At 38.3% G+C, this 363,040-nt stretch carries 321 protein-coding genes, 12 tRNA genes, 1 other RNA gene and 1 riboswitch (1 of these 335 only partly in view); of the genes, 142 read left to right on the plus strand and 192 right to left on the minus strand.

Features of this window, described 5'->3' with window-relative positions; genetic code table 11:
- Together AC27E9_RS06895 and AC27E9_RS06900 are read right to left on the minus strand one after the other, a co-directional pair.
- Positions 1–948, minus strand: partial view of a flagellar assembly protein T N-terminal domain-containing protein gene (locus tag AC27E9_RS06895; protein WP_487128587.1) — the 5' portion only. 243 nt of this gene lie to the left of the window's left edge; the window shows 948 of its 1,191 coding nt (coding positions 1–948); it begins with the start codon at positions 946–948; its stop codon lies off the left edge, out of view.
- A 9-nt stretch (positions 949–957) separates the two neighbouring features.
- Complete coding sequence (locus AC27E9_RS06900) at positions 958–1,704, minus strand: flagellar basal body L-ring protein FlgH (RefSeq protein WP_487128588.1); 747 nt, start codon at positions 1,702–1,704, stop codon at positions 958–960.
- Positions 1,705–1,881: 177 nt separating this feature from the next.
- Here AC27E9_RS06900 and AC27E9_RS06905 point away from each other — a divergent pair, with 177 nt between their 5' ends.
- Positions 1,882–2,784, plus strand: coding sequence for a hypothetical protein (locus AC27E9_RS06905; RefSeq protein WP_487128590.1), 903 nt, complete (start codon positions 1,882–1,884; stop codon positions 2,782–2,784).
- Positions 2,785–3,127: 343 nt separating this feature from the next.
- Here AC27E9_RS06905 and AC27E9_RS06910 read toward each other — a convergent pair whose 3' ends face one another.
- From AC27E9_RS06910 to AC27E9_RS06925, 4 genes are all read right to left on the minus strand, one after another.
- The gene (locus tag AC27E9_RS06910) at positions 3,128–3,850 is read right to left on the minus strand and encodes a winged helix-turn-helix domain-containing protein (protein WP_487128592.1); all 723 of its coding nucleotides are present in this window, start codon (positions 3,848–3,850) and stop codon (positions 3,128–3,130) included.
- A 188-nt stretch (positions 3,851–4,038) separates the two neighbouring features.
- The gene (locus AC27E9_RS06915; RefSeq protein ID WP_487128594.1) at positions 4,039–4,473 is read right to left on the minus strand and encodes a hypothetical protein; all 435 of its coding nucleotides are present in this window, start codon (positions 4,471–4,473) and stop codon (positions 4,039–4,041) included.
- Between the two features lie 338 nt (positions 4,474–4,811).
- Complete coding sequence (locus tag AC27E9_RS06920) at positions 4,812–5,666, minus strand: ion transporter (RefSeq protein ID WP_487128596.1); 855 nt, start codon at positions 5,664–5,666, stop codon at positions 4,812–4,814.
- Between the two features lie 44 nt (positions 5,667–5,710).
- Positions 5,711–6,355: an MBL fold metallo-hydrolase gene (locus tag AC27E9_RS06925; RefSeq protein WP_487129178.1), complete on the minus strand. Its 645-nt coding sequence runs from the start codon at positions 6,353–6,355 to the stop codon at positions 5,711–5,713.
- A 271-nt stretch (positions 6,356–6,626) separates the two neighbouring features.
- Between AC27E9_RS06925 and AC27E9_RS06930 the strand changes: the two genes are divergently transcribed.
- On the plus strand, positions 6,627–7,964 hold the full coding sequence (locus tag AC27E9_RS06930) for a sodium-dependent transporter (RefSeq protein WP_487128597.1): 1,338 nt from the start codon (positions 6,627–6,629) through the stop codon (positions 7,962–7,964).
- A gap of 125 nt (positions 7,965–8,089) precedes the next feature.
- Here the strand turns inward: AC27E9_RS06930 and AC27E9_RS06935 are convergent, their stop codons facing one another.
- The 5 genes from AC27E9_RS06935 to AC27E9_RS06955 all read right to left on the minus strand — a co-directional run bounded on the left by AC27E9_RS06935 (position 8,090) and on the right by AC27E9_RS06955 (position 14,964).
- Positions 8,090–9,052: a GGDEF domain-containing protein gene (locus tag AC27E9_RS06935; RefSeq protein WP_487128599.1), complete on the minus strand. Its 963-nt coding sequence runs from the start codon at positions 9,050–9,052 to the stop codon at positions 8,090–8,092.
- Positions 9,053–9,483: 431 nt separating this feature from the next.
- Positions 9,484–10,926, minus strand: a complete 1,443-nt coding sequence (locus AC27E9_RS06940; protein WP_487128601.1) for a DNA recombination protein RmuC — start codon at positions 10,924–10,926, stop codon at positions 9,484–9,486.
- Positions 10,927–10,994: 68 nt separating this feature from the next.
- On the minus strand, positions 10,995–11,204 hold the full coding sequence (locus AC27E9_RS06945; protein ID WP_487128603.1) for a TIGR02922 family protein: 210 nt from the start codon (positions 11,202–11,204) through the stop codon (positions 10,995–10,997).
- Between the two features lie 126 nt (positions 11,205–11,330).
- Positions 11,331–13,367, minus strand: a complete 2,037-nt coding sequence (locus tag AC27E9_RS06950) for a S9 family peptidase (RefSeq protein WP_487128605.1) — start codon at positions 13,365–13,367, stop codon at positions 11,331–11,333.
- Positions 13,368–13,437: 70 nt separating this feature from the next.
- Positions 13,438–14,964, minus strand: coding sequence for a fumarate hydratase (locus tag AC27E9_RS06955; protein ID WP_487128607.1), 1,527 nt, complete (start codon positions 14,962–14,964; stop codon positions 13,438–13,440).
- 208 nt (positions 14,965–15,172) lie between these two features.
- Here AC27E9_RS06955 and pabB point away from each other — a divergent pair, with 208 nt between their 5' ends.
- From pabB to AC27E9_RS06970, 3 genes are all read left to right on the plus strand, one after another.
- Positions 15,173–16,579, plus strand: a complete 1,407-nt coding sequence (gene pabB, locus AC27E9_RS06960) for an aminodeoxychorismate synthase component I (RefSeq protein WP_487128609.1) — start codon at positions 15,173–15,175, stop codon at positions 16,577–16,579.
- Between the two features lie 58 nt (positions 16,580–16,637).
- A complete protein-coding gene (locus tag AC27E9_RS06965; protein ID WP_487128611.1) occupies positions 16,638–17,207 on the plus strand; it encodes a CoA pyrophosphatase in 570 nt (189 codons plus the stop codon).
- Between the two features lie 140 nt (positions 17,208–17,347).
- A complete protein-coding gene (locus AC27E9_RS06970; RefSeq protein WP_487128613.1) occupies positions 17,348–18,724 on the plus strand; it encodes an L-serine ammonia-lyase in 1,377 nt (458 codons plus the stop codon).
- 86 nt (positions 18,725–18,810) lie between these two features.
- On the opposite strand, the gene cysB is transcribed toward AC27E9_RS06970, so the two are convergent.
- Positions 18,811–19,785 carry an HTH-type transcriptional regulator CysB gene (gene cysB, locus AC27E9_RS06975; RefSeq protein ID WP_487128615.1) on the minus strand — a complete coding sequence of 325 codons (975 nt, stop codon included), beginning with the start codon at positions 19,783–19,785 and terminating at the stop codon, positions 18,811–18,813.
- 264 nt (positions 19,786–20,049) lie between these two features.
- Here cysB and AC27E9_RS06980 point away from each other — a divergent pair, with 264 nt between their 5' ends.
- Entirely contained in the window at positions 20,050–20,814 is a 765-nt protein-coding gene (locus AC27E9_RS06980) for a hypothetical protein (RefSeq protein ID WP_487128617.1), read from the plus strand.
- Positions 20,815–20,876: 62 nt separating this feature from the next.
- Positions 20,877–21,257 carry a ribosome recycling factor family protein gene (locus AC27E9_RS06985; RefSeq protein WP_487128619.1) on the plus strand — a complete coding sequence of 127 codons (381 nt, stop codon included), beginning with the start codon at positions 20,877–20,879 and terminating at the stop codon, positions 21,255–21,257.
- Positions 21,258–21,446: 189 nt separating this feature from the next.
- Here the strand turns inward: AC27E9_RS06985 and topA are convergent, their stop codons facing one another.
- Positions 21,447–24,134 carry a type I DNA topoisomerase gene (topA, locus tag AC27E9_RS06990; protein WP_487128621.1) on the minus strand — a complete coding sequence of 896 codons (2,688 nt, stop codon included), beginning with the start codon at positions 24,132–24,134 and terminating at the stop codon, positions 21,447–21,449.
- A gap of 398 nt (positions 24,135–24,532) precedes the next feature.
- Between topA and AC27E9_RS06995 the strand changes: the two genes are divergently transcribed.
- The gene (locus AC27E9_RS06995; protein ID WP_487128623.1) at positions 24,533–25,639 is read left to right on the plus strand and encodes an arginase family protein; all 1,107 of its coding nucleotides are present in this window, start codon (positions 24,533–24,535) and stop codon (positions 25,637–25,639) included.
- 123 nt (positions 25,640–25,762) lie between these two features.
- Here the strand turns inward: AC27E9_RS06995 and AC27E9_RS07000 are convergent, their stop codons facing one another.
- A complete protein-coding gene (locus AC27E9_RS07000; protein ID WP_487128625.1) occupies positions 25,763–28,282 on the minus strand; it encodes a beta strand repeat-containing protein in 2,520 nt (839 codons plus the stop codon).
- A 182-nt stretch (positions 28,283–28,464) separates the two neighbouring features.
- Between AC27E9_RS07000 and AC27E9_RS07005 the strand changes: the two genes are divergently transcribed.
- Positions 28,465–29,805: a dicarboxylate/amino acid:cation symporter gene (locus AC27E9_RS07005; RefSeq protein WP_487128627.1), complete on the plus strand. Its 1,341-nt coding sequence runs from the start codon at positions 28,465–28,467 to the stop codon at positions 29,803–29,805.
- A 282-nt stretch (positions 29,806–30,087) separates the two neighbouring features.
- On the opposite strand, the gene kdsA is transcribed toward AC27E9_RS07005, so the two are convergent.
- From kdsA to hemA, 7 genes are all read right to left on the minus strand, one after another.
- Positions 30,088–30,930, minus strand: a complete 843-nt coding sequence (gene kdsA, locus AC27E9_RS07010; RefSeq protein WP_487128629.1) for a 3-deoxy-8-phosphooctulonate synthase — start codon at positions 30,928–30,930, stop codon at positions 30,088–30,090.
- 57 nt (positions 30,931–30,987) lie between these two features.
- Positions 30,988–32,250 carry a DUF819 family protein gene (locus AC27E9_RS07015; RefSeq protein ID WP_487128631.1) on the minus strand — a complete coding sequence of 421 codons (1,263 nt, stop codon included), beginning with the start codon at positions 32,248–32,250 and terminating at the stop codon, positions 30,988–30,990.
- A gap of 75 nt (positions 32,251–32,325) precedes the next feature.
- On the minus strand, positions 32,326–33,126 hold the full coding sequence (locus AC27E9_RS07020; RefSeq protein ID WP_487128633.1) for a tetratricopeptide repeat protein: 801 nt from the start codon (positions 33,124–33,126) through the stop codon (positions 32,326–32,328).
- A gap of 39 nt (positions 33,127–33,165) precedes the next feature.
- The gene (locus AC27E9_RS07025; protein ID WP_487128635.1) at positions 33,166–33,540 is read right to left on the minus strand and encodes a SirB2 family protein; all 375 of its coding nucleotides are present in this window, start codon (positions 33,538–33,540) and stop codon (positions 33,166–33,168) included.
- 38 nt (positions 33,541–33,578) lie between these two features.
- Positions 33,579–34,433, minus strand: a complete 855-nt coding sequence (gene prmC / locus AC27E9_RS07030) for a peptide chain release factor N(5)-glutamine methyltransferase (protein WP_487129180.1) — start codon at positions 34,431–34,433, stop codon at positions 33,579–33,581.
- A gap of 41 nt (positions 34,434–34,474) precedes the next feature.
- Complete coding sequence (gene prfA, locus AC27E9_RS07035) at positions 34,475–35,563, minus strand: peptide chain release factor 1 (RefSeq protein WP_487128636.1); 1,089 nt, start codon at positions 35,561–35,563, stop codon at positions 34,475–34,477.
- A gap of 236 nt (positions 35,564–35,799) precedes the next feature.
- Positions 35,800–37,068, minus strand: a complete 1,269-nt coding sequence (gene hemA, locus AC27E9_RS07040; protein ID WP_487129182.1) for a glutamyl-tRNA reductase — start codon at positions 37,066–37,068, stop codon at positions 35,800–35,802.
- Positions 37,069–37,411: 343 nt separating this feature from the next.
- Between hemA and lolB the strand changes: the two genes are divergently transcribed.
- The 12 genes from lolB (at position 37,412) to AC27E9_RS07100 (ending at position 44,265) form a co-directional block, all read left to right on the plus strand.
- Positions 37,412–38,026: a lipoprotein insertase outer membrane protein LolB gene (lolB, locus tag AC27E9_RS07045; RefSeq protein WP_487128637.1), complete on the plus strand. Its 615-nt coding sequence runs from the start codon at positions 37,412–37,414 to the stop codon at positions 38,024–38,026.
- 10 nt (positions 38,027–38,036) lie between these two features.
- A complete protein-coding gene (gene ispE, locus AC27E9_RS07050) occupies positions 38,037–38,897 on the plus strand; it encodes a 4-(cytidine 5'-diphospho)-2-C-methyl-D-erythritol kinase (RefSeq protein ID WP_487128638.1) in 861 nt (286 codons plus the stop codon).
- A gap of 124 nt (positions 38,898–39,021) precedes the next feature.
- Entirely contained in the window at positions 39,022–39,969 is a 948-nt protein-coding gene (locus AC27E9_RS07055; protein WP_487079910.1) for a ribose-phosphate pyrophosphokinase, read from the plus strand.
- 417 nt (positions 39,970–40,386) lie between these two features.
- The gene (locus tag AC27E9_RS07060; protein ID WP_487128639.1) at positions 40,387–41,010 is read left to right on the plus strand and encodes a 50S ribosomal protein L25/general stress protein Ctc; all 624 of its coding nucleotides are present in this window, start codon (positions 40,387–40,389) and stop codon (positions 41,008–41,010) included.
- A gap of 128 nt (positions 41,011–41,138) precedes the next feature.
- Entirely contained in the window at positions 41,139–41,723 is a 585-nt protein-coding gene (gene pth, locus AC27E9_RS07065) for an aminoacyl-tRNA hydrolase (RefSeq protein ID WP_487128641.1), read from the plus strand.
- Between the two features lie 32 nt (positions 41,724–41,755).
- Positions 41,756–42,847, plus strand: a complete 1,092-nt coding sequence (gene ychF / locus AC27E9_RS07070) for a redox-regulated ATPase YchF (RefSeq protein WP_487128643.1) — start codon at positions 41,756–41,758, stop codon at positions 42,845–42,847.
- A gap of 268 nt (positions 42,848–43,115) precedes the next feature.
- Positions 43,116–43,469: a DUF3718 domain-containing protein gene (locus AC27E9_RS07075; protein WP_487128644.1), complete on the plus strand. Its 354-nt coding sequence runs from the start codon at positions 43,116–43,118 to the stop codon at positions 43,467–43,469.
- Positions 43,470–43,678: 209 nt separating this feature from the next.
- A tRNA-Met gene (locus AC27E9_RS07080) sits at positions 43,679–43,755 on the plus strand.
- 25 nt (positions 43,756–43,780) lie between these two features.
- Positions 43,781–43,865 (plus strand) — tRNA-Leu (locus tag AC27E9_RS07085).
- 46 nt (positions 43,866–43,911) lie between these two features.
- A tRNA-Gln gene (locus AC27E9_RS07090) sits at positions 43,912–43,986 on the plus strand.
- A 67-nt stretch (positions 43,987–44,053) separates the two neighbouring features.
- A tRNA-Gln gene (locus AC27E9_RS07095) sits at positions 44,054–44,128 on the plus strand.
- Between the two features lie 52 nt (positions 44,129–44,180).
- Positions 44,181–44,265: transfer RNA gene (locus AC27E9_RS07100), tRNA-Leu, on the plus strand.
- A gap of 263 nt (positions 44,266–44,528) precedes the next feature.
- On the opposite strand, the gene AC27E9_RS07105 is transcribed toward AC27E9_RS07100, so the two are convergent.
- Together AC27E9_RS07105 and AC27E9_RS07110 are read right to left on the minus strand one after the other, a co-directional pair.
- Positions 44,529–45,695 (minus strand): FAD-dependent oxidoreductase, encoded by a 1,167-nt coding sequence (locus AC27E9_RS07105; RefSeq protein WP_487128646.1) that lies wholly within the window; start codon positions 45,693–45,695, stop codon positions 44,529–44,531.
- 30 nt (positions 45,696–45,725) lie between these two features.
- Positions 45,726–46,379 (minus strand): 2OG-Fe(II) oxygenase family protein, encoded by a 654-nt coding sequence (locus AC27E9_RS07110; protein ID WP_487128648.1) that lies wholly within the window; start codon positions 46,377–46,379, stop codon positions 45,726–45,728.
- Between the two features lie 120 nt (positions 46,380–46,499).
- Here AC27E9_RS07110 and AC27E9_RS07115 point away from each other — a divergent pair, with 120 nt between their 5' ends.
- The 13 genes from AC27E9_RS07115 (at position 46,500) to AC27E9_RS07175 (ending at position 63,128) form a co-directional block, all read left to right on the plus strand.
- A complete protein-coding gene (locus AC27E9_RS07115; protein ID WP_487128650.1) occupies positions 46,500–46,949 on the plus strand; it encodes a hypothetical protein in 450 nt (149 codons plus the stop codon).
- Positions 46,885–49,776 carry a ligand-binding sensor domain-containing protein gene (locus tag AC27E9_RS07120; protein WP_487128652.1) on the plus strand — a complete coding sequence of 964 codons (2,892 nt, stop codon included), beginning with the start codon at positions 46,885–46,887 and terminating at the stop codon, positions 49,774–49,776. The genes AC27E9_RS07115 and AC27E9_RS07120 overlap by 65 nt, the downstream gene beginning before the upstream one ends.
- A 327-nt stretch (positions 49,777–50,103) precedes the next feature.
- Positions 50,104–51,561 (plus strand): tRNA (N6-isopentenyl adenosine(37)-C2)-methylthiotransferase MiaB, encoded by a 1,458-nt coding sequence (miaB, locus tag AC27E9_RS07125; protein WP_487128654.1) that lies wholly within the window; start codon positions 50,104–50,106, stop codon positions 51,559–51,561.
- Positions 51,562–51,631: 70 nt separating this feature from the next.
- Positions 51,632–52,708, plus strand: a complete 1,077-nt coding sequence (locus AC27E9_RS07130; RefSeq protein ID WP_487128655.1) for a PhoH family protein — start codon at positions 51,632–51,634, stop codon at positions 52,706–52,708.
- On the plus strand, positions 52,698–53,174 hold the full coding sequence (gene ybeY, locus AC27E9_RS07135) for an rRNA maturation RNase YbeY (protein WP_487128657.1): 477 nt from the start codon (positions 52,698–52,700) through the stop codon (positions 53,172–53,174). The genes AC27E9_RS07130 and ybeY overlap by 11 nt, the downstream gene beginning before the upstream one ends.
- 157 nt (positions 53,175–53,331) lie before the next feature.
- Positions 53,332–54,210 (plus strand): CorC family transporter, encoded by an 879-nt coding sequence (locus tag AC27E9_RS07140; protein ID WP_487128659.1) that lies wholly within the window; start codon positions 53,332–53,334, stop codon positions 54,208–54,210.
- A 6-nt stretch (positions 54,211–54,216) separates the two neighbouring features.
- The gene (gene lnt, locus AC27E9_RS07145; protein WP_487128661.1) at positions 54,217–55,797 is read left to right on the plus strand and encodes an apolipoprotein N-acyltransferase; all 1,581 of its coding nucleotides are present in this window, start codon (positions 54,217–54,219) and stop codon (positions 55,795–55,797) included.
- A 223-nt stretch (positions 55,798–56,020) separates the two neighbouring features.
- Positions 56,021–57,298, plus strand: coding sequence for an efflux RND transporter periplasmic adaptor subunit (locus tag AC27E9_RS07150; RefSeq protein ID WP_487128663.1), 1,278 nt, complete (start codon positions 56,021–56,023; stop codon positions 57,296–57,298).
- A 336-nt stretch (positions 57,299–57,634) separates the two neighbouring features.
- Positions 57,635–58,336: an ABC transporter ATP-binding protein gene (locus AC27E9_RS07155; protein WP_487128665.1), complete on the plus strand. Its 702-nt coding sequence runs from the start codon at positions 57,635–57,637 to the stop codon at positions 58,334–58,336.
- Positions 58,337–58,366: 30 nt separating this feature from the next.
- Positions 58,367–59,677 (plus strand): ABC transporter permease, encoded by a 1,311-nt coding sequence (locus AC27E9_RS07160; protein WP_487128667.1) that lies wholly within the window; start codon positions 58,367–58,369, stop codon positions 59,675–59,677.
- A 26-nt stretch (positions 59,678–59,703) separates the two neighbouring features.
- Positions 59,704–60,918 (plus strand): ABC transporter permease, encoded by a 1,215-nt coding sequence (locus AC27E9_RS07165; protein ID WP_487128669.1) that lies wholly within the window; start codon positions 59,704–59,706, stop codon positions 60,916–60,918.
- Between the two features lie 167 nt (positions 60,919–61,085).
- A complete protein-coding gene (locus tag AC27E9_RS07170) occupies positions 61,086–62,765 on the plus strand; it encodes an amidohydrolase (protein ID WP_487128671.1) in 1,680 nt (559 codons plus the stop codon).
- Positions 62,766–62,768: 3 nt separating this feature from the next.
- On the plus strand, positions 62,769–63,128 hold the full coding sequence (locus tag AC27E9_RS07175; RefSeq protein ID WP_487128673.1) for a VanZ family protein: 360 nt from the start codon (positions 62,769–62,771) through the stop codon (positions 63,126–63,128).
- A gap of 104 nt (positions 63,129–63,232) precedes the next feature.
- On the opposite strand, the gene AC27E9_RS07180 is transcribed toward AC27E9_RS07175, so the two are convergent.
- Together AC27E9_RS07180 and AC27E9_RS07185 are read right to left on the minus strand one after the other, a co-directional pair.
- Entirely contained in the window at positions 63,233–64,192 is a 960-nt protein-coding gene (locus tag AC27E9_RS07180; protein ID WP_487128675.1) for a GGDEF domain-containing protein, read from the minus strand.
- A gap of 2 nt (positions 64,193–64,194) precedes the next feature.
- Positions 64,195–65,301, minus strand: a complete 1,107-nt coding sequence (locus tag AC27E9_RS07185; RefSeq protein ID WP_487128677.1) for a response regulator — start codon at positions 65,299–65,301, stop codon at positions 64,195–64,197.
- A gap of 255 nt (positions 65,302–65,556) precedes the next feature.
- Here AC27E9_RS07185 and tpx point away from each other — a divergent pair, with 255 nt between their 5' ends.
- Entirely contained in the window at positions 65,557–66,159 is a 603-nt protein-coding gene (gene tpx, locus AC27E9_RS07190; RefSeq protein WP_487128678.1) for a thiol peroxidase, read from the plus strand.
- A gap of 121 nt (positions 66,160–66,280) precedes the next feature.
- On the opposite strand, the gene AC27E9_RS07195 is transcribed toward tpx, so the two are convergent.
- Positions 66,281–66,448 (minus strand): hypothetical protein, encoded by a 168-nt coding sequence (locus tag AC27E9_RS07195; protein ID WP_487128680.1) that lies wholly within the window; start codon positions 66,446–66,448, stop codon positions 66,281–66,283.
- Positions 66,449–66,501: 53 nt separating this feature from the next.
- Here AC27E9_RS07195 and AC27E9_RS07200 point away from each other — a divergent pair, with 53 nt between their 5' ends.
- On the plus strand, positions 66,502–66,969 hold the full coding sequence (locus tag AC27E9_RS07200) for an Hsp20 family protein (protein WP_487128682.1): 468 nt from the start codon (positions 66,502–66,504) through the stop codon (positions 66,967–66,969).
- A gap of 216 nt (positions 66,970–67,185) precedes the next feature.
- The gene (locus tag AC27E9_RS07205; protein ID WP_487129184.1) at positions 67,186–67,932 is read left to right on the plus strand and encodes a substrate-binding periplasmic protein; all 747 of its coding nucleotides are present in this window, start codon (positions 67,186–67,188) and stop codon (positions 67,930–67,932) included.
- 80 nt (positions 67,933–68,012) lie between these two features.
- Here the strand turns inward: AC27E9_RS07205 and AC27E9_RS07210 are convergent, their stop codons facing one another.
- The gene (locus tag AC27E9_RS07210) at positions 68,013–69,350 is read right to left on the minus strand and encodes an amidohydrolase (protein ID WP_487128684.1); all 1,338 of its coding nucleotides are present in this window, start codon (positions 69,348–69,350) and stop codon (positions 68,013–68,015) included.
- 555 nt (positions 69,351–69,905) lie between these two features.
- Here AC27E9_RS07210 and AC27E9_RS07215 point away from each other — a divergent pair.
- The 9 genes from AC27E9_RS07215 to AC27E9_RS07255 all read left to right on the plus strand — a co-directional run bounded on the left by AC27E9_RS07215 (position 69,906) and on the right by AC27E9_RS07255 (position 79,083).
- Positions 69,906–70,694 (plus strand): SDR family oxidoreductase, encoded by a 789-nt coding sequence (locus AC27E9_RS07215; RefSeq protein ID WP_487128686.1) that lies wholly within the window; start codon positions 69,906–69,908, stop codon positions 70,692–70,694.
- 10 nt (positions 70,695–70,704) lie between these two features.
- Positions 70,705–72,147 carry an aldehyde dehydrogenase gene (locus AC27E9_RS07220; protein ID WP_487128688.1) on the plus strand — a complete coding sequence of 481 codons (1,443 nt, stop codon included), beginning with the start codon at positions 70,705–70,707 and terminating at the stop codon, positions 72,145–72,147.
- Between the two features lie 366 nt (positions 72,148–72,513).
- Complete coding sequence (locus AC27E9_RS07225) at positions 72,514–72,945, plus strand: RidA family protein (protein WP_487128690.1); 432 nt, start codon at positions 72,514–72,516, stop codon at positions 72,943–72,945.
- Between the two features lie 3 nt (positions 72,946–72,948).
- The gene (locus AC27E9_RS07230; RefSeq protein WP_487128692.1) at positions 72,949–73,524 is read left to right on the plus strand and encodes a cupin domain-containing protein; all 576 of its coding nucleotides are present in this window, start codon (positions 72,949–72,951) and stop codon (positions 73,522–73,524) included.
- A gap of 21 nt (positions 73,525–73,545) precedes the next feature.
- A complete protein-coding gene (locus AC27E9_RS07235; protein WP_487128693.1) occupies positions 73,546–74,556 on the plus strand; it encodes an amidohydrolase family protein in 1,011 nt (336 codons plus the stop codon).
- Positions 74,557–74,610: 54 nt separating this feature from the next.
- Positions 74,611–75,462, plus strand: coding sequence for a cyclase family protein (locus AC27E9_RS07240; protein ID WP_487128695.1), 852 nt, complete (start codon positions 74,611–74,613; stop codon positions 75,460–75,462).
- A gap of 21 nt (positions 75,463–75,483) precedes the next feature.
- Positions 75,484–76,779 carry a kynureninase gene (kynU, locus tag AC27E9_RS07245; protein ID WP_487128697.1) on the plus strand — a complete coding sequence of 432 codons (1,296 nt, stop codon included), beginning with the start codon at positions 75,484–75,486 and terminating at the stop codon, positions 76,777–76,779.
- A complete protein-coding gene (locus tag AC27E9_RS07250) occupies positions 76,779–78,179 on the plus strand; it encodes an FAD-dependent oxidoreductase (protein WP_487128699.1) in 1,401 nt (466 codons plus the stop codon). Before kynU ends, AC27E9_RS07250 begins: the two co-directional genes overlap by 1 nt.
- Positions 78,172–79,083: a tryptophan 2,3-dioxygenase gene (locus AC27E9_RS07255; protein WP_487128701.1), complete on the plus strand. Its 912-nt coding sequence runs from the start codon at positions 78,172–78,174 to the stop codon at positions 79,081–79,083. The genes AC27E9_RS07250 and AC27E9_RS07255 overlap by 8 nt, the downstream gene beginning before the upstream one ends.
- A 47-nt stretch (positions 79,084–79,130) precedes the next feature.
- Here the strand turns inward: AC27E9_RS07255 and AC27E9_RS07260 are convergent, their stop codons facing one another.
- The 3 genes from AC27E9_RS07260 to AC27E9_RS07270 all read right to left on the minus strand — a co-directional run bounded on the left by AC27E9_RS07260 (position 79,131) and on the right by AC27E9_RS07270 (position 80,724).
- The gene (locus AC27E9_RS07260) at positions 79,131–79,526 is read right to left on the minus strand and encodes an MGMT family protein (protein WP_487128703.1); all 396 of its coding nucleotides are present in this window, start codon (positions 79,524–79,526) and stop codon (positions 79,131–79,133) included.
- Positions 79,520–80,185 carry an SDR family oxidoreductase gene (locus AC27E9_RS07265; protein ID WP_487128705.1) on the minus strand — a complete coding sequence of 222 codons (666 nt, stop codon included), beginning with the start codon at positions 80,183–80,185 and terminating at the stop codon, positions 79,520–79,522. Before AC27E9_RS07265 ends, AC27E9_RS07260 begins: the two co-directional genes overlap by 7 nt.
- Before the next feature lie 116 nt (positions 80,186–80,301).
- Complete coding sequence (locus AC27E9_RS07270) at positions 80,302–80,724, minus strand: HvfA family oxazolone/thioamide-modified RiPP metallophore (RefSeq protein WP_487128707.1); 423 nt, start codon at positions 80,722–80,724, stop codon at positions 80,302–80,304.
- Positions 80,725–80,895: 171 nt separating this feature from the next.
- Between AC27E9_RS07270 and AC27E9_RS07275 the strand changes: the two genes are divergently transcribed.
- The 6 genes from AC27E9_RS07275 to AC27E9_RS07300 all read left to right on the plus strand — a co-directional run bounded on the left by AC27E9_RS07275 (position 80,896) and on the right by AC27E9_RS07300 (position 84,395).
- Positions 80,896–81,849 carry a tRNA-dihydrouridine synthase gene (locus tag AC27E9_RS07275; RefSeq protein ID WP_487128708.1) on the plus strand — a complete coding sequence of 318 codons (954 nt, stop codon included), beginning with the start codon at positions 80,896–80,898 and terminating at the stop codon, positions 81,847–81,849.
- A 159-nt stretch (positions 81,850–82,008) separates the two neighbouring features.
- Positions 82,009–82,989 carry a methylenetetrahydrofolate reductase gene (locus AC27E9_RS07280; protein WP_487128710.1) on the plus strand — a complete coding sequence of 327 codons (981 nt, stop codon included), beginning with the start codon at positions 82,009–82,011 and terminating at the stop codon, positions 82,987–82,989.
- A gap of 96 nt (positions 82,990–83,085) precedes the next feature.
- Entirely contained in the window at positions 83,086–83,328 is a 243-nt protein-coding gene (locus tag AC27E9_RS07285; RefSeq protein ID WP_487128712.1) for a hypothetical protein, read from the plus strand.
- A gap of 36 nt (positions 83,329–83,364) precedes the next feature.
- Positions 83,365–83,571, plus strand: a complete 207-nt coding sequence (locus tag AC27E9_RS07290; RefSeq protein WP_487128714.1) for a hypothetical protein — start codon at positions 83,365–83,367, stop codon at positions 83,569–83,571.
- Positions 83,572–83,721: 150 nt separating this feature from the next.
- The gene (locus tag AC27E9_RS07295; protein ID WP_487128716.1) at positions 83,722–84,009 is read left to right on the plus strand and encodes a hypothetical protein; all 288 of its coding nucleotides are present in this window, start codon (positions 83,722–83,724) and stop codon (positions 84,007–84,009) included.
- A 146-nt stretch (positions 84,010–84,155) separates the two neighbouring features.
- A complete protein-coding gene (locus tag AC27E9_RS07300) occupies positions 84,156–84,395 on the plus strand; it encodes a hypothetical protein (RefSeq protein ID WP_487128718.1) in 240 nt (79 codons plus the stop codon).
- 96 nt (positions 84,396–84,491) lie between these two features.
- Here the strand turns inward: AC27E9_RS07300 and AC27E9_RS07305 are convergent, their stop codons facing one another.
- From AC27E9_RS07305 to AC27E9_RS07375, 15 genes are all read right to left on the minus strand, one after another.
- On the minus strand, positions 84,492–84,881 hold the full coding sequence (locus AC27E9_RS07305) for an acyl-CoA thioesterase (protein WP_487128720.1): 390 nt from the start codon (positions 84,879–84,881) through the stop codon (positions 84,492–84,494).
- Positions 84,882–84,968: 87 nt separating this feature from the next.
- Positions 84,969–86,033 carry a beta-ketoacyl-ACP synthase 3 gene (locus tag AC27E9_RS07310; RefSeq protein ID WP_487128722.1) on the minus strand — a complete coding sequence of 355 codons (1,065 nt, stop codon included), beginning with the start codon at positions 86,031–86,033 and terminating at the stop codon, positions 84,969–84,971.
- Positions 86,034–86,199: 166 nt separating this feature from the next.
- Positions 86,200–86,808 (minus strand): DsbA family protein, encoded by a 609-nt coding sequence (locus AC27E9_RS07315; protein WP_487128724.1) that lies wholly within the window; start codon positions 86,806–86,808, stop codon positions 86,200–86,202.
- Between the two features lie 89 nt (positions 86,809–86,897).
- Positions 86,898–87,227, minus strand: a complete 330-nt coding sequence (locus AC27E9_RS07320) for a YbaB/EbfC family nucleoid-associated protein (RefSeq protein ID WP_487113408.1) — start codon at positions 87,225–87,227, stop codon at positions 86,898–86,900.
- A 63-nt stretch (positions 87,228–87,290) separates the two neighbouring features.
- Positions 87,291–89,612: a DNA polymerase III subunit gamma/tau gene (dnaX, locus tag AC27E9_RS07325; protein ID WP_487128726.1), complete on the minus strand. Its 2,322-nt coding sequence runs from the start codon at positions 89,610–89,612 to the stop codon at positions 87,291–87,293.
- Between the two features lie 9 nt (positions 89,613–89,621).
- Complete coding sequence (apt, locus tag AC27E9_RS07330; protein WP_487128728.1) at positions 89,622–90,167, minus strand: adenine phosphoribosyltransferase; 546 nt, start codon at positions 90,165–90,167, stop codon at positions 89,622–89,624.
- Positions 90,168–90,221: 54 nt separating this feature from the next.
- Positions 90,222–90,605, minus strand: a complete 384-nt coding sequence (locus AC27E9_RS07335; RefSeq protein ID WP_487128729.1) for a response regulator — start codon at positions 90,603–90,605, stop codon at positions 90,222–90,224.
- Positions 90,606–90,628: 23 nt separating this feature from the next.
- The gene (locus AC27E9_RS07340) at positions 90,629–90,751 is read right to left on the minus strand and encodes a hypothetical protein (RefSeq protein ID WP_487128731.1); all 123 of its coding nucleotides are present in this window, start codon (positions 90,749–90,751) and stop codon (positions 90,629–90,631) included.
- A 208-nt stretch (positions 90,752–90,959) separates the two neighbouring features.
- Positions 90,960–92,219 (minus strand): tetratricopeptide repeat protein, encoded by a 1,260-nt coding sequence (locus AC27E9_RS07345; protein WP_487128733.1) that lies wholly within the window; start codon positions 92,217–92,219, stop codon positions 90,960–90,962.
- A 2-nt stretch (positions 92,220–92,221) separates the two neighbouring features.
- The gene (locus AC27E9_RS07350; RefSeq protein ID WP_487128735.1) at positions 92,222–92,839 is read right to left on the minus strand and encodes an energy transducer TonB; all 618 of its coding nucleotides are present in this window, start codon (positions 92,837–92,839) and stop codon (positions 92,222–92,224) included.
- Positions 92,840–92,842: 3 nt separating this feature from the next.
- Positions 92,843–93,244: an ExbD/TolR family protein gene (locus AC27E9_RS07355; RefSeq protein WP_487128736.1), complete on the minus strand. Its 402-nt coding sequence runs from the start codon at positions 93,242–93,244 to the stop codon at positions 92,843–92,845.
- Positions 93,245–93,256: 12 nt separating this feature from the next.
- Complete coding sequence (locus AC27E9_RS07360) at positions 93,257–93,781, minus strand: MotA/TolQ/ExbB proton channel family protein (RefSeq protein WP_487128738.1); 525 nt, start codon at positions 93,779–93,781, stop codon at positions 93,257–93,259.
- A complete protein-coding gene (locus AC27E9_RS07365; RefSeq protein ID WP_487128740.1) occupies positions 93,781–95,124 on the minus strand; it encodes a MotA/TolQ/ExbB proton channel family protein in 1,344 nt (447 codons plus the stop codon). Before AC27E9_RS07365 ends, AC27E9_RS07360 begins: the two co-directional genes overlap by 1 nt.
- The gene (locus AC27E9_RS07370; RefSeq protein WP_487128742.1) at positions 95,124–95,903 is read right to left on the minus strand and encodes a DUF3450 domain-containing protein; all 780 of its coding nucleotides are present in this window, start codon (positions 95,901–95,903) and stop codon (positions 95,124–95,126) included. Before AC27E9_RS07370 ends, AC27E9_RS07365 begins: the two co-directional genes overlap by 1 nt.
- A 544-nt stretch (positions 95,904–96,447) precedes the next feature.
- Positions 96,448–99,063, minus strand: a complete 2,616-nt coding sequence (locus AC27E9_RS07375) for a TonB-dependent receptor (RefSeq protein ID WP_487128744.1) — start codon at positions 99,061–99,063, stop codon at positions 96,448–96,450.
- 770 nt (positions 99,064–99,833) lie between these two features.
- Here AC27E9_RS07375 and AC27E9_RS07380 point away from each other — a divergent pair.
- A complete protein-coding gene (locus AC27E9_RS07380) occupies positions 99,834–100,346 on the plus strand; it encodes a hypothetical protein (RefSeq protein WP_487128746.1) in 513 nt (170 codons plus the stop codon).
- 111 nt (positions 100,347–100,457) lie between these two features.
- Here the strand turns inward: AC27E9_RS07380 and AC27E9_RS07385 are convergent, their stop codons facing one another.
- The 4 genes from AC27E9_RS07385 to AC27E9_RS07400 all read right to left on the minus strand — a co-directional run bounded on the left by AC27E9_RS07385 (position 100,458) and on the right by AC27E9_RS07400 (position 108,912).
- Positions 100,458–101,726, minus strand: coding sequence for an aspartyl/asparaginyl beta-hydroxylase domain-containing protein (locus AC27E9_RS07385; protein WP_487128748.1), 1,269 nt, complete (start codon positions 101,724–101,726; stop codon positions 100,458–100,460).
- 110 nt (positions 101,727–101,836) lie between these two features.
- Complete coding sequence (locus AC27E9_RS07390) at positions 101,837–102,115, minus strand: hypothetical protein (protein ID WP_487128750.1); 279 nt, start codon at positions 102,113–102,115, stop codon at positions 101,837–101,839.
- A gap of 196 nt (positions 102,116–102,311) precedes the next feature.
- Positions 102,312–105,131 carry a TonB-dependent receptor gene (locus AC27E9_RS07395; protein WP_487128752.1) on the minus strand — a complete coding sequence of 940 codons (2,820 nt, stop codon included), beginning with the start codon at positions 105,129–105,131 and terminating at the stop codon, positions 102,312–102,314.
- A 937-nt stretch (positions 105,132–106,068) separates the two neighbouring features.
- Positions 106,069–108,912: a TonB-dependent receptor domain-containing protein gene (locus tag AC27E9_RS07400; RefSeq protein ID WP_487128754.1), complete on the minus strand. Its 2,844-nt coding sequence runs from the start codon at positions 108,910–108,912 to the stop codon at positions 106,069–106,071.
- A 601-nt stretch (positions 108,913–109,513) separates the two neighbouring features.
- Here AC27E9_RS07400 and AC27E9_RS07405 point away from each other — a divergent pair.
- The 3 genes from AC27E9_RS07405 (at position 109,514) to AC27E9_RS07415 (ending at position 111,283) form a co-directional block, all read left to right on the plus strand.
- Positions 109,514–110,296, plus strand: coding sequence for a sulfite exporter TauE/SafE family protein (locus AC27E9_RS07405; RefSeq protein ID WP_487128756.1), 783 nt, complete (start codon positions 109,514–109,516; stop codon positions 110,294–110,296).
- Between the two features lie 10 nt (positions 110,297–110,306).
- Entirely contained in the window at positions 110,307–110,909 is a 603-nt protein-coding gene (gene priC / locus AC27E9_RS07410; protein ID WP_487128758.1) for a primosomal replication protein PriC, read from the plus strand.
- A 113-nt stretch (positions 110,910–111,022) separates the two neighbouring features.
- Positions 111,023–111,283: a late competence development ComFB family protein gene (locus AC27E9_RS07415; RefSeq protein WP_487128760.1), complete on the plus strand. Its 261-nt coding sequence runs from the start codon at positions 111,023–111,025 to the stop codon at positions 111,281–111,283.
- A gap of 370 nt (positions 111,284–111,653) precedes the next feature.
- Here the strand turns inward: AC27E9_RS07415 and ffs are convergent.
- The 12 genes from ffs to pspA form a co-directional block, all read right to left on the minus strand.
- An RNA gene (ffs, locus tag AC27E9_RS07420) (signal recognition particle sRNA small type) lies at positions 111,654–111,750 on the minus strand.
- 89 nt (positions 111,751–111,839) lie between these two features.
- Positions 111,840–112,424 carry a 1-acyl-sn-glycerol-3-phosphate acyltransferase gene (locus AC27E9_RS07425; RefSeq protein ID WP_487128762.1) on the minus strand — a complete coding sequence of 195 codons (585 nt, stop codon included), beginning with the start codon at positions 112,422–112,424 and terminating at the stop codon, positions 111,840–111,842.
- Between the two features lie 14 nt (positions 112,425–112,438).
- Positions 112,439–113,302, minus strand: a complete 864-nt coding sequence (locus AC27E9_RS07430) for a DUF3014 domain-containing protein (protein ID WP_487128763.1) — start codon at positions 113,300–113,302, stop codon at positions 112,439–112,441.
- A 65-nt stretch (positions 113,303–113,367) separates the two neighbouring features.
- Positions 113,368–114,009 carry a maleylacetoacetate isomerase gene (maiA, locus tag AC27E9_RS07435; protein WP_487128765.1) on the minus strand — a complete coding sequence of 214 codons (642 nt, stop codon included), beginning with the start codon at positions 114,007–114,009 and terminating at the stop codon, positions 113,368–113,370.
- 49 nt (positions 114,010–114,058) lie between these two features.
- A complete protein-coding gene (tyrR, locus tag AC27E9_RS07440) occupies positions 114,059–115,609 on the minus strand; it encodes a transcriptional regulator TyrR (protein WP_487128767.1) in 1,551 nt (516 codons plus the stop codon).
- Between the two features lie 112 nt (positions 115,610–115,721).
- Positions 115,722–116,060, minus strand: a complete 339-nt coding sequence (locus AC27E9_RS07445; protein WP_487128769.1) for a 4a-hydroxytetrahydrobiopterin dehydratase — start codon at positions 116,058–116,060, stop codon at positions 115,722–115,724.
- A gap of 10 nt (positions 116,061–116,070) precedes the next feature.
- Complete coding sequence (phhA, locus tag AC27E9_RS07450) at positions 116,071–116,883, minus strand: phenylalanine 4-monooxygenase (protein ID WP_487128771.1); 813 nt, start codon at positions 116,881–116,883, stop codon at positions 116,071–116,073.
- 207 nt (positions 116,884–117,090) lie between these two features.
- Complete coding sequence (locus AC27E9_RS07455) at positions 117,091–118,107, minus strand: YcjF family protein (RefSeq protein ID WP_487128773.1); 1,017 nt, start codon at positions 118,105–118,107, stop codon at positions 117,091–117,093.
- The gene (locus tag AC27E9_RS07460; protein ID WP_487128775.1) at positions 118,104–119,534 is read right to left on the minus strand and encodes a YcjX family GTP-binding protein; all 1,431 of its coding nucleotides are present in this window, start codon (positions 119,532–119,534) and stop codon (positions 118,104–118,106) included. Before AC27E9_RS07460 ends, AC27E9_RS07455 begins: the two co-directional genes overlap by 4 nt.
- Before the next feature lie 340 nt (positions 119,535–119,874).
- Positions 119,875–120,351 (minus strand): envelope stress response membrane protein PspC, encoded by a 477-nt coding sequence (gene pspC, locus AC27E9_RS07465; protein WP_487128777.1) that lies wholly within the window; start codon positions 120,349–120,351, stop codon positions 119,875–119,877.
- Positions 120,348–120,575: an envelope stress response membrane protein PspB gene (gene pspB, locus AC27E9_RS07470; protein ID WP_487079532.1), complete on the minus strand. Its 228-nt coding sequence runs from the start codon at positions 120,573–120,575 to the stop codon at positions 120,348–120,350. Before pspB ends, pspC begins: the two co-directional genes overlap by 4 nt.
- A gap of 53 nt (positions 120,576–120,628) precedes the next feature.
- A complete protein-coding gene (pspA, locus tag AC27E9_RS07475) occupies positions 120,629–121,300 on the minus strand; it encodes a phage shock protein PspA (RefSeq protein ID WP_487128779.1) in 672 nt (223 codons plus the stop codon).
- Between the two features lie 191 nt (positions 121,301–121,491).
- Between pspA and pspF the strand changes: the two genes are divergently transcribed.
- Genes pspF through AC27E9_RS07505 form a run of 6 tightly spaced genes read left to right on the plus strand, consistent with a single transcriptional unit; the run spans position 121,492 to position 127,904 of the window.
- Positions 121,492–122,595, plus strand: coding sequence for a phage shock protein operon transcriptional activator (pspF, locus tag AC27E9_RS07480; protein WP_487128781.1), 1,104 nt, complete (start codon positions 121,492–121,494; stop codon positions 122,593–122,595).
- Positions 122,596–122,603: 8 nt separating this feature from the next.
- Positions 122,604–124,217: an ABC transporter substrate-binding protein gene (locus AC27E9_RS07485; protein WP_487128783.1), complete on the plus strand. Its 1,614-nt coding sequence runs from the start codon at positions 122,604–122,606 to the stop codon at positions 124,215–124,217.
- Between the two features lies 1 nt (position 124,218).
- The gene (locus AC27E9_RS07490; protein ID WP_487128785.1) at positions 124,219–125,247 is read left to right on the plus strand and encodes an ABC transporter permease; all 1,029 of its coding nucleotides are present in this window, start codon (positions 124,219–124,221) and stop codon (positions 125,245–125,247) included.
- Entirely contained in the window at positions 125,237–126,130 is an 894-nt protein-coding gene (locus tag AC27E9_RS07495) for an ABC transporter permease subunit (RefSeq protein WP_487128787.1), read from the plus strand. Before AC27E9_RS07490 ends, AC27E9_RS07495 begins: the two co-directional genes overlap by 11 nt.
- Positions 126,130–127,122 (plus strand): peptide ABC transporter ATP-binding protein, encoded by a 993-nt coding sequence (locus AC27E9_RS07500; RefSeq protein WP_487128789.1) that lies wholly within the window; start codon positions 126,130–126,132, stop codon positions 127,120–127,122. Before AC27E9_RS07495 ends, AC27E9_RS07500 begins: the two co-directional genes overlap by 1 nt.
- On the plus strand, positions 127,119–127,904 hold the full coding sequence (locus AC27E9_RS07505; protein ID WP_487128791.1) for an ATP-binding cassette domain-containing protein: 786 nt from the start codon (positions 127,119–127,121) through the stop codon (positions 127,902–127,904). Before AC27E9_RS07500 ends, AC27E9_RS07505 begins: the two co-directional genes overlap by 4 nt.
- Before the next feature lie 166 nt (positions 127,905–128,070).
- Here the strand turns inward: AC27E9_RS07505 and AC27E9_RS07510 are convergent, their stop codons facing one another.
- The 14 genes from AC27E9_RS07510 to AC27E9_RS07575 form a co-directional block, all read right to left on the minus strand.
- Positions 128,071–129,978 carry a SurA N-terminal domain-containing protein gene (locus AC27E9_RS07510; protein ID WP_487128793.1) on the minus strand — a complete coding sequence of 636 codons (1,908 nt, stop codon included), beginning with the start codon at positions 129,976–129,978 and terminating at the stop codon, positions 128,071–128,073.
- Positions 129,979–130,407: 429 nt separating this feature from the next.
- The gene (locus AC27E9_RS07515; protein WP_487128795.1) at positions 130,408–130,917 is read right to left on the minus strand and encodes a cytochrome c-type biogenesis protein; all 510 of its coding nucleotides are present in this window, start codon (positions 130,915–130,917) and stop codon (positions 130,408–130,410) included.
- Position 130,918: 1 nt separating this feature from the next.
- The gene (locus AC27E9_RS07520; protein WP_487128797.1) at positions 130,919–131,470 is read right to left on the minus strand and encodes a DsbE family thiol:disulfide interchange protein; all 552 of its coding nucleotides are present in this window, start codon (positions 131,468–131,470) and stop codon (positions 130,919–130,921) included.
- Between the two features lie 4 nt (positions 131,471–131,474).
- A complete protein-coding gene (locus AC27E9_RS07525; RefSeq protein ID WP_487128799.1) occupies positions 131,475–133,460 on the minus strand; it encodes a heme lyase CcmF/NrfE family subunit in 1,986 nt (661 codons plus the stop codon).
- A gap of 149 nt (positions 133,461–133,609) precedes the next feature.
- Positions 133,610–134,872, minus strand: coding sequence for a c-type cytochrome biogenesis protein CcmI (gene ccmI, locus AC27E9_RS07530; RefSeq protein WP_487128801.1), 1,263 nt, complete (start codon positions 134,870–134,872; stop codon positions 133,610–133,612).
- Between the two features lie 483 nt (positions 134,873–135,355).
- On the minus strand, positions 135,356–135,628 hold the full coding sequence (gene hupB, locus AC27E9_RS07535; protein WP_085299093.1) for a nucleoid-associated protein HU-beta: 273 nt from the start codon (positions 135,626–135,628) through the stop codon (positions 135,356–135,358).
- A gap of 290 nt (positions 135,629–135,918) precedes the next feature.
- Entirely contained in the window at positions 135,919–138,267 is a 2,349-nt protein-coding gene (lon, locus tag AC27E9_RS07540) for an endopeptidase La (protein ID WP_487128803.1), read from the minus strand.
- A 165-nt stretch (positions 138,268–138,432) separates the two neighbouring features.
- Complete coding sequence (gene clpX / locus AC27E9_RS07545; RefSeq protein WP_487128805.1) at positions 138,433–139,710, minus strand: ATP-dependent protease ATP-binding subunit ClpX; 1,278 nt, start codon at positions 139,708–139,710, stop codon at positions 138,433–138,435.
- Between the two features lie 93 nt (positions 139,711–139,803).
- Entirely contained in the window at positions 139,804–140,442 is a 639-nt protein-coding gene (gene clpP / locus AC27E9_RS07550; RefSeq protein WP_487079505.1) for an ATP-dependent Clp endopeptidase proteolytic subunit ClpP, read from the minus strand.
- Between the two features lie 88 nt (positions 140,443–140,530).
- A complete protein-coding gene (gene tig / locus AC27E9_RS07555) occupies positions 140,531–141,838 on the minus strand; it encodes a trigger factor (RefSeq protein WP_487128807.1) in 1,308 nt (435 codons plus the stop codon).
- A gap of 276 nt (positions 141,839–142,114) precedes the next feature.
- Positions 142,115–142,191: transfer RNA gene (locus AC27E9_RS07560), tRNA-Pro, on the minus strand.
- 28 nt (positions 142,192–142,219) lie between these two features.
- A tRNA-His gene (locus AC27E9_RS07565) sits at positions 142,220–142,295 on the minus strand.
- 7 nt (positions 142,296–142,302) lie between these two features.
- Positions 142,303–142,379 (minus strand) — tRNA-Arg (locus tag AC27E9_RS07570).
- A 76-nt stretch (positions 142,380–142,455) separates the two neighbouring features.
- A tRNA-Pro gene (locus tag AC27E9_RS07575) sits at positions 142,456–142,532 on the minus strand.
- A gap of 277 nt (positions 142,533–142,809) precedes the next feature.
- On the opposite strand from AC27E9_RS07575, the gene folD reads away from it, so the two are divergent.
- Positions 142,810–143,667, plus strand: coding sequence for a bifunctional methylenetetrahydrofolate dehydrogenase/methenyltetrahydrofolate cyclohydrolase FolD (folD, locus tag AC27E9_RS07580; RefSeq protein ID WP_487128809.1), 858 nt, complete (start codon positions 142,810–142,812; stop codon positions 143,665–143,667).
- 72 nt (positions 143,668–143,739) lie between these two features.
- Here the strand turns inward: folD and cysS are convergent, their stop codons facing one another.
- Complete coding sequence (cysS, locus tag AC27E9_RS07585; RefSeq protein WP_487128811.1) at positions 143,740–145,122, minus strand: cysteine--tRNA ligase; 1,383 nt, start codon at positions 145,120–145,122, stop codon at positions 143,740–143,742.
- Positions 145,123–145,335: 213 nt separating this feature from the next.
- Between cysS and AC27E9_RS07590 the strand changes: the two genes are divergently transcribed.
- The gene (locus AC27E9_RS07590; protein ID WP_487128813.1) at positions 145,336–145,827 is read left to right on the plus strand and encodes a peptidylprolyl isomerase; all 492 of its coding nucleotides are present in this window, start codon (positions 145,336–145,338) and stop codon (positions 145,825–145,827) included.
- 23 nt (positions 145,828–145,850) lie between these two features.
- Positions 145,851–146,609, plus strand: a complete 759-nt coding sequence (locus tag AC27E9_RS07595) for a UDP-2,3-diacylglucosamine diphosphatase (protein ID WP_487128815.1) — start codon at positions 145,851–145,853, stop codon at positions 146,607–146,609.
- A 156-nt stretch (positions 146,610–146,765) separates the two neighbouring features.
- Here AC27E9_RS07595 and AC27E9_RS07600 read toward each other — a convergent pair whose 3' ends face one another.
- Both AC27E9_RS07600 and miaE read right to left on the minus strand, forming a co-directional pair.
- Positions 146,766–148,646, minus strand: coding sequence for a DUF885 domain-containing protein (locus tag AC27E9_RS07600; protein WP_487128817.1), 1,881 nt, complete (start codon positions 148,644–148,646; stop codon positions 146,766–146,768).
- 151 nt (positions 148,647–148,797) lie between these two features.
- The gene (gene miaE / locus AC27E9_RS07605; protein WP_487128819.1) at positions 148,798–149,571 is read right to left on the minus strand and encodes a tRNA isopentenyl-2-thiomethyl-A-37 hydroxylase MiaE; all 774 of its coding nucleotides are present in this window, start codon (positions 149,569–149,571) and stop codon (positions 148,798–148,800) included.
- 395 nt (positions 149,572–149,966) lie between these two features.
- On the opposite strand from miaE, the gene AC27E9_RS07610 reads away from it, so the two are divergent.
- The 3 genes from AC27E9_RS07610 (at position 149,967) to AC27E9_RS07620 (ending at position 152,236) form a co-directional block, all read left to right on the plus strand.
- Positions 149,967–150,764, plus strand: a complete 798-nt coding sequence (locus tag AC27E9_RS07610; protein ID WP_487128821.1) for a hypothetical protein — start codon at positions 149,967–149,969, stop codon at positions 150,762–150,764.
- 379 nt (positions 150,765–151,143) lie between these two features.
- Positions 151,144–151,422: a hypothetical protein gene (locus AC27E9_RS07615; protein WP_487128823.1), complete on the plus strand. Its 279-nt coding sequence runs from the start codon at positions 151,144–151,146 to the stop codon at positions 151,420–151,422.
- Between the two features lie 214 nt (positions 151,423–151,636).
- Positions 151,637–152,236: a Yip1 family protein gene (locus tag AC27E9_RS07620; protein WP_487128825.1), complete on the plus strand. Its 600-nt coding sequence runs from the start codon at positions 151,637–151,639 to the stop codon at positions 152,234–152,236.
- A gap of 151 nt (positions 152,237–152,387) precedes the next feature.
- Here the strand turns inward: AC27E9_RS07620 and purF are convergent, their stop codons facing one another.
- The 11 genes from purF to AC27E9_RS07675 form a co-directional block, all read right to left on the minus strand.
- Complete coding sequence (purF, locus tag AC27E9_RS07625) at positions 152,388–153,905, minus strand: amidophosphoribosyltransferase (RefSeq protein ID WP_487128827.1); 1,518 nt, start codon at positions 153,903–153,905, stop codon at positions 152,388–152,390.
- Positions 153,906–153,930: 25 nt separating this feature from the next.
- Entirely contained in the window at positions 153,931–154,413 is a 483-nt protein-coding gene (locus AC27E9_RS07630; RefSeq protein WP_487128829.1) for a CvpA family protein, read from the minus strand.
- A 71-nt stretch (positions 154,414–154,484) separates the two neighbouring features.
- Complete coding sequence (locus AC27E9_RS07635; protein ID WP_487128830.1) at positions 154,485–155,117, minus strand: SPOR domain-containing protein; 633 nt, start codon at positions 155,115–155,117, stop codon at positions 154,485–154,487.
- A gap of 18 nt (positions 155,118–155,135) precedes the next feature.
- Entirely contained in the window at positions 155,136–156,410 is a 1,275-nt protein-coding gene (folC, locus tag AC27E9_RS07640) for a bifunctional tetrahydrofolate synthase/dihydrofolate synthase (RefSeq protein WP_487128832.1), read from the minus strand.
- A 10-nt stretch (positions 156,411–156,420) separates the two neighbouring features.
- Positions 156,421–157,278 (minus strand): acetyl-CoA carboxylase, carboxyltransferase subunit beta, encoded by an 858-nt coding sequence (accD, locus tag AC27E9_RS07645; protein WP_487128834.1) that lies wholly within the window; start codon positions 157,276–157,278, stop codon positions 156,421–156,423.
- 159 nt (positions 157,279–157,437) lie between these two features.
- Positions 157,438–158,220: a tRNA pseudouridine(38-40) synthase TruA gene (gene truA / locus AC27E9_RS07650; protein ID WP_487128836.1), complete on the minus strand. Its 783-nt coding sequence runs from the start codon at positions 158,218–158,220 to the stop codon at positions 157,438–157,440.
- Positions 158,221–158,673: 453 nt separating this feature from the next.
- Positions 158,674–162,486 (minus strand): FimV/HubP family polar landmark protein, encoded by a 3,813-nt coding sequence (locus AC27E9_RS07655; RefSeq protein WP_487128837.1) that lies wholly within the window; start codon positions 162,484–162,486, stop codon positions 158,674–158,676.
- A 283-nt stretch (positions 162,487–162,769) separates the two neighbouring features.
- Entirely contained in the window at positions 162,770–163,795 is a 1,026-nt protein-coding gene (locus AC27E9_RS07660) for an aspartate-semialdehyde dehydrogenase (RefSeq protein ID WP_487128839.1), read from the minus strand.
- Between the two features lie 13 nt (positions 163,796–163,808).
- The gene (locus AC27E9_RS07665) at positions 163,809–164,936 is read right to left on the minus strand and encodes a 4-phosphoerythronate dehydrogenase (RefSeq protein ID WP_487128841.1); all 1,128 of its coding nucleotides are present in this window, start codon (positions 164,934–164,936) and stop codon (positions 163,809–163,811) included.
- Between the two features lie 44 nt (positions 164,937–164,980).
- A complete protein-coding gene (locus tag AC27E9_RS07670) occupies positions 164,981–165,331 on the minus strand; it encodes a 5-carboxymethyl-2-hydroxymuconate Delta-isomerase (protein ID WP_487128843.1) in 351 nt (116 codons plus the stop codon).
- Between the two features lie 136 nt (positions 165,332–165,467).
- The gene (locus AC27E9_RS07675) at positions 165,468–166,349 is read right to left on the minus strand and encodes a LysR family transcriptional regulator (RefSeq protein WP_487128844.1); all 882 of its coding nucleotides are present in this window, start codon (positions 166,347–166,349) and stop codon (positions 165,468–165,470) included.
- Between the two features lie 113 nt (positions 166,350–166,462).
- Here AC27E9_RS07675 and AC27E9_RS07680 point away from each other — a divergent pair, with 113 nt between their 5' ends.
- Positions 166,463–167,521: an FAD-dependent oxidoreductase gene (locus AC27E9_RS07680; RefSeq protein WP_487128846.1), complete on the plus strand. Its 1,059-nt coding sequence runs from the start codon at positions 166,463–166,465 to the stop codon at positions 167,519–167,521.
- A 352-nt stretch (positions 167,522–167,873) separates the two neighbouring features.
- Here the strand turns inward: AC27E9_RS07680 and fabB are convergent, their stop codons facing one another.
- The gene (fabB, locus tag AC27E9_RS07685) at positions 167,874–169,085 is read right to left on the minus strand and encodes a beta-ketoacyl-ACP synthase I (RefSeq protein ID WP_487128848.1); all 1,212 of its coding nucleotides are present in this window, start codon (positions 169,083–169,085) and stop codon (positions 167,874–167,876) included.
- Positions 169,086–169,264: 179 nt separating this feature from the next.
- Between fabB and mnmC the strand changes: the two genes are divergently transcribed.
- Entirely contained in the window at positions 169,265–171,268 is a 2,004-nt protein-coding gene (gene mnmC / locus AC27E9_RS07690; RefSeq protein ID WP_487128850.1) for a bifunctional tRNA (5-methylaminomethyl-2-thiouridine)(34)-methyltransferase MnmC2/FAD-dependent 5-carboxymethylaminomethyl-2-thiouridine(34) oxidoreductase MnmC1, read from the plus strand.
- A 7-nt stretch (positions 171,269–171,275) separates the two neighbouring features.
- Here the strand turns inward: mnmC and AC27E9_RS07695 are convergent, their stop codons facing one another.
- From AC27E9_RS07695 to nhaA, 5 genes are all read right to left on the minus strand, one after another.
- Complete coding sequence (locus AC27E9_RS07695; protein ID WP_487128852.1) at positions 171,276–171,548, minus strand: YfcL family protein; 273 nt, start codon at positions 171,546–171,548, stop codon at positions 171,276–171,278.
- A gap of 82 nt (positions 171,549–171,630) precedes the next feature.
- Complete coding sequence (locus AC27E9_RS07700; protein ID WP_487128854.1) at positions 171,631–172,764, minus strand: ATP-NAD kinase family protein; 1,134 nt, start codon at positions 172,762–172,764, stop codon at positions 171,631–171,633.
- A gap of 23 nt (positions 172,765–172,787) precedes the next feature.
- Positions 172,788–173,339 carry an elongation factor P hydroxylase gene (locus AC27E9_RS07705; RefSeq protein WP_487129186.1) on the minus strand — a complete coding sequence of 184 codons (552 nt, stop codon included), beginning with the start codon at positions 173,337–173,339 and terminating at the stop codon, positions 172,788–172,790.
- Positions 173,340–173,628: 289 nt separating this feature from the next.
- A complete protein-coding gene (locus AC27E9_RS07710; protein WP_487128856.1) occupies positions 173,629–174,498 on the minus strand; it encodes a prohibitin family protein in 870 nt (289 codons plus the stop codon).
- Positions 174,499–174,538: 40 nt separating this feature from the next.
- Positions 174,539–175,729 carry a Na+/H+ antiporter NhaA gene (gene nhaA / locus AC27E9_RS07715; RefSeq protein WP_487128858.1) on the minus strand — a complete coding sequence of 397 codons (1,191 nt, stop codon included), beginning with the start codon at positions 175,727–175,729 and terminating at the stop codon, positions 174,539–174,541.
- Positions 175,730–175,967: 238 nt separating this feature from the next.
- On the opposite strand from nhaA, the gene AC27E9_RS07720 reads away from it, so the two are divergent.
- A complete protein-coding gene (locus AC27E9_RS07720) occupies positions 175,968–176,438 on the plus strand; it encodes an Lrp/AsnC family transcriptional regulator (RefSeq protein ID WP_487128859.1) in 471 nt (156 codons plus the stop codon).
- Positions 176,439–176,630: 192 nt separating this feature from the next.
- On the opposite strand, the gene AC27E9_RS07725 is transcribed toward AC27E9_RS07720, so the two are convergent.
- On the minus strand, positions 176,631–179,195 hold the full coding sequence (locus tag AC27E9_RS07725) for a TonB-dependent receptor plug domain-containing protein (protein WP_487128861.1): 2,565 nt from the start codon (positions 179,193–179,195) through the stop codon (positions 176,631–176,633).
- 564 nt (positions 179,196–179,759) lie between these two features.
- Positions 179,760–181,082 (minus strand): fumarylacetoacetase, encoded by a 1,323-nt coding sequence (gene fahA / locus AC27E9_RS07730; RefSeq protein WP_487128862.1) that lies wholly within the window; start codon positions 181,080–181,082, stop codon positions 179,760–179,762.
- A 339-nt stretch (positions 181,083–181,421) separates the two neighbouring features.
- Here fahA and trhO point away from each other — a divergent pair, with 339 nt between their 5' ends.
- On the plus strand, positions 181,422–182,396 hold the full coding sequence (gene trhO, locus AC27E9_RS07735; RefSeq protein ID WP_487128864.1) for an oxygen-dependent tRNA uridine(34) hydroxylase TrhO: 975 nt from the start codon (positions 181,422–181,424) through the stop codon (positions 182,394–182,396).
- A gap of 158 nt (positions 182,397–182,554) precedes the next feature.
- Here the strand turns inward: trhO and AC27E9_RS07740 are convergent.
- From AC27E9_RS07740 to AC27E9_RS07770, 7 genes are all read right to left on the minus strand, one after another.
- Positions 182,555–182,630: transfer RNA gene (locus tag AC27E9_RS07740), tRNA-Phe, on the minus strand.
- 177 nt (positions 182,631–182,807) lie between these two features.
- Positions 182,808–184,103 carry an inorganic phosphate transporter gene (locus AC27E9_RS07745; protein WP_487128866.1) on the minus strand — a complete coding sequence of 432 codons (1,296 nt, stop codon included), beginning with the start codon at positions 184,101–184,103 and terminating at the stop codon, positions 182,808–182,810.
- 9 nt (positions 184,104–184,112) lie between these two features.
- Positions 184,113–184,793: a TIGR00153 family protein gene (locus AC27E9_RS07750; RefSeq protein WP_487128867.1), complete on the minus strand. Its 681-nt coding sequence runs from the start codon at positions 184,791–184,793 to the stop codon at positions 184,113–184,115.
- Positions 184,794–184,996: 203 nt separating this feature from the next.
- On the minus strand, positions 184,997–185,701 hold the full coding sequence (gene phoU, locus AC27E9_RS07755) for a phosphate signaling complex protein PhoU (RefSeq protein ID WP_487128869.1): 705 nt from the start codon (positions 185,699–185,701) through the stop codon (positions 184,997–184,999).
- 38 nt (positions 185,702–185,739) lie between these two features.
- Complete coding sequence (gene pstB, locus AC27E9_RS07760) at positions 185,740–186,564, minus strand: phosphate ABC transporter ATP-binding protein PstB (protein WP_487128871.1); 825 nt, start codon at positions 186,562–186,564, stop codon at positions 185,740–185,742.
- Positions 186,565–186,689: 125 nt separating this feature from the next.
- Positions 186,690–188,327 (minus strand): phosphate ABC transporter permease PstA, encoded by a 1,638-nt coding sequence (gene pstA, locus AC27E9_RS07765; protein ID WP_487128873.1) that lies wholly within the window; start codon positions 188,325–188,327, stop codon positions 186,690–186,692.
- Between the two features lie 15 nt (positions 188,328–188,342).
- Positions 188,343–190,469 carry a phosphate ABC transporter permease gene (locus AC27E9_RS07770; RefSeq protein ID WP_487129187.1) on the minus strand — a complete coding sequence of 709 codons (2,127 nt, stop codon included), beginning with the start codon at positions 190,467–190,469 and terminating at the stop codon, positions 188,343–188,345.
- A gap of 285 nt (positions 190,470–190,754) precedes the next feature.
- Between AC27E9_RS07770 and AC27E9_RS07775 the strand changes: the two genes are divergently transcribed.
- The gene (locus AC27E9_RS07775) at positions 190,755–191,201 is read left to right on the plus strand and encodes a CBS domain-containing protein (protein ID WP_487128875.1); all 447 of its coding nucleotides are present in this window, start codon (positions 190,755–190,757) and stop codon (positions 191,199–191,201) included.
- 59 nt (positions 191,202–191,260) lie between these two features.
- On the opposite strand, the gene AC27E9_RS07780 is transcribed toward AC27E9_RS07775, so the two are convergent.
- Positions 191,261–192,841: a protein adenylyltransferase SelO gene (locus tag AC27E9_RS07780; protein ID WP_487128877.1), complete on the minus strand. Its 1,581-nt coding sequence runs from the start codon at positions 192,839–192,841 to the stop codon at positions 191,261–191,263.
- Positions 192,842–193,039: 198 nt separating this feature from the next.
- On the opposite strand from AC27E9_RS07780, the gene AC27E9_RS07785 reads away from it, so the two are divergent.
- Both AC27E9_RS07785 and AC27E9_RS07790 read left to right on the plus strand, forming a co-directional pair.
- On the plus strand, positions 193,040–193,249 hold the full coding sequence (locus AC27E9_RS07785) for a hypothetical protein (protein ID WP_487128879.1): 210 nt from the start codon (positions 193,040–193,042) through the stop codon (positions 193,247–193,249).
- 330 nt (positions 193,250–193,579) lie between these two features.
- On the plus strand, positions 193,580–194,875 hold the full coding sequence (locus AC27E9_RS07790; RefSeq protein ID WP_487128881.1) for a sensor domain-containing diguanylate cyclase: 1,296 nt from the start codon (positions 193,580–193,582) through the stop codon (positions 194,873–194,875).
- 22 nt (positions 194,876–194,897) lie between these two features.
- On the opposite strand, the gene AC27E9_RS07795 is transcribed toward AC27E9_RS07790, so the two are convergent.
- Positions 194,898–195,689, minus strand: a complete 792-nt coding sequence (locus tag AC27E9_RS07795) for a substrate-binding periplasmic protein (RefSeq protein ID WP_487128883.1) — start codon at positions 195,687–195,689, stop codon at positions 194,898–194,900.
- 116 nt (positions 195,690–195,805) lie between these two features.
- On the opposite strand from AC27E9_RS07795, the gene AC27E9_RS07800 reads away from it, so the two are divergent.
- From AC27E9_RS07800 to AC27E9_RS07825, 6 genes are all read left to right on the plus strand, one after another.
- On the plus strand, positions 195,806–196,663 hold the full coding sequence (locus tag AC27E9_RS07800; RefSeq protein WP_487128885.1) for a substrate-binding periplasmic protein: 858 nt from the start codon (positions 195,806–195,808) through the stop codon (positions 196,661–196,663).
- Between the two features lie 132 nt (positions 196,664–196,795).
- Positions 196,796–198,469 carry an energy-dependent translational throttle protein EttA gene (gene ettA / locus AC27E9_RS07805; RefSeq protein WP_487128887.1) on the plus strand — a complete coding sequence of 558 codons (1,674 nt, stop codon included), beginning with the start codon at positions 196,796–196,798 and terminating at the stop codon, positions 198,467–198,469.
- Positions 198,470–198,854: 385 nt separating this feature from the next.
- Positions 198,855–199,220 carry a PilZ domain-containing protein gene (locus AC27E9_RS07810; protein ID WP_487128889.1) on the plus strand — a complete coding sequence of 122 codons (366 nt, stop codon included), beginning with the start codon at positions 198,855–198,857 and terminating at the stop codon, positions 199,218–199,220.
- 38 nt (positions 199,221–199,258) lie between these two features.
- Complete coding sequence (locus AC27E9_RS07815; RefSeq protein ID WP_487128891.1) at positions 199,259–199,756, plus strand: glycine cleavage system transcriptional repressor; 498 nt, start codon at positions 199,259–199,261, stop codon at positions 199,754–199,756.
- A gap of 96 nt (positions 199,757–199,852) precedes the next feature.
- Entirely contained in the window at positions 199,853–201,937 is a 2,085-nt protein-coding gene (gene ppk1, locus AC27E9_RS07820) for a polyphosphate kinase 1 (protein WP_487128893.1), read from the plus strand.
- 19 nt (positions 201,938–201,956) lie between these two features.
- Entirely contained in the window at positions 201,957–203,477 is a 1,521-nt protein-coding gene (locus AC27E9_RS07825; RefSeq protein ID WP_487128895.1) for a Ppx/GppA phosphatase family protein, read from the plus strand.
- A 479-nt stretch (positions 203,478–203,956) separates the two neighbouring features.
- Here AC27E9_RS07825 and AC27E9_RS07830 read toward each other — a convergent pair whose 3' ends face one another.
- From AC27E9_RS07830 to AC27E9_RS07845, 4 genes are all read right to left on the minus strand, one after another.
- Complete coding sequence (locus tag AC27E9_RS07830) at positions 203,957–204,922, minus strand: PstS family phosphate ABC transporter substrate-binding protein (RefSeq protein WP_487128897.1); 966 nt, start codon at positions 204,920–204,922, stop codon at positions 203,957–203,959.
- 197 nt (positions 204,923–205,119) lie between these two features.
- Entirely contained in the window at positions 205,120–206,412 is a 1,293-nt protein-coding gene (phoR, locus tag AC27E9_RS07835; protein ID WP_487128899.1) for a phosphate regulon sensor histidine kinase PhoR, read from the minus strand.
- A 10-nt stretch (positions 206,413–206,422) separates the two neighbouring features.
- A complete protein-coding gene (phoB, locus tag AC27E9_RS07840) occupies positions 206,423–207,124 on the minus strand; it encodes a phosphate regulon transcriptional regulator PhoB (RefSeq protein WP_487128901.1) in 702 nt (233 codons plus the stop codon).
- Between the two features lie 184 nt (positions 207,125–207,308).
- The gene (locus tag AC27E9_RS07845; protein ID WP_487128903.1) at positions 207,309–208,238 is read right to left on the minus strand and encodes a porin; all 930 of its coding nucleotides are present in this window, start codon (positions 208,236–208,238) and stop codon (positions 207,309–207,311) included.
- Between the two features lie 325 nt (positions 208,239–208,563).
- Between AC27E9_RS07845 and AC27E9_RS07850 the strand changes: the two genes are divergently transcribed.
- Both AC27E9_RS07850 and rdgC read left to right on the plus strand, forming a co-directional pair.
- Positions 208,564–210,315, plus strand: coding sequence for a sensor histidine kinase (locus AC27E9_RS07850; RefSeq protein ID WP_487128905.1), 1,752 nt, complete (start codon positions 208,564–208,566; stop codon positions 210,313–210,315).
- A 124-nt stretch (positions 210,316–210,439) separates the two neighbouring features.
- Positions 210,440–211,360 carry a recombination-associated protein RdgC gene (gene rdgC / locus AC27E9_RS07855; protein WP_487128907.1) on the plus strand — a complete coding sequence of 307 codons (921 nt, stop codon included), beginning with the start codon at positions 210,440–210,442 and terminating at the stop codon, positions 211,358–211,360.
- Between the two features lie 71 nt (positions 211,361–211,431).
- On the opposite strand, the gene AC27E9_RS07860 is transcribed toward rdgC, so the two are convergent.
- The gene (locus AC27E9_RS07860; RefSeq protein ID WP_487128909.1) at positions 211,432–212,274 is read right to left on the minus strand and encodes an HDOD domain-containing protein; all 843 of its coding nucleotides are present in this window, start codon (positions 212,272–212,274) and stop codon (positions 211,432–211,434) included.
- Positions 212,275–212,527: 253 nt separating this feature from the next.
- Here AC27E9_RS07860 and trhP point away from each other — a divergent pair, with 253 nt between their 5' ends.
- Together trhP and AC27E9_RS07870 are read left to right on the plus strand one after the other, a co-directional pair.
- Positions 212,528–213,889 (plus strand): prephenate-dependent tRNA uridine(34) hydroxylase TrhP, encoded by a 1,362-nt coding sequence (gene trhP, locus AC27E9_RS07865; protein ID WP_487129189.1) that lies wholly within the window; start codon positions 212,528–212,530, stop codon positions 213,887–213,889.
- Between the two features lie 3 nt (positions 213,890–213,892).
- Positions 213,893–214,138 carry a YfhL family 4Fe-4S dicluster ferredoxin gene (locus AC27E9_RS07870; protein WP_487128911.1) on the plus strand — a complete coding sequence of 82 codons (246 nt, stop codon included), beginning with the start codon at positions 213,893–213,895 and terminating at the stop codon, positions 214,136–214,138.
- Positions 214,139–214,207: 69 nt separating this feature from the next.
- Here the strand turns inward: AC27E9_RS07870 and AC27E9_RS07875 are convergent, their stop codons facing one another.
- The 4 genes from AC27E9_RS07875 to rppH all read right to left on the minus strand — a co-directional run bounded on the left by AC27E9_RS07875 (position 214,208) and on the right by rppH (position 219,069).
- On the minus strand, positions 214,208–215,041 hold the full coding sequence (locus AC27E9_RS07875) for a thymidylate synthase (RefSeq protein WP_487128913.1): 834 nt from the start codon (positions 215,039–215,041) through the stop codon (positions 214,208–214,210).
- Between the two features lie 182 nt (positions 215,042–215,223).
- Positions 215,224–216,021 carry a sulfite exporter TauE/SafE family protein gene (locus AC27E9_RS07880; protein ID WP_487128915.1) on the minus strand — a complete coding sequence of 266 codons (798 nt, stop codon included), beginning with the start codon at positions 216,019–216,021 and terminating at the stop codon, positions 215,224–215,226.
- A 55-nt stretch (positions 216,022–216,076) separates the two neighbouring features.
- Positions 216,077–218,350: a phosphoenolpyruvate--protein phosphotransferase gene (ptsP, locus tag AC27E9_RS07885; protein ID WP_487128917.1), complete on the minus strand. Its 2,274-nt coding sequence runs from the start codon at positions 218,348–218,350 to the stop codon at positions 216,077–216,079.
- A gap of 212 nt (positions 218,351–218,562) precedes the next feature.
- A complete protein-coding gene (gene rppH, locus AC27E9_RS07890) occupies positions 218,563–219,069 on the minus strand; it encodes an RNA pyrophosphohydrolase (protein WP_487129191.1) in 507 nt (168 codons plus the stop codon).
- 216 nt (positions 219,070–219,285) lie between these two features.
- Between rppH and mutH the strand changes: the two genes are divergently transcribed.
- Both mutH and AC27E9_RS07900 read left to right on the plus strand, forming a co-directional pair.
- Positions 219,286–219,963, plus strand: coding sequence for a DNA mismatch repair endonuclease MutH (mutH, locus tag AC27E9_RS07895; RefSeq protein WP_487128919.1), 678 nt, complete (start codon positions 219,286–219,288; stop codon positions 219,961–219,963).
- Positions 219,964–220,082: 119 nt separating this feature from the next.
- On the plus strand, positions 220,083–221,519 hold the full coding sequence (locus AC27E9_RS07900) for a sensor domain-containing diguanylate cyclase (RefSeq protein WP_487128921.1): 1,437 nt from the start codon (positions 220,083–220,085) through the stop codon (positions 221,517–221,519).
- Between the two features lie 32 nt (positions 221,520–221,551).
- Here the strand turns inward: AC27E9_RS07900 and AC27E9_RS07905 are convergent, their stop codons facing one another.
- The 9 genes from AC27E9_RS07905 to AC27E9_RS07945 form a co-directional block, all read right to left on the minus strand.
- Positions 221,552–222,448 carry a D-hexose-6-phosphate mutarotase gene (locus AC27E9_RS07905; protein ID WP_487128927.1) on the minus strand — a complete coding sequence of 299 codons (897 nt, stop codon included), beginning with the start codon at positions 222,446–222,448 and terminating at the stop codon, positions 221,552–221,554.
- Between the two features lie 379 nt (positions 222,449–222,827).
- Positions 222,828–224,087 (minus strand): amidohydrolase family protein, encoded by a 1,260-nt coding sequence (locus AC27E9_RS07910; RefSeq protein ID WP_487128937.1) that lies wholly within the window; start codon positions 224,085–224,087, stop codon positions 222,828–222,830.
- A 10-nt stretch (positions 224,088–224,097) separates the two neighbouring features.
- Entirely contained in the window at positions 224,098–225,480 is a 1,383-nt protein-coding gene (locus AC27E9_RS07915) for an amidohydrolase (RefSeq protein ID WP_487128939.1), read from the minus strand.
- 246 nt (positions 225,481–225,726) lie between these two features.
- Positions 225,727–226,038, minus strand: a complete 312-nt coding sequence (locus tag AC27E9_RS07920) for a DUF1289 domain-containing protein (protein ID WP_487128941.1) — start codon at positions 226,036–226,038, stop codon at positions 225,727–225,729.
- A gap of 72 nt (positions 226,039–226,110) precedes the next feature.
- Positions 226,111–227,667: a SulP family inorganic anion transporter gene (locus AC27E9_RS07925; protein ID WP_487128943.1), complete on the minus strand. Its 1,557-nt coding sequence runs from the start codon at positions 227,665–227,667 to the stop codon at positions 226,111–226,113.
- 258 nt (positions 227,668–227,925) lie between these two features.
- Positions 227,926–228,597 carry a GntR family transcriptional regulator gene (locus AC27E9_RS07930; protein WP_487128945.1) on the minus strand — a complete coding sequence of 224 codons (672 nt, stop codon included), beginning with the start codon at positions 228,595–228,597 and terminating at the stop codon, positions 227,926–227,928.
- A 123-nt stretch (positions 228,598–228,720) separates the two neighbouring features.
- A complete protein-coding gene (locus AC27E9_RS07935) occupies positions 228,721–230,244 on the minus strand; it encodes an aldehyde dehydrogenase (NADP(+)) (protein ID WP_487128947.1) in 1,524 nt (507 codons plus the stop codon).
- Between the two features lie 61 nt (positions 230,245–230,305).
- The gene (locus AC27E9_RS07940; protein WP_487128949.1) at positions 230,306–231,319 is read right to left on the minus strand and encodes a 4-hydroxyproline epimerase; all 1,014 of its coding nucleotides are present in this window, start codon (positions 231,317–231,319) and stop codon (positions 230,306–230,308) included.
- 124 nt (positions 231,320–231,443) lie between these two features.
- Positions 231,444–232,361 carry a dihydrodipicolinate synthase family protein gene (locus AC27E9_RS07945; protein ID WP_487128951.1) on the minus strand — a complete coding sequence of 306 codons (918 nt, stop codon included), beginning with the start codon at positions 232,359–232,361 and terminating at the stop codon, positions 231,444–231,446.
- A gap of 129 nt (positions 232,362–232,490) precedes the next feature.
- Here AC27E9_RS07945 and AC27E9_RS07950 point away from each other — a divergent pair, with 129 nt between their 5' ends.
- The 8 genes from AC27E9_RS07950 to AC27E9_RS07985 all read left to right on the plus strand — a co-directional run bounded on the left by AC27E9_RS07950 (position 232,491) and on the right by AC27E9_RS07985 (position 239,414).
- Positions 232,491–233,522 carry a proline racemase family protein gene (locus AC27E9_RS07950; RefSeq protein WP_487128953.1) on the plus strand — a complete coding sequence of 344 codons (1,032 nt, stop codon included), beginning with the start codon at positions 232,491–232,493 and terminating at the stop codon, positions 233,520–233,522.
- A 57-nt stretch (positions 233,523–233,579) separates the two neighbouring features.
- The gene (locus tag AC27E9_RS07955) at positions 233,580–234,023 is read left to right on the plus strand and encodes an FAD-dependent oxidoreductase (protein WP_487128955.1); all 444 of its coding nucleotides are present in this window, start codon (positions 233,580–233,582) and stop codon (positions 234,021–234,023) included.
- Positions 233,990–234,910 (plus strand): NAD(P)/FAD-dependent oxidoreductase, encoded by a 921-nt coding sequence (locus AC27E9_RS07960; protein ID WP_487128957.1) that lies wholly within the window; start codon positions 233,990–233,992, stop codon positions 234,908–234,910. The genes AC27E9_RS07955 and AC27E9_RS07960 overlap by 34 nt, the downstream gene beginning before the upstream one ends.
- 244 nt (positions 234,911–235,154) lie before the next feature.
- Positions 235,155–236,879 carry a Na+/H+ antiporter NhaC family protein gene (locus tag AC27E9_RS07965; protein WP_487128958.1) on the plus strand — a complete coding sequence of 575 codons (1,725 nt, stop codon included), beginning with the start codon at positions 235,155–235,157 and terminating at the stop codon, positions 236,877–236,879.
- Positions 236,880–237,103: 224 nt separating this feature from the next.
- On the plus strand, positions 237,104–237,841 hold the full coding sequence (locus AC27E9_RS07970; RefSeq protein WP_487128960.1) for a DUF1538 family protein: 738 nt from the start codon (positions 237,104–237,106) through the stop codon (positions 237,839–237,841).
- A gap of 42 nt (positions 237,842–237,883) precedes the next feature.
- A complete protein-coding gene (locus AC27E9_RS07975) occupies positions 237,884–238,645 on the plus strand; it encodes a DUF1538 domain-containing protein (RefSeq protein ID WP_487128962.1) in 762 nt (253 codons plus the stop codon).
- A 20-nt stretch (positions 238,646–238,665) separates the two neighbouring features.
- Positions 238,666–239,016 (plus strand): P-II family nitrogen regulator, encoded by a 351-nt coding sequence (locus AC27E9_RS07980; protein WP_487080449.1) that lies wholly within the window; start codon positions 238,666–238,668, stop codon positions 239,014–239,016.
- A complete protein-coding gene (locus AC27E9_RS07985) occupies positions 239,013–239,414 on the plus strand; it encodes a CBS domain-containing protein (RefSeq protein WP_487128964.1) in 402 nt (133 codons plus the stop codon). The genes AC27E9_RS07980 and AC27E9_RS07985 overlap by 4 nt, the downstream gene beginning before the upstream one ends.
- Before the next feature lie 34 nt (positions 239,415–239,448).
- On the opposite strand, the gene AC27E9_RS07990 is transcribed toward AC27E9_RS07985, so the two are convergent.
- The 3 genes from AC27E9_RS07990 to lhpI all read right to left on the minus strand — a co-directional run bounded on the left by AC27E9_RS07990 (position 239,449) and on the right by lhpI (position 243,493).
- Positions 239,449–241,056, minus strand: coding sequence for a sensor histidine kinase (locus AC27E9_RS07990; protein ID WP_487128966.1), 1,608 nt, complete (start codon positions 241,054–241,056; stop codon positions 239,449–239,451).
- Between the two features lie 160 nt (positions 241,057–241,216).
- A complete protein-coding gene (locus tag AC27E9_RS07995) occupies positions 241,217–242,521 on the minus strand; it encodes an aminopeptidase P N-terminal domain-containing protein (protein ID WP_487128968.1) in 1,305 nt (434 codons plus the stop codon).
- A gap of 24 nt (positions 242,522–242,545) precedes the next feature.
- Positions 242,546–243,493 carry a bifunctional Delta(1)-pyrroline-2-carboxylate/Delta(1)-piperideine-2-carboxylate reductase gene (lhpI, locus tag AC27E9_RS08000; RefSeq protein WP_487128970.1) on the minus strand — a complete coding sequence of 316 codons (948 nt, stop codon included), beginning with the start codon at positions 243,491–243,493 and terminating at the stop codon, positions 242,546–242,548.
- Positions 243,494–243,779: 286 nt separating this feature from the next.
- Here lhpI and AC27E9_RS08005 point away from each other — a divergent pair, with 286 nt between their 5' ends.
- The 4 genes from AC27E9_RS08005 to AC27E9_RS08020 all read left to right on the plus strand — a co-directional run bounded on the left by AC27E9_RS08005 (position 243,780) and on the right by AC27E9_RS08020 (position 251,014).
- The gene (locus AC27E9_RS08005; RefSeq protein ID WP_487128971.1) at positions 243,780–245,375 is read left to right on the plus strand and encodes a bacteriohemerythrin; all 1,596 of its coding nucleotides are present in this window, start codon (positions 243,780–243,782) and stop codon (positions 245,373–245,375) included.
- A 208-nt stretch (positions 245,376–245,583) separates the two neighbouring features.
- Positions 245,584–247,047 (plus strand): DNA-3-methyladenine glycosylase 2 family protein, encoded by a 1,464-nt coding sequence (locus AC27E9_RS08010; protein ID WP_487128973.1) that lies wholly within the window; start codon positions 245,584–245,586, stop codon positions 247,045–247,047.
- Between the two features lie 5 nt (positions 247,048–247,052).
- Positions 247,053–247,529 (plus strand): methylated-DNA--[protein]-cysteine S-methyltransferase, encoded by a 477-nt coding sequence (locus tag AC27E9_RS08015; protein WP_487128975.1) that lies wholly within the window; start codon positions 247,053–247,055, stop codon positions 247,527–247,529.
- 212 nt (positions 247,530–247,741) lie between these two features.
- On the plus strand, positions 247,742–251,014 hold the full coding sequence (locus AC27E9_RS08020) for a WD40/YVTN/BNR-like repeat-containing protein (protein WP_487128977.1): 3,273 nt from the start codon (positions 247,742–247,744) through the stop codon (positions 251,012–251,014).
- 139 nt (positions 251,015–251,153) lie between these two features.
- Here the strand turns inward: AC27E9_RS08020 and AC27E9_RS08025 are convergent, their stop codons facing one another.
- Positions 251,154–252,197 (minus strand): S1C family serine protease, encoded by a 1,044-nt coding sequence (locus AC27E9_RS08025; RefSeq protein ID WP_487128979.1) that lies wholly within the window; start codon positions 252,195–252,197, stop codon positions 251,154–251,156.
- Positions 252,198–252,362: 165 nt separating this feature from the next.
- Between AC27E9_RS08025 and AC27E9_RS08030 the strand changes: the two genes are divergently transcribed.
- A complete protein-coding gene (locus tag AC27E9_RS08030) occupies positions 252,363–252,707 on the plus strand; it encodes a hypothetical protein (RefSeq protein WP_487128981.1) in 345 nt (114 codons plus the stop codon).
- A gap of 107 nt (positions 252,708–252,814) precedes the next feature.
- Here AC27E9_RS08030 and trmB read toward each other — a convergent pair whose 3' ends face one another.
- A complete protein-coding gene (trmB, locus tag AC27E9_RS08035; RefSeq protein WP_487128982.1) occupies positions 252,815–253,540 on the minus strand; it encodes a tRNA (guanosine(46)-N7)-methyltransferase TrmB in 726 nt (241 codons plus the stop codon).
- A 131-nt stretch (positions 253,541–253,671) separates the two neighbouring features.
- Positions 253,672–254,010, minus strand: coding sequence for a YggL family protein (locus AC27E9_RS08040; protein ID WP_487128984.1), 339 nt, complete (start codon positions 254,008–254,010; stop codon positions 253,672–253,674).
- 130 nt (positions 254,011–254,140) lie between these two features.
- Between AC27E9_RS08040 and mutY the strand changes: the two genes are divergently transcribed.
- The 10 genes from mutY (at position 254,141) to glsB (ending at position 261,439) form a co-directional block, all read left to right on the plus strand.
- The gene (gene mutY / locus AC27E9_RS08045; RefSeq protein WP_487128986.1) at positions 254,141–255,223 is read left to right on the plus strand and encodes an A/G-specific adenine glycosylase; all 1,083 of its coding nucleotides are present in this window, start codon (positions 254,141–254,143) and stop codon (positions 255,221–255,223) included.
- A gap of 44 nt (positions 255,224–255,267) precedes the next feature.
- A complete protein-coding gene (locus AC27E9_RS08050; protein WP_487128988.1) occupies positions 255,268–255,540 on the plus strand; it encodes an oxidative damage protection protein in 273 nt (90 codons plus the stop codon).
- Positions 255,541–255,825, plus strand: a complete 285-nt coding sequence (locus AC27E9_RS08055; protein WP_487128990.1) for a TMEM165/GDT1 family protein — start codon at positions 255,541–255,543, stop codon at positions 255,823–255,825.
- 199 nt (positions 255,826–256,024) lie between these two features.
- Positions 256,025–256,100 (plus strand) — tRNA-Phe (locus AC27E9_RS08060).
- Between the two features lie 84 nt (positions 256,101–256,184).
- A tRNA-Thr gene (locus AC27E9_RS08065) sits at positions 256,185–256,260 on the plus strand.
- A 281-nt stretch (positions 256,261–256,541) separates the two neighbouring features.
- Positions 256,542–257,885, plus strand: a complete 1,344-nt coding sequence (locus AC27E9_RS08070) for a M24 family metallopeptidase (protein ID WP_487128992.1) — start codon at positions 256,542–256,544, stop codon at positions 257,883–257,885.
- Between the two features lie 537 nt (positions 257,886–258,422).
- Complete coding sequence (locus AC27E9_RS08075) at positions 258,423–259,295, plus strand: LysR substrate-binding domain-containing protein (RefSeq protein WP_487129193.1); 873 nt, start codon at positions 258,423–258,425, stop codon at positions 259,293–259,295.
- Positions 259,296–259,428: 133 nt separating this feature from the next.
- Positions 259,429–259,938: a hypothetical protein gene (locus AC27E9_RS08080; protein WP_487128994.1), complete on the plus strand. Its 510-nt coding sequence runs from the start codon at positions 259,429–259,431 to the stop codon at positions 259,936–259,938.
- A gap of 30 nt (positions 259,939–259,968) precedes the next feature.
- Entirely contained in the window at positions 259,969–260,109 is a 141-nt protein-coding gene (locus tag AC27E9_RS08085; protein ID WP_487128996.1) for a hypothetical protein, read from the plus strand.
- A gap of 397 nt (positions 260,110–260,506) precedes the next feature.
- Positions 260,507–261,439: a glutaminase B gene (glsB, locus tag AC27E9_RS08090; protein WP_487128998.1), complete on the plus strand. Its 933-nt coding sequence runs from the start codon at positions 260,507–260,509 to the stop codon at positions 261,437–261,439.
- Between the two features lie 49 nt (positions 261,440–261,488).
- On the opposite strand, the gene AC27E9_RS08095 is transcribed toward glsB, so the two are convergent.
- Positions 261,489–263,771 (minus strand): bifunctional diguanylate cyclase/phosphodiesterase, encoded by a 2,283-nt coding sequence (locus AC27E9_RS08095; RefSeq protein ID WP_487129000.1) that lies wholly within the window; start codon positions 263,769–263,771, stop codon positions 261,489–261,491.
- Between the two features lie 434 nt (positions 263,772–264,205).
- On the opposite strand from AC27E9_RS08095, the gene AC27E9_RS08100 reads away from it, so the two are divergent.
- The 4 genes from AC27E9_RS08100 to AC27E9_RS08115 all read left to right on the plus strand — a co-directional run bounded on the left by AC27E9_RS08100 (position 264,206) and on the right by AC27E9_RS08115 (position 270,247).
- Positions 264,206–266,728, plus strand: coding sequence for an EAL domain-containing protein (locus AC27E9_RS08100; protein ID WP_487129002.1), 2,523 nt, complete (start codon positions 264,206–264,208; stop codon positions 266,726–266,728).
- Positions 266,729–266,807: 79 nt separating this feature from the next.
- On the plus strand, positions 266,808–268,604 hold the full coding sequence (locus AC27E9_RS08105) for a thiamine pyrophosphate-binding protein (RefSeq protein WP_487129004.1): 1,797 nt from the start codon (positions 266,808–266,810) through the stop codon (positions 268,602–268,604).
- A gap of 3 nt (positions 268,605–268,607) precedes the next feature.
- Entirely contained in the window at positions 268,608–269,456 is an 849-nt protein-coding gene (locus AC27E9_RS08110; RefSeq protein WP_487129006.1) for a citrate synthase family protein, read from the plus strand.
- Entirely contained in the window at positions 269,453–270,247 is a 795-nt protein-coding gene (locus AC27E9_RS08115) for a citrate/2-methylcitrate synthase (protein WP_487129007.1), read from the plus strand. Before AC27E9_RS08110 ends, AC27E9_RS08115 begins: the two co-directional genes overlap by 4 nt.
- Positions 270,248–270,377: 130 nt before the next feature.
- Here AC27E9_RS08115 and AC27E9_RS08120 read toward each other — a convergent pair whose 3' ends face one another.
- From AC27E9_RS08120 to AC27E9_RS08135, 4 genes are all read right to left on the minus strand, one after another.
- Positions 270,378–272,492 carry a TonB-dependent receptor plug domain-containing protein gene (locus tag AC27E9_RS08120; RefSeq protein WP_487129009.1) on the minus strand — a complete coding sequence of 705 codons (2,115 nt, stop codon included), beginning with the start codon at positions 272,490–272,492 and terminating at the stop codon, positions 270,378–270,380.
- 116 nt (positions 272,493–272,608) lie between these two features.
- The gene (locus AC27E9_RS08125) at positions 272,609–274,159 is read right to left on the minus strand and encodes an ATP-binding protein (RefSeq protein WP_487129011.1); all 1,551 of its coding nucleotides are present in this window, start codon (positions 274,157–274,159) and stop codon (positions 272,609–272,611) included.
- Between the two features lie 6 nt (positions 274,160–274,165).
- Positions 274,166–275,098 carry an ABC transporter substrate binding protein gene (locus AC27E9_RS08130; protein WP_487129013.1) on the minus strand — a complete coding sequence of 311 codons (933 nt, stop codon included), beginning with the start codon at positions 275,096–275,098 and terminating at the stop codon, positions 274,166–274,168.
- A gap of 308 nt (positions 275,099–275,406) precedes the next feature.
- Positions 275,407–276,009 carry a hypothetical protein gene (locus AC27E9_RS08135; RefSeq protein ID WP_487129015.1) on the minus strand — a complete coding sequence of 201 codons (603 nt, stop codon included), beginning with the start codon at positions 276,007–276,009 and terminating at the stop codon, positions 275,407–275,409.
- 149 nt (positions 276,010–276,158) lie between these two features.
- Here AC27E9_RS08135 and AC27E9_RS08140 point away from each other — a divergent pair, with 149 nt between their 5' ends.
- Positions 276,159–276,884 carry a YebC/PmpR family DNA-binding transcriptional regulator gene (locus tag AC27E9_RS08140; RefSeq protein WP_487129017.1) on the plus strand — a complete coding sequence of 242 codons (726 nt, stop codon included), beginning with the start codon at positions 276,159–276,161 and terminating at the stop codon, positions 276,882–276,884.
- A gap of 83 nt (positions 276,885–276,967) precedes the next feature.
- Positions 276,968–277,981, plus strand: coding sequence for a low-specificity L-threonine aldolase (ltaE, locus tag AC27E9_RS08145; RefSeq protein ID WP_487129019.1), 1,014 nt, complete (start codon positions 276,968–276,970; stop codon positions 277,979–277,981).
- A gap of 139 nt (positions 277,982–278,120) precedes the next feature.
- Here the strand turns inward: ltaE and AC27E9_RS08150 are convergent, their stop codons facing one another.
- The 4 genes from AC27E9_RS08150 to rlmD all read right to left on the minus strand — a co-directional run bounded on the left by AC27E9_RS08150 (position 278,121) and on the right by rlmD (position 283,499).
- Positions 278,121–278,921 (minus strand): enoyl-CoA hydratase-related protein, encoded by an 801-nt coding sequence (locus AC27E9_RS08150; RefSeq protein WP_487129021.1) that lies wholly within the window; start codon positions 278,919–278,921, stop codon positions 278,121–278,123.
- Between the two features lie 153 nt (positions 278,922–279,074).
- Positions 279,075–279,881, minus strand: a complete 807-nt coding sequence (gene mazG, locus AC27E9_RS08155) for a nucleoside triphosphate pyrophosphohydrolase (RefSeq protein WP_487129023.1) — start codon at positions 279,879–279,881, stop codon at positions 279,075–279,077.
- Positions 279,882–279,904: 23 nt separating this feature from the next.
- Positions 279,905–282,106, minus strand: a complete 2,202-nt coding sequence (gene relA / locus AC27E9_RS08160) for a GTP diphosphokinase (RefSeq protein ID WP_487129025.1) — start codon at positions 282,104–282,106, stop codon at positions 279,905–279,907.
- A gap of 58 nt (positions 282,107–282,164) precedes the next feature.
- Complete coding sequence (rlmD, locus tag AC27E9_RS08165; RefSeq protein ID WP_487129026.1) at positions 282,165–283,499, minus strand: 23S rRNA (uracil(1939)-C(5))-methyltransferase RlmD; 1,335 nt, start codon at positions 283,497–283,499, stop codon at positions 282,165–282,167.
- 141 nt (positions 283,500–283,640) lie between these two features.
- Here rlmD and barA point away from each other — a divergent pair, with 141 nt between their 5' ends.
- A complete protein-coding gene (gene barA / locus AC27E9_RS08170) occupies positions 283,641–286,424 on the plus strand; it encodes a two-component sensor histidine kinase BarA (protein ID WP_487129028.1) in 2,784 nt (927 codons plus the stop codon).
- A gap of 37 nt (positions 286,425–286,461) precedes the next feature.
- Here the strand turns inward: barA and AC27E9_RS08175 are convergent, their stop codons facing one another.
- The 12 genes from AC27E9_RS08175 to rpoE all read right to left on the minus strand — a co-directional run bounded on the left by AC27E9_RS08175 (position 286,462) and on the right by rpoE (position 295,973).
- The gene (locus tag AC27E9_RS08175) at positions 286,462–286,707 is read right to left on the minus strand and encodes a hypothetical protein (protein ID WP_487129030.1); all 246 of its coding nucleotides are present in this window, start codon (positions 286,705–286,707) and stop codon (positions 286,462–286,464) included.
- 136 nt (positions 286,708–286,843) lie between these two features.
- Positions 286,844–287,224, minus strand: coding sequence for a holo-ACP synthase (acpS, locus tag AC27E9_RS08180; RefSeq protein WP_487129032.1), 381 nt, complete (start codon positions 287,222–287,224; stop codon positions 286,844–286,846).
- Between the two features lie 45 nt (positions 287,225–287,269).
- Positions 287,270–288,007 carry a pyridoxine 5'-phosphate synthase gene (gene pdxJ, locus AC27E9_RS08185; protein WP_487129034.1) on the minus strand — a complete coding sequence of 246 codons (738 nt, stop codon included), beginning with the start codon at positions 288,005–288,007 and terminating at the stop codon, positions 287,270–287,272.
- Positions 288,008–288,067: 60 nt separating this feature from the next.
- Entirely contained in the window at positions 288,068–288,760 is a 693-nt protein-coding gene (recO, locus tag AC27E9_RS08190) for a DNA repair protein RecO (RefSeq protein WP_487129036.1), read from the minus strand.
- 21 nt (positions 288,761–288,781) lie between these two features.
- Positions 288,782–289,693 carry a GTPase Era gene (gene era / locus AC27E9_RS08195; RefSeq protein WP_487129037.1) on the minus strand — a complete coding sequence of 304 codons (912 nt, stop codon included), beginning with the start codon at positions 289,691–289,693 and terminating at the stop codon, positions 288,782–288,784.
- Positions 289,694–289,725: 32 nt separating this feature from the next.
- Positions 289,726–290,415 carry a ribonuclease III gene (rnc, locus tag AC27E9_RS08200; protein ID WP_487129039.1) on the minus strand — a complete coding sequence of 230 codons (690 nt, stop codon included), beginning with the start codon at positions 290,413–290,415 and terminating at the stop codon, positions 289,726–289,728.
- Between the two features lie 2 nt (positions 290,416–290,417).
- A complete protein-coding gene (gene lepB, locus AC27E9_RS08205) occupies positions 290,418–291,368 on the minus strand; it encodes a signal peptidase I (RefSeq protein ID WP_487129040.1) in 951 nt (316 codons plus the stop codon).
- Positions 291,369–291,402: 34 nt separating this feature from the next.
- Positions 291,403–293,193, minus strand: a complete 1,791-nt coding sequence (gene lepA / locus AC27E9_RS08210; RefSeq protein ID WP_487129041.1) for a translation elongation factor 4 — start codon at positions 293,191–293,193, stop codon at positions 291,403–291,405.
- Between the two features lie 88 nt (positions 293,194–293,281).
- A complete protein-coding gene (locus AC27E9_RS08215; protein ID WP_487129043.1) occupies positions 293,282–293,758 on the minus strand; it encodes a SoxR reducing system RseC family protein in 477 nt (158 codons plus the stop codon).
- Positions 293,755–294,717, minus strand: coding sequence for a MucB/RseB C-terminal domain-containing protein (locus AC27E9_RS08220; protein ID WP_487129045.1), 963 nt, complete (start codon positions 294,715–294,717; stop codon positions 293,755–293,757). Before AC27E9_RS08220 ends, AC27E9_RS08215 begins: the two co-directional genes overlap by 4 nt.
- The gene (locus AC27E9_RS08225; protein ID WP_487129047.1) at positions 294,714–295,307 is read right to left on the minus strand and encodes a sigma-E factor negative regulatory protein; all 594 of its coding nucleotides are present in this window, start codon (positions 295,305–295,307) and stop codon (positions 294,714–294,716) included. Before AC27E9_RS08225 ends, AC27E9_RS08220 begins: the two co-directional genes overlap by 4 nt.
- Before the next feature lie 87 nt (positions 295,308–295,394).
- Positions 295,395–295,973, minus strand: coding sequence for an RNA polymerase sigma factor RpoE (gene rpoE / locus AC27E9_RS08230; RefSeq protein WP_487080378.1), 579 nt, complete (start codon positions 295,971–295,973; stop codon positions 295,395–295,397).
- Positions 295,974–296,179: 206 nt separating this feature from the next.
- Between rpoE and nadB the strand changes: the two genes are divergently transcribed.
- On the plus strand, positions 296,180–297,775 hold the full coding sequence (gene nadB / locus AC27E9_RS08235; RefSeq protein ID WP_487129049.1) for an L-aspartate oxidase: 1,596 nt from the start codon (positions 296,180–296,182) through the stop codon (positions 297,773–297,775).
- A gap of 46 nt (positions 297,776–297,821) precedes the next feature.
- On the opposite strand, the gene AC27E9_RS08240 is transcribed toward nadB, so the two are convergent.
- Both AC27E9_RS08240 and AC27E9_RS08245 read right to left on the minus strand, forming a co-directional pair.
- A complete protein-coding gene (locus tag AC27E9_RS08240) occupies positions 297,822–298,160 on the minus strand; it encodes a hypothetical protein (protein ID WP_487129051.1) in 339 nt (112 codons plus the stop codon).
- A gap of 109 nt (positions 298,161–298,269) precedes the next feature.
- Positions 298,270–298,521: an FAD assembly factor SdhE gene (locus AC27E9_RS08245; protein ID WP_487129053.1), complete on the minus strand. Its 252-nt coding sequence runs from the start codon at positions 298,519–298,521 to the stop codon at positions 298,270–298,272.
- 198 nt (positions 298,522–298,719) lie between these two features.
- On the opposite strand from AC27E9_RS08245, the gene ygfZ reads away from it, so the two are divergent.
- Positions 298,720–299,685 carry a tRNA-modifying protein YgfZ gene (gene ygfZ / locus AC27E9_RS08250; RefSeq protein ID WP_487129055.1) on the plus strand — a complete coding sequence of 322 codons (966 nt, stop codon included), beginning with the start codon at positions 298,720–298,722 and terminating at the stop codon, positions 299,683–299,685.
- An 8-nt stretch (positions 299,686–299,693) separates the two neighbouring features.
- Positions 299,694–300,182 (plus strand): FKBP-type peptidyl-prolyl cis-trans isomerase, encoded by a 489-nt coding sequence (locus AC27E9_RS08255; RefSeq protein ID WP_487129057.1) that lies wholly within the window; start codon positions 299,694–299,696, stop codon positions 300,180–300,182.
- Between the two features lie 98 nt (positions 300,183–300,280).
- Here AC27E9_RS08255 and AC27E9_RS08260 read toward each other — a convergent pair whose 3' ends face one another.
- The 4 genes from AC27E9_RS08260 to guaB all read right to left on the minus strand — a co-directional run bounded on the left by AC27E9_RS08260 (position 300,281) and on the right by guaB (position 306,164).
- Positions 300,281–302,236 (minus strand): RecQ family ATP-dependent DNA helicase, encoded by a 1,956-nt coding sequence (locus tag AC27E9_RS08260; protein WP_487129059.1) that lies wholly within the window; start codon positions 302,234–302,236, stop codon positions 300,281–300,283.
- Positions 302,237–302,273: 37 nt separating this feature from the next.
- A complete protein-coding gene (locus AC27E9_RS08265) occupies positions 302,274–302,627 on the minus strand; it encodes a RidA family protein (RefSeq protein WP_487129061.1) in 354 nt (117 codons plus the stop codon).
- A gap of 302 nt (positions 302,628–302,929) precedes the next feature.
- Complete coding sequence (guaA, locus tag AC27E9_RS08270) at positions 302,930–304,507, minus strand: glutamine-hydrolyzing GMP synthase (protein ID WP_487129063.1); 1,578 nt, start codon at positions 304,505–304,507, stop codon at positions 302,930–302,932.
- 184 nt (positions 304,508–304,691) lie between these two features.
- On the minus strand, positions 304,692–306,164 hold the full coding sequence (gene guaB / locus AC27E9_RS08275) for an IMP dehydrogenase (RefSeq protein WP_487129065.1): 1,473 nt from the start codon (positions 306,162–306,164) through the stop codon (positions 304,692–304,694).
- A 190-nt stretch (positions 306,165–306,354) separates the two neighbouring features.
- On the opposite strand from guaB, the gene xseA reads away from it, so the two are divergent.
- A complete protein-coding gene (gene xseA / locus AC27E9_RS08280) occupies positions 306,355–307,692 on the plus strand; it encodes an exodeoxyribonuclease VII large subunit (protein WP_487129067.1) in 1,338 nt (445 codons plus the stop codon).
- Here xseA and AC27E9_RS08285 read toward each other — a convergent pair.
- The 13 genes from AC27E9_RS08285 to AC27E9_RS08345 form a co-directional block, all read right to left on the minus strand.
- Complete coding sequence (locus tag AC27E9_RS08285) at positions 307,689–308,372, minus strand: PilZ domain-containing protein (RefSeq protein ID WP_487129069.1); 684 nt, start codon at positions 308,370–308,372, stop codon at positions 307,689–307,691. The genes xseA and AC27E9_RS08285 overlap by 4 nt on opposite strands.
- Before the next feature lie 176 nt (positions 308,373–308,548).
- Positions 308,549–310,018 carry a ribosome biogenesis GTPase Der gene (gene der, locus AC27E9_RS08290; protein ID WP_487129071.1) on the minus strand — a complete coding sequence of 490 codons (1,470 nt, stop codon included), beginning with the start codon at positions 310,016–310,018 and terminating at the stop codon, positions 308,549–308,551.
- Positions 310,019–310,162: 144 nt separating this feature from the next.
- A complete protein-coding gene (gene bamB, locus AC27E9_RS08295) occupies positions 310,163–311,371 on the minus strand; it encodes an outer membrane protein assembly factor BamB (RefSeq protein WP_487129073.1) in 1,209 nt (402 codons plus the stop codon).
- An 11-nt stretch (positions 311,372–311,382) separates the two neighbouring features.
- On the minus strand, positions 311,383–312,021 hold the full coding sequence (locus AC27E9_RS08300) for a YfgM family protein (RefSeq protein ID WP_487129074.1): 639 nt from the start codon (positions 312,019–312,021) through the stop codon (positions 311,383–311,385).
- Between the two features lie 9 nt (positions 312,022–312,030).
- On the minus strand, positions 312,031–313,305 hold the full coding sequence (hisS, locus tag AC27E9_RS08305) for a histidine--tRNA ligase (RefSeq protein WP_487129075.1): 1,275 nt from the start codon (positions 313,303–313,305) through the stop codon (positions 312,031–312,033).
- Positions 313,306–313,456: 151 nt separating this feature from the next.
- On the minus strand, positions 313,457–314,575 hold the full coding sequence (gene ispG, locus AC27E9_RS08310; protein ID WP_487129076.1) for a flavodoxin-dependent (E)-4-hydroxy-3-methylbut-2-enyl-diphosphate synthase: 1,119 nt from the start codon (positions 314,573–314,575) through the stop codon (positions 313,457–313,459).
- 45 nt (positions 314,576–314,620) lie between these two features.
- Complete coding sequence (locus AC27E9_RS08315; RefSeq protein ID WP_487129078.1) at positions 314,621–315,670, minus strand: RodZ domain-containing protein; 1,050 nt, start codon at positions 315,668–315,670, stop codon at positions 314,621–314,623.
- A 34-nt stretch (positions 315,671–315,704) separates the two neighbouring features.
- Complete coding sequence (gene pilW, locus AC27E9_RS08320) at positions 315,705–317,051, minus strand: type IV pilus biogenesis/stability protein PilW (RefSeq protein WP_487129080.1); 1,347 nt, start codon at positions 317,049–317,051, stop codon at positions 315,705–315,707.
- Between the two features lie 44 nt (positions 317,052–317,095).
- Positions 317,096–318,241, minus strand: a complete 1,146-nt coding sequence (gene rlmN, locus AC27E9_RS08325) for a dual-specificity RNA methyltransferase RlmN (protein ID WP_487129082.1) — start codon at positions 318,239–318,241, stop codon at positions 317,096–317,098.
- Positions 318,242–318,498: 257 nt separating this feature from the next.
- Positions 318,499–318,930: a nucleoside-diphosphate kinase gene (gene ndk / locus AC27E9_RS08330; RefSeq protein ID WP_487129084.1), complete on the minus strand. Its 432-nt coding sequence runs from the start codon at positions 318,928–318,930 to the stop codon at positions 318,499–318,501.
- A gap of 257 nt (positions 318,931–319,187) precedes the next feature.
- Positions 319,188–320,882: an NAD-dependent malic enzyme gene (locus AC27E9_RS08335; protein ID WP_487129086.1), complete on the minus strand. Its 1,695-nt coding sequence runs from the start codon at positions 320,880–320,882 to the stop codon at positions 319,188–319,190.
- Positions 320,883–321,040: 158 nt separating this feature from the next.
- Positions 321,041–321,241: a Fe-S cluster assembly protein IscX gene (iscX, locus tag AC27E9_RS08340; protein ID WP_487129088.1), complete on the minus strand. Its 201-nt coding sequence runs from the start codon at positions 321,239–321,241 to the stop codon at positions 321,041–321,043.
- A 26-nt stretch (positions 321,242–321,267) separates the two neighbouring features.
- Entirely contained in the window at positions 321,268–321,414 is a 147-nt protein-coding gene (locus AC27E9_RS08345) for a hypothetical protein (RefSeq protein WP_487129090.1), read from the minus strand.
- Positions 321,415–321,486: 72 nt separating this feature from the next.
- Here AC27E9_RS08345 and AC27E9_RS08350 point away from each other — a divergent pair, with 72 nt between their 5' ends.
- The 3 genes from AC27E9_RS08350 to AC27E9_RS08360 all read left to right on the plus strand — a co-directional run bounded on the left by AC27E9_RS08350 (position 321,487) and on the right by AC27E9_RS08360 (position 324,181).
- Positions 321,487–321,732: a DUF2164 domain-containing protein gene (locus tag AC27E9_RS08350; protein ID WP_487129092.1), complete on the plus strand. Its 246-nt coding sequence runs from the start codon at positions 321,487–321,489 to the stop codon at positions 321,730–321,732.
- Positions 321,733–321,827: 95 nt separating this feature from the next.
- A complete protein-coding gene (locus AC27E9_RS08355; RefSeq protein WP_487129094.1) occupies positions 321,828–323,033 on the plus strand; it encodes an NnrS family protein in 1,206 nt (401 codons plus the stop codon).
- Between the two features lie 194 nt (positions 323,034–323,227).
- Positions 323,228–324,181, plus strand: a complete 954-nt coding sequence (locus AC27E9_RS08360; RefSeq protein ID WP_487129096.1) for an NAD(P)-dependent oxidoreductase — start codon at positions 323,228–323,230, stop codon at positions 324,179–324,181.
- 20 nt (positions 324,182–324,201) lie between these two features.
- Here AC27E9_RS08360 and AC27E9_RS08365 read toward each other — a convergent pair whose 3' ends face one another.
- Positions 324,202–325,539 (minus strand): NAD(P)/FAD-dependent oxidoreductase, encoded by a 1,338-nt coding sequence (locus AC27E9_RS08365; RefSeq protein WP_487129098.1) that lies wholly within the window; start codon positions 325,537–325,539, stop codon positions 324,202–324,204.
- A 337-nt stretch (positions 325,540–325,876) separates the two neighbouring features.
- Between AC27E9_RS08365 and AC27E9_RS08370 the strand changes: the two genes are divergently transcribed.
- Positions 325,877–326,485, plus strand: a complete 609-nt coding sequence (locus AC27E9_RS08370) for a GNAT family N-acetyltransferase (protein WP_487129100.1) — start codon at positions 325,877–325,879, stop codon at positions 326,483–326,485.
- Between the two features lie 98 nt (positions 326,486–326,583).
- On the opposite strand, the gene AC27E9_RS08375 is transcribed toward AC27E9_RS08370, so the two are convergent.
- From AC27E9_RS08375 to AC27E9_RS08420, 10 genes are all read right to left on the minus strand, one after another.
- Positions 326,584–328,176 carry an aminotransferase class V-fold PLP-dependent enzyme gene (locus tag AC27E9_RS08375; protein WP_487129102.1) on the minus strand — a complete coding sequence of 531 codons (1,593 nt, stop codon included), beginning with the start codon at positions 328,174–328,176 and terminating at the stop codon, positions 326,584–326,586.
- A gap of 155 nt (positions 328,177–328,331) precedes the next feature.
- Entirely contained in the window at positions 328,332–329,024 is a 693-nt protein-coding gene (ung, locus tag AC27E9_RS08380; protein WP_487129104.1) for a uracil-DNA glycosylase, read from the minus strand.
- A gap of 246 nt (positions 329,025–329,270) precedes the next feature.
- Positions 329,271–330,557 (minus strand): threonine synthase, encoded by a 1,287-nt coding sequence (thrC, locus tag AC27E9_RS08385; protein ID WP_487129106.1) that lies wholly within the window; start codon positions 330,555–330,557, stop codon positions 329,271–329,273.
- 57 nt (positions 330,558–330,614) lie between these two features.
- Complete coding sequence (gene thrB, locus AC27E9_RS08390; protein WP_487129108.1) at positions 330,615–331,589, minus strand: homoserine kinase; 975 nt, start codon at positions 331,587–331,589, stop codon at positions 330,615–330,617.
- Positions 331,586–334,045 (minus strand): bifunctional aspartate kinase/homoserine dehydrogenase I, encoded by a 2,460-nt coding sequence (gene thrA, locus AC27E9_RS08395; RefSeq protein WP_487129110.1) that lies wholly within the window; start codon positions 334,043–334,045, stop codon positions 331,586–331,588. The genes thrB and thrA overlap by 4 nt, the downstream gene beginning before the upstream one ends.
- A gap of 253 nt (positions 334,046–334,298) precedes the next feature.
- Entirely contained in the window at positions 334,299–335,243 is a 945-nt protein-coding gene (locus AC27E9_RS08400; RefSeq protein WP_487129195.1) for a GGDEF domain-containing protein, read from the minus strand.
- 2 nt (positions 335,244–335,245) lie between these two features.
- Positions 335,246–335,854, minus strand: a complete 609-nt coding sequence (locus AC27E9_RS08405) for a chemotaxis protein (RefSeq protein WP_487129112.1) — start codon at positions 335,852–335,854, stop codon at positions 335,246–335,248.
- A complete protein-coding gene (locus AC27E9_RS08410) occupies positions 335,851–336,216 on the minus strand; it encodes a response regulator (RefSeq protein ID WP_487129114.1) in 366 nt (121 codons plus the stop codon). The genes AC27E9_RS08405 and AC27E9_RS08410 overlap by 4 nt, the downstream gene beginning before the upstream one ends.
- Before the next feature lie 562 nt (positions 336,217–336,778).
- The gene (locus AC27E9_RS08415; RefSeq protein ID WP_487129116.1) at positions 336,779–337,483 is read right to left on the minus strand and encodes a M48 family metallopeptidase; all 705 of its coding nucleotides are present in this window, start codon (positions 337,481–337,483) and stop codon (positions 336,779–336,781) included.
- A gap of 61 nt (positions 337,484–337,544) precedes the next feature.
- On the minus strand, positions 337,545–337,943 hold the full coding sequence (locus tag AC27E9_RS08420; protein WP_487129118.1) for a YebG family protein: 399 nt from the start codon (positions 337,941–337,943) through the stop codon (positions 337,545–337,547).
- Between the two features lie 457 nt (positions 337,944–338,400).
- Here AC27E9_RS08420 and AC27E9_RS08425 point away from each other — a divergent pair, with 457 nt between their 5' ends.
- Entirely contained in the window at positions 338,401–338,751 is a 351-nt protein-coding gene (locus AC27E9_RS08425; RefSeq protein ID WP_487129120.1) for a DUF3718 domain-containing protein, read from the plus strand.
- Positions 338,752–338,869: 118 nt separating this feature from the next.
- Here AC27E9_RS08425 and dbpA read toward each other — a convergent pair whose 3' ends face one another.
- From dbpA to moeA, 3 genes are all read right to left on the minus strand, one after another.
- Entirely contained in the window at positions 338,870–340,255 is a 1,386-nt protein-coding gene (gene dbpA, locus AC27E9_RS08430) for an ATP-dependent RNA helicase DbpA (protein WP_487129122.1), read from the minus strand.
- 268 nt (positions 340,256–340,523) lie between these two features.
- Positions 340,524–341,246 (minus strand): alpha/beta fold hydrolase, encoded by a 723-nt coding sequence (locus AC27E9_RS08435; protein WP_487129124.1) that lies wholly within the window; start codon positions 341,244–341,246, stop codon positions 340,524–340,526.
- 34 nt (positions 341,247–341,280) lie between these two features.
- Positions 341,281–342,516: a molybdopterin molybdotransferase MoeA gene (moeA, locus tag AC27E9_RS08440; protein ID WP_487129126.1), complete on the minus strand. Its 1,236-nt coding sequence runs from the start codon at positions 342,514–342,516 to the stop codon at positions 341,281–341,283.
- Positions 342,517–342,680: 164 nt separating this feature from the next.
- Positions 342,681–342,836: riboswitch (molybdenum cofactor riboswitch) on the plus strand.
- On the opposite strand from moeA, the gene moaA reads away from it, so the two are divergent.
- From moaA to AC27E9_RS08475, 7 genes are all read left to right on the plus strand, one after another.
- Positions 342,823–343,794 (plus strand): GTP 3',8-cyclase MoaA, encoded by a 972-nt coding sequence (gene moaA, locus AC27E9_RS08445; RefSeq protein ID WP_487129128.1) that lies wholly within the window; start codon positions 342,823–342,825, stop codon positions 343,792–343,794. (Overlaps the previous riboswitch by 14 nt.)
- On the plus strand, positions 343,794–344,444 hold the full coding sequence (gene mobA, locus AC27E9_RS08450) for a molybdenum cofactor guanylyltransferase (protein ID WP_487129130.1): 651 nt from the start codon (positions 343,794–343,796) through the stop codon (positions 344,442–344,444). Before moaA ends, mobA begins: the two co-directional genes overlap by 1 nt.
- Positions 344,437–344,958 (plus strand): molybdenum cofactor biosynthesis protein B, encoded by a 522-nt coding sequence (moaB, locus tag AC27E9_RS08455; protein WP_487129131.1) that lies wholly within the window; start codon positions 344,437–344,439, stop codon positions 344,956–344,958. Before mobA ends, moaB begins: the two co-directional genes overlap by 8 nt.
- Before the next feature lie 24 nt (positions 344,959–344,982).
- Positions 344,983–345,804, plus strand: a complete 822-nt coding sequence (gene modA, locus AC27E9_RS08460; protein ID WP_487129132.1) for a molybdate ABC transporter substrate-binding protein — start codon at positions 344,983–344,985, stop codon at positions 345,802–345,804.
- 1 nt (position 345,805) lies between these two features.
- A complete protein-coding gene (gene modB, locus AC27E9_RS08465; protein WP_487129134.1) occupies positions 345,806–346,540 on the plus strand; it encodes a molybdate ABC transporter permease subunit in 735 nt (244 codons plus the stop codon).
- The gene (gene modC, locus AC27E9_RS08470) at positions 346,537–347,691 is read left to right on the plus strand and encodes a molybdenum ABC transporter ATP-binding protein (RefSeq protein ID WP_487129136.1); all 1,155 of its coding nucleotides are present in this window, start codon (positions 346,537–346,539) and stop codon (positions 347,689–347,691) included. The genes modB and modC overlap by 4 nt, the downstream gene beginning before the upstream one ends.
- Positions 347,684–348,433 (plus strand): HesA/MoeB/ThiF family protein, encoded by a 750-nt coding sequence (locus AC27E9_RS08475; RefSeq protein ID WP_487129138.1) that lies wholly within the window; start codon positions 347,684–347,686, stop codon positions 348,431–348,433. Before modC ends, AC27E9_RS08475 begins: the two co-directional genes overlap by 8 nt.
- Positions 348,434–348,517: 84 nt before the next feature.
- Here AC27E9_RS08475 and rmf read toward each other — a convergent pair whose 3' ends face one another.
- Together rmf and AC27E9_RS08485 are read right to left on the minus strand one after the other, a co-directional pair.
- Entirely contained in the window at positions 348,518–348,691 is a 174-nt protein-coding gene (gene rmf / locus AC27E9_RS08480) for a ribosome modulation factor (protein WP_487129140.1), read from the minus strand.
- A gap of 282 nt (positions 348,692–348,973) precedes the next feature.
- On the minus strand, positions 348,974–349,195 hold the full coding sequence (locus AC27E9_RS08485; protein ID WP_487129142.1) for a DUF3820 family protein: 222 nt from the start codon (positions 349,193–349,195) through the stop codon (positions 348,974–348,976).
- 175 nt (positions 349,196–349,370) lie between these two features.
- Here AC27E9_RS08485 and AC27E9_RS08490 point away from each other — a divergent pair, with 175 nt between their 5' ends.
- Positions 349,371–350,486 (plus strand): DUF3083 family protein, encoded by a 1,116-nt coding sequence (locus AC27E9_RS08490; protein WP_487129144.1) that lies wholly within the window; start codon positions 349,371–349,373, stop codon positions 350,484–350,486.
- A gap of 328 nt (positions 350,487–350,814) precedes the next feature.
- On the plus strand, positions 350,815–351,357 hold the full coding sequence (msrA, locus tag AC27E9_RS08495) for a peptide-methionine (S)-S-oxide reductase MsrA (protein ID WP_487129146.1): 543 nt from the start codon (positions 350,815–350,817) through the stop codon (positions 351,355–351,357).
- Between the two features lie 135 nt (positions 351,358–351,492).
- On the opposite strand, the gene AC27E9_RS08500 is transcribed toward msrA, so the two are convergent.
- A complete protein-coding gene (locus AC27E9_RS08500; RefSeq protein WP_487129147.1) occupies positions 351,493–352,338 on the minus strand; it encodes a tetratricopeptide repeat protein in 846 nt (281 codons plus the stop codon).
- 180 nt (positions 352,339–352,518) lie between these two features.
- Between AC27E9_RS08500 and AC27E9_RS08505 the strand changes: the two genes are divergently transcribed.
- Positions 352,519–353,127 (plus strand): DUF1801 domain-containing protein, encoded by a 609-nt coding sequence (locus AC27E9_RS08505; RefSeq protein WP_487129149.1) that lies wholly within the window; start codon positions 352,519–352,521, stop codon positions 353,125–353,127.
- Between the two features lie 248 nt (positions 353,128–353,375).
- Positions 353,376–354,359: an ABC transporter substrate-binding protein gene (locus tag AC27E9_RS08510; RefSeq protein WP_487129151.1), complete on the plus strand. Its 984-nt coding sequence runs from the start codon at positions 353,376–353,378 to the stop codon at positions 354,357–354,359.
- Positions 354,360–354,408: 49 nt separating this feature from the next.
- On the opposite strand, the gene AC27E9_RS08515 is transcribed toward AC27E9_RS08510, so the two are convergent.
- The 4 genes from AC27E9_RS08515 to folB all read right to left on the minus strand — a co-directional run bounded on the left by AC27E9_RS08515 (position 354,409) and on the right by folB (position 357,466).
- On the minus strand, positions 354,409–355,563 hold the full coding sequence (locus tag AC27E9_RS08515) for an acyl-CoA dehydrogenase family protein (RefSeq protein WP_487129153.1): 1,155 nt from the start codon (positions 355,561–355,563) through the stop codon (positions 354,409–354,411).
- Positions 355,564–355,772: 209 nt separating this feature from the next.
- Positions 355,773–356,585 (minus strand): undecaprenyl-diphosphate phosphatase, encoded by an 813-nt coding sequence (locus tag AC27E9_RS08520; RefSeq protein WP_487129155.1) that lies wholly within the window; start codon positions 356,583–356,585, stop codon positions 355,773–355,775.
- 6 nt (positions 356,586–356,591) lie between these two features.
- Entirely contained in the window at positions 356,592–357,095 is a 504-nt protein-coding gene (folK, locus tag AC27E9_RS08525) for a 2-amino-4-hydroxy-6-hydroxymethyldihydropteridine diphosphokinase (RefSeq protein WP_487129157.1), read from the minus strand.
- Positions 357,095–357,466, minus strand: coding sequence for a dihydroneopterin aldolase (folB, locus tag AC27E9_RS08530; RefSeq protein ID WP_487129159.1), 372 nt, complete (start codon positions 357,464–357,466; stop codon positions 357,095–357,097). The genes folK and folB overlap by 1 nt, the downstream gene beginning before the upstream one ends.
- Positions 357,467–357,731: 265 nt before the next feature.
- On the opposite strand from folB, the gene plsY reads away from it, so the two are divergent.
- Positions 357,732–358,316 (plus strand): glycerol-3-phosphate 1-O-acyltransferase PlsY, encoded by a 585-nt coding sequence (plsY, locus tag AC27E9_RS08535; RefSeq protein ID WP_487129197.1) that lies wholly within the window; start codon positions 357,732–357,734, stop codon positions 358,314–358,316.
- A gap of 31 nt (positions 358,317–358,347) precedes the next feature.
- Here plsY and tsaD read toward each other — a convergent pair whose 3' ends face one another.
- Positions 358,348–359,397: a tRNA (adenosine(37)-N6)-threonylcarbamoyltransferase complex transferase subunit TsaD gene (tsaD, locus tag AC27E9_RS08540; RefSeq protein ID WP_487129161.1), complete on the minus strand. Its 1,050-nt coding sequence runs from the start codon at positions 359,395–359,397 to the stop codon at positions 358,348–358,350.
- A gap of 367 nt (positions 359,398–359,764) precedes the next feature.
- Between tsaD and rpsU the strand changes: the two genes are divergently transcribed.
- From rpsU to AC27E9_RS08560, 4 genes are all read left to right on the plus strand, one after another.
- Positions 359,765–359,980 (plus strand): 30S ribosomal protein S21, encoded by a 216-nt coding sequence (rpsU, locus tag AC27E9_RS08545; protein ID WP_011045067.1) that lies wholly within the window; start codon positions 359,765–359,767, stop codon positions 359,978–359,980.
- A 53-nt stretch (positions 359,981–360,033) separates the two neighbouring features.
- On the plus strand, positions 360,034–360,480 hold the full coding sequence (locus AC27E9_RS08550; RefSeq protein ID WP_487129163.1) for a GatB/YqeY domain-containing protein: 447 nt from the start codon (positions 360,034–360,036) through the stop codon (positions 360,478–360,480).
- A 149-nt stretch (positions 360,481–360,629) separates the two neighbouring features.
- A complete protein-coding gene (gene dnaG, locus AC27E9_RS08555; protein ID WP_487129165.1) occupies positions 360,630–362,387 on the plus strand; it encodes a DNA primase in 1,758 nt (585 codons plus the stop codon).
- 131 nt (positions 362,388–362,518) lie between these two features.
- The coding region (locus AC27E9_RS08560; protein ID WP_487129167.1) for an RNA polymerase sigma factor region1.1 domain-containing protein at positions 362,519–363,040 on the plus strand (522 nt) is incomplete at its 3' end.

Here is a 363,040-nt window from a genome sequence, read left to right on the forward strand (position 1 = left end):
AACGATTTCACTCTGATCTTTGGCAACAATTTGCGCGATACTAGGCTGACACTCAAGGCTGTCATTAATATCAATAACGGCGCTATTAACGGTATTTAACATCATTCGGCCAAAATTACTGCGCCAAAACAAACTGCCGCTAGTGTCAAAAACGTAGCCATCATCAAACGGCCACTCTGCTTCTTGATGGTAACTTTTATCGAGCAATACTCGGCTCCTTAAGGCGTCATATAAATAAACATTTATAGTGAAATTTCGACGCACATTGACATCATTAAGCAAAATATTGTCTTTAACTTGTTCAAATAAACTAATGTCTCGGATATAGCCAAAAAGAATAAATTGGCTAGTATGTAAATTAGCCAAATATCGCGCAGTTTCGGCAAGATATTTTGATTCGAAATCTAAAGAGCTCTCGGGAGCAAAAGACTGATTTAGCAACTCGATTTTTGCAATACTTGGCTCTGACAATAATTGTTGTTTGAAGCGCTTAGAGATTTGCTCGCCAAGATCAAATAATCCACCTGCTGCTGCCTGTGTTCGCTTAAGAATCGGCAATTGCGCAACAATAACTGACTTTTTTAACTCTCGTTCAAAGTCGCAATCATTAAAAGCATCAATATCAACTTTAACAATCACGGTCAAAATATCTTGGTTCAGTGACTCTTCAACAATCTCTACTCGGCGAATGCGATTCTCACTTTTAAGCACTGTTTTACTGCTAATTAACAGACCATCTAGCGAGATATTTTCCGCACTAACAAAGCTACTTGTTAATAGTGAAGCATTGGCAATGGCACGCTTTATCGCGAGTGCGCGCTTTTCATCAACATCAAAGCTACCAACTCTTACTTGGGCAGTTCCTTGATACCATTGCGCGCGAATATCAGAGCAATAAGTCATAGCAATTAGCAAAAACAAAACCAGCAACTGTTTTTTCAAATTCATAGCCACCTCTTAGTCAATAATGCCGAAAAGCTTGCTTAATAAAGAAGGCGACTGATTCTCTTGCATTTCACCTTTGCCGCTGAACTCGATTCTTGCGTTGCCAACTTTTACTGAGCTTATGGTGTTGTCCAGGGCAATATCTTGCACCCTTACCTCACCAGAAAAGCGAATATATTCTTCACCTTTATTGAGTGTTATCCACTTTTCACCGGCAACAATAAGGTTACCATTAGCCATAACTTCCCAAACATAAACGGTAATATCTCCTTTTAGAAAGTTGTTCTGCTTAGTTTCAGCTGAACTATCGAACTCCTTACCTTGCTCGTAGTCGGCATTTAAATCGTTATTACCAATATTAACTGGACCTAAATTCAGTGCAACGGGCTCAAGGGTAAAGCTACCTGACTTATCAGTTTGATAGTTTAAGGATTTAGTCGCTGAGGTTTTTTCCTCTAAACGCACCAAGATCATGTCACCAACTAAATAATGACTGCTGGGTTGATATAAGCCGATAGCTTTGCTCGGGGAAAATAGTGATCCCGACGGTGCTTTAACGCTTTTTACGGTACTACTACGAATCGGGCGAAAAGCTGATTCTCCACGCATAACTTCACTTGATGCTTCAGATAATGGGCGTTGACTTACTTTCGGGTTACTTGGTAATTCGGCAACGACTTGTTCATCAAGTGGCTCTGTATTACTGCACGCTTGCAGCAACAATATTAAGGTAAAAGCTTGAATAAATTTACTATACATATCATGGCGATGAAAAATAAAACGTGCGTCATTATCGGCTGATAAGCCATGAATTTATCTACATTTTTGTTAAATAAAACTTAAGAAATATTAACTATGTAATGATTTGTAAAGCATCTTGCGAAGTACAACGTTGCCAACAAAAATACTAATTAATATTAAATGCTGGTAATAGATATGAACGCTATAAACTCGCCAATAAACCATCAACAGAATACCTTGCTCGTTAATAACTCGAAAGCGAGGCTTGCTGATACTGATACTGATACTGATACTGATAAAATTGCCAAGACTGCTCCCAACTGGCTACAAAGCTCTATGCTTGATGCTGGAGCAAAGTTTTTACCTAATACAAAGCTCAGCACTGAGCAAAATACGACTCAACACAACCAGCAGCACAAAAAACAAAATGAAGATTCACTTACAAGCCTACAAAGTAGCCTACTCTCTACTCTTGGTTTGTCTGCACTCAACGGGTTAGATGACAATGCGATATTATCTCAAATCATCTCACCGATTGGTTCAGCTTCTGATACAGCACTGACAAATTTGCAATCTTCATTATTAAGCAGTTTGCAAAGCGGTTTATTTACCAATTCAACTGCATCAGGTGATTTTAAAATATCACCTGATAGACAAACTAACTTACTAACAAACTATACAAGTGAAACAGGTGTGGCAAGCAGCTTAATAAAAGCCGCCAGTGCAGTATCACCTGAGAGCTCTATCGTGGCAAAAGTAAGCGAATTTTCTTTTGGCAGTAACGGCTTGGATTTAACCGATGGTTTTGATGCGGTAAATATTCTTCAGCACATTCCCGTGTTATCAAATATTTATCAAGAAACCACAGGGGATACCTTAGATGCAGCAGCAAAACTCAGTGGTGGTTTCATTTATGGCGGAACTTTAGGTCTTGCATTATCAGTAGCAGATTTGGCAATTGAGTATGCAACAGGTTCTTCGGTAAGTGATGCAATAACAAACTTCAATTACAGTGAGTTATTTCTTAGTAGCAGTAATGAAGCTGCTAGCACTAGCAATGGCAAGTTGGTTACCAACAAAGTTCCTAGCTTTCGTTAACTTAACACATCATCTAGATTACTTATTTTAGCCCCTCGTAACATTCACTTCTATGTAAATAGTTAAAAATACCGAGTATAAAGTATTTCAGTCTGCGTAAATTAATTAGTCGCTTGGTTAGCTTTTAGTGCAAAGTTTGCGCTTAAAAAGCACAATCTGACACGACAATACTTAAAAAGGCATCAGTCATTGCCGCTTGACAAATATGATATTTTAACGGAAAAATTTTTAGAAAAAACTCAGATATATGGCTAAATGCTATAACTGGCGCTCAGATGTTGTTGGTGCATTCTGATCATGCGCCCAATCGTTTGCTTGAAAAGGCGCAGAACTTCAAAAAGAATTAGTTAGCTGGCATTTGTAGGCGAGACTCTTGCAAAAAAACATAACCACCGCCGCGAATAGTTTTAATAACACTGTTTTGGTTTTGTAAATGTAAACAACGCGAGAGCTTGCGTCGAATATTACTAATATGAACATAAATACTGCGGTCGTAATAAGATATTTTTCGGCCCAATGCTTGGACACTAATATCTTCTTTAGCCATTATTTTTCCCGCATTCGCCATTAAACAATGCAGAACTTCAAATTCTAAGCCAGTTAAATCAAGTAGCATATCACCACAATATGCTTCACGAGTTGATAAACACAAGGAGATATTATTAACATCTATGGTATGGCGCACGGGCGTAACAACAGCATGAGCGCTGCGGCGCACAATGGCATTAATTCTTGCTCGACGTTCACGTGCATCAAGTGTGCTAGCAATGTACTCATCAGCACCTATTTCAAACGCGTAAAGACGATCATAAAAATCCTCACGGTTTGATAACATCACTACAGGTGTTACATTTTTTTCTTTAAAGCGCTTTAACAACTCAAAACCAAAGTGCTTCGGGATTGAAATATCAAGTAAAATTAAGTGATAACTTGCAGTAGTTGCACGCAAAAACACCGACATACCGTCAAAGCATTTTGTCACCTCATAGCCATCGTCGGTAAACTCGGTTTTAACATTTTCCGCCAGCTTATTATCAATTGTTACTAACAAGATTGATTTTCTCATTTAGTACTAACCCTATTTTAATTATCATTTCCAGTTATCTTCCCTGAGCAAATATTTGCAAACTTTCTAGTTAATGCAACTTCCCTTTCAAAGTAGCGTTGCCTTCTTCCAGTATTGCGGCAACTTCTTGCATATATGCGGCAATTAATTGCCGCTTAGGTTTTAGTTTTCACATTAACGATTGCCAACTAACCTTGATACGAGACATCCTGATAAGTTTTTACAGCGCTTGCATTCGCTTGGCCGATATTACTTGCTTGCACTTCTGGTTGTGCCTCCGCAGGAATATGATCTAGTAATTCTTCTGTTGAGACATTTAGCATGGCTGACAGTTCATTAATACTACTGGGAGCTTGTTCAGCCATGACCTTGGCATCAAAGCTTCCATTAGACTTCTGTTGGTGTATTTGAGTTACAAACGCTTCAACATCAGCTTGCTGCTTTGGACTCAAGTTTGCTAAAAAATTTCCCACCTTAGCTTCGTTACTGATATGAGCTTGTGTGGCTAAACTTTCTTGACTTTTAAGAGCCTGCGTTGGCAGCTCTGCCACTGTGGAAGGTTTATCAATCGGTTTAGTATTGACGTTAGAGATAGCTTGATTGTGCATTGTTGTAACATTCATTTTAGTTTCCTTGAATTAGCAATTACTCATTCAATTCAATGCAATAAGCAGACTATTTTAATTCTTTTAATGTCAGCAAACGTAAAGAACTGTAAAGATGCTACAGTTATGTTCCATTCTGCCGATAATGCTGCAAAAATTTTGTTCAATATTAGCTAAATAGCTTTTAAATTAAGGTATTAGATGGGAAGTTCATGCCGTTGCAAAGCACTCACTTAATTTTAAAGTACAAAAAAAGAGCTAATCATAGATTAGCTCTTTAGCATAATGGACAAATTGTGCTCTATTTCAGAAACAAGGGCATCATTTTGCCGCCTAGTCTTGTTAAGAGGTAAGGATTAAGTGACTTTACTGTTATGATTATCACTAGCTGAATTTGCAATAAGCAAGGCTTTAATTTCACTGAGTTCCTTCTCAAGCTTTTCAATTTGCGCGCGACTGGCAGGCTCACCACCTTCAGCACTTTCACCATGTGCTTCAGCGCGGAAGTTTTCATGCTCTTGTCCCATCACTTCTAAAATGGTACCTACCATCATATTTAAAAAGATAAAGGCAGTAAGAAAAATAAAGGTTAAATAATAAATCCAACTGATTGGGTGCACCGCCATGGTTTCATACATCACGTCAGTCCAATCTTCAAATGTTGCGACACGAAACAGGGTTAACATTGAGATTGAAACATCGCCCCATAGCACCTCATTGATTTGATGAAATAAGATACTGCCGATCGCTGCGTAGATATAAAAAATAACAAACATTAATAGCGCAATATATCCCATACGTGGGATAGCTTTAATTAGCGCATTAATTAGTAGCCGTAATTCCGGCACCATAGACACTAAACGCAATACTCGAAAAACACGTAATAAACGAGCTAACAACACTCCTGAGCCACCTGCTGGGATCAAACTGCCGATAACAATTATAGTGTCGAAAATATTCCAGCCACTTTTAAAGAAAGACTTTTTATCTTTAAAAGCAATAAAACGTATGGTGATTTCAACAACAAAAAACACCGTAATCGCACTATCTAAAATACCTAATAACGTTACCACTTGTTCGGGTAAGTCATGCGTTTTAGCACCGATAAGCAACGCTGAAATAACAATAACAGTAATTACCGACCATTGAAAAATAGGGCTTGAGTCTATTTTTTTTAACCGACGTTGCGCTTGATAAACAAATGAAGACATATTCATTATCTCTTTTTAAAGTTATATTTTTAATCTTACTTACGTTAGCCGACTGCGGCATCACTGACATGAGGATTGCTAATGCGCTCGGCGCCAAAGGTACTCATTGGGCCATGACCCGGAATAAACTGCACCTCATCCCCTAATGGAAATAAGTTTTCCCGTATAGATTTAATTAAAGTCGCATGATCACCACGAGGAAAGTCTGTTCGGCCAATTGAACCACGAAAAAGTACATCACCTACTTGAGCAAGTTTTGACTCGGCATGATAAAACACCACATGACCAGGCGTATGACCTGGACAAAAATAAACATCAAGTTCAACTTGACCAAATGTAACTTTATCCCCTTGGTTTAACCAACGATCAGTATTAAAGGTTTGTGCGTCAGGAAAACCAAATTGAGCCTTTTGCTCAGGAATTAAATCTATCCAAAATTGATCTGCACGGTGCGGCCCTTCAACTGGCACATTATAATAATCGACAATGGCTTGAGTTGCCCCTGCATGATCAATATGAGCATGAGTGAGTAACACTTTCACAACCGTAACACCTTGCTGCTTAATAGCCGCTTGTATCAACTCTACATTACCACCGGGATCAATCACAACGGCTTCTTTACTCTGCTGGCACCAAAACAAAGTACAGTTTTGCTGAAATGGTGTAACGGGTATTATTTGATATTGCAACATGTGAACGTAAATCTCGTTAGCGAATGTGAAGCAGCTATTTATAGGTAAATAAATCACCGCAGGTAAACTAATTTTTCTTTATGGCAGGTAATATAAGGCTAAAATGCCATTTTACAAGCGCTATTCTAGCAAGTTCATAATGGTAATCACCAAGAAACTTTACAAACACTCGAACTTAAAAGTAACAAATCAACGAAATTACTTTGCTAATGAAGTTTATCTAGGTAAGCTCAGAGCAAAGTATTTACAACAATAATAATTATCATTTATGAGCACTGTAAGAGATTCATTTCATTCGAGAATTGGTTTTGTTCTCGCTGCCGCTGGTTCGGCAATTGGTTTAGGTAATATTTGGGGCTTCCCTACTCAGGCAGCAAATAATGGCGGTGGCGCATTCTTATTTGTTTACTTAATTGTTACCGTACTTTTAGCTTTACCCGCTTTATATGCAGAAGTTTATATAGGTAACCAAGCGCAAAAAAACCCCGTTTCAGCACTTAAAGAAGCCTGTAAAGATACTGCACCTAATCTAGGTAAATATGGTGGTTTGATTGGTCTAAGTGGCGCAATTATGATGCTAAGCTTTTACACCATAGTCGCTGGCTGGATGCTATCTCACGCATTATCACCTTTATTTGAACTACTTGGCCAGCACGAATTATCACAATGGCTTGCTACTTCAAGCACTCAAAGAAATTTGATGTTTACGCCATTATTTATTTTATTAGGCGCAGGTATTATTCATCAAGGAGTTAATGCCGGTATTGAAAAGTGGTCAGCGCGTTTAATGCCAATATTACTAATTATGTTAATTTGCCTAATAGTTTATATTCTTCAACAACCTGGTGCAGAAAAAGGTTTAGCTACTTATCTAATACCTGACTTTACACAGGTTACCAACCCTAAATTAATTATTTCAGCAATGGGGCAAGCCTTTTTCTCGTTATCCATTGGTGTCGGCGGTATGATGGTTTACGGCTCGTACATGAAAAAAGACCGAGATATCGGTAAGTTGGCAGTTTCAATTACTGCTCTCGACACTTTTATTGCCTTTATGGCTGGCTTATTAATTATACCAGCACTTTACGTAGCACAAGAAGCTGGGCAGCAAGTTTTTCAAGGTGAAAAACTCATTGGTGAAGGCCAATTAATTTTTAACATATTACCTGAATTGTTTAATTCTATGGGCACTATAGGCATGGTAGTTGCCATTAGCTTTTTCTCGCTATTGTCCATTGCAGCATTAACTTCAACTATTTCATCAACAGAAGTACCTGTAGCCTATTTAGTCGAAGACAAAAACTTCACCCGCTCAAAAGCAACCTGGTTAGTATCAGGAATCGTGTTGACCGCCAGCATGATACTAATTGCCTTTTTTGATAGCTTGTTTGGTGTGGTTATTCGCGTATTAACGACAATATTACAGCCATTAAGTTGTTTATTTTACTTTATTGTTGTTGGCTGGTTATGGAAACGTGGTAATAAATTACGTGACGTGTCATTACAACAAGGTAGAAAATGGTTACCTATATGGGGCAACTACTTACGCTTTGTTTGTCCGCTGTTATTGACCGTTGTTTTTGTCAATGTCGCTATTTTAAATTAATAAAAGCTCGCTCGTATAACTAAAAAGCCAATGATTATAGTCATTGGCTTTTTAGTATCTTATCTATGGTTATTCAGCAAAGTTACGAAAACAGCTAAAAATCACATCATTACTGACTAACTTTGCTACTGACTAACATTATTTCGGCCAGCTTTCTTCGCTCGATATAAGGCTTGGTCAGCCAACTTCAATGTTTGTTCAAAGCTCAATTTACTTGCTCTTGCAGCTAAGCCAATAGAAATAGTAACGCTTACGGTTTTTGCATTGCTGTTCTTTTTATTTGCGCGGGCTTTCTTGGTTTTTCGCTCTGGTTGGCGAATAACAATTTTATAGTCTTGCACCGCTTGCCTAACAGCTTCTAGTAAAGGGATAGCTTGCTCGGGCGTTTTACCTGAAAATATAATGGTAAATTCCTCTCCACCATAACGAAACACCTTACCGCCACCTTTTACTTGCGCTAACTTAGTAGCAACCAATTTTAAGACCTGATCACCAATATCATGACCATAGGTATCATTAAACTTTTTAAAGTGATCAATATCTAGCATTGCTAAGGTGTATTTTCGACCTAAGGATATAGCCAATTGGTTCAATGCACGTCGTGATGGAATTGAAGTTAATTCATCGCGATAAGCAAATAAATAGGAATCAACCAATACCACACATATGTAGTGCAGTAATACCAAAGTAAGCAATACGCTCCATGGCAAAGTGACAATTTGATAATAGTGACCAAGCCAGATAACAAAACTGCTCAATAATGCCGAAGTTACTAAACTTTTTTCTCGTATAAACTGAAACACAAGTGCCAAACCAGAGATGACGAGTACTAATTCAACGGCGAGATATTTTAACCACGTGTTTAGCCAAGTATATTTTGCCAATATTACTTGCATTTCCGGTTCTATCTTCAACCAATACGCACAAGTAAACGCAATAACGGCAATAAGCATTAATCGATAGATACCGTGTACCGACAATAAACCTCGGTCTTTAACAACGCTTAAAGCGGCCAATATGCTAGCTATTGTTATAGTTAACCAGCGGCCATCAGAAAACAGGACTTGGCTCCAAGGAAGGATATTCATGAAGTTTAGGTAAAAAAGGAAAAACAGCCCGCTACTTAGTGCTAAACGACTGCGGTTAAAATAACTAGACAGCAGTATAGTAACCACAAACAAAACGTACAACACTTGCTCTATTAAGCTTATTTTTACCAGCCAGTGTTGCTGAAATTCAATGACTAACGCAAATAAAATGGAAAAAGCGATTAAACTAAAAAGACTATTTTTTATGCCGCTAAAAAACTGGTTCAAGTGCAACCTCACAACAAAAGCAATACAAAAGTAAAGCAAAATAAAATGCCGAAATATATGACGTAGTTTTTAATATCGATAAGGGATATATAATTCTTCAACCTCTACCTTATCTTTTTTGCCACTATACTATTAAAAATGGCAACATAAAACGTAACAGTTTGTCATTACTGAAAAATACTATATACCCAGTAAATATTCACTTAATCTGTTAGCAAGGCGACACTTTCTTTGTCAGTCGCTAAGTCAACCTGCTCTATTTTCTCAAAACGGTTGCTAATTTTATCTGCTGAGGTATGAATTTGTTTTACATCAGTTGCCGCTTGGTCAATATGTTTGGCAAGGTTGGCAAAGCGGCCTTTAAAACGCGAGAAGTCAGCGGCAAGTTGCGATAAATGCGCTTGAATCACATGAATTTGTTTGCGAGTTGCTTCGTCTTTTAATACGGAACGCGCGGTGGTTAATATCGCCATTAAGGTGGTAGGTGATGCCAACCAAACCCGCTTTTTATTCGCGTAATCAACCAAGTCACTTTGATGGGCATGTATTTCTGCAAATATAGCTTCCGCTGGGATAAACATAACAGCACCGTCTGCAGTTTCTTTTTCAATTAAATATTTATCACTGATGTCATTAATATGTTTTTTAATATCAAGCTTAAATTGTCGCTCGGCAGCTTTTCGCTCCAACTCACTTAAGCTGTTATCGGTCATTTTTTTATAACTTTCTAATGGAAATTTAGAATCAACCACGACATTGCCCGTTGGCTCAGGTAAAAATAAAATACAGTCAGCTATTTTACCATTAGACAACGTATGCTGAATGGCAAAGTGTTGCTCAGGTAGTACATTGCGAATAAGGGCATTTAATTGCACTTCGCCAAATGCACCACGCGAACGTTTATCTGATAACACTTCTTGCAAACTAACGACATTACTCGATAGTTCGGTAATTTTCTTTTGTGCATCATCAATCAACGCCAAACGCTGCAAAATATCATTAAAGGTTTTAGTCGTTTTTTCAAAACCATCCGCTAGGCGTTTTTCAACCTGGCCACTAATATCTTTTAAGCGTTTGTCGGTTGATGTTGTGAGTTCATCAATGCGTTTAGTCATTTGTTCACTTGCTAAATGCAACGATTTTGCCATCTCCTCTCGCCCTTGTTTGGTCATGTTCGAGAGTTGATTGATTAATTGTTCGAGTGACTTAACTTGATTATCATTAAAACTTGTATGATGTTGATGCAAAGTGCTTTTTAACTGCTCACTATGGCTATTGAGTAGCTGCGCTTGCTTCTCTCCCTGCTCAGCATGTTGTCGCAATAGTTTTAATTTAAAGTCGGCAATTTTTTGCTCAAAATGCGCTTTTAAGTCGCTTTGCTGATGCGCTAAATGTTGATGATTGCTGTTGAGCTGCTGCTGCAGTTGTTGTTGGTTATTACTACTAACTTCATAACTAAGGTTTATTTTCTCAGTAAGTTGTTGCAACACGCTTTGTTGAGCAAGTACATTATTTTGGCAGATGGAAAGCTTACGAAATAACAAAGCGACGAGAATAACGAGACCACTAAGTAAAACTAAAATACTGGCAACTAGCACAGGTAATTGCTCTGGTGAGAGCCAAGTTAAAAAAAACGATGAATTCATAGAAGCGCCAAACACTGTAAATATTACCAGTTATTAGAGCATAATTTACTGATGAGGTTAATAACTTTTTAAGTTCTATCACCTACTTTGTTTAAAATTGATACTTCACCATCGCATACTGCAATAATAGATTTATCAACTTTAAAGCTTTCAGGGATCACTACTCGGCCGGTTTTACTTTGAGGGAAAGTTTGTACTTCATGCATTAATTCAAGTGATAAATCACTGTAGTAAATAATAGTGACGAGGCGCTGTTCAACTTCTTGATTTTCATCCATGAAATGTTTACCTATAAAATCGGCTTATTGTTTATAATAAGTGTAGCCCTAAATTTGGCAATGCCAAAAATAAAAGGTAATTCAATTGCTTGAATTACCTTTTTAATATCTTCGCACAAAATAAAACTACTTAAGGTATTTATTCATCCAGTTAAATACCTCCTGATACCACACCTTTAAGTTATCCGGATTACGAATATGATGATCTTCATCTGGGAACATCACTAAACGACTTGGAATATTTTGGCGCTGCAAGGCTGTAAAAGCCCCTAAACTTTGCGCATACGGAACACGATAATCTAACTCACCTTGAATAACCAACATAGGTGTACGCCATTCTTTAACTAGCGCAGCAGGGTTATATTTATTGTAGTCTTCACTACCTTCCCATACTGGCCCCCCCATATCATGCTCTGGGAACCAAAGTTCTTCAGTTGAACCATAAAAACTTGGCATATCATACAAGCCTGCGTGATTTACAATACAATTAAAACCATCAGCCCAGTTCCCTTGTATCCAGTTCATCATGTAACCGCCATATGATGCACCAAGTGCGCAGGCATTTTCTGCATCCATCCATGGTTCTTTCTTGGTAATTTCAGCAAAGCCTTTTTGTAAATCTTCTAATGGCTTTCCGCCCCAGTCACGAGCGATTGAGTCAGTAAATTCCTGACCGTAGCCAATTGAACCGTGAAAATCGATCATCACCACTGCGTAACCTTGTGCTGCCCACAATTGTGCATTCCAACGATAATGGAACATGTTGCCAAAGCTACCTTGCGGACCACCATGTACTAAAAACGCAATAGGGTATTTATTACCGGCTTGATAATTAGCAGGCTTTAACCAGTAACCGTAAACGTCTTCATCATTCCAACCTTTAAAGCTGAACTGCTCAAAGTCAGCTAACGTTATATTAGCTAACTTTTCTTTATTAACTTGCGTTAATTGCTTTAATTGGTAGCCATCTCGGTCAATAGCAAAAATATCAGTCGGCGCATTTATCGCGTGGCGAGTAAAGAATACTTTATCAGCAGTAACGGCTATTTTTCCTGCCGTACCATCACTATAAATACTGCGAACGTCACCAAACTCGGGATTTACTTCAAAAATACTTTTTTGACCAATATCATTTGCTGTTACATACAGAGTGCGATTATCCTCAGCAAAAACTAATTCACTGACTGATCGGTCCCATTGTTTAGCAACCGCGCGGGTTTTACCTGTTTGGCTATCACGTATCATAACGGTAAATTTATCAGACTCATAACCTGGTACAGACATAGCTTTATATGCTAAGTAGCGACCATTAGGCGAATACACTGGCTTAGCATCCCAAGCAGTATTTTCAGTGGTTAAGTTATGAAGCTTTTTCTCCGCGAAATTTACTTCAAAAATATCAAAATTAGTATTCCACGCCTGCTCTTTACTTGGTAATTTGGCAGAGAAACTTAAATGTGTACCACTAGGGTGAAAACTCACCTCACCTATACCGGCAATGTCACCTTGCCAAGTTGGCATTAAATCAGTTGCGTTAGTAAAGGCACCTTTTTCAGCACGCTCAGCAATAAATAAGTGTGATTTATATTCAGTGTTCCAGGTATCCCAATGGCGAACCATTAATTGGTCATAGGCGCGAACATTGTATTTTTTCTTAGCATCAGCAGCTTTTGCATCAAGCGTGCACTGCATAGTTTCACAACCCGGCATTACTGTTAATGAAAGGGCAAAACGTTGGCCGTCATTAGATATTTTAAAACCGTTAATATCAAGTGGTAATGCAGATATTTGCTGAGCTTCACCACCAGTTAACGGTAATTGCCAAATTTGCGAGCTACCACTTCGTGATGAAAGAAAGTAAATACTCTTACCATCTTTTGCATAAATCACATTACTTTCACCTGCTTTATTGCTGGTTAATTGCTGGCTTTTGTTGGAGTTTACTTGCTGTAAATACAAGTGGTTGTCGCTTGAACGAATGCCTTTCTTTAAACGATAAATAAAACTATCGCCTTGTGGTGAAACGACAAAGTCATGAATTTGATTAAATTCAGTTAGGGCACTTACGTCTAAAGTGCTTTGTTCCTCTGCCACTGTGACATTTGCCGCACCAGCCAGTGCCAATGCCGCTAATGAACTAAAGTTGGTTATTTTTTTACTCATAAAATCCTACTTTTTTTACTCTTTTTTATGCTAAAAAAAACGCCCTTAACGGGCGCTTTTAGATCAATAACTATTCGCCTTTTAGCTTGCTATCTATTTCTTCAATTTTAGCCTGCCAAATTGCTGGGCCGGTTACATGCGCTGACTCGCCTAAGCTATCAACGGCAACCGTTACTGGCATGTCTTCTACTTCAAATTCGTAAATAGCTTCCATACCCATATCTTCAAAGGCAACTACTTTAGCTTTTTTGATCGCTTTAGACACTAAATAAGCAGCGCCACCAACAGCCATCAAGTAAACTGACTTATGATTTTTAATTGATTCTACAGTCGCTGGACCGCGTTCGGCTTTACCGATAGTGCCCAATAAACCAGTATCAGCTAGCATCATTTCGGTAAACTTATCCATACGTGTAGCCGTAGTTGGACCTGCTGGGCCTACCGCTTCATCACCAATTGCGTCTACTGGGCCAACGTAATATATAAACTTATCTTTAAAGTCGACTGGCAACTCTTCTCCTGCCGCTAACATATCTTGAATACGTTTATGAGCAGCATCTCGACCAGTTAAAATAGTACCGCTTAGTAGTACAGTTTCACCAGTTTTCCACTCGCTAATATCGGTTTTTGATAATTCATCAACATTAACACGGCGAACATTCTCACCTACTTCCCAAGTAATTTCAGGCCAATCTTCTAGTTTAGGAGGAGTTAAATCTGCTGGACCTGAGCCATCAAGGTGAAAATGAACATGACGGGTAGCCGCACAGTTAGGGATCATAACAACAGGTTTAGAGGCGGCATGAGTTGGTACTGAGTTAATTTTAATATCAACAACGGTAGTTAACCCGCCAAGCCCTTGTGCGCCAATGCCAAGTTTGTTAACGCGATCGTAGATTTCTAAGCGCAGCTCTTCTTCGGCATTTTCTGGGCCACGGTCAAGTAGCTCTTGAATATTAACAGGATCCATTAAACTTTCTTTGGCTAGTACACCCGCTTTTTCAGCTGTACCACCAATACCTATACCCAACATACCTGGAGGACACCAGCCTGCTCCCATTGTTGGCAAGGTTTTTACAACCCAATCAGCAATTGAATCACTCGGATTTAACATAACCATTTTAGATTTATTTTCACTGCCGCCGCCTTTAGCGGCAATCATCACCTCAATATGGTCGCCCGGTACCATATCAATATGAACAACAGACGGTGTGTTGTCTTTGGTATTAATTCGTTTGCCTGCAGGGTCAGCAACGATTGAAGCACGTAATGGGTTATCAGGATTTAAGTATGCACGACGAGTACCTTCATCAACCATTTGTTGTACGGTTAAATCAGTATTGTCCCACTGCACAGCCATACCCACTTTAACAAAACAGGTAACAATACCAGTATCTTGACAAATTGGGCGCTTACCATGAGCTGACATACGTGAGTTAATAAGAATTTGTGCAATAGCGTCTTTCGCCGCCTGACTTTCTTCTTTATGATAAGCCTGCTCAAGTGCTTGAATAAAGTCTAACGGGTGATAATAAGAAATATATTGCAGCGCATCTGCAACACTTTCGATTAAATCTTGTTGTTTTATAATTGCCATAACGGTCTCTTTTATATGAAGATCAGCGAGAGATATTCAATCTATAGTTGAAAGTTATAAATTTGCCGATATCATACCTTGCTTATTACATAGCTACCAGTATCAAATGGTCTAATATAATGACCTTAGATAACTAATTAATGCTTAATACTATGGTCTTTCAATTAGTTATAATTGGATTACCAACGCAAAATTGTGTGAGAATACCTTGCCGTTAAATTCAGTTAAACAACTTTCAGCTAAGCCTTTAAAATTGGCGCTTACTTGCAGCAGTGAAACACTCTTTGCCACTATTGAACAACAACCTTGGGCAATGTGGTTAGACTCTTGTGAGAGCTCTCATGTTGATAGCCGTTATGACATTTTAGTTTGGCAACCCAGTATAACCTTAACCACATATGGTGATACTACAATAGTAGAAAATACAGTTACTAGTAGCCGCTATCAAAGTCAGGCAGACCCATTACTGTTAATCAAGCAAGAGCAAAAAGCATTATTCTCAACAATAAGTATTATTCCAAGTGATTTGCCATTTAGTGGTGGCACGTTAGGGTATTTTTCCTACGACTTAGGCAAGCGCTTTGAAGTGATTCAACAGCAAACACAAAAAGATATTAGTGTCCCAGAAATGGCTGTCGGCATTTATCAACAAGCAATAATTTTTGACAAACAAACACAGCTATTTTGGCTATTGTGTGACGGTGACCAACGTGAAAGTATCAGCCAAACTTTTACCCAAGCATTGCAAAAAATGCTGCCACCACAAGAAAAATTTCAACTGAAGTCATCTTGGCAATCTAATATGCAAACTGAGCAATACCGCGAGAAATTTAATAAAGTACAAGACTATCTTCTATCAGGTGATTGTTATCAAATTAACTTGGCGCAGCGTTTTAGTGCGCAATATAACGGTAGCGAATACCAAGCCTATTGCGCGTTACGTCATGAAAACAAAGCACCTTTTTCTGCATTCTTACGGTTTGAAAACAGCGCTATTTTAAGTATTTCGCCAGAACGCTTCCTGCAATTATCTGGCGACAAGGTGCAGAGTAAACCTATTAAAGGCACACGTCCAAGAAGTAGTAACGCAGTTGTTGATGAAAAAAATGCCCGCGAATTACAGCATTCAAGTAAGGACAAAGCTGAAAATTTAATGATCGTTGACCTACTACGTAACGATATTAGTCGTGTTTGCCAACCGGGTAGCGTTAAAGTACCAGAAATTTTTGCTATTGAAAGTTTCCCCGCAGTGCATCATTTAGTTAGTACTGTTGTCGGTACAATAAACTCAGCGTTTGACGGTAGCGACTTATTACGTGCCGCTTTTCCTGGTGGCTCAATTACCGGAGCGCCAAAAATTCGCGCTATGGATATCATCGAAGAATTAGAACCAAATCAACGTAGCGTATATTGTGGTTCTATAGGTTACTTGTCTGCTTGTGGTCGTATGGATACTAGCATCACTATTCGTACATTAATTTGCCATAATCAGAATATTTATTGCTGGGCAGGCGGCGGTTTAGTCGCAGATTCAAACGTTGACAGTGAATACCAAGAAACATACGATAAAGTGAATAAAATTCTCCCTGTACTTAGCAAGCTAAATAGCAATTAGTTTATAAAGGTTTCAGGGCAATGTAATTATTTTCCAGTTAGCTCTATAAGGGTAAAGTATGACCAAAGATGAATTTGCCCAACGCTTTCAAATGCAGGCTTTACCCAAATCAGAGCACAATTTCCATTACCCTCATAAACTTAAAAGCGCAGCCGTGCTTATTCCCATTGTGAGCAACCAAGGTCAACTTGAAGTTTTATTAACTAAACGCGCAAGTCACCTTACCCATCACCCAGGACAAATTAGCTTTCCTGGCGGTAAAGTTGAGCCGAATGACCGAAGCATGATTGCCACAGCGCTGCGGGAAACAGAAGAAGAAATAGGGCTAAAATCAAAAGATATTCAGGTGCTTGGGCAACTAACCTCTTACCAAACTATTTCAGGATATGAAATAACACCAATTGTTGCTTTTGCCAGAAAAAACGACAACTACCAATTTGACGATAATGAAGTAGCAGAAGTGTTTCATGTGCCTTTGTCGCACTTTTTATTACGTGAACATCATATAAAAGTACCGTTTTACCACAAAGGTAAAAGTCACAACGTACACTTTATGCCATATCAAGAATACAATATTTGGGGTGCAACGGCTGCCATACTCCACGATCTTAGCTTAATACTAAATTAAGCAGTGGCACTTATCGTTAACCACTATAATTATACTATTTGCGACAATATTTTGTTTTGCATGCTGAAAGCTTTCAGCTACAATCACCGAACAAAATTTTATTTTAAGCTACATTTAACAGTATTTATTCAGGTTTATTTATGATTAGTGTATTTGATATGTTTTCAATAGGAATTGGTCCTTCCAGTTCTCATACCGTCGGGCCAATGAAAGCGGCAAAACTATTTGTTGAGAATCTTATTGCAGAAAATAAGTTGACCAAAACAGACCGAGTAAAATGTGAATTATTTGGTTCGCTAGGCCAAACCGGTATTGGCCATGGTACGGGTAAAGCCGTTATCTTAGGTTTAACAGGTCAAAGCCCTGAAACAATCCCTGTTGACTCTATTGAATCAACATTAGCAGATGTTGTTGCCAGTGAAAAAATTAGCCTGAACATGCAACACCTTATTGATTTCCCAAAATCAAACGCCATTATTTATCATCGTCGCAAAACCCTACCGGCTCATGCCAATGCAATGACTATTTTTGCCTATAGTGGTGATGAAGTCATTTTTGAAGAAACTTACTATTCAATTGGTGGTGGTTTTATTGTCAAAGATTGCGACTTTGAAAAAGAAAAAGATAAAGCCTTATCAACACATTCTAATATTAATCGTCCGCATCGTTTTTCTACTGCTGATGAACTACTACAACTTGCCAACGAAAAAGGCTTAAGTATTAGTACCATTATGATGGATAACGAAAAGTGCCTTCAAGATGAAGTAAACATTCGTAAAGGTTTACTCGATATTTGGCATGCAATGAAAGCCAGTGTTGATCGCGGTATGGTTACCGAAGGCATTTTACCTGGTGGCTTAAAAGTTGTTCGACGTGCTCCTGCTTTACACCGTGCACTAAACGTTGAAAAGAATGTTGACCCGCTTTCAGCGATGGATTGGGTTAATTTATTCGCTTTAGCAGTAAATGAAGAAAACGCTGCTGGTAGCCGCGTAGTTACTGCACCAACCAATGGCGCAGCAGGCATTATCCCTGCGGTATTATGCTATTACGATAAATTTATTAAATCAGTAAGTGACGATGACTGTATTCGCTACTTATTAACAGCCGCTGCTATCGGAATTTTATACAAAACCAACGCCACTATCTCAGGTGCTGAAGGTGGCTGCCAAGCAGAAGTAGGTGTTGCCTGTTCAATGGCTGCAGGCGCACTGACTGAAATTATGGGTGGCTCACCTGTTCAGGTTGAAAATGCCGCTGAAATTGGTATGGAGCATAACCTAGGACTAACTTGTGATCCTGTTGGTGGTTTAGTGCAGGTGCCTTGTATTGAGCGTAATGCAATGGGATCAGTTAAAGCAATAAATGCTTCTCGCTTAGCTCTACGCGGTACAGGCAAGCAAAAAGTTTCTTTAGATAAAGTAATTAAAACCATGTGGGATACTGGTAACGATATGAAAACAAAGTATAAAGAAACCTCACGCGGCGGTTTAGCAGTAAATATTATCGAATGTTAGTATTGCGATAACTCAATTTCAACTGCAGAAACGAAAAAGCCGTATTGAATCAATACGGCTTTTTAAATGACTAAATACAGGAAAACTTAACGCATTGGCAATTTAATGTTGGCAAACATTTCATCAATTTCAGCGTTATTTTTTAACAAAATCGCGCGAGTCACTAAATCACGATTCAAATGTGGTGCAAAGCGCTCAATAAAATCAAACATATAACCGCGTAAAAATGTTCCACGTCTGAAGCCTATTTTAGTTGTACTTGGTGTAAATAGATGGCTAGCATCAATTGTTACCAAATCATCATCGATATCGGGATCCATTGCCATGCTTGCGATCACACCAACACCAACACCAAGCCTGACATAAGTTTTGATCACGTCAGCATCCGTCGCAGTAAAAGCAATTTTAGGTTCAACACCTATTTGACTAAAGGCAGCATCAAGCTCTGAACGGCCAGTAAAGCCAAATACATAAGTGACTAACGAATACTTAGCAATATCTTCAATAGTAATGTTCGTCTTATTAGCCAATGGATGATCCGGCTTGACAATAATACTGCGATTCCAGTGATAACATGGCAGCATGACTAAATCGTTATATAAATGTAATGACTCTGTGGCAATAGCAAAGTCAGCTTCACCTTTACTCGAGGCATCGCTAATTTGTGCAGGTGTGCCTTGGTACATATGCAACGAAACTTTTGAATATTTTTTCATAAAGCCTTGAATGACATCAGGCAAAGCATAACGTGCTTGCGTGTGTGTCGTGGCGATACGTAACTTACCTTCATCAGGTTGTGTATGTTCGCGAGCAACCGCCTTAATGGCTTCAACTTTTGACAGTATTTCAGTGGCAATATTAATCACTTCATTACCCGCAGAAGTAACATGAGTAAGATGCTTACCACTACGACCAAAAATTTGAATGCCTAATTCATCTTCAAGCATTCTAACTTGCTTACTGATACCAGGCTGAGAGGTAAATAAACTTTCTGCGGTAGCGGAAACATTTAAATTATTGTTCAATACTTCGACGATATAACGGAGTTGCTGCAGCTTCATAATTGTAATTCGGAATTTTCTTATTCGAAAAATATATACTTAAATGAAAATTTATTCCATATTATTTTTTACATTTTGTTCAATTAATCTGCAAATCGTCTCTTTGCACTATAATTCATAGTGAATATGGTACTAAACTAACCTTTTTAAGGTTATTTTGTTGTTAAGGTCTGAAAAGAAAATGCTTTCTTCTTTGCTTCAGTTAACAATTTTTGTAGACTGCTACACTAGCAATTTATATTTTCCAAAAATAGAGAATTAAACATGGGCATTATCATCGCTTTAATTATCGCTTTAATTATCATTGTCGTGGTAGTCAACGCAATACAGCAACATAAAGAAAAATTAGAACAAGAAAAACGCGCTAAAGTTGCCAAACAAAAAGCAATAATTGATGAAACAGAAGAATTAATTTTAAGCTTAGCTAATTTACCAAGCAATCCTATCTTAGTTGAAATATTAAATAATCGCAGTTTAAGCGCCGCTAAAAACATGGCGCAAATTATGCCAGAAAACAAAGCATTTGCTAAACGCGTACAAGAAATGGAAGCAAGAGCGAACGCCAGCAAAGGAAACAGTAGCGCACCTGTCAGCGAGCAAAATTTCACATTACCTGACAATGAACAACACTTGGTTGGTATTTTACAGTGTATTAAAAAACTAAGAGTTACATTAAAATCAGAGCAAACCAAAGGTAATTTAGACGCGCAAACTTATACTCAAGAAGATCATAAATTGTCGGCAATGCAGCTTAAAATAGGTGTTGAAAGCTTGCAAAAACGCGGCAATATGGCACATCAAAAAGAAATGCTTGGCAGCGCACGTCAATACTTTGAGAAAGCATTACAAACCATATCAGAAAGTGCAGTACAAACAGACTACTGTAAAGCCAAACGCGAAGAAATTGAATCTACTCTAGAAGAAATTACTTCGTCACTAAAAAATACTAATGCAAAAGACGCTGCGAAAAAGGCGAAAGCAGAAGAAGATGATTTAGACTTACTATTTCAACCGAAGAAAAAATGGTAAGCTAATTTGCAAGACTGAGAAGCCAGCGTTTACGCTGGCTTTTATCTTTAATATCCAAAAATATGAAAACACCCAAAAACCATATTCCATACATAACGTTACCTTCATTCTTACGAAGAGTTTTAAAAGCATATGCACTTAAGGCGCTTATTCGCGAGCAAGGCTGTGAGATTAACCGTATAGGTCGTTCAAGGAATTGGCAGCTTAAGGCAACGTTTGAACAGTTAGAAGCGACAATTCACGTTATAGAGGCTAGTGATGAGCCTAGTTGGCAATGGCTAGCCACGCATTTATCGAAGCAACGAAAAAACTTAGGTTTTGATATGCTTGTGACCATAGCACAAAAGAAACCTGGCATCACAGTCACTGAATTAATGCAGCGCACTGATTGCACAATTGCAGAAGCGCGACGTGTGATTGATGTAATCGAGTTTGGTGAGTAGTAAGTCCAAAGCTAAAAGCAGCGCCACATGAAACCTTGTTATGCTTTTATTCTAACTAGAGCGATTTATTCACAAACGTTCTTATACTCCTTTGTATAAATGAACTTTCTTTTTCAATATTAAATTAATTATTTCAGCCATAAAAAAAGCGCTAATAATTTAGCGCTTTTTTCTTTAACTCTACAAAAGTTAAGCTGTTTTCTTAGCTTTGGGCTTTGCTTTCGCCTTAGGTTTTGCTTTGGCCTTTTTCTTCGGTAACTCTTCGACCCATTTACCGTCAATATACTTTGCTGTCCAGCCCGTAGCTTTCGCTTTAGTATCACCAGACTCAATCTCGGTCATAACGTATTGTTCTTTCGTTTTACGGCTATAACGAACAACCGCTAAATTACCATCGGGATCTTGTGCCGGCGCATCAGCAAGGTAATAGAATTTTTCTGAAATCCGATCACGAAAACGCGCGAGCTCAGCTACTTTAGGAGCCCGTGTTTCGCGTGAACGAGGGAACGTATTGGCCGCTAAAAATATACCGGCAGCACCATCACGTAAAACAAAGTGTGCTTCAGATTTTTCACAAGCTAATTCCGGTAATTGTACAGGATCTTCTTTTGGCGGCGCAGCTTCGCCATTTGCCAATAGCTTACGGGTATTTTTACACTCACTATTAGTGCAGTCGAAATACTTACCAAAACGGCCTGACTTTAATTCCATCTCAGATTCACAACGATCACACTCAAGGATCGGACCGTCATAACCTTTTAGTTTAAATTCACCCTTCTCTAGTTCAAGACCATCACAAACAGGGTTGTTACCACAAACATGAAGTTTTCGTGTTTCATCAATCAAGTAGCTGTCCATTGCAGTGCTACATTTATTACAACGATGCATAGCACGAAGCGCTTCGGTTTCTTGATCTTCAGCTAAAACGCTGACAGCCTCTTCACCTGGAGTTAAATTCATGGTGGTAGTGCAACGCTCTTTAGGTGGTAAAGCGTAGCCTGTACAACCTAAGAACACACCAGTTGATCCTGTTCTTATACCCATTTTACGACCACAAGTTGGACAATCAATATCCGTAACAATAGGTTCATTATTACGCATACCACCTTCTTCTGATGGTTTATCAGCGAGGGTTAATTGCTCAGTAAAGTTATGGTAAAAACCATTGAGTACTTCTTTCCAGTTAGCTTTTCCGTCAGCAACTTCATCAAGCTCTTGTTCCATATTGGCTGTAAAGTCGTAATTCATTAGGTTTTTAAAGCTTTCTGATAAGCTATCAGTAACAATTTCACCCATTTTTTCAGCATAAAAACGTTTTTTATCTAAACGTACATAACCACGATCTTGAATCGTCGAAATAATTGATGCATAAGTTGATGGGCGACCAATTGAACGCTTTTCTAACTCTTTTACTAATGACGCTTCACCAAAACGTGCTGGTGGCTTAGTAAAGTGCTGCGATGGATTAAGTTTTTCTAAATGGAGTACTTCGCCAACAGATAAATCTGGTAAGTGCTTGTCATCACCTTTAGATAGTTGAGGGTGGACTCGTGTCCAACCATCAAACTGCATCACGCGACCTTTTGCTTTTAAATCGAACTCAGATGCAGCAACGGTAATAGTGCTGACGGTATAGCGCGCTGCTGTCATTTGACATGCAACAAATTGACGCCAAATTAACTCATAAAGCTTTTTAGCGTCTGCATCAACATCGTTTAGCAATGCCGCTTCAAGCTTCACATTCGACGGACGAATAGCTTCATGCGCCTCTTGCGCATTACCTTTACTACTATAAATTTTAGCTTTTTCTGGTAAATAATTGTCACCAAAATTATCGCTAATATAACCTCGACAAGAATCAACGGCATCTTTACTTAAATTGGTTGAATCGGTACGCATATAAGTAATATGCCCCGCTTCATACAGGCGTTGAGCTAAGCCCATAGTGCGTTTAACACCAAAACCTAATTTTGTGCTTGCAGCTTGTTGTAATGTAGAAGTAATAAACGGCGCTGAAGGTGTACTTTTCGACGGTTTATCTTCACGTTTACTAACCGTAAAGTCGGAAGACTTTAATACTGCTAATGCTTTATTTGTATCGGCTTCATTAGTCGGTTTAAATGCTTTACCATTTTCATGGGAAACGTCTAAAACAAAATCAGCACCCGTTGCAGTTTTAGTTTCCGCATTCACTTCCCAAAACTCTTTAGGATCAAAAGCTTTAATTTCACGCTCTTTTTCTACAACAAGTTTAACCGCAACAGATTGCACTCGACCTGCAGACAAACCACGAGCAACTTTTTTCCACAATAGCGGGCTAACCATAAAGCCAACGACACGGTCTAAAAAGCGTCGTGCTTGTTGAGCGTTAACCCCAGGCATGCTTAACTCACCTGGAGTAGAAAATGCTTGTTGAATGGCATTTTCAGTAATTTCGTTAAAAACAACGCGTTTAAATTTATCGTCATCACCACCAATTATTTCTTTTAAGTGCCAAGCAATAGCCTCTCCTTCTCTATCCAAATCGGTTGCGAGATAGATAGTGTCAGCATTGCTGGCAAGTTTAGTTAATTCACTAACAACTTTTTCTTTACCTGGGAGTGTTTGGTAGTTGGCTTTCCAATCGTTATCGGGGTCAATCCCCATACGATTAACAAGCGCAAGTTTATCGCGCTTTTGCTTATATTTAGCTTTTGCTGCCGGGGTCATTTTTCTTACTTCGGCAGGAGATTTCGCGGCAACTTTTTTACCAGTGCTACCGTGCGGTAAGTCACGCACATGACCTACGCTTGACTTAACAATAAAGTCTTTACCAAGGTACTTGTTAATTGTTTTCGCTTTGGCTGGCGATTCCACAATTACCAGAGATTTTGCCATATTATTCTATATTCCTACTAAGCTGGCTATCGCCAGTTTCGTCACAGGGTTCGCACTTAAATGTTAGATATTGCGCGAGCAACACACCTAACAAAACTTACACTAATCAACCACACTGAGACGTAAAATTAAGTTTGAGACTAAAATTACTATTAGATATATCTGTAATTTAGCAAGCTGACAAGCAATAATTTTTTATATATGTGCCTTTTTACTACTTTTAGCTATAATGATACGAATTTTTCGGCGCCATCATAATCGACTTTTTATAAAAACTTAAGAGCTAAGGCTTAAAAAACTTTAGTTTCTCGCCACTAACAATATTTTTTACAATCACTCCAGGTAGTTTGCGTTCATTTAAGTGAATTTCAATACCTTTTACTAGGAAGAGAATAAACATGACAACTTCATGGTCAGCATTTAAGAATAAAATAACTCAATGCTTATGCCCGCCGGGAAACGGTGTTTTTACTGTAAATACAGCAAAAGAGCGCAAAGAGCAGCTCCATCAAGCATTATTCGGTCAAGCAGATAATATCGATGCTTTATGGAAAAATAGCCTAGATAGTTTGCCAGAATCAGGAAATGCAGTAGTGCTTGGCGTTGCCTCTGACTGTGGTGGCGGTATATTACGTGGTGCAAACTGGGGACCATTATTTGTTCGCTCGACTTTACTTGAACAATATCCGGGATTAACGGCATTTGATTTAGGCGACGTTAGAGTTATCCCACATTTATTACATGATAAATACTTAAATGAAGCAACTTTAGCAAACTGTCGTAAAGCCTTATATCAAAATCCTGACAGTGAGTTTGCAGTTAGCCCATTAACCATCACTGAAGATGTGCTACATGATTTTTATGCTGAATTCCCTAATAAAGGTATTTTTGGTATTGGTGGCGATCACTCAGTAAGCTACCCATTAACCAAAGCCTATTTACAAGCGAAGAAGAAGCAAGGTAAGCGTGCTGCCATTGTCCATTTTGATGCCCATACTGACTTACTCGTTGAGCGCTTAGGTATAGACTTGTGTTTCGGCTCATGGTGTACGCATATTCTTGATGATTTAACAGACAACCGCGACTTAATTCAAGTGGGTATTCGCTCTAGTGGCAAACCAAAATCACACTGGGAAGGTACCTTTGGTGTCAAACAGCATTGGGCTCATGAAGTAAAAGAGCAAGGTGTTGATGCTATTATTGAAAAAATAGTTGGGCAGTTAAAAGCAGACAACGTTGATGAAGTTTATGTAAGTTTTGATATTGACGCGCTAGATGAAACATATGCAGCAGCAACAGGTACTCCTGAGCCTGACGGTCTATCTCCTAATGAAGCAATGAAAATATTGCGTGCTGTGGCGGCTCAGTGCCCCATTACAGGTGCTGACATGATGGAAATAGCCCCATTTACCGATAGCAGCGGGTTAGGTGCTGAAAGCCGTGATAGAACATTAAAAGCAGGTGGAGAAATTTCTGCATTTTTGATTGAAGAAATTAACAAATAGTTAATTTAGTTTTAAATTGAAAAAATAGTATTTCTATATCAGGTTATATTAAGTTTTACTTTCTGAACTTGAATAATAAAAAAAGCCGCTCATTGAGCGGCTTTTTTAAAACTAAATTATCAATTAATTAGCGTCTGTACAATTGCTTGAAACACCAAATGGACTTGAGCCTTGAGGTGGTGGAGCGTCTTCATTTAACACATCCTCTAAAGAAGCGGGCAAGATAAAAGTAGCTTGCTGTGAACTCTCAGTACCACCAACTTTTGCACTAACAACTAAATTAACATTTACCCATCCACCATAGTTTTGTGGATATTTAACATCAATAATTGCACTTCCTTGCTCATCGGTCGTCACCTCACCAATAACAGCAGCTATGTTTCCTGGAGTTAAACTACCATCACCATTTGTGTCCTCTCCAACATCAAGAACACCATCGACATTTAAATCTTCGTTATTACAAGTAGCGCTAGTAGCAACTCCCCATTGTTCAAAGTCACCGCTTTCATCTAATAACTTAACCCAAACGCCTTTTCTGTATCCTTGAGGAACGGCAGAAACGGTCAATACAGTATTTTTAGCTGGTGATGCTGAGTCTACATCTGTAACAAACGCAACGTATTGTTTATTAAACGTCGTACTATCAACCTCAATTAATTCATTACCAGTTCCTAAAGTAATGAACAAATCTCGATCCGCTACAGTTAATGTCACAGTATCAGAAATTGAAGGCTCTTCTTTCACTGTTGCAGTAACAGAAACCCCGTCTTTTGCCGACACTGTGCTTGATGTATAAACAGTATTCGCAGTACCATTACTATCAGTTACAGCACTTGCCGGTAATATACTGCCACTACTTGTTCCAGATAAAGAAAAATCAATAATTTTTCCTTTAACTAAGTTTCCATTCGCATCTTTCACAACAACTGAAATGGTCGAAGTATCTCCGTTCGGCGCTATAGAGTTAGGCGATGCTTGTGCATCAATGGTTGCAACTGTTTCAGCAACGAATTCAAACTCCAATTGGTTTGTCAATGTTATACCGCTGTCACTTCCCGACACAGTAACTAATGCTTTACCAGCATTAACTGATGTGATCGTCGTTGTCGCCTTTCCATCAACAGTTGTTACAGTACTTGGTGTAACTGTACCTCTTGTTGAAGTGAAACTCACTTCAGTACCATCAGCAATTGGACTATTTGAACGATTCCATGTCAATTCTACTGTTGCAGAATCAGATAATAATACATCAGGCAAGCTCGCAGTTTCAGGCTCTACAGCACCTTGCCCATTATTAAAACTCGAGAATAAGAATGAGTCGGCTTGAACAATAACATCATGCTCTGTTGTAACTCCAACTGCGGAAGCTACTAACGTATTTGAACCACCACTTGTGCCAGTTACTGTAAAGCTTGCCTGGCCTGTGATATCAGTTTCAACTGAACTGACAACAGTTATATCTGCTACTGCGCCTGTAGTTGGCGGTAATAAAGTTAAATCAACCCTAGTATTAGAGATACCTTCCCCATCGGAGTTAAGCACTTGAATAAAGAAGACATTTTCATCATTAATAGCCAAAGAAGATGAACCACTAAGGTTAATAGAAGTACCTGTAACTTGAACATCAACGGTGTCATTAACTTGACCACTAATCGACGTAATTGAAATTGTACGATTAGCCGGCTCATTATTTGTTTTTAAAATAGCCGTTGCTTGACCATCAGCCCCTGTAACCGAATTTACCACCTCAATTTGACCTGAAGATGCGCTAAAGGTAATTGTTACCCCCTCAACAAGGTTATTATTTTCATCTTTAGCTATGGTCGTTAAATTAACATTATCATTACCGCTTGATGCTATTTGTTGACTGCTAGCAAATAAACTTATAGCGGCCGCAGTTGGCACACCAACATCACCACCGTCACCTGCACTATTAAAGTTAACGAAAACAAAATCAGTACCGTTAACCGTTGCAGAAATTTGGCCTGAGCCGCTGCTAGAGCCCGCTAATAAATCAATACGGGCTTCACCTTGTGCATCAGTTATACTGGTACTCACGTCTGTTGCAAAGTTAGCCAACTCAGTATTATCAATTGCAAAGGTAACTAACGCATTAGGCACTGGTACTGTTCCTTGCATCAAGGTATAAGTAATTGTCGCTGGCGTTGCTTGTGCCACATCAACATTTGAAATCGTAATGCTGTGCGAAATTTCAACATTATTACCGCCATCACCTGCACTTGTAAAAGCAATAGGGCTTGAATCAATACCATCAACCGTTGCAGTCACAATACCTGAACCACTATTAGTGCCTGCCAACAGGACAATTTGAGCTTGCCCATCGCTATTGGTTGTACTAGTAGCCACATCAGTTTCAAAAGTTGCTAAATTTTCATTATCGATCGAAAACGTCACAAGCTTGCCAGATAAAACCGTTGTTCCTTGTTTTACTACTGCAGTTAACGTTGCTGGAGTTGCTTTTGCAACATTACTATCAGAAATAGCTAATGAAATGGTAATAGCCTCAGGAGTTGTACCTCCATCGCCATCACCTGGGGTTTCCTCAAACCCACCGCTACTGCCCCCACAACCGACTAAAGTTGCAAACAGTAGAATAAAACTAAAGCGTTGAAGTAGCGCCATAAAAAGCATCTCCCTGGTAATTTTTATCATCAACACCTCTCATCTTAACCGAATTTTTCTAAAAAGGTCAGTGATTAGCAAAAAAAACATAATTTCATTGTACTTAGCAATGTTTGCTAATCATTTGATTTATGTTTCAAGCAGCAACATAATACGTTATCGCTTCATAAAACTAGAATAATATGACTGAAATAAAGCAAGCAAGTTTAACCACAAGAATTGTTATCGGTATGATTGCCGGTATTACTATAGGCTTTCTGCTACAGAAACTTATGCCTAATGGTAGCGACTTCGTTATCCCTCTTTATCTTTTCGATGTATCTATTCGAACACTCTTTGTTGACGGTTTATTTGAAGTTATAGGTAAAATTTTTATTGCCAGCTTACAAATGTTGGTGGTGCCTTTAGTCTTTGTATCACTCATTTGTGGTACTTGCTCATTGAAAGACACCTCTAAACTTGGCCGAATTGGCGGTAAAGCCATTGCCTTATATTTAATGACAACAGCCATTGCCATTAGTTTAGCCATGTTCGTTGCATTAATGGTTGAACCTGGCGCGGGTGTTGATAAAGCAACAGATACAACTTTTATAGCAAAAGACTCGCCCCCGTTAGCGCAAGTTTTTATTGATATGTTTCCAACCAACCCTTTCAATGCCTTTGCACAAGGGAATATGCTGCAAATCATTATTTTTGCTCTACTGTTTGGCATGGCCATTGCGCTATCGGGTAAACCTGGTGAGCGTGTTGCAAGTATATTTCAAGATATGAATGAAGTGGTCATGCGACTGGTCACTATTTTAATGAACCTAGCACCTTACGGGGTATTTTGTTTACTTGCTGGTTTGTTTACAGATTTACCTCTAGATAAATTGAAAAACCTAGCATGGTATTTCTTATGCGTATTCTTTGTATTAATAGCACACGCTTTAATTACCTATCCTGTGATATTAAAAACATTAACGCGTTTAAGCCCATTTGTATTCCTAAAGAAAATGCGCGATGCAGCTTTATTTGCATTCTCAACCTCAAGTAGTAACGCAACAATCCCTATCACCTTAGAAACGGCGACAAAGAAATTAGGTGTTAATAATTCAATTTCTTCGTTTACTGTGCCTCTAGGTGCAACAATTAACATGGACGGTACAGCGATTATGCAAGGTGTCGCTACTGTGTTTATTGCTCAAGTTTATAATATTGACTTATCTTTAGCCGACTACTTAATGGTAATTCTTACTGCAACTCTTGCTTCTATTGGTACTGCAGGAGTTCCTGGTGTCGGTCTAATCATGCTAGCCATGGTACTCAATCAAGTTGGCTTACCAGTCGAAGGGATTGGTTTAATTATTGGTGTTGATCGCTTACTCGATATGACAAGAACAGCAGTTAATGTTACTGGCGATAGTATGGTTACTTTAGTGGTTGGCAAGTCGGAAAATCAATTTGATGAAAGCATATTTAATGACGCGAATGCGGGAAAAAATATTGAAAATATCGACTTTCATCATTTAGACAAAGGTTAATTAGCAACAATAAGTCATTAATAGTTAATTTTAAGAGCCATGTTTACAATTATACATGGCTCTTTTTTATTCCGACATTCTTCCCTTAAACAGCTGACACCGTCGTCAAAACCAAATTTATCATCAGTATTCAATCAACTATAAGCTCTGCATATCATCACGTTATCTATTCTAGAGTTACATTTACTGCTTAGTTTTGAGACATAAAAAAGGACGCTTAGCAGCGCCCTTAAAATTCAAACTATTAGCTATTTAGAAATAACTATATTTAAGCTTAATTAGCTAGCCAGTGATTAAAGGCTCAAAACCTTTTACTAAGTCGTCAATAGCTTTCATTTGTGCCAAATACGGCTCAAGCTTATCTAATGGCAATGCACATGGACCATCACATTTCGCTGCTAATGGATCAGGGTGTGATTCAATAAATAAACCAGCAATACCAATTGCCATACCACTACGCGCTAACTGTGCTGCTTGAGCGCGCCGTCCATCTGCAGAGTCCTCACGTCCACCAGGGCGTTGCAATGCGTGTGTAGCGTCAAACATAACTGGCGCATAGTTTTTCATTTCATCCATGGCAAGCATATCTACAATTAAATTGTTGTAACCAAAGCAGCTACCACGCTCACAAAGGATAATATCCTCGTTGCCCGCTTCACCAAATTTATTAATGATATGGCGCATTTCATGAGCAGCAAGAAATTGTGGTTTTTTCACATTAATAATTGCGTCAGTTTTTGCCATAGCAACTACCAAGTCAGTTTGGCGAGCAAGAAAAGCCGGCAACTGAATAATATCCGCCACTTCTGCAACAGGTGCTGCTTGATAAGGTTCATGTACATCAGTAATAATTGGTACATTAAATGTTGATTTAATTTCTTGAAATATCTTTAAACCTTCATCTAAACCTGGACCACGATAAGAGCTAACTGACGAGCGATTAGCTTTATCAAATGATGCTTTAAATACGTAAGGTATATTTAACTTTTCTGTTACCTCAACATACTTTTCTGCAATTGTCATCGCTAAGTCACGTGACTCAAGTACATTCATGCCACCAAACAACACGAAAGGTTTATCATTTGCGATATCGATATCGCCAAGTGAAATTAATTGCTTTGCCATAATGATTTCCAAAATTTTCATAGGACTAATTAACTTAGCCCTGAAACTAAAACTGTTTTAGCTACCAACAATTCTCAATAATTGCCCACATAACCATGCCATATAAGTACCTAAAGCATAACCAAGTACCGCTAATAATACCCCAACAGGTGCAAGAGATGGGTGGAACGCTGAAGCAATAACCGGCGCAGAAGCTGCACCACCAATATTCGCTTTACTACCAACCGCTAAATAAAATACTGGCGCTTTAATAAACTTACCAACAGCAAATAGTAAAACAACATGCACTGCCATCCAAATTAAACCAATCACCATATACTTAGGCGCTTCAACAATTTGGGTAATATCCATATGTAAACCGATAGTCGCCACTAAAACATAAAGGAAGCTACTACCAACCTTCGATGCTCCAACTGATTCAAGCTTTCTTACCTTAGTAAATGAAAGTGCTAAGCCTATGGTTGTTACTATGACGATGATCCAAAACAGCTTACTATGCAAACTAAACTTCTTTAACTCAGGGAAGTTAGTCTGGAAAAACGGTACTAATGAATCTGCGGCTAAATGAGCAAAACCGGCAGCACCTAAGCCAACAGCCAGTATAAGCATATAATCTTTTAATTCAGGATTCTTAGCATTGGCTTTAGTATGCGCTTCAACTTTTTCAACTAAGCGATCAATACTTGAGGTATCGGCGCCATTTTTAGCATCAATACGCTTGTGGTTGGCTGCCATATAAAGCAAGCCCGCCATCCAAATATTAGCAACAACAATATCAACCGTGACCATAATGGTGAATATTTTGCCGTCGGCGCCGTAAATTTCTTTCATGGCAAGCATATTAGCGCCACCACCAATCCAGCTACCGGCAAGTGCCGCCATACCGCGCCAAACTGCATCAGGGCCAGATACACCAATAAGTTCAGGCCATACGGCAGAAACTATTAATAACGCTAGCGGCCCACCGATGATGACACCAACAGTACCCGTTAGGAACATAATAACTGCTTTACTACCTAAACCTGCAATTGCCTTAATATCGATACTTAAGGTTAATAGAACTAAACAGGCTGGTAATAAGTAATATTTTGCGACTTCATCTACCTGACTAATATCTGAACTAACGATGCCAAAAGTATTCAGCAAAGAAGGCAATAAATAACACATTAGTAAAGCCGGAACATATTTATAAAATGAACGACAAGCGGCGTTACTGCTGTTAGAAGTATAAAAAACAAAACCTAAAATGAGCGCTAAAATACCCAGTACCGTTGCATCGTTAGTTATTAATGGCGCATTCGCCACAACTGTATCTTGCATTATTTATCCTTTAAATTTGTTCAACTTAACATTTTGCTAATTATTCTTTTTCTAACATCTTCACGTTAAGTTTAATTAGTGCAATATCGTATCTGAAATTGAAATTTTATCTAGCTGAAGTTTTAAAAGTTGAGCGGCAGGATCTTTCGGACATTGCTCAACAAAATATTGATAATCGTCATACGCCACTTTAAAGCAATCGAGTTGATGCAATAAATAACCTCTATCACGACGTTCAAATGGGTCATTCGGGTTCAAAGCTAACAACATGTCAACACACTTTAACGCATTGTCATATGCTTGCTCACGAATAAATGCTGCTTTTAAACTGCTGATATGTTCAAGCACTAAACTTTCTTGCTTCATAACATCCATTTGTATTTCAAATGGGTCACCTGAAATTTCACTCATTCGCGCGTCAAGTTCATGCCAATTTAACGACTCACCAGTAACGGGGTCGAATATAATCGCATAATTTTCATCGCAAATAATTCGAATCATGGCCTTTTCTGGTACAAAAACTATATCTGCTTTGCAGTCACAAGCATTAGCTACATGAGCGATTAACACGGCTTTAAGCGTTGGAGATATCAGTTTGTGACTTAACGCCGATGGCAATTGATGAGCAATGACAGGCCAAACGGCATGCTGTTTATCAATAAATAGTTGATCAACAAATAAGGCATTAATTAGAACTTCTGCACGCTCTATCGGCTCTTTAACTTTTTCCGTTTCATTTTTACACCAATCAACGAGTTCGCTAAGCTCGTCAACTTTCTGCAAATTAACACCAAAAATATATTCTTCTAGTAATAGGAAGGTTTGCAAAGGTTCATTTTGTTCAGATTTAATTTCTGACAACAACAACTCGTTCATGAATTCTCTTTTAATATTCTAATCGGTATTTTTAGCGTTTTACAAACCGGCTAAAAAAACAGTTTCTTTGCTCATAGCAATACGCACAATTAACATCACCCAGCCCATTGCACCAAGGAAGCCAATTATTTGCATAGCTCTGTTACGCGCTAGTTTTAAGGTGTAGTAACCGGTAAAAATATAAGCAACAACAGCAAATAATTTTTCCGCTAACCACAATTGCTCTGCTGGGTTCAAGGCAAGTTTAATTGATAACGCAATACCTAATCCCAATAGCAAAGTATCGATAATATGTGGGGTGATTTTCAACCATTTCAAGTTTAACTTTTCAGAGTTAACTAATGTTAAAGCAAAACGAAAGGTAAAAAGTAAAATGCTGATCGCAGCAATGGTCATATGTAAATGTTTAAGCACGAAATTCTCCATTTGTTTGTTAGTTTACGCTTTTTTTATTATGTAGAAGTGATAAAGCAGCCGTATGTGATTCTGTCATTATCATTGTAATCTTTAAAGGTCTTAATATTTTTATAACCTAAAGTCGACAGTAGTTCTTGTACCGCCAAACTTTGTTCAAAGCCATGTTCAAGATACAAGTGGCCAGTTTGATTAAAGTAGTACTTTGCTTGGCTGGCAATAACTTTAATATCAGCCAAACCATTATCGCCAGCAACTAATGCCGTCTTCGGCTCAAACCTAACATCACCTTCTGATAAATGCTGGTCTTGCTCGTCAATATAAGGCGGGTTACTAACGATTACATCGTACTTTTTATCTTCAGCGATTGCAGAATACCAATCACTTTGACAAATATTAACCTGCATTAGATTTAAACGTTCAGCATTCGATTTTGCTAATGTAACCGCATCGTGACTATAGTCTACGGCATCTACCTGCCATAGTGGTTGTTCTGAAGCTAATGCTAAAGCGATGGCTCCTGTACCTGTGCCTAAATCTAAACAACTCAGTTTACTATCAAGATGATAATTTAACACCAGTTCAACAAGCACTTCGGTATCAGGGCGCGGAATAAGTGTGGCAGGAGAAACTTGCAAAGGTAGCGACCAAAACTCACGTGTTTTGGTGATATAAGCAATAGGCTCACCTTCCATACGGCGCAATAGTAAGCTAGAAAAACTTACTGCTTCTTGCTTTGATATGCTTTGTTCAGGCCAAGTAAGCAAGTAACTTCTTGGCTTGTTAATAACAAAGCAAATCAATAATTCAGCATCAAGCTTGGCACTATCAGAATTTGGCGACAAACATTGCTGACCATAAGCGATTAGCTGTGCGATGGTTAGCGAAGACAATTGCTCAATCGATAACAATTGCGGTACAACAGAATCGCGCACTAATTTTGCTCAGAAAGCTCTGCTAATAAGTCAGCCTGACTTTCTTGCATAATTGGCTCTAGCACTAACTGCAAACTGCCTTCCATGATTTCGTTTAATCGGTATAAGGTCAAATTGATACGATGATCACTCATGCGACCTTGTGGGAAGTTATAGGTACGAATTCGTTCAGAACGGTCGCCACTAGCAACAAGGTTACGACGAGAAGACTCTTCTTCACTACGACGTTTTTCATCTTCCGCTTGCTGTAAGCGTGCTTGTAATACTGACATAGCTTGTGCACGGTTTTTATGCTGCGAGCGTTGGTCCTGACACTCAACCACAACACCTGTTGGAATATGAGTAATACGAATTGCCGAGTCGGTTTTGTTAACGTGTTGTCCACCTGCGCCCGAGGCACGGAAAGTGTCAACTTTTAAGTCAGCTTTGTTAATTTCAATCGCCTGCGACTCTGGAATCTCTGGCATAACCACAACAGTACATGCAGAAGTATGCACACGACCTTGCGACTCAGTTTCAGGAACCCTTTGTACACGATGCCCACCAGACTCATACTTCATTTGACCGTATACGCCTTCGCCATTAACTTTCACAACGATCTCTTTAAATCCGCCCTGCTCACTTTCGTTGGAATTCATCAACTCAACTTTCCAACCTTGCTTTTCAGCATAGCGGCTATACATGCGGAATAAATCACCAGCGAATATCGCTGCTTCATCACCACCGGCACCGGCGCGAATTTCAACAAAACAGTTGTTATCGTCTTTAGGGTCACGCGGTAATAACAAAATTTGCAACTCGTCGGTCATTTTCTCAACCGCTTTTTTAGCTGCTTTAAATTCTTCTTGCGCCATTTCGCGCATATCAGGATCATCATCCTTCAGCATTTCTTCAGCAGTGGCAAAATCATCTTCAGCTTCTTGAAAGGCATGGAATGCTGAAGTAACAACTTCTAATTGAGAGAATTCTTTAGATAAGGCTTGAAACTTTTCTTGATCCGCAATAGTTTCAGGATCAGACAATAACGCTTGAACTTCTTCAAAACGTTCAACGAGGATCTCAAGTTTTTGATAAACAGATTTATTCATTAAATGATCTTATATAGTCAGAAATTGATGAATTACCCGCGCATTATATTCGACTAGGCAAGTAAATAGCAGTATTTTTTATTCCAAGTTAACTAATAATGAATCAACTTAGTGCTGTAATAGCTGAATGAACCGCCAGCAGTATAAAGGGCTTGACCAGTAGTTTCAATGCTGGCACAAGTATAGGCATCACGCGCTATGATAATTTATAAGTTAATGGTGTATAAAGTAGCGAGTTATTCTTGGTGGTCAATATTGAAAATATCGCGCAAATAAACCAATCTATCTAATTCGCCACCTTGTGCAGCCGACTGAATGGCACTGGTTGGTGCGTGCATAAATTTATTGGTTAATTTCGTGGCAAGCTCCGCGATAACTGCTTCTGGTTTTTTATTTGCAGCGAGCTGTAGCATAGCTTTTTCAAGTAGCTGATCTCGATTATCTAAACACTGTTTACGGTAAGAAATAACAGTATCTTGGGTATTTAAACCGCGTAACCACGACATAAAACTCGACGATTGGTCAGTAACAATACCCTCTGCAAGTACAGCCTCTTTACGGCGATTTTCCAAGTTCTTCGCAATAATACTTTGCAAATCATCAACGGTATAAAGAAAAACATCTTCCAGATCAGAAACCTGCTCTTCAATATCGCGTGGTACTGCTAAATCAACCATAAACATTGGACGATGTTTTCTTTTTGTTAATGCTTGTTCCACCATACCTTTGCCAATAATAGGTAAGGTACTACCGGTAGAACTGATAACGATATCAGCATTTGCCATCATTTCAGGTATTTGCGCCAAGGTAATAACATCAGCACCAAATTGCTCAGCCATATTTTCTGCGCGGCTTAATGTTCGATTAGCCACTGTAATATGGCCGACTTTATTTTCATAAAGGTGTTTAGCAACCAACTCAATGGTTTCACCAGCGCCAACAAGCAGTACCCGCGCTTTTTCTAAACTGGCAAAAATATGTTTAGCTAAGTTAACCGCAGCAAATGCAACTGAAACAGCACTTGCGCCAATTTCAGTGTCAGTACGTACTTGCTTAGCTACACCGAAAGTACGCTGAAATAATCGGTCCATCACTAATGCCATAGAACCCGCTGCTTTCGCTTGGTTATAGGCCTGTTTCATTTGCCCTAATATTTGTGGTTCGCCTAAAACTAATGAGTCCAATCCACAAGCAACACGCATCATATGATTTACAGCATGTTGATCTTGATGCCAATATAAACTTGGAGTAATGGTTGAAGCGGGTACATTATGATGTTGTTCTAACCATCGAACAATTCGCTCCTGAGTCACTGCCACTTCACCTTCTTGCACTAAGTACAGTTCGGTACGATTACAGGTTGATAAAATCGCCGCTTCTTTGCATTCAACTGAATTAACAAGCTCTTGCAAAGCAGTACTCAAGTTATCTGGGTTAAAAGAAATTTTTTCCCTAACGGCAACCGGAGCGGTTTTGTGATTTATACCTACTGCAACTATCGACATACGAATATAGTGGATCCAATTAAATTTCAACGGCAAGCAAATATTGCTGCGAATGATGAGTTATTTCAGAGCTAATTATAAGCTAGTAATAACTTGTTGGCGCTATTATCGGCCAGATAATAAAAAAAACCTATGATCTGCGACAAAAAATCGCGATAATTTTACGAAAGATCACATTAAATTGAAAGGTGATAGTGTGCTATTACTCAGACATTTTCGTTATTTAATATTGCCATAGCCGACAATTTTAATGCATACGGCTACTTTTAGTTCAAAATTAACTTACGATTACTTCGCTACTGAAAAAAATGAGCGAGTTAACATTAACTAAGCAAGGAAAAACATGCACAGCAAGCATCTTATTACGCTGTTTTTATTAAGTATATTAACGGCTTGTAGCAGCATAAATGATGTCCCCGTTGACAATAATCATCTCAACCAAGAAATTAATGTTCGAAATGAACAATTATTAGCACTTAATAATTGGGTAATCGCCGGAAAGATTGCTTTTATTACCAATAAAGAACGACAAAGTGCGACATTACATTGGCAAAAAAACACAGAACAAGAAAGTGAACTATTGAACTTATCAACCGTATTTGGCATTAAAGTGCTTGAACTAAAGCGTGAGAAAAGTAACTTTACTGTAGAGGTTGATGGCGAAAGTTACCAAACCCAAGACTTAGACAATTTAATTTACCAGTTAACGGGTTTAAACTTACCGACTCGAGCAATGAACAACTGGCTAAAGGGTATTGCCTATTTGCCTTCAGATACCATTCAATATCACGAAATAACGCAACTGCCAGATGTGCTAATCAGTCAATATAACAATAAGGTTTGGCAAATAAATTACAGCAAATATCATCATATTGGTCCATTTCAGTTAGCAAAACAATTAACCATTCAACAAGACGATTTACGGATAAAAATTGTTATCCACTCTTGGAAGATTTAACGAGGCAGCCTTGAATACAAAAGCATTTTTTTCATTTTCCGCACCAGCGAAGTTAAACTTATTTCTACATATTGTTGGTCAACTTGATAATGGCTACCATCAGTTAGAAACGGTTTTCCAGTTTTTAGATCACAGCGATACGTTATTCATTCGAGTTAACGATAAAAACCATATTAATTTATTAACGCCAATTGCCGGTGTTAATAACGATGATAATTTAATTGTAAAAGCCGCTCGATTATTACAATCGCATACACAATGCCAACAAGGGGCGGATATTAAACTTGAAAAAATACTGCCTATGGGTGGCGGCCTAGGTGGTGGCTCCTCAAACGCAGCTACTATTTTATTGGCATTAAATGCCCTATGGCAGACCAAGCTATCAACAGCAGAACTTGCCGAACTTGGCATCAAACTGGGTGCCGACGTGCCTATTTTCGTACATGGTTTTGCCGCTTTTGCACAAGGTATTGGTGAACAGCTAACACCAGCATCACCGAAAGCGTATTGGTATTTAGTCTCAAAACCTGATTGTAGTATTTCTACGCAAAGTGTTTTTAACGCTACCGATCTAACCAGAGATACAGCCACTATACGATACAGCGATGCTGACATCGAAAATTATCATAATGATTGTCAAACTTGGGTAATAAAACACTACCCTGAGGTTGCCAAGCTACTGAGTTGGTTGATAGAATACGCGCCGTCTCAAATGACTGGCACTGGCGCGTGTATTTTCTCTCGTTTTAGTTCAGAAAAAGAGGCTCGCTTCGTACAGTCTCAACTTCCAAAAGGAATTGAGTCATTCGTTGCTAAAGGATTAAATCAATCCCCTTTACATGCTGAAATTATGGCAATAAATGGGCATTGAGTTCAGATGAAATATCATCTAAATGCCATTAAAACTGGCAAAAATAAAATAATTTGCTGATATTTAACGTAACGTTTTATTCAGTATCGTAATGTAAATGTCAAAAGTTTCTGAGGAACTGACAGTGCCTGACATGAAAATTTTTGCGGGTAACGCCACCCCTGAACTGGCCAAACAAATCGCTAATCGCCTTTACATCACCTTAGGCGAAGCCAAGGTCGGTAGTTTTAGTGATGGTGAAATTAGTGTTGAAATCACTGAAAACGTACGTGGTGCGGATGTTTTTATCATTCAATCAACATGTGCGCCTACCAATGATAACTTAATGGAATTAATCGTAATGATTGATGCATTACGTCGTGCGTCAGCAGGTCGTATTACTGCCGTTATGCCTTACTTTGGTTATGCTCGCCAGGATCGCCGCGTTCGAAGTGCTCGTGTACCAATTACCGCTAAAGTTGTTGCTGACTTCCTATCAAGCGTTGGTGTTGACCGTGTATTAACCGTTGATTTACACGCTGAGCAAATTCAAGGTTTCTTTGATGTACCAGTAGACAATGTTTTCGGTACGCCTATCTTATTAGAAGATATGTTAGACAGAAATATTGAAAACCCCGTGGTTGTTTCTCCTGATATCGGTGGTGTTGTACGTGCACGTGCTGTGGCAAAACTATTAGATGATGCTGACCTAGCTATTATCGATAAGCGTCGCCCGAAAGCAAACGTTGCCCAAGTTATGCACATTATTGGTGATGTTAAAGGCCGTGATTGTTTTATCGTTGATGACATGATCGATACTGGTGGTACGTTGGCAAAAGCTGCTGAAGCATTAAAAGACCACGGTGCAAAACGCGTGTTTGCTTATGCAACTCACCCTGTGCTGTCAGGAAATGCTGCTGAGAACCTGAAAAACTCAGTTATTGATGAAGTGGTTGTTACTGATTCAATTCCACTATCAAAAGAAATTAAAGCGCTAGGCAATGTTCGCCAACTTACCTTAAGTGGTATGTTGTCAGAAGCTATTCGCCGTGTTTGTAACGAAGAGTCTATCTCTGCTATGTTTGACGCTTAATCAGACATAGCTAATTCGTGAACAGCGTAAAAAGCACCTTAGGGTGCTTTTTTTGTTTGCCAACTTTACTATATTTAACCTTTAAATAAATTATCATTTGTCGAATAAGCGTCAAATATCACAACTTATCAGTTAGCTATGCATTACTACCCTTTTGTTCGGTGGCGCTGTTAATTGATTCACGTTTAAAGTGCTCGCTCCCAGCAGTAACACGGCATATTTAGCTCAAAAGTGAACTTTGCCATAAATATAGCGATAAAAATTGGATCTCAACTAGGCTGAGTGTTATCATGCCGCGCCTTTTTTAACTAAATATAAATCTACTTGTTAGTTTTAACATTTATTAATCAAGGAAACAGGTTGTTTTTGGTCGCAAAAAACAACGACTTTTAATTATTTATATAATGGATATTAACCATGACTGATTTATTTACGTTGGATGCAGAAGTACGTACAGATTTAGGGAAAGGTGCGAGCCGCCGCCTACGTCACGCGAACAAAATTCCAGCGATCCTATACGGTGAAGGCCAAGAGCCAGTTTCTTTAACACTTGAGCACAAAACAGTTTACCGTGCGCAACAAGAAGAAGCTTTCTACTCTCACGTTTTAACATTAAATGTTGACGGCAAGCCAGTTGAGTGTCTTTTAAAAGACATGCAACGTCACCCATTCAAGCAATTAGTAATGCACTTAGATTTCTTACGTGTTGACGCTACTCACCCAGTACATGTTAACGCTCCAGTTCACTTCATCAACGAAGAAGCTGCAGAGAAAAAAGGTGGTAACGTTTCTCACCACGTGAACGAAATTGCTGTTACTTGTTTACCTGCTGACATCCCTGAGTTCATCGAAGTTGATGTTGCTAACTTAGAAGTTGGTCAAACTCTACATTTATCAGACATCGCTTTACCTAAAGGCGTTACATCTGATGAACTAGCTAAAGGCGAAAGCCATGACCAAGCTGTTGCTTCATTGAACGCTCCTAAAGGTTCAAGCGACGATAGCGAAGCAGAAGCAACTGAAGAAGCTCCAGCTGAGTAATTTTTAATATTACTGCTGATGACAAAGCTTAAAGGGCCTATGTTCTAAACATACCCTTTAAGCTTTTTAGTTTTAAATGTGCTTGAATTTATCGACCTAAAATTTGAATAACAAGAGTATCCTATTAGATGACAATTCAATTAGTAGTCGGCTTAGGAAATCCAGGTTCAGAATACAGTAAGACCCGCCATAATGCCGGTGATTGGTTCGTTCAAGAACTCGCATCACGTTACAACATTTCACTAAAGCCAGAAAAAAAATATTCAGGCCTCTACGGGAAAGGATTAATTGCCGGGCAATTAGTTCATCTACTTATTCCAACTACGTTTATGAATCGCAGTGGACAAGCCGTAGCACCATTAGCCAATTTTTTTCGTATCCCTGTTGAAAATATTCTTGTCGCCCACGATGAGTTAGATATGTTGCCTGGCGCTTGTAAAATCAAACAAGGTGGCGGGCACGGTGGTCACAATGGCTTACGCGATATTATTTCACGTATGGCAAATAACAAAGAATTTTATCGGTTACGCATTGGTATTGACCATCCAGGTCATCGCGATCGCGTTACTGGGCATGTACTTGGTAAAGCACCTGCCAGCGAACAAAACTTAATTGACCAAGTGATAGACGAAGCTGTGCGCTGTTTTGAAATTTGGCAAAAAGACGATATTAAAAAAGCTCAAAATCGTCTACATTCTTTTAAAGCGCAATAACAAGTATTGCGACAACATAATAGGTAATTATCATGGGATTTAAATGTGGTATTGTTGGCTTGCCCAACGTCGGGAAATCAACACTTTTCAACGCGCTAACCAAAGCGGGTATTGAAGCTGCTAACTTTCCATTTTGTACAATTGAGCCTAATACTGGTGTGGTACCTGTTCCTGATCCTCGCTTAGATAAGCTAGCAAAAATCGTTAATCCTGAACGTGTACTTGCCACCACTATGGAATTTGTTGATATTGCAGGCCTTGTTGCTGGTGCATCAAAAGGTGAAGGCTTAGGTAACAAATTCTTAGCCAATATTCGTGAGACTGACGCCATTGGCCATGTTGTTCGTTGTTTTGAAAACGACAACATCATCCACGTTGCTAATAAAATTGATCCTGCTGAAGATATCGATGTCATTAATACTGAACTAGCTTTGGCCGATATGGATACTGCTGAGCGCGCTATTCAACGCCAAGTCAAAAGAGCTAAAGGTGGTGATAAAGATGCTAAATTTGAATTACCAGTATTAGAAAAAATATTAAAGCATGTTGAAGATGGTGAAATGGTACGTTCTTTAGAGTTATCTAAAGAAGAAAAAGCTGCAGTTGCTTACTTAAATTTCTTAACAATTAAGCCAACCATGTATATTGCCAATGTTAACGACGATGGTTTTGAAAACAACCCGTACCTTGACGTTGTTCACGCTATTGCAGAAAAAGAAAATGCCGTTGTTGTTGCTGTTTGTGCCGAAATTGAAGGCGAATTGTCTGAAATGGATGATGAAGACCGCGAAGAATTTATGGCTGAAATGGGCTTAGAAGAACCTGGACTTAATCGTGTAATTAATTCTGGCTACGGCTTATTGCATTTGCAAACTTACTTTACCGCCGGTGTAAAAGAAGTTCGCGCATGGACTGTTAAGCAAAATGCAACAGCACCACAAGCGGCAGGTGTTATTCATACCGACTTTGAAAAAGGCTTTATTCGCGCTGAAGTAGTCGCCTACGATGACTTTATTGAATTTAACGGTGAGTCAGGCGCTAAAGAAGCAGGCAAATGGCGCCTAGAAGGTAAAGACTACCGAGTAAAAGATGGCGACGTAGTGCATTTTAGATTTAACGTATAAACGATTAACTTTATTGTTTATCATTATTATCTCAAAAGAGAGCTTCGGCTCTCTTTTTTATTACCTATATATTGACAGTATCAAACTCAATCCCTCAAACTATTAGAACTCTATCAGGCCTTTCTAGCCCCAACATATAATTTACTGTCACTCAAAAGAAGTGACTAGCGTAATAGTAGAGGCTGCGAGTTTTTACAGCAAAACTGGCAATGTTGTGGATTAGGATTAGACTGCTAATAACAACAATAGAAAAATATTAGGGATCCGTATGAAAACTTCTTTAACTATTGCTCTTGTAACAGCAGCACTACTTTCTTACTCAACACCAAGTTACTCCTATGAGGACAGCATGTCTTTGCGTATCTGTGAGTACGTTTCAATTAATGATAAAAAGCGCTTACGAAAATATTTAAAATCAAGTAAATTAAAAATACGGTCAATTTTTGATAGTGTTCAATGTAATGGTAAAAACCTCCTTGTTTTTTCAGCTGCATCGAAAGCCCTTGATGTTGGAGAATACATAATTGGTAAACTCCCCGTTAAAGTCGTTAAAGAAAATTTACCTGCAATCAATGAAAATTCTGCACATTTAACAAAAGTTGCCAATAAACGAATCAAATAAGGTATCAACTCAGCATTTAAAAAGTGCAATTTGGGTGGCTATAGAAAGCACAAATTGAACAACAAAGTCATTTTTTGTGTAGATATCGGCCAAATTGCACAGTGAATAGCCAAACAATCAAAAAGTCTTATTTTTTTGATAAAAAACGGTTGACGTAGCCCAATGAGATTTGCATAATACGCGCCACTTGCTGAGAGGCGAGATGGAAAGGCTACATAGCTCAGCTGGTTAGAGCACATCACTCATAATGATGGGGTCCCAGGTTCAAATCCCGGTGTAGCCACCACTCTTTTCAACGCAAATATTGAAATGCGGGAATGGCGGAATTGGTAGACGCGCTGGATTTAGGTTCCAGTATCGCAAGATGTGAGAGTTCAAGTCTCTCTTCCCGTACCATTTCAATGTAATTATTATTAAATAATTACGAAAGTAAGTACATTGCTGGGGTATAGCCAAGCGGTAAGGCAGCGGGTTTTGATCCCGTCATTCTGAGGTTCAAATCCTCATACCCCAGCCACTTTCTTTATTCTCTGTATTATTCGAAAGTTTATCAATGTTACTTACCTGTCATAGAAGTATCCAGTTGGGGTATAGCCAAGCGGTAAGGCAGCGGGTTTTGATCCCGTCATTCTGAGGTTCAAATCCTCATACCCCAGCCACTTCCTTTTGATTGAAAATCATCTCACTTTATTGAGATAACTACCTGAAAATGCGGAAGTGGCGGAATTGGTAGACGCGCTGGATTTAGGTTCCAGTATCGCAAGATGTGAGAGTTCAAGTCTCTCCTTCCGCACCATTTCAAACTTTCTAATTATTTTTCTATACTTATTACGTCCTCTATATAAATTTATACTTACTTTCCTTATTACCGACTAGTTTTCATGTTGACGTGTTATTAGTTCTTCAAAATTTCTTGTGTGTATTTATTTAATTAAATTTCTAATTAATGCATTCATAATTACTGTTTAATAACATCAACATCATGGCTATATGATAAACACCACTGCAAATTTATTTACCTACTCTATATATTCGCTATAGTTATTATGCTCAAAAGAGCTAAATTCCACATGCGTATGCTAGTGCTTTACTTTTCAAAAAAGGAAGTTTATTCACCATAGACAATGCAGAATTGCGGGCGAACTTAGCCAATGGCGAAATATGGCCAAATGATAGGTATAATGCGTCCATAGTGGTCATCATCAATAAATTGTCTTTTCGACGCATTTTTTCGTAGTCAGTCATCACTGACGAACTAGACCATGACTCTCCATTCCCTATCGCTTCAGCAATCACGCTTTGTAATGCCTTAACATCCTTAAAGCCTAAATTTACACCTTGGCCCGCCATGGGGTTTATTGTATGAGCAGCATCACCTAGTAAAACAACACGACCTTTGCTGTATTGATTTGCATGTCGACGGGTCAATGGGAACGCTGCTTTTGTCACCACTTCAACATCTCCAAGACGCTGTGGAAACGCTTGCTGAATTTCTTGTTGCAAGCTCGCATTCGAAAGTGCAGATAAACGACTAATTTCATCTTTTTCATGGTACCAAACCAAAGATGCACTATTACCTGGCATAGGCAACATAGCGACAGGCCCAGTTGGAAAATACTGTTGCCAAGTAATATCCTGCTGCGGCAATTGAGTTTTAACATTCACTAGCATGGCAGATTGTGCATAATCCCAACCGGTAATACCTATATTAACTAATTTTCGCACCTGAGAGCTTGCCCCATCAGCAGCAATAATTAATTTGGCCTTAATGACTTGAGAGGATAATGTTAGAAATGCACTTGTGGAATTCTGTTCGATACCGAGTAAAGATTCTGGACAGAATGTCGAGACATTTTGGTGTTCATCAAGTTTTTGCCACAATGAAAGTTGAATTAAGCGGTTTTCAATAATATGGCCTAAATGGCTTTGCTCGATGTCTTTAGCATTAAACTCAGTATAAGCTTGTGCATTTTCCCATACCGCTAAACGCTTATATGGACACATACGCCACTGTTTTAGCTGTTGCCACGCACCAAGTTGCTTTAATAATAGCTCTGAAGCTAAAGAAATGGCAGAAACTCTTAAATCAAATGCTTGCTCTGGGGCATACGTTGCTGGCAGTGAGCGTTCAATAACTGCAACTTTCAAACCTAACTCGGCCATAGACAATGCACTCGCAGCACCGACCATACCACCACCAACAACTACACAATCAAACTGTTTCATAACCACATTAATATGCTGACAAATATCGCTTTATTCTACCCAACCTGAAACAGTAATTCGATGTTTATGTGCTGGGTTCGATAAAACCTTAACACTATGCGGCATCGGGTGTGCCAATTTTAAAATGGCTAAACTATTAAACTTAGGTTCGAGCTGCTTTTTAAAGAATTTAATCTTTTTCGGGTATAACTCTAATTGGCCGCCATATTTTTTCTGCCACCCCTTTGATAATTGGTAAATAAAAGCATACTTACCGGCACTGCCATCAGTATGGTAGCTAATAAACTGCCCAGCCTTGAAATCAGCGAAAAATGAATCTTGTAACTGCCCTACTATCAATTCCTCTTCTTTAAGCAAGTTAATGACTTTTTCACCAATACCTTTATGTAATTGAGACTGACCATGCTGTTTTGCATGCTTATTACTCGAGCGATAAAATGAAAATGAAAACTGTCGGCGCTTTAACGCTTGCCCTGCTTGCTTGTGACGACGCTTATCAATGATATCTGACGAAATTCGATCTTTAATATTCATTAGTGGCCGGTAAGGAGTCGTTAATAAATTCCATTTTTTAAAGTGATTTTCTTTAATAATTTTATCCCGCAATTTAAGTGCCTCATCATAAGATAAAAAATTATTAATTTGTACAAAACCATTTTTATCCAAGTATTCAATCCATTTCATATTAAAGTCATGTAGAAATATAAATTAACCTGCTACTACCATTAACATTTTTGTTCGCTATAATCAAAAAGCAGTTAGACAACAGTTCAATAAAAACACAAGTACTTAAAGGGAATAATTATGTCAGCATTACGAAAAGAAAAAAAAATTGCTAAAGATATTAACTTAGTTTACGACCTATCTGAAAAACCTAATTTAAGCCAACTTAAAGCGCACGAAGATCGTGCGGTTGTTGCGAAGCTAAAAGCAGATTTAGTATTACCTAACAATAAGATTTTAACTGTTGATATAGATTTTGACACCACAAGTGGCTACCATGATAACGCCATCATGGTGATGGATGATTTTGGTGTCGAAATGGTCGCCACAGCATTTGAAACAAAATATGGAAAAGAACATGCCGACAAAGTGCGTAAAGCATGGGCAAAAAAACAGCATGATGATTCACCAAGGAAACCAACTTATATGCTGGTTCAAAAACCTGAACTTGCTGATCAAGTACCTAATGTTTATGCTGCCTGTGGTGATGTTAGGCACCCCCCAAAAGAAGCTCCAACAAGCATTACTTAGTTTAAAGCAGTATTTTTTTATACGTGGGATTAGATTATGGCGAAGTATTTCGCCATCTATTCTGTTAGTGTTTTCCTTATTTAATACTGCAGCTGCTCAACAATTTGATAATCATTTCCCTAATGCTAGCACTATAATCCAAGATAATAGAGGTTTTATCTGGTTAGCCTCCCCTTCAGGGTTAATCAGACACAATAGCAAAGACAATATAGTATTTAATTCAAGTAACAATAACTGGCCATTGCCATTTGATTGGATCAATGACATCCATTTTATTGACAATAATAATTTACTGTTGGCAACTGAAACACATCAACTATGGCTGTTTAATACAACTCGAGGTGAGGCAAAAAAACTTGATATAAATATCCACCGAAACAGTATTTATCAAGTTATAGCACACAATGGTTACTATTATTTAGATGTCCCTAATAAACTATACCAAATAGACGCCGCAAACTTATCAACAAAAATATTAGCTAACGACTTTGATATCAATACACTCAAGAGTACAAACAAATATGTATATATATCATCAATTAAGGGGTTGTTCAGATTCAATGGGGCTGAGATAAAATTAATTAATGCGGGCAAAATATCGGCAATGACAACCATTGAAGATAAAGTAATCTTTGCCAATGCAGATACCAGCCAAATCATCATGTTAAGCGATAACGAAGATCAATATAGTATTAATGTCGACTCTCAAATTTCAGCTCTAACCGTATCGAATGCACAAGATAGTATTTATAGCGTTGATAAAAAAGGGGGATTAGAAAAATATACTCTTAATGAATTAACAAAAATCCCTCACACTTACCCTAATATTAAAGCGAGCTACGTAAAAAAAATATTTCATGATGAATCAGGCGTTTTATGGATACTAAATAACAGAGGTATAGAACAACTTATTCCTTCTATTACACAAAATATTTCTTTAATTTTTGATGTATTTATCAATTACATTGTACTTACACCACATCATAATAAACTTATTATAGGTAGCTATGGGGAAGGATTAAGTGAACAACCTTTATCTAACCCAACTTTACCTGAAAAGGTTAACAATAACTTCAGTAAGCGCGCAAAGATCATTACGGATCTATTTTCAGATGGGGAAACAATTTACATTTCAACTTTTGATGGTTTATGGCAATACAGCTCTACGGATCAGCAACTATCACGAGTAAACTTCTTAGAGAATAATAAATTATTATTAGACATGACTCATAAGGATGGTTTGCTTTATTTGGCATCAAATAATAATGGTATTTATATTTATGACATTGCTAACGCAAAGATTACCAAACATATTAAAGGTGAGCAGTTATCTTCAAATGAAGCCATTAATGTATTGCCACTCAGTAATAGTAAAATTTGGGTCGCTACGTCTTCAGGCGTTGATATATTCAACCAAGAAACAAATAGAAGTAATCCGCTAGTAGGCTTAGGTGAAAATAAAGTTATTTCTTTGCTTGAATACAAAAATAAGATTTTTGTAGCAACAAAAGGAGATGGTTTTTTTGTTTATAATCAGCAAGGAGAGCAGTTAGCGCATTTCGCAAAAGATCTTAACTTTAGCTATATGTCTCTAATTAAAGGTGAAATATGGGTTTCCGGACACCCTGGTTTATATGTTGTAAACCCTGAAAATTATCAAATTAAGATGGTGCCGAATACAGAAAAACTCACATTTACTAAAAAGCCAAAACTATTTAACGATATTGTTCATGTCGGTCATTATGGTGGCGTATTGAAAGTATCGTTGACACCTTTTAATAAATTAAACCCCAAAGTATATATCAGTAAAACTATCGCTTCAGGTAAAGCACAATTATTAAGTCGCTCTATAGAGATAGACTCCGCAAATGATGTGGTAACATTAGAGCTTGCCAGTTTAGACTTTAGACCGGGGCAAGAAAAGCAATTTAAATATCAAATTAATAATGGTGAATGGCATGCAATTAACGGTAACCAATTAACATTAACGGGGCTATCTTCAGGTACCTATAGTATAGAAATAATGGGCACAAATAGCCTTGGCCAATGGAGCGATTTTAAAGCCTACGCTGATATTAAGGTTGCATATCCTTGGTATTGGCATCCAAATATTAGAATACTCTATGCTGTAATCATTACTCTAATAATCACCTTAACATTTTGGCTTCTGTATTTACGCAGCCGTTCCATTAGTCATATTCATCAGCTATTAAATGATGAAATCAAAACCCATGGCCAATCTGCTGCAATCATTCGTCGTAAATTACAAAAAGTACAAAAACTGATAAAGCTAAATGAAGTAATAAATTCAAACAACTTAAAAGCAGAAAATGAAGACGGTAAATTAGCCGCCCAAGCATTAATTTCTGAATGCATTGCAGAATTAAAAACAAAACATAGTCACGCCGAACCAAGTAATCTATCGGGTAGCTCTTTAACCGTTGCATTGCCTTACTTAGCAGACTATTTTCACCAGCAATATCATGTTTTAGTTTCGGCACAGCTTGATATTGATTGTGAGAAAATCGACTATGCAATACAAACCGCAATTTATCGAATTGTTTATGAAGCCATATTAGCCGCAATTAACAATGGTAATGGTGGCGTATTTTCAGTGCATGTGAATGAATCAAATGAAAAAATTTGGTTGAAAGTTACTGATAACGAACAAAGCTTTGCGCAATTTAACAGTAAAATTAATTTTGACATGGCAATGTACTATATTCGTCAAATTGCCAATAAATTTAACGCCACCTTTCATACTTATGATAATCAGGAGCATGGCAGTGAAATTATCATCTCAATTCCTTTGATGAAAATGTCTTAAGCCAGTAAATTATGTACAAATGGCAGTTACTAAGTATTACGTTTCAGTTATCACTGTCACAAAAGAAACTCACTGACATATGAGTTTAGGCCTCGTTAATTAAAAAGTCATAGCACTATTACGCCAACCTATTCTCGTGTGACTCGAAGCTTAAAACTCCATTTGTGTATGACTCTCTCTCATTCCCACCAAAATGGCATTTCTATATTTATTTTAACGTCAATTTTCTAAACTAGCATCAAAGGCAAAGAAAGAGTAAAATACGCCCCCTTAAATTCTCTAGCAAAAACTAGAATCAATTTCATAGTAAAGATTAGGCGCGAATAAATGAGTAAAAAGCTATACATCAAAACTTGGGGCTGTCAAATGAACGAGTATGACTCGCAGAAGATGGCTGAATTGTTAGACTCCACCCACGGGTTTGAATTGGCAGAAGAAGCCGAAGACGCTGATGTGATTTTGTTAAATACTTGTTCTATTCGTGAAAAAGCTCAAGAGAAAGTTTTCCATCAACTTGGTCGTTGGAAAAACCTTAAAGCTGAAAATCCTGAACTGGTCATTGGTGTAGGTGGTTGTGTTGCATCACAAGAAGGTGACGCTATACGTCAGCGTGCACCTTATGTTGATATGGTTTTTGGACCACAAACCTTGCACCGCTTACCTGAAATGATCCAACAAGTAACTGGTGAAAAAAATCCAGTTGTTGACGTTAGTTTCCCTGAAATTGAAAAATTTGATCGTCTTCCTGAGCCTAAGGCTGAAGGTGCGACTGCTTTTGTTTCCATTATGGAAGGTTGTAGTAAATACTGTACTTTCTGTGTAGTGCCTTATACTCGCGGCGAAGAAGTTAGTCGTCCACTTGATGATGTACTTTATGAAATTGCGCAATTAGCAGAGCAAGGAGTTCGTGAAGTAAACTTACTTGGTCAAAATGTTAACGGTTATCGTGGTGATTCACATGACGGTAGCATTTGCCGTTTCTCAGAACTATTACGTTTAATTGCCACTATCGATGGTATTGATCGCATTCGTTACACCACATCGCACCCTATTGAATTTACTGACGACATTATTGACGTATACAAAGATGTGCCAGAATTAGTTAGCCATTTACATTTACCAGTACAAAGTGGCTCAGACAGAATATTAACGCAAATGAAGCGTGGCCATACTGCAATTGAATATAAGTCTCAAATTCGCAAATTGAAAAAAGCACGCCCAGATATTTGCATGTCATCAGATTTCATCATTGGTTTCCCAGGTGAAACAGATGCAGACTTTGAGGCAACGATGAACTTGATCAAAGCGGTTGATTTTGATTTAAGCTTCAGCTTTATTTACAGTGCACGACCTGGTACTCCAGCGGCAGACATGGTTGATGACATTAGTGACGAAGTTAAAAAACAACGTTTACAAATATTACAGGACCGTATTAGCCAACAGGCTCTGCATATTGCTCGTCAAATGCTAAATACTGAACAGCGTATATTGGTTGAAGGCCCATCAAAGAAAAATCCGATGGAGCTTCGTGGCCGCACCGAAAACAACCGTATCGTCAACTTTGTTGCACCACATTCGGTTATAGGACAATTTGTTGATGTAAAAATTACCGATGTTTATGCCAACTCACTTCGTGGTGAATTAGTCCGTCAAGAAAGCGAAATGGGCTTACGTATTGCACATTCTCCGGCTGACATACTTGCAAACAACCATCACCAAACGAGTGAAAGTTCAACTAACGAAAATTCTGTTGATGAACTTGGTGTGGCAACGTTTACCCCTTAAAAATAGGCTTAACGGTAACTAACTCGCTTATTTACCGTTTTCATTTTGTTATCTGTATCAGGAATAACTTTTGAGTAAAAATACCAGTATTACCTTTGAATTATCCCCAGCTGATAATAACCGGCTAGCAAACCTTTGTGGTGCTATTGACGACAATCTTAAAACGATTGAACGTCGTATGGGGGTTGAAATCAGCTATAAAAGCCACGAATTTAAAGTTACTGGCAAAACCATAAACTGCCAAGCAGTAAAACAACTTTTAGTTAATCTATACCTTGAAACAGAAACCGTTAAAGGTAGATCGAAAGATATTACGCCTGAGGTTGTACACTTAGCCATTATTGATGCTGGTACCCTAGAAACAGAGCCAACTCAACTTGATGCTAAATTTGACGACATGGTTACCATTAAAACCAAACGTGGCATTATTAAGCCTAGAAATGAAAACCAGCAAAATTATGTTCGTAACGTTATCACTAACGATATTAGCTTCGGTGTTGGTGTTGCAGGCACAGGTAAAACCTATTTAGCGGTCGCTTGTGCTGTTGACGCATTAGAACGCCAAGAAATTAGACGTATATTACTTACTCGTCCAGCAGTTGAAGCAGGTGAAAAACTTGGTTTTCTTCCTGGTGATTTATCGCAAAAGGTCGATCCATATTTACGCCCACTTTATGATGCCTTATTTGAAATGTTAGGTTTCGAAAAAGTTGAAAAGCTTATTGAACGTAATGTTATTGAGGTTGCGCCACTAGCTTATATGCGCGGCAGAACTTTGAATGATGCTTTTATTATTCTTGATGAAAGTCAAAATACCACCGTCGAGCAAATGAAAATGTTTTTAACCCGTATTGGCTTTAATTCACGCGCGGTAATCACTGGTGATATTACACAAGTAGATTTACCTCGAGGACAAAAATCTGGGCTACGTCATGCAATTGAAGTACTAGATGATATTTCGGGAGTCAGCTTTAATTTCTTTCAATCTAAAGATGTAGTGCGACACCCTGTCGTTGGCCGTATTGTTGAAGCGTATGACGCCTTTGAACAAAAAGAGAATCGTTTGAAACAAGAAAAGCATCAACGTAAAGCTGATGAAATAGCTCGCGCTGCAAATAATTTAAGTGAAAGTTCAAATGAAAAGTAACGGTCCAACTATTGACGTTGATTTACAAATTGCTTGTGACAACGGAAATTTGCCTAGCCAGAAAGATTTTCAATGTTGGGCTGAAGCTGCATTAAAACAATTTAACAAGCCATTTGAGTTAACGATTAGATTAGTTTCAAGTGAGGAAAGTCAGCAGCTCAATAGCCAATACCGTGGAAAAGATAAACCAACCAATGTTTTATCTTTTCCATTTGAAGTGCCAGAAGGAATTAAATTAAATTTGCTAGGCGACTTAATAATTTGTATTGCAGTTGTCGAAGCTGAAGCTGAAGAACAGAAAAAAGCATTGAAAGCCCATTGGGCACATATGGTCGTTCACGGTTGTTTACATTTACTGGGGTTTGACCACATTAATGATGATGAAGCAGAAGAAATGGAAGCGCTGGAAAGTAAAATTATCACCACATTAGGCTTTCCTGCACCATATGAGATAAACGAAAACTAGCGATAGCGGAAATTGTAGTTAATTAAATTAGTTTAATGAAATTGTAACAGAGTCATAAAATAACGATTTAATACTTGAAATAATTAAAAATCGGTTACAAACTAATCAACTACTTTTTGAATTATACATTCGAACAACAAGGATATAACAAGGCTCTATGAGCGACGACCACCCCCACTCTAGTAACGGTTCTACTAATAAATCAATCTTGGATAAAATTGTTCAGGTGTTTACAGGAGAACCGAGAAATAAAGAAGAGCTCGTTGATGTATTAAACGATGCTGAAGACCGAGAACTCATCAACCCTGAAATCAAACAAATGATTGAAGGTGTACTTGAAGTATCTGATATGCGTGTACGCGATATCATGATCCCGCGCTCACAAATGGTGACGTTAGATATCAAAGATGCGATAGAGAAATCATTGCCAATAATTATTGAATCTGGGCATTCTCGTTTTCCGGTTATTAATGAAGATATTGACCATATTGAAGGCATTCTCTTAGCGAAAGACCTGCTCGCCTTTGGTTTTAAGCAAACTGAAGAAGAGTTTACTTTAGATAAAATTATCAGGCCTGCGATTATCGTTCCAGAAAGTAAAAAAGTTGATCCGTTATTAAAAGAATTTCGACAGCAGCGTTATCATATGGCAATTGTCGTCGATGAATATGGTGGTGTATCAGGTGTTGTTACAATCGAAGATATCCTTGAACTTATCGTTGGTGAAATTGAAGATGAAACCGATGACGCAATAGAAGAAGATATAAAGCATTTAGCCGGACAAGTTTACCAAGTAAAATCTTTAACTAATTTAGCTGACTTCAATGAATTCTTTAATGTGCAATTTAATGAAAGCGACGCTGATACCATTGGTGGCATTGTATTACAGCACTTTGGCCATATGCCGAAAAAAAGTGAGCATGTAACAATTAATAAATTTATCTTTAAAGTAACGTCTGCCGACAGTCGACGCATTCAAACATTGCAAGTTACAGTACCAAAAGCACATCAAGTTACGGGTAAAATCGTTGACTAAATCTACATGTTAAACAAACTTTTCTCTCGAGTTAAACGAAATATCACCAATAAAGAAAATGGCCTTAGCTTATTGCTAGGGCTAAGTTTGGTATTTAGTTACGCGCCCTACTCTCTTTACGGTATTGTTTTTATTGTTTTACCTATTTGGCTGTCCACACTTCGAGGGAGATCTGCAAAAAATGCCGCTAAACAAGGCTTTATTTTTGCCTTTGGCTGGTTTGCCGCAGGTATTAGCTGGGTTCATGTCAGTATCGATCAATTTGGCGGCCTACCGTTAGCCATTTCGTTATTACTAATGCTATTGCTATGTTTATATTTAGCACTATTTTTAGCTTTAGCCTGTTATCTAAGTGCCCGCTTGTCGCTAAATAATGGGGTAAATTTATGGCTACTCTTACCATTTTGGTTATTAGCTGAATTTTTACGTGGTGTATTCTTAACCGGTTTCCCTTGGCTAACTTTAGGTTACAGTCAAATTAATAGCCCATTATCAGTTTTTGCCCCAGTTATTGGTGAGAAAGGAATCAGTGCACTGGTTATTTTCCTTAGCATTAATCTTCTCTACCTAGTTAAAGGCACTGGTAAAAACACAAAGAAAACACGTTATTTTGCAGCGAGTGTATTGCTAAGCATAACTTTGCTATCAGTACTTCTGACCAACACTTCCTGGGTTACTCCTACAGGTAAAAAAGTAAATACCGCCATTGTTCAAGGTAATATTAAACAGGAGCTTAAATGGGCTCCTGAGCAAACATGGCCAACCATGCTAACCTACCTAGACTTAACACGAAAAAATTTCCCTGCCGAATTAGTTATTTGGCCTGAGTCAGCCATTACGGCTGTTGAGCCAAGCACACAAGCACAAGAATTTTTGCAAATAGCACAAAGTTCAGCGTTACTAAATAACAGCGCTATTATTTCCGGTATTATCGATTACAATGTAAACACAAAAAACTACTATAATAATTTAGTTGTTATTGGTAAATACAGTGCAAACGACGAACTTGGTGGTTATCAATACAACAACAGCAATCGCTATGCGAAGCACCATTTATTGCCCATTGGTGAGTTTGTTCCATTTGCGGAATGGTTACGACCATTAGCACCCTTTTTTAACTTACCAATGTCATCATTTAGCCGTGGCGAATATCAACAAAAGAACTTAGTAGCTAATGGCTACCAAATTTTGCCACTTATTTGTTTTGAAGTGGCCTTTGCAGAGCAACTAAGTGCTAACTTCTCAGACCAAACTGACATGTTGTTAACAGTAAGCAACGATGCCTGGTTTGGTGACTCTCATGGTCCGCATCAGCATTTAGAGATTGTTCGCATGCGGGCTTTAGAATTTGGCCGACCATTTTTACGGGCAACCAATAATGGTATCACCGCATTGGTGGATCATCATGGCAATATCACTAATCAAATACCACAATTTGAAGAAGCAGTATTAAATGGCCAAGTGGCAATCGTTCGCGGCGTAACACCTTATGCCCGCTATACTCGTGTAATTGATTTTGCTATTCCATTACTATTTTTAGCCGTGGCATTAGTACGCCTGTATAGGGAAAGACGAACTGCAGCGTAATTAACGCCAGCATTGTCTTACTTCCACTATTTGTTAACAAGTAAGCGCCGATATACTGCAATTAACCATCCTATCTAGTTGCCTTCTGTAACGAAATAACAATTAATTACATTCTTTTTAAACCTTTTCCTTTCTCATAACGACTTAAGTTTATGTCAGTGTTACTTAGCAAGTAATTTTGCTCAATAACAAACACTGATTATTGACATTCGGGGGAAAAGTCATGTCGATTAAAGACACCAGTGCACAAGATAGTAAAATAATAACAACCACATCCAGCAAAAAACGCTGGCTAGTTTTAACCCTAGCTGCCTTAGTGATCGTAAGTTTTATTTGGCAAGTTGCACCAGCAGCATCTCGCTGGAGTAAAGCTCAACAGTCAGTATCACTTGAACGAGTCAGGCTCGCTACAATTACTCAAGGCGACTTCACACGTGATATTTCGGTACTAGGCCGTGTCGTTGCAGCCGTTAGTCCAACCGTATACAGCCCTGCCGATGGTACTATTACTTTAATGATTGAAGCGGGCCATGAAGTAAAACAAGGGCAAGTTATTGCTAAACTTGAAAGTCCGGAATTAAACAGCCAATTGTTTCAACAACAAGCAACTTTAGAAAGTTTGCAATCTAGCTTTGAACGTCAAAGCATACAAGCAAAGAAACAACGCTTAATTGATCAAAAAGCAGTTGATTTAGCTAATGTAAAATTGATTACTGCAAACCGAGAAAAGCGTCGTGCAGACTTAGGTTATGAGAAAAGTGCTATTAGCCAAATCGATTTTGAAAAAGCGCAAGATGAATTAGAGCAGGCAAACTTACAGCATAAACACGCAGTACAAGACGCGGCATTAAATGCGGAAAGTTTAGACTTTGATAGCAAATCATTAAAGCTCGATATTCGCCGTCAAACTTTGTTGGTGAAAGAACTTCAACGTCAGGTAGACGGCTTAAATATCGCGTCGCCAGTTAATGGCATTGTGGGTAACCTTAGTACCGACAATAAAACCTTTTTAAGTAAAAACCAAGCAATTCTAACCATAGTTGATCTTTCGCAGTTCGAAGTTGAAATAGAGATCCCAGAAAGCTATGCCGATGACTTAGCCATAGGCATGGAAGTTAATATTCAATTTGAACAACGGCCCTTTCGTGCTCGCTTAGTAACAATTTCCCCCGAAATACTGAACAATCAGGTTACTGGGCGAGTGCGTTTCACCGATGAAACGCCAAGAAAGTTACGTCAAAATCAACGCTTAAACACACAAATTATTTTGGAATATAAAGAAAACGTACTGCAAGTACAGCGTGGACAGTTTCTTGACAGCAGTGGTGGTCGTTTTGCATATAAAGTGGTTAACGGTCTCGCGGAGAAAACAGCTATTACCACAGGTGCCCGCAGCTTAAGTCATGTTGAAATATTACAAGGTTTAAATGTAGGTGACCAAATAATTATTTCGGGTACCGACACCTTTAATGCCGCCGATCAAGTATTACTCAGTGACTAGGGGCTGTTGAACTTTCAGTTTATAGCTCTGTTGCTCTTGAAAAAGGTGTTAATCGAGGCGCTTAATTTAATGTTTGGTTGTTCCAAATGCACTTTAAGCAACAAAGAGTAACGCTTTTTCAAGGCAACCCAAAGGGCTATGGCTAATTTTCAAGCTAACATCGTTGGAAAGCATTAAAGTAGAATAACTACATAGCATGATTTCCGCCTTGTTATCTTAAATATTAGCCGATAGCAGAGACTAAAATGAAAGAGCAATAGCCCCTAAACGCACTCAAATTAAAATAGCGATAATAAAAGCGCAGTTCGCTGCCTAATCTATACAAGGGAACTTAACATGTTAGTAATGAAAAATATCAATAAAATATTTCAAACCGCCGATATCCAAACACACGCACTGCGCGACTTTTGTTTACAGGTTAACGAGGGTGATTTCGTCAGTGTCACCGGCCCTTCCGGCTCAGGAAAAACAACATTTTTAAATATTGCCGGCCTGCTTGAAACCTACACTAATGGCGAGTTTTTACTTGATGGCGAAGATGTAGGTAAGTTAAATGACAACGGCCGCTCTCGAATGCGAAACCAAAAAATAGGCTTTATATTTCAAAGTTTCAATCTGATCCCTGACTTAAACTTGTATGACAATGTCGACGTACCATTACGTTATCGTGGTTTTAATGCTAAAGAAAGGAAGCGTCGAATAGAAGAAAACTTAGAACGCGTTGGTTTAGCATCGCGAATGAAACATCTACCTAGTCAACTATCTGGTGGACAACAACAACGTGTCGCTATTGCTCGAGCACTTGCTACTGATCCACGTTTTTTGTTAGCAGATGAGCCAACTGGTAATTTAGATTCTGAAATGGCGAAAGGCGTAATGAGTTTACTTGAAGAGATTAATCAACAAGGTACCACCATTATTATGGTGACACACGATGCTGAATTAGCACAACGTGCCAAACGCACCATTCAAGTCAAAGATGGCCGAGTAAGTGAATTGGAAATTGTCGCGTCGAACGCCGATAAAGCGATTGCCTAACTTAATTCCAACAAGGACAAGGATAAAAATATGTTTAGTTACTATTTACGACTTGCTTGGATCAGCATAGTTCGACACTGGGGCTTAAGCCTATTAATGGTATGTGCTATAGGTTTAGGCATTGGTGCGGCGATGACTACGGTAACAGTAAATTACCTGATGTCTGCCAACCCTATTCCAGAAAAAAGTGAGCAATTATTTTATGTGCAACTTGATAGTTGGGATGTTAATGACCCATTTGATGACGGCTTAAATCCACCTGATCAATTAACTTTTACAGATTCAACCAACTTAATGCGGGCGCAAAAAGCATTTCGTCAAAATATTCAAGCGCAAGCGTTCGGGGTAATAGAGCCTGAAGATCCAGAGATATTGCCTTTAATCGTTAACGGCCGAGCAAATTCAGCTGACTTTTTCTCCATGTTTAACGTGCCATTTATTTACGGAAGCGGCTGGTCGAATCAAAGTGATGAAAGCAAAGAGTTTGTTGTGGTTTTAAGCAAAGAAACTAATGACAAGCTATTTGGTGGTACAGACTCCGTCGGCAAGTCTATAAAACTTGAAGGCAATATGTTTCGTGTGGTGGGGGTCATTGATACTTGGCAACCTAAACCCCGCTTTTACGATATAACTACAGGCGCTTTTAATGACTCTGAAGACATTTTTGTTCCGTTTCACTTAATTGAAGACGAAAAAATATCTCGGTCAGGAAACACCAATTGTTGGAAACCTTCAGGTGATGGCTTTAAAGCATTTCTTGCTTCCGAATGTATTTGGACTCAATTCTGGGTGGAGTTAAAAACTGAGCAAGACAAACAAGATTATTTGCAATTTCTTAATGCTTATGTTGAAGAGCAAAAGCAGTTTGGCCGTTTTCAACGCCCGTTAGATAACCGTTTAAGTAATGTAATGCAATGGTTAGAGGCACAAGAAGTTGTTGCAGACGACGCGCAAATGATGATGGCTATGTCATTTATGTTTCTCATTGTATGTTTACTTAATACTGTCGGTTTATTACTGGCAAAATTCTTAGGTAAAGCACCAGAAATTGGTTTGCGCCAAGCATTAGGAGCGAGTAAAAGTACCCTGTTTAGTCAGTACATTATTGAATCAGCTTGCATTGGCATTTTAGGCGGAATACTCGGTTTGTTTCTGGCTTACTTAGGGCTAAAAGGTGTTGAAAACCTTTATGGTGATTATATGCAAGGCTTAGCAAGTTTAGATACTAACATGGCGATATTAGCCGTTGCTCTTGCACTTATTTCAACCATATTAGCCGGTTTATACCCAACATGGCGGGCATGTAATATTCAGCCCGCCCAACAATTAAAAAGCCAATAAATTGCCAGCAAAAGTAGGAAATAACTATGTTAGAAACAGGACTTATTATCCGCGCCTTAGCGCGCAATAAAATTGGTGCCTTACTTATTGCACTGCAAATAGCGTTAACAATGACGATTATGGTCAATGCGATTTTTATGATCCAAGATCGCCAACAACAAATGCAGCGTGACAGTGGTCTAGATGAAGCTAATACTTTTTATCTTACCAATACGATATTTGGTCAAGACTATAATATTCAGGCGCAATTACAAACCGATTTGCACATGATCCGCAATACCCCAGGTGTTGTAGATGCAATTCAAATTAATGCGATCCCGTTAAGCAGTAGTGGTTGGTCTATGGCATTACAACACGAGCCTGGTGAAGACAAAGATGCGGTAGGCACTGCGGTTTACATGGTTGACGAGCACGCCATTAATAGCATGGGACTAGAGCTCATAGCTGGCACTAACTTTACTCAAGAAGATATCGAACTACGTAAAGACGGGCAGTCAACATGGCCAGCAAAAACTATTATCACTAAGGCATTTGCTGAGAACTTATACCCTGATGACTGGCAATCAGCTATCGGAAAAACGGTATATATTTCACAAACTCAGCCAATGCAAATTATTGGTATTGTTAAAGCATTACAAGCGCCATGGAATGGCTGGAATGGTGTTGAACGCAGCATGTTAGTGCCGTTTCATCGAGAGTCTAAAGGTAGCTATTACTTTATTCGTACTGAAGAAGGCCAGCGTGATGCCCTAATGCCAGTTATTGAAAAAGCCCTAGCAGAAAGTGATAAAGAACGTATTATTCGCCGAGTAACAACAGTTGAAGATACCCGTAAACGCAGTTATCGCCAGCATAATGCAACGAATAAAATTCTCACCACGGTTGTGATAACACTAACCCTAATTACAGGGTTTGGCATAGTAGGCTTAGCTATATTCAGTATTAATAGACGCACCAAACAAATCGGTACACGTCGCGCTCTTGGCGCAACCAAAGGCCAGATTATGCGCTATTTCATGATGGAAAATTTTATTATCTCAACCATAGGGAATGTTATTGGTTGTATCGGTGCTGTTGCACTTAACATGTGGCTAGTGAACACCTTTAACCTTTCTCCAATCAGTTTCGAACTCGTCGCTTTTGGCGTTGTTGCATTGTTTATTGTCGGTCAGCTGGCAGTATTATACCCTGCTAGAAAAGCGGCATTAATAGCACCTGCAACAGCAACCCGAACCATTTGATAACTTCGCGTTACTGACCGAAAACTGGAATAAACTATTGCTATCTATATTGGGCCCTCGGGCCCTTTTTTTATCTATAAATTCAATAGTCTTTCGACAAAAAATCAAGGTTTCTATATTTTTCATGCTAGTATTTAGCAACAAAAAAATAGAACCAAGGAAGTTTAATGAAGAGTTTGTCGACAACCATCAAAAGTGCATTAGTTTTTAGCCCACTAGTTTTTGCAGCATTAGCCCCATCAAATAGTTTGGCGCAAACCACAGTCATTAAAAACGTACAAGGCTATACACTTGACGGTAATAAGCTAAAGAACTTCTCTGCGATTCAATTTACTGACGATAAGATTGATCACCTTTATTCATCAAGCGATAAAATACCGAGTACAAAAGAGCTCACAGTAATTGATGGCCAAGGAAAAACCTTAATTCCAGGCCTCATAGATGCTCACGGACATATTCTAAGTTATGGCCTGAGCTTACTACGCGCTGACCTTGTTAATAGTTCCTCGGAACAAGATGCTGTTCATAAAACGTTAAAATACGCAAAAGAAAATATTGGTCTAACTTGGATACAAGGCCGAGGTTGGAACCAAACTCAGTGGCCCAGTAATGCATTTCCGACGGCAAAAAGCTTAGATAAGCTTTTCCCCGACCGACCAGTTTGGCTCAAACGGGTAGACGGTCACGCTGGCTGGGCAAATTCAAAAGCCATGGCTTTAGCTGGTATAAGCGCTGAGACCAAATCACCTGATGGTGGTGATATTATTAAAAGCGCCGATGGCCAGCCTACCGGCGTGTTTATCGATAATGCCATGGCACTTATCGATAATGCCATTGCACCACTCACCATGGAGCAACAAAAGCAAGTGCTAGTTAAGGCCATGGATACATTGGCTGGCTATGGCCTCACAAGCGTACATGATGCGGGTATTGACTCTGAAAATTTGGCTGCCTTTAAAGCACTAAGCCAAGAAGGAAAAATGAGTATTAGAATTAATGCTATGTTGTATTTACCATCAGATAATTGGCAGCAAACATTAGCAAAAGGTCATTATCAAAGCAGTGATGACATGCTAACTTTTAACAGCGTAAAAATTCAAGCCGACGGCGCCTTGGGCAGTCGTGGAGCGGCATTAATAGAAGATTACTCTGACCATCCTGGTCACAGAGGCTTGTTACTCAATACGCCAAAAGAATTTGAACTGCTTGTCAATACCTCTATGAAGTTAGGCTTTCAAGTTAACAGCCATGCAATCGGTGACAACGCCAATAAATTAGTACTCGATACTTATGAAAAATATATTGAAAAGACTGATAGTAAAGCACTAAGGCACCGTGTCGAACATGCACAAGTTTTAAGGCTTGAAGATATCCCACGTTTTTCTGAGTTAGGCATTATCGCATCAATGCAAGCAACACATGCAACTAGCGATAAAAATATGGCACAGGATAGATTAGGCGCAGACAGAATACTTGGCGCATATGCATGGCAAAAGCTACTTAACACAAATGCCATAATAGCTGCGGGTTCTGACTTTCCAGTAGAGTCACCTAATCCATTTTATGGCTTACATGCTTCAATAACCCGCCAGGATCATAGCAACAACCCTCAAGGCGGCTGGTTTGCGAAAGAAAAAATGACACCGTTACAAGCATTTCGCAGTTTTACATTAGATGCTGCATATTCAGGCCACCAGGAGCAGTTAATTGGTAGTTTAGCAAAAGGCAAAAAAGCAGATTTTGTTTTACTTGAGGAAAACTTATTCGACATTCCTCAACAAGATATATGGCAGATTAATGTCAACAAAACCTGGGTAGATGGCAAATTGGTTTATCAAAAAAAATAAACAATGGGGCTAATTAATTTAATCTGTCGCTATTGGCAAAGTTTAACTTATGTGGCGTTAGCGGCTATTACCATTGCTTCGTTATTTCCAGTAGAGCATTTACCTGCTGCACCCGGTAGCGATAAAACGCACCATTTTATTTCTTATTGCTTATTAATGTTGCCCGCAGCGCTTCGTCGACCGAAACATTGGTTAAGACTGGCCCTGTTTTATATCTTATGGAGCGGTATGATTGAGCTTATTCAACCGTATATTAACCGTTATGGCGAGTGGTTAGATCTATTCGCCAATATCGGCGGTGTGCTTTTAGCAATTATTATCGCCCAAAGCTTGCATTGGTTAATGGCAAAGCGAGCTCGCTAATATATTCGTCGCTATTTTTGCAAATCGCCTACTGTAAGGATGTATTTACTTAGATTAAAAAAGCCCTAATGGGCTTTTTTGCTTTTGACATAAACAGATCGTAATTACGGTTGATGCACAGTTACTCTGTTACGGCCACTTTCTTTCGATTGATACAAAGCATTATCAACATGTTCAAGCCAATGAGACACAGAACTAAATGTTGGGGCGACTTCTGCAATACCTAAGCTTATAGTGTATTTAATTTCAATATCGTTATAAATCACCACTGACTCTTCAACAGTTTTACGTAAACGTTCTGCAAAAACTTTTGCGTCATCAAGATGAGTATCAGCTAATAATATAACAAACTCTTCACCACCATAACGTCCTGAAACATCAGTTTCACGCACTTGTTCACGGATCACTTTTGCTAAATGTCGAATAACGTCATCGCCAACTAAGTGGCCATAGCTATCGTTGATCTTTTTAAAATGATCAATATCTAGCATCACTAAACTGCTTGAATGTTGGCTGCGAGTATAGCGTTTAAATTCAGCTTCAATACAATGCTGCCAATGATTACGATTAAATAACTTAGTTAAGCCGTCAGTTTGGCTAAGTACCGCCAAGTCAGCATTAACCTTTTCTAGTTCTTTTTTATGAATAGCATTATCGGTTACATCATAAACCAATAAGCACAAGTGACTTACTTCACCTGTGGCCGACATCAACGGAATAAAGGTAGTGTTTTGGTACATAAAATCTGCCGTACCCGTAATTGGCCGATAATTGTTAAATTTAAAAACATATGGCCTTTGCTCCCAAATAGTAAAGGCTTTGTTTTTCAGTAAAAATACAGACTCTGCCTTACGTCGGAACCAGTCTTCTGGGATTTCTTCAAAAAGAGAAAATAGCACCTGCCCTTTTACTTCACGTGGCAACAAGCCACTATGGTTTTCCATAAAACCATTCCAAATTTGAATACTATAATCTCGGTCAAGCACCACTAAGCCAACGTCAATGGTGTGCAACATTTCCATTAACCAATGTAATTCATTTAACTGATCTGTTTGTACTGACATCATTAATCCAATAAGTAAGCAATTTTGTTATTAAGTGTGGTAACCGACTCTTCAGTAAAAAGTAAAAGTAAATCACATTTTATCGGGTAGTTTTCGATACTGTAGCTGATCTCTATGGCGAGAGTTTTCTTCCACTTGTTGGTATTAGTCGCAATAAGTTCAGAAATCTTTCGATGCTGTCCCAAAACTACTGGGTGACCTTGGCTAAACGACATATCAAGCTGAGTTGATATTCCACTTAAGCAAGCACCAATTAATAAGTTTGCCATATCCATCAATAATTCTAACTCAATGTTATTATCAAGCTCATGATGGTAATTCATTAATGAAGCTACATCTTTAAAGCTTGAGTCATTTAGAATCAGTAATGCTTCACCTGAAATCCCCGCACCGATAAAACCTTGGCATATACCCGAGGTTTTTTCTTTCGACTCAACATCAGACAAAGCCATTGTTAACTCGCTCACTTCAATTAAGTTAACATTAGGAATTGGCAATAAAACAAAAACATCAAGCAAGCGAGCTAATAAATCCCCCGCCTGTCCCATAGCGACGTTAGCAATTTCTTGATAACAATCACGCATATCGTTATCAAGTTCAATAGTGGATTTTTCAGGCTTAGTAAATGTGTCTTGGCTAGGAGAGCTACTTTCTGCAACCGGAGGTAACTCAATATGTTCAGTCTGATTTTCTTCAATGGCAACTTGTGGAACCGCTGCATTTTTTTTCTGTAAATCAGCTTGATTAAACACACCATAAGCTTGCAATATGTCAGTTAGCTTGTTTTTATCAACTGGCTTTTTAATAAAATCTAAAGCGCCTAAACTTTTCACCCGTTCATGGGCTTCTGGTTGAATATCACCAGAAATAACCACAACCAGAGTTGGTAAGTCTTGTTTTAAAATGGTTTCTAATACTTGATAACCATCCATTTCCGGCATATTCAAATCAAGTAAAAGTACGTCTCCTTTTCCTTCTTTAATTGCGGCTATCCCTTCAACGCCGTTTTTAGCAAAGGTTATATCGACATCCCATCCATCGGGAAGCGAGCGCGCAACTTGCTTACGCGCCATATTAGAATCATCACAAATTAACAAAGATGTTGGCATAAAGGAAAGAACCCTAAGTTGCTACTTCAAAATTTAGCTAAATCAAATTACTCAGCAAGGTATATTCACCAATACATATGCACGGTAAAACTGTTGTTACATTATAATAAACAATAGTTAGCTTTTGAAAATAAAACACGTTTTATTCGCAATTTTTCTTATGCAAAGGTAAGCTTGATCAATATTTTACCTCAGCTAAATGACCAAAAAATGAAAGTTTTCAAATTACCTTTAATCTCTGTGCTAAGCAGCCTAATGATATTTACTGCTTCGGCCGAAGTAGCAACCAATAACCTGAACGAAACCAGCAACTTGGTAATGGCTGGAAAAAAGTATGTCACTTTGTTAGGCAATCAAGTTAATTTAGGGCAGCAGGCGCCAAACTTTAAGGTTGTAACTGAATCATTTTCACCCGTGACATTAAATGAATTTAAGGGAAAACATGTATTAATTTCAGTAGTTCCTAGCTTAGATACTGGCGTATGTTCAATACAAACTAAGCGTTTTAATGAAGAAGTGGCAAATTTGCCAAACGATGTTGTGATGCTAACGATAAGTAATGACTTACCTTTTGCGCAAAAACGTTTTTGTAAAACAGAAAAAGTCGATAAAATCAAAGTGCTATCAGATGCAGTATGGCGTGATTTTGGCCACAACTATGGCCTGCTTATTAAAGATATGGGCTTATTAACCCGAGCAATCTTCATCATTAACGCCGATGGCAATATTGCCTATAAAGAGCTCGTTGGCAATATTTCTCAACATCCTGATTACGAAACCGCATTAACAAAGTTGAAGTCATTAAGCGAAGTCGCAGCCCCGAAAGAAGAAATAACAACAACTGAAGATTCAGAGTAATCGCTATTCAATAATCCATTAAAGAAACGCCCTTCAAATCGGTTTCTTTAATGGAAAATTAAATACTTTAAATACATTCCTATCAATGACTTATCGCATAAAACTCAAAATAAGTTAAATTTTATTTAACTTTTCTCTTGAAAAAAATCGCATCAATCCCATCTTTAATATTGTAGTCGCCGATAGGGTCTACATTAACCGCCTGTTCAATATTGAAAGGCACACTTAAACTCTGAAAGTTTTCAATTTCAGGTGCAATAATTCGCGGCAATAAAGCTGGCTTTAGCATCAGAAAAAACTTAAAGAGACAACATATTGCTAACCTAAAATAGGATATGAATTATGCGTACATCTACAGATTTCAGCCCACTTTACCGCTCATTTATCGGATTTGATCACTTAGCTGGATTAATTGATAAAGCCTCAAGAGCAGACAAACAATCTTCTTACCCACCGTACAACGTTGAATTATTGGCGGAAGATCAATATAGAATTACAATGGCTATTGCCGGCTTCGCTGAAGAAGAACTGGAAATAGAATCAAAGCAAAACACCTTAATTGTTACCGGCACAAAAGCCAGTAATAGTAATAAAGCCGAACGTAAGTTTTTACATCAAGGCATTGCCGAGAGAAATTTTGAGCGCAAATTTCAATTAGGCGACCATGTAAAAGTTATTGGTGCCTTTATGGAACATGGCTTATTACATATAGATTTAGAACGAGAAATTCCAGAAGCTTTGAAACCAAGAAAAATTGCAATTAATGGTAAAAGCTTATTAAATCAAGAAAATGCAGAGGAAAAAAGTTAACCCTTTTACTTGATTAGTTTCTCCCTTTTGTTTTTTGCCCAGTCATTGACTGGGCTTTTTTGTATTTAACATCGACATCACGGTTAAGCAAGTATTCCTAAATTTAACAATTGCGCTTTTAACAATTGTGCTTATAGTAAAACAATATCATTTTGAAAAACTAGGGTTAGCCAACTGAATATTCGCGCTACCATATACGTACGATTAGCTAAGATAATTTTCACCTTATCGCTATGTAGCAATGCCTTTGCAGCTAAGTTAAATGTTGTTACTGAACATTTAGCACCATTTCAGATCGTGACAAAAACTGGGGTTAAAGGCTTATCAACAGAGATTGTCACCGCTGTACTTGACGCCGCAAATATAGACTACCACCTTGAAGCACACCCTTGGACATTGTCATACAATAGTGCCCTACAAGACAAAAACACGTGTATCTATTCTTTAGCCAATATTCCTGAGCGCAAACCACTATTTCAGTGGGTCGGTCATATTACTAATAGTACGATTTCTTTGTATGCATTAAGTAGTAATCCAATCAAGATTAATCATTTAGCACAAGCTAAAAATTACAAAACAGCGGTAATTAAAGATGATGTAACTCATCACTTTCTAGCTTCTAAGGGCTTTACTGAAGATAAAAATCTTTATGTGATGAATAATTATGACGCCTTGTTACAACTACTTGAAACTCCAAGTCGTCAAATAGATCTTATTGTGCTTAATGACGATCTGCTCAATCATAGGGTTAAAAATTCAGTCGAAGCAGCAAAATATAAAAGTGTTTATGTTTTGCATGATTTAACCTTAGATTTTTATTTTGCCTGCAGTTTAAATACAAACAAGGAAATTGTGGAAGTACTTAAAACAACGATGAATACAATGGAAAAAGAAGGGAGATTTGCCAATATCAAACAAAAATGGCAAGGCAAGATGCTTAACCTAATATCACCTAAATATTAATAATTAGCTTATTTTAATATTTGATATCTATAAATTATCGGCACGCAGCGTTAAGCTGCGCACCTATTAAAATGCAAAAATTACTTAGCCATAACATCAAGTAAAGCGTGCACTGTTGCTTCTACACCTGCCTTCACGGCAGGTTCAGGGCTAACTTTAAATTGCGGACTATGGTGACTTGGCACCGCTGCGCCGCCAGCAGCTGCTCGCTCAAAATCAGCTTTTGGTGTACCACCAACTTTAAAATAAACACTTGGAATATAAGGCTCTGTAGTGAAGAAACCAAAATCTTCTGCGCCCATACCTGTTTCAGCAGGTTCAAGTAACGTCTCACTGCCCATTTTATCACTTAAAACGGTTTTTAAGCGCTTAGCAAGTTTTTGATCATTAAAGGTAGGTGGAAAAGAAAACTCACTCACGACTACTTCTGGTAACTTATCTTCTGGCATACCAGCAGTACGTGCTGTGCCAATTGCAATACGTTTAATTGCTGATAGTAACTGCTCACGCACTTCAGGCGTCAAACTGCGCACGGTTAATTGCAGTTTCGCTTGGTCAGAAATAATATTGTGTTTAGTGCCAGCATGAAAAGCACCAACGGTAATAACACCAGCATAACGTGGTGCTAATTCTCGACTAATTATGGTTTGTAAATTATTAACAATTTGCGCGCCTATAACAATAGGATCCTTTCCTTGATGCGGCGAAGCACCATGTGCCCCAATACCGTGAACCGTAATATCAACAGTATCCGCGCCAGCATAAGGAGAGCCTTCATCAACAACAATCTTTCCTGCTTCTGTATTAGCGCTTACATGAAATGCAAAAGCATAATTTGGTTGACCGAAACGCTGCCATAAATTATCTGCCATCATTGCAGAAGCACCAGGTCCTCTCTCTTCGGCCGGCTGGCCAATCAACATCAAGGTACCTGACCATTTGTCTTTATTTTCCGCCATATAACGGGCAGTACCAACTAAGCTGGTAATGTGCACATCATGACCACACGCATGCATAACGCCAACCATTTCACCATTCCAGTCTTTCATTTTTACTGTTGAGGCGTTACTTAAGCCAGACTGTTCAACCACCGGCAAGCCATCCATATCAGCACGCACCATCACCATAGGCCCGTCACCATTTTTCATTAGCGCAACTATGCCGGTACCACCAACGTTTTCAGTAACTTTAAAACCAGCTTCACTTAGCTCATTTGCTAACTTCTTTGCTGTTTTCGTTTCCATCAGCGAAAGCTCAGGGTTACGATGAAAATGATCCCATAATGGCGCTAAATGCTGTTGGTAATCATTGGCAATATCTTGGCGGATATTCTTTTCAAAGGCATAAACATTTGATGTCGCTATCGTAGCCAGAGTTAAACTCGCAGCTATTAAAATAGAAAGAGGTTTACGGTTCATTTATCACTCCATTTAACGCCGAGAAAAAATCATCTACTCGTAGTTTATTTCCAGCGTAATTTATATTGTTTTTATTAAATCACTGTAACCAGCTTTAATCGATATGTCTCGTCCTTTTCGACAGATAACAAAATAGTTGCGACTACCAACTGCAGTTTTCTGGTTATTTTTGCTCTCTTTTTAGCTAATAAAAGTCAGATATTAAACAGTTAAAATGTGCTTAATCAGCCAGCACACTGGCTACTTAGCCAGCAAACTGAGACTAATTACTGCAATTTAATACAACTTTTGTTTAATTCTTAATTTATGAGCCTCGGGGATAAGATTTTTTTACCAGCAAGTTAAGATTAAATTATCAACGGCAATTTTTAATGACACTATGCCAACAATTTTGCACAATTTTTGCCAACATTTTGCTGACATTAAATTTTTTATTGTGATAAAAAAGTGCTAATAAAAAATGACAACTTATATTTTCAGGTCAAGATAGTGGCAATTCCAGATTGCAGCCAGCCGAAAATTTAAGCATAAGAATTACTATAAAAAAGGTCAAAAATGGATACTAATTTAACCCAAAAACGTGCATTAGTCTGCGGTAGTAGCCAAGGTATTGGCAGAGCTTGTGCAGTTGAACTTGCCAATTTAGGTGCTAGTGTTACCTTATTTTCTCGCAACGCAGAAAAGCTTGCAGAGGTTCAACAATCACTTAATGTTGCTCAGGGACAGACTCATCAAGTATTAACCGCAGATTTTTCTCAACCAGAGCAAGTTAATAACGTAATTCTTGCTGATGTCGAACAAAATGGTGGTTACGATATTTTAATCAACAATACTGGCGGTCCTGCACCAGGTCCAGCAAGTACAAGCGATGTTACAGCGTTTATCGATGCCTTTAATTTGCACCTAGTAACTAATCACCACTTAGTTCAAGCACTGATACCGGCAATGAAAGCCAACCAGTACGGTCGAATCATTAATGTCATTTCAACGTCAGTAAAACAACCTATTCCAGGGTTAGGCGTTTCCAATACTATTCGTGGTGCCGTAGCAAGTTGGGCAAAAACTCTCGCCAATGAACTCGGCCCAGACGGAATCACAGTAAATAATGTTTTACCAGGAGCAACAGCCACAGCCCGACTAGATGCAATTATTGCTGGTAAAGCAAAGAAGCAAGATATTTCAATCGCGCAAGCAACTGAAAATGAAAAAGCGCAAATTCCAATGCGCCGTTTTGCCGCTCCAGAAGAATTTGCTGCCGCAGCGGCATTTTTAGCATCTCCTGCAGCTGGCTACATTACGGGTATTAACTTGCCTGTTGACGGCGGACGTACTAGCTGTTTATAGAGGTGTGAATATGGATACCATAGCAAACTTTATTAACGGTCAATATCAAGCGCCACAAAGTCAGCAATATATTGACAATATTGAGCCCGCTACGGGCGAGATATACGGACAGATTCCCGACAGTACTGGCGAAGATGTTGAGCTCGCCGTGACAGCCGCTAAAAAAGCATTGCCTGCTTGGCAAGCAATGCCATTAGAACAAAGAGCTGATTTTCTTAATGCCATTGCACAAGAAATAGAAAATAGAATTGATGAATTGGCTCTTGCAGAGTCAATTGACAACGGTAAGCCAATTTCACTGGCACGCACAGTTGATATTCCTAGAGCTGCCAGTAACTTTAAGTTTTTTGCTCATACCTGTTCACAATTTGCTAGTGAATCGCATGCTATGGCTGGCGTGGCAATAAATTACACCTTAAGACAACCTATTGGCATTGTTGGCTGCATTTCCCCTTGGAATTTACCACTTTATTTATTTACCTGGAAAATTGCGCCAGCATTAGCCGCTGGTAATTGTGTGGTTGCAAAACCTTCAGAAGTCACACCGAAAACAGCGGCATTGCTTGGTGAAATATGTCAAAAAGTCGGCCTGCCTGCTGGCGTACTCAATATTTTACATGGTAGTGGTGCAAAAGTCGGTCAGGCTATTTGTCAACACCAAGCGATTAAGGCAATTTCCTTTACTGGTGGCACAACAACAGGAGCCGCTATCGCAAAACTATTAGCGCCTAGCTTTAAGAAACTATCCCTAGAGCTTGGCGGTAAAAACCCTGCTTTAATATTTACTGATTGTGATTTTAACAATACGGTTGATGAAGTGTTTCGGGCAAGTTTTGCTAACCAAGGGCAAATTTGCTTGTGCGCATCTAGAATTTATATCGAAAGACCTATTTATAAAAAGTTCAAGCAAGCACTTATTGATAAAGCCAATGCCTTACAACCAAGTGATCCACTACTTGCTGAGAGTAAAATGGGTGCACTCGTCTCCAAATCACACTTAGATAAAGTGATTAGCTATGTTGAACTTACCAAAAATGAGGGCGGCAATGTATTAGCTGGCGGTCAACGAGTAACGTTATCGGGTCGTTGCCAACAGGGTTATTTTTTACAGCCAACGATAATCGATAACTTGCCAAATTCAGCAAGCTGTAATCAAGAAGAAATATTTGGTCCAGTAATTACACTACAACCGTTCGATACCGATGAACAAGCCTTGGCGCTAGCGAATGACAGCAACTACGGCCTTGCTGCGACAATTTGGACGAAGAATTTATCTCGCGCTCATCAAATTGCGGAGCAAATCAACACAGGTATCGTTTGGGTTAATAGCTGGTTACTACGTGATTTACGAACACCATTTGGTGGTATGAACCAGTCAGGATTAGGCCGAGAAGGAGGCCTAGAAGCCATGCGTTTCTTTACTGAAAGTAAAAATGTTTGTATTAAATATTAATTCAAGGTTTTAAGAATCAAATGAACCAAACTTGTTGTAAATTTAAGTCATCAGGAGCGATATTTGCTAGTGCATTAGGCTGCAAATGGACCTTGATTTGACTGCTCTCCTTTCTTAATAAGCTAAACTGTATTTATAACAGTTGACGCTGTTGCGTATGTACTTTACGTATACTTTTTACGTAGAAAAGCCGCTGCCTGTGGTCTTAAACAAAATGTTATTAAGATAATTATTTAAGCGAACCAACGCAATAATTCGTAATACAACAATTTAGCTCAGCGACAACCTGTGCCTAATGCTAGGCAATAAGTGATCTCTAATTAGCTGCGCTTCTAGATACTAATAATAATTACAATGGAAAACATTATGTCTGAACTTTTTAATGCTGAACAAGCCCCTAAACCTGTAGGTTTATATCCACATGCTCGCCAAGTCGGGAATTTATTATTTCTCTCTGGCGTTGGCCCACGCCAAGCAGGCAGTTCAGATATCCCGGGCGTCGAGCTTGATAAAAATGGCGAGATTGTTGATTACGATATTGCTGCCCAGTGTCATAGTGTTTTTCAAAACATCAGCACAATTTTGGCCGCAGCGGGTGCAAGCTGGATGGATTTAGTGGATGTCACGGTATTTCTAACCAATATGAAAGATGATTTTGCTACCTATAATCGCATTTATGCTGAATATTTTTCAGAGAATATGCCCTGTCGTACCACAGTTGAAATCAACAAACTGCCAACCCCAATCGCCATAGAGTTGAAGTGTATTGCGGCACTACCGAGCGCAAAAGGAGAATAACGCATGTTTAACTTTGCCATGCCATTTAACTTGCAACAATGGATTGACGATCACCGAGAACAATTAAAGCCGCCAGTGTGCAATAAACAAATATTCGAACAAGACGACTATATTGTTATGGTTGTTGGTGGCCCAAATAATCGTACTGACTTTCATTATAACGAAACCCCAGAGCTCTTCTATCAACTAGAAGGAGAAATGGTACTTACTGTAATTAATAATGAAGAACAGGATTGTTACCCGCAGTTATGTGAAAAATTAGTAAAACATGTATCTCAAGCCGTTGAGTTCGTTGATATTCCGATTAAGGCTGGCGAAATTTTCTTATTGCCACCTAGAGTTTTGCATTCACCCCAAAGGTTTGAAAACAGTGTTGGCTTAGTGGTTGAGCAAAAACGGGCACCTGGCCAGCAAGACGCACTATTTTGGTTTTGCCAGCAATGTAAAGCGCCATTGTATAACCAGCAATTTTGCCTAGACAATATAGAAACCGACTTGCCGATTGTTTTTAATAATTTCTATAGCAAACCTGAAAACTGCCAATGCAAAAAATGCGGCTTTACAACAACGAAACCATAGTGGCTAAGGGAGTAAAATTAAGTGTTAAAAATTGATATTCACACACATATTCTGCCAAAAACTTGGCCCGACTTACGCGAGAAATACGGTTATGGTGGCTTTGTTAGTTTAGATCATCATAAATGTGGCTGCGCACGCATGATGGTTGATGATAAATTTTTTCGTGAAATAGAACATAATTGCTGGGATCCTCAAATACGTTTGCAAGACTGCCAGCAGCACAATGTTGACGTGCAAGTACTTTCAACCGTACCTGTGATGTTTAACTACTGGGCAAAGCCTAATGATACTTTAGATCTTGCAAAGTATTTAAACGACCATATTGCAGGCATAGTAACAGAGCATCCAAAACGGTTTGTTGGCTTAGGCACTGTACCTATGCAAGCACCAGATTTAGCCATCAAAGAACTAGAACGTTGTGTAAAAGATATTGGTTTAGCAGGTATTCAAATTGGCTCTCATATTAATGATTGGAATTTAGACCACGAACAACTCTTTCCTATATTTGAAGCGGCTCAAGACTTAGGAGCCTCGGTATTCGTTCATCCGTGGGATATGATGGCAAAAGAAAAAATGCCGAAATACTGGTTACCTTGGCTTGTAGGTATGCCCGCAGAATCAAGCTTAGCAATTTGTTCAATGATCTTTGGCGGTGTATTACAGCGTCTGCCTAAGCTAAAAATAGCCTTTGCCCACGGCGGTGGCTCATTTCCAGCTACAATTGGCCGCATAGAGCATGGCTTTAATGTTCGCCCTGATTTATGCGCCGTTGACTGCCCTGTTAACCCGCGCGAATTCTTACCACAAATTTATTTAGACTCACTTGTTCACGACCCGCTTGCGTTGAAATACCTTGTTGATTTAATGGGGCCAGATAACATCGCTCTAGGCACAGACTACCCATTCCCACTTGGCGAGCTTAGCCCAGGAAAGTTGATTGAAGAGAGTGCCTTTAGTGATGACATTAAAGCCAAACTATTGCATGGTAGCGCACTAAATTGGTTGGGGTTAAAAAAGGAGCAGTTTTTATGAGAACGAAACCTCATTTAAAGCAAATAAGCCAGCTCCTATCTCGGAGGTTTTGTCATGTTAACTAACATAATGTTAGCAAAGCAAAGTTACCGTATTGCTTTTGATAGTGGTGTCTCATTAGCAATCTCAGTCTGTTTTAATGATAGCAAGCAACAACCAAATCATTTCGGTGCCACACCTGCATTATCGTCGCCTATGCAAGCTGGCAGTTTTATCGGTGATACTGAGCAAGGTGGTAGCTGTAATGTTAATGAACTGACGCTCAATCCTCATTGTAATGGTACTCATACTGAAACTATTGCGCACATTTGTGATGCCAGTGACCATTTAGCAACCAAAATAGCTGCACTTAAACTGCCAGCAATAATGCCATGTGCATTAATATCCGTAACACCGATATTGGCAAGTAAATCTAGTGACAGTTACAGTCCACCATTTAATATTCAAGATATAGTTATTGATCACCAACAACTCGCAACTCAATTAACTCGGTACACGAATGAGCAACTACAAACCGTTGCCATAAGAACACTGCCTAACAGCAGTACGAAATGCCAAGCCGCCTACCATGATAAAAATCAGCCGGCATTTCTGACTCGTGAAGCGATTTTGTATCTTAACGAGCGTGGTGTTGAACACTTAATTTTGGATGTTCCATCATTAGATCGTCTTGACGACAATGGCTTGCTGACATGTCACCATTTATTTTGGCATGTCGCTGAAGGCACACATCAAGCTAGTGCCAATAGCTTGTGCAATAAAACCATTACTGAATTAGCTTATATAGATAATGACATTGCTGATGGTTTTTATTTTGTCAATTTACAAACACCAGCATTTATTAATGATGCAGCACCAAGCAGGCCTGTGCTATATCGAGCAACGCCGATAATCGACAACGAATAATAATAATAAACGAATACAATTATGAGCAAAAATACTATGTTAGATAATGAAATCAATACATTAAATTATGCCTTAGCACTCGACGAAGCAGATCCTATTGCCCACATGCGTGAGCACTTTGCTATTCCAAAACAAGCCTCAGGTGAAAATGAATATTACTTCACGGGTAATTCATTAGGGCTACAGCCAAAGCTTGCCCGAGAGGCTGTCATAGAGTTACTTGATGCCTGGCAACAACGCGGCGTAAAAGGCCATTTTGAAGGTGACTTTCCATGGATGCCATACCATGAATTCTTAACCGAACAAGCGGCTGAGATTGTCGGTGCCTTGCCAAAAGAAGTGGTCATGATGAATTCGTTAACGGCCAATTTGCATTTTATGATGGCGAGTTTTTATCAGCCAATTAAAAAGCGTAGTAAGATTTTGATTGAGGATCACGCATTTCCGTCAGATCATTACGCAGTTGAATCGCAACTTAAACATCATGGCAAAGATGTCGAAAACAACCTACTACTTTGGAAACCACGCGACGGCGAAGAGCTATTAAATTATGATGACTTGTGGCAAATAATAGCTCAGCATGGCGACGAAATAGCTTTAATACTACTACCTGGCGTGCAGTACTATACTGGCCAAGTACTTGATATGAAGCTTATTACCCAAGTAGCTCATGCCAAAGGAATTAAAGTTGGCTTTGACCTAGCCCACGCCGCTGGCAATATTGAATTGTCATTACATGATTGGCAAGTCGACTTTGCTTGTTGGTGTAGCTATAAATACCTCAACAGTGGTGCAGGCTCTGTCGCAGGTTGCTTTATTCATCAAAAACATGTCGAAAATACCGAACTTAATCGCCTTGCCGGTTGGTGGGGACATGATAAGTCCACACGTTTTAAAATGGAAAATACGTTCAAGCCGATTGCCAGTGCCGAAGGTTGGCAACTATCAAACCCGCCAGTATTATCATTAGCCGCTGTTCGAGGCTCTTACGATACCATTAAACTTGCAGGTGGCATGCCAGTCTTACGTGATAAATCGTTAAAACTAACACAGTATTTACTTGATTTAATTGCACTAGAATTAGGTGAAAAGATACGTGTTATTACCCCCGCAGATGCTGACCAGCGCGGCTGCCAATTATCACTAATGGTTAATGTTGCAGGCCTAGACGGTAAAGCAATGTACAATACTTTAGAAGAAAATGGCGTCACAACAGACTGGCGAGAGCCTAATGTTATTCGTGTTGCGCCAGTGCCTTTATATAACAACTTTCAGGATGTTTATCACTTTGTTCGAATTTTAAAGGAGTGTATTTAATGTCACAAGAAAACTCACTCCAAGATAGTACAGCCAAAACAATAACCATAGCTGGCGCAGGCCCAGTCGGTACGCTGCTCGCCGTGATGCTAGCCCGCCAAGGTCATCAAGTGAATTTATTTGAGTCTAGGCCCGATTCACGCATTCACAATATCTATCAAGGTAAATCTATTAACATCGCTTTATCCGATCGAGGCTGGTTGGCACTTGAAGCGGTCGGTATTTCTGAAAAAGTTAAACAAAATGCCATCGCCATGAATAAACGGGTAATGCATGCCATTGACGGTACAACTACGGAGCAATCCTACGGCAAAGAAGGTCAAGCAATATGGTCAGTTTCCCGTGCCGGTATCAACGAACAACTGCTCGATTTAGCAGAGCAAGAAAGTACAATAAATTTATCCTTTAACCAACGTTTAGTTGATGTTGACTTTGATATTGCAAGCGCCAGTTTTAGTCACGAGCACAGTATCAATAAAACCAGCGCCGACATTATTTTCGGTGCCGATGGTGCTTATTCAAAAGTACGACGTTTAGCCCAAGAAACGCCTCGCTTTAGCTATAGTCAAACCTATATGCCGCAAAGCTATATTGAGTTGCATATTCCTGCCAATAATGACGGCTCATTTAAAATGGATAAAGATGCTTTACACATATGGCCACGCAAAGACTTTATGTTAATAGCATTACCAAACCCAGACGGTACATTTACATGTACTTTATTTCTCGATTATGAAGGAAAATTGTCGTTTTCAAGCTTAACTGAACGTGATGATGTAACTGCATTTTTTCGGCAGTACTTTGCCGATGCCATGCCATTACTAGAAAACCCTATTGATGAATTTATGGCAAAAAACGCTAATCCGCTGTTTTTAGTTAATGTTGATCCTTGGGTGATCAACAATAAAGTGGCATTAATTGGCGACGCCGCTCACGCTATGGTGCCCTTCTACGGTCAGGGCATGAATTGTGGCTTTGAAGATTGCCGAATATTAAACGAGTTAATTACTCAACATAACAATAATTGGTCAGAAATATTTCCCGCCTATCAAACCGCAAGAAAAATTAATGCCGATGCTATTACTGAGCTCGCAAAACGAAATTTTATTGAAATGAGCAAATACTCAGGACAAGCAAGCTTTTTATTGCAAAAGAAAATTGAAGCCGAGTTTCATCAACGGCACCCTAAATTATGGACGCCTTTATACTCCATGGTTACCTTTTCACCATTATTGCCTTACGCGCAAGCACTAAAAATTGGTGATGTTCAGCAAGCAATAATGCAGCAAATAATGAAAATACCTGATATCGAAAACTGCTGGCGAGAGGATTTTGTTTACCATAAATTACAGCAACTTACCGAAGCAGCATTTAGCCATGAGGAAAACAACAATGCCTAAGGATAATGTAAAGGGTACCTCAACGACAACAAGCTCAGGTTGCCCGTTTCATCAACAAACAAGCGATACAAATGAAAACTTTCGCCCCCTTGAAGATGGCATTCATCAAAATTTTGAAGATGAAATGTCTTACGGCGACTATTTACAATTACAACAAATACTATCAGCGCAAAAACCAATTAGTAATGAGCATGATGAAATGCTGTTTATTATTATTCACCAAAGCAGTGAACTTTGGTTAAAGCTTGCAGGACATGAGCTACAATGTGCTGTTGATTATATAAAATCAGCTAATTTTGGCCCTGCTTTCAAGGTTATTGCACGCGTTAAACAAATATTTTTGCAATTAACCCAGTCATGGAATATTTTATCAACGCTGACCCCAAGCGATTACTTAAAGTTTCGCGATGATTTAGGCCGCTCTTCAGGTTTCCAGTCTTACGGTTATCGGAAATTAGAGTTTCTATTAGGTAACAAAAATGCCGAAATGTTAAATATTCACAAGGCTAACTCTGATGCTTATAACGACTTGAATGAACTCTTAACTCAAAATAGCTTATATGATGAGGTAATTATTGCCTTAGCGAAGGCCGGATTTGATATTGACAATGGCATAACCCAACGAGATATTCGTCAGCCTTATCAGCGTAACGACTCAGTATTAGCCGCATGGTTAGCTGTATATCAACAGCCAGATAAGTATTTCGAATTGTACGAGTTAGCGGAAAAAATGGTTGATATTGAAGATGCTTTTCAACAATGGCGCTTTAAACACATGTATACAGTACAACGTATTATTGGCTATAAACAGGGAACAGGCGGCTCTTCCGGTGTCGGATTTCTGAAAAAAGCCTTAGATGTTAGTTTCTTCCCTGAATTACTCGAAGTTAGAACGCATCTTTAATATCACATGAAAACATTTGAGTTTGAATAAACACTCAAATGTTTTCGCTAATGCTCTAACACAAATAAAAGCTCAGCCAAGTCAGGTTGCCATTGAAACCGAGCTAACTTTACCCGTGCGCCAATGACAACAACTTGCTCTTCTTGTAATAAACCTTTTTGACGTTCAAAGTGCTCGCTTCCTAACGGAAACGATATTTTACCTTGTGAATTCAACACTCGATACCAAGGTACTTCTTGCCCTCGCCAGCCAGACTTAGGAACAGCACCTAATGCTTTACCAACAAGCCGTGCTCGGCCAGGTAAACCAGCAAGATCAGCTATTTGCCCATAACAAGCTATTTTACCGGCTGGAATAGCCTGCACTGTTTGCCAAATTTTAATATGCTTAACATTATATTGGCTATCAGTCTCAAGCTTCTGACTATTACTTGAGACTACCAAGGTAATGTTTCGCCATTAGAATGTTTAAATACGCCACTCTCAGCCATAGATAACTGGTTAATTAAATTTACCAATCTTAATGCTGATTCATCAGCACTAATGTCACCGCCGTAGTTCACCATATCTGTCTGTACATAACCTGGATGATAAATACCGACAGATATAGCCTCACCTGCGAGATCATGTGTTAACGACATTGCCGCTGCATTTAACGCGGCTTTTGACATTCGATAGCCATAACGACCACCCGAGCTATTATCGGCAATAGAGCCCATTCTAGACGTTATTAATGCAACTTTTGCATTAGGTTGCAATTGCTGTTGCAAATTAGCAACAATGTTGAGCGGCGCTATCGCATTCACTTCAAACTGCTCCCTTATTGTTTCTAAATTTAAATTAGCCAGGTTTTCATCTCGCAATATACCCGCATTACAAACCAAAATATTTATAGTGATATTGGCAAGTGCTTCATTCATATTTTTAATGCCATCATCTGTGGCAACATCAACCTGTTCGATAACCGTTACGTCAAGTTGCTCAAGTTCAACACTTGTTTGTCGACAAAGGGCAAAAACCGAGTCACCTTGCGCTTTGAAGTGTTTTGCCATTGCTAAGCCAATACCGCGATTAGCCCCTGTGATCACAACATTATTATTCATATTACGACTCTGTCATTTAATCATTTTAATTTACTAAGCATTAAAACCAAAAAACCACTTCAAGTGAAGTGGTTTTTATCTAGGTATAAATTTAGCTTAGAAGTTTAAAGCTGGCCTTATTCGCCACACTTCCCTTCACCACATTTACCTTTTTTAGCTTTTTTCTTACCTTCGCCACATTTGCCTTCGCCACACTTACCTTTGGCTTTAGCTTTACCTTCACCACATTTGCCTTCGCCACACTTACCTTTGGCTTTAGCTTTACCTTCACCACATTTGCCTTCGCCACACTTACCTTTGGCCTTAGCTTTACCTTCACCACATTTGCCTTCGCCGCACTTACCTTTGGCTTTGGCTTTACCTTCACCACATTTGCCTTCACCACACTTACCTTTTTTGTGATCGTCAGCAGAAACAATAGTCATTACATCTTGCACAGCAAAAGGGTTAGTTTCAGCTTTAGCAGGCATAGTTACCGCAACAGTTAATGCAAACAAGCCTAATAAAGCCGCAATTGAAGATTTTTTGATTAATTTCATTATGTTTTCCTTTTAATTTTTCAATTTGACACTACATCTATAAGTATAGCTATTTACAAAGACCATACACGGTGTAAATAAATTTCAAGCGCTGTAAATTTTTCTAAACTAAGTTAATTTTAATTTAAGAACTTTGTTCTCTACAACACAATTGAGCCTAGCGTTATCTTCATGAAACCTCAAGTAAAAAAAATAATACTCGCGCCTATGGAAGGTGTCGCGGATGAATTAATGCGTCATTTACTGACATCGTTGAACCAATATGACTTTTGTATTACTGAGTTTGTTAGGGTTGTAGATTCTTTAGTACCTAAGCATGTTTTTCGGCGTTTGTGCCCAGAACTTGACTACGGTTGTAAAACCCAAAGTGGTACGCCGCTACGTATGCAATTGTTAGGGCAAGAGCCACATTGGATGGCAGAGAATGCGATTCGTGCTCTAGAAATGGGCTCTCACGGTATTGATGTGAATTTTGGCTGCCCTGCTAAAGCGGTTAATAAAAGCAAAGGCGGGGCTGTATTGCTCAATGAACCTGAACAAATCTATAAAATTCTTCAGGCAATACGATCCAGTATTGGCACAGAGCAAACATTATCGGCGAAAATCAGGCTAGGCTTTAAAGACGCTTCAAAACTCGATGAAATTGTAAGCGCAATAGAATCAGCGAAAGTAAATCAACTAACTATACATGCCCGTACTAAACAAGATGGATATCGCCCGCCAGCGTATTGGCACTTTATTGGTGAAATAAAAGCAAAATTCGACTTAGAAGTATTTGCAAATGGTGAAATATGGAATAAAACTGATGCGAAAAATTGTCTAGTGCAAAGCCAAACTGAAAACCTAATGCTAGGCCGTGGCGCATTAGCTACTCCTAATTTAGCCAACGTAATCAAATTTAATGAAGCACCTATGCCTTGGCACGAGTTAAGTGCATTACTAAAACACTACAGTGAGTTAGAACTACAAGGCGATAAAAGCTACTACTTTTCTAGCCGATTAAAACAATGGCTGCGTTATCTAAAGCTGCAATACCCGCAAGCTGAGTTACTCTTCAACGCTATTAAACTACTAAAAAATAAAGATGAAATTCTTCAACATGTCGAGCAATTATCTAAAACTTAATACTATCAATAACTACTTAAGCCAATTGAATTTATTAGTTCGTATGTCATGGCATAACGAAGTGAAAATAATTATTAGCCCGACGCAGCTTTTTAATAAACAACAAGGTAAGATAATTGTTAAGCATGATGGTTTTAGCAGACATAAGAAGTAAAAACAGTGAATAATGATTCAGAGTTAAGAGCACGTTATAACGATGTCACTCGTGGCGTCTACTTTATTGGCACAACACCACCGAAAAATGACACTCCCATTGAACAAGTTTCAGCAATAGCCGATAAACTACTTGAGCGTGTAAGTGATATTGATTTTGATGGCTTAATTGTTTACGACATTCAAAATGAAGACTCACGTACGTCACAGCCACGGCCTTTTCCTTTTAAATCGACTCATGATCCTAGACTCTATTCATCGTTATTGAACCAAAAATCAAGCCGACCTGTGATCACTTATAAAAGTGTTGGGCAATCAAACAATGAGGACTTTAATCAGTGGGCTAATGAAGCTTGGCAAGATTATGGAGTGCGCGATATTGTGCTTGTTGGTAGCCCCTCACAACGCAACAATATTAGCCTGCCATTAGGAGATGCTTATAAAACACTAGTAGCCAATGACAATAACTTTTTTATTGGCGGTATTACTATTGCTGAGCGTCACGCAAGTAAAAGAAATGAACACAGCAAACTAATAGAAAAGCATCAGCAAGGCTGTAATTTCTTTATTTCACAAGCGATTTATAACGCACAAGCTACCATAGACATGCTGACTCGATATGCTATTGAGTGTCAGCAGCAAGGTGTAAAGCCCCAGCGTATCATATTAACCTTCTCGCCTTGTGGTAGTGAAAAAACCTTAGAGTTTATTGAATGGCTTGGTGTTAGTGTGCCAGAAGCGACTAGTTTGCGCATATTAAATGCCAAAAATCCGCTGTATGAGTCACTACGAATTTCAAGCAACACGCTCGTTCAAATTTTAGATGCCGTTTTGCCTTATAATTTACCTCTAGGCTTAAATATTGAAAGTTTAACCAATCGCAAAGAAGAAATTGACGGTTCAATTCTGCTATACAAATTATTACGTTCTACAATGGATAACTATTTAGCGAAACAAGAACTAAGTCGCCTAGCGGCTAGCGGCTAGCGAATAGCAGATTAAATTTGCCTTAAAATACGCTATGCTTTAACGTAATACCAATTAGAATTTTCAAGTTAGTTAATACCTTAAAAGGATATTGTTATGTCAGGTACAGCAATGGTAGTTGCAATTGTTTTTATCTCAGTAGGTTTTGGTGTGATGTATGACATGTATAAAAAACACTTGGAATTTAAAGAACGCACCCTTAATCATAATAACCAAAGTGACGAACAAGCAATTGCAATGAGAAAAACAGTAGCGACATTGGAAGAGCGAGTACAAGTATTAGAAAAAATAGTTACTGACGAAGGTTATAATGTGAAAAAAGAGATTGATAATCTGTAAAGTTAATTCTAACTAGCCATCATAAATAGGTAGACCATGAAGCTGATCATGCGCACAGAGTATGATAATTTGCGAAATAATCCCCTTCACAGCGTAAAAAGTGATACTAATGGGGATAAACAAATTGTTAAAATTTTTCTCCATGACCAGCTTATTGCAAAAAGAGTGACATTTAAAAAATCAATTCGTTATTTTGGCGCTCAAGGGTACCAACAATACCTAAACGATGTTAATGAGCAATAACAAACACCTAGCAAACGTTCGTTCATATAACTGCACACTGAGAAATTATTTCACATCTATTACATTTAGACACATAATTTACATTTGCACATTGTTCATTTTATAATCAACCTCATTCTAGCGCTATGCAACAAACAGATGAGGTTACTGATGAAAAACATTGCGGTAAGTATTATTTCGATAATTCTGATATGTTCATGCTCATCTCAGCCTAACGCCATACAATGGCGAGGCGAATCACTCGGTAACCTAATTGCTGAATATGGCACACCGTCAAGCTTCCTTAAGCTTGAAGACGGTAATAAAGTGGTTCAATTTCATCACAGTAGCGCAGCAAAGCTCGCCAATAATTATTGCCAACTTACTTTTATGATTGACGGCGCTAATAAAGTACTTGGTGTTAATGGCCAAGGTAACGGCAAAAGCTGTGAAAACTGAGCAAACAAAGTAAAATAATGTAAAAGCCCTATCAAATATTTAACTCAAGCGCTTTAGCGTGAAAAGATTAGTAACACATAGTGAAATATATCCACTAGTACCTAACGAAAAGGTTTGCTAACCTAAATACCAATAAGGAGTCGAATATGTATAAAGAACTTCAAGGCTTGTTTTTGTGTATTGCTGCATTAGGTTTTGCATACACAGTATTAATGTTAATTTTGATGTTAGTGTCTGGCGCAAAGCTTGTTAAAACCATTACTGTTGTATTTGCTATCTCAACTATATTATTTAGCTTAGGGCTTTCTCAAAAAGTTAGAACGAGAATGAAGCAAAAGCTCATGACACTTTTCACGCCACAGAATAGTCGCTTCTCAGCGCCATAATTAGTTACGATTATTTTAGCGACAAGTGACCACTTAATATTTACGAAAGAGTAAATATTAAGTTTAAAATACTTTATTCGTTTAGATACGTAGTTATTACTCGTCGAAAGGGTCAGTTAAAGAAGCTAGAGTTTTCCCATGTGGAATCGGTTGTTTAGTATCAGGATCAACTTGAACAAAAACAATATCATCAGCTAAACATATGGTTTTCTTTGTTACTTTATTGCGCATAAGACACGTAATGGTAATAGAGCTACGTCCAACCGACTTTGTCGATAAGCCAAATTCGACAACATCCCCTTGTTGAGCAGGCGACTCAAAGTTAATGGCCCCTATATGCTTAGTTACTAAGCTTTTAGTTTCAAGCTGGCAAATAGCGTAAATAGCAGCTTCTTCATCAATCCATGCCAATGCCCTACCACCGAAAAGTGAGTTAGCATAATTTAGATCATTCGGTAAAATTAAACGGCGAGATAAAAATCGCATATTTTTCCTTGCAAGAATAGAGAGCTAACCTAATTATAATAGTTAAGTTAGCTCAAAGTGATAAATCATTAATAAATGGGTTTGGCTTTATTTAGCGTTTATTATCTCGGTAACTATTTCGAGTCCTGATTTTTCACAAATAGGTAAAGAAACGTCAGTTGTAGCCAATGCATGAGTTCTATCACCCCATTTAACAACATGCGCACTCCAAGTTAGCCCGCCACCAAAAGCTGGTAATAATACGTAAGAGTTCTTTGCAATAAAGTTTTCTTCAATGGCTTCAACAAATGCAACTAATGTTGTTGCTGCTGACATATTGCCATACTTGTGAATATTAACGAATACTTTGCCTTTATCCATTTTTAGGCGTTTCACTAACGTATCAATAATACGTAAATTTGCTTGATGAGGAACAACGCTACTCACTTTCTCGGCTGTTAGCTCTGCTTTTGCTAGCGCTTTATCACACGCTTGTGCCATGCCCGCAACAGCTTTCTTAAAGATTTCTTGGCCTAGAAACGCCCAATTACTTTGACCAAGAATTCGGTCTTTATTGGCATACTTCATCCCCCAGCCTTCAACAGACAAGATGTCACGAGATTCACCGTAACATCCTAGAGCTTCTGTAATAACACCTGACTCTTCGTCACTTTGCTCTAAATAAAGTGCTCCAGCTCCATCCCCAAATAACACAGCTACATCACGGTTGCTCCAATCCATAATAGGTGAAATAGTTTCCGCGCCAATAACTAAAGCTGATTTAACTACTCCACTTTTGATCATGGACGTAGCAACACTTAAGCTATACATGCCGCCAGTACAGGCAGTACTAACATCCATACATGCAGCGTTATCGGCACCTAATAAACGTTGAACATTTGAAGCGGCGTTAGGACAAAGTTCATCAAACGTTGTACTGCCAAAAACAATCAGCTCGACATCTACAACGGTTTTTCCCGCTGCAGCTAGTGCACGTGCACAAGCCACATGCGCTAATTCACTGACAGTTACGTGGGAGATTCGCCTTTCTTTCATACCAGTGCGAGTGGTAATCCATTCATCATCAGTTTCAAGAAATGTAGCTAAATCATCATTTGTTAATGTTGCTGGTGGTAGGCATTTTCCCCAACCAGTAATTGCTGCATATGTCATAGTTAACCTTTTCACAAAAACTTTGCGCTTAGTCGGCAAAGTTTGTCTTCTAATTCTGGCATTATCATACTATAAAATATCGAATTTTATCGGCAAAAGCAGGCTTAAATTACTAATTTGTTACTAAAGTGACAGTTAAAAACATTAAACATAAGCAACTAGTAAATTAGAGCTTAGATTTAATTGCATCAAAACTAATTTGCCAATTTTGATAGTCAATTGGAATAACAGTTACTTGACCATTATTGACAAGCACTAATGATGGAAAGCCATTAATAGGTAAATTACGTGAGAATGTAATTTCCTTTAGCAATTGCTCTTGAAGTTTTTCACTTTGAATTTTCGAAACAAAATCATCACTATTTAGGCCAATATTAACCGCTAGTTGAGTTAATACATCGAGGTTGGAAGGATTTTTTGCTCGTAAATAATAAGCATGCTGAATGGCTGTAAACATTTCATTTTCTTTACCATATTGTCGAGCAATCAGCACTGCTCGGCATGCGGGAAAAGTAGATCGCCTCGGTTGACAGTTTTGCCAAAAATCAAAGTTAAATTGAGTGCCAAGTTGCTGTGAAATTTTTGACCATGTCTGTTTTAAAAACGTCTGCATTTCATCTGACATAACATTATTTGAATCTTCAGCTAAACCACCGACACAAAACTGAATATCGATATACGGTGCTAATTTCTGCTGTAATTTTTGCCAAGTTGGCGCATAGCCCCAACACCAACTGCACATTGGATCATAAACATAGTACAACTTTGTGTTCATCTATAGCTCCATTAAATCAATTATTAAAATTTACATAATAAAAAGCCCAGCATAACTGGGCTTTAATATAGCTAAAGCTAAAATTAAAATTAAAATGGCATTTTCATCCCTGGAGGCATTTGCATACCGCCAGTTAAAGCACCCATTTTTTCTTTATTTTGCTCTTCGACACGACGTACCGCATCGTTCATTGCTGCAGCGATTAAGTCTTCTAGCATGTCTTTATCGTCTTCCATCAGACTATCGTCAATTGCAACACGACGAACATTATGGTTACCTGTCATTGTTACTTTAACCATACCAGCGCCAGACTCACCAGTTACTTCCATATTAGCAAGTTCTTCTTGGGCTTTGGCCATTTTAGCCTGCATTTGTTGGGCTTGTTTCATTAAGTTGCCCATGCCACCTTTCATCATAATTTTCACTCCAAAAGTAATATGCCGCCAACGATAGTAGTTAACGGCCTAAAATTCAAGTAACGATTAACGCGCTACAATGGTTTCTTGATCAAGCTCAGCTTGAAATTGCTCTTGCAAGGCAACCACAATCGTATCTTCCGCTAATAGCTGCTTAGCATATTCGTAACGTTTGCTGTTTATGTCAGACTGTATTTGATAAGGGTCAGCAACAGTTTTCTCAACAATATTGAGTTCAACGGTTACTTTTCTCTGTAAATATTCGGAAATATGTTGCTCTAATTGCTTATGTGCAGCATCACTATTTAAATGCTTTATCGTCTGATCTAACTGAAGAATGAGCAAATCGTCAGTTGATTTCTCATCTATGGTTGCATGTATAGCTAATTGACGTAAACGTGCAATTAACGACATGCTATCAATCATATGAGCCCACTTATCAACTTGATTAGCTTTCTTAATCCTTGCTGGGTCGATGATTTCTTCATTATAAGGCTGCTCTGGCAAAGTAGAAATATCTGGTACATTTACTTTTTTATTTTCTGCTTTACTAACTTTTACATCGGTAGTATCAGTATGCTTATGCCCTGCATCAACTGGCTGACGCATATTTGCGTCACTAGACTTTTTTCCTTCGTCCTCCAGTGATTTTTTCCGACTTCTCAACATATTCCGCGTGGCAATTGCTGATGCAACCGGCGAACTAAATGCAGAAGCTTGCTCTTCAACTAGACTTTCAGTCGAGGCTTGAGAAGGTATTATTGTCTTATCGGGCGAGCTATTCGCCTCATCTTTATTAGATTCTAAATCAATAGAAGCATTTGCTGTTGATTTATCAGTTGTCTTTTCTACGGTTTCTACTGCATTTTCTGCTTGATGGCTTGTTAATGAAGGCTCTTGGCTTAGTGCACTTGCTTGCTGCTCTATTGCCAACAATTCATTATTTAATGCCGTAACGTCTTCACTTAATTGTCCGTCAGCTAATGCTTGCTCAGCATTTGTATCGCCAATAGTAATACTGTTTTCAGGCAATGGCTTTTCGGTATTTTGTTCATTTAGCCGTACTTCATCACCACTCGTATTCTGCTGGGTACTTTCTAGATTATGGCTAGCCGATGGTTCAGTTGATTCCGACAACACATTTTCTGCTGGCATATTTTCAACAACGGAAGTCTCACTGACTTGCTTATTGATAACTGACTCAGTGCTGTTTTGTGAGAATTTTATGTCATTAAATTGTTGAATGTCTTCATTAGCTTCTCCAACATCATCATGAGTACTATTCACTAATTCTTGTTTATTAGTAACAGGTTTGAAAGCTAATAGCCTTAACAGCATCATATCAAACGCCGCTTGTTCGTCATCAGCGTAAGGTAAATCTTTACGAGCATTTAATACAATTTGATAATAAAGCTGTACATCTTCAGGTGACATTAACTGACAAAAATGTTTAAGCATTTGCTGATATTCAGCTGGCAAACTAAAATTAGTATCAACCACTTGCGCCATAGCAATTTGGTGCAACAATTGGATCAATTCAGCACTTAAACGACTATAGCTTGGTGCGTAGGAAGCGATTTCCAATGATAGTTGCATTAAAGACGCAGAGTCTTGCTTGAGCAATGCAATTACAATTTTATAAATCCAATCTCGGTCAACCCCACCCAACATCTGCTGAACATCATAGCGACTAATTGTTCCGTTACCTTGTGCAATACTTTGGTCAGTTAGACTTAAACAATCACGCATGCTACCACGAGCTGCTTTGGCCAATAACGCTATAGCATCATCATCATAGTTTACTGATTCATTGGTTAATATTTCGCTAATTTTGTCACTTATTTGCTGTAACGTTAACGCCTTTAAATGAAACTGCAAACAACGAGACAATACAGTAACAGGCAGCTTTTGCGGGTCAGTTGTCGCTAAAACAAACTTAACATGCTCCGGAGGCTCTTCTAATGTTTTAAGTAGCGCATTAAAACTGCTGCGGGAAAGCATATGAACTTCATCAATGAGATAGACTTTGTAACGCCCTCTCGTTGGTGCATATTGCACGTTATCCAATATTTCCCTGGTATCATCAACTTTAGTGCGTGATGCTGCATCAATCTCAAGTAAATCAACAAACTTACCTTGATCAATATCAACACAAGCGTCACAGATACCGCATGGCGATGCAGTAATGCCCTGTAAGCAATTCAGGCTTTTAGCAAAAATTCGAGCTATGGTAGTTTTACCAACACCTCGAGTACCAGTAAATAAATAAGCATGATGCAATCTTTGCTGGGTTAACGCATTAACGAGTACGGTAACAACATGCTCTTGTCCCATTAATTCACTAAAGGACTTTGGACGCCATTTTCTTGCTAAAACCTGATAGCTCATTATGTTGCCTTAATCACCTGCATATTGCAGTAAAGAAAAAACAGATAAGTCCATATCGGCAAGCTTCTTTTCACCACCTAAATCCGGTAACGAAATAACAAACGCTGCATCGGTAACATTGGCACCTAAACGTCGAATTAGTTTTGTGGTTGCTTCAATAGTACCACCGGTTGCTAATAGATCGTCGATGATCAATACATTATCATCAGCTGTTAAAGCATCTTGATGTATCTCTAATGTATCGTGACCATATTCAAGTTGATAATCTTGCGCGAAAGTTGCTCTTGGTAACTTACCTGGCTTACGTACAGGTACAAAGCCTAGGCCCATTGCCGCGGCTAAAGGAGCACCAAATAAGAAACCACGTGCTTCTGTGCCTACTATTTTAGTATAACCGCCGTTTTTATATTTATCGGCTAATATATTAATGGTTAATGTAAATGCTTCCGCATTGTCTAGTATGCCAGTAACATCTCTAAATAAAATTCCGGCTTTTGGATAATCAGGGATGGTGTGAATGGCTAATTTTAGCGTATTGATTTGTGATTCTGTCATGTTCTAAAAGTTAAATTAAATTTTAGCTACAGAATAAAGCAAAACGCCTTAAATTTATAGTGACAGGTAGCGAGTATTTGAATTTTGCTGACTTGCAATCAAACTTAATAGCTTATCTTCATCTATTGGTTTATCTATTAAACCAGTGAACAAGCCACTATCATATTCAGACTGGACAGCACTCATGCCTTGAGTAGTCATAAAAATAATTGGCGTAAATGCATAAGTCTCCGTTTGACGAAGTCTTTTTACTAACTGAATGCCATTCATAATAGGCATTAAATGATCAACTATTAACAAATCATATATAGTATTTTGAGACTTTTCAGATGCGTCTAGGCCATTGCAAGCCGTGTCAACTTGATGACCATGTGCGGTTAAAGTTTCTTTTAAGCTTGTTAATATAACTTCTTTATCATCAACAACGAGAATATGCATTTCGAAGGGAGTTTCTCTAAAATTTAACTTGCAAGTACTGTAAACCAGCCTGCTAACATTGGCAATAACGGTGCGGCAAACATAGCTAAAACTGCGGCGAATAGGTGACGTTTTGATGAGCTATCTTTAAAGTTTTCTTCTGACATGATTAATATTCCTACAACAAATTAACGGCGCGGATTGTAGACCAAAAACTCTATTTTGAACAGCATTATTTGATCTAGATCAAACTTTTCAGACGGGAGAAGTATGCAAACTAAATGTAAGTGGAAGTTATTAAAGTAAATTTGTACTTTGTACGAGCAAAAAAAACCAGCCATAAGGCTGGTTTTTAAACATCACAAATAAATATTTCTAGATAGAAACTTTCTTGCGCTGTGCAGTATCTTTAATAAAGCTAACCCAACTTTTCGCAGTTTTGCGAGTTTTTGGATCTTTCATTGCTAAATTAATCGCTTTGTAGGCTTGCTTATATTGCTCTAAATAAAAGTGCGACTCTGCGATGCTCATATGAAGTTTACCTTCATTTTTAACACCAAGCTCCAACGCTTTATTTAAGGCTACAATTGCAGTCTTAAATTGTTCATCTTGCTTCAATAACATACCTTGTTTGCTGTAATGCTTTGCAAGATTAGTCATTTTAGCGAGCTCACCATAATACTTTGCAGCTTTATCAATGTGCTGCGCAGCATGCCAAGCATTTGCTAATGAAGATAAGTTTTTATCATCACGCTGTACCAAACCAGAGTCAATATTCTTTTCTAGTATTATTGCAGCTTTGTATGGCACTTCGTTTTGAGAATATAAACTTGCTAAAGTCTTGATTTCAGATTCTTTTTCAAGAAAGCCTTGCTTATAAGCAAGATCTAAAGTCTCTAAGCCTCTCTTATAATCTTCAATCAAAAGGTAAAACATACCTAGCTGAGTCCACCAAGTTTTATCTTCTGGGAATATTTGAACTACGGTTTCCAACACATTTACCGCTTTCTTATATTTTTTACTTTCATAATATGAAGTAATTTTTAAAATATATGGATTTTTATTGTGTTTGTCGCCATAGGCCGCAATCGCATTATCTGCAGGAACAATCATTTTATCTAACTGTTTTAATGCATAATGTGCATTTGCAATCTTAGTCCAAGTATCACCATCTGACTTACCAGTAAAGTCCATCCAAGCTTTATAGTTCTTTAATGCACCCTTGTAATCTTTGGTTTGCATCTGAAGATCTGCTAATAACTTTAAGCCTTCACCGTGCTCAACTTCATTAAGAATATCTGGTTCGACAGCTGCTTTAAGGTATTGAATAGCCTTAGCTTCTTCATTACCCATAGTGGCGTACATTACCGCAATGAAACGAGCAACATAAGCTTTATCAAACTCTTTATTAGCATCAATGTCTAATAAAATAGCAAGCGCACCTGGAATGTCGTCAACTGAGTAAAGTTCAAATGCTTTCCCCACTTTTTTACCAACACTAGGGCCAACGAGTTGCGTTTTACGTTTTGGTTTTTCAGACTTTTCAGCACCAGCTGCCGCAACATTGCTAGCAACAGGTAGCTGAATAAGAACAACTGAAACAATTAACAGTAAAGATGAAAATATCTTATTCATTATTAATTTCCTCCGTCCATTTTAAAGTCTAGTTGTACAGTTAAACCCGGTTGTCTCATTGATTTACCATCAACAACTTTTGGTTTGTACTTCCACTTACGTAAAGCTCGTTTAGCTTCTTTGTTAAAGATTCGTTTAGGTTGAGCTTCAATAACTTTAACATCTTCAACACCGCCAATTTCATTGATAGTAAATGAAAGCTTAACCCAGCCCTCTTTACCATCTCGAGCCGCTTGTATTGGATACTTAGGTTCAATACGTACGATTGGCGTCGCATCACCATCGCGACCAAAACCTGCTCCAGGAGCAGAAATACCCGCATTAGCACCGGCTAATTGTACGCCCGGCATATTAAACGTTAGTCCACCGTTGTTACTATTTGTCTCAGGCTCAGGCGCTTGAGGCTTAGGTGGCGTTTTTGGCGGCGGCGGCGGCGGAGGTGGCACACGCTGGCGCCTCTCAGCTGCTGATTTAGGTGGCGTCGTATTAACTTCAACAATAATATTATCTAATTGCTCTTCTTTAACTCTATCACCGCTAGAGACAAGAAATGCCATAAAAGAAAATAGTGCAAAAGTTACGGCGGCGCCTAGTAGTATAGATACTAAAAAGCGAACCATAAACTACCCCTTAGCTGCAGCAATAGAAATTCTATCTATGCCCGCTTCTTTAATTGCATCCATTACTTTAACAACAACGCCATGTTTTGCGTCTTTGTCAGCTTGAATGATTACAACATCAGTAGGTTGCTCAGCTAATAATTTCTCAATGTTAGCCGCAACGCGTTCAACATCTACACGACGTTTATCTAACCAAATTTCACCAGTATCTTTAACTGCAATAAAGATATTAGCTGATTTTTGTTTAGATTGATTTGCCGCTTTTGGCTTATTAACTTCAATACCAGCTTCTTTAACAAAAGAAGTAGTTACGATGAAGAAAATCAACATGATAAATACGATGTCAAGCATCGGTGTCATATCTATTGCTGCTTCTTCGTCTTCACGAATACGTTTACGTGCCATTCGAATATCTCTCTAGTGATGAGGTAAACTGTCAACCAGTTTAGCCTTTGCTAGTTTAACTTTAGCGTCTAACCTTGAACTGAAAAACACCCCTGATAATGCAGCAACCATACCCGCCATTGTCGGGATTGTTGCCATTGATATACCAGACGCCATCAGACGCGGATTACCTGTACCTTGTTGTGCCATAACTTCAAACACACCGATCATGCCGGTTACGGTTCCAAGTAGTCCAATAAGTGGACACATTGCCACTAAGGTTCTAATTGTGAGCATACGTTGCTCTAGTAGTTCTGTCGCTTCGGAGATCCAAGTATCTCTAATTCGATGTGCATACCAAGAAGTAGTATCTTCTCGGGCATCCCAACGTCCGACAATATCGTCTTTCATTTTTGGATACACATTAGATAGAAACCAATAACGCTCTATCATCATTATCCACATCAATAAGAGTGCGAAGGCAACAACGTATAGTACGTCACCGCCAGTCGCAATAAAACTCCTGACAGATTCCCAAAGCTCTATCAGGAATAACATTATTTAGACTCCTTCTCTGCAATCGCAGCGATTAAGCCAGCGCTTTGCTCGTCTAATTTTTGTAATACAGATTTACTCTTACTTGCAACAATACTGTGTACTAAGATAAGTGGTAATGCACAAATCAGACCTAAAGCAGTTGTAACTAGCGCTAGTGAGATGTTACCCGCCATAATTTTCGGGTCACCTGTACCAAATAATGTAATAGTTTGGAAGGTCATAATCATACCGATAACCGTACCTAATAGACCCATTAGAGGAGCAATAGCTGCGAACATCTTTATTAAGTTAATACCACGGTCAACTTTAGGTGTTTCACGTAATATTGCTTCATCTAGCTTAAGCTCAAGCGTTTCAGCATCAACCGACTTGTTATCAAAGTAAACTTTCAATAAGCGGCCAAGAGGGTTATTCTCGTTCGGTTGATCAAGATTCTTCTCTTGAGAACGGATTTTAGCACTCATCGCACTTAGAACAATCATACGTTCAATAGCAATGATTAAACCAATGATAAGTAAAACAGTGATTGCATAACCAACGTCTTTACCTTCATGGTAGAATTCCATTAAGGTTTTCTTACGTGTTTCAAGCGTTAAGATTGCGCCACGTGAAGGATCAACATAAAAAGGAGAGTAACCAGAGGTTTCACCAAAGAATGATGCTGCTGCACCGGCAATGTAGCCAGCAGGCTGTTTAGCTAGAGGCTGAACTTGAGCAACTTCGTCATTATACGTTAAATAGCCATTTTCAGATACTAAGTTAAACGTACCAATACGGGTAACTTCTTCTGTTGACTTTGAACCATCTAAGTTAGTTACTTCAGCGGTAAACTTAGAAATTTCACCTGATTGCGTCATTTCAGTTTGCAGTGCAAACCATAACTCTTCAAGTTGTTCTAATTCAGGAATAGCTTTTGAGTTAGCAATTACGTCTAACACTTCACCACGTCCTGGGTATTCAGCTGAAACAATTGATGTTGCAATAGCACCGTATGCATTAGCGGCAGCAGCACGACTCACACCAAACATTTCGCCTAACGTACCTTTAGCGTTATCTAATTCAACAGCTTTTTGTGCCAAGGTAATTTCGTTAGCAGCATATTCTTTAGTTAAACGCTTGTTACGTGCTTGTTGATTCGCTAATTCTTTCTTCGCTTTATTAAGTAAAGATTGCTTGTCAGAGCGAGCCGACATGAATTCAGCTTCACGTTGCTTGTCAATTTTAGCTTCGGAAATACGATCAGCTTTAACTTGCTTTAGTAAATCATCTAATTGATTCGCTGACGCTGAAGTTGCTACTGTCATTGAAGCAGCAAGTAATACAAAGTTAATTACTTTTTTCATTATTTTGCTCCTGCTGCAAATACTGGAAGTTTAGCTAGATCAGGTGGAAGTTGCTTACGAGCCATACGAATAGCATCAGTAACTGGTTTTAAGTATTCATCCCCTAAAGCTTCCCATGCACGGCTTTCATTATTCCAAACCCAAGCATTTTTCATATCAAGAGATTGTGCAACAAATGAGATACGTCCCATATGAAGGAAATCAGCAGTAACCATGCGGTCACCTAGATCTAATTCAGCTTGGTACGCAGCAAAAACAGTACCGTAGTTGGCTTCAATTTCGTAAGCTTCAAGTACTAAGCGAAACTGTTCAGAAACTGAAACGTCCGAATCGCCCATGATATTACGTAAACCAGCAATACGCTCTTTACGAGCTTCGATGTTCATAGGAACATCAAGATCAACGAACTTTTCTAGGGTATCAATCATTTTGTACATTAATGGTACAACACCTTGCTTGGTTTTATCGATACCACCAATTTGATCTTCTAATGATTTAATATTAGCTTTTTGATCATCAACCATAAGTTGTACGTGATCGTTATAACCTTTAAGAACATCAGCTTCATCAACTGTATTACGGTACTCAGCTAATAGCTCTTGAGTTTGCTCGTAAATATTGTCGATTTTGCTTTGTGATTTGCTTGAAGCTTTAAAAATTTGAGCTTCTGCTTTTTGTAGATCTGTTAATGCATCTGCTGCAGCGATATTACTCGCTGAAAATGCTAGTGCGCCAATAATCGTCGAAGCGATAAGGCTTTTCTTGCTTAATTTGGACATAGTTCCCAACCAATTGCTATTGAATTTTGATAACAAGCTTATTGTTAACGCAAATTTAATAATCTGCCATTTTAAGTTTTAATTTCTCTAGAATAAAACCATGCAATATTCCCAGACGACAGCGATGCTGTCAACTAAGTACATTAAAAAGACAGCCTATTTTACCTATATATAGGTAAATAAACTTTTTTGTAACGAGAATTAAACACAATATTCAGTTGATAACAAATATTATCGTTAATTTTCGCTATTACAAACATTCCTTCTAATTGTAAAAATATATGCTGAGTATGTTTTACTAACTCTTTCGTAGTAAGTCAATAATATTTACAATTTATACTGAGAAAAAACATTAATTGGTGAGTTAATAAACAATATAAAAATTGTATAAACAATTATTTATATTTATGCCTCTTGAAATGGTGATATTAACTACCCTCAATAAGTAAAGTGTTCACTTTCAGCTTTTTAAAATATAAAAATGAAAAAGCCAGTCAATCGACTGGCTTTATAATTATTGATTACTTTTAGTAAAGTCTAGCAATTAAAACTTAACGTTAGCCTTTACGAAGAAGTAACGACCTAACACATCATAAGTATACGGGTCAGTATTTGAGTCGTTGTTACCTGAGTAGTATGGAGGTTGCTTATCAAATAAATTATTTACACCGCCAGAGAATGTAATATTTTCATTGTAAAAATAAGCACCTGATAAATCATGATATACGACAGAACCTACTGTTGGCGCGTAGCAGCTTGCAGGGTCTTTGTCACATGATAAAGAGTCCATGCCGTCAATGTAGCGCCCTTCATAAGTTGCTTCCCAACTATCGCCTTTTACATTCACAGTTAAATTAGACTTAATATCTGCATAAGCACCGCTACCAGAAGTAACAAAGCCAGTGTAATCAATGATATTGCCATCTTGGTCTGACTCTTCAAAGTGATCTAATACAGAAGTATCTAAGCTAACACGCCAGTCCAAGCCAGCAGTTTCAAATGCATAAGTAGCATTGAAGTCATAACCTGCAGTAGATTGACCACCGATATTTTGTAAACCGTTGTTAAATGCAATACGACCTGTGCCATCGATTGAAATATTTGCAGATTGACACACGGCAGAATCATTGTTGATATTATTACCATCAGCATCCATACACAGGTTTGCGATGTAGTTATTATCTACAGAACCAATAGCATTAGTAATTTCAATATCATAATAGTCTAAGGTAATTGATAGTCCAGGAACAAATACAGGCTCTAATACTACACCAACCGTCATGATATCAGCTTCTTCAGGCGTAAGAAGAGCATTACCACCTACAGTTACTTCTGCTTGGGTATGTGCTGATGCAGGGTGTGTAATTTGATTAAATGACGGTGATTCACCACCAAATAACTCATCTACTGTTGGTGCTCTAAAGGCTGTTGAAGCCACACCACGAAGCATTACTTGGTCATTCATTTTCCATGTTAAACCTAGCTTCCATGTATTATCGCTACCAAATGTATTGTAGTCAAAGTAACGCACTGCAGTACTAAGCTCTACGTGTTCAGCGAATGGCATATCGTCTAGCAATGGAATTGCAAGCTCTAGGTATGCTTCATTAACGTTAAATGATCCTGAAGTTGGTTCAACACGTGGATCGTTAGCCATACCTTGTGCTGTTAAAGAGTCGGGAGTGTAGTATGCTGACTCTAAACGATGCTCATAACCTGCTGCAAAACCGATAACACCAGCTGGTACTTCCATTAACTCGCCAGATAATGAAGCAGCAAAAATATCCATTTCACTACCACCAGAGTTTAACTCGGTATAAATAAATGGTGCTATTGAGTCGCCAGTCCAAGAAGATTGCGTAAATGGGTCAAACTCTTTGTTTTGCACAGCATCGTTAATTGCGCCAATATTGTGTAGGTTAGAAAGTTTATCTACAGAATCGTTACGGCCTTTGTTATAAGATAGATCCCAAGCAAAGCCATTTTCTAACTCACCTTCTAGACCTAAAACGATACGTACGGTATCAACAACTTGTGAGAAGTCACGTGTACCTGTATCTGACATACGACGACCATAATCTAGCTCTTCGCCATCAACAATACCATGGTTCAATAATTCTTTATTCATCCAAGATGAATCGTAAACCCAAGCTTCGCTATTCCAAATAGGTTGTGGTGCCATTTGTTGCTCAGACCAACGTTTTGTGTACATTGCTTCTGTAAAAAACATTAAATCGTCAGATAACTCATAACTACCATTTACAGTAAGGTTTAAACGTTGCATAGGTGTAAATAAGTAACTGTCTTTCGAGTAGTTAAAGCGATCATTATCATCACCTGAATAAACGAAGTCGTGATATTCGCCGCCACGGCCACTTAAATCCGCTGTGTCACCCCAAATATGTCCACCCTCAGCATAAACACTACCAGCACAAAATAGGCCGTCATCACCTTCAGCAATTGGACACTTCGAAAAGTCACGGTCTGCCTGACTCGCTTCACCACGGTCAGTATATTGGACACCAACGACGATATTACCTTTGTCAGACGAACCACCTAAAGTAAAATCAATACTAGACTCATTTGCATCATTTTCGCCAGACATGCCTGTTTGAATGTTCATTTCAAAACCTTCGTAGTCACGCTTTAAGATTACGTTTACAACGCCCGCAACGGCATCAGTTCCGTATACAGCTGAAGCACCATCTTTAAGTACTTCAATACGTTGAATCATAGAAACAGGGATTGTGTTTAAATCAACAGAAGACGCTGCACCAGTTCCAGAAGAAATCATACGACGACCGTTTACAAGTACTAAAGTTCGTGCTGCGCCTAAACCACGTAAGTTAACACGAGCGTTACCACCTGAGCCATTATTAATACCAGGGTTAGTCATTGCCCCACCAGCAGCAGTCATGCTTTGTAAAACACCATCAATTGATGTTGCACCAGTCGCTAAGATTGCTGAAGCGTCAATTACCGTTACAGGGCTTGCAGTTTCCATATCTGCGCGTTTAATGCGAGAGCCTGTTACTTCAATACGCTCTACACTTTTTGCTGCTTGGTCTGCGGCATATACTGATGTAGTAGGTGCTGATGCACCAACACCTACTAACATGGCAAGGCTTACTGCTTTTGCTGCTTTACTTCTGTTTAACATATTCACTCCTGAGCCCACTTATGAACTTCGTTTTTGTTTTAATATATTGATTTTAAGACTATTTTGTCTTTTATTTTTTTAGCGGTTATCCCGATAAAAGATGCCAAGATATTAAACGTCGCCTTGTAAACGAGTCAAAACGGTCACAAGCAGAAAAAATATTAAACACATAACAAAATGAAAAATAAAACAATAAAAACAATTTGTTATACAAACATGAGATATCGTAACTCAAGCCTCAGTACAACCATTTGTAACAAGAAGAAAAATATTTAAGGGGGAAGTAAAAGCACTTGAGAAAAGCAAAAAAAAACAAGGACAATCAAGCAATTAAAACAAAAAACCTGATATCAACAAAAAAAAGTCGGTTAAAATAAAAGGTCTACAAAACAAAGAGATAAGCAAAATACCAAAAACATTTTCAATTAATTTGTTACAAGCTAACAAATTCACTACTAATTCCTCAACCTTTTTACAATCTAACAATTAATTTGTTCCAAAATAATCTTTAAATAAAATGTTAATTCTCCTAATCGCCGCAATAAGTAATATCGGAAAATATAGCAAACAAATAGTCTCTCTAAGAATCACACGGTACTTCTAAAGGTTATGTTATAGAAATAGTCCACATTATTATAATTACTCCCTCTCCTACAGAAGGAAAATAATTACAAATAAATATCTTTCTGTTTACATATTTATTTACATAATCTTGCTTGTAATTAATTTGGTCAAAACTAAAATTATCAAAAAATTAAAAGGAAGTTATTATGTTACAAGCTACAAAATATGTTGTGCTGTTGGTTTTAGCTATATCAACGTCACCGGCAGCCGCTAACGAACTAGTTACTAGCGAGTACGACGACATGCCAAGACTAAAAAGTCATTATTTACAGAAAATAGATTCTGCATTGCATTCACTTAATGCCAAGAATTTTGAAAGTGCATATGAGAAGTTATCAAATACAGCAAGGTGGGGTCATAAAGAGTCGCAATTCTATTTATCAACGATGTATTTACAAGGGCAAGGAACAGAGCAAGACGTAGCAAAAGCATGGGTTTGGCTTAATTTAGCACTAGAGCAGCGTAACACTGATTGGGTCACCATGAAGAAGAGACTAGCAAAGTATATTCCAGAAAATGCCCAGCAGGCACTTGAGAAAGAAATTGAAGTATATAAAAGCAAATACGGCGCAAAAGCCAAAGGGTTAGTTTGTCGTGCTAAGAAGGGCGTTGGCTCAAATCGGCTAGAAGAGCGTTGCGAGCACAAATGGACTTTGTAACAAGTTGTTTATAATTATCGCGTAGACTGCTTGAATTAAATTAATTAACTACTTTATTCAAGCAGTCTATCTGAAACTAAAAATAACATGTCACTGTACAAAAAGTTCAGATTATTTTAGTGCTAACTGAACCGCTTTCGACAGTGAAGAAAAAATCTTACTCCAACGATCATATATCAACATAAATTCCCTAATGGCTTCTTTTTCTACTTCACTGAGATCAGGATGCCAAATATCAAAAATAAGGACCGCTCTAGCATTTTCTGAGTGATTTTCTGCCGAATGCAAAAAGCTATCATCAAACACCAGTACTCCGTCATGATGCCAAGTTTTCCTTTCTCCGCCTACCGTTATTGAGCTTTTGGAATCAACATCTATTGGTAAATGAACCGTTAATTTAACATTCGAAAGACCATAATGTGGCGGAATTTTAGTATTTGCCGGTAATATAGAAATAAATGCTTCAGGTGCGTGTGGAGGACAATTAGCGATCACATCCGCGGCAAAGATTTTTTGGATTTTCTCCATTTCTGAATTTACTTTACATTCTTTACCTGCTTTTAATAAGTGTATTGATTGCCACTTTTTGGACAGTAGCACCCAATCCTGCTTTGTTGTTTTGGTATCAATAGTCTCTATATAGTTCTCTCTTTTAACATCTTTCAATACTTGTTTTAATGACGCCATATTAGTTGTTAAGTTATCGAGTAATGCCCGCAATTCGGGAATTTCATCAACTTGATAAAATGGCTTAGCTAGCAACTGAGGAACATTAAAAAAGCTACCCTTTTGCAACTCTGAATTTGATGTATATTGTTCAAGGCCAAAAAAGCAATTTATGGCCCGATCAATTCTCTTGCTCTTACCAAGAAATGGTTGCATTTTTTGATGTGCATCACGCTTCAAAAGATTGCTTACGTTACTAAAGTGTTGCCGGAAACTGGCTTTTTCTATTAATGTTTTAGAGGTAAAAAATAACGGATTAAAATCATGTAATTTTTTATATGCATCTAATGCCACTTCATATTCCTGTTGGCACACACATGCTTCCGCCTGTAACAAGAACAATTCAATGTTGCTGCCATAACGTTTTAAAGCAATATCAACTTTCTGTCGTGCCAATAAAAATTCTTTTTGCTCTATATAGCTCAAAATTTCAAATTTAAGTGCACATAAATCATTTGGAGAAGCAATGAGCAGTTTCGAGCATTGCTGTATACACCGCACTAAATCGCGAGTATTAAAGTAAAACTGAATAAGAGTTTGATGAGCAATTGTGCTATTTGGATGTTGCTCTAGGATTTTATGTGATAAATTTTTAGCATCGATAAGACGGTTATTCTTCACATACAAATTAAGCTGTTGTTCCTGGTCAATCATTTTTAAAAGCTAAAATAATTTAAGAGATTCAGCATACTATATTAGAAGGTTACTAAAAGCAAAATGTCGAGCAAGCTCGACATTAAAGTCCCCATTTAAAGCAGAGCTTATTAGAGGTCACCACCGGTTGTAGCGTGTCCACCTTGACCTGCTTCCATTGATTTTACAGCAGCTTCACGTTGTCTATCACGCATTCTTTTAGTACTACATCTTTTTTTCTTGATATTACTACCAACACTATAGGTTTTTTCACAACGATAACCAGACTCGTTCATAGCAATTTGAACATCTTCTCTAATTTCTTTTTTATCTGCGCTATTAGTAGATGAGCAACCGACAGTTAAAAATAACCCTGCGGTTAATAGTGTCAATCCCATTTTATTTTTCACGTTACGTCCCTTTTATCATTAACAATTTATAAACATTTAATCTACAAAACTTTTAACGTGAATACAAGTGGTTTCAATAAAGAATTCATATCACTAGCTTCAGCTTGAAAACTAAAAATAACAATATCTGAAAGTATTTAGAGCAAAAAAAAGCCTCTATAAAGAGGCTTTTCGATTTAATCCTAATAAAGTTTTATTAGAACTTAGTACTTACGCGTACATAAGGGAAACGGCCTGGGATTTCATACATAGATGGATCAAAGCTGTTCGCAAATGTTGTGTAAGAAACGCGAGGATCAGTATCCCACAAGTTGTTTACACCAGCAGTTACTTTAATGTCGTCCGTTACAAAGTAAGTAACAGAAACATCATGATAAGCCATAGCTTTCAGTTTATTAGTACTTTCTTTAACTAAATCACCGTCTTCATTAAATGATGAAACTCCTGGGTTACTACAAAGTTTGTCTTCGTATAATACGCCAGCTGAATCAGCATCATCTTCGAAATCACATTCTTCAACAGTTTTGCCGATATAACGAACTAAGTAGTTTGCAGACCAGTCACCATTTGTCCAACCTAAGCTGATGTTTGAACGAACACGTGGTACAACATCACGGTCAAAAGCTTTGCCAGCTTCGTTAAAGCTAACAGAAGTATCTGTTACCGGATCTACACTGATAACCGTACGTTCATCAATATATGTTAAATCCATACCAAAATTGAAGTCGCCGAACTCAGTTTCGAAGTTATAATCAATTTCTGTGTCAAAACCAGAGGTAGTTTGACCACCTAAGTTAACAAAACCATTGAATAAATCTTCAACACTACCACCCGCGGTACGCTTGATAAGGTTACAGAAAGTTGTACCTGTTTCAGCACATGCATTTAATATTGTTTGTGCACCTGTTGTAGAAACGGCACCATCAATTTCAATATCAAATACATCAAACGTTACAGATAGTCCTTCAACCCACTCAGGGCTGTATACAAAACCGTAAGTGAATGTTTCAGCTTCTTCAGGTTGTAGATCTGGGTTACCACCTGTAGTTATACGAATTTGCGCGTTAGGTTGCTGATAGTTATCAGGTACGCCAGCACAACCAGGTTTACTACCACCACCACCATTACATGGATCGGTAAGTGCAGGGAAACCATCACCATTACCAGAGAACAACTCTGAAATAGAAGGAGCACGGAATGCTTCAGACCAAGTACCACGAAGTAGTAATTCGTCGTTTACACGCCATTTCAAACCAATTTTAGAGTTAGTCGTATCACCAAAGTTACTGTAATCAGAGTAACGTGTTGCTAATTCAAGATCTAAACTTTGTACCATAGCTACATCTGCAACTAATGGAATAGCTAGCTCTAAGAAGTACTCTTCAACACTATAAGCACCTGATGTAGGTTGACGAGAGTTACCAGAAGTAATTCCTGCAGCAATTAGAGCATCAGGTTGATCAGAGCCTGATAACCAACGTTTTTCCCAACCAGCAGCAAAACCAGACATACCGGCAGGTAACTCAAGCAAATCACCCGAGATGTTTAATGTATAACCTTTAAGCTCAGACTCTAATGCGTCTTGTGCAGTGAAAGTGATATAATCAATCATTTCCTGCGTCATTGTGCCTTCACCGATACCAGTAGCACCACCGAATAAGTTCAACGGAGTACAAGGAGCTACACAATCAGCTGGGTCACCAATAGCTAACTTCACACGATCCATGTTTAATAGACCATCTGTAATTGAGTTTTGTTGAGTGCGAGAATAAACGTAGTTAGCATCCCAGTAAAATACTCTTTCGCCAATTTCAAATTCACCTTCAAAACCACCGTTAAATTGGAAGTGGTCAACATCTTGGTTAAATTTACGGAAACCAGCTTCAAACATACGACGGCCAACTAAGAATAAATTACCTTCATCACCTACAGCGCTGTCAGTAGTTAAATCCATGCCCGTTGGGTTCCAAGGGTTATTCGCTGAAATAGTGAAACCTGTGTCACCGAACGCTGAACCGAAAAATAAAGGAGTTGGAGCTAAAAGTTGAGATGATTTACGGTTACCGTACATAACTTCTGCGTTAACACGCACTGTATCACTCAACTCATAGTTTGCTTGTGTATATAAATTTACACGCTCTTGAGGTGTTGATAAGTAGTTAAACGGTGCGTAGTTGAAACGACTATCTGGTTCTACCCAAGGAGCTAAATTACCGTTACCGTCAGTTGTATGATTTTGTAATCCATCTTGGTCGAAAAACATAAAGCGACCTAGAGGCGTACCTGATGAACCATCATATCCTGGATCAGTGCCATATACAGGCACTGATGATATATCACGATCACCAGCAAATGTTGCTTCTTCTTTAACGTAACTTACGTTGAAGTATACATTGCCTTTATCATTAGCAACACCGAAACCTAAGTCATAAGACTCTTTACCGCCATCACCTTCGTCATACTCACCTTTATACGCTGAAGCATGAACACCTTCAAAATCTTTACGAGTGATGATGTTAACAACACCAGCTACGGCATCAGAACCATAAATAGCTGAAGCACCATCTTTTAGTACTTCAATACGTTCAATAATTGAAGATGGGATGTTATTTAAATCTACTGAACCACCTAAGGTAGTAGCAAGACGACGGCCATTAATTAATACTAACGTACGATTTGAGCCAACACCACGAATGTTAAGTGTAGTTGAACCATTACCACCGTTGTTACTGTTAGTGTTGATTGCAGAACCCGCAGATGGAATAGATTGAAGAACATCACCAATAGACGTAATACCAAACTTTTCAATTTCAATTGCAGTCATTACGGAAACAGGGTTTGCACCCTCAACATCTGCACGTCTAATACGTGAACCTGTTACTTCGATGCGCTCAACGCCTTCTTTTGCACTTTCTTCTTCAGCTGAAAATGCTGGTGCTGAGATTGCTGTCGCTGTACCTGCGCCGAACATCATGGCAACGCGAACAGCTTTAGCGATTTTGCTATTGCTATACATATTTACTCCCTGGATCACTTTCGTGACTCTAGTGTTTAAAATCAAGGCTATTTTGCCTTGTTTGTTTTTATTTTTGGTCGTAGACCTTAATCTATCGACCTAGATATTAAACTTAAAATTGTTAACGGGTCAACACAATTAGTTACGTTTTGTTCCAACAAGTTACACCTACTATGTAGATAGCAACCACAAAAACAAAAATAAACAACAAAAACAAAAACTTAAAAACACTAAAAAAGATAACACGATTAACATTTAATTGGTCAGTCTTGTCACACCTAAATAATACGTAATTTTTCGTCAATGCAAACAAAACACAAAAACCAATAAATACAAAAACTTAAAAGAAAGTGTTTTTTTTTAAAAACATGAAAAAAAGGAATATGTAACAAAATAATTAATATAAAAAAATAAACTTTTTTACATGCTATAAGGCAAATTCATACGAATTTCGCTTTATATGTAAACATAAGCAGACAGTTATTAAGGTTCTACTTGTATTTAATTTAGTCATTAAAACTAATTAATTAAATTTGATTAATCTGGATGTTAACAAGCATCTTAAAATCTCTTTACTAACTACTAGTTGATATTTTCCAATTATTAGCTCAAAAAAAGTACAACGAGTTAAAATTATATTGAAAATTTTACTTAACTTATTAGGAAAGGTAGCTATTGAGGCAGTCTAATATAAGTACGTTTTCGGGTATTCCGTGTACTTACAGATAAAGAGTAAAAATATCATTATTTTAGTTGGAGTAAGGTGACTATAAATTGGCAAAGCAGCACTTATAAAACTAACTTTAAAAGCTGCAATCTCACCGACGAATATCTATCATTTTTATTTTTAAATAAAAATAGCTCCTTCATAATGAAGGAGCTATTTTAAAGGAGCTTGATATGCTTATTACCAAGTTCTAAAGTTATATCACTTTATTTAGAACTTTGTAGTAACACTTGCTTGGAAGTACCGCCCTGTAACATCAAACGCCTCAGATACAGTGTTAATACCAGTACCACCTTTATCATGTCCTTGGCCTGCAAACGGCGGTTGTTTGTCAAACAAGTTACGAACATTAAAACTAAATTCAGTATTATCAGTCATATGATAGTTTGCCGAAATATCGTGATATACCATTGAAGGATAAACATTTGACTCTGCAAGTGGTTCGAAATCAGTAAAGTTAAAATTATCGCCTTCTACTGAATCAACTGATTCTTCCCAATAACGTATCCTCCAAGAAAATGAAATATCTTCTAAAGCATAATTCATATTTAGGTTAGCTCGATTGTCAGGGTTTAATACTTCGCCAGCAAAATCAACGGAACTACCGTCTTCAATTGCTGTTTGTACCCATTCACGAGTATGGTTCCAAATAAGATCTGCTTTAAATGTGCCAGGGCCAAACTCTGCAGTGTAATTAAATTCAATATCAATGCCTGATGTTTCGATATTATTTTCATTGCTTGTGCCAGAGTCAACTTCAGTTAGCGCACCATTTGCGTCACGAACCGTTGCACCGTTACATGTTGCAGAAAACTCTGATGCTGAAACAGCAAAACAGCGATTTAGCACGGTAGTTCGACTGGTAGTGGCAATTGCATCTTCAATCGAGATGTCATAGTAATCCACTGTCATCGACAAACCATCCATAATCTGCCATACAACACCTGCACTCCACGTATCAGCTGTTTCTTCCTGAATATCTGGACTACCACCAATCGTACCACCGGTACTTTGAGCCTCGATTTGTGTTAGCTCAAATGCTCCTTCAGCTGCAACTCGAGCAGCAATACTTGGAATTGACAAACAGTTAATGGCTTCTTGAGAGGTTGAAGCTGCTGTAATACCGTTACATGGGTCAGTAACGCCAGCAAAGGTTTCTCCACGACCACCAAATAAATCAGCAACGTTTGGGTTACGAATAGCTGTTGCTGCCGACGCTCTAAACATCAACTCATCAGTAGGTTGATATTGCATACCAACGTTCCATGTCGTTGCGTCTCCAACAATTTCATGATCTGAAAGGCGTACCGCTAAATCAAGCTCTAAATCATCTGTAATCGGCAATATTGCTTCACCAAAAATATCATTACTATAGAATGAACCATTGGTAGCATCTGATTTATTAGTTGAAGAAGCACCAGTTTGTGCAAGATCTCCAGGGCTAAATGCACCTTTTTCCAATCGATGCTCAGCACCAAAAGCCACTGAAACATTACCACCAGAAAGTTCAAACGGTAATTCACCTGTAACTGAAGCAGCAAAAACAAATTGCTCAACACGACCTGCTACTTTTGCTGGCGCTTTAACATAGGCAACTGCAGCGTCTGAAATAGTACCGGCGCCAAACATATCTAATGGTACACAACCTTGAAGACGAGCAAGCTCATTTACACACTGTAATGAACCATCAGCAGTTTCTTCAACATCAAGCGCAAAAGCTGCTCGTTCAACATTAACTTGTCCACCATTTTGCTGTGTTTGATCAGTTTGTCCCCAGCTAAAGTAGGTATTCAAATTCCAGTTATCATCAATATTCCAATCAAAACCTGAAGCAACACGAATGGTTGAACGCTCTAAATCCGTCGAGCGAGGGCCAAACTCAACCATACGGCGTCTAAAGCCCACTTCATTTAAGTCGGTTACACCGTCCGCAATAAGATTATCACGCAACAAGTCAGGCAATAACGGTGACATGACACTCATACCACCATTACCACCACGATCATTAAACCAGATATCGTCATGAACTGTTAATGCGTATGGTTCAATTGTAGAGTCATTAGTTTTTGTAGAATTCCAGTTCATTTCAGTGAAAAAATTAATATTATCACCAATCTCTTGATTGAAATTCATCGCCACGTATTTCCGCTCTAATGGCGTTACTAATTGCCTAAATGCAGCACGGTTAAACCTGTCACCATCAAAGCCTGCATCACCATCGAAAGGTGTGCCATCGCCATTATAGCCACTACCAGTACTACCTATACGTCCCTGTGGTGGAAATGATGAAAATACATCACCAATAACTTCATTACCGTTATCATCTAAAATTATTGCTCTATCAACAGCAGAAAAATCGCGATCTGATGACTTTAAACCTTTGTCTTCATCGTAACCAAACGCCATAGTTACGCTACCAGTATCCCAAGTATTACCAGCAGTAATATTAATAGCATATTTCTCTCGGTCACTTTCATCAGAAATACCGGTTTGAGCATTAACTTCAACACCTTCGAAATCTTTACGGGTAATGATGTTTATAACACCTGCTACCGCATCCGTACCATAAATTGCTGAAGAAGCACTTTTAAGAATTTCTATACGTTCGATCATCGCTGCTGGAATTGCATTTAAATCTACGGCATAACCAACTGATGGTGACACACCAGAAACAAAACGGCGGCCGTTAACTAACACCAAAGTACGCTCTTCCTGCAAATTACGTAAAGCAGTAGTATTTAAACCAACACTTGAATTAGTAAAAGAGGTATTTGATTGATCTGAGCCTGCTACAGCAACAGGACTAGTATTTAGTACGTCAGCAACGTTTATCGCACCCATTTCCAAAATATCACTACGACCGATAACAGTAACAGGAACTGGTGTTTCCATATCGGTACGTTTAATTCGCGAACCCGTGACTTCAATACGTTCAACATCATCAGCATCTTCTTGAGCCAACGCAGAAAAACTTGGTACTGTCATCAGTACTGAGCTAGCACTAAACATAAGTGCTAGTGAAATCGATTTTGAAATTTTATTCTTTCTATACATGTTATTCTCCCTGCATCACATAAGTGATGTTCATGCTCTAAAGTTCAGAGCTATTAAACTGCTCTGTTGGTTTCGAAATTCTCAATATGGGTAGCTAAAAACAAGCCACAAAGAAAGCCTCGATTTAGAGACATACTAGGCGTACAAGAAAAGATAAAAAAACTACAATTATTTCAATTCATTACTCACTGAAACAACTAGGTTACACTTTAAAACAAAAGCACTAAGACACTAAAAATTTAACCATTAAAATCAATACGTAACAAAAAAAATAACGATTACAACTTTAACATTATGTAATTCCCCTCTAACAAAAGCTGAAACATTTAAAAGAAATTAAACAAATAAAATCAACAAGATAGAATCATTAAAATTTTAACGAAATTTTTAACAAATGACTGACACAATTAACCACCATAAAAAATCCTTAAGAATCAAAAAGAAACAAGCTTCCCAATCAAGATTGAAAAACCTAGAAACATATTCAATTATGTAAATTATGTCTAATTGTTTCATCACTTGATAATTGTCGAAAAAACATCCATAAAATCAATCATTCGCTGTGATATAATTGTCTTTTGTTTTTTAATCTCTAAATTTTATGGTAGTTGACCCAGTATTAGATTTAAGTTTATGGATAACGTTGTGTAGCGTTGGCTTTATTGCCGGGCTTATTGACGCCATTGCTGGTGGTGGCGGTATGCTGACAGTACCGACATTGCTTACTTCAGGGTTACCTCCTCATGTTGCGCTAGGTACAAATAAGTTAGCTGCTTCATTTGGCTCCTGTACCGCCTCATTTGCGTTTTATCGTAAAAAACTTTTTAACCCTAAGTACTGGCTTTGGGCAATAGTGGCTACGGCAATAGGTGCAATTACAGGCACCGTAGTTGTTAACTCCTTGTCGGTGGAATTTTTGGATAAATATATTCCAGTATTAATCATTATCACTGCTGTATATACCCTGGTGACAAAATCAAACTCTCATGATGAACACTGCTTACCAGAAAAAACAATTAACATTAAGCTCAAACAAACAATTCAAGGTCTTGTATTAGGTTTTTACGATGGTATTGCAGGCCCTGGTACAGGCGCGTTTTGGGTTAGCTCATCCAATGTACTTTACAAAATTGATATATTATTAAGTTGTGGTTTAGCGCGATTTACTAATTTTGTCAGCAATTTTTGTAGTTTACTGACCTTTATCTATCTTGGTCACGTAAACTTTTTGCTTGGTATCTCAATGGGAATATTCATTATGATAGGAGCTTGGGTTGGTGCCCATTGGGCTATAAAATTTGGTAGCAAATTTATTCGACCCGTATTTATAACCGTTGTTATAGCTATGTCGGCCAATCTTGGCTACCAAGCTTGGCTGACATAAGTAATCTATCATGAAAATAGCCATCCAAAAAATTCAAAATGTTTTAACCCAATTAGCTGAGCAAGCTGCTAATATTGACGAAATGAATAAGCATGAGAAGTCTCATAAGATTATTCAAGAAAATGACATATTTGCAGAAGCGTTATTTTCAACACACAGCGATCTTTTTCTTCCTTATGTAAAGGAAATTCAAAACAAGACTAGTGAGCTTTCTCGACTGCTACAAGATAAAAAGAACACCTTAGCGCATAGCCGACTACAGATAATTGAACAGCAAATATTTGCCTTACGTACCGCATTAGATTCCAATAAAACCATACACAAAGAAGCGGAACATAGATTAGTTGCAATAAAAGCTCGCAGATATAAAAAAGCAGCACAAGCGATCATGCAATCAAGTCACAATTTGCATAAAAAGCTTGAAGAAACCCATGAGTTTGAGCGACGATTATTAAATATGATTAACGAACGAGAACAGCAACGTCAGCATGCAAACCCTAAACAAAGTAGCCGCCTTTCAGAAGAAGTGTTGGCATTACATCAACGTTTAGGCCGCTGTCGGCAAGCTATTTCAAAATTAGAACGAGAAATTGCACAAACCAAAAAATTCTAACGAAACATAAACTAAAATTTTTATTAATTGTTCATTTAACAGATGAAAACTATCACTGATTTCAGTACTCTAGCCATACAGTAATATAATTCTATAACGAAAGAGACATGCCAATGAAAATTTCTGATGATATTCATAATTATTACGAAAACTTAGTATCTCAACACTTTACGGCTTTAAAGTTAGAGGAAAAATACGATAGTGAGTTTATTGCCGATTTAATATGCGTTGTATTAAATCAACTTCCAACACGTTATATCCGTCACGAAGTTGATATGGCTTTTTATTTACCTGCATCTGAACGCTTTGAAATGGAAAATAATGTCAAAGTTGCTGTAGCAAAAGCGCTAGAGTTTATGAAAGAAAATAGTTAAACGCTAAAAATTATAGATAACTAACCTAGCTTATACTAAGTAATGCTTTTCTTTAAGGTAAGCATTACTAATCCTCCGCTTTAAACCGTTCCCCCTGCCCGTCATTCTTTAGTCGAACAACTAGCAAGAACTAGCAAGAACTAGCTACTCAATGAGTAACTGTAGTTTTATAAACTACCTGTTCAACCCAATCGGTATTATTCAATAAGTACTGAGAAGTTTAGTTTTCATAACCAATTAGAATTAAAAGCGATATAGAAGATTACATGCCAGATGCTGAGAATGTCTTAAGTAGCATTATATGTAGCAAATTCGCTAGAGGTATAATTTAAAAGAAGTAGGTTATTGATTAGTAAAATTTGGGTGGCAACCCAATCAGCCACACTCCGGCACATGAGTCGTCTGCTGCGGTTGCTTCCTTCCGGACCTGGCCGAGTTCACAGAGTATCATTGCGAAGGGACCGAAAGGGTCACCATAGATGCGATTAAGGAATTACCTTAAAGCGCGCGAATTATCGCTAATCGAATGCTCAGTTGCAAGCGCTAGTTAGTAAATTTAAACTGCTTGCGGATTTTTTGCACAAACATCAGCAAAAACTTGCTTAAATTCAGTTAATTCTTGTGAAATTTCACCCGAAACATAAACTGCCGGATGAAAACAAATTTCTTTTTTAGCAAAATCAAAACTTGCCGGCACTACGGGTATATTCGCTTGCTTAGCTATGTGTAGAAAACCCGTTTTCCATTCTATCGTTTTGCTACGTGTACCTTCAGGTGCTAAACCTAAAATAAAGCTTTCGTTCTGCTTTATCTTTTTAACTATTTGCCCTACCACACCGTGACTAGAGCGTCTGTCGACAGCTATGCCACCTATTGCAGTTAATATCGACTTTACCGGCCAGCGAAAAATACTAGCCTTCCCTAAGAATGACACCTTAAGTCGCAAAGTAAACATAACGGCAATACCAACGAAAAAATCCCAATTCGAAGTATGAGGTGCAACTGCCAATATAAACTTCGGCTGAGCTGGTAATTCACCCTTAATTGTCCAACCACACAAAGCTAAGATTCGCTTAGCTAACTTATGCAAAAGGCCATAGTTACGTGTTGGAATGCACGGTGCAACATGAGGTATATTCATCAAAGTGCTTCTAACTAACGAACTCTAGCAAGTTTTTCATTAATTTCTAACATCACAGACTTAATCACCAATAAATTCTCTTTCCCTAAACGAAGTAGTAATTTTTCTGCATCATCTAACGATTCTAGAGATTCGTCTTTATATTTATACATTACACTCGGGCGTTCAAGTTCAGGTAATGCTTTTGGTATTTCCATATCGAGTACTTTACTTATGGCTTCTTGAAGAACATCACCAAATTCATCATCTGGGTAGCCTAATTCTTGATAAGCTTGATCAATTAACGGTTTTAACTCAACATACCACTGCACTAACATTTCACTGTCCATCGAACGTAGTAAATCTACATATAGGCTAAATCGGCGGGTATTACTTTCATCCCATTGCCATTTACTCCCTTGTTGCGCTTTTTCTTCTATTGCAGAAAATTTGCTGGTTGGCTCAACAACTGGTGCATGTTCATAAGCTAATGTTCCTTGACTAAAGTTATCGGTAAACACGACAAAGCGGCGGATCATATCTTCTGTCACCATCAGTTTTAACAGTTCTTTACGCCAAGTTAAATTCGCCAACTTGTCACTAAACCAAGAGTCACTTTCATCTAATGTCGGTAATATAATTTCAGGCTCAAGCTCGACTACTTCTTCAACTTCAGGTTCGAGATCGGGCTCAATAATTTCAGGCGTTGCCACTTCTGGCTCAATGGGTGTTTCAGGTAACGGAGCAGGCTCAACTACTGTCGTAATAGGCGCTATAACCTTTTGCTCTTCACCCTCTGAAATTACATAATAATAAATAACAAATGTAATAATCGCGGCAATAATAATCGCAACAATGCCCCAAGGCGTTTGCTTTTGCTCTGTATTTTGTAATGACATAATAACCTTTATATTAAATAATCTCGGATATTCTAAACGTTGACTACAGCGTTAGCACTGGCATTTTATAGCTGTGCATCGGGCTGATTTTCAGGCAATGCTGCAATAAATGCAGGTAGCTTATTACAATTGCTTACTACACGTGTGATCTGTGGAAATTCGCTCATATCAAGATTAAAGCGATTGGCATTATACACTTGTGGCACTAAACAAATATCAGCCATAGTAACTTCATCACCAAAACAATACTCTCCAGCAGATTCTGTCAATTGCTTTTCAATTGCTGCAAAACCAACATTCATCCAATGATGGCTCCATGCCAGCTTGTTTTCCTGAGTAACCTCTAAATTTTTCACTAAATATTGTTGTACGCGTAAATTATTCACTGGGTGGATTTCACAAGCAACATCAAGTGCTAACGCTTTAACCTTAGCCTTTAACACACTATCAACTGGATAAATTGCCACCGCAGGGTGCATTTCCTCTAAATACTCAATAATCGCTAATGACTGGTTTAGCGTAACATTTTCATCAACATAAGTAGGTACTAAATGCGTCGGATTTAACTGAGTATAAGTGTCTTGATGTTGCTGACCGCCGTCTTTCACTAAGTGCACAGCAATAGATTCGAAGTCTAACCCCTTTAAATGCATTGCAATTCTAACGCGATAGGCAGCAGAAGAGCGCCAGTAACCATATAACTTCATGATAAATTCTCAAATAATTCGAATAATTGGAACAATGCCAAAACCCATATTAAATTTTGACTGTTTTTTTATTAATATCGTAATCACGCAACTTGTTTGCTATTGCGGTATGGCTTAAGCCTAATTTCTTTGCCAACTGCCTTGTGCTCGGGTAGGCAGGATAAAGTTTGCGCAGTAAATCGGCTTCAAAATTTTTCACTGCTGCGTCTAGTGTGCCTTCAAAGTCTTGTTCTAAATAACCATGTTCACGAGTATAAGCAGGTAACTGTAAGTGCGATGTCATTATGACATTCCCTTCAATCAAGGAAACAGCACGAATTAGTACATTCTCTAATTGGCGAACATTGCCAGGCCATGGATAATGTTCAATAAATTCAAGACATTCTTTATCAAAAGAAATATGCGTTTTACCTATACGTTGACCAAACTTAGCAACAAAAAGTTCCGCTAGTGGTACAATATCTGCTCGCCTTTCCCTAACAGATGGAATATTTAGTCCTAATACATTCAAACGATAATATAAATCTTCACGAAACTCACCGAGAGATACCATATTCAACAAGTCTCGATTTGTCGAACTAATGATACGTACATTAACTTTTATTTCTTTTTCATCGTCGATACGTCTAAAGGTACCGTCTTGTATCACTCGCAATACTTTGGTTTGCAATTTAGCCGACATTTCGCCAACTTCATCAAAAAATATTGTGCCACCATCCGCCGATTCAAAAATACCACGTTTAGCGTTTGCATCTCCGGTCGCACCAACGCCAAATAACTCAGTTTCTGCAGCATCATCTGGTAAGGCAGCACAGCTTAAGGTCATAAATGGTTTATCAGCTCTGTCGCTAGCACTGTGGCATGCTCTTGCCAGCAATTCTTTACCGGTACCAGTTTCGCCAACAATTAACATTGAAGAATCAAGTAAAGCCATACGTTTTGCTTCACGTAATAGCTTTCGCATTGCACTACTATTTGCTTGAATACCGGCAAAGTTATTATCATTAGCCTTCTTAAAAGCGCTAATTTGTTGCCCTAGTCTCGCTTCTGATTTCAAAATCAATACCGCACCTGCCAGAACTTGAGCTTCGTCACCCTCTGCAACATGAATTGGAATAATATCTGCAACAAAGTCATCATCTTGAAACTTGATTCGTCGGGTTTGTGCTAAAACTTCTTCGCCATCTAACCAACGGGTAAAGTTAAAACCTTTTAACCATGTGCTAACGTGCTCACCAACGATGTTTTCTATTGTTTCACACATAATTTGTGAGGCAACATTATTAACCATACGTACTTGGCCTTTAGTGTCGACTGAAATAAATGGGTCAGGGAAGGTTTTAACTAAGGTTTCGAATTCGTTTCTTTCCCGCTCAGAGGGCATATATGGAGTGGTTTTTACATCAACAACACCATCAATTAATCTTAATTGCGGCATAAAGTCTTGCAGCTCTGAAAACTCAAGATCAGGAATATTAATAAAAATTTTACCCGGCTGTTTTAATTCAATACCGCGTAAATCAATGCCACGCTCAACAAATATTGCCAAAACATTTTGTGCAATACCTACTCGGTCTTGGCAACCTATTTCTAAACGCATTTCATAACCTCAAGCATACAACTTTATTCAATGCCTCTATTGTAAACTAATTTTTACAACAAAAAAAAGCCCCCTGTAACAGGAGGCTAGTATTTATTGTTGTAAGAAAACGTTACAGGAGTTGGTCTGTTTTTGCTGCACAAATAAAGTCATTTTTATGCAGGCCTTTAATAGCATGCGTCCACCAAGTAACTTTTACTTTGCCCCACTCCAATAAAATTGCAGGATGATGAAACTCTTCTTCCGCTAATTCTGATACTTTATTAGCAAACGCCCATGCTAATTTATAGTTTTTGAATTTATACTCTCGCTCTAACATCATGACACCGTCATTGACTTCTGGCACCCAGTCAGGAATTTGAGCCAACAAAGTTGCTAACTCATCATCACTTACTTTAGGTGCATCAACCTGACATGCTTCACATTGCTGATTTGATAATTCGGCACTCATAAAATTTCCCTTAACTTGCTTTTGATGTTGATTTTAATTCAAATTTTGGCGGGTGCAGGCCAATTTCTCGTGCTTGCGCCACTAATGCCATAATATCTTCTACTTCTAATTTACGAATATTATCGAGATCACTTACTTTCGATAACATAAAATAAACCGGCTGAAGAATATCGATACGATATTGCGTTCTAAGTACATCGAGTACATCGAGTGTTTTACGCTCAACATTTTTATCATTGAGTGCATATTCGGTTTCGCTTGGTGATGACAATATTCCACCACCATAAACCCGTAACCCTTTTGGTGTATCTAACAATCCAAACTCGACGGTAAACCAGTACAATCTTGCTAGGAATACGCGATCTTCTTTCGAAGCATTTAAGCCCATTTTTCCATATGCTTGCGTGTAATCTGCAAATGATGAGTTAGTTAATAGCGGACAGTGGCCATATATTTCATGAAAAATATCTGGCTCTTGTAAATAGTCGAACTCTTCACGAGAACGAATAAAGGTCGCAACTGGAAACTTCTTTTCAGATAACAAACGAAAGAACTCGCCAAAACCTATTAACGCTGGCACAGGTTCACAGCTCCAACCGGTTTCAGCTCTTAAAACTTTACTAACTTCTTCAAGCTGTGGAACTCTGTCTTTTGGTAGATTTAACTTTTCAAGACCAGTAACAAACTCGTCACAGGCGGTATCTTTAACTGTTGATAATTGACGGGCTAATAATTCTTGCCAAATTTTATTTTCTTCATCAGACCAAGCAATAATGCCTCGGTCATCTGCAACTTTAGAAACGTACTTAGTCGCCTTTGCCATGCTCTTAACCTTACTTTATTAATATCAATTTATTTGTTGAGTTAGTTTGATATTGTTGAGTTAATTTTGTTGCCTCAATACTAAGGCAACAGGGGTAGAAAAAGCACGGCTTTCAAATCGGCTATTTTTCAAACAGACTTTGAGAGTGTAAAATTTGTGTTACATGAAAGTGTACAGCTTTATACTTTTAAAATATATTTCAATAACCTAGCGTTTAGCTACAATGAGATTTTTCACTTGATTAACAATTTTTTGTCGAACTTGACCAAGTTTAGGGGCTTCTTCCTCAAATGGGATTGGGCGACACATATGCATAGCTTTAAGCCCTAAACGCGCCGTTAACATGCCCGCACCTAGTCCTTGAGCCATTCTTGCGGATAACTTTCCTAATAATTCAGCACCGAGTAGATCAGCGCCTAGATCAGCAACAAGCTCGCTTGCGCCAGCATAAGCCATATTAAAAATAACTTGTTTAATTAACTTTACGCGACTCCAATAGCCCAACTTTAAGCCATACAATGCCGAAATTTTGTTCACCAAACGTAGATTTCGCCATAGCATAATTAACATATCAATAATTGCTATTGGGCTAAGGGCAACCAGTACTACTGATTCAGTTGAAAACTTTGCAATTTCAGCTAAGGCTTTTTGGTCAACTTGTGACAGTACGTTACGCGAATAAAGCTTCATTATTTCAGCGTCATTAAACGTTTCAAGTTCTAAATCATGCCATTTACTATGATCATATTCTGCCAAGTCACTAGGTAGCCTAGCTGAAATTTTTTCACAAAAAGCGAGCGCAGAAACATTTCCTTCCCCTGCCGTGATATTTAGAGCTTGTTGCTGAACAACTTGCTGACGCTTAAATTGTCGAAGTCCAGAAAGTTCACGCCATAAGCTTCTACCTGCGACAATAGACAAGCCAGCAAGTAAAACACCATATAAGCCAGAAATAATAGGTGATTGTGTAAAGCCATTAATAAAAAATTGCACTACTTCAATAACAACTAAAATTGAAAATAAGGCGCCTATACCACGCCAAAGCCAACGCGGCTTGCTTGGTTCAAGTATTTCATTCTCGTTAGCACTTTCAGGTTGTTCATCAAGCAACCAGTCACGATCATCAACAATGATTTGAGGGGTGTTAGTTTTAATTGAATTATCAGTCAAGTCGACTTCATCAAACAATATTTGTTGTTGATATTTATCGTCTAACTCACTCATTTTAATTTATCTCCAAGTAGAAACTGTAACACTTGATCCATACGCAAGTGACTTAAACATTCATCATGAGCAGCAGATTGTGCAGGTGCAAAGGTAATATAATTGAAAGCTTGCTGTTGCCAATACTCACTATTAGGAATAGCAGCTGGAACTGTGCCAGGAAATAGCGTTATTATTTTATCGGTAGCTAATTGCCTACCTTGTATTACCGGAATATTTTTCCCTTGATATTGGCTTTTACCCACTTTGGTTGCTTTTACCGAGGCTAACGCTAAGGTTTTCATTTTAATACTGTCGAAATTTAAGGCTTGTTTGGTTTGATAAACCAGTTTATTTAGTAATGACACTAAATTGTTGTGCTGTTCAGGAGTAACATGATCGGCTTTGGTTGCTGCAAATAGCAATCTATCAATTTTTGGCGAAAATAATCGTGAAAGCAAACTCGACTGTCCGTAATGGAAGCTTTTCATGATCATGGCAATGGCATTTTGTAGATCAGCAAAACTTTCTGGGCCATTGTTTAGCGGTGTTAAGCAATCAGCTAATACAATTTGTCGATCGAAATTTATAAAATGCTCTTTATAAAAACGACGAATAACTCGCTCTTTATATTCAATATAACGCGCACGCAACATTCCTATATAGCAATTATCTTTAGCATTTTGATAATCATTGCCATCGATATTATCGAAATCTAGGAAAGGGAAAAACTGTAGAATAGGTGCATCTTCTAGCTCTCCCGGTAAAATAAATCGGCCGGGCTGAATAACCGACAAACCTAATTGATGACGAAAGTGCAGTAGTAACTTCGTATAGTCTTGCGATAAGTCTGCCAATACATTTTCATCAACAGCGGCAAATGGGTCAAGTGACTGTACTTTTTCTAAAAATTCTTTTGCATGCTCAACACGAGGTGATTGCTTTAACAACTCTGCCATTTGCTGCGACCATTCTTCAAATGTTTGCGACAACATAGGTAAGTCGAGTAACCATTCCCCCGGATAATCGGTAATATCAAGATATAAAGTTGCTGCTTGCGTGGCATATTTTAACAAAGACTCTTTTGGCTGATAACGTATCGCTAATCGTAATTCACTAATACCACTCGTTGGCTCCGGCCATTTTGCTGGTGATTGACACAGTGCGTCCATTGCGCCGTCATATTCAAAACGAGAAATATGCAAATGTTTTTGTGGTACCCGTTTAGCAGCAATATAACGTCCCTGGTGCACAACATTGAAAAAACTAAGCTGTGAGTTATTGCCTTCATTAAGTAACTGATTCACCATTGATGTTATGAATGCAGTTTTGCCACTACGACTTAAGCCCGTTACCGCTAAAGTGACATGCTGGTCAATAGAACGGTTAAGAATATCGTTGGCTTTTTGTTTAAACTTATCTAACTGAATTTTTTTGATCAATGCCATGCTTAGCTACTGTTTGGATTAATATTTCTTTCTATTCATAGGATATTGTTTCGCTAATATTTCTCTTAAAAATAGAAATATGGCGCAATTTGATGGTAGCGTTTTTTCTAATTTGATAACAGCACTTTATCTAAGAATTACCGATAAAAGGCATATTGCTTCGATGACATATTATTCCTAAAATTCTAATTTTTTATGGCTCAATTTACTTATGCTCCCTACCAATTATCATCTGCAACATAACGGTATTAGTAACAAGAAAAGTTATTTTAATTAATGCTAAACCGATAAAGTGGCAGAAAAATAATAGAGAGAAAAAAAGCGGCTAAGCCGCTTTTCATTAAAGTTTATTAATTTCTCTTGAAACCGTAAACTCTGGTGATGTTACGTAGCGTTCAATAACTCTTAGCTCACGCTCTAAGGTTTTAAATTTACGTCTAATGTCATGGAACGCTTGCTTAGGCGGCTCACCTGCTTGCCATATTCGTGACTTTACCTTAATAGACTCATTAGCAAATTCCTCATGGCTAGCTTGCGCCTGTGTTGCGTTATCTGCTTGTTGTGCATGATAACCACTAGGGTTTCGTTGACCATGACGTTTGGCATTAGCGGGGCTACCCGCTTTTTTGTCTAATATGAACCAGGCCGCAATATAAATAACAACGAACCAACCCATGCCTAACAACACACCTGAAACAACTAGAATTCGTACTAACCAAGTTTCCCAACCAAAGTAATCTGCAATACCTGCACACACTCCAGCTAATTTTCCTTGGCTCGTATTTCGATATAACTCACCTCGGGGTTTATTGGTCATACTTTATTTCTCCATTCAGGCGTTTCAGCATCTAAAATAGCTTCTAAAGTTTTAATTCTGTCGGCCATTTTGTCTGCTAATTCGGATAACTCAGACAGTTGAATATATTCTTCTTCACTAAAGCCCTGACTAATTTGGCGTTTGCTTCGATAATGTAATATCAACCAAATAGGTGCTACTACTATCATAAATATAATTACTGGAGCGATAATAATCTCTTCCACAATACTTCTCCTTAATTTGCACCCAACTTCAGGTATCTGCTGTTAACGTCTAATTATTTGTCTTTTGGCTCAGATTTCATTTTAGCTTTCAATTGCTCTAATTCATCATCAATTTTTTCATCTGATGCTAAATCGGCAATTTCATCTGCTAACGACTTACTACCCATGTCATACGACTCAACCTGTGCTTCAATATCATCAATCTTACGTTCATAGCGGTCAAAACGGCTTAAGGCATCGTTTACTCGGTCACTATCAATATTCTTTTTAACTTTTAAGCGAGAGTTCGCAGTTTTCTCGCGCATAATAATCGCTTTTTGACGAGCTTTAGCGTCAGCAAGTTTTTCTTGCAGTTGCGTTATTTCATCTTGTAACTTACTTATATGCTCATCAACATGTTGAAGCTCATCGCGCAGTGCCTCAGCATTTTCAACCGACTTTTTCTTCTCCATAAGAGCAGCGCGAGCTAAATCATCACGACCTTTACTTAAAGCTAATTCAGCTTTTTCTTGCCATTGAGTTGCATCAGCTTCAAAGCGGTTTGCTTGACGTGCTAATTCTTTTTTATCAGCTAAAGTTTTCGCCGATGAAGAACGAACTTCAACTAACGTGTCTTCCATTTCTTGTATGATCAAGCGCACCATTTTTGCAGGATCTTCTGCTTTATCTAATAAGTTGTTGATATTAGAATTAATGATATCTGTGAATCTTGAAAAAACACCCATAATTACTTCCTCGTTCAATAGTTTGCTTAAAATGTCTTACGTTTTACTATTCATGTTCTAAGCCAAGTTTTCACAAACACTTAACACCATGAAAAATAACACTTTATTATTAATTAAAAAAAGACTTCTCTAAGCTCGATTAATAAAATACACTATTTGTTAGTGAAATAAACCAATTATTAGGTCAGTAGATGGCACGTTTTAACCAACAAGATAATCTCATTGGTCAATCCAACAGTTTTTTAGAAGTTCTTGAACAAATTTCGCAGATTGCTCCACTTAGCAAGCCTGTACTTATTATCGGTGAGCGCGGTACCGGTAAAGAGTTAGTAGCAGCTCGTTTACATTACTTATCAAAACGTTGGGATCAAAGTTATTTGAAGCTTAATTGTGCGGCTTTAAATGAAAATTTATTAGAAAGTGAATTATTCGGTTATGACAGCGGCGCATTTACTGGTGCAAGTAAGCGCCATGAAGGCCGTTTCGAACGCGCAGATAACGGTACTTTATTTCTTGATGAAATCGCGAATACTTCAGGCCTAATACAAGAGAAACTGTTGAGAGTTGTTGAATACGGTGAATTTGAACGTGTTGGTGGTTCAAGAACGATAAAAACCAATGCAAGACTGATTGCTGCAACTAATGAAGATTTACCATCAATGGCGGAATCCGGCGAATTTAGGGCGGATTTACTCGACCGCCTTGCATTCGATGTAATTACCTTACCGCCACTACGTGAACGTTTAGACGATATTTTAGTATTAGCAGAGCACTTTGCGATTAATATGGCGCGTGAACTTGAGTTTGAATTATTTAGTGGTTTTACTGAAAAGGCAAAGCGGGCGTTATTGGAATACCACTGGCCTGGAAATATTCGCGAGTTAAAAAACGTGGTTGAACGAAGTGTTTATCGTTGCAACAATCCACATTTACCCGTACATGAGCTAGTGGTGGACCCTTTTGAGTCACCTTATCGCCCATCAAAACGCATAAAAACACAAGATAGAATTATTGCAGCCCCAGAAAAAGCAGTTATAGATACAGAGCAAGCAAATACTGCTCAGCCAGCTAAAGTAGAACAAGCAATGCAGCCATTAGCTAGCAAGATTGATTTTCCAATTTCATTGAAGCACTTGTCACAGAACTATGAAGTCGATTTGATCAAGTCAGCGCTAGCAAATTGTCAATATAATCAAAAGAAAACCGCAGATGCACTTGAATTAACCTATCATCAATTAAGAGGTTATTTGAAAAAATATAATTTACTTGAATCTAGTGGTGCTGACGAAGAATAAAAATAGTTATGAAAAATTCTAAATTCACCTTCATTCTAACACTCATGACATTAACATCGTTATTAGGTTGCGATTCAAATGAGGCACTTTCTTTAAGTGAGAAAAGTATTATTTATTGTAGCGAAGGTACTCCTGAAAGTTTTAACCCGCAACTGGTTACCTCGGGTACAACAATAGATGCAACGTCAAACCAATTGTACAATCGTTTAATCGAATTTAATCCAACTGATAACTCTATTATTCCTGCGATAGCTAAGTCGTGGCATGTTACCCGTGACGGTAAAATGGTCACTTTTTATTTAAGAAAAGATATTCATTTTCATGAAACGGCCTATTTCATTCCAACGCGAACATTAAATGCCGATGACGTACTGTTTAGCTTTCAGCGTATGCTTGACCCAAATCATGAATATCATTTGATATCGGGTGGCAAGTACCCATTTTTTCAAAATGCACAACTTGCTGATTTAATTGAGAGTATTGAAAAGATAAATGATCATACTGTACGGTTTAGGCTAAGTTACCCTGACAGCTCTTTTCTTGCCAATATAGGTGGCAATTCTGCCGTCATTCTTTCAAAAGAGTATGCTGAACAGTTAATTGAACTTAATGCTATGCAGGAAATAGATACTCTACCTATTGGCACCGGCCCGTTTAAATTCAAGCAATATAGTTCAGGCGCATTTATTCGCTATGAACCTCACTCAACATTTTGGCGTCAACCTTCAGAATTACAACAACTCGTATTTGATATTACACCGCGCGATACAGGTCGGTTAACTAAATTACTCGCCGGAGAGTGTGACGTTATTGCTTACCCTATTGCCCATGAAAAAATAGCACAACACCCTGAATTAACTTTAGAGTCAGTGACTTCTTTTAATGTTGGGTACATAGGTTTTAATACAAGAAAAGTACCATTCAATGACCCATTAGTTAGAAAAGCTTTATCGTACGCTATTAACAAGCAAGCTATTTTAGAGACGGTTTACACTGGGCAAGCAGATATAGCCAATGGTCTTATTCCAAACTCTTCATGGGCATATGATGATAGTATTGAAAGCCAAGAATATTCAATATCAAAAGCACAAAATTTATTAGCACAGGCTGGTTACAGTGATGGCTTCACCATGGATTTATGGGCAATGCCGGTACAGCGCGCATACAACCCAGATGCAATAACAATGGCTAAGCTGATCCAAGCGGACTTAAAAAAAATAGGCGTGAAAGTTGATATAGTGTCCGACTATGAATGGTCAACATTTTTACGAAAAATATCAGAGGGAGAACATCAAAGCGTATTACTTGGTTGGTCAGCCGATCACCCTGACCCAGATAACTTCTTCTCAACTTTGCTAAGTTGTACTTCAGCAGTAACGGGCAGTAATAGAACTTTTTGGTGTGATCAGGAATTTGACCAGCTCATTCAAAGTGCGTTACAAACCGATAATATTAATAAACGTAAGGCACTATACTCTAAAGCGCTAAAACTGATTAATGATGCAGTTCCTTTAGTACCTATAGCACATTCAAAAAGATATCAAGCTAGGGCAAATACGGTAAATGGCACTTTGTTACGCTCAATTGGCGGTATTGATTTTAATGGGGTAACCAAAAATTAATATGCTTATTTTTACCTTACGCCGCTTTAATTTATTCTTTTTCACTATGTTGCTTCTAACAATATTATCTTTTAGTTTGAGCTTTTTATTTCCTGGTGAACAGTTAGTCAATTTAACCGGCCAGATAAATGCTACACCAGAGCAACTGGCAAGCTTAGCTCAGGAGTATCAGCAGCAATCTAACTTATTAAGCCAGTACTTTAGCTATATCAGTCATTTATTTCATGGTGATATGGGCTACTCCATGACGAGTCATTTGCCGGTTGCAACCGAAATTCTTAATCGATTACCAGCAACCATTGAATTGACGTGTGTTGCACTTATTGTGGCAATGTTTATTGGTATTCCTATAGGATTCATCGCCGCCATTTACCACCGTAAAGTCGCTGACAATACAATTCTTGCCATCGCCATGTTGGGCTATTCTATACCTGTATTTTGGCTAGGCATATTGGCGATATTGGTTTTCTCCATTCAACTAGGTTGGTTACCTTCTGCTGGGCAAATCAGTCTACTATTTGAAATTGACCACGTCACCGGATTACAGCTAATCGATATCTTACTAAGCGATAGCCCCTATAAATGGCAAGCGTTTATCGACGCCACTCGACACTTAATATTGCCAGTAATTGTAGTAGCGTTAGCTCCTGCCACTATTTTTATGCGCTTAGCACGTACTGCAATGTTAGAAGTGTTGGAAACGCACTATATTAAGGCGGCAAAAGCGAAAGGGTTAACCTTTTGGCAAATTATTTACCGACATGCCATGCGTAATGCGGTAATAAAAGTTATTCGTGACGTTGGGCTACAGTTTGCCAACTTAGTTACTATAGCTATGGTAACTGAAGTTATCTTTAGCTGGCCAGGCATCGGGCGCTGGCTAATCGAAAGTATTTATCAGCGTGATTACACCGCCATACAGGGTGGGCTAATTGTGCTTTCAACTTTTATTTTCATCGTCCATATTGTCATCGACTTTGTCTACGCTGCACTTAACCCTTTAGCTCGGGAGCCTCATCATGGCGCGTGATAAAATATACCAAGAAGAGGAATTCCCAACGCCATTAATGCAGCTGTGGCATAACTTTAAAGAGCCGCCAGTGGTAATGATTGGTTTTGGCTGCTTTTTATTTTTAATTGCTCTAGCGATATTATCAAGCTTACTCACGCCATATTCGCCAATAGAAAATCATCTAGACCATTTACTATTGCCGCCAGCATGGGATGCAAAAGGTGATGTTAGCTTTTTATTGGGCACAGATAATTTAGGCCGAGATATGCTATCCCGCCTTATTCATGGCACATCGCTGACTTTTGGGCTTAGTATTATTGTTGTTATGGTGTCTTTGATCTTTGGTGTAGTTATTGGTTCTATTTCTGCACTAACTAAAGGCGTCAAATCCAGTGTACTAAACCATTTTCTTGACGTTATATTATCAATTCCTTCACTACTCCTTGCCATTGTTATCGTAGCCATTCTAGGTCCTGGCTTAGAGAACACCTTATGGGCAATTATTATGGTATTGATCCCACAGTTTGTTCATATTACTCGTAATGCGGTAAAAGAAGAGTTTAGTAAAGATTATGTACTAGCCTCTCGACTTGACGGGGCGAGCTCTTTTAGAATTTTGCGTTACTCTGTCTTTCCCAATATTGTAGAAAAGCTCATAAGCCAAGCAACCCTTGCCCAGTCCGCAGCAATACTTGATATCGCCGCTTTAGGATTTCTAGGCCTTGGGGCCCCTATTCCAATGCCTGAATGGGGGGCTATGTTAGCCAATGGTATTGATTTATTTTATATTGCGCCATGGACTGTTTATTTACCGGGTTTAGCCATTTTATTTTCAGTTATTGCAACTAATTTAGTCGGTGAAGGCATGCGCCATGCCCTGAAGGTGCGAAAGGAAAACTAATGAATTTAATTGATATCCGCAACCTTTCAATTGAACTATTAACCACAACCAAACCAATACTGGCGGTTGACCGCGTGAACCTAACGATGAAAGAAGGTGAGGTTCGCGGTTTAGTAGGTGAGTCGGGCTCTGGTAAGTCGCTATTAGCGCAAGCCATTGTGGGTGTATTAGACGATAAATGGAAAGTCGACGCCGATAGGTTTCATTGGCGTGGCCAAGACCTTATGCGCCTATCTATTGAAGAACGTAAAGCAATAATTTCAAAAGATGTTGCTATGATATTTCAAGAGCCTATGGCCTGTTTAGACCCATCAACAACCATTGGCGAACAACTTGAAGAAGCCGTTGACGCCGAACAACTGAGCGGCTTTTTTTGGCAAAAGAAACAACAACGGCGACAGGCAGCAATTCGATTACTACATAAAGTTGGAATAAAAAAACATGAAATTTGCGTGCGTAGCTTTCCGCACCAATTAACCGATGCATTATGTCAACGTGTGATGATTGCAATGGCTTTAGCTCGCCGACCTATTCTACTTATTGCCGACGAACCAACCGCAGCGATGGAGAGTACCAATCAAGGTCAAATATTTAGATTACTGGCCAGCCTAAATCAACTAAAAAATATGTCTATTTTATTAATTAGCCATGATTTAGAAAATGTTACGCATTGGACGAATGCCATAACTGTTATGTATAGCGGTCAATTTGTTGAAGCGGGCACAACCGAACAAATATTTAATCAGCCATACCACCCTTATACTCGTGCATTAGTTGATAGTAGCCCCAAAGCAAATATGCAAATTCCAAGTAAATCTCGATTAATGACCCTACCGGGTAGTATTCCTATTTTACAGCATTTACCTATAGGCTGCCGACTAGGGCCAAGATGCCCACGTGCACAGCAAATGTGTGTGAAGGCTCCTAAAATTAAAAATTTTCATGGTCAACAAGTCAGTTGTCATTTCCCATTAAAGGATAGTTACTCGTGAGTAGTGTTCTATTACAAGTCGTTAATCTGAGTAAAAGCTACAAAGATAAAAACTACTGGCTCAACCGTAAATCAGTCGCTGCCCTCGAACCATTATCATTCGATATTAAGGCACATAAAACCTTAGCGGTCGTGGGTGAAACTGGCTCTGGAAAGTCAACTTTAGCGAAATTGCTCGTGGGTGCCGAATTACCAACCACAGGGCATATCCGCTTAAATGGTCAGACACTTGAAGCTGGTAATTTTAAGCAACGCTGCCAACATGTACGTATGATATTTCAAGATTCAGGTACAACACTCAATCCAAGTTTAACTATAGAACAGTTACTCAATGAACCTCTGCAACTAAACACCAACCTTTCAGATATCGAACGTAATCAATTGATCAGGGAAACCTTACAAAAGGTTGGTTTGTTGGCTGAACACATGAGCTTTTATCCTCATATGTTTTCGGGCGGTCAAAAACAGCGTATTTCTTTAGCACGTGCCATAATTCTAAAACCACAAGTGATTATTTTAGATGAAGCGTTAGCATCGCTAGATCCTTCCTTACGCTCTCAGATGATTAATTTGCTATTAGATTTACAGCAGCAAATGGGTCTTGCTTTTATATTGATTTCTCACAATCTGGGCATTGTCAGGCACTTTAGTGACGACATGATTGTCTTATGTAAAGGAGAAGTTTTAGAAGCAGGGAAAACTCTAGAGATTTTGCAGCGACCTAAACATAAATACACTAAAAAGTTGATTATGAGTCAGCACTTTCAACTATTGCACCGCTAGTATAATTTTGAAGAGTTACAGACAAGAAACAAACAAAGCAACATCCATATCAATTTCCTACTATTCGAGAAAAGCTTTATTTAAAATACACACCGATTAAAAACAAAAAACCAGCAATTAAGCTGGTTTTTTTTACTCACTAAATGCTTTTAGTAAATACTAAAACTTAGTACTGCGTTGCTGGTGCAACAACTTCACGACGTACAATTTCTGCATCTTTCTTCAATGACTCGATATAGCTTAAGTAAGCCGCTTGTGCAGATTGCTGACTAAGTTGTTGTGATAAGTTTGGTGATGTATTAGCTTCACCAACATTAACCGCTTGTACTTCCAATACAGCTAAATCACCGTTACTTAAACTTACCGTTGCCGCAGATACAACTCCTTCGCTTGGACGTGGTAACTTGAAAGCTTCACGAGCTAAACTTGCATCTAAACCACTACCAACACGAGTTACATCCGCTTTTACTTCCATAGTAGCGCCCATTGCGGCTAACTGCTCAGTAATATCATCACCTGATTGAAAGGCTACAAGTAATTCATCTGCAACCGTTTGTGCTTTCTCAGACGCTTTTTGTGCAACTAAAATTTCCTTAATTTGCTCTGAAACTTCTGCTAATGGCTTTACGTTAGCTTCTTGGTATTCATTTAAACGAACAACAATCGCTAAATTATCAGTCACTTCAATAATATCTGAGTTCAGTTGATCATTTAGAACGATATCTGAAAATGCTGCTTCAATAACTTTGTTGCTATTAAAAGGTTCAGCATTGACACCACGAGTTAACCAGTCAGAGGTTTTAACTGTCGCATTAATCGCACCAGCAGCATCTTCCAAACTGTCTGGGAATTCGAAACTTAAACGAGCCACTTCTTGCTGTAGTTCAAAAAATTTATCTTGTGCTTTTTCGCTCTTTGCTTGTGCTACTAGTGCATCACGCACTTCACTTAAGCTTTCTACTTTTTCTGCTTTATAGTCGGTTAGCTTAATAATGTGGAAACCAAACTCAGTTTTAACAACGTCACTAACACTGCCAACATCAGTTAAGGCAAACGCGGCTGTATCAAACGCTTCATCCATTACGCCTGGTTCAATCCAGTCTAAATCACCACCGTTTTCGCCACTAAAAGTATCAGCAGAGTTCTCTTGTGCAAGAGTAGCAAAGTCTTCGCCAGCATTTACTTTTGCTAACAATGCTTCAGCAGTTGCTTTTGCTTGCGCTTCGTCTTCACCAAATTCAACTAAAATATGAGCAACACGGCGTTGTTCATCTTCACGGTAACGGCTAATGTTATCTTGATAATACGCTTCAACATCAGCATCAGTTAAGTCAACAGTCGCCGCAATATCACTAACATCAAGAGTAATGTAGTTAACCTTCACTTTTTCTTGATTTTCAAAGCGAGATTGATTTGCAAGGTAATAGTCATTAACTTCTTCGTCAGTTAAAGCAATGTCAGCTTTAAACTGTTCAGCGTTAATTGTCGCGAATCGGATATCACGTTGTTGATTTTGTAACGCAGTATAAAGCTCTTCTTGGTATGGCAGACTAAATTCACTTGCCACCAACGCTTGTGTTAATTGACGACGAGTCATTTCAACACGTAAGTAATCACGAAAATCTGACGACTGATAAAAGCCCGCTTGGTTAATCATCGCTAAATAGCGGTTGTTATCAAAAACACCGTCTACTTGAAATTCTTGCATGTTACGAATGGTATCTTTAATTCGCTCATCAGCAACACGAATCGCAAGTGACTCTGAGTTTTGATCAACAAGCTTTTGATTGATTAAATTATCTAACACACCTTGACGGAAATTACTCATGTAACTTGGGTCAGCCGATAGCGTTTCAAACATATCACCGAATTGTTGTGCCATGCGGTTACGCTGCGCTTGATAGGCTTTATTAAATTCATCTTGCGAAATTTTTTCACCATTAACATCAGCGACTGATGTATCAACAGAATTGGTGTAACTACCAATACCTGCCACAGCGAAAGTTAAAATAATAAAACCAAGAATAATCTTAGCGGTTAATCCTTGAGAGCTTTCTCGAATATCTTCTAACATCTTTATCTCTTTACACGAGGGAGTTGTACTTTCCGAGCGACTTTATTTGCAGTATTTAAGTACTGCTATTTTATAATGTAATTAACTTTAGCTTTGTTAAGACCCCGAAGATAAGCTTATATCTCGAATTTTAATTGGCTATCGCAGTAAATTACAGCTTTTAAAATCGCAATTTGAACGGGCATGTTAGCCCAATAATAATCAAAATGAAACTCTTTTACGGCAGCGATGATATAACGGTTAAATAAGCAGCAAAGCTTAAGTTGAACTAAACAGACAAGTGAAGGAAAACAATGACGCGAACAACAAGCTTAAGCTAGTATTTTATCGCACTATTTTAACTAAAAAAAAGAGTAAGCCATTAACTACGGCTTACTCTTTTCGTATTATTATTGAACTAAACCTTGTTGTTAATTCAACATCAAGGAATTACTTTTTGTTTAAGATGTCATCCAAATTCGCTTGCTCTTCAGACGATAAGTTATCTTCATTGGCTTTACCTTTACTGCGCTTTCGCAGGACAAAGATTAAACCTAAAACGAAACCTAAAATAATGACGACAGGACCAAACCAAAGAATATAAGTTTGCTTTTTCAGCTGTGGACGATATAAAACAAAGTCGCCGTAACGATAAACCATAAAGTCGATAATTTCTTGATCGCTTTTACCTTCTTGCAACAGGCTGTACAGATTTTTTCTCAAATCAACGGCAATTTTTGAATTGGAATCAGCAAGGTTTTGATTTTGACACTTAGGACAGCGTAACTCTTTAGACAATATTTGAAAGCGTAACTTTGTGGCTTCATCTTTAAATTGAAAAGTTTCAACAGGGCCGGCATTTGCGCTTCCTATCCACAAAACACTCAATAAAACACCACTAACAACGAGCTGAAATAATGTAGACCAACCAATTATTTGTTTATTCACGCTTAATTGCATATTACGAGGCTCCTTGCGCCATTTCTGCTTCAATAGTTTCAATTAACGGCAGGAATTCTTTTTTCCATACCATGTCATTGATTGGTCCGGCAAAGCGTTTGCGTATGATACCTGTGTGATCAATCACAAATGTCTCTGGTGCGCCAAACACACCTATATCTAAACCTAAAGCACCTTGTTCATCAAAAATGGAAAATACATAAGGGTCTTCATATTGTTTTAACCACTTAATTGCCATGCTATGTTCGTCGGTAAAATTAAGCCCGTATAATTTCACTCTAGGGTTGCGAGAAATATTCAGCAAATACGGGTGTTCGTATTTACACTGAATACACCAAGTTGCCCAAACATTAAGTAAAACAATGTCTCCTTTTAAGTCATCACGGCTGACTTGTTTTTCTGTTGCCTTTAACATCGGCATTGAAAACTCAGGCAGTGGTTTACCAATCATCGCAGACGGCATAGCTTGTGGGTTTAAAAATAAACCGCGATATAACAATATACCCAGTAACACAAATAAAATTAATGGAATAAAACGAATAATACTTTTCACTAATTTATGCCTCTTGTAAAACCGCAGGGTTAACTTGTTTACGTTTTTGCTCAGTCGCAAGCACGCGTTTTCGATATCGTTTACTTAATATTGCTAAAAATCCACCTAGCGCCATAAAGAAGCCGCCTAACCAAATCCAAACAATAAAAGGTTTATAGTACAAGCGCATCGACCAAGAATTTTGTCCTAGAGGATCACCCAAAGCAACATAAATGTCACGCATTAACGTGGTATGAATACCAGCTTCAGTCATGCCCATAGTTTGTACGGTATAAGTACGTTGTTCTGGATTCAATAAAGTGACGTACTCACCATCAAGTGATACTTTTATTTGCCCTTGAATAGCACTGTAGTTAGGCCCTACAACATTTTTAGTTCCGGCAAACTCAATGGTATAGCCTGATAAATCGACCGTTTCACCCGGCGACATTTTAACATTTACTTCTTTTTCATAGCTCGAAACCATAGTAACGCCAATCACTGTTACCGCGATACCTGCATGTGCTACTGCCATACCGATATGGTTTAGTGGCACTGCAGAAAACTTCCAACTACCGTCAGTTTGCTTAGCATTATTAAACACATCTTTTAATACGGCTAGCACAATCCAACAACCTAAGGTCATGCCAACAAATACCATAAAGTTAAATTCGCCGCCAAAAATAAACGGCCAAGCAATACCAAACACAACACTAAACACTGAAATTAAATTCAAATGTTTCGATAACTCACCTTTGCGGGCTTTTTTCCAGCGAATAAGCGGGCCAATACCCATAAAGATAAACAGCGCTATCATCATTGGAATGAATACCGCATTAAAATACGGTGCACCAACAGATATTTTACCCATGCCCATTGCATCAATAATAAGTGGGTATAATGTCCCCAATAATATCGTTACAGTTGCTGTAACAAGAATAGACATAGCAATTAAAATAGTATTTTCACGAGAGTACATAGTAAAACGACTTGGGCTACTTACATTCGTTGCTCTTAGTGCATAAAGTGTGAGTGAGCCACCAATACCAAGCGCGAGTAAAATAAGTAAATAAATTCCGCGATCAGGGTCAACAGCAAATGAATGCACTGAAGTAATAACGCCTGAGCGAACTAAAAACGCCCCAAGTAAGTTCAATGAAAAAGTAAATATTGCTAACAATAATGTCCAATGCTTAAAGGTATTTCGTTGTTCTGTAACCGCTAAAGCATGAATTAGTGCCGTACCAGCAAGCCAAGGCATGAATGAAACATTTTCTACTGGATCCCAAAACCACCAGCCACCCCAGCCAAGTTCATAATATGCCCACCAGCTACCTAGTGCGATACCAACAGATAAGAACGACCAAGCTGCAACAGTCCAAGGACGTGACCAACGCGCCCATGCTGCATCCATCTTACCGCTCATTAACGCCGCAATAGCAAAGGCAAAAGCCACTGAAAAGCCAACATAGCCCATGTAAAGCATTGGCGGATGGATAATAAGACCAATATCTTGTAATAACGGATTTAAATCTCGCCCTTCCATCGGAAAGTTAGGTAATAATCGCTCAAAAGGATTAGAAGTTAATAAGGTAAATAAAATAAAACCAACAGCTATCATGCCCATAACGGCCAAAACTCGCGCTACAAACTCACGCTCTAACTGTATGCTAAAGATACCAACCGCAAATGTCCAACCTGTTAAGGCAAATATCCAAAATAACATTGAGCCTTCATGGCCACCCCACACCGCACTAATTTTATAATAATACGGTAATAAGCTATTAGAATGATTAGCAATATATTTAACAGAGAAATCATCAGCAGTGAAACTGTATGCTAGTAAACAAATACTAATGGTTAAAAATAGAAATAAGCCAAAACTTAGTGGTTTGGCACTGTTTATCAGTTGTTGATTATTTTGTGCAACACCGATTAACGGTACGATGCTTAAACATAACGCAAAAGCTAATCCGATAATGAGGGCGAAATGACCGAGCTCTGGGATCATGATAATTCCTGTAAATCAATGTTAAAACATTATGGCGCTAAGTTTAGCTGATTTTGCTTAACGACAACTAGTTCCAAATCAAATATTCTATAAGTAAATACCATCGGCAAATGTTAGATAAATCAAATTTGCTGACTTAGGGTGTCAAACTATCCTTGAGGTACTATTTGCGAAATTTCCATTTTTACCGCTTCTTCTTGCACTGTTGTTATATCAAGTAACTCAGCCTTGTAATCGCCTGCTTTGATACCAACACTGCCTTGCATAGAAACCACTGCATATAGGTTCACTCTCTCAACACTGCTAAGCTTCATTTGCGGTGTCATCGCTTGTGCGTCGTTTAATACAATCGTGGTTGGTAAATCGCTGGCTTTTATTTTCACCGCTGCTAAAGGTATGCGCGGGCCATTTGCAGCAATCGCATAAATGAAAACAGTTTTATCTTCACTGCTCATTAACTCGGCTTGAACTTCACTTGATAGAGACACGTCAACAAAAAGCTGTGGACCCGAAGCTAGCATTTCATTTGAATCACCACTACCAGCCATTTCGCTACTCATTCTTAACTGGTTTTTAGCTTCTTCAACGGCGCTGCTAAGTGCTTGTACGCTAATACCTGGACGACCGCTATTCAATACTTTTTCCCAATATTTAACAGCATTAGCAAAATCTCGATTACTAAAACTATCCATACCTAGTAAAATATTGGTTGAGGCATCAAGCGAGTCAAGCGCTAATGCTTTATCAATAATCCGTTGAATATTCGTATCAATTCGTTGTTCGTTTTTATAGTACATTGCTTGAGCTTTCGGACCGAGTAACTCAGCATGTTCGCCAACTTGTTCTATTACGGTATCGAATGCAGCAATTGCTTTATCAAATTCACTCGCTGAAATATAAGCCTGACCTAAACTAAACCACGCTTGGGAATTATTTGGATCGCTTTCAACTTCTTTCTTTAATTGCTTTAACTGCATTGCTAGCATTTGTTCAGGGGGAATTTCACCGTGAGGGCTATCTTGCGAGACAACAGGACTACTTATCTCGTCGTAAGCACCTAAGGTCAAATAAGCGTAAAAACTAAAACTAACAATTGCTAGTCCTATTGCAGCCGGCCATACTAGTGATCTTTGCTGCTGCGCAGTGGTTTCGACTTCATTAGGGTTAACGTCTTGTATCAGCGTTTTGTCTAATTCGGCCTTAAGTTGTGTGTAGCTATCTTCTTCTATGCTTCCTTCTGCCAAGTCATTATCTAGCTGAGCTAAATGTTCATGATAAAGAGTAACATTGGTTTCCTGACGAATATTAGTGTTGTTGGCACCAATAGCGTTTTTAGGAGTAGCAAATATTCGCCAAACAATAAGTAATGCAATTACTATTAAAAACAGTACTGCTAGCCAGAATATAGTCATATTAATTAATTTATACCTACGATTATCAAGTAAAACGTTTCAACAACGCCGATACATAGCCGAATAACTAAGCCTAGTATTTGTTGCTTTCTCGCGCGCAGCAAGGTTAACAACTCTGTCATACTTTTCCTAGTTATACATTGTAATAAAATCTATTTAAACAAGTAACATACTCACTTTTTCGCTATGACTAACTTCACGGTGTAACTGCGTCAGCGATATAATGAGCAGCTAATATAGCATTAAAATCTGCTGTCGCTAACGTAAGTTGGTTAGCTTTGAAGGAAAGGTTGACCAAGGTCAAAATTAGAAAAATTGATGAATATCACAATTGTTTGATGATTATTCAACTAATCAATTGAATAGTAGGAAGGTTTAGACATTATTATTTTTAACGGCTAGCGTTTGAATTATTAAAGCGCTAAAAACAATTAAGCCGCTATAAAGCGGCTTAATTCATAATCATTAGCGAATAGCTAGTGATTAGTTACATGCATCTTTAAGTGCTTTACCAGCTTTGAAAGATGGGATTTTAGCTGCTGCGATTTCAATCGTTGCACCAGTTTGTGGGTTACGGCCAGTGCGTGCTGCACGGTCGCGTACTGAGAAAGTACCAAAACCAACTAATGCTACTTGCTCGCCACCTTTTAATTCTTCAGTAACTGCTTCGATAAATGAATCTAATGCACGACCAGCCGCAGCTTTAGAAATGTCAGCACCCGCAGCAATTTTCTCGATTAATTGAGATTTATTCACAGTGTATTCCCCTTCAATTGTTATTATTCAGCGCTATCTTTTGTTTTTAGCGTCCTGCAGAAACTTTTATATCAAGCTTCTTTTTGAACATCAAGCACTGAGTTAAAGAAAACTAAAAATATGATAATTATTTTTATCTCTACTAGACCCCTTATTAATAGGGGCTCTAGCGTTATCAGCGTCATTAACTTACCATAGTTTCAGCGTTTGAAAAGCGTTAATTGCATTTTTTTCAATTTTTTCGCTATTTTTTTCAACTTTTAGGTAAAAAATGACCTTTTCTCACTCATTTAGCCATCTAATTGCCATTTTTCAACTGGATGTTCTAAAGCGATTTTAAGAACGTCATCAATCCATTTTACCGGATGAATAGCTAAATCAGCTTTAACATTGTCCGGAATTTCTTTCAGATCGCGTTCATTGTCTTTTGGAATAACCACTGTTTTTATGCCACCTCGATGAGCCGCCAATAGTTTTTCTTTTAGACCGCCGATAGCAAGCACTTCACCACGTAAGGTAATTTCTCCAGTCATGGCAACATCCGCTTTAACCGGATTTCCCGTTAAACTCGATACCAATGCCGTCGCCATACCAATACCGGCGCTTGGACCATCTTTTGGTGTCGCACCTTCTGGTACATGCACATGAATATCACGCTTTTCATGGAAGTTTTCATTAATACGTAACTTCTCAGTGCGGCTTCGAACAACTGTCATTGCTGCTTGAATAGACTCTTGCATCACATCACCTAGCGAGCCGGTATAACTCAACTTACCTTTACCTGGTACTGAAGCAGTTTCAATAGTTAATAATTCACCACCCACTTGTGTCCATGCTAGGCCTGTTACTAAGCCAACACGATTTTCATCGTCTGCTTTACCATAATCAAAACGTTGCACACCAAGAAATTCTGACAAATTTTCTTGGTTAATGGTTACTTGCTTCAACGCTTTATCAAGTAAAATTGATTTTACGGCTTTACGACACAATTTTGATATTTCTCGCTCAAGGGCTCGAACACCCGCTTCACGCGTGTAGTAGCGAATAATGCCAATTATGGCACTATCCTCAATAACAATTTCTTTGCTTTTTAAACCATTTCGCTCAATTTGTTTAGCAACTAAATGGTTTTTAGCTATGTTGAGTTTTTCATCTTCTGTATAGCCAGATAAACGAATAACTTCCATTCTGTCTAGTAATGGGCCTGGAATATCCATACTGTTTGATGTAGCAACAAACATAACGTCAGATAGGTCATAATCAACTTCTAAGTAATGATCATTAAAACTACTGTTCTGCTCTGGATCTAACACCTCTAATAATGCTGACGCAGGGTCACCACGCATGTCAGATGCCATTTTGTCTATTTCATCGAGTAAAAATAGTGGGTTCTTAACCCCTACCTTGGCAATTTTTTGAATTAGCTTGCCTGGCAATGAACCAATATAAGTTCTTCGATGACCACGAATCTCAGCTTCGTCACGTACGCCACCTAAGGCCATACGAACATATTTACGACCCGTTGATTTAGCAATCGATTGCCCAAGTGAGGTTTTACCAACACCTGGAGGCCCAACTAGACATAAAATTGGCCCTTTTAACTGACTGACACGTTGTTGAACGGCCAAGTATTCTAAAATACGTTCTTTAACTTTATCTAAACCATAGTGATCTTTATCAAGTACGTCTTGAGCAAGACTTAAATTACGCTTTAATTTGCTGCGTTTTTTCCAAGGAACACTTAACATCCAATCAATATAGCTACGCACAACAGTCGCTTCTGCTGACATTGGCGACATCATTTTCAGTTTTTTCAGTTCGGTTAAGGTTTTTTCTTTTGCCTCAGCCGGCATTTGCGCTTCATCAATTTGCTTTTCAATTTGCTCTGCTTCGTTCGCGCCTTCTTCATCGTCCCCTAGTTCTTTTTGAATCGCTTTCATTTGCTCATTCAAATAGTACTCACGTTGGCTTTTTTCCATTTGCTTTTTAACGCGGGTGCGAATTTTTTTCTCAACTTGCAATAAATCTATTTCACCTTCCATCAACGCCATTAAATATTCAAGGCGCTCTGAAACATTAGTAATTTCTAGTACTTTCTGTTTATCAACTAGTTTCAATGGCATATGTGCAGCCATAGTGTCAGCTAATTGCTCAGCATCATCAATCCCAGAAATCGAAGTTAATACTTCAGGTGGGATCTTCTTATTGAGCTTAACGTATCCTTCAAATTGAGAAATTGCCGAACGAATTAACACTTCAGTACTATCGTCTGGTGCGCCTTCAGCATTTAAATAGCTAACGTTGGCGGTGAAATACTCCTGGGTTTCAATAAACTCACTAATGCTGGCCCGGCGAGCACCTTCAACTAGCACTTTTACTGTACCGTCAGGTAGCTTCAGCATTTGCAAAATAGTGGCAACAGTTCCTGTTTGATACAAATCATCTTGTGATGGATCATCAACAGAAGCATCTTTTTGTGCGACTAAAAATATTTGTTTGTCATTTTCATTGGCAATATCTAAACAGCGAATCGACTTTTCGCGGCCAACAAATAATGGAATGACCATTTGCGGATAGACAACAACATCACGTAAGGCTAATACGGGAATTTCAACTACGCCAGATAACTCTTTAGTCATTGGTTACTCTCTCGGTGAATAGTATGATGTAATTTTAAATACCAATTGGTATTAGGATATGTATTTGTATATGGGGCGTTTGCGTTTACTTTCAACAGATGAACAAAAAAAAGTGACGTTAATCATAAAGACTAACGCCACTTCTATTAACACGATTGCAAATACTTATTCTGAAGACGCTTTATCTTGTTGCGTTTCATAAATAATAATCGGCTTTGATTCACCTTTAATAACGGTTTCATCAACAACTACTTTGGCAGCATTTTCCATTGATGGTAGTTCATACATAGTATCAAGTAATACACCTTCAACAATTGAACGTAAACCACGAGCACCGGTTTTTCTTACCATAGCTTTATGGGCAATTGCCGTTAAGGCATCTTCTCGAAACTCTAACTCAACTTTTTCCATATCAAACAGTGCAGTAAATTGCTTGGTTAAAGCATTTTTAGGCTCTTGCAAAATTTGAATAAGTGCCGCTTCATCGAGTTCAGTTAATGTGGCTACAACAGGTAAACGACCAATGAACTCTGGGATCAAACCATACTTCACTAGATCTTCTGGCTCAACATCTTGGAAACGCTCTGTTAAGCTCTTCTCATCATCTTTGCCACGTACTGTTGCGCCAAAACCAATACCAGTGCCGGTATGGCTGCGCTGTTCAACCACTTTATCAAGACCAGCAAAAGCACCACCACAAACAAAGAGTATTTTAGAGGTATCAACCTGTAAAAACTCTTGTTGAGGATGCTTACGCCCACCTTGTGGTGGAACAGAGGCAATAGTACCTTCAATAAGCTTTAATAAAGCTTGTTGAACGCCTTCACCAGAAACATCACGGGTAATCGATGGGTTATCTGACTTTCGAGAAATCTTATCAATTTCATCAATGTAAACAATACCACGTTGCGCTTTATCAACGTCGTAATCACACTTTTGCAATAGTTTTTGAATGATGTTTTCAACATCTTCACCAACATAACCGGCTTCGGTTAATGTTGTAGCATCAGCCATTGTAAAAGGAACATCTAATAAACGTGCCAATGTTTGTGCTAATAATGTTTTACCACTACCCGTTGGGCCAATAAGCAAAATATTACTTTTACTTAACTCAACCCCATTATGAGAGTCACCATTGCGCAAACGTTTATAGTGGTTATAAACCGCTACCGCGAGAACCTTTTTTGCATGTTCTTGGCCGATAACGTAGTCATCTAAACTTTCACGAATTTCTATTGGCGTTGGTAAGCTTTCTTTATCTTGCTTTGGCGCGATTTCTTTTATTTCTTCACGAATAATGTCATTGCATAGTTCTACACATTCGTCACAAACAAAGACTGAAGGGCCTGCAATTAACTTACGTACTTCATGCTGACTTTTACCACAAAATGAGCAATACAGTAACTTACCGTCATCACCGTCACCTGTTTTCATATCGGTCATACGGTACCTCTAATATTTAAAATTTATACACACTAATACTATTTAGTATTTCATAAATCGCGTAAATAACAACGCGAATAACAAAGTAGACCGTTATTTATCGATTCTTTGTTCTAATATGGCATCAACTAAGCCATATTCAACTGCACTTTCTGCACTTAAGAAGTTATCACGGTCAGTATCTTCAGATACTTTCTCTAATGGTTGACCTGTATGCTCTGCCATTAAACGGTTAAGTTTTTCTTTAATGTACAAAATCTCTTTTGCGTGAATTTCAAAGTCAGACGCCTGACCTTGGAAGCCACCTAGTGGCTGATGAATCATTACACGAGCGTTAGGTAAACAATAGCGCTTACCTTTTTCACCACCTGATAGTAAAAATGCGCCCATGCTCGCCGCTTGACCAATACATACAGTACTAACGTTTGGCTTAATAAACTTCATAGTATCGTATATCGCCATCCCAGCAGTAACAGAGCCACCAGGAGAGTTAATGTAAAGGTAAATATCTTTATCTGGGCTTTCTGACTCCAAAAACAACATTTGGGCCACAATTAAATTGGCCATATGATCTTCAACTTGACCACATAGGAAAATAACGCGTTCTTTTAATAGTCGAGAATAAATATCGTAAGAGCGCTCGCCTTTTGCGGTTTGCTCTACAACCATTGGCACTAAGGCACTTTCGGTAACACTGGTTAAATCGTGAGAATTATTGTGAGAAGTAAACAACTAACTTTCCTTTTTATAAAAAAATGGCTCATATGTCCCCATATAAGCCATTTAAGCGATTGCTCAACAGAATGTCAATCTAAAAGGTCTATTTACCTTCTGGATTCATAATATCTTTGAAACTTGCTTTTTTATCTTTAACTTTTGCGCTTTCAAGTAACAACTCAACCGCTTGCTCTTCTAATGCAACATTTTGCATTTGTTGTGCAAGTTCTTTGTTCGTTTTGTAGTACTCAATAACTTCAGCTGGATCTTCATATGCAGAAGCTGCAGATTCAATTAACTCAGTTACTTTAGCTTCGTCAACTTTTAGTTCGTTAATCTTAATTACTTCACCTAAAAGTAATCCAGTTTTAACGCGACGACTAGCTTGCTCTTCGAACATCTCAGCTGGTAGTTCAGGTAAGTTGTTCGGGTCCATTTGACCAGCAAAACGTTGTAGTGCTTGCTTACGTAAAACTTCAACTTCTTGAGCAACTAATGCAGCAGGAATTTCAATTTCGTTTACGTTAAGTAAACCTTCAATTACTTGCTCTTTAACTTTAGCTTTTACCGCTTGGTTAAGTTCACGTGCCATGTTTTTGCCTACTTCTTCACGAAGTGCTTCAACACCACCTTCTTCTACACCAAATAATTTAGCGAATTCTTCATCAACTGCTGGCAATACTGGACCTTCAGTTTTATGAACAACAATATCAAACTCAGCGTCTTTACCTTTTAGGTTTTCTGCGTGGTAATCTTCAGGGAAAGTAACGGTGATAGTTTTCTCTTCACCAACTTTCATGCCCGTGATTTCTTTTTCGAAACCAGGGATCATGCGGCCAGAGCCAAGTTCAAGTTCGAAACCTTCAGCTTTACCACCTTCGAAGTCTTCACCGTCAACACGACCAGAGAAATCGATAGTTAACTTATCGCCTTTCTTTGTTTTACGCTTGTTTTCTTTCCACGTTTTGTGTTGGTTCTGCAACGTCTCAAACATTTCATCTAAATCGGCATCTGTTACTTCAACAGCAGGACGTTCAACAGCAATTTTATCTAAATCTTTTAAAGCTACTTCAGGGTAGACTTCAAATGTTGCTTCAAACTCAAGCGCTTTGCCATCTTCATTGCTTTTTGCAACAAATTCAGGGCGACCTGCTGGGTTTAGTTTTTCAGCAACAATCGCATCAACAAAGTTACGTTGCATTAATTCACCAGCAACTTCCTGACGAACTGACTGACCGTAACGCTTTTGAATAACTGACGGTGGCACTTTACCTGGACGGAAACCATTGATACGTTGGGTCTTGGCGATATGGCGAAGACGATTTTTAACTTCAACATCTACTGTTTCGGCAGGAACTGAAATCGAAATACGACGTCCCAAACCTTCTGTAGTCTCAACTGAAACTTGCATTTAATTACCTCAAAAACTTAGCGTAAGCACGCTTTTTATAACGCATCTAATATATTCAACATTACTTTATAAAAGTATTGTTTTCAGCTTGCCAGTATTTACCAACCAAGCTCGGAAAATCCGAATAAAGATGTTCAGATTAAAATAATGACGCGAAATTATAGCGGTGGTTGAAACAAGAGTCGAGTATAGAACGTAAATAATTTAAAAAAATTATAATTAAAGGAAAAGTTTTAACGTTAAGAAGTTTATTTATAAAGAATTTTTGAAGAAAAGTGGTCGGTGATGCAAGATTCGAACTTGCGACCCCTTGGACCCAAACCAAGTGCGCTACCAAGCTGCGCTAATCACCGATATACTTTTTACTACCCATACAAAGAATGGGGTGGCTAATGGGACTTGAACCCACGACAACCGGAATCACAATCCGGGGCTCTACCAACTGAGCTATAGCCACCACTGTATGGCACGCCCTGTAGGATTCGAACCTACGACCCACGCCTTAGAAGGGCGTTGCTCTATCCAGCTGAGCTAAGGGCGCACATTACCTACAGATGCTGAACAAACTTAACTATATAGAAAGTTTATTCCTTTTTCATTCAAAAAGAATGAAAAAGTGGTCGGTGATGCAAGATTCGAACTTGCGACCCCTTGGACCCAAACCAAGTGCGCTACCAAGCTGCGCTAATCACCGACATTTGCCAAAAACGCTTGCGTTCTCAACGGGTGCGGATATTACCTAGTTGGCCGTGGCGCGTCAAACACTTTTTTGAAATAAATGTTTGTTCGCTCACTTTTACAGCACCTTGGTTAAAATAACAGTCATTAAAAGGAATTAAACTCCCTTTAGTCTAATTTCCGCACAATTCAGTGATCTTGACTATTTTCAGCACTCTTTAGCGTTAGCTGCTATAAATGCCTACATTTATATGCGAAAATACGCGCGTTTTTTTAACCTTTTGTGAAGTATTATGACTGCAGCGCTTATTGACGGTAAGTTGATCGCCCAACAACTACGCCATTCTATTAAAGATAAAGTTCAACAACGTATTGAAAAGGGTTTACGTGCTCCGGGTTTAGCAGTAATTTTAGTAGGCTCAGATCCAGCTTCTCAAGTATATGTAGGTAGCAAACGCAAAGCTTGTGAAGAAGTTGGCTTTGTTTCACGCTCTTACGACCTACCACCAAGCACATCTCAAAACGATTTATTTCAACTTATCGATGAATTAAACAACGATAATGAAATTGACGGTATACTCGTACAATTACCTTTACCTGAAGGCTTAGATGCCAATTTAATTATTGAACATATTAATCCAACCAAAGATGTCGACGGCTTTCATCCCAATAATGTTGGCAAGCTTGCTTTACGTCAGCCTGGCCTTCGCCCTTGTACACCAAAAGGTATTATGGAATTAATTTCCTCTACTGGTGTTTCTCCTTATGGCTTAGAAGCGTTAGTAGTTGGCGCATCAAATATTGTTGGCCGACCAATGACATTAGAACTATTACTAGCTGGCTGTACCGTAACGACGACCCATAGGTTCACAAAAGACTTAGAAACTAAAGTGCGTAATGCCGATTTATTAGTTGTTGCTGTTGGTAAGCCTGAGTTTATTCCAGGTGAATGGATAAAAGACGGCGCCATTGTGATTGATGTAGGCATTAACCGTTTAGACACCGGCAAACTTGTTGGCGATGTTGGCTTTAACGCAGCTAAAAATAGTGCCAGCCATATTACACCGGTACCAGGTGGTGTTGGGCCAATGACAGTAGCAAGTTTAATGGAAAATACATTAATTGCTTGTGAAGAGTTTCACAGCAGTTAAAACACTTTAAACCTGTTATAAAAAAGCCAGTATCCTTGATACTGGCTTTTATTTTTAAAGAACTATCTAGCTTTACGCTTTACGCCATGTTGTTTTGCCGGCGCTATCTTCCAGAATCACATTCATCGCAGCAAGTTTATCACGCGCATCATCAGCCATTGCCCAATCTTTATTGGCACGCGCCTCATTACGTTGCACAATTAGTGCTTCAATTTCAGCAGCTTCATCGCTGTCGGCACTGCCACCTTGTAAAAAATCTTCTGGTGAATTTTGTGCGATACCTAATACTTCACCTAATGACACTAAAATAAAGGCTAATTTTCCAGCTTGTTCGTTATCATCGGCTTTAATACGATTAATTTCTTTCGCTAATTCAAACAATACCGGCATTGCTTCTGGACAATTAAAGTCATCATTCATTGCCTTTTCAAAGCGTTCAACGTACTCGTTGCCTTTTAAGTCAACTTTAATCGGCGATACATCGCGCAGTGCTGTATAAATTCGTTCCAAACTTGCACGCGCTTGCGTTAAATTATCTTGTGAGTAATTTAACTGGCTGCGGTAATGGCTAGATGTTAAAAAGAAACGCACTGTTTCTGCATCATATTCATCTAATACGCTTCTTAAAGTGAAGAAGTTATTTAGCGATTTAGACATTTTCTCTTTATTGATTTGTACCATGCCGCCATGCATCCAGTAATTTACGTATGGCGTATCAAAGGCACAGCATGATTGCGCAATTTCATTTTCATGATGCGGAAATTGTAAATCTGAGCCGCCACCATGAATATCAAAATGCTCGCCTAAATGTTTGCTGTTCATTGCCGAACATTCTATATGCCAACCTGGACGGCCTTTACCCCAAGGTGAACCCCAGCTTGGTTCATCTGGTTTGGCCATTTTCCATAACACAAAGTCTAGCGGGCTACGTTTAGCATCATCAACATCTACACGCGCGCCAGCTTGTAGCATATCTAAATTTTGCAGGCTTAGCTTGCCGTAGTCAGGGTAGCTACTAACATCGAACATTACATCACCGTTGCTAGCAACATAAGCGTGTTCACGCTCAATTAAACGAACCACTAGGGCAATAATTTCATCCATATGGCCTGTTACTGTTGGTGCAATATCTGGGCGCATAATGTTTAAGTCGTCAAAATCTTGATACATTTGCGCAGTCATGCGCAAAGTAAGGTCATCACAACTTTCACCATTTTCATTGGCGCGCTTGATAATTTTATCATCGACATCAGTGATATTTCTAACATGTGTTAAGTCGTAGCCTAAATATTTAAAATATCGAGCGATAATATCAAAAGCAACATAGGTTCTCGCATGGCCGATATGGCAACGATCGTATATTGTAATTCCGCACACATACAAACCTACCTTGTTGGAAGTGATCGGTTTAAAAACTTCTTTTTTCCGGCTTAAGGTATTATAAATCTGTAGCATAACGGTACTTTTTTCCTATCTGATGTGGACACTTAATTAAATTCTTAAATTCTCAACACGAGAATTAGCGCAATTGTACCCCAAGTATTACGATGAATCATTAGCTTGGCTCACTTTACTGAATATTAAGCACTAAATTTTGCCGAGAAATATTTCATTGTTTAAGTTACAATTCGCGCAATTAATTTATTTTATCTTGATGAGAACCAACAAATGATCACATTTAAAACAACATTAGGCGATATTAAAATTGAATTAGATTTTGATAATGCACCAGTTACAGCAAAAAACTTTCAACAATACGCTGAAGACGGTTTCTATAATGGCACCATTTTTCACCGTGTAATTAAAGGTTTTATGGCACAAGGTGGTGGTTTCTCTTCTGGTATGGGTGAAAAAGATACACGTGCTAGTATTCAAAACGAAGCAAATAACGGCTTAAGTAATGCCCGCGGTACATTAGCCATGGCTCGTACTCAAGATCCCCATTCAGCATCAGCACAATTTTTCATTAACTTAGTAGATAATGACTTCCTTAACTTTAAAAGTGAAGACATGCATGGCTGGGGCTACTGTGTATTTGCGAAAGTTGTTGAAGGCATGGACATTGTTGACAAAATGACTTTAGTTGACACAGGTCGTATGGGCTTTCATGACGATGTGCCAAAAGAAGAAATTTTAATTGAAGAAACCATTGTCGAGTAAGTTTTACTTACCTGAAGTATGTGATGAGCGAAAACTCTCAAACAATAGATAAATCAGCATTAACGTATTTTATTGCTGATTTACATCTAGCGCAAAACAGGCCTGATATTACGGCCTGTTTTTTATCGTTTTTAAAAAATGACGCACCAAACGCACAAGTACTCTATATATTAGGCGATCTATTCGAGTACTGGATCGGCGATGACGACGACAGCCCTTTCATATTAGAAATATCACAAGCAATACGCACCCTTTCTGAACTTGGCTGTAAAGTGTATTTTATTCACGGCAATCGTGATTTCCTACTCGGCAAGCGATTCGCAAAGCAATCAGGTATGACGTTATTACCTGAGGTAACCGTTATTGATTTGTATCAGCAACCTGTTGTTATAATGCATGGCGACACGCTTTGCACTCGTGATATTGGCTATCAAGCATTTCGAAAAAAATCTCGTAGTTGGTGGTGGCAAGCTATGATAAAAAGCCTGCCTTTATTTGTTCGTCGAAAAATTGCCAGTAATTATCGTGATAAAAGTGCTTCTGCAACAGCAATGAAATCACAAGATATAATGGACGTGACAGATAGCGAAGTTACTCGATGCCTAGAGCAACATCATAGCCAGATATTGATCCATGGTCACACGCACCGCCCTAATGTTCATCATTTATCAGCAAATCAGCAAACCGCGAAACGTATTGTTTTGGGTGATTGGTATGAACAAGGCGCGTGGTTAAAGGTAACCCCTGATACCATGGAGTTAATGAATAGTTCGTTTGAATAGCGATTTTTCATACGAAGCAGACGCTAGCCTTTATTGTAAAAAGTAAATTAGCAAAATATTTGTATAAAAAAAGCCAAGCGATTAACGCTTGGCTTTTTACTGTTAACTATCAACTGCTAACTTAGAGCTTTCAGTTATTTCGATTAAGAAATATCATTATTTCGGTGTGTTATTTGCCACCCAATTATTAACTCGACGCTCTAAAATAGCTAACGGCATAGCACCACCACCTAAAATAGTATCGTGGAAACCACGAATATCGAAGCGCTCGCCCAATGCCTTTTTGGCATTTTCTCTTAACTCAATAATCTTTAACATACCTATTTTATATGCTGTTGCCTGCCCCGGTAATACGAGATAGCGACGTACCTCTGAAATAATAGCTTCTTCAGCAATCGGCGTTTTTTCTTTAAAGTAGGCAATTGCTTGCTCTTCAGTCCAGCCTTTAGTGTGTAAACCGGTATCAACCACTAAACGTACCGCACGCCACATTTCATTAACTAAACGGCCAAAATCAGAGAAGTCATCTTGATATGCGCCCATTTCTTTTGCCAATAGTTCGGCATATAAGCCCCAACCTTCACTATAGGCTGTAAAGTTTGCTTGCGTTCTAAATTGTGGTACTGAAGTAAGTTCTTGAGCAATCGATATTTGCATATGATGGCCAGGATTTCCTTCATGATAAGCAACACCCTCCATTTCATTTTTCGGCATTGATGACATATCAGATAAATGAGCATAATAAACACCTGGTCGACTACCGTCTGGAGTACCTGGGTTATAATGCTGCGCTGCTCCGTCTTGCTCTCTAAAGGCCTCAACACGCTTAACCACTAAATCAGCCTTTGGCAAAATGCCAAAGTAATCTGGTAGCTGTTCATTGATAACACTTAAATACGCTTCAGTGTCGGTAATATAACCTTGGCGACCTTCATCAGTATTTGGATAAAAGAACTGTTCATCAGTTTTTATAAAGTTAAAGAATGCTTGTAAGTCACCTTCAAAACCCACGCGATTTTTAATGGCAATCATTTCGTTGGTAATGCGAGCAACTTCTTTTACGCCTATATCATGTATTTCTGCTGCTGATAATTCTGTCGTTGTTGAAACACCGATCATATGATCGTAAAACGCTTGACCGTTATTCTGTGTTGAGACACCGGTAGGGTTACTTGCCGTATTTTTAATATCACTTTCAAACCAAGTAATTAACGCCTCATAACTCGGCTTAAAATTATTTAGCAATGCAGTTTTAGCTTCAGAGGTTAATGTTGCTGCTTGTTCCGCGGTAATTTTCTCTCCGTCAACTAAACCTTTAATTTTTCTTTGTACATCCATCCATAATGGCGAATCAGGCGCGTCTTCTGTATCTATAAAGGGCTTGCCAGTGATTAGATTGCCCGCTTGTTCAATAACGCCTTGATAAGCAAACTTAGGCGGACGAGTTCCCGCTGCAGCGTTTTCTTTTGCTCTTACCAGTAATTGATCGATTGCGGTGCTAACACCAGAGATACGGGTAATGTATGCCTGCATGTCACTTAGTTCGTCTACACGATGGAAGTTAATAAGGAATTGTGCAGCAAAGGCTTGAATACCATTGAACTGAGTAAATATATAACCGTTTTTATTAAACTTTTGCCCTGCTTTAGCTTGCTCATATTGGTAAATCCAAATGTCATATGAGATTTTCGCTTCGGCGCTCAACTTGTCATAGTTAAAATTTGTTTTTAAATCTTCAACCGTTTTCGCTTGCCAAGCTAACTGTTTTTTCTCATAGGCCTCGGTCATATCGTTAATTTGGTCGTATTTTTCTTTACGGCCTAAAAACGTCAGCATTATTGGGCTACTTTGCAACTGCTCTTCATATTTGGCAGCAAACCACTCATTTAGTCGTTCACTTTCACTTAAAGCACTTTGCTGTGCAACAGGTTTTGCTACTTCTGCCGCCGTCGGTTTAGTTTGCGTTGAATCATTACTATTGGGCTGGCAAGCTGTTAAACAGGCCAAAGCTCCCACCACTGCTATCATAGAGCGCATCAATTACTTTCCTTATTATTATATTCATTATGTTTTCAATAACGAGCGCTCTAATAGCGCCTTGTCGCATACTACCGAGTTATAGTCGCGATTAAAAACCATAAACAATAATATTCATAATTTGTTACGTTTAACACAACTATTGCTAACACTAAGTACTAGGCACACCACTATGAAACTTAAAGTCTTGATCTGGGCTGGTAATTAACTCGGCTTCGATATCTGCAAAAAAAGCAATACGATCATCAACTTTGGCACTTTGCTCTGGACCGGCAATTTCTTTTGCCAGTGCTAAATAGTCTTGATAGTGGCGAGCTTCGGAGCGCAATAAAGAAATATAGAAATCACCAAGGCGTTTATCAACATGTGGCGCTAGCATGGCAAAGCGTTCACACGATCTGGCCTCTATATAAGCACCAATAATTAATTTATCGATTAACGCATCAGGTTCAAATGTTTTTACGTGACGTAACATGCCCTTAGCATAACGACACGGGGTAATACTGCGATATTCGATACCGTATTCATCCATAATTTCCAACACTTGATAGAAATGATGAAGCTCTTCTTTAATCAACAGCACCATTTTATCGATTAAACTTTGCCCGTATGGTGAATCAGCTTTTGGAATAACTGATTTAGTTAATTTGTTCTTCGCCGCTAATGTTCGCCAGTCCCCTTGGCGTTTATATATTAGCGTTTCAAACGGCTGCAGCCATGCCAAAAGAGCATCGCCACTTGCTTTATCAACCGCATATTTTCGAATTAAAAACATCGCAGACTGTGCGGCTTTTAATTCACATATCAGGTGGTCAATAAGAATAATATCTAAATTCTCAGGTCTAATAGCTTCATTTATCCATGCTTGTGGAGTCTGACATTGTAAAAATGATCTTATCGGAAATAGTAGTGTATCAACTGGCACAATTAAAAGTCTTAGTAGGTAAATGAAATCTCATTGGATTCTAACATAGTGATAAAGCGAAACAATCAAACTGACAAAGCTCATTAAGCTATGCAAGCAATTTCTAGATAAAACTATATCTTTTGAAAATAGTTATAAAAATATGAATTACATTTTCAAACCTAAATCAAACCTAACTATCTGCAACCATTTGGAAGTAACTACTTTAGGTGGCTACCGTAAAGCTTATCATTTCATTATCAAATCATTACCCTTCTTTGCTTTTAAATAAACAACGAAGTGGCACTATAACAACACAAAATTTATATCTTGTATTATGACATATCTAAATGTATGGAAAGGGTTTTGATGACCAAATACATAAAAATCGCTCACGCTTTTAAATAGGAGGCACAATGTCCATTAATTACTCCCTAATATTACTATTACTTTTATTATCGGCATGTTCTGGTGACTCCGAAGAAAAAAAAACGCAACCTCTAAGTCATGAAAATGAAGTAATTGATAACCCAAATTTCAACATCAGTATCCCTGATAATAGATTTGCCAATAAGTATCAAGTTATTTTATTCGGAAATAGTCATGTGATAAATATAGATAACTTACTAAAAAAAATAATAAAAAAAGCAAAACCTAACGTAGAAGTTAACATCTTCAACGCAGGAGGAGGCTTTTTAGACAATAAATTAAAGGAACAATCTCGAACAGATATTTTAAATAATAAACCTTGGACTCATATAATTCTACAAGGTCAAAAATATTCACAATCAGGAATTAATAACTACCCAACAATTGATACTCAAAATTGGATAGTTAAGGCTAAAAAACTAAGCATAACTCCGATATTATTTCCAGAACACCCACAAAAAGGCAATACAGAGGAAGGGAGGCGGGTTCATAATATTCATATTGGTATTTCTAAGCGACAAAGTTCATGTGTTGCCCCTGTTGGCTTAGTCTGGGATAAAGTAATTATGACGGCTCCTCAATTTAGCCTACATACGAGCGATGGAAATCATGCTTCTTTGCAAGGCATTTTTCTTACTGCTTTAGTTTTTTATGAAGTAATTACAGGTGAGCCTGCTGATTTGCTTCCTTTTATTGAAGATATTAATATTCCAGTAGATACTCAACAACTTTTAAAGCAAATGGCTTCAGAAGTTATACAAGCAAATCAACCGTGCAAGTTCTGATCGTTTAAAATTCGTAAGGTGTACTATAAATCAGACTGTCGAATCCTCTGATTCAAAAATAAGGTGTCAATTGGCACAGCGAGTAAGCTTTCTTTTATCTATGCTTATTCTAGCCAAGATTCAAGATAGCGACTTTTAAAAATTTATTAATTTCTGGAAGTAATTCTGAGTGTGACAGAGCATCTTTATAAGAAGAGTTTGACGTTATTCTATAAGCGTAATAACAAAATAAAATATTCGGTGGTTATAACAAAAGACAAACCAGCTTCCTTTGAGTGCTGATTAATTTTATGGTTTACGCTACACTTATCATTCGTTATTTAATGCTGCCAAGTAACGCTAGTAAATGATAATAGCCGGAAGCGACTAAACTGAAGATATGAAAAAAACTGACGCAAAAAACTTAACAGATAAGCATCAGGCACTCACACACAGTGAGCAACAAACTGTAGTTTCTCATGTTCAACGTGAAGATGGTGAATGGTACCTTAATACGGTGATGATAAGAGGTGTTGAAGTGCCGTTTAAATATCGTCGTAAAAAGCTTTATAAGTCGTTACAAAAACAGCAAGTCAATATTACCTACTACCCTGCTACCGAAACGGTGGCAGGGTTTGATATTGAGATCATGAAAATAGTTCGTATCAAGGTATGCTGATCACATTTTTATAGATTATTTCGCGATACCAGACAGATAGATGGCTAAATAAAAACTATTTTCGCCTATTTATCAAACAACTCTTGACGAATCCCTCGCCATCTTACATAAATATAATATCAGCAATAAAAATAAGAACTGTTGATCAGCACGCAAAGTCGCAGAAGCTTACTTATATCTGCATTATTTTTGGGGACAGAGAGAGGTATATAACATGATCTTAAATCATATCTGGGGGCTTTACACTGCACCTAAAAAAGAATGGCAAACAATTGAAAAACGTCACGAAAGTTTAATGTATTCTATGGTGCATATTCTAACCATTGCACTTATTCCTGCAATTTGTGGTTATTACGCCGCAGCCCATATTGGTTGGACAATTGGTGCCGGTGACCCTATTAAACTTACCGAATCAAATGCACTATTCATGTCAATTGCCATGTATGTTGGGCTAATATCAGGCGTATTTGCACTAGCAGTATTAATACAGTGGATGGCAAAAACTTTTGATTCAGCACCTGACTTTACACAGTCACTCGAGTTAGCCGCTTATGCCGCAACACCACTATTAATGGTTGGGCTAACAGCACTATTTCCGGTACTATGGTTTGTAGTACTCGCTGGCCTTGCAGCTCTAAGTTATTCCGTTTACCTGCTATATTCAGGTGTACCTATTATGATGAACATTCCTGAAGAAAAGGGCTTTATATACTCTAGTTCTGTAGTGACTTGTGGGCTAGTGTTAATTGTTGCATTAATGGCGGCAAGCGCTATTGTCTTTAACTTAGGTTTAGGCGTTGAATACGTTAGTTAGCTAAAACTAGCCTATAGGTAGAAGTGACACATCGACGTTCTTTATGCTCATGTGATAACGCCATTAGTTAGCCTTAGACATAAAAAGCCCGCTTATGCGGGCTTTTTTATTTTAACAAAATAACTAGTTATCAGTGCCTAAGCTCTTTAACTTATTCTGCACCCTCGTTATGCATATCAATAATTGAATCAGCATTTTTATCAGAAGTTTCTTTGGTTTCATTATTACGCAATGCATCAAGTCTTTCCAGGTAACCTTGATTAATATCTTGTGTTACGTATTGGCCATCAAAAACTGATGTTTCAAACTCAGCAATATCAGGGTTTGCTGTTGAAACTGCAGCAACTAAATCTTCCAAAGTTTGGAATATTAGCTTATCAGCACCAATTAACTGACAAATATCATCAAGCTCACGACCATGCGCTATCAGCTCATTAGCACTTGGCATATCAATGCCATAAACATTAGGAAAACGTATTTCAGGTGCAGCAGAAGCAAAGTACACTCTCTTAGCACCGGCTGCACGAGCCATTTCAATAATTTGTCCTGACGTAGTACCACGTACAATTGAGTCATCAACCAATAATACGTTTTTACCAACAAATTCAGCACTAATGGCATTTAGTTTACGACGAACTGATTTCTTACGTTGCTCTTGTCCCGGCATAATAAACGTGCGGCCAATATAGCGATTTTTCACAAAACCTTGGCGGTAAGGAATATCTAAATGACGCGCAATTTCTAATGCAGTATCACAAGATGTTTCCGGAATAGGAATAACAACATCAATGTCGACGTCGTCCCATTCTTTAGCTATTTTATCGCCAAGCTTTTTACCCATTTCTACGCGAGAACCATAAACCGATATTTTATCGATTGCAGAGTCTGGTCGTGCAAAGTAAACGTATTCGAAAATACATGGGTGGAAAGTTGGATTTTCTGCACATTGCTGGCTGTGAATTTGGCCTGATTCAGAAAAGAAAATGGCTTCGCCTGGTGCAACATCACGAACAAACTCAAACTCATTGGCATCTAATGCCACTGATTCTGACGCAATCATATATTCAACACCGGCTTCAGTTTCACGCTTACCAAATACTAATGGACGAATACCATTCGGGTCGCGAAATGCCACCATGCCATAGCCAATAATTAATGCTACGGTTGCATAAGCACCACGTACACGTTTATGTACATTGCTTACTGCAGTGAAAATGTCACTTGGATCAAGTTCTTGCTGATCAGTATTTTGTAATTCATGGCCCAAAATATTCAGTAATAATTCTGAATCTGATGTTGTATTAACATGACGACGCGCTTCAGTATTTAACCAGTGTTTTAATTCTTCAGCATTAGTTAAATTACCGTTATGCGCTAATGCGATACCAAATGGTGAGTTAGCATAAAAAGGCTGAGCTTCAGAAGAACTTGATGTACCCGCGGTAGGGTAACGGATATGACCTATCCCCATGTTCCCTTGTAAACGTAGCATATGACGAGTATGGAATACGTCTTTAACTAAGCCATTGCCTTTACGCAATCTAAATGTATTATCGTGAATAGTCACGATACCAGCGGCATCTTGGCCACGATGCTGAAGCACCGTTAAACCATCATATAACGCTTGACCCACTGGTGTTTTACCAACAATACCAACAATACCACACATGAACTTACTCTCCGGCGAACTAAGTTTAAGTTAAAAAACTTGATGATTGTTTGAGATATTCAAAGAACCATTCAACTATTAATGTAAATTCTGGAACCAATTGAGAATTTTGCCACCACACGCTCGATGGCGCTGGGGTAAATGCATCCATAAAAAACAACACTGCTGCAGAAATTAGCACGCCACGTAAAGCACCAAAAACAATGCCAAGTACTCTATCTGTACCAGACAAGCCTGTTTTGCTGACTAACTGTCCAATGATATAGTTTACTAGAGCACCTAAAATTAAGGTGGTGATAAAAAGAATGGCAATAGAAGCAGCATTGCGCAGAAGTTGATCGGAAATATTAGTCAGGAGAGTCGACAAGTTAACGTAAAAGCTACTGGCAACGAAGAAGGCACTGATCCAAACAATTAAGGACACAGCTTCCTTAACAAAACCTCGTACTAAGCTTATTAACGCTGAAATGCCAATAACAGCCAAAATGGCATAATCTATCCAAACCATAAATCAAATATTCTCATTGATTAGAGGCGCGCATTCTACCAGAAGGCCGCTAGAGTTTACTAATATTTTTGTTATTTAGTCGGATAAAAACGGGCAACTTTTCCTTGCACGTTAGTTAGTTTTTTCAGTGCTGGTAACTTTTTATCCATTGACGATTTGATTAATTCAGGACCAACAAAAACCTTGGTCAACTTACCGTTTTTAGTCTTGATCGGTTTAGTAAAAGCGGTATAACCATTACTCGTTAATTTGTTGACCAATTCGTCAACGTTATTCTGATGTCTAAAACTACCAAGCTGTATCACCCAAGCTTGTTTTTTAACGGCTTTACTTGGCAATTTTTTAATTTCTTTTTCAACGATTTTATTGCTTGTTTTTTCTTCATTCGAGTTTGAGAAATCAGTTTCTTTGCTTAACTTTGTAACTGCAACACCTTTTTCTGCCAATAGTTTTGAATCATCAATACTACTAACATCATCAACAGCAGCTTCATCAATAATGTTATATTTTGGCAATTTAGCTAAATTTTCTTTTGGAAAAGTTTTGTCGGCAACTGGAAAATCAACCTGTGGTGGCTGTGGAATCGTTTCAAAATTATCTTGATAAGTTTTTTTATCGCCATCGAGCACATCAGGTAAAAATATGATCGCAACGGCGGCAACAATGATGGTACCCACTAAACGGTTTTGAAACGGTGTAGACAAACGAAACTCCAAGTTTTACTAAACTAACAAACGTCTTACTTCTGCAACCGTATAAAATGACCCGAAAACCAGAATAAGATCAGTTGCTTTTGCATTCTGTTTTGCCATTTTAAATGCCTGAGAGACATTGTCAAAACAATTCAACTTAGCATTGTCTAATTGTAAGAATTGTGCCAACTGTTTTGCTTCACAGCCGCGTGCAACGTCTAGCGTACCAAGGTGCCAACTATCAACCAAACTTGTCAATGGTGCTAAGGTATTGGTTATGTCTTTATCAGATAACATACCAATAACCGCATAAATATTATCATATGTCATTGCTTTGACTTGTTGTGCTAAATATCTCGCTGCTTGCGGGTTATGGCCAACATCTAGAATAACATCACAATCACAACTAAATTTCTCAAGGCGACCTGGTACTTTGGTTTGCGCAATGACCTGGTTAATAAATGCGGCTGTTAACGTTAGTTCAAGCTTTGGCGCTAACAATTCCAATATCATAATTGCCGTTGCAGCGTTGTCTTGCGGAATATGACATACATTAAGATTATTTAACTTTAATGTTTTACTTTGCCATTGCCAGTCGTTATTCGTGCTTTTTTTAACAATAAAGTGTTGTTCACGAAAATAAGCAACCGAATTAATGTTTTTTGCATGCAGTGCTAACGATGCTGGAGGCTCAGTATCACCAATAACAACAGGTCGACTGTCACGCATAATACCAGCTTTTTCAAAGCCAATAGCTTCACGAGTATTACCCAGAAACGCTTGATGGTCGAGATCAATAGTAGTTATAACACTAATATCCGCATCAATAATATTGGTGGCATCTAAGCGACCACCCAAACCAACTTCAAGAATAATAACTGCAGGTTGCTTCGCCATTAAAATAATGAATGCAGCTAAGGTGGTATACTCATAATAGGTTAAGCTTATATCACCCCGTGTTGACTCTATTTGCTCAAACGCAGCAACTAATGATTGATCATCAATATCTTGACGATTAATGCGCAAGCGCTCATTAAATCGCTCGATATGCGGCGACGAATAAACGGCACAGGTTTTATTTTGCGCTAATATAGCATTTTCTAAAAACGCACAGGTTGTCCCTTTACCGTTAGTACCAGCTACGGTCACTACCTGTGAATGCTGAAACGAAATACTCAAGCGCTCTGCAACTTGAGAAATTCGTTGCAAGCCTAAGTCAATTTCAACACTGTGAATGCTTTCTAAATAAGAAAGCCATTCAGTAAGGTTTTTCTTTACTGAATGGCTTTGAGTAGTTTTTGACATAAATTTACCGTTAGGCAGCTGGGCTATCTTGTCCCATAAACTTAGCAAGCATACGTGCTAATGTACTACGCATTTCACGGCGATCAATAATTAAATCAATAGCGCCCTTTTCCTTTAAGAATTCACTGCGTTGGAAACCTTCCGGTAATTTTTCACGTACGGTTTGCTCGATAACTCGTGGACCAGCAAAACCGATTAACGCTTTTGGCTCAGCAACATTAATATCACCAAGCATAGCCAAACTTGCAGAAACACCGCCCATAGTCGGATCGGTTAATACAGAAACGTATGGGAGGCCTTTTTCGCTCATTTTAGCCAAAGCCGCACTTGTTTTCGCCATTTGCATCAGGGAAAACAATGCTTCTTGCATTCTCGCTCCGCCACTGGCAGAGAAACAAACAAAAGGTAAATCATGCTCAAGACAGTACTCAACACCTTTAACAAAGCGCGCACCAACAACTGATGCCATAGAACCACCTAGAAACGAGAATTCAAACGCAGCCGCAACAATCGGCATACCATGTAATTCACCTTTCATTACTACTAAAGCGTCTTTTTCGCCGGTATTTTTTTGTGCTGCTGAAATACGGTCTTTATAACGTTTAGAGTCTTTAAACTTTAAGATATCTTGTGCTTCAAACTCTTCACCTAACTCTAGACGTTCACCTTGATCTAAGAAGCCATCAATACGCTTACGCGCAGAAATACGCATGTGATGATCACACTTAGGACAAACCGACATTTGGCGGTCTAACTCAACTTTATATAGCACCGCATTGCAACTGCTACACTTACTCCATACCCCTTCAGGAATATTTTTCTTCTGTGTCGACTTTGCTTTCGGGAGAATTTTTTCTATCCAGCTCATAATATATTTTTTGCCTATACACGAAAAATTTAATAATTGTTTAAAATACAATCACTAAATATAAAATTTTTTGCTAATTACAAATATAACGATGAATTAAACCATAACTTACCTACACAATTATAGGAAAAACTGGTCTGTTTTCTTAATTTTAGCTGATTATAATAGAAACAGCGGCCCTGGGCTACGTTTTGGAATCGCAAATTCTTCAGGGTAATCAACATCAACAAAATATAATCCTGCTGACGGCGCTGTCATTCCAGCTACACAGCGATTTTTTGCTTCAAGTACTTCTTTAAGCCAACTCACCGGCTCTAACTCCTGACCAATACGCATTAAGCTTCCGGCAATATTTCGAACCATATGATGTAAAAAAGCATTACCCCTAACATCTATAATAACAAATTCGCCCTGACGGGTAACATTACAATGATATAAGGTACGAATTGGAGAATGTGACTGACAGTGTACGGTTCTAAATGAAGTAAAGTCATGACGACCAACCAAATATTGCGCCGCTTGATGCATTAAATTTTCGTTTAGTGGGTAATGGCAAAAACTAATACCAGAGCTTAAAATTGCCGAACGTAAGCGGTTGTTATTGATAATATAGCGATAACGCCTTGCGGTAGCACTAAATCGAGCGTGAAACTCGTCATTAACTTCTTTTACCCAAGAAACAGCGATATCTTGAGGTAGATTTGTATTTACCCCTAATGTCCAAGCAACATCTTTTCTGATTTTGTCAGTGTCAAAATGAATAACTTGATTGGTAGCATTGACACCAGTATCTGTACGACCAGCACAAATAACTTCAACAGGTTCATTCGCAATTTTAGACAATGCTTTTTCTAACTTCTCTTGCACGCTAACCGCATTTTTCTGTCTTTGCCAACCATGGTATTTACTACCATCGTATTCCACACCTAAAGCATATCGCATTTTTTTCTCCACAGCTAAGGGCGCGCATTATCCATTATTTTATGCATTTTTGCCAAGCTAGGATTTAAAAATAGCTAAAAGTAATGTTACCAACATTATTCCACTGCCATATCGACCTTCATTTACATCGGAAAACAAGAACGCTTTAATACTGTGCAGCCACAAATAACTAAACGCCATATGAATACCTTTTATCGACAGTCATGGAAACCTTAATGCCTTGAAAGGTAGTATATTTAAGAAAGGCTTTAACATCTACGCTCATTCACATCCATGTGACCGCATCATACCATTCATCCTGAACATCTACGCTCTTTCACATCCATGTGATCGCGTCATACTGTTCATCCTGAACATCTACGCTCTTTCACATCCATGTGATCGCGTCATACCGTTCATCCTGAACATAAAAAGGCTGCAAATTGCAGCCTTTAATAAATTCGTAATGTGTAATTACTTCAGGTTATCTAACAATTGTTGAGCATCAAATTGCTGTTGAGCATCCCCTTGTTTAACAACATCTTGCAAAATAACTTCAGCATTTTCAGTATCACCAATTTCAATATAAACTTTTGCTAAATCAAGTTTGGCTAGCATACCGTTATCATCGTCATCCATATCTTCATCTGTAACATCACCTGCAAACTCAGGAAATTCACCTAAACCAACATCTATATTCATTTTTTCATAAGGTTCAGTTGGTGCGCCATCAAGTAAGCTATCTGACAATAATGAATCAACCGATATAAAGTCTTCTTCTTGTTGTGGATTGCCGTCATTACTTTCTAGTGTTTTGTCCTCAACTGACTCAAGAGCTAAATCATCACCAATATCAAAATTATCACTTAATTCAAACTCATCAGTTGTCGATGAACTGGTTTCTTCTTCAATATTTGCCAGTAAATCATCAAAGTCTAAATTATCAAGCTCTTTAATATCATCAACGGCTTCGTCGTTATTGTGCTCTTCCGTTGTCGGCGAGCTAATATCATCAGCTAATAAATCAGCTAGAACATTGCTATCAGTGAAGTCGGGTGACAACTCAACCATAGCGTCGGCATCTTTTTCATCATTTAAGAGTTGAGTAAGTGTTGATTCATCAAAATCGGCTGACAATTCTTGTAATGTATCGTCATCAATAAACTGCGATGTTTCAGGTTTGTTGCTCTCTTCCGGCAGCTCAACGTCTAATAAATCACTGTCGAGTAACTCATCACCAATATCTAATGACGCTTCTTGAATCTGATCGTCTGAATTATTAACTTCATCAATTAAAGCATCAATATCGAAGTCATCAGAAATCTCGGCAGACGTCGAGTCGTTATCGGTATTATCTATAACAATTTCAGGTTGATTAACTTCGTCAATTAAAGCGTCAATATCAAGTTCATTTGAGGTTTCATCAAACTGTGCTTCATCTTCAGAGTTATCTGCAACAACTTCCGGTTGATTTACTTCATCGATTAAAGCGTCGATATCAAAATCTTCAGATTCAATATCATTTATTGGTTCTTTTATTTCACTTGCTGCAGCTGGATTACTTCCGTTATTGTCTAGCTGCTCTTCAACAAATTCATTAAGCAAATCACTAAAATCAGCATCAATAAATGACTGAACATATTCATCAGAGAAATTATTAATTAGCGCAATATTTTCACTTTCTGCCAGTTCTTCACTAACCTCTATAACATCGGCTTTGTTTTCAGGGATAGGTTGTTCTTCAATGGTCGAGCCTGAGTTATTTTCAACTGCCATTTCACTCAACAAAGCGTCAATATCATCTGGATCTGACACTTCTTTCGTCATATCTTCAGCTTGGTCATTGTCCGGAGAATCAGTGCCTATAGCATCATCTGTACTTATGGCATCAAGCAGTGCGTCAATATCATCTGGGTCTGACACCTCTTTCGTCATATCTTCAGCTTGCTCATTGTCTGAAGAATCAGTACCTATAGCATCAAGCAGTGCGTCAATATCATCTGGGTCTGACACTTCTTTCGTCATATCTTCAACTTGCTCATTGTCTGAAGAATCAGTGTCTATCGCATCATCTGTACTTATGGCATCAAGCAGTGCGTCAATATCATCTGGATCTGACACTTCTTGCGTCATATCTTCAGTAAGCTCATTGTCCTGAGAATCAGTGCCTATAGCATCATCTGTACTTATGGCATCAAGCAGTGCGTCAATATCATCTGGGTCTGATACTTCTTGTGCCATGTCTTCTGCTTGCTCTTTGTCTGAAGGACCAGTGCCATTATCTTCTTCTAATGCAGGCGTATCTGACTCTATACCATCAAGTAAGGCATCAATATCATCAGGATCAGTAATATTTTGTATATTTTCGCTAATAATCTTTTCTTCACTACTTATACTTTCACTTTCTTCCAACGCAGGCGTATCTAACTCTATGCCATCAAGTAAGGCATCAATGTCATCTGGGTCTGAAATTTCAGCATTATTTTCAACATTGTTTGGCTCCTCACCAACTGCATCTAGTAAAGCGTCAATATCGTCTGGGTTAGTAACATCTTGTGCACTATCATCTATATTACTCGATTCTTCACCGACAGCATCAAGTAAGGCATCAATATCATCTGGGTCTGAAATTTCAGCATTATCTTCGGTATTGTTTGGCTCTTCGCCTGCTGCATCGAGTAAAGCATCAATGTCATCAGGGTCTGAAATTTCGACATTATCGTCGACATTGCTCGATTCTTCACCCGCTGCATCGAGTAAAGCATCAATATCATCTGGGTCTGAAATATCAGCATTGTCATCGACATTGCTCGATTCTTCACCCGCTGCATCGAGTAAAGCATCAATATCATCTGGGTCATTTACAACTGCGGCACTTTCTTCTTCATCGCCTGCTAATAAGCTATCCAATGCCCCTTGATCGACAACACCACCTGCTAATTCATCGATAACTTCTTCACTATCGGCTGCGTCTTCAGTATCTAAGCCTTCAAGTAAGGAGTCTAAATCTCCTTGATCTAACTGACCGCCTTCAAGCGGTTCGTCTTCAATAATTTCTTCAGATTCATCATCAAGTGAAATAGTTTCAACATCGTCTTCTAGTGATATGTCTTCTAAATCATCAAGATCTTCCAATTCATCGTCTAACTGAATAACATCATCATCAAGTAATTCGTCGTCTAACGAATCTAGATCATCAGAGAAAAGATCGTCATGTTCTTCATCGGTTTCAGCTAAATCAATTGATAATTCATCATCTAGAGATAATTCGTCATCTAAAGAGAGTTCATCGTCTAAAGACAGTTCACTATCAAGAGGTTCGGCTTCATTTTCAACTTCAGGAACAACTTCCTTCTCAGCAACAGGCGCTTGCTTTTTAGCTACTGGCGTCTCTTTTGCTGGTTCTTCTTTACTCGTACGGCGTCTTAAAATGAAAGCAACTATTGATAAAACTAATACTGCAGGTAATGTTGCCATCAACGCAACAAACCACGAGCTCGACATGAAGTTTTGCTCTTCTAATTCAGCTTTTTGCTTCTCTAATAGCAGCGCTTGCTCTCGCGCTTCCGCTTTTGCCAATAACTCTTGTTGCAGTGCGATCATATCGTCCATCTGCATTTTAATTTCTTTACCTTTGGCAACTTCATTTTGCATTACGCCAAGTTGGTCATTAAAACTCGATAATCGTTGACGTAACGCTTCATTTTCTTTTAATAGGCTCTGTAGGCCATCAATAGAGTCCAAAACATCGTTTTGAATGGTTGCTAACCTTTGTTGCTGGGTATTATCAATTTCTTTCAACTGCACATTAATTTCAGACTTCGCCGCTTCCAAGTCTTTTTTCTTCACCGACATTTCTTCAGGCGGCTTCGTTATTTTTTTCGTGACTTTTACTACTTTCTTTTGCCATGCCTTGTCATCACTGCGCGATTTTTGTTGCGCATTAGCGGTATTAACTGCGCGCATAACATCAATAGATGGGATCTTTAAATACTGACCATTAATCATATGATTAAGGTTATTGTCTTTAAATGAACCAGGGTTATTCTCATATAAAGCTTGCATGACTTGGTAAACTGATAGTCGAGGGTCAGGGCGCACTTTTAAGGCAATATTCCACAAAGTATCTTTTGCAGTAACAGGACCATAGCGATCGTAAGGAAAGGCATCAGTTGATTTGGGGCCACGAATACGAATGCCACCATCTTCGGCAAAAGTTGGCAAACTAAAACAGCTAATGCTTATAATAAATACCTGCCATAGGCACAGGCGTAACAATCTTTGCATCAAGATTTCCTAATTATAATAATTATTCGCCAATAGATTGGCGGCTCCAAGTCAGGAGAATGTAAAGCAATGTTTATTCCAATTGTAAAAACAATCGCTTAATACCCGGAGTTATTGTTTTATACGATCTAAATTCATAAAACGAATTCTTCTTCTAGGCTTATATTATCGTTAATTTAACTAAAGATATATATGCCACAGCAACTAACAAAAAACCCGTCGTTTATTATAACGACGGGTTTTCATTTTTCTTTAGTAAATCTGTGGTTTAACTGAATTTATTTTAGTATTCAGATAGATGTTCTTTAATCAGTAATTCTGCAATTTGAATGCTATTTGTAGCAGCACCTTTGCGCACGTTGTCAGCTACTATCCACATATTAATACCGCTATTGTGGCTAATATCTTCGCGAATTCGACCAACAAAAGTATCATCTTTACCGCTTGCATCACCTATTTGCGTAGGGAAGTCTTCATCGTTATGACAAACAACTAAGCCTGGTGCCTGGCTAAGTAAATCTTTCACTTCTTCTGCCGAAATAGGCGAGTCGGTTTCAATATGCAACGACTCACCATGACCAAAAAATACCGGTACACGCACTGCGGTTGGGTTAACAAGCACGTTATCATCCCCCAATATTTTCTTTGTTTCCCAAACCATTTTCATTTCTTCTTTGGTGTAGCCATTTTCAAGAAACACATCAATTTGCGGAATAACATTAAAAGCAATTTGACGAGGGAAGTTTTTCGACTCAACCGGTTTACCACATAATAAATCAGCGGTTTGTTTTGCTAACTCGTCCATGGCAGCCTTACCACCACCAGAAACCGATTGGTAAGTGCTAACGTTAACACGAGAAATGCCAACAGCATCGTATATCGGCTTTAGTGCCATCATCATTTGAATTGTTGAACAATTTGGGTTAGCAATAATATTACGGTTGCGATATTCAGCAAGTGCATGCGGGTTAACTTCTGGCACCACTAATGGAATGTCAGCTTCATAACGAAACTCTGAAGTGTTGTCGATAACAATACAACCTGCATCACCCGCAATAGGTGCATACTTTGCCGAAATTGCTCCGCCAGCAGAAAAGAAACCTATTTGTGCTAGGCTCCAATCAAAATTATCAGCATCTAATACTTCAACATTTTCGCCATTAAACTCAATAAATTCACCTGCAGAGCGAGCACTAGCAAGCGGATAGAGTTTATTAATCGGAAAATCACGTTCTTCAAGTATTTCAATAATGGTTTTGCCAACTAAACCTGTTGCACCTAGTACGCAAATATCAAATTTCTGTGCCATGATCCTCTCTCTTTTATGCAAGTTTTTTACTAAAGCCAAGCTGATGTGGCGCATCTGAGCTTAGCACGTTATTCAAGCCAACCATGATCGAAGAAAACTCCCGGCGAGTCGGGTAAGTTTTACGAATATGGTCAAACCCTTGAGTTTTTATTTGCTGACGAAAAATAGCGTCGTCACGCCTAACATCGTATACCATTTTCACCAACTGGTTTAGCAGTATTTCATTAAATTCCTGCTTAATTTCAACATAGTCAATCAATGGTGTTGGTAAAAAGTCTTGTAACTGCTTCGTTGGCGTAATTTTCAACTGTTGACATAATGCCCGATACAAAATTTCAGTGCCACGAGCTTTTCCTTCTAAGCTATAACCAGCAATGTGAGCAGTAGCTATTTCGCAATGCTCAATTAGTGGCATTAAAATATTTGGCTCAGTTTCCCAAACATCTAAAACCAATTTCAACTGGTGCCCTGCTTGTTTCATTTCTAACAGAGCCTGATTATCAATGACTTCTCCTCGACAGGCATTAATAAGTATTTGATTTTCATTTAATTGAGTTAAACGTTCAGCGCTTAATAAATGATAGGTAGGGTGTTGACCTTCACGAGTTAACGGCACATGCAAAGAGACAATATCGCAACTAAGAGCTTGTTCAAGCGAAACGAAGTCTCGCTTATCATTTGCATCGTCTGCCAATAATGGATCACACAATACATGCTTAATATTTAGCGCGGTTAATTTCTCGCTTAAGCGTGAACCGGTATTACCAGCGCCGACAATACCTACTGTCATATTTGATAAATCAAGTAAATAACGCTCAGCTAAAATGACCATAGAACTTAGCACATATTCAGCAACTGATACCGCATTACAACCTGGTGCAGAATAAAAACTAACATCTCGCTGTTTTAAGTAGTTTTGATCAATGTGATCCACACCGATAGTTGCTGTTCCAACAAAACTAAGTTGCTTATTATCACTAAGCAACTGTTCATTTACTTTAGTGATAGAGCGAACCAATAATGCATCAGCTTTCGCAACATCTCTTGCGGTTAGAGCTCGGCCTGAAAAGGCCGTCAGTTGACCAATATCTTGAAAAAACTCTGCCGCAAATGGCATATTTTCATCATAAAAAATATTCACAGTATTCTTCCAAAAATTATTAAGGTAATACGACTATTCTAGTGCTAAGCAGTTATCGTCAATTTCTTCGCGTAACTTTCTTTTTCAATATTAGTCACTTCAACAGTTATCGCTGCATCTTCGATACCTAAGCGTTCAAGTTGATTACTAACACTTGCACTAAGACTTTTACGTTGTGATAAATCTCGACCAGAAAGGATTTTCAAATTTACATGAACAAAAACTTGCTCTGAGCCAGGAAGATAAAAGTCATCAAATGCGCATGCTCTTACTTTAATATCACTTGCAACGAATAATTCACTTTGATTAGCACCTTTATAAACAGCGTGCATTAGCTGTTCTACCGGTAAACTTTCGGTAATTTTTGCAGAATACTCAATAATACAATGTGGCAAAGGAAACTCTTAAATCAAGTCAATAGACAGATATGGCATTGTAACGAGTTTTATCGGCAAAAAAAATCAAACTCACGCGATTATTTAATCTATTTTATAAGACTTTAGCCTAACTACAGGCGACTTATTGAAGCTTTTATAAGTAGAACTCTGTATCAGTAAACTTATTTTGCTTTAATAAATCAATAAACTTTCTAACTTTAGGAATATTGATAATATCTCGGTGCACTAAAACCCAAGTCGATACTTGCCAAGCTTTATCAATGTCAATTACAATCAAGTCGTCATTATTGTCTATTGTTCCTTTAGTGCTAACACCAATACCACAACCGCTATTTAATGCATAATTTAGCACTTGTGATGCTGAGCTTGTTACGATAACTTTTTCTTTAGATGCGTGCTTATAAATCCATTCATTCCATGGTAAGTGTTCTAAACGTTCAGCAAGCGCAATAAACTTATGCTCTGATAAATTACTCGCACTCGGCATACCATAACGTTCAATATATTTTCTATGTACACAAAGCTCCAACTCGATGCTTACAAATGGCATAACAATATTATCTAGCGTCTCAGGTTTTATACCTGTGCGTATTGCAAGATCGGCTTCACCATATTCAAGATCATATTTGCGAGTATCGCCGACAATATCAACTTTCACTTTTGGATAAAGCGATTGATATTCAACAATGGTGGGGAAGATTAATTGCGACAACTCATTGATACTGGTTATGGTTAATGTTCCCTCTAACAACTCTTCTTTGCTTTTAGCTCGATTAGCGAACTGCCTAAACTGTGTATCCGTTACTTCACCTAGGCGCATGACTTCTAGCCCTGCTTCAGTAGGAATATAACCTTTATCATTTCGTTGAAAGAGCTTCGCTTGAAGGTTTTCTTCTAAGATGTCGATATGACGCATTACTGTCGATCTATGCACACCAAGATCAATAGCCGTGGCGCTAAGTGTTCCCAGCTTTGCAAGTCGATAAGCCGTTCTAAGTTCTGTCCATTTTTCCATAATCAAGTCACGTTGCAAATTTGCACACATAAATTGAATATTCGCTCATTAACAATAATATCGCAACGAATTATTATGCTGTGCATTGTTTAGTTATTATTTAGGAGTTTTACATGAAAACGCAGGTACTCATTATTGGTGGCGGTTTTGCTGGAGTAAGCACAGCCCAAAGATTAGAAAAGCAAGGTATAAAAACCAGTTTAGTTGATAGAAAAGACTATTTTGAAGTTACTTACGCTGTTCTACGTGATGTTGCCGATCCCAAAAAAAATCAGGGTAATTCGCGTAAATATTATAATGACATTCTTACCGGTACTTTTATTCAAAGTGGTGTTAAAGAGCTAAGAAAAACATCAGCACTATTAGAAAACGGTGAAACGATAACATTCGAGAAGGTTGTTATAGCATCGGGGTCACGTTATCCATCTCTGCCTTTAGCGAAGTCTTCGAAGGCAATGTCGTTAGCAGCACGTACAGATGAACTTAACGAGTATCACAATAATTTAAAAGGAGCGTCAACTGTGCTCGTTATTGGCGGTGGAGTCGTCGGTGTAGAGTTGGCTGGAGAAATAGCCTATGCCATGCCAAAAGCCCAAGTTACCTTAGCCCATAAGAGCGGTACACTGCTGGATGGCTTTAAAGAAAAAGCCCAACAAAAAGCACTTAAACAGCTAACAGAAGCCGGTGTGACTGTTGAATTTAACACCTTCTATCAAAAGAAAGGTGACGTATATATTGATGTAAACTCGAGTAAATCTATTTCTCCTGATGCAATTTATACTGCTATAGGGACGCTACCAAATAATGATTTTCTAAAGCAAAACTTTAACCATACGCTAAATGATAAAGGCCTAGTAATGGTCGGAGGGAATTTAGCTGTTAAAGGAGAAAGTAACTTTTATGCCATCGGGGATATTGCTGACGTCGGTGAGGCAAAGCTTGGCTACCTCGCATTAGAGCAAGGTAAATATTTAGCCAATGTTATTGCCAAGGACTTTATTGGAAAAACTTACAAAGCCTATAAAAGAAATCCATTTATGGCCTTAGTTCCTACGGGACAAAAGACTGGCGTAGTGCAGTTCCCTTTCATGGTTTCGACTTGGAAAGCACTAGTTAACATCAAACAAAAAGACCTATTTATTAGCAAAACCTATAACGAATTCTCTAAGTAAAGCCTAAGTAAATTGGCGATGAAAATTATCAGATCACGTTATTGCCTACATGGATGAGTGTACTTAGCTTTTGCCTGAAACAAAAAAGCTATGCCTGCATGAATAAACTAATGCTTAGCAAGACAGGGAGAGTGAGAAAGGCCTAAACATCGGCGCTCTTTCACATCGACAAGCAAAGATGCTTTAATGCCGTGAAGCCATAGATAGCTATAAACGGCCTTATGATAACGTCATTGCCTACAGGGATGTAGGTACTTAGCTTTTGTCTGGAACAAAAAAGCTGACCATTCATCCTGAGCATAAAAAAGCCGCTATCAATAGCGGCTTTCTCTTAAATAATTAAAATTAATTATTATTTATATTTTTGCATCAATAACGTAGCGTTTGTGCCACCAAAACCGAAACTATTAGACATCACAAGATTAAGTTCAGCGTCACGTTTTTCAGTAACTATATCTAAACCTTCAGCTTGTTCATCTAAGGTATCAATATTAATTGAAGGAGCAACGAAGTTATTCTCCATCATTAATAATGAGTAAATGGCTTCATGTACACCAGCTGCACCTAATGCATGGCCAGTCATTGCTTTCGTTGCACTGATTGCAGGAGAGTCTTTACCAAAAACTTCTTGAATCGCGCCAAGCTCTTTAACATCACCTACCGGTGTAGAAGTACCATGAGTGTTCAAGTAATCAACTTTGCCTTCAACGCCGTGCATTGCTTGTTGCATACAACGAATAGCGCCTTCACCACTTGGAGCAACCATATCGTACCCATCAGATGTTGCGCCATAGCCAACAATTTCAGCATAAATATGTGCGCCACGTGCTAATGCATGCTCAAGTTCTTCAACAACAACCATACCGCCGCCGCCAGAAATAACAAAACCATCACGGTCAGCATCGTATGTACGTGAAGCTTGTTCAGGCGTTTCATTGTATTTAGACGATAATGCACCCATGCCATCGAACATCATAGCTAATGACCAATGCACTTCTTCACCACCACCGGCGAATACCACATCTTGCTTACCTAACTGAATTAATTCAGCGGCATGACCAATACAATGGGCACTAGTTGCACAAGCAGAACTAATTGAATAGTTAACACCTAAAATTTTAAATGGTGTTGCTAAGCAGGCTGAAATGGTGCTCGACATTGTTTTTGGTACTGCATAAGGGCCAACACGTTTAACGCCTTTTTCACGAAGCGTGTCTGCTGAATTAACAACATTTTCTGATGATGCACCACCAGAGCCAGCAACAATACCTGTACGGAAGTTCGACACTTGCTCAGGTGCTAGCTTCGAATCTTTAATCGCTTGATCCATTGCAATGTAAGCGTAAGCTGATGCTTCGCCCATAAAACGTAAAGCTTTACGGTCAATATGATCTTTGATTGCGATTTCCGGCTTGCCCCAAACTTGGCTGCGTAAGCCTTTTTCTGCAAAACTTTCTGCGTTGGTAATACCTGAACGTCCTGTTTGTAATGACGCTAAAACTTCTTCTGCATCATTACCAATACTTGATACAATACCTAATCCGGTGATAACTACACGTTTCATTTAAATAACCATACTTAATTAAAAAATCTGGGCGTATCATACAGACTTTTGCCCCCTATACTGGTCTGTCCAGCGTACACTTGTACACTGAATTTTTGCATTTTTATGACAGAGCTCAATAATACGCGGTAAAATAACCTTTTTTTGGCTATAACAACAAGTAAGAAGATTGTAAAAAAGTGATTGAACAAACAAAAATTAGCTTTCAAAAAGATGGCTCGCCATACTCTACTCAGTTTGACGACATTTATTTCGATACCGCTCAAGGCACTAAACAAAGCGAGTGCGTATTTATTGAAGGCAATAATATTGAAAATCGATTGGCAAATAACTCAGGAACATTTGTTATTGCTGAAACTGGTTTTGGTACTGGCTTAAATTTTTTGCTGACCTTAAAGATTTTTCAACAATTACAGCAAAAAAATGAAGACGTTACTAATAAAAGTCATCTACACTTTATCAGTGTTGAAAAATATCCATTGTCAAAAGAGCAGCTGACTCAATCACTCACCATTCTTCCTGAGCTTAACGAATTAAGTCAGCAACTAATTGCGCAATACCCTGAACAACCCGCAGGCGAAGTAACACTCACATTTCTTGATGATACAGTCACCTTACAACTTATATTTAATGACGCCACCCTTGCTCTTTCTTCTTTAGCTGTAAAAAAACATCCTCGACATATGGCAATGGTCGACGCTTGGTTTCTTGATGGGTTTTCGCCTGCAAAGAATCCAGAAATGTGGCAGCCTGCATTATTTCAGCAAATAACTCGGCTCTCCAAAGAACAAGCAAGCATCGCCACTTTTACTGTATCAGGTAAGGTCAAACGATTGCTTATATCAGCGGGCTTTAGAGTTGAAAAACGTCTTGCTGATGGTAAAAAAAGTGAAATGCTGTCAGGGGTATTTCAGCGAAACCCAAACTCAGGAAAAGGTTATCAACAACGACCACTAATTACCAAACCTCAACATGTCAGTATTATTGGTGGTGGTATTGCCTCAGCCTGCGCTGCCTATGCATTAACAAAAAGTGGCGTAAAGGTTACCGTTTATTGCCAAGATTTCAGTGTTGCTCAAGGCGCATCAAGTAATAACATTGGCGCCCTCTACCCGCTTATTCATCAACAGACCGATGACATTAGTTTATTTTATCAGCAAGCCTTTAATTACGCTGTTAATCACTATAAAAACATTGCTGAGCAAGGCTTTAGTTATGATCATGATTGGTGCGGGTTATTAGAAATATCATACAAGCCAGCTTTGGAGTTACGTCAACAGCATATTGCCAATTCCAACATTTGGCCTAATAGTCTGCTACACGGAGTTAATAAAAAACAAGCTTCTGAATTGGCGAGTATAGAATTAGCTCACGGCGGTTTATTTTTCCCAAAAGCTGGCTGGATTGCACCCGCACAACTTGTCAAAGCCATATTTAGGGCCGCAGAGTCAACCAATCGTCTTCGTATTGAAACAGGTTATAAAATAGAAAAAATTAGCCAGCAAGTCGACGGTAAATGGTTATTACACAGCACAACAGAAAATATTAAAGCCAGTGTGCTAATTTATTGTGGCGGCGCGCAAGGCATTCCATTAAATACCATTAAAGAATTACCATTAAGCTCCGTACGTGGGCAAGTAACGAGTATGGCAAGCAACGAAAAATTTAAAAATTTATCAACGGTTATATGTCACAAAGGCTACTTAACACCTGCAAATAACAACTTACACTGCATAGGCGCAACATTTCAGAAAAATAACTTTGATACCGACGCAAAACCAGAAGAAGACCAATTTAATCTTGATATGCTTGAAAAGTGTTTACCCGGCTTAAGTTCTTGGCAAACCAGCGATATTGTTAGCAGTAAAGCCCGCTTACGTTGTATGACGCCAGATCATTTGCCTATGGTTGGCGCTATGCCTGATATCGACGCCCATAAAACAGCATATGCCCATTTAAGCAAAGACAAGCGCTGGCGCTATGATCAACAAGCGCCGATTATTGATAACTTATATATGATGACAGGCTTGGGTGCGCGAGGCTTATGCACAGCTCCACTACTGGCTGAAATTCTAACTGCAGACATTTGTGGTACACCTTATCCACTCAATAACGAGCAGCTATTTAACCTAGCGCCAAACCGTTTCGTTATTCGCGATATTATTCGCAGAAAATTTGATTAAGGCAAATTTACGCGGTAAATGCAGTATTTAATTGCTGCCAATAGTCTTGCACTATCTGGCGATCTTGCGGGCTAAGTTCCGTGCGGGCTGCCTGTAATTTTTCACTTATATTGTCAGCGAGTGCTTGCGTAAGTTGCTGTGATTCATCTCCATATTCACTGCCCGCTAAACTAATAAAACCACGTAAATAACTGCCCGCAAATAGCTCATCGGCACTAACATCTTGCGATACTTGCTCATCTAGGTAGTGATATAACGCGGTAAGGTTTTCAAATGTCATACTTAATTCCAAAGTCTAATAGGCTTAATAGTCAAAGCCTGTTCTATATTTTAAATAAGATTTTCTTAAAATGCCTGAAAAATTATTGTGGACTCGCCACCGGGTATAAAACTTGATCATTGTAACCGGTAATAACCGGCAAATAGCCTGATAACTCCATATCGAGTTCACTATCACCTGTATCAGCAATTAACGGTCTTGCGGTTAACGCATTCAGCTTTGTTTTAGTGGCAATAATGTGTATGTTTTCTTTACCAATAGCACGAATAACTCTAGGGCTTAATTGTTGATTACCTCGACCAAAGATATGCCCTTGGCCGCCAATTAAAGTGATCACAAGTTTAATACTGCCCTGAGTACGATTTTGAATTAATTGCCATAATTGCGGCTCAGTTAAATCACTGGCGAGTAATTCTTGCTCTTGCACTGCATCAACACCTAGTAAAGTATTATCTAATGCTAACTCTTCCATGACAAATGCCGTAGTAGAGCCTGAGCCGATAATAAATAGCTCATCATCCATTTTAGAAATTATATCGGCAGCAATATCCTGCAAAACCAATTCGTCTGACTCTTTACCACCAGATTTCACCGCCTGAATATAGCGCAACTCAGATGGCACTTGCATTTCACCATAACGCTTGGCTTTGACAATACCTTGTCGAAATAAGCTTTCGTCAATATCCATCACATCAGCATCAGTCAAACTGACCAACTGATTAGTGATCATTAACTCTACCACTCGCCCTGCCGCTTTTGGTGTAATTGCGTAAACCCCTGAATGGATTTTACAACCAGCGGGAATACCAAGTACTGGAAATTTATCACCAACAATATGGCACACGTTACGCGCCGTGCCGTCACCGCCAGCAAATAATAATAGGTCAATATCCAAAGTCATCAGCTTAGCAACTACTTGCTCGGTATCACGCTCATTGGTGACGTCACTTTTTAGTTGATATATCACCTCAGTGTCAAAACCTAACGTTCGAGCAGCATTCTCTCCCATCTCACCAGATGCAGTATGAACGACAATATTATCTCGATAGGGCTTAAGGATTTCTAAAGCCAAAGCAGCTCTTGCATTAGATTTCGCTGTGGCGCCAAGTGCTAGCGCTTGCTCAGCAACACCTTCACCATCACTGCCTTTTAGTGCAACACTGCCGCCAATACCAGCAATAGGGTTTATCACTAAACCTAAGTTAAACTTTTTCATTAAGTTATCTCATATTATTCTTGTTAACATGTTTCAACAGTATTCGCTGTGTAGAGAAAATGTTCTGTTATTAACGGCCAAGGGCGTTGGTAATGTTCTGCAAGCACCTTAATTAAAATTTCGGCGTCTTTCGGAAAACCTACATTTAAATAACTGCAGACCTGTTGATAAACTTTTGCTTTAAAGGCAAAGCGGTCAGTTTCTCCTGAGCCCGATAAATTGTCAGTTGAAACATCAAAGTCTTTACCTGCGGCAACACATAATGCCCATTCAATGGCTTGCGGTTTAATTTCAACTTTTTCAAAAGCTAGCTGTTGTTGCTGATCTCGACCATCCGGAACATACCAATAACCAAAGTCTTCTAGCTGACGGCGTGCTGCCCCTGCCAAGCACCAATGAGAAATTTCATGTAGCGCACTCGCATAGTAGCCATGGGCAAATACAATTTGGTTAAACGAGCAACTTTCATTTACAGGAAGATATATAGGTTCATCATCGCCTTTGATTAAGCGTGTATTATATTGGTAAAAGAAAGTACTTTCGAAAAGCTCGATAAGATCCTGATAGTGGTGAATAACTTCAACACTTTTATTTTCTATACCTGACATAATTACTAAATAACCTAGCTATCAACAGCTTTACTATACCTAACTTCATTAAAAGCTATTCTAACATTGTCGCTCTTTCACATCCATGTAATCACGATATGTTGTTCATCCTAAACATATACGCTCCTGTGCATCCATACACTCGCGTTATACCGTACTTCCTGTACATAAAACGGCGATGATAACATCGCCGTTATTTCAACAATATTGGTTTATTCAGTACTGGTTTATACAATATTGACTTAAACAACAAAGCTTATTTTTTCTCAGTTCTCATATCTAAAATTGGCATATTACCACTTCCTAATACCGTTGCTGGTAACTTGCCATCCCAGTTTTGGGCTTCAGTTAATTTCACAATGAGTGGATTGTTACCCAATGCTTTTGCTTTTGCGGTTATAGCCTGTGCTTCTGCTAAACCTTTAATACGAATAGACTCTGCTTCAGCAATGGCAACAAGTTTAATACCATCTGCTTTAGCTTTTGCAGTATTTACATCTCGCTGAGCTTCTAGGTTTTGTCTTGCTAACTTATGCTTTTCTGCGTCTGCTAAGTTCTTTTCCGTTTGCTTTGTTTCGATTGAGGTTAAATATTTCGCTGGTAATTTAATGTTTTCAATCTGAATATTATCAACAGTAACGGGAAAATCTTTCATTTCTTCAATAAAATTAGCTTCAATGGCCTGAATTGCACTAGCACGATCTTGAATTAACTTTTCAGCATCATACTGGGGAATGACATCTTTAGTTGCCGAACGAAATCTTGGATCCAAAATACGACTTTCAAACTGAGATAATCCGCCATATTGTCTGAAAAGCTCTAATGCTGCAGTTTTGTCAACTGTCCAGTTTACTGAAACACTAATAGTAACCGGCATTTGCTCTTTAGTGCTTGATGCCATTCTTTCTTCATTTTTACGTGTTCTAACTTCAATTTCTTCAACACTATCAATAAAAGGCATTTTAAAATGCAGCCCTGGATTAACTTGCTCTTTCGCTTCACTAAAACGTTTTACAATTCCGATGTGCCCTTCGTTTACCGTATATACAGAGCCAACACCAATAATCACAGCAACGGCTACCGCCGCAATTGACTTAACAGGTACATTTAATTTCTCAACATTCATAACTATTCCTTTTTATTTTAAAACCATTTTATTATTTTGATTACTTTCCTAAACTTTCAGTTTCTTTTTCAACGCCACCTTTAATCACAAAATAACCGAAAACACCCGAAATTAATGAACCGATAACAATACCTAGTCGGTCTTGAAAAATAAGATTACCACTACTTCCCGTCTCAAAAGCTAGCGAACCAATAAACAAACTCATAGTAAAACCAACACCACACAAAATGGCAGCCCCGTACAGTAAACGCCAATTTACATGTTTGGGTAATTGCGCAAAACCTAATTTAATAGCGATAAAACAAAAGCCAAAAACCCCAATTTGTTTACCCACAATCAAGCCAACAATTATACCAAGTGGTACAGGTGACATAACTTGCTCGATACCTACACCTGAAAAACTGATACCAGCATTAGCAAAAGCAAATACAGGCAGAATAATAAAGGCAACTAATGAATGCAGATTATGCTCAAGTGATTTCAACGGTGAAGGCTCATCTTCTTTACCTTTAATAGGAATAAAAAATGCCAAAACAACACCTGCTAATGTCGCATGCACACCTGATTTTAGCACTGCTACCCAAAGTACAATTCCTAAAAAGATATAAGGTGCAGTACTGGTTACGCCACGTTTGTTCATGGTAAATAAAATGGCTAAAATCACCGCAGAAAAAATCAACGACAACATAGAAAGCTGGTCGGTATAGAATAAGGCGATGACAATAATGGCGCCCAAGTCATCAAAGATTGCTAATGAGGTTAAAAATACTTTCAATTGCAACGGCACCTTACTGCCAATGACAGACAATATACCTAACGCAAAAGCAATATCTGTCGCCGTAGGGATCGCCCAACCATTGATAGCTTCTGGATCATTATAATTAAAGGCGACATAACATAATGCTGGAATTAACATCCCCCCTAATGCACCAATTGCTGGCAAGGTTATTTGACCTGGTTTAGATAAATCACCTTCTAAGAATTCTCGTTTTAGCTCTAGGCCAACGAGAAAGAAAAATAACGCCATTAAACCATCATTAATCCACAACAAAAGTGGCTTCGCTATTTCAAAGCTACCGACGGCAACTTTAACAGGTACATCAAGTAACATATCGTAGTATGTTATGAGTGGAGAATTAGCAATTATCATTGCTGCAACTGCAGCAAACATTAGAATAATCCCGCTTGCCGCTTCTAATTTTAGGAAATCGTTAATACTTTTAATTATCATATGTTCTTATTTTTCAAATATGCGTCACGACATAATATGTCACAAAGAAGAATTATACAAACTTGTAATCGTATTAAGATGTAATAGCATAACAAAATGATAAAAATTCGGAAATTGATACAAATATCGAAAATTATTCATATTTATAGTAAATGAACTAGCAATGTGGGATTTAATAAGTGTAATATTTAACAAATGAAAAATATCAAACTGACCCGGTCAAAAGGCACCAGCATTAATGAAAAAACTAGATGATATCGACTTACGCATATTAACGTTACTCTATAAGGATGCTGATATTACCAATAAAGAATTAGCATCAAAAATCGGTATTGCACCATCAACTTGTTTAGAGCGCGTAAAGCGTATGAAAAGCAATGGTGTTATTAATAATGCGTTTATCGATATTAATTTTAAAAGTATCGGCGGCAATATCGAAGCAATAGCAGCAATCAAATTACAGCCCTATTCAGAGCTCATTGTTAACCAATTACGAGATGATTTATTAAAGCTACCCGAAATTATTAGTTTGTATCATATGGGTGGCAGCTATGACTATTTTATTCATATGTCTGTTAAGGATAGTGAACACTTACGTCAATTTGTTTTCAATGCCATTACCTCCCGTGAAGAAGTTACCACGGTAGAAACATCACTGATTTTTGAGCATAGCCGAAGCGGCGTACTGCCTAATTTTGATGACGAGTAGATTGTAGATATTCGTAATGAAAAATATAGCCTTATTTAGCTTTCTCGCCGACCAAATAAAAGTCTTATTTCAAACAGTATTGATATAAACTCATAAATTGCTCCCTTAAATAAAAAACGCCTAGCATTTTTACTAGGCGTTTTTATCTGCAACAATTGTCAGGATTTATCTGACATGTTCATTATCTTCAAATTAGAAGTTATAAGTTGCTTTTACGTAGTAAAAACCACCATTGTAATCAAATGGACCACTTTCGTAATATTTAGCACCTAATTGACCATAAGACTCTGCTGGTAGCTTTTGAGCTTCTTGGTCGAAGATGTTATTTGCACCTGCAGATAACGTAACACTATCATTTAAGAAATAACTAACTTCAGCATCTACTGTAATAGCCGAATCCGCAATTTCATTCCAACAACCAATAGCACACGTATCATCTGCATGAGTAGCAAAGTATTCACCGAAATAGTTGACACGTACAAAGCTTGTCACATTTTCCCATGACTGAGAAACAGTGAATGTTGCACGATGATCCGGCATACCTTCTTCTAAACGATGTACCTTACCTTCATCTGTCGTTAACGGATTAAATTTGTCCACTTCCGTCTCGTTCCAGTTGTATGCTAACGATAGTAAAGTATCACCGCCCAATAGCTCCATGGTATAGTTTGCAACAACATCAATACCTTGTGTAGTAGTATCAAAATCATTTGCAAAATAGGTAACAGCAGAAATTAACTCTGGATTAACAACACCTAACGCTTCAAGTGCAGCATGGTCTGAAGCCAAAACATCAATTTGACTAGATTGCGCCAATCGATCCGTTACTTCAATATTGTAGTAATCAAGCGTAAAGAAGAAGTCTCCATCTTGGAAAACAAAACCACCCGCAAAGCTTCTTGACTCCTCTGGAGTTAACTCTTTACCGCCATAAAAAGCTGAAAGCGGGTTAGTAGGTGGGGCCAAGAATGTTTGAATCAACTCACCATTTACTAATGATGTTTGCGTATTTACAACATTCGCTTGACCAACTGTAGGAGCTCTAAAACCAGTACTATGAGATAAGCGTACTGAAATTTCATCATTAACAGTATATTGACCCGTTAATTTGTAATTTGTCGTGCTACCAAAAGTATTAAAATCTTCATAACGAACAGCAGCACCAACAAGTAAATCTTCAGTTAATTGCGCTTCAACATCAACATAGGCAGCGATATTACGACGATCATTTCGACCTTGTGTTTCAGGGCCAAAGCCTTTAAAACCATGTGAGCCGATATTAAACCCTTGGTCTGCAAATGCTCCTGCTTTCCATGAAGCTTCTTCACCTGAAATAATTTCAAAGCTTTCCTCACGCCATTCTAAACCTGTAGCAACATTGACTGGCTCTTCTAAGCCCATTTCAAAACCTTTAACCAAATCAAAGTTAAAAGTTTTCTCCATTTGAATATAGCTACCAGTTTCAAAATCAACCGGTGTTTCTAAGCCAAGTGAAGGGTTTAATGTATTCTTTAAATTAAACTTAGATTCATTTCGACCAACAGAGCCACTTAAGTCAAAATACCAGCCTTCTAAGAAACCACTATTAATATCACCTTTAGTACCCATAGTTAATGACGTATCAGTAATATTGCCACCAAATTGAGGTGTATAACCACCTGGGAATATTTGGTTCATTGAGAAACAGTTCGGATCCGCCACCATGTCTTGATAAGCTTGTGTATCAAGAACGTTTGGTACATTTGCAGGAACCACAGCACATGTTCTAGCAGCACCTTGCGATTGTGCAATATCACCGACTAATAGTGTTTCACCACCATCAATTGAATAAACGTTACCACGGTTATGTGGGTTACGATAATAGAACCCACCGGTGACATCACGCTCAGAATAGTTACCGAACATGTAAAACTCTTTATCGTCACCTAAGTCTAAACCAACATTACCAAACAAAGTGATATCGTCTTCTACTTCTGGATTACCCCATATCTGCGCAGGGTTCTGAATTGAAGTATTACCAGCATCCGCTAAACCTTGAGCATCTGGACGCTGCACACTACGGCTAGTTGCATCCGCATTTTTTAATTGAAAGCTTAAGTTAACAAAACCATCATCAGTGAATGGTAAACCAACATTACCATCAATAATGGTTGAGTCACCATCCCCTTCATAATATGAACCTTGCTTAACAGAGACTGAGCCACCATCAGAATCATCTTTTAATACAAAGTTCATAACACCTGCAATCGCATCCGAACCATATTGAGCGGCGGCACCATCACGCAATACTTCGACTTGTTTTAAAGCGACAGAAGGAATTACTGAAATATCTGGTCCTTGAGCTCCGTCATTAATACCACCACCTTGGAATGCAATAACAGAAGCACGGTGACGACGCTTACCATTTAAAAGCACCAATGTTGAATCTGACGGAAGACCACGTAAATTTACCGGGCGAATTAATGATGCGGCATCTGATATCGGTTGAGTACGGGCATTAAACGATGGAATTGCACCAACCAACATATCTAACATATCGCTAGAAGCATTTTTACCTAATTCATCACCACCAATAATATCGATTGGAACAGGTGACTCTGCAACTGAGCGAGGTGCTGAACGGGAGCCAACCACCGCTATACGCTCAACTTCTTCAGTTTTAGCCGTTTCTTCAAAACCCGCAGCAAAGCTAGGTGCAGTTCCTAGCGCTAAGCCCACGGCAAGGGCTAACGTACCAGTACGAAATTTAGTAGACATGTTATTTCCTTCCTAATATTTGAATAATATTCTTATAGTTCTGTATTTTTATAATTATGTATTTTTATCTTTTTATTTAGCCAGTTGTGCTTATAAATTCACGTTGACATTATTAATAGTAGCGTGAATAACACAAAAGGCTTGATTATTTATAAAACAGCTAAAAATTCTTTACAAGTGGGTAATTTTCAAGATGGACAGCATCAAAGATTCAGATGTCGAAAAATAGCAAAGATATACGAAGTGCATGAATAGTTAGATTAACAAATATAACCAACCTGTAACCAACACCCTATACGGCTTATAAGAAAAGTTTCAAACATGTATTATGCGAAAAACTTCGTATTAAAATATTTATTTGATGAATAATTAGTCAACAAAAATAAATTGAACTTTTTTTGTTTCAATAATAGGCATACAAAAATTATGGTTGAATTCTCAACAATTAAGTTAACAGCTTGTTAAAAGTAATACTCTTTAAATTTGTGTTATATTCATTTTTTAATTTATAGATAAAAAAAAGCTCCTTAATAAGGAGCTTTTAAATTAGAAATTTAACTTACATTAGCTGGCAGGTAAAATTGTCGCAGTAACTTCACCAAAACCGATTCGAGCAGCGCCGTCTTTTTTACACCAGCCAGTCATAATCACACAATCACCATCTTCTAAGAATGTGCGAGTTTCACCGTTAGGTAAGCTAATAGGCTCTGAGCCGGCATTCGAAAGCTCAAGCATTGAACCTGCTTCTTCCGGATTAGGTCCAGATTGCGTGCCACTACCGAACATATCACCTGCACGTAGGTTACAACCATTGACAGTATGATGAGTTACCATTTGTGCAACAGTCCAGTATGAGTCTTTAAAATTTGACTGAGATAACTGTACAGGAGCTTGTTCCGTCTTGCGCATAGCTTCTGTTGCAATTAAAACTTGTAAATTAAGATCTAACGAACCTTGTGCCCTGTTTTGTTGAGACTCTAAGTACGGCATAGGTTGTGGATCAGCTAAATCTCTTGTCCATGTAGTTTTATATGGAGCCAATGCCTCTGAAGTCACAATCCACGGTGAAATTGTTGATGCAAAGCTTTTTGACAGAAATGGCCCTAGCGGTTGATATTCCCAGCCCTGAATATCACGTGCTGACCAATCATTAAACAAACAAATACCAAATACATGGTCATCAGCATGTTCGATGCTAATTGGCTCTCCTAAGTCATTACCGTTACCAATAAATACACCAACTTCTAATTCATAATCTAGACGTTTACAAGGGCCAAAAGATGGCTCTGTTGCCGTTGGCGCTTTGGTTTGTCCTTTTGGACGTTTAAAATCACTACCCGAAACTTCAATTGAAGAAGAGCGGCCGTGATAACCAATAGGTACCCATTTATAGTTAGGTAATAATGGGTTGTCTGGACGGAATTTTTTACCAACCGAAGTAGCATGATGAATTGAGGTATAAAAATCAGTGTAATCACCAATGTGACAAGGTAATGCATACTCAACATTAGCTTGTGCAACCAAGCAATCAATCAATTTGACTTCTAATGCAGAGCCTTGAGTTAGCGCCTGAGATAAAGCTTGACGTAACGCACTCCAAAAGTGCTTCCCCATTGACATAAAGTCATTTAATTGTGCTTTGCTACATGCTGCTAATGCTACTTGCACGTCGCCTTCAAAAACATTAAGTGCAAATACGGCTTGCAAATCTAGCACTTGGTTGCCAATTGCTACACCACCACGAAAACCTTCATCACTTGCTTTAGTTTTAAAGCTCGCAAAAGGTAAGTTCTGTATAGGAAAATCACAATTTTCCACATTGGCAGATTCAACCCAACTACGTAAAGCCGGATTATGTGTCTCATTAAGTAAACTGGTGTTAGACATGTGCTAAACAACTCCAAAATAAATTGTAACGTGAATTTAAAAACACGAAAATAAAGTTCATTGGCGCCATAATATAACAAGCTGCAACATTATGGCTATGCAAGAAAAATTTACTTCACCACAAACTGTCAACAATATTTTGCAGAGTTAGCTTTACAAGTCGCTTTTAAATAGCTCATAAATAAAAACTATCAATATTACTTTTTATTTGGTGATTTTTTGTTAAAATTCCGCGCGATTTATTTTGACATAAATCACATTACCACTTGCAATGAAATGTAAGTAATTTTCAATCTACAGCTCCTGATTTACTATCAGGCTCGCTCAATGGGTCAAATTATGAATAATATTACCGTTTGTGCTTTGTACAAATTTGTTCGCTTAGAAAATTTCGAAACTATTAAACCTGCTTTACTTAATGTTATGGAAGAAAATAATGTTAAGGGCACTCTTTTATTAGCGCTTGAAGGCATCAATGGCACTATCGCTGGTCCAAAAGTAGGCATAGAAAATGTTCTAACGTTTCTTAATAGCGACGAACGATTAGCAGGCGTTTCTTTTAAATGTTCTTATCACCAAGAAAATCCATTCCAACGTACTAAAGTTAAACTGAAAAAAGAAATAGTAACCATGGGAGTTGAGGGAATTGACCCTAATCTAACCGTAGGTACATATGTTAAGCCAAAGGATTGGAATGCTTTAATTTCTGATCCGGAAGTTTTACTCATTGACACCCGTAACGACTACGAAGTAGAAATCGGCACCTTTGAAAATGCAGTTAACCCAAATACTGAAACATTCCGCGAATTTCCTGAGTATGTTGCGAAAAACTTGGATAAAACCAAGCATAAAAAAGTTGCGATGTTTTGTACTGGCGGCATTCGCTGTGAAAAATCAACGGCATATTTAAAAGAACAAGGTTTCGAGGATGTTTATCACCTTGAAGGTGGCGTATTAAAATATCTTGAAGAAGTTCCTGAACAGGAAACTATGTGGCAAGGCGAATGTTTTGTTTTTGATGGTCGTGTTGCTGTTAATCATAATTTAGAACGTGGTCAGTATGATCAATGTTTTGCTTGTCGCTATCCAATTACTGAAGACGATAAGTCAAGCGAGCACTATATTCAAGGCGTTAGCTGTCCCCGTTGTTTTGATAAATATTCAGATGAGCAAAGAAGCCGCTTTCAAGAGCGTGAAAAGCAAATTAATTTAGCAAAAGCTCGTGGAGAAGATCATATTGGTGGCGAGATTAAACAAGTGATTGCTGAACGCCGAGCGGTGAAAAATGCCAGTAAGGAAGCACAGAAGAGTTAATTAACTGACTAAGCTTTATGCTATTAGCCCGCCCTTACCGCGGGCTTTTTTATAGCTAGAATTTATTAATAACTTGATACGTTAGAGTCACTAAAATTCAGGCAATAAAAAAGCCTTAACATATTACTGTTAAGGCTTTTAAACCCCGAAGGGAAATATGGTGCCTTGACCCGGAATCGAACCAGGGACACGAGGATTTTCAATCCTCTGCTCTACCGACTGAGCTATCAAGGCACTATCTTAATCAACGGCAGCATTAGCTTTCGCGTCAAAAGAGGCGACATAATATAGTGATTTTATTATGCCCGCAAGCCGTTTTATAAATTTTCTATAAAAAAATCAACTTACCGTAAATAATAAAAAAGCCAGCATAAATGCTGGCTTAAATTTAATGCTTTTCAATTTAACTTTTTAGCTAAATATAGCTTTCATTATCCAGAAGAAGATAATTGAAAGGCCTGCACCTACAGGTAAAGTAATTACCCAAGAGACAACAATGTTACGTACAACACCTAAGTTGATTGCCGCAATACCACGTGCCATACCTACACCTAATACAGCACCAACTAAAGTTTGTGTTGTTGATATTGGTAAACCAGCACCAGAAGCGATAACAACAGTACAAGCAGCAGCTAATTCAGCCGCAAAGCCACGACTAGGTGTTAAGTGTGTAATACCTTTACCGATAGTCGCAATAACACGATGACCAAATAAAGCAAGACCAGCAACAATACCTAAGCCACCTAATGGTAAAATCCACCAAACTAATGCAGCTTTCTTGGCAATTTCACCGCCGTTATCAACGATACTAACAACAGCAGCCAATGGACCGATTGCATTAGCTACATCGTTTGAGCCATGAGCAAATGCCATACAACAAGCGGTAACAACCATTAATACAGCAAACACTTTTTCCACATTTGCATAGTGCGTTGTTTTGTCGGCATTGGTGTCAAAATTAAGGCGACTAATAAAGTACTTACCAATAATTGCCACAATAACAGCAACAATTGCAGCCAAAAAGAATACATCAGCGCCTTGAAGTGCAAAGTCATAAAAGCCCAAATTTACGCTGTCTAGGCCGATGTGCTTTAACCCTTTCTTAATTGTCACTAGCGACAATACAAAACCAGCTAAAAACATGTAAAAAGGTACATAACGCTTTGCTTGATCTAAAGGCTTGTCAGTATCAAAAATAAGCTTTTGTGCACTATTGAAGATAACAAACGCGATAACACCGGATATGAGTGGTGTAACAATCCAACTACCTACAATGCCACCGACTTTACCCCATGCCACTGTATCAGGACTAATACCAATAGCAGCGAAACCAATAATGGCACCAACAATTGAGTGCGTTGTTGAAACTGGCCAACCTAAAATAGATGCAACTAATAACCAAGTTGCTGCCGCTAATAGTGCTGAAATCATACCAAAAACAAGTAATTCAGGAATATCGACAAAATATCCAGGATCGATAATACCTTTACGTATTGTTGAAGTAACTTCACCGCCTGCTAAATAAGCACCAGCAAATTCAAATACCATTGCGATAATAATCGCTTGTTTAATGGTAAGTGCTTTAGAACCTACCGAGGTGCCCATTGCGTTAGCAACGTCATTTGCACCTATGCCCCAAGCCATAAAAAAGCCTACGGCAGCAGCGATCATGACTAATAAAGAGCCATTTGTGAGTAAAATATCCATGAAAGGGCCCTATTTTCTAGCCAAAAGAATTTCTAAACGTGCACCAACACGTTCTGCAAGATCGGCTAATTCGCCAACCCAATCGATGATTTGATATAAAAACATTACGTCAACACAATTTAGGTCTTTTTCAATGCCTAACAGGTCTTTACGTAATTTAATTTGCATACCATCTGTATCATCTTCAATCGCATCAAGCTGGCTGATCATTTTGTTAACCAACTCCACTTCACGACCACGAAATCCAGTTTCTAATAAGTCATCCAATTCATTAATCGCATCAGCAGCTTTTTCAGCAGCGTCAACACTTCGTGCAACATAAGCAATAAATTGCTCTTGTAATGCACTAGGAATTGTTAACTTTCGACCAAAGATACGGCCGGCAATATCTTTTGCTCGGTTCGCTATTTTGTCTTGTTGGGTTAATAATTCCAATAGATCAGCACGATCAACCGGCATAAATAAACCGCCTGGTAGCTCTAAACGAATTTGACGTTTCAAATCATCAGCGTCACGTTCTTGTTTAGATATTTTCGTACGAATTTTTCCTGCGGTACTCCAGTCTTCCTCAGTCACAGCTGCAAAGAATGGGACTAGTTGATTACAACACTTTGTTACCATTCGAATATGTTTTTCTAATGGTTTAATTGGTGATTTTGCAAATACACCAAGTATTGAATTTCTGGCCATAATTAGTTTCCAGGAGCTTAATGCTCTTTATTGTTATTCGCGGCGGATATTAAACCATTTGAAAGTTAATTCAAATGGTTTATATCAAGATAACCGCTGTTTATAGAATGATTAGTTATTAAGACTTCACTTAAAAGTATATACGCTAATTGCTATACAGTAGGCTATTTAGTAATTAGCGTAAAGTGCTCAATAAGTAAACATTAAGAAAGGGACTCTAAATCTTCAGGTGTGGTATGACGTACCACTTTACCTTTAACAAAATAGATAATGTATTCACAAATATTTTGACAACGATCGCCAATTCGCTCTAATGCACGTGCTGACCAAATAACACTCATTACTTGTGGAATTGAGCGCGGGTCTTCCATCATGTAAGTCATTAACTGGCGCATTAATGCTTCATATTCACGATCAATTCGGTCATCACTTTTATGAGCCGTAACTGCAGCATCAAAGTCCATGCGGGTAAATGCATCTAAAGTTACTTGTAAAAACTCTAATACATGGCGGCCTAGGTTATCTAAGTTAGATAATAAATCTTTATGCTTACCTGATAAACTTTCTAGTGTTACATTTGCAATTTTACCCGCTTCATCACCAATACGTTCTAAATCGGTAATGGTTTTTACTATTGCCATCACTAAACGTAAATCACCCGCAGCAGGCTGGCGTTTAGCGATAATGCGCGTACATTCATCATCGATACTTACTTCTGCGTTATTAATTTGGTAATCATTATTAAGTACTTTTTTAGCAAGCTCTTCATCCGCATCACATACCGATGTTAATGCGTCGGTCAGTTGTTTTTCAACTAAGCCGCCCATGTGCATTACATGGTTAATAATGCGCTCTAAATCTTCATTAAATTGGCCAGAAATATGACGACCAATATTTAAATTATCCATGGTAAATTCCTCTGTCTCTCGTCAGTGCTAACGGTGAATTAACCGTAACGGCCAGTAATATAATCTTCAGTTTTCTTCTTCATTGGGGTAGTAAATAACGTGTTGGTATCACTGTATTCAATTAAATCCCCCATATACATAAAAGCAGTTTGGTCAGAAACGCGCGCTGCTTGTTGCATGTTATGCGTTACAATAACCACGGTAAACTGCTTCTTTAAATCGTTAATCAATTCTTCAATGGTTAACGTTGAAATTGGGTCAAGTGCCGATGTAGGTTCATCAAGTAATAACACCTCAGGCTCGATAGCGATAGCACGAGCAATCACTAAACGTTGCTGCTGACCACCAGAAAGGCCTAACGCAGTTTCATGTAAACGGTCTTTTACTTCATTCCAAAGTGCAGCACTTCGCAATGATTTCTCAACAGCTTCATCCAAGACACGACGGTCGTTTTGGCCGGTAATACGTAAACCGTAAACAACATTCTCATAAATTGACTTAGGGAACGGGTTTGGACGCTGAAACACCATACCAACTTTACGACGTAATGCTGCTACATCGGTATGCTTGTTATATATGTTTTCACCATGAAGGTTAATTTGACCTTCAATTTTACAGCTATCAACCAAATCATTCATGCGGTTAATGCATCGTAATAAAGTTGACTTACCACAACCACTTGGGCCGATAAATGCTGTTACCTGCCCTTTTGGAATCGACATTGAAATATTTTGCAATGCCTGCTTGTTACCATAATATAAATCTAGGTTCTTAATTTCCAACGCCACTTGCTCTGGCGAAAGGTTGTTAAGATCGAGTTTAACATTTTGTTCTGATAAATTTTTTGGGGTAACAGAAATCATAGTGTTCTCTTTAAATCTTACTCTGTAATTGGCCAATAAGGCCGTTAATCTTGGTCATTGTGCTCAATGCCTTCATTAAGCACACAATGTGAATACCTTTAATCGTTATTTTGCAAAGCAATATACTAATGCTCAAGCATTCGATATTTTTCACGTAAACGGTTACGTATAGACACTGCGGTCATGTTAAGTGCCACAATAATACTCACTAATAATAACGCCGTGGCATAAACTAATGGGCGCGCCGCTTCTACATTTGGACTTTGGAAACCAACATCATAAATATGGAAACCTAAGTGCATAAACTTACGATCTAAATGTAGGAATGGGAAATTACCATCAAGCGGTAAGTTAGGCGCCATTTTCACTACACCAACCAACATCAGTGGTGCAACTTCACCAGCAGCACGTGCTATTGCTAAAATAATTCCGGTCATAATTGCAGGACTTGCTATCGGCAAAATAATACGCCACAAGGTTTCTGCTTTTGTAGCACCTAAAGCTAAACTACCGTGACGCATTGCCGAAGGAATTCGTGATAAACCTTCTTCAGTGGAAACAATAACAACAGGTAGGGTTAAAATAGCTAAAGTTATTGCCGACCACATTACACCTGGCGTACCAAATGTAGGGCTAGGCAAAGTTTCGGCATAAAATAATTGGTCTAAACTACCACCAACCATGTAAACAAAAAAGCCTAAACCAAAAACACCGTAAACAATAGATGGTACACCCGCTAGGTTAATTACGGCAATTCGAAGCAGCTTAGTTAGTGCATTATTGCCAGCATATTCATGTAAGTAAATTGCAGCTACAACACCTAATGGCGAGACAATTACTGTCATTAACAGTACCATTAAAACAGTACCAAATATTGCTGGAAATACGCCGCCTTCGGTATTTGCTTCTCGTGGGTCATCAACAATAAATGCCGCAATTTGACCGAAAAACATTTGAATTTTACCTATTAAACTTAACTTATTGTTAAAGCTAATTTTCAGTACATTTTCAAAGTTTATAGTAACTTTTTGCCCGTCCATTGCTCGCATAACAATTTGGTCACGAGATATTTTCTTGCGCAGCCCCATCAAAGCTTGCTCAAGCACTTCATAATCGGCACGTAAGCCAGCCACCTTATTTTTGAACTCTAATTGCAATTCAGGTGTTAGTGTTTCGTCTAACTTGTGTTTGCGTTCTTTTAAGCGTGTACGCTCAATTTGATAGTTAATGGCACCAATATCAACTTTTTGTAACTCTTCAATCTCTTCCTGAAATTCGCTAACACGTGCAACTAGTTCTGACATTTTTTCAATACCAACCGACTTGCCATCAAGAATGATATCTTCAACAAAACCGTAGAAATTGCCGTTGGTGCGGCGCTCAACCACAACCACATCTTCAGGTTGAGTTTGCTCTTTAACTTGTGGCACCAATATCCAACGAAAATCTAAGCTAACAAGTTCACGGTTACCGGTTTTAATCAGTAATCGTTCTATTGAATCTTTCGTTGGATCCAAATCAAGATTTAAGTGTGCTAATTGTGATGTTGGGATGCTTTCGCGGTCATAAATTTCACCGATTACGGTAATATTTTTACCATGTTCATCAACCATATCAAATTGATGAATTTGTGCCGGCCAAAAGTAACTTAAGCCGCGTGATGCAATTAACCATAGTAAGCCCAGTACAGAAATCAAACTGATACTTACACCACCTGCTGACAACCAAACCCAAGGAGAGCCAGATTTAAACCAATTATTCATGCTACTGTCCCTTCTTTACAACGAGCTATACTTTTCACGCAAACGCTGACGTACAAACTCAGCAAGCGTGTTAAATACAAAAGTGAATACAAATAAAACAAATGCCGCGAGGAATAAAATTCGATAATGCGAACTTCCTACTTCTGATTCTGGCATTTCTACCGCAATGTTAGCCGCTAACGTTCTCATGCCTTGGAAGATACTCCAATCAAGAATTGGCGTATTACCCGTTGCCATTAATACAATCATGGTTTCACCAACTGCACGGCCTAAGCCCATCATTACTGCAGAAAAAATACCTGGACTTGCCGTTAATAGAACAACTTTAATTAAGGTTTGCCACTGGGTTGCGCCTAACGCCAATGAACCACTGGTTAAGTGTTTTGGTACACTGAAAATCGCATCCTCTGCCATTGAAAAAATTGTTGGAATAACAGCAAAGCCCATGGCTATACCGACAACAAGTGCATTTCGTTGGTCAAAGTTAATACCTAAATCATTGGTAATAAACTGTCGGACATCACCACCAAACATGTGAACTTCAAGTACTGGCGACAACGCAAATGCAGCGTATGCCGCTAAAGCAATAGCTGGAATTAAAATTATAGGAGCCCATGTTTCTGGTATTTTAGCTTTATACTCTCGTGGTAATTTATGCCAAGCAAATGCAGTAATAAATACTGATGCAGGTATAAATATCAATAACAAGAATATTGCTGGTAAATAAATTTCAATAATCGGCGCTAACCAAAGGCCAGCTAAAAAACCAAGAATAACCGTCGGTAATGCTTCCATGATTTCAATGGTTGGTTTTACTTTTTTGCGTAAACCTGGCGTCATGAAATAGGCGGTATAAATCGCGGCTGTTAACGCAATAGGCACCGCAAAAATCATCGCGTACATCGCTGCTTTAATGGTACCGAACGAAATAGGTACTAAAGAAAATTTAGCTTCAAAGTCATCTGAGCCAGACGTTGATTGCCAAATGTACTCAGGCTCTGGATAACCTTCGTACCAAACTTCTTGCCATAATGCTTGCCAAGTCACTTCAGGATGTTCATTTTCAACGGTGAAAATTGATAGCTCTTGCTCTGAAAATATCACTAAGCCATCAGCACGTGGCGCAATAGCAAATGCTTGTGCGTTACCTTGATGTAACTGGCCACGCCACAAGTCTGCTTCACTAGTGGTGTAAAACATGCCCATTTCACCTGACGGCGTTTCGGTATAAAAACTTTTGCGAAATTGTTCGGTGTAAATTGCTGTTACGGGCTCACTTTCACTAACTTTAAAGCTACGAACCTGCTTAAACTCTCTTCCTTGCTCAGTTGCCACTTCAAACCACTGGCTCACTTCACCATTATCAGCACCCAACAATATTGAACTACCACCAGACAATAACGCCATTGATGTAATGTGATTAGGTGTTGATTTACTTTGCGCAAGTTGTGGGATAATCGTTGCTTTAAGTTCACTTTCTTCATCAAGAGAATAAACAGCAACTTGATCAGCCTCACGAATAAACACCATGGCTAAATCTGGTGTGACTAAAATATCATCAACCTGTGTAGCGGCGTAATTAATCTCTTCGTATTCCGCTTCAAACTCAGTGTCATAGCTGAAATCATCTTCAGCAATTAAGCTAGTCTTAATTAAGCGACTATCTTCAGTAAAGCCAACAAATATTGCTTTTTCATCATCCATTGCGAAAGATAATTTCTTCAACATTGCATTATTTTCGTCAACAGGTAAATAACCTTCACCTAACGGATAACTAACGCTAGGAATAATCTCGCGCGCGCCGCTGTCAAAATTAGAGGTAAACTTTGGGGCAATTAACTGCACATTACCGGCACTATCAAGCAAGAGTTTTTGCTCTTGACCAATATTAATAAGTTGCTTTAATCGCTCCCCATCAGCTACTAATTTTTGGCTATGAATTTTAGTGCCCGCTTTATTACGTGCACTATCAACTAGCTGATAAAAATTAATTATGCCTTGCTCGTTAATGCTATAGGCAACTTCTTTTAATTCATCAACTCCAGTTGATAAAACTTTACTAGACTCTGTGATAGCAAATTGAGCATGAGGCTCAACTTTTGCCGATTCAAATATAGGTTTAATCACGTACAGTAAATACATGAAAATCAACACTAAGGTAAACAATACGCTGATACCACCTAAAGTAATAACCCATTTTGCTAATGAGTTTTTAACTTTACGGAAGTCTGCTGACTTGGAAGCAATGGCCACTTAAAAATACCTTCAACTATGATAATTCTTAAAACTGCCGCAAGTATAAGACAGTTATATGACACTTTTGTGACAGACTAGATTAATCTATAGCAATAAAGTAGAAACATTGCTGGATAACAAACGTTATAATATGATTTATAAATAATTAGTTCATTTTAGCAGGGACCCAAAATGGCAATCAGTCAAATAATGCGTCGTAATTTAATAACTCTCGATATGGATGACACCTTAGCTGACGCGAAGGGATTATTTGAACATCATGATATGCACCATATATTGATCACAGACAATGGTCAGTTAACTGGCGTAATTACTGACCGAGATCTGCTTCAACACTTGAGCCCTACTATAGGTACGCGTAAAGAAACCCCGCAAGATGGATTTATTCTCAATAAAAAAGTTCACCTGATAATGAGTAGAGACGTAATTAAAGCAAGTGCCGACATTACACTTAATGAAGCAGTGTTAATTTTTTATGACCATAAAATATCTTGTATTCCAGTCATTGATGAAAATGAGCGCCCTATAGGTATTATTACTTGGCGCGATATCATCAAAGTTATCGCTGTACAGTATCGAAAAAAAACTCAAGCTAGCGTTAGCCAGCCTGAACATTAACGTCACTTAACGCTGCAATTAATCACTTAGTAAAGTGGTAAATCGTTTACTGCGGCCTGCTATGAACTGCATGACAACATAGAGCAACCTGCTTTGTTTCTTGCCCACTCTGGACGTTTTTGCGCGAAATGTTCAAACTCAGTTTGCTCATCGTAAGGCTTTTCAAGTACCTTTTGTAAGTCAGCTATCATCGAGTAATCGCCTTGTTCAGCAAGCTCAATTGCTTGTTGTGCCAAATAATTACGTAGAATAAATTTTGGATTCACCAAATTCATACTTGCTATTATCTCTACTCTAGAACTGGTATTTTGATTTCGTAAGGCGACATAATTAATAAGCCATGCGTTTAGATTTATTTGATAATCATCAGTAATTTGTTGCTCATTATAAAAACACGGCATTAAATGGGTAAGCCATTTTGAATTTTCATCCGGCAATGTCGCGAGTAAACGATAGAAAATAGTCATATCGGTCTCAACTAACATTAAAATATCTTCAAGTGACACAAAAAGGTTAAGCTGTTCTTCAGTTAATAACTCGGGTGTTAGCTCTATTCCTAATTTACTCGCCATCATTTTTTGCCACATTTGATGATAGTTTTTTGCAAAATTATTCAGTGCAGTTTGCAAAGGCTCGGCATCTTCAATAAGTGAAAAAATAGCATTGGCGAGTTGAAATAGGTTCCATTGTGCGATTTCTGCTTGTGCGCCAAATCGGTAGCGTTTCCCTTGAGCATCAGTTGTGTTGGGTGTCCAATTAAGATCAAAATCATCTATCCAACCATAAGGGCCATAGTCAATAGTCTCACCAATAATTGACATATTATCCGTATTCATGACGCCATGAACAAAGCCAACTCGCATCCAATCAACAATAAGCTGACAAGTTCGCTGGCAAATTTCTTCAAACCATTTTAAGTAAGCAGCCTTACATGGTTCACCGAGATGTGGAAAATCACGATAAATACTGTAATCGACCAATTGCTTAACTAAATAGGTATCCTTACGAGAAGCAGGCAGTTGAAAGCTGCCAAAACGTATAAATGAAGAAGAAATACGACAAACAACAGCACCAAGCTCAGCTTGTGAATTGCCATCATAAAACATATCTCTGACAACTTTATCTCCAGTTAAAGAAATACTTAAGGCGCGCGTTGTTGCTATACCTAAATGATACATGGCTTCAGAGCAGAGAAACTCTCGAACTGATGAACGCAATACGGCAAACCCGTCGGCGGTGCGTGAATATGGCGTAGGACCAGCGCCTTTTAACTGTAAAACTTTATGGCCATCAGATGGAGTCTGTATCTCGGCTAAGTTTATTGCTCGGCCATCCCCCAACTGCCCAACCCAATGGCCAAATTGATGTCCGCCATAACACATAGCAAATGGCTGCATTCCTGTTGGTACGTTATTGCCAGAAAACAGTTGTAAAAAATCATCTGATAACGCCTGTTCTTCCGTCAAGCCAATTTGTTGTGCAGCACTTTTACTGTATGCCAACAACATTGGAGCAGCGGTTTTTTTAGGGTTAACAAAAGAGTATGCCGTTGCAACTTGCCGTGGGTAATTATCAATTACTTCATCACTTTCAAAGGTAGAAATAAATTGGTTATCGTATGTAAATATTAACTTTAACAATATGTTTTTCACTAATCATGATTGAGCTTAATATAGTATCTGCTGCCTTGATATCGAATTCAAGCTGACACTTTTAATTTACTGTTCTACTCATAAAAAATAAAATGTATAAAAAACGCACAAAACATCATTGCAATTATATTTAATATTGGCAGTATTAATAGTTGATTAATTATTGCTATATTACAGGGAAGAAATATGGAATTGCTCTTATCGGTGGCGTTAAATTTAGCGCACGAATTAAAACACCAAACGCCATCAATACTGGATGAATTAGAAAGCCAGCCTCAAGCCTGTTTAACTTTAATCAAAGAATTACAATGCCGGATAGAAGGCTATGAATTAAGCGATTATGTTAAGGCAATGAGCCACGCTATCAAAGTCAGTACATTTACCACAGGACAATGAGGCACGCCTGCACCCTACATCATCTAAAACAAACATTTAAGAAACATAATTGTCATTGAAAATAAACATTAGACTCTCTAAAATTATTTCTTAAATTTTTGCAAAGCTCCAAAACATAGTACGACAAGCCGAAGCAATATATTCAATATCTTATATTTGATAAACTTTAAATTGCATTTATTAAAAAATACGCCGATATTGATACCTTCAATGAATTACTGCGCTCTAATATCTTATGACTAAATTGTACTAGTTAAAGCTTTCAAGCATTAGTTACTAGATATAAAATTCAAGAAAAGCATTAAAAAGTGCTAAAACACAGGTACAAAAATGATAGTTAATGGAAATCACGATATAACAGCCTTGTTAATGCAAATTGAAGCTATGTCTGAACTACTCAACAGTATCGATGCTTGTGTTTTTACTAAAGATCTAGACGGCAAATATGTATATGTTAACGCAGATGTCGCAGCATTATTTCAAACATCCATAGAAAATATCATCGGCAAAGACGATAGCCATTTTTTTGACCTTGAGCAATCAAAGCAATTACGTAAAAATGATTTAAAAGTTATTAAGGACAAAGTTACCGTTGAATCTGAAGAAAGTAATTTTGTTAGGTGCACAGGAAAAGTGCACATTTATAAATCGATAAAAAAGCCATTATTTAATAGCGATGGTAAAGTCATAGGTTTATGTGGAATATCGACTGACATAACAGAAAAAAAACTACTTGAAGCAAAAAACCAAGAACAAAAGCACTTACTCGATGTTATATTAGATAATGTCGATGCCTACATATATATGAAAGATGCTAATCGACATTTTAGATATGTAAATAGCAAGGTAGCTGAGCTTTTTGGTTTACCTGCCAATGAGATTATAGGTAAACGTGACACGGATGTGATCCCACAGGAGTTCGCGGATCATTTTTGGCAAACCGACAAATTAGTATTCGAAAACGACGATAAAGTTGTTATTAACGAAACCTCGCTAGGTGCTGACAACCAAGAGCATCATTATCTAAGTATAAAAGTCCCTTGTGACTTTAAAACCGATAGTAAAACCTTAATTGGCTTTTCAACCGATGTAACTGAACTCTATCAACTAAAAGAAAAGTTCAAGCAACTTGCCAACACCGACGAATTAACGGGGCTTTATAATCGTCGTTATTTTTTCGATAATGCAAAACGCGAATTTAATCGTGCCACTCGCCATCAGCAAGCGTTAGCGGTGATTTCAATTGACGTTGACCATTTTAAGGCCATTAATGATAAATACGGTCACCCAATAGGCGACCAAGCACTTATTAAAATCGCAGAAATAATTCAACCGACGACAAGAGCTGAAGATATATTTGCTCGTATCGGCGGCGAAGAGTTTTCGATATTGTTACCTAATACTTCTAAATTACAATGTCAGCAGGCTGCTGAACGCCTGAGAAATATACTCGATACCAGAAAAATAGAATTAACATGTGGTTTAACCTTATCAATCAAAATAAGTGTTGGTGTATCCATATTAAAACCAAGCGACAATTGCTTTCAAGATTTGTATGCCCGCTCAGATATCGCACTTTATAAGGCAAAATCTATCGGAAGAAATCAAGTACACATGATTGATTAAAATAAATTATTTATCTACGAAATTAACCAAGCCATTTGATAACCATTTTTTGATAGTCTTTTGATTGTTTTATACGATTAATCGATTGTAATAAAATTAAAACAATACTTGCTTCAGTGTTTTTACTGCACGCTAAATACAGTTCAATTGGTTTGCTATCAACCTTAAGGTAAGATTTATACTTTACTTTAGATAGTTCGTGTTGCTCTGATATATAATTAATACGACCTGTGCCCGAAACAATAAAATCAACCTCCTTTTTTCGCAATAACCGCAACAACGAAAAAGTATCATCAACTAAAAATAAATTATCTCCTTCGGTAAAGCCTAAGTTTAATAACAATGAATGTGTACGATCATTTTTTATTACCGCAACCCGATGCTGTTTTGCTTGTTGCAAACTATCAATACTTTTAAATTCTGCATCAGCTAAACCAATTAAATCGTCGCGGGTTGAATACACAGTAGTAACCCATTGAAAGCTCTCTTCTCTATCTGGACTTCTAAATATCAAAAAAATACAGGTATTTTTTCCTTCGACTGCCATGTTATATGCACGGTACCAAGGGTAAACACTTACTCGATACGAAATATTAGTGGTTTGCAATGCTTGTGCAATTAGATCAACACTAAAACCAGAAACCTTTCCAGCATTATCACTAATTTGATATGGTGGATAGTGCTCAGTAACAAACTGTAAATCAACTGCTAAGCTTGGGCGAGAAAACAGTAAAATAGCCAATAAAAAATAACGAGAATACTTTACCTTACAAATATTAAATGTCGGATAGTGAAGCTGAAAAAACTCAAACACACTACCCTCCTTGCATACACGTGATATTATATTGCAAACGTTTATAATGTATAAACTAGGCTAGATATATTAGTTACGCAAATTAGATTCAAATTTGCTCTAAACAATGGCTTTTTATGAGTAGCTTTTCAAATATGACATCTATAAAGAAAAACAATAAAAGCTCAGTTAGCCTACAACCACCACAATCATTTTTTTATTTTAAAACAACAAGCCAATACAGCTTTGTGTTAACCATTATTAAATTAATCTTAATTATTATAGTTTTCTTTTTGTTCTCACCAGCGAACGCTAATGGCAAGACTTTCCGACTAGTAAGTGCAATATACCCGCCCTATAATTATGTTGACGGAGAAATAAAGGGATTAAATATCGAGATAATTAAAGCGGCATTTACCGCGGTAGATTATCAAGTAACGGTAGATATGCTGCCTTTTGCAAGAGCTCTGTTGTATGCAAAACACGGGGATTTTGATGGTATGACTCTATGGCACTCAAAGCAAAGAGAAAATTGGTTCCAATTCTCAAAACCATTCACACAATCAGATTTAGTATTCTTTAAAAGAAAATCTCTTCAAGTCAATTACCGAGAATTAGCAGACCTGACTCCGTTTACCATTGGCACAGTACAAAAATACTCATACCCCAAAGCATTCTCTAAACTCCAAGTACTAAGAAAAGATGAAGTATTAACAGACAAACAAAATTTAAAAAAGCTGATCTCCGGTAGAATTGACATAGCATTGATCGATAAACGGATGGCGCAATTTATAATGAAAAGGGAGCACACTGCACAACAGCCATTGTTTGATTCCGCAGGCGTATTAAAAATTGAAAACTACTACCTTGCCGTATCTAAAAATACCACTGAGAGTCAAGATAAACTCGCTAAATTTAATTTAGGTTTAAGCATAATCGAAAACAATGGCGTACTTAAAAAGATTATTGAAAAATACGACAGTGATAAATTCTAATAATATCCATTACAGATATTAAGCCCCAAAAACAATTTCATACGTAACACGCGGTAAAAGCAGTTTGCTAATCAAGCTCATATTGACCTAAAATATCGCCAATATAATTTTATTAAAACAAAAGGTTCCAACATGGCATTGCCAGATAAGTTTATTTTTTCCATGAACCGCGTTTCCAAGGTGGTTCCACCAAAGCGCACAATTTTAAAAGACATTTCGCTTTCATTTTTCCCTGGCGCAAAAATTGGTGTTTTAGGTTTAAATGGTGCCGGTAAATCAACACTCCTACGTATAATGGCTGGCGTTGATACAGAATTTGAAGGTGAAGCAAAAGCACTTGCTGGCACTAACATTGGCTACTTACCGCAGGAGCCCGTGCTTGATGAAGAAAAAACTGTCCGTGAGATTGTCGAAGAAGCGGTTTCAGAAGTTAAAAATGCGATGGCAAGACTAGATCAAGTCTATGCTGAATATGCTGAGCCAGACGCAGACTTTGATGCCTTAGCTAAAGAACAAGGTCAGTTAGAAGATATTATTAATAGCCAAGACGGCCACAATATTGAAAATGTTCTTGAGCGTGCTGCCGATGCTTTACGTTTACCAGCATGGGAACAAAAAATTGGTATTTTAAGTGGTGGTGAACGTCGCCGTGTCGCACTTTGTCGTTTATTACTACAAAAACCTGACATGTTATTACTTGATGAACCAACCAACCATTTAGATGCTGAATCAGTGGCTTGGTTAGAGCGCTTCTTACACGACTACCCTGGCACTGTTGTTGCAATTACCCATGACCGTTACTTCCTTGATAATGTTGCCGGTTGGATTTTAGAGCTTGACCGTGGCCACGGAATTCCATGGGAAGGCAATTATTCTTCATGGCTTGAACAAAAAGATGCCCGTTTAGCACAAGAGCAAAAATCAGAAAACGCATTGCAAAAAACCATAAAGCAAGAGTTAGAGTGGGTGCGTTCAAATCCTAAGGGTCGCCAAGCAAAAAGTAAGGCACGTATGGCGCGTTTTGAAGAGCTTAACAATCAAGATCACCAAAAACGTAACGAGACTAACGAGTTGTACATACCACCTGGCCCTCGTTTAGGTGATAAAGTCTTAGAAGTTAACAATTTAACTAAATCATTTGGCGATCGAGTGCTAATTGATGACCTAAGCTTTAGCGTACCAAAAGGTGCGATTGTTGGCATAATTGGCGCGAATGGTGCTGGTAAATCTACATTATTTAAAATGTTATCGGGCGCTGAAGCACCAAACAGTGGTAGTGTTGAATTAGGTGATACCGTTAAGTTAGCAAGTGTAGATCAGTTCCGTGACGATATGGACGATACAAAAACTGTTTACCAAGAAATATCTGAAGATTTAGACATTTTAGAAATCGGTACTTACCAAATTCCAAGTCGTGCTTACTGTAGTCGATTTAACTTCAAAGGCAACGATCAACAAAAATTTATTGGTGACTTGTCTGGTGGTGAGCGCAACCGTGTACATTTAGCAAAACTTGTTAAAACCGGTGGTAACTTATTACTGCTTGATGAGCCAACCAATGACCTAGATGTTGAAACACTTCGTGCACTTGAAGAAGCACTACTAGAATTTCCAGGTTGTGCTATGGTTATTTCCCATGACCGTTGGTTCCTCGACCGTATCGCCACACACATTTTAGATTACCGCGACGAAGGACAAGTAAACTTCTTCGAAGGTAACTATACTGAGTACGAAGAATGGTTAAAGAAAACTCTTGGTGCAGAAGCTAATCAACCGCACAGAATTAAGTACAAAAAAATTGGCTAACTAATACGTTAACTAATTAGTAATTAACAAGATAAAGGCACCTTAATGCATTAATTAAGGTGCCTTTTTTTTAAAAGCAAGCTATGCTGATAAAATGACCTAGCGGAACTAATACCAAGTTGGTTAATTAATTGATCAACTTAAAGTTACGGTAGTAAGCTTAGAACAAGCAAAATTATTTAAACATAGTTCACTCTATATTTCATTCATTTTGAGCAGTTATCAGCTTACCACTGAACTCCCAAAGGGCGAGTTTAAAAGGTTTATATGCGGCGTTATTGATTTGAGCAAGGGAATAACCATTGCTTAAAATCTATGTCTTGCCTCTAAACCTTTTAATTCTCGTTAAGTAGGTAATTAATTAATCAAATTGGTATAAATAGCAATGCAAAATAGACGTCAATTTACGCGAGTTCTTTTTTCTATGAAAGCAGAGCTCACCATGGCAGAACATCAGTTTGATGTAAAAATACATGATATTTCCTTAAATGGTGCATTAATCTATTTCGATACTCGTGGTTTAACGCTAACCCGACAACTTGGTATGTTATCTTTTCAACTCGAAAATACTGATGCCTCTATTACTATGGATATCGCCGTTGTTCACCAAGAAGGAAATGAAATTGGTGTGCAGTGCAATGGCATTGATATCGATAGCATTAGCTTATTACGCCGCTTGGTTGAACTTAATTTAGGTGATGATGAACAACTTCATAAGGAGCTTTCGCAATTATCTCGCTCTTCTGAGTAGTTAACCTAATTTTCTCATTTATTTTCAAAGGACATGTTATGAATTATCTTGTTATTTCGTTTATCTCTGAAGACCGTCCAGGCTTAGTGGAAACACTATCCGATGTTATTAACCAACATCAAGGTAATTGGCAAAAATCAAGCCTACACCATATGTCTGGTATTTTTGCTGGTGTTATTGAAATTGCTTGTCCAAGCAAAAACTTAGCGGCATTGTCCGAGCAATTATCTAGTCTCGATAATTTTAAGATGCAAATCGAACAAATAAACCAAGTTGATAATAAACCAGAATGCCAATTAATACTTGAATTAACGGCGAATGATCGCGCCGGCATAGTACAAGAAATATCGTCAACTATTCACCAACAAGGTGGTAACTTATTGAAGCTTGTTAGCACCCAAGAAACAGCTCCACATGCAGGGCACGAATTATTTAAAGCTAAAGTATCTGTTGCTGTGAACAGTAACAATATCGACAATATGGTTGAAGCTTTAGAAAATTTAGCCGACGACTTAATGGTTGATATTTCTCGCTAAATCTCCGGTAAAGTTACGGTTTGCCATAAAACCGTAACTTAAGTTTTATATTATTGTTTTATTTAATAAATATTTCATTAAATATACGGCACCATTATGTTTTTCGACAAAGAGTTAAGTTGGCTATCTTTCAATGAACGGGTATTACAAGAGGCGCAAGATAGCACAGTACCACTAATAGAGCGTATTCGCTTTCTCGGCATATACTCAGCCAATCTTGACGAGTTTTTTCGTGTGCGCGTTGCTAATATTCGCCGACAAGCTTTGCTTGAGGGTGCACAGGAAGACGGTAAAAATACTTGGCGAGAGTTACATCAAAAAATTATCGATAAAGTTAAATCACTTACTCAGCAGTTCGAAAAAATTTCTGCGCAATGCTTTAATGAACTTAAACAAGAAAATATCGATGTTATATTTGGCCATAATGAAGAGCTCAGTTTTAAGGGCCAGCTATCTGATTCGCAGCTCACTTGGTTAGAGCAATATTTTGATAACCGTATACTACGTCATATCACGCCAATTATTATTCACTCTAAAACTCACTTAGTTAATTGTATTGATGATGATGCCATCTATTTTTTAGTTGCATTAAAGCAAGAACACTCTAAACAATATGCTCTAGTTGAAATTCCACGCGAAGAAACCCATCGTTTTATTCAGCTCCCTACAACTAAAACAAGTAACAACCAAACCCTAGTCTTATTAGATGATGTAGTGCGCTTATTTATCAACAAATTATTTTCAGGTGTATTTGACTACATTACCCTTGAGGCCTGCTCATTTAAGCTTACCCGTGATGCTGAATACAACTTAACTGACGACCTTGACGAAAGCTTACTTGATCAAATGTCTAAGGGTCTAAAGCAGCGTCTTAAAGCTGACCTTGTGCGATTAGTTTATGATCAAGAAATGCCCAAACACATGATCCACTTTTTATCTAAATCTTTAAAAGTAAAAGAGCTTGATAACTTAGTGCCAGGAATTCGGTATCGAAACTTCAAAGACTTTATTTACTTCCCAAATCTTGGTGCCGAAAAGTTAGAAAACCCTGAGTTGAAAGCGCTAGACTCGCAAGTATTTTTAGCAAATAACTCAATTTTCACTGCCATAAGCCAACAAGATATTTTACTTTATTATCCGTATTATAAATTTCGCCATTTCACCGAATTTATCCGTCAAGCTTCATACGACCCATTAGTAAAACAGATAAAAATAAACATTTACCGAGTCGCTAAGCACTCAAGGATTATTAATGCGCTAATCGAAGCAGTAAAAAATGGTAAAAAAGTGACCGTTGTTGTTGAATTGCGCGCCCGCTTTGATGAACAGGCGAATATTGAATGGGCCAAACTGATGAAAGATGCCGGCATTAACGTTGAGTTCGGCATTGAGACGTTGAAAATACATTCAAAACTTTGCTTAATCACACGGTTAGAGCAAGAAAAAATTGTTCGCTATGCCCATATTGGCACAGGTAATTTCCATGAAAACAATGCCAGAGTGTATACAGACTTTGCTTTATTCACAAAACATCGCGAAATATGCCAAGAAGTCGACAATGTGTTTTCATTTATTTCCCACAGTTATAAACGCTTTCGCTTTAACCACTTGATCGTTTCACCATTAACATCTCGGCGCCGACTATATCAACTTATTGACAACGAAATACAATTCGCACAAGAGAGAAAACCAGCAAAAATCACGTTAAAATTAAACAATTTAGTTGATACAGGCCTGATCAATAAGCTCTATAGCGCCAGCAATGCTAATGTTGAAGTTCAATTGCTTGTTCGTGGTATGTGCTCCTTAGTACCAGGAAAAGCTAATTTAAGTGAAAATATTACTGTTACGTCAATTGTTGATTTATATTTAGAGCACCCAAGAGTGATGATTTTCAATAACCAAAATGACCCATTAGTATTTATTTCGTCAGGAGATTGGATGGAGCGTAATATTGATCATAGAGTTGAAGTTGCCTGCCCAATATATGATCAAGCCTTAAAAATGCGCATTATTGATATTATCAACTTACAGCTAGCAGATAACACCAAGGCACGCATTATTAATGACAGTCAAAACAATCAATATGTTAAGCGTGGTAATAGCAAAGAAATTCGCTCTCAATTAGCGATATATGATTATTTGAAAACAGTAGAAAATAATAGCGAGAATAACGAGTAAATCAACGTTACGAGGCAATATGACCAAAGCAAAGCACGCATTTGAAGCTAACGAAGTTAATTACTTTGCAGCGCTTGATATTGGCTCTAATAGCTTTCATTTTGTATTAGCTCGGCAAGTTGCAGAGCAAGTACAAGTTTTGCATAGTGAAAAATATAAAGTTCGATTAGCAAGTGGTTTATCAAATAAAAACTATCTTGATAACCAAGCGATTATGCGGGGGATAGCGACACTTTCAAGCTTGTGTAGCTCAACCTCTCACCTCAACGCAAAAAATTTCAGAGCCGTTGCAACATTTACCTTAAGACAAGCGAAAAATGCCGATGAATTTCTTAACGTTGCGAAACAAGTTTTCCCGTTCGATATTGAAGTAATTTCTGGCCACGAAGAAGCTAGGCTTATTTATCAAGGAGTAAACGCCTATAGTGCCTCAACTAAACAGCGGCTTGTACTTGATATTGGTGGTGGCAGCACAGAGTGCATTATTGGTCAGCAAGATACTGTACATGCCTTAGCGAGCTTGGAATTAGGTTGTGTCAGTTATGCTAAACAGTTTTTTGATCCAACTAAGATTAAAAAGGCACAATTTACTGCCGCGATACAACACGCAAGTATGGAATTAGAAAGTATAAGGAAACGCTATAAAAAACTTGGTTGGCAAGAAGCTATTGGCACATCGGGTACAATTAAAGCTATTTTTAACATCATTAATGAAGACCAACATATTAAGCAAGCGATTACTTTAAAACAGTTGCATGCGCTACAAGCTCAGTTATTAACCTTTAAAAACACAAGTTCAGTTAAAATTAAGGGCCTAAAAGCAAATCGCCGTGAAGTTATCTGCTCTGGCGTTGCGATTCTTATTGCGCTAATGGAGTCATTGGAAATTGAAACCATTGATTTTTGTAAATATGCCCTACGCGAAGGCGTGCTATTTGAAAAACTTAATAGTGCAAACAACGACAATACTCGCCAACGTACCATACGAAGTTTAATTGCCCGTTTTAGTATTGACCTTAGCCAATTATCGCTAATAGAGACTATCGTCAATCATATCTATATTCATGCCAGCGAAGCTTGGAAGTTTAATAGAGTTATTTATCAAGAATTATTGCTAGCAGCGGTAAAATTACACGAAATTGGCTATGACATTAGCTCAACGTCTTACCATAAGCACGGCGAGTACATTTTACAGCATGCAGATTTAGCTGGCTTCAACCAAGAGCAACAGCAAGCATTAGCCTGGTTGGTTGGCAGTCAACGCAAAAGTATCGCAGTATTATGCGATGAGCAATGGCATACCTTAAAGCCTAAATTGTTGTTAAAGCTTGCAGCCATTTTACGTATCGGCATTATACTGGGTCAACAACGAACCTTAACGCCAGAGTATTTACCTGAAATTACCATGAAAAAATCAATCTTAACCTTAGACTTCAATGTGCAATGGCTATCTGAGCGACCACTAATAGACAACGCGCTAGTTAATGAAAAAGAACTTCTAGCAGAACATGGCATTGAGATAATGCTAACCTACCAATAAAGTCAATCTAGTGCTCTCTCAACTGACTTAAATCATTTATGTTCATATTTCTACATCCGCGTTATTGCTTGCATGGATGTAGGTACTTAGTTTTTGTCGGGAACATAAAAGCTGACTGTACATCGACGTGCGGATGTCTGAGAAAGGCCTGTACATACACGCTCCTACGCATCGACATGTATGGATACATTAATGTCGTGATGCCATGGATGACAAAGAACGACGATTCGCCCTTGTTATTGCCTGCATGGATGTAGGTACTTAGTTTTTGTCGGGAACATAAAAACTGACCGTACATCGACGTGCATGGATGCACTAATGCCTTGAAAGACAGGATGCCTGAGAAAGGCCTGTACATACACGCTCCTGCGCATCCTTGCGCCCGCGTTATACCGTACTTCCTGTACATAAAAGCCCGTGACCATTGCTAGTCACGGGCTTGATATTGCTACTGCCTTGCAGTATTTGTTAATGCTTACTTATAAAGATAAGCCTAACTTTTTGTACTCTTTAGCTACAACTGACGCTGGTAATGGAATGTAACCATCTTTCTCAACAATTTTTTGACCTGATTTAGATAAAACCATTTTCAAAAATTCAGCTTCCATAGGTGCTAATGGCTTGTTTGGGTGCTTGTTAACATAAACGTATAGGAAACGAGAAAGTGGGTACTTTTTAGAAACAGCATTCGCCATAGTTGCTTCTACAAAATTATCACCTTTCTTTGAAAGTGGTAACGCACGAACACCTGAAGTTTTATAACCAATACCTGAGTAACCAATACCGTTTAAAGAAGCAGAAACTGACTGTACAACAGATGCAGAACCTGGTTGCTCGTTTACGTTATTTTTAAAGTCACCTTTACAAAGTGCTTTCTTTTTAAAATAACCGTAAGTACCTGATACTGAGTTACGACCGTATAACTGCACATCTTTACCTGTCCACTCACCTGTTAGGCCTAAATCACCCCAACGGTCTACGTCTTTTTCAGCACCACATTTACGGTTATTTGAGAAAATAGCATCGACTTGGTCAATACGTAAACCTTTAATTGGGTTATCTTTATGAACAAATACTGCTAAAGCATCGATAGCTACACGTACGGGAGTTGGCTTGTAACCGTAACGCTTTTCAAACGCTTCAATTTCGCGAGACTTCATTTTACGACTCATAGGGCCTAAGTTAGAAGTTGACTCAGTTAACGCTGGTGGCGCAGTTGAAGAACCAGCCGCTTGAATTTGAACGTTAACGTTTGGGTAAGTACGCTTAAACTCTTCTGCCCAAAATGTCATCATATTTGCTAAAGTATCTGAACCTACTGAAGACAAGTTACCTGAAACACCGCTTACTTTTTTGTAGCTTGGTAAGTTATTGTCAATCGCTAATGCGCTAAAACTCATTGCACTTGTTAAGCCAATAACACCTAATACTCGTTTTAAACTCATGTTGCTCTCCGATGAGAATCTTAATTAATTTGTGAACACTATATGTTTCTAATGTGACAATAATAAGTAAAGTTTGTGACACTTATATTACAGCAGTCATATTTTCGTCATTATTTTTTAACAACAAAAAAGCACCTAGTTTAGGTGCTTTTTAAGAATATGCAGCTTTGCAGAAAAATGTTAATCCATTGGGTTTGTCATTTATTTTTCAAAGTAAAATAAATGACAAATTCACTACCTTTATTCCATTCACTTTCAATAGCAAGTTCAGCATTATGGTGATTTAAAACATGTTTAACAATGGCTAATCCTAAACCTGAGCCGCCGGTATTACGTGATCGCGATTTATCAACTCTAAAGAAACGTTCGGTAATGCGATTAACATGCTCTGGTTTTATACCTGGACCATTATCTTTAACACTAAAGCGCACCTTATTACCATCACTGGTTAAACTCACTTTAATCGAGCCATGTTCAGGCGTATAAGCGATAGCATTAGAAATTAAGTTCATACAAGCGCTTTTTAATTCATGCTCATTACCGGTAATTATAATTTCTGGCGCTATATCATCGTTGATAACATGATTTTTATCTTGATTAAGCCATTGTACATCTTCAACAATAGTCAATATTAGACGCGATAAGTTCACTGGCTGCAGATTGTCATCTTCTACATTGTTTTCAACTCGCGACAACACTAATAGCTGCTCAACTAAACGATCCATCCGGGAAACTTGGGTTTCTATAGTTGAAAAAGCTTTTTGCCAATGTGGCTCTAGATCACTTCCACTTGCTTGTACCATTTCCACATAGCCTCTAACCACCGTCAGCGGCGTTTTAAGTTCATGGGAAACATTGGCAACAAAATCGCGGCGCATTTCTTCTAAGCGCTGAATTTTACTGATATCACGAGCAAGCAATAAAATTTGATCACTACCATAAGCCATCATTCTCAGCTCTAGCTGCTGTTCACTATTTACTGGTGAAATAATGACGCATGGACTTTCGTAATTACCATCATCCAAATATTTAGCAAACTCAGGAAAGCGAATTAAGTTATCAATGCGTTGCCCCACATCACCCGGCCAGCGAATACCAATTAACTGTGAGGCCTTTTTATTCCCCCAAAGGATAGTTAATTCAGTTGAAAGTACTAACGCGGCATCTGGTAACGCTTCTGCACCATCTCTAAACTTACGAATACGCTCATTAAGTTGCTTTTGTTTTTGACGTTGTTTGCGAATTCTATGATATAAGCCATCATAAATTCTTCCCCATAAACCATCTGCTTGTGGCGGAGCTATTGATTTACCTTGCCATAACCAATCCATTAATTTAAATAGATGATTATAATTCCATATCAATAAAGCCAATGACGCTAAACTAAGCGCTAAAAAGGTGTTACCGAATAAATAACCGACGATGCCGCTAACCGTTAAAGTAGCAATAATACGGGTTACAATCGTTCGTTGAGATAAGCGAAAAGGCATATATTATTAATTAAACTCTGTCTTTAGTTTTACCTGAAAAGCGATAACCTGAACCACGTACTGTTTGAATAAAGTCTTCATGTCCTTCGCCAGCAATAGCCTTACGCAAGCGACGAATATGAACATCAACCGTTCTATCTTCAACATAAACGTTTGTGCCCCAAACATTATCTAATAATTGTTCACGGCTATAGACACGCTCAGTATGGGTTAAGAAAAAATGTAATAAACGAAATTCAGTTGGGCCAAGATCTAAATTTTTATCATTAATCGACACACGATGTGCAACAGGGTCAAGCTTAATACCGTGAAATTCTATCGCTTCTTCTAATGCTGTTGGCGCAACACGACGAATTACGGCTTTTATGCGGGCTATCAACTCTTTTGGTGAAAATGGTTTCGTTACATAATCATCTATACCCGCGTCAAAGCCTTTAACCTTATCATCTTCATCAGCTCTTGCTGTTAGCATAATAATCGGAATGGAACGAGTATATTCATTTTGTTTTAGTGACTTAGCCAGCTTCACTCCTGTGCCGCCCGGCAACATCCAATCAAGCAAAATTAAATCTGGGTAAGGTTCTTTTATTTTTGCTTGTGCCTGTTCAATGGTTTCTGCTTCAATAGCGTTAAAGCCATTTTGCTCTAATACAAAAGTGATCATTTCTCTGATCGGGGCTTCATCTTCAACAACCAAAATCTGTCTATTCATGTATCTTTCCTGATGCCTAAATAAAAAATCGTCTGCTAAACATTGTGATAAATTATTGTGACAGTTTCATGACACGGATAAAATTAATGTAATGATCTGCTAAGCTATTCAAATTGGCAAGAAAAAAGCCGCATTGTGCGACTTTTTATAAGAATAGATAGTTAAACCTACAAGTAGTTAATTATTAAAACTTGTATTCAATACCTGCCGCTAAATAGTCTTGATCTTCGCCTGAGTCCATATCGAAGCTAGTGTAGAAAGTATAAAGTTTAGTACTTTTTGCTAATGAGTAGTCAGCACCAACAGTGATACCTGATTTGTCATCGCCGCCGTCAAAGTTCGCAGCTTGGTACTGGCCTTTGAAAGTAATTTTATCCATTTTGTATTTTGCTGAAACCATGAAACCGTCCATTTCAGCACTACCATCAACCTTCTCTTGCGTTTGTACCATAGCACCTAAAACAACGCCACCGCCAATTTTACCCTGCACAGTAGCGCGTGTAATATCATAGCCTTTAACTTCAGAGTCCATCGCAACTGAAGCGAATATCTTAGACTTTTTCAGTTTTTTATCACCATAAAATACTGCGATAGATGTACCGTCTTCGGCATCAACCGCATCTTCGGCAACATAAGTAACCCCCACTTGGAAACCATTAAACTTTGGTGTTTTGTATGAAATAGTGTCTGCCATACGGTTTTCACCTTTCCATAAATTTTTAATATCACCATTTAAATCACTGAATAAATCCACTTTACCTTGTGATTGCTTAAGCATAGTATCGTTTTTACCGAGTAAAACTTCACCAAAGCTACCCGCTAAGCCAACATATTGGTTACGATCAGTGATACTATCACCTTTTTCGCTATCACCGTCTAAGTCAACTTGAAACTCTGCTTTATAAATAACAGTTAAGCCATCCCCTAAATCATGCGTACCTTTTAAACCAATGCGAGAAGCATTACTTTTCACTTCGGTAAAAGAACCTTCACCTTCGTCTGATGACTGCACTGAAAGATTAGCTTTACCATAAATGTCAACATCAGCTGCAAATGCCGATAACGATAAAGAAGACAATAATGCTACAGCGATTTTGTTGTACGTATGTTTCATGTGGATACCTTTAAAAGATTTAAGTATGTCTAAAAATTAATTGCGGCTATTTTGCCAAACCTTTATGACACTTTTGTGACACGGAGCATGATACTACAAATAAATATGACACTTTTGCTAAATTTAGTTTATTTTTTTATGGCTATTTAGTGATGATTTTATTGCATTTTTTATGCAGTAAAATGACATTGCCATTAAAATATAGTGAAAACTCAATAACTTTCAAGCTATTATTCAAGTAGGAAAAACACAATATTTTAAAAAAAACTTTTAACCTGCGATAAAAAAGCTAAAATCAATAAATACGAAATAAAAGAAATATTTAATGAAAACTACAAGCCTGTCACGAAAATTACTTGCCCGTGTATTGTCATTTTATTTTGTTTTGACCTTTCTTGTTACCTGTGTGCAAATCGGCGCCGAGTATATCAATACCAAAAGTCATATCACTAGTGAACTTCTAACACTAGAAAAAACCTTTAGTGGTAGTTTAACGCGTGCGGTATGGGAGCTTAATACTCAGCAAGCAATTGATATTGCAGACGGACTAGTGGCAATTCCGATGATCAAAGGCATCACTATTACCGATGAAAATGAACAAATCATTGCGCAACTAGGTTTAGTCGCTGACGAAGAAACTCTTAATATGGAAACATTAAGCGATGATATTGCTGATAATGAGTATTTTAATGTTAGCTCAAGTAGCGATGGTTTATTTGGTCATTCATTCCCGCTCATTTTCGAATTTTCAGGTCGCACAACTAAAGTGGGCTCAGTTACTTTACTTTCCAGTAATGAAGTAATTTTTAATCGTATTCAAGTGGGCATATATTTTCTCATCGGCAATGCTATGGTGAAAACAGCAGCTTTAGTTTTACTGTTTTCTATTGCTTTTTCTCAGTTACTCACTAACCCACTTAATGAACTTACCGAACAAATTAACCAATTTGATATTGACGATCCTGAAGCATCAAAATTGCATGTTATTAATTATGAAAATAATGAATTGAATATACTGCAAAATGCTTACAATAATTTGATTGATGAACTCGTGCTCTATAAAGAACAGTTAGCCCAAGCTCAGAATAAAATTATTTCCACTAATAGCCAACTTGATGAACAAAACTTAATGCTAGAGCAAGAAGTTGCCCGCAAAACCTCATCCTTAAGCACTACTATGTTAAAAATGGAAATGCAGCAACGCGAATTACTTGAGCAACAAAGTAAACTTCAAGCGGAAAACAATCGCAGAAGTGTTACCGAAAAAACCTTGATTGATACTAATCATGAATTAAAAAGTTCGATTATAGAATTAAATAAAGCACAAGAACGATTACTTGATGCAGAAAAAATGGCAATTCTCGGTAATATTTCTGCAGAGGTCTCTCATGAAATCAATACACCAATAGGTGTGAGCATTACCTCAACCAGTTATTTGGCTGACTTACTTGCCTCACTGAAAAGTGATATTGGCAAAAACACTTTAAGTAAGCGTGTATTGAATGAATTTACCCAAAATTCTGAACAAGGCTTAAATATTGTTCTCAATAATTTAGGTAGAATATCTGACCTAGTGACAAGTTATAAGCAAGTTGCAGTTGATCAAATAAGTGACAAGATTCGCTTGGTCAATATTGGGAAATATCTTGATGAAATTATCCACTCTTTACACCCTAAGCTAAAGAAAACCAATCATAGCATTAAGGTTGACTGCCCCGAAAATTCCGAAATTTACTGTCATGCAGGTGCCTTTTCTCAAATATTCACCAACCTCATTATTAACTCCATGATTCATGGTTTTAGAGACATTAATCGCGGTGTGATCAATATCATAGTTCGACAAACAGGTGATCACTTGCATATAACGTATCAAGACAACGGGCATGGGCTATCCGCTCAGCAACTCACACATCTATTTGATGCTTTTTATACCACTGCAGAAGGCCAAGGTGGCTCAGGCTTAGGAACACATATTGTATATGATTTAGTACACGATACCTTAGGGGGCAAAGTCAAAGCTAGCTCAACACCTGGAGAAGGCTTACGATACGACATCGAGTTTAGTAGTATGAACTAATAATAGCTTTCGTATATTCACATAACCAACAAAAATATAGGCGTGCGCAAGGTAATTAATTGCGGTAATATAACGCTCGTTTTTCAATTATTCGCCCGCAGTGTCAGGGCCTAGGATTCTCTTAATGTGGTTTAAAAACCTTTACTTTTTCGCCTTTACTCGCCCGTTTGAATGTTCAGAAGCTGATTTAGAAAAACAATTATCTGAGCACCTATTTACGCCATGTGCTTCAACTGAACAGTCTCACTTTGGTTGGGTTAACGCATTAGGTAAACATGGTGAAACCATTGTTCATGGTGTTAATGGCAACTTTTTATTGTGTGCCCGTAAAGAAGAGAAAATTCTTCCAGCACCTGTTATTAAAGATATGCTGGAACAAAAAGTAGCACAGTTAGAAGAAGAACAGTCACGTGGTGCCACGAAAAAAGAAAAAGAACAATTCAAAGAAGATATTATTTTTGAATTACTACCTCGCGCGTTCTCTCGCTACAGTGACACACATGCCTACATCAACGCTGCGAACAATATCATTGTGGTTAACACCAGCAGCCGTGGCAAAGCCGAAGACTTTCTTGCCCTATTACGCAAATCTTTAGGTACTTTACCTGTGACTACGCCTTCACCTGAAAAAGCACCAGATGAAGTTATGACTGATTGGCTTATTGAAAACAACTTAGGTGCTAATTTCCAACTTGGTATGGAAGCGGAATTTAATGCCTTAGGTGATGACGGTGCAGTGGTTCGCGTTAAAAATCAAGACTTAACCAGCGAAGAAATAAAAGCTCATCTAGATGCTGATAAATATGTGGTCAAAGTAGCCTTAGAGTGGGATGAGTCTTTGTCTTTTATTCTTTGTGATGATTTAGCTATTAAGCGCCTTAAATTTTATGACGTTATTCAAGAGCAAAACGACGACATTGATAGCGATGATGTTATTGCCAAACTTGATGCTGACTTTGCGCTAATGGCTGGCGAGCTCAATCGTTTTATTGAACACTTATTAGCAGAGTTTTCACTTAAAGCTGCTGACTACTTAGAAGAGTAACTTTCGCTTATTAAAAAAGGCGCTAGGCGCCTTTTTTGTTATTCAACTATCAGTTTTCATAGCCATTATAATTAGCTAAACATGGCTCTTGCTTCTACCAGTAAACTTTCAAACTCTTCAGACGCCATATAATCTACCTCAGGTAATATACCTTTAGTTACATAACTTTTCAGCAGGATATCCCGGGTAGATTCGCTTTTAAAAATCTCGTGATAAACTGCGCCAGCACGAATAAAGTCAAGATAATGTACCTCTTTTGGTAGAACGGATAAATCATTCCACGCAGTTACTAGCTCAATAAACTCTTCTGGGAATTCCCAAGCTTTTGTTACTTCAGCACCTATCTCATTAGAAAATTTAATAATTGCTTGCTGAATAAAGGCTGGGTTTGCAAATACTTCAGGGTGATTTTCTGCTTCGGTTAAAATGGGCAATACACCAATATTATGAACTAATGCTGCAAGCGTAATGGTGTCAAGTGAGAATGTCGTATGCTTGTTTTTTTGTAAATATAAAGTCATTAAAGAAATAGCAACAGAAGCAACATCAACGGTTTTATTCCACGATTTTTGCATATATTCTGCGATAGTGGAGTTATCAGAAACAAACATTTGTTCAATTGCCATTGCGGTAGCAATGCTTTTTATTTGCGTTAATCCGATGCGAGTAACCGATTGAGCAACCGTTTCGACTTTTATCGTTCGACCAAATACTACGCTATTCGCGACTTTCAACATACCTAATGACAAAGCAGGATCTTGGGCAATAATTTCACTCATTTTGCCAAGATTTATTTCTGGGTCATCGGCTGCGCTTCTAACTTTTAACGCGATTTCAGGTAAAGTAGGTAGTACTAAAGCGTCTTGCTTAATTTTCTCAACAAGTATTGTATAAAGTGCATTTTCTGCGCCCATAAATCTTCCTTTATTTTTAGTGTTATTCCATAAATTAACTTAGCACAATATATTGAAAATACGACAGTTAAGCAGAGTTTTTTTCTCCACTCATTCAGCAATAATATCCAACTTACTAACGAGCTACTCATACAAAAGCACCCAGCCCAACACCGCAGTATTTGATCAAGATCAACTTAACTGAACAAAATACCGTGACAGCAACTAAAGTAAATTATAATGCGCGACCGATTTTACTATGTTGAATTTTGTTATGCTTAAGCCTGAATTATTATCTCCTGCCGGAAGTCTAAAAAACATGCGCTATGCCTTTGCGTATGGTGCTGATGCCGTTTATGCAGGCCAACCAAGATACTCTCTTAGAGTGCGGAATAATGAATTTAGCTTAGAAAATATCAAGATAGGTATTGATGAAGCCCATGCTCTAGGTAAAAAGTTTTACTTAGTGAATAACATCGCGCCACACAATAGTAAACTTCAAACATTTTTACGTGATATAAAGCCTGTGATTGAGATGGGCCCAGATGCGTTAATCATGTCAGATCCTGGCTTAATTATGATGGTACGTGAAAACTTCCCTGATATGCCTATTCACCTGTCAGTTCAAGCCAATGCAGTTAACTGGTCAACCGTAAAGTTTTGGCATCAACAGGGGATTGAGCGTGTTATTCTTTCCCGTGAACTTTCATTAGATGAAATTGAAGAAATTCGTTTCCGTTGTCCAGAGATTGAGCTCGAAGTGTTTGTTCATGGCGCATTATGTATGGCGTATTCTGGACGTTGTTTATTATCTGGCTACATCAACAAACGTGACCCCAACCAAGGTACATGTACTAATTCTTGTCGTTGGAAATACGACAGTCACCCAGCAAAAGAAACTGAAACTGGTGATATTATAGCAACACAACCTGCCGAAATTTATGTTCCTGAACAAAAACCTTTTGAAGATGTAGTTTTACTTCAAGAGCAAGGACGCCCTGGTGAGTATATGCCTGCATTTGAAGATGAGCATGGCACTTATATCATGAATTCAAAAGACCTACGTGCCGTAGAGCATGTTGAGCGTTTAGTGAACATGGGTGTTCACTCACTAAAAATTGAAGGTCGTACTAAGTCTTTCTACTACTGTGCGCGTACCGCACAAATATACAACCAAGCCATGATTGATGCCGTTAATGGTAAAGCATTTGATGGCCGCTTAAATACTGACTTAGAACATTTAGCTCACCGCGGTTATACTGAAGGTTTCTTACAACGCCATCGCCACGGTGATACGCAAAACTATGATTATGGTTATTCAAAAAGTGACACTCAACAGTTCGTTGGTGAAGTAATTGGCCGCAATGAAGAAACTGGTTTAATCGAAATCGACGTAAAAAATAAGTTTTTAGTTGGTGACGAATTAGAACTAATGACACCAGCAGGCAATCAAAGCTTTACTTTGAAAAAAATGCAGAACCTAAAAGGCGAGCCGGTAGATGACGCCAAAGGCTCTGGTCATAAAGTTGCCATCGAGCTAAACAGCGATGTTGATTTATCATTTGGTATTATAATGCGTTATTTAACCGACGGTGGCACAACTCGTCACCCATTTGCCCAAAATCAAGGCAAGTAACGCATGGCTCTGCTTATTGAGAATAGTTGTATTAATTGTGATATGTGCGACCCTGAATGCCCTAATGAAGCTATTTCAATGGGAGAAAGTGTTTACGAAATAGATGTTGATAAGTGCACAGAATGTGTAGGTCATTATGATAAACCGACCTGCGTTTCTGTATGCCCTATTGACTGCATTAAACCAGACCCCGACAAGGTAGAAAACGAAGAGATTTTATTAGCAAAATTTTTGCGTATGCATGGCTAATGAAATAACAAATTCAAAAAGGAGCTAAACAGCTCCTTTTTTCATTTAATATATTATTTTTAGATAAAGCTACACTGAAATAGGTGCTTTAATATGGGCATGTGACTGATAGTTTTGTAACTCAAAGTCTTCAAAGGTAAAGTCAAATATACTGCTAACATCAGGGTTAATTGCCATAGTTGGAAGCGGAAGTGGCTCACGAGTAAGTTGCTCATCAACTTGCTCTGAATGATTCAAATACAAATGTGCGTCACCAAATGTATGTACAAAATCACCAAGCTCTAAATCACAAACTTGCGCAATCATCATAGTAAATAAAGCGTAACTAGCGATATTAAATGGTACTCCCAAAAAGATATCTGCACTTCGTTGGTATAACTGACAACTTAACTTACCGTTTAATACATAAAACTGAAATAAGGTATGACAAGGTGGCAATGCTTGCTTACCAAGTGCAGCGTTCGCATCTGGGCTAATTGAAGTATCTGGCAATAAAGCGGGATTCCACGCCGTGATAATATGGCGGCGTGAATCAGGGTTATTTTTTAAATCATCAATTAATTGTGCAAGTTGATCAATTGTTTCGCCATTTTGCGCTGGCCAGCTTCGCCATTGCACACCATATACTGGGCCCAATTCACCATCTTCAGTTGCCCAATCATCCCATATTTTTACACCATTCTCTTTTAAGTAGGCAATATTAGATTCACCTTTGATGAACCATAGCAATTCATGAATAATCGACTTTAAATGACATTTTTTAGTGGTGACTAATGGGAAACCTTTCGCAAGATCAAAACGCATTTGATGGCCAAAAATACTTTTAGTACCTGTACCGGTTCTATCTGCTTTTTCAACCCCTTCATCTCGTACATGGCGCATTAAGTCTAGATATGCTTTCACTCAGTTTTCCTTAAAAAATCATTTAAATCAGTTATCACCACAATAATCATCAACGCCAACACCATCATTAATATTTGAACGTTAAAACAAAGTTCACATAAATAAATTCAGCGACGTTAACCAGCGTAATTATCGAGTAAAATTATGCCTAATTATTATCGTTGAGGCAAAAACTATCGCCATTAAAACATCATTTTAATCGCCACTAACATCAGAAATACGGCAAAGCCTTTTTTTAGATGAGATACAGGTAGTCGCGCCGCCACTTTTACGCCTATAGGTGCACATAACGATGAAGTTAGTACAATACCGAGTAAAGCAGGTAAATAGATATAACCTAAGCTCCATTGCGGTAATATTGCTTGTGCTGGCGCAATAAAAATATAACCAAGCGCACCAAAAAAGGCGACCACAATACCGCACACGGTTGCTACACCAATGGCTTGTCGCATAGTTAATGAGCAATACATAAGAATAGGCACCAATATAGCGCCACCGGCAATACCCATTAAACTAGCAATTATCCCTGACAATAAACCAATGGTGGCCAACATTGCATGGTTTGGTAGTGCAACACTACGCTCAACTCTAATTGATAAAAACATATAAATTGCCAACAGAAAAACAGCGCTGGCAAATAAATTAGTTAGCGCATTTAGTGACAATGACCCAGCAATAATAGCGCCTAATACACCGCCAATAGCAACGGTAAAAACTAGTTGTTTAGCAATATGCCAAGGTATATTGCCATTTTTATGGTGAGCTCTAGTTGCAGAGGAAGACGTAAAGATTATTGAAGCTAACGAGGTTGCCAATGCCATAGGTAATGCAATTTCACTGCTAATCCCTAGCAATGGCAATAAATAAACTAAAACGGGAACAATAATTAGGCCGCCACCGATACCAAGCAAACCAGCAAAAAAACCAACAACAGAACCTAATAAGGTACATGCAAGGAAAACACTAGCAAACATCGACATTAGCTATTTGACCAACTTTCAAACCTTAAATATTGGCAGGAGCATAGCATAAAGGCTATAACCTTACCTGTACAAAATCTTCTAAGCCTAAACTGAGTAATTGTTGATGCATATAGCTATGCACTTTTTTTGATGAGGTTAATGTTAATACATGAGCTAAAATAGTTTTTAATTGCTGATATTCAACATGACGAATAGCCCATTTAACTTTCGCTAAGCTGTGTGCACTCATACTTAACTTTTCGTATCCCATTGCCATAAGCAATAAAGCACCAATCGGCTCATTGGCCAGTTCTCCACATATGCTTAGGGGAACATTGCATCGCTGACTTTTCTCTGCAATATGATGTAATGCTTTTAAAATTGCTGGATGATAAAAGTCATACAAACTTGCTACCCGCTTGTTATTTCGATCAACGGCAAGCAGGTACTGCGTTAAATCGTTACTACCCACAGAGAAAAAATCAACTTTACTTGCTAAGTCTTCAAGCTGAAAAATAATACTAGGGACTTCGACCATAACGCCTACTTTAGGTTTTAGAAGTTTAGCACCGTCTTGATTTGACAATTCCGCTGATAATTCATAATAAGCTTGGTTAATTAGCCGCATTGCTTCATCAACTTCATTTAAATTTGAAATCATCGGCAACATGATCGATAAATTTTCTAAGCCAACGCTTGCTTTCATCATAGCGCGAATTTGTACTAAGAATATTTCTGGATGATCTAAGGTTATACGAATGCCACGCCAACCTAAAAATGGATTAGCTTCAGCAATCGGAAAGTAAGGTAATGATTTATCGCCGCCAACGTCAAGCGTTCTCATGATGACTGGCTGACCTTTAAACGATGTTAGAACTTGTCTGTATAATAAAGTTTGCTCCAATTCCGATGGAAAACAGCTTCGGTTCATAAATGGAATTTCGGTACGATATAAACCAACACCATCAGCTCCAACATTATGAGTAAACTCAAAACCTGATGACAAACCACTATTAACCATCAAACTAACACTATGATCATCAAGGGTGGTTGCAGGTAAATGCGCAACCTTATTAACTTGCGCTTGCAACTGCCCTTCAGCCTGTAAAATATGTTGATACTCTGTGATCAAGGTATCATTGGGAGCAACATGAAGCTGACATGAATAGCCATCTAAAATAACCTGTTGCCGATGTAATGTTTGAAAGGGTAAATACTCGATACCCATAATCGCCGGAATATTCAGTGCTTTCGCCAAAATAGCTGCGTGGGAATTATTCGAACCACTTAATGAAATGATACCCAACAAGCCCAAGTGCTGATGTTCAGCGATCATTGAAGCGGTTACATCTTGTGCAACTAATAAAAACTCTTCGGGCAGCTGTTGTTTATGATTTTTATGGTTTTGTAAATTCTTTAATAATCGATTGCCTAAATCTTTAATATCACTAGCGCGCTCTCGGAGGTAATCATCGTCAAGTGCTTCAAATTGCACTATATAGTTATCGACGACAATTTTAAGCGCGCTTTCTGCATTCCAGCCTTGCTTTATTTTACTGATAATTTCATCTTTAAAATTATCGCTCTCTAATAACTGCTTATAAACCTCAAAAATATCTAAACTACTATCAGAAATAATATTACTGAGCTTTCTCCCCATAACACTAAATTCAGCAAGCGTATTTTTTACCGATTCATTAAGTCGAGCAATTTGCTGCAAACTATTTTCTTCTTTTCGAACAATAACACTTGATAACTCAACTATGGGATGAACAACTATCATTTCACCAATAGCAATACCTGGCGCACCACCAATTCCCTTGTGAGTATTAACAACATGTTGATTATTACTAACTGCCATCAAGCCCTGCGCTTCAATATTTGCCATGGCATTGGCGAGCTGTGCAGACAATGTCACCAAAAATGCTTCTTCATTTTCAGAAAAATTACGTGCTTGTTCTTGTTGAACAGTTAATATACCCAGCACCTTACGTTGATGAATAATTGGTGTACCCAAAAAAGCCTGATATTTGTCTTCTTCAACTTCAGGTGCATGGATAAAATCCGGATGTTGTTGGGCATTAGCAATATTAATTGGTTCCTCTCGTTGACCAACCAAACCAATCAACCCTTCGGTAAAACCAATACTAGTGCGACCAAAGGCATTTTCAGCTAAGCCATCTGAGGCCATTAATAAGAAGTGTTGCTTGTGGTGATCGGCGAAATAAACTGAACAACATTGCGCTGATAGTGCATCTTTAACCTGAGATACTAGTCGCAATAACGCAGGCTCCAACTCCGCAGCTTGGCTAAATTCCAAAACGATTTGGCGCAAAGTCGTTAACATTACAGTCCCTATAAGTAAGTTGCATTGGTTTAATTGCAATGACATGCAATCAGTATTTATCAGTAAATCATCAGTCAGCTACGTGGCTAATTGAGAAAAATCAACGCTATCCTTAGGCATAAATATTATTCTCAAAATCAAAGGGTTTAAACTAAATAGCTCACCGTAGTGAGCTATTTACATTACATAATAATAATCTTAGGTAAACAATGTTATGCGCGACGTCGACGACGTTCTTGGCGATAGCTAGGCATTGCAGCTAAGGCAAATTCCTTCATCACTTTACGGTATACTTCACGCTTAAATGACACGACCTGTCGTACCGGATACCAGTAGGAAACCCAACGCCAATCATCAAATTCAGGGTGATCTGAATGTAATAAATCAACTGCTGATTCCGGTGCCGTTAACTTCAATAAAAACCATTTCTGTTTTTGACCGATACAAACGGGTTTACTTTCGTGTCTAATTAACCTTTTTGGTAATTTATATCTTAGCCAGTGCTTTGTCGTTGCTACAATTTTGACATGTTCAGGTTTTAAACCAACTTCTTCATTTAATTCCCGATACATGGTTTGTTCTGCAGACTCACCCTCATCAACCCCACCTTGTGGGTATTGCCAAGAATGTTGGCCAAAGCGGCGTGCCCAAAATACTTGTCCCCTATCATTGATTATTACTATGCCGACATTGGCTCTGTAGCCTTCGGCATCTATCAAAGGAACTCCTGACAGCATTAATAATGTTATTGATTCTTCCACAATATGCACATTTGGGCAAATGGTAATTGTCACTAATTGCATTTACATTAATTAGTTCTTTAGCAGACTTAATTTATAGAAATAAAACAAATTCCACAGATAGTTAAATTCAACTTGCCCAATGCAATACATTAACATGATAATAGCGTCACACTATTTAACCGACTCATTCGTTTGCATACTATCACGCCACCAATTGATGAAGCAGCATTACTGCTACGAGCTCAAGCCTTAGCCGGTATGACATTGGGTGAAATTGCCGATTCAATTAAAGTGCAAGTGCCAGAAAATTTAAAGCGAGAGAAAGGCTGGATTGGTTTATTGTTAGAACAGGTATTAGGCGCCAGCGCTGGTTCTCGTCCAGAGCCAGACTTCCCTGATTTAGGTATCGAGTTGAAATCACTGCCGATCAACTATCAAGGGAAACCACTTGAGACCACTTTTGTTTGTGTTGCGCCATTGACGGGACTCGTCGGAGCCCAATGGCAAACGAGCCACATTCGTAATAAATTATCACGCGTACTTTGGGTACCTGTGATTTCTGAACGCGATATTCCAATTGCAGAACGCCTTGTTGGCACACCGTTTATTTGGTCACCATCACCTGAAGAAGAACAATTAATGGCACTCGACTGGCAAGAACTAACAGATATGATTGTACTGGGTGAAGTTGAAAATATTCACGGTAAATATGGTCAAGTGTTACAATTACGACCGAAAGCAGCCAATAGCCAGGCAAAAACTCAAGCCTTTAACCGCCACGGTCAGCCCTTTCAAACTTTACCCCGTGGTTTCTACCTTAAAACCTCATTTACTCAAGCATTATTGCAAAAGTACTTACGTGTTAATTAGTTCTGAGTAAACATCAAACTATAACTGAAATGATAATTTAATAATAAAAACGTGGCTTAAGATTAGTATTCGCGCTATAAATAAGCTATAGGCTTAAAACTGAGTGCCACTAGTATTTAATGAAGTTTGGAAATAAATTCGATCGCTACATCGCTGTCACTTTTTTTGTCACCATTATAACGGTCATATTAACGTCATTTCTCACCTTTAAAGAAATTATTAATAGTCATAATAAGCAACAGCATTCTGCCATTATTCCACTATTTTCCTTAGTTACAAGTGAAATAATTCGCCCTCTTAGTGTCGCCAGTTTTATGGCAGACAATCAGTTTATTATTGATTATGCAAGCGGTGACAAAATAGAAAAAGAGTATTTAGTTAATTATCTAAAACGTATTGCTACCTCTTATAACATGCTAGCGTTTATTGCGTTAGAAAAACACGACCTTATGATAGACTCAAACGCAAAAGAAACCATGCTTAATAGTGAGTCGGCAGAATGGTTTCACCGTTTAAAAGTTCTGTCAGGAAGTCAATTTACTGATATAGGCAATGCTGACGATCCACACCTTTATTTTGATAATAAAATTCTAAATAAAAATAATGAATTTATTGGTTTTACTGGTGTTGCAATAGACTTGAATCATTTTGCCGCTACTTTTCAAGAATTTACAGATAGCTTTGGCTTTGAATTGTTTTTTGTTGATAACAATAATGTTATCACCTTAACCTCTAATGATATTATGAAGACAGAGAGCCACCACCGTAAAGATGCAATGACACGGCTTGACGATTTGCCTTGGTTTAAAGCCCTTACCCAATCTAACCCGATGGACTCTAATTTAACTGATGAAGTTATGTATACCACAAAAGATGGTGTTTTAATTTCGCAAATGCCTATAAAAGAACTCAATTGGCGTATGTTCATTGTTTCACCGCCTGCGTCCGAACAAAATGAGTATTGGCGAATTTTTGTTGGTAGATTTATAATTTTCTTCTTTATTTCGATTATTTTTTATGTCGTGCTTTTAAATATTATTGCTTATTTTAAGTCGAAATTAGTAAAAGACTCTGAAACTGACTACCTGACACAATTGCCTAACCGCAGCCATATCCATTGGCGCTTTGAAGATATGGCACAAGCTAATGACAGTATTTGCGTAGTACTGGCAGATATTGATAATTTTAAAAAAATAAACGATACCTATGGTCATTTGGTTGGCGATGATGTCCTACAAGTAATTTCGGAACAACTAACACAAACCTTGCGGCACGTTGATGTTGTCGGCCGTTGGGGTGGTGAAGAGTTTGTTATGCTACTGCCAGACACCACAGCACAACAAGCACAAATTATTGTCGAAAGAATAAGAGAAAAAATAGCCGCTATCTCATTTCCTTTATCAAGTACTAGTGACTCATTTAGTACTACTGTCAGCTTTGGTATTTGTCAGCTGCCGGTTAAAAACAACACCATAAAAGATTATATTTCATGTGCAGATAAGGCTCTTTATCAAGCAAAAGATAATGGCCGTAATCAAAGTGTTATCTTTAACTAATATAACTTAGGCCACCACTTAAAGCATCTCTATTAACTGAGTGTCTTAACTGTCACTTTTTGGCTAATACTAACGCTCTCTTGGCTTGGAATTAGTTGCCATTGAGTGTTGGCAGCCTCTAAACAAACAAATTCCTGCTCACTACCTTGATGCATATCTGCCATAGCCATTGCTGCCGCTTTACCGGGATTCCAAAGCACCCACTGCTGACAGTTATCACTAGTTACTGTTATAGCGCGTTGCCAAGCATTATCTATCAGCGTTTTGCTGCTGCCGTCGTAATAGATGCGATCAATAGGCCCCTCGCAGCTTGTTAATGATGATCGCTGCATCTTATCACCAGATAATTTATCGTCATAGTTGATTAAATCAAGGCTCTCAATTTTAACCTGCTTAGGGTCGCCAACAGCAAAATAGCTATGCAACGCGCTGGTGTATTCAACCGCTTTATTTGATAAATTTGTCATAGTCAGTATTTGTTGAAACTTTGTTGAAAATATCAAACGCTGCGTTAATTTGAAGGCTGCAGGCCAAAAAGTAGAAAACTGTTCACCTGATAACAACAACTCAATAACTACTTCATCATTATTTATTTCAATATCATTTAATTGCCATAAACTTTGGCGAACAAAGCCATGGTTATTGGTCTTAATGACTTCACCATTAGTCGCTTTTACATCACCGCCAAACCAAGGCCAACAAATGGGAATACCACCGCGAATAGCGCTAGAAGTTGAATACTGGCTGTCTTCGCTGAGCCAAAAAACTGCGTGTTGCTCTACTGGTTGCCACAATAATACTTGGCCACCATGCAAACTCACTTCACCTTGGCAAGTACGGTGAGAAAAACATATGCTTTGTTGATTTTCATCACGTATCAGCCATTTTGCGTGACCAAATTCATTGTCTAATAAAGGTTTCGAGATCATTTAATAGAGGTTACTTTTGATAGTTTAGATAGCAAGGAGTTTAGAAGAATGAGCTAATGGATGAAAGTAGAAAAGTATTCGAAAGCACTTTCATAATTTATACAACTGATGCAGTTTTTAGATATTATTTTACAGTAAGCTTCAAATGTAAATTTTCGCGTTCCTACATAACCATGCGTGCTATTGCATCCATACAACCGCGACATTGCCTACACGGATGTAGGTACCTAGTTTTTGTCTGGAACATAAAAATTGACCGTATATCCTGTACATATACGCTCTTTCACATCCTTGTGATCGCGATATACCGTACATCCTGTACATAAAAAAACCACGCTAGAGCGTGGTTTTTATTTAACTTTACCTACTGAAAATTAAGTTACTTAGTATATGCCCGCGGCATATTACTGTTTGTTGTATAGCGTTCTCTCAGTTTGTCTTGACGGCTTTTCGTTGAATACTCTTTGCCATTAATCCAAATTTTAGCTACTGAAGAGCTTAATTCAAAAGGATCAGCACTCCATAACACCAAATCAGCGGTTTTACCAACTGCCACACGGCCGCTATCAAGGTTAAACGCATCTGCTACATTTGCCGTAACGGCTGCCAAAGCATCTTCGCGCGATAAGCCGTTTGCAATAGCATTACCAGCATGAAAACGTAATTGATACAAGTTATGAGTATCGCCACTTACCGTAAAGGCAACATCAACACCTGCCGTCGTCAGTTTAGCCGCATTTTCTAATGAAGCATGTAATGAATCAAAACTGCCTGGCAAATTATCTAGTGCGCTCATGACTACAGGAACTTTCGCCGCTGCTATGTCATCCGCAATTAATACCGCATCAGCAGCACCAACGAAAACTAAGTCTAACTTATAGCTTTCTTTAAGCTTCAATAATGCAAGTAAATCAGTCGCTCTATCGGCGTAAGCAACAAGTGCCTTATCACCACTCAGTAAAGCATTAATCACTTTTGTTTCGCGGCTTGGCTCTTTTGCTTCTTTCTTGTCTTTTTTGTCGTTTGAACTTTTCTTAGCTTTCGCTAACTTTTTAGCAGCATCTTCAAGCTTATTTTGTAATTTTTGCAGGCTCGACGCTCTAGAGCCTTTGCTTTTAGCACCCAAATCAATAATAACATTGTTATTACTTACACGAACACTGTCAAATTCACCTGACAAATCAGCAACAAAAGTTTGGCCTTTAAACATATCATCGCCACCACGTGGCGCAACAATATTAGTCGTAATGCCACCTTTTCGGCTATATGGAATTACAGTTGTTCGAGGGTTAAATGCTAAACTAGCGTCAAACGTAATATCAGCCTTTTTATCGCCAGCATCTCTGCTACGAGCTACCGCCCCCACTTCAACTAGGCCCATTTGGTTCATAGAGCCAATAAAGCCTGGTGTTAAAATTTTACCTTCGGCATCAATAACCGTATCGACATTAACTGTTGTAGGGTTGATTGCGATAACTTTGCCACCTTCAACAATAACCGTGGCGTTTTTAAGTACTCCCTGTTCGGTTACTGTATGAACTGTAGCGTTAGTAATTGCAAAACTTTCGGCAAAACTTGCTTGCGAACTCGCCAATGCCAAAGCAATCAGTGATGATTTAAATAATTTAAAATGCTTCATTGTTGTCACCTTATCTTTGACCTAGTAAGAAATCGCTTTTTGCTTGGTATTTATCATCATGACGATCGTAAACTTTAGCACCGTCAATAAATACTTTTTCGGCTTGAGCATAAACGCTAAATGGGTTTTGATTCCAAATAACCACATCAGCTTTCTTACCTGCTTCTAAGCTACCGGTTTCATCTGATAAACCTAATGACTTAGCTGCATTTGAGGTGATCCAAGTAATTGCTAATTCTGGCTTAATTTCAAAACCATTGTCATTTGCACGATACATAACTTTACCGGCTTCTTGGTTTAGTCGTTGAATGGTACTTGAAGAATCAGAATGAACAACCGCACATGAATTTTTCACCGCATCGACAATTGCTACATTCTCATGAACCATATCATAGGCTTCCATTTTAAAGCCCCACCAATCTGGCCACATAGCAGCACAGTTACCATTTTCAGCTAACTTATCAGCAATTTTGTAGCCTTCAATTGCATGGTGGAATGTACCCGAGTGATAGTTAAATTCTTTACCTAAGTCTATCATCATCGCCATTTCTTCTGCTTTATAACAATGATTGTGAATTAAAATATCACCGTCTAATACACCTTTTAAAGTGTCTAACTCAATATCTCTCACTGGTGCAATTGGGTTCTTACCTGCAGCATAATCTGCCTCATATTTTTCCCAAGCGCGCTTGTATTCAGTTGCTTCCGCCCAAGCCATACGATATCCAGCCATATTTCCCATACGGGTTGAAGGCAAAACTTTACGGCTACCATAAACACGTTTAGGGTTTTCACCACACGCCATTTTCAAGCCATAAGGAGCATTAGGAAACTTCATGCCTTGCATGGTTTCACTAGGAACATTACGTAATGTTACACCGCGACCACCAAATAAATTTGCTGAACCAGGTAAAATTTGTAAGGTAGTTATACCGCCAGCACGCGCTGCTTGAAACCCTGGGTCTTGTGGCCAAACACTGTGCTCAGCCCAAACTTCAGAAGTGTTCGGTGAAGTCATTTCATTACCGTCAGAATGCGATTCAACCGACGGGCTCGGATACACGCCTAAGTGTGAATGCACATCAATAATACCCGGGGTTACCCATTTACCATTTGCATCAACTTCTTGAGCACCCGCAGCAGATAAGTTTTCGCCAATTTTGCTAATTTTACCGTCAACAACTAGGACATCAGTATTATTTAAACGTGTACCTGTGCCGGTTAATACCGTGGCATTTTTAATCAAGGTTGTTTGTTGTGGTAGGGCTTTATAAGTACTCGGGTACGGATTCTTGTTAATTTCAACTTTTGCATCTTGCTGCTCACTCTGCAAACAGCCCGTTAAGGCGACAGAAATAGCTGCCATCGCAAAAGATGGTAGAAGTTTTTGCATAAGGTTATTCCTTTGGTATCTCATATAGCAAGTAAGCAGCCTAGGCTAGCTCATTAAAAATATGAATTTTTATTATTATTGAGTGCGGGCTTTATTAAAAATAACTAACGGCGCATCAGCGTTAACATAATATTAGCAACATACGATATTATGAATCGTAGCTAACAACAAGTCGGCAAATGTTTGCATATTAAAAATTGCGTTGAGTTAACGATTATCTGCGATAAACGGAATCAAGATTCGGGCTTATAATTCAAAGTCGCCAAAATCTAAATCATTGGAATTATCAAGCTTACTTTTGCTAGCAGGCTCTAATAAGGAAGGCTGTTGTTCAGCAACACTATCTTCAACAGTAATAACTTTCGCTTTCGCCGGGGCATGTTTTCTTTTCTTTCGTTGCTGGCAACGTTTAATCACCTTTTGTCGTTCATTTGAGTCAAATGATGTCCAATTCAGGCGTTCGTCTCGGGTACGAAAACAGCCTAAGCATTGGCCTTTATCATCTGACTGACAAATGCCGATACAAGGGCTAGGAACATCAAAAAACTCTAATTGCATATAGTAATTATCACTAACATCGAAAACCTACTCGTGTGATTAAGTATAACCCAATCACACGAGGATAGAAGTCTAAGCTAACTTGTCAGTTGCAATGTGATAGTCAGGATCTTCAATCACATTGATTTCAACTAAACTACCCGCTTTGGTTAACAGCTGTGTACATTCTTTACTTAAATGCCTTAAGTGCATTTGCTTGCCACGACTAATATAACGTTCTGCTAAGGTGTCAATTGCTTCAATTGCTGAATGATCAGCAACGCGAGAGTTTTTAAACTCAACAATAACATCATCGCTGTCGTTATCCATATCGAACTGCTCTAAGAAGCTTGAAACTGAACCAAAAAATAAAGGGCCACTTACGTCATAAACAGTCGAACCTTTTTCATTCATTGAGCGGTGAACAACTACATGCTTAGCATGTTCCCATGCAAAAACTAACGCCGAAACAATAACACCAACAACTACGGCAATTGCTAAGTCTGTAGCAACAGTTACACCAGAAACTAAAATAATTACAAATGCATCAGCTTTTGGAACCTTGCCTAAAATTCTAAAACTTGACCATTCAAACGTACCAATAACCACAATAAACATAACACCAACCAGCGCTGCTAGTGGTATTTGCTCAATTAAGCCTGAGGCAAATAGGATAAAACCTAATAATGCTAATGCAGCAGTAATACCAGAAGCACGACCTCGGCCCCCAGAATTAACATTGATCATCGATTGACCAATCATCGCACAACCGCCCATGCCACCAAAGAAACCAGTAACTGTGTTCGCTGCACCTTGAGCAATACATTCTTTATTACCACGACCGCGAGTACCTGTTAATTCATCAATTAACGTTAAAGTTAATAGAGACTCAATTAAGCCAATTGCCGCCAATACCAAAGCAAATGGTAAAATAACTTGAAAAGTTTCAAGATTAAACGGCACACTAGGAATACTAAATTGTGGTAAACCACCAGCAATTGAAGCCGCTGGGTCATTAGTCATATCACGAACAAAATCAACGACGGTACGGGCATCTAAATCTAGGCTTTGCACTAGAATAGTCACAACGACAATAGCGACCAGTGAAGAAGGAACCGCTTTTGTTAACTTAGGTAAAAAATGAATGATTGCCATTGTTAATACAATCAAACCAGCCATAGTATAAAGTTGATTGCCTTGCATCCACTCCATCACCCCCGCATCATTAACCACTTTAAATTGGCCTAATTGCGCTAAGAAAATTACAATAGCTAAACCGTTAACAAAGCCTAACATTACCGGGTGCGGCACTAAGCGAATAAACTTACCAAGCTTAAATAACCCTGCCATTATCTGAAGCACACCAGTTAACACCACAGTTGCAAACAGGTATTCAACCCCATGTATTGCAACTAAACTCACCATAACAACTGCCATAGCACCTGTGGCGCCAGAAATCATACCTGGGCGACCACCAAAAATAGAGGTAATTAAGCCAACCATAAAGGCAGCGTATAAGCCGACAAGAGGCTCTACTCCAGCAACAAAAGCAAAGGCAACTGCTTCTGGTACTAATGCTAATGCAACGGTAAGACCCGACAGCACATCATTTTTTAAATTTGCCGCTTTACTGGCGTGTAATTCAAACATTATTTTCTCAACTTTGATTAAACGTCAAAAATACAAGCGAGCTATAAAATAGGCTTGTATTTAAATACTTTTGCTTTATCCCGATATTGTCTTAATGATAGGCAATAAGAACGAAAATCGTTATTTTTCGGGTTGTGAAGGCGCGGGAATACTATAGAAATAGCGCTAAAATGTCAATAAATGCTCAAAATTACATCATAAATTTCAAGCAAATATAAAACAGTCTCGCATTAGAAAGGAATTGCGGTAACTTAGTGATTAGCCACTAATAATTGATTCACGTTCATTTAGAAATGCTTTAATTTCATCACGTGAGCCCAGAATGTGTTGCTTTAATAACGCAACGGCATTATCAACATCACGCGCTTTACACAAAGCTAATATTTCATTGTGCTCAGATTCTGCTTTTGAAATTCCGCCAGCCCAAAGTAAGTGCATGCGAATGTATCGGTCGGCATTTTTATTTAAAGTGTTAACTAAATCCTGAGTCTGCGGACGGTCAGCACCTGAATATAAACAGTTATGATAATCAGAGTTTAATTCACTCCACGTATTAGCTGCATTCTCTTTACCAAGTGCTTTATCTAGCTTCTTCAATAACTGCGTCGCTTCTTCAAGCTTTTCATCAGTGATATAAGGTAAAGAATTAGTCAGTAAATCAGCTTCTAACATGGCACGAAGTTCAAATAATTCATCAACTTGATCAGCATTCAATTCAGTTGCCGTTGCCCCTTTATGTGGCTCAAACGCCACTAGGCCTTCAGCTTCCAATTGCAATAATGCTTCTCGAACAGGAATACGGCTGACATTTAACTCTTCTGCTAAGGCTGCTTGTCGCAACGGTTGACCAGCTTTAATCTCACCGCTTAAAATCTTTTCTCTAAGGGTTTCAACAACTAATTGAGTTCTGGTTTTATATACTATGCTCATACAAGGCTTCCTAAAAATGTTACCGCTATTATAGAGATCCGCACGCTAAACACAAAAAAAAAGAGTTATTGTTAATAACTCTTTTGATTACTTAGTAAAAACTATTGAAAAATTTAAAGTTTATTAAGACTTTAATAATTCAGGCAGCAACTCGTTTGGCATATTTTGGTAACAAATTGGTCGTTGAAAACGTTTAATTGCTTCACTACCCACAGAGGTTGTTCTGATATTAGTTGAGGCAGGGAATGGCCCACCATGATTCATTGAAGCACAAACCTCAACGCCAGTAGGCATTTGATTGTAAATTAAGCGTCCAACTTTATGTGCTGTCGCTACTGCAACTTGTTTGGCATTTGCAAGATCACTTTCAGTAGCATGAATACTAGCCGTTAAGTTACCTTTCAATAATGTGATTGCTTGCAGCATGTCGTTAAAGTCAGCACATTTAACAATAAGCGCTGACGAACCAAACACTTCTTCTTGTAATAGCGGATTAGCAGAAAATGTTGCTAAATCAGTACTAAATAGCGCCGCTTGACAAAAATGTTCAACGCCAGCCTGCCCTTGTGCTAATAAATCAACGCCTGCAATATCTTGCCATTGAGCAACAGCTTGTTTATAGGAATTGGCAATGCCAGGGGTTAGCATCACACCCGCTGATGTTTTTGCTATTTCTGCAGCAGCCGTTTCAGCAAATAGTGGATATTCTGCACCATCGATAACGAACCAAACACCTGGGCTAGTGCAAAATTGTCCTTGCCCCATCATTAGTGATGCAACTAGCGCTGAAGCAAGCTCAGATGCATCAGCAGCTAACTTATTAGCAAGAATAAATTGTGGATTAACACTACCAAGTTCGCCGTAAAATGGAATTGGCTCTGCTCTTTGATTAATTTGCTGTTGTAAGATCATACCTACTCGTTCTGAGCCTGTAAAACCAACGGCTTTAACAAGTGGATGCGTTACAATCTGACTAGAAATAGCGTAGTTTTTCCCTTGTATTAGCGAAAAAATACCTGGGTCTATTTCTGCTATTGCAATCGCTTTTAAAATAGCTTGAGCAATCAATTCTGCAGTTGCAGGGTGTGCAGCATGAGCTTTCATAACAACCGGACAACCAGCAGCAAGTGCTGACGCTGTATCACCGCCTGCTGTTGAAAATGCTAGCGGGAAGTTGCTCGCAGCAAAAACACCGACAACGCCTAGTGGTAAATAGCCGAGTCTTGTATCAGGCTTTGGAAGTGGAGCTCGCTTTGTATCAGCTAAATCAATAACCGCTTGGTATTCGCCACTATCTAATAAATCAGCAAAAAGGTTTAATTGCCCTACGGTTCGTCCACGCTCTCCTTGAATACGCATAGCGGGTAAACCGGTTTCCGCACAAGCCATTTCAACTAGCTCATCACCTAATTGCACTATTTGTTCGCCAATAGTACGCAAAAATGTTGCTCGTTTGGTAGCAGGTAACTGACTATAGCTGGTAAATGCACGCTGAGCTGCGGTAATAGCATTTTCAATTTCTTGCTCGCTGGCATCAGCAAACTTATCTATCATTGCCGTATTTTCAACGGCATTAAAGGCAGTAAAACCGTTTTCAGTTTCACCAGACCACTGTCCCGCAATTAAATTCTTACCTGTAATTGTCATAATAATCTCTTTAAATTTTCAATACGTTAAAATTAAAACCGTGAAGAATTACTAAGCTTCACTAAGTAACAACAAACCCCATGGCATAAGGGTCACTATCATCAATTGTGATGCAATTCTTACCAAACACATGTGCCCAACCTTGAATACTTGGCATAATTGCCGCCACAGGGCCATTTGATGTTTCTAGCTCTACAACACCTTCAACTTTGCCAACAAATTGGCTACCAATGTAGCTTTCATGAACAAAGCTATCACCCAACTTTAACTTACCTTTAGCGAATAATTGCGCCATGCGTGCACTTGTTCCGGTACCACATGGGGAACGGTCAATAGCTTTATCACCATAAAAAACAGCATTTGCTGCATCAGAGCCGTCAGTTTGAGTTTTGCCTGTCCATAAAACGTGTGATACGCCGGAAACCGTGTCATCATTCGGATGTATGCAAGTTAAGGTTTTGTCGGCGATTTTACGAATAATCGGACTCCAGTGAAGAATATCGCCAGCGCTCCATTGGTCTATACCGGGAAAGTTTTCTTGTGGTTCAACAATAACGTAGTAATTGCCGCCATAGGAGACATCAACCACCAGTTGTCCTAAACCAGGAACATCTATTGCAACATCTTGATGGGCAAGAAACGAAGCAACATTATATATACGTACTGCTGTTACTTTTTCATCACTCATTTGGTAATCAATATTGATTTGCCCTGCTGGCACATCTAATACTAATTTTCCGGGTGTTTTGGGTGTTAGTAGGCCATTTTCTAAGGCAGCAGTAACAGTACCTATGGTGCCATGACCACACATAGGCAGACAGCCTGATGTTTCGATAAATAAAATAGCGCCATCAGCATTTTTGCTGCATGCAGGATATAAAAACGCACCTGACATCATGTCATGCCCGCGGGGCTCAAACATTAAGCCTTGACGTATCCAATCGTAGTTTTCTAAAAAGTCTTGTCGCTTTTCGCTCATTGTCTCGCCTGTTAAATCAGGGTGACCACTAGTAACAAGGCGAACCGGGTTGCCACAAGTATGGGCATCAAGACAAAAAAATGTTCCTTTAATCATGTTAAATTTTACATCCATCAACTGCTGTTAATCATTTACGAGTCGTAATAAGTAGGCAAATAATCATACTTATTAACAAAGAAAGGCTACCGTATATCTATCTCAGTAGCCTATTTCGTAAGTATTAATCTAAGTTGAATTTACTGAGATCAATACGAGTTGCTACAGCGTCGTTATATAATTTTTCAACCCTTGCTCGCTCTTCACCAACGAGTGGCATTCTCGGCGCTCGGGTCACTTCACTACCGCGACCAGCCAATTGTTCACAATATTTAATACACTGAACTAAAGTCGGAATCGTATCTAAGCGTAATAAAGGCAAGAACCAGCGCCAAATTTCCAATGCTTCTTGGTAGCGCCCCTGCTCTGCCAATTTAAAAATAGCCACTGACTCTTGTGGAAAAACGTTGGTTAAACCTGAAATCCAACCTGTACAACCTAACATTAAGCTTTCTAGTGCAATATCATCAACACCACCAAAAACAATGTAGCGATCGCCAAATGCGGCAAATAACTCTGAAATTCGGCGCGTATCTTCTGTCGCTTCTTTTACTGAAACAATCGTCGGTTCTTCAGCTAAAATGCGCATGCCCTCTATTGAAACATCAACACCATAAGTAACTGGGTTATTATAAATCATAATCGGTAAGTTACAGTTACGAGCAACTTGTTGATAGTGATGAATAGCTTCACGTTCACTTGAACGATATACCATACCTGGAAGTACCATTAAGCCATCAATGCCAACTTCTTCACACATTTGTGAATATTCAACAGCAAACTGTGTTGTGGTTTCAGCAACCCCAGAAATTACTGGAACACGCCCTGCAACAACTTCTTTAACAGCGATAAGAATGGCACGTTTTTCTTCACGAGTATGTGAGCAATTTTCACCAACAGTACCTAAGGCGATAATTCCATCAACCCCTTCTTTAATAAGGCTATCAACCATTGTTTTTGTTGCATCAAAGTTAATTGACATATCATCAAAGTATTGAGTTGTTACCGCTGGGTATACACCTTTCCAGTTTATATTCTTCATAAGTCTTCTTGATCCGTTAATTGTGTTTAGCTATTTAAAACTATTGCTAGAAATAATATCGCATATTGTATACAATATTTTAAATCATACAAGCATAAGCGTTAATTTTTATTTTCTAGGTTGAATAACATGCAGTTTAACAATCATAATTTCTCGAATTATCAAAGCATTAATACTATCGACGCCCATACCGAAGGTGAGCCGCTCCGTATAATTACTGACGGATACCCTGAAATTAAAGGTAATACTATTCTAGAAAAGCGGCAATACCTGCACGACAATTTAGACAACCTTAGACAATTACTGATGTTTGAGCCACGTGGACACGCTGATATGTACGGTGCATTGATTACAGAGCCATGCAGCACTGACGCGAAATTTGGCATTTTATTTATGCATAATGAAGGCTATAGCAGTATGTGTGGACACGGTATTATTGCCGCCGTATCAGTAGCGATAGAAAGCCAAACCTTGGCCATGCCAAAACAAGGAGAAGTAATTGGCATCGACTCTCCCGCAGGTTTTATTAAAGCTTATGCGAAACATGATCAACAAAATAAACTCGCGGTTAGTTTTGATAACGTACCTTCATTTGTTGAAGTACTTGCTCAATCAATAGAGTTACCAGAGTTCGGCGCCATTCAATACGATATTGCCTTTGGTGGCGCTTACTATGCTTATGTGGATGCTGACGCGTTAAATATTGACTGTACACCTGAGAACCAACAGCAGCTGATCGACGTCGGGCGTGCCATAAAGCAGGCGGTAATGGCGAACTATTCTATCAAGCACCCTATAGAAGAAGATTTAAGCTTCCTCTACGGCACTATTTTTTACTCCAATAAAACGGATGCAATCAGCTCTCACTCTCGTCACGTTTGTGTATTTGCTGACGGTGAGGTTGACCGCTCTCCAACAGGTACTGGGGTAAGCGCGCGCGTCGCTTTACTTCGTGAGAAAGAAAATTTACCTGTCGAACAAGACGTCGTTATTGAAAGTATTGTTGGCGGAAAAATGACTGTCAGCATTCAAAATGTCTGTGACTATCATGGTAAAACCGCAGTTATACCGAGAGTATCTGGACGGGCATTTATTACCGGTTGTCATAAATTTATGCTCAGCACTGACGATATTTTTCCACAAGGTTTTATATTAAGGTAACTCCAGCGCCTAAATATTTTCATCGTTAAGAATAGTTAGAAAAAGAAGATGTAAACAATGAATAACATTGCAGTAGATAATTCAAATAACAAATCATCGGAAGCACCACGAAGTGTTGCCGTTATAGGCGCAGGTATTATCGGAATTAACTGCGCACTTGAATTGCAGTCGTTAGGCTTTCAAGTAACACTAATTGATAAATCAGGTATTGGAGAAGGTTGTTCAAAAGCTAATGCTGGCCACTTTGCCACCGAGCAAGTTTTTCCACTAGCAGAAGTTAGCTTACTTTGGCAACTACCTAAACTGCTGTTTAATCCGCTAGGCCCTATGGCATTGTCACCGAAATACTTTCCAAAGGCACTCCCTTGGTTTTTAAAATTTATAGGTAATATGTTTACCACTAAAAGAGCAAAGAATAGCCAAGCGCTCGCACCATTAATCAACATGCTATTGACTATTACAAGCCATTGCTTCGAGCTGCAGGTGCAGAGCATTTATTAACAACTAAAGGCAGTTTACTGGTGTTTGAAAGTAAAAATCGTAACGACGCTGTTAAAGCTTTCGAACATTATAAAAGTGCAGGAATTGCTGTTAAGCTGCTTGATAGAGCGCAAACCTTATTATTAGAGCCTAATTTAAGCGCTAATATTCATTACTCACTTTATTTTACCGAAGTAGCACATACCGCAAACCCATTTGAAATTTGTCAGGTGCTCTCACAACAAGCATTACAAATAGGAGCGCAACAAATTCATGCTGCAGTTTCCGACATTAACCCCGTCAATGATCAAGTAGAAATCAGCATGCAATCATCAGCTGACACAACTTCTTCGCCTGAAGTTAGAATACAAGTATTTGATGCGGTGGTGATTGCAACGGGTGCTTGGTCAAAGCCGTTATTAGCAAAACTTGGCTATAAGTTACCGATAGAAGCTGAACGAGGTTACAGTTTAGATCTGGCGAAGAACAGTTCGCCACAGTTGAATAGACCTGTTGCTTCAGCTGAACGAAAGTTTATTATTACACCTATGTCACACGGTTTACGCCTTGCTGGCACCGTTGAGTTTGCGGGATTAGAAGCTCCTGAGAATATGCAGCGGGCGGATATGTTGTTTGAAAACGCCAAACACCTTCTAACGGAACTTCCTCATTCTTGTAAAAAAGATAGCAACGAAGAAAAACGATGGATGGGTTGTCGCCCCTCCCTGCCCGACTCACTACCTGTTATTGGTCAAGCAACTAAGCATAACTCGATATATTTTGCGCTAGGTCATCAACATTTAGGCTTAACATTAGGTGCTATAACGGGAAAATTAATCGGCCAAGTAATGAGCAATAAGAAAACCGATATTGATATCACACCATTTAGTATCAAGCGCTTTAATTGACCATGAAAATATTTTGAACACTTTCGCTGCGGCCTTCGGCTCATCCCCGTCGTTGGCTGTGGCACCCTTTCAAGCAATTTCAAGCGATATTGAGATAAGTAAAATAGAAATATCTTAATGAAAATTAAATCACACTAGTAACTTACCTAATTTCTGTTATCGTAAATTATCTAAATATGTAATTACCGAATGTAATGTTCGAGCGTATTAACCGAATCTAATAACAATAAAAAAGTGTGATTTTATGGCGAGCAAGCACAACAAACTAGCTTTTATATTTTTTTTATTTGCTGTACTTGCAGCTATTTATATTAAATCGTCTGTTTCACCTCTCTGGGTTGAGCAAAGTCATGTTTACGATGTAAGTACCAATTCATCAGGCTTATTAAGTTATACCTATAAAGGCCAACAAGTTATTATTGATAATGTGGTTGCTTATCATGACTCGCCACTAAACCAACAACATCTCAATCGCACTGAAGGAACTCCAACATTAGTTCAGCAATGGGTACGTGATGAAAACAAACAACTTAAGCTACTAAAACCGGCTTTTCATTTTGGTGCCTGGTCGTTACTACCAGCCCTGATAACAATATTGTTATGTTTGCTTACCCGGGAGCCTTTAACAGCACTTCTTGGTGGGATCGTTGTTGGTGCTATTATGCTTGGTCGATATGATCTAACCGACAAAGTGATTATTCCTAACCTAGCGAAAGAAGGTACAGCAGCATTGTTATTACTTTACTTATGGCTATTAGGTGGGTTGCTTGGTATTTGGTCGAAAACGGGCGCTGCACAAGCATTTGCAAGCTATATGACCAAGCACTTTGTCAAAGGCAGAAAATCAGCAAAATTAGTTTCTTGGCTACTAGGAGTATTATTTTTCCAAGGTGGCACCATGAGTACGGTTTTAGTTGGCACCACCGTTAGACCTTTGGCAGACAAAGCAAAAGTTAGCCATGAAGAAATGAGCTACATTGTTGATTCAACCGCATCACCCATTGCTTCAATACTTGCCTTCAATGCATGGCCAGCATATGTGCAAGCACTGATATTTATTCCTGGGGTATCGTTTCTAGCAACAGAAGCCGACCGTATTGCCTTTTTCTTTCAAAGTATCCCATTTAGTTTTTACAGCATTTTTGCCGTAACCGGTACTTTCCTACTCAGTATTAATGTTACAACATTTGCTGGCAAGCGCATTCGTTTGGCAAAGCAGCGAGCAGAAGTTGAAGGCAAACTAGATGCACCAACGGCTAAACCGCTGAGTGCTAAGGAATTACAGGAATCAAATGTACCATCAGGTTACGTGCCGCATATTATTGAATTTGTATTGCCCTTAATCACCTTAACCGCAATTGCTATTGGTAGTTTTGTTTTGCTTGGCTCACCTAAAATTAACTGGGCTTTCGGCGCAGCATTATTATTATCAGCCATTATTGCTATCATCAAAGGCATGTCGTTACACCATGTTATAGACGGATTTAGCCAAGGGTTAAAAGGCGTAGTTTTTGCGTCAGTTATTTTAATGCTTGCGGTGATTATCGGCAGTATCAGTAAAGAAACTGGCGGTGGCTTATTTTTAGTATCATTGCTTGGCGAGCAATTGCCTTTTTGGTGCTTACCGGTAATTTTACAGTTAATGACGATGATCATCGCCTTTTCTACCGGTACCAGTTGGGGCACCTACGCCATTGCCTTTCCATTAGCAATGCCTTTAGCTTGGGCAATTTGCCAAAGTCAAGGATTAGCCAACCCTGAATTATTTATGATGTTATGTTTTGCCACTGTCCTTAATGGTAGTGTTTTTGGTGATCAGTGCTCACCTATTTCAGATACGACGATTCTCAGTGCAATGACCACAGGTTGTGACTTAATGGATCATGTTAAATCACAGCTAATTCCAGCAACAATAGCAGCAACAATTGCCGGAGCGTTATGGACAGCAACCGCCTATTTCTTTGTATAACTTAGTGGTAAATGTTAATTAAATATTGATAAAGTACATAATGAAGTGATTTCAATTATTTTTATAAATAACAAAAGTTAACAATAAAACTTTTCTTGTATACATTGATAACCAGAGCATCTTGTTACTATTTTTTAACAACGAACATCGAGCTTGTTTTGGATCAATAAAGTAGTTGAGTTCGGCTCGTATAATAAAACTTTATTCTGGTAAATTTTAGCGATATGAACCAACAACTTATCATTTTTTTTAAGGCACTTTTAGGCAGCTGCAAAGATCTACTGCCTATTGTACTTGTCATCGCTTTTTTTCAATTCGCTGTTTTGCAGCAACCTATGCCAAATCTAGGTGATATCTTTATAGGCCTAATATTGGTTGTATTAGGTTTAACATTTTTTATTTATGGCTTAGAAATGGGTTTATTTCCCATTGGTGAGTCAATGGCTAAAGCTTTCGCTAAAAAGGGCAGTATTGTTTGGCTATTAACTTTTGCCTTTTGCTTAGGGTTCGGTACCACGGTTGCTGAACCGTCATTAATTGCCGTGGCCGCAGAAGCCGCTACCGTTGCAGCCAGTGGTGGCATTATCGAAGCAACAGATATCTCACAAAATGAATATGCGAATGGCTTACGCTATACCGTAGCCTTTGCTGTAGGTTTAGCTATTGTGATTGGTGTACTGCGTATTATTCGCGGCTGGCCTATTCAATACTTGATTCTTGGCGGCTATGTCCTGGTTGTTATTATGACGGCCTTCGCCCCGACTTGGATTATTGGTATCGCCTATGACTCAGGCGGTGTTACTACATCAACAATAACCGTACCTTTAGTTACTGCATTAGGTGTTGGTTTAGCATCATCAATAAAAGGCAGAAATCCAATGATAGACGGTTTTGGCTTAATCGCATTTGCGTCGTTAACGCCGATGATATTTGTGATGGCCTACGGCATGGTACTAAGCTAATGACAAACACACATTCTTTAACATTTAATGGAGCCTACTAGCTTGGATTTACTGATCGAGTTTATTGACACGTTAAAGTCAACCGTTGTTGATGTGCTGCCAATATTGTCAATAATTCTGGTATTTCAGTTGTTAGTTATTCGACAGCCGATACCACATATTAAGCAAGTCGGCTTTGGTTTCCTCTATGTTTTGATCGGCTTGGCTCTATTTTTACTTGGTCTTGAAAAAGCTTTATTTCCACTAGGAAAAATGATGGCTGAACAGTTAACAGCAACCGAGTTCATCAACCCTGCTGGTATTGCCGACAGTGCACTCAATTGGAGTTATTACGGTTGGGTATATGTATTTGCTGCTGCCATAGGATTCAGTACAACAATTGCTGAGCCTTCACTTATTGCCGTGGCATTAAAAGCCGAAGAAGTATCAGGAGGCGGCATTAAAGCCAATAGTTTACGTATTGCGGTTGCCATAGGTGTTGCAATTGGTATTGCGCTTGGCAGCTACCGAATTGTGGTTGGTCACCCAATTCATTACTACATTATTTGTGGCTATATTGTTGTGGTTATTCAAACATTTTTCTGCCCTAAAATGATTGTACCACTAGCTTACGATTCAGGTGGCGTTACCACATCAACCGTAACCGTGCCATTAGTTGCCGCACTCGGTTTAGGGCTAGCGAGTACCATACCAGGTCGAAGCCCATTGATTGATGGTTTTGGTCTTATTGCTTTTGCCAGTTTATTTCCGATAATTGCAGTTATGGCCTATGCACAAATTACACACATTCGTACAAGAAATTAACTTAATAGTGAGAACGAAAAATGCATTTTAAATTGATCATTGCATTTGTTGAAGATGCCGTTACCGAAAAGGTAATGAAAGAAGCTCGTATGGCGGGCGCCACAGGGGCAACCATTATTAATAATGCTCGCGGTGAAGGTATCAAGCGCCAAAGAACATTTTTTGGTATGCAACTTGAAACCCAACGTGACGTATTAATGTTTGTTGTAGAAGAACACTTATGTCGGAAAATACTAGAGCGAATAGCTACCGTTGCAGGATTTGATGAAGAACCCGGTAAAGGTATTGCCATACAAATTGATATTCAAGACGCTGTAGGCGTTGCCCACCAAGTGGAACGTTTAAAAGGTAAAATTGAGGAAGAAATATGAGCCATAAACTAGTGCAAGTTAAAGATGCTATGACAACCGACAGCTACCAATTTACTGATGGTATGGTTACTGTTGCCGAAGGCATAAAGCTAGCTAAACAACATAATGTCAGCGCATTAATTATTAACAAACGTCATGAAAATGATGAGTTTGGTTTAGTGTTATTATCCGACATCGCAAAACAAGTTATTGCTAAAGACCGCTCTCCAGAACGAGTGAATTTATACGAAATTATGGCTAAGCCATTATTGTCGGTATCGCCAGAAATGGACGTTCGCTATTGCGCAAGGCTATTTGAAAACTTCGGTATTAACACAGCACCTGTTATTGAAAGTCAGCAAGTTATCGGCTTAGTCAATTACACCAATATGGTACTTACATTATTAGGTGACGAATAGTTTAGGGTTAAGAGTACCGCTTGCTAAAATAAAACTAAGGTATGATCTTTAAATCAGGCGTACCTTTTTTTATCGGAGTAATATTATCATTATTTGGCAGCATGGGTACCTTAACAATAAAGCAACAACCATGTTCGCTGTCAGCAATTTTTATCGTACCGCCGAGCTTAGTGTGCACTAAGTTATAAACAATATTCATACCTAACCCAGAGCCACCTAAGCCGCGCTTAGTAGTAACAAAAGGGTCAAATATTTTATCTTTGACTTCGCAGCTAATTCCTTTTCCATCATCTTTATAAATCAGAATAAGGCTGTCTTCATTGGCTTGAAAATCAATGCTAATCTCACCATCAATACGATCTTCAAAGCCATGAATATGGGAGTTTGTTAAAAAGTTAGTTAGTATTTGATTCCATGCACTCGGATACGTTACTAAGCTAATTTTTTTATCGACATTAATGTCAATGGTATAGTTCTTTTGTTTGAATAACGTTTTAACCGTATTAACAATATCATCAACATGTTGTGCCAAATTAATGTTAATTTTAGGGTCAGTATGTTGCTCTACAGCGACTGACTTAAAACCACGAATTAACTCTACCGCTTTATTTAAACTACGTTCGATTATTTGCTCATACTCAACAAACATATTTAAAATTGAAGTAAGTTGCTTTTTGGTTAATTGCTCTTCAATTAAGGCGTGATTTAATTCGGCTATTTTTTCTTTTAAGGCACTTACCGAAGTCACACAAATACCTAACGGTGTGTTTACCTCATGCGCAACACCAGCAACTAATTGCCCTAATGATGCCATTTTTTCAGATTGTACTAACTGATCTTTTGCTAGCGTCAATTCGTTTAATGATTGCTGCAATTGCTGGTTACTCTCAGCAAGCTTTGCAGTTCGTTCATAAACCTTTATTTCAAGATCACCATTTAAGTTTATTAGCGCGTTTTCAGCATCTTCTAGCTTAATGATGTCATTTTTTAAGGTTAATCGCATACCGTTAATTGCACTCACAAGCTCATCGAGTTCATCCGTCTCTTCCTTGCGATTTAGCAGTGCTAATGGTTCATCTAAATTTTGACCGCTGAGTGCTTTTGAATAAGCGGTTATTCGATATAAATGCTTAGTGATTAACCAATGAACTATAAAAAAGGTACAAAACGCGACCATAAAAATTTTGATGAATTCAGAAATAATAATAAAGCCAGCTTTTTGCTTAATGCTTTGATAGATATCTTGGTAGTCTGCAGAAATAACCATAGCGCCTATGGTATTACCTTCAAACACAATGGAGTAAGTTCTAGTTTTAGGCGGATTAGAAATTGCTTGGCCAACCTCGTATACTTTGCCAAAGCTGGTGGTAATTTTTACGTGTCGAATATCTGGTAGTCGCTCTATACCAACAATTTGTTGTTGAACTAAAGGTTCATTAAAGTCCCACAAACTAGTGGATATTGACTGGTTAAAACTTAATTCAATATTATGAAAACGCTCTTCAAGCGTAGATACTCCACCTTGAAAATCAACATAAAGCTGGATCATTGTCGAGCATACAGATAAAAATGCACTACATAAGAAAATATAAACAAATACACGTCGGCTTAACCTATTGTTAAATGCGCCTTTATTCGACATTATCTTATCCATGAAACCCGTTTAGTATTATTATAACAACCAGAAGTTAGCTGCAATATACATCCTTACATCGTAGCACCATTTATATAGAAGTGGGCTGTAATGTCAAATAGCAAACGGATTAAATTTTTGAAATTTCCAATTAAGTTTGCCTTTTTAACTAGCTAGATTGCATATAAGTCTCTATATCAATTACAGTTCTTGGAATTGCTGCTGATAAATTTTCATGCCCACTGGCAGTAACTAAAATGTCATCTTCAATTCTTATTGCAATACCACGCCACTTTTCTGCCACGTCTAAGCAATCACTTGGAAAGTAAAGACCCGGCTCAATGGTAAAAACCATATTTTCTTCTAATTTCCGCCACTGATTATCATCGTCATGATAGCGACCGACATCATGTACATCCATTCCAAGCCAATGACCGGTTTTATGAACAGTGAATTGACGATAGCATTCATTTCTCATAACTTCTTCAAAGCTATCGGTAATAATGCCTAACTCAATTAAACCTTGTGCCATAACTTCAATACAAGTTTGATAAATATCATTCCATACTAAGCCTGGTTTAACTTTCGCAATTGCCGCATCAATGGCAGCTAATACTAATTGATAAATTTCTTGCTGTGCATCACTAAACTTACCGTTTATCGGCCAAGTTCTAGTGATGTCACTACAATAGTGTTGATATTCAGCGCCAGCATCAATCAATACCAAATCACCATGGTTCAAGGTACTGTTATTATCTTCATAATGTAAGCAACAGCCGTTATTGCCGCTGGCAACAATACTTGGGTAGGCAACATCCCGACATCCAAAATTAGCAATTTCTCGATCAAAAATAGCTTGTAGCTGCAATTCATTCATCATAGGTTTACATTGTTTCATCATAGCTTTATGACCATGAATTGAAGCCTGAACTGCATGACGAACTAAGGCTACCTCATCTTCTGATTTAATAACGCGCGCATTATGTAAAAGTGGCTGCAATGGCAACAAATGTCGATACACTTTAGGAATATCAAACCCCGTTGAACGGCGCTGTTGATGCAGCCAAGTAGAGACTTTATCAGCATAAAACTCCTGCTCATCTAAAATATAAACTTTACAACGTTGCTCTAATAACTGAGGTATTTGCTGATGAATTTCATTCACACTATATGCTTGGTCAGCATTAAAATTCCGCTTAGCACCTTCAAGTCCTGCTCTTGCACCGAAACTTGTTTCTGCCGCAGCATTATTCTCGCGAACAAATAAAATAAACTCGGCATTGTGTTGTGGTCTGATCAATGCAACAGCATTAGGTTCAGTGAAGCCTGTTAAATAGTACAAATCATTATCAGGGCGAAAATGGTAATTAATATTTTTACTGCGCGTTTTTGCTTGATTGCCGACAATAATAACCACACTGTCTTGGTCCAGTTGTTGAACTAGCCATTGCCGGCGTTGAGCATATTTATCCATTGCTTTTCTCTTATGATTTATTCATTAAAGTTTTTTAACAAAATCAGCAACCAGTTTTGCTGCAGTTAAATCTTCTAAAGCATGACCAACTGATTTAAAAACAGTAATTTCGTCATTGCTACGTGTCATTGAGAACTCCTGTTTACACAATGAAAATAAATCAGCTTCAATTTGCGATTTACTGATCACCCCTTGTTGCAATGGAATTGCCATGTCACCCGTTTCTCGCAATGCCCCTTCGAAGTTATCAACAAACAAGCGTGCTTTAGTTAAGCAGTCATCATCCATTTCTCGCATATCAGGGCGATAAGAGCCCACCATATCTAAATGTTGTCCGGCAACTAAATGTTTACCAAATACTAATGGCTCTTTACTCAATGTTGCACAAGAAACAATATCCGCTTTCGCAATATACGTTTCAATACTATCAACAGCTTGGCAATCAAGATTTAAATGAGACACCTGTTGGCATATCGCTTGTGCTTTACTTTTATCACGCCCCCAAATATAAACGGTTTTAATTGGCCTTACGCTCGCATGAGCTTCAATTAATTTACTCGACAAAGTGCCTGTACCTATCATCAATAAGGTTTCACTATTCTCACGAGATAAAAATCGAGATGCCAACGCAGATGCCGCGGCGGTTCTGCGCGCAGTTAATGCCGGCGCGTCCATCATGGCAATCATAGCGCCAGTATCAACATCCATAAGTAAATAAGAGCCTTGAATTGACGGTAGTCCTTTACTGCCATTACCAGGGGCAACCGTAACTATTTTAACCCCCGCTACCTCACCTGCTTGCCAAGCAGGCATCATCAATAATGTCGTTTCCCGCTCTGCTTTCGGGTTTGCCATATCAAAATGTAATCGAGGCGGCACGGTTATATCACTGGCGAAAGAGTCCTGCAGTGCATTGACAAGTTTTGGAAAAGTAAGGGCTTGGTTAACCGTGTTGGCATTTATCGTCAGCATAGTGCTCTCTTTAATTAGAAAATAACATTTACCGAGACATTATTGCATACTGTATACAAAAAAGTAAAATTCTTCGTAAAGTGTGATCATTGGACACATTTACAAAAATAAATAGATAAAAGTTTGTAATTAATAATTTTCTTATCCTATATTGGAAATATTACATTCATATATGAATTTTTATAATTTCATCAATGATTTGGCCACCTTAAGCAAAGCGACAAATATCGAATAAAGCTAAGTAAATTATGGAATATTGATTACGTTGCTAAATAAGAAGGAACTTATGCCCAATAGTAAATTAAAGTCATGTAAGCCAGACGTAGTACTTATCTACCAAGATCGTGAAACTGTTACTGGCGCAATTAAGCAAATTGCAGATTTAAATTTAAACTTCCAGTCCTTTGCATTTAAAGTTAACAAAGTTAAAGATTTGATTGCTTTAAAACCAAAGGTTCTCCTTCTTTCATCAAACAGTATTGCCAGCACTATTAAGTTTTACGTAGATTTTTTAGAAAAATATAATACTGATATAGCACCGCACTCCTCAGTGTTATTAATCAACAATCGTGAAGCATCACGCGCATACTCCGCCTGTGAAAGTGGCTTGTTTGATAATTACGCAGTTATAAACCCACTCAATGAAGTTTATCGATTAAAACTCGTACTTATGCAATCTTTAGAGCTAATAGAAGTTAGAAGCAATGAAAATATTGCGCAATTAGCCGCTCAGGGAGAGGAAGAATTAGCGGAATGTATCAATCATGGTGTAGACCTTAAAAAATCAATTTCTCTGCAACTAACTCACTGTGAAGAATCTATCACAAGTGCTGCCGATCAGAATATTTCAAATACAGCCTCTAAAGAAGCAATAAAACAAGTTGTTGAACACACATTTAACAAATTAAGCAATGATATATCTAATCAAATTCAATCAGTTATTGAACAAATGGTTGATGTAAAGTTTGCACAAAACTTAATATCAACAGAGCTATCACAACAAGAACAAAAATCAACAGTGAATCGAGGAAGAGCAACAGCTACAGAGCCTGTATTGAGTACAATAACAGCTAAAGTTTATAAAATATTGGTTGCAGAGTCGGATGCAAAGCACACCAACGTATTTAAAGATATTTCTGAGGCTGAAGGCTTTTGCTGTAAAATTGCAAGTGGGGGGCAAGATACTTTAATTCAATATGAGGAGTTTAAACCTGATTTAGTTGTTATTGCTTATGACTTACCACAAATAAATGGAATTGAAGTAACTCGAATGCTTCGCGCATGTAATAATAAGGTTCCAATAATTGCTTATAGTCATCATAAAGACAAATCTTTTGTTAAGACTTGGATTCCACTCGGGATAAGTAATTATTTGGTAAAACCTTCAACACCAGAAGTGATTACAGAAGCCATCTATGCTGCAATTAAGCAACCAGTAGATATCCTGTCTCCAAGCACAGATGCAACAAAACAGTCGATAAAGTGGTTGCCAGAATACTCCGTTGGCCACACTTTGTTAGATGGCCAACACAAGATGCTTTTTTCTTTTATCAATGATTTTTTTCATAGCTCAGGAAAGGAATCCGTTGTCATTTTATTTAACAAACTTACTTCATACATTGGACTACATTTCAAAGCAGAAGAAGACGTACTTCGTGAAATTAAATACCCAGCAATAAAGCAACACATTAAGCAACATCAGGCATTAATAAATAAAATTAGGCTAATGGAGAAGAAACTAGAAAACTATAACGAAGATATTCACTTTAAAATTGGTATTTTTTTATATCACTGGCTAACAAAACACATACTAAAAGAGGATATGGATTACAGCAAATACGCTGTTAAAGAGAAGCTAATTGATTTTTGTGAGGCTAAATAAGGTAACGAAATGAATTTATAAAAACTAAGCCACTACAGCTGAAAACTTACTTACGCTAAAACATATTAATCAACACACTTTTGCATATTAAATCTTCATCGCCAAAAAAGTTATTATTTTATTTTTGGCCTTGTCCGATTACCGCTAGTCATTTACATTGCCTAACGTATGATCAAAGAACATTAATTAGTTACGGTAATAATCAAAAATGCTAAGTATTGAGGTTTGTGAGAATGCACGATTAAGCCGTGATGCTCGTTTTGATGGCAAGTTTTTTACTGCGGTACTTACTACAGGAATTTTTTGCCGTCCTATTTGCCCTGCACGGCCGCCTAAACCTGAAAACGTAAGGTATTATGATAGTGCTGAATTGGCACAACAATCAGGATTCCGTCCCTGTAAAAGGTGTTTCCCACAGCTTGCTCCTAACATTCCCTTACCGAGAAAAATAAAGCAAATTACCCATGCTTACTACGAGAATAATTACAGTCTACAAGCCTGTGCAAGCCAGCTTGAGATCAGTGAAAGACAAGTTCGTCGCCTTTTTATGCAATATTATGGTTTATCTCCAAGTGAATTTTTTCATCAACAGCGTTTATTACTTGCACATAAATTACTGGTTTCGACACCATTAACTATCACAAATGTCGCATTTGCTGCTGGTTTCAATAGTATTCGCCGTTTCAACGAAGTGATAATGAAGGCCTACCAATGTACGCCGAGTGAAATCAGAGGCAATAAAACAGTTTCATCTGATAATCAAGTTACCATTTTATTACCTTATAAAGCCCCATTTGATTGGCCCTTAATGCTCAATTTTTTTCGTTCGCGAAAAATGAACAACATTGAAGATATTGGCAGCGAGCATTATTTTCGAACCATCGAACTTGACGATTGCCGTGGTTGGATAAAAGTAACTCATCATCAAAGTAAGAATGCCCTGAACCTAACTGTTAAATTAACTGACTATAGCTATTTGCACCAAATTATTGCTCGTGTACGCCGCATGTTTGATTTAGATGCCGACATGCAGCTTATTCATCAACATTTAAACAAACACCCGATAATGTGCGCCGTAATAGATACATTTCCCGGTCTACGTTTACCCGGCTGTTGGGATATTTTTGAATTTTCCATTAGAGCGATATTAGGACAACAAATTTCAGTCAAAGGAGCGACGACTTTAGCGCAGCGTATCGCAGAAAAATATGGTGAAACAATTAAAAACATTGAACAACCACAGGGTTTTAATACCACAAAGTACTTTCCAAAGGTTTCAGCTTTAATGAATGTTGATTATCAAGATATTGGCCTGACTCGTTCGCGTATTGCCACCTTACAAACTTGGGTAAGCTTTTTTGAACAAAACCAAGCTATTTTTAACAAAGGTTTAACCATTGAAGAGTTGGAAGCGGCATTAACCCAGTTAAAAGGTATCGGCCCTTGGACGGTAAACTACATAGGCATGCGAGGCTTAAGTGATCCTGACGCGTTTCCAAGCGCCGATTTAGGTATTATTAAGGCCCTCACCGTTAATGACATTAAACCAAAAAATAAAGATATATTAGCTTTAGCTGAAAATTGGCGACCTTGGCGTGCATACGCCGCCATTTACTTATGGCAATCATTGCAACTCGACAATGGCAGCAACACAAATAAAATTAAGGATTAATCATTATGTACTATTGCATTTATCAGTCACCATTAGGGGAAATAGCATTAACAGCCAGCGATGAAGGATTAATGGCATTAGCTTTTCAAAGTGGAAAGTCCCCCATTAGTTTTGAAGGACTTATAGAGGATAGCAGCAAGTTCATCAAGGTCACTCAACAATTATCTGAGTACTTTAACGGTGAGCGAAAAAATTTTGATTTGCCGTTAGCACCAAACGGAACAAAATTTCAAAAACAAGTTTGGCAAGCACTCATCGAGATCCCTTGTGGTGAAACCAAAAGCTACGGTTGGATTGCTAGAAGCATTAATAATGATAAAGCAGTTCGCGCTGTCGGCACTGCCAATGGTGCTAATCCAATTGCATTAATTGTCCCTTGCCATCGTGTTATTGGTAGTAATGGCAAGCTCACAGGTTACGCAGGTGGCTTAGCATTAAAAGCAAAATTATTAATGCATGAAGGCGCTCAATTTAAAGTTTAATTGGGCCCATAAGTGAGTAATAGTTTTTTATATTACTTATTTAGTTTCTTCTATCTCCTGTCAGAGAGCATAAATTAAAGTTAATTAACTACAACTTCAGACGTGAAATAACGTAAAAAAGCAACAATTTGACGTATCAGGGCAACATTTACGCTCATAAAATGCTACAACAATAAACAATAAATAATGCGATAACTAACAGGGAACAATCGATGAAGAAATCACTCATTTCCTTAATGCTAACGGCAGCAATGACTACCAATGCATTAGCCTCCATAGATACCGACTTATTGTCAGGAATAAAAGTTAGAAATATTGGTCCTGCAGCAACAAGTGGGCGAATTTCAGATATTGAAGCCGTTGTTTCAAATCCAAATATTATCTACGCGTCAGCGGCATCAGGCGGTGTTTGGAAGTCTGAAAACGCTGGACTAAAGTGGACACCAATATTTGAGCATGAAGAATATGCATCAACAGGGGCAATTGCAATCAACCAAGCCATCCCTGACATTGTTTGGTTAGGCACAGGTGAAGGTAACGTTCGAAACTCTGTCTCAATTGGCGGCGGAATTTATAAATCAATTGATGCTGGTAAAAATTGGCAAAAAATGGGCTTAGCAAATACTGAACATATCAATCGTATCGCGCTTCACCCAACTAACCCTGATATAGCTTATGTTGCCGCACTAGGAACCTTGTGGGCAGGTAATGAAGACCGCGGTATTTATAAAACCATTGATGGTGGAAAAACCTGGCAGAAAATATTATTTGTTGATAACACCACAGGCGCAACCGATATAAAAATGGACCCAACGAACCCTAACAAGCTATATGCATCAATGTGGCAATTTAGACGTTGGCCAGATAAATTTGAATCAGGAGGTCCTGGCTCAGGCTTATTTGTATCACTTGACGGGGGTGAAACTTGGCAAGAAAAAACCTCCGCAGATGGCTTACCTAAAGGTGATTTAGGCCGTATCACTATTGATATTGCAGACAGTCAACCAAACACTGTTTATGCCTTAATTGAAGCAGAAGAAAGTGCATTAATGCGTTCCGACGACGGAGGTAATAGCTGGCGAACGGTTAATAATGAAGTTGGCGTCGCTGATCGACCATTTTACTATTCAGAAATCGAAGTTGACCCTAATAATCCAGATGTTATCTACAACATCGCCACGTTTATTCGTCGCTCAATTGATGGCGGCAAAACTTTCAGCAAGATTGAGAAAGTCGATTGTTGCGCCGCCGGTAACACCATACATATCGATAACCATAGCCTATGGATCAACCCAAAGGATTCAAAACATTTAGTTTTAGGTAACGACGGTGGTGTTGCTATTACGCAAGATAAAGGTGATAGCTGGCGCTTTGTGCAAAATTTAGCTATTTCGCAGTTTTATCATATTCGTGTTGACGACGCGCAGCCATACAATATTTACGGTGGCTTACAAGACAATGGTTCCTGGCGTGGGCCAGCGGAAGTTTGGGACAGCGCTGGCATTCGCAATGTACACTGGCAAGAGATTGGCTTTGGTGACGGTTTTGACGCCATGCCGTTCCCTGATGATGTCACTAAAGGCTATAGTCAATCACAGGGTGGTTATTTAAGTCGCTGGGATATTAATACTGGCGAACAAAACTTGATAATGCCACCACCTCCAACCCCAGAAACCGAATTACGTTTTAACTGGAATGCTGGCCTTGCTCAAGACCCTTTTGATAAAGACACCATTTACTACGGTAGTCAATATGTTCACAAATCAACTGATCGTGGGGAAACATGGCAGGTAATTTCAGCCGATCTTTCAACCAACAACCCTGAATTTCAACGCTATAAAGATTCTGGCGGCTTAACCCCAGATGTTACCGCCGCAGAAAATAACACAGCAATTATTACTATTGCGCCAAGCCCTATTAAAGCAGGTGTTATTTGGGTTGGAACTGATGATGGCCGCATTCATGTTACAAAAGATGCAGGGAAAACTTGGAAAAGTGTTGAAAAAAAAGCCCGTAAAGCGCCAAAAAATGCATTTATTCCTCATATAACGCCATCACTTTATAACGCTGATGAGGCCTTTATTGTTTTTGATGATCATCGCCGCGGAGATATGAAACCTTATATTTTCAAAGCATCGAAATATGGCAGCCGATTTACAAATTTAACCACTAAAAATATCAAAGGTTATGCGCTATCAGTACAACAAGACCATGTTGATGAAAACCTTTTATTCCTAGGAACTGAATTGGGTTTGTATGTATCAACCGACGCTGGTGATTCTTGGTTTAAGTACGACCACAAGGTACCAACTGTTTCAGTTATGGATATGGCAATACAGCAACGAGAGAACGATTTAGTGCTAGGAACTCATGGCCGCTCAATTATCGTGATTGATGATTATAGTGCACTTCGAGGCTTATCTGCTGACTCCTTTAAAGCATCATTTAAATTAATTAACGTTGCCGATGGTCAGCAGTATGTAACTAATAGAGCACCTTCTTCACGCTTTTGGGGTGACGCAGCCTATGTTGGCGAAAATGAGGCCTATGGTGTTACTTTAACATTAATGGCTTCAGGTCAGCACTTAATGCACCCCGATGAAGATAAAGAAAAGCTCCGTTTATTGAATAAAGCCGAACAAGAAAAAACTGAAAAAGCTAAGGCTAGTAAAGGCAAAGAAACTGAAGAAAAAGCAAAGCTCTCAGACAAAGCCCGTATTATTGTAAAAAATAGTGAAGGTGAAGTTGTGCGGACTTTCGTTACTAAAATCAATCAAGGTATCAACCGAATTACTTGGGGTTTAGAATCAGACGGCGCATTAAGTATGCCTGGTGACGAGCCAAAAGAAGACAAAGATATTCTGTCTCCTGGTCCAGAAGTTGTACCTGGTACCTATAGCATTACAGTGAAATTAAACGAGCATGAATTTGAAACATCAGCAAAGGTGTTAAAAGATCCACGTTTTGATGTTTCCAACCAAGATCTAAATGCTAGTTACCAATTGCAGCACCAAGCTGTTGCTATGTACTCAACACTAACTAAGGCAGTGCATGCCCTAGTTGATAGTAAAAAAGACGTCAAGCTGATAAAAGCAATGGCGGATAAAGCAATAGAGAAGTTGCATGCAAAGGAAGACAAAAAATCTAACCCTGCGACACAACTAAGTACCGATGCTGATACTTTACTGAAGAAAATAGCTGAGTTAGATAAAAATTTACGTTCCATCCCTAAAACCAATGGTATTGTTGATGAAAGCTATAAAGTTAGCTCAAAAATATTTACCGCTTGGGGCTACGTTGGTAGTCGTTACGGTAAACCGTCACCAACTGCAGAACTATATTTAGCACAAGGTAAAGCGGCACTAAACAAAGGAGTTACAGAGGTAAATAACTTTCTCGCCGAAGATATCGCCAAGTTTAAGCAGCAATACCAACAATCTGGTCTAGGGTTACTCAGCAGTAGCAAGCCAATTTCCTTAAATTAAAACTTAGAAAAAACGAATAAAAAAGGAAGCATAAGTGCTTCCTTTTTTATCTACCCTATTACTTTAAGCAAGGTTATAGGTAACATTATCGAAAAGACATTTCTCTAAAAAATAATATTATTACCTATAAAGGTCTTTCTCATTGATCTACAACCCATAACACTTGTTTCTTTTCGCCATTACGTAAAAAAGTAAACACTAATTTTTCACCTTTTTCATACCGAGAGAAGCGTTGTTGCAATTTAATCACTGATGCAATGTCAGTCAAACGTCGACCAGAAATTTCTAATAAAATATCTCCGCCTAACAGTAATGGCTTTTCACCTATCATGACATTCAACTCACCGCCTTTAAAACCCAATTTAGCCGCTAATGTTCCGGGAATAACCTGCTGAATAAGCATGCCATGTCCGTACGGGTTATTCAGCGCCCTTGCTTCCATTTCAGTTAAAATATGTGGAACAAAACCAGCAAAAACAGCAGGCTTTGTAGCAATAATTTCATGAATAGAATCAACAGAAATTGCAAAGCCTAAACCATTACTATCACCCGTTTGCGATAAAATATGGCTAACAATGCCAATAATTTCACCGCTAGTATTAAACATTGGGCCACCAGAGTTACCTTGATTAATTGCTGCGTCGGTTTGAATAAAACGCGGAATAATATTAGTGCCAGGAATAACTTCTCGATCACGAATGCCGCTTAAATAACCGACGGAAAGACTATGACTAACGCCGTATGGCGCCCCAATAGCAATAACTTGCTCTCCTACTTCATAATTGCTTGATTTTGCAAGCGATAAGGGCTTTATATGACTAGGTAACTCAGCTACTTGAATCATGGCTAAATCAAGTATCGAATTGATCCATACTAAATGACCGGACGTTGTTGTGCCATCAGCAAAAATAACCTTAATATTAGTTGCTCTATCAACAACATGTGCGGCAGTTAGTATTCTGCCTCTGTCACTAATAACAGCTCCGGATCCTAAAGAATTTTCAGTACTAAGCTCATACTGAACTTGGTTTGGCATCGGCTGTGCGATTGATTCTACATGCAACTCCACCACACTATTATTAACTTGTTTAAATAATTTCTGCACCGAATTATCGGCAAAGCCTGACAATGAAATAAAGCTTAAGCACAAACATGAATACAAAAGAAAAAATCGACAACGCATAAAAGTTATTCCTTAACCTTATTAGTATTATTGGAGATGATAATGCCAGTGTAACCACTGAAAAAATAAATGATAGCCTTTAGACGTTATTGAAAAATAATTTGGGCAAATTATAAATACTGCTATGATGGCGTAGTTATTTATTGAAGTGGTTTAAATGTAGTTTTGGAATTTATTGTAGTTATCGCCGTTGTATTCTTAATTTGGTTAATTTGGCAACTTATGCGTGCTAAACATTTCACTAAATTTAGGCATAAAATATCACAAGAACTAAAGCCTAAAGTAATAACCAGTATTGTTGAAGAGATGGCAGAAACTCGCTCAGAGGAACTACCAAACAATTCAGCCCATGAAGCAGCAACGATAGCCTATTGGACGGTTTCAACAGGTAGAATTTTACAAGCAGCGTTATTGCGAGAAATAATCACCGAACAGTGGTTAAAAGAAACGGGAAATTTAAGAAATAGCCAACACTTATTTCACATTGAACGCGATAAGTTGCACCGATAGCAATATCAACTGGCGAATACAGTAATATTTGATTCAAATACATTGGATAAGTGATAGATACAAAAAAAGAGAGCTTAAAGCTCTCTTTTTCGTTTAAATCTATAGCTTTAGGCTAATTTTTCAAACTGCAAATCCCAAACACCATGGCCTAAATTCTGACCACGATTTTCAAATTTAGTTAACGGGCGAGAATCTGGACGAGGTACATAATCACCATTTTCTGATAAGTTTTTATAACCTGGTGAAGATGTCATATCTTCAAGCATACATTCTGCGTAATTTTCCCAATCAGTAGCCATATGAAATACACCACCAACTTTAAGTTTTTGTCGGATAGCTTCAACAAAACTTGCCTGCACTATTCTACGTTTATGGTGTTTCTTTTTATGCCAAGGATCAGGGAAAAATAGCTGCACGGTAGTAAGGCATTCAGCAGGAATGCAGTCAGCTAAAATTTCAATGGCATCATGTTCATAAACCTTTAAGTTACTAACACCCTCTTCTTGAGCTAACGCAATACATGCACCAACACCAGGGCGATGAACTTCAACACCAATAAAGTTTAGCTCAGGTGCATTCTTTGCCATTTCAACTAATGACTTACCCATACCAAAGCCAATTTCAAGCACGACCGGGTTGTTATTGCCAAACAAGGTAACAGGATCAATCATGCCGTCTTTATGGTTCAAGCCCATAATATCCCAAAACTCTTCAAGCGCTTTTGCTTGACCATTGGTTAATCGACCTTCGCGTTTTACAAAACTACGCACTTTGCGGATATATTTACCTTCTTGCTCAGCTTGCTCGATGGTTTTATGGGTTCTTTCAGTCATAATGCTATAAATTACTTTATTGAGTTTGTGTCTTTAAAATTTAGTCGCGCATTATCCTTGTTCCCTGCTTAAAAATCAATCATAAACAGGGTAAGTAGCGCAGTGGTTAGTTTAGTACCTATCTAAATAAACTACTCAGCCCACCATACATCATACAATGCACTAACAGTTACAGATGTAGCACCATTATCAGTCAACCATTTTTCAACTAATTGACGATGTTCTTCTGTACATTTACCTATTTTTTGAGTGCAAACTAAGCCGTGCCACAAGGTATCACCTTCACCACCAAAACCTAAACCGTTTGGATCAATGACTTCATCAAAAAACTTTGTCAAAAAAGCATCTATTGCATCGCTGTCAGTGTCGTCTGCTAGTTGCCAAGCGATATCAAATCCTAACTCTTGGTATTCATCAACACGCAACTTTTTACGTAAACGGTTGCTACGGTTCTTTGCATCTACTTTCATGTTTAATTCCTCAAGGCTATTTAAAATTTAGCTCTTTATAATAACTAATATTAACTCTGGGCGAGAGCATAGTGGCAATAGAAATTTTTGCAATGAAAATATTAGCTTTATTCGCTACACTGTCGCCGCTATGACAAATAAAACAACAATATCAGCCAAATCAGCCCAAGTATTCTCAAATCAAGTATTAACATGGTTTGATTTACAGGGTAGAAAACACTTGCCTTGGCAGCAAGACAAAACCCCATACCGTGTTTGGATATCAGAAATAATGTTACAACAAACCCAGGTTGCCACGGTTATTCCTTATTACCAAAGGTTCATGGAAAGTTTCCCAACCGTTACTGATCTCGCCAACGCAGACGAAGATACTGTGCTGCATCATTGGACTGGCTTAGGTTATTACGCTCGTGCGAGGAACTTACATAAATCGGCAAAAATTATACGTGACCAATATCAAGGTAATTTCCCAGACGACATTGAACAAGTTATCGCCTTGCCAGGTATTGGCCGATCAACTGCTGGAGCGGTGTTGAGCTTGTCATTAAACAAACATCATGCAATTCTTGATGGCAATGTTAAACGAGTACTCGCCCGCTGCTACATGGTGCAAGGGCACGCTGGCCAAGCCATTTATGAAAAAACCTTGTGGCCTATTACTGAAACACTTACCCCTGAAAAAGGTGTCGCTAACTTCAACCAAGCTATGATGGACATAGGTGCGATGGTATGTACGCGTTCTAAACCTAATTGTGAAATTTGCCCAGTAAATACTGGCTGTTTAGCTTTCGCAAGTGAAGAGCAAGCTAATTACCCACAAAAAAAGCCGAAAAAAGCGATCCCTGAAAAGCACACTATTATGGTGATCCCTCGTGTTAATCAGCAAGTATTAATGGAAAAACGCCCACCAACAGGAATTTGGGGCGGCTTATGGTGCTTTTTAGAAATATCTGATCATGAGCAACTCTCAAATTTACTTGAAAAGTTAAACCTTAAACCTAAAACGAATATCGCCTTAGATAAGTTTCGCCACACATTTAGCCATTTTCATTTAGATATAGAGCCAATAATTGTCGATTGCGATAAATTACCAGCAAAAGAAATCAGCGAAAATAATACATTGCAGTGGTATAATTTAGCCACGAAAGCATCAGTTGGGCTTGCCGCCTCAACGAAAAAACTGATCACACAATTACAACAATTACCCGTTTAAACAAACTAAACGTTTAATTTTTATCAGCACAAAGAGAATTAATTATGAGTCGTACTGTTTTTTGTCAAAACTTACAAAAAGAAGCCGAAGGCTTAGGTTTCCAACTTTACCCAGGTGAAGTAGGTAAAAGAATTTTTGATAACATATCAAAAGAAGCATTTGGTAATTGGCAGAAGAAACAAACCATGCTTATCAACGAAAATAAAATGAATATGATGAACCCTGACGATCGTGCTTTTTTAGAAGCCGCTATGGTTGCTTATTTATTTGACGGAAAAGAACCTGAAATTGAAGGATATACGCCGGAGAGTAAATAGGTGGCACTTGCCATCAACTGGAAAATATTCGCCACTATTTTTGTTTCTGTGTTTATTGCTGAATTGGGCGATAAAACTCAATTGGCAGCAATGTTATTTGCCGCTGATAAAGATGTCAGCAAGTGGTTAGTTTTTATGGCCGCTTCAGCCGCATTAATTGTTGCTACAGCTGTAGGAGTGCTAGTTGGTAGTTTTTTATCCGCTTATATCGATGAAAAACTACTGTCTTATATCGCTGGTACTGGCTTTATTATCATAGGTGTTTACACACTCTATACTGCCTAAGATATTTTAGTCTGCATTTAAAATGCAAAAAAACACAATTATTGTTTCATAAAAGAACAATACGTAGAAAAAAGCGACAAACAAACATTTATTTAAAAAAAAGGGTTGACGCGATAAACGAAAAACAGTTTAATACGCCCCGTCTTCAAGGCACGGCCAAGAAGACAATGTACAGGACAATCAATTAGGTTGTTATTGTGCCTCGATAGCTCAGTCGGTAGAGCAGAGGATTGAAAATCCTCGTGTCCCTGGTTCGATTCCGGGTCGAGGCACCATCTTAGAGTTACAACTACCGTTTGTAATTCGGTGCCAAGATAAATTTACTTTTATAGTAAAATTTATCGCACACAGTTTTGTGTGCCGACTTAGCTCAGTTGGTAGAGCAACTGACTTGTAATCAGTAGGTCGCCAGTTCGACTCCGGCAGTCGGCACCATTTATCAGATAAGCCCAGCATCAGCTGGGTTTTTTTGTATCTATTTCCAAGGCAGTGCTTGGTTGAATTCTATAACTGATTTCACTTACGCCAATAAAACCAACTCCCGCAGCTATTCTGCACTCTATTAATATATAACGCTCCTGTACAACTTAATTTGGCTTAGCAAACCTACGTCTCCAACCTATTACCTAAAGTAAACAACTCTATGTAGCAAATTTAATTTAAATCACGTAACTTAGTTAATACCAATAAAATTTCAAAAATAAAAAGGATTGATTTTGCGTCATATTTTTTTCATCTGTTTACTAAAGCTTTTTGTTTTTGCCCCGTATGCAAACTCTTCAGAGTTATCAAACTCAATTTTATCAATGCGCGATAGAGCTGGGTTTATTGACCACATAACAAAAACTCGTATAGAACAATTACTGCCTCGGCTAATGAGTAAACATAACATCGATATGTGGATCATCATTAGCCGAGAATACAATGAAGATCCTGTAATTAAAACTTTATTACCCGCAACTTGGATATCGGCACGCCGAACCACCATATTGGTTTTTGCTAGAAAAGAAGATCAAAGCATTGGTGCTTACGCAATAGCGCCATATAAGGTTGGTGATGTATTTGAAAAAGCTTGGAATAAATCGAACCAACCTAATCAATGGTTAGCACTTAACGATTTAATTAAAAAACATAAACCTAATAAGATAGGTATCAACCAATCAACGCATTGGGCTCACGCCGATGGACTTGTTGCAACGGACAAAGAAAACTTACTTGCACATTTGCCAGACGATTATAAAACAAAACTTGTATCGGCTGAGCCATTAGCCATTGGCTGGTTAGAGCAGAGAATTCCAGAAGAAATCGCGGTTTATAAAGATATAGTTAAAATTGCTCACGATATAATTGCAGAAGGCTTTTCAAATAAAGTCATTACACCAAAGCAGACAACTACCGATGACGTTGTCTGGTGGTTTAGGGAAAGAGTACGTGAGCTAAAACTGCAAACTTGGTTTCATCCTAGCGTATCAATACAGCGTAGCGATTCCGTAGCCTTTGATCATGAATCTAGCTTTACCAACGGTAACGATCTAAAAGTTATTTTACCGGGCGACTTGTTACACGTAGATTTTGGCATTACTTATTTACGCCTTAATACCGACACTCAACAACATGCTTATGTGCTAAAAGCAAATGAAAAACAAGCACCAAAATTTTTACAAAAAGCATTAATATCAGGTAATAAACTTCAAGATATTTTTACAGGACAGTTTTCAGCTGGGTTAACAGGTAATGAGGTCTTGAAACGCTCTCGAGAAGAGGCAATTTCAAAAGGATTAAAACCAACTATTTATACCCACCCTCTTGGTTACCATGGGCATGCTGCAGGTACAACACTTGGCATGTGGGATTCGCAAGGAGGCGTAACTGGTTCAGGGGATTATCCGCTACATTTAAATACCGCATATTCCATTGAACTGAACAATGCCGTTTATATTGAACCGTGGAAGAAAGAGATCAGAATAATGTTAGAAGAAGATGCGATATTTGATCAATCAGGGGTTTGGTACCTTAATGGTAGGCAAACCAAGCTATTACTAATTCCTACTGATAAATAGTTTCTAATAACAAAGCCTCGGCATCTGCGTTGAGGCTTATTTGACATATTTTCAGTAAGCTAAGCAATCGGAACTTAATTAAAAGAGCTTTAAACCCAAATACTTCAACAGTATTTGCTAAGTTTTTATCAATAATCAGTAACCCCACATTATTTACCTAGGTTAAAATTGCAACGTCACTAAAAGTCTTTATTCAGTAACTAACGAGTGAGAAAAACTCACCTGTAGGGTGAATTTATATCGTTTGTTGTCGATGGTTGTAGCACTTAAAATTATCTTGTTTTTGAATCTCCCCCGATTCCTTAAAACACTGAATATTGTTAATTTGTTTCATTTCAGGACATCTGTTGATGTCCTTTTTTCTTGCTTCAGTTTTTATCAATATCATTTTAGTGCAGTATCACTAAATCAGTGCAAGACAATCATTCTTATCATTATCACTTTCACATTAACACCAATATAATCAATGACTTAATATTTTGGCGTAGCTATTGCAATTTAGTAGCTGTCGTCATTACTTATTAAAAATACATGCCTATTCAAACACCTATTCGTGGCTTACGCTCTTTTTGCGTTGCCGCAAAATGTTTAAGCTTTAAACATGCCGCAAGCCAATTATTTTTAACGCCCTCAGCCATCAGTCACCAAATAAAACAATTGGAAGCTCAGCTGGCTATTACGCTATTCAAAAGAGGCACTCGCTCAATAGAGCTGACCAGTGCCGGTAAGCAATTTTATCAATCGATACAACCCATCATTCACGATTTAGAGGCAACGGTCACTGAATTTACTAACAAGCAACAAAATCAAACTCTTGTGATAAATTTGCCGGAGTTTTTCGCCAGCGAGTTATTCATTCCAAGGTTGAGTACTTGGTCTGAAAAAAATCCCGATATCAACTTACAGCTAGAAACGTTAAAAGCTGGTAGTGATTCATCACAAACTGCTGACTTGTCAATCGTACTCGCCAATGGCAAGCCCAACGCAAAAATTGTTCACGACTTATTTCCGATACGCTACGCACCAGCTTGTAATAAAAAACTTTATAAAAAACTGAAAAATATCGGGTTTACTGCTTTGAAAAATACACCGCTTATTCTGCATAGTTCAAGGCCATGGTCTTGGCACCAATGGGCCGACAACCTCAACATAAACGATTTTGACCCTAAACAAATTATACAGTTTGACAGTATGTTTGGCGTGGCAAGGGCTGCACAACAAGGTATGGGCATCGCCCTTGTACCCTTACCTATGAGCAAGGCTTGGTTTAGTGAAGAGTCACTCGTTAAGCTATTTGACCAAGAGCTTATTACCAAGGATAGATACTACTTAATTCAGCATGACAATATTGAAAACAAACCAGAGTTGCTGTTGTTTGCTGATTGGGTAAAACAAACATTTGCCTGTTAATGGCAATAACAAGCAAAAGATACAGGTGAAATTTATTCACTCAACAAGTGCATTTTAATCGTTTGTTTACCTTACTTTATATTTCTATATTAGCTGTGTACCGACGTGGTACACAGCTAATTGGAGTCACAAAATGAGTAAAATCATATTAAAAAATCTATTACTTTCAACCCTAATAGCGAGTAGTTCAATATCAGCCTTTGCCGGCAAGCCAGTTTTTCAAGTAGCCGTAGTAAAAGACGCTATCGCCAGTACAGATATCGTGAAAGGTGATGTTCAGTCAGGTTTAAAAAAATTAACTGCTCGCGCTAAAGCCAACAATTCTTACGATAAGAAAATGGGCTTGTGTGTTGCTTATTTGCAATCGAATAATAGCCAAGCGTCTGAGTCAGCTTGTACTGAAGCGATTAACAGTATTGACGAGTTAGCCTTAACCACTAAAAAGGCGCTCTACCTTAAGTCGTTAAATTATAGTAATCGAGGTGTTTCCCGCTACAAAAATGCTGATTTTGATGGTGCGCTAAGTGACTTTAACACTGCTGTTTCAATTGACAATAATGCCACTACTGAAAACAACTTAGCATTTATTAGACAAATAATGTTCGATATGAAATTAGAAAGCACTGCACAACTGTCAGATTAATAAATATCGTTTTTATAAAGGAATAATACAATGATTCATAACTTTTTTAACGCCATCAGCTCAACGATAAGCTTTATTAGAGATGTCAAACACCTAGATATCAGCCAATGGGATATCGAACAAGAAGACTCCCCTATGAATACTAGAGAAATACGACAGCAAAGGTCGTGAATAATTAATATGAAAAAGTATAAAAAACACCAATAAGTACGGCCGTTTAACCCAATAAAACTTGCTGACAAGCTAGTTTAAGCAGCCGTACTAGGTTTTTATACCTATATATACTACTTGTCATCTGTTGATATTTTTTCACCAAATGAGAGTACTCGATCCCCATCATCAACAATATTATAAGTACAAACTCATTAGCCTTCTTTGCTCCGCATGATTAAAAGTTTATAGGAACTATATAACCATTTATTTAACTTGGTGATATCTCTAATCGAACTTGTATCGATAATATAATTATTCATCGACAAAATAAGCTAGGAAAGCCTAGTTAATTGTGCATAATAAGCGCCATATAAGCTTTTATTGCTTCCAAATAAAATATCGATAAGCCAGTGATATGATAAAAGACATCTCCAATCTACAAGCAAAATTACAGGCTTTAGTGTTATCTCAGCAGGGCTTGCATGCTCAGGGCCAAGTTGCTGACTATATACCTGCACTTGCGGAAATTTGTCCTAAGAAAATAGGTGTAAGTATCGCTACTATTGATGGTAATACCATTGGTGCAGGCGACTATAAAATTCCATTTTCTATCCAGAGTATTTCGAAGATTTTTGGTTTAGTTATGGCAATGAATCGCATTGGTGACGACTTATGGCAACGGGTTAATATGGAACCATCTGGCCAGCCATTTAACTCTATAATTCAGTTAGAGTGGGAAAAAGGTATCCCACGTAATCCTGTGATAAATGCAGGTGCGCTTCTGATAGCAGATGTATTAACTAGCCGCTTTTCTTCTAGTAAATTAGCCTTTTTAAGTTTTATGCGAACCCTTGCTAATGATGAAACAATTTATATTGATAAACACGTTTATGAGTCAGAGTTAAATCACGGCAATAGAAATGCAGCTCTTGCCTATTTAATGAAAAGCTTCGGTAACATAGAAGCAGAAATACCAGAACTTTTAAGTCATTACTTTACCCAATGCTCAGTTGCAATGAACTGTGAACAGCTAGCAAATAGCTTACTATTTTTGGCAAATAAAGGTGTCGACCCTAAAACAAAGAAAGTGATCTGCTCAGCGAGAGATGCTCACCGTATTAATGCAATATTATCAACAAGCGGTATGTATGATCAGTCAGGTGAGTTTGCTTTTTCGGTTGGACTACCAGCAAAGAGCGGTGTTGGTGGCGGTGTTATTGCGATAGTGCCAAACTATGGTGTAATTTGTAGTTGGAGCCCGCCATTAAACAAATTTGGTAATTCTGTAATTGGCACAAACCTAGTTTCTAATATTGCACAAGAACTAGGTTTGTCTATTTATCATTAATAAAATACGCTTAATTCTACTAAAATAAAGCACATAGTTTTTATATGTATTAATGGTACTGTTCATTACTTAGCAACTGGGCAATAACGCTTGAACCCACAGGTTTACTAAATAAATAGCCTTGGGCACCGTCACACCCCAATTCTTTTATAATATTAAATTGCTCTTGGGTTTCAATCCCCTCTGCAATTACCTCAAACCCTAGATTATGACCCATTTCAACCATAGAGCGAATCAGAAGATAAGTTTTCTCATCAGATGAAATATCATCAACAAAATACTTATCTATTTTCATACAATCAATTTTAATATGTTTCAATGATGAGAATGATGAATACCCTTTTCCAAAATCATCAATAGCTAATTTAATACCCAACGCGTTTAAATTATGAAATACCGAAACATTATCATCATGAGTTTGCACTAGTCCCTCTGTTACCTCTAATTTCAGTGAATTAGGATCTATTGCGGTTTCAGCAATAACCTTTTCAACAAGCGGTACTAAGTCATCATCCAAAAAGTGTGTTGGCGAAACATTAATTGCCATTCGAATGGCTGGAAACCCTAATGTCAGCCAATTTACTGCTTGCTTACAAGCCGTTTTCAACACCCATTCAGTTAAGGCCTTTATCATCCCTATCCGCTCTGCTGTAGCTATAAACTCACAAGGAGAAACCTGCCCAAGCTCACTATGATACCAACGACATAACGCCTCTACTCCAGTTACTTTACCTGTAACAATATCAATTTGCGGCTGATAAACTAATGATAATTCTTCTTTTTCAATCGCTTCTCTTAAGTATTGTTCAACCTTTAACCTGTACTCAGCGAGTTCAGTTAAACGAGGACTATAAAAAGCATAACGATTCCGACCAAGCTCTTTGGCAGCATAGAGTGCAGTATCTGCCGCCTTGACCAACTCCTGATGATTTTTACCATCATCAGGATAATGTGCAATGCCAATACTACATGAAGGAGTATACTTCCTTCCTAACAGGTATAATGGTGCCGATACAGCCGCTAAACAACGCTGAGCAACATTCGCTCCATCACAATCATCATCTAGGTTTTTAACAATAATACAGAACTCATCACCACTTAGCCGGGCAATAAAATCAACATCTCTGCGCGTACTATTTAATCGATTAGCTACTTCAATTAACAAAGCGTCACCTGCAGCATGACCAAATGAATCATTGATCGTTTTAAAGTTATCAAGATCTAAATAAAGTAAACTAAACCGTCGTTGATAACGGCGAGAAGTCTTAATCAACTCCTCTAGGTTTAAAAAGAAATACATTCTGCTTGATAAACCTGTTAATTCATCAACGTACGCTAAATCTAAAATTCTTTTTTGATTTTGCTCACGTTCCATAATAATACCAGCAAGTCTTGCAGCTGAAAGTAAATCATTTGACTGTTGCTCGTCAGGCAAGGCGGGAAAGTCATAATACATACCTAAAGCACCTAACACTTTACCTTGAGAGTTTTTAATAGGCTCAGACCAACAACTTCGCATACCGTGTGGCAATGCAAATTGTTTTATATTTTTCCACTTACGATCAGTTGCAATATCTTCAACAATCACCCGTTTCCCTGTATAGGTAGACGTGCCACAAGAGCCAACATCAGGGCCGTTGACGAGTCCATTTACTGCATCACAATACGCCTTAGGTAAACTAGGTGCTCCACCATGCAATAAGATATTGTTATCAAGTTCTAGTAATGAACAGCGCATTCCCGGGTATTTTTCTTCGTACATGTGCGCAATTTCATTGTAAATATCAGCTGCTAAATCCCCTTTAGCAATCATTTCCAGAATTTTATTATGCCGTTGTTCAAATAATTCAGCTTTCTTTTGTGTGGAAATATCAACATGAGAACCTATCAAACGTGTTGGCCTATTGTCAGTATCACTTTTTACATAAAGTCCTCGTGACCTAATATAAATATATGTACCATTTTTGTGGCGCATACGAAGATCAATTTCAAAATAGTCACTATCGCCTGCTAAAAAATGTTCAACCGCTGCTAAGGTATTACCTTTGTCATCTGGGTGAACTAAAGTTTTCCAAGTGTCTAAATTACTAGCCAATTCATTTTCTTTATAACCAAGCATACTCTTCCAGCGAGGCGAATAATAAACGTGGTTCGTATTTAAATTCCAATCCCACAACCCTCCAATACCTTCTGCTGACGAAAATACAAACCTCTCTCCGTTTTTAACTAACTCAGAAAGCTGTTCATTACACTTTCGTTCTATTTCAAGTTCCTTTTGTAAGCGTATCAATTCCGTGCGTAAGTTTAATTCTTCTTTTCGGTTTTCACTCATAACACACTCACTGAATTTTATTATTACCACAGATATAAATTACATTTGACTAAACAAAAGTACAATTAACAACAAATATTGTAATAATAATTTTAAGTCCCACATAAAACTAATTACTGATAATTTAGTATACATGAATTCAAAAACATTAATAAACACTAGCCTGCAAGCTACAATTTTAGGACATTTTTTACATATCCGCCCTAAAGTTTAATGCTGCAAATAAAGAAAAAATTAGTCAGTAATTATCAAAACCCAACAGCCCGCAGATTAAATAAAATCATCTTTTTGTAGAAATAAATAAAAAAATGACTATTAAACAATCAAAAAAACTCGATTACAATCAATGACATTTACTAGCTTTTATACCTGCTATAATGATATATAACTACTTTATGATATTTCTATTTATCGCCATTCATGGATGAGGCTCTATGATGTTTAATGCTGCTTCTAAGCAATTGCTATTATTAAATACTGATTTGGAACAGCTGGCTGTTTTAAACCAGTTGCTCTCCAGTGGTAGTTCCTACAAAGTGGTTGTTGCTTCGAAAGTAAAAGATGCCATTAAAATTTTAAAACATGAGCAAATAGACTTTGTTATTAGTAATATTCATTTAGACGATTTCGATGGCTGGCGTTTAGCAAGAATGATCCGCTCAGGAGTACTTAAATGCTCTGCAGAAACCCCTTTTGTTATTGTGGCAAATACTTGGTGTGAACATATAGCAAGTACCACAGCACGCGAGTTTGGTATCAATAAAGTGGTACCATTTAAGGAGCACGAAAAGTTACTTGATATTGTCAATGAAAATCAGCTTATCTCACTTGATGATATGGCTAAAACATCAATTTTAGTTATTGAAGACAACCCTGATACCCGCCACCTAGTAACAAGAATCCTTTCAAGTCGTTTTACTATAGATACTGCTGTCGACGGCGAGTCAGGGTTAAATCTATGGCGCAAAAATGACTATGCGCTCGTATTACTCGATGTTATGTTGCCAGGATTATCAGGCAATCAAGTGCTTAATCACATCATGCGAGAGAAACCTGAACAATCAGTAGTTATTATGACGGCAAACCACACTATGGAATTAGCTGAAGAATTAATGCTAAGTGGTGCTGCTGATTTTGTTACTAAGCCTTTTCGCGCAGAGCAATTAAGAAGAGTGTGCGAGTCTGCTACACGCCGTGAAGACTTTATGATCAGCAACGAACAGTTTGCTAATAAAGTAGAGTCGCTACGTCAAAGTCAAACAGAATATAAACAAATTTTAGACGCGCATCAGTTATTACTCGACCAATTAGGAAGTGTAGTTATTGAGCTTGATACGTCCGGTAAAATAACTTTCCTGAATAAAGCATGGGAAAAATTAACAGGTTATAAAATTGATAGTTCATTACAATTAGCGCTAACCGACTTTATCGAACCGGCTGAATTCTCAAACTTTAACACTGCAGAGCAATTACAACCGATATTAACTGGGCAAGTTAACTCACTTCATTTTGAGTTTAAATTAAAAAACAAAGTCAATGAAGATCTTTGGGTAGAAGCCCGCTTAGAGTTAACCTTATGTAATGATAATAAAAGCTACAGTATTTCAGGCACAATTGACGATATCACCTCACGTAAAAAAGCACAAAGTGACTTAGAATACCTCGCAATGCACGACGGATTAACGGGCTTATACAATCGTCATTATTTTGAGGTAGAACTAGGCCAGTATTCTGCAACAGCAATGCGCGGTAGTGGCCCTCACGCGTTACTCTATTTAGACTTAGATCACTTTAAAGTGATAAACGATACTGCAGGCCACCATCATGGAGACAGCGTTTTAAGAAATATTGCCAAGTTAATTAGTAACCGACTACGTAAAGCTGATTTTTTCGCTCGCATTGGTGGTGATGAGTTTGCAATCCTATTACCAAACACTAACCAAACTATTGCACTAAAACTTGCCGATAATATTTGTAAATTGCTTGACGAGTATTACTGTAAAATCGAAGGAGAGACTTTTAAAGTCAATTGTTCAATTGGTATTTCTGAAGTTGACGGTATTGAAGAAAGCGCCGAAGAGTATATGAAACAAGCCGATATAGCCTTATACGCCGCGAAAAAGCAAGGCCGGAATATGGCTCATATTTACGATCAAGATGATGTTCATAGTAAAGAGCTGCAAATGAGTTTGGAATGGGTCAGAAAATTACATCAAGCCGTTGCTGACGACAACTTAGTATTATACTTCCAACCAGTTGTAGAAATTGCAACACGAAAAATAGCCTATTATGAAGCGCTTGTTCGGCTCGAACTTGACGGAAAAATAGTTCCACCAGGCGAATTCATTCCAGCCCTAGAGCGCGAAGGCGGCATGAAATTACTTGATAGACAAGTCATTGCCAAAGCTATTAAGTACTTAGCTGAACACCCTGAATTACATAAAATTGCTATCAACCTCTCTGCACAAGGTTTTGGCGATGAAAGGCTTGTTCCTATTATTAAGGAAGCCTTAGCAACTAACCAGGTTGAAGCTGATCGCATAATCTTTGAGTTAACAGAAAGCGCGAGTTTAAGTAACATTGGTGAAACCAAGAAAATAATCTCTCGTATCGGTGAGCTTGGTTGTGAATTCTCAATTGATGACTTTGGTACCGGCTTTAGTACCTTTGATTACTTAAAACAAATTCCCGCTCAGTCAGTAAAAATAGACGGTTCTTTTGTTGTTGATTTAGCTTCCAATACTGTTGATCTTGCACTGGTCAAAGCAATATATGAAGTTGCATCAGCACTAGGTAAAAAAACCGTTGCCGAATTTGTTGAAAACGAAGAAACCTTAACAATATTAAAAGATATTGGCGTAAATTACGCACAGGGTTATCATTTAGGAAAACCAACCCCTATAGAAGAGTGTGTTATTGTTAATAAAGCAAATTCACAACTAAAAGAGTTAATATAAATCATACTATCTGACTGACTTTCTTCCTAAACTCTAGCTCCCGTTGGTTTATCCAACTTTAGTGAAAGAGAGGAAGATTATGACTCAGTCATTCCCACTTGAAAGCAAGCTGCTTGAAAACACAAACACCCCAACAATTGCCGACAATGCCGACGTAATTATTGCCTACTTAAAAATACTGAAAGTAGACTATATATTTGGCGTGCCAGGTGGTGCAATAGAGCCATTTTACAATGCTATTGCTCGCAATCAATCTACTGGAGGTCCAAAAATAGTTGTCGCAAGGCACGAATCCGGTGCTGCATTTATGGCAGAGGGTTACGCAAGAGAAACAGGGAAGTTAGGTGTCTGTTGTGCAACAACAGGCCCTGGTACTACCAATTTGCTAACAGGCGTAGCTTCAGCATACGCCGACAATATTCCGATTTTAGTTATCACCGCACAGACCCCTTTACCAAAATTTGGTAAAAACGCCTTACAAGAGTCCTCTTGTACCGCGATAGATACCGTAGGTATTCTTCGCTATTGCACCAGTTATAACACCTTGATCTCTCATGGAGAGCAAATCAATACTAAAATTGTCGCAGCCATTATGGCGGCATTTAGAGTGCCAAGTGGGCCTTCACATATTAGTATTCCATCAGATATTCTGAGAGAAAAAGCAACTAAACTGCCAACGTTAAACCCCAATAATTTAGTTAATGACGTTAATCTAGTTGATGATATTGCCATTGCAAAGTTAGTAAATATACTCAGTAGCGCAAAGCGTATTAGCTTATTTCTTGGTCGCGATTGCGGTAAAGCAATTAATGAAATAATTGAATTTGCTGAACTTACTAATGCAGCAATAACCACAGGGCCCGCAGCAAAGCGTTGGATAGATTGCTTTCATCCTCAATATCACGGTGTATTTGGCTTTGCAGGACACGAGAGTGCAGAAAAAGCGTTACTCGATGAATCTGTAGATACCATTATTGCTATCGGCACGCAAATATCAGAATTAGGTACCAATGGCTGGAATGAAGCATTATTAAGTGACAAGCTTGTTCATATTGATGAAATTCATGAACACTTTTCAAGAACTCCTATGGCACAACATCATGTTTGTGGTGATCTAACTGGTATTTTTAAACAGCTTAATAGTGATATTAAGCAAGGTGTAAAATGGGGGAAAACATGGGGTTCACCACTCGCGTCAAAACAACACTTCCTAGAAAAAAAAGCCATTTGTGGATCACAAGTAAGCCTTAACTTACCACAGAGTTGTTATTCAGACGCAACCCCTTTAAAGCCACAGCGAATTGTTGCCGAGTTTGCAAAACACATTCCTGAAGACTATCGCCTACATTTTGATGCCGGTAATGTCTGGGCATGGTTTACACATTATCATCACAGCAGTAATACCTTAGGACATTATCATATAGCTATGGGGTTTGGCTCTATGGGTTGGGCTATAGGGGCAGCTGTTGGCAATTGTATTGGCAGTCGTAAGCCAAGTGTTTGCATTACTGGTGATGGCAGTTACTTAATGGCGGGACAAGAAATAACAGTCGCTTTACAACACCAATTACCAGTTATCTATGTAATATTTAACGATAGTGCGCTTGGCATGGTCAAGCATGGTCAAAAACTCGGTGGTGCAGAACAGGTAGGCTTTGCATTACCCAATATTAACTATGCAAAATTGGCAGAAGCCATGGGTATTGAAGGTATTCAAATAAAAACCGTTGATGAACTAATGAATATCAATTGGCAACGCTTGGGTAATAAGCAAGGCCCTACCATGATTGATTTACATATAGATGCAACTGAAATACCGCCAATGGCCCAACGTGTAAAAGGCCTAGCAAACCAATCAGCAACTCCAGGAGGATAGCCCATGTCAACATCTAACAAAGTGAATAAACCTAATTACCAATCAAGTATTTGGTTTGAAGAGCCTGAACATAACAACCCATTTGCGGCAAAAAATAGCTACTGTCATGGTTACAATGTTTATCAAGACATTCTGCCAAAGGCGAGTTTAAGTGAATATTGGTATCTACTATTTATTGGTGAGCGTCCTAGCCAAAATCAAACAAAGCTACTCGAAAAAATTGCCGTGATTATTGCTAATCCAGGTATGCGTGATGAGAGTATACGCGCAGCAATGAACGCCGGAGTTGGCGGTTCAACAGCTGCGGCATCACTAATTGCTGCTTTAGGTGTTGGTGCAGGTCAATACGGAGGTGCTAGAGAAATATTTACACTTGTCGAACAATGGCATCAATTAGGGCATAACTTAGACGCTTGGAAGCACTTTTTAACAAGGCCAAATCAGGATTATACCCGCATTGATATCTGGTCTGAATATGAGCATGCCCCTGGGTTTGAGCCTAACGGGTTAACATGCCCTAACACTATACTCCAGTCACTTAATTACCTTGCTGATTTATCGCCAAATGGTGCCACAGCTTGGTTGCGAGAAAACAGAGTTGAGCTTGAACAACAACTCAATTACCCGCTGAGTATCACAGGTGTTATTGCTAGTGCAATCTTTGACCTAGGCTTCTGCGCTAAAAAAGCAGAAATGCTTTTTCTAATTCTACGATTGCCAGGCGCGGCAATACATGCGTTAGAGCAGGAAAAGTTAGGTTGGAAGAAGTTTCCATTTTTTGGTCAAAATACCACTTTAACAGATGATCCAGGCCCGATGGGATTACCTACTGTAGAAGGAGTTGAGCTATGAGTATTAATAATAAACTAACGCATGAGGACACTATTATCACGCGTATGGGTAAAGGATTTTTAGGTGAACGTGTTGTCTATAGAGGTAAAGATTTACACCATCAACTTAAAAATAGCCAATGGCTCGAACTATTTGCCTACGGCATAACAGGTCGTGAATTTACCGAAAATGAATTGAAACTACTAAATTTTATTTGGGTGAGTACCAGTTATCCTGATAAAGCAATTTGGCCAAACCATATTACGGCACTAGCAGCATCGTCTCGCAGTACAGCATCATTAGCACTAAGTATAGGAATGACAGTCTGTGAAGCTTCAATTTACGGAGGAAAACCATTTAAAGTTGGCATAGATTATTTTTTAAGAGCCTCTAACGCCATAAAAAGTGGTATTCGACTTGAAGAGTTTATTGATCGTGAAATACTAAATCACCATACTGTGTATGGTTATGGTAGACCACTTGCAAGTTCAGATGAACGTATTTCTCATATGATAAGCTTCGCGAAAAAACTCAACTTAGCTTCAGGCGAGCATTTAAGTTTAGCATTAAGCACAGCAAAATATATGCACAAAACAAAAGGGCTCAGCATGAATGTAGCAGCAATTTACAGTGCTTTATGTGCGGATTTAGGTTTCACAGCAAATGAATTTCATCAATTCATGACTCCATGCTTTTTTGCAGGAATGCCACCATGCTTTATCGAAGCAAAGGAAAATCCCGAAGGTAGCTTTCTACCTGTTCGTTGCGACCGTATTTCTTATTCAGGTATTCGTAAACGTAGTTGGGATTAGCAATACTTTAATCGTTTTTAAGGATATATATTAGTAAAAAATGAAAAGCTATAACACTAACGTGACTTTTAACCTCAATATTAATAATGAACGTGCGTTGTTATAGCTTTTTAACACCTGCTTTCGCGGGTTAAAATAATTTACTTACCGATAAATAGGCACTGCGTTCTGCTTGAGGTAGATCATTAGGGATGTTTACCTGACCTGCGGTAACATTCGCCGAGCTAGGCTCGCGAACGTCATCATCAAGCAAGTTAAAAATACTCAGTTCAATTTCAATATCATTAACTGGAAATTGGTACCTGGCAGATACATTCACCAAAGTATAATCATCTAATTCTGCACGGGTATCGCCTGGCACTCTAGAACGGTTGGCAATATAACTCAATTGACTAGTTAATTTTAATTGTTCGCTTATTTGCCATTCAGCTCTCATATAAGCTTGCAAGCTCGGGTGCTCGCCAACGTTACTTTTGACAATATCATCTTCTGCTTTTACATACGCTAAGTTACTACGTAAAATTAAATCGTCATTGTATGTATAATTAACACTTGCTTCGAAACCTTGTCCTGTGCGCTGCCCTTGATTTTGCGCTGTTGCCGTCCCGGTATTGCTGTTTTGAACAAAAGTAATCAGATCTTCAATTTCATATCGATAAAGATTAAAGTCAAATGATAGTTTTGGTGAATAGCTATAATTAAAAGCAAGCTCCAACGTATCTATATTTTCTGGACTTAAATTAGCATTACCTAAAGCTACAGGGTTATTTAAAGTTAACAACTCAGCAAATGACGGCGCTCTAAAGGCTCTTCCATATAAAAGCTTGGTTGTTAAGTTCAAGCTTGTTGACCAAACAAGCGCTAATCTAGGGTTTATTGTTGAACCTATATCAGTGTAATCATCAAAACGACCACCTGCAGTTAACTCCCAATCTGGCGCTAACTGCATTACCCCTTGAATATAAACAAAATAACTTTCCCGATCAGCTTCCGGCATAAATACTTCTACAGTATCTGAAACATCTTCCACTCCATTTGGGCGCGGGCTAAAGTCAGCATAAAAGTTCTTACTTTCCGTAACTTTATATAAATTTTGTCGCTCGTACCCGCTACCAAAACTAATATCCGTACTTGCAAAACCACTGTAGCGAGCATTTAGTTCAACATGGGTGGTCTCTTCTTCCCACCCAGGGTTTCCTATTAAACCATCAGGAAAAGATCCGTTAAATGCACCTTTTGGAAACAACACCAGATCTTTTTCGATTTCTTGATTTGAACCGTAATAACTTACTTTTCCCGCTATAAATAAATCATCCAAAACAGCTTGTTCCTTAAACGAAACATTAACCACTTTTTTATAATTACCGTAGCGACCATTGCTATCTAAAACCTCTGTCGGACCTTGACCAGTACCAACATCACCTCTTTCTTGAAAGCCTAGATCGATGTTAAATAAATCATTCTCTGCCGAAAGCCAGATATCAAGCGCATCAAAACCAACATTTAAATTACCTGGAGCCAAAGATATTGGTGACTCTCCAAATTGATCTATCGCACTCTGAGCGTCTGCATCTATAATGCCTTCATAGCCATCACTACTTAAGTACTCAAAATTAGCAGCGACTTTCCATGAACCTAAGCTGAACTGACCATTAAACCAAGTATTTACTGTATCAAAGCTACCAACTTTAGCCCCAAACTCATTGAGCCTATTCTCATCTGCTTTTTTAGTAATAATGTTAATAACACCGGAAAAAGCATCAGCACCATATAATGCTGAGCCAGGGCCACGAATAACTTCTATTCGCTCTATGGCATGAATTGGATACTCCCCCCAAACAGTGTGATTGTCTCCTCGCACAACACTTTTGGTTGAGGTGCCATTAACCATAAATAATGTTTGTGGTGTAAAAGTGGTAGATATTCCGCGAAACCAAAATTCCGGCGCCATATTCTGACCACTTTTAGAGACATGTAAACCCGGAACAGTATCGAGCACTTCAGAAAGGTTTCTCGCCCCCATATTACGAATGTCTTCAGCAGTTATCACAGTAGCGACCGACGGGGCTTTTTTGATCAGTTTTTTACTACCAGTGGCCAGTGATATAAAATCTTCGTCGCCATAAAAGTCAGCTAATGACTCTTCCATTTCTACGTAATCATTAGCAACTGCAGCAGCTTCAATAGTAATGCTCGAGAAAGCTAACACAATTAAAGAATTGATAACCTTTCGGGCAAACCGCATACAAACCACCTTTATTTATTATTAAAAACGAAAAAGCTAAACTAATTTTCTGTTAAGTGTAGTGAATCATTAGTTTTTTTCAATAAGAATATCATCTAAAAGCTCACAACTACTTGCTAATTTATCGGCAGCGTTACGTTAACTGTGGTGCCAATATCTAATTCACTACGAATACGAATTTCGCCATCCATTAACTGACAAAATTTCTGCGTTATTGCCATACCTAACCCGGTTCCTTCAAATTTTCGCGTTTGACTGCCATCAATTTGTGTAAATTTATCAAAAATAAATTTTAGTTTATCTTGAGCAATTCCAACGCCTGTATCAGCAATACAAATATGCAAGAATTTATCACAATTAAACAAGGTAAAAGTAACTTGGCCTTTGGCTGTAAATTTACAAGCATTACTTAACAAATTGAGTAATATTTGCATCACTTTTTGCCTATCTAAACTGATAATCAATTGCTCAACATTATTTTGAACAATTAATTTATTTTCATTGGCAATTGCCATTGGTTGAATTGTTTCTATGGTTTCATCAACTAAATGCTTAATATCAACAGACTTTAAATTTAAGTCCATTTTTCCGGCCTCAATCTTGGCTAAATCAAGAATATTATTTATTAACGCCAGCAATACATGCGCGCTACGAATACTCTTATTCAAGTCATTTGCTTGCTCCGTCATACACTCAAGCTCTAAGTCTTCACGGACTAAATCGGTATAACCAATAATGGCTTGCAATGGCGTACGCAATTCATGGCTAATATTAGCTAGGAACTCTGATTTTAGCCGACTCGCTGTTAATGCTGCATCACGGGCAACAACTAACTCTTGCGTGCGAAATGCAACTTCTGACTCCAAATTATCGCGGCTCTTTTCCAATGCTAGATTTTGCTTACCTAAGGTCGTCATCATTTGATTATAGATACTCGCCATTTGCCTCACTTCAACGGGCCCAAATACATCTGCATTAGTGTAATGCCCAGAATCACGTGCTTGTGCCATAGTTTGTGACAAACGCAACAAGGGCGTCGTTAAGCGGTTTAATATCCACGAAATGAGTAATGACAGCAATAATGCAAATACGGTTGCGATAAGAAAATTATTAACGATTATCGAGCGCTGAATAGCATGGAGCGCTTGCTTATTGTATTCAACCAACACATAACCTAATACCTGTTGTTGCTGGGAGATTTCCTCGGGCTCAACAAGCTCCATATCATCAATATCTTCAACGTATATCACGGGGGCGAAAAAAAGCCAGGTTAATGCTGTTTCTTGATAAAGCTGTAGCTCAGTCAATTTGGTACTAACTTCAGCGGGCATAGCGCTATCGTTCATTTTAGAATCGTGAACTAAAAGACTACCATCGTCTTTGTAAACTGAAATGCTATCTACCGACTCAAAACCCAGAGCATTATCAATGGCTTCGCGAGCATTATCTTCACTTGCTGTTAACAATGCCAGAACAACCCTATCAGCTAAATTGTCAGAAATTTGTAAGCCTGTTTTAACCGTAGATTTCTTAAGTTCAATACTGGTTTGCCATGCAGTAACACCAGAGGTAACAACTGCCAAGCAACCGAAGCTTGCAAAAAACAACAATAAAAGCTGTTGTTTAAAGCTGGTTTTAGAATTGAAAATAAGCTTGGCAACTTTCATTAATAGTTACTCCGGAAAAGTTAACTGAAAGTTACTTTGCTGTGCTTTAGTATAATTAAACCCTAAATGAGCAGCAGTACGTAAATTAACCGCTAATAACATCGAGGTTAGTGCAGAAAATGGCATAGTCGCTGAGCCTTCGTTGCAAGCTTTAATCATTTTATATAATTGTTGCCCAAGCCCGTGATTATCTGGATATATAGAGAATAGCGCCCCACGTTTAGCATGAGAAGGTTTACTGGAAAATACCACAACATCTTTCGCCCACGCTTTTTCCAGTATAAATGGCAAGGTGACTTTATCTTGCGAAGAAATACGGTCAACAGGTAACCAAATGGCATCATTTTCCGTTAAGCTTGCATCAAATAAGCTTTGATAGTATTCAATTGCCTGCTTGGTCGATGTTACTTTCTTAACATCAAGTTGATAGCCTTGCGATTTTGCCGCTTGTTGAGCCAACTCAATAAGCCATTCGTTTGCTTGGCTATAAGCAAGGTGAATGCGAATAACCTTTGGCGCTACTTGCGTTAGATATCGAAAGAGATATTCGGGATCGGCAATTAAACTAATTCCCGAAATTGTATTAGGTGTTATTGGAAGTGCACCAGAAACAACCATAAAGTCGCTAGCTAGTGATCTTGCAAGTTTAAGCCCTGAACGCCCTAACACAATAACTTTTTTGATACCTTTACTTACTAATTGCTGCTTAATTCGCTCACTATCAAACTCTTTTTCAAGTGGAAAAACCACAAGCTGGCTCACTTGTTCATCATTGACTTTTGCCGATTGCACACCAGAGAGGATTTCTTGATAAATGGCATTATAAGGCTCAGGAACATTAGGATAAAAAATTGCTATATCCTCTAATTTTGCAGCAAATACTTTGCCGCAATAAAGAGAGAAAATAACAAAGGTGATAATTAAACTAAAACGACGCAACAACAACTCCCTGTATATTGGCAATAGCGATTTCGTAATACACTTATATTATAGCTAACATGGCGCTAAAAATATCAGAACAGGTTGAATATTAATAACAATTTAGCACTTAAAGTATTTTATGTGACATCTTAAGATAATTTTCTCACTCTAGGCACCTTTTAACAACGTAAAATAATGAAAAGTTTAGTACTTATCAATTTTACTATAATTATCCAACATTATTTGTACATTAACACAATTAGTTGTCGTTTATAAAAATTCAATCTTAGTGGCTAAATTGATAGCTCTTACTTAACTGCATTCATCTAAACTATGGTTTTAATAGCGTCTTGAATAATACTGGTCACTTTTTTTAAATACTTTTGAGCCTCTGGCTCAGAATAGTTATTCGAAAGTTGATTTAAAAACCCATGCTGATAAGCACTCTGTTCTATATCTATCAGCGATTTCTCTTCCAGCATCTCTATCAATTTTTCCACTGAAAAATGTTGCTCAGACTTTGGAAAAACCAATGTAGTTCTTACTGTCGCATCAAGACTTGTCATATGCCTAATTTGGCTACTATAAAAACACGTTACAGATAACACCTGATGACAAGCAAGCTTTGGCATAAGTTGCCACATAGCACTACCACCAATACTAAAGCCAACTAACAACTTAGGGCCACTAATTGCACTGATTATCGATAATAAATACTGGCTATAACATGCTATTCCCACGTTTTCAGAAAAGTACTGGTAAGCTTGCTGCTCTGAGGCAAAGCTCTTCGGATGCTGATAAGGACCAAGAACATGAAATTGTACTGAAACATCCTCAATTTCTGGCGAATTAATTTGCTGACATAAGGCTTCAAACTCTCGACTTTTCCCGAAAATATCTGCTGCGAGAATTACATGTAATTTAGTCATATCTATCAAGCGAGGCTAATTTAGATCAAAATTTTACATGCTTTGAAAATTTTTGAAAGCTAAGTCGAGGCAAATACTAGAAATAGCTGACACGACCCGTTAGAATCAAACCATAGATATTTTAATCATGAACAACGAGACGTATTCAGATGGGCAGAGCATACCAAAACCGTAAATTATCAATGGCTAAAACGGCTGGTCAAAAAACTAAAGTTTATTCAAAGTATGGTAAAGAAATTTACGTTATAGCGAAAAATGGCAGTCCGGATCCTGATACTAACTTATCTTTACGTCGTTTAATTGAAAAAGCAAAAAAAGATCAAGTACCAACACACGTTATCGAAAAAGCAATTGAAAAAGCCAAAGGTACGGGTGGCGAAGACTATGTAGAAGCGCGTTACGAAGGTTTTGGTCCAGGTAACTGTATGGTTATTATTGACTGTCTAACAGATAACGGCAATCGCACCATTAAAGATGTTCGCCAATGTTTTACTAAAACTCATTCTAAAATTGGTTCGTCTGGCACTGTTTCTCATATGTTTGATCATCAAGCAGTTTTTGCTTTTAAAGGCGACGATGAAGAAACCGTTTTAGAAAACTTAATGATGGCTGACATCGATGTGACCGATGTTGACCTAGAAGATGGCATTATTACCGTGCATGCACCACATACCGAGTTTTTTAAAATAAAAACAGAATTCGCTAATTCAATGCCAGAATATGCGCTTGAAGTAGAAGAAATTACTTGGGTTCCACAAACTTATACTGAAGTTAGTGGTGAAGAAGACTTAGCAAATTTTGAAAAATTTATTCATATGCTAGAAGACTGTGATGACGTTCAAAACGTTTATCACAATGCTGATCTGGCAGAATAACTCATTAAATAAACGTGAAAAGGCATCACTTGTGATGCCTTTTTTGATCTCAACAAGCAATATTTATTAACTAGAGAGCCGCTATGATTGATTTTCGTTCTGATACCGTTACCCGCCCTTGTCAACAAATGAGAGACGCAATGGCAACCGCCGAAGTAGGGGATGACGTTTATGGTGACGACCCAACGGTAAACGAACTGGAGATTTGGGCAGCAAAACGACACAATTTTGAACAAGCCATATTTTGTAGTTCAGGCACTCAAGCTAATTTATTAGCCTTAATGGCACATTGCCAACGTGGCGACGAATACCTTTGTGGTCAACATGCACATAATTACAAGTTTGAAGGTGGGGGAGCCGCAGTATTAGGTTCAATTCAACCACAACCTATAGAAAACGAAAAAGACGGTACACTATGCTTTAATAAATTAGCATCGGCAATAAAACCCGACGACAGTCATTTTGCTCGCACCACTTTACTCAGTATTGAAAATACCATTAATGGTAAAGTTCTCCCTATAAACTATATGGAACAAGCGCGTGCTTTTACAAACACCCATAAAATTAAACTACATTTAGACGGCGCCAGAATCTACAACGCTGCAACCGCACTAAATGTTGATATCACTGAGCTAAGCCAACATGTCGATTCCATGTCGGTTTGTTTATCAAAAGGTTTAGGTGCTCCTATTGGCTCAATTTTACTTGGCTCTGAGCAAGTAATCAAAAGCGCAAAACGTTGGCGTAAAGTGCTAGGTGGAGGAATGAGACAAGCAGGTGTAATTGCGGCAGCAGCAAAAATAGCATTGGAACAAAACTCGAAAAGACTCCAACTAGACCATGACAACGCAAAATATCTTGCTCAATGCTTAAGCATATTGCCAGGAGTTGAAGTTAACCAAGCGCATGTTGAAACAAATATGGTATTTGCAAAGTTTGCAAAAAATATCGATATGGAAAGCATGGTTGAGCAGCTGAAAACTAAAGACATTTTAATAACAGCAGGCAACCCTATCCGCTTTGTTACTCACCTTGATATTGATAAAGTAGCTATTGATAGCTTCATAGACGCATTACGCAATATATTGCCGCGCTAGCAATGCAAAAATAGTATTAAGTTAGCAATTGTGCCAGCACTAGATTAGTCGATCACTATGCAGGTAATCGACTTTTATTTAGCTAGCAATTTTTATCCGTTGACGGCTTTCTTGGTTGAGGGTTCTTACCAATATTTAACTATTTTGCTAATTTTTCCAACATCACATTAACGGCAGTTAAGTGCTCTGGATTGTTATGGCACATACCTTGAAACACCGCACACATATCAAGAAAGTCAGGTAATTCAGTTCGTTGAGCTAATTTCATTAACCGTTTAGTCAATCGCAAAGAGGCTACAGGTTTTGCGGCCATTTCACTCGCAAGTTTATTTACGCGATTAAGTAGCCCATCTGGCTCAGTAACATCCAATACAACACCGATAGTTTTTGCTTCACTAGCATCAATTACTCGGCCCGTAAAAGTTAGCTCAGCCGCTTTTTGATAACCAATTAAACGCTGCATAAACCATGCTCCACCGTCACCTGGGATAATACCCAAGTTTACAAAGGTTTCACCAAACTTTGCCTTTGTTGATGCTATTCGAATATCGCACATATTGGCGATATCAAAACCAGCACCTATCGCTGGTCCATTGACTGCAGCAATGATAGGAACCTCTAACTTATGTAACGCTAAAGGTATACGCTGAATACCTTCACGATAACGTCGCTCTAATTCTTGAACATCACCAGCAAAATCGCCAGAACGTTCAGCCATATCTTTAATGTTGCCACCAGATGAAAAGGCTGAGCCTGCACCTGTGATAATAAGTACCGCAATCTCGGGAGTAGTATTAATCCAGTCAGCCGTTTTAACAATATCATCAGCAATTGCTGTACTTGTTAATGCATTGCGAACGTCATGACGATTGAAGGTTAAAGTAGCGATATTATTATCAAGTGCTAAGGTGCAATCAACTAATGCAGGTAATACAGTCATTTCTACCTCTTGTTATTATTTATTCGTGTGGCTCTCTTGTACTTGTCTATTGCTGGCTAGGGTGCATCCACTAAGAAAGCCAGCAGCAATAAGTGAACATTTTTCAAAAATAATGACCGCTAAATGCTAAATAGGCTTACTGTTTAAACTCAGTTAATGCGCAGACTTTTCTTTCAATTTTACTTGCTTCCAATATGCTTCTAGCTCTGCTAATGAATGTTGTTCAAACGTCTTATTTGATATTTGAACTTGCTTTTCAACACTATTAAAGCGCTTAGTAAACTTAGTATTAGCTTGGCGTAATAAGGCTTCTGGGTCTTGTTTAGCGTGACGACATAAATTAACTACAGCAAACATTAAATCACCAAGCTCTTCCGCTAATGCCGTTTCATTTTGATGTAGCTCTGCTTTAACTTCTTGAACTTCTTCTTCAACTTTAGCAAATACGTCATCAATATTATCCCAGTCAAAGCCAACATGGGCACAACGTTTTTGAATTTTTGCAGCTTGCGACAGTGCCGGTAAGCTTTTTGGAATATCAGCCAAAACACTCAAGGCTTGATCATTATTTTTTTGTTGGCGCTCTTTTGCTTTTTCATTTTCCCAATTGGCTTTTATTTCAGCATCAGAACTAAAATCACTAAGTGCAAAAACATGTGGATGGCGACGAATCAACTTTTCGCATACCGCCGCAACAACACTGTCAAAATCAAAACGTTTCTCTTCGGCGCCAAGCTGACTATAAAAAACTACTTGAAACAACAAATCGCCAAGCTCTTTTTCAAGCTCAGCAAAGTCTCCTTGCTCAATCGCATCAGCTACTTCATAAGCCTCTTCAATGGTATGCGGTATTACTGAGGCAAAGGTTTGCTTTAAATCCCATGGACAACCTGTTTTTGGATCACGTAATTGCTGCATGATCCAGCGTAGTTTTTCCATTGATGGTTTTACTGTTAGCATTATTTACTCGACTTACTCATTGGTTATAGCCTTCTCACTTCAATAACATCATCAAGCTGATTTAGTTTGGCCATTAAGCGCACTAAGGCTTCATTGTTACCAATTTCAATTTTGATAATCATACTCATACTTTGTTTTGCATGATCAGTATTACTTTCTAAGCCAATAATACTGACCCTATCATTGGAAATTATCGTAGATATATCACGCAGTAAACCTTGGCGATCACTACCAATAATTTTAATATTAACTTGATAGTTCTGTTTATTATCTATTCCCCATTGCACGTCAACTTCACGCTCAGGTTGTTGAGATAAGGCATTAGCAAGCTGCTCACAATCTAGACGGTGAACTGATATTCCTCGCCCTTGTGTAATAAAACCCGATATTTCATCACCCGGTACAGGCTGACAGCATTTAGCCATATGAGTCAATAAATTACCCACTCCTGAAACAGTAATACCATTACTATCAACCGCCTGAGTGCCACTTTGTTGTGGCTGTCGCACTAAACTTTGAGGGTCTATTTCTTGTTCTGGCTTTGATTTCGCGTCAAGTTGCTGTAAAAAGTTGACCACTTGCAACAAGCGTATATTGCCTGAGCCAATGCCAGCAAGCAGATCTTCATTAGTGGTTAAATTAAAGCGCTCTGTCGCTAAGGTTAGATCAACTTTTGCTAATGATAGCTGTACTTTATTCAAACTATTTTCTAATAGCTCTTTGCCACTAGCTATATTTTTATCTCGGTCAAGTAAGCGAAAGAAGTGCTGAACTTTTGCCCTAGCTCTTGGTGTATGGATATAATTTAAGCTCGGATTTAGCCAATCTCGGCTTGGGTTGGGTGTTTTACTACGTAAAACCTCAACTTGATCACCCGTTTGCAACTTATGAGTAAACGGGACAATTCTGCCAAAAACTTTTGCACCAATACAACTGTGACCAACATTAGAATGTATATAGTAAGCAAAATCTAGCGGCGTTGCGCCACTTGGCAAGTCAACAACATCACCACTTGGCGTAAAAACATAAATGCGATCTTCAAATACCTGGCTGCGTAACTCATCGATTAATTCACCACTTTCTGAAACGTCTTCTTGCCATTGTAAAATTTTTCGCAACCAACTAACTTTCTCGTCAAACCCTGTAGTTTTGCCACTGGCACTGCCTTCTTTATAGCGCCAATGAGCGGCAACACCTAATTCAGCATCATCATGCATTTGCTGAGTTCTTATTTGAACTTCAATTGCTTTACCTTCCGGGCCGATAACCACAGTGTGGATAGATTGATAACCATTACTTTTTGGTGTCGCTACATAATCATCAAACTCTTTTGGTAAGTGCTTCCAACTGGTATGCACTAAACCCAACGCACCATAACAGCCTTGCAACTCTTCAACCACAATTCGAACTGCACGCACGTCGAACAACTGTTCGAAGTCTAACGACTTTTGTTGCATTTTCTTCCAAATACTATAGATATGCTTCGGGCGCCCGTAAACAATGCCTTTTATGTCAGAGTCTTTTAATTGTTCTGAAACATTATCAACAAAGTCAACCATATAGCGTTCTCTGTCTAAGCGCTTTTCATCTAACTGTTTGGCAATACTTTTATATACCTCAGGGTGTAAATAGCGAAACGATACATCTTCTAATTCCCATTTCAGCTGGCCGATACCTAAACGGTTTGCCAATGGTGCATAAATATTAGCGGTCTCTTTAGCCGCTAATACACGAGTTTCTTCGTCGCTATTTTTAACCATGCGCAAATGGCATAAACGTTCTGCAAGCTTAATAACTACTGCGCGCACATCTTCAACCATTGCCAATAACATTCGGCGAATATTATCAATTTGATTTGCACTGACTTGGTTTGACTGAGATTGTTGTAGCGCCTTAATCGCTTCCATTTGACTAACACCTTTACATAACAAGAAAACCTGTTTTGAAAAGTGCTCTTCAATATAATCTAAAGATAGGTAGTTATATTCATAGAGAGGACATATAAAAGCAGCGCATAATGACTCAGTATCAAGGTTTAAACCTGATAGTATTTCCACCATTTCTAACGACTTAGTTTGACATAAGGTATTATCTTCAAAAAAATGATGCACTTGTTGCCACAACTTTTCTAAGGCATTTTTTTTAGCTGTATTTATATCTAGTGTGTCAAGCCACTGCTCAAAGCTTGCTGCTGACATTTGGTGTGATTTACGTACTGAAACCATCGACTTCCCTACCTTTAACCTTATACCACTGCAATACTGTATAATTATGAATAGCAGTCTACAGCGTAAACATTACCATAGTTTCAACATGCTTTGTTTGCGAAAACATGTCCATAATCGCTATTTTTTCAATTTTATAACCGTATTCAACTAACAGCTTTGCATCACGAGCTAGAGAAGACGGATCGCAACTAACATACAAAAGCGTATTAATATTTAATTTTACTAATTGTGTTAATGCTTCATAAGCGCCAGCACGAGCAGGGTCGAGCAGCACTTTATTGTAGCGTTTTTGTGCCCACGATTGCTCAGACCAGCCACTATTTAAATCTGCCTGAAAAAATTGGCAATTATCTAGTGCATTCTGTTCAGCGTTAGCGGTAGCACGTGCCACCATAGTTTGCACACCTTCTACTCCCACTACTGACTTCACTTTTTGCGCAATAGGTAAACTAAAGTTCCCTAAACCACAAAATAAATCTAGAACCACATCATCTTGCTTCAAGTTCAGCCAAGACAACGCTTGCGCTATCATCTGTTGATTAATATCATGATTAACTTGAATGAAATCACGACTTGAAAATTCAATACGTACCGAGTCACTCAATGAGTAAGATAGCAGGTGACTTTCCAATAATAACTCATCATTTAATAGTTGAAGCTGCTGCTTGCCATCGTCGATAAAAATTAGCCAATGATTTTTATCGGAAAATTTTTGCCATAGTTGTTTATCAGCCGTCGACATTTTTGTTAATTGGCGCACCACTAAAGCATTTTCGTTAGCAGCAATAACCTCAACATGACCAATAGCATTTTTGCCAGATAACTTGGGTAATATGTCTCTTAACTCTATAAATATCTCAGTAAACTCTTGCGTTAACACCGGACAACATTTTATTGCCGTTAAATTGTTACTTTCACGTTGACGAAAACCAATAACCGGCTCACCACGTTTATTATATTGAACGCCAATTCGTGCTTTACGACGATAATGCCAAGCACTACTAATAATTGCTTGCCGCCATGGCAAATTTTCGGCTAAATTTTGACGTGCAAATAATTGCTCTACTTTGTTTTGTTTAAAGGTAATTTGTTGAGGGTATTGCAAGTGCTGGAGATTACAACCACCACATTGATAATAGTGACGACATTTGACTTCTTCACGCTCAGCGCTACTTTTTTGCAACTTAACTAACTTACCTTTTGCGTATTTGTTGTTCTGCTGATAGATGTTTACTTGTGCAACTTCCCCCGGTAAAACACCTTCAATAAACAAAGGTTTCTTACCAACGCTGGCAACGCCACAGCCTTGTTGATCAAGGCGATTTACAGTAACTGTAATTTGCTTTTGCACAGGTGACTTTTTAGGACTTGCTTTAAAAAAATTTGCCATAGCGATTTGTCTTTACCATCAACAAACAGCAAATTTCGAATATTTGCTGTTAAAGTGTATTATTTTCTATTTGGTATTGGCCTGAACTGTGCCATTATACGGTTATTAACTCTATTATTTTACACTAAAAACTGGCAAAAAATGCATAAAATAAGCCTGAAAGATTGGGGTATTTTACTTACGATCGTGCCAACTGCCATTATCAGTATCATTATTGCAGGCTACCTATCCTACGGTCGTTATCATGAACTTGACCAATTTATTTACCAACGTGCAACGAGCATTATCGATCCGTTGGCGATTAGTAGCGCCGCGCCATTATTAGCAAAAAATAGAGATAATTTAAGAACACTGATCGGCTTTAGCCATCGCAGTCAGTCTGATATCGTTAAAAGTATTGCTATTTTTACTAAAGATAATCAAGTATTTGTCACTAGTGCCTATCACGGCGATACTCATACTATGCGTATTAAAGCAGGGCAAAGTTTACCAACACGAACCCAGTTCGATGACTTTGGCGAATTCCTTGTTTATCGCTCGCCAATTATTGATGAATTTACCCAGCATAATAATACGGCAGCATTAGCCAATAATAATGATATTATTGGCTATATCGCCATTCAAATTGATAAAAGTACAATAAAATATCAGCAACAACGCTTGCTGATTACAACTTTCTTTATTCTGCTAGCAGGGATTATTGTTAGTGCAATTTTCTCATTTAAGTTACTAAACAGTGTCACTCGCCCTATTGCATCTATGGTGCTTGCCGTTGATCGTATTCGAGAAGGTAAAATAGAAAGTCGTATCAGTGGTCAATTAGTTGGCGAGCTAAATTTCTTGAAAAACGGTGTCAATGCCATGGCACAATCGCTTGGTGATTTCCAAGATGAGATGCAACGTAGTGTTGATCAAGCAACCATAGATTTAAGGGAGAGTTTAGAGCAATTTGAAATTCAAAACGTTGAGCTTGATATTGCAAAGCGCAAAGCTCAAGACGCTAATAAAGTTAAATCAGAATTTTTAGCGAATATGAGTCACGAATTACGAACTCCCTTAAATGGTGTTATTGGCTTTACCCGACAGGTGTTAAAAACCCCACTAAGCGATACTCAGCGTGACCACTTAGAAACTATCGAACGTTCCGCTGGCAATTTATTATCAATCATTAATGATATTCTCGATTTCTCTAAGCTTGATGCAGGCAAAATGGTTATTGAAAATATCCCTTTTTCTATTCGAGAGTCTGTTGAAGAAACCTTAACATTGTTGGCCCCTAGCGCTCATATGAAAAATATTGAGCTATCTTTGCGTATTAGCCCACAACTACCTGACTCATTAATTGGTGATGCAATGCGCATCAAACAAGTTCTCGTTAACTTGGCCAGTAATGCTATTAAGTTTACTGACAAAGGTTCTGTCGATATTAATATTGACGGTAATGTTATTGCTAAAAATCTATATAAAATGAAAGTTACCGTGCAAGATACCGGTATTGGCATATCAAGCCAGCAAAAAAACTCAATTTTTGAAGCATTTGGACAAGCTGATAAAAGTGTTACCCGAATTTATGGTGGTACTGGCTTAGGGCTTGTTATTTCACAGCGCTTAGTTGCTGAAATGCGCGGTAGTATTGGCTTTGACAGTGTAGAAAATGAAGGCTCTACATTTTGGTTTACACTTCAATGTGAACTTAACCCTATTTCTAGCTTAGCGCAGCCTGTGCCTGAGAACTTAATTAATAAAAATATTTTATATTATGAGCCTCACGCAGCTAGTCGATTAGCAACGACCGAAATTTTATCAAGCTGGCAAATGAACATAACTTGCTTAACCCAACCAAGCGAAATTGAAGCATTGTTAGCAGACAAAGAACAGGCTTCTTCTTTTGATTTTGCATTAATTGGGCATGATGTAACACCAGCAGCCTTGAATGAACTAAAAGCACTAGTTTTCGATTTACAAGACATAGTTCCATCAGTGCACTTGGCAATAAACAGTAATTCACCAAGCTTGCATGAAGCATTAATCTCTAGTGGCGCTAAAACCTGTATTAGTAAACCGGTAACGATTCAAAGATTAAGCAAAACATTGCTGCCAATTACAACGCCTGAACTCACGCAATTATTTGACTTACCAGAGCAAAAAGTTCCAATTAAAGTGCTTGCCGTTGACGACAATGATGCCAACCTAAAACTAATAAATGAATTACTGCTTGAACAAGTACACGAAGTAACAACCGCAACAGACGGTGCACAAGCAGTTGAATTATGCCGACACGAAAAGTTTGCACTGATATTTATGGATATTCAAATGCCAGTGCTTGACGGTATTTCTGCCCTTTCACTTATCCGCCAACAAACTTTGAACGAACATACCCCTGTTATTGCGGTCACTGCACATGTGCTAGGTGAAGAAAAAGATCGTTTGCTTGAAAAAGGCTTTAATTCATTTATGACAAAGCCGATTGACGAAGCCATGTTACATCACACCATTTATGAGTATTGCGATTCAAGCTTGTTAGCTAACGATAAAAAGCTACATGTGACGCCAGTAAAAGAAACTGTTGCGAATAGGCGACCAGCAATTATTGATTGGCCTTTAGCTTTAAAACGAGCCGGTCAAAAAGAGGCTTTGGCAAAAGATATGTTTATTGGCTTAGTTAATAGTTTACCTGAAAGTAAAAGCAATATTTCTGAGGCTTTAATTTCACAAGATATTGAGCAGCTTAAAGTATTAATTCATAAACTTAATGGCGCCTGTTGTTATTCTGGGGTACCAAGTTTAGGTAAAGTGACTCATGAACTAGAAACAGAGTTAAAACGTGGCATAGCCTTAGATGATTTAGAACCAGAATTCTTTGAATTCTTTGAACAAATAGATTTAGTATTAGAAGACTCAACAGAGTTTATTAAAAAGCTTTAATAGCACAATACTATTAAGTAAAACTGAAGTAAAAAGATTAACGAACCTTTATAGTGGGTGATGTATTGATATCACCATCTTCGGTGATAACAGCAACACCGGTATTACACATCAATACCGCTAAACTATGTCCTTGTTCATTACGAACAAAACGCAGCTCATAACCAAACTTACCTAAGCTACTAGCAGAAAATTTTTGTGCGAGTGACAATTTAGACCACCATACTGACTGCTCTGGAGGCTCTTGACGTCTATCTACTATTGGCTGTTTTTGCGACTGCATATCAACTCCTAATGCCACAGCGACTAAAAATAAATCCACTAATCGTAATTTAAGTATAGAACAAAAATTATTTCTAGCCGCTATTCTTATGAAAAATAATTCCGACGTGCATTATTTGTTCAGTAATATGCGCGTTTTATAAAGACAATACGACAAATGCTGTCGCATATTTAACTTCATCAGAAAGTGATATATGCCAAGTTTTAGCACCAAGTTGTTGTGCCAAAGCAAGGGCCTGCGAACTCAGAACTAGCCTTGGTTGGCCTGAAGGCAGTGAGGTAATTTCAAAATGTTGAAATGAAACACCAGCAGCAATGCCGGTGCCCAGAGCTTTCGCTGCAGCTTCTTTTCCAGCCCAACGTTTAGCAAGAAAACGCTCTGGCTGTTTAATGCTATTGAAACGTTGCAGTTCATTGGCCGTTAAAACACGTTTAGCTAAGCGCAATTGCGCTGCTTGTGTCATTTTAGCGATACGACGAATATCGACAATGTCTGTACCAATTCCAATAACTGACAAAGCTACTCCTTATCTATTACTAAAATAATCGATTAAACATGGTAATTATACTAAGCCTCTAGCTTCAAGCATTAAGCGTTTCATATCGCGTATAGCTTTATCTAAACCGTCAATAACCGCTCTGGCGATAATGGCATGACCAATATTTAACTCAATAATTTCAGGAATAGCAGCAATAGGTTTAACATTAAAATAATTCAAACCGTGGCCTGCGTTTACTTTTAAACCCAAGCCATGTGCATACTTAATACCTTCAACTAGTCGCTCAAGTTCTTCTTGTTGCTCGACTTCATTAGTAGCATCAGCGTATTGTCCAGTATGAATTTCAATGTACCCGGCTTTACTCGCTAACGCAGCGTCAATTTGCTTTTTATCTGCGTCAATGAATAAGCTGGTTTCAATACCTGCTGCTGTTAACTTAGCGACCGCATCATCAATTTTTTCTTGTTGCCCAGCTACGTCTAAGCCACCTTCAGTGGTCAACTCTTCTCTCTTCTCTGGTACTAAACAACAAAATACCGGTTTAACATCACAAGCGATATCGAGCATTTCCTCGGTAACTGCCATTTCTAAATTCATACGGGTATGCAACGTTTGCTTTAACACATGAATATCGCGATCTTGAATATGGCGTCGATCTTCACGTAAATGCACAGTAATACCATCAGCGCCAGCATGTTCAGCAACTGAGGCAGCGTAAACAGGATCAGGATAATTAGTGCCTCGGGCTTGTCGTAATGTTGCAATATGATCTACATTTACACCTAATAAAATATCTTTCATGTTTAATCTCTTATTTCATTAATCTGTTGATTGCTTAGAATTACCAGCATATCTGTTTGCTTATGAATTTTTTGTTTTACTAAAAAGTTTACGGCTATTTAATGGTACACCAGCAAGTAAGTGATTAATCACTTGTCTCATTAATGCTTTAAGCGTTGCTAATGTTAATGGATCTGAAAAATTATCATCAGCAATTGCCTGTAATTGTGTGCGATCATAACATTGCTGTTTCAGCGCAGTATAAGCAGGAATAAAGCCGTCTTCGGGCAAATAATAAAACCCTGAAGCAGTGTGTTCAAAAACTATTGTAAAGTCAAAAGAAACACCAAGTTCTGCCAAAAGCATTAATTCAAATTGACGTAATATTACTTCTATTTCATTAATGTTTAATAAGGAATTTAAGCTTAATTGGTACTGATAGAAGAGCTCAGCACACGGGATACTTTCTGGTAATAACTTAACTAATAATTCGTTAATATAAAATGCACTAAATAGCGCCTTTTGTTTTAAAAGGCTCGACTTTCCTGCCGGCTCAACACGTGCTAAGTTTCTTAGCGCATGTTGCCCTTTTAGCGTAATTTGAATGGGAAGAAATGGTTGTAACAAAGCTTTACGTGAAGATTTGCTTGAATGACCAACATAACTTAACGCGGCAACTTTACCGTCGTTTTCTGTTAATAAATCGACCAATACTTGGTTTTCGCGATATGGTCGACTATGTAAAACAAAAGCTAGCTGCGTTGTTTCCTGCATCAAGTTCTCTTAATAAGTTGCTTAGCCTGAATAATCATCACCGTAGCCTAAACTTCTTAATGCCCTTTCGTCATCCGCCCAACCCGATTTAACTTTTACCCAAGTTTCTAAGAATACTTGGCGATCGAACAAGGTTTGCATATCACGTCTGGCTTCTTGCCCAATAACTTTAAGTTTTTCGCCCTTGTTACCAATTACCATGCGCTTTTGACTATTACGCTCAACAAGTACTAAGGCATTAATGTGTAAAATACCTTTCTCATCAACTTTAAATTGCTCAATTTCAACAGTCGTTGAATAAGGTAATTCATCACCAGTAAAGCGGATTAATTTTTCACGAATAATTTCTGACGCCATAAATCGACTTGAGCGATCAGTAATATAGTCTTCAGGAAACCAAAACTCACCCTCAGGCAAAGCTTTTAAACAAATATCTTTAATGGCATCGACATTATCACCTTTACTGGCAGAAATAGGCACAATATCAGCGAAGTCATGCATTGCACCTAACTTTTGCAAGTGTGGTAACAAGCTTTCTTTATCTTGTACATTGTCAATTTTATTAACGACGAGTACACAAGGTGCGCCACTGTTTTTGATTTTTGTTAGCACCATTTCGTCATCGGTTGTCCAATGGGTACCTTCAACCAAGAATATAATAGTTTCGACTTCAGCTAACGTACTACTAGCAGCACGGTTCATTAGCCGATTAATTGCACGTTTTTCTTCAGAGTGTAAACCTGGGGTGTCAACTAAAACAGCTTGATGATGTGCTTCGGTTAAAATACCGAGAATACGATGGCGAGTAGTTTGTGGCTTACGGGATGTAATACTTACCTTTTGGCCTAGTAAACTATTCAGTAAGGTAGACTTACCAACATTTGGACGGCCAACGATGGCAATAAGACCACAATAATTTTGTTCTGTTGTCATGAGTTCGATATCAACTTAAGGTGTCGAAAAGCTTATTTTGCTTGTTCGATTAATGTTAAAACTTGCAAAGCAGCCGACTGTTCAGCTTTACGACGGCTACTGCCTTTTGTGATCACTTCTTTATCCAATACTGTTGTGGTGCAACGCACAGTGAATTGCTGATTATGCGACTGCCCCGTAGTATTAATCACTTCATATAGAGGTAAAGGGATTTTTCGTCCTTGCAAGTATTCTTGTAAGCGTGTTTTTGGATCTTTCTGCTCATTACCTGGTTTAATATCATTTAAACGCTGTTCAAACCAAGACAATATTAATCGTTGGCAAGTTGGCAAATCTGAATCGAGATAAACCGCACCAATAATTGCTTCAATGGCATCTTCAAGGATAGAGTCTCGACGATGACCACCGCTTTTTAACTCTCCAGGCCCTAAAATAAGGTGTTGGCCCAAATCAAAACCACGCCCAACTTCAGCTAAAGTAACACCTTTTACAAGGCTTGAGCGCATACGCGTTAAATCGCCTTCAGCATGCTGTGGAAACTTTTTAAATAAAGTTTCAGCAATAACAAAACCTAATATTGAATCACCTAAAAACTCTAAGCGCTCGTTATGTGCACCTTTCGCGCTACGGTGTGTTAATGCTTGCAACAATAATTTTGGCTCTTTAAAACTATAGCCTATTTTTTTTGATAATCGCGCGATTGCGACCGGAGTATTTAACACAGCTATTCAATTCCACCAATACGAGAGAAGCGAACGCCTGTTGGTACCCAATCAGGTAAGAGGCTCTCTGGGCCACGTTCAAAATCAAAACTCATCCAGATAGCTACAGCTTCACCTACTAAATTCTCTTCGGCAACAAAGCCCCAAAACCGTCCATCTAGGCTATTGTCTCGGTTATCACCCATGACAAAATATTGTCCTTTAGGTACAACAAATTCATCACGTGCTGTACCCGCTTGTTGACACAAATTATGTTCTGCACTACGACAAAAAGCAGCACTTTGACGTTTAGCTGAAGTACCGTTATCAATTAGCAAATCATGGGTTTTCTCACCCATAGTAGCGGTATAACGGTAAAGCTCTCGGCCATAAGATGAATAATCACCTTTGCTAACAAACTCTGTGATTACCTTTTCAAGTTTAGGGCAACTATCTTGCGAAGCATCACATGCTGGTTGAATATAGATAGATTTATCGCGATAGATAACTCTGTCACCAGGTAAACCTACAACACGCTTGATATAATCAATTTGTGGGTTAATTGGGTATTTAAATACCACAACATCACCACGCTCAGGTAAGCCATTCTCAAAAAATTTATTACGGGCAACGGGATCGCGCAGTCCATAATTAAATTTATTCACGAGAATAAAATCACCATCCAATAAGGTTGGCATCATTGAACCTGACGGTATTTGAAACGGCTCATATATAAATGAACGTAAAATTAATACGAAAGCAATTACAGGAAAGATTTGTACGGACGTATCGACAAGGACAGATGGCTCAACAATTTTTTCAGCAATATCATCACTTAGTGGCGTGTCACATTGAGCCTGAGCATCGGCAAGCTTTAGTTGTCGTTGTGGCGCTAAATAAAACTTATCAGCCAGCCAAACAATGCCGGTAACAACCGTCACTATCACCAAAAATATTGAAAAATAAACTGCCATATTGTTCCTACTATTTCCTTAGTTTTAACACTAACTATTTATCTAATTTAAGTACGGCTAAAAACGCTTCTTGTGGCACTTCTACGTTACCCACTTGCTTCATGCGTTTCTTACCTTCTTTCTGTTTCTGTAGTAGTTTCTTCTTACGAGAAACATCACCACCATAACATTTCGCTGTAACGTTTTTACGTAACTGCTTTACTGTTGTGCGGGCTATAACATTGTTACCTATTGCTGCTTGAATTGCGATATCAAACATTTGACGGTGAATAAGCTCTTTTAATTTTTCCACTAACATACGGCCACGAGCAACTGAATTGCTACGGTGAGTAATCATAGCTAAGGCATCAACACGGTCACCATTGATCATAACGTCTGCTCGTACCATATCTGCCGCTTCAAAACGTACAAAATGGTAATCTAACGATGCATAGCCACGACTGGTTGATTTTAACTTATCAAAAAAGTCCATAACTACTTCGGCCATTGGTAATTCATATGTAACTGCGACTTGGTTACCATGGTAAATAATATCTTTTTGTACGCCACGCTTTTCGATACATAAGGTAATGACGTTACCTAAATGCTCTTGTGGTACTAAAATATTCGCCTGCACTATCGGCTCACGAATTTCATCTATGTTATTAATTGCAGGTAAATCACTTGGATTATCAATTGATAAAACTTCGCCATTAGTACAGGCAATTTCATAATTTACAGTTGGCGCGGTTGTTATCAAGTCAAGATCATACTCACGAGCAAGACGCTCCTGAATTATCTCCATGTGCAACATACCTAAAAACCCGATACGGAAACCAAAGCCCAATGCAGATGAATTTTCTGGCTCAAAAAATAAAGAAGCATCATTTAAGCTCAGTTTATTTAAAGCATCACGAAAGTTCTCATAGTCGTCAGAGCTGATAGGGAAAATGCCCGCATAAACTTGTGGTTGAACTTTTTTGAAACCAGGAAGCGCACTTTCCGCTTCTTTCTTAGAAATTGTAATGGTATCACCTACCGGTGCACCATGAATTTCTTTAATACCAGCAATAATGAAACCAACTTCACCAGTTTTCAAAACACCAGTATCTGTTTGTTTCGGCGTAAAAATACCAACTTTGTCTATAATATGGGTTTGCCCTGTCGACATAACCACCATTTTATCGCCTTTTTTCACTTCACCATTCATAATACGAACCAGTGAAACAACCCCTTGGTAATTATCAAACCAAGAGTCGATAATTAATGCTTGTAACGGTGCATCTGCTTCACCTTGTGGTGCAGGAATATTTTCAACGATGTCTTCTAAAACATCTTCAATGCCAATACCCGTTTTTGCCGAACATTGCACTGCACCAGTAGCATCAATACCAATAATGTCTTCAATTTCCTCACTAACACGGTCTGGATCCGCTTGTGGTAAATCAATTTTATTTAATATCGCTCGAACTTCTAAGTCCATCTCGATTGCGGTGTAACAGTTAGCAACGGTTTGTGCTTCAACACCTTGCCCAGCATCAACAACCAACAGTGCACCTTCACAAGATGCTAATGAGCGAGAAACTTCGTACGAGAAATCAACATGACCTGGCGTATCGATAAAGTTAAGCTGATACACTTCACCATCTTTAGCTTTATAGTCTAAGGTTACACTTTGCGCTTTAATAGTAATACCACGTTCACGTTCAATGTCCATTGAATCAAGTACTTGGGCTTCCATTTCACGTTCTTGTAAGCCACCACAATGTTGTATCAGGCGATCTGAAAGCGTTGATTTACCGTGATCGATATGGGCAATGATGGAAAAATTTCGAATATGTTTCATAAATGGAAAGTCAAATAAGCTTGTTGTTAATTCAATAATGGCGAGATTTTAGCTAATTTAGCGCGCTGGGGCTATCTTTTGTTGCGATTCAGTCTGTGATTTCTGTAATCGCGATACTTTTCGGCTGTAGACGCAAGATTTTAGGCGCCAATTCTGCACAATTCTCACTTTTACTTTGTTGCTTTTTAGCAAGCGAAAAACCGCCATAGCTGCCAATAAGAGCAAAAACGACCGCAAAAAGTTCATGAGTAATATGTTGCTGATTAAAGGCCCATTGACCAAACCAAGAAGCCATCAACAATCCTAATAAAGGCCAAATATAAACTTGCCAAGCCGATGATAATAAAGCAGATTCATTTAACCCTAAAATAACATTGTCGCCTAACTTTAATGGCAGGGTTGATTGAACCGTTAAGGTGAGTTTTTTTTGTGGAAAAGCTTTTGCGACTTGGCCACTACCGCAATTATCCACTTGCTGGCAACCGCTACAAGCGGATTTTAATTCGCTAGTAACGGTGACGTTATCTTCTTCGATAGCAACAACAGTTGCATTCTCTTCAATCATGGCGCAGGTTTAGGTAACAACACCACAGAGTCGGCAATAGCTTTTGCCGTTTTCGCGGGAATTTTTCCAACAACACTAACCTCAAAGCCATTGACAACTTGGTTTAGTACAACAGTAGCGCCGTCCATTACATAATCTGTTGCTCGTTGTTTATCTTCACTGGCATTTACATAAACAGAGACATCAACAATGCCATCATTAAACAACATAAATTCCACAGGCTTTTTAGTTGCAGAAATGCGATGACGGTTAGCATTTCGTTGTTTAAATCCAGCAGGTAACCATTTAACTTGCCATTGTAATGTTTGCTGCTGATACCCTTCTGGTATCTCAATAACTTTTGGTAAACTAGATTGCTCTAATTGTTTTAAACTCTCACCTAAATCAGGTGTGATATCTAAATGAGTAAACTGTATTTGCTCTAAAAGCTGGCCACCTCTTGATGCGATTGCAAGTTTAAGCAACATACCCGTTTTTTGATCTAGCCAGAGCCAGTGTCCGTACCTATGTATATCTTTAGAAACAATACGGATTAATTGTGCTGGACGACCTAAAACTCGACTTCGACCAACAGAAATAAAGTCATAGGTTTGTGAAAGCTTTGTTGCATCACTACGCAATATTGCCGGAATAGGCCCTGATATTTGTTGAGAAATAACTGAATATGGCGGTAACTCAGGCTCAATATAACTAACAATATTTTTCTTACGCAAAACATCGCGTCGCGGGCCATTGAGTAGTGAGAGAATTTCTAGTTCGTCACCTGCTTCATTCACACCATGAAACCAATGGTACGGTTCTGCTTGGTTATTTTTTACCACAACAAAAGAAGTGCTAAAATTGAGGGTTTGTAAAGATTGTGCAAGACGCTCAAGCCAAGGTTCAGCTTGTTCGGTTTCATTGGCTGTTACTGATGTGCTTATGGTTACCAATAACAGCAGACTACGAATTAATTTCATTTAGCCGATTCTTCAGCCTTATCATTTTTTTCTTGCTCACCGACGGTGACAGAGCTTAATTTTATTTGTTGTTGATGATCAGATAACAGTGCTTGGAAACGACGTTGTTGCTCAACAAAGGCTTGCTTTTCGCTTGAGCGAGTTGTTTCTTGAAAGTTTAAGCTTACCGGCTCAGCAATACCACCTAGCGGTATAGTTTTAACGACTTGGTTTTCTGGCAACATAATATCAGTGTCAGCTGTATTTTGTTGAACCCCCATCACCATTAAACCTGCTGCAGAAGCCGCAATCGCCATTTGGCCAAATGGTTTTGCAAATTGTACAACTTTAGCTTTAAGTTTTTCAGTTAAAGCAGTTGACGTTTTAGGTGCTAACACGGTTGGTTCATCAGCAATAGCGGCAGCTATTTCAGAAGATAAATCTAAATTTAGCACTTCTGAGGTTTCGCCACGCATTACGTCACCCATTAAATGGTAACGTTCCCAAGTTGCAGACGAGTGCTTATCATTGAGTAATTCCTCAATAACTTCATCGTTTTGCTGATAACTATCAACTATCGATGATACTGTCTCAAACTTATTTTCACTCATAATGACACCTTAAAAACTAACACTTCATTAATTACTTAACAAAATAAAATTTTGTCACATAATACTATGTTTATGACTTGGACTTAACTACTGTTGCAACAATGGTCTAATTTTTTTATCTACAGCATCTCGCGCTCTAAATATTCTCGAACGTACTGTCCCAACAGGACAATCCATAACTGTTGCTATTTCTTCGTAACTTAACCCTTCTAACTCTCTTAGGTTGATTGCGGTACGCAAATCTTCCGGCAATTGTTCTATGGTTTTAAATACGACACTTTTAATTTCATTTGTCAGTAATAATTTCTCTGGTGAGGCATTTTCACGTAATGCTTCGCCTGAGTCATACATTTCCGCATCTTCAACTTCAATATCGGAACCCGGTGGCTTACGCCCTCCTGCAACTAAATGATTCTTCGCACAGTTAACCGCAATACGGTATAACCAAGTATAAAAAGCACTATCACCACGAAAATTTGGTAAAGCTCGATAAGCTTTTATAAATGCTTCTTGTACTATATCTGGAACATCACTATGGTTTTTTACATAGCGCGAAACCAGATTTGCTACTTTATGTTGATATTTAGTTACTAGCAGGTTAAATGCGTTTTTATCACCACGTTGTACCCGCTCAACCAACTTTTGGTCAACGTTCTGTTCGCTCATTTGAGCCATATCTCCTACTAACCATTTAACTTTTCTACATCTGGCTCATGGCAAACGCATCAAGTAGGACTAGCCTTGCGCTAAAAAGTTCGATAAATATTGAAAAAAATTAAATTTTATTTATAAAAATTGTTTTGTGCTGTTCTGTCACGGCAATAAAAGTTAATATTGCGCTATCAATTATTGTACCTTAATTTCAAGAATATATGAATCAGCAACACAATTGCGACGTTTTAATTATTGGTAGTGGCGCGGCAGGTTTATCATTAGCGCTTCATTTAGCAAAAAATGCCGATGTAGTTATCTTAAGCAAAGGCCAGGTGAATGATGGCTCTACTTTTTATGCGCAAGGTGGTGTTGCAGCCGTATTCGATGAAAATGACAGCATCGCCGCACATGTAAACGATACTTTAATTGCTGGTGCCGGATTATGTGATGAAGCAGCCGTACAATATACCGCAGAAAATGCGAAAGATTGCTTAGAGTGGTTAATTGATAAAGGGGTTGACTTTGATCGTGATGAACCAGCTGAAAATGGCGATATTCGTTACCATCTAACCCGAGAAGGCGGTCATAGTCACCGTCGTATTTTACATGCCGCTGATGCAACCGGACAAGCTATACAAACAACCTTAGTCTCGCAAGTTAAAAACCATAGCCGTATTCGTATTTTTGAGCGCTACAATGCAATTGATCTTGTATGTAGAGAGAATAAAACAACTGCCGCTAAGGAATGTATTGGCGCTTATGTTTGGAATCGCAATAGCGAAAAGGTTGAAAGCATATTTGCTAAAAAAACTATTTTAGCAACAGGTGGTGCCAGTAAAGTATATCAATATACCTCAAATCCTGACGTTGCCAGTGGTGATGGTATTGCAATGGCTTGGCGAGCGGGCTGTCGAGTAGCAAATATGGAATTTAATCAATTCCACCCAACATGCTTGTTTCACCCAGAAGCCGGAACCTTTTTATTAACAGAAGCTCTGCGAGGCGAAGGCGCAATTTTACGTCGCCCTGATGGCAGCCGCTTTATGCCAAGCTTTGACGAGCGTGCTGAACTTGCCCCTCGTGACATTGTTGCTCGCGCCATCGACTTTGAAATGAAACGCTTAGGCGCTGATTGTATGTATTTAGATATCAGCCATAAATCAAGCGAGTTTATCAAACAGCACTTTCCTACCATTTACGAAAAAACTCGTTCACTTGGTATCGACATTACTAAACAGCCAATGCCGGTGGTGCCAGCTGCGCATTATACCTGTGGTGGGGTAATGATTAATAAACAAGGCAAAACGGATACTGAAAATTTATATGCTATAGGTGAGGTGTCTTACACCGGCTTACATGGTGCGAATCGAATGGCTAGCAACTCCTTACTTGAATGTTTAGTGTTTGCACGAGCGGCAGCATTAGACATTGAGGCAAACCTCAGCCACAAGCAGCCTTATATGAAACTACCCGCATGGGATGAAAGTCGAGTTACCGATTCAGACGAAGAAGTAGTTATTCAACATAATTGGCACGAACTAAGATTGTTTATGTGGGATTACGTTGGCATTGTTCGTACAACAAAACGTTTAGAACGAGCATTACATCGTGTGGAATTATTACAAAGTGAAATAGAAGAATACTATCGTCACTTTCGCGTTAGTAATAATTTACTAGAGCTTAGAAACCTAGTACAAGTGGCTGAATTAATTATAAAATCAGCTTTAAAAAGAAAAGAAAGTAGAGGTTTACACTACACTTTAGATTTCCCTAAAATGCTTGAGCAAACAAACATTACAGTGCTAACTCCCTAGCAAACATTGTATTAGCTATGGGAAGTGTTAGTTAATTCAAAACTATTTACTTTGTCGGTTTAGCCACTGCTTGTTGCTGCCTTAAAACTACACGAGCTACTCTCGCCCGATCTTGCGGTGATAAACTATCTTTGAAAATAAATCGATTAGGTTGTTTTTTGTCATTAAAAATCAACCAATAGCCCCACAAATTTATCTGAGAGCTCGGCGAAATTTGCTGCTTTTCTGAGTCAACACCTTGGTACAGACCTAGTTCCGTTAAACTAAAATAGTCGATAGGTTGACGAAAATAACGGGCTAAAGGAACTATGGTTGTTTTTTGTAACTGAAAAAGGATGAAAGTTTGACGACTAATGATCAGAGCCACTACCGTAAGTGCAACCATTGTTATCCATAACTTAAAGCCAATGAATAACAATATCATGATGTAGCATGTAACTATGAGTACAATAAATTTTGATATCGCCTTATTTGGTGAAGGCGACACTGTAATATTAAACTTTAATGCGCTGTAAAATAAATTGCACCATGGAGTTAAGCTCTTTGTCTTCACAAGTTTCATGTCCCATAAACCAAGCAAATAACTCAGGATCTTGACACTCTAACAAACGCTCGAAAATTGCTTTTTTTTCAGCTGAAAGCTCATCATACGCTTCTTCAACAAATGGCATAAAAAGCACATCTAGCTCTAACATTCCGCGTCGGCATGCCCAACGCAGTCGAGGCTTATTATCTGTTAATGACATACATCACCCTAATTAATTAAATCTTCTTATATTCTAACAAATTCAAGTCAAAAATAGCCACGAATTGATCATTAAATTAAGCAAGATTTATTACAATAAAATAGCAGAAAAAATCCAATAGATGGTTGTAATTGGGATAAATGTCCTCATTTATTGTCTTAACAGCCTTTTCAGCACAACTGTCGGATGATAAACACCATGAACAATAACTTACCGAGTTATGATGAGTTGCCAGAGATATTTGCAATAAACCTCGAAAATTTCGCTGCAATTTCTTTATCCGGTGAAGAACAAGCTAAATATTTACAAGGGCAAGTTACCTGTGATGTCGATAGTTTGGCACATGAAAAGTTGCTAACTGGTGCGCACTGTAACGCTAAAGGCAAAGTGTTTTCTGCCTTTCGTTTAATTGAGCGTAACGATGAATATTTAATGTTACAGCCTGCCAGTTCACTAGAGCAGTCGCTAGCCGAGCTGAAAAAATTTGGCGTTTTTGCTAAAGTTGAAATTCAAAAATCAACAAACACTCGCTATTTTGCAATTGCAGGCAATAAAGCCTCAACACAAATGGCAGCGTTATTTCAGCGAGTACCAGACACATTAACACCTGTTATTCATTTAGCCACAACCACGTTAGTTTATATCGCAGGAAAAATAGATCGTTATTTAGTAATAGATAACGACCAAAACATTGGCGATATTATCGCTAATCTCAACATTCCAATATTTAACAATAATTTATGGCAATTATTAGAAATAACCGAAGGTTTTCCAGTTCTTTCTCAACCATTTATTGCTGAATATGTGCCGCAAATGCTAAACCTGCAAGCAATTAACGGTATTAGCTTCACCAAAGGTTGTTACTTAGGGCAAGAAACTGTCGCCAGAATGCAATATCTAGGTAAGAATAAAAGAGCACTATTTTCGCTTACCGGCCAATCAGTTAAAGCTTGCACCGGTGATATTATTGAGAAAAAACTTGGCGAAAACTGGCGTAAAGCAGGTGATGTATTAGCTGCTTACCAAGCGGACAACCAGCAAACTTATATTCAAGCGATTTTAGCCAACGACATTGAGCCATCGACTGAATTACGCATTAAAGAACAGTTATCGGGATTAACCGTAACTCCACTACCATATAATTTAAGCGCAGAAGCTGAATAGGACACATTATGAAAATTTCTGACAACAAAGTTGTTGTATTACATTACGCAGTATCAGACAGCGAAGATACGTTAATCGATAGTTCATACGATCATAGCCCACTGGCAGTTATTCAAGGTTCACATTACCTAATTCCAGGCTTAGAAGATGCACTTGTTGGCCATGAAGCTGGCGATAAATTTGAAGTTGAAGTAAGTGCTGATAACGCTTATGGCCAACGTGAAGACGGTTTTGTACAGACGGTACCAAAAGAGATGTTCGCTGGAATTGAAGATTTAGATGTTGGTAGCCAGCTTCGCGCAACTACTGATGAAGGTGAGCAAACGGTGATCGTTATAGATGTACAAGACGATCAAATCACTGTTGATGGAAACCACCCGTTAGCAGGCATTGATTTAAAATTTGATGTTGAAGTATTAGAAGTACGTGATGCTACAGAAGAAGAATTGGCGCATGGCCATGTGCACAGCGAAGGTGGTTGTGGTCACGAACATTAAACTTCATTACTGCCAAGTTAGGATGTAAAGCTTAGCTTGGCTAAATGATATATGACTTTTCCTGAGCATAAGAACCCACTAAACCGCACCTTACATTCTTACGTTAGTTGACTATTAACGAGCTTTTTAATCTCGCCATAGCGCATATACTGACAAACACCAAAATAACTCAGCTTTCGTACTTTAGCACGCGTAAAAATAGGCACACTCATCCCAGATAAAAAACGACAAATAGTTTCAATAGAAACACCATAGCTATGTTGTCCAGCACCTACTTTTAATGTCGAAAAATGTTGCTGTAATTGTTTGATAGCTAAAACAATGGTTTCTGTGCTAATAGCTTGCTGATGAGTCGAGTATGATAACTTTACCACTTGTTGTCGACAGACAGAGCAATGACCACAGCGTTCAGGTGCATATTGGTCATCAAAATAGCTTGATAATTGTTTTGTTAAACATTTATCACTTTGAAAAAAATCTACTAACCGCGTAATTCGCGCTATTTCTGCTTGCTCTTTTTCAAGGAAGTAATTAAACAACTGTTCAACTAAATCAGCATTTTCTAAAGCCTGACGATTGACACTAAAGACCTCTGTTGCCTTTTTCGTTTCCAAAACAATATGCTGTTGCTCAGCTAAGTATTCTAACGCTGAAACAATACGTTTTCTTGGTGCTTGGAAACGCGTCTGCATTAACTCAAAGTCCGGTTCACCCCACACTTTTTTCATTTTGGCGCTTTGAAATATATGTTGTAAAAACTCAGCACGCTCACCATCAAAGCTACCAATAATTTGCTCTATTGGTGTCAAAAATTTAAATTTAAAGTCAGCAAAGTAGCTAAATTTTGCGCTTAAAACGCCCAATAATTCTAATTGAACCAATAAAGTTTTTAATGGCAGCTGTTTAATATTACTGGCATTTGACAGGGCTAATAACTGTAATTCCCACTGCCCGTTTTGAAGTTCCTGACGAATACTATTTAAAACAAAACTAATACTCGATTTTTCAGGTGTATCAGCATAAACAAAATTTTCAACGGTATGGATACCATCAAGATTCGCTAGCGTGTAACAAGCAGATTGTTGGCTATCTCGACCTGCGCGTCCAATTTCCTGACTGAAATTTTCGATAGACTTTGGTAAATCATAATGAATCACGAAGCGAATGTCTGCTTTATCTATGCCCATGCCAAACGCTATAGTTGCGACAACAATAAGTATTTTTCCTTGCATAAAATCTTGCTGAATTTTTTGTCTTACTTCGTCTTTAAAACCTGCATGGTAAGCCTCTGCAAGCAAGCCCTGTTGCTGTAAAAATGCCGCTAATTTTTCAGCACTTTGCTGTAATGTCACATAAACAATACCGCTACCGTCATGTTGCTTTATAGCACTCAATAACGCCTGATTTTTTTGTTGTTCAGCAACCGCGAGCACTGATAAATCAAGGTTTTTTCGGTAAAAGCCAGTTTGCACAATATGTTCATTTGCTATCGCAAATTTATATGCCATATCTTGTTTAACTTGCTTGGTTGCCGTCGCCGTTAATAATAAAACTAAAGGAATATTAAGTTCTTGTCGGTAACGAGGTAGCTTTAAATAATCAGGACGAAAATTATGTCCCCATTCAGAAATACAATGTGCTTCGTCTACAACTAACATTGAGATATCTACCGACTCAATAAATTGACGAAAACGCTCATTTTTAAAACGCTCAACCGACACCATAAGAATTTTTATCTGACCAGAACGTACATCACGAATAATTTTCTGGCTTTGCTCGAATGATAAAGTTGAATCGATACTAGCGGCTGATATGCCATTAGCATGTAGAAAAGCTAATTGATCCTTCATTAAAGCTAACAGAGGCGAAACAACTAACGTTAAGTGCGGTAAATTTATAGCTGCCAATTGGTAACATAATGATTTGCCAGCACCTGTAGGGAAAATGGCTAGTGAAGAGTCACCGTTAAGCAACTGGCTAATAGTTTGCTCTTGTCCAGCTCTAAAGTCATCAAAACCAAAGTATGTTTTTAATGAGTGTTGTAACGTTGACATGCTCTGCCTTACTATTTGATTGCTATACGATAGTTTATTACTGCATTAAAGCGGCTACAACACTAATTTCAACTAACAGTACGTTCCTTGCCATTGCCGCTTGTACACAAGCTCGCGCAGGAGCAAAGCCTTTAGGTACCCATGCGTCCCAAACGGTATTCATTGCAGAAAAATCAGCCATAGTTTTGAGATAAACCGTTGCTGATAACATATGCTCTTTTGAACTTCCTGCTTGTAAAAGCAAAGCCTCAACTTTATCCAGCATGGTTTGTGTTTGCTCTGTAATGCCTTTAGTGGCATCAGCGCAAACTTGTCCGCACAAATATACAGTACCATTATGTTTTACAATACGGCTCATGCGATCATTGGTTTCAATTCTTTCAATAGTCATTTTACTTTCCACTTCTTATTTATTTTTATCTTCAATGCAGCCATTTGCATTCCATCACGTATCGCAATACGTTCAAAAAAAAACTTTACAGCTTCGCTAAAAACTCAACTAGTTTGTGCCAATTTTAGAGGGCTATAAAAGAAAACCCTAAGGTTTAACACTTAGGGTTTTAATTATTTTGCAATAAAGTGCTTTATTTGAAGTTAATTTGCCTTAGTTCAAGAAGATAGCACGGAGCTGACGCTTGTCAGTGAGTACTTTCGACGCCGAAATAAGCCGAAATAACAAAAAAGAAAGTCACTTTACTCCCATTCGATAGTTGCAGGTGGTTTACCAGAAATATCGTAAACAACGCGAGAAATACCATCAATTTCATTAATGATACGATTCGACACATGTCCTAAGAAATCATATGGTAAATGCGCCCAGTGTGCGGTCATAAAGTCGATAGTTTCAACAGCGCGTAAGCTAACCACCCAATCATACTTTCTGCCGTCTCCCATTACACCAACTGAACGAACTGGTAGGAATACCGTAAATGCTTGGCTAACTTTATTGTATAAGTCATGCTTGTGTAGTTCTTCAATAAAGATATGATCTGCACGACGTAGTAAGTCAGCATATTCTTTCTTCACTTCGCCAAGAATACGCACACCTAAACCTGGACCAGGGAAAGGATGACGATAAAGCATATCGTATGGCAAACCTAACTCTAAACCAATTTTACGTACTTCATCTTTAAACAATTCACGTAGTGGTTCAACTAAACCAAGTTCCATATCTTCTGGTAAACCACCAACATTGTGATGCGATTTAATCACATGTGCTTTACCTGTTGCAGATGCTGCTGACTCAATTACATCAGGGTAAATAGTGCCTTGTGCTAACCATTTAGCATTAGTAAGTTTACTGGCTTCTTCGTCAAAAATTTCAACGAATACGTTGCCAATAATTTTACGCTTTTTCTCTGGATCGTTTTCATCAGCTAAACGGTCTAAGAAACGTTGTTCAGCGTTTACATGAATAATATTCAGGCCGAAATGATCACCAAACATATCCATAACTTGCTGACCTTCATTTAAACGAAGTAAGCCGTTATCGACAAATACACAAGTTAATTTATCACCAATGGCGCGATGTAAAAGCATAGCAACCACAGATGAATCAACACCGCCAGAAAGACCAAGAACAACTTCGTCATCACCCACTTGCGCTTTCATTTTAGCAATGGCATCTTCAATAATTGAAGCCGATGTCCATAGCTTTTCACATTGACAAATATCAACAACAAAGTGCTCTAATATACGCATACCTTGCTTAGTATGAGTAACTTCAGGGTGAAATTGCACTCCGTAGAAATTCTTTTCTTCATTTGCCATTGCCGCATACTTACAGCTTGGAGTTTGTGCTACTGTGGTAAAGCCTTCAGGAATTGCTGACACTTTATCACCATGACTCATCCAAACATCAAGTAAAGCGTTGCCGTTTTCACCAACACTATCTTCGATAGCATTAAATAATGCTGACTTTGCAATAACTTCAACTGCAGCATAACCAAACTCTTTATGCTCAGAGCTTTCAACGGCACCGCCTAATTGCTCTGCCATTGTTTGCATGCCGTAACAAATACCCAATACTGGTACACCGGCATCAAATACGTGTTGCGGGGCTCGAGGCGAGTCATGCTCAGTAACTGACTCTGGGCCACCAGCTAAAATAATCCCTGTAGGATTAAAACCTTTAATTTGCTCTTCAGTAACATCCCAAGCCCATAGCTCACAGTAAACGCCTATTTCACGTACTCGGCGAGCGATAAGTTGTGTGTACTGAGAACCGAAATCTAATATTAGTATGCGGTGATCATGAATGTCTTTGCTCATGTGTTTTGTTCCTAATAATATGTATATTTAATAATGAACAGGCTGAGCCACCATATTTATAGCTCAGCCTGTTATAAAACTTCCAATTTTTTAAACAATAAATGGATTAATTCAACGCTAATTCATATTAGAGCATTTCTGATGCTGCTCTAATGATAAATAGCAAAGAAGTCGTCTATTTAGACTAGCCCATTCGATAGTTAGGTGCTTCTTTAGTGATAGTCACATCATGTACATGTGATTCACCCATACCAGCAGAAGTAATTTTCATAAATTCTGGTTTAGTGCGCATTTCTTCAATTGTTGCGGAGCCAGTTAAGCCCATAGACGAGCGTAAGCCGCCCATTTGTTGATGAATAATGGCAGCAACCGGCCCTTTGTATGCAACACGACCTTCAATGCCTTCTGGAACTAGCTTATCTGCCTCGCCATCAGACTTTTGGAAATAACGGTCACTTGAACCTTCTTTCTGGCTCATTGCACCTAATGAACCCATTCCACGGTATGATTTGTAGTAACGCCCTTGGTATAATTCAACTTCACCTGGAGACTCTTCAGTACCAGCAAACATGCTACCAACCATTACACAATGTGCACCGGCAACCAGTGCTTTCGCGATATCACCTGAAAAGCGAATACCACCGTCAGCAATAACAGGAATACCACTCCCCTTTAATGCTTCAACTGCGTTTGAAATAGCAGTTAACTGAGGAACACCTACACCAGTTACAATACGTGTGGTACAAATTGAACCTGGGCCAATACCAACCTTAACAGCATCAACTCCAACATCAGCAAGTGCTTTTGCACCAGCACCAGTGGCAACGTTACCAGCAATAATTTGTAGTTCAGGGTACTTAGCACGAGTTTCAGCAACGCGATCAATAACACCTTGTGAATGCCCATGTGATGTATCAATTAGCAGTACATCAACACCTGCGGCAACTAAAGCATCAATACGCTCATCAGTACCAGCACCAACACCTACAGCAGCGCCAACACGTAAACGACCTAATTCATCTTTACAGGCATTAGGCTTGCTTTCGGCTTTTTGGTAATCTTTAACAGTGATTAAACCTTTTAAAGTAAAGGCATCATCAATCATCAGGATTTTCTCAATACGGTGTTCATGCATCAGCCCTAATATCTCTTCACGAGAAGCGCCTTCTTTAACCGTAACTAATTTATCTTTTTTGGTCATCAAAGCAGAAACAGGCTTAGTTAAGTCTGTTTCAAAACGAAGGTCGCGGCCGGTAATAATACCAACAAGCTTATTGTCTTCATCAACAACAGGGAAACCAGAAAAACCAACATCATCAGCTAGGCGCATAGTGTTTTCTATGCTCGCGTCCGGATTAACTGTCACTGGGTCTGAAACAATACCACTTTCATATTTTTTTACTTGAGATACATTTTTTGCTTGTTCGGCAATGGTCATATTTTTATGAATAAAACCAATACCACCCTCTTGGGCTAAGGTAATAGCTAAACGCGATTCTGTTACTGTGTCCATAGACGCAGAAATCATAGGAACATTTAAATCAATCTTTCGAGTTAATTTAGTTTTTAAATCGGCAGTATGTGGAAGTACCTTAGAATGGGCAGGTACCAGTAAAACATCGTCGAAGGTTAACGCTTCTTGGGCAATTCTTAGCATCGCAACATCTCTCTAAAATGAGTGGTTAGGGAGGAAATATTGCGGCAGAATTTTAACCGTTTTCATGGGCAAGGTAAACTTAAAATTACAATAAAACGAAAATAAAGTGTCGTTGATTAAAGAAACAAATATATAATAGTGCTTAACTAGCCCGTTATTACGCCTGAACAAGAGAAAAAGTAAAATATTTATGGCTCAACAGCATATTCTACAAGTCAGTGAACTAACAAAAAAAGTACGTTTCATTCTAGAAAGTGAACTAAATACTGTTTGGTTATGTGGCGAAATATCTAATTTTGTTGCTGCAAGCTCAGGACATTGGTATTTATCATTGAAAGATCAAAAGTCACAAGTTCGCTGCGCCATGTTTAAAGGTAATAATCGCCGAGTTAGATTAAAGCCGACTAATGGGCAACAAGTACTAGTGCGAGCAAAAGTTTCCTTGTATGAACCTCGTGGTGACTTTCAATTAATTATTGAGCAAATGGAACCTGCAGGCGAAGGCTTACTTCGTCAGCAGTATCAGCAATTAAAAAACAAACTCAATATTGAAGGACTATTTGATCTACAGCATAAACAACAAATACCTGAAGCGATTAAGTGTGTTGGTATCATCACGTCGCCAACAGGTGCGGCCGTTAAAGATATTTTAACGGTTCTTAAAAGAAGAAATCCGCTATTAAAAGTCATTATTTACCCAGCACTTGTGCAGGGTGAGCAGGCTAAACTTGATATCGCACAAGCGATAAATATCGCTAATGCTCGTGAAGAAGTAGATGTGCTAATTATAGGTCGCGGTGGAGGCTCACTAGAAGACTTATGGGCCTTTAATGAAGAAGTAGTGGCTCGTGCTATTTTTCAATCTAACATTCCAACTATCAGCGCAGTTGGCCATGAAATTGATACAGCCCTTAGTGATTATGTTGCCGATTTACGCGCCGCAACCCCATCAGCCGCTGCAGAATTAATATCAACAGATATTAAAGATACTCATGACAAACTTCAGGCCATGCAATTACGCATTAACAACGCAATTTCACATAAGCTTCGCTATTCACGTAAGCAATTAGAAAACGCGCAACAAAGGTTGCAACAAGTTCATCCGGAGCAACAATTACAAAGCAAACAACAAAAATCCGATGAACTCAATTTACGTTTACAAAAAATAATAGGTCGAGAAATTCATCGATTTAAGCAACAACCACTTTATTTACAACAACGACTAATACAGGCGTCACCAGTAAATAATATCAAGCAAAAACAAGGTGACATTATGCAGCTTGAGCGTCGCCTTGTTGCAGCTCAACAGCGAATGACAAAAAATAAAGCTGAGCGTTTTGCCTTATTATGTGAGCAATTAAATTTGGTTAGCCCATTGGCAACTATCGCTCGTGGTTACGGCGTTGTGCGAAATGGTAAAGGGAAAATTGTCAAACAGATCAACAAAGTTAAAGCGGATGACGCCATCAGTATCGAAGTTAGCGATGGCGTTATCAATGCGAAGGTTATTGCCACGAAAGTGCGTTAATGGGGTGAAATTACCGCTTGCTGTAATAACTTGGTGACTTCAATTTTACTTGAATCACTAAACTTAACGCCTAGTGAAATACCATCAGCTTGCATTTTGCTATTACAAATTTCAGCTTCAAGTTTTAAATTTTTTAGCCCTTGGAAGTCTTCAATGGTGACTTCCATTTTTTGTTCAGCACTTAAAGTTAATTGTTCTCCGTTATTAACCATAAGCTGACAACCTGTAACAGAAATATCAGAAATTACCGATGACCAATACTCTTCTTTAACTTTGATTTTTGCTTTAATATAAGTTTCGATACGCATCGAGGAACGTAAGTTTTGTAGGCTCACTTCCCGCGGAAACTCTAAAACAATAATGCGCGACGGTATTTGAATAGTTTGTTTTACATTGGAAACAAAAGCTACCACTGCACCTTCGTGCCCCTCAATAAGCCCACGGACAGTAACTCCCAAACCTTGGGTAATGTATTGTGAAAAATTACCTAATTTCGAGCCATCAGGGTATTGAACCAAAACATAGTTTTTAGGTGAATAACCAATAAAGGTTGAGCGAAATTTACCGCGTTGACCTGCCGGTGTCGCCATGTCTAAAGTAACAACAGCACCGGGCTGTAATAAAGCTAAATTTCGACTAAGTCGTCCAGCCATATCCATTTTTATTGCAGTATCCGTCATAACTTTCCAGAAAACCTCAGCAAAACATTATCGCTTAGGTAATTAATTAACTTAGCGTTTTTACAGTAACCAAATATTGATATAAAAGCAATATTGCTAGTACCTCACAGCGGTATTTGACAATAAAAAAAGCTGATATTGCTATCAGCTTTTTAAAATACATGCAGACTAAAAAATTAGTCTTTTTTATAACCTTGCGTTGCCCGTGCTAGTTTTTTCTGCTCGGTATAGGTTAATTTTTTCTTACCTGCAAATGGATTAGAGGTTTCTCTAAATTCGATTCTAATCGGTGTACCCATTATTTTTAATGACTTGCGGTAGTAATTCATTAAATATCGTTTATAAGACAGCGGTAAATTTTTCGCTAAATTACCGTGGATAACGATAATCGGAGGGTTATAACCACCCGCATGAGCATATTTTAATTTAATACGGCGACCTTGGTGCATAGGTGGTTGATGGTCAAAAACCGCCATATCTAATATTTTGGTTACCATAGACGTTGAAATACGTTTAGTCGCAGAAACAAAGGCTTCCTCTACCGACTCGTATAAATGTCCAACACCAGTACCGTGCAATGCCGAAATAAAGTGAATGCGAGCAAAATCGATAAACCCTAAACGACGATCTAACTCAGACTTAATACGGTCTTTGACATGGTCATCTAAACCGTCCCATTTATTCACTGCTAGTACTAACGAACGACCTGCTTCCAATATAAAACCAAGTAAGCTTAAATCCTGGTCACTAATACCTTCTTGCGCATCAATAACCAATAAACAAACATTAGCATCTTCAATTGCACGTAGCGTTTTAATAACTGAGAACTTTTCAACAACATCAGTGACGTTTTTACGACGACGAATACCGGCGGTATCAATTAAAGTATAAGGCCTACCGTTGTGCTCCATTGGAATATAAACACTATCACGCGTAGTCCCGGGCATATCGTAAACCACTACGCGATCTTCACCAAGAATACGGTTAGTTAGTGTTGACTTACCAACATTAGGCTTACCAATAATCGCTAGTTTAATGGTGTCAGTTTCTTCTGGTGCTTTTGCAATATTTTCTTGGTCTAAGGCCTCATTATCAATTTCATAGTCACCGTCAAACTCATCATTTTCATCAGCTTTTGGTTGCCCAAGCGCTTCAATATGCGGTGTTAATGCTAACGTTAAAAGTTGGGTTACCCCACGTCCATGAGCGGCAGCAATTTGATGAACAGCATCGCCTAAACCTAAAGAGTAAAAATCAGCTACGGCTGAATCAGCGTCAATACCGTCAACTTTATTAGCCACTAAAAACACTTTTTTATCTTGCTTACGTAAGTGAGCAGCAATACCTTGGTCAGCAGAGGTTAAACCCGCGCGAGCATCAACCATAAATAGCACAGCATCCGCTTCATCTATAGCGATTAAAGACTGTTCAGCCATGAGGGCGTCAATGCCTTTTTCATCACCTTCAATGCCGCCAGTATCAATAACAATAAATGGGTGTTCTTCAACTTCCGCTTTACCATATTGGCGATCACGGGTTAACCCCGGGTAATCAGCAACTAACGCATCTCGACTACGCGTTAAGCGATTAAATAATGTTGATTTACCGACATTCGGACGACCAACAAGTGCTACTACAGGAAGCATGCTCACCTCAATTTTCATCTCAACCAAAATATATAATCTTGGTTTTATTAATAAACAACGGCTCCAGTGCCATTTGCATTGGAGCCGTTTATAATTTTAGTCTATCTCTTTCGTTATACAATTAACGAAGAGATATGCGATATTTTACTCTGGAATGGTAATCGCTTCTAAGTCACCGTCGCGTGACTGGCTATATAAAACGCCATTAACAACGGTAGGCGTGGCATAAATGCCGCTACCATCAACATGGTGACGAGCAACAATTTCACCCGTTGTTTGATCTAACCAGTGTAGATAACCTTCAAAATCACCTACAACAACATAATCACCTAACGCTGCTGGACCTGTGACACCGCGGTTAGTTAACGATAATTGGCTCCATAACTCTAAGCCGTTATTACGGTCAACCGCATAAACATGGCCTTTAACATCAGTAACAAAAAGCGTATTGCCGCTAATTGCTATTTGACGAAATGACGAATACTGACGTTGCCACAAAACGCGACCAGTACGAATTTCTACTGCACTTAAATTACCACGCGAGGAAACTGTGTATATATTCTCGCCATAAATAAGTGGCGTAGAATCGACATCAATAACACGCTCTAATTCGGTAGAGCCTGTTGCTTCGCCAATATCAACAGTCCAACCTTGTCGACCTTGTTCAAGTAAGTAAACTGATAACGAGCCGTCAGCCGCGCCAACAATAACACCACCTGCGGCAATTACCGGTGCGCTGATACCACGTAACGTTAGTGGTGGTACATCTTGCTCAATCTGCCATTCATCTTGACCATTAGAAGCATTAAACGCTTTCAAAACCCCAGAAGCGGTGTTTACAACTAACTTACCTGAATCAAGTGCTGGTGCAGCAATCACTTCACCTTTAACTTTCCCTTGCCAAGATAATGAGCCACTTTCAGCTTCAAGAGCAATAACATCACCGTTTTCACTGCCAAAAAATACTTTATTGATACCAGCAACAGGGCCACCATTTAATAAAGCAGGCTCTTTGTCGTCAAAGAAGCCACGTTGGTCATCAATATCACTTAGATCAGCATACCAAACACGTTCTCCAGTGTTTTCGTCAAATGCGTAAGCATCACCATCGCGGCTAGCACTGAAAACCTTATCGTAAGCAACAACTGGCTTAATGCGAGAGAAGTAATCTCCAACACCGTCGCCAACACTTGCATCCCACTTAACTACTGGCTCAAATCGCTCAGTAATTTCAGTTAACTCTGCAACTTTTAATTCTTCATTTTCATCATCAGTTGATGAACATGCAGAGATCCCTACCGATAAAGCAACAATAGCAAGGAGATGTTTGTTAAAGCGTTTATTATTAAACATGCTTATACTCTCTATTTGCTAAGGTTAACTACTTGCGCTAAATCGTCCAGCTTCATTTGTAATGATGGGTTGTTAGCTTCATCAGCGCCGTCAATTGCCGCTTGATACGCAACTCTTGCAAGTTCAGTTTTACCTTGTTTGAAGTAAGCATCACCTTTAATTTCTTCAGCGTTAGCAGCAAATGCTGCCGGTAATTGGGCAGACAATGTTGTTAATGCTTGCTCATATTTTTCAAGTTGCAATTGCACGCGCGCTAAGCGAAGTGTTGCAATCGCTTTAATACTGTCATCAACTGACTTGTCAATGGCTGTTGTTAGATGCGTTTCAACTTTCGCCCACTCTTGCTTGTCAGCAGCTTCTTTCGCTAATGCTATGGCCGTTAACATGGTGTAACTAGAACCGTCATTTTCAGCGATAAACTTTTCACCTGCAGCAGCGAATGACGCACTGTCTTTTGCTGCAGCATCAAGCAGCACTTGGTACGCTTCAGAGGCATTTAGTTCTTGTTGTAGTTTATGATCTTTGTAGTAATTTAAACCGATAAAACCAGCAAAACCAATTGCTAAGCCAGCAATGATCGCATTACCATTATCTTTCCAAAAACCTTTAATTGCTTCTACTTGTTGTTCTTCTGTTTGATGTATATCCAAAACTAACCCTTAAAGTAAATTTGTTAATAAGTTTGGCACTTGCTCAAGTGGCAAACTTTGTTGTTCTTGTTGTCCGCGTAAATATTTAACGGTAACCGTATTTTGTGCTATTTCATCTTCCCCAAGAATCAATGCAATTTGGGCACCTGATTTATCTGCGCGCTTCATTTGTTTTTTCATATTGCCACCACCACAGTGACATTGAATACGAATATCTGAAACTTTATCACGCCATTGCTCTGCCAAGCCATTAGCTTTAATTTCAACATCGGTACCTAACATAATCACGTAAGCATCAACTTGTGGTCTAACGTTATTTGCTTTTTCTAAGCTTGTTAACATCAGCACTAAACGCTCAATACCTAAAGCAAAACCAATACCTGGTGTTGACTTTCCACCTAGCTGCTCAACTAAGCCATCATAACGCCCACCAGCACAAATGGTGCCTTGAGCGCCTAAGCTAGATGTTACCCATTCAAATACCGTGCGATTGTAATAATCTAAGCCGCGTACTAAACGGTCATTTATAACATACTTAACGCCAGCTGCATCTAAACGTTGGCAAACTGAAGTAAAATGAGCACTTGACTCTTCGCCAAAATAATCAGCTAATTTAGGCGCATCAACCAAAGCCGCTTGTACATCTGGGTTCTTACTATCTAATACACGTAACGGGTTGGTCAGCATGCGACGTTTACTATCTTCGTCTAAAAACTGCTCTTTTTCCGTTAAAAACGCCACTAATGCATCGCGATATTGAGCGCGTTCTTCATTAGAACCTAACGAGTTTAGCTCTAGTGTGACAAATTCATTGATGCCGAGTTCCCGCCAAAGTCGAGAAGTTAACAAAATAATTTCAGCGTCGATATCTGGTGTCGCAATACCAAAGGCTTCTAAGCCAAACTGATGAAATTGTCGGTAGCGACCTTTTTGCGGACGTTCATGACGAAACATTGGTCCCATATACCAAAGACGTTGCTCTTGGTTATACAGTAAACCATTTTGATTACCTGCACGCACACAACTTGCCGTTCCTTCAGGACGTAGAGTTAAGCTGTCGCCGTTGCGATCATCAAAAGTGTACATTTCCTTTTCAACGATATCAGTCACTTCACCAATTGAGCGTTTAAATAGTGCTGTCGACTCAACAATAGGCATACGTATTTCAGCAAAACCATAATTACTCGCTACGCGGCGCAATACAGCTTCTACCATTTGCCAAATACCTGTTTCAGATGGCAAACAGTCGTTCATGCCTCTAATTGCTTGAATTGCTTTACTCACGTACTCTTATCCTGCTGTGGTTATAGGTTCAATATCTTATTCATTCTTGGTTAATGAATAATTGAGTTATTTCTATTATTGTCGCGCGCATTATAGGCAGTTTGCTATCAAACGTAAATAACAGCGCAACACGGAAATAATATCCGGTGGTTTATTCTACTTCTTTAACATCAATTTTATTATTAGCGTCTAACATCTTAGCTTTCGCTCGAATACGCTCTTCTAACTGGTCAACAAGATTATTGTTATCAAAGCGTTCCTTTTGACGAATTCCATCAAGATAATAGCCACTTTTCTTGCTACTACCGGTTAATCCTAAATCTGACACTGTTGCTTCACCAGGGCCGTTAACAATACAGCCGATAATAGAAACATCCATCGGAGTCATAATATCTTCTACGCGTTGCTCTAGTGCATTGACGGTAGAGATCACATCAAATTCTTGGCGCGAACAACTTGGGCAAGCAATAAAATTAATTCCACGACTGCGTAGCTTTAATGATTTTAAAATATCAAAGCCAACTTTAATTTCTTCAACTGGATCAGCCGCTAAAGATACACGTAAAGTGTCACCAATTCCCTCTGATAAAAGCAATCCTAAACCAACGGAAGACTTCACAGAGCCAGAACGTAAACCGCCTGCTTCAGTAATGCCTAAATGCAATGGGTTGTCGATTTGTTTCGCTAATAAACGATAAGCACCTACGGCTAAAAATACATCAGATGCTTTAACACTGACTTTAAATTCATGGAAATTTAGTCGATCTAATATATCGACATGGCGCATAGCTGATTCTAATAATGCTTCTGGTGTCGGCTCAGTATATTTTTCTTGAATATCTTTTTCTAACGAGCCACCGTTAACACCAATGCGAATAGGGATGTTATTATCACGAGCACATTCAACTACCGAGCGAACACGATCCTCTCGGCCAATATTGCCAGGGTTTATACGTAAACAATCCACGCCGTATTCTGCAACTTTCAAGGCAATACGATAGTCAAAATGGATATCAGCCACCAACGGCACATTGGTTTGAAGCTTAATTTCACGAAATGCTTCTGCTGCATCCATAGTTGGTACACTAACACGAATAATATCAGCCCCAACGGCTTCTAATGCTTTTATTTGAGCAACAGTGGCCGCAACATCGGTTGTTAGCGTGTTAGTCATTGACTGCACAGAAATAGGCGCGTCACCACCAACTGGCACATTACCAACCATGATTTGGCGAGATTTACGGCGAATAATAGGAGATTCTTTAAACATAATATTTCAATAGTCTTGCAGTTATAATTTGATTTAAACAGCGTATTACGGCGTTAAAGGTAACGAGAACTTAGCAATATTGCCAGCATTAAAGCCAGTCATATCAACTGACGTGTCGTTGTAGTTAATTGCAACTAACTCAGGCTTGCCAAGTGTCACATTAAAAGGCGCTTGTCCTGAAATTGTCATAACATAGCCAGATTTTTTAACACCCCAAGCGACGCGCTCTCCTGTTGCATCATAAATATTTACCCAACAATCACCAGAAAAAGTAAAAACTAATTCAGCTAATGTTGATACAACAGCGGTTTCAGCTGCATTTATTGTGGTGTTTTTTTGATTGCTTAGGGCATCGGCCGCGATAATATTTGGCGTGTTTTCTAAACTTTCACCGTCACTAAGCTGGCTATCACTTACTTCATTCGCTGTATCGCTGTTAATTGAGTCAAGTAATTTTTGGCTTTGTTCAGCCGTATCTTCACTTATATTTTCAGTTATATTAGCAACGGGGAGCGAAGTTACTTGTTGGCCGGCTATTTGACTATTACTGTCAACTTCAGGAGTAGCCGAATTAATATCACGATTGGTATTGCTAGAAGGAGTACTTCCTACGTTAGTCGTACTAATAATAGCGTTACTGTTTTCATTAACGGTAACAGCTGCTGGCTCTGCAGAAGGTGCTTGATACCACCAAACAACCGTTGCAGTAATTAATGCGACTAAAATTAGGTAAGTTATCCACATCAACATATTGTGCTCTGCTTGCTTTTCAGTACCTTTTGAAAAACTTTGCATTTCAGCACATTGGCGTTGCGCAACACCTAACTGATCATAACTATTTAAAACATCATCTTGTGCAATATTGACTAATTTAGCGTAATTTTTCAGGTAACCTCTATTAAACGCAGCAGGTAAACTCAAATCAAACTGCTCAGCTTCAATTTCTTGTACTAAGGTTTTACGGAAATTCAATTTATCTGCAACCTGTTGCTGGCTAAGACCCATAGATTTTCGGGCATCGCTTAGCATGCGGCCAGGACCGATAACTTCAATATCATCAGAAATTTCTGTCGATATTTCTTGTTCATTTTTCAAGATGTGACTCTCTTGCTTCATCTAATTGTTACTCTTAACGCTTCGCCACTGATTTTGGATCAGCAAGATATAAAACATCACCAATTTTTAAGGTATAGGGACGACGCAATTTATTCCAGCGAGCAATACTTTTCATAACAATATTGTACTGTTTTGAAATAGAAAATAAGCTATCGCCTTTTTCAATAATATGAACAGGTAACGACACCATTGCCACTTGCTTACGTTCCTCTTTAACGGGTATTGCTGCACTTTTATCAACTAATTGTTCATTCTCATCTTTAACATCAACTTTAGCAGCCGTCTTAGTAGCACTTGTGCCCGTTACATGACTTTCCTCTTTCACCGCTAAGTTAACTTCAGTTTTTGCAGCCGCTTTTTCTGCAAATACTGATTTTTTAAGTTCAGTTTCTTGCTTCGCCGTTGGCATAACAGAATTAGCCATCAAGGGTTTTAAACCACTTTTACTTAGCGATGCCGTATTTGTTTTCTTCGGCGCTTTTGGTGATAACACCACAACTCGCTTTTTGTTTGTATCTTGTACACCACGAATTGATTTTTGATATTCCTTAGCTAATTTGTCCGCTTCAATCTGATAAAGTTCATTTAAAATGTATTGTTTGGCTTCAAATGAATTTGGAAACATTTTAACCAACATATTGCCGTAGTTTTTTGCCGTACGTCGGTTTCCTTGTTTTTCATAAACTTTAAACGCTAACGCTAGCGCATTAGCGCTGAAACGTCGGGTCGATTTTTCATATCGACGTAGGTAAGTTTGCGCTAGGGTGTAGTCACTTTTCGCATATTGCAATTGAATCATTTGCAATAATGAGCTTGCACGATTAGGACTATGAGCAATCGCTTTTTCTAAATAATTTTGAGCTTTATCGAACTGCTTAGCTTTTAGCTGACACAAAGCTAAATTTTCGTAACTTTGCGCAACGAGAATATAGCTAGGAATAGCGATAGCTTTTAATATTTGCTTTTCTGCCGCTTGATAATCCGCTTGGCGACAAAGAAAAACGCCGTAGTTATTCAAGGTATCTGCATCTTGGCCATTTAGACTCAACGCTTTTTCGTATGCCGTTGTAGCTAATTTAGGTTCATCAACCGTTTCATAATAGTGGGCAAATGCAGTATAAACTTGCACTAAATTAGGTGAAAAGCGTTTAGCTTTTTCAAGATTTAACTTTGCCTGTTGAGTATTACCCATTTTTAAATAGCCAAGCCCTAACGATATTCGGGTCATGGCTATTTCATTATTATTTGAGTCGCTTTCAATTATTGGCGTGTCTTTATCATTACCATAATTTTGTGTTACACAACCAGTTAATAAGCCAGTTGCCAGCAACACTGCATAAATAGGTGATAATTTATTCATAATAAAAGAGAAGTCACTTAGTTAATAATGAGTTAAATTTGCAATTAAACCATTTTTACTGAAATTGACTCAGCTTTCACCTCTTTTTTTCCAGCGCGTTTAGTTCTATCTAAAACATCACCGGCGAGTTGGCCACATGCAGCGTCAATATCATCGCCACGAGTACGACGCGTGATCACCGTTAAACCGTAACTTTGCAGCACTTTATCAAAGCGATCAATACGTGAATTGCTCGAACGTTTATATGGAGAACCGGGATATGGATTAAATGGAATAAGGTTAATTTTACTCGGCAAATCTTTTAAGGCTCGCGCTAATTCATGTGCTTGTTCAGTGCTGTCATTAACATGATCTAGCATGACATATTCAATAGTTGCCTGTTTATTTGCTTTTGAACCATCGATATAACGGCCCGCGGCTGCTAAAAACTCTTCCAATGGATACTTTTTATTAATTGGTACTAATTCATCACGCAGATCATTGTTTGGCGCGTGCACCGAAATAGCTAGTGCACAATCAACTTTTTCTTTCAGCATATCTAACGCTGGTACCACACCTGAAGTACTTACTGTAACGCGACGCTTAGACAAACCATAACCTAGATCGTTAAGCATAGTATCGAGTGCAGGAATTAAATTCTTCATATTTAACAGTGGCTCACCCATGCCCATCATAACAATATTGGTTATCGGGCGCGTGCCAGCTATACGAGTTGCGCCAATATCATTAGCAACTCGCCAAACTTGGCCAATAATCTCGCTCATAGACAAGTTACGGTTAAAGCCTTGTTGAGCGGTTGAACAGAATGTACATTCAAGTGCACAACCCACTTGTGACGAAACACACAAAGTTGCACGACCATTTTCAGGGATCCATACAGTTTCAACTTCTTGGCCACCCTCAAGACGCAATGCATATTTTATTGTGCCATCATTAGACACTTGCTTTTCTGAAATTTCAGGTGCTTTAATTTCGGTATTACGTTGTAGTTTTTCTCGTAATTTTTTGTTCAAGTTGGTCATCAACTCAAAGTCATCATAACCAAAGTGATAGATCCACTTCATAATTTGATCGGCGCGAAATGGCTTCTCGCCAATTGAAGAAAAATACTCACGCATGCCTTGATGATCAAAATTCAGTAAATTGATTTTAGTCTTTACTGGGGTTACTACTTCGGTTACGTCACTCATGATAAAAAGCTTCTCAAACTACAAAAATTACAGAATAAATTGTACGCTTTTCGTACAAAACAAACAATTTAATGAATAGATATTAAACAAAAGTCAATGTTCTCAGTACCATGGTGTAATACAAAAACATTCAATTTTATTTTGCCTTAAAATAGACAAAAGGATTTTACCGATTAAACAGTAAAATCCTTCAAATTAATTTTCAATTTACACTAAGCAGCCAATTAACTTAGCCGCTTATTATGTAAAGTTTAAAATTAACGAGTACGTGGGCAAATTTCTTCATCAGCGAAGAAGTAAGCAATTTCACGTGCAGCTGATTCTAAAGCATCAGAACCGTGAGCAGCATTTTCATCGATGCTGTTAGCAAGGTCAGCACGGATAGTACCAGCTAAAGCTTCAGCTGGGTTAGTAGCACCCATGATTTCACGGTTTTTAAGAACAGCGTTTTCGCCTTCTAAAACTTGAACCATAACTGGACCAGATGTCATGAATTCAACTAAAGCGCCAAAGAAAGGACGTTCGCTATGTTCAGCGTAAAAACCTTCAGCTTTTTCTTTTGATAAGTGAACCATTTTTGAAGCAACGATTTTTAAACCAGCAGTTTCAAAACGGTTGTAGATTTGACCAATTACGTTTTTTGCAACTGCGTCAGGTTTTACGATAGAAAAAGTACGTTCGATAGCCATGATAGCCCTCTCAATAAAATTAGAATTAAAATACGGTATAAATTTTGGCGCGATTATAGACGAATTAAAACCAAATGCCTAGAGTTAACATTTTACCTTCACATTAAAAGCGAACGCTTTCGCTCTAGAAAGCTTTTAACTTATTATCAATAGTTGCTTAACGTTAGATAGGTATAGCTCAGTTGCTTTTATTTTGTACATAAAAAACGCCCATATTAATGAGCGTTATTTAAGTTGATAGTTAAAATCGATTTCAACTAAATACTTATGCGTCGATACTGACGATATTCTGGTGTCCAAAAGTTACGTTCAATTTTAGCTGTTAATTGTTCATCACTCATCGGCAGTGCTAACTCCTGCTCGTACGCTACTTTAGCAACAGCAAAAGCTATCTTTTTACTTAAGTCTGCTATTTCAACAAGTGGCGGTAATAATTCACCTTCGCCAGTATTTGCCAGTGGCGATGCTTTCGCTAGCATTTCACTTGCCGCCATTAACATTTCATCAGTAATACGATTAATGTTGGCAGAAACCACACCTAAACCTATGCCAGGGAAAACATAACTATTATTACATTGTGCAATTGGGAATAACTCACCTTTATATTCTACCGGCGCAAATGGGCTACCAGTTGCAATAACCACTTCACCGTCGGTCCAGTTAATTACTTGTTCAGGCGTTGCTTCAACTTGGCGAATAGGATTACTTAATGGAAAGATAATCGGCTTATCACAATGCGCTTTCATTGACTTAATTACAGTTTCTGTAAATAAACCTGGTACACCGGAAACGCCTATTAAAATGGTGGGTTTTGCGCCATGCATAACTTCAACTAGTGAGGCATAATCACCTTCAACTTGCCAAGCACTAACGTCACTTTGCTTTTGTACTAATTTTTCTTGGAAGTCACGCAGCCCTGACATACCTTCAGTTAGCAAACCGAAGCGGTCAACCATAAAAATTTGGCTACGAGCTTGTTGCTCAGAAATACCCTCACTCACCATTTGTGAAATAATTTGCTCCGCAATACCACAACCAGCAGAGCCAGCGCCAACAAAGGCAACGCGTTGCTCACTTAACTTAACATTTTTAGTACGACAAGCGGCTAACAAGGTACCAACGGTAACTGATGCAGTACCTTGAATATCATCATTAAAACAACAAATTTCGTCACGATAGCGATTGAGTAGTGGCGTTGCATTTGGTTGTGCGAAGTCTTCAAATTGTAATAATACATGTGGCCAACGACGTTTAATGGCACAAATAAACATATCAAGGAATTCGTCATACTCTGCTTGTTCAATACGCGGATGACGCCAGCCCATATACATAGGATCGTTAAGTAATTTTTCGTTATTAGTACCGACATCAAGCATAACGGGTAGAGTGTAAGCTGGGCTAATACCACCACAAGCAGTATATAGTGACAACTTACCAATAGGAATCCCCATGCCACCAATACCTTGGTCACCAAGGCCTAAAATTCGCTCTCCGTCAGTTACTACAATGACCTTTACTTTATTTTTAGTGGCATTACGCAGAATATCATCTAGTTGATGACGTTGATCATATGAAACGAAAAGCCCACGAGAACTGCGGTAAATATCAGAAAACTGTTCACAAGCATCGCCAACTGTTGGGGTATAAATAATTGGCATCATTTCAGCCAAGTGTGCTTGTACTAATTTAAAGAACAAGGTTTCATTATTGTCGTGTATCGCACGCAAATATATGTGTTTGTTTAAGTTCGTTTGAAAACTACTATATTGCATATAAGCACGTTCGACTTGCTCATCAATAGATTCGAAGCGCGGCGGTAACAAACCAGTTAGATTAAAATGAGAACGTTCTTCCTCACTAAAGGCACTGCCTTTATTTAACAATGGTGTTTCAAGTAGGCTTGGACCTGCGTAAGGGATGTATAATGGACGTTTATTTTTATCTATGGTCATAGTTGAACTGGTTCTTTATATTTTAAGTGAATGGTGGAAATTCATCACAAGAATAATGATGTTCACATTATAGTCGAATAAACAGCTTTGAAAAGTGATATACGTCAATCACTAAGCATTAGTTACAAGCTGTTGCAAACTACTGGCGAATTTTTAGACTAATCGACTTCTGAAATCCAAGCTAACTGAATGGCTTCCAGCACTCTTTCCCCACAATGATTAGGATCATCATCAAAATTTTCCAGTGCTAAAACCCATTTCATTAATTCAGGGAAATGCAATTTTAACGGGTCAACATCAGGGTGTTCTTCAATTAGGTCTAATGCGATGTCTAGTGAATCGGTCCAGCGGTATCCCATTTTTATCTCCTTGGTATTTGAAAATTTCAGTGAATAATAAGACCAAACCATAAACTGTCAGCAGCAAGCATTAAAATAAGCCATAAAATAATCATGCGTGACTTTCGGCAAAACTGGCAATCTGTGCGCCACCATTGTTTAAACTGCGATTTATTCACTACCATTATCTTCATTAATTTGTTCTTTTCTTTAGTATAATGCAAACACGCTAAACTATTCACTTGCTTGTATAGGAAACCTGATTAATGTCGACAATCAAATTTACCAATGCAGAGAAATCGCTATTGATAGATAAACTGCAAAATTATTTTTCCCGAGAACTCGATCAAGAACTAGGCCAATTTGACGCCGATTTTCTCCTCGATTTTTTCACTAAAGAGTTAGGCGCTGTATATTACAATCGCGGCTTATACGACGCTCAATCATTAATGTCGGCTAAAATAGAACTTATTGCTGAGCAAATTGTTGAGTTAGAATTACCAATATCTTAACTTTCTCAACCTATTCATTGTTATTTGATATACGGCAAAGTAATTATATTCAAATCACCTATGATGCCGCTAACACAAAATTAAGGGTTGTGCAGATGATGCAAATTACCGACTTAAATAAAGAACAACAAATTACCCCGCTTTTTCGATTGGGTTTTCGCCCTTTCTTTCTTGCTGGCGCAATATTTAGCGTCATAGCTATTGTCTTGTGGCTATTAATGTATCGCGGCACAGTGATTTTTATGCCGTTAGGTGGTGGTTATTGGTGGCATATCCATGAAATGATTTTTGGCTTTGGCTGTGCCATTATCGCCGGCTTTTTATTAACAGCCGTGCAAAACTGGACCGGACTACCTGGCGTACGAGGCAAGGTTTTAGCTGGGCTGTTTTTTTTGTGGTTAGTTGGCCGCATTGGCTTACTATTCCCTCATTTATTAGGCCCTGCATTTAGTACATTTTTGGATTTAGCATTTTTACCCTGTGTGGCATACATTTTAGGTAAACCTATTATTGCTATTAAACAGTATCGCAACTTGTTTTTTGTCCCTTTGCTAACAATTTTCACTATTGCCAATGCAGAAATGCACGCAAGTATTTATTTTCCAGAAACAGTTTCAACCCAATATGCGGGCTATGCCGGAGTGATGTTGGTGACTCTACTTATTTCGGTAATGGCGGGGCGTGTTGCACCTATGTTTACTGCAAATGGTACGAAAACAACCAAAGCGGCGCCAATTCCTTGGCTTGATAAATTAACCAATGGCTCACTTGCGGTGGTTACTATCTTATTATTGCTACACCCTGCTATCGGTATAAATAACTTTTATATTGGTGTAATCCTCGTTCTTGCTGGCATTTTTCAAGCAATTCGCTGGTTAAGATGGCGCCCTTGGATCACTTTAGGTGTGCCACTATTATGGTCTTTACACTTCTCAATTAAAGCCATGGCATTTGGTTTAACCTTACTTGGTCTGAGCTATTTAATCCCTGAAATACCGAGTAATCATATTTGGCACTTAATTACTGTTGGCGGTATTGGTGGTGTTATTTTGGCTATGATTTCACGTGTATCTTTAGGACATACAGGTAGAATTTTACAGCCGCCTAAATTAATGTCACTGGCATTTGCAGCTATGGTGCTAGCCAGTGTAATAAGAAGTTTTGGTCCATGGGGCTTACCAGAGAAAACCATGATGTTCATAGACATTAGTGGTTTCTTGTGGATAGTAAGCTTTACCTTGTTTGCTATTTTTTATGGTCCTATGTTATTAAAACCAAGAGAAGACGGACGCCCAGGATAATTAAATACTAAAATGTTTAAATGTTTAAATGTTTAAATGTTTAATCAATAGCATTTAAGAATGCATACACTGCCATAACGCCTTAATAAAACATTTATTAAGGCGTTTTATTTTTATGCCTTAAGTATTTCTTATTCGATCAATTTAGCTATTTATTATAAGCTTGCGCTCTATTTCGCTAATGAGCAACTGCCATGAAAGCCGTCTTTTTAGACCATCAAACCTTTAGCGCTAATGTTGACCTGACTGCGCTAAAAAATGTTGTTGATGAACTAACCCTATATACAACAACCTCTCCAGAGCAACTTATCTCTCGCTGTCTCAATGCTGAAATTATCCTAACCAATAAAGTGGTGCTCAACCGTGAAGTATTGGAACAATTACCTCATTTAAAGCTGATTTGTATTACTGCAACGGGCATTAATAATGTTGATATAGACGCTGCTCGCGAACTTAACATTGCGGTGACCAATGTTAGCGGTTATGCCAAAAACTCTGTCGCACAATATGTATTTTCTCAACTGCTTGCGTACTTTAGTCAAATTGACCACCACAATAGCAACTGTGCACAAGGCTTGTGGCAAAAAAGCTCAACATTTTGTTTACACGGTAATGGCAGTTCGGAGTTAGCAGGAAAGTCCATCGCCATTATAGGTAATGGTGCATTGGGGAAGAAAGTTGCTGAAATAGCTGAAGTATTTGAGATGAACGTTATCATTGCAGAAAGGCCAAATACTCAGAAGATTCGAGCAGGTCGTATGGCATTTAATACAGCCATAGCGCAAGCCGATATCATAAGCTTACATTGCCCGCAAACTGCTGAAACTGAGAATATGTTTAATACTAAGGTTTTTAATCTTATGAAAAGCAGTGCGGTATTGATTAATACTGCGCGAGGGGCATTAATAAACAATAATGACCTACTCAATGCCCTGAACAACAACCAACTTGCCTGCACAATATTGGATGTACTAGAACAAGAGCCGCCAGCAGAAAATCATATATTGTTAGCGGCGCAATCTGAAAAGTTAAAAATTACCGCTCATATCGCTTGGGCAAGCCAACAGGCACAGCAATCGTTAATTGATAATGTTGCTAAAAACATTACCGCCTTTAATAATAACGAGCAGGTGAATCGGGCTGATTAAGCATTCATAAAATCAGTTACTTAAAACCACTGATCTTTAATTTTACCATAATGAAAATACCCCCATTGCCCAACTCTACGTAACGGTGCAAATGGAAATTTCGGCAATGCTTTATTATAAAGTGGCAAATTAGGCACTGGTTTTTCTGCTACTTTCTCGGCTAAACGCTTACCAGCTTGCACAGAAAATGATACGCCACTGCCACAATAACCCATGCTATAAAAAACCGATTGTTGCTGATTTTGATAAATATGCGGCAAATCGTCTAATGCCATACAAATCCACCCCGACCACGCATAGCTAGTTTTCACATTTGCTAACGCAGGAAAGCTGGTTTTCAATACCGAAAGTAAACGTTGGGCATAATATGCATCGTCGGCACTTTTACCCGTAATAGCACCACGACCACCAAAGAGAATACGGTTATCAGGCAATTTTCGGTAATAATACTTTAAGGCGCGAGTATCCATCACCACATTCGATGTTAAAAAGTTACAAGCAGCCAACTGAGCTTCAGTTAATGGCTCAGTGACTATTATTTGTGAGAGTACCGGTAAAGTTCTATTAGTGGTTAATGAATGGAAATTTTTCGGTGTATAACCGTTGGTGGCAATCACAACTTTTTGCGCACTTACCGTGCCATTAGGTGTTTTAAGCAGTTGTTTATTACCTTGTTCTTCCCAGCCCTCGACAGGAGAAGCACAGTGAATTTTAGCACCCGCTTGTTGTGCTAGTTTTTGGTAACCCCAAGCTAACTTAAGCGGATTTAAGCCAAAGCCATCTTGATAACGTATAGCACCATAGGCATTACGATCATCCATATATTGTTGACGAACATCATTTTTTGATAGTATTTCGACATCATAGCCAAACATATTTTGCTGTAATTTAGCTAAGGCTATTAGCTCTTGTAGCTTACTAGGCTTGTGGGCGACCTTAATGTAACCGGCATTTTGCTTATCACAATCGATTCCTTCGTCAATTAAGGCATTTACCGTGGCAACCCCTTCTGACATTTCATTGTAAATGCCACGCATGACCTCCTCGCCCCACTGCTTCGCCATTTGACTGTATGACTTACGACCTGAAGACTTTAAAATAAAACCAGCATTACGACCACTGCAGCCCCAAGCACTTTGATTGGCTTCTAAAACATGTGCTTTAATGCCATGCTCTCGTGCCAAGTGTAATGCACATGACAAACCAGTATATCCTGCGCCAATAATCGCTACATCAACGTCAAAGTCAGCACTTATCGCACCATCATGTTCGGGGGCGATTCCTGAAACACTCGCCCAGTAACTGTCAGGATAGGCTTGATTACAGCCCGGCGATAAATCATGCAAAGGATCGTACATTTTCACTTCCATATTTGGCTAAAATGGTTATACCTATTTGATTAATTAATTGCCCTCTTAATGAGAATTAAAAGGTTTAGAGGCAAGGCATTGATTGTAAGCAATGGCCATTCCCTTGCTCAAATCAATAACGCCGCATATAAACCTTTTAAACTCACCCTTTGGGAGTTCAGTAGTAAGCTGATAACTGCTCAAAATGAAGAAAATATAGAGTGACTATGTTTAAATTATTTTGCTTGTTCTAAGCTCACTGCTGTAACTTTAAGTTGAGCAATTAATTATTCAACTTGGTATTGTTCTGCTTGGTGCAATACAAAGGGCTAAAGTATCTCAGAAAATGCAGTATAATGCTGCAACCGCACACGGAAAAATCAACTTTATGAGCATCAAGCCAACTTATCAACAATTACAACCTAACGACTTTAATAAGGTTATTCAACTCGCCACCCAAGTTCACGGTGAAGGCTACCTTGATAGTGAGAGCATGCAAGCTTGGTATGACAAAGGAATTAAAAACGGTATTAATACAGGTTTTGTTGTTTATCACCAATCGCACTTAGTCGGTTTTCGTATAACCTACGCAGTTCAGCAGTGGCAAATTGACCAGTGGTGCTCGCCGGAATTATGGCCAGTAGCTGCGGAACAGGTCTGTTACTTTAAATGTAATACCGTTGATGAAAACTATCGTGGTCATGGTATTGGTGGTGAGTTATTAAAACGTTCAATTGCTGCAGCTAAGCAACAAGGCGCAAAAGCTGGTGTGAGCCATTTATGGAAACAAAGCCCGGGCAATAGCGCGGTAAAATACTTTACTAAATGCGGCGGAATACTAATTAAAGAGCACCCTGACCGCTGGCGAGAACTCAGTTTAGCGGGTTATGAATGTCCAGTATGTCATAACGATTGTCATTGTGAAGCGGCTGAAATGATGGTGGTGTTTGATTAGTTCTGTATAGTCATCAGCAGCTTATGTTATAAGTAAGACAATATCGGCTATCAAAGTGATAGCCGATAAAGCTAGAAAGCAGCTCGACAATGCATTATTTATCCAAAAAGTTTACGTAAAATAGACGGATTTTCGACCGCTTTTACCGCCGCTGCTTTTTCTTCGATAGATAGCGGGTTAAACTCAGATAAGTTTGGAAACTCAACTGACAAACTGTAGTGTTCATAGTCACCAGTTGCAGGGTTGAATCGATACTCTTTGCTCCATGCAGCTAAATTCTTAGTAACTTGATTTATGGCGTCAACAACAAAAGCCACCTCTTTATCTGAGGTTGTTGGGTGAAATGAAGCACGTATCCAACCTGGCTTTTCAGCAAAATCACCAGAGTCAATTTGCTCAGTAATTTTTGACGAAGTATCCTGATCAACATTTAGTAAAATATGGCCATAGGTACCAGCACACGAACAACCACCACGAGTTTGCACGCCAAACTTATCATTAAGTAAACGCACGATTAAGTTATGATGCGCGCCACGTACGTAAAAAGAGACAATTGCTAGGCGATCTCGAATATTCGGTTCAAGCATCACAACCTGATCGTTTTTAGCTAATGTATCCATAACATAATGGGTAATTTCAGCTTCACGTTTATGAATATTTTCAACACCCATAGCATCTTTTAATTTGATAGCCAAAGCAGTTTTAATACATTGCAAGAAGCCCGGAGTACCGCCATCTTCACGCATTTCAATATTGTTAAAAAAGCTATGCTTTCCCCATGGATTAGTCCAAGTTACCGTGCCACCGCCCGGATGATCTGGCACTTTATTTTTATATAGAACCTTATTAAACACCAACACTCCTGAACTGCCCGGGCCACCTAAAAATTTATGCGGTGAAAAATAGATCGCATCTAATGCTTGCTTTGGGTTACTTGGGTGCATATCAATATCGACATACGGCGCTGATGCAGCAAAATCAACAAAACATAAACCACCGTGTTTATGCATTATTTCAGCGAGTTGATAGTAAGGTGTTTTAATGCCCGTAACATTTGAACAAGCAGAAAACGAACCGATTTTAACTTTTCGATCTTGGTATTTCTCTAGTAGCACTTCAAGATGCTCTAACGACGGCAGGCCATTGCTATCGGGGTCAACAATTTCCAAGGTTACATCACACTCATACCAGGATGTTTGATTCGAGTGGTGTTCCATATGAGTTATGAAAACTACTGGTCGTTCACTTTCGGAAAATTGAACTTGCTCTTGCATACGTTCAGGAATACGTAAACCTAAAATGCGTTGAAATTTATTAACCACTGCTGTCATGCCTGCTCCAGCGGTGATTAACACATCGTTTTCGCATGCATTAACATGACGTTTAATAATGTGCTGAGCATCATGATAGGCATTAGTCATTGCACTGCCGGTTAAATTGGTTTCGGTATGTGTATTGGCAACATATGGGCCAAGTTCATTACTTAGGTAATTTTCAATCGGTTGATACAATCGACCACTAGCTGTCCAGTCGGCATAAATAATATCTAATGTATTACCATTAATATTGTGGCTTAAATTTTGCCCGATAACGTTTTTTCGAAATGGTAAAAAATATTCTTCTAAAGACATGGTTAAATGCTCATCAATTTCGCGATAAAAACATACTAGCATCACCGAGCTTAACCGCAATAAAAATCCATCAAAAGCACAAAACAAGCAAAATACATCTCACTAACAACCACTATTTAAATATAAAGTCTCATTTAACGGCATTTTAATAACTTAAACGAAAATTATTTTTATCAACATTGGAATAACGAAATAATATTTCAAAAGTTGTGACTTTAATCACATAACTTCCAATCAATATTGGCTTTATTTTGTTCACTAAGCCAATGATTCGCTTTAGAAAAGTGCTGGCAACCAAAAAATCCTCGATAAGCAGATAGTGGTGATGGGTGAGGACCCTTTAACACTAGATGTTTTTCAGTATTAATATTTTTGCCTTTCTTTTGCGCATGGCTGCCCCACAGCATAAAAACACAACCGGGGTTTTGTTCATTAAGCGCAGCAATAACTTTGTCGGTAAAGAGCTCCCAGCCCAGCTTTGCATGAGAATGTGCTTGCCCCTGCTTAACCGTTAATACCGTATTGAGTAATAATACTCCTTGTTGTGCCCAATCCATTAAGTAGCCATGCTGTGGTGCGACAAAGCCTGAAATATCCTGAGTTAACTCTTTATAAATATTGACTAAAGATGGCGGTACTTTTATACCTTTACCCACAGAAAATGCTAAACCGTGCGCTTGCGCGTCACCATTACTGCCAACGCCGTGATATGGGTCTTGTCCCAAAATAACAACTTTAACATCTGGCAAATCAACACTAGCAAAGGCATTAAAAACATCTTCATCACTTGGAAAAATGATGTCACCATTTTTTCGCTGTTGCTCAATCTCACTAGTTAAGGTTTGAAAATATTCTTGTTGTTGCTCATTCGCTATTATTGTTTGCCAATATGGCTTCAGCTTTGTCATTCTGTTTCTCATTAAATTTTTTTTTGGGGGGGTACAACTTTAAAAAGTCGTATCATCAAAAATTGCACTGCCATTATAATCCACATTCAAAAGCCAAGTATCACTTTAAGTAGATAAAACCGCCGAGTGCAATGCAATGGCTTAATGATAGTCAGGAACGATATTCATCAAACACATGAACATAAAAAAGGCAGTAATCACTGCCTTTAATCATATCAATTTGAAAGTCTGTTTAAAAAACAACCATTAACTTAATAAATAAGCTCTCAATTCTGAAAACTCAATAGAAGCTGTTGTTGAAAGAATAGTTTCGCTAGCACAATCAGCTAGCTCCTTTGGTAAACCAATTGGCTGCCCTAAGGTACTTTCAACAATTTCTTTAAATTTCGCAGGGTGTGCGGTACCTAAGAACACGCCAAACTCATCATCAAGTGCATTATACTGCAACGCTTTATAGGCTACTGCCGCGTGGGGCTCACTTATATAACCTAGCTTTGCTAATTGAATCATGGTCATTTGGGTTTGTTCTTCATCAATTGAAACAGAGCTAACACAATCTTTATCAACTAGACCTGTTTTTAACATATGCTCAACCCGTGGCCAATTGTTCGGGTTGCTGACATCCATGGCATTGGAAATAGTTGCAACCGTTTCATTTGGTGACCACTCCCCTGTTTGTAAATAGCGTGGAACAGTATCATTAGCATTTGTTGCGGCAATAAATCGTTTAATCGGTAAACCTAAAGCTTTTGCGAAAAGCCCTGCGGTTAAATTACCAAAGTTACCACTAGGAATTGAAAACACAATATCATTTAAGGCTCCACGCCCTTTTTGACGATAAAGCTGAGCAACAGCTTCAAAGTAGTAACAAATTTGCGCTAATAAACGGCTAATATTAATTGAATTAGCGGAATTTAATCCGATAGTTTCTTTTAGCTCTTGATCATCAAAAGATTGCTTAACTAATGCTTGGCAATCATCAAATGTCCCTTCCACTGCAACCGTTTTAATATTGCCACCAAGCGTCGTAAACATTTTTTCCTGCAGCAAACTAATCTTTCCTTTTGGATATAAAATAACGACATCAATATTATCAATATCATGAAAAGCATGAGCAACCGCCGCCCCCGTATCGCCTGAAGTTGCAGTTAAGATTGTGATTTTTTTACCTTGGCTAAAAGCTTGTAAACATTTAGCCATAAAGCGTGCGCCAAAGTCTTTAAATGCCAAAGTTGGCCCATGAAAAAGCTCTAATATTGCTCTATCTTCACTTATTGCTTGTGTTTGCGCTGGAAAATTAAAAGCATCTGTCACTATCGCTTTTAATTGTGACTCACTCAGATCATCACTAACAAATGGATGAAGTACTTTGACACTGCGCTCAACTAATGGCAACGCGAGCAATTCTTCAATGTTATCGAAGCTTGGCATAGATTCAGGGAAGAATAGTCCTTGATTACGACCTAAACCCTGCTTTACTGCCCCAGCAAAGCTAACTTGTTCATCATTTTCTTTTAAGTTATAAAATTTCACGCTTAAATTCCTGTATTAAAATGTTAATTTCGGTTTATGCCAAAAGTAACTATGCCGTTACGTTAAACTAACTGCACCTTGGGTATCTGGTTGGCAAACATGAACAAAGCCTTCACTTTTGCCGCTTGCTAATGTTTGCAAATAATTGGTTGTCAGCCATTGAGCAAATTGTATTGCCTTGGCTTTATCATCGGTAACACAAAATAATGTAGGTCCAGATCCAGAAATACCCGCAGCTAAAGCCCCATTTTTCTTAAGGTAATGCACTGCGTCACTGTAGCCTAGTAACAATTTTGCTCGGTATGGCTCGGCAACGACGTCTACTAAAACTGCATGGGCTAACGATTTGTCCTGTCGATGGCAAGCATCAACAAAAGTTGCAAGGTTTTGCCCAAAATTGATAAGTTCAGCCCGAGAGTATTTATCGGGCAGAATATCCCTTGCTGCCTTTGTTGATACTTCAATACCAGGATAAGCCATTACGTAATAACAATCATCAAACGAGGGCAGTTTATGAGCAATAACATTTTGATCTTGAACCATTAATTGCATACCGCCAAGAAAGCAAGGCGCAACATTATCGTAATGAAGGCTACCACTAATTTTTGCTTCCATTTGCCCCATCATTTTTAAAAGTAGTTTCTCTTCAAAACTAAATTGATGATATTTTTCATAAAAAGCATTAAGTCCAGCTAACGCTGCTACAACAGAGCAAGCACTTGAACCTAAACCACTACCAACTGGCATGCGTTTTTCTAAGGTTAACTTCACCTTGGCAATATATTGCTTATGCTCGAGTAATTGCTGGTTAAATAATAATAAACAATGCCAAACAATATTATCAGTAACTTTGCCAGCTAGTTTTTTCGCAAAGTCGCCAATAACGACTAATGAGTCTTCATCATTACTGTGTGTGACAGTAACCACATCTCCTAATAAAGTACCATCGATTGGCTTAACCGCTAGCCCCAAGACATCAAACCCAACATTAACATTGCCTATTGATGCTGGGGCAAATACTGAAACACTCATGAATGCTGCTGCTCCCATGCTAAAGTTCTTAATAGATCACCGAAAACTCCTGCTGCTGTAACTGCGGCACCAGCACCGTATCCTCTCAATACAAATGGCAAAGGTTGATAATAACGGCTATGAATAGCCAGGGCATTTTCACCGTCTTTAATACTAAATAGTGGGTGTTCTTGACCAACAGCTTCAATGGAAACCTGACATTGACCGTCAATAATATTACCTATGTAACGTAAAACCTTTCCTTCATTTTTAGCAGCATTAATACGCTGAGCAAAGCTTTCATCTAATTTCGGTAAGTTATTCATGAAGGTTGTAATATCACCGCTAGCGTCAAAATCATCTGCAAGTACAGAGTCAACTTTAATATCACTAAGTTCTAGTTCCATGCCAGCTTCTCTCGCCATGATCAATAGTTTACGTGCTACGTCCATACCACTTAAGTCATCACGAGGATCAGGCTCAGTAAAACCTTGCTCTTTCGCTAATGCTGTTGCCTGCGACAAGGTCATTCCTTCATCTAACTTACCGAATATATAGGATAAAGAGCCAGATAGTACACCTTCAAAACGCTGTAATTCATCACCGGCTTTCAATAGACTTTGCAATGTGTCGATTACAGGTAGGCCTGCCCCCACCGTTGTTTCATATAAAAAGCGTCGATTAGTTTTTTGTGCTGCAGCTCTTAACGCTTGGTAATACTGCCAAGAGTCTGTATTCGCTTTTTTGTTAGGCGTAACGACATTAAAACCTTCTTCTAGGTACTGAACATAATTCAACGCCAATTCTTCGTTAGACGTACAATCAACTAAGACAGGGTTAATTAAATGATTTTCACGTACAAACGCCTTAATATTTTCGACGCTAATAGATTGTGTTTTTTGTTCAAAAGTTGATTGCCAATCTTCAACCGCGATACCGTTAGAGTTAAAAACCATACCTTTACTGTTTGCTAGGCCATAAACAGTTAAAGCAATATTATCCGCTTTTAGCTGAGGTTGTTGTCGAGCAATTTGCGCTAGAAGTTCACTACCAACAACACCGCAACCAACTAAAAATACATCAATAGTTTGCTTATGCGAGAAAAAGTTTTGATGGCTCACTTTCATAGCATCAGTGCATTTTCTACTCTCAATAACAACAGAAATGCTGCGTTCAGAAGAGTCTTGCGCTATGGCCACCACATTCACACGAGCTTGTGCTAGTGATGCAAAAAATTTCGCTGCAACACCTTGTTGATGGTGCATACCATCCCCAACTAGGGAAACAATTGATAACTCATTCGTTAAATTTAATGGCTCTAATAAACCGTTAAGTAATTCGAGTTCAAATTCAGCTTGTAAGCTTTGTTTTGCACGATGCGCATCAACAGAGTAAATACAGAAACTAATACAATACTCGCTAGAAGATTGGCTGATCAGCACAAGAGAAATGTTTTCCCGGCTCATTGTAGCAAATACCCTGCTAGCCATACCCACCATGCCTTTCATACCAGGACCAGAAACATTAACCATAGTTAAATTATCAAGGTTTGATATTGCTTTAACTTGCTTTTTTTGATCGTTTTCATTGGCAATTAAGGTACCCGGCGCATCAGGGTTACCCGTATTTTTAATTAAGCAAGGGATATGATGTTGGGCAATTGGACCAATTGTTTTGGGGTGTAAGACACTAGCACCAAAATAAGATAACTCCATTGCTTCTTGGTATGACAAATAATCTAGTAATTTGGCTTCCTTGATTAAGCGTGGATCAGCATTGTAAACACCATCAACATCAGTCCAAATTTCACAGTATTGTGCATCACTACATACCGCTAATACGGCAGCGGAATAATCTGAACCATTTCTTCCCAATGTTGTTACATCGCCTTTACTGTCTACGCCAATAAACCCTGGCATTAAAGCTACTGTATTGAGTTCAGAGTATACGTGTTGAAATTTATCTTTACAGAGCACTAAGTCAGCAACAGCATTTAATGCGACATCATTCGTGTGTAAAAACTTTTCAGGTTCAATTGTACTCACTTCAACGCCGTCAACTGCTAATACTGAATGCAGTAATGCCACACTTAAACGTTCTCCGATACTGATAATACGAGCTCTTACATGCTCTGGGCAGAAAGAAAGCAAGGTTGCGCCATGAAGGTAACGACTTAATTGCTGCTCCCAATTTGCTAGTGCTTGCTCGCTATGTTGATGACAAAAACCAGGCAATGAAGCCGATAAGTCATTGATAATATTTTCAATTGCGTGCTTAAAGTGCTGTAAATCATTAGTGAGTTTATCTTGATCAGAAATATTTTCTGCCATAGCTACAAGGTGATTTGTAACTCCTTGTGGTGCTGACACCACAACAGCAACTTTTGATGAATGAGCTTTGCTTTTTATAATATTAGCAACATCAATAAACCGTTGAGCTGTTGCTAATGATGAGCCACCAAACTTTAATACACGCATTTCTACCCCTTTAAAACGAAAAAAGCCCGTAACCTTTTGGGTCACGGGCTTGATAAAATTAGTAAGTTTTACACGTCAGCCAATGACCACCATCCCAGTGAGGGCGGTAGTGATAATAATAATGGTGTGGCGTAGTGAAATAATCATAGATATAAAGTGCCTGATGTGTAATTTACTGTCAACATTTTTTTATGAATAAAAAGAACTAATATATGTATAAAATCTAAAACATTTGAATATTTTGATTATATATTCAAATTTCAACAGCTTCTTTGGCAAGACAAACACGATTTCGACCTGTTGCTTTGGCTTGATATAATGCAGTATCAGCATTACTAATTAAATCTTCATAACGTGAGTCATCACTATCAATCACGGCAACACCAATACTAGCAGTAACGCTAATACGTCTATCTTGGTGGTTTATAGCGCTTTTCGCTATCGCTTGGCGAATACGCTCCGCAACTTCCTCAGCACCTTCTAAGTCAGTATTAGGCAAAATAACTGCAAATTCTTCACCACCATAGCGACCAAATAAGTCTCCCATACGCAGTAATTTATCAACTGTTTTAGCCGTTTCAATTAGCACCATATCTCCACCTTGATGACCAAAGGTATCGTTAAGTAATTTAAAATGATCTAAATCTAACATCACAAGTGCTAAATCATGCTGGTAACGGCGAGCACGCGAAAACTCTTTTGCTAAACATTCTTCCCAATGCTTTCGGTTGAATGCTTGAGTTAAACCATCAATACGGTTCGATATAGCGAGTTCTTCCAACGCTTTATTAAGTTGGGTTTGGTAATGGCAAACATCAGTAACATCTTCAATCAAAATACAAATACGCTCAACATCACCTTCAACTTCTACAGGCAAAAATGTGCAGTTTTGTGCCATAAAATGACTATCAGTAGTAATTGGCCGAGAATGTGACAGTTCGAATAAATGATGTCGTTGCTCCCAGCCACAAAATGACTGAGTTTTTAATTGCACAACGCTAGATAATTTACGTTCTAGCCAGCGTCGAGGCAATTCAGGAAAAACAGTAAAAACACTCTTTCCTTCAACATGGTTATCTTCTTTATTGGCATGTACCTGTAAAAATCGATTCCACATAATAATGTTGTAATTATTATCTAGAATTAAAATTCCGGTATTCAATCGATTTGAAATATTTATACAAAGTTCATCAAGCATCACTAAAAATCTTCCAATATTCGATCAATAACCGCTTTAATATTGTTGATAGCTTCTTCCGGGATCAGCAATACCATGTCGCAATTAAAAGAATAATCAGTTACTTGATAACTAATACGAACTTTTAGTGCTAGGTCCCAATTGAACGATTGTTGATTTAAATGCTCAGATATCGTGCCTTGATTCGCTGATAGCAGCCGTGGGGCACTATACGACATTTGATTATCTATTTGACTTGCAAAAACATTCAGAAATGTTGTTGTTAAAATAGAACTTAAATCAATAATTTGCTCGTCGAAGGTTAGTTCATCGGCTTCATAGCCAAGTAAATCAGCTAAACGATGTGAGTCTTGTGGCTGATACATAAGTAACGCTTCGCCACGTATGCCTTCATAACCAAAGAAACCTTGGCTTACTACCGCTGTAGCTTTTAAGTCTTGGTTTAAGGTTTCAAATAAATGCTCAGATTTTACTTGTTCAATGCTCGGTACTTTTAAATAAACAAAGGTATCTAAATAACGAGCAAGCTGGTCACTTGCTTGCCCCATTGCGACATTAATCAGTTCTTGAAGGCAATCTTGCTGGTCTTCAGTTAAATCAAAGGAACTCATAGTAAACCGTGTAACTGTAAATTTTCGTTGAGAGTAGTTTGTTGAACAGGTTTACGCAAAAACGCTTTCGCACCAAGTTCTAAAACTCGGCTTTGCATTTCAGGTTGAATATCAGCGGAAATAACAAAAACAGGCAGTGAAATATTTTCATCTTGCATAGCTTGCAATACACCTAAGCCGTCAATAACCGGCATAGTAAGATCAAGAAAAAGTACATCCATACTTTGGCTGCGCAATATTTCTAGTGCTTCTTCACCATTTTTGGCAAGCTGCACATTATTTGATAGGTTTTCTGGGAGGCTTCTTAAAACTTGCTTACGAGCTAAGTTAGAGTCATCACAAATAAGAACATTCGTGCTCATTTGACAGCTAATCCTTTATTATTTTTTTTATTAAGGCTTAATTTACCTTAATTTAACCTCGCTGTTAATTACTAATAACAATAAATTTGTTGTTTTTTTCAACTTTTTTACTTTAAAACATGTACAGATATCACATTTTTAATTTTGCATTTAGCCAACAACCCGAACATTAATATCTATCTTGTCGATATATGTCGTAAAATTTTCAATAATACTGATTTAGGCATAAGTACATATTTTTGTATTAAAATCCAAAAAACATTAGATAATTAGTTGCATTATAAATTCACCAGTAATTCAAAAAATGCAATAGACATTAATGCTGATAATAAATAAATACTCATGGCTTTTAAACTATATTTGCTCTGCTTCATATTATTCCCTGTAACTTATATATACTAGATTTGAAATAGGAGTTTCATCCGGATAATGACTTCCAAACAAAACACTTACTTATAGAAAGCAGGTTTTGTACCAATAATATAAAATAAAAATTATAGAGGACGTACGCTCAAGTGCTAAAACGCTTAATATTACAGCTAGATTACCGTTTGGACTAAATTCAGCTCCAAGTAAGAGCAGGTTGATTTTTTTTCATCCAAGCTTTTGCTAAATGCATATCTGGACAATGGTTTTCTACTAACTGCCAAAATTTTGTCGAGTGATTCAAGTACTTAAGATGGCATAACTCATGAACAATGACATAATCAACAACCCAAGGTGGTAGCATTTTAAGTAAGCAGTTAAAACTTAACTCTCCTCGATTGTTACAACTACCCCAGCGAGACTTATATTTGCGCACCTTAAAAGATGTAGCTATTAATGACGTTTGCTCATACAGCGCTGGTAATTTAAGCGTAAGGTAATCGCAAACTTCACTATTAAACCATTCCTCAATCAATAACTTAACTTTTGCAGATATATCCTCCTTGCTAAATGATTGTTGCTGATATTTCGCAGGGATATAAACAGAAATGAAACCTTCAGCACTATTACACCGTACTGACATTTTTCCATAATCAACAACAATCTTATGAGGTAAGCCGTCAATATAAACAAGGTCGCCATTATTGAAGTTATTAACAGCTATCTGCGCTGACGCTTGTTGTTGAGAAACCTTATCTTTAATCCACAACGACTTCGACTGAACAAAATTGTCAATATAGGATAATTCTATATTTTGAGGCGCTCTTACGATAAGTTTTGCAGCCTTTATTTGTAATGCTACAGTCTTACGACGAGAACTTCTTATTAATTGATATTTCAAAGAACACAACCAAACTCAAATCAATACTTCGCGTTAACTGCAAAAGCTGGCCAATTGACAACTATGCAGCGCTTTTATCTTTAGCTGCGGCTTTCTTAGTTGTCGTTTTTGTAGTTGCCGCTTTCGTTTTAGGTTCAGCTTTAGTCACTTTATTGGCTTCATTAACATCAACTTTTTCAGACGCATTTTTAGCTTTATCTATCACAGCGGCCTTACTGGTTTGTACTTTCGCTTTTTTAGCTTGCAAAGCAATTAATACACTTTCACGATTTTGTGCTAAATACACGCTAAGCTCTTCACGCATATCTTCAGATAGCTCAACCGGTGCCTGTTCAAACATTTCAGACAAGTTATCTGCCATATCAAGCATTTTATCGTACTCATCTGCGGCTTTCTTATCCATAAATGTTTCTACCTCCACACCATGTCTTATCACGACGAATCGACTTTCAACTGCCATTATTATCCCTTACCTTACTGTTTTAAACGTCACCACTTATCATACCGTACAAAAAACATACGACAAAACAATATCATTTAATCGCTGGCTTTAGCTACATCACACTGTTTATACGTACAGCATCATACGTTATTTAAGGTAAATTACCAGAAAATAATAATTACATCATTGATACGGAGCAAATTTCATGTTTTTTATCGCGCGATGCATTACTGCGCCGAAGCTGAAACTATCTCGAATTGTCACTGAATGTAAGAATTAATGTTATTAAAATGAATAGAAAAAGCTATTTGACCTAACAAATTACAATAAAAACAATACCTTCCATTTAATATGCAATATTTATTTCTCAACTAATTTTTACATTCGCTCATCTCATTATTACAACTTTTTCCTCAATTTAAGTAACTATTACTATGAACAAAGAAAATAAATAATGTTAATTACGGAGAGCACTATGAATAAATTTAAATCACTAACCACAACAGCCATCATTTGTTCAACTTTGACGGTTATAAGCTTTAGTAGTAATGCAATGGATAAACAAATTGAATCAGCACTTATTGACGTTTGTAAGTCAACATTAACTGATAGTGTTGCTAAGTTTCATAGAACTGCTAAATCTTATAACCTGAAAGAAAAAACCGTTGCTTTAAAAGTGATGTGTAATGGCAATGATATTATTGATTTCGCCCAAAAATATGGTGCATACAAAACCGCAGCTCGTTTAGAGCGCAGTGTGAGTGGTCATGTTGATATTATTGATGTCGCTAAAGTTGAAAAAATTAACGTGAATTTTGAACTATAGAAATTAAGTTAGGGATATTAAAGGCAAATGATTAATCAACATCACAGGTACTCTGTTTTTTATTTAAGAGTACCTAGTTGATTGCATTGCTTCAATGATAAAAATAGCAGAGATTTTACTAGTTTAATTCACGTACTCTAAATGAACGTCCTTTTATTTTACCATGCGTTAATTTATTTAATGCCTTTCTAGCAACCATTTTCTCTACAGCAATATAGGCCCAATTTGCGCCTAGCTGAATTTTCCCTAACTGTTCAAATGCAAGACCATTTTCTCCAGTTAAAGCACCAACAATATCACCCGGGCGAACTTTTTGCTTCTTTCCGCCATCAATTTGTATCGTAGTCATTTTAGGTAGGAACACAGAGCTTTGTAATACTTTACTATCAGGTAATATTTCGGCTTCTATAGTACGCTCCAAGTAATCTTCCAATAAACCAACCTTATAGCGTTCTTTATCATTAAATAATGAGAATGCATAACCGGTGCTACCTGCGCGTCCAGTGCGACCAACTCTATGAATATGTACCTCACTGTCATGAGCAATATGATAATTAAATACTGCGTCAAGTGATTCAATATCAAGACCTCGAGCCGCTACATCTGTAGCCACCAAAATAGAAGCACTTTTATTGGCAAAGCGCACTAATGTTTGGTCTCTATCACGCTGCTCTAAATCGCCATGTAAGGCAACGACACCAAAACCGTCATTTGCTAATTTATCGGCAACACTTTGTGTTTCTTTTTTAGTATTACAAAAAATGACACTAGACTCAGGTTTATGTGTTAACAACAGTAGGCGAATTGCCGTTAAACGTTGTTCATCATTTTCTACATGATAGAAATGCTGAGAAATGCTATTACTTGCGTGAGTAGATTCAACTTTCACGACTTTAGGTGTTTGCAAGTATTGATTAGCAATCGCTTGAATTTGTTTAGGGAACGTAGCACTAAAAAGCAAGGTTTGTCGTTGCGATGGAATATGACTAATAATGTTATCTAATGCCGTTTGAAAGCCCATTTCTAGCATACGGTCTGCTTCATCTAATACTAAAGTATCAACATTTTCTAACGATAAAGTACCACGTCCTAAATGATCTTCAATGCGCCCTGGCGTACCAACAATAATATGTGCACCGTGCTCCAAAGAGCCAACTTGTGGACCAAATGGCATACCACCACATAAAGTTAGTACTTTAATATTGTGAATTGCTCTAGCAAGTTTTCTTATTTCTTTCGCGACTTGATCAGCTAACTCACGAGTAGGACATAAAACTAAAGTCTGGATCCTAAATTTTTTCACTTGTAGCTTATTTAACAAACCTAAGCCAAAAGCTGCTGTTTTCCCCGAGCCGGTCTTACCTTGAGCAATAATGTCTTGGCCAGATAAAATAGCCGGTAAACTTTGCGCCTGAATGTCAGTCATCGACTGATAGCCCAGCGTGCTTAAGTTATCTAAAATCGCAGTTTGTAAGGGTAATGATGAGAAGTTGCTGTCACTCAAGGGAAGGATCCTAGTGTCGTAAATTTAATGGCGCATATTTTACACCGTTTCAATAACGCAAAGACAGCTTTTAGTCACATATACTGTGAATTAAGTTTATTTTAAATTTCATGACAATAATTCTGTCGATGATCAACAAGCAAATTGAGAGCTTAATAACACGGCTTTCAAGCGACTTTAACTTATTGGCAGAGTTTTAGTATTTCATTAAGGCTTTGGCCGTAACTGCGCCAGCTAGATAACGTTTCATATTGGCCCATTTATCAAACTAATTTTGTAATAATTTTATCAGTTGCAATGCCAAAAACTGTGGTGATTCTAAAGGCAGCATATGGCCAGTATTTACTACTTTCTCAAGCGCCATATTATTAGCGCTATTAACTTGGCGTAATAGCTGATTACTATCAACCAAGCTATCTGCATCACCCGTTAAAAATATAATCGGTACCGGTAACTTTGATAATTGCACTAAAAGTGAAGGACGTTTCATAGAAACCGCAAGTTGGTGTAGTAAAACCTCAACACCCAGTTCACGGTCCATCGCAATAATTTCAGCTCGAATTGTGGAAAAGTTTTCGAGTGAAGCATGCTTGATTTTTGGATGCAATAAATCTTCAATACGCTTATTTGGAATACCTGTGTAGCCGCGTTTTTCAATCCACACTATGGTTCTATGGCGCTGTCTTATTTCAAGCTCAGGTAAATCTTTTGGTAAGTTAGAAACAATGACTAGGTGCTGTATCAAAAGAGGGTGCTGCACCGCAATCGCGCTAGCAATATAGCCGCCTAAAGAAAACCCAACTAATATTGCATCGTTCACGACTATTTTAGCGGCCATTTTTGCAACGACTTCCCCCATATTCCCTGAAGTAGGTATTGGCAAATGTACTAGTTTACACTTGCCATCATAATGCTCCTTTATTTGCTGCCAAGTCGGTTGCCAAAGACGTTCATTACACATAGTCCCTGGGATAAAATATATTGTTTTCACAAGCTAATTTATCCTCAATGACCTGATTGCTAAGTTAAGCATAAAAGCGTTCGAATAAACGTACATCAACCATTTCGCCAGCACTTACTCGTCCTTGTTCTGACGGCAATACAATATAACAATTAGCAAAAGCAATACTTGTTAAAATACCAGAGCCTTGGCTACCAGTACTTGCAACCGTCATTTCGCCTTGCGCATTTTGCGATAAAACTCCTCGTTGAAAGTCCATGCGTCCGGGAGATTTTCTCAAGTCAGATAAAGCCTTTGCTTTTAACATTTTAACTGGCGCACCATGGCAACTCTGCAACTTCATGAGGGCAGGCATTGCTAGCAAATCAGCAGTTACCATCGCGGATACCGGGTTGCCAGGTAAGCCGAAAAAGTAACTATTAGGTAGTTTACCAAAAGCAAATGGCTTACCTGGCTTCATCGCTATTTTCCAAAAAGCGATTTCACCAATTTGTTCAAGTACCATTTTGGTATAATCAGCATCACCAACCGAGACACCACCAGATGAGATTACTGCATCTGCTTGTTCATCGGCTTTGATGAATGCTTGACGAATAGCTTCCTCGTCATCCTCGATAACACCAAAATCAATAATATCAACATTCAAGTTTTGCAACATACCAGTTAAGGCGTAACTATTGCTCTCATAAATGTCACCATTACCTAAAGGTTGCCCTAAAGTTTTTAGTTCATCACCCGTGGCAATTAACGCTACGGTTAATTTGCGAAATACGGTTAATTCATTAATTCCCAAAGATGCCAAAACGCCAATATCAATCGCGGATAATCGTCGACCTTTAGCGAAAACAATATGGCCTTTTGCGATATCCTCACCTGCATAACGTACATGATCACCTTGTTTACGCTTCTCTAGAAATCGAACACTTTCACCATCTGCATGACAATTTTCCTGCATTTCAACCGTATCACAGCTTTCGGGTAGCTTAGCGCCGGTCATAATACGTACACATTCGCCTTTCTGGCAGCTACCTTCAAACGGTTGTCCAGCCATAGAGCGCCCAGCCAGTGTTAAATATTCTTGGGAGCTTAAGCTTTCATAAGCAAAGGCATAACCATCCATTGCTGAATTGTTGTGTGGTGGTACATTCATAGGGCTTGCTATATCACTAGCAAGCACTCTTCCTAAGCCTTGTTTTAAGGTAATTATTTCAATATCAGTTACCGGCGAAATAGCAGAAAGCATAGTTTCTAATGCTTGTGAAAATGGCATTAATCCAGGGGCAGAACAACAATCAACCATAATAAACTCTTCCAATTCTAATTGTGCTTTTTCAAATTACCACTAAGGTAATTCAAAAATTTAATTTGCTAACTTTTGAAGTCAAATAAAGCTAATCTAGGTCTTTATCTGTTATATTGATCATAATCATACTATGCTTGTGATTATATGATATAAATTAATAAATCATTGAATTTCGCCGAGCTATCTTAGCTAACCCTGCCAAATATGGCAGATATGCTGATTTAGCCGTAAACCAAGTTTTATTTAAGAGTTTACCAGGGTTAACAAGGAAACTTGTTAACCTCCCGACATTGGAAAGGTGACATGTTAACAGACAACTTCGGACGTAAGTTTTATTACTTACGTCTATCTATCACTGACGTTTGTAATTTTCGTTGTAACTATTGTTTACCTGACGGTTATAAATGTGATCATGATAGAAAATTTCTTACACTACCTGAAATCACGCGACTTACTTCCGCCTTTGCCGAAATGGGTACAGAAAAAATTCGTATAACTGGTGGTGAGCCGTCATTACGTAAAGATTTACCCGATATTATTGCTCAATGTAAGCAAACGCCTGGCGTTAAAAAAGTCGCCATTACCAGTAATGGTTTTAAGCTACCTGAGCATTTGCCCGCCTGGCTAGATGCTGGCATTGACGCAATAAACATCAGTATTGATAGCCTAGACCCCCGTCATTTCCATGCAATTACTGGTCACGATAAACTTCAGCATATTCTTAAGGGCATTGATATGGCACTTGCTGAAGGTAGTACAAATATTAAAGTAAATACGGTATTGATGCGTGAATATAATGGTTATGATATTGCCAGTTATCTGGCGTGGCTAAAAGATACCCCTGTAACATTGCGCTTTATTGAGCTAATGCAAACAGGTGATAATCAAGCATTCTTTGATGCTCAACACGTTCAAGGCTCTCGTATTAAACAAAACTTAATTCTTGATGGCTGGTTGCCAGTTATAAATGACAAAGCGGCCGGGCCTGCGCAAGAGTTTTATCACCCAGATTACGCCGGAAAAATTGGCCTGATCATGCCTTATTCAAAAGATTTTTGTAGTAGTTGCAATCGTTTACGTGTCAGCTCATTAGGTAAATTGCATTTATGTTTATTTACTGAACAAGGGCTATCACTAAAAGATTATTTACAAGACGATAATACTGAGCCTTTAAAGAGCGCGATTGCTGGCATGATGACAGATAAAAAGCAGACCCACTTTTTACATGAAAAATTAACCGGTGCTACCAAAAATCTAGCAATGTTGGGCGGCTAATGAACAACGAAAAACTACTTTTTCAATCTTGCCTTGGTGTAGTGTTAGCAGGTGGTAAATCATCACGTATGGGCCAAGACAAAGCTCAATTACAACGAAACCAGCAAGATATGTTGAGCTATAGTAAATCCCTACTTACTGCAGCAGGAAGCTCGCGAGTTGTTATAAGTGGCGATGAACATGGCATTAGCGATATAATCACTAATATTGGCCCACTTGGTGGCATTCAAAGTATAGTGAGCCAGTTTAAGCCAAAAGCACTATTAATATTACCTGTTGATTTACCCTTAATGACTGCCCCTGAACTTGCTCGCTTAAAACAAATAGGTGAACTAAGCCAAAGCGCCTGCTTTTTTGCTGATAATTATTTGCCGTTATACTTACCGGTAAATGCCTTTGTTGAAGAGTTTTTTCAACAACCATTAATGACAAAAAAGCTCATTCAACCATTGAGCGAAAGTAAAAATAACAAATCAAAAACTAATAGTAGTCGTGGTCTATCGGGGCCGTCTGTTAGAAGTTTGTTAAATCAAATCCCCCATAAAGTTATCCAAGCGAAAGATAACAATAGCTTATTTAATACCAATACGCCTGAGCAATGGCAACAGGCGCAACACTTACTCTCTTTGCAAAGGAAAACCTATGTCTAGTATTCATTGTGGCGACAGCTTCTTACCGTTAAATATTGCCGTATTAACAGTTTCAGATACACGTGAAGAACATAACGATACTTCAGGCCAAGCACTTGTTAAGCGCCTGCAAGCAGCTGGTCATAAATTAGCAGCAAAAGAAATTTCTAAAGACGACGTATACCAATTACGCGCAATAGTGTCTAAATGGATTGCCGATGAAAATGTACAAATCATTTTAACCACCGGCGGTACCGGCTTTACTGCTAGAGACAATACTCCCGAAGCCTTATTACCTTTATTTGATAAAAACATTGAAGGCTTTGGCGAAGTATTTAGAACCATTTCACTAGAAGAGATCGGCACTTCAACTATACAATCTCGCGCTTTCGGCGGTATGGCCAACCGTACGGTTATATTATCAGTTCCGGGTTCAACCAATGCCTGTAAAACTGCATGGGACAAACTCATTGTTGAGCAGCTTGATGCCAGTCATAGACCTTGTAACTTTGTACCACATTTGAACTTTAAATAATTTGGTCAAAGTTCTTTAAGCACAATGACAAAACTGTTGGAAAAGCGATTATCGCGAAATGTATTTATCGTTCTTTTATTCTGGTTAGTTGTATTAACTAACCAGGTGTTCGCTAAAAATATTAACTTACAAGAAACACCACTTCGCATCGCCGTTGCGGCTAACTTTGCGCCAACGCTCAAGCACTTACTCAATAGTTACCCCAATAAAAATAAAATTAAATATCAAATAATAAGTGCAGCAACGGGCACGCTCTATCAACAAATTAACCACGGCGCACCGTTTGATCTTTATCTAGCAGCCGATAGTAATCGTCCAAAAAAATTAGAACAAGCACAACTTATTGTACCTAATAGTCGTAAGTCTTATGCATTTGGGCAATTAGCCTTGTGGTCTGCAAGCACAAGCTTTTCTGATTTAGCGCAGCTTAATGAGTTTTCTGGCTATTTAGCCATCGCAAATCCAGAAACAGCACCTTATGGCAAAGCAGCAAAACAAGTATTAAAACATTTAGCTCTGTGGTCAAAACAAAAACAGCGTTTAGTCACTGGCATTAATATCAACCAAACCTTTCAACAAGTTAGAAGCCAAGCAGTACCCGCGGGTATAGTGGCATTAAGCCAGTTGAAAATTAATAACCTTAACGGCTTGATTATTCCGAGTACACATTATCAGCCAATAGCACAGCAACTAGTTATCTTGAAAGCGAGTAAACAGGTCACCAACGCGCAGGAAATAAGCCGTTATTTACTTAGCGCGCAAAGCCAACAAATATTACATGAACTAGGTTATTTGCCAGTTCCCGATAGCAATTATCCAACAATAACTAATGGGAATGGCGCGTAATATGCTCACTCATACTGCAGATATATTAGCGTTAACAACAACACTTAAAATGGCAGCGGTTACCACGTTCATTTTACTCATAATTGGCACCCCACTGGCGTGGTGGTTAGCGAATATGAAAAGTCGCTTTAAGGTGTTATTTGAAGCCATTATCGCCCTCCCCCTAGTTCTGCCACCCACAGTATTAGGCTTTTATTTATTACTAGCGTTTTCGCCTCAGTCGTTACCTGGCCAACTTTGGCAAACAACAACAGGTAGCCAATTAGCATTTAGTTTTAGTGCCATAGTTATTGGCTCTGTGCTTTATTCATTGCCGTTTGTTGTGCAACCACTACAAAAAGCTTTTGAACAACTCGGAGACCATTATTTGGAAGCTGCTGCAATGTTAGGTGCTGGCCCTGCTGATCGATTTTTCTCTATTGTTGTTCCATTAACTAAAGCCAGCTTTATTACTGCAACAGCACTTGGTTTTGCTCATACCGTTGGCGAATTTGGTGTGGTATTAATGATTGGTGGTAACATTCCAGGCGAAACTCGTGTGCTATCTATTGCTTTGTTCGACCATGTTGAAGCATTTAACTACAGTAATGCTCACCTATTATCGGCGGGGTTATTAATTTCATCGTTACTGTTACTGTCTTTTGTTTATTTATTAGGGGGAAAATATGACAAAAAAAACAGCAATAAATCCCCCGAAACGTTAGCAAAAGTTAAAAATAAGCATGTAAACTCATGAGTAAAAATCTCACACAAAGCCTGCCAGGCAAAGCACTAAATTTAACAATAACAACAAACATTAGCTTTGAGCAATTTAACTTATCGGTAAACGAAGAGTTTACACTCGCTGGTATTACGGGAATATTTGGCGAGTCAGGCTCAGGTAAGTCAACACTATTGCGCATTATAGCTGGGCTAGAAAAAAGGGCTGACGGACAACTAAATTTTAACGGCAAAGAACTACAAAATAGCAAAAAAAGACACTTTATAAAGCCAGAGCACAGAAATATAGGCCTTATTTTTCAAGATAGCCGACTTTTTCCACATCTAAGTGTATTAGAAAACTTAATCTATGCAGTTAAACGTAAACATCAACCCGTGCTTAGCATGGAAAAAGTTCTCCAATTAACTCAATTGACTGAACTGCAACATCAGAATGTGACACGGTTATCTGGCGGTGAAAAGCAACGAGTATCTCTTGCTAGAGCATTGTTAGCTGAACCCGAATTACTGCTACTTGACGAGCCATTTAGCGCCTTAGATAAAAAAACAAAAGCGCAAATGCTGCAAATTGTAAAAGCCATTCAGCAACAACTTGATATGCCTATGCTATATGTCAGTCACAGTATCAGTGAATTACAATTTATTGCCAAGCAACTGATAGTTATGTCAGACGGCAGCATTGGATATATAGCACCAACACATCAAGCCATTCATCAGCTAAATAGCCATGAAGATATCGCCGTAAAAACAAGTTTATCATTAACAATTACTGAACATTTACCTAAGTTCGGCCTCAGCCAATTAGCATTTTCAGCGAAAAGCTCAGACAACCATATTTATTTGCCCTTGCTTCAGCAAGACCAGCAACAATCTACAATTGGTCAGCTTTTGCCCTGCATTATTTATGCCCGCGACATCAGCATTAGCACCACTAAGCCAGAGCATAGCTCTATTGTTAATCAATTGCCTGGTACCATCACAGAAATAAAGCAAGGTATAACGAGCGCGTTAGTTAAAGTGCAATGCGCACAGCAAGAGTTTTATGCACAAATCAGTTTATGGTCAGCAACACGTATGGCATTAACTTTAAATTCGCAGGTTTATATTCAATTTAAGGCCAATGCGGTTCATAGCTTTCATTCAACGGAGTCCGAAAACCATGCTTAGCCCAGAAGAGCTGCTTCGCTATAGCCGACAAACTATGCTGAAAAGCATAGGAGAGCAAGGTCAACAAAATTTAAAAAATGCCAAAGTATTAATTGTTGGTGTTGGTGGATTAGGTAACCCTGTTAGTTTATATTTAAATGCAGCTGGCATTGGCACCATATATCTAGCCGACGGCGACAGTATTGATATTAGTAATTTACCTCGGCAAATTCTTTTTACCGAATCACACCTTTCACAAGGTAAAGCCGATATTGCTGCGGAAGTACTGCAGCAGCAAAATAGCACGACTACTATCGAAGTGTTAGATGAAATGCTTGATGAAGAGCTCGCCGACTATTACTTTCCTTTGGTCGATTTAGTGCTCGATTGCACTGACAATATTGCCACTCGCTATTTAATAAACCAAAAATGTTTAGCGCACAAAAAACCATTAATTATTGGCGCAGCAACAGGTTTTGATGGCCAATATATGTTTGTTGATCCTAATGCTAACGACAGTGCTTGTTATCAATGCTTGTTTCCACAAAGCAAAAAAGCCCCGGAGAATAATTGCCAAACGCTTGGTATACTCGGGCCCATTCTCGCTATTGTTGGTGGCGTTCAAGCATTACAAGCAATTAAGTTTCTCGCTGGCAATAACATCGATACCAACCAATTAAATATTTTTGACGGTTTAAGTAATTCTTGGCAAAAATTAACGGTCAAAAAACAGCAGCAATGCCCTGCATGCTCTTCACTGTAATAATCTAACGCCAAACAAAAAGCCCTCATATTGGAGGGCTTTTTGTTTTTTGCATATTTATTAGAATTTCAGCTATTACATAGGTTATTTAAAGAGCCCCATATTTCTATCTGTAACAGCTTCGCGCCAACCACCAAGCCATTCAGACTTAGCATTATTATTTTGATATGGACAATTTTCCTTGGTTCTACCTGAGAGGCCTGCTTGATAACCGTTTGAATACGCTCTGCCTAACTTATCTCTTTTCTGTCTTCTCATGAATCACACCTTTAACCATTTGATAATTATTAATAATATATTCATCTTTCGGTCGAAAATTAACTGCAGTCGACAATTAATTTAAGATCAGTTTATTTATGAAAGCAAGCTAGCTATCACCTGAAAATTGTAACCATAAAAAAGTTTTATAACGAAAAAACATGTTGATAAAGCAATCAAAAAAACTAAGTAATACAAAACAAATTGTTACAAAAGCTAGGTATAACCAACAGATATTAAAAGTGTATATACAATAACAATTCAGTTTAAATAATAATGAGATTAATCCCGTAATAGTGGCCGTAACATTTCTTCTAAACCATTAAGCTTAACTTCATATATTAAAGCTAATTGCTCCCCTAATTTCCCCTCAGGAAACCCTTTTGAGTGAAACCAAACTAAGTAAGGCTCTGGTAGTTGAAGTAGTTTTCTCCCACTGTACTTTCCAAACGGCATTACTTGATTTACTGCAGCTAATAAATCTGCGTTATTTGCTATCGACATTATTTACTCATTATTTTACAGCTGGGGTTTAGAACACAGTCTTTTTGAACTTGCTCATTTTAGTGCTTTTAATTTTACCGCGATCTTGACATAAAATTGTCATAAGCATTCCTTATAATTCCGCGCAACTTAGGCGGTATCAAGATGATACCCAAACTTGCTTCAGGGAACTTTTATGTCAATTGTTAGGAAACGCAACGCCGGTCAAAAAGCTTATATTCCAGGGAACGCTCGCGATAATCAGTATATTTTGGCTGAATTTACCTTATCAGATCAACTGCTTTCACAACTATCGCCACAGTTAAGTAATGACAACTATTATGACGTCTATCAAAGCCTTGCAGATTTACTATTTACATTAAGTAATGACTTTGCCATCAGTAACAGCTTACTTGTCGCCAACGACAAATTGGTTCGGGTTAGATACAGCCAAGAAATGCATCAATGGCAAACTAATCAGCAAATTATTTTTTACTATGATCCGTTACAGCATGTATTACAAAACTCATTTTTCGACGCCAATGTTAGAGCTAAAAAAATCACTTTAGTATTTTTAGCGTCGGGAACAGATATTCGCTCTGGTGCGGCAAATTTTCACCAACGAGTAAGAGATTTATTAGAGAGTTTTGCCCAACAAGTACAAATACCATTGGCAGCTATTCGTATGCGAGATCACCAGCATCTTACCTACGATATTTTTGCTAAAAATAAAGGCTGTAACAATAGCCAAGCACATAAATTTAGACCTATTAAGCAACGATACGCCAGCCAAGACGTTGCATTAACCGCTAATCTATCGTCAATTACTTATGCAGTCATCAACTTAACATTGAATCATAGAATTTCACAGCTGGTTGATATAGATGCAAATTCTGCTGATCCATACAATCCACTTTATACCTACCTAACCGATACATTTTCACTCGTTGCCAAGCAATTTAATTTAAACAATGGCGCATTAATCGCTAACGGTTTAGTACCCATTATTCGCCATAGTTTGCACGAAATTGTTTCTAAGGTTGGCGAATTACAAATGCTAGGGTACAACCCTAAACAAAGCCCTTGCGGTATTGTAAGCAAATGGAAAGCCGATGAATTAGTTAACAATGTACAGTTAATTTTTGTTGCGAACTTCTCTAATGGGGAAGAGCAAAATTATGCGAAGTTTGTTAATCAGATAGAACAAGCTATGCGCTTATTTGCTACTGAACTAGAGATTCCCACCGATAAAGATGAACTCACTTTGCGCTTTCATCAACATGTTGCCTATAACTTGTTAAAAGACGAATAATCTTCCAACAAACCATTGGAAGAAACAAAACTAGCTGCTGTCCATTATACTATTGCCATGTTAACGACTAGCATGGCTTAGCTACTGCCCTTACTCTCTCCAGCTAACTACTTCAGCTTAACCGTCTCCACCGATACTCACTGCAATCTCGAAGTAAGAAGCGCCTTTCTGATTACTCCAATCATAAATAGAGCTAAGTTGCCGTAAAAACATATAGACATCTAAATGGCTGAGTGCTACATTTGACAAATAGAGCTTTGGACGTCTAAAAGTCTTTAAAGAAAACAAGCAAATTTCGAATACCATTATTACTAGAGGAAAATTAACAATGAGCATTGAAACAATAACGTTAGGCGCAGGATGCTTTTGGTGTATAGAAAACATTTTCTCTCGAATTAACGGTGTAAAATCTGTGATCAGTGGTTATGCTGACGGCAACATTGCCAACCCAAGTTATCAGCAAGTCTCCACCGGTAATACAAATTATGCCGAGGTTGTGCAACTAACCTTTGATAATAGTCAGCTCTCTCTTGAAGACGTTTTTACCGTGTTCTTTGCTATTCACGATCCGACAACACTAAACCGTCAAGGTGATGATATTGGCAGTCAGTACCGTTCTACCATATTAACCCACAATGAAAAACAGCGAATAGCAGCCAAGAAAAAAATTGCACAGCTAACAGCTGAAGCGCGTTTTAATAACTCTATCGTAACGGCAATAAAACCAGTTAATAATTTTCATAGTGCTGAAAGTTACCATCAAGATTACTATTCTAACAATCCTAACAACCAGTACTGCCAATTAGTGGTTGCACGAAAAATTCAAAAATTCCTGCAAGACTTTTCATATCTACTTAAAGAAGCTGCTTAACTAATAGCATTAACAATAGTTTTCACTTTACTTTCAATTCTGTTAATTTTCTTCAGCCAAAAAAAACGCCCTTTAGATTGGGCGTTTATAGTTAAGTAATTTACAGCAAATATATGGCATAAAAGCCTTATTAAGTTAGTACATTAAGGTATACAGCTTACGTCGATATTTATTAGCCAACGCATCGCCATCTGGTAGCGACTTTAAAATATCTAATAATAAGTCTTTACTAGTAACATCTGAGCCATCTTTTTGCACTAGACGAAAAAGAATAACTAAAGCATCTTCATGACGATTAACTTGGCTATATTGCGCCGCAAGCTGATGTTGCACATCAATATTTTCTGGTTCGCTGATCAATTGTTGCTCTAATGCTTTAATTTCAGGGGAGTCAGCCGCTTGACTAGCGAGTTCAAGTTTCGACATTAACGACTGATAGTAGCTGTCTTGATCTATCATTTTAATACCAGCAAGCAGTGATTCAGCCTCACTAATTTTTCCAGTTTGTATATATACATCAGCCAATACTAATTTAATGTCTGCACGTTCACTATCAAGCTGATGCGCTTGAGTGATTAATTTAAAAGCGTCATTGGCATTATTCTCAGTTAACAAGTTTACTGCTTTTTTTAATAGTAAATCTTGCTCTTTAGGTAAGTACTTTGCCAAAAATTCATTAATGGTTTCATCTGTTTGTGGCCCAGACAAACCATCAAGTGGTTGACCTTCTTTTACTAATATTGCTGTAGGCAAGCCTTGAATACCAAACTGTTGAGCTATTTGCCCTTGGGTTTCACAATCAACCGTGGCAAATATTATTACATCACTTTGATCAGCCAAAGCATTAGCAAGCTTATCGCGTAATTCTAAACTTTCTGGAATTTGTTGAGCCCAAAAATCAACCAAAACAAGCTTGGTTTTAGACTCTTCAAGGACAACTTGTTGGAAATTTTCAAGGGTGATAGCAAGCGAATTCGTCATCAAGGTAGTTCCAATTTAATTTTATATATGCCAGTTAACTTGGGGGCAAAAGTCATCGTAAACAAGTTTCATGGCTAAATAATTATGATAGCCGACAATTGGTTGCTAGTATTTATCATAGCTTCATTTAATATTTCCCTATAATTAAAATAATCATCGAGTATTGATACGAGAAACTTTATGCCGAAAAATACCGCCATCGACCAATATATTAGTCAGCAACAGCCTTTTGCTCAGGAAATAATGTCTCAGTTACGTGATGTCATTCACACAGCTTCTCCTGAAATGTCAGAAGCTATTAAATGGCGACATCCTTGTTTTGAAAATAAAGGTCTTGTTTGTGCTATGGCAGCATTTAAACAGCATGTCACTTTTTCTTTCTTTAAAGGTAAACTACTTGACGATAGCGCCGGTATTTTTTCAAAAAATGATAACAATGAATTAACCTCACTTAAATTTAAAAGCTTGAGTGAAATACCAGCAAACGATATTTTAATTAACTATGTGCAACAGGCAATTGCATTAAACTCAACACCAAAACCTGAAAAGAAAAAATCAGTTCGTAAAAACAAAGCTGACTTAGTAATCCCCGATTACTTCAGTGCTGCATTAGCAGATAACCAAGCAGCAGAAGATGTATTCAGTAACTTTAGCTATTCAAAGCAAAAGGATTATATTGAGTGGCTCACGTCAGCAAAAAGAGAGGCAACCCGAAACTCCCGCTTAACCACAGCAATAACTTGGATAGCAGAAGGTAAGTCACGGAACTGGAAATATGAAAATTGTTAAAGTAAAAATTAAGAAACACTTTCAAAAACTACCTAACAACAAATAGAAACAACGATGTGATAACAAGAAGAAGTATGTAATAAATCAGTGTTCAAACTTTTTCAGAGATAAAACGCGGCTGGTGATATAAAATTGAATGCTATAATTAAAACTCAGCTGGTATTTATACGTGAGAACCTTAAAATTCATGATATTAAATATTAGTTCTATTAATTCTCATTTTACCAAGAAAAATATGGCAGTTTTCTATGCTTAAATGCTTTTTTCTACTTACTTTTTTAATATACAGCAGTGCAGTTTTAAGTGCTCGTTTGCCAGCAACAAATTATGAAAATCAAGAAAAAACTATCACATTACCACTCAATAACTGGGCGAGTCAGCGAGTTATTTCGAAAGCGCTAGGCGCTATGGTGCAATCACTTGGCGAACGTGTTGAGTACAAAAATATCAGTTCAACTGACCAATGGGGGGCACTGCGCAAGGGACTTGTACATATTCAGCTAGAAGTATGGCAAGTATCGATGGCTAAAGACTTCGAACGCATGGTGCAAAAAAACTATATTCTTGATGCGGGTACGCATCAGGCAATTGGAAAAGAAGATTGGTGGTATCCTGATTATGTAGAAGACATGTGTCCTGGACTACCTGACTGGCAAGCAATGAATGCTTGCGCAGAAGTTTTTGCTAATAAAGGCTCTAATGGTAAAGGTGTATATTATGCTGGACCTTGGGACTATGGTGATGGCGATATTATTCGTGCATTGCATTTAGACTTTATCATTCATCGCTTTGAAAACGATACTCAAGTTTGGCATAAACTTGCACAGGCAACAAAACATCAACAACCAATAATGTTACTAAATTGGACGCCTAATTGGACTGACAGTATAATTAAAGGCAAATTTGTTAAATTCCCTGCCTACCATCCCGATTGTGAAACCAAAGCAAACTGGGGTCTGAATAAACATAGGTTAAAAGATTGTGCTAACCCAAGTAATGGCTGGTTAAAAAAAGCTGTTTGGCCACATTTAGAAGAATACTCACCATGTGTTTTTCAATTGGTAAAAAATATCAATTTATCCACGGCCATGATTGCCGATGCCTCAGCATTAAGAGTTGCAGAAAACCATAGCGAAGATTACGCTGCTAAACTTTGGATAAAAAAATATCACGCAGAGGCCAGTAAGTGGCTGCCATCATCTTGCAGTAATACCTTTAATAATCAGAGTTAAAAAACGGACAAAAACCTCGGTTTTTATCCGTCAGCGAGTTTGTTCTAAATTACATATTTTGCAATAAGTCGCGAGCAATGATCACTTTTTGAATTTCGCTAGTGCCTTCATAAATAGAAGTCACACGTACATCACGCGCCATACGCTCTAGTGGATACTCCTTAATATAACCTGCGCCACCCATTAATTGTAAAGCGTCATAACAGGCTTTATTAGCATTTTCAGTAGCAAATAATTTCGCCATTGATGCGGCTGGGCCGAATGGCTGGCCTTGCTCTTTAGTGTAAGCTGCCTGCATTAATAGTAAGCGTGCAGCTTCCATTTCAGTATAACGCTCGGCTAATTTCCACTGTAAGCCTTGGAAGTTCGAAATAGACTGACCAAATTGTTTACGTTCAACAATATAGGCTTTGGCATAATCAAGAGCTGCAAGGCCAACACCTAAGGCTAAAGAGCCAATACCGATACGACCACCAGCAAGTTCTCCAACAGCGACACCAAAACCTTTATTTTCAGTGCCCATTAACGCTGATGCAGGCACTCGGCAATTATCAAAATGTACTTCATTCGTGGGTGAGGCTTTCTGGCCCATTTTATCTTCAGCTTTACCTATGGTCATGCCCGGTGTACCAGCTTCAACGATAAAACATGAAATGCCCTTGCCTTTTTTCGCATCTGGATCCGTAACCGCCCAAACAACAAAAACATCAGCAAATGAACCACTGGTAATATAAAGCTTACTACCACTAATAATGTAGTCATCACCATCTTTAACAGCTTGCGTTTTCATGCCCGCAGGGTCTGAGCCCGCTGTAGCTTCAGTTAAACAAAAGCCACCAGCACGATATTCGCCACTACAAATTTTTGGCAAATAGTTTTGTTTTTGTTCTTCATTACCAACCGCTTGAATAACTTCTGCAACCATATTAGTTACTGATGTAGTAACTGCTGTTGAGGCACAAGCTCGCGCAAGCTCAGTAATCGCCAAACTAAAAGCAACACTACCAGCTTCTACGCCACCGTACTCTGCTTTAATATTTAAACCCATAAAACCAAGTTCGGTTAATTGTGCTAAGTTCTTTAAAAACAATGTTTGGTCCATTGTTTCATCAAGCTCTGCGGCAACTGGCGCAAGTTCACTTTCAGCAAACTTTTTCGCCATATCTTGAATCATCATTTGTTCTTCAGTTAAAGACAAATCCATCAACACTCTCACTTCTTATCGGGTGAATATCTACCATACTTAATTTAAAGCTAAGTTTAACTAGAGTGACAAAAAAGCCCAATAGTCCCTTAGTACTGCGTAGATAAAATAATACTAACTGCACCAAACTATGTTACAGCTAATATAAGATTATTTTTTATAACAAAAACGCGCCTAAGCGCGTTGCAAAATTGGCTATATTGTAGCAATTATCCAAGTACAAACCAAAGCAGACCAGCACCGAGGATTAAACGGTATATAACAAACGGCATCATACCGAGCTTGCCCACTAAAATCAGAAAATAATGAATACAAGCATAAGCACTAAAAAATGCTAAAACACTACCTAGGCCTAGCGTACTCCAATCAACTGGCTCAGCGGATGTAATTAATTTATATGTTAAATATCCACCAGTCATAATAATTGCAGGAATCGATAATAAAAACGAAAAACGTGCGGCATTCTCTTTGCTTAGCCCCAGCATCATACCTAAGGTCATGGTAATACCAGAACGTGATGTGCCCGGAATTAATGCTAATGCTTGTGCTAAACCAATAATCATTGCACCTTTAAAGCCCAGCTTTTCAACACTAACATTCTCTTTCGCTTTAATATCGGCAAAACCTAGTAATACACCGAAAACTAAAGTAGTAATGGCAATTACAGCTGCAGAGCGTAAGTTTTCTTCGATAAAGTCTTTACCTAATAAACCAACGATACCTAATGGAATAGATGCCAGTAAAATCCACCACGCAAGTTTACCGTCAAAGCTATTGGTGTTTTTTTCGGGACCAATACCAACGGTACCAAACCAAGCGACAGCCATGCTGCCAACTTCCTTACGAAAATAAAGCACCACAGCCAACAAGGTACCTACATGCAATGCTACATCAAGCGCTTGTCCTTGATCTTGCCAACCAAAAACAGCTGAAGGCAGAATTAAATGCGCAGAACTTGAAATCGGTAAAAATTCCGTCAAGCCTTGTATTAGCGCTAATATAAAAACGTCGATGGTACTCATACTACTTTATATCCCTATTTTTTCTGACCACGATAATGGCACTTTACTTAATTTTTGTTGATTTTTTTCGTATTGTTGCCACATTTTCTGATAAATCTCGCCAGTAACTGGGTGTGAAAGGTTTCCGGCAATTTCGGCGAGAGGCCATAGCACAAAAGCATTTTTGCTTATTTCATCTCGGGGAATTTGAGCGGGCTGCTCAGCGACTATGTTGTCATACAATAATAAATCTAAATCTAACGTTCTTGGGCTAAATTTTTTAGCATTTTCGAGGCGACCATTATCATATTCAATTGCTCGTAACTCGCGTGTAACTTCAGCCAAAGATAATTCAGTTGTTGCACCTATTACCATATTATAAAAAGGCTTACCGGCAAAACCAACCGCCTCACTTTCAAATAAGGATGACAACGTTAACGGGCTGAACAATTTAGCTAAAGCATCAAGACCTTTTTCAACATGATATTGACGATTAATATTACTACCCAATGAAATATAGATTTCAGCCATTAGCTAGACTTACCATTAATCGCTTGGCCACGTTCTATTTCAACACCAACCGTAGTGGCATTATGCACAGCATTTGGCTTCATTAATTTCAACTTTAACCATGGGATGTGATATTGCGCCATTAAAAACGTTGCAATACGTTCAGCAAGTGTTTCAATTAAATCAACTGGGTTGTTATTAGCAAACGTAACAAGCTCTTCAGATATTGTCGCGTAATCGAGTGTCTTATCAAGCTCATCATTTTCAGCAGCGATGGCAGTATTCCACCCCATGGCGAGATCAACCACTAAAGTTTGCTTAATTTCTTTTTCCCATTGATAAAACCCTATGGTTGTTTGAAAGGTTAACCCCTCAATATAAACTTTATCCACGCTAAACCCTTTAAATACCCAACAATTGTTAAGGAGATTGCTATAACTTTACTGAGCAAAAACCACGTATGTCTTGCTTTACAAAATAAATGGCGAGTTTACCTGTGTAGGCCTAGAAAAACTAGTAAACAACACGCTACAATGTTGAAAATCTGTTATTTATTATATTAAGCAGTTTTGCAAAAAATCAGATATATTCTCAAGCAGTATGGTTTGTAAACCATCCTCTTGAATATAAAAAGGATTTATTATCAGTAGTTTACTTATTACATTGCTCATGATGATTGTGGCTTACTTAGTAGGTTCAATTTCTAGTGCCATTTTACTTTGTAAACTTTTCCGCCTGCCCGACCCTCGTACTGCCGGCTCTCACAACCCTGGAGCCACTAATGTTTTACGTATTAGTAATAAATTTATTGCTGCTCTAGTATTATTTTTTGATATTTTAAAAGGCACTTTGCCTGTTTGGGGTGGATACTTTTTAGGTTTAGAACCACTTTATTTGGGCATTATTGCGGTAGCGGCATGTTTAGGACATATGTACCCGATATTTTTTCAATTTTCTGGAGGTAAGGCCGTTGCAACAGCATTTGGCGTACTATTGCCTATTGGCTTAGATTTAGGCGGACTATTAGTTTTAACTTGGCTATTGGTGGCGAAAACAACACGGTATTCCAGTTTAGCGGCAATTGTAACGGTTTCACTGGCACCACTTTATACTTGGCTGTTAAAACCAATATACGTTTACCCTGTACTCATGCTGTCAGGGTTGATCATCTTCCGTCACAAGGAAAATATTGTCAGACTTATTAAAGGCACAGAAAGCAAAATATCTTTCAGTAAAAAATAAGCACTCTCTCTATTCTAGAATTAAGCAGCCTTTATACTGGTGGCAAGGTATCCAAAGGCCAGCGTGGCGTCGCTTTAAATGTTAAATCGGTATCAACACCTGATTTCAAACGTTGTAACCCTGCATAAGCTATCATAGCGCCATTATCAGTACAAAATTCAGGTCTAGGGTAGAAAACTTCACCACCAAGCTTTTTAGTGATTTCCGCTAATTTTTCTCTTAATACACTATTCGCACTAACACCACCAGCAATCACCAGACGATTGAGCCCACACTGCTTTAATGCACGCTTACACTTTATTGCTAAGGTATCAACTACCGCTTCTTGGAAGGCATATGCTATATCGGCTTGCGTTTGTGCTTTTTGCTCAGGCGTTAACGTTTCGCTGTCTTCTTTTCGAATAGTATTAGCTGCAAATGTTTTCAAGCCGCTAAAACTAAAATTTAGACCTGGCTTATCAGTCATTGGACGCGGAAACTTATAACGCCCTTTTCTACCCGCTTCTGCCATTTTTGCCAGCACAGGGCCACCAGGGTAATCTAAGCCTAATAGTTTTGCTGTTTTATCAAAAGCTTCACCAGCGGCATCATCAACCGACTCACCTAATAATTCATATTTCCCGATACCGTCAACGCGCACTAACATGGTATGACCGCCAGAAACGAGTAATGCAACAAATGGAAAATCAGGCACATTATCTTCCAACATAGGGGCAAGTAAGTGTCCTTCCATATGATGCACTGGTACGGCTGGCAAATCCCAACCATAAGCTAAACTTCGGCCGATAGAACACCCAACTAATAATGCTCCGACAAGCCCTGGCCCCGCAGTATATGCAACACCGTCTAAATCAGCAGGGGTTAAATTAGCGTCAGACAAGACCTCTTTGATAAGCGGGATAGTTTTACGAACATGATCACGTGAAGCCAACTCTGGTACTACACCACCGTAATCAGCGTGAACAGCAATTTGACTATATAGTCTGTGTGCAACAATTCCTTCAGGTAAATCACCTTGGCCGTCATCGTAAATTGCAATGCCGGTTTCATCACAGGAGGTTTCAATACCTAAAATTCGCATAATTTTTACCTAAAAGCCTTACATCAAAATAGAAAATAGACAGATCGTATTAAGATTACGTTTACTGTTGTCATTTTGCCGAGATTCTACCTAGCGACTGGCAAACTTTCAATTTATAGCGTCAAAGATATTAAAATACTTCATTTGTTATGCACCATTTATAAAAATGCGATGGTTATTCCTCTCTTTTCATCGACAAATAACGTAGCGAGCAGATAATTAACTGAAAACACCATTACTGCTTTACATTGTTATATCGTTCGCATTAGAATACGTCACCAATTTTTGAATAGAGCGGATGAAGATAAGGCAATTGGCCGAAGTCATTCATCGATTTATATAGATACATACTAAGGTAATACAGTACATGCCAGTGATTAAAGTAAGAGAAAACGAACCATTTGACGTTGCACTACGTCGTTTCAAACGTTCATGTGAAAAAGCAGGTATTCTTTCTGAAGTTCGCCGTCGCGAGTCTTACGAAAAGCCAACTTGGGAACGTAAGCGTAAAAAAGCAGCAGCAGTAAAACGTGCAGCTAAAAAAGTTTCTCGTGAGAACGCTCGCCGCGTTCGCATGTACTAAGATTTCTTAGTATTTTATAAGTCAACTGAGTTAACTTAAGAGAAAATAAAATCATGAGTCTACTTAGCCAGCTTAAAGATGAAATGAAAATTGCCATGCGTGCCAAAGACAAAGTTCGTCTTGGCGTAATTCGTATGGCATTATCTGCAGTTAAACAGGCAGAAATCGATCACAATACTGAAGCAAGCGATGAGAATATTATTGCGGTGATAACCAAAATGGTTAAACAACGTAAAGAATCTATCAAAATGTTTAGTGAAGGTGGTCGCGATGAATTAGCAGCTAATGAAGCTGCAGAAGTTGTCGCTTTAGAAGATTTTTTACCACAACCGTTAACTACAGATGAAATTGAGCAACTGATTGCAAAAGCAATTACCGATACTAGTGCAGCCTCAATGGCAGACATGGGTAAAGTAATGGCGGTATTAAAACCGTTAATGCAAGGCAAAGCAGACTTAGGCGCAGTAAGCGGCCAAGTTAGAGCAGCCCTCAACAGTTAATCAAATATGCTATTGAGCAACTTGCTCAAAAAATACTAAACCGCGACTGCTTAGGCCTCGCGGTTTTATTTTAATTAGCGTACAAAAATCCACTATTTTACCTAGCTTATTTGTGTAAAATAGAACTTTACTTCGACCAATAGGCAGTTATGGCAGGCATGATCCCCCGACAATTTATTGATGATTTATTGGCTCGTGCCGATATCGTTGAATTAATTGACTCGCGCGTGCCATTAAAAAAAGCCGGTAAAAATTACCAAGCTTGTTGCCCATTCCATACCGAAAAATCGCCGTCTTTTAGTGTCAGTCAAGATAAGCAGTTTTATCACTGTTTCGGCTGTGGAGAACACGGTAATGCTATTTCATTTTTAATGGAATTTGACCGTTTAGAGTTTCCAGACGCCGTAGAAGAGCTTGCTTCCCATTACAATATGGACGTACCACGCGAGCAATCAAACCGCACTCCTGCCCAGCAAAAACAAGATCAAAAAGTTTACCTGCAAAAGCAAGATGATTACGAGCTGATGGCACAAATCAGCCGCTTCTTTCAGCAACAATTAAAAGCAGCAGAAGATAAAGATGTTGCCATTAACTACTTAAAAGGTCGTGGTTTAAGTGGTGAAATTGTCAAACGGTTTGGTATCGGTTATATCAGCGATGCATGGGACGGCATGATGAAAGTATTTGGCCGTAGCAGCCAAATCAATCAACAATTAGTTGATTTAGGTATGGCGATTCAAGGCGATAAAAACCGACCATACGATAGATTTAGAGGTAGAATACAATTTCCAATCCGTGATAAACGTGGTCGCGTTATTGGCTTTGGTGGCCGAGTATTGGGCGATGGTACACCCAAATACCTAAACTCACCGGAAACCAGAATTTATCATAAAGGCCAAGAACTCTATGGCCTATATGAAGCAAAACAGGCAAGTAAACAATTAACTAGATTAGTTGTAGTTGAAGGTTATATGGATGTTGTTGCCCTTGCACAACATGGCGTTGATTATGCTGTAGCTTCTCTTGGTACCGCAACTACCCCTGAGCAATTACAAACATTGTTTCGAACAGTAAAAGAAGTTATCTGTTGCTACGATGGTGATAGAGCCGGACGTGATGCAGCATGGCGAGCCATGGACAATGCTTTGCCGATGATTCAAGACGGCTATAGCTTGAAGTTTGTTTTCTTACCTGATGGCGAAGATCCTGATTCCCTAATTAGAGAACAAGGTCAAACTGCTTTCGAAAATATATTAGACAAAGCGACACCATTATCACAATTTTTATTCGACCACCTATTATCACAACTTGATATGTCATCCGCGGAAGGCAAAGGCGCAGCAGTTGGTGCCTTCCAACCCTACTTAGCTAAGCTACCAGAAAGTAACCTTAAAGACGCGATTGTCACTAAGTTGGCGAATCAGTTTGGCGCAAACAATGAAATGCAGTTAAAAAAATTGCAGCAAAGTTTTACCCAAAAAGACAACAATAAACCCAAATCAGGTAAAACTAAAATAACACCAGTAAGACTGGCTATTGCATTATTACTAGAGCATCCCCATATAGTAGAAGTATTACCAGACCCAGCAATTTTACAGCAATTAAATATGCCGGGAATTCCACTATTGAACCAGCTTTTAGCGCTGTGTAAACAAAATTCAAAAGTGAATAGTGCGCAATTGATTGAACACTTTAGGGGCCAGGAAGCCGGAAAACAGTTAACGAAGTTGATGTGTTTAGAGCATCATGTTGAACCAGAAAATGCAGAAAGTATGTTTCTTGACTTAATTGAGAACTTTTTAAATGTTTTTATTGAGCAAAGAACAGAGCAATTACTGGAAAAAGAACGTAACGGCGGCTTAAATAAAACCGAGAAGCAAGAACTACACGGTTTACTAAGCGCATAAAATTAATATAGTTGTACTATATTTAAACAAATAGAAGCACAGTTTTTCGCTGGTAATATAGTAAACATTTCGCTATAATTTCCGGCTTACTGTTGTATTTTTGATAGCCATAAATAGGTGGACACTCGTCAATGGATCAAGCCCCACAATCTAGACTTAAAGAGTTAATAACCAAAGGTAAAGAGCAAGGTTATTTAACTTTTGCAGAAGTTAACGATCATCTCCCTCAGGATATTATCGATTCCGATCAAGTTGAAGACATCATTCGAATGATTAACGACATGGGTATTCAGGTGTTTGAAAACGCACCGGATAACGACACGTTAATGATGAGTGAAGCAAACACTGATGAAGATGCAGCTGAAGCTGCAGCACAAGCGCTTGCTACTGTCGAAAGTGAAATCGGTCGCACTACTGACCCTGTGCGTATGTATATGCGTGAAATGGGTACAGTTGAACTTCTAACACGTAAAGGCGAAATTGTAATCGCTAAACGTATTGAAGAAGGTATCAAAGAAGTACAACGCAGTGTTTCTGAATATCCGCCAGCAATTAATTATTTGCTAGAGCAATGGGATAACTTTGAAGCTGAAGAAGTACGCTTAAGCGACATTATTGTTGGTTTCCTTGACCCTGACGCTGAAGATGAAGAA

This window comes from Colwellia meonggei (assembly GCF_057537295.1).

Coding starts and splice junctions, on each gene's coding strand:
- AC27E9_RS07710 (WP_487128856.1), bottom strand. CDS start 174,498: ATGAATGTTGAGAAATTAAATGTACCTGTTAAGTCAATTGCGGCGGTA.
- AC27E9_RS08500 (WP_487129147.1), bottom strand. CDS start 352,338: ATGACGAATTCGCTTGCTATCACCCTTGAAAATTTCCAACAAGTTGTC.
- tig (WP_487128807.1), bottom strand. CDS start 141,838: ATGCAAGTTTCAGTTGAGACTACAGAAGGTTTGGGACGTCGTATTTCG.
- AC27E9_RS07000 (WP_487128625.1), bottom strand. CDS start 28,282: ATGGCGCTACTTCAACGCTTTAGTTTTATTCTACTGTTTGCAACTTTA.
- rpsU (WP_011045067.1), top strand. CDS start 359,765: ATGCCAGTGATTAAAGTAAGAGAAAACGAACCATTTGACGTTGCACTA.
- fahA (WP_487128862.1), bottom strand. CDS start 181,082: ATGTCTAACACCAGTTTACTTAATGAGACACATAATCCGGCTTTACGT.
- AC27E9_RS08365 (WP_487129098.1), bottom strand. CDS start 325,539: ATGTACGATCCTTTGCATGATTTATCGCCGGGCTGTAATCAAGCCTAT.
- folD (WP_487128809.1), top strand. CDS start 142,810: ATGACTGCAGCGCTTATTGACGGTAAGTTGATCGCCCAACAACTACGC.
- AC27E9_RS07955 (WP_487128955.1), top strand. CDS start 233,580: ATGAATAACATTGCAGTAGATAATTCAAATAACAAATCATCGGAAGCA.
- AC27E9_RS07790 (WP_487128881.1), top strand. CDS start 193,580: ATGATAGTTAATGGAAATCACGATATAACAGCCTTGTTAATGCAAATT.
- AC27E9_RS07455 (WP_487128773.1), bottom strand. CDS start 118,107: ATGAGTGAGTTAGACGATAAATATCAACAACAAATATTGTTTGATGAA.
- AC27E9_RS07110 (WP_487128648.1), bottom strand. CDS start 46,379: ATGAAATGGATTGAATACTTGGATAAAAATGGTTTTGTACAAATTAAT.
- AC27E9_RS08485 (WP_487129142.1), bottom strand. CDS start 349,195: ATGTCGATAGCAAATAACGCAGATTTATTAGCTGCAGTAAATCAAGTA.
- folK (WP_487129157.1), bottom strand. CDS start 357,095: ATGGCTGAAATCTATATTTCATTGGGTAGTAATATTAATCGTCAATAT.
- AC27E9_RS07175 (WP_487128673.1), top strand. CDS start 62,769: ATGGGGCTAATTAATTTAATCTGTCGCTATTGGCAAAGTTTAACTTAT.
- AC27E9_RS07215 (WP_487128686.1), top strand. CDS start 69,906: ATGGATACTAATTTAACCCAAAAACGTGCATTAGTCTGCGGTAGTAGC.
- cysS (WP_487128811.1), bottom strand. CDS start 145,122: ATGCTACAGATTTATAATACCTTAAGCCGGAAAAAAGAAGTTTTTAAA.
- AC27E9_RS07395 (WP_487128752.1), bottom strand. CDS start 105,131: ATGTATAGCAATAGCAAAATCGCTAAAGCTGTTCGCGTTGCCATGATG.
- AC27E9_RS07445 (WP_487128769.1), bottom strand. CDS start 116,060: ATGAGTGCCGAATTATCAAATCAGCAATGTGAAGCATGTCAGGTTGAT.
- AC27E9_RS07980 (WP_487080449.1), top strand. CDS start 238,666: ATGCATTTTAAATTGATCATTGCATTTGTTGAAGATGCCGTTACCGAA.
- AC27E9_RS08355 (WP_487129094.1), top strand. CDS start 321,828: ATGATGCAAATTACCGACTTAAATAAAGAACAACAAATTACCCCGCTT.
- glsB (WP_487128998.1), top strand. CDS start 260,507: ATGATAAAAGACATCTCCAATCTACAAGCAAAATTACAGGCTTTAGTG.
- AC27E9_RS06905 (WP_487128590.1), top strand. CDS start 1,882: ATGAACGCTATAAACTCGCCAATAAACCATCAACAGAATACCTTGCTC.
- dnaG (WP_487129165.1), top strand. CDS start 360,630: ATGGCAGGCATGATCCCCCGACAATTTATTGATGATTTATTGGCTCGT.
- AC27E9_RS07370 (WP_487128742.1), bottom strand. CDS start 95,903: ATGTCCAAATTAAGCAAGAAAAGCCTTATCGCTTCGACGATTATTGGC.
- AC27E9_RS07120 (WP_487128652.1), top strand. CDS start 46,885: ATGTTTATGCTGCCTGTGGTGATGTTAGGCACCCCCCAAAAGAAGCTC.
- AC27E9_RS08105 (WP_487129004.1), top strand. CDS start 266,808: ATGACTCAGTCATTCCCACTTGAAAGCAAGCTGCTTGAAAACACAAAC.
- AC27E9_RS07210 (WP_487128684.1), bottom strand. CDS start 69,350: ATGAACCGTAAACCTCTTTCTATTTTAATAGCTGCGAGTTTAACTCTG.
- AC27E9_RS07165 (WP_487128669.1), top strand. CDS start 59,704: ATGTTAGAAACAGGACTTATTATCCGCGCCTTAGCGCGCAATAAAATT.
- AC27E9_RS08120 (WP_487129009.1), bottom strand. CDS start 272,492: ATGCGGTTTGCCCGAAAGGTTATCAATTCTTTAATTGTGTTAGCTTTC.
- AC27E9_RS07845 (WP_487128903.1), bottom strand. CDS start 208,238: ATGAAACATACGTACAACAAAATCGCTGTAGCATTATTGTCTTCTTTA.
- AC27E9_RS07815 (WP_487128891.1), top strand. CDS start 199,259: ATGAATTATCTTGTTATTTCGTTTATCTCTGAAGACCGTCCAGGCTTA.
- lon (WP_487128803.1), bottom strand. CDS start 138,267: ATGACTAAAGAGTTATCTGGCGTAGTTGAAATTCCCGTATTAGCCTTA.
- AC27E9_RS07880 (WP_487128915.1), bottom strand. CDS start 216,021: ATGTCGATGTTTGCTAGTGTTTTCCTTGCATGTACCTTATTAGGTTCT.
- AC27E9_RS07265 (WP_487128705.1), bottom strand. CDS start 80,185: ATGAATAATAATGTTGTGATCACAGGGGCTAATCGCGGTATTGGCTTA.
- AC27E9_RS07340 (WP_487128731.1), bottom strand. CDS start 90,751: ATGTCAGAAGAAAACTTTAAAGATAGCTCATCAAAACGTCACCTATTC.
- AC27E9_RS08025 (WP_487128979.1), bottom strand. CDS start 252,197: ATGCGTTGTCGATTTTTTCTTTTGTATTCATGTTTGTGCTTAAGCTTT.
- AC27E9_RS08260 (WP_487129059.1), bottom strand. CDS start 302,236: ATGTCAACGTTACAACACTCATTAAAAACATACTTTGGTTTTGATGAC.
- lnt (WP_487128661.1), top strand. CDS start 54,217: ATGTTAAACAAACTTTTCTCTCGAGTTAAACGAAATATCACCAATAAA.
- AC27E9_RS06970 (WP_487128613.1), top strand. CDS start 17,348: ATGATTAGTGTATTTGATATGTTTTCAATAGGAATTGGTCCTTCCAGT.
- barA (WP_487129028.1), top strand. CDS start 283,641: ATGCATAAAATAAGCCTGAAAGATTGGGGTATTTTACTTACGATCGTG.
- AC27E9_RS07860 (WP_487128909.1), bottom strand. CDS start 212,274: ATGGGCGCAGAAAATGCACTTTATACAATACTTGTTGAGAAAATTAAG.
- der (WP_487129071.1), bottom strand. CDS start 310,018: ATGCTTCCTGTAGTAGCACTTGTTGGTCGTCCGAATGTCGGTAAATCA.
- AC27E9_RS07195 (WP_487128680.1), bottom strand. CDS start 66,448: ATGCTAAAGCCAGCTTTATTGCCGCGAATTATTGCACCTGAAATTGAA.
- AC27E9_RS08510 (WP_487129151.1), top strand. CDS start 353,376: ATGCTTAAATGCTTTTTTCTACTTACTTTTTTAATATACAGCAGTGCA.
- AC27E9_RS07990 (WP_487128966.1), bottom strand. CDS start 241,056: ATGTCGAATAAAGGCGCATTTAACAATAGGTTAAGCCGACGTGTATTT.
- AC27E9_RS07150 (WP_487128663.1), top strand. CDS start 56,021: ATGTCGATTAAAGACACCAGTGCACAAGATAGTAAAATAATAACAACC.
- trhP (WP_487129189.1), top strand. CDS start 212,528: ATGCTTAAGCCTGAATTATTATCTCCTGCCGGAAGTCTAAAAAACATG.
- trmB (WP_487128982.1), bottom strand. CDS start 253,540: ATGACTGAAAGAACCCATAAAACCATCGAGCAAGCTGAGCAAGAAGGT.
- AC27E9_RS08285 (WP_487129069.1), bottom strand. CDS start 308,372: ATGACGGATACTGCAATAAAAATGGATATGGCTGGACGACTTAGTCGA.
- AC27E9_RS07350 (WP_487128735.1), bottom strand. CDS start 92,839: ATGGTTCGCTTTTTAGTATCTATACTACTAGGCGCCGCCGTAACTTTT.
- AC27E9_RS07155 (WP_487128665.1), top strand. CDS start 57,635: ATGTTAGTAATGAAAAATATCAATAAAATATTTCAAACCGCCGATATC.
- AC27E9_RS07825 (WP_487128895.1), top strand. CDS start 201,957: ATGACCAAAGCAAAGCACGCATTTGAAGCTAACGAAGTTAATTACTTT.
- AC27E9_RS07305 (WP_487128720.1), bottom strand. CDS start 84,881: ATGCGATTTTTATCTCGCCGTTTAATTTTACCGAATGATCTAAATTAT.
- AC27E9_RS07800 (WP_487128885.1), top strand. CDS start 195,806: ATGAGTAGCTTTTCAAATATGACATCTATAAAGAAAAACAATAAAAGC.
- AC27E9_RS06950 (WP_487128605.1), bottom strand. CDS start 13,367: ATGAGTAAAAAAATAACCAACTTTAGTTCATTAGCGGCATTGGCACTG.
- AC27E9_RS07915 (WP_487128939.1), bottom strand. CDS start 225,480: ATGCAAAAACTTCTACCATCTTTTGCGATGGCAGCTATTTCTGTCGCC.
- AC27E9_RS06985 (WP_487128619.1), top strand. CDS start 20,877: ATGAAAACACCCAAAAACCATATTCCATACATAACGTTACCTTCATTC.
- AC27E9_RS07485 (WP_487128783.1), top strand. CDS start 122,604: ATGAAAAATTCTAAATTCACCTTCATTCTAACACTCATGACATTAACA.
- AC27E9_RS07935 (WP_487128947.1), bottom strand. CDS start 230,244: ATGACAATTACAGGTAAGAATTTAATTGCGGGACAGTGGTCTGGTGAA.
- AC27E9_RS07430 (WP_487128763.1), bottom strand. CDS start 113,302: ATGTCATTACAAAATACAGAGCAAAAGCAAACGCCTTGGGGCATTGTT.
- topA (WP_487128621.1), bottom strand. CDS start 24,134: ATGGCAAAATCTCTGGTAATTGTGGAATCGCCAGCCAAAGCGAAAACA.
- phhA (WP_487128771.1), bottom strand. CDS start 116,883: ATGGCAAAGGCGACTAAGTACGTTTCTAAAGTTGCAGATGACCGAGGC.
- hemA (WP_487129182.1), bottom strand. CDS start 37,068: ATGTCGATAGTTGCAGTAGGTATAAATCACAAAACCGCTCCGGTTGCC.
- AC27E9_RS07655 (WP_487128837.1), bottom strand. CDS start 162,486: ATGCAAAGATTGTTACGCCTGTGCCTATGGCAGGTATTTATTATAAGC.
- kynU (WP_487128697.1), top strand. CDS start 75,484: ATGAGCAAAAATACTATGTTAGATAATGAAATCAATACATTAAATTAT.
- accD (WP_487128834.1), bottom strand. CDS start 157,278: ATGAGCTGGATAGAAAAAATTCTCCCGAAAGCAAAGTCGACACAGAAG.
- AC27E9_RS07375 (WP_487128744.1), bottom strand. CDS start 99,063: ATGTTAAACAGAAGTAAAGCAGCAAAAGCAGTAAGCCTTGCCATGTTA.
- AC27E9_RS08255 (WP_487129057.1), top strand. CDS start 299,694: ATGAAAATTTCTGACAACAAAGTTGTTGTATTACATTACGCAGTATCA.
- AC27E9_RS06980 (WP_487128617.1), top strand. CDS start 20,050: ATGGGCATTATCATCGCTTTAATTATCGCTTTAATTATCATTGTCGTG.
- AC27E9_RS08115 (WP_487129007.1), top strand. CDS start 269,453: ATGAGTATTAATAATAAACTAACGCATGAGGACACTATTATCACGCGT.
- AC27E9_RS07500 (WP_487128789.1), top strand. CDS start 126,130: ATGAATTTAATTGATATCCGCAACCTTTCAATTGAACTATTAACCACA.
- AC27E9_RS07495 (WP_487128787.1), top strand. CDS start 125,237: ATGGCGCGTGATAAAATATACCAAGAAGAGGAATTCCCAACGCCATTA.
- AC27E9_RS08125 (WP_487129011.1), bottom strand. CDS start 274,159: ATGAAAGTTGCCAAGCTTATTTTCAATTCTAAAACCAGCTTTAAACAA.
- lolB (WP_487128637.1), top strand. CDS start 37,412: ATGCACAGCAAGCATCTTATTACGCTGTTTTTATTAAGTATATTAACG.
- AC27E9_RS07075 (WP_487128644.1), top strand. CDS start 43,116: ATGAAAACTTCTTTAACTATTGCTCTTGTAACAGCAGCACTACTTTCT.
- AC27E9_RS07255 (WP_487128701.1), top strand. CDS start 78,172: ATGCCTAAGGATAATGTAAAGGGTACCTCAACGACAACAAGCTCAGGT.
- AC27E9_RS07525 (WP_487128799.1), bottom strand. CDS start 133,460: ATGATCCCAGAGCTCGGTCATTTCGCCCTCATTATCGGATTAGCTTTT.
- AC27E9_RS07185 (WP_487128677.1), bottom strand. CDS start 65,301: ATGCCAACATCTTTGTTAATTTGTGATGATTCTAATATGGCGCGTAAG.
- AC27E9_RS08240 (WP_487129051.1), bottom strand. CDS start 298,160: ATGGTTGCACTTACGGTAGTGGCTCTGATCATTAGTCGTCAAACTTTC.
- AC27E9_RS07515 (WP_487128795.1), bottom strand. CDS start 130,917: ATGCAATTAAGCGTGAATAAACAAATAATTGGTTGGTCTACATTATTT.
- AC27E9_RS07005 (WP_487128627.1), top strand. CDS start 28,465: ATGACTGAAATAAAGCAAGCAAGTTTAACCACAAGAATTGTTATCGGT.
- AC27E9_RS07425 (WP_487128762.1), bottom strand. CDS start 112,424: ATGAATATACCTCATGTTGCACCGTGCATTCCAACACGTAACTATGGC.
- AC27E9_RS06995 (WP_487128623.1), top strand. CDS start 24,533: ATGACAACTTCATGGTCAGCATTTAAGAATAAAATAACTCAATGCTTA.
- AC27E9_RS08360 (WP_487129096.1), top strand. CDS start 323,228: ATGAAAGCCGTCTTTTTAGACCATCAAACCTTTAGCGCTAATGTTGAC.
- mazG (WP_487129023.1), bottom strand. CDS start 279,881: ATGCTAACAGTAAAACCATCAATGGAAAAACTACGCTGGATCATGCAG.
- AC27E9_RS07950 (WP_487128953.1), top strand. CDS start 232,491: ATGCAGTTTAACAATCATAATTTCTCGAATTATCAAAGCATTAATACT.
- AC27E9_RS07225 (WP_487128690.1), top strand. CDS start 72,514: ATGTCTGAACTTTTTAATGCTGAACAAGCCCCTAAACCTGTAGGTTTA.
- AC27E9_RS07400 (WP_487128754.1), bottom strand. CDS start 108,912: ATGTATAGAAAGAATAAAATTTCAAAATCGATTTCACTAGCACTTATG.
- AC27E9_RS07965 (WP_487128958.1), top strand. CDS start 235,155: ATGGCGAGCAAGCACAACAAACTAGCTTTTATATTTTTTTTATTTGCT.
- AC27E9_RS07510 (WP_487128793.1), bottom strand. CDS start 129,978: ATGTTAGAAGATATTCGAGAAAGCTCTCAAGGATTAACCGCTAAGATT.
- AC27E9_RS08095 (WP_487129000.1), bottom strand. CDS start 263,771: ATGAGTGAAAACCGAAAAGAAGAATTAAACTTACGCACGGAATTGATA.
- AC27E9_RS07660 (WP_487128839.1), bottom strand. CDS start 163,795: ATGGCACAGAAATTTGATATTTGCGTACTAGGTGCAACAGGTTTAGTT.
- AC27E9_RS07600 (WP_487128817.1), bottom strand. CDS start 148,646: ATGCGCTCTATGATAGCAGTGGTGGGAGCTTTGGCCTGTTTAACAGCT.
- AC27E9_RS08085 (WP_487128996.1), top strand. CDS start 259,969: ATGATTCATAACTTTTTTAACGCCATCAGCTCAACGATAAGCTTTATT.
- AC27E9_RS07355 (WP_487128736.1), bottom strand. CDS start 93,244: ATGGCACGTAAACGTATTCGTGAAGACGAAGAAGCAGCAATAGATATG.
- ltaE (WP_487129019.1), top strand. CDS start 276,968: ATGATTGATTTTCGTTCTGATACCGTTACCCGCCCTTGTCAACAAATG.
- AC27E9_RS08520 (WP_487129155.1), bottom strand. CDS start 356,585: ATGAGTACCATCGACGTTTTTATATTAGCGCTAATACAAGGCTTGACG.
- AC27E9_RS08150 (WP_487129021.1), bottom strand. CDS start 278,921: ATGACTGTATTACCTGCATTAGTTGATTGCACCTTAGCACTTGATAAT.
- AC27E9_RS08135 (WP_487129015.1), bottom strand. CDS start 276,009: ATGACTAAATTACATGTAATTCTCGCAGCAGATATTTTCGGGAAAAGT.
- AC27E9_RS07335 (WP_487128729.1), bottom strand. CDS start 90,605: ATGCATATTCTCGTTGTTGATGATAAAGAAGTTATATTAACAAGCTTA.
- rlmN (WP_487129082.1), bottom strand. CDS start 318,241: ATGAGTGACGTAACCGAAGTAGTAACCCCAGTAAAGACTAAAATCAAT.
- AC27E9_RS07620 (WP_487128825.1), top strand. CDS start 151,637: ATGATCTTAAATCATATCTGGGGGCTTTACACTGCACCTAAAAAAGAA.
- AC27E9_RS07920 (WP_487128941.1), bottom strand. CDS start 226,038: ATGCAATTAGAGTTTTTTGATGTTCCTAGCCCTTGTATCGGCATTTGT.
- AC27E9_RS08515 (WP_487129153.1), bottom strand. CDS start 355,563: ATGGATTTGTCTTTAACTGAAGAACAAATGATGATTCAAGATATGGCG.
- AC27E9_RS07995 (WP_487128968.1), bottom strand. CDS start 242,521: ATGGATAAATATGCTCAACGCCGGCAATGGCTAGTTCAACAACTGGAC.
- tyrR (WP_487128767.1), bottom strand. CDS start 115,609: ATGCGTTTAGAAATAGGTTGCCAAGACCGAGTAGGTATTGCACAAAAT.
- AC27E9_RS08370 (WP_487129100.1), top strand. CDS start 325,877: ATGCAGTATAATGCTGCAACCGCACACGGAAAAATCAACTTTATGAGC.
- AC27E9_RS08050 (WP_487128988.1), top strand. CDS start 255,268: ATGAGTCGTACTGTTTTTTGTCAAAACTTACAAAAAGAAGCCGAAGGC.
- AC27E9_RS07850 (WP_487128905.1), top strand. CDS start 208,564: ATGAAAACTACAAGCCTGTCACGAAAATTACTTGCCCGTGTATTGTCA.
- AC27E9_RS07315 (WP_487128724.1), bottom strand. CDS start 86,808: ATGAACACAAAGTTGTACTATGTTTATGATCCAATGTGCAGTTGGTGT.
- AC27E9_RS07295 (WP_487128716.1), top strand. CDS start 83,722: ATGAAAAACATTGCGGTAAGTATTATTTCGATAATTCTGATATGTTCA.
- AC27E9_RS08475 (WP_487129138.1), top strand. CDS start 347,684: ATGCTTAGCCCAGAAGAGCTGCTTCGCTATAGCCGACAAACTATGCTG.
- AC27E9_RS07220 (WP_487128688.1), top strand. CDS start 70,705: ATGGATACCATAGCAAACTTTATTAACGGTCAATATCAAGCGCCACAA.
- AC27E9_RS07675 (WP_487128844.1), bottom strand. CDS start 166,349: ATGGAAAAATGGACAGAACTTAGAACGGCTTATCGACTTGCAAAGCTG.
- xseA (WP_487129067.1), top strand. CDS start 306,355: ATGGCTCAACAGCATATTCTACAAGTCAGTGAACTAACAAAAAAAGTA.
- pstB (WP_487128871.1), bottom strand. CDS start 186,564: ATGATTTCTGTTACCCCAAAAAATTTATCAGAACAAAATGTTAAACTC.
- AC27E9_RS07275 (WP_487128708.1), top strand. CDS start 80,896: ATGAAACCTCAAGTAAAAAAAATAATACTCGCGCCTATGGAAGGTGTC.
- AC27E9_RS07610 (WP_487128821.1), top strand. CDS start 149,967: ATGTCCATTAATTACTCCCTAATATTACTATTACTTTTATTATCGGCA.
- pilW (WP_487129080.1), bottom strand. CDS start 317,051: ATGAATAAATTATCACCTATTTATGCAGTGTTGCTGGCAACTGGCTTA.
- AC27E9_RS07910 (WP_487128937.1), bottom strand. CDS start 224,087: ATGAAGCATTTTAAATTATTTAAATCATCACTGATTGCTTTGGCATTG.
- AC27E9_RS07745 (WP_487128866.1), bottom strand. CDS start 184,103: ATGGATATTTTACTCACAAATGGCTCTTTATTAGTCATGATCGCTGCT.
- AC27E9_RS07770 (WP_487129187.1), bottom strand. CDS start 190,469: ATGTATTTACTGTACGTGATTAAACCTATATTTGAATCGGCAAAAGTT.
- AC27E9_RS06920 (WP_487128596.1), bottom strand. CDS start 5,666: ATGTCTTCATTTGTTTATCAAGCGCAACGTCGGTTAAAAAAAATAGAC.
- pspA (WP_487128779.1), bottom strand. CDS start 121,300: ATGGGTGTTTTTTCAAGATTCACAGATATCATTAATTCTAATATCAAC.
- AC27E9_RS07415 (WP_487128760.1), top strand. CDS start 111,023: ATGAAAATTTCTGATGATATTCATAATTATTACGAAAACTTAGTATCT.
- msrA (WP_487129146.1), top strand. CDS start 350,815: ATGAGCATTGAAACAATAACGTTAGGCGCAGGATGCTTTTGGTGTATA.
- AC27E9_RS08405 (WP_487129112.1), bottom strand. CDS start 335,854: ATGAGTTCCTTTGATTTAACTGAAGACCAGCAAGATTGCCTTCAAGAA.
- mutY (WP_487128986.1), top strand. CDS start 254,141: ATGACAAATAAAACAACAATATCAGCCAAATCAGCCCAAGTATTCTCA.
- AC27E9_RS06935 (WP_487128599.1), bottom strand. CDS start 9,052: ATGAATATCCTTCCTTGGAGCCAAGTCCTGTTTTCTGATGGCCGCTGG.
- phoR (WP_487128899.1), bottom strand. CDS start 206,412: ATGCCTTTTCGCTTATCTCAACGAACGATTGTAACCCGTATTATTGCT.
- AC27E9_RS06955 (WP_487128607.1), bottom strand. CDS start 14,964: ATGGCAATTATAAAACAACAAGATTTAATCGAAAGTGTTGCAGATGCG.
- AC27E9_RS07115 (WP_487128650.1), top strand. CDS start 46,500: ATGTCAGCATTACGAAAAGAAAAAAAAATTGCTAAAGATATTAACTTA.
- AC27E9_RS07020 (WP_487128633.1), bottom strand. CDS start 33,126: ATGAACGAGTTGTTGTTGTCAGAAATTAAATCTGAACAAAATGAACCT.
- mobA (WP_487129130.1), top strand. CDS start 343,794: ATGAACAACGAAAAACTACTTTTTCAATCTTGCCTTGGTGTAGTGTTA.
- pth (WP_487128641.1), top strand. CDS start 41,139: ATGACAATTCAATTAGTAGTCGGCTTAGGAAATCCAGGTTCAGAATAC.
- AC27E9_RS07595 (WP_487128815.1), top strand. CDS start 145,851: ATGAGCGAAAACTCTCAAACAATAGATAAATCAGCATTAACGTATTTT.
- AC27E9_RS07360 (WP_487128738.1), bottom strand. CDS start 93,781: ATGTTATTCCTGATAGAGCTTTGGGAATCTGTCAGGAGTTTTATTGCG.
- thrA (WP_487129110.1), bottom strand. CDS start 334,045: ATGCGTGTATTAAAGTTTGGTGGCTCATCATTAGCAACAGCTCAACGG.
- modA (WP_487129132.1), top strand. CDS start 344,983: ATGACAAAACTGTTGGAAAAGCGATTATCGCGAAATGTATTTATCGTT.
- AC27E9_RS06900 (WP_487128588.1), bottom strand. CDS start 1,704: ATGTATAGTAAATTTATTCAAGCTTTTACCTTAATATTGTTGCTGCAA.
- clpX (WP_487128805.1), bottom strand. CDS start 139,710: ATGACCGATATGAAAACAGGTGACGGTGATGACGGTAAGTTACTGTAT.
- AC27E9_RS08140 (WP_487129017.1), top strand. CDS start 276,159: ATGGGCAGAGCATACCAAAACCGTAAATTATCAATGGCTAAAACGGCT.
- AC27E9_RS07970 (WP_487128960.1), top strand. CDS start 237,104: ATGAACCAACAACTTATCATTTTTTTTAAGGCACTTTTAGGCAGCTGC.
- AC27E9_RS07810 (WP_487128889.1), top strand. CDS start 198,855: ATGCAAAATAGACGTCAATTTACGCGAGTTCTTTTTTCTATGAAAGCA.
- AC27E9_RS08505 (WP_487129149.1), top strand. CDS start 352,519: ATGCCGAAAAATACCGCCATCGACCAATATATTAGTCAGCAACAGCCT.
- AC27E9_RS08220 (WP_487129045.1), bottom strand. CDS start 294,717: ATGAAATTAATTCGTAGTCTGCTGTTATTGGTAACCATAAGCACATCA.
- nhaA (WP_487128858.1), bottom strand. CDS start 175,729: ATGATAATTAAAAGTATTAACGATTTCCTAAAATTAGAAGCGGCAAGC.
- AC27E9_RS07940 (WP_487128949.1), bottom strand. CDS start 231,319: ATGATTAAAGGAACATTTTTTTGTCTTGATGCCCATACTTGTGGCAAC.
- AC27E9_RS07590 (WP_487128813.1), top strand. CDS start 145,336: ATGATCACATTTAAAACAACATTAGGCGATATTAAAATTGAATTAGAT.
- folC (WP_487128832.1), bottom strand. CDS start 156,410: ATGTCAAAAACTACTCAAAGCCATTCAGTAAAGAAAAACCTTACTGAA.
- pdxJ (WP_487129034.1), bottom strand. CDS start 288,007: ATGAAAGATATTTTATTAGGTGTAAATGTAGATCATATTGCAACATTA.
- AC27E9_RS08100 (WP_487129002.1), top strand. CDS start 264,206: ATGATGTTTAATGCTGCTTCTAAGCAATTGCTATTATTAAATACTGAT.
- ung (WP_487129104.1), bottom strand. CDS start 329,024: ATGACAAAGCTGAAGCCATATTGGCAAACAATAATAGCGAATGAGCAA.
- AC27E9_RS06915 (WP_487128594.1), bottom strand. CDS start 4,473: ATGAATGTTACAACAATGCACAATCAAGCTATCTCTAACGTCAATACT.
- ychF (WP_487128643.1), top strand. CDS start 41,756: ATGGGATTTAAATGTGGTATTGTTGGCTTGCCCAACGTCGGGAAATCA.
- guaA (WP_487129063.1), bottom strand. CDS start 304,507: ATGAGCAAAGACATTCATGATCACCGCATACTAATATTAGATTTCGGT.
- AC27E9_RS08215 (WP_487129043.1), bottom strand. CDS start 293,758: ATGATTGAAGAGAATGCAACTGTTGTTGCTATCGAAGAAGATAACGTC.
- tsaD (WP_487129161.1), bottom strand. CDS start 359,397: ATGCGAATTTTAGGTATTGAAACCTCCTGTGATGAAACCGGCATTGCA.
- ndk (WP_487129084.1), bottom strand. CDS start 318,930: ATGGCTATCGAACGTACTTTTTCTATCGTAAAACCTGACGCAGTTGCA.
- AC27E9_RS07460 (WP_487128775.1), bottom strand. CDS start 119,534: ATGGCATTGATCAAAAAAATTCAGTTAGATAAGTTTAAACAAAAAGCC.
- rlmD (WP_487129026.1), bottom strand. CDS start 283,499: ATGGCAAATTTTTTTAAAGCAAGTCCTAAAAAGTCACCTGTGCAAAAG.
- AC27E9_RS07725 (WP_487128861.1), bottom strand. CDS start 179,195: ATGTCTACTAAATTTCGTACTGGTACGTTAGCCCTTGCCGTGGGCTTA.
- rmf (WP_487129140.1), bottom strand. CDS start 348,691: ATGAGAAGACAGAAAAGAGATAAGTTAGGCAGAGCGTATTCAAACGGT.
- AC27E9_RS08010 (WP_487128973.1), top strand. CDS start 245,584: ATGCTAAGTATTGAGGTTTGTGAGAATGCACGATTAAGCCGTGATGCT.
- AC27E9_RS08425 (WP_487129120.1), top strand. CDS start 338,401: ATGAATAAATTTAAATCACTAACCACAACAGCCATCATTTGTTCAACT.
- pstA (WP_487128873.1), bottom strand. CDS start 188,327: ATGAATAATTGGTTTAAATCTGGCTCTCCTTGGGTTTGGTTGTCAGCA.
- AC27E9_RS07310 (WP_487128722.1), bottom strand. CDS start 86,033: ATGACATATGCAGCAATTACTGGTTGGGGAAAATGCCTACCACCAGCA.
- AC27E9_RS07230 (WP_487128692.1), top strand. CDS start 72,949: ATGTTTAACTTTGCCATGCCATTTAACTTGCAACAATGGATTGACGAT.
- iscX (WP_487129088.1), bottom strand. CDS start 321,241: ATGGGATACCGCTGGACCGATTCACTAGACATCGCATTAGACCTAATT.
- AC27E9_RS07250 (WP_487128699.1), top strand. CDS start 76,779: ATGTCACAAGAAAACTCACTCCAAGATAGTACAGCCAAAACAATAACC.
- cysB (WP_487128615.1), bottom strand. CDS start 19,785: ATGAAGCTGCAGCAACTCCGTTATATCGTCGAAGTATTGAACAATAAT.
- AC27E9_RS07900 (WP_487128921.1), top strand. CDS start 220,083: ATGAAGTTTGGAAATAAATTCGATCGCTACATCGCTGTCACTTTTTTT.
- thrB (WP_487129108.1), bottom strand. CDS start 331,589: ATGAGTGTTTCAGTATTTGCCCCAGCATCAATAGGCAATGTTAATGTT.
- AC27E9_RS08175 (WP_487129030.1), bottom strand. CDS start 286,707: ATGCAGTCGCAAAAACAGCCAATAGTAGATAGACGTCAAGAGCCTCCA.
- moaB (WP_487129131.1), top strand. CDS start 344,437: ATGTCTAGTATTCATTGTGGCGACAGCTTCTTACCGTTAAATATTGCC.
- ccmI (WP_487128801.1), bottom strand. CDS start 134,872: ATGACTATATTCTGGCTAGCAGTACTGTTTTTAATAGTAATTGCATTA.
- AC27E9_RS07785 (WP_487128879.1), top strand. CDS start 193,040: ATGGAATTGCTCTTATCGGTGGCGTTAAATTTAGCGCACGAATTAAAA.
- tpx (WP_487128678.1), top strand. CDS start 65,557: ATGATATTTACTGCTTCGGCCGAAGTAGCAACCAATAACCTGAACGAA.
- AC27E9_RS08420 (WP_487129118.1), bottom strand. CDS start 337,943: ATGGCAGTTGAAAGTCGATTCGTCGTGATAAGACATGGTGTGGAGGTA.
- AC27E9_RS07905 (WP_487128927.1), bottom strand. CDS start 222,448: ATGATCTCGAAACCTTTATTAGACAATGAATTTGGTCACGCAAAATGG.
- AC27E9_RS07270 (WP_487128707.1), bottom strand. CDS start 80,724: ATGAAATTAATCAAAAAATCTTCAATTGCGGCTTTATTAGGCTTGTTT.
- AC27E9_RS08040 (WP_487128984.1), bottom strand. CDS start 254,010: ATGAAAGTAGATGCAAAGAACCGTAGCAACCGTTTACGTAAAAAGTTG.
- modC (WP_487129136.1), top strand. CDS start 346,537: ATGAGTAAAAATCTCACACAAAGCCTGCCAGGCAAAGCACTAAATTTA.
- AC27E9_RS07290 (WP_487128714.1), top strand. CDS start 83,365: ATGAAGCTGATCATGCGCACAGAGTATGATAATTTGCGAAATAATCCC.
- AC27E9_RS07695 (WP_487128852.1), bottom strand. CDS start 171,548: ATGACATTTGAAAACCTTACCGCGTTATATCACTACCTAGATGAGCAA.
- maiA (WP_487128765.1), bottom strand. CDS start 114,009: ATGAAGTTATATGGTTACTGGCGCTCTTCTGCTGCCTATCGCGTTAGA.
- dnaX (WP_487128726.1), bottom strand. CDS start 89,612: ATGAGCTATCAGGTTTTAGCAAGAAAATGGCGTCCAAAGTCCTTTAGT.
- AC27E9_RS07775 (WP_487128875.1), top strand. CDS start 190,755: ATGGCAATCAGTCAAATAATGCGTCGTAATTTAATAACTCTCGATATG.
- AC27E9_RS07200 (WP_487128682.1), top strand. CDS start 66,502: ATGCGTACATCTACAGATTTCAGCCCACTTTACCGCTCATTTATCGGA.
- era (WP_487129037.1), bottom strand. CDS start 289,693: ATGACAACAGAACAAAATTATTGTGGTCTTATTGCCATCGTTGGCCGT.
- AC27E9_RS08345 (WP_487129090.1), bottom strand. CDS start 321,414: ATGAAGATAATGGTAGTGAATAAATCGCAGTTTAAACAATGGTGGCGC.
- AC27E9_RS07240 (WP_487128695.1), top strand. CDS start 74,611: ATGTTAACTAACATAATGTTAGCAAAGCAAAGTTACCGTATTGCTTTT.
- lepB (WP_487129040.1), bottom strand. CDS start 291,368: ATGGCAGTTTATTTTTCAATATTTTTGGTGATAGTGACGGTTGTTACC.
- apt (WP_487128728.1), bottom strand. CDS start 90,167: ATGACAGAATCACAAATCAATACGCTAAAATTAGCCATTCACACCATC.
- modB (WP_487129134.1), top strand. CDS start 345,806: ATGCTCACTCATACTGCAGATATATTAGCGTTAACAACAACACTTAAA.
- AC27E9_RS07985 (WP_487128964.1), top strand. CDS start 239,013: ATGAGCCATAAACTAGTGCAAGTTAAAGATGCTATGACAACCGACAGC.
- AC27E9_RS07170 (WP_487128671.1), top strand. CDS start 61,086: ATGAAGAGTTTGTCGACAACCATCAAAAGTGCATTAGTTTTTAGCCCA.
- AC27E9_RS07180 (WP_487128675.1), bottom strand. CDS start 64,192: ATGTCAGTACAAACAGATCAGTTAAATGAATTACATTGGTTAATGGAA.
- AC27E9_RS07870 (WP_487128911.1), top strand. CDS start 213,893: ATGGCTCTGCTTATTGAGAATAGTTGTATTAATTGTGATATGTGCGAC.
- AC27E9_RS08020 (WP_487128977.1), top strand. CDS start 247,742: ATGAAGAAATCACTCATTTCCTTAATGCTAACGGCAGCAATGACTACC.
- AC27E9_RS08400 (WP_487129195.1), bottom strand. CDS start 335,243: ATGCTTGATGAACTTTGTATAAATATTTCAAATCGATTGAATACCGGA.
- AC27E9_RS08410 (WP_487129114.1), bottom strand. CDS start 336,216: ATGAGCACGAATGTTCTTATTTGTGATGACTCTAACTTAGCTCGTAAG.
- AC27E9_RS08245 (WP_487129053.1), bottom strand. CDS start 298,521: ATGTCATTAACAGATAATAAGCCTCGACTGCGTTGGGCATGCCGACGC.
- AC27E9_RS07300 (WP_487128718.1), top strand. CDS start 84,156: ATGTATAAAGAACTTCAAGGCTTGTTTTTGTGTATTGCTGCATTAGGT.
- moaA (WP_487129128.1), top strand. CDS start 342,823: ATGTTAACAGACAACTTCGGACGTAAGTTTTATTACTTACGTCTATCT.
- AC27E9_RS07140 (WP_487128659.1), top strand. CDS start 53,332: ATGAGCGACGACCACCCCCACTCTAGTAACGGTTCTACTAATAAATCA.
- prfA (WP_487128636.1), bottom strand. CDS start 35,563: ATGAATAAATCTGTTTATCAAAAACTTGAGATCCTCGTTGAACGTTTT.
- AC27E9_RS08015 (WP_487128975.1), top strand. CDS start 247,053: ATGTACTATTGCATTTATCAGTCACCATTAGGGGAAATAGCATTAACA.
- trhO (WP_487128864.1), top strand. CDS start 181,422: ATGAATAATATTACCGTTTGTGCTTTGTACAAATTTGTTCGCTTAGAA.
- ppk1 (WP_487128893.1), top strand. CDS start 199,853: ATGTTTTTCGACAAAGAGTTAAGTTGGCTATCTTTCAATGAACGGGTA.
- AC27E9_RS07630 (WP_487128829.1), bottom strand. CDS start 154,413: ATGGTTTGGATAGATTATGCCATTTTGGCTGTTATTGGCATTTCAGCG.
- AC27E9_RS07285 (WP_487128712.1), top strand. CDS start 83,086: ATGTCAGGTACAGCAATGGTAGTTGCAATTGTTTTTATCTCAGTAGGT.
- ptsP (WP_487128917.1), bottom strand. CDS start 218,350: ATGTTAACGACTTTGCGCCAAATCGTTTTGGAATTTAGCCAAGCTGCG.
- truA (WP_487128836.1), bottom strand. CDS start 158,220: ATGCGATATGCTTTAGGTGTGGAATACGATGGTAGTAAATACCATGGT.
- moeA (WP_487129126.1), bottom strand. CDS start 342,516: ATGGTTGATTGTTGTTCTGCCCCTGGATTAATGCCATTTTCACAAGCA.
- AC27E9_RS07945 (WP_487128951.1), bottom strand. CDS start 232,361: ATGAAGAATATAAACTGGAAAGGTGTATACCCAGCGGTAACAACTCAA.
- AC27E9_RS07160 (WP_487128667.1), top strand. CDS start 58,367: ATGTTTAGTTACTATTTACGACTTGCTTGGATCAGCATAGTTCGACAC.
- lhpI (WP_487128970.1), bottom strand. CDS start 243,493: ATGCTGACGATAAATGCCAACACGGTTAACCAAGCCCTTACTTTTCCA.
- AC27E9_RS07015 (WP_487128631.1), bottom strand. CDS start 32,250: ATGCAAGATACAGTTGTGGCGAATGCGCCATTAATAACTAACGATGCA.
- AC27E9_RS07490 (WP_487128785.1), top strand. CDS start 124,219: ATGCTTATTTTTACCTTACGCCGCTTTAATTTATTCTTTTTCACTATG.
- ygfZ (WP_487129055.1), top strand. CDS start 298,720: ATGAACAATAACTTACCGAGTTATGATGAGTTGCCAGAGATATTTGCA.
- AC27E9_RS06945 (WP_487128603.1), bottom strand. CDS start 11,204: ATGGATGAAAATCAAGAAGTTGAACAGCGCCTCGTCACTATTATTTAC.
- recO (WP_487129036.1), bottom strand. CDS start 288,760: ATGCAGGAAACAACGCAGCTAGCTTTTGTTTTACATAGTCGACCATAT.
- AC27E9_RS07105 (WP_487128646.1), bottom strand. CDS start 45,695: ATGAAACAGTTTGATTGTGTAGTTGTTGGTGGTGGTATGGTCGGTGCT.
- AC27E9_RS06940 (WP_487128601.1), bottom strand. CDS start 10,926: ATGAATTCATCGTTTTTTTTAACTTGGCTCTCACCAGAGCAATTACCT.
- AC27E9_RS07930 (WP_487128945.1), bottom strand. CDS start 228,597: ATGAGCATAGTATATAAAACCAGAACTCAATTAGTTGTTGAAACCCTT.
- AC27E9_RS08225 (WP_487129047.1), bottom strand. CDS start 295,307: ATGAGTGAAAATAAGTTTGAGACAGTATCATCGATAGTTGATAGTTAT.
- AC27E9_RS07385 (WP_487128748.1), bottom strand. CDS start 101,726: ATGATTGACCAGGAACAACAGCTTAATTTGTATGTGAAGAATAACCGT.
- guaB (WP_487129065.1), bottom strand. CDS start 306,164: ATGCTAAGAATTGCCCAAGAAGCGTTAACCTTCGACGATGTTTTACTG.
- phoU (WP_487128869.1), bottom strand. CDS start 185,701: ATGGATAATTTAAATATTGGTCGTCATATTTCTGGCCAATTTAATGAA.
- kdsA (WP_487128629.1), bottom strand. CDS start 30,930: ATGGCAAAGCAATTAATTTCACTTGGCGATATCGATATCGCAAATGAT.
- AC27E9_RS08080 (WP_487128994.1), top strand. CDS start 259,429: ATGAGTAAAATCATATTAAAAAATCTATTACTTTCAACCCTAATAGCG.
- AC27E9_RS07700 (WP_487128854.1), bottom strand. CDS start 172,764: ATGAAAAAGTTTAACTTAGGTTTAGTGATAAACCCTATTGCTGGTATT.
- AC27E9_RS07925 (WP_487128943.1), bottom strand. CDS start 227,667: ATGTTTGAATTACACGCCAGTAAAGCGGCAAATTTAAAAAATGATGTG.
- AC27E9_RS06930 (WP_487128597.1), top strand. CDS start 6,627: ATGAGCACTGTAAGAGATTCATTTCATTCGAGAATTGGTTTTGTTCTC.
- pspF (WP_487128781.1), top strand. CDS start 121,492: ATGGCACGTTTTAACCAACAAGATAATCTCATTGGTCAATCCAACAGT.
- AC27E9_RS07750 (WP_487128867.1), bottom strand. CDS start 184,793: ATGGCCAGAAATTCAATACTTGGTGTATTTGCAAAATCACCAATTAAA.
- rpoE (WP_487080378.1), bottom strand. CDS start 295,973: ATGAGCGAACAGAACGTTGACCAAAAGTTGGTTGAGCGGGTACAACGT.
- AC27E9_RS06965 (WP_487128611.1), top strand. CDS start 16,638: ATGACCAAAGATGAATTTGCCCAACGCTTTCAAATGCAGGCTTTACCC.
- AC27E9_RS07405 (WP_487128756.1), top strand. CDS start 109,514: ATGGTAGTTGACCCAGTATTAGATTTAAGTTTATGGATAACGTTGTGT.
- AC27E9_RS07345 (WP_487128733.1), bottom strand. CDS start 92,219: ATGAATAAGATATTTTCATCTTTACTGTTAATTGTTTCAGTTGTTCTT.
- AC27E9_RS07830 (WP_487128897.1), bottom strand. CDS start 204,922: ATGAGTTTAAAACGAGTATTAGGTGTTATTGGCTTAACAAGTGCAATG.
- AC27E9_RS08265 (WP_487129061.1), bottom strand. CDS start 302,627: ATGACTATTGAAAGAATTGAAACCAATGATCGCATGAGCCGTATTGTA.
- relA (WP_487129025.1), bottom strand. CDS start 282,106: ATGGTTTCAGTACGTAAATCACACCAAATGTCAGCAGCAAGCTTTGAG.
- rdgC (WP_487128907.1), top strand. CDS start 210,440: ATGTGGTTTAAAAACCTTTACTTTTTCGCCTTTACTCGCCCGTTTGAA.
- pspC (WP_487128777.1), bottom strand. CDS start 120,351: ATGACCAATAAACCCCGAGGTGAGTTATATCGAAATACGAGCCAAGGA.
- AC27E9_RS08005 (WP_487128971.1), top strand. CDS start 243,780: ATGCCCAATAGTAAATTAAAGTCATGTAAGCCAGACGTAGTACTTATC.
- lepA (WP_487129041.1), bottom strand. CDS start 293,193: ATGAAACATATTCGAAATTTTTCCATCATTGCCCATATCGATCACGGT.
- AC27E9_RS08335 (WP_487129086.1), bottom strand. CDS start 320,882: ATGACCATAGATAAAAATAAACGTCCATTATACATCCCTTACGCAGGT.
- fabB (WP_487128848.1), bottom strand. CDS start 169,085: ATGAAACGTGTAGTTATCACCGGATTAGGTATTGTATCAAGTATTGGT.
- AC27E9_RS08490 (WP_487129144.1), top strand. CDS start 349,371: ATGTCAATTGTTAGGAAACGCAACGCCGGTCAAAAAGCTTATATTCCA.
- AC27E9_RS07720 (WP_487128859.1), top strand. CDS start 175,968: ATGAAAAAACTAGATGATATCGACTTACGCATATTAACGTTACTCTAT.
- AC27E9_RS08110 (WP_487129006.1), top strand. CDS start 268,608: ATGTCAACATCTAACAAAGTGAATAAACCTAATTACCAATCAAGTATT.
- purF (WP_487128827.1), bottom strand. CDS start 153,905: ATGTGTGGTATTGTTGGTATTGTTGGTAAAACACCAGTGGGTCAAGCG.
- AC27E9_RS06910 (WP_487128592.1), bottom strand. CDS start 3,850: ATGAGAAAATCAATCTTGTTAGTAACAATTGATAATAAGCTGGCGGAA.
- AC27E9_RS07365 (WP_487128740.1), bottom strand. CDS start 95,124: ATGAAAAAAGTAATTAACTTTGTATTACTTGCTGCTTCAATGACAGTA.
- AC27E9_RS08350 (WP_487129092.1), top strand. CDS start 321,487: ATGTCGACAATCAAATTTACCAATGCAGAGAAATCGCTATTGATAGAT.
- AC27E9_RS07380 (WP_487128746.1), top strand. CDS start 99,834: ATGTTACAAGCTACAAAATATGTTGTGCTGTTGGTTTTAGCTATATCA.
- miaB (WP_487128654.1), top strand. CDS start 50,104: ATGAGTAAAAAGCTATACATCAAAACTTGGGGCTGTCAAATGAACGAG.
- AC27E9_RS07060 (WP_487128639.1), top strand. CDS start 40,387: ATGACTGATTTATTTACGTTGGATGCAGAAGTACGTACAGATTTAGGG.
- priC (WP_487128758.1), top strand. CDS start 110,307: ATGAAAATAGCCATCCAAAAAATTCAAAATGTTTTAACCCAATTAGCT.
- AC27E9_RS07680 (WP_487128846.1), top strand. CDS start 166,463: ATGAAAACGCAGGTACTCATTATTGGTGGCGGTTTTGCTGGAGTAAGC.
- ispG (WP_487129076.1), bottom strand. CDS start 314,575: ATGTTTAAAGAATCTCCTATTATTCGCCGTAAATCTCGCCAAATCATG.
- ettA (WP_487128887.1), top strand. CDS start 196,796: ATGGCATTGCCAGATAAGTTTATTTTTTCCATGAACCGCGTTTCCAAG.
- nadB (WP_487129049.1), top strand. CDS start 296,180: ATGAATCAGCAACACAATTGCGACGTTTTAATTATTGGTAGTGGCGCG.
- AC27E9_RS07615 (WP_487128823.1), top strand. CDS start 151,144: ATGAAAAAAACTGACGCAAAAAACTTAACAGATAAGCATCAGGCACTC.
- bamB (WP_487129073.1), bottom strand. CDS start 311,371: ATGTTTAATAATAAACGCTTTAACAAACATCTCCTTGCTATTGTTGCT.
- ybeY (WP_487128657.1), top strand. CDS start 52,698: ATGAAAAGTAACGGTCCAACTATTGACGTTGATTTACAAATTGCTTGT.
- phoB (WP_487128901.1), bottom strand. CDS start 207,124: ATGAATAGACAGATTTTGGTTGTTGAAGATGAAGCCCCGATCAGAGAA.
- AC27E9_RS08550 (WP_487129163.1), top strand. CDS start 360,034: ATGAGTCTACTTAGCCAGCTTAAAGATGAAATGAAAATTGCCATGCGT.